Annotated in this window: 436 protein-coding genes, 11 tRNA genes, 1 other RNA gene, 2 pseudogenes and 1 riboswitch (1 of these 451 running past the window's edge); of the genes and pseudogenes, 170 read left to right on the plus strand and 280 right to left on the minus strand. The window is 68.9% G+C overall.

All coding sequences use genetic code 11. The features are described from left to right. Positions 1 to 33: 33 nt before the first annotated feature. The 4 genes from AC25YV_RS02725 to AC25YV_RS02740 form a co-directional block, all read right to left on the minus strand. The gene (locus AC25YV_RS02725) at positions 34 to 486 is read right to left on the minus strand and encodes a hypothetical protein (protein WP_488122307.1); all 453 of its coding nucleotides are present in this window, start codon (positions 484 to 486) and stop codon (positions 34 to 36) included. 249 nt (positions 487 to 735) lie between these two features. Beyond that, on the minus strand, positions 736 to 933 hold the full coding sequence (locus AC25YV_RS02730; RefSeq protein WP_488122308.1) for a type II toxin-antitoxin system PemK/MazF family toxin: 198 nt from the start codon (positions 931 to 933) through the stop codon (positions 736 to 738). 118 nt (positions 934 to 1051) lie between these two features. Continuing rightward, complete coding sequence (locus AC25YV_RS02735) at positions 1052 to 1267, minus strand: hypothetical protein (RefSeq protein ID WP_488122309.1); 216 nt, start codon at positions 1265 to 1267, stop codon at positions 1052 to 1054. 49 nt (positions 1268 to 1316) lie between these two features. Further along, positions 1317 to 4067, minus strand: a complete 2751-nt coding sequence (locus AC25YV_RS02740; protein WP_488122310.1) for an AAA family ATPase — start codon at positions 4065 to 4067, stop codon at positions 1317 to 1319. 784 nt (positions 4068 to 4851) lie between these two features. On the opposite strand from AC25YV_RS02740, the gene AC25YV_RS02745 reads away from it, so the two are divergent. Together AC25YV_RS02745 and AC25YV_RS02750 are read left to right on the plus strand one after the other, a co-directional pair. Further along, positions 4852 to 5634 (plus strand): hypothetical protein, encoded by a 783-nt coding sequence (locus AC25YV_RS02745; RefSeq protein WP_488122311.1) that lies wholly within the window; start codon positions 4852 to 4854, stop codon positions 5632 to 5634. 434 nt (positions 5635 to 6068) lie between these two features. After that, complete coding sequence (locus tag AC25YV_RS02750; protein WP_488122312.1) at positions 6069 to 6947, plus strand: hypothetical protein; 879 nt, start codon at positions 6069 to 6071, stop codon at positions 6945 to 6947. A gap of 328 nt (positions 6948 to 7275) precedes the next feature. Here AC25YV_RS02750 and AC25YV_RS02755 read toward each other — a convergent pair whose 3' ends face one another. Together AC25YV_RS02755 and AC25YV_RS02760 are read right to left on the minus strand one after the other, a co-directional pair. Continuing rightward, positions 7276 to 9057 (minus strand): DNA/RNA helicase domain-containing protein, encoded by a 1782-nt coding sequence (locus AC25YV_RS02755; RefSeq protein WP_488122313.1) that lies wholly within the window; start codon positions 9055 to 9057, stop codon positions 7276 to 7278. Beyond that, on the minus strand, positions 9044 to 9349 hold the full coding sequence (locus tag AC25YV_RS02760) for a nucleotide pyrophosphohydrolase (RefSeq protein WP_488122314.1): 306 nt from the start codon (positions 9347 to 9349) through the stop codon (positions 9044 to 9046). The genes AC25YV_RS02755 and AC25YV_RS02760 overlap by 14 nt, the downstream gene beginning before the upstream one ends. 221 nt (positions 9350 to 9570) lie before the next feature. Between AC25YV_RS02760 and AC25YV_RS02765 the strand changes: the two genes are divergently transcribed. Both AC25YV_RS02765 and AC25YV_RS02770 read left to right on the plus strand, forming a co-directional pair. Next, positions 9571 to 12669, plus strand: a complete 3099-nt coding sequence (locus AC25YV_RS02765) for a DEAD/DEAH box helicase (protein ID WP_488122315.1) — start codon at positions 9571 to 9573, stop codon at positions 12667 to 12669. Further along, entirely contained in the window at positions 12666 to 13079 is a 414-nt protein-coding gene (locus tag AC25YV_RS02770; protein ID WP_488122316.1) for a (deoxy)nucleoside triphosphate pyrophosphohydrolase, read from the plus strand. The genes AC25YV_RS02765 and AC25YV_RS02770 overlap by 4 nt, the downstream gene beginning before the upstream one ends. Before the next feature lie 31 nt (positions 13080 to 13110). On the opposite strand, the gene AC25YV_RS02775 is transcribed toward AC25YV_RS02770, so the two are convergent. Continuing rightward, positions 13111 to 14373: an SNIPE associated domain-containing protein gene (locus tag AC25YV_RS02775; RefSeq protein ID WP_488122317.1), complete on the minus strand. Its 1263-nt coding sequence runs from the start codon at positions 14371 to 14373 to the stop codon at positions 13111 to 13113. 77 nt (positions 14374 to 14450) lie between these two features. Continuing rightward, positions 14451 to 15470: a hypothetical protein gene (locus AC25YV_RS02780; RefSeq protein ID WP_488122318.1), complete on the minus strand. Its 1020-nt coding sequence runs from the start codon at positions 15468 to 15470 to the stop codon at positions 14451 to 14453. Between the two features lie 606 nt (positions 15471 to 16076). On the opposite strand from AC25YV_RS02780, the gene AC25YV_RS02785 reads away from it, so the two are divergent. Then, on the plus strand, positions 16077 to 17207 hold the full coding sequence (locus AC25YV_RS02785) for a tyrosine-type recombinase/integrase (RefSeq protein ID WP_488122319.1): 1131 nt from the start codon (positions 16077 to 16079) through the stop codon (positions 17205 to 17207). Between the two features lie 218 nt (positions 17208 to 17425). Here the strand turns inward: AC25YV_RS02785 and AC25YV_RS02790 are convergent. Next, positions 17426 to 17497 (minus strand) — tRNA-Arg (locus tag AC25YV_RS02790). 42 nt (positions 17498 to 17539) lie between these two features. Next, entirely contained in the window at positions 17540 to 17902 is a 363-nt protein-coding gene (locus AC25YV_RS02795) for a nuclear transport factor 2 family protein (RefSeq protein ID WP_488122320.1), read from the minus strand. 148 nt (positions 17903 to 18050) lie between these two features. Here AC25YV_RS02795 and AC25YV_RS02800 point away from each other — a divergent pair, with 148 nt between their 5' ends. Next, positions 18051 to 18335 carry a Fe-S cluster assembly protein HesB gene (locus tag AC25YV_RS02800; RefSeq protein ID WP_488122321.1) on the plus strand — a complete coding sequence of 95 codons (285 nt, stop codon included), beginning with the start codon at positions 18051 to 18053 and terminating at the stop codon, positions 18333 to 18335. 90 nt (positions 18336 to 18425) lie between these two features. Here the strand turns inward: AC25YV_RS02800 and AC25YV_RS02805 are convergent, their stop codons facing one another. The 8 genes from AC25YV_RS02805 to AC25YV_RS02840 form a co-directional block, all read right to left on the minus strand. Beyond that, entirely contained in the window at positions 18426 to 19136 is a 711-nt protein-coding gene (locus AC25YV_RS02805) for a spermidine synthase (protein ID WP_488122322.1), read from the minus strand. Between the two features lie 70 nt (positions 19137 to 19206). Then, positions 19207 to 22614: an error-prone DNA polymerase gene (locus tag AC25YV_RS02810; protein ID WP_488122323.1), complete on the minus strand. Its 3408-nt coding sequence runs from the start codon at positions 22612 to 22614 to the stop codon at positions 19207 to 19209. Further along, on the minus strand, positions 22614 to 24230 hold the full coding sequence (locus tag AC25YV_RS02815) for a DNA polymerase Y family protein (protein WP_488122324.1): 1617 nt from the start codon (positions 24228 to 24230) through the stop codon (positions 22614 to 22616). The genes AC25YV_RS02810 and AC25YV_RS02815 overlap by 1 nt, the downstream gene beginning before the upstream one ends. Further along, a complete protein-coding gene (locus AC25YV_RS02820) occupies positions 24212 to 24919 on the minus strand; it encodes a hypothetical protein (protein WP_488122325.1) in 708 nt (235 codons plus the stop codon). The genes AC25YV_RS02815 and AC25YV_RS02820 overlap by 19 nt, the downstream gene beginning before the upstream one ends. A 184-nt stretch (positions 24920 to 25103) precedes the next feature. After that, positions 25104 to 25661 carry a cysteine hydrolase family protein gene (locus tag AC25YV_RS02825; RefSeq protein ID WP_488122326.1) on the minus strand — a complete coding sequence of 186 codons (558 nt, stop codon included), beginning with the start codon at positions 25659 to 25661 and terminating at the stop codon, positions 25104 to 25106. Between the two features lie 62 nt (positions 25662 to 25723). Then, entirely contained in the window at positions 25724 to 26221 is a 498-nt protein-coding gene (locus AC25YV_RS02830; RefSeq protein WP_488122327.1) for an HNH endonuclease, read from the minus strand. Positions 26222 to 26566: 345 nt separating this feature from the next. Next, a complete protein-coding gene (locus tag AC25YV_RS02835) occupies positions 26567 to 27286 on the minus strand; it encodes a M23 family metallopeptidase (RefSeq protein WP_488122328.1) in 720 nt (239 codons plus the stop codon). 357 nt (positions 27287 to 27643) lie between these two features. After that, a complete protein-coding gene (locus AC25YV_RS02840; RefSeq protein WP_488122329.1) occupies positions 27644 to 28339 on the minus strand; it encodes an iron-dependent transcriptional repressor DtxR in 696 nt (231 codons plus the stop codon). Positions 28340 to 28429: 90 nt separating this feature from the next. Between AC25YV_RS02840 and serC the strand changes: the two genes are divergently transcribed. After that, entirely contained in the window at positions 28430 to 29548 is a 1119-nt protein-coding gene (gene serC, locus AC25YV_RS02845) for a phosphoserine transaminase (RefSeq protein ID WP_488122330.1), read from the plus strand. A 39-nt stretch (positions 29549 to 29587) separates the two neighbouring features. Here serC and AC25YV_RS02850 read toward each other — a convergent pair whose 3' ends face one another. Together AC25YV_RS02850 and AC25YV_RS02855 are read right to left on the minus strand one after the other, a co-directional pair. Continuing rightward, on the minus strand, positions 29588 to 30451 hold the full coding sequence (locus tag AC25YV_RS02850) for a DUF3027 domain-containing protein (protein WP_488122331.1): 864 nt from the start codon (positions 30449 to 30451) through the stop codon (positions 29588 to 29590). Further along, the gene (locus tag AC25YV_RS02855; protein WP_488122332.1) at positions 30435 to 30818 is read right to left on the minus strand and encodes a cold-shock protein; all 384 of its coding nucleotides are present in this window, start codon (positions 30816 to 30818) and stop codon (positions 30435 to 30437) included. The genes AC25YV_RS02850 and AC25YV_RS02855 overlap by 17 nt, the downstream gene beginning before the upstream one ends. Positions 30819 to 30928: 110 nt before the next feature. On the opposite strand from AC25YV_RS02855, the gene AC25YV_RS02860 reads away from it, so the two are divergent. The 6 genes from AC25YV_RS02860 (at position 30929) to AC25YV_RS02885 (ending at position 37536) form a co-directional block, all read left to right on the plus strand. Then, positions 30929 to 31204 carry a multidrug ABC transporter ATPase gene (locus tag AC25YV_RS02860; RefSeq protein ID WP_488122333.1) on the plus strand — a complete coding sequence of 92 codons (276 nt, stop codon included), beginning with the start codon at positions 30929 to 30931 and terminating at the stop codon, positions 31202 to 31204. Then, positions 31205 to 32896, plus strand: coding sequence for a helicase-associated domain-containing protein (locus tag AC25YV_RS02865; RefSeq protein ID WP_488122334.1), 1692 nt, complete (start codon positions 31205 to 31207; stop codon positions 32894 to 32896). A gap of 45 nt (positions 32897 to 32941) precedes the next feature. Continuing rightward, positions 32942 to 34582, plus strand: coding sequence for a DNA repair helicase XPB (locus AC25YV_RS02870; protein ID WP_488122335.1), 1641 nt, complete (start codon positions 32942 to 32944; stop codon positions 34580 to 34582). A gap of 87 nt (positions 34583 to 34669) precedes the next feature. After that, positions 34670 to 35362, plus strand: a complete 693-nt coding sequence (locus AC25YV_RS02875) for a response regulator transcription factor (RefSeq protein ID WP_488122336.1) — start codon at positions 34670 to 34672, stop codon at positions 35360 to 35362. A gap of 26 nt (positions 35363 to 35388) precedes the next feature. Then, entirely contained in the window at positions 35389 to 37113 is a 1725-nt protein-coding gene (locus AC25YV_RS02880; RefSeq protein WP_488122337.1) for a sensor histidine kinase, read from the plus strand. A 135-nt stretch (positions 37114 to 37248) separates the two neighbouring features. After that, on the plus strand, positions 37249 to 37536 hold the full coding sequence (locus tag AC25YV_RS02885) for a WXG100 family type VII secretion target (protein WP_488122338.1): 288 nt from the start codon (positions 37249 to 37251) through the stop codon (positions 37534 to 37536). Positions 37537 to 37612: 76 nt separating this feature from the next. On the opposite strand, the gene groL is transcribed toward AC25YV_RS02885, so the two are convergent. The 4 genes from groL to AC25YV_RS02905 form a co-directional block, all read right to left on the minus strand. Further along, complete coding sequence (groL, locus tag AC25YV_RS02890) at positions 37613 to 39232, minus strand: chaperonin GroEL (protein ID WP_488122339.1); 1620 nt, start codon at positions 39230 to 39232, stop codon at positions 37613 to 37615. Positions 39233 to 39341: 109 nt separating this feature from the next. Continuing rightward, a complete protein-coding gene (locus AC25YV_RS02895; protein ID WP_488122340.1) occupies positions 39342 to 39914 on the minus strand; it encodes a LytR C-terminal domain-containing protein in 573 nt (190 codons plus the stop codon). A 9-nt stretch (positions 39915 to 39923) separates the two neighbouring features. Next, positions 39924 to 40166, minus strand: coding sequence for a DUF3263 domain-containing protein (locus AC25YV_RS02900; RefSeq protein WP_488122341.1), 243 nt, complete (start codon positions 40164 to 40166; stop codon positions 39924 to 39926). Positions 40167 to 40175: 9 nt separating this feature from the next. Next, the gene (locus tag AC25YV_RS02905) at positions 40176 to 41165 is read right to left on the minus strand and encodes a DUF2332 domain-containing protein (protein WP_488122342.1); all 990 of its coding nucleotides are present in this window, start codon (positions 41163 to 41165) and stop codon (positions 40176 to 40178) included. 91 nt (positions 41166 to 41256) lie between these two features. Between AC25YV_RS02905 and msrB the strand changes: the two genes are divergently transcribed. Then, the gene (gene msrB / locus AC25YV_RS02910; RefSeq protein ID WP_488122343.1) at positions 41257 to 41664 is read left to right on the plus strand and encodes a peptide-methionine (R)-S-oxide reductase MsrB; all 408 of its coding nucleotides are present in this window, start codon (positions 41257 to 41259) and stop codon (positions 41662 to 41664) included. Between the two features lie 59 nt (positions 41665 to 41723). Further along, entirely contained in the window at positions 41724 to 42275 is a 552-nt protein-coding gene (locus AC25YV_RS02915; RefSeq protein ID WP_488122863.1) for a nitroreductase family protein, read from the plus strand. Here AC25YV_RS02915 and AC25YV_RS02920 read toward each other — a convergent pair. From AC25YV_RS02920 to AC25YV_RS02930, 3 genes are all read right to left on the minus strand, one after another. After that, positions 42272 to 43216, minus strand: coding sequence for a DMT family transporter (locus AC25YV_RS02920; protein ID WP_488122344.1), 945 nt, complete (start codon positions 43214 to 43216; stop codon positions 42272 to 42274). The genes AC25YV_RS02915 and AC25YV_RS02920 overlap by 4 nt on opposite strands. A gap of 34 nt (positions 43217 to 43250) precedes the next feature. Beyond that, positions 43251 to 43323 (minus strand) — tRNA-Thr (locus AC25YV_RS02925). Positions 43324 to 43354: 31 nt separating this feature from the next. After that, positions 43355 to 44296 (minus strand): DsbA family protein, encoded by a 942-nt coding sequence (locus tag AC25YV_RS02930; protein WP_488122345.1) that lies wholly within the window; start codon positions 44294 to 44296, stop codon positions 43355 to 43357. A gap of 248 nt (positions 44297 to 44544) precedes the next feature. On the opposite strand from AC25YV_RS02930, the gene AC25YV_RS02935 reads away from it, so the two are divergent. Both AC25YV_RS02935 and AC25YV_RS02940 read left to right on the plus strand, forming a co-directional pair. Further along, the gene (locus AC25YV_RS02935; RefSeq protein WP_488122346.1) at positions 44545 to 45648 is read left to right on the plus strand and encodes an ABC transporter ATP-binding protein; all 1104 of its coding nucleotides are present in this window, start codon (positions 44545 to 44547) and stop codon (positions 45646 to 45648) included. 65 nt (positions 45649 to 45713) lie between these two features. Then, on the plus strand, positions 45714 to 47066 hold the full coding sequence (locus AC25YV_RS02940) for a DUF4032 domain-containing protein (protein ID WP_488122347.1): 1353 nt from the start codon (positions 45714 to 45716) through the stop codon (positions 47064 to 47066). Positions 47067 to 47098: 32 nt separating this feature from the next. Here AC25YV_RS02940 and AC25YV_RS02945 read toward each other — a convergent pair whose 3' ends face one another. The 3 genes from AC25YV_RS02945 to cysS are packed head-to-tail and all read right to left on the minus strand — an operon-like array spanning position 47099 to position 50162. Further along, complete coding sequence (locus AC25YV_RS02945) at positions 47099 to 47740, minus strand: NAD(P)-dependent oxidoreductase (RefSeq protein WP_488122348.1); 642 nt, start codon at positions 47738 to 47740, stop codon at positions 47099 to 47101. Between the two features lie 5 nt (positions 47741 to 47745). Beyond that, complete coding sequence (rlmB, locus tag AC25YV_RS02950; protein WP_488122349.1) at positions 47746 to 48735, minus strand: 23S rRNA (guanosine(2251)-2'-O)-methyltransferase RlmB; 990 nt, start codon at positions 48733 to 48735, stop codon at positions 47746 to 47748. Further along, positions 48735 to 50162: a cysteine--tRNA ligase gene (gene cysS / locus AC25YV_RS02955; protein WP_488122350.1), complete on the minus strand. Its 1428-nt coding sequence runs from the start codon at positions 50160 to 50162 to the stop codon at positions 48735 to 48737. Before cysS ends, rlmB begins: the two co-directional genes overlap by 1 nt. Before the next feature lie 79 nt (positions 50163 to 50241). Between cysS and AC25YV_RS02960 the strand changes: the two genes are divergently transcribed. After that, the gene (locus AC25YV_RS02960) at positions 50242 to 51168 is read left to right on the plus strand and encodes a DMT family transporter (protein ID WP_488122351.1); all 927 of its coding nucleotides are present in this window, start codon (positions 50242 to 50244) and stop codon (positions 51166 to 51168) included. Between the two features lie 6 nt (positions 51169 to 51174). Here the strand turns inward: AC25YV_RS02960 and ispD are convergent, their stop codons facing one another. Next, on the minus strand, positions 51175 to 52362 hold the full coding sequence (ispD, locus tag AC25YV_RS02965) for a 2-C-methyl-D-erythritol 4-phosphate cytidylyltransferase (RefSeq protein ID WP_488122352.1): 1188 nt from the start codon (positions 52360 to 52362) through the stop codon (positions 51175 to 51177). 27 nt (positions 52363 to 52389) lie between these two features. Then, positions 52390 to 52872 carry a CarD family transcriptional regulator gene (locus AC25YV_RS02970; protein ID WP_488122353.1) on the minus strand — a complete coding sequence of 161 codons (483 nt, stop codon included), beginning with the start codon at positions 52870 to 52872 and terminating at the stop codon, positions 52390 to 52392. Between the two features lie 132 nt (positions 52873 to 53004). On the opposite strand from AC25YV_RS02970, the gene AC25YV_RS02975 reads away from it, so the two are divergent. Then, complete coding sequence (locus AC25YV_RS02975; protein WP_488122354.1) at positions 53005 to 53508, plus strand: DNA modification methylase; 504 nt, start codon at positions 53005 to 53007, stop codon at positions 53506 to 53508. Positions 53509 to 53548: 40 nt separating this feature from the next. Here the strand turns inward: AC25YV_RS02975 and AC25YV_RS02980 are convergent, their stop codons facing one another. Together AC25YV_RS02980 and AC25YV_RS02985 are read right to left on the minus strand one after the other, a co-directional pair. Beyond that, positions 53549 to 54232, minus strand: coding sequence for a response regulator (locus AC25YV_RS02980; protein ID WP_488122355.1), 684 nt, complete (start codon positions 54230 to 54232; stop codon positions 53549 to 53551). Next, the gene (locus AC25YV_RS02985) at positions 54229 to 55440 is read right to left on the minus strand and encodes a sensor histidine kinase (RefSeq protein ID WP_488122356.1); all 1212 of its coding nucleotides are present in this window, start codon (positions 55438 to 55440) and stop codon (positions 54229 to 54231) included. Before AC25YV_RS02985 ends, AC25YV_RS02980 begins: the two co-directional genes overlap by 4 nt. A 186-nt stretch (positions 55441 to 55626) precedes the next feature. Here AC25YV_RS02985 and phoU point away from each other — a divergent pair, with 186 nt between their 5' ends. Continuing rightward, positions 55627 to 56316 carry a phosphate signaling complex protein PhoU gene (phoU, locus tag AC25YV_RS02990; protein ID WP_488122357.1) on the plus strand — a complete coding sequence of 230 codons (690 nt, stop codon included), beginning with the start codon at positions 55627 to 55629 and terminating at the stop codon, positions 56314 to 56316. Between the two features lies 1 nt (position 56317). Here phoU and AC25YV_RS02995 read toward each other — a convergent pair whose 3' ends face one another. Continuing rightward, positions 56318 to 57061 carry a phosphoglyceromutase gene (locus tag AC25YV_RS02995; RefSeq protein ID WP_488122358.1) on the minus strand — a complete coding sequence of 248 codons (744 nt, stop codon included), beginning with the start codon at positions 57059 to 57061 and terminating at the stop codon, positions 56318 to 56320. Positions 57062 to 57101: 40 nt separating this feature from the next. Here AC25YV_RS02995 and AC25YV_RS03000 point away from each other — a divergent pair, with 40 nt between their 5' ends. Continuing rightward, positions 57102 to 57929 carry a class I SAM-dependent methyltransferase gene (locus tag AC25YV_RS03000; protein ID WP_488122359.1) on the plus strand — a complete coding sequence of 276 codons (828 nt, stop codon included), beginning with the start codon at positions 57102 to 57104 and terminating at the stop codon, positions 57927 to 57929. A gap of 3 nt (positions 57930 to 57932) precedes the next feature. On the opposite strand, the gene ygfZ is transcribed toward AC25YV_RS03000, so the two are convergent. The 3 genes from ygfZ to AC25YV_RS03015 form a co-directional block, all read right to left on the minus strand. Continuing rightward, positions 57933 to 59045 (minus strand): CAF17-like 4Fe-4S cluster assembly/insertion protein YgfZ, encoded by a 1113-nt coding sequence (gene ygfZ, locus AC25YV_RS03005; protein ID WP_488122360.1) that lies wholly within the window; start codon positions 59043 to 59045, stop codon positions 57933 to 57935. Further along, positions 59045 to 59647, minus strand: a complete 603-nt coding sequence (locus AC25YV_RS03010) for a heme-binding beta-barrel domain-containing protein (RefSeq protein WP_488122361.1) — start codon at positions 59645 to 59647, stop codon at positions 59045 to 59047. Before AC25YV_RS03010 ends, ygfZ begins: the two co-directional genes overlap by 1 nt. Positions 59648 to 59781: 134 nt before the next feature. Continuing rightward, positions 59782 to 60072 (minus strand): hypothetical protein, encoded by a 291-nt coding sequence (locus AC25YV_RS03015; protein WP_488122362.1) that lies wholly within the window; start codon positions 60070 to 60072, stop codon positions 59782 to 59784. Positions 60073 to 60174: 102 nt separating this feature from the next. Here AC25YV_RS03015 and AC25YV_RS03020 point away from each other — a divergent pair, with 102 nt between their 5' ends. The 7 genes from AC25YV_RS03020 (at position 60175) to pstB (ending at position 68254) form a co-directional block, all read left to right on the plus strand. Then, positions 60175 to 60891 (plus strand): response regulator transcription factor, encoded by a 717-nt coding sequence (locus AC25YV_RS03020; RefSeq protein WP_488122363.1) that lies wholly within the window; start codon positions 60175 to 60177, stop codon positions 60889 to 60891. A gap of 42 nt (positions 60892 to 60933) precedes the next feature. Further along, positions 60934 to 63099, plus strand: coding sequence for an RNA degradosome polyphosphate kinase (locus AC25YV_RS03025; RefSeq protein WP_488122364.1), 2166 nt, complete (start codon positions 60934 to 60936; stop codon positions 63097 to 63099). Then, the gene (locus tag AC25YV_RS03030; protein ID WP_488122365.1) at positions 63096 to 64034 is read left to right on the plus strand and encodes an NUDIX hydrolase; all 939 of its coding nucleotides are present in this window, start codon (positions 63096 to 63098) and stop codon (positions 64032 to 64034) included. Before AC25YV_RS03025 ends, AC25YV_RS03030 begins: the two co-directional genes overlap by 4 nt. 139 nt (positions 64035 to 64173) lie before the next feature. Beyond that, the gene (gene pstS, locus AC25YV_RS03035; RefSeq protein ID WP_488122366.1) at positions 64174 to 65283 is read left to right on the plus strand and encodes a phosphate ABC transporter substrate-binding protein PstS; all 1110 of its coding nucleotides are present in this window, start codon (positions 64174 to 64176) and stop codon (positions 65281 to 65283) included. Positions 65284 to 65386: 103 nt separating this feature from the next. Further along, positions 65387 to 66349 carry a phosphate ABC transporter permease subunit PstC gene (gene pstC, locus AC25YV_RS03040; protein ID WP_488122367.1) on the plus strand — a complete coding sequence of 321 codons (963 nt, stop codon included), beginning with the start codon at positions 65387 to 65389 and terminating at the stop codon, positions 66347 to 66349. Continuing rightward, a complete protein-coding gene (pstA, locus tag AC25YV_RS03045; protein ID WP_488122368.1) occupies positions 66349 to 67443 on the plus strand; it encodes a phosphate ABC transporter permease PstA in 1095 nt (364 codons plus the stop codon). The genes pstC and pstA overlap by 1 nt, the downstream gene beginning before the upstream one ends. Positions 67444 to 67474: 31 nt before the next feature. Continuing rightward, positions 67475 to 68254: a phosphate ABC transporter ATP-binding protein PstB gene (pstB, locus tag AC25YV_RS03050; protein ID WP_488122369.1), complete on the plus strand. Its 780-nt coding sequence runs from the start codon at positions 67475 to 67477 to the stop codon at positions 68252 to 68254. Positions 68255 to 68258: 4 nt separating this feature from the next. On the opposite strand, the gene AC25YV_RS03055 is transcribed toward pstB, so the two are convergent. The 5 genes from AC25YV_RS03055 to AC25YV_RS03075 all read right to left on the minus strand — a co-directional run bounded on the left by AC25YV_RS03055 (position 68259) and on the right by AC25YV_RS03075 (position 73682). After that, positions 68259 to 69146, minus strand: coding sequence for an aminodeoxychorismate lyase (locus AC25YV_RS03055; protein WP_488122370.1), 888 nt, complete (start codon positions 69144 to 69146; stop codon positions 68259 to 68261). 180 nt (positions 69147 to 69326) lie between these two features. Next, positions 69327 to 69965: a DNA-directed RNA polymerase subunit beta gene (locus tag AC25YV_RS03060; protein ID WP_488122371.1), complete on the minus strand. Its 639-nt coding sequence runs from the start codon at positions 69963 to 69965 to the stop codon at positions 69327 to 69329. 83 nt (positions 69966 to 70048) lie between these two features. Continuing rightward, entirely contained in the window at positions 70049 to 71329 is a 1281-nt protein-coding gene (locus AC25YV_RS03065) for an anti-sigma factor (RefSeq protein ID WP_488122372.1), read from the minus strand. After that, positions 71326 to 71928, minus strand: coding sequence for an ECF RNA polymerase sigma factor SigK (gene sigK, locus AC25YV_RS03070; RefSeq protein ID WP_488122373.1), 603 nt, complete (start codon positions 71926 to 71928; stop codon positions 71326 to 71328). Before sigK ends, AC25YV_RS03065 begins: the two co-directional genes overlap by 4 nt. A gap of 35 nt (positions 71929 to 71963) precedes the next feature. Further along, entirely contained in the window at positions 71964 to 73682 is a 1719-nt protein-coding gene (locus tag AC25YV_RS03075) for a cytochrome c biogenesis protein CcdA (protein WP_488122374.1), read from the minus strand. A gap of 164 nt (positions 73683 to 73846) precedes the next feature. Between AC25YV_RS03075 and AC25YV_RS03080 the strand changes: the two genes are divergently transcribed. The 4 genes from AC25YV_RS03080 to AC25YV_RS03095 all read left to right on the plus strand — a co-directional run bounded on the left by AC25YV_RS03080 (position 73847) and on the right by AC25YV_RS03095 (position 75758). Then, a complete protein-coding gene (locus AC25YV_RS03080; RefSeq protein WP_488122375.1) occupies positions 73847 to 74506 on the plus strand; it encodes a fasciclin domain-containing protein in 660 nt (219 codons plus the stop codon). Positions 74507 to 74626: 120 nt separating this feature from the next. Then, positions 74627 to 74699, plus strand: a tRNA-Lys gene (locus AC25YV_RS03085). Positions 74700 to 75258: 559 nt separating this feature from the next. After that, positions 75259 to 75522 (plus strand): ribbon-helix-helix domain-containing protein, encoded by a 264-nt coding sequence (locus tag AC25YV_RS03090; RefSeq protein WP_488122376.1) that lies wholly within the window; start codon positions 75259 to 75261, stop codon positions 75520 to 75522. Next, positions 75519 to 75758, plus strand: a complete 240-nt coding sequence (locus tag AC25YV_RS03095) for a toxin (RefSeq protein ID WP_488122377.1) — start codon at positions 75519 to 75521, stop codon at positions 75756 to 75758. Before AC25YV_RS03090 ends, AC25YV_RS03095 begins: the two co-directional genes overlap by 4 nt. Positions 75759 to 76161: 403 nt before the next feature. Here AC25YV_RS03095 and AC25YV_RS03100 read toward each other — a convergent pair whose 3' ends face one another. Next, positions 76162 to 77229 carry a hypothetical protein gene (locus AC25YV_RS03100; RefSeq protein ID WP_488122378.1) on the minus strand — a complete coding sequence of 356 codons (1068 nt, stop codon included), beginning with the start codon at positions 77227 to 77229 and terminating at the stop codon, positions 76162 to 76164. Between the two features lie 136 nt (positions 77230 to 77365). Between AC25YV_RS03100 and AC25YV_RS03105 the strand changes: the two genes are divergently transcribed. Further along, positions 77366 to 77746, plus strand: coding sequence for a hypothetical protein (locus AC25YV_RS03105; protein WP_488122379.1), 381 nt, complete (start codon positions 77366 to 77368; stop codon positions 77744 to 77746). A 643-nt stretch (positions 77747 to 78389) separates the two neighbouring features. On the opposite strand, the gene AC25YV_RS03110 is transcribed toward AC25YV_RS03105, so the two are convergent. Continuing rightward, complete coding sequence (locus AC25YV_RS03110; RefSeq protein ID WP_488122380.1) at positions 78390 to 79259, minus strand: AlbA family DNA-binding domain-containing protein; 870 nt, start codon at positions 79257 to 79259, stop codon at positions 78390 to 78392. A 227-nt stretch (positions 79260 to 79486) separates the two neighbouring features. Further along, a complete protein-coding gene (locus tag AC25YV_RS03115; protein WP_488122381.1) occupies positions 79487 to 80011 on the minus strand; it encodes a hypothetical protein in 525 nt (174 codons plus the stop codon). A 258-nt stretch (positions 80012 to 80269) separates the two neighbouring features. On the opposite strand from AC25YV_RS03115, the gene AC25YV_RS03120 reads away from it, so the two are divergent. Genes AC25YV_RS03120 through AC25YV_RS03150 form a run of 7 tightly spaced genes read left to right on the plus strand, consistent with a single transcriptional unit; the run spans position 80270 to position 88146 of the window. Continuing rightward, on the plus strand, positions 80270 to 80410 hold the full coding sequence (locus AC25YV_RS03120; RefSeq protein ID WP_488122382.1) for a hypothetical protein: 141 nt from the start codon (positions 80270 to 80272) through the stop codon (positions 80408 to 80410). Next, positions 80407 to 80496, plus strand: a complete 90-nt coding sequence (locus tag AC25YV_RS03125; protein ID WP_488122383.1) for a potassium-transporting ATPase subunit F — start codon at positions 80407 to 80409, stop codon at positions 80494 to 80496. The genes AC25YV_RS03120 and AC25YV_RS03125 overlap by 4 nt, the downstream gene beginning before the upstream one ends. Further along, complete coding sequence (kdpA, locus tag AC25YV_RS03130) at positions 80496 to 82178, plus strand: potassium-transporting ATPase subunit KdpA (RefSeq protein ID WP_488122384.1); 1683 nt, start codon at positions 80496 to 80498, stop codon at positions 82176 to 82178. Before AC25YV_RS03125 ends, kdpA begins: the two co-directional genes overlap by 1 nt. Before the next feature lie 3 nt (positions 82179 to 82181). After that, on the plus strand, positions 82182 to 84335 hold the full coding sequence (kdpB, locus tag AC25YV_RS03135; RefSeq protein ID WP_488122385.1) for a potassium-transporting ATPase subunit KdpB: 2154 nt from the start codon (positions 82182 to 82184) through the stop codon (positions 84333 to 84335). A gap of 21 nt (positions 84336 to 84356) precedes the next feature. Next, positions 84357 to 84965 carry a potassium-transporting ATPase subunit KdpC gene (gene kdpC, locus AC25YV_RS03140; protein ID WP_488122386.1) on the plus strand — a complete coding sequence of 203 codons (609 nt, stop codon included), beginning with the start codon at positions 84357 to 84359 and terminating at the stop codon, positions 84963 to 84965. An 11-nt stretch (positions 84966 to 84976) separates the two neighbouring features. Then, a complete protein-coding gene (locus AC25YV_RS03145) occupies positions 84977 to 87472 on the plus strand; it encodes a DUF4118 domain-containing protein (RefSeq protein WP_488122387.1) in 2496 nt (831 codons plus the stop codon). Then, a complete protein-coding gene (locus AC25YV_RS03150; RefSeq protein ID WP_488122388.1) occupies positions 87469 to 88146 on the plus strand; it encodes a response regulator in 678 nt (225 codons plus the stop codon). Before AC25YV_RS03145 ends, AC25YV_RS03150 begins: the two co-directional genes overlap by 4 nt. 86 nt (positions 88147 to 88232) lie before the next feature. Here AC25YV_RS03150 and AC25YV_RS03155 read toward each other — a convergent pair whose 3' ends face one another. Further along, complete coding sequence (locus tag AC25YV_RS03155) at positions 88233 to 88652, minus strand: rhodanese-like domain-containing protein (RefSeq protein WP_488122389.1); 420 nt, start codon at positions 88650 to 88652, stop codon at positions 88233 to 88235. Positions 88653 to 88735: 83 nt separating this feature from the next. On the opposite strand from AC25YV_RS03155, the gene AC25YV_RS03160 reads away from it, so the two are divergent. The 3 genes from AC25YV_RS03160 to AC25YV_RS03170 all read left to right on the plus strand — a co-directional run bounded on the left by AC25YV_RS03160 (position 88736) and on the right by AC25YV_RS03170 (position 91804). After that, positions 88736 to 89386, plus strand: a complete 651-nt coding sequence (locus tag AC25YV_RS03160; RefSeq protein ID WP_488122390.1) for a hypothetical protein — start codon at positions 88736 to 88738, stop codon at positions 89384 to 89386. Between the two features lie 254 nt (positions 89387 to 89640). Further along, positions 89641 to 91479, plus strand: a complete 1839-nt coding sequence (locus tag AC25YV_RS03165; protein WP_488122864.1) for a heavy metal translocating P-type ATPase — start codon at positions 89641 to 89643, stop codon at positions 91477 to 91479. 7 nt (positions 91480 to 91486) lie between these two features. Then, the gene (locus tag AC25YV_RS03170; RefSeq protein ID WP_488122391.1) at positions 91487 to 91804 is read left to right on the plus strand and encodes a hypothetical protein; all 318 of its coding nucleotides are present in this window, start codon (positions 91487 to 91489) and stop codon (positions 91802 to 91804) included. Positions 91805 to 91870: 66 nt separating this feature from the next. Here the strand turns inward: AC25YV_RS03170 and AC25YV_RS03175 are convergent, their stop codons facing one another. From AC25YV_RS03175 to AC25YV_RS03185, 3 genes are all read right to left on the minus strand, one after another. Further along, the gene (locus AC25YV_RS03175) at positions 91871 to 94168 is read right to left on the minus strand and encodes an MMPL family transporter (protein WP_488122392.1); all 2298 of its coding nucleotides are present in this window, start codon (positions 94166 to 94168) and stop codon (positions 91871 to 91873) included. 33 nt (positions 94169 to 94201) lie between these two features. Then, on the minus strand, positions 94202 to 94597 hold the full coding sequence (locus tag AC25YV_RS03180) for a hypothetical protein (protein ID WP_488122393.1): 396 nt from the start codon (positions 94595 to 94597) through the stop codon (positions 94202 to 94204). Positions 94598 to 94681: 84 nt separating this feature from the next. Beyond that, positions 94682 to 94754 (minus strand) — tRNA-Thr (locus tag AC25YV_RS03185). Positions 94755 to 94966: 212 nt separating this feature from the next. Here AC25YV_RS03185 and AC25YV_RS03190 point away from each other — a divergent pair. The 3 genes from AC25YV_RS03190 to AC25YV_RS03200 all read left to right on the plus strand — a co-directional run bounded on the left by AC25YV_RS03190 (position 94967) and on the right by AC25YV_RS03200 (position 97623). Further along, the gene (locus AC25YV_RS03190) at positions 94967 to 95869 is read left to right on the plus strand and encodes a MetQ/NlpA family ABC transporter substrate-binding protein (protein WP_488122394.1); all 903 of its coding nucleotides are present in this window, start codon (positions 94967 to 94969) and stop codon (positions 95867 to 95869) included. A 64-nt stretch (positions 95870 to 95933) separates the two neighbouring features. Further along, positions 95934 to 96971, plus strand: coding sequence for a methionine ABC transporter ATP-binding protein (locus AC25YV_RS03195; protein WP_488122395.1), 1038 nt, complete (start codon positions 95934 to 95936; stop codon positions 96969 to 96971). After that, positions 96964 to 97623, plus strand: coding sequence for a methionine ABC transporter permease (locus AC25YV_RS03200; RefSeq protein ID WP_488122396.1), 660 nt, complete (start codon positions 96964 to 96966; stop codon positions 97621 to 97623). Before AC25YV_RS03195 ends, AC25YV_RS03200 begins: the two co-directional genes overlap by 8 nt. Here the strand turns inward: AC25YV_RS03200 and AC25YV_RS03205 are convergent, their stop codons facing one another. From AC25YV_RS03205 to AC25YV_RS03245, 9 genes are all read right to left on the minus strand, one after another. Continuing rightward, positions 97624 to 99186, minus strand: coding sequence for an alpha/beta hydrolase (locus AC25YV_RS03205; protein ID WP_488122397.1), 1563 nt, complete (start codon positions 99184 to 99186; stop codon positions 97624 to 97626). Further along, positions 99183 to 100349 (minus strand): DNA polymerase III subunit delta', encoded by a 1167-nt coding sequence (locus AC25YV_RS03210; protein WP_488122398.1) that lies wholly within the window; start codon positions 100347 to 100349, stop codon positions 99183 to 99185. Before AC25YV_RS03210 ends, AC25YV_RS03205 begins: the two co-directional genes overlap by 4 nt. A gap of 33 nt (positions 100350 to 100382) precedes the next feature. After that, the gene (gene tmk / locus AC25YV_RS03215; RefSeq protein ID WP_488122399.1) at positions 100383 to 101033 is read right to left on the minus strand and encodes a dTMP kinase; all 651 of its coding nucleotides are present in this window, start codon (positions 101031 to 101033) and stop codon (positions 100383 to 100385) included. Further along, on the minus strand, positions 101030 to 103720 hold the full coding sequence (gene topA / locus AC25YV_RS03220; protein ID WP_488122400.1) for a type I DNA topoisomerase: 2691 nt from the start codon (positions 103718 to 103720) through the stop codon (positions 101030 to 101032). The genes tmk and topA overlap by 4 nt, the downstream gene beginning before the upstream one ends. A 68-nt stretch (positions 103721 to 103788) precedes the next feature. Then, on the minus strand, positions 103789 to 104115 hold the full coding sequence (locus tag AC25YV_RS03225; protein WP_488122401.1) for a helicase: 327 nt from the start codon (positions 104113 to 104115) through the stop codon (positions 103789 to 103791). Next, positions 104115 to 104450 (minus strand): TadE family type IV pilus minor pilin, encoded by a 336-nt coding sequence (locus AC25YV_RS03230; RefSeq protein WP_488122402.1) that lies wholly within the window; start codon positions 104448 to 104450, stop codon positions 104115 to 104117. Before AC25YV_RS03230 ends, AC25YV_RS03225 begins: the two co-directional genes overlap by 1 nt. Then, the gene (locus AC25YV_RS03235) at positions 104447 to 104650 is read right to left on the minus strand and encodes a DUF4244 domain-containing protein (protein WP_488122403.1); all 204 of its coding nucleotides are present in this window, start codon (positions 104648 to 104650) and stop codon (positions 104447 to 104449) included. The genes AC25YV_RS03230 and AC25YV_RS03235 overlap by 4 nt, the downstream gene beginning before the upstream one ends. A 36-nt stretch (positions 104651 to 104686) precedes the next feature. Next, positions 104687 to 105622 (minus strand): type II secretion system F family protein, encoded by a 936-nt coding sequence (locus AC25YV_RS03240; protein ID WP_488122404.1) that lies wholly within the window; start codon positions 105620 to 105622, stop codon positions 104687 to 104689. Beyond that, the gene (locus AC25YV_RS03245; protein WP_488122405.1) at positions 105619 to 106644 is read right to left on the minus strand and encodes a TadA family conjugal transfer-associated ATPase; all 1026 of its coding nucleotides are present in this window, start codon (positions 106642 to 106644) and stop codon (positions 105619 to 105621) included. Before AC25YV_RS03245 ends, AC25YV_RS03240 begins: the two co-directional genes overlap by 4 nt. A 380-nt stretch (positions 106645 to 107024) precedes the next feature. Here AC25YV_RS03245 and acs point away from each other — a divergent pair, with 380 nt between their 5' ends. Then, the gene (gene acs / locus AC25YV_RS03250) at positions 107025 to 109007 is read left to right on the plus strand and encodes an acetate--CoA ligase (protein ID WP_488122406.1); all 1983 of its coding nucleotides are present in this window, start codon (positions 107025 to 107027) and stop codon (positions 109005 to 109007) included. Positions 109008 to 109117: 110 nt separating this feature from the next. On the opposite strand, the gene AC25YV_RS03255 is transcribed toward acs, so the two are convergent. Beyond that, positions 109118 to 109585: a RidA family protein gene (locus AC25YV_RS03255; RefSeq protein ID WP_488122407.1), complete on the minus strand. Its 468-nt coding sequence runs from the start codon at positions 109583 to 109585 to the stop codon at positions 109118 to 109120. A 1-nt stretch (position 109586) separates the two neighbouring features. Continuing rightward, entirely contained in the window at positions 109587 to 109802 is a 216-nt protein-coding gene (gene sp36, locus AC25YV_RS03260) for a Sp36 family protein (protein WP_488122408.1), read from the minus strand. Positions 109803 to 109908: 106 nt separating this feature from the next. On the opposite strand from sp36, the gene AC25YV_RS03265 reads away from it, so the two are divergent. The 4 genes from AC25YV_RS03265 (at position 109909) to AC25YV_RS03280 (ending at position 114532) form a co-directional block, all read left to right on the plus strand. Next, positions 109909 to 112623, plus strand: coding sequence for a transglycosylase domain-containing protein (locus AC25YV_RS03265; protein WP_488122409.1), 2715 nt, complete (start codon positions 109909 to 109911; stop codon positions 112621 to 112623). Beyond that, the gene (locus AC25YV_RS03270) at positions 112623 to 113552 is read left to right on the plus strand and encodes a metallophosphoesterase (RefSeq protein ID WP_488122410.1); all 930 of its coding nucleotides are present in this window, start codon (positions 112623 to 112625) and stop codon (positions 113550 to 113552) included. The genes AC25YV_RS03265 and AC25YV_RS03270 overlap by 1 nt, the downstream gene beginning before the upstream one ends. Positions 113553 to 113612: 60 nt before the next feature. Next, positions 113613 to 113689 (plus strand) — tRNA-Pro (locus tag AC25YV_RS03275). Positions 113690 to 113767: 78 nt separating this feature from the next. After that, a complete protein-coding gene (locus tag AC25YV_RS03280; RefSeq protein WP_488122411.1) occupies positions 113768 to 114532 on the plus strand; it encodes an HAD-IIB family hydrolase in 765 nt (254 codons plus the stop codon). 13 nt (positions 114533 to 114545) lie between these two features. Here the strand turns inward: AC25YV_RS03280 and AC25YV_RS03285 are convergent, their stop codons facing one another. Then, the gene (locus tag AC25YV_RS03285) at positions 114546 to 115802 is read right to left on the minus strand and encodes an alpha-hydroxy acid oxidase (protein ID WP_488122412.1); all 1257 of its coding nucleotides are present in this window, start codon (positions 115800 to 115802) and stop codon (positions 114546 to 114548) included. A gap of 16 nt (positions 115803 to 115818) precedes the next feature. After that, positions 115819 to 116529, minus strand: a complete 711-nt coding sequence (locus AC25YV_RS03290; RefSeq protein WP_488122413.1) for a FadR/GntR family transcriptional regulator — start codon at positions 116527 to 116529, stop codon at positions 115819 to 115821. A gap of 127 nt (positions 116530 to 116656) precedes the next feature. On the opposite strand from AC25YV_RS03290, the gene AC25YV_RS03295 reads away from it, so the two are divergent. Beyond that, the gene (locus AC25YV_RS03295; RefSeq protein ID WP_488122414.1) at positions 116657 to 117499 is read left to right on the plus strand and encodes a DUF1295 domain-containing protein; all 843 of its coding nucleotides are present in this window, start codon (positions 116657 to 116659) and stop codon (positions 117497 to 117499) included. A 2-nt stretch (positions 117500 to 117501) separates the two neighbouring features. Here AC25YV_RS03295 and galE read toward each other — a convergent pair whose 3' ends face one another. From galE to AC25YV_RS03370, 15 genes are all read right to left on the minus strand, one after another. Further along, on the minus strand, positions 117502 to 118521 hold the full coding sequence (galE, locus tag AC25YV_RS03300) for a UDP-glucose 4-epimerase GalE (protein WP_488122415.1): 1020 nt from the start codon (positions 118519 to 118521) through the stop codon (positions 117502 to 117504). A gap of 23 nt (positions 118522 to 118544) precedes the next feature. After that, entirely contained in the window at positions 118545 to 119198 is a 654-nt protein-coding gene (locus AC25YV_RS03305) for a thymidine kinase (protein ID WP_488122416.1), read from the minus strand. A gap of 102 nt (positions 119199 to 119300) precedes the next feature. Continuing rightward, a complete protein-coding gene (locus tag AC25YV_RS03310) occupies positions 119301 to 120773 on the minus strand; it encodes a malate:quinone oxidoreductase (protein WP_488122417.1) in 1473 nt (490 codons plus the stop codon). Between the two features lie 39 nt (positions 120774 to 120812). Then, a complete protein-coding gene (locus tag AC25YV_RS03315; RefSeq protein ID WP_488122418.1) occupies positions 120813 to 121889 on the minus strand; it encodes an aspartate-semialdehyde dehydrogenase in 1077 nt (358 codons plus the stop codon). A 23-nt stretch (positions 121890 to 121912) separates the two neighbouring features. Then, positions 121913 to 123199: an aspartate kinase gene (locus tag AC25YV_RS03320; protein WP_488122419.1), complete on the minus strand. Its 1287-nt coding sequence runs from the start codon at positions 123197 to 123199 to the stop codon at positions 121913 to 121915. Positions 123200 to 123309: 110 nt separating this feature from the next. After that, positions 123310 to 124242 (minus strand): DMT family transporter, encoded by a 933-nt coding sequence (locus AC25YV_RS03325; protein WP_488122420.1) that lies wholly within the window; start codon positions 124240 to 124242, stop codon positions 123310 to 123312. After that, positions 124239 to 124838 (minus strand): recombination mediator RecR, encoded by a 600-nt coding sequence (gene recR, locus AC25YV_RS03330; RefSeq protein ID WP_488122421.1) that lies wholly within the window; start codon positions 124836 to 124838, stop codon positions 124239 to 124241. Before recR ends, AC25YV_RS03325 begins: the two co-directional genes overlap by 4 nt. 3 nt (positions 124839 to 124841) lie before the next feature. Next, positions 124842 to 127055: a DNA polymerase III subunit gamma and tau gene (locus AC25YV_RS03335; RefSeq protein WP_488122422.1), complete on the minus strand. Its 2214-nt coding sequence runs from the start codon at positions 127053 to 127055 to the stop codon at positions 124842 to 124844. Between the two features lie 70 nt (positions 127056 to 127125). Continuing rightward, positions 127126 to 129645: a glycoside hydrolase family 65 protein gene (locus tag AC25YV_RS03340; RefSeq protein ID WP_488122423.1), complete on the minus strand. Its 2520-nt coding sequence runs from the start codon at positions 129643 to 129645 to the stop codon at positions 127126 to 127128. Beyond that, positions 129642 to 130373 carry an HAD family hydrolase gene (locus AC25YV_RS03345; protein WP_488122424.1) on the minus strand — a complete coding sequence of 244 codons (732 nt, stop codon included), beginning with the start codon at positions 130371 to 130373 and terminating at the stop codon, positions 129642 to 129644. Before AC25YV_RS03345 ends, AC25YV_RS03340 begins: the two co-directional genes overlap by 4 nt. Positions 130374 to 130468: 95 nt before the next feature. Continuing rightward, a complete protein-coding gene (locus AC25YV_RS03350) occupies positions 130469 to 131728 on the minus strand; it encodes an acetate/propionate family kinase (protein WP_488122425.1) in 1260 nt (419 codons plus the stop codon). Beyond that, positions 131725 to 133857, minus strand: coding sequence for a phosphate acetyltransferase (gene pta, locus AC25YV_RS03355; RefSeq protein WP_488122426.1), 2133 nt, complete (start codon positions 133855 to 133857; stop codon positions 131725 to 131727). Before pta ends, AC25YV_RS03350 begins: the two co-directional genes overlap by 4 nt. Before the next feature lie 37 nt (positions 133858 to 133894). Beyond that, an RNA gene (gene ffs, locus AC25YV_RS03360) (signal recognition particle sRNA small type) lies at positions 133895 to 133991 on the minus strand. 24 nt (positions 133992 to 134015) lie between these two features. Further along, a complete protein-coding gene (locus tag AC25YV_RS03365; RefSeq protein ID WP_488122427.1) occupies positions 134016 to 135653 on the minus strand; it encodes a DUF5671 domain-containing protein in 1638 nt (545 codons plus the stop codon). Continuing rightward, the gene (locus AC25YV_RS03370) at positions 135650 to 136123 is read right to left on the minus strand and encodes a hypothetical protein (protein ID WP_488122428.1); all 474 of its coding nucleotides are present in this window, start codon (positions 136121 to 136123) and stop codon (positions 135650 to 135652) included. The genes AC25YV_RS03365 and AC25YV_RS03370 overlap by 4 nt, the downstream gene beginning before the upstream one ends. 115 nt (positions 136124 to 136238) lie before the next feature. Between AC25YV_RS03370 and AC25YV_RS03375 the strand changes: the two genes are divergently transcribed. From AC25YV_RS03375 to AC25YV_RS03390, 4 genes are all read left to right on the plus strand, one after another. Next, a complete protein-coding gene (locus AC25YV_RS03375) occupies positions 136239 to 137219 on the plus strand; it encodes an AAA family ATPase (protein WP_488122429.1) in 981 nt (326 codons plus the stop codon). A gap of 10 nt (positions 137220 to 137229) precedes the next feature. Next, complete coding sequence (locus AC25YV_RS03380; protein WP_488122430.1) at positions 137230 to 138486, plus strand: DUF58 domain-containing protein; 1257 nt, start codon at positions 137230 to 137232, stop codon at positions 138484 to 138486. Further along, positions 138476 to 140734 carry a transglutaminase TgpA family protein gene (locus AC25YV_RS03385; RefSeq protein ID WP_488122431.1) on the plus strand — a complete coding sequence of 753 codons (2259 nt, stop codon included), beginning with the start codon at positions 138476 to 138478 and terminating at the stop codon, positions 140732 to 140734. Before AC25YV_RS03380 ends, AC25YV_RS03385 begins: the two co-directional genes overlap by 11 nt. A 26-nt stretch (positions 140735 to 140760) precedes the next feature. Then, positions 140761 to 140848, plus strand: a tRNA-Ser gene (locus AC25YV_RS03390). 104 nt (positions 140849 to 140952) lie between these two features. On the opposite strand, the gene AC25YV_RS03395 is transcribed toward AC25YV_RS03390, so the two are convergent. Next, positions 140953 to 141369 (minus strand): arsenate reductase ArsC, encoded by a 417-nt coding sequence (locus AC25YV_RS03395; RefSeq protein WP_488122432.1) that lies wholly within the window; start codon positions 141367 to 141369, stop codon positions 140953 to 140955. 94 nt (positions 141370 to 141463) lie between these two features. Continuing rightward, positions 141464 to 142783 carry an NAD(P)-binding domain-containing protein gene (locus AC25YV_RS03400; RefSeq protein WP_488122433.1) on the minus strand — a complete coding sequence of 440 codons (1320 nt, stop codon included), beginning with the start codon at positions 142781 to 142783 and terminating at the stop codon, positions 141464 to 141466. Between the two features lie 85 nt (positions 142784 to 142868). Here AC25YV_RS03400 and AC25YV_RS03405 point away from each other — a divergent pair, with 85 nt between their 5' ends. The 3 genes from AC25YV_RS03405 (at position 142869) to AC25YV_RS03415 (ending at position 145655) form a co-directional block, all read left to right on the plus strand. Next, positions 142869 to 143219, plus strand: a complete 351-nt coding sequence (locus AC25YV_RS03405; protein WP_488122434.1) for a metalloregulator ArsR/SmtB family transcription factor — start codon at positions 142869 to 142871, stop codon at positions 143217 to 143219. Beyond that, entirely contained in the window at positions 143216 to 143926 is a 711-nt protein-coding gene (locus tag AC25YV_RS03410; RefSeq protein ID WP_488122435.1) for an aquaporin, read from the plus strand. The genes AC25YV_RS03405 and AC25YV_RS03410 overlap by 4 nt, the downstream gene beginning before the upstream one ends. A 211-nt stretch (positions 143927 to 144137) precedes the next feature. Then, the gene (locus tag AC25YV_RS03415; RefSeq protein ID WP_488122436.1) at positions 144138 to 145655 is read left to right on the plus strand and encodes a SulP family inorganic anion transporter; all 1518 of its coding nucleotides are present in this window, start codon (positions 144138 to 144140) and stop codon (positions 145653 to 145655) included. Positions 145656 to 145683: 28 nt separating this feature from the next. Here the strand turns inward: AC25YV_RS03415 and AC25YV_RS03420 are convergent, their stop codons facing one another. Beyond that, positions 145684 to 146352, minus strand: a complete 669-nt coding sequence (locus AC25YV_RS03420) for an SDR family oxidoreductase (protein WP_488122437.1) — start codon at positions 146350 to 146352, stop codon at positions 145684 to 145686. Between the two features lie 108 nt (positions 146353 to 146460). Here AC25YV_RS03420 and AC25YV_RS03425 point away from each other — a divergent pair, with 108 nt between their 5' ends. Beyond that, complete coding sequence (locus AC25YV_RS03425) at positions 146461 to 147507, plus strand: LLM class flavin-dependent oxidoreductase (RefSeq protein ID WP_488122438.1); 1047 nt, start codon at positions 146461 to 146463, stop codon at positions 147505 to 147507. A gap of 17 nt (positions 147508 to 147524) precedes the next feature. Here AC25YV_RS03425 and AC25YV_RS03430 read toward each other — a convergent pair whose 3' ends face one another. Further along, positions 147525 to 148019, minus strand: a complete 495-nt coding sequence (locus AC25YV_RS03430; protein ID WP_488122439.1) for a bifunctional nuclease family protein — start codon at positions 148017 to 148019, stop codon at positions 147525 to 147527. Between the two features lie 87 nt (positions 148020 to 148106). On the opposite strand from AC25YV_RS03430, the gene AC25YV_RS03435 reads away from it, so the two are divergent. From AC25YV_RS03435 to AC25YV_RS03450, 4 genes are all read left to right on the plus strand, one after another. Continuing rightward, a complete protein-coding gene (locus AC25YV_RS03435) occupies positions 148107 to 148403 on the plus strand; it encodes a DUF503 domain-containing protein (RefSeq protein ID WP_488122440.1) in 297 nt (98 codons plus the stop codon). 100 nt (positions 148404 to 148503) lie between these two features. Next, the gene (locus AC25YV_RS03440) at positions 148504 to 149097 is read left to right on the plus strand and encodes a Dps family protein (RefSeq protein WP_488122441.1); all 594 of its coding nucleotides are present in this window, start codon (positions 148504 to 148506) and stop codon (positions 149095 to 149097) included. 10 nt (positions 149098 to 149107) lie between these two features. After that, a complete protein-coding gene (locus AC25YV_RS03445; RefSeq protein WP_488122442.1) occupies positions 149108 to 150085 on the plus strand; it encodes an LLM class F420-dependent oxidoreductase in 978 nt (325 codons plus the stop codon). A 440-nt stretch (positions 150086 to 150525) separates the two neighbouring features. Next, positions 150526 to 152814 carry a M14 family zinc carboxypeptidase gene (locus AC25YV_RS03450; RefSeq protein ID WP_488122443.1) on the plus strand — a complete coding sequence of 763 codons (2289 nt, stop codon included), beginning with the start codon at positions 150526 to 150528 and terminating at the stop codon, positions 152812 to 152814. 76 nt (positions 152815 to 152890) lie between these two features. On the opposite strand, the gene AC25YV_RS03455 is transcribed toward AC25YV_RS03450, so the two are convergent. Further along, positions 152891 to 153634, minus strand: coding sequence for an NUDIX hydrolase (locus tag AC25YV_RS03455; protein WP_488122444.1), 744 nt, complete (start codon positions 153632 to 153634; stop codon positions 152891 to 152893). Between the two features lie 203 nt (positions 153635 to 153837). On the opposite strand from AC25YV_RS03455, the gene AC25YV_RS03460 reads away from it, so the two are divergent. After that, positions 153838 to 154821 carry an aggregation-promoting factor C-terminal-like domain-containing protein gene (locus tag AC25YV_RS03460; RefSeq protein ID WP_488122445.1) on the plus strand — a complete coding sequence of 328 codons (984 nt, stop codon included), beginning with the start codon at positions 153838 to 153840 and terminating at the stop codon, positions 154819 to 154821. A gap of 1 nt (position 154822) precedes the next feature. Here the strand turns inward: AC25YV_RS03460 and AC25YV_RS03465 are convergent, their stop codons facing one another. Both AC25YV_RS03465 and AC25YV_RS03470 read right to left on the minus strand, forming a co-directional pair. Next, positions 154823 to 155218 carry a PPOX class F420-dependent oxidoreductase gene (locus AC25YV_RS03465; protein WP_488122446.1) on the minus strand — a complete coding sequence of 132 codons (396 nt, stop codon included), beginning with the start codon at positions 155216 to 155218 and terminating at the stop codon, positions 154823 to 154825. Between the two features lie 54 nt (positions 155219 to 155272). Beyond that, positions 155273 to 156628: a serine hydrolase gene (locus AC25YV_RS03470; RefSeq protein ID WP_488122447.1), complete on the minus strand. Its 1356-nt coding sequence runs from the start codon at positions 156626 to 156628 to the stop codon at positions 155273 to 155275. 90 nt (positions 156629 to 156718) lie between these two features. On the opposite strand from AC25YV_RS03470, the gene msrA reads away from it, so the two are divergent. Continuing rightward, entirely contained in the window at positions 156719 to 157255 is a 537-nt protein-coding gene (gene msrA / locus AC25YV_RS03475; RefSeq protein WP_488122448.1) for a peptide-methionine (S)-S-oxide reductase MsrA, read from the plus strand. Positions 157256 to 157303: 48 nt separating this feature from the next. Here msrA and AC25YV_RS03480 read toward each other — a convergent pair whose 3' ends face one another. After that, positions 157304 to 158728 carry an aldehyde dehydrogenase family protein gene (locus AC25YV_RS03480; protein ID WP_488122449.1) on the minus strand — a complete coding sequence of 475 codons (1425 nt, stop codon included), beginning with the start codon at positions 158726 to 158728 and terminating at the stop codon, positions 157304 to 157306. A 150-nt stretch (positions 158729 to 158878) separates the two neighbouring features. On the opposite strand from AC25YV_RS03480, the gene AC25YV_RS03485 reads away from it, so the two are divergent. Genes AC25YV_RS03485 through AC25YV_RS03505 form a run of 5 tightly spaced genes read left to right on the plus strand, consistent with a single transcriptional unit; the run spans position 158879 to position 164303 of the window. Then, positions 158879 to 159658, plus strand: a complete 780-nt coding sequence (locus AC25YV_RS03485) for an SDR family NAD(P)-dependent oxidoreductase (RefSeq protein WP_488122450.1) — start codon at positions 158879 to 158881, stop codon at positions 159656 to 159658. Further along, entirely contained in the window at positions 159655 to 161166 is a 1512-nt protein-coding gene (locus AC25YV_RS03490; protein ID WP_488122451.1) for a sugar ABC transporter ATP-binding protein, read from the plus strand. The genes AC25YV_RS03485 and AC25YV_RS03490 overlap by 4 nt, the downstream gene beginning before the upstream one ends. After that, entirely contained in the window at positions 161163 to 162143 is a 981-nt protein-coding gene (locus AC25YV_RS03495; protein ID WP_488122452.1) for an ABC transporter permease, read from the plus strand. Before AC25YV_RS03490 ends, AC25YV_RS03495 begins: the two co-directional genes overlap by 4 nt. 32 nt (positions 162144 to 162175) lie before the next feature. After that, positions 162176 to 163201 carry a sugar ABC transporter substrate-binding protein gene (locus tag AC25YV_RS03500; RefSeq protein ID WP_488122453.1) on the plus strand — a complete coding sequence of 342 codons (1026 nt, stop codon included), beginning with the start codon at positions 162176 to 162178 and terminating at the stop codon, positions 163199 to 163201. 16 nt (positions 163202 to 163217) lie between these two features. After that, positions 163218 to 164303, plus strand: coding sequence for a Zn-dependent alcohol dehydrogenase (locus AC25YV_RS03505; RefSeq protein WP_488122454.1), 1086 nt, complete (start codon positions 163218 to 163220; stop codon positions 164301 to 164303). A gap of 52 nt (positions 164304 to 164355) precedes the next feature. Here AC25YV_RS03505 and AC25YV_RS03510 read toward each other — a convergent pair whose 3' ends face one another. Together AC25YV_RS03510 and prpB are read right to left on the minus strand one after the other, a co-directional pair. After that, positions 164356 to 165132, minus strand: coding sequence for an IclR family transcriptional regulator (locus AC25YV_RS03510; RefSeq protein WP_488122455.1), 777 nt, complete (start codon positions 165130 to 165132; stop codon positions 164356 to 164358). A gap of 57 nt (positions 165133 to 165189) precedes the next feature. Then, entirely contained in the window at positions 165190 to 166080 is an 891-nt protein-coding gene (gene prpB, locus AC25YV_RS03515; RefSeq protein WP_488122456.1) for a methylisocitrate lyase, read from the minus strand. Between the two features lie 56 nt (positions 166081 to 166136). On the opposite strand from prpB, the gene AC25YV_RS03520 reads away from it, so the two are divergent. Next, positions 166137 to 166928 carry an IclR family transcriptional regulator gene (locus AC25YV_RS03520; protein WP_488122457.1) on the plus strand — a complete coding sequence of 264 codons (792 nt, stop codon included), beginning with the start codon at positions 166137 to 166139 and terminating at the stop codon, positions 166926 to 166928. A gap of 24 nt (positions 166929 to 166952) precedes the next feature. Here AC25YV_RS03520 and AC25YV_RS03525 read toward each other — a convergent pair whose 3' ends face one another. From AC25YV_RS03525 to AC25YV_RS03600, 16 genes are all read right to left on the minus strand, one after another. Further along, entirely contained in the window at positions 166953 to 167654 is a 702-nt protein-coding gene (locus AC25YV_RS03525) for an SDR family NAD(P)-dependent oxidoreductase (protein ID WP_488122458.1), read from the minus strand. Next, a complete protein-coding gene (locus AC25YV_RS03530) occupies positions 167651 to 168283 on the minus strand; it encodes an isochorismatase family protein (protein ID WP_488122459.1) in 633 nt (210 codons plus the stop codon). The genes AC25YV_RS03525 and AC25YV_RS03530 overlap by 4 nt, the downstream gene beginning before the upstream one ends. Continuing rightward, positions 168280 to 168591, minus strand: a complete 312-nt coding sequence (locus AC25YV_RS03535) for a Dabb family protein (RefSeq protein WP_488122460.1) — start codon at positions 168589 to 168591, stop codon at positions 168280 to 168282. The genes AC25YV_RS03530 and AC25YV_RS03535 overlap by 4 nt, the downstream gene beginning before the upstream one ends. Positions 168592 to 168610: 19 nt before the next feature. Beyond that, complete coding sequence (locus AC25YV_RS03540) at positions 168611 to 169357, minus strand: maleate cis-trans isomerase family protein (RefSeq protein WP_488122461.1); 747 nt, start codon at positions 169355 to 169357, stop codon at positions 168611 to 168613. Positions 169358 to 169400: 43 nt separating this feature from the next. Continuing rightward, positions 169401 to 171185 (minus strand): FAD-dependent oxidoreductase, encoded by a 1785-nt coding sequence (locus AC25YV_RS03545; protein WP_488122462.1) that lies wholly within the window; start codon positions 171183 to 171185, stop codon positions 169401 to 169403. Positions 171186 to 171217: 32 nt separating this feature from the next. Then, positions 171218 to 172009 (minus strand): SDR family NAD(P)-dependent oxidoreductase, encoded by a 792-nt coding sequence (locus AC25YV_RS03550; RefSeq protein WP_488122463.1) that lies wholly within the window; start codon positions 172007 to 172009, stop codon positions 171218 to 171220. Further along, positions 172006 to 172821 carry an SDR family NAD(P)-dependent oxidoreductase gene (locus AC25YV_RS03555; protein WP_488122464.1) on the minus strand — a complete coding sequence of 272 codons (816 nt, stop codon included), beginning with the start codon at positions 172819 to 172821 and terminating at the stop codon, positions 172006 to 172008. Before AC25YV_RS03555 ends, AC25YV_RS03550 begins: the two co-directional genes overlap by 4 nt. Next, the gene (locus AC25YV_RS03560; protein WP_488122465.1) at positions 172818 to 173978 is read right to left on the minus strand and encodes an ABC transporter substrate-binding protein; all 1161 of its coding nucleotides are present in this window, start codon (positions 173976 to 173978) and stop codon (positions 172818 to 172820) included. Before AC25YV_RS03560 ends, AC25YV_RS03555 begins: the two co-directional genes overlap by 4 nt. Before the next feature lie 67 nt (positions 173979 to 174045). Beyond that, positions 174046 to 174765 (minus strand): ABC transporter ATP-binding protein, encoded by a 720-nt coding sequence (locus AC25YV_RS03565; RefSeq protein WP_488122466.1) that lies wholly within the window; start codon positions 174763 to 174765, stop codon positions 174046 to 174048. After that, positions 174762 to 175535 (minus strand): ABC transporter ATP-binding protein, encoded by a 774-nt coding sequence (locus AC25YV_RS03570; protein WP_488122467.1) that lies wholly within the window; start codon positions 175533 to 175535, stop codon positions 174762 to 174764. The genes AC25YV_RS03565 and AC25YV_RS03570 overlap by 4 nt, the downstream gene beginning before the upstream one ends. Further along, positions 175532 to 176560, minus strand: coding sequence for a branched-chain amino acid ABC transporter permease (locus tag AC25YV_RS03575; protein WP_488122468.1), 1029 nt, complete (start codon positions 176558 to 176560; stop codon positions 175532 to 175534). Before AC25YV_RS03575 ends, AC25YV_RS03570 begins: the two co-directional genes overlap by 4 nt. Then, complete coding sequence (locus AC25YV_RS03580) at positions 176557 to 177426, minus strand: branched-chain amino acid ABC transporter permease (protein WP_488122469.1); 870 nt, start codon at positions 177424 to 177426, stop codon at positions 176557 to 176559. The genes AC25YV_RS03575 and AC25YV_RS03580 overlap by 4 nt, the downstream gene beginning before the upstream one ends. Further along, the gene (locus tag AC25YV_RS03585) at positions 177423 to 179147 is read right to left on the minus strand and encodes a nitrilase-related carbon-nitrogen hydrolase (protein ID WP_488122470.1); all 1725 of its coding nucleotides are present in this window, start codon (positions 179145 to 179147) and stop codon (positions 177423 to 177425) included. Before AC25YV_RS03585 ends, AC25YV_RS03580 begins: the two co-directional genes overlap by 4 nt. Before the next feature lie 215 nt (positions 179148 to 179362). Continuing rightward, positions 179363 to 181039 (minus strand): ABC1 kinase family protein, encoded by a 1677-nt coding sequence (locus AC25YV_RS03590; protein ID WP_488122471.1) that lies wholly within the window; start codon positions 181037 to 181039, stop codon positions 179363 to 179365. Between the two features lie 39 nt (positions 181040 to 181078). After that, positions 181079 to 181642 (minus strand): PadR family transcriptional regulator, encoded by a 564-nt coding sequence (locus tag AC25YV_RS03595; RefSeq protein WP_488122472.1) that lies wholly within the window; start codon positions 181640 to 181642, stop codon positions 181079 to 181081. Between the two features lie 101 nt (positions 181643 to 181743). Then, the gene (locus AC25YV_RS03600; protein ID WP_488122473.1) at positions 181744 to 182346 is read right to left on the minus strand and encodes a GyrI-like domain-containing protein; all 603 of its coding nucleotides are present in this window, start codon (positions 182344 to 182346) and stop codon (positions 181744 to 181746) included. A gap of 88 nt (positions 182347 to 182434) precedes the next feature. Here AC25YV_RS03600 and AC25YV_RS03605 point away from each other — a divergent pair, with 88 nt between their 5' ends. Next, a complete protein-coding gene (locus AC25YV_RS03605; RefSeq protein WP_488122474.1) occupies positions 182435 to 183511 on the plus strand; it encodes a DNA polymerase IV in 1077 nt (358 codons plus the stop codon). 10 nt (positions 183512 to 183521) lie between these two features. Here AC25YV_RS03605 and AC25YV_RS03610 read toward each other — a convergent pair whose 3' ends face one another. Next, positions 183522 to 184190: a DUF1345 domain-containing protein gene (locus AC25YV_RS03610; protein ID WP_488122475.1), complete on the minus strand. Its 669-nt coding sequence runs from the start codon at positions 184188 to 184190 to the stop codon at positions 183522 to 183524. Positions 184191 to 184294: 104 nt separating this feature from the next. Here AC25YV_RS03610 and AC25YV_RS03615 point away from each other — a divergent pair, with 104 nt between their 5' ends. After that, positions 184295 to 184897 (plus strand): flavodoxin family protein, encoded by a 603-nt coding sequence (locus AC25YV_RS03615; protein ID WP_488122476.1) that lies wholly within the window; start codon positions 184295 to 184297, stop codon positions 184895 to 184897. Here the strand turns inward: AC25YV_RS03615 and AC25YV_RS03620 are convergent. Then, the gene (locus AC25YV_RS03620) at positions 184882 to 186312 is read right to left on the minus strand and encodes a dihydrolipoyl dehydrogenase family protein (protein WP_488122477.1); all 1431 of its coding nucleotides are present in this window, start codon (positions 186310 to 186312) and stop codon (positions 184882 to 184884) included. The genes AC25YV_RS03615 and AC25YV_RS03620 overlap by 16 nt on opposite strands. Before the next feature lie 147 nt (positions 186313 to 186459). Between AC25YV_RS03620 and AC25YV_RS03625 the strand changes: the two genes are divergently transcribed. The 8 genes from AC25YV_RS03625 to AC25YV_RS03660 all read left to right on the plus strand — a co-directional run bounded on the left by AC25YV_RS03625 (position 186460) and on the right by AC25YV_RS03660 (position 192160). After that, positions 186460 to 187299 carry an ABC transporter ATP-binding protein gene (locus tag AC25YV_RS03625; protein ID WP_488122478.1) on the plus strand — a complete coding sequence of 280 codons (840 nt, stop codon included), beginning with the start codon at positions 186460 to 186462 and terminating at the stop codon, positions 187297 to 187299. Then, on the plus strand, positions 187296 to 187970 hold the full coding sequence (locus tag AC25YV_RS03630) for an ABC transporter permease (protein ID WP_488122479.1): 675 nt from the start codon (positions 187296 to 187298) through the stop codon (positions 187968 to 187970). The genes AC25YV_RS03625 and AC25YV_RS03630 overlap by 4 nt, the downstream gene beginning before the upstream one ends. Continuing rightward, positions 187967 to 188689 carry an ABC transporter permease gene (locus AC25YV_RS03635; RefSeq protein WP_488122480.1) on the plus strand — a complete coding sequence of 241 codons (723 nt, stop codon included), beginning with the start codon at positions 187967 to 187969 and terminating at the stop codon, positions 188687 to 188689. The genes AC25YV_RS03630 and AC25YV_RS03635 overlap by 4 nt, the downstream gene beginning before the upstream one ends. A gap of 21 nt (positions 188690 to 188710) precedes the next feature. Then, entirely contained in the window at positions 188711 to 189625 is a 915-nt protein-coding gene (locus AC25YV_RS03640) for an ABC transporter substrate-binding protein (RefSeq protein ID WP_488122481.1), read from the plus strand. Between the two features lie 134 nt (positions 189626 to 189759). Next, entirely contained in the window at positions 189760 to 189918 is a 159-nt protein-coding gene (locus AC25YV_RS03645; protein WP_488122482.1) for a hypothetical protein, read from the plus strand. Further along, on the plus strand, positions 189860 to 190687 hold the full coding sequence (locus AC25YV_RS03650) for a glycosyltransferase family 2 protein (protein WP_488122483.1): 828 nt from the start codon (positions 189860 to 189862) through the stop codon (positions 190685 to 190687). Before AC25YV_RS03645 ends, AC25YV_RS03650 begins: the two co-directional genes overlap by 59 nt. A 10-nt stretch (positions 190688 to 190697) precedes the next feature. Then, positions 190698 to 191525, plus strand: a complete 828-nt coding sequence (locus AC25YV_RS03655) for an endonuclease/exonuclease/phosphatase family protein (RefSeq protein ID WP_488122484.1) — start codon at positions 190698 to 190700, stop codon at positions 191523 to 191525. Beyond that, positions 191522 to 192160, plus strand: coding sequence for a DUF2238 domain-containing protein (locus tag AC25YV_RS03660; protein WP_488122485.1), 639 nt, complete (start codon positions 191522 to 191524; stop codon positions 192158 to 192160). The genes AC25YV_RS03655 and AC25YV_RS03660 overlap by 4 nt, the downstream gene beginning before the upstream one ends. On the opposite strand, the gene AC25YV_RS03665 is transcribed toward AC25YV_RS03660, so the two are convergent. From AC25YV_RS03665 to glsA, 8 genes are all read right to left on the minus strand, one after another. Then, complete coding sequence (locus AC25YV_RS03665; RefSeq protein WP_488122486.1) at positions 192111 to 192863, minus strand: sulfurtransferase; 753 nt, start codon at positions 192861 to 192863, stop codon at positions 192111 to 192113. The two genes, AC25YV_RS03660 and AC25YV_RS03665, sit on opposite strands and share 50 nt — an antisense overlap. Before the next feature lie 26 nt (positions 192864 to 192889). Next, positions 192890 to 193789, minus strand: a complete 900-nt coding sequence (fdhD, locus tag AC25YV_RS03670; RefSeq protein ID WP_488122487.1) for a formate dehydrogenase accessory sulfurtransferase FdhD — start codon at positions 193787 to 193789, stop codon at positions 192890 to 192892. A 62-nt stretch (positions 193790 to 193851) separates the two neighbouring features. Next, positions 193852 to 194925, minus strand: coding sequence for a GTP 3',8-cyclase MoaA (moaA, locus tag AC25YV_RS03675; RefSeq protein WP_488122488.1), 1074 nt, complete (start codon positions 194923 to 194925; stop codon positions 193852 to 193854). A 349-nt stretch (positions 194926 to 195274) separates the two neighbouring features. Then, positions 195275 to 196321 (minus strand): sulfate/molybdate ABC transporter ATP-binding protein, encoded by a 1047-nt coding sequence (locus AC25YV_RS03680; RefSeq protein ID WP_488122489.1) that lies wholly within the window; start codon positions 196319 to 196321, stop codon positions 195275 to 195277. Beyond that, positions 196318 to 197127, minus strand: a complete 810-nt coding sequence (locus tag AC25YV_RS03685; protein WP_488122490.1) for an ABC transporter permease — start codon at positions 197125 to 197127, stop codon at positions 196318 to 196320. The genes AC25YV_RS03680 and AC25YV_RS03685 overlap by 4 nt, the downstream gene beginning before the upstream one ends. Next, on the minus strand, positions 197124 to 197915 hold the full coding sequence (modA, locus tag AC25YV_RS03690) for a molybdate ABC transporter substrate-binding protein (protein WP_488122491.1): 792 nt from the start codon (positions 197913 to 197915) through the stop codon (positions 197124 to 197126). The genes AC25YV_RS03685 and modA overlap by 4 nt, the downstream gene beginning before the upstream one ends. Before the next feature lies 1 nt (position 197916). After that, positions 197917 to 198309: a TOBE domain-containing protein gene (locus tag AC25YV_RS03695; protein WP_488122492.1), complete on the minus strand. Its 393-nt coding sequence runs from the start codon at positions 198307 to 198309 to the stop codon at positions 197917 to 197919. A gap of 93 nt (positions 198310 to 198402) precedes the next feature. Beyond that, entirely contained in the window at positions 198403 to 199428 is a 1026-nt protein-coding gene (gene glsA, locus AC25YV_RS03700) for a glutaminase A (RefSeq protein WP_488122493.1), read from the minus strand. A gap of 76 nt (positions 199429 to 199504) precedes the next feature. Between glsA and AC25YV_RS03705 the strand changes: the two genes are divergently transcribed. Genes AC25YV_RS03705 through AC25YV_RS03730 form a run of 6 tightly spaced genes read left to right on the plus strand, consistent with a single transcriptional unit; the run spans position 199505 to position 203495 of the window. Beyond that, positions 199505 to 200626, plus strand: coding sequence for a ThiF family adenylyltransferase (locus AC25YV_RS03705; protein ID WP_488122494.1), 1122 nt, complete (start codon positions 199505 to 199507; stop codon positions 200624 to 200626). Further along, positions 200623 to 201855, plus strand: coding sequence for a molybdopterin molybdotransferase MoeA (locus AC25YV_RS03710; RefSeq protein WP_488122495.1), 1233 nt, complete (start codon positions 200623 to 200625; stop codon positions 201853 to 201855). Before AC25YV_RS03705 ends, AC25YV_RS03710 begins: the two co-directional genes overlap by 4 nt. Further along, complete coding sequence (gene moaC / locus AC25YV_RS03715; RefSeq protein WP_488122496.1) at positions 201852 to 202328, plus strand: cyclic pyranopterin monophosphate synthase MoaC; 477 nt, start codon at positions 201852 to 201854, stop codon at positions 202326 to 202328. Before AC25YV_RS03710 ends, moaC begins: the two co-directional genes overlap by 4 nt. Further along, a complete protein-coding gene (mobA, locus tag AC25YV_RS03720; RefSeq protein ID WP_488122497.1) occupies positions 202325 to 202999 on the plus strand; it encodes a molybdenum cofactor guanylyltransferase in 675 nt (224 codons plus the stop codon). Before moaC ends, mobA begins: the two co-directional genes overlap by 4 nt. Next, entirely contained in the window at positions 202996 to 203262 is a 267-nt protein-coding gene (locus tag AC25YV_RS03725; RefSeq protein ID WP_488122498.1) for a DUF6457 domain-containing protein, read from the plus strand. The genes mobA and AC25YV_RS03725 overlap by 4 nt, the downstream gene beginning before the upstream one ends. Then, positions 203262 to 203495: a MoaD/ThiS family protein gene (locus AC25YV_RS03730; protein WP_488122499.1), complete on the plus strand. Its 234-nt coding sequence runs from the start codon at positions 203262 to 203264 to the stop codon at positions 203493 to 203495. Before AC25YV_RS03725 ends, AC25YV_RS03730 begins: the two co-directional genes overlap by 1 nt. A 32-nt stretch (positions 203496 to 203527) precedes the next feature. Here the strand turns inward: AC25YV_RS03730 and AC25YV_RS03735 are convergent, their stop codons facing one another. The 6 genes from AC25YV_RS03735 to AC25YV_RS03760 form a co-directional block, all read right to left on the minus strand. Further along, positions 203528 to 203956 (minus strand): molybdenum cofactor biosynthesis protein MoaE, encoded by a 429-nt coding sequence (locus AC25YV_RS03735; protein WP_488122500.1) that lies wholly within the window; start codon positions 203954 to 203956, stop codon positions 203528 to 203530. Continuing rightward, a complete protein-coding gene (locus AC25YV_RS03740) occupies positions 203953 to 204429 on the minus strand; it encodes a MogA/MoaB family molybdenum cofactor biosynthesis protein (RefSeq protein WP_488122501.1) in 477 nt (158 codons plus the stop codon). Before AC25YV_RS03740 ends, AC25YV_RS03735 begins: the two co-directional genes overlap by 4 nt. Positions 204430 to 204438: 9 nt before the next feature. After that, positions 204439 to 206778 carry an FdhF/YdeP family oxidoreductase gene (locus AC25YV_RS03745; protein ID WP_488122502.1) on the minus strand — a complete coding sequence of 780 codons (2340 nt, stop codon included), beginning with the start codon at positions 206776 to 206778 and terminating at the stop codon, positions 204439 to 204441. A 25-nt stretch (positions 206779 to 206803) separates the two neighbouring features. Next, entirely contained in the window at positions 206804 to 208699 is a 1896-nt protein-coding gene (locus AC25YV_RS03750; protein ID WP_488122503.1) for a helicase HerA-like domain-containing protein, read from the minus strand. Positions 208700 to 208729: 30 nt separating this feature from the next. Next, on the minus strand, positions 208730 to 209386 hold the full coding sequence (locus AC25YV_RS03755) for a phosphatase PAP2 family protein (RefSeq protein ID WP_488122504.1): 657 nt from the start codon (positions 209384 to 209386) through the stop codon (positions 208730 to 208732). Positions 209387 to 209502: 116 nt separating this feature from the next. Beyond that, the gene (locus tag AC25YV_RS03760; protein ID WP_488122505.1) at positions 209503 to 210831 is read right to left on the minus strand and encodes a multidrug effflux MFS transporter; all 1329 of its coding nucleotides are present in this window, start codon (positions 210829 to 210831) and stop codon (positions 209503 to 209505) included. A gap of 283 nt (positions 210832 to 211114) precedes the next feature. Between AC25YV_RS03760 and AC25YV_RS03765 the strand changes: the two genes are divergently transcribed. Both AC25YV_RS03765 and AC25YV_RS03770 read left to right on the plus strand, forming a co-directional pair. Beyond that, positions 211115 to 211831 (plus strand): thioredoxin-like domain-containing protein, encoded by a 717-nt coding sequence (locus tag AC25YV_RS03765; RefSeq protein WP_488122506.1) that lies wholly within the window; start codon positions 211115 to 211117, stop codon positions 211829 to 211831. 2 nt (positions 211832 to 211833) lie between these two features. Further along, entirely contained in the window at positions 211834 to 212505 is a 672-nt protein-coding gene (locus AC25YV_RS03770; RefSeq protein WP_488122507.1) for a DUF305 domain-containing protein, read from the plus strand. A gap of 13 nt (positions 212506 to 212518) precedes the next feature. Here the strand turns inward: AC25YV_RS03770 and AC25YV_RS03775 are convergent, their stop codons facing one another. The 6 genes from AC25YV_RS03775 to AC25YV_RS03800 form a co-directional block, all read right to left on the minus strand. Next, the gene (locus tag AC25YV_RS03775) at positions 212519 to 213409 is read right to left on the minus strand and encodes a carbohydrate ABC transporter permease (RefSeq protein WP_488122508.1); all 891 of its coding nucleotides are present in this window, start codon (positions 213407 to 213409) and stop codon (positions 212519 to 212521) included. Further along, entirely contained in the window at positions 213406 to 214770 is a 1365-nt protein-coding gene (locus AC25YV_RS03780; protein WP_488122509.1) for a carbohydrate ABC transporter permease, read from the minus strand. Before AC25YV_RS03780 ends, AC25YV_RS03775 begins: the two co-directional genes overlap by 4 nt. Before the next feature lie 28 nt (positions 214771 to 214798). Then, positions 214799 to 216106, minus strand: coding sequence for an ABC transporter substrate-binding protein (locus AC25YV_RS03785; protein ID WP_488122510.1), 1308 nt, complete (start codon positions 216104 to 216106; stop codon positions 214799 to 214801). Positions 216107 to 216346: 240 nt separating this feature from the next. Further along, positions 216347 to 216730 (minus strand): 50S ribosomal protein L7/L12, encoded by a 384-nt coding sequence (rplL, locus tag AC25YV_RS03790; RefSeq protein ID WP_488122511.1) that lies wholly within the window; start codon positions 216728 to 216730, stop codon positions 216347 to 216349. A gap of 49 nt (positions 216731 to 216779) precedes the next feature. Further along, positions 216780 to 217268 (minus strand): 50S ribosomal protein L10, encoded by a 489-nt coding sequence (gene rplJ / locus AC25YV_RS03795; protein WP_488122512.1) that lies wholly within the window; start codon positions 217266 to 217268, stop codon positions 216780 to 216782. 291 nt (positions 217269 to 217559) lie between these two features. After that, positions 217560 to 217868 (minus strand): helix-turn-helix domain-containing protein, encoded by a 309-nt coding sequence (locus AC25YV_RS03800; protein WP_488122513.1) that lies wholly within the window; start codon positions 217866 to 217868, stop codon positions 217560 to 217562. 120 nt (positions 217869 to 217988) lie between these two features. On the opposite strand from AC25YV_RS03800, the gene AC25YV_RS03805 reads away from it, so the two are divergent. From AC25YV_RS03805 to AC25YV_RS03820, 4 genes are all read left to right on the plus strand, one after another. Next, on the plus strand, positions 217989 to 218642 hold the full coding sequence (locus AC25YV_RS03805) for a YqaJ viral recombinase family protein (protein WP_488122514.1): 654 nt from the start codon (positions 217989 to 217991) through the stop codon (positions 218640 to 218642). A gap of 148 nt (positions 218643 to 218790) precedes the next feature. Next, on the plus strand, positions 218791 to 220485 hold the full coding sequence (locus AC25YV_RS03810) for an MDR family MFS transporter (RefSeq protein ID WP_488122515.1): 1695 nt from the start codon (positions 218791 to 218793) through the stop codon (positions 220483 to 220485). Then, positions 220482 to 220952 (plus strand): MarR family winged helix-turn-helix transcriptional regulator, encoded by a 471-nt coding sequence (locus tag AC25YV_RS03815; protein ID WP_488122516.1) that lies wholly within the window; start codon positions 220482 to 220484, stop codon positions 220950 to 220952. Before AC25YV_RS03810 ends, AC25YV_RS03815 begins: the two co-directional genes overlap by 4 nt. A 69-nt stretch (positions 220953 to 221021) precedes the next feature. Next, positions 221022 to 222014, plus strand: coding sequence for an NADP-dependent oxidoreductase (locus AC25YV_RS03820; RefSeq protein WP_488122517.1), 993 nt, complete (start codon positions 221022 to 221024; stop codon positions 222012 to 222014). A 7-nt stretch (positions 222015 to 222021) separates the two neighbouring features. Here AC25YV_RS03820 and AC25YV_RS03825 read toward each other — a convergent pair whose 3' ends face one another. After that, entirely contained in the window at positions 222022 to 223128 is a 1107-nt protein-coding gene (locus AC25YV_RS03825) for a fatty acid desaturase family protein (RefSeq protein ID WP_488122518.1), read from the minus strand. Between the two features lie 115 nt (positions 223129 to 223243). Then, the gene (locus AC25YV_RS03830) at positions 223244 to 224140 is read right to left on the minus strand and encodes a LysR family transcriptional regulator ArgP (RefSeq protein WP_488122519.1); all 897 of its coding nucleotides are present in this window, start codon (positions 224138 to 224140) and stop codon (positions 223244 to 223246) included. Positions 224141 to 224208: 68 nt separating this feature from the next. Between AC25YV_RS03830 and lysE the strand changes: the two genes are divergently transcribed. After that, a complete protein-coding gene (gene lysE / locus AC25YV_RS03835) occupies positions 224209 to 224844 on the plus strand; it encodes an L-lysine exporter (protein WP_488122520.1) in 636 nt (211 codons plus the stop codon). Between the two features lie 41 nt (positions 224845 to 224885). Beyond that, the gene (locus AC25YV_RS03840) at positions 224886 to 225197 is read left to right on the plus strand and encodes an acylphosphatase (protein ID WP_488122521.1); all 312 of its coding nucleotides are present in this window, start codon (positions 224886 to 224888) and stop codon (positions 225195 to 225197) included. A gap of 22 nt (positions 225198 to 225219) precedes the next feature. On the opposite strand, the gene rplA is transcribed toward AC25YV_RS03840, so the two are convergent. From rplA to gabT, 11 genes are all read right to left on the minus strand, one after another. Further along, positions 225220 to 225909, minus strand: a complete 690-nt coding sequence (gene rplA, locus AC25YV_RS03845; protein WP_488122522.1) for a 50S ribosomal protein L1 — start codon at positions 225907 to 225909, stop codon at positions 225220 to 225222. Positions 225910 to 225920: 11 nt separating this feature from the next. Further along, a complete protein-coding gene (rplK, locus tag AC25YV_RS03850; protein ID WP_488122523.1) occupies positions 225921 to 226352 on the minus strand; it encodes a 50S ribosomal protein L11 in 432 nt (143 codons plus the stop codon). Between the two features lie 121 nt (positions 226353 to 226473). Beyond that, on the minus strand, positions 226474 to 227544 hold the full coding sequence (nusG, locus tag AC25YV_RS03855; RefSeq protein ID WP_488122524.1) for a transcription termination/antitermination protein NusG: 1071 nt from the start codon (positions 227542 to 227544) through the stop codon (positions 226474 to 226476). A gap of 53 nt (positions 227545 to 227597) precedes the next feature. After that, entirely contained in the window at positions 227598 to 227861 is a 264-nt protein-coding gene (gene secE / locus AC25YV_RS03860; RefSeq protein ID WP_488122865.1) for a preprotein translocase subunit SecE, read from the minus strand. A 67-nt stretch (positions 227862 to 227928) separates the two neighbouring features. Beyond that, positions 227929 to 228001 (minus strand) — tRNA-Trp (locus AC25YV_RS03865). A gap of 144 nt (positions 228002 to 228145) precedes the next feature. Then, positions 228146 to 228583, minus strand: coding sequence for a pyridoxamine 5'-phosphate oxidase family protein (locus AC25YV_RS03870; protein WP_488122525.1), 438 nt, complete (start codon positions 228581 to 228583; stop codon positions 228146 to 228148). Positions 228584 to 228658: 75 nt separating this feature from the next. Then, a complete protein-coding gene (locus AC25YV_RS03875) occupies positions 228659 to 230023 on the minus strand; it encodes an NAD-dependent succinate-semialdehyde dehydrogenase (protein WP_488122526.1) in 1365 nt (454 codons plus the stop codon). Between the two features lie 38 nt (positions 230024 to 230061). Next, on the minus strand, positions 230062 to 231621 hold the full coding sequence (locus AC25YV_RS03880; protein WP_488122527.1) for an APC family permease: 1560 nt from the start codon (positions 231619 to 231621) through the stop codon (positions 230062 to 230064). 9 nt (positions 231622 to 231630) lie between these two features. After that, positions 231631 to 232500, minus strand: coding sequence for a universal stress protein (locus tag AC25YV_RS03885; protein WP_488122528.1), 870 nt, complete (start codon positions 232498 to 232500; stop codon positions 231631 to 231633). Continuing rightward, positions 232497 to 233858 (minus strand): flavin monoamine oxidase family protein, encoded by a 1362-nt coding sequence (locus tag AC25YV_RS03890; RefSeq protein ID WP_488122529.1) that lies wholly within the window; start codon positions 233856 to 233858, stop codon positions 232497 to 232499. The genes AC25YV_RS03885 and AC25YV_RS03890 overlap by 4 nt, the downstream gene beginning before the upstream one ends. 38 nt (positions 233859 to 233896) lie before the next feature. After that, positions 233897 to 235246 carry a 4-aminobutyrate--2-oxoglutarate transaminase gene (gabT, locus tag AC25YV_RS03895; protein ID WP_488122530.1) on the minus strand — a complete coding sequence of 450 codons (1350 nt, stop codon included), beginning with the start codon at positions 235244 to 235246 and terminating at the stop codon, positions 233897 to 233899. Between the two features lie 210 nt (positions 235247 to 235456). Between gabT and AC25YV_RS03900 the strand changes: the two genes are divergently transcribed. Beyond that, positions 235457 to 236866 (plus strand): helix-turn-helix domain-containing protein, encoded by a 1410-nt coding sequence (locus AC25YV_RS03900; RefSeq protein WP_488122531.1) that lies wholly within the window; start codon positions 235457 to 235459, stop codon positions 236864 to 236866. Positions 236867 to 236918: 52 nt separating this feature from the next. Beyond that, on the plus strand, positions 236919 to 238280 hold the full coding sequence (locus AC25YV_RS03905; RefSeq protein ID WP_488122532.1) for an NAD(P)/FAD-dependent oxidoreductase: 1362 nt from the start codon (positions 236919 to 236921) through the stop codon (positions 238278 to 238280). Between the two features lie 6 nt (positions 238281 to 238286). Here the strand turns inward: AC25YV_RS03905 and AC25YV_RS03910 are convergent, their stop codons facing one another. Continuing rightward, complete coding sequence (locus AC25YV_RS03910) at positions 238287 to 239741, minus strand: helix-turn-helix domain-containing protein (protein WP_488122533.1); 1455 nt, start codon at positions 239739 to 239741, stop codon at positions 238287 to 238289. A 197-nt stretch (positions 239742 to 239938) separates the two neighbouring features. Here AC25YV_RS03910 and aceB point away from each other — a divergent pair, with 197 nt between their 5' ends. The 4 genes from aceB to AC25YV_RS03930 all read left to right on the plus strand — a co-directional run bounded on the left by aceB (position 239939) and on the right by AC25YV_RS03930 (position 245410). Next, positions 239939 to 241603, plus strand: a complete 1665-nt coding sequence (gene aceB, locus AC25YV_RS03915; RefSeq protein WP_488122534.1) for a malate synthase A — start codon at positions 239939 to 239941, stop codon at positions 241601 to 241603. A 51-nt stretch (positions 241604 to 241654) separates the two neighbouring features. Beyond that, positions 241655 to 243250 carry an isocitrate lyase gene (locus AC25YV_RS03920; protein ID WP_488122535.1) on the plus strand — a complete coding sequence of 532 codons (1596 nt, stop codon included), beginning with the start codon at positions 241655 to 241657 and terminating at the stop codon, positions 243248 to 243250. A gap of 112 nt (positions 243251 to 243362) precedes the next feature. Next, on the plus strand, positions 243363 to 244565 hold the full coding sequence (locus tag AC25YV_RS03925; RefSeq protein ID WP_488122536.1) for a pyridoxal phosphate-dependent aminotransferase: 1203 nt from the start codon (positions 243363 to 243365) through the stop codon (positions 244563 to 244565). Between the two features lie 47 nt (positions 244566 to 244612). Beyond that, entirely contained in the window at positions 244613 to 245410 is a 798-nt protein-coding gene (locus AC25YV_RS03930) for a hypothetical protein (RefSeq protein ID WP_488122537.1), read from the plus strand. 1 nt (position 245411) lies between these two features. Here the strand turns inward: AC25YV_RS03930 and AC25YV_RS03935 are convergent, their stop codons facing one another. The 7 genes from AC25YV_RS03935 to AC25YV_RS03965 form a co-directional block, all read right to left on the minus strand. Next, the gene (locus AC25YV_RS03935) at positions 245412 to 245615 is read right to left on the minus strand and encodes a hypothetical protein (protein ID WP_488122538.1); all 204 of its coding nucleotides are present in this window, start codon (positions 245613 to 245615) and stop codon (positions 245412 to 245414) included. Positions 245616 to 245693: 78 nt separating this feature from the next. Beyond that, positions 245694 to 246830, minus strand: coding sequence for a UDP-N-acetylmuramate dehydrogenase (locus tag AC25YV_RS03940; protein WP_488122539.1), 1137 nt, complete (start codon positions 246828 to 246830; stop codon positions 245694 to 245696). Between the two features lie 4 nt (positions 246831 to 246834). Further along, positions 246835 to 247239 carry a MaoC family dehydratase gene (locus tag AC25YV_RS03945; RefSeq protein WP_488122540.1) on the minus strand — a complete coding sequence of 135 codons (405 nt, stop codon included), beginning with the start codon at positions 247237 to 247239 and terminating at the stop codon, positions 246835 to 246837. Then, complete coding sequence (locus AC25YV_RS03950) at positions 247236 to 247682, minus strand: FAS1-like dehydratase domain-containing protein (protein ID WP_488122541.1); 447 nt, start codon at positions 247680 to 247682, stop codon at positions 247236 to 247238. Before AC25YV_RS03950 ends, AC25YV_RS03945 begins: the two co-directional genes overlap by 4 nt. A 25-nt stretch (positions 247683 to 247707) precedes the next feature. Further along, a complete protein-coding gene (locus AC25YV_RS03955) occupies positions 247708 to 248505 on the minus strand; it encodes a sulfite exporter TauE/SafE family protein (protein ID WP_488122542.1) in 798 nt (265 codons plus the stop codon). Next, on the minus strand, positions 248502 to 248846 hold the full coding sequence (locus AC25YV_RS03960) for a DUF2510 domain-containing protein (protein ID WP_488122543.1): 345 nt from the start codon (positions 248844 to 248846) through the stop codon (positions 248502 to 248504). The genes AC25YV_RS03955 and AC25YV_RS03960 overlap by 4 nt, the downstream gene beginning before the upstream one ends. 49 nt (positions 248847 to 248895) lie before the next feature. Beyond that, entirely contained in the window at positions 248896 to 249177 is a 282-nt protein-coding gene (locus AC25YV_RS03965; RefSeq protein ID WP_488122544.1) for a hypothetical protein, read from the minus strand. A 192-nt stretch (positions 249178 to 249369) separates the two neighbouring features. On the opposite strand from AC25YV_RS03965, the gene AC25YV_RS03970 reads away from it, so the two are divergent. Beyond that, positions 249370 to 249639, plus strand: coding sequence for a sugar ABC transporter ATPase (locus AC25YV_RS03970; RefSeq protein ID WP_488122545.1), 270 nt, complete (start codon positions 249370 to 249372; stop codon positions 249637 to 249639). A gap of 1 nt (position 249640) precedes the next feature. Here AC25YV_RS03970 and AC25YV_RS03975 read toward each other — a convergent pair whose 3' ends face one another. The 3 genes from AC25YV_RS03975 to AC25YV_RS03985 all read right to left on the minus strand — a co-directional run bounded on the left by AC25YV_RS03975 (position 249641) and on the right by AC25YV_RS03985 (position 253583). After that, the gene (locus AC25YV_RS03975; RefSeq protein ID WP_488122546.1) at positions 249641 to 251302 is read right to left on the minus strand and encodes an alpha-amylase family protein; all 1662 of its coding nucleotides are present in this window, start codon (positions 251300 to 251302) and stop codon (positions 249641 to 249643) included. Continuing rightward, on the minus strand, positions 251299 to 252261 hold the full coding sequence (locus AC25YV_RS03980; protein ID WP_488122547.1) for a TIGR03885 family FMN-dependent LLM class oxidoreductase: 963 nt from the start codon (positions 252259 to 252261) through the stop codon (positions 251299 to 251301). The genes AC25YV_RS03975 and AC25YV_RS03980 overlap by 4 nt, the downstream gene beginning before the upstream one ends. A 98-nt stretch (positions 252262 to 252359) precedes the next feature. Continuing rightward, positions 252360 to 253583, minus strand: a complete 1224-nt coding sequence (locus AC25YV_RS03985; RefSeq protein ID WP_488122548.1) for an NAD(P)/FAD-dependent oxidoreductase — start codon at positions 253581 to 253583, stop codon at positions 252360 to 252362. A gap of 131 nt (positions 253584 to 253714) precedes the next feature. Here AC25YV_RS03985 and AC25YV_RS03990 point away from each other — a divergent pair, with 131 nt between their 5' ends. Then, positions 253715 to 254188 carry an Lrp/AsnC family transcriptional regulator gene (locus tag AC25YV_RS03990; RefSeq protein ID WP_488122549.1) on the plus strand — a complete coding sequence of 158 codons (474 nt, stop codon included), beginning with the start codon at positions 253715 to 253717 and terminating at the stop codon, positions 254186 to 254188. Positions 254189 to 254255: 67 nt separating this feature from the next. Then, positions 254256 to 255455, plus strand: coding sequence for a cysteine desulfurase-like protein (locus AC25YV_RS03995; protein ID WP_488122550.1), 1200 nt, complete (start codon positions 254256 to 254258; stop codon positions 255453 to 255455). Positions 255456 to 255476: 21 nt separating this feature from the next. Here AC25YV_RS03995 and AC25YV_RS04000 read toward each other — a convergent pair whose 3' ends face one another. Then, positions 255477 to 256931 carry a DHA2 family efflux MFS transporter permease subunit gene (locus AC25YV_RS04000; protein WP_488122551.1) on the minus strand — a complete coding sequence of 485 codons (1455 nt, stop codon included), beginning with the start codon at positions 256929 to 256931 and terminating at the stop codon, positions 255477 to 255479. Positions 256932 to 257062: 131 nt separating this feature from the next. Here AC25YV_RS04000 and AC25YV_RS04005 point away from each other — a divergent pair, with 131 nt between their 5' ends. Then, positions 257063 to 257716, plus strand: a complete 654-nt coding sequence (locus AC25YV_RS04005; protein ID WP_488122552.1) for an IMPACT family protein — start codon at positions 257063 to 257065, stop codon at positions 257714 to 257716. 76 nt (positions 257717 to 257792) lie between these two features. On the opposite strand, the gene AC25YV_RS04010 is transcribed toward AC25YV_RS04005, so the two are convergent. The 4 genes from AC25YV_RS04010 to AC25YV_RS04025 form a co-directional block, all read right to left on the minus strand. Beyond that, a tRNA-Met gene (locus AC25YV_RS04010) sits at positions 257793 to 257866 on the minus strand. 34 nt (positions 257867 to 257900) lie between these two features. Next, positions 257901 to 257972: transfer RNA gene (locus tag AC25YV_RS04015), tRNA-Thr, on the minus strand. Positions 257973 to 258036: 64 nt separating this feature from the next. Next, positions 258037 to 259203: a M23 family metallopeptidase gene (locus tag AC25YV_RS04020; RefSeq protein ID WP_488122553.1), complete on the minus strand. Its 1167-nt coding sequence runs from the start codon at positions 259201 to 259203 to the stop codon at positions 258037 to 258039. A 204-nt stretch (positions 259204 to 259407) separates the two neighbouring features. Then, a complete protein-coding gene (locus tag AC25YV_RS04025) occupies positions 259408 to 260205 on the minus strand; it encodes an inositol monophosphatase family protein (RefSeq protein ID WP_488122554.1) in 798 nt (265 codons plus the stop codon). Positions 260206 to 260248: 43 nt separating this feature from the next. On the opposite strand from AC25YV_RS04025, the gene AC25YV_RS04030 reads away from it, so the two are divergent. After that, complete coding sequence (locus tag AC25YV_RS04030; protein WP_488122555.1) at positions 260249 to 261853, plus strand: phytoene desaturase family protein; 1605 nt, start codon at positions 260249 to 260251, stop codon at positions 261851 to 261853. An 18-nt stretch (positions 261854 to 261871) separates the two neighbouring features. Here AC25YV_RS04030 and AC25YV_RS04035 read toward each other — a convergent pair whose 3' ends face one another. Continuing rightward, on the minus strand, positions 261872 to 262819 hold the full coding sequence (locus AC25YV_RS04035) for a hypothetical protein (RefSeq protein WP_488122556.1): 948 nt from the start codon (positions 262817 to 262819) through the stop codon (positions 261872 to 261874). 154 nt (positions 262820 to 262973) lie between these two features. On the opposite strand from AC25YV_RS04035, the gene AC25YV_RS04040 reads away from it, so the two are divergent. Then, on the plus strand, positions 262974 to 263447 hold the full coding sequence (locus AC25YV_RS04040; RefSeq protein ID WP_488122557.1) for an S-ribosylhomocysteine lyase: 474 nt from the start codon (positions 262974 to 262976) through the stop codon (positions 263445 to 263447). Here AC25YV_RS04040 and AC25YV_RS04045 read toward each other — a convergent pair. The 4 genes from AC25YV_RS04045 to AC25YV_RS04060 are packed head-to-tail and all read right to left on the minus strand — an operon-like array spanning position 263444 to position 267112. Continuing rightward, positions 263444 to 264553 (minus strand): diaminopropionate ammonia-lyase, encoded by a 1110-nt coding sequence (locus tag AC25YV_RS04045; RefSeq protein WP_488122558.1) that lies wholly within the window; start codon positions 264551 to 264553, stop codon positions 263444 to 263446. The genes AC25YV_RS04040 and AC25YV_RS04045 overlap by 4 nt on opposite strands. A gap of 17 nt (positions 264554 to 264570) precedes the next feature. Next, entirely contained in the window at positions 264571 to 265320 is a 750-nt protein-coding gene (locus AC25YV_RS04050) for an ABC transporter ATP-binding protein (RefSeq protein ID WP_488122559.1), read from the minus strand. Further along, positions 265317 to 266096, minus strand: a complete 780-nt coding sequence (locus AC25YV_RS04055; protein ID WP_488122560.1) for an ABC transporter permease — start codon at positions 266094 to 266096, stop codon at positions 265317 to 265319. The genes AC25YV_RS04050 and AC25YV_RS04055 overlap by 4 nt, the downstream gene beginning before the upstream one ends. After that, positions 266093 to 267112 carry an ABC transporter substrate-binding protein gene (locus tag AC25YV_RS04060; protein WP_488122561.1) on the minus strand — a complete coding sequence of 340 codons (1020 nt, stop codon included), beginning with the start codon at positions 267110 to 267112 and terminating at the stop codon, positions 266093 to 266095. The genes AC25YV_RS04055 and AC25YV_RS04060 overlap by 4 nt, the downstream gene beginning before the upstream one ends. Positions 267113 to 267137: 25 nt before the next feature. Further along, positions 267138 to 267246: riboswitch (TPP riboswitch) on the minus strand. Positions 267247 to 267284: 38 nt separating this feature from the next. On the opposite strand from AC25YV_RS04060, the gene AC25YV_RS04065 reads away from it, so the two are divergent. After that, positions 267285 to 267908, plus strand: a complete 624-nt coding sequence (locus tag AC25YV_RS04065) for a YkoF family thiamine/hydroxymethylpyrimidine-binding protein (protein WP_488122562.1) — start codon at positions 267285 to 267287, stop codon at positions 267906 to 267908. A 100-nt stretch (positions 267909 to 268008) separates the two neighbouring features. Here AC25YV_RS04065 and AC25YV_RS04070 read toward each other — a convergent pair. The 7 genes from AC25YV_RS04070 to AC25YV_RS04100 all read right to left on the minus strand — a co-directional run bounded on the left by AC25YV_RS04070 (position 268009) and on the right by AC25YV_RS04100 (position 274828). Continuing rightward, positions 268009 to 268093, minus strand: a tRNA-Tyr gene (locus AC25YV_RS04070). Between the two features lie 88 nt (positions 268094 to 268181). Then, positions 268182 to 268319 carry a hypothetical protein gene (locus AC25YV_RS04075; protein ID WP_488122563.1) on the minus strand — a complete coding sequence of 46 codons (138 nt, stop codon included), beginning with the start codon at positions 268317 to 268319 and terminating at the stop codon, positions 268182 to 268184. After that, on the minus strand, positions 268316 to 268816 hold the full coding sequence (locus AC25YV_RS04080; RefSeq protein WP_488122564.1) for an FBP domain-containing protein: 501 nt from the start codon (positions 268814 to 268816) through the stop codon (positions 268316 to 268318). The genes AC25YV_RS04075 and AC25YV_RS04080 overlap by 4 nt, the downstream gene beginning before the upstream one ends. Before the next feature lie 127 nt (positions 268817 to 268943). Beyond that, a complete protein-coding gene (locus tag AC25YV_RS04085; RefSeq protein ID WP_488122565.1) occupies positions 268944 to 270821 on the minus strand; it encodes a glycoside hydrolase family 13 protein in 1878 nt (625 codons plus the stop codon). Between the two features lie 36 nt (positions 270822 to 270857). Next, positions 270858 to 271838, minus strand: coding sequence for a sugar ABC transporter permease (locus AC25YV_RS04090; RefSeq protein WP_488122566.1), 981 nt, complete (start codon positions 271836 to 271838; stop codon positions 270858 to 270860). Next, the gene (locus AC25YV_RS04095) at positions 271838 to 273409 is read right to left on the minus strand and encodes an ABC transporter permease subunit (RefSeq protein WP_488122866.1); all 1572 of its coding nucleotides are present in this window, start codon (positions 273407 to 273409) and stop codon (positions 271838 to 271840) included. Before AC25YV_RS04095 ends, AC25YV_RS04090 begins: the two co-directional genes overlap by 1 nt. 177 nt (positions 273410 to 273586) lie before the next feature. After that, on the minus strand, positions 273587 to 274828 hold the full coding sequence (locus tag AC25YV_RS04100; protein ID WP_488122567.1) for a sugar ABC transporter substrate-binding protein: 1242 nt from the start codon (positions 274826 to 274828) through the stop codon (positions 273587 to 273589). A 254-nt stretch (positions 274829 to 275082) separates the two neighbouring features. Between AC25YV_RS04100 and AC25YV_RS04105 the strand changes: the two genes are divergently transcribed. Then, entirely contained in the window at positions 275083 to 275571 is a 489-nt protein-coding gene (locus AC25YV_RS04105; RefSeq protein WP_376125032.1) for a YajQ family cyclic di-GMP-binding protein, read from the plus strand. Positions 275572 to 275581: 10 nt separating this feature from the next. Here the strand turns inward: AC25YV_RS04105 and AC25YV_RS04110 are convergent, their stop codons facing one another. The 6 genes from AC25YV_RS04110 to AC25YV_RS04135 all read right to left on the minus strand — a co-directional run bounded on the left by AC25YV_RS04110 (position 275582) and on the right by AC25YV_RS04135 (position 280935). Beyond that, positions 275582 to 275908, minus strand: a complete 327-nt coding sequence (locus AC25YV_RS04110) for a DUF7882 family protein (protein WP_488122568.1) — start codon at positions 275906 to 275908, stop codon at positions 275582 to 275584. A 214-nt stretch (positions 275909 to 276122) separates the two neighbouring features. Continuing rightward, positions 276123 to 277142 carry an alpha/beta hydrolase gene (locus tag AC25YV_RS04115; protein WP_488122569.1) on the minus strand — a complete coding sequence of 340 codons (1020 nt, stop codon included), beginning with the start codon at positions 277140 to 277142 and terminating at the stop codon, positions 276123 to 276125. 11 nt (positions 277143 to 277153) lie between these two features. Continuing rightward, positions 277154 to 278527: an FAD-dependent oxidoreductase gene (locus tag AC25YV_RS04120; protein ID WP_488122570.1), complete on the minus strand. Its 1374-nt coding sequence runs from the start codon at positions 278525 to 278527 to the stop codon at positions 277154 to 277156. Between the two features lie 40 nt (positions 278528 to 278567). Then, positions 278568 to 279623 carry a polyprenyl synthetase family protein gene (locus AC25YV_RS04125; RefSeq protein ID WP_488122571.1) on the minus strand — a complete coding sequence of 352 codons (1056 nt, stop codon included), beginning with the start codon at positions 279621 to 279623 and terminating at the stop codon, positions 278568 to 278570. 40 nt (positions 279624 to 279663) lie between these two features. Continuing rightward, the gene (locus AC25YV_RS04130; protein ID WP_488122867.1) at positions 279664 to 280323 is read right to left on the minus strand and encodes a class I SAM-dependent methyltransferase; all 660 of its coding nucleotides are present in this window, start codon (positions 280321 to 280323) and stop codon (positions 279664 to 279666) included. A 69-nt stretch (positions 280324 to 280392) separates the two neighbouring features. After that, complete coding sequence (locus AC25YV_RS04135) at positions 280393 to 280935, minus strand: DUF402 domain-containing protein (RefSeq protein ID WP_488122572.1); 543 nt, start codon at positions 280933 to 280935, stop codon at positions 280393 to 280395. Positions 280936 to 280957: 22 nt separating this feature from the next. Here AC25YV_RS04135 and AC25YV_RS04140 point away from each other — a divergent pair, with 22 nt between their 5' ends. Further along, positions 280958 to 282241, plus strand: coding sequence for an isochorismate synthase (locus AC25YV_RS04140; protein WP_488122573.1), 1284 nt, complete (start codon positions 280958 to 280960; stop codon positions 282239 to 282241). A 17-nt stretch (positions 282242 to 282258) separates the two neighbouring features. On the opposite strand, the gene menD (AC25YV_RS04145) is transcribed toward AC25YV_RS04140, so the two are convergent. Together menD (AC25YV_RS04145) and AC25YV_RS04150 are read right to left on the minus strand one after the other, a co-directional pair. Then, positions 282259 to 283938, minus strand: coding sequence for a 2-succinyl-5-enolpyruvyl-6-hydroxy-3-cyclohexene-1-carboxylic-acid synthase (menD, locus tag AC25YV_RS04145; protein WP_488122868.1), 1680 nt, complete (start codon positions 283936 to 283938; stop codon positions 282259 to 282261). 41 nt (positions 283939 to 283979) lie between these two features. Further along, positions 283980 to 284432, minus strand: coding sequence for a PLD nuclease N-terminal domain-containing protein (locus AC25YV_RS04150; protein WP_488122574.1), 453 nt, complete (start codon positions 284430 to 284432; stop codon positions 283980 to 283982). Between the two features lie 63 nt (positions 284433 to 284495). On the opposite strand from AC25YV_RS04150, the gene AC25YV_RS04155 reads away from it, so the two are divergent. Continuing rightward, positions 284496 to 284768 (plus strand): DUF4229 domain-containing protein, encoded by a 273-nt coding sequence (locus AC25YV_RS04155; protein WP_488122575.1) that lies wholly within the window; start codon positions 284496 to 284498, stop codon positions 284766 to 284768. A gap of 3 nt (positions 284769 to 284771) precedes the next feature. On the opposite strand, the gene AC25YV_RS04160 is transcribed toward AC25YV_RS04155, so the two are convergent. From AC25YV_RS04160 to AC25YV_RS04185, 6 genes are read right to left on the minus strand one after another with little or no spacing between them, the layout of a single operon-like run. Next, the gene (locus AC25YV_RS04160; RefSeq protein WP_488122576.1) at positions 284772 to 285752 is read right to left on the minus strand and encodes a 1,4-dihydroxy-2-naphthoate polyprenyltransferase; all 981 of its coding nucleotides are present in this window, start codon (positions 285750 to 285752) and stop codon (positions 284772 to 284774) included. A gap of 15 nt (positions 285753 to 285767) precedes the next feature. Then, positions 285768 to 286922 carry an AMP-binding protein gene (locus AC25YV_RS04165; protein ID WP_488122577.1) on the minus strand — a complete coding sequence of 385 codons (1155 nt, stop codon included), beginning with the start codon at positions 286920 to 286922 and terminating at the stop codon, positions 285768 to 285770. After that, positions 286922 to 287821 carry a 1,4-dihydroxy-2-naphthoyl-CoA synthase gene (locus AC25YV_RS04170; protein ID WP_488122578.1) on the minus strand — a complete coding sequence of 300 codons (900 nt, stop codon included), beginning with the start codon at positions 287819 to 287821 and terminating at the stop codon, positions 286922 to 286924. The genes AC25YV_RS04165 and AC25YV_RS04170 overlap by 1 nt, the downstream gene beginning before the upstream one ends. Before the next feature lie 32 nt (positions 287822 to 287853). After that, entirely contained in the window at positions 287854 to 288651 is a 798-nt protein-coding gene (locus tag AC25YV_RS04175; RefSeq protein WP_488122579.1) for an LLM class F420-dependent oxidoreductase, read from the minus strand. Positions 288652 to 288689: 38 nt separating this feature from the next. Further along, on the minus strand, positions 288690 to 289652 hold the full coding sequence (locus AC25YV_RS04180; RefSeq protein ID WP_488122580.1) for a permease prefix domain 1-containing protein: 963 nt from the start codon (positions 289650 to 289652) through the stop codon (positions 288690 to 288692). Further along, positions 289649 to 289987, minus strand: a complete 339-nt coding sequence (locus AC25YV_RS04185) for a PadR family transcriptional regulator (protein ID WP_488122581.1) — start codon at positions 289985 to 289987, stop codon at positions 289649 to 289651. Before AC25YV_RS04185 ends, AC25YV_RS04180 begins: the two co-directional genes overlap by 4 nt. Before the next feature lie 173 nt (positions 289988 to 290160). Between AC25YV_RS04185 and AC25YV_RS04190 the strand changes: the two genes are divergently transcribed. Beyond that, positions 290161 to 291144 (plus strand): o-succinylbenzoate synthase, encoded by a 984-nt coding sequence (locus AC25YV_RS04190; RefSeq protein ID WP_488122582.1) that lies wholly within the window; start codon positions 290161 to 290163, stop codon positions 291142 to 291144. 9 nt (positions 291145 to 291153) lie between these two features. On the opposite strand, the gene AC25YV_RS04195 is transcribed toward AC25YV_RS04190, so the two are convergent. After that, a complete protein-coding gene (locus AC25YV_RS04195) occupies positions 291154 to 291774 on the minus strand; it encodes a TetR family transcriptional regulator (RefSeq protein ID WP_488122583.1) in 621 nt (206 codons plus the stop codon). Positions 291775 to 291902: 128 nt separating this feature from the next. Between AC25YV_RS04195 and AC25YV_RS04200 the strand changes: the two genes are divergently transcribed. Further along, positions 291903 to 294692 carry an MMPL family transporter gene (locus AC25YV_RS04200; RefSeq protein ID WP_488122584.1) on the plus strand — a complete coding sequence of 930 codons (2790 nt, stop codon included), beginning with the start codon at positions 291903 to 291905 and terminating at the stop codon, positions 294690 to 294692. Next, on the plus strand, positions 294689 to 296740 hold the full coding sequence (locus tag AC25YV_RS04205) for a YhgE/Pip family protein (RefSeq protein ID WP_488122585.1): 2052 nt from the start codon (positions 294689 to 294691) through the stop codon (positions 296738 to 296740). Before AC25YV_RS04200 ends, AC25YV_RS04205 begins: the two co-directional genes overlap by 4 nt. Positions 296741 to 297051: 311 nt before the next feature. Here AC25YV_RS04205 and ccsB read toward each other — a convergent pair whose 3' ends face one another. From ccsB to AC25YV_RS04235, 6 genes are read right to left on the minus strand one after another with little or no spacing between them, the layout of a single operon-like run. Continuing rightward, entirely contained in the window at positions 297052 to 298023 is a 972-nt protein-coding gene (gene ccsB, locus AC25YV_RS04210; protein ID WP_488122586.1) for a c-type cytochrome biogenesis protein CcsB, read from the minus strand. A 5-nt stretch (positions 298024 to 298028) separates the two neighbouring features. Further along, positions 298029 to 299732: a cytochrome c biogenesis protein ResB gene (gene resB, locus AC25YV_RS04215; protein ID WP_488122587.1), complete on the minus strand. Its 1704-nt coding sequence runs from the start codon at positions 299730 to 299732 to the stop codon at positions 298029 to 298031. Between the two features lies 1 nt (position 299733). Next, the gene (locus AC25YV_RS04220) at positions 299734 to 300537 is read right to left on the minus strand and encodes a cytochrome c biogenesis CcdA family protein (RefSeq protein WP_488122588.1); all 804 of its coding nucleotides are present in this window, start codon (positions 300535 to 300537) and stop codon (positions 299734 to 299736) included. Continuing rightward, a complete protein-coding gene (locus AC25YV_RS04225) occupies positions 300534 to 301160 on the minus strand; it encodes a TlpA family protein disulfide reductase (RefSeq protein ID WP_488122589.1) in 627 nt (208 codons plus the stop codon). Before AC25YV_RS04225 ends, AC25YV_RS04220 begins: the two co-directional genes overlap by 4 nt. Beyond that, positions 301160 to 301789: a histidine phosphatase family protein gene (locus AC25YV_RS04230; RefSeq protein ID WP_488122590.1), complete on the minus strand. Its 630-nt coding sequence runs from the start codon at positions 301787 to 301789 to the stop codon at positions 301160 to 301162. Before AC25YV_RS04230 ends, AC25YV_RS04225 begins: the two co-directional genes overlap by 1 nt. 44 nt (positions 301790 to 301833) lie before the next feature. Then, a complete protein-coding gene (locus tag AC25YV_RS04235; RefSeq protein WP_488122591.1) occupies positions 301834 to 302508 on the minus strand; it encodes a DedA family protein in 675 nt (224 codons plus the stop codon). A 167-nt stretch (positions 302509 to 302675) separates the two neighbouring features. On the opposite strand from AC25YV_RS04235, the gene aspS reads away from it, so the two are divergent. Beyond that, entirely contained in the window at positions 302676 to 304031 is a 1356-nt protein-coding gene (gene aspS, locus AC25YV_RS04240) for an aspartate--tRNA(Asn) ligase (protein ID WP_488122592.1), read from the plus strand. A gap of 55 nt (positions 304032 to 304086) precedes the next feature. Here the strand turns inward: aspS and AC25YV_RS04245 are convergent, their stop codons facing one another. The 5 genes from AC25YV_RS04245 to AC25YV_RS04265 all read right to left on the minus strand — a co-directional run bounded on the left by AC25YV_RS04245 (position 304087) and on the right by AC25YV_RS04265 (position 305653). Next, positions 304087 to 304341, minus strand: coding sequence for a glutaredoxin family protein (locus AC25YV_RS04245; RefSeq protein ID WP_488122593.1), 255 nt, complete (start codon positions 304339 to 304341; stop codon positions 304087 to 304089). Continuing rightward, entirely contained in the window at positions 304338 to 304640 is a 303-nt protein-coding gene (locus AC25YV_RS04250) for a rhodanese-like domain-containing protein (RefSeq protein WP_488122594.1), read from the minus strand. The genes AC25YV_RS04245 and AC25YV_RS04250 overlap by 4 nt, the downstream gene beginning before the upstream one ends. Before the next feature lie 87 nt (positions 304641 to 304727). Further along, on the minus strand, positions 304728 to 304826 hold the full coding sequence (locus tag AC25YV_RS04255) for a 30S ribosomal protein bS22 (protein ID WP_003792170.1): 99 nt from the start codon (positions 304824 to 304826) through the stop codon (positions 304728 to 304730). Between the two features lie 82 nt (positions 304827 to 304908). Continuing rightward, complete coding sequence (locus AC25YV_RS04260) at positions 304909 to 305100, minus strand: helix-turn-helix domain-containing protein (protein WP_179519823.1); 192 nt, start codon at positions 305098 to 305100, stop codon at positions 304909 to 304911. 145 nt (positions 305101 to 305245) lie between these two features. After that, the gene (locus tag AC25YV_RS04265; protein WP_488122595.1) at positions 305246 to 305653 is read right to left on the minus strand and encodes an ArsR/SmtB family transcription factor; all 408 of its coding nucleotides are present in this window, start codon (positions 305651 to 305653) and stop codon (positions 305246 to 305248) included. A 74-nt stretch (positions 305654 to 305727) separates the two neighbouring features. Here AC25YV_RS04265 and AC25YV_RS04270 point away from each other — a divergent pair, with 74 nt between their 5' ends. Together AC25YV_RS04270 and AC25YV_RS04275 are read left to right on the plus strand one after the other, a co-directional pair. Then, a complete protein-coding gene (locus tag AC25YV_RS04270) occupies positions 305728 to 307167 on the plus strand; it encodes a TrkH family potassium uptake protein (RefSeq protein ID WP_488122596.1) in 1440 nt (479 codons plus the stop codon). Further along, a complete protein-coding gene (locus tag AC25YV_RS04275) occupies positions 307160 to 307831 on the plus strand; it encodes a potassium channel family protein (RefSeq protein WP_488122597.1) in 672 nt (223 codons plus the stop codon). Before AC25YV_RS04270 ends, AC25YV_RS04275 begins: the two co-directional genes overlap by 8 nt. 15 nt (positions 307832 to 307846) lie before the next feature. On the opposite strand, the gene proC is transcribed toward AC25YV_RS04275, so the two are convergent. After that, a complete protein-coding gene (proC, locus tag AC25YV_RS04280) occupies positions 307847 to 308689 on the minus strand; it encodes a pyrroline-5-carboxylate reductase (RefSeq protein WP_488122598.1) in 843 nt (280 codons plus the stop codon). 129 nt (positions 308690 to 308818) lie between these two features. Between proC and AC25YV_RS04285 the strand changes: the two genes are divergently transcribed. The 3 genes from AC25YV_RS04285 to AC25YV_RS04295 are packed head-to-tail and all read left to right on the plus strand — an operon-like array spanning position 308819 to position 311881. Further along, on the plus strand, positions 308819 to 309931 hold the full coding sequence (locus AC25YV_RS04285; protein WP_488122599.1) for an alpha/beta fold hydrolase: 1113 nt from the start codon (positions 308819 to 308821) through the stop codon (positions 309929 to 309931). 33 nt (positions 309932 to 309964) lie between these two features. Continuing rightward, positions 309965 to 310930 carry a cation diffusion facilitator family transporter gene (locus AC25YV_RS04290; RefSeq protein WP_488122600.1) on the plus strand — a complete coding sequence of 322 codons (966 nt, stop codon included), beginning with the start codon at positions 309965 to 309967 and terminating at the stop codon, positions 310928 to 310930. Between the two features lie 21 nt (positions 310931 to 310951). Continuing rightward, the gene (locus AC25YV_RS04295; RefSeq protein ID WP_488122601.1) at positions 310952 to 311881 is read left to right on the plus strand and encodes an LLM class F420-dependent oxidoreductase; all 930 of its coding nucleotides are present in this window, start codon (positions 310952 to 310954) and stop codon (positions 311879 to 311881) included. Positions 311882 to 311899: 18 nt separating this feature from the next. On the opposite strand, the gene AC25YV_RS04300 is transcribed toward AC25YV_RS04295, so the two are convergent. Further along, the gene (locus AC25YV_RS04300; protein WP_488122869.1) at positions 311900 to 312331 is read right to left on the minus strand and encodes a nucleoside deaminase; all 432 of its coding nucleotides are present in this window, start codon (positions 312329 to 312331) and stop codon (positions 311900 to 311902) included. 77 nt (positions 312332 to 312408) lie between these two features. Here AC25YV_RS04300 and upp point away from each other — a divergent pair, with 77 nt between their 5' ends. Beyond that, positions 312409 to 313041, plus strand: coding sequence for a uracil phosphoribosyltransferase (gene upp / locus AC25YV_RS04305; protein ID WP_488122602.1), 633 nt, complete (start codon positions 312409 to 312411; stop codon positions 313039 to 313041). A 1-nt stretch (position 313042) separates the two neighbouring features. Here the strand turns inward: upp and AC25YV_RS04310 are convergent, their stop codons facing one another. Together AC25YV_RS04310 and AC25YV_RS04315 are read right to left on the minus strand one after the other, a co-directional pair. Next, a complete protein-coding gene (locus AC25YV_RS04310; RefSeq protein WP_488122603.1) occupies positions 313043 to 313357 on the minus strand; it encodes a DUF3467 domain-containing protein in 315 nt (104 codons plus the stop codon). A gap of 35 nt (positions 313358 to 313392) precedes the next feature. After that, positions 313393 to 316938, minus strand: a complete 3546-nt coding sequence (locus AC25YV_RS04315) for a TM0106 family RecB-like putative nuclease (protein ID WP_488122604.1) — start codon at positions 316936 to 316938, stop codon at positions 313393 to 313395. Between the two features lie 176 nt (positions 316939 to 317114). Here AC25YV_RS04315 and AC25YV_RS04320 point away from each other — a divergent pair, with 176 nt between their 5' ends. Further along, entirely contained in the window at positions 317115 to 319172 is a 2058-nt protein-coding gene (locus tag AC25YV_RS04320; protein ID WP_488122605.1) for an NAD(+) synthase, read from the plus strand. Between the two features lie 41 nt (positions 319173 to 319213). Here the strand turns inward: AC25YV_RS04320 and AC25YV_RS04325 are convergent, their stop codons facing one another. Together AC25YV_RS04325 and AC25YV_RS04330 are read right to left on the minus strand one after the other, a co-directional pair. Then, entirely contained in the window at positions 319214 to 319723 is a 510-nt protein-coding gene (locus AC25YV_RS04325; protein WP_488122606.1) for a hypothetical protein, read from the minus strand. A 211-nt stretch (positions 319724 to 319934) separates the two neighbouring features. Beyond that, positions 319935 to 321428 carry an MFS transporter gene (locus AC25YV_RS04330; protein ID WP_488122607.1) on the minus strand — a complete coding sequence of 498 codons (1494 nt, stop codon included), beginning with the start codon at positions 321426 to 321428 and terminating at the stop codon, positions 319935 to 319937. Positions 321429 to 321467: 39 nt separating this feature from the next. On the opposite strand from AC25YV_RS04330, the gene AC25YV_RS04335 reads away from it, so the two are divergent. Further along, entirely contained in the window at positions 321468 to 322025 is a 558-nt protein-coding gene (locus AC25YV_RS04335; protein WP_488122608.1) for a phosphorylase family protein, read from the plus strand. A gap of 27 nt (positions 322026 to 322052) precedes the next feature. Here AC25YV_RS04335 and AC25YV_RS04340 read toward each other — a convergent pair whose 3' ends face one another. Further along, positions 322053 to 322229 carry a hypothetical protein gene (locus AC25YV_RS04340; protein WP_488122609.1) on the minus strand — a complete coding sequence of 59 codons (177 nt, stop codon included), beginning with the start codon at positions 322227 to 322229 and terminating at the stop codon, positions 322053 to 322055. 92 nt (positions 322230 to 322321) lie between these two features. Between AC25YV_RS04340 and AC25YV_RS04345 the strand changes: the two genes are divergently transcribed. Continuing rightward, entirely contained in the window at positions 322322 to 323302 is a 981-nt protein-coding gene (locus AC25YV_RS04345) for a hypothetical protein (RefSeq protein ID WP_488122610.1), read from the plus strand. 51 nt (positions 323303 to 323353) lie between these two features. On the opposite strand, the gene AC25YV_RS04350 is transcribed toward AC25YV_RS04345, so the two are convergent. Together AC25YV_RS04350 and AC25YV_RS04355 are read right to left on the minus strand one after the other, a co-directional pair. After that, positions 323354 to 326368, minus strand: a complete 3015-nt coding sequence (locus tag AC25YV_RS04350) for an AAA family ATPase (protein WP_488122611.1) — start codon at positions 326366 to 326368, stop codon at positions 323354 to 323356. Further along, positions 326365 to 327540, minus strand: coding sequence for an exonuclease SbcCD subunit D (locus tag AC25YV_RS04355; RefSeq protein ID WP_488122612.1), 1176 nt, complete (start codon positions 327538 to 327540; stop codon positions 326365 to 326367). The genes AC25YV_RS04350 and AC25YV_RS04355 overlap by 4 nt, the downstream gene beginning before the upstream one ends. A gap of 91 nt (positions 327541 to 327631) precedes the next feature. Here AC25YV_RS04355 and AC25YV_RS04360 point away from each other — a divergent pair, with 91 nt between their 5' ends. Further along, positions 327632 to 328372, plus strand: coding sequence for an alpha/beta fold hydrolase (locus AC25YV_RS04360; protein WP_488122613.1), 741 nt, complete (start codon positions 327632 to 327634; stop codon positions 328370 to 328372). Here AC25YV_RS04360 and AC25YV_RS04365 read toward each other — a convergent pair. The 4 genes from AC25YV_RS04365 to AC25YV_RS04380 all read right to left on the minus strand — a co-directional run bounded on the left by AC25YV_RS04365 (position 328337) and on the right by AC25YV_RS04380 (position 329944). After that, on the minus strand, positions 328337 to 328864 hold the full coding sequence (locus AC25YV_RS04365) for a hypothetical protein (protein WP_488122614.1): 528 nt from the start codon (positions 328862 to 328864) through the stop codon (positions 328337 to 328339). The genes AC25YV_RS04360 and AC25YV_RS04365 overlap by 36 nt on opposite strands. Continuing rightward, a complete protein-coding gene (locus AC25YV_RS04370; protein WP_488122615.1) occupies positions 328864 to 329115 on the minus strand; it encodes a hypothetical protein in 252 nt (83 codons plus the stop codon). Before AC25YV_RS04370 ends, AC25YV_RS04365 begins: the two co-directional genes overlap by 1 nt. Positions 329116 to 329195: 80 nt before the next feature. Then, a complete protein-coding gene (locus AC25YV_RS04375) occupies positions 329196 to 329636 on the minus strand; it encodes a DUF1622 domain-containing protein (RefSeq protein ID WP_488122616.1) in 441 nt (146 codons plus the stop codon). 8 nt (positions 329637 to 329644) lie between these two features. Next, on the minus strand, positions 329645 to 329944 hold the full coding sequence (locus tag AC25YV_RS04380; protein ID WP_488122617.1) for a GNAT family N-acetyltransferase: 300 nt from the start codon (positions 329942 to 329944) through the stop codon (positions 329645 to 329647). A gap of 396 nt (positions 329945 to 330340) precedes the next feature. On the opposite strand from AC25YV_RS04380, the gene AC25YV_RS04385 reads away from it, so the two are divergent. The 4 genes from AC25YV_RS04385 to AC25YV_RS04400 all read left to right on the plus strand — a co-directional run bounded on the left by AC25YV_RS04385 (position 330341) and on the right by AC25YV_RS04400 (position 333295). Further along, complete coding sequence (locus tag AC25YV_RS04385) at positions 330341 to 331081, plus strand: winged helix-turn-helix domain-containing protein (protein ID WP_488122618.1); 741 nt, start codon at positions 330341 to 330343, stop codon at positions 331079 to 331081. Between the two features lie 115 nt (positions 331082 to 331196). Beyond that, positions 331197 to 332180 (plus strand): DNA-3-methyladenine glycosylase family protein, encoded by a 984-nt coding sequence (locus AC25YV_RS04390; RefSeq protein WP_488122870.1) that lies wholly within the window; start codon positions 331197 to 331199, stop codon positions 332178 to 332180. A 38-nt stretch (positions 332181 to 332218) separates the two neighbouring features. Next, positions 332219 to 332443 carry a hypothetical protein gene (locus AC25YV_RS04395; protein ID WP_488122619.1) on the plus strand — a complete coding sequence of 75 codons (225 nt, stop codon included), beginning with the start codon at positions 332219 to 332221 and terminating at the stop codon, positions 332441 to 332443. A 102-nt stretch (positions 332444 to 332545) separates the two neighbouring features. Continuing rightward, complete coding sequence (locus AC25YV_RS04400; RefSeq protein WP_488122620.1) at positions 332546 to 333295, plus strand: SDR family oxidoreductase; 750 nt, start codon at positions 332546 to 332548, stop codon at positions 333293 to 333295. Position 333296: 1 nt separating this feature from the next. Here the strand turns inward: AC25YV_RS04400 and AC25YV_RS04405 are convergent, their stop codons facing one another. Next, on the minus strand, positions 333297 to 334130 hold the full coding sequence (locus tag AC25YV_RS04405) for an aldo/keto reductase (RefSeq protein WP_488122621.1): 834 nt from the start codon (positions 334128 to 334130) through the stop codon (positions 333297 to 333299). 39 nt (positions 334131 to 334169) lie between these two features. Further along, entirely contained in the window at positions 334170 to 335393 is a 1224-nt protein-coding gene (locus AC25YV_RS04410; protein ID WP_488122622.1) for a trans-sulfuration enzyme family protein, read from the minus strand. 110 nt (positions 335394 to 335503) lie between these two features. On the opposite strand from AC25YV_RS04410, the gene AC25YV_RS04415 reads away from it, so the two are divergent. Beyond that, positions 335504 to 335986, plus strand: coding sequence for an Lrp/AsnC family transcriptional regulator (locus AC25YV_RS04415; protein ID WP_488122623.1), 483 nt, complete (start codon positions 335504 to 335506; stop codon positions 335984 to 335986). Here the strand turns inward: AC25YV_RS04415 and AC25YV_RS04420 are convergent. Together AC25YV_RS04420 and AC25YV_RS04425 are read right to left on the minus strand one after the other, a co-directional pair. After that, complete coding sequence (locus tag AC25YV_RS04420; RefSeq protein ID WP_488122871.1) at positions 335983 to 336666, minus strand: hypothetical protein; 684 nt, start codon at positions 336664 to 336666, stop codon at positions 335983 to 335985. The two genes, AC25YV_RS04415 and AC25YV_RS04420, sit on opposite strands and share 4 nt — an antisense overlap. Next, entirely contained in the window at positions 336666 to 337514 is an 849-nt protein-coding gene (locus tag AC25YV_RS04425) for a TIGR03620 family F420-dependent LLM class oxidoreductase (protein WP_488122624.1), read from the minus strand. Before AC25YV_RS04425 ends, AC25YV_RS04420 begins: the two co-directional genes overlap by 1 nt. A gap of 149 nt (positions 337515 to 337663) precedes the next feature. Between AC25YV_RS04425 and AC25YV_RS04430 the strand changes: the two genes are divergently transcribed. Beyond that, the gene (locus tag AC25YV_RS04430) at positions 337664 to 339289 is read left to right on the plus strand and encodes a DHA2 family efflux MFS transporter permease subunit (RefSeq protein ID WP_488122625.1); all 1626 of its coding nucleotides are present in this window, start codon (positions 337664 to 337666) and stop codon (positions 339287 to 339289) included. 8 nt (positions 339290 to 339297) lie between these two features. On the opposite strand, the gene AC25YV_RS04435 is transcribed toward AC25YV_RS04430, so the two are convergent. Together AC25YV_RS04435 and AC25YV_RS04440 are read right to left on the minus strand one after the other, a co-directional pair. Then, positions 339298 to 341028, minus strand: coding sequence for a long-chain-fatty-acid--CoA ligase (locus tag AC25YV_RS04435; RefSeq protein WP_488122626.1), 1731 nt, complete (start codon positions 341026 to 341028; stop codon positions 339298 to 339300). 106 nt (positions 341029 to 341134) lie between these two features. Next, a complete protein-coding gene (locus AC25YV_RS04440; RefSeq protein WP_488122627.1) occupies positions 341135 to 341896 on the minus strand; it encodes an SDR family NAD(P)-dependent oxidoreductase in 762 nt (253 codons plus the stop codon). A gap of 223 nt (positions 341897 to 342119) precedes the next feature. Here AC25YV_RS04440 and AC25YV_RS04445 point away from each other — a divergent pair, with 223 nt between their 5' ends. After that, positions 342120 to 342290, plus strand: a complete 171-nt coding sequence (locus AC25YV_RS04445; protein ID WP_488122628.1) for a CsbD family protein — start codon at positions 342120 to 342122, stop codon at positions 342288 to 342290. A 75-nt stretch (positions 342291 to 342365) separates the two neighbouring features. Here AC25YV_RS04445 and AC25YV_RS04450 read toward each other — a convergent pair whose 3' ends face one another. Beyond that, positions 342366 to 342917, minus strand: a complete 552-nt coding sequence (locus AC25YV_RS04450; protein ID WP_488122629.1) for a small multidrug efflux protein — start codon at positions 342915 to 342917, stop codon at positions 342366 to 342368. 141 nt (positions 342918 to 343058) lie between these two features. Here AC25YV_RS04450 and AC25YV_RS04455 point away from each other — a divergent pair, with 141 nt between their 5' ends. Together AC25YV_RS04455 and AC25YV_RS04460 are read left to right on the plus strand one after the other, a co-directional pair. After that, entirely contained in the window at positions 343059 to 344270 is a 1212-nt protein-coding gene (locus tag AC25YV_RS04455; protein ID WP_488122630.1) for a sensor histidine kinase, read from the plus strand. After that, complete coding sequence (locus AC25YV_RS04460) at positions 344267 to 344869, plus strand: response regulator (protein ID WP_488122631.1); 603 nt, start codon at positions 344267 to 344269, stop codon at positions 344867 to 344869. Before AC25YV_RS04455 ends, AC25YV_RS04460 begins: the two co-directional genes overlap by 4 nt. A 230-nt stretch (positions 344870 to 345099) precedes the next feature. Here AC25YV_RS04460 and AC25YV_RS04465 read toward each other — a convergent pair. Continuing rightward, positions 345100 to 345240: pseudogene (locus tag AC25YV_RS04465) on the minus strand (DUF5692 family protein); the annotation flags it as partial. An 829-nt stretch (positions 345241 to 346069) separates the two neighbouring features. On the opposite strand from AC25YV_RS04465, the gene AC25YV_RS04470 reads away from it, so the two are divergent. After that, the gene (locus tag AC25YV_RS04470) at positions 346070 to 346963 is read left to right on the plus strand and encodes an HNH endonuclease signature motif containing protein (RefSeq protein ID WP_488122632.1); all 894 of its coding nucleotides are present in this window, start codon (positions 346070 to 346072) and stop codon (positions 346961 to 346963) included. A 5-nt stretch (positions 346964 to 346968) separates the two neighbouring features. On the opposite strand, the gene AC25YV_RS04475 is transcribed toward AC25YV_RS04470, so the two are convergent. Next, positions 346969 to 348762: a DUF2207 domain-containing protein gene (locus AC25YV_RS04475; RefSeq protein WP_488122633.1), complete on the minus strand. Its 1794-nt coding sequence runs from the start codon at positions 348760 to 348762 to the stop codon at positions 346969 to 346971. A gap of 45 nt (positions 348763 to 348807) precedes the next feature. Between AC25YV_RS04475 and AC25YV_RS04480 the strand changes: the two genes are divergently transcribed. Beyond that, entirely contained in the window at positions 348808 to 349245 is a 438-nt protein-coding gene (locus tag AC25YV_RS04480) for a MarR family winged helix-turn-helix transcriptional regulator (RefSeq protein ID WP_488122634.1), read from the plus strand. Between the two features lie 16 nt (positions 349246 to 349261). On the opposite strand, the gene AC25YV_RS04485 is transcribed toward AC25YV_RS04480, so the two are convergent. The 4 genes from AC25YV_RS04485 to AC25YV_RS04500 form a co-directional block, all read right to left on the minus strand. Beyond that, complete coding sequence (locus AC25YV_RS04485; protein ID WP_488122635.1) at positions 349262 to 350272, minus strand: DUF2804 domain-containing protein; 1011 nt, start codon at positions 350270 to 350272, stop codon at positions 349262 to 349264. After that, positions 350269 to 352080 (minus strand): glycoside hydrolase family 2 protein, encoded by a 1812-nt coding sequence (locus AC25YV_RS04490; RefSeq protein ID WP_488122636.1) that lies wholly within the window; start codon positions 352078 to 352080, stop codon positions 350269 to 350271. Before AC25YV_RS04490 ends, AC25YV_RS04485 begins: the two co-directional genes overlap by 4 nt. Further along, complete coding sequence (locus tag AC25YV_RS04495; protein ID WP_488122637.1) at positions 352077 to 353405, minus strand: MFS transporter; 1329 nt, start codon at positions 353403 to 353405, stop codon at positions 352077 to 352079. The genes AC25YV_RS04490 and AC25YV_RS04495 overlap by 4 nt, the downstream gene beginning before the upstream one ends. Positions 353406 to 353468: 63 nt before the next feature. After that, positions 353469 to 355037 (minus strand): L-serine ammonia-lyase, iron-sulfur-dependent, subunit alpha, encoded by a 1569-nt coding sequence (locus AC25YV_RS04500; RefSeq protein WP_488122638.1) that lies wholly within the window; start codon positions 355035 to 355037, stop codon positions 353469 to 353471. 94 nt (positions 355038 to 355131) lie between these two features. Here AC25YV_RS04500 and AC25YV_RS04505 point away from each other — a divergent pair, with 94 nt between their 5' ends. Next, entirely contained in the window at positions 355132 to 355542 is a 411-nt protein-coding gene (locus tag AC25YV_RS04505) for a GreA/GreB family elongation factor (RefSeq protein WP_488122639.1), read from the plus strand. Between the two features lie 45 nt (positions 355543 to 355587). On the opposite strand, the gene mmsB is transcribed toward AC25YV_RS04505, so the two are convergent. Genes mmsB through AC25YV_RS04520 form a run of 3 tightly spaced genes read right to left on the minus strand, consistent with a single transcriptional unit; the run spans position 355588 to position 359179 of the window. Then, the gene (gene mmsB / locus AC25YV_RS04510; RefSeq protein WP_488122640.1) at positions 355588 to 356508 is read right to left on the minus strand and encodes a 3-hydroxyisobutyrate dehydrogenase; all 921 of its coding nucleotides are present in this window, start codon (positions 356506 to 356508) and stop codon (positions 355588 to 355590) included. A gap of 20 nt (positions 356509 to 356528) precedes the next feature. Beyond that, entirely contained in the window at positions 356529 to 357662 is a 1134-nt protein-coding gene (locus AC25YV_RS04515) for an acyl-CoA dehydrogenase family protein (RefSeq protein WP_488122641.1), read from the minus strand. A gap of 14 nt (positions 357663 to 357676) precedes the next feature. After that, on the minus strand, positions 357677 to 359179 hold the full coding sequence (locus tag AC25YV_RS04520; RefSeq protein ID WP_488122642.1) for a CoA-acylating methylmalonate-semialdehyde dehydrogenase: 1503 nt from the start codon (positions 359177 to 359179) through the stop codon (positions 357677 to 357679). Between the two features lie 78 nt (positions 359180 to 359257). Here AC25YV_RS04520 and AC25YV_RS04525 point away from each other — a divergent pair, with 78 nt between their 5' ends. Then, the gene (locus tag AC25YV_RS04525) at positions 359258 to 359788 is read left to right on the plus strand and encodes a MarR family winged helix-turn-helix transcriptional regulator (protein WP_488122643.1); all 531 of its coding nucleotides are present in this window, start codon (positions 359258 to 359260) and stop codon (positions 359786 to 359788) included. A 111-nt stretch (positions 359789 to 359899) separates the two neighbouring features. After that, entirely contained in the window at positions 359900 to 360802 is a 903-nt protein-coding gene (locus tag AC25YV_RS04530) for an SDR family oxidoreductase (RefSeq protein ID WP_488122644.1), read from the plus strand. Positions 360803 to 360908: 106 nt separating this feature from the next. Here the strand turns inward: AC25YV_RS04530 and AC25YV_RS04535 are convergent. From AC25YV_RS04535 to AC25YV_RS04605, 15 genes are all read right to left on the minus strand, one after another. Beyond that, positions 360909 to 360981: transfer RNA gene (locus tag AC25YV_RS04535), tRNA-Arg, on the minus strand. Between the two features lie 67 nt (positions 360982 to 361048). Continuing rightward, positions 361049 to 361618 (minus strand): asparagine synthase, encoded by a 570-nt coding sequence (locus AC25YV_RS04540; protein ID WP_488122645.1) that lies wholly within the window; start codon positions 361616 to 361618, stop codon positions 361049 to 361051. A 391-nt stretch (positions 361619 to 362009) separates the two neighbouring features. Then, on the minus strand, positions 362010 to 362954 hold the full coding sequence (locus AC25YV_RS04545) for an aldose 1-epimerase family protein (protein ID WP_488122646.1): 945 nt from the start codon (positions 362952 to 362954) through the stop codon (positions 362010 to 362012). Positions 362955 to 362958: 4 nt separating this feature from the next. Then, on the minus strand, positions 362959 to 364470 hold the full coding sequence (araA, locus tag AC25YV_RS04550) for an L-arabinose isomerase (protein WP_488122647.1): 1512 nt from the start codon (positions 364468 to 364470) through the stop codon (positions 362959 to 362961). An 84-nt stretch (positions 364471 to 364554) separates the two neighbouring features. Continuing rightward, the gene (locus tag AC25YV_RS04555; RefSeq protein WP_488122648.1) at positions 364555 to 366180 is read right to left on the minus strand and encodes a xylulokinase; all 1626 of its coding nucleotides are present in this window, start codon (positions 366178 to 366180) and stop codon (positions 364555 to 364557) included. After that, on the minus strand, positions 366177 to 366923 hold the full coding sequence (locus AC25YV_RS04560) for an L-ribulose-5-phosphate 4-epimerase (RefSeq protein WP_488122649.1): 747 nt from the start codon (positions 366921 to 366923) through the stop codon (positions 366177 to 366179). Before AC25YV_RS04560 ends, AC25YV_RS04555 begins: the two co-directional genes overlap by 4 nt. A gap of 161 nt (positions 366924 to 367084) precedes the next feature. After that, a complete protein-coding gene (locus tag AC25YV_RS04565) occupies positions 367085 to 368098 on the minus strand; it encodes a LacI family DNA-binding transcriptional regulator (RefSeq protein ID WP_488122650.1) in 1014 nt (337 codons plus the stop codon). A 142-nt stretch (positions 368099 to 368240) separates the two neighbouring features. Further along, positions 368241 to 369704 carry an aldehyde dehydrogenase (NADP(+)) gene (locus AC25YV_RS04570; RefSeq protein WP_488122651.1) on the minus strand — a complete coding sequence of 488 codons (1464 nt, stop codon included), beginning with the start codon at positions 369702 to 369704 and terminating at the stop codon, positions 368241 to 368243. Beyond that, entirely contained in the window at positions 369701 to 371167 is a 1467-nt protein-coding gene (locus AC25YV_RS04575; RefSeq protein ID WP_488122652.1) for an FAD-dependent oxidoreductase, read from the minus strand. Before AC25YV_RS04575 ends, AC25YV_RS04570 begins: the two co-directional genes overlap by 4 nt. Continuing rightward, positions 371160 to 371441 carry a (2Fe-2S)-binding protein gene (locus AC25YV_RS04580; protein WP_488122653.1) on the minus strand — a complete coding sequence of 94 codons (282 nt, stop codon included), beginning with the start codon at positions 371439 to 371441 and terminating at the stop codon, positions 371160 to 371162. Before AC25YV_RS04580 ends, AC25YV_RS04575 begins: the two co-directional genes overlap by 8 nt. Beyond that, positions 371438 to 372604, minus strand: a complete 1167-nt coding sequence (locus AC25YV_RS04585; protein ID WP_488122654.1) for an NAD(P)/FAD-dependent oxidoreductase — start codon at positions 372602 to 372604, stop codon at positions 371438 to 371440. Before AC25YV_RS04585 ends, AC25YV_RS04580 begins: the two co-directional genes overlap by 4 nt. Then, positions 372601 to 373308, minus strand: a complete 708-nt coding sequence (locus AC25YV_RS04590) for a GntR family transcriptional regulator (RefSeq protein WP_488122655.1) — start codon at positions 373306 to 373308, stop codon at positions 372601 to 372603. Before AC25YV_RS04590 ends, AC25YV_RS04585 begins: the two co-directional genes overlap by 4 nt. 1 nt (position 373309) lies before the next feature. After that, positions 373310 to 374278 carry an ornithine cyclodeaminase family protein gene (locus AC25YV_RS04595; protein ID WP_488122656.1) on the minus strand — a complete coding sequence of 323 codons (969 nt, stop codon included), beginning with the start codon at positions 374276 to 374278 and terminating at the stop codon, positions 373310 to 373312. Then, positions 374275 to 375276, minus strand: coding sequence for a proline racemase family protein (locus AC25YV_RS04600; protein ID WP_488122657.1), 1002 nt, complete (start codon positions 375274 to 375276; stop codon positions 374275 to 374277). The genes AC25YV_RS04595 and AC25YV_RS04600 overlap by 4 nt, the downstream gene beginning before the upstream one ends. Positions 375277 to 375302: 26 nt before the next feature. Beyond that, positions 375303 to 376208 (minus strand): dihydrodipicolinate synthase family protein, encoded by a 906-nt coding sequence (locus tag AC25YV_RS04605; RefSeq protein WP_488122658.1) that lies wholly within the window; start codon positions 376206 to 376208, stop codon positions 375303 to 375305. An 84-nt stretch (positions 376209 to 376292) separates the two neighbouring features. On the opposite strand from AC25YV_RS04605, the gene AC25YV_RS04610 reads away from it, so the two are divergent. Further along, positions 376293 to 377249, plus strand: coding sequence for an oxygenase MpaB family protein (locus AC25YV_RS04610; protein ID WP_488122659.1), 957 nt, complete (start codon positions 376293 to 376295; stop codon positions 377247 to 377249). A 34-nt stretch (positions 377250 to 377283) separates the two neighbouring features. Here the strand turns inward: AC25YV_RS04610 and AC25YV_RS04615 are convergent, their stop codons facing one another. Further along, positions 377284 to 378075, minus strand: a complete 792-nt coding sequence (locus tag AC25YV_RS04615) for an IclR family transcriptional regulator (RefSeq protein ID WP_488122660.1) — start codon at positions 378073 to 378075, stop codon at positions 377284 to 377286. A 108-nt stretch (positions 378076 to 378183) separates the two neighbouring features. On the opposite strand from AC25YV_RS04615, the gene AC25YV_RS04620 reads away from it, so the two are divergent. From AC25YV_RS04620 to AC25YV_RS04630, 3 genes are read left to right on the plus strand one after another with little or no spacing between them, the layout of a single operon-like run. Continuing rightward, positions 378184 to 378954: a CoA transferase subunit A gene (locus tag AC25YV_RS04620; RefSeq protein WP_488122661.1), complete on the plus strand. Its 771-nt coding sequence runs from the start codon at positions 378184 to 378186 to the stop codon at positions 378952 to 378954. A 1-nt stretch (position 378955) separates the two neighbouring features. Beyond that, the gene (locus AC25YV_RS04625) at positions 378956 to 379606 is read left to right on the plus strand and encodes a CoA transferase subunit B (protein ID WP_488122662.1); all 651 of its coding nucleotides are present in this window, start codon (positions 378956 to 378958) and stop codon (positions 379604 to 379606) included. After that, on the plus strand, positions 379603 to 380787 hold the full coding sequence (locus AC25YV_RS04630; RefSeq protein ID WP_488122663.1) for an acetyl-CoA C-acetyltransferase: 1185 nt from the start codon (positions 379603 to 379605) through the stop codon (positions 380785 to 380787). Before AC25YV_RS04625 ends, AC25YV_RS04630 begins: the two co-directional genes overlap by 4 nt. A 486-nt stretch (positions 380788 to 381273) precedes the next feature. Here the strand turns inward: AC25YV_RS04630 and AC25YV_RS04635 are convergent, their stop codons facing one another. Beyond that, the gene (locus tag AC25YV_RS04635; RefSeq protein WP_488122664.1) at positions 381274 to 382107 is read right to left on the minus strand and encodes a hypothetical protein; all 834 of its coding nucleotides are present in this window, start codon (positions 382105 to 382107) and stop codon (positions 381274 to 381276) included. Positions 382108 to 382278: 171 nt separating this feature from the next. Here AC25YV_RS04635 and AC25YV_RS04640 point away from each other — a divergent pair, with 171 nt between their 5' ends. Next, entirely contained in the window at positions 382279 to 383388 is a 1110-nt protein-coding gene (locus AC25YV_RS04640; protein ID WP_488122665.1) for a carboxylate-amine ligase, read from the plus strand. 26 nt (positions 383389 to 383414) lie between these two features. On the opposite strand, the gene AC25YV_RS04645 is transcribed toward AC25YV_RS04640, so the two are convergent. From AC25YV_RS04645 to AC25YV_RS04655, 3 genes are read right to left on the minus strand one after another with little or no spacing between them, the layout of a single operon-like run. After that, positions 383415 to 383792 (minus strand): fluoride efflux transporter FluC, encoded by a 378-nt coding sequence (locus AC25YV_RS04645; RefSeq protein ID WP_488122666.1) that lies wholly within the window; start codon positions 383790 to 383792, stop codon positions 383415 to 383417. Then, complete coding sequence (locus AC25YV_RS04650; RefSeq protein WP_488122667.1) at positions 383789 to 384235, minus strand: fluoride efflux transporter FluC; 447 nt, start codon at positions 384233 to 384235, stop codon at positions 383789 to 383791. Before AC25YV_RS04650 ends, AC25YV_RS04645 begins: the two co-directional genes overlap by 4 nt. Next, positions 384228 to 385265 carry a glycerophosphodiester phosphodiesterase family protein gene (locus AC25YV_RS04655; RefSeq protein WP_488122668.1) on the minus strand — a complete coding sequence of 346 codons (1038 nt, stop codon included), beginning with the start codon at positions 385263 to 385265 and terminating at the stop codon, positions 384228 to 384230. The genes AC25YV_RS04650 and AC25YV_RS04655 overlap by 8 nt, the downstream gene beginning before the upstream one ends. 124 nt (positions 385266 to 385389) lie before the next feature. Here AC25YV_RS04655 and AC25YV_RS04660 point away from each other — a divergent pair, with 124 nt between their 5' ends. From AC25YV_RS04660 to AC25YV_RS04670, 3 genes are all read left to right on the plus strand, one after another. After that, entirely contained in the window at positions 385390 to 386292 is a 903-nt protein-coding gene (locus AC25YV_RS04660; protein WP_488122669.1) for a Bax inhibitor-1/YccA family protein, read from the plus strand. A gap of 84 nt (positions 386293 to 386376) precedes the next feature. Further along, complete coding sequence (locus AC25YV_RS04665; protein WP_488122670.1) at positions 386377 to 387000, plus strand: hypothetical protein; 624 nt, start codon at positions 386377 to 386379, stop codon at positions 386998 to 387000. 57 nt (positions 387001 to 387057) lie between these two features. Beyond that, entirely contained in the window at positions 387058 to 388332 is a 1275-nt protein-coding gene (locus AC25YV_RS04670; protein WP_488122671.1) for a DNA polymerase domain-containing protein, read from the plus strand. Here the strand turns inward: AC25YV_RS04670 and AC25YV_RS04675 are convergent. The 3 genes and pseudogenes from AC25YV_RS04675 to AC25YV_RS04685 form a co-directional block, all read right to left on the minus strand. Beyond that, positions 388324 to 389748: a glycosyltransferase gene (locus AC25YV_RS04675; protein WP_488122672.1), complete on the minus strand. Its 1425-nt coding sequence runs from the start codon at positions 389746 to 389748 to the stop codon at positions 388324 to 388326. The genes AC25YV_RS04670 and AC25YV_RS04675 overlap by 9 nt on opposite strands. 39 nt (positions 389749 to 389787) lie before the next feature. Further along, positions 389788 to 390420, minus strand: coding sequence for a hypothetical protein (locus AC25YV_RS04680; RefSeq protein WP_488122673.1), 633 nt, complete (start codon positions 390418 to 390420; stop codon positions 389788 to 389790). Positions 390421 to 390424: 4 nt separating this feature from the next. After that, positions 390425 to 391090 (minus strand): annotated as a pseudogene (locus tag AC25YV_RS04685) (alpha/beta fold hydrolase); the annotation flags it as partial. Positions 391091 to 391308: 218 nt separating this feature from the next. On the opposite strand from AC25YV_RS04685, the gene AC25YV_RS04690 reads away from it, so the two are divergent. From AC25YV_RS04690 to AC25YV_RS04700, 3 genes are all read left to right on the plus strand, one after another. Continuing rightward, positions 391309 to 393735, plus strand: a complete 2427-nt coding sequence (locus tag AC25YV_RS04690) for a hypothetical protein (RefSeq protein ID WP_488122674.1) — start codon at positions 391309 to 391311, stop codon at positions 393733 to 393735. Between the two features lie 63 nt (positions 393736 to 393798). Further along, positions 393799 to 394224, plus strand: a complete 426-nt coding sequence (locus AC25YV_RS04695; RefSeq protein WP_488122675.1) for a hypothetical protein — start codon at positions 393799 to 393801, stop codon at positions 394222 to 394224. Continuing rightward, the gene (locus AC25YV_RS04700) at positions 394221 to 394784 is read left to right on the plus strand and encodes a TlpA family protein disulfide reductase (protein ID WP_488122676.1); all 564 of its coding nucleotides are present in this window, start codon (positions 394221 to 394223) and stop codon (positions 394782 to 394784) included. Before AC25YV_RS04695 ends, AC25YV_RS04700 begins: the two co-directional genes overlap by 4 nt. A 5-nt stretch (positions 394785 to 394789) precedes the next feature. On the opposite strand, the gene AC25YV_RS04705 is transcribed toward AC25YV_RS04700, so the two are convergent. The 7 genes from AC25YV_RS04705 to guaB form a co-directional block, all read right to left on the minus strand. Further along, complete coding sequence (locus AC25YV_RS04705) at positions 394790 to 395461, minus strand: GntR family transcriptional regulator (RefSeq protein ID WP_488122677.1); 672 nt, start codon at positions 395459 to 395461, stop codon at positions 394790 to 394792. 79 nt (positions 395462 to 395540) lie between these two features. Next, the gene (gene guaA, locus AC25YV_RS04710) at positions 395541 to 397124 is read right to left on the minus strand and encodes a glutamine-hydrolyzing GMP synthase (RefSeq protein WP_488122678.1); all 1584 of its coding nucleotides are present in this window, start codon (positions 397122 to 397124) and stop codon (positions 395541 to 395543) included. Continuing rightward, positions 397121 to 397645: a DUF3817 domain-containing protein gene (locus AC25YV_RS04715; RefSeq protein WP_488122679.1), complete on the minus strand. Its 525-nt coding sequence runs from the start codon at positions 397643 to 397645 to the stop codon at positions 397121 to 397123. The genes guaA and AC25YV_RS04715 overlap by 4 nt, the downstream gene beginning before the upstream one ends. A 19-nt stretch (positions 397646 to 397664) precedes the next feature. Further along, positions 397665 to 398447, minus strand: coding sequence for an SURF1 family protein (locus AC25YV_RS04720; protein ID WP_488122872.1), 783 nt, complete (start codon positions 398445 to 398447; stop codon positions 397665 to 397667). A gap of 98 nt (positions 398448 to 398545) precedes the next feature. Next, complete coding sequence (locus AC25YV_RS04725) at positions 398546 to 399664, minus strand: GuaB3 family IMP dehydrogenase-related protein (RefSeq protein ID WP_488122873.1); 1119 nt, start codon at positions 399662 to 399664, stop codon at positions 398546 to 398548. Positions 399665 to 399711: 47 nt separating this feature from the next. After that, complete coding sequence (locus AC25YV_RS04730; protein ID WP_488122680.1) at positions 399712 to 399990, minus strand: DUF2277 domain-containing protein; 279 nt, start codon at positions 399988 to 399990, stop codon at positions 399712 to 399714. A gap of 68 nt (positions 399991 to 400058) precedes the next feature. Continuing rightward, a complete protein-coding gene (gene guaB / locus AC25YV_RS04735; protein WP_488122681.1) occupies positions 400059 to 401561 on the minus strand; it encodes an IMP dehydrogenase in 1503 nt (500 codons plus the stop codon). A 337-nt stretch (positions 401562 to 401898) separates the two neighbouring features. Here guaB and AC25YV_RS04740 point away from each other — a divergent pair, with 337 nt between their 5' ends. The 4 genes from AC25YV_RS04740 to AC25YV_RS04755 are packed head-to-tail and all read left to right on the plus strand — an operon-like array spanning position 401899 to position 405948. Next, positions 401899 to 403203, plus strand: coding sequence for a branched-chain amino acid ABC transporter permease (locus tag AC25YV_RS04740; RefSeq protein ID WP_488122874.1), 1305 nt, complete (start codon positions 401899 to 401901; stop codon positions 403201 to 403203). Between the two features lie 9 nt (positions 403204 to 403212). After that, a complete protein-coding gene (locus AC25YV_RS04745) occupies positions 403213 to 404190 on the plus strand; it encodes a branched-chain amino acid ABC transporter permease (RefSeq protein WP_488122682.1) in 978 nt (325 codons plus the stop codon). Then, positions 404180 to 405178: an ABC transporter ATP-binding protein gene (locus tag AC25YV_RS04750; protein ID WP_488122683.1), complete on the plus strand. Its 999-nt coding sequence runs from the start codon at positions 404180 to 404182 to the stop codon at positions 405176 to 405178. Before AC25YV_RS04745 ends, AC25YV_RS04750 begins: the two co-directional genes overlap by 11 nt. A 5-nt stretch (positions 405179 to 405183) precedes the next feature. Next, positions 405184 to 405948 carry an ABC transporter ATP-binding protein gene (locus tag AC25YV_RS04755; RefSeq protein WP_488122875.1) on the plus strand — a complete coding sequence of 255 codons (765 nt, stop codon included), beginning with the start codon at positions 405184 to 405186 and terminating at the stop codon, positions 405946 to 405948. A gap of 435 nt (positions 405949 to 406383) precedes the next feature. Here the strand turns inward: AC25YV_RS04755 and AC25YV_RS04760 are convergent, their stop codons facing one another. The 3 genes from AC25YV_RS04760 to groES all read right to left on the minus strand — a co-directional run bounded on the left by AC25YV_RS04760 (position 406384) and on the right by groES (position 409288). Beyond that, the gene (locus AC25YV_RS04760; protein WP_488122684.1) at positions 406384 to 407649 is read right to left on the minus strand and encodes an ABC transporter substrate-binding protein; all 1266 of its coding nucleotides are present in this window, start codon (positions 407647 to 407649) and stop codon (positions 406384 to 406386) included. 181 nt (positions 407650 to 407830) lie between these two features. Next, positions 407831 to 408775 (minus strand): EamA family transporter RarD, encoded by a 945-nt coding sequence (gene rarD, locus AC25YV_RS04765; RefSeq protein ID WP_488122876.1) that lies wholly within the window; start codon positions 408773 to 408775, stop codon positions 407831 to 407833. 216 nt (positions 408776 to 408991) lie between these two features. After that, positions 408992 to 409288 (minus strand): co-chaperone GroES, encoded by a 297-nt coding sequence (gene groES / locus AC25YV_RS04770; RefSeq protein WP_194414427.1) that lies wholly within the window; start codon positions 409286 to 409288, stop codon positions 408992 to 408994. Between the two features lie 135 nt (positions 409289 to 409423). Here groES and AC25YV_RS04775 point away from each other — a divergent pair, with 135 nt between their 5' ends. Further along, entirely contained in the window at positions 409424 to 410611 is a 1188-nt protein-coding gene (locus AC25YV_RS04775; RefSeq protein WP_488122685.1) for a class I SAM-dependent methyltransferase, read from the plus strand. Positions 410612 to 410681: 70 nt separating this feature from the next. On the opposite strand, the gene AC25YV_RS04780 is transcribed toward AC25YV_RS04775, so the two are convergent. The 9 genes from AC25YV_RS04780 to coaA form a co-directional block, all read right to left on the minus strand. After that, entirely contained in the window at positions 410682 to 411152 is a 471-nt protein-coding gene (locus AC25YV_RS04780; protein ID WP_488122686.1) for a hypothetical protein, read from the minus strand. Continuing rightward, entirely contained in the window at positions 411149 to 412213 is a 1065-nt protein-coding gene (gene tsaD, locus AC25YV_RS04785) for a tRNA (adenosine(37)-N6)-threonylcarbamoyltransferase complex transferase subunit TsaD (protein WP_488122687.1), read from the minus strand. The genes AC25YV_RS04780 and tsaD overlap by 4 nt, the downstream gene beginning before the upstream one ends. Next, complete coding sequence (gene rimI / locus AC25YV_RS04790; RefSeq protein WP_488122688.1) at positions 412210 to 412707, minus strand: ribosomal protein S18-alanine N-acetyltransferase; 498 nt, start codon at positions 412705 to 412707, stop codon at positions 412210 to 412212. The genes tsaD and rimI overlap by 4 nt, the downstream gene beginning before the upstream one ends. Next, complete coding sequence (gene tsaB, locus AC25YV_RS04795; RefSeq protein WP_488122689.1) at positions 412704 to 413372, minus strand: tRNA (adenosine(37)-N6)-threonylcarbamoyltransferase complex dimerization subunit type 1 TsaB; 669 nt, start codon at positions 413370 to 413372, stop codon at positions 412704 to 412706. The genes rimI and tsaB overlap by 4 nt, the downstream gene beginning before the upstream one ends. A gap of 134 nt (positions 413373 to 413506) precedes the next feature. Continuing rightward, positions 413507 to 414013, minus strand: coding sequence for a tRNA (adenosine(37)-N6)-threonylcarbamoyltransferase complex ATPase subunit type 1 TsaE (gene tsaE / locus AC25YV_RS04800; protein WP_488122690.1), 507 nt, complete (start codon positions 414011 to 414013; stop codon positions 413507 to 413509). Continuing rightward, positions 414010 to 415134, minus strand: coding sequence for an alanine racemase (alr, locus tag AC25YV_RS04805; RefSeq protein ID WP_488122691.1), 1125 nt, complete (start codon positions 415132 to 415134; stop codon positions 414010 to 414012). The genes tsaE and alr overlap by 4 nt, the downstream gene beginning before the upstream one ends. Next, a complete protein-coding gene (locus AC25YV_RS04810) occupies positions 415131 to 415505 on the minus strand; it encodes a holo-ACP synthase (protein WP_488122692.1) in 375 nt (124 codons plus the stop codon). Before AC25YV_RS04810 ends, alr begins: the two co-directional genes overlap by 4 nt. Before the next feature lie 11 nt (positions 415506 to 415516). Beyond that, positions 415517 to 417367 carry a glutamine--fructose-6-phosphate transaminase (isomerizing) gene (gene glmS, locus AC25YV_RS04815; protein WP_488122693.1) on the minus strand — a complete coding sequence of 617 codons (1851 nt, stop codon included), beginning with the start codon at positions 417365 to 417367 and terminating at the stop codon, positions 415517 to 415519. 58 nt (positions 417368 to 417425) lie between these two features. Beyond that, positions 417426 to 418379, minus strand: a complete 954-nt coding sequence (coaA, locus tag AC25YV_RS04820; RefSeq protein ID WP_488122694.1) for a type I pantothenate kinase — start codon at positions 418377 to 418379, stop codon at positions 417426 to 417428. A gap of 92 nt (positions 418380 to 418471) precedes the next feature. On the opposite strand from coaA, the gene AC25YV_RS04825 reads away from it, so the two are divergent. Then, positions 418472 to 419416, plus strand: a complete 945-nt coding sequence (locus AC25YV_RS04825; protein WP_488122695.1) for a Ppx/GppA phosphatase family protein — start codon at positions 418472 to 418474, stop codon at positions 419414 to 419416. Positions 419417 to 419423: 7 nt separating this feature from the next. Here AC25YV_RS04825 and glmM read toward each other — a convergent pair whose 3' ends face one another. From glmM to AC25YV_RS04855, 6 genes are all read right to left on the minus strand, one after another. Further along, a complete protein-coding gene (gene glmM / locus AC25YV_RS04830; protein WP_488122696.1) occupies positions 419424 to 420782 on the minus strand; it encodes a phosphoglucosamine mutase in 1359 nt (452 codons plus the stop codon). A gap of 14 nt (positions 420783 to 420796) precedes the next feature. Next, the gene (rpsI, locus tag AC25YV_RS04835) at positions 420797 to 421273 is read right to left on the minus strand and encodes a 30S ribosomal protein S9 (protein ID WP_488122697.1); all 477 of its coding nucleotides are present in this window, start codon (positions 421271 to 421273) and stop codon (positions 420797 to 420799) included. Positions 421274 to 421302: 29 nt separating this feature from the next. After that, complete coding sequence (rplM, locus tag AC25YV_RS04840) at positions 421303 to 421749, minus strand: 50S ribosomal protein L13 (RefSeq protein ID WP_488122698.1); 447 nt, start codon at positions 421747 to 421749, stop codon at positions 421303 to 421305. Between the two features lie 243 nt (positions 421750 to 421992). Beyond that, entirely contained in the window at positions 421993 to 422610 is a 618-nt protein-coding gene (locus AC25YV_RS04845; protein ID WP_488122699.1) for a CPBP family intramembrane glutamic endopeptidase, read from the minus strand. A gap of 101 nt (positions 422611 to 422711) precedes the next feature. Beyond that, positions 422712 to 423248, minus strand: a complete 537-nt coding sequence (locus tag AC25YV_RS04850; protein WP_488122700.1) for a hypothetical protein — start codon at positions 423246 to 423248, stop codon at positions 422712 to 422714. 350 nt (positions 423249 to 423598) lie between these two features. Continuing rightward, positions 423599 to 424384: a CPBP family intramembrane glutamic endopeptidase gene (locus AC25YV_RS04855; RefSeq protein ID WP_488122701.1), complete on the minus strand. Its 786-nt coding sequence runs from the start codon at positions 424382 to 424384 to the stop codon at positions 423599 to 423601. A 33-nt stretch (positions 424385 to 424417) separates the two neighbouring features. On the opposite strand from AC25YV_RS04855, the gene AC25YV_RS04860 reads away from it, so the two are divergent. The 6 genes from AC25YV_RS04860 (at position 424418) to AC25YV_RS04885 (ending at position 432637) form a co-directional block, all read left to right on the plus strand. Further along, complete coding sequence (locus AC25YV_RS04860) at positions 424418 to 425014, plus strand: arsenate reductase/protein-tyrosine-phosphatase family protein (protein WP_488122702.1); 597 nt, start codon at positions 424418 to 424420, stop codon at positions 425012 to 425014. 79 nt (positions 425015 to 425093) lie between these two features. Further along, positions 425094 to 426650, plus strand: a complete 1557-nt coding sequence (locus AC25YV_RS04865; RefSeq protein WP_488122703.1) for a tyrosine-protein kinase domain-containing protein — start codon at positions 425094 to 425096, stop codon at positions 426648 to 426650. Positions 426651 to 426949: 299 nt separating this feature from the next. Beyond that, positions 426950 to 428419 (plus strand): sugar transferase, encoded by a 1470-nt coding sequence (locus AC25YV_RS04870; RefSeq protein WP_488122704.1) that lies wholly within the window; start codon positions 426950 to 426952, stop codon positions 428417 to 428419. Between the two features lie 83 nt (positions 428420 to 428502). Then, on the plus strand, positions 428503 to 430224 hold the full coding sequence (menD, locus tag AC25YV_RS04875) for a 2-succinyl-5-enolpyruvyl-6-hydroxy-3-cyclohexene-1-carboxylic-acid synthase (protein WP_488122705.1): 1722 nt from the start codon (positions 428503 to 428505) through the stop codon (positions 430222 to 430224). Between the two features lie 61 nt (positions 430225 to 430285). Then, on the plus strand, positions 430286 to 431140 hold the full coding sequence (locus AC25YV_RS04880) for an SDR family NAD(P)-dependent oxidoreductase (RefSeq protein WP_488122706.1): 855 nt from the start codon (positions 430286 to 430288) through the stop codon (positions 431138 to 431140). Positions 431141 to 431179: 39 nt separating this feature from the next. After that, a complete protein-coding gene (locus tag AC25YV_RS04885; RefSeq protein ID WP_488122707.1) occupies positions 431180 to 432637 on the plus strand; it encodes a lipopolysaccharide biosynthesis protein in 1458 nt (485 codons plus the stop codon). 12 nt (positions 432638 to 432649) lie between these two features. Here the strand turns inward: AC25YV_RS04885 and AC25YV_RS04890 are convergent, their stop codons facing one another. From AC25YV_RS04890 to AC25YV_RS04905, 4 genes are read right to left on the minus strand one after another with little or no spacing between them, the layout of a single operon-like run. Then, positions 432650 to 434824 (minus strand): polysaccharide pyruvyl transferase family protein, encoded by a 2175-nt coding sequence (locus tag AC25YV_RS04890; protein WP_488122708.1) that lies wholly within the window; start codon positions 434822 to 434824, stop codon positions 432650 to 432652. Next, positions 434821 to 436092, minus strand: a complete 1272-nt coding sequence (locus AC25YV_RS04895) for an O-antigen ligase family protein (protein ID WP_488122709.1) — start codon at positions 436090 to 436092, stop codon at positions 434821 to 434823. The genes AC25YV_RS04890 and AC25YV_RS04895 overlap by 4 nt, the downstream gene beginning before the upstream one ends. Further along, on the minus strand, positions 436093 to 437166 hold the full coding sequence (locus AC25YV_RS04900; protein WP_488122710.1) for a glycosyltransferase: 1074 nt from the start codon (positions 437164 to 437166) through the stop codon (positions 436093 to 436095). It lies immediately after the preceding gene. Positions 437167 to 437198: 32 nt separating this feature from the next. After that, positions 437199 to 438122, minus strand: coding sequence for a glycosyltransferase family 2 protein (locus tag AC25YV_RS04905; protein ID WP_488122711.1), 924 nt, complete (start codon positions 438120 to 438122; stop codon positions 437199 to 437201). A gap of 194 nt (positions 438123 to 438316) precedes the next feature. Between AC25YV_RS04905 and AC25YV_RS04910 the strand changes: the two genes are divergently transcribed. Both AC25YV_RS04910 and AC25YV_RS04915 read left to right on the plus strand, forming a co-directional pair. After that, positions 438317 to 440101 (plus strand): DUF4012 domain-containing protein, encoded by a 1785-nt coding sequence (locus AC25YV_RS04910; protein WP_488122712.1) that lies wholly within the window; start codon positions 438317 to 438319, stop codon positions 440099 to 440101. A 49-nt stretch (positions 440102 to 440150) separates the two neighbouring features. Beyond that, a complete protein-coding gene (locus tag AC25YV_RS04915) occupies positions 440151 to 440699 on the plus strand; it encodes a cell wall protein (protein WP_488122713.1) in 549 nt (182 codons plus the stop codon). Between the two features lie 18 nt (positions 440700 to 440717). Here the strand turns inward: AC25YV_RS04915 and AC25YV_RS04920 are convergent, their stop codons facing one another. After that, positions 440718 to 441413: an endonuclease/exonuclease/phosphatase family protein gene (locus AC25YV_RS04920; protein ID WP_488122714.1), complete on the minus strand. Its 696-nt coding sequence runs from the start codon at positions 441411 to 441413 to the stop codon at positions 440718 to 440720. 84 nt (positions 441414 to 441497) lie between these two features. Between AC25YV_RS04920 and AC25YV_RS04925 the strand changes: the two genes are divergently transcribed. Next, the gene (locus AC25YV_RS04925; RefSeq protein WP_488122715.1) at positions 441498 to 442505 is read left to right on the plus strand and encodes a glycoside hydrolase family 6 protein; all 1008 of its coding nucleotides are present in this window, start codon (positions 441498 to 441500) and stop codon (positions 442503 to 442505) included. 122 nt (positions 442506 to 442627) lie between these two features. Continuing rightward, positions 442628 to 443584: a response regulator transcription factor gene (locus tag AC25YV_RS04930; RefSeq protein ID WP_488122716.1), complete on the plus strand. Its 957-nt coding sequence runs from the start codon at positions 442628 to 442630 to the stop codon at positions 443582 to 443584. A gap of 146 nt (positions 443585 to 443730) precedes the next feature. On the opposite strand, the gene AC25YV_RS04935 is transcribed toward AC25YV_RS04930, so the two are convergent. Further along, complete coding sequence (locus AC25YV_RS04935; RefSeq protein ID WP_488122717.1) at positions 443731 to 445179, minus strand: glycosyltransferase family 2 protein; 1449 nt, start codon at positions 445177 to 445179, stop codon at positions 443731 to 443733. A gap of 187 nt (positions 445180 to 445366) precedes the next feature. Between AC25YV_RS04935 and AC25YV_RS04940 the strand changes: the two genes are divergently transcribed. Both AC25YV_RS04940 and AC25YV_RS04945 read left to right on the plus strand, forming a co-directional pair. Further along, the gene (locus tag AC25YV_RS04940) at positions 445367 to 446953 is read left to right on the plus strand and encodes a sensor histidine kinase (protein ID WP_488122718.1); all 1587 of its coding nucleotides are present in this window, start codon (positions 445367 to 445369) and stop codon (positions 446951 to 446953) included. Next, a complete protein-coding gene (locus AC25YV_RS04945) occupies positions 446950 to 448119 on the plus strand; it encodes a hypothetical protein (protein ID WP_488122719.1) in 1170 nt (389 codons plus the stop codon). The genes AC25YV_RS04940 and AC25YV_RS04945 overlap by 4 nt, the downstream gene beginning before the upstream one ends. Here the strand turns inward: AC25YV_RS04945 and AC25YV_RS04950 are convergent. Together AC25YV_RS04950 and truA are read right to left on the minus strand one after the other, a co-directional pair. Next, positions 448097 to 448549: a hypothetical protein gene (locus tag AC25YV_RS04950; protein ID WP_488122720.1), complete on the minus strand. Its 453-nt coding sequence runs from the start codon at positions 448547 to 448549 to the stop codon at positions 448097 to 448099. The two genes, AC25YV_RS04945 and AC25YV_RS04950, sit on opposite strands and share 23 nt — an antisense overlap. Positions 448550 to 448743: 194 nt before the next feature. Then, positions 448744 to 449580, minus strand: coding sequence for a tRNA pseudouridine(38-40) synthase TruA (gene truA, locus AC25YV_RS04955; RefSeq protein ID WP_488122721.1), 837 nt, complete (start codon positions 449578 to 449580; stop codon positions 448744 to 448746). 85 nt (positions 449581 to 449665) lie between these two features. On the opposite strand from truA, the gene AC25YV_RS04960 reads away from it, so the two are divergent. Then, positions 449666 to 451690, plus strand: a complete 2025-nt coding sequence (locus AC25YV_RS04960) for an acyltransferase family protein (RefSeq protein ID WP_488122722.1) — start codon at positions 449666 to 449668, stop codon at positions 451688 to 451690. Between the two features lie 97 nt (positions 451691 to 451787). Here the strand turns inward: AC25YV_RS04960 and rplQ are convergent, their stop codons facing one another. Both rplQ and AC25YV_RS04970 read right to left on the minus strand, forming a co-directional pair. Further along, on the minus strand, positions 451788 to 452354 hold the full coding sequence (rplQ, locus tag AC25YV_RS04965; protein ID WP_488122723.1) for a 50S ribosomal protein L17: 567 nt from the start codon (positions 452352 to 452354) through the stop codon (positions 451788 to 451790). Between the two features lie 31 nt (positions 452355 to 452385). Then, positions 452386 to 452702, minus strand: partial view of a DNA-directed RNA polymerase subunit alpha gene (locus tag AC25YV_RS04970; protein WP_488122724.1) — the end only. It continues 673 nt past the right edge of the window; only the last 317 of its 990 coding nucleotides appear in the window; the start codon falls outside the window, past its right edge — the gene reads right to left on this strand; the stop codon is at positions 452386 to 452388.

Below are 452702 nucleotides of genomic sequence, written 5' to 3' on the forward strand. Positions count from 1 at the left end.
TCTCGGATCAGACCGGACCCCACACACCGTTATTCAGACAGTCCCGATCCACTCAGTGAGCGCCGGGTCCAATGTCTCGAGGTGCTTGATCAGTGCTTGCGCCGTCATGGGCGAGAGGTGCCGTGAATGAAAGTCGGTCGGCACCTCCCCGAGAGAGATGGGTTTCCCCTTCAGGTCAGCTAGTAGGACAGGAGCGGAAAGTCGGTAGATCGGTGTGAGCGTCGCTCTCACAAGTCCGCTTGCCACCCCTGCAACACCTCGCACTAGAGCGAGCGCGACAATAGAGTCGCCGGCGATGTCATGATCTTCGTCGTCAGAGCTGTCGTGGACCGCGATGCAGATCGTACCGACTGTCGGCGCCGCGGTCTTGTCAAAGCCTTCCGAGATACGCGAGGCGCTCTGGTATGTGATCCGGTTCGCCCCCTTGGCCCGAAAAATATGGAAAGGAACGGTCAGGGTAAGAGCCGAAGAAGAATCGTCTGGCATGGGCACATTCAAGCAGAGCGCCACGGTTCCCCGGGGTATGGACGAGCACCGTCCCTCGACGGCACAGTGGCGGGAGCGTCCCCGTTGTGCGACCCGCTGTTCGAGCAGCACCCCTCGCGCATGCCCGGCGCGCCGACAAGCCCGATTAATCCCTGCCAACTGCAACGCCGCCGAACTTCGCAACTGCTGATGCTCAGACCTACATGTCTGCCGCCGTCACGCCCGTCAAAGATCGAGGAAGTCGCCCAGTCACGTGCGTACCGCTGCGAGACAGCCGATCGATACTTCGCCGGCCACGCCCGTGAGTCGGTCCCTCGACAACGTGCGAGGCTGCTCGGTCATGACCCACGATGGCCGGTCCAGCCCGCTCGGCCCCTCTACCCGGATGCGGTTCGGCCATCCGCGGTCGATAGTCGTGATCGGTAAAACGATGATGAGGGTCGTCACAGCATCCAAGTTCCCCCAGACCCAACGATCAGCACGGGACGATAACCACCCTTGCTCTCTGCCGCGGACAGGCTCGAGTGCCCCGAGACCACGACGCCCGGAGCAAGGTAGGCGCGCGTCACGAAGCGTCGGCTAGGTCGGTGCGCTCCCAGTCTCCGGTCACCGCAGCGTACGACCCTGCATCGGCGCTGCTCGACGCGTCGATCGCGGACTTCAGCAGGTGGAGACGCCACCGTCTGTGCTCGGCATCTGCGAGCTGCGTGAGCCCGCGAGGTGCGGCATGCCCCTTGAGCCGGTCACGGAGCTCTTCGCTGACCTCGATGATCGTAGCCATACCCGGAGGATCCCGGCGAGCGAGCAAGCTCACGTCCCCGAGCGGGCGCTTAGAGCGAGAGTCCGCCGCGCGAAGGCGACGAGCTCGGTGTGGCCCAAGGCGAGGAAGCCTGAAGCTCCCGCTCTCGCGCCGCCCGCCGCAACTCTGCCTCCGCCGCCCGCATCGCGTCCTGGATCGTGAGTTCAGTCGTCCCGCGCATCATCGTCGCGCCAACCTGCGCAATTGCCTCCACGTCGGTCCGAGCGATCGTCACGGCCACGTTGTGGTGCCGCCCGCGGGTCAGGCCGACGTAGAGTCCGGCCGCGTCGACACCCGGCCCCACCACCGCGGCATCCGTCGTCTCGCCCTGGATGCCATGCACCGTCGACGCGTACGCAAGTTGCAGGTGCTCGAGCGCGTACTCGCGACTTACGCCACGCAGCTCGCCGCTGTCGCTCGCCGCCGCGAGCGTGATGAGGTCATCCCCGATCCCACGCACCACCCACAGCGCACGGTTCTCGACCCCGGTGCGCCGATCGTTGCGGCGGGTCTGCACCGTGTCGCCGACGAGGATGCGCTGCTCCCCCATCCCCAGCGCGAGCGTCGTGGGGTCCAGCTCGCCGTCATCGACGCGTCGTTGCTGGATGGTGTCGTTGATCGCGCCCGCCTCCTCATTGGTGCCAGAGACCAAGGCCAGTCGTTTGCCACGTGCATGCCACTCGAAGTAGGCCGCAACCATCGCGTCGTGCGCTTCCTCCGCAGTGGCCACGCGTTGCACGTGCCCACGTTCCAGCAGCTCCTCCGCAACGCTCAGAGCCTCGTCGCTGTCGCGAGGGTTGCGCAGGCGCAGCGTGAGCGCGGAGTATTCGGGATCGCTGAACCGGTGCACGGTGTCGAGTTCGACGGATGCTGTCGCGTAGCGGACTGCGGTTGCCATCGCTCCCGCGTGCCCGACAGGGAGCGCCTGATACGGATCCCCGACCATCGCCACGCCGACGCCGTGCTCGAGGGCGAGATCGACAAGGACGGCCGCGGTCTGGAGGTCGACCATGCCGGCCTCGTCGACCACTATCCGATCGCCCTTACGGAGGACGAGCTTGGTCGGCCCGTCATAGATCATCCCCGTCGTCGGGTCCGCGTCACCACGAGACAGACGCGTCCACACCTCCGCTCCGGCGGAGTCAGTGCCCCAGCGGTACCCGTGGTCGAAGAGCAATGCGTGCAGGCTCGAGGCCGCGGCGCCAACCTCGCGCGAGGCGACTGACGCTGCCTTCAGGGTCGGCGCGACCACCAGCATCCGTCGCCGCTGTTGTGTCAGTCCAGCGTGCGCGACGCGCAGCATGGTGGTCTTGCCCGCGCCGGCTGGCCCGGTGACGGCCACGAGCCCACCCGTACCCGCGATCGCACCCGCCGCCGCAAGCTGCGAGGCATCCAACTTGTCGACGTCATCTGTGGATGCGGCGCTCCGACGCAGCTCGGTCGGCAGGAGTGAGCGGCCGGGTGAGGCGAGAGCATCGAGGCGCCCTGCGAGACGGATCTTCAGGCGCACGGTCTCCGTCGCCATGAACGCCTTCACGTGGCCGGGAATGTCCGCGCCTCCGAGGAGGCGGATGGACTTGCGATGCGCTCGATCGGTGATGTCATCGATCGTCGCGGACAGCACGTCGCGCGGCGCGATCACGCCGCTGCGCGAGAGAGCACGAATTGCGCCGGCGCGCAGATCGAACGAGCTAAACCGGCCACCGGAACGCGTGGAGCGCGTGTCGGCATCGACGACCGCGGCATCCGACAACAGGTCCAAGTCCAGGGCACCCAACGATGTTGCGATGAGCACGACCGGAGTCCGCTCGCGAGTGAGGGCAGGATCGATGCCCTCCAGCTCGTCGAGGACGGTTGCTTCCCAAGACTGCTCGTCCAGGTGGGCGGGCTTGTTCGGGCGCGACATCGCCCATGCGCGACGGTCGATCTGCGTCAGGACCTGGATGCTGGGGCTCGCACCATCGTGATCGGCCATCCACTCGGCGACCAGCTTCGCTCGGTTCGCTTCGATCTGCGCCGACCGGCGCGAGAAAGGCCGCACTGCTGTAACCAGCTGAGCTACCTGCCCGTCGGCGTCAACTGTGAATCCGTGGCGCGCGAGGGCGGCGATCCACTGTGGGTCGGTGCGGGCGGCGAGCTCGCCTTCGGCGTTGATGACCGTGTGCAGCTTCATCGCGACCCGCGAGTCGACGTTCGACCACTGCCCGTCGGCACCGAGCACTTTGACGTTGAGCCACAGGTGACGGTGGGCGTGCGGGTCGAGCGCGCGGGAGCGACGATGTTGCAGCTCGACGATCTCGATGCGGGTGATGTCTTCGCGGATGGTGCCGCCATGCCCGCGCCGCGCGTTCAGCTCGGCCTGCCAAGTGAGCAGCACGCGGTCGCGTAGCCGGTCCTGCAGCGCCTCGAACTCGGCGGCGAGTTCGGGATGCAGCAGCGCCGCGAGGCTATACGACTTCGGATGGTTGATCGTGCCGTCGAGCACGAGGTCGGCGTCCGGGCTCAGCCGCTGCCGGCCGCGCTCCTCCCCCGTGACCGGGTCGTGTCCGGTGAGCCACACGCGCAGGCCGCCCGCAGTGAGCTGGTCAGAGGCGATGGTGCCGTTCTCGACGACGAATCGCTCGACGGTCGCATCGGATGCCGCGCCATACGCCTCGAGCGCGTCAGGGCCGGCGGAGTGATGAATATGAGCGTCGCAAGTGCCCTCGAGTGCGTAACCGATCGCGTGCCGCACTCCGCCGGAGTCGGCACCCCTCTTCCACCGCTCAAGGCCTCCTCGCATGCAGTCAGGGTACGGTGTGATTTGCCGGATAGCCAGGACTTTTTCGATCTTGTGGGTACCTGTAGCGCCATGCTTTCAGATGTCGCAGGTTAGGGGCTCGCCACCGACGGTGCCTGCGTGCATCGGTCTTCCCTCTTGGATCTCTCATCGTGGTGTCGTGGGTCGTGTCGTGGGTCGTGTCGTGGGTCGTGTCGTGGGTCGCGTCGTGGGTCGTAGTTTGCGAATCAGGTCTTTGAGTTCGCGGACTGCCGCTGGAGTTCCTCGACTTGGCGTCTGGTAGCCGCTCTTGCCGCGGCCAGTCTGGACAGTCGGGCTGGTGACGCGCTCGACGATTCACTCAGCAAACGTCGCGGTCACGACCCCGATCAACGCGATCCCGCCGATCATCGAGCCCATCGCTGCCGCACGATATGGGACTCGGACCGGGTAGAAGTCGCCAGCTAGCTCCCCAACGGCATCGATCACGCCTAGAAGGAGGCGCGGACATGGGCGGCGATACCTAACGACCTCACCCTTTCGGACTTGGGCAGACTGCCGGACCAATGGGCCATCGGCTCGACAAAGTAGCAGCATATTTCGAGGGCGGGGGAAGCGGCCATGACTGAAACGCGGGAGTCAGGCGTGAGGAACGAACTGGTGACATCTCAGGATCCCCACCTCCGCCAACTAGTTGGCCTGTTTCGTCCTGCGCCCGGACGCACGCTCGAATCTGAGCGCATTTCTCGGCGATCTTCTGGGCGTCTGCGAACTTGACCGGGGCCGAGTTGGTGTGTTTGCTTCAGGGATGGATGCTCAGTTGTCAGCCTCTTTTGTCGCGGCCGTAGCGGCGCTCGTTGTCGCACTCGTGGGGTGGTTCTCCGGCCAGCGTCGTGAGCAGCGACTCTTGGAGAAGCAGATTGACCTAGATAAGAAGCTTGAAGACCACAAGCTTGGGTTAGCTCGACAAGACAGGCGCGAGGAGCGGGCCATCACCGCAAAAGCGGAACTCGATCGGATTCGCGAGCCCCTGATCATTGTCGCGCTCGATTTGGCGCAACGCTTGGACAACATCCGCAACAACGACTTCCTTCTTTACTTATCGAGCTCTGAGGAATCACGACGCCAGACCGCGCTAATCGGTACACTCCATCGCTTTGCCCGCTACTGGTGCGTGGTCGAGACCCTGTACGACCGAGCTGATCTCTCCAAGCTATTGGCGGACTCGAACACCCAACCCGTCGCGGCAACTCTCCGCGAAATCGGACGAACCTTCGCGAGCGATCGGCACGACGGAGGAAAACTCATGATCTGGCGCGAAGAGCAGCGGGCGATCGCTGAGCGGTCGCGAGAGCAACTGGCACCAGACGGGTGCATCGGCTTTGCCTCCTTCGTGGATGAGTACGACGAGCGTTTCGCGCAGTGGTTCCAGCTATTCTCACGCGACTTGCCATCCGCTCCTGCGAGTGAACGGATGCGGCTCGTTCAACAACATCTGTGCACGCTGATTCGGCAGTTGGCACCTGAGAACGTTGCCTATTACAAGGAGCAACTCGCAAAGCTCGACGCCGGTGCGAGCTCAAGCAGATGAAGGTCTGTTCGCGCACCCGTTTCTATGCGGCTTCCCCACAGGCGAGACCTCACGACTCGGGCCGCGGCTGCAATAGGTTGGCCAGAAAGCTTGGTTCCACACGGACAGGGCGATAGCTCCCGCAATGTCAGCGGCGACGTACTCCGAGCTTCCACTGATCTCGCAGCCGGGAAGCCCAGGATTGCTCGTCCAGAACGACCGGCTTTCTCACCACGACGGGCGGTCACAATTGGAAAAATTGACGCTGTTGCGTACGAATCTAATGGCCTGTTTCAGCAGCGTTCATATTGGAGTTCAGCTTCACTAACCGGGCATCTGATTCCATGATTTGAGTCGAGATGTCCCGAATTGCTCGCCCTGCGAGGTGGCTGCAAGTATCCTCCGGAGCAAGCGTCGAATTCGAGGGCGAATTCGAGAGAACGTCAGGAGAAGCGATGGCACCCGGAACGTCGTCAACCATCAGCCACGTCCACAACCAAGGCTGTGAGACTGCAGCGCTGGCGAATTGTCACTGCTTCTGCCACGGGGCAGGACATCAAAACGACCTCGTCATCAGAGCTGCATCCTGCGACAACACCGCCGACATGGCAGCATTGCTTAGCGACCTCGAAAGAATCCTCGGCGGATTCCACACGGGGCTTCGTGACATCACTACCCGCTCCCGTCCCGCGCGCTACGTACTGACGCCGACGGAGGCCGCCGCCCTTGGGTTCGACGTCGGGCGCGGCGCGACCTGGTACGAGAGCCTCCTCGTCGACGAGGCACTTCATGCCGCATTCATCGATGTCGCACGATCGAGCCTTGCGAGCACCGCTGCTGCGCGAGCGGACGCCAAGGCTTTCGCGGAGAGCGTCACCCAGGGCGCCATCTCGGTAGTGGGCTCGAAGGTCACCCTGACGAACATTGTTGAATCACATGTCTGGTGCAGCATCGTGGCCGAGTACCTTGCCTCCCTCAGCCCGACCAGCGCCGCCCACCCGCTGCCCAGGAGCTTCGGCGACATCTCCTACCCCAGGAAGTCCACTGGCCGGATGCCTAGCTCTCTCGCCGGGGTCAGATCGAGGGGCCTTGCACACCTCGCTGGCGCGAGCACCGTCGCGGCATCCTTGACGGCTTCGGAGAAGATCTCGCTGCTGCAGCTCGTCGGTGCCGCAGCCTGCCCCGACCTCTGGCACCACCCTGCCGCGGTGCGCTTTTGCATAAGCCCGATGGTTACGGCGGCAACTTGGCCCCCAACCAGCACCACGACCATCGTCACCGCGACCCGCCTAGGGGATCTCGGCCGGCGATGGAAGCGAAAAGGTCATTGGTGATCGCTCGCCCAACAGCCACGCCCGATCCGATTTCGGCATGAACGCGGCTTTGACGTGACCTGGAGGAGAGATGGTAAGCCGATGCTCCCCCTCCGGGGAGACCTAGTGGTCGAGGGTGTGACGCAGGATTCCAAGCTCTGCGCATAGATCGCTGACTCGGGTTGATAGATCCGCCATTGCGGCTATTGGGGCGGCGGAGCTTCGCAGGAGTTATCTTGTCCCGACGACCGACCTTGCGCACCCGCGCCCGCGCCGACGCCAGCCCCGCTTGGTGCGCTCGAAAATGAGCTCGCGCTCAAACTAGCTGGAGCGACGAAGATGCTGAACATTAGCTTGCCAGGGTCTCGTCCTGCGGAGACGAATTAGAGCCTCGCCGCTTCATCACGCCCGCGATGTACTCCCGAAGAGCTGGGTCGCACACGTACACGTAAGTCCCGCGCATCCCACGGGTCAGCAGAACTCCATAAATGTTGCGGATGAACTCGAGCAGGTCGTCGTCGGAGTAGGCGATGCCGCGTTGCTTGTTGTTCTCTTTGCCCTTCACATCGCGATAGGAGCCGCGGTCGATGAAGAGCCGTCGCGAGTGCGGATCGTACCGGAGGTCGTTGCCGATGATGACGCCGGCGTAGTTGAGGTCGTAACCCTGGACGGTGTGAATTGAGCCGACCTCGTGGATGGATCCCGGACTGTTGATCCAGTCTTTGGCTTGGCTATTCCAGCGCAGGCGCACGCCATCCAGTTCGATATCAAACGCTTCTTTGTCGCGATTGCTCTTCCACTCCCATGCGTAGCCCGCGATGAGGCGCGCTAGGCCATGCTCGGTGTTGCGGTCGACGATCGCACGCTGCATTGCAGCGAGGTTGTCGAAGAATCTCAGGTCATAGTCACCGAAGTTGGGTCGCTCGGTCGCGCCGGGCTCACCCCGTAGGACATCTCGGACGAACTGCACGTAGTCGGCGCCCGCACGCACACGCATCTGGGTGGACAGCGGATACTGGCGATGCGTCAACTTGGCCTCCTCGACGAGTAAGCGGAGCACAGGCTGGGGCAGGTCAGACGGCCGCACGGTCTGCTCGGCATCGAGCAGATAGATCTGATGTCGACTCTGCGCGCGAATCCAGTCCAGCTGCGTCTTCGACGGGTCATCAGCGCCAAACAACTTCTCGTTGATGGTGATGAATCGCTTGTTGTTTACACCGGAAGACTGGTTCGCGCGCTGGTTCAGGCGATGGGTCTCGTCCACGATGAGGAGGTCCCACGGCTGATCAGATGCACCAACGTCGAAGGGTGTCAGGATCTGTCGCTCCGTGACCTTGGGCGTCTTCTTGAAGACGCGCTTGATCGATTCGCGGAGAGACTGCTGAGGCACAACGAACCCGATGCGAAGGCCTGCGAGCAGCGCGCGATTCTCGGGCACGAAGAAATCGGCGAACATTGAGTCTGGCTCGACTTCATCAGCATCACTGTGGTCGCGGATATCCGCGAGGAGCTTCATCAGGAAGATCGCGATGATGGTCTTGCCTGTCCCAGGCTGCCCCTCGATGACGCTCGCGGACGAGGCTCCCGTCTCGAGGTCGGCGAGGAGCCCTTCCACAATGTCCTCGACCGCAATTGCTTGCTCCGGCGTGAGCACTTTGAATGGCGACAGTTTGAAGAGGTCACTGTTCTCGATCTCAGGGATGCTGCGTTGAAAGACTCCCTCTGATCGCAGCTTCTCGAAGATGTCGCGAAAACTCTCCCTGTAAAGGTCGCGTTCGTAGTACCGAGCATCGATGATGCCCTCGTTGCCGTTCATCACGGTGAACTGGCCGTCGCCGGCGAGCCAGCGGATGAGATGAGATTCCAGATCGAGGCACGCCGACTTGTTAAAGGTGTCGTCGATGACAACGCGCACGCTCCGGAATGCGCTCTTGGCGGGGTTCGCGAGATGCTGGCGCATGCGCGCAGCGGCGTTGACCGTCTCACCGACGTAGACGGAGCCAGCCCCAGACTGGTTGGCACCATCGAGCACGTAGACGACCGGCCAGTTCCTGAGGCGTTCGTCGCCTGACTTCCAACCCGAGATCGCGCCCGACGTGAGGTTCAGTCGCTCGATCTCAAAGGGCGTCATACTTTGTGCTCCGTCCCCGTGCGCGATCGGCCGGGTACTTCTCTCTAGTGGCGACGAGCTTCTCGAGCACGATTTCGTCGAGGTCGACCCCGAGCCGCGCAGCTAGCAGTGTGCAATAGGTCACCACGTCGGCGAGCTCGGCTCGCACTAGGGCCTCGTCCGCATCGTCGCTCCATTGGAAGCACTCCAACAGCTCGCCGGCCTCGATCGCGATGCTCTTGGCGAGGTTCGCCGGAGTGTGGAATTGGGCCCAGTCACGCTCTCGGACGAACTCCTCCAGCGCCTTGCGCACCCGCTCACTTGTCACGGTTGCGACCGTATCAGTAGACGTAGCGCCGACTCCGCGCAACGATCGCCTGTTCTCGTTGGTTGCTCGGCGTCAACCGCGGTGCGGTGGAGCGTCGACCCTATCCACTTCCCTCTAGTTCGCGCGGTGGCCTGTCGACCCGATGGCAGACCGCCGCTCTACTAACGTATGGAACACAGCAAGCAGGGTCGGTGATAGGGAGCAGCATGGCGGAATCACCGGAATTGCAGGCTGGGCTCTACGAGACGCTCGTTACCTCGGGTCTCGAGGGGCGCCTCCACTCGCTGGCCGGGCTGTTTCCGACCTTTGAAGCTGTCGACGACGCAGACCAGCCCCACGTGCTCGCGCGCCTGATTTACGAGGAAGCCGTTCGGCAGCTTTCATCAATCGGGAGCGAGAGCGACCGCCTCGATCTTGTGAACCGGCTGCTGGGACACATGGCCAAATCTCCCGACCTAGTGGTGGCGCCGGCACGCCAACTGCAGCGGCTCTCGCCACCCGTCGGTCCCGGCATCTCGACGTACGACAACGTCCGCCCGAGTACGCCACTCAGCGAGGCAGCGCTGCTCACGAACGCGCGAGGCGAACCGAACCTGAACGCCGAGCTGAAATCCGAGATCGACACGGCCGACCAAGTAGACCTCCTGTGCGCTTTCGTGAAGTGGCACGGGGTTCGACTTCTGGAAGCGGAACTCGCACGACTCCGACGCCGGGGCGCCCACTTTCGAATCATCACCACGACCTACATGGGTGCTACTGAGCGTGCCGCGATCGATCGCTTGGCACGTGAGTTCGGCGCGCAGGTCCGAGTGCAGTACGACTCGATGCGAACCCGTCTGCATGCAAAGGCTTGGCTCTTCCAGCGCCGCAGCGGGTTCAACACGGCGTACGTGGGCTCGTCAAATCTCTCGAAGGCTGCGCTGCTCGACGGAGTGGAGTGGAACGTACGACTGTCGGGCGTGGGCACGCCGTCGCTGCTAGAAAAATTCCAGGCCACGTTCGAGACCTACTGGAACGATGCCAGTTACGAGGCGTACGACCCAGATCACGATCGGGATCGACTCGACGATGCGCTCGCGGAGGCCTCTGGAACGCGACGCCACGATCGGATGACAGTGTCTCTATCGGGACTGGAGGTCCGGCCGTATCCCTACCAGCTGGAGATGCTCGACGCGCTGGATGCAGAGCGCGAGGTGCACGGCCGCCACCGAAATCTCGTGGTTGCGGCGACGGGTACCGGCAAGACGGTCCTGGCGGCATTCGATTATCAGCGGCTCGGCGGCTCGGAGCGATCACTGCTATTCGTTGCCCACCGTAAAGAGATTCTCACACAGGCAACTCGTACGTACCGCGAGGTACTGGGCGACGAGAACTTCGGCGAAAGTTATGTCGCAGGTAGCCGGCCAGAGCGATGGGAAAATGTCTTCGCAAGCGTTCAGTCACTCACCTCCTACGGGGTGGAGAATATTCCTGCCCACGCTTTTGACGTCGTGGTGATTGACGAGTTTCATCACGCCAGCTCAGCAACGTACCGGAAGCTTCTAGACCATCTCGAGCCAAAGGAGTTACTCGGGCTCACTGCGACTCCGGAGCGCGCCGACGGCAATGACATCCTGGAATATTTCGATGGACGCGTGGCGGCGGAACTGCGGTTGTGGGATGCCCTCGGCCAGGAGCTTCTGTCACCCTTCCACTACTTCGCTATCGCGGACGGCACTGACCTGTCGAGGATCGCGTGGGTGCGCGGCGGTTATGACGCCGCGCAGCTTTCGAAGCTCTTCACTGGAAATGACGCGCGTGCGCGGATTGTCGTCATGGAGGTCCTCGACAAAGTGATTGACCCGCTCGGCATGCGTGCTCTCGGCTTCTGCGTTGACATCTCACACGCGGAGTACATGGCGCGAGTGTTCAACGAGGCCGGGATCCCTGCCCTGATGATTAGTGGCGACGGCCGCACACAAGCGCCGCGCGACGAGGCGCTTCGCCGGCTTCGAAATCGGGAAGTCAACGTCCTTTTCTCGGCGGAGCTGTTCAACGAAGGACTTGACGTGCCCCACGTGGACACTGTGCTCTTCCTGCGTCCTACGGAGAGCGCGACCGTTTTCCTTCAGCAGCTGGGTCGAGGTCTGCGCCGCACCGCTGACAAGGCCGTGCTTACGGCTCTCGATTTCGTGGGTCATCAGAGCAAGCAGTTTCGTTGGGACGTGAGGCTGCGTGCCCTCACCGGGCTGACGCGCCAAGCAGTTGCCCGCCAGGTCCAACACGGATTCTCCTTCCTGCCGTCCGGGTCGCAAATCGTGCTCGACCGACAGTCGCAGCACCTCATCCTCGAGAATTTGAAGGGGCAGGTCGCCAATCGGTGGCATCAGCTTGCCGCTGAGCTTCGCTCGTATGGCGACATGACGCTGGACGAGTTCCTGAGCGAGGCAGGGGTCGAGCTCGCTGACGTGCTCAAGAGAGGACAACGGGGCCGTTCATGGACCCAGCTTCGAAGAGATGCGGGGCTTCCGACTTCGGGGGGGACGGAGCGCGAAGCTGACCTGCTGAAGCGCGTTCGCGCATTGGTCCACGTGGACGATAGCGAACGCGCGCAGGAGTATCGACATCTACTGGCGGAGGATTCGCCAGAGTACGCGGAGCTGTCCGCACGAAGCCGCCTCTTCGCCGACATGCTCTTCTTTTCGCTGTGGCCCGATGGTGGCGGGTTCTCCTCCGTCGACGACGGGTTGCGCTCCCTCAGAGCAGAGCGAGCAGTTCGTGAGGAACTCTCCACGGTCATTGAGATCGGATTCGACTCCGCGCGACACATTCCGACTGTGATGCCCGGCAGACTCTCCTGGGCCCCGCTCCAAGTGCACGCTCGGTACCAACGGGAGGAGGCTCTCGCGGCGCTTCGCTACGCCACCCTTCAACGACGGCCCAACTCGTTCCGAGAAGGCGTGCTCTTCGTAGCCCCAGAGAATGTGGACGCGTTCTTCATCACGCTCAAGAAGTCGGCTGCAGCGTTCTCGCCGACCACCATGTACCGCGACTATCCGATCAGTCGCGACCTCTTCCATTGGGAGAGTCAGTCGGGAACCACCATCGCCTCGCCCACAGGCCAGCGGTACCTGTCAGGATCGAGCGAAGTTCTTCTGTTCGTTCGTGAGCACAAGGAGAACGAGTTCGGTACGGCGCCGTACCTGCTTCTCGGGACTGCAAAGCTGGTTCAGCACGCCGGCGAGCGGCCAATTGCGATCACTTGGCGACTCGATCGCCCCATGCCATCGGACTTCTTCCAGAGCGCGTCGGTGGCGGCGCAATGAGCGTGGTCGTCGGTGCGGTGATCGTTCGCGATGGGCTAATTCTTGCTGCGCGACGGACTCGCCCCTCAGATTTGGCCGGACAGTGGGAGTTTCCCGGAGGGAAGGTCGAACTCGGCGAAGACTTGTCGACCGCACTCGCCCGAGAGATCGACGAGGAGCTCAGCGCAACGATCGACGTGCTGGACGAGGTTGCCGATCGCGACGGACCCTGGCGCATTGGGGATAAGCATGTCCTTCGGCTCTTCCTTGCCACGGTTCGATCCGGCGAGCCCGTTGCTGGTTCTGACCACGATCAGGTCCGTTGGTTGCGCCCGAAGGACCTAGACGCTGTCAACTGGCTTCCCTCCGATCAGCTCGCGCTGCCAGCGGTACAGCAGGCGGTCGTGCGGCTTCTCGCCCAAGCCGACTGAGGAACTACGCGAGCGCCTGCCGTCAGCGCGTCTAGGTCGAAGCCTTTGCCCTCACCGGCCAGGCGCCAACCGACTGGCGGTACTCAGTAGCGTCAACCTCCTCAGTGAACTCCAGCATGCTGCCGACCTTTTCGATGAGCACGTCGCGAACTTCACCAGGCGTGGCAAAGAAGAACTCTTTTCGGGAGTTGGCCTGGTTCAGCGCACGCGAGGCGAAGTGACGGTGTAATTCGGCCTCCAAAGTCACCGCATCTTCAGAGAAGTACAACGTGTGAGTATCGAATCGAAACGGCACTGAGGCCCCGCCAAGTTCGTAGATGCGCTCTCGAGGTTCGAGCCGACGGGTGAGTCCGATCTTCACAACATCCCTGCCGAATGCGCCCTCGTTGGAGATCACGTACACGTATCCAGCTCGAATGTTCGCGGCACGGAAGTCGTTCTGGGCTATCGCCTCGTCGACTTCGGCAAGTCTGGCCGCAAGCACCGGGTCCAGTTCGCCCCGTTCTCCGAGTACGGCGAGCATATTGGCAAGATGCGCCCGTTCCTTATCAAGCCGGGTCCGCTCTTCTGCGAGCTCCTTGGCGACGCGCTGCTCCTCACGCAGTCGCGCGCGCTCGTCACGGGCAACTTCGCGCTCCTCTTGTTTCTTCATCAGCCAGTCTGCCGTGAGCTCAAGCTCCTCAAAACGAAGATCGTGGAACTCATCACTGATATGCATCTCCATCATCGAACCAAGCTTCGCGATCGCGCTCCGCGAGGCATCGAGTCGCCGTTTCGCCGTAACAACGTTGCCCGCGCGCAGTGATCGAAGGGCATTGTCTGCTTCTGAGTTGTAGGCACGGAGCATCAGCTTTGCGAGGTCATCGGTCATCCGCCGCCCCTGCGCGAGCGAGTTGTTGAACGTGAACATCTCCGACTTGACGATTGCCCGCCCCGCCTTCACCACTTCGGCTATCCGAGTCTCGATCGAGGCGAGACGATCCTGATAGGCAGCCGCCGATTCGAGGGGGTGGTGATATCGGTAGATGCCCACGTCCTGGAGGACGCGAGCATCGCTGAGTTCGACATAGTCCGGCGAGGCCACCTCAGCGAGTTGGGCCCGCAGCGCGCTGTTCTCGCGTCTCAAGAAGTCCAACTCAGCGGAAGAAGCGATCGCCGGATCAACGACCTCAGGCGCTTGGACGGACTCCGCGGGCAGGGTTTCCTCCGCCTGAGACTCCGCATCAGATGCGCCCTCGGGCGTGATCCATAAGACCCAATCTGCTGGCGGCTCCGGCCACGCCGGATCGGGCACCCATCCCGCAGGCGGAACCCAACCTGCAGGCGGCTTCGGCCATCCGGGAGGCGGATTAAAGAGAGGTCCGGCAGCCACTATGCCCGCCTCACTCCCCCTGTTACTGCCGGCACAAGTCCGTGTGGGTTCTTCGACGTGGCCGCGCCTAGATGCTCCAGCGTCATACCCGGAACAACGCCAGAGAGGTCGATCTCCTCAAAGCGTTCGCGCGCAGTCGCGACCGCAACGAACGGAACATACGTCGGCCTGCCTGTGGCCGGGTTCGTGGTCTCTGTTCCGAGTTCTAGTGATATCCCTTTGAAGAGACCGCGCCGATCTGCTTCGAACACCTCGTGCAGAGTGCGGAGCGCGACGTTATGAACGATCCCGGCGTAGCGGTCCTTCGTGTCCTTCTGGGTCCCCGCAACCGGGGTGATCTCGTCAGTCGCCTTCACGTACTTGTAATGCTTGATGGACGGCACAGAATCAGGTCCTGGGATCAGGACCCGAACGGCTAGCTCAGCCGTGGTTGGATCGAAGACTGCCGTGTGCGACACAGGGAACCACTCCGGGTACACGGAGTTGGCGAGAACAATCCCTACATACTCCTGGACGGCATCCACGGTGCCGTAGCCCAAGCCAGCAATCAACTGGTCGAGCGCTTCATTCTGTTCTGCTGCCTCGCTCTCGCGGAGTGCGCATTCGGCCTCATACTTCTCCATCTCGAGCGCGAGCTGCTCCAGACGACGTTGCTCAACCTCAACATGCTCCTGAAGTTGTTCTGCCCTTCGGGATGGCAAAGCCTCTACCGCTGCCTGCCAGGCGTAGTAGTCGGTCGCATACTCTTGCTCAACCGCCGCAAGCGCTTCAGCTTCCTTCTTCTTCTTACCGAAGAGCCCTTTGACTTCCTCGGGGGCCCGCTTCACTGGGAGCGGCGGGTCAGCGATAGGCGTCGGTACCGGGAATGGCCGCCGAAGATCCGGCCTGCCGAAGGCAGGCTGCACGACAACAGCGCGCAAGCTTTCGAGGTCGACGAAATCATCCACATCAAGGGTCGCTTGAAGCAGGGAGTCCAACGTCTCGTACTTGCTACGCAAGTCCGCGTTCAGGTCGTCCACCTCCGCAAGCTGCGCGGCAACGTATGCGTCCGCAGCGGCCTTTTCAAGACGCTTGCGATCCGTCTCAGAAGCTCGTTCCGCAGCGAGCTGCGCTCGCTCAGCGGCGCGCTGAGCCTGTTCAGCACGCCTCACCCCGGCAGCCTGCTGCCGCAGCGCAGCCTGGTGCCGCTGCTCAGCCACCCTCGACTGATGTTGAATCTCAGCGAAAAAACCACGACGACGTGCCACTTTTCCTCCAACGCTCGACTGCTGGTCAGTCTATGAGGCAGAGAGAAGGAGCTCAGTGCTAGACCATCGTCACATCGGCAACCCATTCTCCGACACTCAGCCAATCAAGCGATCGGGCGCGGCGGAGTGCCGGGACCGTGAAATAGCGCAGGACCGGAGCGCAGCGGAGGACCGAGCCTATGTCGCGAAAGCCCGGAACGGAGCCGCGACCGATCGCTACACTCTCGGCGTCGGAGGGAGGCGCCCTCCAACCCAACGCCAGTTGAGGACGTGTTCCGACATCCATCCACATCGGTCATCGGCCGCATTGACGGCATCCGACCAGTGTCCGACACTGGCTCGATACTGACCGTCGAGCCGGCATGAGCGGAGGTCGAGATGGGCAGCATTGCCCCGTACGAAACGACGAAGGGCCGCCGCTATCGCGTGCGGTATCGGAAGCCGGATCGCACAGCAGCGGAGAAGCGCGGCTTCACCACGATGCGCGAGGCGAAGCTGTACCTCTCCATGGTCACGGTGTCGAAGTCGAAGGGTGAATACATCGACCCATCGTCCTCGAGGGTTCCCGTCCGGATGTTCGCCGACAGCTGGTTGCGATCCAAGCAGCCGCCGATGACGAAGCCCTCGTACTACATGACTCTCGAGCGGGCATGGAAGAACCATGTAGCTCCGGTCTGGGCCGACCGGGAGATCTGGTCGATCCGACGCTCCGAAGTGCAGGACTGGGTGTCCGGCCTCGCGTCACAGAAGTCGCGCACCGTCGTCCTTCGCGCGCTCGGGGTCCTGGCCGGCATCCTCGATGTCGCGATCGACGATCGGCGCCTCGCGAGCAATCCGGCCCGCCACGTGCGCAGCCTTCCTCGACACGGGCCGGGCAAACGCCGCGTCTACCTCTCGCACGACCAGGTGGCGACGCTGGCGGCGTGCTCGGCGTATCCGACCCTCGTGCTGACGCTCGCGTACACCGGCCTGCGCTGGGGCGAGGCCACGGGACTGCGCGTGCGCAGCGTGAATCGACTGCGTCGACGCTTCGTCATCGAAGAGAACGCTGTGATGATCGCCTACGAGATCCACGTCGGCACGCCGAAGACGCACGAGAAGCGCTCGGTCCCGTACCCCGCGCGGCTCGCTCCGATGATCGAGCAGGCGTGCGCCGGCAAGGGCCCCGAAGGGCTGCTGTTCGGCGATGGGGTCAACCACATGCGCAACTCGGGCGCGAAGGGCTGGTTCGCGAACGCCGTCCGGCGTGCGCAGGAGTTCGATCCGTCGATCCCGCGGCTCACTCCCCACGACCTCCGTCACACCGCGGCGTCGCTCGCGATCAGCTCGGGCGCGAACGTGAAGGCAGTACAGCGAATGCTCGGCCACGCGTCGGCCGCGATGACGCTGGACACCTACGCCGACCTCTTCGACGACGATCTGGATGCCGTCGCGACGAGACTGAACGATGCGATGCCGTTGGTGGCACTGCCGTCGGGTCCGCAGACCCGCTACGCCCGACCGACGTAACCGCAAGAGCAGATTGCTCAGTTTTTCGACGAGGTACATCTCGCCCGAAATGCTCGATTTCGGCGCTCTGAGACGTCGAACGAAGCGCCGTGAAGGCCCCCGTTTCTGCCTCGAATCTGCCCTCAGAGTTTTCAGAATGTGGGCAAAAAGTGGGCAAAAACGCGTTCTATATGGTCTGACCACAGAAGAAATCCCTGGTCAGAAGCAAAAAAAGACTGCGCCCCTGGAGGGACTCGAACCCCCAACCGTTTGCTTAGGACGCAACTGCTCTTCCATTGAGCTACAGAGGCTGGCCCGACCGAGTCTACCGGCGCTCTGCGGCCGGCCTGGCGTCAGTGCTTACGCTCGATCCACCACTCGGTGAACTCGCTCGCGCGGCCGTCCTCGGCGAAACGCACGAGCCACAGGTTGTCGTAGGTGCCGACCTTCTCGCCGCTGGCATACGTCGTGACGCCGCGGATGGCGGCGGCATCCGTCGTCTCGATCTCGACGTGGCCCTCGAAGGTCCACTCCCCCGGCTCGTCGCGTTCGTCGCTCCAGAACTCAAGGATGCGGTCGATGCCGACGGCGGGGTCGAGGTCATCGGGCGACCCGCGATACACGGCGTCGTCGGTGAAGAGCGCGCGGATCGCATCCGGCTCATTCGTGCGCCACGCCTCGAGATAGCCGTCGAGAAACCGCTGCGCGTTGCCCATGCGACGACCCTGGCACGACGCCCGACGGCGCACCAGGGCGTTCCTCCGTATTGCGTGGGAATCGAAGCGGATCGCCGACACACGGTTGCATCCCGGTGCCGATCTCGGAATCGTGGCCGGTCCTGATGCCCCAACCGGAAGGACCGACATGCTCACCATGACCGATACCGCCGCTGAAGCGGTCAAGGCGATCGTCTCGCGCGTGCCCGACGTGCCCGACGAGGGCGGCGTGCGCATCCGCGACACAGGCACCGCCGACGGCTTCGAACTGAGCGTCGCACCGGCGCCCGAAGCGACCGACACGGTCGTCGCCGAGAACGGGGCGCACGTGTTCCTCGACGTCGGAGCGGCGGCGGCACTGGATGACCGCGTGCTCGACGCCGAACTGGCGCAGGACGGCTCGGTGCGCTTCGCACTGGGCACCCAGGGCTGAGACCCTCGCGAGGCGGGTCCTTCGGGGCCCGCCTTCGTCGCGCCTGGGGATGCACCGAGGCGCGTCAGCCGCGGTGGCAGAAGCGCCTGATCAGGCCGTGCGGCTCTTCGCGACGTAGACCGTGTTCGACGAGGTTCCGCCGGTGACGGGGTTGTCGAAGTCGACGACATGCGCCGCGCCGTCGTCGAAGACCTGGGCGAGCTCGGCCATGAACTCGGCGTCGGGCGGGTCGTCTGACCACAGCGCGAAGACGCCACCCTCGGTCAGATGCCGGTCGAGGGCGCGCAGGCCGTCGGCCGTGTACAGGTCGGCGTGCGACGGATCCAGCTGATGCCGCGGCGAATGGTCGACGTCGAGCAGGATCACGTCGTACCGCGCATCGGCATCGATCGGCTCACGCCGCATCACCGCGAAGAAGTCGTCGCTGACGAGGCGAGTGCGCGGATCGCTGACCAGCTCGCGCGACGCGGGAAGCAGCATCCGCTCATGCCAGCCGATCACCGCATCGAGCCGATCGATCACGGTCAGCGCAGAGACGCGCTCATCGCGCAGGGCGGCGACGGCGGTGTAGCCGAGCCCGAGTCCGCCGACGAGCACGGCGAGCTGATCCCCCGATGCCGCAGCCAGCCCGAGGTCGGCGAGCGCCTCTTCGGCAACGGTGAACAGGCTCGACATCAGATACTCGTCGCCGAGCTTGACCTCGTAGATCTCGCGCCCCACCGAGGCTTCGGTTCGGCGCCGGAGGGTGAGGTCTCCGATCGGCGTGGGTTGCCAATCGAGCTCTTCGAATCGTGCGATCACAGGTGTCCCGTCGTCGCTGCCCAGACTACGCCGAGGCGCCGCTCCCCCGCGGCGCGGAGCATCCCGCGGATCACCGGAAGTCCCTCGAGGCGTGGTGGACGCCGACGCGAAGGTCTTCGAATCGGTCGGCGACGAGATTCGTCACCCCCTCGACCGACCGCTCGAGCATGCCCCGCACGATGAGCGCCGGCGCATCGCGCACGACCCGGCGATAGCGGTTCCACATCCCCACCGAGCAGATGACGTTGACGATGCCGTGTTCGTCTTCGAGGTTGAGGAAGGTGATTCCGGATGCCGTCGCCGGACGCTGCCGGTGGGTGACGAGCCCGGCCACCTCGACACGGCGGTCGGGCTCGTGCGTGCGCAGCTCGCGCGACGTGAGCACGCCGCGCGCATCGAGGCCGGAGCGGTAGTGCGTGAGCGGATGATCGTCGACCGAGACGCCCGTCGCCCACAGGTCGGCGGCGAGCACGTCATAGCTCGACGGGTCGGTGAAGAGCGGCGGCTGCACGAAGGCGAGCGAGTCGGGCAGGAACTCGGCGCGGTCCTGCGCCGCCGAACCGGCGAGCCAGGTCGCCTCGCGGCGCGTGAGGCCGAAGCAGTCGAAGGCTCCCGCCGTCGCGAGAGCCTCGACCTGGGCGGTCGTGAGGCCCGTGCGCCGGACGAGGTCGCGCTGGTCACGGTAGGGGCCGGCGGCGTCGCGCTCTGTCACGATGCGGGTGGCCACGTTCTTGCCGATGCCCTTGATCGCGGCCAGGCCCAGACGCACGACAGAGGCGCCGTCGCGGCGGTGGGCAGCGGACTCGTCGGGGGCGGTGGGGTCGAAGTCGCCGGTCGGAGGTTGGTGGCGGTGCGTGCAGGCGGGAAGGCCGGTGGGACCGGCCACTCGATCACCGGCGGACTCCTGCGGTTCGAGCGCGGCATCGACGAGCGAAGCGTGCAGGTCGGGGCGGCGCACCTCGACGCCGTGGCGGCGCGCGTCGGCGACGAGCGTCGCGGGCGAATAGAAGCCCATCGGCTGCGCGCGCAGCAACCCCGCGAGGAACGCCGCCGGATAGTGCAGCTTGATCCACGAGCTGGCATAGACGAGCAGCCCGAACGACAGCGAGTGCGACTCGGCGAACCCGAAGTTCGCGAACGCCTGGATCTTCGCGTAGATCGCGTCGGCCTCTTCGCCCACCAGGCCGTTGCGGGCCATCCCCTCGTAGAGCTTGGTCTTGAGCGAATCGATGCGTTCGACGCCGCGCTTCGAGCCCATCGCGCGGCGCAAGAGGTCGGCATCCTCACCGCTCACCTCACCGATCGCGACCGCCATCTGCATGAGCTGCTCTTGAAAGACCGGCACCCCGAGCGTGCGCTCGAGAACGGGCTTCAGCTTCGGATGCGCGTATGTGACCTCTTCGCGCCCCAACTTGCGCCGCACATACGGGTGCACCGCCCCGCCCTGGATCGGCCCAGGGCGGATCAGAGCGATCTCGATGACGAGGTCGTAGTACCGCCGCGGCTGCAGCCTCGGCAGCAGCCCCATCTGCGCGCGGGACTCGACCTGGAACACCCCGATCGAATCCGCCCGGCACAGCATGTCGTAGACCGCCTTCTCTTCTTTCGGCAGCGTCGACAGCTCCCACTCCTCGCCGGTCGTCGCACGGATCATATCGAAGCAGTACTGCAGTGCGGCGAGCATCCCGAGCCCCAGCAGGTCGAACTTCACCAGGCCCATCCAGGCGGCGTCGTCTTTGTCCCACTGGATGACCGTGCGCCCCTCCATGCGGGCATGCTCGATCGGCACCACCTCACCCACGGGCCGGTCGGTGAGCACCATCCCCCCGGAGTGGATGCCGAGGTGCCGCGGCGCCTTGAGCAGCTCGCCGGCGAACTCGAGCACCTGATCGGGGATGTCATGGCCCGGGCCGCTCTCGATCGCCCCGCCCCACCGCTCGACCTGCTTCGACCAGGCATCCTGCTGCCCGGGCGAATGCCCGAGCGCCTTGGCCATGTCGCGGATCGCGTTCTTCGGCCGGTACTGGATGACATTCGCCACCTGCGCCGCCCGCTCGCGCCCGTACTGCTGATACACCCACTGGATGATCTCTTCACGCCGGTCGGAGTCGAAATCGACGTCGATGTCGGGCTCTTCATCGCGCAACGACGACAGGAACCTCTCGAACGGCAGGTCGAAGGCGATCGCGTCGACGGCGGTGATGTCGAGCAGATAGCAGATGGCGCTGTTGGCCGCCGACCCCCGGCCTTGACACAGGATGCCGCGGCGCCGAGCCTCTTGCACGATGCCGTGCACGATCAGGAAATAGCCCGGGAAGTCCTTCATCTCGATGACGCCGAGCTCTTTCTCGATGCGGGCGCGGTTCTCGTCGGACAGGTCGGGATACTTGCGCGGTACCGCCTGCCACACGAGATGCCGCAGCCACGACATCGGCGTGTGCCCCTCGGGCACCTTCTGCTTCGGCAGCGCGGGTTTCGCGCGCCGCAGCGGGAACGCCAGCTCATCGGCGAGCGGCACCGTGCGGGCGACGGCATCGGGATGCCGCGCGAACCGCTCGACCATCTCGGCCCCCGAGCGCAGGTGCGCTCCGGCGTGCGCGGGCAGCCATCCGTCGAGCTCGTCGAGACCCCGGTTGGCGCGGACGGCCGCGACCGCGGCGGCCAGCAGCTGACGCTGCGGCACGGCGTAGTGCACGTTGTTGGTCGCGAGGGTCGGCAGCCCCTTCTCGCGGGCGAGGCCGGCGAGCACGTCGTTGTCGCGGGTATCGGTCGGGCTGCCGTGGTCGATCAGCTCGACATAGACCCCGTCGCGGCCGAACAGGTGCACGAGACGGTCGAGCTCGCCCGCGGCGGCCTCGGCTCCGGATGCCCCGAGCGCGCGGCGCACACTGCCCTTGCGGCATCCGGTCAACACGGCCGCATGCCCCGACAGCTGCGCCGACAGCTCGTCGAGGTCGTACTGCGGCCGCCCTTTCTCGGCGCCCCGCAACTGGGCGTGGGTGAGGGCACCGGCGAGCCGGTGATACCCCTCTTCGCCGCGCGCGAGCACGAGCAGATGCTCGCCGACCGGATCGGGCTGGCCCGCCTGCGGAGCGGGCAGATCCAGCGACAGCTCGGCGCCGAAAACGGTCGCCAGCTGCCGGGTCTCGGCGGCTTCGGCGAACCGCACGATGCCGTAGAAGCCGTCGTGGTCGGTGACGGCGAGCGCGTGCAGGCCGAGCCGTTCGGCCTCTTCGGCGAGCTCTTCGGGAGAAGAGGCACCGTCGAGGAACGAATACGACGAGTGCGCGTGCAGCTCGGCGTACGGCACGACGTCGGCGGGGCGGTCGATCGGCGGCGGCACGTACGGCCCGCGCTTGCGCGACCAGGCGGGACTGTCACCGCCGTCGGCCCCCGCGGGCGTGCTGTCGGGGCGACGCCGGTCGCTCAGCACGCGCTCGAGGTCAGACCACGACACCGCCGGATTGTTGAAGCCCATCAGTCGTACACCCCCTCGGCCGTCCACGCGCCGCCCTCACAGACGAGCAGCCACGCGGCTCCGTCGGCGTCGACGACCTGGAACCGGTGGGCGCGGCGCGACCGGGCGGCATCCCACCCCCGCTCGATGACGGGCCACGGCCCCGCCCAGCTCTCGATCGCGCGGCGCCTGCCGCCCTCGACGAGCACGCCCGGCGGCGCCGAGAGGGTGCCCCGGTCGTCGACCTCGACGGCGTATCCGCCGAGCGTCGTCACCTCGACCGTGGGCTGTTCGGTGAACACCGTCGTGGGCAGCGGGTCGGGAAGGCTCCCCGGCCAGGGCCGCGCGCGCTCTTTCTCGAGCACGGCGCGGTCACCCCACGGCACGAGCACCTGCCGCTCGGCGAGCCAGCGTCCGCCGCCGATCGCGGGCGTCGCGACGGCCCGGTGGCCGAGCATCGCCTGCACGCGCGAGAGAGCGTGGTGCACGTGCTCTTCGGGGCCCGAGCCGAAGATCGCGGGGCGGTGATGCGCCGCGGCATCCACCGCCTCGGGAGCGATCCGCACGAGCGTGACGCCGCTGCGCAGCGCCTCGGAGTCCTCACCCAGCTGCCAGCGCACCCGGTCGACGACGGCGGAGGCATCGAACGACGCCGGATGCAACCACACCCGCTCACTGCGCTCACCCCGATCGCCGACGAGCTCGACGCGCAGTTCGGTGCAGACGAGATCGAGCGCCCCGAGCCCCGCGATGAACTCGTCGGCGGCGATGCGCATGCCGAACGCGACCTGCTCGGCGATCTCGACCGGCGGCTCGAACGCGACCTCGCGGTGCAGCTCGGGCGGCGGTGTGCGCGGCTCGACGGGCTGCGAGTCGCGCCCGCCCGCGAGCGCGTGCAGACGCATGCCACGGGGCCCGAACCTCTCGCGCACGCGCTCGTCGGGCATAGCCGCGAACGCGCCGAGCGTGTGGATGCCCAGGCGCGTGAGCAGGCTGATGAGGTCGTCGGGCTGGGTGGCGCGGGTCGCGGTGCTGTGGGTGGTCTGGTCGAGCGCCGTGATGGGAAGCGGAGCGAGAAAGCCGGCCGCTCCCCCGGCGGGCACCGTGAAGACGGGCTCTGCCCGAGTGGATGCCGCCATCGCAGCCTGCTCGGCGGTGAAGGGTCCGTCGGCGATGCCCGCGCGCACGTCGCGGATGCCGAGCTCGCCGAGGGCAGTGACGAGCACGCGCGCCGCTTCGACTTCGCCGCCGTAGTAGCGGGCGGGACCCTTGGCGGCGAGGGCGCAGAGGCCGGGGCGCACGAGCTGGACTCCGGGGGCGCGCTCTTCGATGCCCGCGATGACCGGGGCGAACGCGCGCTGATCGCGGGCCGGGTCGGCCGCGACGATCTCGAGCGACGGGCACCGGGACTGCGCGTCGCGGCGACGCTGCCCCCGCCGCACGCCCTCGGCGCGGGCCGAGGCCGAGCACGCGACGACGCGGTTGGCGTGGACGATGGCGATGGGGCGGGCGGGCGGCCCTTCGGCCGGCGACCCCTCCCCAGAGCCCGCCGAGGGGTCGACCCGGGCCAGGGCGGTGACGGGCCAATCGGGGAACCAGAGCACGAGGGTGCGCACGGTCACCCTGCCTTCGACCATGCCGCGGGGCGTTCGGTGTCGTGCTCGACCCGGGTGAGCCGTGTGGGAGCGGCGGTGGCGTGGCCCGCGGCATCCGGAAGCAGCATGCGCCCCTTGCGGGCGACGGGCCAGCGGCGGCTCGCCGAGGTGACGGTCACGGTGCGTTCGGCGAGGTAGCCGTGACCGCGGCCGACCCCCGTCCAGGCGGCCTCGCCGAGCTCGAGCACGGCTTCGGCCTGCGGCCAGGGTCCTTGCACGAGCAGCACGGCACCGCGGTCGCGCAGGCGGCCCGCGAGCCGGGCGACCTCGCCGTCGGGCGCGCGACCCGCGGGACGCACGGCGACGACGGGCAGCACGTCGGCGACCGTCGCGGCGACAGCGAGCCAGCGCCGGCCCGGGTCGGGCACGAGCACGAGACGGGAGAGGTCGACGCCCATCGACTCGGCTGCTTCGGCGCCGAGGCGCGGCATGCCGATCACTGCGCACCACGAGCCGTCTTGCGAAGCGCGCGCGAGGAGCGCGAGCAGCAGCGACGTCGAGTGCGGGAGCGAGTAGGCGCTGCCGGGACGCAGGCCCCCACCGGGAAGGAGGTCGGCCAGCGCGGGAAGCACCGGCAGCACGGGCGCGTCGAGTTTGCGCCCCTGCATCCGCTCGACTTGAGCGCGCAGTCGTGCCAGCTCATCTGGTTGCGCGGCCACGATCCCCCTCATTCCACCAGGCTAGAACACATGTTCTAGTACTTCAATCCGGTGGACTGACCGTACCCCGCACTTCCGACAGTTATGTTCGAGACTCTGCGCGCGCGAACTCTCCCTCGTTCGTTTGCCTCACATTGCGCGCATCGACCTCATCGAACGACAGAAAGGGGCAAACGAACCCCGCCGGCCCCACCCTTCAGACGAGTGACGCGGTCGACGCGATGCGGGCGAAGCCGCCCTCTTGCAGCACGAGCGCCGTCGAGGCCATGAGCTCGTCGGCTGTGCGCGTGACGACCCCGACGCCGGCGATCTCGCCCGTCAGGTCGAACGTGCGCGTCGCATCGAGGGCGACCGTGACGTCGTAGCCGAGGTTGCCCGCCATGCGCGCCGTCGTCTCGACGCACATATTCGTCTGGATGCCGCACAGCACGAGCTGCGTGATGCCCTGCTCCTGCAACCAGGCGTGCAGATCAGGGTCGCCGTAGAACGCAGAGTTGACGTTCTTCGTGACGAAAAGCGCGGGGTCGACGGCGTCGACGACGTCGACGAGCGCGTTGCCGGGATGCCCCGGAGCCAGCGGCGATCCGGACGACGTGGAGTCGTGTCGCACGACGACGATCGGGTCGCCCGCGGCGGTCCACGCCGTGATGAGCGCCGCGACGTTGGCCTCGCACGCGGGGTTGGTCGTCGCACCCCAGAAGTCGAGGTCGTCGAAGGCACGCTGCATGTCGATCACGATGAGAGCTCGGGTCATGCGCCCATCCCATCACGCCGCCGTGCCCTGTGGCATCCCCCGGCCGCCAGACCGCGAGGGCGTCAGGCCGCGAGGGCGAGGTAGGGCTCCCAACGAGGGTCGGCGCGGTCGGTGCCGCGCACCGTCCACTGCCCGCCGCGCGGGACGGCGGGGGTCAGTCGCAGCTCCCACCGCATCTCCTGCGGCGTGCGATCGCCCTTGATGTTGTTGCAGCGCAGACAGCACGCGACGAGGTTCTCCCACGAATCGGCGCCACCCCGCGACCGCGGCAGCACGTGGTCGATCGTCGAGGCCGGTGTGCCGCAGTAGGCACAGCGGTGGTTGTCGCGCCGCAGCACCCCGCGCCGTGTCACCGGAACGCGCCGGGCTCCGGGCATCTGCACGTACCGCGTCAGCAGGATGACCGCGGGTCTGTCATAGACCCCGCGTGCGCCCCAGACAGGGTCATCCTCGACAAGTTCGATGACCGTCGCCTTCTCGTTCAGCACGAGCACGATGGCCCGCTTGAACGACACGACGGCGAGCGGCTCGTAGCCCGCGTTCAGCACCAGTGTGCGCATTGCTCATCCTCTCGAACGTCCGAGACGGCTTCTCGGGTTGTTCGGTTGCGACGATGAGTTCGACGTCGGGGTACGAAAAAGGCGCTGTCGATTACAGACAGCGCCTGGGCGCCACGGTGGGACCGTGGCATCCGTTCGTGCAATGCCGCAAGGCGAGGCGACCTAGCGCATCCATGGTGGGGATGCGAGGAATGCTGCCCATGGGCTCCCTCCGCTTCTCTCAGCGTCGGGGATCAGGCTAACCCACCTCACCGACACAGCGGCCGGTTGAGGGTGAACCCGAGGTGTCGTGTCGACGGGGAGTCGATGGAACGGCGGCGGATGCGATCACCCGCGGTGCGCGCCTCAGCCCGCGTTGGCGACGAGCCAGGCCCACGGGTCGACGAGGCCGTTGTTGACACGCACCTCGAAGTGCAGGTGGTTAGCCGTCGAGCTGCCGGTCGAGCCGACGAGGCCGATCAGCTGACCCGCCTCGACCGTCTGGCCGGCGGACACCGTGCGGCTGCCGTAGGTCATGTGGCCGTACAGGGTCGATACGCGCTGGCCGCCGACGACGTGGTCGATGACGACGGCGACGCCGTATCCGCCGTACGCCTCTTGCGCGATGCGCACGACGCCGGATGCCGCGGCGTACAGCGGCGTGCCGCCGGGAGCGAGCAGGTCGACACCCTGGTGGTAGCCGGAGTCGCCGATTCCGCGGCCCTTCGTGAAGTTCAGGATCGGCCAGCGCACTTCGCCCGCGCCAGGCGAGACGAGGTTGATGTTGACCGGCACCGACGAGACGCTCGACGCCGCGGCGGCAGCCTGCGCGCGCGCACGCGCGGCGGCGGCTTCAGCGGCCTTCTTCTTGTTGATCTCGTCTTCGGTCGTCGCCGAATAGCTGTCGCGGGCGAGCTCGGTGCCCGAGGCATCCGAGGCCACGACGAGCGACTGCGCATCGACGGCAGACATCTGCTGCAGCGTCTGGCTGCTCTCGATCGGGAGGCGCGTACTGGCGGCGTAGGCAGGGATCGCCACGGTCGCGACGAGTCCTCCGACCATCGACAGGATGACGAGGCTGCGCAATGGCCCGTGCCGGCGTACTGAGGCCGGTCGGGGCGGGCGCGTCTTCGTCGGGCGCTTCGTGATCCAGGTGCGCGGCCCAGTGGGTCGCGCGGGGTTGACCGCAGTGTCTTGCGACTCGATCGCGGTCTGATCGTACTCTTCAGCCAAGCTGTCCTCCGGCGCCTCTGCGCCGGGGCGCTGGCTCGTCAACACTCGATGTCGGGGCACGATGTGCGGGTTTCACCACGCAAACGACGAGCCGATGAGGCAATCCGCGTGGGGTCCTACGGCGGGCTTCTCACCTGTGGACTGTTTGAGGCTACCGGACTGTAACGAATCTGTCACGTTGCGCACCTGGCAGAATCCTGGGCTTGCCTGCTAGGCGTCGAGCAGAAAGATGTGCGAGGCGATCTCGATGGGCAGCTCGAGCGCCTCGTCGTTGCCGTCCATCTGCACGAGCACGTAGCCCTCGTTGTACCGGAAATCGCCCGTCGCGCCCGGCAGAACGCCGGCGGACTTGAGCTGCCGCAGCAGTTCGGGATCGACCTGCGCGGGCTCGGCGAGCCGGCGCACCGTGCCGCGGATCGGCTCGCCCGCCTCGTTCATGCGCGCGACGAGACCCACGACGTCGTGCTCGAACTCGACGGCCAGCACGTCGCCGAGCTGATCGAGCCCGGGGATGGGGTTGCCGTAGGGCGATTCGGTCGGGTGCCCGAGCAGTTCGATGAGCCGCCGCTCGACCTGCTCGCTCATGACGTGCTCCCAGCGGCAGGCCTCGTCGTGCACGTAGGCCCAGTCGAGCCCGATGACGTCGGAGAGCAGCCGCTCGGCGAGCCGGTGCTTGCGCATGACGTCGACGGCCTTCTGCCGGCCTTCGTCGGTGAGTTCGAGGGTGCGGTCTTCGGCGACGACGACGAGTCCGTCGCGCTCCATGCGCCCGACGGTCTGCGACACCGTCGGACCCGAGTGGCCGAGGCGCTCCGAGATCCGAGCGCGCAGCGGCTGGATCTTCTCTTCTTCGAGTTCGAGGATCGTGCGCAGGTACATCTCGGTGGTGTCAATGAGATCAGTCATGCGGGCGCCCTCGTAACGATGAACAGGTAAGGCCAGCCTATCCCGCGCCACCGGCACAGGGACGGTCGCGGGAATCCCTAGACTCGACGCATGTCCCACGTGCTGCTGCCCCGCGAGATCCTGCCCTCCGACGGACGCTTCGGGTGCGGCCCATCGAAGATCCGCACCGCCCAGCTCGAGGTGCTCACCGGCCGCGGCGCCACCGTGCTCGGCACGTCGCACCGGCAGGCTCCGGTCAAAGACCTCGTCGGCAGCGTTCGCGCCCTCATCGGCGAGATCTTCCGCCTGCCCAACGACTACGAAGTGATCCTCGGCAACGGCGGATCCACCGCCTTCTGGGATGCCGCAGCCTTCGGTCTCATCGAGCGCCGGTCGCAGAACCTCGTGTTCGGCGAGTTCGGCGGAAAGTTCGCCAAGGCGGCCGCCGCACCGTGGCTCGAGGCGCCCGACGTGCGCAAGGCCGAGCCGGGCAGCCGCACGAGCGCTGAGGCCGTCGAGGGCGTCGATGTCTACGCGTGGCCGCACAACGAGACCTCGACCGGCGTCGCTGCGCCCGTCGAGCGCGTGCACGGCGACGCGGGCGCCCTGACCGTCATCGATGCGACGAGCGCCGCCGGCGGCATCGACTTCTCGGTGCACGAGGCCGACGTCTACTACTTCGCCCCGCAGAAGAACCTCGGCTCGGACGGCGGCCTGTGGTTCGCTCTCGTCTCGCCGGCAGCGATCGAGCGCATCGAGCGGATCGCGGCATCCGGCCGGTACATCCCCGAGTTCCTCAGCCTGAAGAACGCCCTCGACAACTCCCGACTCAACCAGACCCTGAACACCCCCGCGCTCGCGACGCTGCTGCTGCTCGATGACCAGCTGGGGTGGATCCGCGACAACGGTGGACTGCAGTGGGCGGATGCACGCACCCGCGAGTCGTCGGATGCCCTCTACGCGTGGGCCGAAGCGTCGGCGTACGCGACGCCGTTCGTCGCCGACCCGGCCGACCGCTCCCCCGTCGTCGCCACGATCGACTTCGACGATTCGGTCGATGCCGCCGCGGTGGCGAAGATCCTGCGCGCCAACGGCATCGTCGACACGGAGCCCTACCGCAAGCTCGGCCGCAATCAGCTGCGCGTCGCGACCTTCGTCTCGATCGAGCCCGACGACGTGCGCCAGCTCATCCGCTGCATCGAAGCGGTCGTCTACTCCTTGACCGCCTAGCCCTCGGGCTGGGCTGAGCCGGCTCCTCGCGAGCCGGTCTCAGTCGTCGGAGCCGTCTTCGTCTTCGTCGTCGTCGTCGTCGTCCGAATCGTCGTCTTCGTCCGAATCGTCGTCTTCGTCCGAATCGTCCTCGTCGGAGTCGTCGTCGTCAGACTCGTCGTCGTCGGAGTCGTCGTCGTCAGACTCGTCGTCGTCGTCGTCGGAGTCGTCGTCATCCGAATCGTCCTCGTCGGAGTCGTCCTCGTCCTCGTCCTCGTCCTCGTCGTCAGAGTCGTCGTCATCGGAGTCCTCGTCCGAGTCGTCCTCGTCGTCGTCCGAGTCATCGTCGTCATCGTCGTCGTCACCCGAGTCATCGAGTTCGTCGATGTCGACGCCGTCGACATCACCCGCGTGCAGGATCGAGGATCCGTCTTCGTCGAAGTCCGCGGCATCCAGGTCGTCGAGATCATCGACGTCGTCATCGATGTCGTCGTCGTCCTCGTCGTCATCGGACTCAGAGCCGGACTCGGCTGCGGAATCAGACTCGCTCTCAGCCGCAGCGGCCTGCGCGGCCTGGTAATCGGCGAGGCGTTCGTCCCACGGCACCCACTCGGGGGCGAGCAGCGCGCCGTCGCCGGGCAGCAGTTCGGCCTCGAGGACGGTCGGCTCTTCACCGTCGACGCGGGCGAGGCTCACGGTCCAGTACCAGCCGGGGTACCCGGACAGGCGGTTCTGGAACCGCAGCGAGACGACGCCGTCGGCCTCGACGCGGTGACCGGCGGGCGGGCCGATCGTCGACTCGGGCGTGATCTCTTTGAGCGCGGCGAGCGCGAGGTCGTGCGACTCGAGCAGCACGGCATCCGGTGTCACGTCGGCCGCGGCATCGGTCTCGGAGCCGGAGTCAGGCTCAGGCGTCGAGTTCATCAGCCACCTTGCGCAGCACCGCGGCGACCTTCTTAGCGTGCGACCCGCTCGGGTAGCGGCCGCGACGCAGGTCGCCGCCGATGTCATCGAGCAGCTTGACGAGGTCTTCGACGATGATCGCCATGTCGTCAGCCGGCTTGCGCGAGCGCTTGGCGAGACTCACGGGAGCCTCGAGCACGCGCACCGAGAGCGCCTGCAGTCCGCGTTTGCCGTCGGCCACACCGAACTCGAGGCGCGTGCCGGCCTTGAGAGTCGTGGTTCCCGCGGGCATCGCCGTGGCGTGCAGGAAGACGTCCTGGCCGTCATCGGTCGTGATGAAGCCGAACCCCTTCTCTTCGTCGTAGAACCTGACCTTGCCGGTGGGCATGCGAACCTCGCTGGTAGACGGCCCGCGAATCGCGGGCAGGGCGGAACCGGAGTCGTCAAGACTCCACCCTCCAGCCTACGGCACCGCGGGACGAGAGTAGGCTGGACCGGATGAGCACGCGACCCCCCGCCGACGACGTCCCCGCGCGTCGTATCGACAGCCTTCTGGCGTTCGCTGCTCTGTGCTTGCTGGTGGTGTCGATCATCAGCTTCTTCTCGATCATGATCGCCACGGCGACGGGGCTCGAGCAGGCCGATTTCGCGTCGGGCATCTGGCCCCTGGTGACGGTCGTCGTGTGGGTCGGCCCGATCCTCGCGTTCGCGATGATCCTGTTCATCCTGATCTCGAGCTTCGTACGCAGGGCGCGCGCCAACCGCGGAGCCTGAGTGGTCTCCGACGAGCGGGGCCTTGCGACGTGGCTGGCACGGCGCGATGACGCTGCCCTCGCCCAGACCTTCGCGGCTCGCGGCGTCTCACCGAATGCCCCGTGGCAGGACTTCTACGACGCCGCCGCGGCTCTGCTCGAACCGGCATCCGTCGACCGTGCGTTGACCACCCTGCCGCGCACCGCGCTCATCGCCGCTGCCGCCGGTGACGGCACCCCGGTGCCGGACCGGCTCGCCCTGCGCGACGACACCGGACGCCCCTACACCGTCGTCGCGGCGCGCCTCGCCGCCGCCGCGCAGGCGCACCCCGAGGCCTTCCGCCCCACGGCACTCCACCCCGAGGCGCCGACGGGCGGCGAGGCCGCCGCCGCAGAGCGCGCGTTCGCCACCTCGGGCGCCCTCGCCGACGTGCTCCTGGCCTGCCTGCACGCCCCCCTCACCCGCACGATCGCCGGCGCCGTGAGCGCCGTCGACCGGCGGCGGCTGATCGAGGCCGGTGCCGTCCACTCGGTCGAAGAGCTCGACGATCTCGTGACGTCGGCGGCGATGGCCGACCTCATCGTGGCGGTCGACCGGGAATGGGTCGTCACCGATGCCGGCGACGCGTGGCTCGGGGCCTCGACGCTCGACCGCTGGGCCACGATCGTGCACGGACTCATCGCGCGTCTGCCCGAGGGGCTGCGCACCCCCCGAGGCATCGTCGATCCCCGGGACTGGGCCGAGGCCTACCCGCTCGACAACGACTGGATCGCCCGGGCGCGAAGCCTGCACGTCATCGCGCACCGCTGGGGTCTCACCGCCGACGGCGCCGAGCCCGTCTGGACCGCTCGGCTCCGCGCAGGAGACGATCTCGACACCGCCGCCTTCGCGGCGCAGCTGCCCGCCGAGATCGACAAGGTCTACCTGCAGGCCGATCTGACGGCGATCGCCCCCGGCCCCCTCTCTCCGCCCCTCGACCTTCGCCTGCGCCGCATCGCGCAGCGCGAGTCGCGGGCGCAGGCCTCGACGTACCGCTTCACAGCCGAATCCCTCGCGGCGGGCATGACCGAGGGCGAGACCGGCCGATCGATCCGCGAGTTCCTCGGTGGGCTCTCGCTCACCGGCATCCCGCAGCCTCTCGACTACCTGCTCGAGAGCACCGCGGCACGCCACGGCCTCGTGCGCGTGCGCCGTGACGACCGCGTCGGCAAGACGCTCATCGAGAGTGCGGATGCGGCGATGCTCGACGCCATCGCGGTGGATCAGGCGCTGCGCGCGCTAGGTGTCGTGTCCGAGGGATCGGTGCTGACCTCGCGCGTCGCGCGGGACACCGTCTACTGGTCGCTCGCCGATGCGCGGTACCCCGTCATCGCGCTCGACGCAGCGGGCGCGCCCGAGTGGCTGCACCGGCGCGCGCCCACGCTCGCGACCGCACCGCCTCGCGCCATCGCCTCCTACGCCGGCCTCATCGAGACGCTGCGCGACCGGCACGAGGGCGACACCGACGCCGCGTGGCTCGTGCGCGAACTCGAACAGGCCGTGCGCCTGCGGGGCCTGATCGAAGTCACGGTGCGTCTGCCCGACGGGTCGGAGCGCGTCTTCGCCCTCGAGGCCTCGGGATTCGGCGGCGGCCGCCTGCGGGGCCTGGACCGGGCCGCCGACATCGAACGCACCCTGCCCGTCTCGCACATCGTGGGCGTCCGGCCCCTCTGACCCCGTGCGACGCCCCACCCCGGGGCAACGCTAGACTGGACGGCTATGTCTGACGGCCCACTTATCGTGCAGAGCGACCGGACGGTGCTGCTCGAAGTAGCCCATCCCAACGCTGAGAACGCCCGCCACGAGCTCGCGATCTTCGCCGAGCTCGAGCGCGCCCCCGAGCACATCCACACGTACCGCGTCACGCGCCTCGGACTGTGGAACGCGCGCGCCGCGGGCCACGACGCCGAAGACATGCTGGCGACCCTCGACCGGTGGTCGCGCTTCCCCGTGCCGCCGTCGGTGTCGATCGACATCCGCGAGACGGTGAACCGCTACGGGCGCCTCGTCATCGACCGCACCGACGAGGGCGACCTCGTGCTCAAGTCGACGGATGCCGCCGTGCTGGCCGAGGTGTCCAAGAACAAGCGCATCCAGCCGCTGCTCATCGGCCGCCCGTCCCCCGACACGTTCCTCGTGGATGCGTGGGCGCGCGGGCACATCAAGCAGGAGCTGCTCAGGATCGGCTGGCCCGCCGAAGACCTCGCCGGCTACACGCCGGGCACGCCGCATCCGATCGAGCTCGAGGAAGCGGACTGGAAGCTGCGCCCCTACCAGCGCAAGGCCGTCGACATCTTCACCGAGGGCGGCTCGGGCGTCGTCGTGCTCCCCTGCGGCGCCGGCAAGACGCTCGTCGGAGCCGCGGCGATGGCCGACACGAAGACGACGACGCTCATTCTCGTGACGAACACCGTGAGCGCCCGCCAGTGGCGCGACGAGCTGATCAAGCGCACGTCGCTCACCCCCGAGGAGATCGGCGAGTACTCGGGCCAGGTCAAAGAGGTCAAGCCCGTCACGATCGCGACCTACCAGATCCTCACGGCGAAGCGGAAGGGCGAGTACGCGCACCTCGCTCTGCTCGATGCCCTCGATTGGGGACTCATCGTCTACGACGAGGTGCACCTGCTGCCCGCACCGGTGTTCAAGCTGACCGCCGACCTGCAGGCCCGCCGCCGCCTCGGCCTCACCGCCACCCTCGTGCGCGAAGACGGCCGCGAGGGCGATGTCTTCAGCCTCATCGGCCCCAAGCGCTTCGACGCACCGTGGAAGGAGATCGAGGCCCAGGGCTTCATCTCGCCCGCCATCTGCTACGAAGTGCGCGTCGATCTTCCCGCCTACGAACGCCTCGAATACGCCGCGGCAGCCGACGACGAGCGCTATCGCCTGGCGGCCACCGCCCCCGCGAAGATCGACGTCGTGCGCCGCCTCGTCGAGCGCCACAAGGGCGAGCGCATCCTCGTGATCGGGCAGTACCTCGACCAGATCGACGTGATCTCCGAAGCCCTCGGCGCGCCGCAGATCACCGGTGCGACGCCGGTCGACGAGCGCGAAGAGCTCTATCAGGCGTTTCGCGAAGGCGAGATCGACGTGCTCGTCGTGTCGAAGGTCGCGAACTTCTCGATCGACCTTCCCGAGGCATCCGTCGCGATCCAGGTGTCGGGATCGTTCGGCTCGCGTCAAGAAGAGGCCCAGCGCCTCGGGCGCTTGCTGCGTCCCAAGAAGTCCGCGAACACGGCGAGCTTCTATACACTCATCGCCCGCGACACCGTCGACCAGGACTTCGCCCAGAATCGCCAGCGCTTCCTCGCCGAACAGGGCTACACGTACACGATCCTGGATGCCGACGGCATCGCCGCGTAACGACTGCAGGCCCGCCGGATGCATCCGGAAAGCGGATCGCACGCCGATTTTCAGCATCCGCATCGGTTCCGGTGCCAGTATTGGCCTATGACCGCACCGCGCATCCTCGTTGTGGACGACGAACCGAACATCCGCGACCTGCTCATCACGAGCCTCCGCTTCGCCGGATATCAGGTGAAGGCTGTCTCGAACGGAGCACAGACCATCTCGGCTGTGCTGGAAGAGGAGCCCGACCTGATCATCCTCGACGTCATGCTGCCCGACATGAACGGGTTCAGTGTCACCAAGCGCCTGCGGGGCGCGGGGTACACGGCGCCGATCCTGTTCCTCACGGCGAAGGACGAGACCGAAGACAAGATCGCCGGTCTCAACGCCGGGGGCGACGACTACGTCACCAAGCCGTTCAGCCTCGACGAGATCGTCGCGCGCATCCAGGCGATCCTGCGCCGCACGATGCAGGCCGACGAGGAGTCGGTCATCCGCGCCGGCGAGCTCACGATGGACCAGGACACGCACGACGTGCAGGTCGGCGACGTGTCGATCGACCTCAGCCCGACCGAGTTCAAGCTGCTGCGCTACCTCATGCTCAACCCCAACCGCGTGCTGTCGAAGGCGCAGATCCTCGATCACGTGTGGGAGTACGACTTCAACGGCGATGCGGGCATCGTCGAGAGCTACATCTCGTACCTGCGTCGCAAGATCGATCCGCACTCGTCTGAGCCGCTCATCCAGACCAAGCGCGGCTTCGGCTACATGCTGAAGGCCGGCAAGCCCGCCTGACCGACGACCGATTCGAGGGGACCCGCTTGGCGCATCAGACCGACGCGGTCACCCGGTGGTGGCGCGGCACGAGCCTGCGCGCCAAGGTGACCGGTGTGACCGTCACGGTGCTCGCCCTCGGGCTCACCGCGACGGGCACGGGCGCGACGGTGTTCCTGCGCAATGCGCTCATCGCCAACCTCGACAGCACCGTGCAGCAGGTCGCGGCGACCGAGATCGGTACGGGCCTGTTCGACATCCAGATGGCCGACGGGATGGTCTTCGCCACCGAGAAGGACGACGTCCCGCGCACGGACTACCACGTCGCGCTCTATCAGGCGTCGGGCGACTTCATCGTCTCGGCCGGCGGCACCGATCCGGCGCCCGACTTTCCTGCGTCGTACTCGCTCCCTGAGGCCCACGCCGACGGCACGACGGCGTTCGACCTGACCGATGAGGAGACGCGGACGACGTTCCGCGCGAGCGTGGCACCGCTCGAGCTGCCCGGGGGCCTGCTCGTGCCGCAGCTCGTCGCCGCCTCGACGGCGCCCGTCAACCAGGTCGTCACGACCTTCCTCAGCATCTACTCGATCCTCGCCCTCATCGTGCTCGTGCTGGGCGCGTTCGCGACGCGGTTGCTCGTGACGTTCGCGTTCCGAAGTCTCGGGCAGGTCGAGTCCACCGCCATGGCGATCGCCGCCGGCGACTTCGGTCAGCGTATGACCGACATCGAGCCGACGACCACCGAGGTCGGCCGGCTCAAGACTGCCATCAACGCGATGCTCGGCCGCGTCGACACCGCGATCACCCAGCGCGACGCGACCGTACGGCAGATGCGGCGCTTCATCGGCGACGCGAGCCACGAGCTGCGCACGCCGCTCGTGACGGTGCGCGGCTACGCCGAGCTGTACCGGATGGGCGCGATCCGCAGCGAAGAGGACATCGCTCAGTCGATGAACCGCATCGAGAGCGAGGCCAAGCGCATGGGTCTGCTCGTCGAGGATCTGCTGGCCCTCGCCCGCCTCGACGAGCGGCGCGACGTCGTGATCAAGCCCGTCGACCTCCGGCCGATCGCCCGGGATGCGGCCCTCGACCTGCGCGCAACGGCCCCGGGCCGCCGGGTCACGGTGATCGACACGACCGCCCACGAGCCCCCGCGCCCGCTCGTGACGACGCGCGAGGACTCTGCCGAGAGCGAGCGCAAACGCCCCCCGACCTCGACGATCGCCGCGCTGCTGCGGCGAAAGCCGAAGTCGGCACCGGGCGAACCGCCGGCGGACACGGCCCCCGTCGCCGCGCAGCCGACCCGCACCCGCGCCGATCCCGAGCCGATCGTGATGGGCGATGAGAACCGCGTGCGGCAGGTCGTGACGAACCTGCTCGGCAACGCCCGGCGCTTCACGACCGAGGACTCCCCCATCGAACTGCGGGTCGGCGTGGACCCCGCCGCATCCACGGGGTGGGTCGAGATCATCGACCACGGCGAAGGCGTGCCCGACCAGATCAAGGACAAGATCTTCCAGCGTTTCTGGCGAGCGGACACGTCGCGCACGCGTGAGACCGGCGGATCGGGCCTCGGTCTGTCGATCGTCGCATCGATCGTCGAGGCGCTGCACGGCTCGGTCGGGGTCGTCGACACCCCCGGCGGCGGCGCGACGTTCCGGGTTTCGCTTCCCCTGGCCGAGGGGCGGGATGCCGCCGAGCATCTGCACCTCGAAACGCAGCCGATCCCCCGCATGCCGCAGAGCATCACCGACGACACCGATAGCTGACGGTTCCTCCCCATCCGGGCCCGCTGGCCCTTCTTTCACGGTTCCGCGCCCGAGGCCCAGGGGGCGGCGGACCCGCCGCCTAGCGTTGCGGCAGAGCGGGCGGTATCGGGCCGCCCCGTCCCGAAGGGTGGTCCCATGGCCGTCTTCTCCGTCGACAGCGACGCCGTCCTCTCGTCCACGACCGCCGTACGCGGCACGATCGACCGGCTGCAGGCCGAGGTCGCCGCGCTCATGGGCCAGCTGACCCAGTTGCAGGGGTCATGGACGGGCGCGGCATCGGCCGCGTTCCACTCCAGCGTCGAGCAGTGGCGCGCGACGCAGCGCACCGTCGAAGACTCCCTCACCGCCCTCAACGCCGCCCTCGCGACGGCGGGCCGCCAGTACGCCGATGCGGAACAGGCCTCGATGAGCCTGTTCCGCTGAGGGAACGACGAAGGGCCTCTCCCAGGGGAGAGGCCCTTCGCTATGAGCTATCGAGCTGCGATCCTGATCCGAGGGATCAGAAGTCCATGCCACCCGTCGGGTCGGCGGGCATCGCCGAAGCCTTCTCGGGCTTGTCGGCGACGACGACCTCGGTGGTCAGGAACAGTCCAGCGATCGACGCAGCGTTCTGCAGCGCCGAGCGCGTGACCTTGGCCGGGTCGATGATGCCCTGTGCGAACATGTCGCCGTACTCGCCGGTCGCGGCGTTGAGGCCGTGACCCGGGGGAAGCTCGGACACCTTGTTCGCGACGACACCGGGCTCGAGACCGGCGTTCAGCGCGATCTGCTTGAGCGGCGCCTCGATCGCGACGCGAACGATGTTCGCACCGGTCGCCTCGTCACCCGAGAGCTGCAGGCCCGCGAGGACCTTCCTGCCGGCCTGGATGAGCGCGACGCCACCACCGGCGACGATGCCCTCTTCGACGGCGGCCTTCGCGTTGCGAACGGCGTCTTCGATGCGGTGCTTGCGCTCCTTCAGCTCGACCTCGGTCGCTGCACCCGCCTTGATGACGGCAACGCCGCCGGCGAGCTTGGCGAGACGCTCCTGGAGCTTCTCGCGGTCGTAGTCGCTGTCGGTGTTCTCGATCTCGCGACGGATCTGGGTCACGCGACCTTCGATCTGCTCGGCATCGCCGACACCCTCGATGATCGTCGTCTCGTCCTTCGTGACGATGACCTTGCGGGCACGGCCGAGCAGGTCCAGCGTCGCGTTCTCGAGCTTGAGGCCGACCTCTTCCGTGATGACCTGTCCACCCGTGAGGATCGCGATGTCCTGCAGCTGGGCCTTGCGGCGGTCACCGAAGCCGGGAGCCTTGACGGCGACCGACTTGAAGATGCCGCGGATCTTGTTGAGAACGAGCGTCGCGAGAGCTTCACCCTCGACGTCCTCGGCGATGATGACGAGCTCCTTGCCGTCCTGGATCACCTTGTCGACGATGGGGAGAAGATCCTTGATGTTCGAGATCTTCTGGTTCGCGATGAGGATGTACGGGTCCTCGAAGACCGCCTCCTGGCGGTCGGGGTCCGTGACGAAGTAGGGGTTGATGTAGCCCTTGTCGAAGCGCATGCCCTCGGTGAGCTCGAGCTCGGTGCCGAAGGTCTGCGACTCCTCGACCGTGACGACGCCTTCCTTGCCGACCTTGTCGATGGCCTCGGCGATCAGTGCGCCGATTTCTTCGTCAGCAGCCGAGATCGATGCGGTGGCAGCGATCTCCTCCTTCGTCTCGACCTCCTTGGCCGAAGCGAGCAGTTCGTCGGAGATGGCCGCGACGGCCTTCTCGATGCCCTTCTTGAGGCTGATGGGGTCGGCGCCGGCTGCGACGTTGCGCAGGCCCTCACGCACGAGTGCCTGAGCGAGGACGGTAGCCGTCGTCGTGCCGTCACCGGCGACGTCGTCGGTCTTCTTCGCGACCTCCTTGACCAGCTCTGCGCCGATCTTCTCGTACGGGTCGTCGAGCTCGATCTCCTTGGCGATCGAGACGCCGTCGTTCGTGATCGTGGGAGCGCCCCACTTCTTCTCGAGTACGACGTTGCGACCGCGCGGGCCGAGCGTCACCTTGACGGCGTCAGCCAGCGTGTTGAGGCCGCGCTCGAGGCCACGACGGGCCTCTTCGTCGAAAGCGATGATCTTTGCCATGTGTGTCTCGTCCCTCCCGGACGTGGGCTTGCGGAATTAGCACTCAAACGTACGGAGTGCTAACGCTCATTCTGGCACTCGACCTATGCGAGTGCAAGCCGCATGCCCGTCAGTCGGTCGGCGCGGGCTCAGGAGGGGTCGACGTGCGGTCGAGACCGACGACGATCGTGAGCTGGCGGGTGTCAGGGTCGCCGAGCTGATACGCCTCGCTCTGCTCGATCTCGGCCCCGCCGATGACGTCTGCCAGGCCCAGCGCGGCTGCTTCGTCGGCGGCGTCGAGATAGAAGACGGTCGTCACGGCGAAGTCGTCACTGCCGGCGCCGCTGGCCAGGACGTTGTCGGCGGGCCAGCCCGCGGCGACCACGACGTCTTTCAGCTGGGTCGCGAGGCCCTCTTCGGGCGTCGCGTTGAGCACGTTGACGGTGTACGTCGTGTCGATGACGGGTTCGACCTGCACGGTCGGCTCGGGTGTCGGCGCCGGTGCGGGAAAGAGTTCGACGCGGCCGGATGCCAGAAGCGTGCCGAAGATTCCGACGGTGATGAGCACGATCGTCGCGAGCGTCGCCCACAGCAGCACGACCCAGCCGCGCATGCGGGGGTTCTCGGCGCGATGGGCGCCTACTCGGCCCACTTCTGCCGGGATCTCATCGAAGCGATCCCGCGGGAAGGTCGATTTCGGCACTCCCCGAGACTACCCGTCCGCGCGCTGAAGCCTCGCCTGCTCACGCGCGTCGCGCAGACGCCTCAGCCGCTTCACGAGCATCGGATCGTGGGCCTGCGCCTCGGCCGTGCCGAGCAGGCGGCCGAGCAGCTGGTAGTACCGTGCGGGCGAGAGACCGAGATCGGCACGGATCGCCTCTTCTTTGGCGCCCGCGTGCCGACGCCACTCCGCCTCGAAAGCGAGGATGGCGCGATCGCGGTCACTGAGGGGCACGCCCTCACGCTAACGCGCGAACCCCGTCACGCCCGCGCGCCACTCCACGCTCTGCCCGAGTGGGTCGACTGCCGCCAGTGCCACCCCGTCGAGGCCGAGCACGAACCCGTTCCACGTCGCGGGATCGATCGGCGGATGCCACGCCTCATGCAGACCCGGTGGGTCGATCGTGACCCACGAGGCGTCAAGCCCGCGGATCGTCTCGATGAGCCGCTCGCGGCCCCGACGGGGAATGTGCGGCAGCACCCCGGGCGTCGTGACGACGACGCGGGCTCCCGCCGGCGCCTGCGCCACGAGCGCCTCGAGCACACCGGGCTCGGTCGCATCGCCGCGCACGAGCAGCGGCGGATCGGCCGCGACGATGTCCAGCGCCGCCGTGATCCGCTCGGCCCGGCCGTGCTCACCCGGCCAGACCAGGGCGGCGAGGAACCGGCGGTCGGCCGGGTCTGCGGCATCCCTCGGCTCGAGGTCGATGCCGGCACGCCACACGATCTCAGGCAGCCGCAGCGGCGGTTCACCGCTCACCGCCGAGGCGAGCACGACGGGCGACTTCCCCGTCGCCGGGTCGAGATCCGGACCCCCGTCGTACCGGTACGAGTAGTGGTCTGGGTAGAGGCACAGCCCCGCGCTCGCGCCCACCTCGACGAGCGCGATCGGGCCGTCGATCATGCTGAGCGCGGGCAGCAGCGCGGCACAGCGCAGCGGCTCGTTGGTCTGCAGGCTGCGACCGGATGCCTCGGCCACGACCTCGTCGGCATGGTCGGCGACCCACGCCGCCCACTCCGGGAACGACCGCTCGGGTGCGCCGAGCATCCGTGTGACGGCGAACACGAGCGGCGGCTGACGACGGGTCGCGGGGATCCGCGCGAGGATCGCCGCCGTGCCCGGGTCGCGCGCCACTCCGGCGGCCCAGTCCTCGTACAGGGCCGACCGACCCCGAGCCTCGGCCGCGGCGAACCGCGCGTAACGGTCGACGGTGGCGGCGGCATCCGGATGCATGACCTCATTCTCGCGGCGACTCGGCCCGTCATGTCGGAACAGGCGCGTGCCCTCTGGGGTTGAATGTTCAAGAGCATCGAGGAGAACCCACATGACGTACGAGATCAACAAGACCGACGAGCAGTGGCGCGAAGAGCTGACGCCCGAGCAGTACGCGGTGCTGCGCCAGGCGGGCACCGAGCGGGCGTGGACGGGCGAACTGCTCGACGAGAGCCGCGCGGGACTGTACGCGTGCGCCGCGTGCGGGGCCGAGCTGTTCCGCAGCGGCACGAAGTTCGATTCGCACTGCGGGTGGCCGAGCTTCTACGAATCGGTCCGCCCCGAGGCGGTCGAGCTGATCGAAGACACCAGCCACGGCATGGTGCGCACCGAAGTGCGATGTGCCGCGTGCGGCTCGCACCTGGGCCATGTGTTCCCCGACGGCTTCGGCACGCCCACGGGCGATCGCTACTGCATGAACTCGCTGTCGCTCTCGTTCGCACCCGAGGGTGAGGCGTGACGGCCGCCCCAGCTTCTCCCCCCGCCGACGACACATCGCCGAGCGGTGTCTCCGGGAGCGTGAGCCCGACCCTCGATGCCGTCCGCGCGCGGCGCTCGTGGTCGAAGGTCACCGATGAGGCTCCGACGCACGAAGAGCTGCTGACGCTCGTGTCTGCGGCGGCGCGCGTCGCCGACCATTCCTCGCTGCGCCCGTGGCGACTGATCGAACTGCGCGGAGCCGACCGCGAGCGCCTGGGTGCCGCCCTGGCGAAGGCTGCCGGTGACTCCGAGCCGTCGCAGAAGCCGCTGCGGGCGCCGCTGCTCATCGCGGTCGTGGCGAGCTATCGCAAGAGCGACAAGGTGCCCCGCTGGGAGCAGGAGGCCGTCGCCTCCGGCGTCGCGCACATGCTCAGCCTGCTTCTGGACGACGCGGGCTGGGGTGTCATATGGCGGACCGGCCCGCTGACCCGGTCGAAGGCCGTCGCGAAAGCGCACGGTCTCGGCAAGCGCGAAGAGCTGCTCGGCTGGCTGTACGTCGGCGGCAAGCCCTCGGCGAAGGCGGGCCCCCGCCGCGAGATCGACGCGCGAGCCTTCGTCTCGCCGATGCCGGCGGGCAAGAAGAAGTCCTAGCCCTCTTCGTGCCGCGGACGCCGTCGTCGCCACGGTGCGACCGCGACGACGACCGACGCCAGGGCGATTCCCACCATGATGCTCACCTGCAGGGGGCCGGGGCCCTCGGCCGCCGGCCACAGCGCGTCCAGCGCGACCGAGGTCACGAGCTGTCCGACGACGGTGCCGAGGCCGAGGAGCAGCACGCCCGTCTGGGCGACGAGCGCCGCCGACAGGAAGATGTACGTGACCCCGAGCGCACCGCCGAGGTAGAGCCACGGTTCGGTCGGGAAGGCCCGCGGCGGTCCCGAGACGATACCGCTCACGGCGGCGGCGACGACGAGGATGAGCGTTCCGCCGATGAAGTTCACGAGCGTCGCGGTGAGGGGTGTGCCCACGCGCTGCCGCAGTCGGCCGTTCGTCGCCTGCTGCCACGCGATCCCGACGCCCGCGAGGAAGGGCATGACGAGCATCCACAGCGGGATGCCGCGCACGGCGTCGCCCACGAGCGAGACGCCGACCGCGGTGAGCGCGAGCACTCCCCCGAGAAGCCGCGGAACGGTCACGGCGACGACGCCGGCCGGCCCGTAGCCGAGCCGGTCGAGCACGAGCCCGTTGACGGCCTGCCCCGCGACGACGCCGACTGTGAACAGCGCCACGCCGATGACGGCGACCGCGACGCCCTGCGTCGCGACCGTGAGCGCTCCGGCTGCACCGCCCGCCAGCATCCACCACGGGATCCTGCGCTCGCGCACTCCCGCCGCGAGGGCGCGGAATCCGCGGCGCCCCACGGGCAGCGCGGCCGACAGCACGATGAGCAGAAGCAGGCCGGAGCCGAACGACACGGCGGCGGCGACGAAGCCGTCGTCCAGGCGCACGCCGAGCACGCCGTTGATGCGTGCTTGCACGGCGGTCAGGGCGCCGATGATCGCAGCACCCAGAAGGGCGATCCAGACGGGCAAGCGTCCTTCGTCGCCACGGGAGTCAGCCGTCACGAGCCGGCTGCGGGACTTGAACCCGCAACCCCCTAATTACAAGTTAGGTGCGCTACCAATTGCGCCAAGCCGGCGAAGTCACCCATTCTATCGGGCTGCCGAGGGCTACTCGGACGGCGTCGCGGTGGGGGTCGGCGTGGGGGTCGCCTCGTAGTAGGCGTGGCTTGCCATCGTCAGCACGAACTGTGCGAACTCCTTGGGGTCATCGAGCGCCCCGACATAGGGAGCGCCGTTGACGAGCACCATGGGGGTTCCCGTGAGGGACACGCCATCGGTGTCGGGCAGTCCGCTCAGCGCGCGCTCGGTGGCCTCTTTCGCCCACGAGACGAAGGACTGCTCCTCGATGCAGTTGCGCACGACCTTGGGTGAATCGACACCGCTCGCCTGGGCGATGTCCGCCAGGACGACGTCGGAGAACCCGTCGGAATCGAGTTCGGGCTGCTGCGAGAGCAGCGCGTGGTTGTAGGCGAAGAACGCGTCGGGAGAGTGCGTGGCCACACAGGCCGCGGCGCTCGCGGCGCGCAACGAGTACTTCGTGCCGTTCGACTTGGCCGTGAGCATCGCGACCGGGTAATAGGTCAGGGTGGCCGCACCCTCGCCGACCCACTTGGATAGCTGCGGAGCGTTCGCGAGCTGGAACTCGCGCGATCCGGCGGAGAGGTAGTCGACATAGACGCGGATGTCGACGACCGACTGATCGGTCGGCTCGGGCGTGGCTGCATCCGCAGCCGCGGCTGCCGCTTCGTCCGGAGCGGGGGTCGGCGTCGGGGTGCCCGACGAGGGACCGCCCGGGATCCCGGCGACGCTCGTGACGACGAAGCCGTCGTCGGCTACGTTCGCGGGGCTCAGCTGCGGCTTGGACACCGCGGAGCCCATGGCCCACGCGACGACGACGGCGGCGATCGCGACGATCGCGACGACGGATGCCACGGCCGAGACGACCCTCAGGCGTCGCGTGCGCGCCTGTCGCGCCTGCACCTGCTGCGCCTTTTCGCGCACCGCATCGCGACGGTCGCTCGGGACGTTCGAAGACTCGTCGCTGGACATGGGACCTTTCGGGGGCGCTGCGTTCGGGGCCGTAACGGCGGGGCCAGCCACGCGAAGAACGGGAAGACTTCACGGCGATCGGGCCGAGGACGATGCTAGCCAGCCACCCTGGGAAATGACCAGAAGCGCCCTCGACGTGCCCCGTGACATACTGGCCCTGCGCCCAATGGGGGGCGTGCGGGCAAGCCCCCGCTCATCCATCACTACGGATCGTCCGGCACGTACCTGCCGGTGAAGGAGAAGAAACAATGGCATCCGTCACGTTCGACAGCGCCACCCGCCTCTACCCCGGCGGCACTCGTCCTGCCGTGGACAATCTCAACCTCGAGATCGCCGATGGCGAGTTCCTGGTTCTCGTCGGTCCGTCCGGCTGCGGAAAGTCCACCTCGCTGCGCATGCTCGCGGGCCTCGAAGAGGTCAATTCGGGGCGCATCCTGATCGGTGACCGCGACGTGACCGACGTGCCGCCGAAAGACCGCGACATCGCCATGGTCTTCCAGAACTACGCGCTCTACCCGCACATGACCGTCGCCGAGAACATGGGCTTCGCCCTCAAGATCGCCGGCGTCAACAAAGAGGAGCGCGCGACCCGCGTGCTCGAAGCCGCCAAGCTGCTCGACCTCGAGGAATACCTGACCCGCAAGCCGAAGGCGCTCTCGGGCGGTCAGCGTCAGCGTGTCGCGATGGGTCGCGCGATCGTGCGTCAGCCCCAGGTCTTCCTCATGGACGAGCCGCTGTCGAACCTCGACGCGAAGCTGCGCGTGCAGACCCGCACACAGATCGCCTCGCTGCAGCGCCGTCTGGGAGTCACGACCGTCTACGTCACGCACGACCAGACCGAGGCCCTCACGATGGGCGACCGCATCGCCGTGCTCAAGGACGGCGTGCTTCAGCAGGTCGGCACCCCCCGCGATCTGTACGAGCGCCCGAACAACGTCTTCGTCGCCGGCTTCATCGGCTCGCCCGCGATGAACCTGTTCCCCTCGGACCTCGCCGAGGGCGGCGTGAAGTTCGGCACCGAAGTCGTGCCGCTGGACCGCGACACCGTCGGCCGCGCGCACGGCAGCCAGGTCATGGTCGGTGTGCGTCCCGAGGACATCGAGGTCGGCCCCACCGACGGCCGCGGCCTCAGCGTCGTCGTCGACCTCGTCGAAGAGCTCGGCGCCGACGGCTACCTCTACGGCCACTCCGAGATCGCCGGTGTGCGCACCGACATCGTCGCTCGCGTCGACGGTCGCATCCACCCGAGCGCCGGCGAGACGGTGACCCTCGCGGCCAAGCCCGGTCACGTGCACGCGTTCGACCTCGAAACGGGCGACCGCCTCAACGACACGGTGACCGTCTCAGCCTGACATTCCATCGCGAAGGCGCGGGACCGTCACATCGACCCCCGCGCCTTCGTGCTCTTGGAGGATCTGTGTCCGACGCCCTCAGAATCACCGCGAGCGCGGTCGACCCTGCGCTCCTCAAGCTCCCCTGGGCCACGCCCCTCGCGGAGTGGCCTTCGAGCGCGATCGTCTCGCTGCCGAAGGGCCTCTCACGCCACCTCGTGCGCTTCTCGAGCCTGTCCGGCCGCGTCGTCGCGGTGAAAGAGACGACCGAGGAGATGGCCCGGCGCGAGTACGACATGCTCGGCAACCTCGCCCGTCTCGATGTGCCGTGCGTCGAGCGTGTCGCCGTCATCGCCGGACGGCGGACCCGCGCCCCTCGAAGCTCCGCGCAGGGCGACGCGACGCGCGCGGGCGCAGCCTTGGGCACGCCGCTGCCGGCAGCTCTCGTCACGGCGCACTTGCGGTTCTCGCTGCCGTACCGGGCCCTGTTCACGCAGGTCCTGCGCCCCGACACCGCCACGCGCCTCGTCGACGCTCTCGCCGCGCTGCTCGTGCGCCTGCACAACGTCGGCTTCTTCTGGGGCGACGTATCGTTGTCGAACACGCTCTTCCGCCGCGACGCGGGGGCGTTCGCCGCTTACCTGGTCGACGCCGAAACCGGCGAGCTGCATGAGGGCGGGCTGACACGGGGACAGCGCGAACACGATCTCGACGTCGCCCGCACCAACATCGCCGGCGAGATCATGGATCTCGAAGCCGGCGGCCGCCTCGAAGGGGGTGTCGACGCCATCGCGATCGCCGACGGCCTCGTGAGCTCGTACCGCGCGCTGTGGAGCGCGCTCACCGAGGCCGAGACGTTCCGCGCCGACGAAGCCTGGCGCATCACCGAGCGCGTGCGCAGACTCAACGGCCTCGGCTTCGACATCGGCGAGATGTCGATCGAGGCGACGACCGACGGCACGCGCGTGTCGATCAAGCCGAAGGTCGTGGATGCCGGACACCACCAGCGCCGTCTGCTGCGACTGACCGGGCTCGATGTCGAAGAGAACCAGGCACGGCGACTGCTCAACGACCTCGATGAGTTCCGTGCCCGCATCTCACGGCTGGGCGACGACGAGGAGATGGTCGCCCACGAGTGGCTCACCCGGGTGTTCGAACCCGTCGTCAAGGCGATCCCGTGGGACCTGCGCGCCAAGCTCGAGCCGGCCGAGGTCTTTCACCAGGTGCTCGAGCACCGCTGGTACATGTCGCAGGCTCAGGATCGGTCGACGCCGCTGGCCGAAGTGCTCGCGAGTTACATCGACACCGTGCTGCGTCACCGCCGCGACGAAGCGACCGTCATGGGGCCGCCGACCGAGACGATGGCGGTTCCCGTCGTCACCGCCGCGATCCCGATCACGCCCGACGAAGAAGCCGTCGACTGGCGCGACCTGGTCTAGCCTGACGTCGCCGATAGCTCATCGAGTGGCGGTCAGTAGCCGACGGTGAACCGCTCGCGGTGGTGCCGGGGGTTCTCGATCTCGTCGAGCACGGCCACGCCGAGGTCGGGGCCCGAGATGTAGGACTCCCCCGCGGCATCCGTCACGAGGACGTCGCCGCCGTCGCGGTACGTACCCGTCCGCTCGCCCGGAGCCCACGCACCGAATCCGCCGGCGGGATGCACGTAGAACCAGTCGCGCGACGCGGGCGTGGTCTGAAGGTCTTCGAGCACACCGATCGCCTCGAGCGCCTCGGGCTTGTACTCCTCGGTGAACGAGGGCTGGTCGACGAGACGCTCCCCACCGGGCGCGATGAGGCTGCCGCCGGCGCCGCCGACGACTCCCACCCGCACGTCCTCGGGAAGATCGGCGACGAGGTGAGCCAGAGCCGGACGCATCTGTCCGAGCATGTCGCCGCGGGCCGCGACGGCCGAGATGACGACGTCGACGCCCTGGATCTCGGTGATGAGCGTCGGCACGTCGAGCAGGGTTCCCTCGATGTACGTGGCGCCCTCGATGCGGTCGGACGGGATCGTGCGTGCAACCGAGACGACCGTGTGTCCGCGGCGCACGGCCTCGGCGACGACGTGGCTCCCGGCGTAGCCGGTCCCCCCGATGACGGCGATGCGAGCCATGCGGATCAGTCCTTCCTCGCGGCGCGCAGCGTCGCGATCTGGTACAGCGCGACCGAGGCGGCGATGCCGGCGTTGAGCGATTCGGTCGCCCCCGAGATCGGGATCGACACGATCTGGTCGCACGTCTCGGTCACCAGACGCGACAGTCCCTTGCCCTCGGAGCCGACGACGACCACGACGGGACGGTCGGCGAGCTCGAGCGCGGGAAGCGAAACGTCGCCGCCCCCGTCGAGGCCCAGCACGAAGACGCCCTGCTTCTTGAAGTCCTTGAGCGTCGTGGTGAGGTTCGGCGCGAGTGCGACGGGGATGCGCGCGGCGGCGCCGGCACTCGTCTTCCACGCGGCGGAGTTGACACTCGCCGAGCGACGCTGCGGCAGGATGATCCCCTGCCCGCCGAACGCCGCCGTCGAGCGGATGATGGCGCCCAGGTTGCGCGGATCGGTGATGCCGTCCAGCGCGACGAACAGCGGCACCGCGCCCGTGTCGATGACGTTCTCGAGCAGGTCCTGCGGGTGCGCGTACTCGTACGGCGGCACCTTGAGCGCGACGCCCTGGTGCACGCCGTCGAACCCGGCCATCCGGTCCAGTTCGGGACGCATCACCTCGAGCACGGGGATATCGCGATGCGTCGCGATCGACAGCATCTCTTTGACGCGGTCATCCATCTCGACGCGCTGCGCGATGTAGAGCGCCGTCGCGGGGATCTTGGCCCGGAGCGCCTCGAGCACCGAGTTGCGCCCTGTCACCGTCTCGGTGTCATCTGCCGACTTCGACCGCTGCGGGCGCTTCGAGTCGGTCGTGCGCGGCTTGGACTTGCCGCCCGCTGCGGCCAGACGCTCGGACGCCGCCTTGCGCTTGCCCGCGGGATGCCACGCGCGTTCTTCGGCCTTCGGGGTCGGTCCGCGGCCCTCGAGGGAGCGCTTGTTCTTGCCGCCCGTTCCCTTCGTGGGTCCTTTGCCACCTTTGCTTGCGCCGGGGCGCCCTGGCTTGGCCATCAGTTCTCCTTCTCGGGCGCGCGCTCGATGCTCCAGCGCGTGCCCTGCTGTGTGTCTTCGAGGGCGATGCCGGCCGCCGCGATCGCGTCGCGGATGCGGTCGGCTGCCGCCCAGTCCTTTGCAGCGCGCGCGTCTGCGCGCTGCGTGATCATGGTCTGCATGAGCGCGTCGAGCGCCTCAGCTTCGCGGTCGTCTGTTCCGCTTCCTGCCAGCTCGTCGAACCCGAGCAGGCGGATCATCGCGTCGACGGACGTGAAGGCGGTCCAGGCCGCCGTCTCGTCGTCGGCGTCGAGCGCCACGTTGCCGCGGCGCACGGTCTCGTGCAGCACGGCGAGCGCCTGCGGCACTCCGAGGTCGTCATCCAGGGCGGCGGCGAACGCCTCGGGGACGACACCGATCCGCGCTTCGTCCGGCGCGCCCGACAGCGAGTAGCGAGCGCGTCCGATGAACGTGGCGATCCGCGCGAGGGCTGCTTCGGCCTCGTCGAAGGATGCCTCGGTGATGCTGAGGGTCGAGCGGTAGTGCGCGGCGCCGAGGGCGTAGCGCACGACGAGCGGCTCGCGCGTCGCGAGCAGATCTTCGGCGAGTACGACGTTGCCGATCGACTTCGACATCTTCTGGTCGCCCACCGTCACCAGGCCGTTGTGCACCCAGTAGCGCGCGAACGCATCGCCCGCCGCGGTGGACTGCGCCAGCTCGTTCTCGTGGTGCGGGAAGCGCAGGTCGAGCCCGCCGCCGTGAATGTCGAAGGACGGCCCGAGGTACCGCCGCGACATGGCCGAGCACTCGATGTGCCAGCCGGGGCGTCCGGGTCCCCACGGCGAATCCCACGTCGCCGACGCGGGCTCGCCGGGCTTGGCGCCCTTCCAGAGGGCGAAGTCGCGAGGGTCGCGCTTGCCACGCGGATCCGCGTCGGTCGCCGGCTCCATCGCGTCGAGCGACTGGTTCGTCAGTGCCCCGTACGACGGCCACGAGCGCACATCGAAGTACACGTCGCCTGCCGCTGCGGCATCCGTCGACGCGTAGGCGTGCCCCGCCGAGATGAGCCGCTCGATGAGCTCGATCATCTGGGGAATGGATGCCGTGGCCCGCGGCTCGTACGTCGGCGGCAGGATGCCGATCCGCGAATAGGCGTTCGTGAAGGCGAGCTCCATCCGGTAGGCCAATGCCCACCACGGCTCGTCGGACGTCGCGTTGGCGAGCACCTTGTCGTCGATGTCGGTGACGTTGCGCACGAACGTGACGCGTCCGAAGCGGTGCGTGAGCCAGCGGCGCAGCAGGTCGAAGCTCAGCGCGCCTCGCAGATGGCCGATGTGCGGACCCGACTGCACCGTCGGCCCGCAGACGTACATCGTGATGTTGTCCGGGTCCTCGGGTACGAAAGCGCGCAGCGCTTGGGCGCGCGTGTCGTAGAGGCGGATCGTCACTGCACCAGCCTACCGGCCGCGCTCGCCCCGCCCGTGGGCCGCGCGGCGAGGGGGTGCCGCGAAACGATAGAACTAGAGGATGCATGTCCTCGCCGTCCTCGCTGCCGCCGTCCTCTTCGGAACAATCGGCACAGCCAAGGCTCTGGGCCCCGACGACGCGAGCGCGCTCTCGGTCGGCATGGTGCGGATGGTGCTCGGCGGCATCGTGCTCGCCATCGTCGCGTTCTCGCTCGCGAAGCGGCACGCCCGGCGGGAGCCGGGGGCGGTACGTCCGCGAGTCGGCGTGCGCCCGCTGCTGCTCATGGTGCTCACGGGTGCGTGCCTCACGGTGTTCCAGCCGCTCGTCTTCCTCGGGATGGAGCGCAACGGCGTGGCGGTCGGCACGGTCGTCGCCCTCGGCGCGGCGCCCATCCTCGCCGGGCTCATCGAGTGGGCGACTACCCGCCGCCGCCCCACCACGACGTGGCTGACGGCGACCGCCGTCGCCACGGTCGGCGTCGCGCTGCTGGGCTTCGGCGGCGACGCGCGCAGCGTCGGCGGGACCGACCCGATCGGTCTCCTCGCCTCGCTCGGTGCGGCAGCGGCATTCGCCATCATCGCGAACGCCCAACGCCGCCTGCTCGACCAGGGCTGGGACCCTTTCACGGTCGTCGGCTCGATGGGCGCGAGCGGCGCCGTCCTGAGCGCGGCCGTGCTGCCGTTCGTGAGCCTGACGTGGCTCGGCACCGCGGGCGGCTGGGCGCTCGCCCTGTGGCTCGGAGTCGCCACGATCGGCGTCGCCTACACGCTCTTCACGTGGGGGCTGAGCGGGCTCACGGCCGCGACCGCGGCGACCCTCACTCTCGCCGAGCCGCTGACGGCCAGCATCCTGGGCATCGTCGTGCTGGGCGAACGGCTCTCTGCACTCGCGATCGCCGGACTGGTGGTGCTGGGGGTCGGGCTCGCCCTGCTGGCGTGGGGCTCACGTGCACCGCGCGACGTGCGTCCGTTCGCCGTTGAGGGCTGAGGCCGGTCAGAGAACGACGACGAGCGCGACCGCGAAGGCCGCGACTCCGTCACCGACACCCGTGAAACCCAAGCCGTCGGTCGTCGTGGCCGCGACCGAGACGGGTGCGCCGCCGAGCGCGCGCGACAAGACCGCCTCGGCCTCGCCGCGCCGGGTGGCGAAGCGCGGGCGGTTGGCCTGCACCTGCACCGAGACGTTGCCGATCCGCCAGCCCGCCTGTTCGAGCAGGTCGCGTGTGCGGGCGAGGAAGACGTCGGCGTGAGCCCCGGCGTATTCGGGATGCGACGTGCCGAAGTGCGTGCCGATGTCACCGAGCCCCGCGGCCGACAGCAGGGCGTCGACGATCGCGTGCGCCACGGCGTCGCCGTCGGAGTGCCCCGACAGCGCGGGCTCCCCCGGCCATTCGAGGCCTGCCAGCCAGAGCGACCCCTCGCCGCCGTAGCCGTGCACGTCGGTGCCGATGCCGACGCGCGGCACCGAGACGGCGTGCTCGGTCGACGGCGCGGGCGCCACCAGGGCGCGCGCTCGCTCGAGGTCGGCGGGCGTCGTGATCTTGAAGGCGATGTCGTCGCCCGCGACGGCGGCGATGCGGTGCCCCGCGGCGGCGAACAGCGCGGCGTCGTCGGTGAAGTGCTCGGATGCCGTGCGGTAGACGGCATCGAGCAGGTCGCGCCGGAACCCCTGCGGCGTCTGCGCCGCCCCGAGTTGCGAACGGTCGACGGGCGCGACGATCTCGTCTCCCTCGACGCGTTTGATCGTGTCGACGACGGGGAGCACGGGGATCGCGGCCTCGGCGCCGTCGTCGATCGCCACGATGACGCGAGCGAAGACCGCGGGCGGCGTGAGCGCGCGAGCGGCGTCGTGCACCAGGACGACCCTGACATCGGGCCACACTGCGGCAAGACCCGCCGCGACAGAGGCCTGCCGGGTCTCGCCGCCGGTCACGACCGAGACGAGGTCGCGCGCGTCGCCGAACGCCTCGAGTGCATCCGTGAGCGCTTCGCCTTCGCGGCCGGAGGGGGCCACGACGACGACCTGCGCACCATCGACGTGAGCGACCCGGTCGAGCGCGTGGCGCAGGATCGTGCGCTCGTCGAGCCCGACGAACGCCTTCGGTGCCGGAGCACCCAGCCGTGAGCCGGAGCCGGCGGCGACAACGATGACCGCGACGCGCGGGACGGGCGTGATGTTCACGCAATCACGCTATCGCGGGACGGGATGTCAGGAAGCGAGGACCTCGTCGAGCCGGAGGCCGGCCTTCTCTTCGTCGGTCTTCTCGGCGAGAGCGAGCTCGGACACGAGGATCTGCTTGGCCTTGGCCAGCATCCGCTTCTCGCCGGCCGACAGCCCGCGGTCCTGGTCGCGGCGCCACAGGTCGCGGACGACCTCGCTCACCTTGATGACGTCACCCGAAGCGAGCTTCTCGAGGTTCGCCTTGTACCGACGAGACCAGTTCGTGGGCTCTTCGGTGAACGGGGCACGCAGCACCTCGAAGACCTGGTCGAGCCCCTCTTGCCCGATGACATCGCGCACTCCCACGAGATCAACGTTCTCAGCGGGGACCTCGATGATCAGATCGCCTTGCGTGACGTTGAGCTTCAAGTACTTCTTCGCCTCACCTTTGATGACGCGTTCCTTGACCTCGATGATCGTCGCGGCACCGTGGTGCGGGTAGACAACCGTCTCGCCAACCTCAAAAAGCATGCAGTTATGTCCTTTCGGCAACCTCCAGGATATCACAGCCGACATACGATAAGGTTCGCCGCTCGCCACCCTTCACTCCGCGCGAGCCGGGTGCACCAACGCGCGAGGCCGCTACCCCATAGGATGGGAAAGATGTCGTCATCCACCCTGGGAGGATCCGTGAAACCGCGCCTCATTGCGTCGCTCGCCGTAGGCGCCGCCGTCGTCCTCGGAACCACCGGGTGCACCTTCATCACGCCGCAGTCGTCGACGATCACCTACGCTGCGGCAGAGGGCGTCAACGTCTACGAGATGGGTGCCCTCGAAGTGCGCAACGCCTTCATCGTCGCCAACGACGAGGGAGACCTCGGCAACCTCGTCGCCGCCGTGATCAACACGACCGACGAGATGCAGACCCTCAACCTCTCGATCGGCGAAGGCGAGTCGATCGACCTCTCGATCCGGGTGCCCGCGCGCGAGACGCTCAGCTTCGGCACCGAGGACCTCGAGCCGATCCCGCTCGACGGCATCGAGATGCTGCCCGGCACCGACGTGCCCGCGCAGTTCTCGACCGATGGCGCCGAGAGTCAGATCATGGTCCTGCCCGTCCTCGACGGCCGCCTGGACTACCTCGCGCCGCTCGTCCCCCGCGACTGACCCACGGTCAGCGCGCGGTCGCGCCTCACCAGTGAGGGCCTCAGCCCTCGAACCGGTAGCCGAGACCGCGCACCGTCACGAGCATCGTCGGCTCGCTCGGCTGTTGCTCGATGCGCGAGCGGATGCGCTTGATGTGCACGTCGAGCGTCTTCGTGTCGCCGAAGTAGTCACTCCCCCACACACGATCGATGAGCTGACCGCGCGTGAGCACGCGCCCCGCATTGCGCATGAGCACCTCAAGCAGCTCGAACTCCTTGAGCGGCATGCTGATCTCTCGTCCGTCGACGGCGACCGTATGCCGATCGATGTCGAGCACGACGCGGCCGCCGTCGAGGATGCGCTCGTCGAGGTCGACCTCGTTCACGACGTGACGGCGCAGCACGGCACGCATCCGGGCGAGCAGCTCGCGTGACGAATAGGGCTTGGTGACGTAGTCGTCGGCGCCCAGTTCGAGCCCCACGACGATGTCGACTTCGGAGTCCTTCGCCGTCACCATGATGACGGGCACACTCGAGGTGGCCCTGATCTGGCGGCACACCTCGGTTCCCGGCATCCCCGGCAGCATGAGATCCAACAGCACGATGTCGGTGCCGCGTGCACGGAACACCTCGAGGGCGGACGGGCCGTCTTCGGCGATCTCGACCTCGTAGCCTTCGCGCCGCAGCAGGTAGGCCAGGGGGTCGGCGAGGTCAGGTTCGTCCTCGACGATCAAGACGCGGGTCATGCGGATTCTCCGTTCTGCGCAGACGTCTCGAGCGGACTGTCTTGCGCGGGACTCTTCTTGCGGCGGGGGCGCGGCGCGTCCACCGTCGGGGTGGCCAGGGGCAGGCGCACCGTAAACGTGGACCCGCGGCCAGGCCGCGACCACAGGCGCACCTCGCCGCCGTGCCGCTGCACGGCGTGCTTGACGATCGACAGGCCGAGACCCGTTCCGCCGGTGCGACGGGCGCGCGCGGGGTCGGCGCGATAGAACCGCTCGAACAGGCGGTCCTGCTCCCCCTCGGGGATGCCGATGCCGCGATCGGTCACGGCGATCTCGACGACGTCGTCGACCACCTTCACCCCGACGCCCACCTTCGAGCCGCGGGGCGAGTAGGCGATCGCGTTGACGAGCAGGTTGCCGATCGCTTCCGCGAGGATCTGGGCGTCGCCCCGCACGTGCGCGCCACGCTCGCCACCGCGGACGACCTCGATGCCCGCGGCCTCGGCCTGCGTGAGGTGCGCGTCGACGGCCGTCGCGACGATCTCGTCGATCGCGATGATGCGATCCTCGGTCAGCTCATCCGTGGACTGCAGCCGCGACAGGCTCATGATGCGCGCCGTCAACTGTCCGAGCCGGGCGGCCTCGGCGGTCAGCCTGCTGGCGAAGTGCCGCACCTGTGCGGGGTCGTCGGCGGCGGACTCGATCGCCTCGGAGAGCAGGCTCACGGCGCCGACGGGAGTCTTCAGCTCGTGGCTCGTGTTGGCGACGAAGTCGCGACGCATCTGCTCGGTGCGTTCGCGCTCGGTGATGTCGCGCAGCACGATGAGCGTCAGCTGCGGCGCGACCCGGGTCGCTCGCGCCGCGACCAGACGCGGCTCGAGGTAGCCCGCACCGCGGCGCAGCCGCAGGTTCTCGGTCACGGCGAGGCCGGTCTCGCGCACGCGCCGTACGAGGTGGCGCAGTTCGTCGGACGGCAGCACGCTGCCCTCGATGAGACCGAACGCCGATGCGGGCGCCGAGGCCGCCGAGACGGTGCCCGACGCGTCGACGACGACGGCGGCGTCGTCCATGCCGTGCAGGACTTCGCGCATGCCGCCGGGGATCCCGGTGAACCGCTGTGCCTGTGCGCGATCGCGCGCCCGCAGAGCACCGACGATGATGACGGAGAGGACGCCGCCGATGACGACTCCCGCGAAGAGGGCGAGCAGCGCCAGCTGCGTGCGATCCATGTCTCCACAGTACGGCCCGACCGGGCGCGGATGAGGCCCTACGAGGCCATCACGCCACGGGACAGGTACTATTCACCGGGTCGGCACCGATCGTTAACCTTTCCCGACGACAATCTTCCGGGATCGTTATTTGTGCCGCCGTGGACGAGCCGAAAGCGGCCACCACGATCAAGAGAGGGTGCTGTCATGCGCGAAGTGTTCCACCAGTCGCTCGAGGACGTCCAAGGACGCCTCGTCGAGATCGCAGATCTCGTCACGGTCGCGATCGACAAAGCCACGCGGGCGTTCGGCACGAGCGATGTCGCGCTGGCCGAAGAGGTCATCGACGCCGACTTCATCATCGACGAGAAGGCCCTCGAGCTCGACGAGCTCGCGATCGAGATCCTCGCCCGCCAGCAGCCGGTCGCCGGCGACCTGCGCATCGTCGTGGGCGCGCTGCGCATGAGCGCATCGCTCGAGCGCATGGGTGACATCGCCGAGCACATCGCACAGCTGACGCGCATGCGCTTTCCCGAGCGTGCGATCCCCAAGGGCCTCAAGGTCACGTTCCTGCGCATGGGCGAGTACGACGTCGCCGCCGCGCGCTACCTCACGGATCTGCTGCGCACGCAGGACCTCGCGATCATCGAGGACATCCGCAACGTCGACGATCAGGTCGACGAGCTGCACGCCTCGGTGTTCGAGAAGGTCCTGAGCGACTCGTGGAAGGGCGAAGCCGCGGCCACGGTCGACGCGACGCTCGCGAGCCGGTATCACGAGCGGTTCGCCGACCACGCGGTCTCGGTCGCGAAGAAGGTCGCCTACCTGTCGACGGGTGACTGGACGGCGCCCACCGACGCGCTGGACATCGTCGCGGCGGCAGACTCCGGGCTGTAGGTCAGCCCTTTCCCTGCGACGCGACGGCCGCGGCTCCGGCGGCGGCCGCCTCGGGGTCGAGGTACTTCGCAGCGCCGATGGGCTCGAGGTTCTCATCGAGCCGGTAGACGAGCGGGATCCCCGTGGGGATGTTCAGTGCGGCGATGTCGTCGTCGCTGATGCCGTCGAGGTGCTTGACCAGTCCGCGCAGCGAGTTTCCGTGCGCCGTGACGAGCACGGTCTTGCCGGCCCGCAGGTCGGGGACGATCTCTTCGTTCCAGTACGGCAGCATCCGGTCGATCACGAGCTTGAGCGATTCGGTGCGGGGCACATCGATGCCGGCGTAGCGGGGGTCGCCGACCTGGCTCCACTCGCTGTCGTCGGCCAGCGGGGGCGGCGGCACGTCGAACGAGCGGCGCCACAGCATGAACTGCTCCTGCCCGAACTCGGCGAGCGTCTCGGCCTTGTCCTTGCCCTGCAGTGCGCCGTAGTGGCGCTCGTTCAGCCGCCACGAGCGCTTGACGGGGATCCACAGCCGGTCGGCGGCATCCAACGCGATGTTGGCCGTCTGGATCGCGCGGCTGAGCACCGAGGTGTGCAGCACGTCGGGAAGCAGACCCGCCTCGGCGAGCAGTTCGCCGCCACGCTGGGCCTCGGCCTTGCCCTTCTCGGTGAGACGGACATCGACCCAGCCGGTGAAGAGGTTCAGCTCGTTCCACTGGCTCTGGCCGTGTCGAAGCAGGATCAGCGTGAAGGGCGCACTCATGGTCACAGCCTACCGAGGCTGCGGCTGGAATGATGGAGTCATGTCGTCCGCTCGCCGTCCCGTCGGGCAGGCCACGCGTGGCACGACCGGCACGAACCGGCTGCGCCGCATCGATCGCTGGATCGCGCGGCATCCTGCGCTGCGCGGGGCCGCGGATCCGCTCGTGGTGGATCTGGGCTTCGGTGCGAGCGGTGTGACGGCGTTCGAGCTCGCGGCACGTCTCACCCGCACGCGCCCCGACGTCGACGTGCTCGGTCTCGAGATCGATCCCGAGCGCGTCGCCCGCGCGCTCGAGCAGCTCGCCGACGTCCGCGCGGGTCGCACGTCGTTCGCGCGCGACGCACGGGTGTCGTTCGCGCGGGGCGGGTTCGAGGTTCCGCTTCCGGACGGTCGCCGTGCCGCGGTGATCCGCGCGATGAACGTGCTGCGCCAGTACGACGAGCACGAGGTCGATGCGGCGTGGCGCTCGATGGCCGCACGCGTCGCTCCGGGCGGACTGCTCGTCGAGGGCACGTGCGACGAGCTGGGGCGGGTGTGCACGTGGGTCGCGATCGATGCGGATGCCACACCTCGCAGCCTCACGATCTCGCTGCGGCTCGCGGGGCTGGAACGCCCCTCGATCGCCGCCGAACGGCTGCCGAAGGCGCTCATCCACCGCAACGTCGCCGGCGAGCGCGTGCACGACCTGCTGCGCACGCTCGATGCCGAATGGGACCGCGCCGTCGCCGTCGCGCCCTTCGGGCCCGTGCACCGCTGGCGCACGGCTCTCGAGGCGATGGATGCCGCGGGCTGGCAGCTCGGGCCGCGCCGCAGATGGCCGCTGGGCGAACTCACCGTGCCGTGGAGCGCCGTCGCACCGGCGACGTGAGGGTCAGGCGGGCGGGTCGACGACCTTGCGCCGCGACAGGCGGGTCAGGCGCGGCACGTTGGCGGCCGCCCCCGCTTCGGGCGGCACGATGAGCTCCTGCGCCGCGGCGACGGGCCCGTCGGCCGTCTCGACCTGCAGGTCGATGTCGGCGGGCGTCGAGCGGCGCACGACGGCGAGCGCGATGGGTCCCTCTTCGTGGTGGAATGCGGCCGAGGTCACGGTGCCGACGACGACGTCTCCGGCGAGCACGTCGGCTCCGGGCACGGGCAGCACACTGCCGCTGCCGTCGAGCTGCAGGGCGACGAGGCGTCGCGGGGGGTGCCCCAGGTTGTGCACCTTCGCGACGGTCTCCTGTCCGCGGTAGCAGCCCTTGTTGAGGTGCACCGCGGTGCGCATCCAGTCGAGCTCGTGCGGGATCGTGCGCTCGTCGACGTCGGCGCGGCGTGGCCGCCATGCGGCGATGCGCAGCGCGTCGACGGCGTCCAGCCCCGCGAGGGTGATCTCGCCGGCCGCGGCGGCGCGGGCGATGCGCGCGTCTTCGTCACGCGTCACGATGGCCTCTGCCCAGTCGCGCTCGGCGCCGGGGTGCGGATCGGCGAGGGCATAGCCCCACCCTCCGGGAACGATCTCGGGCCACGGGTCGTGCCAGATGAGCGGCACGCCGGCCGGGGCGGCGGGTGTCACGGCGGCCAGGGCAGCGGGGGTGCCGCCGATCACGGCGACCTCATCGCTCGCGTCGCGCACCTCGACGCGCAGCCGGAACCGCATGCGCGTGAGCCAGGCGAGGAGTCCCGCGACATCGGCGTGATCGACGATGAGCCACGTCGTCTCGCCGTCGTCGATCACGGATGCCGCGTGCTCGACGCGCCCGTGCGGGTCGAGCACGAGCATCTCGGTGCTCTGACCGGGGGCGAGGCGGGCGAGCGCCTGAGACGTCAGCGAGTCGAGCCACGTGAGCCGGTCGAGGCCCGCGACGGCCAGGACGCTGCGGTCGCCGAGGGGGGCAAGAGCGCGACCGGCGGCGAGCGCCCGCTGTTCGCCGAGCGGGTTGCCGAGGTGCCTCAGGCCCGTCTCGTCGATGACCGCGCCGGGCACCGCCCGGTATGCCTCGGACATCAGTCGACCTTGGCGAGCCGGGCTGAGGCGTGCGAGCCGAGCTCCTCGCCGAGTGCGGCGATGTCCCACGCCCAGAGCAGGTGTCCGTCGACGAGGCCATACATGCGTGTCGCGGCGTCGTACTGCTTCGCGCCTGCCGGGCGCACGACGGCGTCGGTGGCGATGTCGATGCGCGGCCCCGTGATCCGGCCGAGGTACAGCTCGCTGATGCCGTCGGAGTGCACGAGGGCGACCTCGATCTCGAATCCGCCCTCGGTGGTGCGCAGCGCCTCGACGTCGTCGACCGTGCGAACGGCGCGATCGGATGTCCCCGGCAGCAGCCCTGGACCGGCATCCGCGTCGGTTGCCGGCATCGCGAGGCGCCAGAATCCGACTTCGGAGACGAGGGGCGACAGGCCGGTGTCACCGGTGTCGAGCCACGCGCTCGCGGAGTAGTTCAAGAAGCCGCCGCCGTCGTGGCTGAAGCTGACGCGGTGCGTGAACTCGCCCGTCAGCCGCTGGTCGCCGACGGTGTAGTCGATGACCCCGGTCCCCTCCCACACGCCGATGAGCCACGACAGCGGCACGAGCTCGGCGGGGAGGTCGGTGGGAAGCTCCAGCACGGCGGCCGCCTCAGCGCTGGCCGCGGTACAGGCTCTTGAGGACGACAGCCGACACGAAGACGATCGCGAGCGACGCGAGCCCCAGGAGCCCGACGAAGAAGAGTTCGAGCGCGAGAAGATCCATGACTCACACTCTAGCTGGGAACGATCGTCGCCAGGCCGAAGCCGAGGCTGATCACGCCGAGGACGACGAGCGCGCCGAGCGCACTCGCGGCGACACGACGTGTGAAGCCCTGCGAGCGTCCCGAGGCGAGCTGGATCCCGAAGGCCAGCACGATGCATCCGCCCATTCCGACCGCGAGCCAGGCGGCACGCCAGTCGTTCACCGCGAAGAGGCCGACGACGACGCCGATGACCGCGGCGACGATCCACACCGAGACGATGCCGACGACGGTGCGGCGGGGGGCGAGCTCAGGGGCGGACACGGTTCCATTGTCGCCCACGACGCGCGTCCGGCGCACAACCGCGACGAAACACCGCGCGGCACGGGGCGTACACTGAGGCGCACGCCCGGAGGGACGACGTTCTTGGCACACGTACTGGTTCTCAGCTCTACGCAGTCCGACGATCCGGTGCTTGCCGCGCTCGAACTGCTCAGTCACCGCGTGCGCCAGATTCCCGCTCAGCCGGCGCACCTGGTCAATGCGCCCAGCGCCGACGTCATCTTCGTCGATGCGCGCACCGATCTCGTCGCCGCCAAGTCGCTGTGCAAGATCCTCACGACGACGGGGCTGGACGCACCGCTGATCCTCATCGTGACCGAGGGCGGCCTCACGGCGGTCTCCCCCGATTGGGGGCTCGACGACGTCATCATCACGACGGCCGGACCCGCCGAGATCGATGCGCGCATCCGCCTCGCCATCGGGCGCGCGACGGCCGTGCACGTTCCCGAGCGCGTGCAGACCTCGGGCGTCACGATCGATGAATCGTCGTACTCCGCCAAGGTGCACGGCAGGACGCTCGACCTGACGTTCAAGGAGTTCCAGCTGCTGCATTTCTTCGCGACGCATCCTTCGCGCGTCTTCACGCGCGAGCAGCTGCTGAGCGAAGTGTGGGGCTACGACTACTTCGGCGGCACGCGCACGGTCGATGTGCACGTACGGCGGCTGCGCGCCAAGCTCGGCGACTTCGAGCAGCTCATCGGCACCGTCCGCAATGTGGGATACCGCTTCATGGTGGCCGAAGACGAGCTGGCGCCCGCCGCGCCCGGGCAGGCATCCGCCTCGGAGCGCGGCACCCGCTGAATCGTCCGTGCCGTGACGCAGGTCGCCTGCAATGATGAAGGCATGATGCAAGACGAGGCCTTCGACGCCGGGCTCGGCGACGCGGACGACGACGACTTCGATTTCCGCGAGACGGCCGACGCGCAGCTGCCGGACAACCGGTACCTCGACCGAGAGCTGAGCTGGCTCGCGTTCAACAAGCGCGTCCTCGAGCTCGCCGAGGATCCGACCGTTCCGGTGCTCGAGCGCGCGAACTTCCTCGCCATCTTCGCGAGCAACCTCGACGAGTTCTTCATGGTGCGCGTCGCCGGCCTCAAGCGCCGCATCATCACGGGACTCGCCGTGCCCACCAACGTCGGCCGGGCACCGCAGGGGGTGCTCTCGGACATATCGCGCGACGCGCACGAGTTGCAGTTGCGCCACGCCGAGGTCTGGGCCGGGCTCGTCAAGCCCGCCCTCGCCGACGCCGGCATCGAGATCGTCACGTGGGACGGGATCGCCGAAGAAGACCGCGAACGGCTGTACGAGTACTTCCAGGAACAGGTCTTCCCCGTCCTGATGCCGCTCGCGGTCGACCCGGCGCACCCGTTCCCCTACATCTCGGGGCTGAGCCTCAATCTCGCGATCCGCATCCGCAACGCCCGCACGGGGCGTCAGGAGTTCGCGCGCCTCAAGGTGCCGCCCATGCTGCCGCGCTTCGTCGAGATCTCGCGCGACCGCGAGCGCGTCGTCTACCTGCCGCTCGAAGTGCTCATCGCTCAGCACCTCGAAGATCTCTTCCCCGGCATGGAGATCCTCGATCACCACACGTTCCGGCTGACGCGCAACGAAGACGTCGTCATCGAAGAGGACGAGACCGAGAACCTCATCCAGGCGCTCGAGGCCGAACTGCTGCGCCGCCGCTTCGGGCCGCCCATCCGTCTCGAGATCACGGACGACATGGACGAGGTGACCCTCGCGCTTCTCCTCGACGAACTCGACATCACCGAGCACGAGGTCTATCGCCTGCCCGGCCCGCTCGATCTGCGCGGACTCTTCGCCCTCGGAGCCCTCGACCGCCCCGAGCTGCGCTATCCCCCGCACCTGCCGACGACGCCGGCGGCGTTCCAGCCGGCCGAACAGAACGGCCGAGCCGATCTCTTCGCGGCGATCCGCAAGGCCGACGTGCTCGTGCACCACCCGTACGAGTCGTTCGCGACGAGCGTGCAGGCCTTCCTCGAGCAGGCGGCGAAAGACCCGCAGGTGCTCGCCATCAAGCAGACCCTCTACCGCACGTCGGGCGACAGCCCCATCGTGCAGGCGCTCATCGACGCCGCCGAGGCCGGCAAGCAGGTGCTCGCGCTCGTCGAGGTGAAGGCCCGCTTCGACGAGGCGAACAACATCGTCTGGGCGCGCAAGCTCGAGAAGTCGGGCGTGCACGTCGTGTACGGCCTCGTGGGCCTGAAGACCCACTGCAAGCTCATGCACGTCATCCGTGAGGAAGACGGCCGGTTGCGGTCCTACTCGCACATCGGCACGGGCAACTACAACCCCAAGACGAGTCGCATCTACGAGGACTTCGGACTGTTCACGTGCAACGAGCAGGTGGGACGCGACCTCACGCGCCTGTTCAACGAGCTGAGCGGCTACGCGATCGAGAAGAAGTTCAAGCGGCTCCTCGTCGCGCCGTTGCACTTGCGCAAGGGCCTGCTGCGTCTCATCGACAAGGAGCGCCGCAACGCCGAGAGCGGCAAGCCCTCCGGCATCCGGATCAAGGTCAACTCGATGGTCGACGAGCAGATCATCGACGCGCTGTACCGCGCGAGCCAGGCCGGCGTGCCCGTTGACGTGTGGGTGCGCGGAATCTGCTCACTCAAGCCCGGCGTCGAGGGAATGAGCGAGAACATCACCGTCCGCAGCATCCTCGGCCGGTATCTCGAGCACTCCCGGATCTTCGCGTTCCACAGCAACGGCGATCCGCAGGTCTACATCGGCAGCGCCGACATGATGCACCGCAACCTCGACCGACGCGTCGAGGCACTCGTGTGCGTGGGCGCACCCGAGCACGTGAAAGAGCTGACCGACCTGTTCGATCTCGCCATGGCGGACACGACGAGTTCGTGGCACCTCGGCGCCGACGGTGAGTGGACGCGCCACCACCTCGCCGAAGACGGCACGCCGCTGGTCGATCTGCAGGACAAGACCATGAGCACGGTGCGGCGCCGGCGCCGGGCCCGCGTGGTGCGATGACGGACACCGCGTTCTATGCGGCCGGGGGCGTCGTGTGGCGGCTCATCGACGGCAAGCTCAAGGTCCTGCTCGTCTCACGCACGCGCTACCGCGACTTCAGCCTGCCCAAGGGCAAGGTCGATCCCGGCGAGATGCTCGCCGAGACGGCCGCGCGCGAGATCTTCGAAGAGACCGGCATCCGCGTCGTTCTCGGGGTGCCCGTGGGCGTCTCGCATTACGTCCTGCCCAACAAGCGCCGCAAGATCGTGCACTATTGGTCCGCCGAGGCGACGGATGCAGCGATCCGCACCTCGACGTTCGTCCCGAACAAAGAGATCGCGGGCCTCGAGTGGATCTCGCCGGCGAAGGCCCTCAAACGGCTCAGCTACCCCGTCGACGTCGAGATCGTCGAGAACTTCATGCGCCTGGTCGACGAGGGTGTTCTGCGCACGTTCCCCCTCATCGTGCTGAGGCACGCCAAGGCCGTTCCGCGCGACAAGTGGGACGGCGAAGACACCGATCGCCCGCTCGCTGCACGCGGCAAGAAGCAGGCGAGGTATCTCGTCGGCCCCCTGCGCGCGTTCGGACCGCGCAAGATCGTCTCGAGCCCGGCCGCGCGCTGCGTCGCGACGGTGACGCCCCTCGCGAAAGCGCTGGATCGCGGCATTCGAGAGACGGCTCTGCTCAGTCAGGATGCCTGGGAGAGAGGCGAATCCGATCCCCGGACGATCGTCGGCCAGCGCGTGCGGGCGCGCAAGCCCGCGGTGCTGTGCAGCCACGGTCCGGTGCTTCCGGACATCCTGAGCGAGATGGCGCTCGCGACGGGCACCCTGCGCGGCTCGTATCTCGGCAGCGCGTCGACGCTCGATCCCGGCGGGTTCTCGGTGGTCCACCTGCCGCTGGAGAACCCCGGATCCGGCATCGTCGCGATCGAAACCCACGAACCGGCCGTCTGAGCGTCGTTCACCTGCTGTTCACCTTCTGAGCGGAGTCTCGTAAGAGTCCGCTCCTACGTTCATTGCGTGCCCCGCACCGGGCACCACCCGAAGCCCCTCATCAGGGCATCCACCTCTGAACACGTGAAGGATTCACACAGTGAAGATCTCCCGCATCGCCCAGGTGGGCGCTGTCGCCGCAGTCGCGGCCCTCGCTCTCACCGGCTGCGCAGCAAACGAGACCGCCGCCGGCGGAGACTCGACGTCATCCGGGGGCGGTTCCTCGCTCACCGGCACGCTGAACGCCACGGGCGCATCGTCACAGGATGCCGCGGAGCAGGCGTGGATCGCCTCGTTCCAGACGACCCACAACGGCGTCACCATCAACTACCAGGCCACCGGCTCCGGCGTCGGCCGTGACAACTTCCTCGAAGGGGCGAGCGACTTCGTCGGTTCGGACCGTGCGTTCAACGACGAGGAGATCGCCAAGGGCGGCTTCGCCGGCAACGGCGTCTGCACGACCGACGACATCGTCGAGATCCCCGTCTACATCTCGCCCGTCGCCCTGATCTTCAACGTCGAGGGCATCGACTCGCTCAACCTCACCCCCGAGACGATCGGGCACATCTTCAACGGTCAGATCACGAACTGGAACGACGAAGCCATCGCTGCCGACAACCCCGATGTCGAGCTCCCCGACCTTGCGATCTCGCCCGTGCACCGCTCAGACCCCTCGGGCACGAGCGAGACGTTCACGGCGTACCTCGAAGCCGTCGCGCCGGACGCGTGGCCGCACGAGGCGTCCGACGAGTGGCCGCTGCGCTCGGGCGAAGCCGCGCAGGGCACGTCCGGCGTCGTCGCCGCCGTCACGAACGGCAACGGCACGATCGGCTACGCCGACGCGTCGCAGGCCGGCACGCTGGGAACGGTCGCCGTGGGCGTCGCCGGTGAGTTCGTCCCGTACTCGTCCGAGGCTGCTGCCGCGCTCGTCGACTCGTCGCCGCTGATCGAAGGCCGCGGCGCGGGCGACCTCGTCTTCGACGTCGACCCCGCCGCCGCACCGGCCGGCTCGTACCCGATCGCGCTCGTGAGCTACCTCATCGCGTGCGAGCAGTACGAAAACCCCGACAAGGCCGGCCTCGTGAAGGAGTACCTGTCGTTCGTCACGAGCACCGAGGGTCAGGAGGTGGCCGCCGAGGCTGCCGGTTCTGCGCCCATCTCGGACTCGCTGCGCGACCAGCTGACCGCGGCGATCGACCTGATCGGCTGACCCACAACTGCATACCGATGCCCCGGTCGGCCCCGAAAGGGTGCCGACTGGGGCATCATCCCGGAAGACGCACCACCCCGACCCGTCGCACGACGAGGAGACGATGACCACCGCAACCACACCCCCGGGCCGCGTGACCGGCGCGCCGCGCGCCAAGCGCCGGCTCGGCGACACCGTCTTTTCGGGCACCGCCCTGGCCGCCGGCATCATCATCCTGCTGGTGCTCGCGGCCGTCACGCTCTTCCTCGCGATCCAGAGCATCCCGGCGCTGACGGAAGACCCCGCCGACAACTCGATCCTGCGCGGCACGCCGTTCCTGGCGTACGTGTGGCCGCTCGTCTTCGGAACCCTGTGGGCCTCGGTGCTCGCTCTCATCGTCGCGGCGCCCCTCAGTATCGGGATCGCCCTGTTCATCTCGCACTACGCGCCGCGCAAGATCGCCTCTCTGCTCGGCTACGTGATCGACCTGCTCGCCGCAATCCCCTCGGTCGTGTTCGGCCTGTGGGGTGCGCTGACCTTCTCGGGCTTCATCCAGCCGTTCTACGTGTGGCTCAACGAGAACCTCGGCTGGATTCCGCTCTTCAGCGGCCAGGTGTCGGCGACGGGCCGCACGATCCTCACGGCCGCTCTCGTGCTCGCCGTCATGATCCTGCCGATCATGACCGCGATCTGCCGCGAAGTGTTCCTGCAGACCCCGAAGCTGCACGAAGAGGCCGCCCTCGCGCTCGGCGCGACCCGCTGGGAGATGATCCGCATGTCGGTGTTCCCGTTCGCGCGCGGCGGCATGGTCTCGGCCGCGATGCTCGCGCTCGGTCGCGCACTGGGCGAGACGATGGCCGTCACGATGGTGCTCTCGGCCTCGGGCGTCATCTCGTTCGAGCTGCTCACCTCGACCAACCCGACGCCGATCCCCGCCAACATCGCCCTGAAGTTCCCCGAAGCGCACGGCACGGGCGTGAGCGCGCTCATCGCGACGGGCCTCGTGCTGTTCATCGTCACCTTCGTCGTCAACGCTGTCGCACGCTGGCTCGTCAACCGCCGCGCCGAGTTCTCGGGAGCCAACTGATGACCGCCCCCACGACCACCGCCCACCGCACATCGACGGTCGACAACCCGCTCACCGCGGGACAGCTGCCCGGCTGGCTGCCGTGGACGATTCTCGCCGTCATGATGGCGCTGACGTTCGCGTTCTTCGGCATCCTCAACATCGGTGAACCGCTGGGCGACCTCAACGTCGCCGGCGCGCTGTTCTTCGGGTTCCTGCTGTTCGCGATCGCGTTCATCGCGATGTCGGTCATCGTCGAGAACCGTCGCCGCGCCGTCGACCGCGCGGCGACGATCCTCGTGAGCCTCGCCTTCGCCGTCGCGCTCATCCCGCTGGCGTCGCTGCTGTTCACCGTCGTCGTCGACGGCATCCAGCGATTCGACCTCACGTTCTTCTCGAACTCGATGCGCAACATCGTCGGCGAGGGCGGCGGGGCCGTGCACGCGATCTGGGGCACGCTGCTGGTGACGCTCGCCGCGACCGTCATCTCGGTGCCGATCGGCCTGCTCACCTCGATCTATCTCGTCGAATACGGTCGTGGCCGGCTCGCGAAGGCCATCACCTTCTTCGTCGACGTGATGACCGGCATCCCCTCGATCGTCGCGGGTCTGTTCATCGTGGCCCTGTTCACGCTGCTCGTCGGACCCGGTCGCTACATGGGCATCATGGGCGCCTTGGCGCTCACGGTGCTCATGATCCCCGTCGTCGTGCGTTCCAGCGAAGAGATGCTGCGGCTCGTGCCCAATGAGCTGCGTGAAGCCAGCTACGCGCTCGGTGTGCCCAAATGGCTCACGATCGCGAAGGTCGTGCTGCCCACCTCGATCGCCGGCATCACGACCGGCATCATGCTGTCGATCGCCCGCGTCATCGGCGAGACGGCACCGCTGCTGCTGACCGCGGGATTCACCAACTCGCTGAACCTCGACCTGTTCGACCAGCCCATGATGACGCTGCCGGTGTTCGTGTACACGCAGTTCCAGAATCCCGGAACCAACATCGACGCGGCGCTGAGCCGCGCGTGGGCCGGGGCGCTCACGCTCATCATCATCGTCATGGCGCTCAACCTGATCGCCCGTCTGATCGCGAAGCGGTTCGCGCCGCGTTTCAGCCGCTGACCGCGGCATCCGATACCACCCGAGGAACCACGTGTCCAAGAGCATCGAAGTCAACAACCTCAACGTCTACTACGGCGACTTCCTCGCCGTCGAAGACGTCTCCATCGACATCCTCCCCCGCACCGTCACGGCATTCATCGGACCATCCGGATGCGGCAAGTCGACCTTCCTGCGCACACTCAACCGCATGCACGAGGTCATCCCCGGCGCACGCGTCGAAGGTCAGGTCTACCTAGACGGCAACGACCTCTACGCCGACGGCGTCGACCCGGTGGTCGTGCGTCGTCAGGTCGGCATGGTCTTCCAGCGCCCGAACCCGTTCCCGACGATGTCGATCAAAGAGAACGTGCTCGCGGGGGTCAAGCTCAACAACCGGCGCATGTCGAAGTCGGATTCGGAAGCGCTCGTCGAATCGGCACTGCGCGGCGCCAACCTGTGGAACGAGGTCAAGGACCGGCTCGACAAGCCCGGCTCGGGCCTGTCGGGTGGGCAGCAGCAGCGTCTGTGCATCGCGCGGGCGATCGCCGTGTCGCCCGAAGTGATCCTGATGGATGAGCCGTGCTCGGCCCTGGACCCCATCTCGACGTACGCAATCGAAGAGCTCATCGGCGAGCTGAAGAGCAACTACACGGTCGTCATCGTGACGCACAACATGCAGCAGGCCTCACGCGTGTCGGACAAGACGGCGTTCTTCAACATCGCCGGCACGGGCCAGCCCGGCAAGCTCATCGAGTACGACGACACCCGCACGATCTTCACCACGCCCTCCGTCAAGGCGACCGAGGATTACGTCTCGGGCCGCTTCGGCTGAGCCCTCAGTCCCGCGGCGACAGCAGGTACTCGTTGAACGCCGCGGTGCGCTCAGTGTCGACCTCGTACTCGACGGCGTCGATCGCGCGCACGGGCACCGCGAGGCGCACGCTCGAGACGAGCCACGCGGCATCCGCCGTTCCGAGGGCTCCCATCGGGATCATCTCGTACCCCGTCTCGTAGCCCTGTCGTTCGAGGTGCTCGAACAGGCTCAGCTGCGTCGTGCCGTGCAGGATCGAACCGTTGGGCGGGGGCGTGAGAAATCGGTCGCCGTGGCGCAGGATGAGCGACGCCGTGGGCGCCTCGAGCACGTAGCCGTCGGTCGTGACGAAGACCGCGTCGTCGGCACCGCGACGGCGGGCTTCGCGGATGGCCGCCATGTTGACGGCGTACGACAGCGTCTTCGCGCCGAGCAGCAGCCACGGCGCCCGGTCGGGCACGCCGCTGTCATAGCCCCGGTCGAGCGTCACGAGCCGCACGCCGTGCTCGCGGACGGCGCTGTTGTCGGGTGCATCCGCCGCCGTGACCCAGGCGGTGGGCGCCGGACCGTGTTCGACGCCGCGGCTGAGGATGAGCTTGATGACGGCTTCGCCTTCGCGCGGGCAGTGCTCGGCGGCGACGGCGACCGCCTGGCGCCACTGCTCGAGGTTCGGGTACGGCAGGTCGCACACGTTCGCAGAGTGGGCGAGGCGCTCGAGGTGCGCTGTGACCTCTTGCGGGTGACCGTCGACGACACCGATCGACTCGAAGATCCCGTCGCCGCGCTGCGTGCTGAGCTCGCCGATGCTGAGGGCCGGCGCCGAGGGCTCGATGGGGCGGAAGGTGCCCGAGAAGTCGGTGCGGGTGTCTTCGGATGCCGCGGGGTCGATCACGAGTGCGTATCGCCAGGTCATGCCCTGAAGCCTACGGCCAGGGAATCCCCCGCGTCGTCGCTCGGTTACACTTGATCCGCCGGGCCGCAGTAACCCCGGGCTCCATCTTTTGCCGCTCCGAGCGGCCTCACGCCGAGAGGCGTTCTGCGGCCCGGCACTTGTCTTTTCTGCGCCGCTTCACGCGGCATCCGGTTCTGGCCGTCAGACGAGCGCGTCGCGCCGCCACAGCGCTGCGGCTGCCGCAAGGTCGGCGGCATAGGTCGACAGGCGCAGGGCGCGGATCGTGAACGCCGAGGCCCGTTCGGGTTCGGTCTGCTCGTAGTCGTCTGCGAGGTGCGTCGCCCCCGACGCGTGCACGCGACAGAATGCGGCGGCACGGTCGAGCGCGACGGCGAAGTCCCCCTCGAACAGGCCGCGCAGGATCGTGTCGATGAGGGCGACGAGCTCATCAGGACCCGCCGGTGCGGGTGCCCCCGCGACAACGGGGTCGGCCGAGGCGATCTCGACGCGCCCGCGCTCGTACAGGAGCGCGGCGGTGTGCGGGTCGTCGTGGATCATGAGCTGCAGCAGGTACAGCCGCCACAGCGCGCCCGGCAGCGACTTCGCGGGCGACCGCGACCACAGCTCGGCGATGTCGTCGATGCCGTGCTCGGCCGTGAAGGCCACGAGGCGGTCGACCACATCACCTGACTCGTCGGTGCGCGCCCGCGCGAGCAGGCCCTGCGCCGTCGAATGGGCGACCCGGGACACCTCGGCCGGATCATCTGCCGCGAAGAGCCGGTCGAAGAGTTCGGCGGGCCTTCGCACGGGCTTGTGGTAATCCCTCGACGCGTCGCTCACCCGCCAAGGGTACCGGCGGCGCCGGCACGTGAGGCCGCGGCACCGGGTGATCCGGGATGCCGCGCACCGAGCCGGCCGCAGGGTCAGGCCGTGGGAATCGCGACGATCGGATCGGTCGTGGGCAAGCCGTTCGCCGACCCTCCGGCCTGTTCGACCGTGACCGCGATCGTGTCGCCCTCGTGCATGTCGCCCGACAGAAGCACCGTGGTCTCCTCGCCCTCGCGGTCGAAGGTCCCCGCCGAGACGGGCGTGCCTCCCTCGCGGACGAACCACAGTTCGAACGTGTCATCGTCCTCGATGGGAGGAAGGCCCTCGGCGACGAGCACGGCTGATCCGAGGGATCCCGACCAGTGGGCCGTCGCGACTCCCCCGTCGACGATGTCGACCGTGGCCGAGCGGGCATCGGGGGCCGACTCGATCTCGGCGAGCGCGACGGCGGCGGGCGGGCGGTTGACCCAGTCGTTGATGCTCACGGCGCCGAAGCCGAGCACGACGAGCACGGCGAGGGATGCCGCGAGGCCCAGGATGCCGCGGGTCCACGTGCGCCGGGACACCGCTTGGACGGCGGCGGTCGTCAGAGGCGGTTCGCCGGAGTCGCGCGGGGGCGCCGGCGTGTACGCCGGGTCGACCGTCTGCAGGAGTCCCGTGAACGTCAAGGTCTCGGTGCGCGGGGCAGGCTCGTCCGCCGTTGCGGCTTCCGCTTCCCTGGCGGGTTGCGGCGCGGCCTCCCGCGGGGTTTCCGGGCCTGGTTCCGACTCGCGCACGGGTTCGGGCGCCGGATCGGGCGCCGGCTCCGGCTCATGCACAGGCTCCGGCTCGGGATCGCGCACAGGCTCCGGCTCGGGATCGCGCACGACGGCGGGGCCGAGGCCGGCGTCGGGTCCGAGTGCGACGTCGGGCCCCGGCGACCCGTCGAGTGCGAGGTCGTCATCGGGTTCCGCGTCTTCGGCGGCGGGGTCGACGACCGGCTCGTTCACCGGTCCGATCGCGACCTCCGGTCCGAGCACGATGTCGGGCGCGGGGTCGACCTCGGGTCCGGGCACAGGAACGGGCGCGATCGGCACGGCCGGTTCGGCTGACTCGCTCGGCCTGTCAGCCCCCGGGCGAACCGGCAGCGGAGGACGCGTCGGAATACCCTGCGGCAGCCCGCTGATCCGCGCAAGCAGCGTCGAGCGCATCGTCAGGGGCGGAGCCACCGGGTCGACGCCGTCCGCGAGGACGGCCGCGGTTTCCGCATCCGAATCGACGATCGATGTCCACTGCGGATGCTCGGCGAGCGCCGCGCGGAAGGCCACGAAGTCCTCGTGCGAGAGAGCGCCGAGTGCGGCGCCGGCCGACAGCTCGGCGAATTCCTGCTCGTTCACGACGTCACCCCCAGGTGCATCCTCAGGCGCGACAGGCCGTCGCGCATTCTCGACTTGATGGTTCCGAGCGGTGCTCCCACGAGCACCGCGATCTCGCTCTGACTGTATCCGCCGTAATACGCCAGGGTCAGCGCTTCACGTTGCGGTTCGGGTAGCTCGGCAAGCGCCGTTGCGACGCGCCGTCCTTCGACGCGCAGCTCGACCTGCTCGGCGACCGAATCGAACGCAACGCCGAGGTCGCGCATTCCCGCTCGCACATCGCGATCGCTCGACGCCTGCGACGCGCGCACGCGGTCGACTGCTCGACGATGTGCGATCGTGAGCACCCACGACCTGCCTTGCCCTCTATTCGGAACGAACCGCGAGGCGGATTGCCAGATCTCGAGGAAGACCTCTTGCAGCACCTCTTCGCTCTGCGCGCGGTCGACGAGCACGCGCATGATGAGGCCGAAGACGCGGGGCGAGAGCATGTCGTAGACGCGGCCGAAGGCCACTTGGTCTCCGGTGGCGACGCGCTGCAGCAGTTGGCCGACGCGATCGACGGCACCCGTGCCCCCCTCGGGCACGTCGATACCGTCGATCACCATGTCCACCAGCATGCCGTATTCCCCCGTTTCTGCCCCGGCCTCTTGTGTCACCCGAACGTGAAGGAGTAGGCCTCGACGCCCGGCGACACCTCGAGCTCGAGCACCGCGCGCCCTCCATCGGCGCCGTCGACCACCGCATACGACCTCGGCGTGCCCGAAACCTCGACCACGCGGGTCGCCCCGCCGTCGAGACGCACGCGCACCTCACCCTCGCCGGCGAGCACCATCCGCACGTCGCGCGCACGGAAGTCCAGACGGATGCCGCCGCCCGACGCCGTCGCGGGAGTCGCGTACTGCGTCTCGATGCGCCAGTCGCCGTCGAGGGCGAACGAGTCGGCCGGTTGCGCGTCGGGCAGACCGAAGGTGTTCTCCCCTGCACGGTAGGGCCCGGGTCCGGCGAAGTTGACGTCCTTCGACGAGCCGAGGAACGTCTCGCGGGTCAGCGCGCCGCTCTGCGGCGTCGCATCCTCGACGTCGGTCGAGGGCGGCAGCTCGGCTCCGGGATCAGCCTGGGTCAGCAACTCGCGGATGAGTTGCTCGGTCGCGGCGTAGTTGCCCTCGCCGAACGCGATGTGGCGCACTGTGCCCTCGGCGTCGATCAGGTAGTGCGCGGGCCAGTACCGGTTGCGGTAGTTGGTCCAGGTCGCCAGATCGTTGTCGAGACCGACGGGATAGGTGATGCCGAAATCCTCGGCGCCTGCGGCGACGTTGGCGGCATCCTTCTCGAACGCATACTCGGGCGAGTGGATGCCGATGACCCGCAGGCCCGCATCGCGATACGCGTCGTCCCACGCGACGACATGCGGAATGCTGCGCTGGCAGTTGATGCACGAGTACGCCCAGAAGTCGATCAGCACGACCTCTCCCCGCAGGTCGTCGAGGTCGATCGCTGCACCGTCGGGTGTGTTGAGCCACGTCTCGATCCCCCGGATGCCGGGGGCCGTGCCGCACGACTCCAGTTCGGTCGCGCCGTTCGAGCACTGGTCGAGGTCTTTGTTCTCGTCGGTGACGAGGCCGCCGAGGTCGAGAGCGCGCCGCGCGTCGGGGTTGTCGGTGAGCTCTCGCTGGATGCCGGCGGTGTAGTCGGGCACGAGCCGCTGCAGCAGCTGCGGCACGTTGAAGACGAGTCCGACGGCGAGCGCCAGCATCGCGACGCCAGCGGCGATCCGCAAGCCGCGCTCACGCGAGCGGAACGCGCGGATGCGTTCGATGAGGCCGCGCCCGGCGAGCGCGAAGAACAGCAGCGGCACGGCCACGCCGATCGCGAACGAGACCGTCAGGGCCACGGTGTCGAAGCCGATGCGTCCCGTCGATCCGGCGACGATGATGGCCGCGAGCACGGGGCCCGCGCAGGGCACGAAGACGGCGCCGAGGGCGAGCCCGACGCCGTAGCCGTTGCCGCGGTTGCGCACCTCGGTGCGACGCGCGAGCTTCTGGAAGGGCTTTTCGAGCAGCTGCTCGACGCGCGGAACGAGCAGGCCCGTGCCGATCAGCACGAGGGCGGCGATGCCGACCCAGCGCAGCACGTCTTGCGGCAGACCCAGGGCGCCGAGGATGAGCGAGCCGACGAGGGTGACGAGCGTGAAGCTCGTGATGAGCCCTGCGATCACAAGATACGGCCGCCAGCGCGAGGCCGGTGCGGGTTCATCCTCGAAGCGGGCCGACTGGGCGCCGCCCGTGAGAAAGATGACCGGCAGCACCGGCAGGATGCACGGTGAGATCCCCGTGATGAGTCCGCCGAGCAGACCGATGATGATGAGCGACATGCGCCTCCCCTGTTCGGGGATTGTTCGCACGCATCGCTCTTTCGGATTGGCTGAGTTCGCCGACGCGACGGGTCTGAATCTTTTTCCGATCCGATGAGCGCAGGGCTGCGAACAGTTCATATACGTCGCCTACCGGCGGCGAGATCAGACACATGGAGGATGTCATGCTCAGCAGCAAGAAGAAGATCTCGGCGGGCCTCGCGTTCGCGTTCGGTGCGGCGATCGCCCTGTCGGGTTGTGCGATGGGCGGCGACACGGCCGAACCGACCGAAGAGATGTCGACGCCCACGATGGAGGAATCCGCGCCGGCGATGGAGATGGACCCCGCCGCCAACCTCGTAGGCGCCGGCTGCGCCGACTACGCCGAAGCCGTGCCCACGGGCGATGGCTCGATCGAAGGCATGTCGATGGACCCGGTCGCGGTGGCGGCATCCAACAACCCGATGCTGACGACCCTCGTCTCGGCCGTCAGCGGCGAGCTCAACCCCGACGTCAACCTCGTCGACACGCTCAACGGAGACGAGTTCACCGTCTTCGCTCCGGTGGACGACGCATTCGCCAAGATCGACGCGGCGACGATCGAGACCCTCAAGACCGACTCCGACCTGCTCACGTCGATCCTCACGTACCACGTGGTGCCCGGCCAGATCGAGCCCGCCGACATCGCCGGCACGCACACCACCGTGCAGGGCGAAGACGTCGAGGTGACCGGCGAGGGTGACATGTGGATGGTCAACGACGCCGGCGTCATCTGCGGCGGCGTGCAGACCGCGAACGCGACGGTCTACCTCATCGACACGGTGCTGATGCCGCCCGCCGAGTAACAAGCATCCGGCCGCGTGGGCGCGGTCGGGCGATGAAGCCGCCGGTGTGCTTTGGAGAGTCCTCGCCGGCGGCTTTGTCGTGCGCGCGCGGGTGCTCGGGCGAAGTAGGCTGGAGGCTGCGGGCCTCTAGCTCAGTCGGTAGAGCATCGGACTTTTAATCCGCGGGTCGTGGGTTCGAGCCCCACGGGGCCCACCGTGTATGAGCGGCTTCGAACCAAGTAATTACGGGGATCGGAGCCCTCTCTTTTGTCACCGAGACGCCTCGTGACAACACTTTGACAACACCTGAACGCGGTGTCATAGCGCGGAAGGAAGGCTCCCCGTTGTTGTCACGCGTTGTTGTCACGCACCAGCGCCGCCCTGGGCGTGGTCGAGGTACGCGCGCTGCCGGACGTCTTGCGCGGGAGTTTCACCCCTCGAATGCCTGCTCCGAGCCAAGCAACCATGTTGACGCCAGATCGCACCTATAGCAACGATCGCGAGCCAGTCCACTCAAAGTGCCTGCGTGCATCGTCTTCCTTCTCGTCTGAGGGGCTCGCCAGGGATATCGTGAGCGTTCGGAAAGCGGAGGGCGGGTGGGCATTTTATTGAGCGGGTCTTGCGAGCATTTCCGCGGAATATCGGATCTAAGCTCCGGGGCGCTCCTTTGAGGTCCTCAATCCCGACCCTCGCCAGCCATCGCTATAGTTCGGTGAACGACCGGCGCGTGTGCAGCGGTAGACCCGATCGTAATTTCGTAATACGATTCCGCTATGGGTGGCGAAGAGACGATCAACGGGGCTCCAGTGACGGAGGAGCAGATCGCGGCGTGGGCGGCCGAGGCTGAGACCGGCTACGACGTCGAGGTTCTCAAACGGCGAGGACGCGGACGACCCGGCCGAGGAGCAGAGCCCGCTCAGGTCGTCGCGCTCCGACTCACCGCCGACGAGCTCGCCGCTCTCGATGCTCGCGCTGAACGCGAGCACAAGTCCCGCTCGGAGCTCATCCGCGAAGCACTCGCCGCGTACGCCGCGTGAAGGTCCACGACTCCGCTCTCAAGCATGGCATCGCAACGGAGGACATCATCCGGGCGGCGTCGTGGCCGCTGTGGATCGACGACCTCGACGAAGACTCACCTGCCCGTCAACTCCGGCTCGGCTTCGACACGCAAGGACGGTTTCTTGAGCTCGTCGTGCTCGTCTTCGACAGCGGCAACGAACTCGTGATTCACGCGATGAAAGCCCGGCCCCAGATGCTGGATCTGCTCCCGTAGAGACGATCGACATCAGCCCAGATCCGCGTGCGGTGAGGGACCCGCTACCGGGCCGACGCGCGACGCCTCACGGGGAACTGAGCATCAAAGTTTGCTATCCCTGTCAGCATCATCTCGACCCGCGGCTTTCGGTGGGTCTGCTCGCTTGAGCCGGCGCCCTCCCGTAATGAACGCAGGGACGGAGATCGGGACCAGAACCACTCCTGCGAGTCGCCACCAGAAGTCGTCCGGAACGAGCCAGCAATATGCCCCTGCCAAGAACGCAACGGACGCGAGAAAAATGAACAAGATGCCGCGCCTGCGAGAGGTCATGAGACGACGATAACGCTGCCTCTGAACTCAACCCGAGCGGTCAAGGACCCCCGAAGGTCACGCGGGAAGTAGTACTAGTTCGGCTCGCTGCTCACGCGCTAACAGGGATATCGGAGTGCGGCCAGAGTGGCTGTCCGGAGAACGCCGCCACAAACGCCACGTCCATTGACTCAACAGGTATTGGAGCTGACTGGCCACCGCCGATGGTCGACATTCCGGTCTCGCCGTCAAAGATCGCCTCGACAGATACGCCCCAGGCGGCCGCCAGACGCGGCGCGAAGTCCCTCCATTCCCACCTTCCATCGAAGCCACCAGGGGATCCCGTAATGACCGTCGCGACGCCATCTCGGGCCACTAACGCGTGTGAGAGGTTGCGCCACGACGATGCGGTCATGTAGGCGAGTCGCGCATATGCCTCGCGAAACTGCGTCGGGTGGAGCGCAAAGCTCCTCGCCGCCGCGATGTGAGGTTGCTGCACTCCCTCGGACCGACCCCAGTCCTGCAGAACTGCGATTACGCCGATACGGCCCATACGGATCCCCAGCATCGGGACAAATAGGTCGTCCATATAGTCGAACCGCCTGCGTGGCTGATCGCTATCCAGACACTCGAAGAAATGGAATGTCGCCGGCCCGGGAAACGCTGGCTCCCATCGAACGGCGCCAGAAGCCGCCTGCAGCAAGAAGTGATGAAACGCCACGCTCTTCAGGTGCTCGGCAGGAACGCGCCTTCGGCCCTCAGCCTCGCGCACGTACAACGGCTGCAGACTCTCCTTGTAGACCAGCCCATAGTAGATCTTGCCCAACCACAAGAAGAGGTCTCGGCGATCGAGTGACCTAAACGCATCCGGACCCGCGTCGAATGCGACCTTGACGCGGCTCTCGATCTCACTTAAGTCCACGCCGTTGCACACCGAACAGCACGGGACCGTGAGTTGGCGGTAGCGGAGGGGACGGCCGTCGATCTGATTGACGGATGCATCCCACAGGTCGAGTGCACGGAGCAGCCACCTCGGAAATACGTGCTCACGGGTGCGATCTGCTGAGCCGACCGGGACGTGCTGCCCGCACAAGAAGCAGTATTCGTCCCCAAACCGTTGGGTGCGGTCGGTCAAGAACTCCGCGTGGGGCGATGCAACCTCCGGCGTGGGTTCCGACATCCTCACATTGTGCGTGAGGTAGCCGTCGTATGCAGGCATCGACATGGTCGCCTGCATGAGAGCTGACATCCGAGCGATCAGCGACCGGCTCGCGGGCAGCGGCGACTAGGCTCGTCGCGGCCGCTACGCTCAAGCTGTGACCAAGGAACCGGGTGTCCTGACCGCACGCGTGGTTTCGTGGCCGGCAGTCGCAACCATCGGACTCACCGCTCTTGCCTCCGCCGCGGTCATTTGGCTGATCGCTGTTCCGTTTGGCCCAGAAGCCTGCGCGCTCTCTCTGCCGGGCCCGCGCAACTGCTTCCCGTCTCAGCGCATCCAGGCCGCCTTTCTTCCCACGCTCGCGATCATGGCGATCGCAGTTCTTTCCATCGCGATGACCCTCGTTCGGCCACGAATCTCTCGATTTGTCAGCTTCGTGGCGGTTCTTCTGCTGCTGGCGATAACAGTCATCGCGTACGTGCTGGTCGCGTGGATTCCAGCCCTTGCCTGGTCGGGGTTGTCCGGCGGGAACCCCTAGCACCTACGCAGCGTCCCCACTCCGGGCCTTGCACGGGATCCGGTTACGCGACTGCACCTGTCGCGCTCATGGACCGTCATGCGAGCTAGTTCGCCACTTCGAGAGCGGTACCCCTGAGGTCGCAGTACTACTGCTCTCCGGCGCCCGGGCCATTAGCCGATTCAAACGCGGCGAGTTGCCGACGGTAGCGAACGAGCGACATCACTCCGATGCCGATGAAGCCCAGCCACACGGCCGAAATAGCCCATCCGATCTACGCCTCGGGTCCGATCGCGATCTGGGCAATGCCCCCAGCTAGACCGAGTATGCCCAGCACGAGATAGAGCGGGTATGGACGTCGCGTCGATGCTGATGGGCGCTTCGATCGCGTCGATCGCCTGGATCATATTCGTGCCGTGGACGAAGCTGAAAAGGCTGAAGGAGCTTGACGAGCGCTCGGGCGAATGAGCAACGCCGATCCGCCGCGCGGCGCGCGACCGGCGATCGCGCGGTTCCGTCGTGACCAGCGATCAATAGCTCGAGCGTCGGCGCACCAGGCACGGCTACGGAGCCCACAAGTCAGGAGTTCGGTGCGCTCAGTAGCGAGCTGGAGGCCGAGATCCTTCGAGTTCCACGTACGGTCCGAGCCTCACCCGTGGTGCCCTCACCTGTTCCCGGAGAAGCGAACCGCAGCGCGCACCTGAGCGGCGGCGCTCGCGCCGAGTCCGAGCGGCCAGCGTTGCATGACGTACGCCGCAGCATCATCCACAGTCAGCTGGCGGGTGGAGTTCCCTAGGCGGACCCACAGTTCAGGCAGGGCGTTCCTGCCGGCCCGCAGATACACCGGCGACGGCGACGCAGCCATCTGCACCCGACAGACGGTGCGGGCAGGCTCGCCGTCGATCTCCGCGAAGTCGACCTCGACGAGCGCGGCAGCCGCCGTACCGAGCGACGTTGTGATCAGATCGCGCAGCCACAACTCGAACCGATCAACATCCGGGGTCTTCAGAGTCGCCAGATCGGAGTCCAGCCCGAGAGCCGTTCCATGGTCGTCGACACCGATGAGCAGCACCCCACCGTCGGCGTTGAGGAACGCCGCCGCCGTCTTGGCGACCACGTGCTCCATCCGCTCGTCCTTCTGACCGGTGCGGAGATTGACACGGGCCGTTGACTTGAACTCGACGGTTCCCGACTCCCCTGCCGTGAGCAGCTCGGTCACCGTGGCACGCACCGGCTTCTGCAAATGCGCGGCTGCCGCCCCATAGCCCGCGACGAACAGAATCGACACGCACATTGGGATCAGCAGCGTGAGCGGACTGCCGAGGTGCGGATCCGGTGCGACCAGGTCGGCGAGCAGGAGCCCAGCGACGATCCCGATGATCGACAGCACGATAGCCGTCGACCAACGCAGCCGTGCACGACCGCGCAAGAGCAGACGCGCGGCACCCGAAAACGCCCATGCGAGGAGCAGTGCGACCAAGATCGCTACGCCGACCACCCACAGCGGCACCCGAGAGAGGATGTCCCCATTCATCGTCAGCTTCATCTCCTAGCGCGCAACAGGACTTCCCATTCAACCTAGGCCCAACCAGACGCTGACTCTTGCCCGTACCCGTAGCGTCGCGCACACCTCGATACCCACGGCTGTGCTCACCGCGATTACCGCGCTCGAACCCTCAAGGAGGCACGCGCCCGTCGCGGGCGGCGGCTCCGCGTGCGGGGTGCGAGCGCAGTAGCGGCGCTCGATGACTGAACGATGGCTCAGTGGCCACTCATGGCGAGGCAGCCGCCGTCCATGATGAACCCGCCCGCCTCTGACGACACCGTCTCGACCGTCACTCCCCCGAAGACGCATCCGCCGCCGTCGACGGCGGCGCCGTAAGCGATCGAGCCGGTTCGACCATCTGTCTGAATGGCGTCTTCGCGAACGCCGGCGCTCGTCAACGCCGTTCGCACCGCCTCATCGGTAATCGGCGCACCCGAGACGCGCAGGGCCGTGAGCGCGTCGGTAACCGGGCCGATGAGCGCCGCTGCAGCCGCCTGCCCCGCTTCCGGCTGAGGCATCCTCTGGCGATACAGCTCGTTGGAGGCCCGGTTGGCATCCGTGTCGTATGTGATGCAGCCCGCTGGCGGTTGCACGCCGGGCTGCTCCGCAACCGCGCACGCAGAGGTAGGAGACCGCGACGTGGTGTTGAGGTCCCTGACCGCATCCGTGCTCGCGCACCCCGCCAGCAGCACGACCACACACGTCATCGCCAGACCGAACCACGCACGACCGGTTGCCATGCTGGCATCCTACGGACGGCAGGCGACGAGACGACGGCGTGCACCCACCCGGATCCGCTGCGCTCGGGGCATCCGCCGCCCTGACGGGGCCTCGCCGCGAGGAAGTCGTAAGTGAAGCGCGCTCGCCCGTATGGATTCCGTAGGGAAAGCACTGCCGGTCAAGCAGCAGGTGTTGTATCGCATGCGTGCCGTAAGGCACCCGTGCGGCACTCGTCTCACGGTCGTCCGATTCGCTGATGCGGAACCCCGGGAGTCCCCGTGCTGGATGTCATCTACCTCGCCACGGTCGTCGCGCTCTTCGCGGTGGTCGGGATGATCGCCAAGGGGGCTGAGAAGATCGGGCAGAGCAACCGAAGCTCGAGTCGCCGCGACGCTGCGGATGGAGCGGGGCAGAGATGATGGTCTTCTCGATCATCGCCGCCGCCCTCGGTGTCGCCGCCGTCGCGTACCTCGTGGTCGCCCCCGTGCGATCTGAGAAATCCTGATGGACGCCGCGACGATCTGGTCCGGCGTCCTGCAGGCGGCGACCGTGCTGCTTGTCCTCGCGCTCCTGTATCGCCCGCTCGGCGACTGGATCGCCCGTGTCTACTCCTCGGAGAAAGACTGGCGGGTCGAACGCGTCGTCTACCGAGTGATCGGAGTCGATTCGCGCGCAGAACAGACCTGGCAGGCGTACGCCCGCGGCGTGCTCGTCTTCTCAGCGATGGGCGTGCTGTTCGTCTACGCGCTCCAACGTTTCCAGGCCGTACTGCCCTACTCGCTCGGACTGCCGGCGGTATCCGAGGGGCTTGCGTTCAACACCGCCGTCTCGTTCGTCACCAATACCAACTGGCAGTCCTACTCCCCTGAGCTGACCCTCGGGTACACGGTGCAACTGGCAGGTCTCACGGTCCAGAACTTCGTGTCGGCGGCGGTCGGCATCGCGGTCGCAGTCGCCCTTGTTCGTGGGTTCGCCCCGCGCGGTTCGTCGACGATCGGCAACTTCTGGGTCGACCTCGTGCGCGGCATCACTCGGCTGCTGCTTCCCCTGTCGATCGTCGCCGCGAGCGCGCTCATGATCGCCGGGGTGGTCCAGAACTTCAACGGCTTCACCGAGGTCGGCACGATCACCGGCGGCACGCAAGTGCTCCCGGGCGGGCCGGTCGCCTCGCAGGAGGCGATCAAAGAACTCGGCACCAACGGCGGTGGCTTCTTCAACGCCAACTCCGCCCACCCCTTCGAGAACCCGACCCCCTGGACCAGCGTGCTCGAGATCCTCATGCTGCTGGCGATCCCCGCAGCGATGCCTCGCGCCTTCGGCCGCATGGTCGGCGACAACCGCCAGGGCTACGCGATCCTGGCCGTGATGGCTTCGATCGCGGTCGTGTCGATCACGGCCGTCACCTGGCTCGAATCCCTCGGCCTGGGCACGGCCCCCCAGCTGGCGGGTGGCGCCATGGAGGGCAAGGAGGTGCGGTTCGGCATCTTCGGCTCGACCCTCTTCGCCGGTGCCACCACGCTGACCTCGACAGGTGCGGTCAACTCGATGCACGACTCCTATACCGCGCTCGGCGGGATGATCCCGATGATCAACATGATGCTCGGCGAGATCGCCCCCGGCGGCGCCGGCTCGGGTCTCTACGGGATGCTGGTGCTCGCTGTCATCGCGGTGTTCGTGGGCGGTCTGCTCGTCGGCCGCACACCCGAGTACCTCGGCAAAAGGATCGGCCCCACACAGATCAAGCTCGCGAGCCTGTACATCCTGGTCACGCCGGTCCTCGTGCTCGTCGGCACGGCACTGAGCTTCGCCATCCCGGGTGTCCGGGCCGACATGGAGTCCACATCGATCTGGAACCCGGGCGTGCACGGCCTGAGCGAAGTGCTCTACGCCTTCACGTCGGCGTCGAACAACAACGGTTCGGCGTTCGCGGGGCTCACCGCGAACACGCCATGGCTGAATGTGGCGCTCGGCGTCGCGATGCTGCTCGGCCGGTTCATCCCGATCGTGCTCGTGCTCGCCCTCGCGGGTTCGCTGGCCGAGCTGGGCGCCACCCCATCGACGAGCGGCACGCTTCCGACCCACCGCCCCGAGTTCGTCGGCCTCCTCGCCGTCGTCGCGGTCGTCATCACCGCCCTCACCTACTTTCCGTTTCTGACGCTGGGTCCCCTGGCGGAAGGGCTTGTCTGACGCATGTCCGCTCCCACTCTCACCCCCGCCCCGGGCACGGTCACGCCGCCTTCGAAGAAGGCAGCGCGCTCGTTCGGCTGGTCCCAGCTCGTGCCGGCGATCCCCGGCGCCTTCCGCAAGCTGAATCCCGCGGCCCTGTGGTCCAATCCCGTGATGCTCCTCGTGTGGGTCGGCGCGTCCCTGACGACGGCGATCGCCATCGCCGAACCGTTCCTCGGCGGGCCCGAGGACTCCGGCGGCACCCCGGTCCCCCTCGGCTTCACGTGGGGCATCGCCGTCTGGCTGTGGCTGACGGTTCTCTTCGCGAACATCGCCGAGTCCGTCGCCGAGGGCCGCGGAAAGGCGCAGGCCGCGTCACTTCGCAGAACCCGCACGAGCACGATGGCGCGCCGGGTCACCTCGTACGACCCCTCAACGGATGCCGCGGCCGACCGAGTCGACCATGTCGCGGTCCCGTCGTCCGAGCTGAAGCTCGGCGACGTCGTGATCGTGACGGCAGGAGAGCTGATCCCGGGCGACGGCGACATCGTGCACGGGATCGCCAGCGTCGACGAGTCGGCGATCACGGGCGAGTCCGCCCCGGTCGTGCGTGAATCCGGCGGCGACCGCTCGGCTGTCACCGGTGGCACGCGCGTGCTCTCGGACCGCATCGTCGTGCAGATCACCTCGACGCCCGGCGAGACGTTCGTCGATCGGATGATCGCGCTCGTCGAGGGAGCTGCGCGTCAGCGCACGCCGAACGAGGTCGCCCTCAATGTCCTTCTGGCGAGCCTGTCGATCGTGTTCGTCATCGTCGTGCTCACCCTCAACCCGATCGCCTCGTACGCGGCATCCCCCGTCTCGATCCCCGTGCTCGTGGCTCTTCTCGTCTGCCTCATCCCCACGACGATCGGCGCCCTTCTCTCGGCGATCGGCATCGCCGGCATGGACCGCCTGGTGCAGCGCAACGTGCTGGCCACGTCAGGGCGCGCGGTCGAAGCGGCAGGCGACGTGACGACGCTGCTTCTCGACAAGACGGGAACCATCACGTACGGAAATCGTCGGGCGTCGGGCTTCGTCGGGATGGTCGGCGTCGGCGACGACGTGCTCGCTCGCGCGGCGGCGCTGTCGTCGCTGGCCGACCCCACTCCGGAAGGTGTCTCGATCGTCGAGTTGGCGGCAGCGCGCGGCATCCAGGTGCAATACCCGGCGGGTGCGGTCATCATGCCGTTCACGGCGCAGACGCGGATGAGCGGCGTCGATCTGCCGGACGGCTCACAGATCCGAAAAGGCGCAGGATCCGCTGTGCTCGCGTGGCTGGAGGCATCCGGTGCTCCGGTCGCCGCGAGCACGCGATCGCTGCTGTCAGACGAGACGGACGCCATCGCGCAGTCCGGCGGCACGCCCCTGGTCGTCGCCACGCGTGATGCGGACGGCGGCGCAGTGCTCGGCGTCATCCATCTGAAGGACATCGTCAAAGACGGCCTGCGCGAGCGCTTCGCGCAGCTGCGGTCGATGGGCATCCGCACCGTGATGATCACGGGCGACAACCCGCTCACCGCCGCCGCGATCGCGACCGAGGCCGGCGTCGACGACTACCTCGCCGAGGCCACTCCAGAAGACAAGCTCGCACTCATCAAGCGGGAGCAGGAGGGCGGCAGCCTGGTCGCGATGACCGGCGACGGCACGAACGACGCACCGGCACTCGCGCAGGCCGACGTCGGAGTCGCGATGAACACCGGCACGTCCGCCGCGAAAGAGGCAGGCAACATGGTCGACCTCGACAGCGACCCGACGAAGCTCATCGAAATCGTGCGAATCGGAAAGCAGCTGCTCGTCACCCGCGGAGCCCTGACGACGTTCTCACTCGCGAACGACATCGCGAAGTACTTCGCGATCATCCCCGCGATGTTCGTGAGCGTGTTCCCCGGACTCGCGGTGCTGAATGTGATGCACCTGAGCTCGCCCGCTTCGGCCGTCACCAGCGCCGTCGTGTTCAACGCGATCGTGATCGTGTTCCTGATCCCCCTCGCGCTCCGTGGCGTCAGGTACCGACCGGCGAGCGCATCGCAGACCCTGAGCCGCAACCTCGCGATCTACGGGCTCGGCGGCATCGTCGCGCCGTTCATCGGCATCAAGCTCATCGACATCGTCGTGAGCACCATCCCTGGTTTCTGATCCCTCGAGGAGGTTTCGAGCATGTCCACCGCCCGCACCACCCTGCGAACGGCCGAAGTCGCCCTCCGCGCCTTGCTCGTCTTCACGCTGGTGCTCGGCATCGGCTACACCGCCCTCATCACGGGCATCGGCCAGCTCGCTCTGCCGTGGCAGGCGAACGGTTCGGCCGCGCACGGCCCCTCGGGCGGCATCGTCGGCAGCGCGCTCATCGGTCAGTCGTTCACCGGCGCGGACGGCGAGGCGCTCGCCGAGTACTTCCAGTCGCGGCCCTCAGCCGCCGGGAACGGCTATGACGGCAGCGCGTCGGGCGGATCGAACTGGGGACCGGAGAACCCCGAGCTGATCGCCGCGATCGAGGAGCGCAAAGTCGCGATCGCCGTCCGCGAGGGCGTCGACGAGTCCGCCATCCCAGCCGATGCCCTCACGGCGTCGGCGTCGGGCCTCGACCCGCACATCAGCCCGTCGTACGCGCTGCTGCAAGTGCCGCGCGTCGCCGCGGCGCGGGGCTTGTCAGAGGACGAGGTCAGCGCGCTGGTGAGGTCTAGGATCCAGTCACGCGACCTCGGCTTCCTCGGGGAGCCGCGCGTGAACGTGTTGGAGCTGAACCTGGCGCTGAACGCGCTGGACTGAAGGGGCCGAGGATGAAGCGGGGACGGCTGCGGGTGCTGCTCGGCGCCGCGCCCGGCGTCGGCAAGACCTACGAGATGCTCGAGGAGGGGCGGCGGCTCCTCCTCGAGGGAGAAGACGTGATCGTCGCGATCGTCGAAACCCACGGGCGGGCGGCGACGGCCGCGCTCGTCGAGGGCCTTCCGGTCCTCCCCCGCCATGTCGTGGCCCATCGCGGGGTCGAACTGACCGAGATGGACCTCGAGGCCGTCCTCGAGAGGTCGCCCCGCGTCGCGCTCGTCGACGAGCTCGCGCACACCAATGCGCCGGGTTCCCGCAATGAGAAGCGCTGGCAGGACGTGCAGGAGATATTGGATGCCGGCATCGACGTCATCACGACCGTCAACGTGCAGCACATCGAATCGCTCAACGACGTCGTCGAGCAGATCACCGGGATCGCGCAGCGCGAAACGGTGCCGGATGCCGTGATCCGGGCGGCAGATCAGATCGAAGTCGTCGACCTGGCGCCGCAGTCGCTGCGCGACCGTCTCTCGGCAGGTGTCGTGTATCCGGCGGAGCGGATCGATGCGGCACTGTCGAACTACTTCCGGCTGGGCAACCTCACGGCCCTGCGTGAACTCGCGCTGCTCTGGCTCGCCGACGAGGTCGACAGCGCGCTGCGCTCGTACCGCGCGGACCACGGCATCCGCGGCGCCTGGCAGGCACGCGAACGGGTCGTGGTCGCCCTCACCGGCGGCGCAGAAGGCGAGACGCTCGTCCGTCGGGGGGCGCGCATCGCCGCACGCTCGGCCGGCGGCGAGCTGCTGGCGGTGCACGTGTCGAGCCAGGACGGCTTGCGCGCTGCGACGCCGAGCACACTCGCCGAGCAGCGCGCTCTCGTCGAGGCCCTGGGCGGCACGTATCACCAGGTCGTCGGCGACGACATCCCCCGCTCACTCGTCGAGTTCGCCCGGTCCGTCGACGCGACGCAGCTCGTCATCGGCGTGAGCCGGCGCGGAAGGCTCCTGGGCGCCCTCGCCGGGCCGGGGATCGGCGCGACCGTCATCCGCGAATCGGGCGACATCGACGTGCACATCGTGACGCACGCCGCGGCGGGCGGTCGCTTCGTGCTCCCGCGCGTGACCGGCGGCGCCCTGAGTCGTCGGCGAGTCGTGCTGGGTTTCGTCGTCGCCCTCGTCGGCGTGCCGCTGCTCACCTGGCTGCTGTACCTGTTCCGCACGCCCGAGTCGATCACTTCGGACGTCCTGGCCTACCAGCTCGTCGTGGTGATCGTGGCGCTCGTCGGCGGCATCTGGCCCGCGCTGTTCGCCGCCGTGCTGTCGGGGCTCACCCTCGACTTCCTCTTCGTCGCCCCCCAGCTCACCGTGACGGTCAGTGATCCCCTGCACCTGTGGGCCCTGTGCCTGTACGTGATCATCGCGATGCTCGTCAGCTACATCGTCGATCAGGCGGCACGCCGTGCCCGCAAGGCCCACCGCGCGACGGCCGAGGCCGAGCTTTTGGCCTCGGTCGCCGGAAGCGTTCTGCGCGGTGAGAGCGCCGTGCCTGCTCTGCTCAGCCGCACACGCGAGGCGTTCGGCCTGAGCGGCGTGAGACTGCTGGATGCCGACGGTGCGGTGCTCGTCACCGACGGAGAGCCGGTGCCTGACAATCAGTTCATCGCGGTGCCGATCGGCGGCGACGCGTCCCCCCGCGCGACGCTCGAACTGCACGGTGGCACCTTGGATGCATCCGAGCGCCGTCTACTTGATGTCATCGTCGCTCAGCTCGGAGGGGCGCTCGAGCGCGCCGAACTCACCGAGACGGCCCGTGAAGCGGGAGTCCTCGCCGAGACCGACCAGGTGCGCAGCGCGCTGCTGTCCGCAGTCAGTCACGACCTGCGTGGCCCGCTCGCCGCCGCGGTTGCCGCGATCGGCGGCCTGCGAGAGACGGGCGACGACCTCTCGGCCTCGGACCGACGCGAGCTGCTCGAAACGGCGCACGAGAGCCTGGCGACGTTGTCGGCCCTCGTGACCGATCTGCTCGACGTCAGCCGCGTGCAGGCCGGCGTGCTGGCGGTGTCGCTGCGCCCCGTGGATGCCGCCGACGTCGTTCTCGCCTCGATCGAGGAACTCCACCTCGGCCCGGAGGACGTCGACCTGGCCCTGGATCCTGCTCTCCCCCCGCTCGTGGCCGACCCGGTGTTGCTGCAACGTGTGCTTGTGAACGTCCTGGCCAACGCCGAACGCTATGCCCCTCCGGGCACCAGCGTTCGCATCACGAGCAGCCGCTGGGGGTCCACGGCGCAGCTGCGCGTGATCGACCACGGTGCCGGCATCCCCGAAGACCGTCGCGACGACGTGTTCGCGCCGTTCCAGAGGCTCGGCGACACCGACAACGCCGCCGGGCTCGGTTTGGGCCTGGCATTGTCGAAGGGGTTCACCGAGGGGATGGGGGGCACCCTCACTCCTGAGAACACCCCGGGCGGAGGACTGACCATGGTGATCGAGCTCCCCTCGGCGGAATCGTGAAGATCCTCGTCGCCGACGACGATCCGCAACTCGTCCGCGCCCTGCGCATCACCCTGTCAGCGCACGGATACGACGTGATCGCCGCGCACGACGGCGCCGCAGCCGTGACCCTCGCCGCGCAGTCCCACCCCGACATCGTGCTCCTCGATCTCGGGATGCCGCGGCTGGAGGGCGTGCAGGTGATCGAAGCGCTGCGGGGGTGGACCTCGGCGCCGATCATCGTCGTGTCGGGCCGCACCGGCTCGGCGGACAAGGTCGAGGCTTTGGATGCCGGAGCCGACGACTACGTGACCAAGCCGTTCCAGATCGACGAGCTCCTGGCACGGCTGCGCGCACTGACGCGGCGAGCCGTGACCGACGCCGGCGAGTCGGTGATCTCGTTCGCGGGTGTCACGATCGACCTCGCCTCGAAAACCGTCACCCGAGACGGCGCGCGCGTGCACCTGACCCCCACCGAATGGCGGATGCTCGAGTTTCTCGCGCGTAACCCCGGCGCCCTCGTCACGCGTCAGACCTTGCTGAAGGAGATCTGGGGAAGCGACCAGGTGAGCGACTCGGGCTACCTGCGGCTCTATGTGGCGCAGCTGCGCAAGAAGCTCGAGGCCGACCCGGCCCGTCCGCAGCATCTGCTCACCGAGTCGGGCATGGGGTACCGGCTCGTGCTCGAGGCCTAGCTCCGTCAGAGCACCTTCCATCCGCGCATCCCTCCCCCGTTGCGCGCGTCAGGCCATCCGCAGGCCGCGGATGCCGGCGATCGAGCTCAGGCGACGGGGGCGGTGAGCGGGTCGGGTTTCCGGCGAGACCGTCCCGTGTCCGACACGACGGCAAGCCCTTCGCGAGCCCAGTACTCGAATCCGCCGATCAGCTCCTTGACGTGGGTGTAGCCGAGTTCGGCGAGAACGAGTGCGCCGCGGGTGCTGCCGTTGCAGCCCGGTCCCCAGCAGTACACGACGATCGCCGCGTCCTTGTCCGGAGCGACGTCGCCGACCCGGTCCCGAAGTTCGGCGTGAGGAATATGAACGGCTCCGGGGATGCGCCCCTGCCGCCACGCCGCCTCGTTTCGCACGTCGATCACGAGCGGCGCACCACCGCCAGCCCGCTCGGCGGCGAGGTCAGAAGGGTCGGTCTCGAACGCGAGCTTGGCAGCGAAGAAGTCCGCTGCGGTGAACGTCGTGTGCATTCCCCCATGCAACAGCCAGATCGCTCTCTCCGGAAGTCTCATTCGACGGGAGATGGGAGCGGGCTTACGTCTAGGGTCGGAGCATGCGAGCGGTGCGGCTGACCTGGACGATCGGCGGCGTCGGCCTCGTGCTCAGCGCGGTGATCGGCATGCTGCAGTACGCGCTTCCCGGTTCCGGTCCAGCCATCGCGATCGCCCTCGACGTGGTGTTCGCGGCCGCGGTGCTGCTTTTCGCGATCGGGCTGTCCGAGCGGGCGAGCGTCGTCGCGCGACGCCCGCTCGGCATGACGGCACTGGTGATCGTCGCACTGTGGCCGCTCGTCGTCCACGCGACGCAGCCGCTCCTTCCCACCATGGATGCCGCCACGTTCGAAGCAGGCCTCGACGCATACCGTGCAGCCGAGAGCGTGCTGACGACCGTCTTCGTCGTGAACCTGCTCGTCTCACTCGCCGCGGCGCTGGTCGCCGTCGTTCAGATCGCACGGGCGGAGACAGTTCCCGCCCCCTGGCGGTGGGCGCCGCTGTGGGCGCTTCTCGCATCGGTCGCCGGTGGAGTGCTTCCCCAGCTGATCTTCGCTTTCGCCGGTCCCGCCGGTGCCCAGAGCGTTGTCGAGGTGGCCGTGCTCCTCGGCGTGCTGGGGTTCCTCGCGCGCACTCTCGGACTCGGGATCCTCGCGCTCGTGATCGCCGCTCGTGTGCGCAGCGGCGACGTGAAGGTCTTCGGCCCGGCCTGACCCGCATCCCTCCCGCACCCGAACGCCCCCAACGCCCGACCCTGTGTCGGCGGGCGTGGACGCCGGGGCCGGGGGGAGGTATCGTTTCGCCCACTCACCGACTCAGGTGTGATCTCGCCTCAGGACCGGACAGGATCGCCTCACGAAGAAAGACTGAGGGCGTCGCAGTGCCAGCGCAGACCGCCACGCCGCATGCCCAAGAGTCGCCGCGAGTGCCCTCACCGACAGTGGCGTTTCTTCGCAGTCGCAAGCTCATGATCTTCGTGGTGATCGGTCTGGTGACCGGGGTGGTGCTCTGGATAGCCGGTCTGACGACCCCCCTCGCCGTCACCGCGTATCTGGTGCTCGGGGTAGTGAGCGCCATCACGGTGGTCGGCATGGTCCGAGATCTGATGCGCGGGCGGTGGGGGCTCGACGTCCTCGCCGTCATCGCCATGATCGCCACCCTCGCCGTGCAGGAGTACGTCGCGGGTCTCATCATCGCGCTGATGCTCACCGGAGGCGAAGCGCTCGAAGACCTGGCCGCGCGCCGGGCGAGCCGTGAACTCGACCAGCTGCTGAACCGAGCCCCGTCGTTCGCCGGCCGAATCGACCCTCGCACCGGCGAAGTTGAACGTGTCGCGGTCGAAGACGTCAAGGTGGGCGACGAACTGCTGGTGCGCTCCTCCGAGATCCTCCCCGTCGACGGGGTGCTGCTGTCAGATCACGCGACGATCGACGAATCGTCGGTGACGGGTGAGCCGATCCCCGTGAGCTATCGCAAGGGTGACTCCTTGCTGTCCGGCACGGTGAACGGCACCGCCAGTTTCACGATGCGCGCACAGAGGGCGGCGGCCGATTCGAACTACGCCTCGATCGTGCGGTTGGTTGCCGAAGCCGTCGATTCCCGCGCGCCGATGGTGCGGCTCGCCGACCGGTACGCCGTGCCGTTCACTGTCGTCTCGCTGCTCATCGCCGGCATCGCCTGGTACGTCAGCGGTGACCCCGTGCGATTCGCCGAAGTGCTCGTGGTTGCGACACCCTGTCCGCTGCTCATCGCCGCCCCCGTGGCCTTCATGGGTGGCATGAGCTCGGCAGCCAAGCTGAACGTCATCATCAAGGACGGAGGCGTCCTCGAGACGCTCGCGCGAGTGCGGTCGGCCGCGTTCGACAAGACCGGCACTCTGACGCAAGGCAACGCCGACGTGGTGGATATCCACCCGGCCGCCCACACGGCGACCGACACGCTTCGGTTCGCGGCCGCCGCGGAGCAGTACTCCGTGCACGTTTTCGCCGACCCGATCGTGGCCGCAGCGAAGCGACAGCACCTCGACCTGCCCGAAGTGACGAACGCTGACGAAGTGGCGACGAACGGCGTGCTCGCGTCGCTCGCCGACGGCACCGTGGTGCGGGTCGGAAAACCGTCGTTCATCGAAGAGGTCGCCGGGCCGATCGTCCGCCCCGCGCTGCATGCCGGCGAGACCGCCGTCTACGTGTCGGTCGGAAACAAACTGGCGGGCGTCATCATCCTGTCCGACCCGATCCGCCCCAACGCCGCCGACACCGTGTCCCGTCTTCGCGACGCCGGCGTGACAGAGATCGCGATGGTGACCGGTGATGTCGCCGCGACCGCCGAAGCCGTCGCGCACGCGGTCGGCATCAGCACGGTGCACGCCGAGATGACCCCGCAGACCAAGGTCGAGATCGTCCAGGGCATGCGACCGCGGCCCGTGCTCATGGTCGGCGACGGAATCAACGACGCCCCCGTGCTGGCCGTCGCCGACGTGGGTATCGCCGTGGCGGGACGAGGGGCCACCGTCGCGAGCGAGTCCGCAGCGGCGGTGATCACCTCGAACGAGATCGCGCGCGTGGCAGACGTCGTCTCTGTCTCGCAGCGGACCGTGCGCATCGCGTTGCAGTCGATCTGGATGGGCATCATCATCTCGGTCGGCCTGATGATCGTGGCCGCCTTCGGTGTCCTCCCCGCCGTGATCGGCGCCCTGTTGCAGGAGATCGTCGATCTGGTCGCGATCGTGTCGGCGCTCCGAGCGCGCGGCGCGCACAGGGGGGTGCAGCAGAAAGACGACCGCGTCGCACCGCAGCACGTGCTGTGATGGGAGGGTGAACATCCCCCAGAACTCGCTCTCGCTCACCCTCGTCGGCACCCCCGACTTCGGCAGCGACGTCCTCCAGTCGCTCTACCGCCTCACCGGACGCTCGACCGTCGAACTGCGCCGCGCGATCCGCGACGGTCAGCCCATCTACACCGCGGCACTGTTCGGCAGCGAGCACATCCGCGTCGTCCCCCGCCTCGAGAAGACCGTCGATTACCTGCAGGGTCTGGGCGTGCCGTTCACCGTGCACGAGTGGGCTGACGGCGAGCGCGACGAGATCTCACTGGAGGTCATGCGCGAGATCATCGAGTCCGGCAGCGAATAGCCCCCGCGTGCGGCGCGGTTCCTCGTCGGGCCCTCCTCGGACCGTCGACAAGGAACCGCGCCGTGCTCACGAGTCGCGCGTGCGCCGGTACTCCTCGCGCGTCAGCGCGTGCCCGTCATCGCCCACGAGGTCTTCGTCGGCTTCGCCCGACGGGTCTCCCGACCCGCCGACGGCCACGGGCTCCGGCTTGCGCGACAGCTTCGACGGCCACCAGATCGCCGGCCCGATGTCATACGACAGGGCGGGCACGAGCAGCGAGCGCACGATGAAGGTGTCGATCAGCACACCGAAGGCGACGATGAACGCGATCTGGGCGAGGAACAGGATCGGGATGACCCCGAGCGCTGCGAACGTCGCCGCGAGCACGAGCCCGGCAGAGGTGATGACGCCACCGGTGGCCACGAGGCCCCGCAGGATGCCCCGCCGCGTGCCGTGCACGAGAGACTCCTCGCGCACCCTCGACATCAAGAAGATGTTGTAGTCGATTCCGAGGGCCACCAAGAACACGAAGCCGAACAGTGGCACCGCCGGATCCGCTCCGGGGAAGTCGAAGATGCCGTTGAAGACGAGCGCACTGACACCCAGCGCCGTGGCGAACGACAGCACGACCGTCGCCATGAGCAGGACGGGAGCCAGGATCGAGCGCAGCAGCAGGATCAGGATCCCCAGCACGACCAACAGGATGACGGGGATGATGAGCGTGCGGTCGCGAATCGACGTGTCATTCGTGTCGATGTCCGTCGCGGTCTCGCCTCCGACGACCGCCTCGCCCTCTCCGAGCGCGTCGTTCAGCGAAACACGCAGCTCACGGACGGTGTCTTCAGCGGCATCCGAGTCAGCCGAATCGGTGAGCGTCGCGATGATGAGCACATCGCCGCCGGCGATCGTCGGCTCGGGCACGGGGGTTCCGGGCGGGCCTGCCGCCGAGAAGACGACCTCGCCGTCCTCCAGCGCGACCGGCGCCTGTCCGTTGGGCGAATCCTCCGATGCCGCCGAGACCGAGTCGATGCCCGCGTTCTCGTCGAGAAGTCCGAGGACCTCGGCCAGGTCATCCTCGGGGGCGATGATGTACACCGGGCTTCCCGACCCTGCCGGGAAGTGCTCGGCGAGAGCGGCCTGACCGTCACGCGCCTGCGACTCGCCCAGAACGAGGTCGCTCGAGGGAACGCCCTCGGCCTTGAGCTGTGTCACGCCGAACGCACCGGCGAGCAGCACGAGCGTCGACACGATCCAGACGATCCGCGCGTGACGAGCCACGAAGCGGGCCTGACGCGGCCAGAGGCCCTTGACGGGCTTGCTGAGGTCGTCGGGAACCATCACGAGAGCCTGCTTCGGCGCGAACGGCCAGAACGCCGCGCGACCGACGAGTGCCAGCAGGGCCGGAAGGAACGTGAGGGCGGACAGCATCGAGAACGCGATGCCGATCGAGGCGATCGGCCCCAGCGCACGGTTCGTGGCGAGGTCGGACAGCAACAGGCACATGAGCCCGGCGATGACCGTTCCGCCCGATGCGAGGATCGGCTCCCACGAGCCGCGCCAGGCTCGGACGGTGGCATCCCATCGCCCTGCGCCCTCGGCGATCGCTTCTCGATATCTCGCGACATAGAGCAGCGCATAGTCCGTGGCTGCACCGATCACGAGGATGAACAGGATGCCTTGCACCTGCCCGTTCAGCACGACGATGCCGTTGAACGCGAGCCACCACACCGTGAGCAGCGCGACACACAGCGCGAACACACTCGTCAGCAGCACGACGATCGGAAGCAGCGGCGAACGGTAGACGATGATGAGGATGATGAAGACGGCGATGAGAGCAACGGCGAGCAGCAGTCCGTCGATGCCGAGGAAGCCCTCGACGAGGTCGGCGGTGAAGCCTGCCGGCCCGGTCACCCATCCCTCGAGACCGTCGGGCAGGCTTTCGGCCAGGAGCGCTCGCATCTCGGCGACGGTTTCGCCGATATCGGCCGACGAGTCGATCGGCACGAAGATCTGAGCCGCATCCCCGTCTTCGGAGGGAATCGGCGGCGAGATCTCGTCCTGCACGTCGCTGAGCGCGGCGATGTCGTCGGCGAGAGTCTGCAGATCGGCGAACTGCTCCTCGGTGAGTTCTTCGTCGGACTCGACGATCACGACGGCCGGGATCGTGTCATCTCCCAGGAACTCCGAGAGTCGCTCGTTCACCTGAGTCGCATCAGCGCTCTCGGGAAGGAAGCTGGACCGGTCGTTCGTGGAGACCTCTTCGACCTTGCCGAAGTAGGGACCACCTATTGCCCCACCCACGACCCAGAGCAGGACGAGAAACACCGGAATACCGATGCGGAGCCAACGTGAAGGAGCGAGTTTCGCGTGATGCGCCGAAGACATATAGCTAGCTTAGCTAGCTATACGCCCTCTTGTTCACCGTGACAGCAAAAAAACGATGGATGCCACCGTCGCGATGACGCCGAGAGCGAAGAACCCGACTGTGAGCCATCCCAGAAACCGCACCGCGGGCGACCCTTTTGTGAGGCGCATCCGGTCGTCACGCCCGGCACGGACGTAGACGTCCGCCGTCTCGCGCCCCTCGAGCGCAGCCTGCTGGTCGGGGCTCAGCCAGGCGTGACCGACCCGGCCACTGCTGCCGAACCACCGCGCACTGCGGTGCCCCTGCTCGTCGGCGAGGACGGCCTGGGTGAGTGACCATGAGCCATCGGCGAGCCAGACGATGAGGGTCGCGAGAGCCAGTACGACCGCTCCCCCGAAGCCGACCCACGTGAAGATCTCGGCGATGGCATCTATCGCGCGGTCGTTCACCTCCTCAGGCTAGCGGAGGCACCATGGCAACGCCGAAGGCCCCCGACCCTGCGTCTCCGCTGGATCGAGGGCCTTCGCTCTCGGAGCCACCTAAGGGAATCGAACCCTTGACCTATTCATTACGAGTGAATCGCTCTGCCATCTGAGCTAAGGTGGCGCGCTTCGCTTACGCGGCGCACGATGGACAATCCTACAGGGTCCGGAAGGCCCTCGGTGACACGGCCTGCGTGACGGCGTATTACGACCGAATCGGATGCCGCGACCCCGCGACGTACATTCGGAGTCGTTCCGCGGTGAAGCGAGCGCGGTACCGGCTCCGCGCTTGCGGTCTGCACCGCCCCGCGGAGCCTGACCCAAGGAGCCACTCGCATGTCCACTCGATTCACCACCGCGGCCGCCCTGGCCCTTCCCCTCGCTCTGCTGCTCACCGCCTGCGGCTCGGGCCCGTCAGACGACGCCGGGGCTGAGGCCGGCGCGGGCGTGGTCGGCGTCGTGCGCATCGGCGTGGTCGGCGCCGGCGATCCCTACTGGCAGACCTACGCCGAAGCCGCCGCGGCCGAAGGCATCGAGGTCGAGATCGTCGACTTCACCGAGTACACGCAGCCGAACCCCGCTCTGTCCGCCGGCGAGCTGGACCTCAACCAGTTCCAGCACATCGTCTACCTCGGCACCTACAACGTCAACGCGGGCGACGATCTGCAGCCCATCGGCTCGACCGCGATCTACCCCCTCGGGCTCTACTCGACGCAGTACGACTCCGTCGCCGACATCCCCGAGGGCTCCACCGTCATCGTTCCCGACGATGAGAGCAATCAGGCCCGCGGCCTTCTCGTGCTGCAGTCGGCCGGGCTCATCGAGCTCACCGACGGCGGATCGATCTTCTCGACGGTCGCCGACGTCTCGCCGGACTCGAAGGTCGTCGTCGAAGCACTCGATGCCGCCCTCACGCCCACGTCGCTCCCCGACGTCGCCGCCGCGATCGTGAACAACGACTTCGTCGAAGACGCGGGTCTGCAGTTCTCGGACGCCATCGCGCAGGACGACCCGACCGACCCGAACGCGCTGCCCTACGTCAACGTCTTCGCTTCGCGTGCCGCCGACGTCGACAACCCGACGTACCTCAAGCTCGTCGAGATCTACCAGAACACCCAGGCAGTCCTCGACGGCGTCCAGGCGGCATCCGGTGACACCGCCGTGCTGCTGAAGACCCCGCGGGCAGACCTCGTCGAGTCGCTCGAGACCGTCGAAGAAGACGTCCGCGCCAACCAGTGACCCTCGCGTGTGCGGCCCGTTCCCCTGCGGGCCGCACACGCGCGTCGTCTGTGAGGAGACGCCCATGACGCTCATCCGGCTCACGGCGGTCACGAAGACCTTTCCCGCCGCGGGAAAGAACGCTGTGCCCGTCACCGCCGTCGACGGTGTCGACCTCGACATCGCGGCGGGCGAGGTCTGCGGGATCATCGGCTACTCGGGAGCCGGCAAGAGCACCGTGCTGCGCCTCGTGAACGCGCTCGAGACGCCCACCTCGGGCACCGTCGAGATCGACGGCCGCGACATCACCCGTCTGCGCGAGCGCGACCTGCGCAACCTGCGCGGCGACATCGGCATGATCTTCCAGCAGTTCAACCTGTTCGACTCGCGCACCGTCGCCGGCAACGTCGCGTACCCGCTCGAGATCGCGCGGCGGCCGCGGGCCGAGATCACGGCGCGGGTCGCCGAACTGCTCGACTTCGTCGGACTCGCCGACAAGGCACGGAACCATCCCGAGCAGCTGTCAGGCGGGCAGCGTCAGCGCGTCGGCATCGCCCGGGCCCTCGCGACGAGTCCGCGCATCCTGCTCGCCGACGAGGCCACGAGCGCGCTCGACCCCGAGACGACAGCCGAAGTGCTTGATCTGCTGCGCCGCGTCAACCGCGACCTGGGCGTGACGATCCTCGTCATCACGCACGAGATGGATGTCATCCGCACCCTCGCCGACCGCGTCATCGTGATGGAGGAAGGACGCATCATCGAGCAGGGCGAGGTCTTCGACGTGATGTCAGCGCCGCAGCGCGCGGCCACGCGACGCTTCGTCTCGAGCATCATCGACGACGTCCCCCGCGGTGAGCAGCTGCGCACCCTCCGAAAGCGACACCCGGGGCGCATGGTCACCTTCACGATCCGCGACGGCGATGTGACACAGTCCGACGTCTTCGCGGCTCTGGCCGCCCACGGCGTGCGCTTCGAACTCATCCACGGCGGCATCAACGACATCCGCGGCCGCGTGTTCGGACATCTCACACTGTCGGTCACCGGTGAGACAGACGCCGTCGAACGGGCGATAGCCGCGGCATCCGGCTTCGCTCCCCTGATCGAGGAGGACACCCGTGGATAGGCTCATCGAACTGCTGCCGCAGCTGTGGTCTGCGACAGCCGAGACGCTCTACATGGTCACCCTGAGCCTCGTCTTCGGCGGTGTCGCCGGGCTCGTGCTCGGCCTCGCCCTGTACGCGACTCGCGCCGGGAGCCTGTTTCCGAACAAGGTCGTGTTCGGCGTGCTCAACGTCGTCGTGAACACCTTCCGCCCCATCCCGTTCATCATCCTGCTCGCCGCCGTGCAGCCGCTCGCCCGCGGTCTGGGCATCCGCGGCATCGGCATCGAGTTCGGCGTCTTCGCGATCTCGCTCGCGTCGATGTTCGCGATCGGCCGCATCGTCGAGCAGAACCTCATCACGGTGCGGCCCGGCGTCATCGAGGCCGCGCGCGCTGCAGGGGCGAGCAGGTCGCGCATCCTGTTCCGCCTCGTGCCGCGTGAAGCACTCGGACCGCTCATCCTCGGCTACACGTTCATCGTCGTCGCCCTCGTCGACATGACGGCGATGGCGGGTGTCGTCGCCGCCGGGGGCCTCGGTCAGTTCGCGATCGTCAACGGGTTCCGCCAGTTCAACCCGTGGGTGACCTGGGCAGCCGTCGTCGTCATCGTCGTGATCGTGCAGGGAGTGCAGTTTCTCGGCAACGCGCTCGCGCGGCGCACGCTGCGACGCTGACTACTCGCAGCGCAGGTCGGAGTCGGGCACCGTGCCGTCGAGGAAGTACGCCAGCACGGCGTCGTCGACGCACGCGTTGCCCTTGTTGAATCCCGTGTGTCCCTCGCCGACACGCGTGATGAGCACTCCCGACGACAGCTGCTCGGCCAGCGACACCGACCACTCGTACGGAGTCGCCGGGTCATTCGTCGTGCCGACCACGAGGATGGGCGCGGCTCCCTCGGCCGCGACCGGCTCGCGCACGCCCGTCGGGGCGACCGGCCACGAGTCACACGGGTCGGGACCCGACCAGTACGGAGCGATGGTCGGCGCGTCCGCCGCGATGCGAGCCGTCGAGGCGTCCTCTTCGGCAGCGGTGGTGTCGTCGGGGTAGTCCATGCAGTTGTACGCCGTGAACGCCTCGGTCTGGTTGTCGAGGTATTCGCCGCCCTGGCGGTTGTAGTAGAAGTCGGCGAGCAGGAACGCCGCCTGCGCATCACCCTCGAGCACGCCCGTGAGCGCCTGCGTCAGGGCGGGCCACGAATCGGTGGAGTAGAGCGCGGCGATGATCGCCGTCATGAGCGAGTCGGCTCCGAGCATGCGGCCGTCGGCGTTCTCGATCGGCCGCCGCTCGACGCTCGCGAGCAGCGTGCCGAGGTCTGCCATGGCCTCATCGAGGGTGCCGCGGAACGGACAGTCCCCACCCGAGAGGCAGTCGGCCATGTACGCCCGCAGCGCCGATTCGAAACCGAGCGCCTGCGTCGTCGAGACGTCGAGAGCCGAGACGGCGGGGTCGATCGCGCCGTCGAGCACCATCCGCCCCACCCGTTCAGGGAACAGCTTCGCGTACGTCGCCCCGAGGAACGTGCCGTACGAATACCCGAGGTAGTTGAGAGTGCGATCGCCGAGCACCGCGCGCAGCAGATCCATGTCGCGCGCCGCGTTGTCGGTCGTGATGAACGCGAGGATGCCGTCGCTGTTGGCCTCGCACGCCTCGGCGAAGCCCTCGTTGGACCGCGTCCGAGCGGCCTCCCACTCGGACGATCCGCGCTGGCCCGGCGTGATGCCGAACAGGTATTCGTCCATCTCTGGTGTGTCGAAGCACGTCACGGCGGTGGACTCCCCCACGCCGCGCGGGTCGAAGCCGATGACGTCGTAGGCCGCTGCCAGCTCATTGCCGACGGCGTAAGAGACCGCATCGCGCACGAGCGCAATGCCGCTCGCGCCGGGGCCGCCGGGGTTGGTCAGGAGCGACCCGAGCGGCTCGTCGCCACCTGTCGCACGCTGACGGATGACGGACAGCTCGATCTCGGCAGCCTCGGGGTTCTGCCAGTCCAGCGGCGCCGTCACCGTCGTGCAGTCCAGCAACCCGCCGCAGTCGGACCACGTCAGCGTCTGCTCATAGAACGGCAGGAGGTCGGTAGGCACCCCTTGCACGTCGGGCGACAGACTCGTCGTGGGACGGGCGTCCTGATCGGGGATCGCGGAGTAGAGGCAGCCGGACAGGGCGACGGATGCGGCGGCAAGGACCGCGACGGCGGTCACGGCTCGGCGCAGGAAACGGCCAGGGGTGGTACCGGTCACGGGGTCCTTCCGCTCGCGACGGTCACGAGCATGCTCTCGAGGGCGAGGGCGGGGGCGACGTTCTGTTCGAGGTTGCGGCGTGTCTCGGAGATCCGGTCGAGCACGACCAGCGTCCGCTCGATCGACCATGCGCCCGCCAGAGCGTGCAAGTCGTCGACCAGTTCACGGTTCACCAGGTCGTCGGTGCGGGAGTACTGGATCATGAGCACGTCGCGGAAGAGCGACTGCAGGTCGGTGAGCACGCGGTCGATGCCGTCGCGCAGGCTGCGCGTCGCGCGCCGCTTCTGCCCGTCTTCGAGCGCCGACAGCTGGGCGCGCACGGCGGGCGGCACACTCGCGCCCGGGGCGATGCCCAGTGTGCGTCGCAGCGCTTCGCGCTCAGCCTCATCGCGCTCGACCGTGAGCGCCTTGGCATCGTCGGTCGCGAGCTGCACGACGCGGCCGGCCACCTCGACGGCGTCGCCGACGCCGCGCACCGCGAGCACCGACCGCAGCGTCTCGTCGCGGCGCGCGCGGGCCGCAGCATCGGTGGCGAGGCGTTGCGCCATGCCGATGTGCCGCTGCGCATGGCGCGCCGACTGCTCGGCGAGCGCCGCATCGGCGCCCGTGCGCTGCGCGATGAGCCGCGCGACATCGGCGATGTCGGGGTCTCGCAGGCGCAGAGTGCGCACGCGCGAGCGGATCGTGGGCAGCAGGTCGGCGTCACTCGGCGCGCACAGCACCCACACCGTGCGCTCGGGCGGCTCTTCAAGGGCCTTCAGCAGAACGTTCGACGTGCGCTCGGCCATGCGGTCGGCGTCTTCCATCACGATGACGCGGTAGCGGCCGAGCGACGGAGCGAAGTACGAGCGCTCGACGAGCGCGCGGGCGTCTTTGATCGAGATGATGACACCCTCGGTGCGCAACGACGTCAGATCCGGATGCGTTCCGGCGAGCACCTGCCGCATCGCCTTCTCGTCACCGGGTTCGGCGATGAGCGCCGCGGCGAACGCGTAGGCGAGCGTCGAGCGCCCCGACCCCGGCGGGCCCGTGATGAGCCACGCGTGGGTCATGTCTGCCGGGTCGGATGCCGCCGACTGCAGCGCGGCGAGCGCATCGTTCTGCCCCCACACCTCACCCCAGGGGACATCACTCGCGGCGTCCGCGATCGCCGTGGCATCCATGCAGTCAGCCTAGCCGGGGGCGCCGACAGGTCTTCATGTGAGGAGGGCCTCGACGCGGTCGCGGACGAGGCCCGCGATCTCGTCGGGGGGCCGGGCGGCGTCGACGACGAGGAAGCGCTCAGGCTCGGCAGCTGCCAGCGCGAGGAACTCCTCGCGCACGCGCGCGTGGAACGCGCTCTTCTCGGCTTCGAGCCGGTCGAAGGGCTTGTCGTCGGCCACCAGCCGCTCCCGCGCGACGTCGGGGTCGAGGTCGAGCAGCACCGTGAGGTCGGGAAGCAGACCCTCCGTCGCCCACAGCGACAGGTCGCGCACTTCGTCGCGGCCGAGCACTCGACCGGCACCCTGATAGGCCACCGACGAGTCGAGGTAACGGTCCTGGAGGACGATGTCGCCGCGCTCGAGGGCAGGGCGCACGAGCGTCTCGATGTGATGCGCTCGATCGGCGGCGTACAGCAGCGCCTCAGCCCGCGGCGCGATCTCGCCCCGGTGGTGGAGCACGATGTCGCGCACGAGCACCCCGACCTCGGTGCCCCCCGGCTCGCGCGTGCGCACGACCGTGCGCCCGCGCCGGCTGAGCCACTGCTCGAGCAGGGCCGCCTGCGTCGTCTTGCCGACGCCGTCGCCCCCCTCGAGCGTGACGAACAGCCCGCGCTCGCCGGTGTGCTGACCCTGCCGAGCGGTCACTTCTTCTTCGCCGGCGCCTTGCGCGTCGTCGTCTTGCGCTTGGGCGCGGGGCCCTTCGCACGCTTGTCGGCGATCATCTGCACGGCGATCTCGTACGTGATGTCGTCGGGCATCTGACCGCGCGGGATCGTCACGTTCGTCTCGCCGTCGGTCACGTACGCGCCGAAGCGGCCGTCACGGATGCGGATCGGCTTGCCGCTCACCGGGTCGTTCTCGAACTCCTTGAGCGCGCTCGAAGCCCGGCGTGCGCCGTACTTCGGCTGCGCGTAGATCGCGAGAGCCTGCTCGAGCGTCATGTCGAAGATGAGCTCTTCGCTGTCGATCGTGCGCGAGTCGGTGCCCTTCTTGAGGTACGGGCCGTACGGTCCGTTCTGCGCCGTGATGACCTCGCCCGACTCGGGGTCGGTGCCAACGACGCGAGGAAGCGCGAGCAACTGCAGCGCCGTATCGAGTTCGATCGTCTCGGGAGACATCGACTTGAACAGCGACGCGCGGCGCGGCTTGGGCGCGGCATCCTTCTTGGTCGACTTCTTCTTCGGCGCCGTGACCTCGCCCGTCGCCTCATCGACGGCGACCTCGGTCTCGGGGATCTCCTCTTCGAGGTACGGACCGAAACGGCCGTCCTTGACGACGATGAGCCGGCCGTTCTCGGGGTTCTCGCCGAGCACGCGGTTTCCCGCGACGGGCGCGTCGATGAGCTCCTGCGCCTTCTCGGGCGTCAGCTCGTCGGGGGCGAGATCATCGGGCAGGTTGACCCGGCGCGGATCGGCCTCGGGGTTCTCGGGATCGATCACGTCGAGGTACGGCCCGTAGCGGCCGAACCGCACGGTCGCCGTATCGGTGATCTTCGTCGCGTTCAGCTCGCGCGCGTCGATCTCACCGAGGTTGTCGATGATCTTGCGCAGGCCCGTGTGCGACTCGGAGCCGAAGTAGAAGGAGTGCAGCCACTCCGCACGCTTCTGCTCGCCACGGGCGATCGCGTCGAGGTCGTCTTCGAGCGCCGCCGTGAAGTCGTAGTCCACGAGGTCGGCGAAGTGCTGCTCGAGCAGACGCACGATGCTGAACGCGAGCCAGCTGGGTACGAGCGCCTGGCCGCGCTTGGTGACATAGCCGCGGTCGAGGATGACATCGATGATGCTCGCGAACGTCGAGGGGCGACCGATGCCCTTCTCTTCGAGCGCCTTGACGAGGCTCGCCTCGGTGTAGCGGGGCTTGGGGCTCGTCGCGTGGCCCTTGGCCTCGACGTCCTTCAAGCGCAGCGTGTCGCCGACGGTCATGACGGGAAGCGCCTGGTCGTCGGCCTTGTCGGCGTCGGCGCGCTTCTCGTCGCGCCCCTCTTCATATGCCTCGAGGAAGCCCTTGAACGTGTAGACGGTACCCGATGCGGTGAACTCGGCCTGCTCGCCGCCGGCGTCGACCGTGAGCGTGACGGTCGTCGTCTCGTACTTCGCGTCGGCCATCTGGCTGGCCATCGTGCGCTTCCAAATGAGGTCGTACAGGCGCTGCTCATCGCGATCGAGCTGCGCGGCCACCGACGCCGGCGTGCGGAAGTCATCGCCCGAGGGACGGATCGCCTCGTGCGCCTCCTGCGCGTTCTTGCTCTTGCTGCGGTAGACGCGCGGGCTCAGGGGCACGGCCTTCTCGCCGTAGAGCGCGACGGCCTGCGCTCGCGCGGCCTGCACGGCCTGCGTGCCCAGCGCCGTCGAGTCGGTACGCATATAGGTGATGAAGCCCTTTTCATACAGGCGCTGCGCGACGCTCATGGCGTGCTTCGCGCTCATCGAGAGCTTGCGACCGGCCTCTTGCTGCATCGTCGACGTCGTGAAGGGCGGCTTGGGGCTGCGCGTTCCCGGCTTGGCCTCGAGATTCGACACGGATGCCGTGCCGACAGAGGCCACAGCCTCAGCGAGCGAACGGGCGCGGTCCTCGTCGAGGACGACGACGGCCTTCTTGAGCTCACCGCGGTCGTCGAAGTCGGTGCCGCGAGCCAGCGGCGCACCGCCGAGACGGGCCAGACGCGTCGTGAACGACGCGCCCTGCGCCTCGTTGATCGCGGCGATCGCCTCGAGATCCCAGTACGAAGCCGAGATGAAGGCCATGCGCTCGCGCTCGCGATCGACGACCAGACGCGTGGCGGCGGACTGCACGCGGCCCGCCGACGTGCCCTGACCGACCTTGCGGCGCGTCACGTCAGAGACATCCCAGCCGTAGAGGCGGTCGAGGATACGGCGCGTCTCCTGAGCGTCGACGAGCGCGACATCGAGTTCGCGCGTGTTCTCGACGGCGGCGCGGATTGCATCCTTCGTGATCTCGTGGAAGACCATGCGCTTGACGGGAACCTTGGGCTTGAGCGCCTCGAGCAGGTGCCACGCGATGGCTTCGCCCTCGCGGTCCTCATCAGTGGCGAGGAGGAGCTCATCGGCGCCCTTCAGCGCACGCTTGAGCTCAGCGACGGTCTTCTTGCCGCGCTCGGACTCCACATAGAAAGGGGTGAACCCGTTCTCGATGTCGATCGAGTACTTTCCGACCGACGTCTTCTTGAGCTCGGCCGGGATGGCTTTGCGGTCCGCCAGATCGCGGATGTGCCCTACTGAGCTGAGCACCTCATAATCGTCGCCGAGGTATCCCTGGATCGACCGCATCTTGGTCGGGGACTCGACGATGACGAGCTTCTTGCCTTGTGCCAATGCAGCCGTCCTTTCTACGTCGCACACCATACACGCCGAAATACCATGCACTCGCTGAGAGCCGGTGGTCACGGGGGCTGGGGCGGAGGCCCCGCGCGCGCCGCGGCGGTGCCTGTGAAGGGGCCGAAGGGCGCCTGCACCGACACCGTCGCGACGAGCCCGACGACATCGCACGCCGTCAGCGTCGCGCCGCCGAGGGCCGCCAGCTGCACCGCCCGCTCGCACGGGACGCCCGCTGCTGCGCCCGAGGCGGTATCGGCAGCCGCGAGCGCCGCGGCGTCGGCGGCGCCGGCCAGACGCTGCCCGAACACCGCCGCGCCCGCCGTCGCGGTGAGCCCGGCGGCCAGCAGCGCGATACCCGCGACGACACCCACGACCGCGGGCGCCCCTGCCATCAGCGACCACCCGCGAGGGCGCAGCCGGTCGCCGTCAGGGTGAGCGCGAGCAGGGCGGGCGCCGTCGCGGTGACACATACGATGTCGTCGTCTTCGCGCACCGCGACCCCCGCCCCCGGGACGGCCGTCGCGACGCCGGCCGCCGCGCGCGCGAGCGAGTCGCCGCGCGCGATGATCCGGGCGGCGTCGGCGGCGGCATCCTGCAGTCGCACGTGCCGCGACGCGGCACCGAGGGTTCCCGCCGCAAGCAGCAGCACGAGCACGATCGCCGGCAGCGCGACGGCGAACTCGGCTGCAACCGCCCCCGAGTCGTCGCGGAGCGCGCGCCCCCTCATGCCACGGTCAGCGCGCGACGGACGAGGTCGGTCAGGATGCCGCGCACTTCGTCGCTGCGCATGATGACGACGAGAAGGCCGGCAAAGGCGACGGCTGCCATCGTCGCGATCGCGTACTCGGCCGTGGCTGCACCGGATTCGTCGGTGAAGAGGCGGGCGGCGCGACGGCGGGTGAGGCGGGGCGGGCGCGTGGTGGTCATGGCGACTCTGCTTTCTCGAGAGGACGGTGGGCACGGTCAAAGACTGAGCGGCAGCGCGGTGCCGACGCTCAGCAGCATCGGCGCAACGCCGAGCAGAAGAAAGGCGGGCAGGGTGCAGACCCCGAGCGGCAGCAGCAGCCGCATCGACAGGCGGGCGGAGCGAAGGCGGCCCTCGACCCGCGCGCGATGTCGGGCGAGCGCCGCCGACGCGCGGAGCAGCTCGACGGCGGGCACCCCGGCCGATGCGGACAGCGCGAGGATGCCCTCGGTCGCTGCGGCGGTCGGCTCACTCGATGCACCTTCGACGAGCCGGCGGCCGCGCTCGATCGAGACGCCGCCGCTCAGCGCGATCGCGAGCAGGTCGGCGTCGAGTCCCGGGATGCCGTCTGCCGCACCGGCCGCCCGCACGAGCGATCCGCTCCAGCGGTGGGCGACGAGCATGAGCACGACGCCCACCACGAGGCATCCGATGCCGACCGGGTTCGTCACGAGCGTCGCGACGGTGTCGAAGCCGAGGGCGACGCCGAGCACGACGGCCACGAGCGGGAGCCAAGCCATGAGCTTCGCCGTACCGGCGGGTTCGGCGAGCGCGATGCGCACGTCATCGGCGGCCTCCTGCGCGTCGCGCAGCGCGAGGGCCAGGCCGCGCAGCGTCTCGGCGAGCGGCGCGCCGACCGTCGTCGCGATCGTCCAGGCCGCCGCGACGTCTCGCCACGCCCGCTCGGTCGGTGGGACCCCCGACCGACGCGCCCGCCCCCGCCTCGGAAGAGAGTCGGGCGGCGTCTCGGCCGCGGTCGCGAGGGCGGCCGTGACGGCCACCCCGTCTTCGAGCGCGCGGTGCACCGACAGCGCGTGCGGGTCGCCCGTCTCGGCGAGATGAGCCCACGCGCGGGCGGGCGCGACGCCGGCCTGCAGGAGCACGGCGAGTCGCAGCACGGTATCGGCGACCGCTGCCGCGTCCACGCCCTTCACGTGCCCTCCAGCAGCTCGATCGCGAGCCGCCCGTCAGCAGCGACCACGGGGCGCCCGAGTCCCGCGAGCCGCCGGGTGCCGTCGCCGTCGCGCGTCACGTGCAGGACGACGCCGATCGCGCTCGCGACCTGGCGCGCGAGGGCTTTGTCGCCCAGTCCCGCGAGGGCGCCGAGGGCTTCGAGGCGAGCCGGCGCATCGGCGAGGCTGTTGGCGTGCAGGGTGCCGGCGCCGCCGTCGTGGCCCGTATTGAGCGCCGTCAGCAGCTCGCGCACTTCGGCGCCCCGGCACTCCCCCACCACGAGCCGGTCGGGTCGCATCCGCAGCGCTTCTCGCACGAGTCGCGCGAGGTCGACGCCGCCCGCCCCCTCGAGATTGGCCTGCCGCGCTTCGAGCCGCACGTGATGCGGGTGCGCGAAGCGCAGTTCGGCGACGTCTTCGATCGTCACGATGCGCTCCGACGCCGGCGCAGTCGCGAGCAGTGCCGCCAGCAGCGTCGTCTTGCCCGCACCGGCAGCGCCGGTGACGAGCACGTTCTCGCGCCGCGCGACGATCGACGCGAGCTGAGCGCGCCCGGCCGCATCGAACATGCCGCGCGCCTCGAGCTCGGCCAGGGTCGCCTGCTCGACCCTCGGCACGCGGATCGAGATCGTCGTGCCCTCGGCGACCGGCGGCAGCACCGCGTGCACCCGCAGACCGTCGCCGAGCCGCACGTCGACGCACGGGGTCGCATCGTCGATGTGGCGACCACCGAGCCCGATGAGCGAGACGGCGAGCTCGCGTACGTCTTCTTCGGCGGCGCGCCACCCGCCCACGGGGACGGGCCCGTCACCGCGATCGACGAAGAGACCGGCCGCGCCGTTGACGAACAGATCCGTGACGTCGGGATCGTCGAGGTACGGAGCGAACGGCGCGAGAGCCGGATGCCGCGTGCGCGCCGCCGCGCGCGGGGCATCGGGCGGCGTCGCCGTATCGTCGCCGACCGCAGCCCGCGATCGCGGCTGAACGACGAAGGCCTGCGGCATGCACCGACGCTACGAACCCGAAGCGCGGGCGCGCCTTGCCCGCCGGCATCCGTGGACAGCGTCACCGCGCTCCGCACCTGTGGAGGAGCCGGAAACGACGGAGTGGCGGCATCCCATGGGGGGAATGGGACGCCGCCACCCGAGGCACCGCGCGTCGGGGGATGTGCGATGCCACTGCCAGAATCAATGTTCGGCCGGACCCGAGCATAGGCGACTCGTCGAGCGGCACCCAATACTTCGAGACGTATTCACGCCGATATATCAGTCGTGTCGGACACCCACTAACGGAGGTAGTGGGGCCCTGAGCCGCCGGGTAGATTTCCTCGTCAAGCTCGCCGGACTCCGGCTATGACCCCACCCGCCGCAAAGGAGCGCGCCCCATGAGCGACATCACGCAGAGCACCCAGATCGATCACCTGCTCAACGAGACGCGGCGATTCGCCCCGTCCGAGACCTTCGCCGACAACGCGATCGCGACGCGTGAACTGTACGACGAGGCCGCCGCCGACCGTGATGCCTTCTGGGCAGAGCGCGCACGCGAACTGCACTGGCACAAGCCGTTCACGGAAGTACTCGACTGGTCGAACCCGCCGTTCGCGAAGTGGTTCGACGACGGCGAGCTGAACGTCGCCTACAACTGCCTCGACCGGCACGTCGAAGCCGGCAACGGCGACCGCGTCGCGCTGCACTGGGAGGGCGAGCCGGGCGACTCCCGTGACGTGACGTATGCCGAGCTGACCGATGAGGTCAAGCGCCTCGCGAACGTGCTCGGCGACCTCGGCGTCGGGACCGGCGACCGGGTCGCGATCTACCTGCCGATGATCCCCGAGGCGATCGCGGCGATGCTCGCCGTCGCACGGATCGGCGCGATCCATTCCGTCGTCTTCGGCGGCTTCTCGGCCGACAGCCTGCGCTCGCGCATCGACGACGCGGGAGCCAAGCTCGTCATCACGGCCGACGGCGGCTACCGCAAGGGCAAGGTGTCGCCCCTCAAGCCCGCCGTCGATCAGGCACTCGCCGACCGTAACGGCTCGGGCGTGCAGGAGACCGTCGAGCACGTCCTCGTCGTGCGCCGCGGCGAGAACGACGTGGAGTGGACCGAGGGTCGCGACCTCTGGTGGCACGACGTCGTGCCGCAGGCCTCTGCCGAGCACGAAGCGCAGGGTTTCCCCTCCGAGAACCCGCTGTTCATCCTGTACACCTCGGGCACGACCGGAAAGCCCAAGGGCATCCTGCACACGTCCGGCGGGTACCTCACGCAGGCCGCCTTCACGAACAAGGTCGTGCACGACATCCACCCCGAGACCGACGTGTTCTGGTGCACCGCCGACATCGGCTGGGTCACGGGGCACACCTACGTCACGTACGGTCCGCTCGCGAACGGCGCGACGCAGGTGCTCTACGAAGGCACGCCCGACACTCCGCACCCCGGCCGCTGGTGGGAGATCATCCAGAAGTACGGCGTCACGATCTTCTACACCGCTCCGACCGCCATCCGCTCGTTCATGAAGATCGGGCGCGCGGTGCCCAAGAAGTACGACCTCTCGTCGATCCGCCTGCTGGGCTCGGTGGGCGAGCCGATCAACCCCGAAGCGTGGATGTGGTACCGCAAGGTGATCGGCGGCAAGGCGGCGCCCATCATCGACACGTGGTGGCAGACCGAGACGGGAGCGACGATGATCTCGGCGCTGCCGGGCATCACCGAGACGAAGCCGGGCTCGGCGCAGGTGCCGATCCCCGGCATCTCGATCGACGTCGTCGATGAGGACGGATCGCACGTCGGCAACGGCAACGGCGGACTGCTCGTCGTCACGGAGCCCTGGCCGAGCATGCTGCGAGGCATCTGGGGCGACCCCGAGCGCTTCGTCGAGACGTACTGGTCGAAGTTCCAGTCCCAGGGCTACTACTTCGCCGGCGACGGCGCCCGACTCGACGACGACGGCGACGTGTGGCTGCTCGGACGCGTCGATGACGTCATGAACGTGTCGGGCCACCGCCTGTCGACGACCGAGATCGAATCGGCGCTCGTGGCCAACGAGGCCGTCGCCGAGGCGGCCGTCGTCGGTGCGTCCGACGAGACGACCGGCCAGGCTGTGGCAGCGTTCGTCATCATCAAGCAGAGCTACCTCGCCGAGCACTCTCCCGAAGGGCTGGCCCAGACGCTGCGGCAGTGGGTCGGCGAGCAGATCGGCCCGATCGCCCGCCCGCGCGACGTCTACATCGTCGACGAGCTGCCCAAGACCCGCTCGGGCAAGATCATGCGGCGCCTGCTGCGCGATGTCGCCGAGGGTCGCGAGGTCGGCGACACGACGACGCTCGCGGACACCGCGGTGATGTCGGTCATCAGCGCTCAGGTGCGCTGACCGCCCCGGCCCCGACGCAGAAACGGCGACGGGGCGTCGAGACAGTGGGGGACCCCACGGTTTCGACGCCCCGTTGCCGTTGAGCGATCACAGCATGCGGGCGGGCTCGCTCACGCGACCGAGAAGACGACCTCGACCTCGACGGGCGCATCCAGCGGCAGAGCAGAGACGCCGACGGCCGAGCGCGCGTGAGCGCCGGTGTCACCGAAGACCTCGGCGAGCAATTCGCTCGCCCCGTTGATGACGACGGGCTGGCCGGTGAACTCGGGCACCGAGGCGACGAAGCCCGTGACCTTGACGACGCCCGAGAGGCGGTCGACGCCGCCGACGGCGGCAGCGGCCGCCGCGATCGCGTTGAGCGCGCACTGACGTGCATACCCCTGCGCATCGGAAGCCGTCACCAGGCCGTCGCCCTCACCGACCTTGCCGGTCGCCAGCAGCGACCCCGCGACGATGGGCAGCTGACCTGCCGTGTAGACGAGGTCGCCGTGCGCTTTGGCGGGCACGTACGCCGCGACGGGCGGGACGACCTGGGGCAGCTCGATACCGAGCTCGGTGAGGCGGGCGGAAACGGTCATGTCAGGCTCCTTCGAACTGCGACGAGGCGGCGGCTGCGGCATCCAGTCCGGCGTTGGCGGCACCGCCGCCGGTGGGACGCTTGAAGTAGGCGACGAGGCCTCCTTCGGGACCCGGCACGACCTGCACGAGCTCCCAGCCCTGCTTGCCCCAGTTGTTGAGGATCGCAGCGGTGTTGTGGATGAGCAGGGGCGTGGTGAGGTACTCCCACGTCGTCATACGGACTCCTCGAAGGCAGAAGAACAGCGGCGGAAGACCGGATCGCAGCGGCAAAAGCGCACGCGCCGTCAGGGGAAACCTCAGGTAGTTCCCTTACGATCACCCTATGCCTGGAACGAAACGAACGGCCACCGGTGTGCTCGGCGGCCTTGCGGGTCTGGTCGGTCTGAGCGCTGTCGCGGGTCTTCTCGTGACCGCCACCGTCACCCCGGCCATCGCCGTCACCGGCGCTGCCGCATCGAGTGCCCTCGACATGTTCGACAACCTGCCGAGTGTCCTGGACATCGAGAAGCTCATGCTCCCCTCGACGCTCATCGTCACGAACCCCGAGACGGGCGAAGAGCAGGAGTTCGCGAAGTTCTACGACCAGAACCGCTCCCCCGTCGAGTTCAACGAGGTCGCGACCGTCTTTTACGACTCGATCCTCTCGTCAGAGGACCCCCGCTACTACCAGCACGGCGGAGTCGACCTCATCGGCACGACGCGCGCCGTGCTTTCCAACGTGCAGGGCGGTGGCGAGACGCAGGGCGGTTCGTCGATCAGCCAGCAGTACGTCAAGAACGTGCTCGTTCAGCGCTGCGAGGCCAACGCCACGGCGACCGAAGAGAAGTCTCGCGACCAGGTGCTCGCCGAGTGCTGGACGGATGCCACGACGGCCCAGGGCGCCGAGGGCATCCAGCGCAAGCTGCAGGAGATGCGCTACGCCATCTCGCTCGAGCAGAAGTACTCGAAGAACGACATCCTGCTCGGCTACCTCAACATCGCCAACTTCGGCGGTCAGAACTACGGCATCGACGCCGCCGCGCGCTTCTACTTCGGCGTCTCGGCAGCCGACCTCAACGTGTCGCAGGCGGCGACGCTGGCCGGCATCGTGCAGAACCCCAACACGTACCGCTTCGACAAGCCCGGCGGCTCGATCTTCGACCGCGACGGCAATGGCTACAACAAGGCAGCCGACGGCATCATCGACGACATCGACGAGGCGCAGTTCGGGCCGCTCAAGGCCCTCCTCAACGACGGCACGATCACGCAGGAGCAGTACGTCGCGGCAGCCGACCCCTACAGCGCGACGAAGGGTCGCCAGCTGTACGTGCTCAGCCGCTTGCTCGGCGACGGCAAGATCACGTACGAAGAGTACGTCGCGGCCGTCATCGAGCCCATCACGCCGAATATCCAGGCACCGACGATCGGATGCGCCGCAGCAGGCGGTGCCGCGTACTTCTGCCAGTACGTCAAGAACACGATCCTCGCCGACGAAGCGTTCGGCGAGACGCCCGACGATCGCATGCGCACGCTGCAGCGCGGCGGCCTCAAGGTCTACATCACGATGGACCCGCGCATGCAGGCGGCGGCCGAGCAGGCGATGCGTGAGGTCGTGCCCACGTCGGCCGAAGGCTGGACCGGACGCGAGACCGGACGACTGGGTTCGTCGACCGTCAGCATCGACAACACCAACGGGCGCGTGCTCTCCATCGCGCAGAACACGGTGTTCAGCGAAGACGCCAACCTCTCGGGCGACCCGAACTACTCGTCGCTCGTCTACGCGGGTGACCACGTGACCGGCAAGTCCGAGGGCTTCAACGTCGGCTCGACGTTCAAGCTCTTCACCCTCCTCGCCTGGCTCGAGGCCGGCAAGTCGGTCAACGAGACGATCAACGGCGTCAACCGCGTCTTCCCACGCATGACCAACTCGTGCACGGGCGACTGGGTCAACGTCGCCCGCGACAGGATCGGCAACTTCGGCAACGCCGGCGGCTGGGTGGGCACCCCGATGCGATTCACCGCCACGTCGCTCAACTCGGGCTACCTCGCGATGGCCGAGCAGCTCGACCTCTGCGACATCGCGAAGATCGCCACCAAGATGGGCGTTCAGACCGGTGACGGACGGCCGATCGAGATGAAGTACGCGAACAACGTGATCGGTGACGACAACATCTCGCCGGTCGCCATGGCCGGCGCCTACGGCACGGTCGCCAACAACGGCGTCTACTGCCAGCCCAAGGTCATCGACCGCGTCGTCGACTTCGACGGCGTCGAGCTGCCGATCCCCGAGCGCACGTGCACGACCGTGCTCGAGCCCGCGGTCGCCTCGACCGCTGCGCTCGCGCTCGTCGGCGTCATGAACGGCGGCACGGGTTCGGGTGCCAACCCGCGGAATGCCCCCGTGCTCGGCAAGACCGGTTCGCACGAGGAGTACCAGTCCTGGATGGTCGAGTCCTCGACGCGCGTCTCGACCGCTGCCTGGGTCGGCAACAGCGACGGGTTCGGCGACATCTTCCGCAAGTACGCCAACGGCTACCGCATCGCGGACATGCGCTATCCCCTGGCGCGTCAGACGCAGTTCGCCGCCAACGAGCTCTACGGCGGAGACCAGTTCTCGCGCGAGTACGGCGAGCTGACCCGTCAGGTGCTGCGTGACCTGCCGAACGTGGTGGGCATGTCCACCGACCAGGCACGCGCCGAGCTCGAAGGCGCAGGCTTCTCGGTCAACGTCGGCGACGCTGTCGACGGTGCCGAAGAGGCAGGCACGATCGCGCAGCAGGATCCCGGCGCGGGTCGCGTGCCCGCCGGAACCACGGTCACAATCCGACCGAGCAACGGTCAGGGCGTGTCGGTGCCCGACGTGAGCGGAGCATCCCTCAATGAGGCGAAGGGCCGCCTGCGCGCCGCGGGCTTCGGCAACGTGTCCGACGGCACGTGCACCGTGAACGCCGACCTCGAGGGCGACGCGCAACGGGTGACGGCCACAGACCCCGCTGCCGGCTCGGTCGTGAATCGCAACTCGCCGATCTCGGTGAGCTACGCCGCCCGCAGCTGCTGATGGGATCCGTTCGTTCGGGCGCTCTCGCGACCCTCGGGATCGCGGGCGCGCTCGGCGCCGGAGCGGCCCTGTGGGGCATCGGGATCGAACGCTATCTGTTCACGTTGCGCACCCACGAGGTGCGTGTGCTCCCGGCGGGCGCCGACCCCGTGCGCGTCCTGCACATCTCGGACGCCCACATGGCGCCGTGGCAGCAGCGCAAGCAGCAGTGGATCGCTCAGCTGGCAGAACTCGAGCCTCACCTCGTCGTCGACACGGGCGACAACCTCGGTCACCGCGACGGTCTGCGCGGCATCCGCCGTGCCTACGACCCGCTGCGCGGCGTGCCGGGCGTGTTCGTGAACGGCTCGAACGACCATACGGCGCCGAGTCCGCGCAACCCCGTCAAGTACTTCAGCGGCCCCTCGAAGACCGCGCGCACCGAGGTCGAGCTCAACACCGCCGCTCTCGATGCCTATCTGCGCGATGACCTCGGCTGGCTCGACCTGAACAACGCCGCCGGATCCCTGCAGGCCGGTGGCCTGCGCATCGATGCCTTCGGCGTGCGCGATGCGCACCGCGACTGGGACCGCCTCGACGACCTGCCACCGCTCCTGGCAGGACTGCGCGAGACCGGCACCGCCGACCTCACGATCGGCGTGACGCACGCCCCCTACCGCCGTGTTCTCGACGCTTTCATCGACTTCGGCGCCGACGTGCTGTTCGCGGGTCACACGCACGGCGGGCAGGTGCGACTGCCCGGAGTGGGCGCCCTCGTCGCGAACTGCGACATCCCCCTCGATCAGGCCCGCGGACTGAGCGCCTGGGCGCACAACGGACGCGTCGTGCCCCTCAACGTCAGCGCGGGCCTCGGGCATTCGATCTACGCCCCGGTGCGCTTCGCCTGCCGTCCTGAGGCGTCACTGCTCACACTTCTCCCCCGCGACTGAATCCGTTCGGAGCACGCTCGCCGATCGGGTAGACTCGTGGGGTTGCCGTGCGAGCGGTAACGGGGTGTGGCGCAGCTTGGTAGCGCGCTTCGTTCGGGACGAAGAGGCCGCAGGTTCAAATCCTGTCACCCCGACCAACTGAATCGACCGGCCGCTTGCGGTCGGTCGATTCGTTTGAAGGGGCCATGCGGTCAATCGATGCAGAAGGGCTGTCCGTGAGCTCACCACGTCTCGTCGCCTTCGATCTCGACGACACCCTCGCGCCGTCCAAGAGCGCGATCGACCCCCGTATCGGTGACCTTCTCGTCGCCCTCGCCGAGCGCGTCGAGGTCGCGATCATTTCGGGCGGCCAGCTCGCTCAGTTCACCGCTCAGGTCATCGAGCTGCTGCCGGATGCCGCGAAGCACAGCCTCGACGCCTTCCACCTGCTGCCGACGTGCGGCACGCAGTACTACCGGCTCACCCCGGACGGCATGGTCACGGTCTACGCGCACGCGCTGACCGACGACGAGAAGACGCGCGCCCTCGCGGCGGTCGAGTCCGAGGCGCGCCGCCTGGGCCTGTGGGAGTCCGAGCCGTGGGGCGACATCCTCGAGGACCGTGGGTCGCAGATCACATTCTCGGCCCTCGGCCAGCGCGCTCCGCTGGACGCCAAATCAGCATGGGACCCGACAGGCGAGAAGAAGAACACGCTTCGCGCCGCCGTCGCCGATCGTCTGCCCGATCTCGAAGTACGCTCGGGGGGATCGACGTCGGTCGACATCACCCACCGCGGCATCGACAAGGCTTACGGCATGCGGAAGCTGGCCGAGCACTCCGGCATCCCGCTCGATGACATGCTCTTCATCGGCGACCGCCTCGACCCCGACGGCAACGACTACCCCGTGCTCGCGATGGGCGTCCGCTGCCGCGCGGTCGAGGGCTGGGAAGAAACCGCGCAACTGCTCGACGAGCTGATCCCGACGCTGCCCGAGCGCTGAGCCGCAGCCGCGCTCAGACCGAGGCGCGCACGCCCTGCCCACGCACCGGCACGAGCCGGGTCAGCTGCGTCACGTGCCGCGGCTCGAGTTCGGCGAGAGACGAGACGCCGAGCAGCTTCATGGTGCGCTCGATCTCGCCGCGCAGGATCGCGATCGTGCGGTCGACGCCCTCGCGTCCGCCGGCCATGAGGCCGTACAGGTACGCGCGGCCGATGAGCGTGAACTTCGCGCCCATGGCGATCGCCGCGACGATGTCGGCACCGTTCATGATGCCCGTGTCGATCATGACCGTCGCGTCTTTGCCCACCTCGCGCACAACCTCGGGCAGCAGGTGGAAAGGCACGGGCGCACGGTCCAGCTGGCGGCCGCCATGGTTCGACAGGATGATCCCGTCGACGCCGGCATCGATGAGCCGCCGGGAATCTTCGACGTTCTGCACGCCCTTGACGACGATCTTGCCGGGCCACAGGTCACGGATGACGGCGAGGTCGTCATAGCTGATCGTCGGGTCCATGGCGGCATCGAGAAGCTCGCCGACGGTTCCGCCCGTCGTCGAGAGCGAGGCGAACTCGAGCTTGGGCGTCGTGAGGAAGTCGAACCACCACCACGGCCGCGGGATCGCGTTGATGATCGTGCCGACCGTGAGCTGCGGCGGGATCGAGAAGCCGTTGCGCTTGTCACGCAGGCGAGCTCCGGCGACCGGTGTGTCGACCGTGAACTGCAACGTGTCGAACCCGGCCTCGGCGGCCCGGCGCACGAGTCCGTACGAGATGTCGCGGTCGCGCATGACGTACAGCTGGAACCAGTTGCGCCCGTGCGGGTTCACCCGCGCGACGTCCTCGATCGAGGTCGTGCCGAGCGTCGAAAGTGTGAACGGGATGCCGGCGGCCCCGGCCGCCCCCGCGCCGGCCGTCTCGCCCTCGGTCTGCATGAGGCGGGTGAAGCCGGTCGGCGCGATGCCGAACGGGAGCGCCGACGGTCCGCCGAGGATCTCGGTCGACATGTCGACCGACGCGGCGGGACGCAGAACGTCAGGGTGGAACTCGACGTCCGCGAACGCCTGCCTCGCTCGGGACAGCGACAGCTCTCCCTCGGCCGCACCGTCGGTATAGTCGAACGCCGCCTTGGGCGTGCGCCGCTTCGCGATCGTGCGCAGGTCGGCGATCGTGAGCGCGCCCTCCAGCCGACGCTTGCGGCCGTCGAGCTCGGGCTTCTTGAACTGCATCAGCTCGAGGAGCTCAGCGGGACGGGGCAGCTGTCGTTTCACCATGGTGGGCTTCCTTCTGTCAGGGGCGCGGACGGTCGAGGCCCGCTTCGGCGTAGTAGCCGGTGATGTGGTCGTGAACGAGAGTGCGTGCGAGCGATGCCTCACCGGCATCCACAGCGGCCAGGAGAGCGCGGTGTTCGGTGCGCAGGCGCGCGGCGGTCGCCTGCCAGTCGGCGATGCCGTCGACGCCGGCCTGCACGTACGACTCGATCGATGCCCGCAGGCCCGTCATCATGGCGGCGATGACCTGATTGCCGGATGCCTCGGCGAGTGTCAGGTGCAGCTGCGCATCGAGCGCGAGAAACTCCGCCGGCGTCAGGTCCGCGCGCTCCATCGCGTCGAGCACGACGTGGGCGTCGGCCGTCGCCGCCCCGGATGCGTCGGCGAGGGTCTCGACGACGGCGGTCTCGAGCACGAGGCGGGTCGCGACGACGTCGTCGAGGGGAAAGCCCTGCGCCGCGACCTGGAGCCGCAGGACCGCCGAGAGCCCGCCCTGGGGGGTCGCGGTGATGATCGCTCCCGCTGTCGGCCCAGAGCCGGTGCCGAGGCGGAGAAGCCCCATGACCTCGAGCACGCGCAGGGCTTCGCGCACGCTCGAGCGCCCGACACCGAGCGTCGCGGCGAGCTCGCGCTCGGATGGCAGCCGGTCGCCCGGTCCGAGGGTGCCGTCGAGCATCTCGCCCTCGATCCGCTCGAGCACCGTGCGCCATGCGCGCGTCGTATCGGACATGCGGCTCCTTTGTGGTCCGACCACACTAGCGGCTGTGGTCTGACCACGGCAACACTCCGTGGTCTACATCGGCCGCCACTCCGTGATCACCGCCGGATCGACGGTGATCGGCCGCTACCCTGACCGCATGGACCCGCTCACCGTCGTGCTCATCGTCTTCGCCGCGACCTGCGCCTTCTGCTGGATCGCCTCGCTCATCACGAAGGACACGTCATGGGTCGACCGCCTGTGGTCTATCGTCCCGGTGGTCTACGTCTGGATCTTCGCGGCCGCTGCGATCGCCGACGGGGCCGACGCGGCCCGGCTGCTCGTCATGGCGCTCCTCGCCACGGCGTGGGGAGCTCGGCTCACCTTCAACTTCGCCCGCAAGGGCGGATACACCGGCATGGAGGACTACCGGTGGGCGATCCTTCGCGGTCGCATGAAGCCGTGGCAGTTCCAGATCTTCAACCTGCTCTTCATCGTCCTGTACCAGAACGCCCTGCTCGTGCTCATCACGCTTCCGGCGTACATGGCGTGGGAGCACCCGGCGCCTTTCACCGTCTGGGACGTCGTGTTCGCGGTCCTGTTCGCGGGCTTCCTCGTCGGGGAGTTCATGGCGGACCAGCAGCAGTGGGACTTCCACCGGGCCAAGAAGGCCGGCACCGCGGAGGGCTTTCTCACCGCGGGGATGTTCTCGTGGAGCCGTCACCCGAACTTCTTCTTCGAGCAGGCCCAGTGGTGGGTGTTCTACGCGATCGGCGCGACGGCGGCCGTCGCTTCGGGCCTCGGTTTCTGGGGAGGCGCGATCAACTGGACCATCATCGGCGCGATCCTGCTGACGATCCTCTTCATCGGATCGACGATCTTCACCGAGTCGATCTCGTCGTCGAAGTACCCGGCCTACGCCGACTACCAGCGGTCGACGCCGATGCTCATACCGCGCCCGCCGAAGCGCGCGAAGAGGGCTCCCGGGCCCGCGCCGACCTGAGCTCAGACGGTGCCGTAGCCGTCGGGGTTCTTCGTCTGCCAGTTCCAGTAGTCGCGACACGCGTCGTCGATCGTGAGGCGCGTCTGCCAGTCCAGCTCGGCGCGGGCCTTCGACGGGTCGCAGTAGGTCGCCGCGACATCACCCGGCCGGCGCGCCAGGATCTTCTTGGGCAGTTCCCGCCCCACGGCACGCTCGAAAGCGGCGACCAGGTCGAGCACGCTGACCGGAACGCCCGTCCCGAGGTTGTAGACCGCGAAGCCGGGTTCGGCCTTTTCGAGCGCCGCGACATGGCCCTCGGCGAGGTCGACGACGTGGATGTAGTCGCGCAGGCCCGTTCCGTCGGGGGTGTCGTAGTCGTCACCGAACACGCCGATGCGATCGAGCGTTCCGATCGCGACGCGCGATACGAACGGCATGAGGTTGTTGGGGATGCCCGCGGGGTCTTCTCCGATGAGACCCGACGGGTGCGCGCCCACGGGATTGAAATAGCGCAGGATCGTGACGTTCAGTTCGGGGTTCACCCGCGCGACGTCGGCGAGGACGACCTCGTTCATGCGCTTGGACTTGCTGTACGGGTTCGAGAGGTCGACGCTCGTCGCGGACTGCTCGGTGAACGGCAGGTCGGCGGGGTCGGAGTAGACCGTGCCCGTGCTCGAGAAGACGAACGAGCGGATGCCGTGCGCGATACCCGCGCGCAGCAGGGCGAACGTCGTGTCGAGGTTGTTCGAGTAGTAGTCGAGCGGCTTCTGCGTCGACTCCCCCACGGCCTTGAACGCCGCGAGGTGCACGATCGCGTCGATCGGGCCGTGGTCGGCGAACACCTGCTCGACGACGACGTCGTCGGCGGCATCCCCCACAACGAGAGGCACGTCCCGGCCCGTGATCTCGGCGACGCGCTCCGCGGCGACGGGACTCGTGCCCGAGAGGTCATCGAGCAGCACGACGTCGTGGCCGGCGTCGAGCAGGGCGACCGCGGTGTGGGTTCCGATGTACCCGGCCCCGCCGGCAAGAAGAACGCGCATGGCCCTAGCCTACGGCGGCCCGGTCAGCCGAGCCGCCCACCGGACTCGCTGAGATAGCACTCCGCGCACATGGATTCGTAGGTCACGCGGTCGGGCGATAGCTCGTCGATCGCGACCTGGTCGCCGTCGAACACGAACCGTCCGCCGACGAGCCGCGCGTTGAAGAGCGCCTTGCGCCCGCACCGGCAGATCGTCTTCAGCTCTTCGAGGCTGTGCGCCAGTTCGAGCAGGCGCCGCGAGCCGGGGAACGCCTCGGTGCGAAAATCCGTGCGGATCCCGTACGCGAGCACCGGGATGCCATCGAGCACGACGATGCGCAGCAGATCATCGACCTGCGCGGGCGTGAGGAACTGCGCCTCGTCGATCAGGAGGCACGCGACATCGGCCGCGCGGCCCGATACCGACGCGTCGGGGATCAGCGTCTCGACGGCGTCGTGGCGCAGTCGCGAGCGGTGGCCGGCGAACAGCGCGCGCACATCGTCATCGGGGCGGATGAGGAAGTCGACGGGGCGGGACATCCCCAGACGCGACGAGACTCGGTCGACGTCCTTCGTGTCGATCGCGGGCTTGGCCAGCAGCACCCGCTGACCGCGTTCCTCATAGTTGTACGCCGCCTGCAGCAGGGCGGTCGACTTGCCGGAGTTCATCGCTCCGTAGCGGAAGTACAGTTTTGCCACGTGCCGAGCGTAGTCGCGCGCAGACGCACCCGCGACGCGTCAGGTCCAGAGCACCCCGCGAGGGCCGGAGATGCCGCGAGCGCGACCTCAGAATGCCTGGCGTTACGCCAGGATCGAGAGGGTCTGCGCGGTCTTGGCGAGCTCGGCTTCGGCGACCTCGGGGCGGTTGTTCAGCGTCTCGCCGTAGCTCGGCACGAGCTCGCGCAGGCGCGGCTCCCACTGCGGAAGTTGCTCGGGGAAGCACGTCTTGAGCAGACCGAGCATGATCGAGACGGCCGTCGACGCACCCGGCGACGCCCCGAGCAGACCCGCGATCGTGCCGTCTTCGCTCGTGATCACCTCGGTGCCGAACTGCAGGACGCCACCCTTCTTGGGGTCTTTCTTCATGACCTGTGCGCGCTGGCCGGCCTGGATGAGCGTCCAGTCCTCGTCTTTCGCGGTGGGCATGAAGGTGCGCAGGCTGTCGACCTTCTTGGCGTGGTTCTTCATCAGCTCGCCGACGAGGTACGTGATGAGCGAGGGGTTGTCGAGAGCGACCTTCATCATGGGCCAGAGGTTGCCCGGGCGAACCTGCGCCACAATGTCGGTGATGCGGCCGTTCTTGAGGAACTTCGGACTGAAGGTCGCGAACGGGCCGAACAGCAGAGAAGTCTCGCCGTCGACGACGCGGGTGTCCAGGTGCGGCACCGACATGGGCGGGGCGCCGACCGAGGCCTGCGAGTAGACCTTCGCCTTGTGCTGCGCGACGACCTCGGGATTGGTCGTCTTGAGGAACTGCCCGCCGATGGGAAAGACGCCGTATCCCGAGATCTCGGGGATGCGCGACGACTGCAGCAGCTTCAGCGCCCAGCCGCCCGCGCCGACGAAGACGAAGCGGGCGTCGGTGTACCCGGGCGTGTGCCCGATCGTGTTGCGCCAGTTGATGCGCCACAGGCCGTTCTTCTGACGACGGATGCGGCGCACTTCGCAGTTCGTCACGACATCGACGCCGCGGTCGCGCAGGTGGTCGAAGAGCTGATGGGAGAGAGCACCGAAGTCGACGTCGGTGCCCGCGGGCACGCGGGTGGCGGCGAACGGCTCGCCCGCGACGCGGTTCTGCATGAGCAGCGGCGCCCACTGGTTGATGACGCGCGAGTCCTCGCTGTACTCGATGCCCGCGAAGAGAGGCTGGTCCTTGAGTGCTTCGTAGCGCTTCTTGAGGTAGGCGACATCCTTCTCGCCGCGCACGAACGTCATGTGCGGTGCGGGATTGATGAAGGTCGAGGGGGCATCGAGCACGCCCTCCTCGACGAGCGTCGACCAGAACTGCCGGCTCTGCTGGAACTGCTCGTTGATCGCGACAGCCTTGGCGGGGTCGACGGTGCCGTCGGGGCCCTGGGGCATGTAGTTGAGCTCGCACAGCGCCGCGTGACCCGTTCCGGCGTTGTTCCACGCGTTCGAGCTTTCGAGCGCGACATCGCCGAGTCGTTCGACGACGACGATCTTCCAATCGGGCTGCAGCTGGGACAGCAGAGTGCCGAGGGTGGCGCTCATGATGCCACCGCCGACGAGGACGACATCCAAGGGTTCGGTCACCCTACGATTCTAGGCGGGTCCGCAGACACGCCGGATCGCTCACGCCCGGGCTGCCCCGCGAAGCGACGCGGCGACGAGTTCGGCGATCTGCACGGTGTTCAGCGCCGCACCCTTGCGCAGGTTGTCGTTGCTGATGAACAGCACGAGGCCCTTGCCCGCGGGGGCGGACTGGTCGGCGCGGATACGACCCACGAAGCTAGGGTCCTTGCCCGCCGCGTGCAGGGGGGTCGGCACCTCATCGAGGGCGACTCCCGGAGCCACGGCGAGCACGGCGCGCGCCCGCTCGGGCGAGATGTCGCGCGCGAATTCGGCGTTGATGCTCAGCGAGTGCCCCGTGAAGACCGGCACGCGCACACACGTGCCCGCGACGCGAAGGTCGGGCAGTTCGAGGATCTTGCGGCTCTCGTTGCGCAGCTTCTTCTCTTCGTCGGTCTCGTCTTCTCCGTCGTCCACGATGGAGCCCGCGAGCGGGATGACATCGAACGCGATGGGGGCGACGTACTTCTCGGGCTCGGGGAACTGGACAGCGGAGCCGTCGTGCACGAGCCGGAGCGTGTCGCCCTGAGCGAGCACACCCTCGACCTGACCGAGCAGCTCTTCGGCACCGGCGAGCCCCGAGCCGCTGACGGCCTGGTACGTGCTCACGATGAGCCGCTCGAGCCCCGCCTCGTCGTGGAGGGCCTTCATGACCGGCATGGCGGCCATCGTCGTGCAGTTCGGGTTGGCGATGATGCCGCGCCGGGCATCGGCGATCGCGTGCGGGTTGACCTCGCTGACCACGAGCGGCACATCCGGGTCGAGACGCCATGCGCTGGAATTGTCGATGACGACCGCCCCGGCGTCGGCGAAGCGGGGCGCGTGCGCGCGGCTGCCGGTCGCGCCGGCCGAGAACAAGGCGATGTCGATGCCGGCGGGGTCTGCCGTGGCGATGTCTTCGACGACGACGGTGCTGTCACCGAAGGCGACCGACGTGCCGGCTGAGCGGGCCGTGGCGAACAGGCGCAGCTCGCGGATCGGGAAGTCGCGCTCGATAAGGATCTCGCGCATGACCGTGCCGACCTGGCCGGTGGCGCCGACGATGGCGACAGAGACTCCGGATTCGGAGATGCGCGTCATGGTGTCGGGTCCTCTCAGGCCGCTCAGCGGCCGGTTCCGGCGTGGACGATCGCTTCGATCTCGCCGTCGAGGTCGTACGCAGTGTGCACAGCGCGAGCGGCATCGACGAGCTCGTCGCCGCTCACGACGACCGAGATGCGGATCTCGGACGTCGAGATCATCTCGATGTTGATGCCGGCCACCGACAGCGCTTCGAACAGCGTCGCCGAGACGCCCGAGTGCGTGCGCATGCCGGCCCCGACGACCGAGAGCTTTCCGATCTGGTCGTCGTGCAGCAGGTTCTCGAACCCGATGTCGGGCTGCTCCGCCGCGAGCGCGCGCAGCGCGGTGCCCGCCTCGGTCTTGGGCACCGTGAAAGAGATGTCGGTGCGCCCCGTCGTCGCCGCCGACACGTTCTGCACGATCATGTCGACGTTGGCGCCGGACTTGGCGACGACCTTGAAGATCTCGGCGGCCTTGCCCGGCACGTCGGGAACCCCGACGACGGTGATCTTGGCCTGGCTGAGGTCGGTCGCGACTCCCGCGACGATCGGCTCTTCCATCTGTTCTCCCTCTTCGCCGTCGGGGATCGTCATCCCCGGGCCGAGCACGTATGTTCCCACGCCCGAACTGAATGTCGAGCGTGCGTGGATGAGCACGCCGTGGCGGCGTGCGTACTCGACGGCGCGGATGTACAGCACCTTCGCGCCGTTCGCCGAGAGCTCGAGCATCTCTTCGCTCGTGACCGCGCGCAGCTTTCGCGCTTTCGGCACGACGCGGGGATCGGCGGTGAAGACACCATCGACGTCGCTGTAGATCTCACACGCGTCGGCGTTGAGCGCGGCGGCGAGCGCGACGGCGGTCGTGTCGGTGCCGCCTCGGCCGAGCGTCGTGATGTCGCGGGTGTCGCGATTGAACCCCTGGAAGCCCGCGACGATGACGATCGCGCCCTCATCGAGCGCTTCGCGCAGGCGCACCGGCGTGACATCGACGATCCGGGCCGCGCCGTGCGTCGAGTCGGTGATCATGCCCGCTTGGCTGCCCGTGAAGGATCGCGCTTCGAAGCCCATCGAGTGAATGGCCATCGCCAGCAGCGCCATCGAGATGCGCTCACCGCTCGAGAGCAGCATGTCCAGCTCACGCGGCGGCGGGATCGGTGCGACCTCGTTCGCGAGATCGAGCAGTTCGTCGGTCGTGTCGCCCATTGCGCTCACGGCCACGACGACGTCGTGTCCCGCGCGTCGCGTGTCGACGATGCGCTTGGCGACGCGCTTGACGCCCTCGGCATCCGCGACAGACGACCCGCCGTATTTCTGGACGATCAGCGCCACGTGGAACTCCCCGGAATGCACGGACGGATGCCGCGCGCAGAGCTCCATCTTACGGAGCCCGTCATGCTCCCCCGCTCATGTGACGACGACGGCGAAACGGCACGCACGGGTCAGCCCGGGGCGATGACCGGCAGGTCGCCCGGAGGCTTCTTTGCGCGCAGCGCACCGCCGGTCGCCGCGAGCCAGCATCCGAGGATCACGAGCGGGAATCCGACGATCAGCCCCGGGGTGAGCTGCTCGCCCAGGATCAGGACGCCGAGGAGGATCGCCACAACCGGGTTGACGTAGGTGAACAGCGGCGCGCGCGACGGACCGACGATGTCGATGAGCGCGAAGAAGACGATGAACGCGACGGCCGTGCAGACGACGGCGAGCAGGATGAGCGCCGTCGTGCTCTCGATCGTGGGCATCTCGTGCTGCGTGAGCAGGGCGATCGGCAGGTAGAAGATCCCCACAGCGGCGAGCGAGATCGTGATGGTTCCGAGCGCCGGAATGCCCTTGAGCTTGTGCGCGACGATGAACGGGGCGATCGCGTACCCGATCGCGACGAGCAGCAGTTCTCCGATCGCGATGAGCGAGCTCGTGCCGCCGACGGCGAGGCCGGGACCGGCGACGATGATCGCCACGCCGCCGAAGCCGACCGCGAGACCGATCATCCGCGAGGGCTTCAGCACCGACCGGTCGCCCGCCGTGAAGGCGATGATCGCGGCGAACAGCGGCACCGTCGCGACGAGCAGCCCCGTGAGCCCGGAGGGCAGGGTCTGCTCGGCGTGACTGAGCAGCAGGAACGGTCCGGCCATCTCGACGGCGCCGAACACGAGCACCCAGCCGATCTTCTTCCACGCGGGGCGAAGCGCCCCCTGGCGTATCGCGAACGGAAGCAGGATGAAGGCTGCGATGAGGGTGCGACCCGCGACGACCGATGCGGGCGAGTACGAGTCGACCGCCTGCTTGATGAAGAGGTAGGGCATGCCCCAGATGAGGCACATCGCGCCGAACAGCACCCAGGCGCGCGGCGTGAACCGGTGAAGCGCCGCGGTCATCCTCCGACCGACCTGCGCCCTTCGAACGCGCGACCGAGCGTGACCTCGTCGGCGTATTCGAGGTCGCCGCCGACCGGCAGGCCCGATGCGAGCCGTGTCACGGCGATGTCGAGCGAGTGCAGGAGCCGACTGAGGTAGGTCGCCGTCGCTTCGCCCTCGAGGTTGGGGTTCGTCGCGAGGATGACCTCTTGCACCGTGCCGTCGGCGAGGCGCTGCATGAGCTGCGTGATGCGGAGGTCATCGGGGCCGATGCCGGCGATGGGGCTGATCGCGCCGCCGAGCACGTGGTAGAGGCCGCGAAACTCCCGCGTGCGCTCGATCGCCGCGACGTCCTTGGCGTCTTCGACGACGCAGATGAGCGAGGCGTTGCGCCGCGGGTCGCGGCAGATGCTGCAGCGATCCTGTTCGGACACGTTGCCGCACACTTCGCAGAAGCGCACCTTTTCGCGCACCTCGCTGAGCAGGTGCGCGAGACGCGAGACGTCGAACGACGGCGACTGCAGGATGTGGAACGTGATGCGCTGCGCCGACTTCGGGCCGATGCCCGGAAGCCGGCCGAATTCGTCGATGAGATCTTGGACGATGCCGTCGTACATGGGCTATCCGAACTTCGTCGCGGGTGTGTAGGGCTCTTCTCGCACGAACGTCGCACCGAGCATCTGGCGGACGACGGCCTCGCCGTAGCGCTGCACGCCGTCGTTGCGGCGCGCGGGCGGCGTAGGCGGGGTGACGACGGGCGGGACCGGCACGGGGTCGAGCTGCTCGGCCTCGATCTCGTCGTCGACGGGCTGGATCGAGGGCGAGACGTCAGCCGGTGGCAGCACCGCGCCGTCGCGCGCGAGCGTCGTGGTGAGCGTGCGCGAGTGAGCGGATGCTGCGTCCTCGGGCTCGTCGTCGACGGCGAGCGATGCGGCGGGACCGCCCTTCGCCGAGGCGGGAGCGGGTGCGTCGGGGGTCGCCGGGATCGACGCGACGGCCCACTCGGTCACCGGCGACGCGGACTGCGGCGCGCGCTGCGGCGCCGGGCGCTCGCGCGGCGGTGCCTGGGGGGCACGCTCAGCTGCGGGTGCGAAGTTCGAAGGTCCGGGGCGATCGGAAGGGTCGTCGTCGGGCGGCGGCGGGTCGTCAGACGGGGGCGGTGCCTCATCGCGCCCCGGGGGCGGCGGGCCGTCGAGCCGCGTGCGGAAGCGCACCTGCACACCAAGTGTGTCGGCGATCGCCTGACGCACGTCGACGTGGGCATCGGTGCCGCCCATGGCGCGCGGCTTGAAGCGCTCGAGGTCGCTGGCGCTTCGGAACGAGAGCGTGATGTTGGGCGCCGCGGGGTCGCCGTCGAGCTCGATGACGCGCGTCGCCGACGCGATCAGCCACGATGAGCGCCGCATCTGCTCGAGACGCGAGAGCACTTCGGGCCAGGCATCCTGCATGCGCTGCAGCGTGACGGGACCCGTCGCGAGGGGCTCGGCAACCGGTGCCGACGCCCCTGCGGGAGCGGCAGGAGAAGCCGGCACCTGAGGGGCAGGAGAGGCCGGTGCAGGAGCGGCAGGAGAAGCCGGCGTCTGAGCGGCAGGGGCGGGAGCCTGGGCAGCAGAAGCCGGAGCCTGCGCAGCAGGAGCAGGCGCGGCAGCCTGGGCGGCAGGGGCCGCGACCGCTGGGCGCGCTTCGGCCGCCGCGCGGGGTGACTCGGCCGCCACCGCCGAACCGCTCGCGAGAACGCGCGCGACCATGAGCTCGAGCTGCAGGCGCGGCGAGGTCGCACCCGTCATGTCGTCGAGCGCCGAGACGACGATGTCGGCTGTGCGCGACAGCCGAGCCGGACCGAATGCCTCGGCCTGACGGGTCATTCGTGCGAGGTCTTCTTCAGAGAGCCCGCGCAGCACGGCCGAGGCGCCTTGCCCCGTCGCGGCGATGACGATGAGGTCTCGCAGTCGCTCGAGCAGGTCGTCGACGAAGCGGCGGGGGTCTTGTCCGGTCTGCACGACACGGTCGATCGCTGCGAAAGCGGCCGCGGCGTCGTTCGCCGAGAACGCGTCGGCGACCTCGTCGAGCAGTTCGGCGTGGGTGTACCCGAGCAGCGAGACGGCACGCTCGTACCGAACGACCGTGGCGGAATCGCCGTCGGAGTCGGAGCCCGCGATGAGCTGATCCAGCAGCGACAGCGTGTCTCTCGGCGACCCTCCGCCGGCGCGCACGACGAGCGGCAGAACCCCGGCTTCGACCTCGACGCCCTCGCTCGTGCAGAGCTCTTGCACGTAGTCGAGCATCGCGGCGGGCGGAACCAGCCGGAAGGGGTAGTGGTGCGTGCGCGAGCGGATCGTGCCGATGACCTTCTCGGGCTCGGTCGTCGCGAAGATGAACTTGACGTGGTCGGGCGGCTCTTCGACGAGCTTGAGCAGGGCGTTGAAGCCCTGCGGCGTCACCATGTGCGCCTCGTCGAGGATGAAGATCTTGAACCGGTCGCGCGCGGGCGCGAAGATCGCGCGTTCGCGCAGGTCGCGGGCATCGTCGACACCGTTGTGGCTCGCGGCGTCGATCTCGACGACGTCGAGCGATCCGCCGCCGCCGCGGCCGAGCTCGACACAGCTGTCGCACGTGCCGCACGGGGTGTCGGTCGGGCCCTGCGCACAGTTCAGGCAGCGCGCAAGGATGCGCGCCGAGGTCGTCTTTCCGCAGCCGCGAGGACCCGAGAACAGGTACGCGTGACCGACGCGATCGCCGCGCAGCGCCGTCATGAGCGGATCGGTGACCTGCGCCTGGCCGATCATCTCGCCGAAGGACTCGGGTCGGTAGCGACGATAGAGGGCTGTGGTCACCCGCCTAGCCTACGGCGTACGTCGGACACCGAAGCTGATCGTGCACCGGCACCCGGTCTTGCACCTGCCCTCAGACATCGACCCCGAACTCGACGTCGGCGCCCGCCCCGATGATGGGGATCGACGCCGTCACGGTCGGGACCGAGGCCGACAGGATCGAGCCGTCTTCGCGGCGCGCTTCCCCGAGCCCCTGCAGCGACGGGCGCCCGGGGATGACGGGCCCCTGTCCGTGCAGCGGCACCACGAGCTCTCCGCCCGCTTCGACGACGTATGCCCTGCCCCGCACGCTGAAGCCGACGCGGTCGCCCTCTGACGCGCGCACGCGCAGCTCGTCGTGCGTGATCGCGATGTCCAGGCGCGTGCCGTGCCAGTGCAGCACGAACTCGAGCGACGGCCACGACACGGGCAGCCGCGGGTCGAACGTCAGCTCGCCGAAGTGATCACGCATGCCGCCGAAGCCCGAGACGAGCGCCGTCCACACTCCCCCGGCCGAGGCGACGTGCACACCGTCGGCGGTGTTGGCGTGCAGGTCGGCCAGATCGACGAACAGCGCCTGGCGGAAGTACTCCAGGGCGAGGTCCTGATAGCCCACCTCGGCCGCGAGGATCGACTGCACGACCGCCGAGAGCGTCGAGTCGCCCGTCGTCAGCGGGTCGTAGTACTCGAAGTCGGCGAGCTTGTCCTCGGCCGAGAAGTAATTGCCCTGCAGGAAGAGCGCCAGCACGACGTCTGCCTGCTTGAGCACTTGGTAGCGGTAGATGACGAGCGGGTGGAAGTGCAGCAGCAACGGGCGCTTGTCGGGCGGCGTGCTCTCGAGGTCCCAGATCTCCCGCTCGAGGAACACGTGGTCCTGAGGGTGGATGCCCAGGGCGGGGCTGAACGGGATGTGCATCGCGTCGGCGGCGCGATCCCACGCTTCGGCCTCGTCGGGCTCGAGGGCGAGGCGCTCGGCCATGAGCCGGTACGCCTCGGGAGCGTCCCGCTGCATGTCGCGGACCGTGCGTGCGGCGAAGCGCAGGTTGAACCGCGCCATGACGTTCGTGAAGAGATTGTCGTTGACGACCGTCGTGTACTCGTCGGGACCGGTCACGCCGTGGATGTGGAAGGACTCCACATCGATGCTGCCGTCACTGACGCGCCAGAACCCGAGGGTCGCCCACAGGCGTGCCGTCTCGACCGCGATGTCGACGCCCTCGCGGTGCAGGAAGTCGACGTCGCCCGTCGCGCGGACGTACTTGGCCAGCGCATAACAGACGTCGGCGTTGATGTGGAACTGCGCCGTGCCCGCGGCGTAATAGGCCGAGGCCTCTTCGCCGTTGATCGTGCGCCAGGGAAACAGAGCGCCCGCCTCATTCAGCTGGAAGGCGCGCCGCCGCGCCGCGGGGAGCATGAGGTAGCGCATTCGCAGTGCGTTGCGTGCCCACAGAGGCGTCGTGTACGTGAGGAACGGGAGCACGTAGATCTCGGTGTCCCAGAAGTAGTGCCCGCTGTATCCCGAGCCGGTCATGCCCTTCGCGGGCACGCCATGCGCGTCGGCCCGGGCCGACGCCTGCGCGAGCTGGAAGAGGCACCAGCGCGTCGCCTGCTGCAGGTCGTCGTGGCCGCCGATGCGCACGTCAGAGCGCTTCCAGAAGTCATCGAGCCACGCGCGCTGACCGGCGAAGATCGCGTCGACGCCGAGGTTCAGGGCGCGATCGACCGTGCGGCGCGAGCGATCGACGAGCTCGCGCGCGGGCACGCCCCGCGACGTGTGGTAGCCGACGAGCTTCGTGATGCGGATCGGCACGCCCGCCTTGGCCTGGACGCGGAAGACGTTCTTGGCGATGTCGGGCTCGACCAGGCGGCGAGTCTCGAACTCGTTCGCCGTCTCGACGAGGTGCTGGGCGACGACGGCGACCGTCATTCCCGATTCGGTCACGCGGTACGACAGCGCCGAGCGGTCGTCTTCCTGCCAGTACTCCTGCGGCTGCAGGACGCGCGCATCGAGCTTCTCGGTCTTGCGCGGGTCGAAGCCGGCCTTCTTCGTGACGATCGGATTGCCGCCGTACACGTTCTCGCCGTCCTGGCGGTTGATCATCTGGCAGCTGATGGTGACGGGTGCATCCGCGTTGAGGACCGTGACGTCCAGGCGCAGGACGGCGAGGTGCTTGTGGTCGAACGAGACGAGGCGCTCATCTTCGACCCGCACCTCTTTGCCCGACGGCGTGATCCACAGCAGCGATCTGCGCAGCACGCCGTCGCGCATGTCGAGGCTGCGCTCGTAGTCGCGCAGGTCGGCGATGTCGAGCGTCAGCGGCTCGTCGTCGACGTAGAGGCGCATGACCTTGGCGTCGGGAGCGTTCACGATGATCTGCCCGACCTCGGCGAAACCGAACGCCTGCTCGGCGTGACGGATCTGGAAGGTCTCGTGCAGCCCGTTGATGAACGTGCCGTCCTCGTGCGCGTGCAGCCCTTCGGCGTGGTTGCCGCGCAACCCGAGGTAGCCGTTGGCGAGCGAGAACAGCGTCTCGGTGACCCCCGCGTCCTCGTCGGAGTACCTGTTCTCGACGAGTCGCCAGGGGTCGACGGGGAAGCGGTCGCGATCGATCACGGGACGAGCTCCTGCAGGTCAGAGACGACGAGGTCTGCCCCGGCGTCGATGAGGGCGGGGGCGCCGACACCGCGGTCGACGCCGATGACGAGACCGAAGCCGCCGGCGGCGGCGGACTGGACGCCGCTGATGGCGTCTTCGACGGCGACGGAGCGGGCGGGATCGACCCCCAGCATCCGGGCCGCTTCGATGAACACGTCGGGCGCGGGCTTGGAGGCGAGGTGGTCGCGTTCGGCGATGACGCCGTCCATCACGACGGGGAATCGTCCGCGGATGCCGGCGACGGTGAGCACCTCTTCAGCGTTCTTCGAGCTGGAGACGACCGCGACCGGCGTGCCGGCGGCGTCGAGCGCGTCGAGCATCGCGAGCGAGCCCGGGTAGGGCGCGATGCCATCCTGACGCAGGATGCGCTCGAACACGACGTTCTTGCGGTTGCCGATACCGCACACGGTGTCGGCTTCGACGGGGTCGGACGGGTCGCCCCACGGCACCTCGACGTCGCGCGAGCGCAGGAGGCTCGCGACGCCGTCATACCGCTTCTTGCCGTCGAGCGATGCGAAGTAGTCGGCGTCGCTGTAGGGCGGCTCGATGTTCCACTGCGCGAACAGCTCTTCGAACATCGTCCGCCAGGCGTGCATGTGCACGTCGGCGGTAGGGGTGAGGACGCCGTCGAGATCGAACAGAACGGCGTCGTATGCGGAGAGATCGGGGTGCGGCTCGGTGGTCACGGGTTCCCTTCGACGGAGGAACGGCAGACGGGCTCGACCCACCTTCGCGCCGTCATCCAAGCGTAATCGCGACCGGGTGCCAGCGACACCCGCGATCAGCCCCGCGTCGCCTGCAGAGTCTGCCGCGCGATCTCGAGTTCTTCGTCGGTCGGAACCACGAGCACGGTCACGCGCGAGGCATCGGTCGAGATGCGACGGATGCCGCGGCGGGGCCCCTCACTCCCACCACCCGCCCGTCCTTCGTTGCGCTCCGGATCGATCTCGACACCGGCGAAACCGAGGGTCGCGAGGGCGCCGGCCCGCACGATCGCGGAGTTCTCGCCGACACCGGCTGTGAACGAGATGACATCGACGCCGCCGAGCTGCGCCAGGTACGCACCGGCATAGCCGCGCAGGCGGTGCAGATACACCTCGAACGCCAGGGTCGCCGTGGCATCCCCCGCCTCCATGCGCTGCACGATGTCGCGCATGTCGGACACGCCGGCCAGACCGCGCAGACCGGAGCGCTTGTTCAGCAGGGTGTCGAGATCGTCGGTCGACATGCGCGCGCGCCGCGCCAGCTGCAGCAGCACGGCGGGGTCGATGTCGCCCGATCGCGTGCCCATCACGAGGCCTTCGAGCGGAGTCATGCCCATCGACGTGTCGACCGAGCGTCCGCCGTCGATCGCGGTGACGGATGCGCCGTTGCCGAGGTGGAACACGATCTGGGTGAGCTCGCTCAGCGGACGGCCGACGAAGGCCGCCGCCGCCTCGGAGACGAACTTGTGCGACGTGCCGTGGAAGCCATAGCGGCGGATACGGTGCTCGGCGGCCAGCTCGCGGTCGATCGCGTACGTGTAGGCGGCGGGTGCGAGGGTCTGGTGGAAGGCCGTGTCGAAGACCGCGACGTGCGGGATGTCGGCGAACGCGGCCCGCGCGGCGCGGATGCCCTGCAGTGCGCCGGGGTTGTGCAGCGGCGCGAGCACGGACAGCTCATCGATGTTGATCTCGACGAGCGGCGTGATGATGGTCGGCTCGAAGAAGCGTGCGCCGCCGTGCACGACCCGGTGGCCGACGGCGACCGGCGCCCGCTCGTCGAGCGAGGGCCCGTGCTCGGCGAACGCGTCGAGCATGACAGCGAAGCCGGCGGTGTGGTCGGGGATGGCGAGCTCGCGTTCGTACGTCGTCTCGACGACGGTCGGTGCAGGGCCCCGGAGGTCTGCGAGGACAGCGGCTTCGACGGTGTGCACCGCGCGCCCGACGCCTTCGCCGATCCGCTCGACGAGCCCCGAGGCGAGGACCGACTCGGTCTGCATCTCGATCAGCTGGTACTTGAACGACGAGGACCCGCTGTTGACGACGAGCACCGTGCTCATACGGCCGCCTCCCCCTGCGCCTGGATCGCCGTGATCGCGATCGTGTTCACGATGTCGTCGACCTGCGCGCCGCGCGAGAGATCGTTGATCGGCTTGTTGAGACCCTGCAGCACGGGGCCGATCGCGACGGCACCCGCCGAACGCTGCACGGCCTTGTAGGTGTTGTTGCCGGTGTTCAGGTCGGGGAAGACGAAGACCGTCGCGCGGCCGGCGACCTGCGAGCCGGGCATCTTGGCTGCCGCGACGGCGACATCGGCCGCCGCGTCGTACTGGATGGGCCCCTCGACAAGCAGGTGCGGTGCGCGCTCGCGCACGAGCCGCGTCGCGGCGCGCACCTTCTCGACCTCAGCGCCTGAGCCCGACTCCCCCGTCGAGTACGACAGCATCGCGATGCGCGGCTCGATCCCGAACTGCGCCGCGGTGGCCGCCGACGAGACCGCGATGTCGGCGAGCTGCTCCGCCGTCGGATCGGGGATGACGGCGCAGTCGCCGTAGACGAGCACGCGGTCGGCGAGCGCCATGAGGAAGACGCTCGAGACGACCGACACGTCGGGCCGCGTCTTGATGATCTCGAACGCGGGCCTGATCGTCTGCGCCGTCGTGTGCGCGGCGCCCGAGACCATGCCATCGGCGAGGCCCAGATGCACCATGAGCGTGCCGAAGTACGACACGTCGGTCACGGTGTCCGCGGCCTTGGCGTATGTCACGCCCTTGTGGGCGCGCAGGCGTTCGTACTCGCGGGCGAAGATGTCGACGTGATCGGGATCGAAGGGCGAGAGCACATGGGCCCGTTCGATGTCGATGCCGAGCTCGACCGCGCGCGAGCGCACGTCGGCCTCGTCGCCGAGGATCGTGAGGTGGGCGATGCCCCTGGCCAGCACGCGCGCGGCCGCGCGCAGCACACGGTCGTCATCACCCTCGGGAAGCACGATGCGCTGGGGGTGCGCGCGCGCGCGCTGCACGAGTTCGTACTCGAACATGAGCGGGGTCACGACCGTGGGTCGGGCCAGACCGAGCGATTCGGTCAGCTCAGCGGTGTCGACGTGCGTCTCGAACATCGCCAGCGCCGCGTCGTAGCGCCGCTGCGAATCGGCGGCGAGCCGGCCGCGCGTGCGCATGACGCGGACGGCCGTCTCATACGTGCCGAGATCGGTCGCGATGATCGGCAGGGATGAACCGAGCCCGTCGATGAGCCGGTCGACCGCGTCGGGCAGCGGAAAGGGCCCGTTCAACACGATGCCCGCCAGCGACGGGAACGTGCCCGATGCGTTGGCGAGCAGCGCCGCCAGCAGCACCTCGGTGCGGTCCGCGGGGATCACGACGATCGCGCCCTCTTCGAGCCGCGGCAGCACGTTGATCATCGACATGCCCGCGACGACGACGCTCAACACCTCGCGGGTCAGCAGATCGGGGTCACCCTTGACGAACCGGCCCTCGACCGAGCGCAGCACGCCACGCACCGACGGGGCGATGAGGAACCGGTCCTCAGGCAGGGCCCAGACGGCGGCAGGATGCTCGGTGGTCGCACGCGCCGCGGCGACGACGGCGGTGACCGCCTCGACGGTCTGGCCGAGACGGTCGGGGTCGACTCGGTTCGCGATGACGGCAAGCAGGCCCGCGCGCCCATGTGCGAGCTCGGTGACGGCGAGCGAGGCGATCTGTCCGACCTCTTCGGGGGTGCGCGCCGTCGAGGCTCCGAGCTGCTCGCCCTGCCCCGCGCGGCCGCTCAGCACGAGCAGCACGGGTGCTCCGAGGTTCGCCGCGATGCGCGCGTTATAGCCGAGCTCGGCGGGGCTCGCGACGTCGGTGTAGTCCGAGCCGACGATGACGACGGCGTCGCAGCGCGCCTCGACGGCTTTGAACCGCTCGACGATCGTGGCGAGGGCCGCATCCGGGTCGAGCCGCACGTCGTCGTACGTCACGCCGACGCATTCCTCGTAGGGCAGGTCGACGCCGTCGTGGTCGAGCAGCATCTGCAGCACGTAGTCGGGTTCGTCCGTCGACCGCGCGATCGCGCGGAAGACGCCGACCCGGGGAGTCGCCCGGCTCATGGCATCCAGGACGCCCAGGGCGATCGTGGATTTACCCGAGTGACCCTCGGCCGACGTGATGTAAATGCTCTGCGCCACTCGTCCAGCCTAGGCGCGCGGTGGATGCACCGGGAAAAAGTAAGACTCTCCGCGAACCCGGCAGAGCCTGGTTACCCTTGCTACGTTTCCGTCCTGGGGGAGTTGGCCTGGATGCCGCCTCGCGGAGAGCTGCCTCCAGTGTACCCACCTCGCGGTGCTCACTCCGCCAACGGGATGATCCGTGGGGTCGCGGCATCCGCGATGACGAGCACGCGGGGCGCCGTGATGCCGCCCAGCGACTGCACGAGCTCGGCCAGCGCCTCATCCGGGAAGTCGACCGCGTGCTCGGAGAACGGCACCGCCTCAGCGGCACGCCACAGCGTGACCGGCACACCCAGACTGCTTCGGATCGCACCTGCCAGCGACTCCCCCCGCGGCCCGCCTGTGACGAGGAGGATCCGTCCGATCGTCGCCTCCCGCGCATCCGAGGCGCTGGCGCGCGTGCGGGTCCACACGGCGAAGTGGTACGCGAACACGAGCCCGGTGGCAAGGAGCACTCCCAGCGGCGCGCGCAAGGCATCGATGGCGCCACCGGATGAGGACGGCTCGAAGACGAGCGCGAGCAGCCTCGAGCCGATGACGAGGAGCGCGATGATCGCGGCGATCGCGCTGGTTCCGAACAGGATGATCAGGTAGACGCGGCGAGCGCGGTCGTCGACGGGCGCGTCGGCGTGCGGACCGAGCGCCTGCCGCCCCGGGTGGGCAGGCCGCCACGCGAGCCACCACACGGGAGCGCCGATGACGAGAGCGCTGAGTCCGCTGAGCAGCAGGGTGAGGGGCGCCGTCGCCACGATCGGCGCCGTCAGCGATGCCAACAGGGCGTTCACCACGACACCGAATCCGCTCGCGGCGCCGATAACGCCGATCCCGGCCACCGCGAACCGCGTCGCCTGCCGCACCTTCGGTGAGGCCTGGTGCGCGAGATTCCCGTAGAAGACGCTGATGATGCCGGCCACGAGCGCGGCGGCGAGAGCGTCGTCGACCGATGTCAGTACGACGCGGGCATCCCCGTCGCCGAACAGCAGGCGCAGAATGCTCTGCAGCAGCACCCCGGCCCCGACGAGGGCCACGGCGGCGAAACCGGCGGTGACCGCGACGCGGACGACGTCGGCGAAGCCGCCCGCCGCCGTGCGCGCGCCCTCGCGGTACGTGTGCCATGCCCATACCGAGGCGCCGAGCACGGCCCAGACGAGTCCCTGCAGCACGGCGACGACGGTTCCGGCGGTCACCACGAGCACCGCCGCGCCATCCAGCGCATCCGCGACGAGAGCAGAGAGCGCGCCGATCGCGCCGGAGGCCCCCATGCAGAGCCCCCACACGGCCGAGAGCGACACGATCGGGACCGCGAGCCGTGTCGGCGCGAAGGACGGGCTGCGACGGAGGGCGCGATGCAGCAGCCACACCGCCGCCCAGACGACACCCGTCGAGACGGACCCCGGGCGCCATTGGCCGGCGAGCGCTGCGGCGGCGGCATCCCCCAATCCGACCGTGGCGACGATGAGCGAGGTCAGGGTGACGACGAGCAGGTAGAGGCCCCACCCGACGGACGCGCGTTCCTCGGGCTCGGTGCGCAGTCGACGCGCTTCCCACCACCACAGCGCCGCGGCGAGCGGGGTGGCGATGAGGGCGAAGGCGAGCGAGCGAGCGATGTCGCTGCCGCCGCCGTCGACGACGACGACCGTTCCCGCCTCGAGCAACCGGGACAGAAGGCCGCTCAGGCCGATCGCGGCGACCGAGACGAGCGCGAACAGGACGAAGAAGACGATGACGCGGCGTACGACCGTCTGAACTCTCACTGCATGCTCCAGTCGCACTCGACGAAGGGCCAGGGCGCCGACACGATGAGCCAGTCCCCGTCGATGCGAGTGAGACGGAAGACATCTTCGGACTGCGACTCACCGCCGCTGAAGAGACCGCCGCTGTATGTGGTCGTGATCATGACGCGCACCCGGGCGCTGTCGCCGTCCACGGTGGTTCCCGCGAGGGTGACGCGGTACTCCGCCCCGCCGGGCACGTAGTAGCCGCAGTCGCCGTCTCCCGGAGCCAGCAGCGCGACGGCGACTTCGATTTCGCCGTCGACGAGCGCCTGTGTGTAGCGCTGCGTCACACCCTCAGGCGAGGTCTCGTCCAGTTCCGCGGCACCGCCGCGCAGCAGCACGGTCACGATGGCGATCACGACGACGACCCCCACGAGCACGAGGAGGGTGATGAGGACGGCACGCGGGCCGCGACCGGGCGCCTGGGCCGGTGCGCTTTCTTCACTCATGCGCTCATCGTGCCGCAAAAGGCGGCGTTCGCCCGGCAGGCCCGCCCCCGGGTCTGCGCGGTTACGATCGTTGTGCGGGTGCCGATGCCCGCCCGAGAGCATCTGTGGGGGTCGCATGCCCGATGCCGAAGCCCTGACCGGCGAGGAGTTCACGCGCATCACCGACGCCATCGTGTCGTCGGTGACGACCGTGATCGACGGCAAGCCCGAAGCGGTGCGCTCGGCGCTGGTGTGCCTGCTCGCCGAAGGGCACCTGCTCATCGAGGACGTGCCCGGCGTCGGCAAGACGATGCTCGCCCGGGCCCTCGCGGCATCGATCGACGCGAGCGTGCGCCGTATCCAGTTCACACCCGACCTGCTCCCCGGTGACGTCACCGGCGTGAGCGTCTTCAACCCGATCGAGCGCGAGTTCGAATTCAAGCAGGGCGCGATCTTCGCGAACATCGTCATCGCGGATGAGATCAACCGGTCCTCCCCCAAGACGCAGTCGGCGCTGCTCGAGGCGATGGAGGAGCGCCAGGTCACCGTGGACGGCCGCACGCACTTCGTTCCCCACCCGTTCCTCGTCGTCGCGACGCAGAACCCCCTCGAGATGGAGGGCACGTATGCGCTCCCCGAAGCGCAGCGCGATCGATTCATGATCCGCATCTCGATGGGCTACCCCGATGCCCGTGCCGAAGCGCTCATGCTGCGTCAGAGAGAAGCGGCCAATCCGCTCGACGCTCTCGTTCCGGTCGCCTCGAGCGCGACCGTCGCGCAGCTCATCGCGTGGGCACGGGCGGTGCACGTCGCCCCCGCGATGGAGGAGTACGCCGTTGCGCTCGCCCACGCCACCCGCGGCCACCCCGATCTGCGGCTCGGTGCGAGCCCGCGCGCGACGCTGCAGCTCGTGCGCGCGGCCAAGGTGTGGGCGGCGCTGGATTCCCGCGGCTATGTCATCCCCGACGACCTCACGGGTCTCCTCGCTCCGGTCTTCGCCCACCGGCTCATTCCGGCGCGGTCGGCCGGGCGCGCGCGCAACGCGACCGAGGCCGTGACCGCCGTGCTCGAGCGCATCGCCACGACGGTGCGGGTGCCGATCGCTGCGCGGCAGTGACGGCGAGACCATGAGACGCCTGTGGCCGCTCACCCCTCGGGGAACGGGCGCGCTCGTGCTCGCGATCGCGTGCTTCGTGCTGGCCTCCGAGCTGGGTGTGGTCGAGCTGCAGTACTTCGGGATGCTGCTCATCGCGGTGCTCGTCGCCAGCGTCGGCAGTCTGCACCTGCTGCGCCGCACCGACGCCGTCTCGCGCTCGCTGCACCCCGACGTCGTGACGGTCGGCGCCCAGACCCACGTCGACGTGCGCGCGGGGCTGCGCAGCGTCATGCCGACGCCGTCGGGAACGTGGCGCGACGAGCTTCCGGCGGGTCTGACGGGTCCCGCAGAAGGCACGTTCGCTGCGTTGGGATCGGGGCTCATCGGCGGTGTGCACGGCGGCAACCGCACGCTGCAGTTGGCGTATGTCGCGACGGGCGCGCGCCGCGGCATCCACTCGATCGGACCGCTCACGCTGACCTGCAGCGACCCGTTCGGGCTGGCCCGGCGCAGCATCCGCCTGCGCGAGCGAACGGTCGTGACGGTTGCCCCGGCGCTCGTCGACCTGCCCGCGCTGGCCGATGTCGCCGGCGAATCGGGTGGCATGCTGCACACCGCGGTCGACCAGCTCGGACAGGGTGCCGACAACCTGATCGCGCGGCCCTACGCGCCCGGCGATTCGATGCGGCGCATTCACTGGCGCGCGACGGCGCACCGCAATGAGCTCATGGTGCGGCAGGAGGAGCAGGAGTCGACCCCCGAAGCGACCGTCGTGCTCGACCGCAGCGTGCTGCGATGGTCGTCGGATGCGCTCGTCGAGACGGGAGCGGACCCGGGTTTCGAGACCGGTGTGTCCGCCTGCGTCTCGGTCGTCGCCCGGCTCGTGCGCGACGGCTACGCCGTCGATGTGATCGATTCCGACGGCACGGTGCTGATCGAACAGCTCGATGACGCGGACCCCTCCGACATCGACGAGCTGCTCACGCGCTTCGCGACGATCACGGCCCGGCGCGACGACCATCTTCCGCGCATCGCGCAGCTGTTCGCGGGGGTCATGACGGGCCCCGTCGTCGTCATCGTGGGGCGCCTCGATCCCGCGGATGCCGCGGCTCTGGCCCCCGTCGTCCACCACAGCTCGCTTCCCGTGCTGCTCACCACGACCCCGGTCAGCGACGCGCTCGAGCGGGCCGCCGACGCCGGCTGGCACACCGGCGCGCTCGAAGCGGGCGGAGACCTCGCGGACCCGTGGCGCGCCTCCGTCGGGCGAGGAGCCAGCCGTGTCGTCTGAGGCACGACCCGCCCGCCGCGGCGACCTGCTCACCACGGTCGCCCTGCTCACCACGCTCGTCGCCGCGCTTCTGCCCGTGCTGCCGATGGTGCAGGGCAGCTGGTGGCTCGCGGCATCCGTCGGGGTCGCGGTCGTCGTGCTCGGCGCCGGGCACATCGCCCGGCGCCGTGGCCTGCCGGCGGTCGCCGTGTCGCTCATCGAGGCCGCCCTGTGGGTGCTGTGCCTCACGGGACTCTTCCTGCGCGACACGGCCCTGTTGTGGGTCATCCCGACGCTCGAGACGATCGGCGTCGCGCCCCTGCTCGTGACGCAGGCCTTCGAAGAGATCGCCGTCGGCGCCGCCCCGCTGCCGGCGACGCCTGCGCTGTCGTTCCTCATCGTCGGCGCCCTGGGCCTGCTCACGGTGCTCGTGGACCACGTCGCGCTCACGGCGCGTATGCCGCTGCTGGCATCCGTCGGGATCATCGCGGTCTCGCTCATTCCGGCGATCGCCGTGCCGGGCCGCATCGACATCACGTCCTTCGTGCTGCTCGGGGCGGCGATCCTGTTCCTGCTGCGCGCCGAAACCCGGTCGCGTGAGGCTCCCGCCGCCCGCGCCATCGAGCGGCGGGCCGGCGTGCCGGCGACGGCGCTGAGCATCGCCGCCGTGGCCCTCGTCGTCGCGGTCGTCGGGGCACCCCTGCTGCCTGCGCCCGCCGTGCAGGCCGGTGGCGGGCTGAACGGCGGCCCCGGCATCAACGCGAGCCTGCAACTGGGCGACGATCTGCGGCGGCCGCAAGAGACCGAGGTGCTTCGGATGCGTTCGACGGAACCAAACGCTCCGTATCTGCGCGCCACGACCCTGTCCCGGTTCGACGGCGACATCTGGCTGCCCGACCGCGTACGGACCGTGCCGCTGGACAGTGAGTTCGGCCTGGGTGCGCTCGGCGTCGCCGAGGACATCCGCATGGTCGAGACGACGGCCGCCGTCGAGGTCGTCAACCTCGCGTCGATGTGGGCGCCCATCACCTTTCCCGCGGTCGAGGTGAGCGGGCTCGAGGGCGAGTGGGCCGCCGTGCCCTACAACCGCACCGTCGTAGCCCAGACCGGCTCGACGCAGGGACAGCGTTATGAGGTCGTCGCGAGCGTGCCGCGTCCGACGCTCGAACAGATCCGCGCGCTTTCGACGGGATCGGGCGACGTCTTCGAAGACGCGCAGGCGCTGCCCGCGGACATGCCGCCGGTCATCGCCGAACTCGCCGCCGAGATCACGGCCGGCGCGGCGAACGACTACGACGCGCTCATCGCGCTGCAGCGCTGGTTCCGCGGACCCGACTTCCGCTACTCGCTCGATGCTCCCGTCGAAGACGGGTTCGACGGGACGGGCGTCGAGGCCGTCGAACGGTTCCTTGAGGTGCGGCGGGGCTACTGCATCCATTTCTCTTCGGCGTTCGCGCTGATGGCACGCACACTCGACATGCCGAGCCGCATCGTCGTCGGCTACCTGCCGGGGACGGCGACCGATGACGCCGAGAACGACGAGACCGTGTATTCGGTGTCGAGTTCGCTGCTGCACGCGTGGCCCGAGGTGTACTTCGACGGCGTCGGATGGATCGGATTCGAGCCGACGAGCGGTCTCGGCTCCCCCACGGCGTTCCTGTCGTCCGCGTCGAGTCCGACCGATGACGACATCGACGAGGCAGACCCGCGTCCGTCGGCGTCGGCGAGCCGGTCGGCGACGGACACCCCCGATTCTCGGTTGGATCCGCGCGATGAAGCGCTGCCCGGTGCCAGCACTGGGCCAGCCGCTGCCGTCCCGGCCGTCGTCGTCGTGATCGGCGTGCTGCTCCTGCTCGCGATGCCCGCCCTCTTGCGCGAAGCCCGCCGCCGTCGTCTCGTCGCTGCCGCGCGCGCGGGCGACACCGCCGCCGCGTGGGCCACCATGCAGGATGCCGCGATCGACGTCGGCGCCCCCGTGCCGGCGACCGAGTCGCCGCGCGCATTCGCCGCCCGACTCGTCGCCGAGTACGGAGCCCCCGCCGATGCGATGGAGGTGCTCGTTCGTGCAATAGAACGGGCCAGCTATGCGCCCGCTCGCGTCGCGGGCTATTGGCACGGCGATGATGTGACCGACGCCGCCGACGCCGTCCGGGCGGCGCTTCTCACGGCCGCGCCTCCGTCGCGGAGGCTGCTCGCGATCGTCGCCCCGCGGTCACTCATCGTGCGGCCCGGGAGCGTGTACGCATCGGGGGCCGCGCGCGCAGGGTAGGATAGCCCGTGGCCCTCCGGGGCCCTGGAGGATTCGCCTAGTGGCCTATGGCGCACGCTTGGAAAGCGTGTTGGGTGCAAGCCCTCAGGGGTTCGAATCCCCTATCCTCCGCCATTTCGATCCCTGTGTTCTCAAGGGATTCGCCACCACCGACCGCGCGTGACCGACGCACTGGCCTCCCGCACGATGAAGCTGGGCGACGTTTCCACGCTGATTGGTCAGGTCGCCCCGCGAACAGGGTGGATGTCGGAAATCAGAGCCTCGACACGCGCACGGATGTCGTCACGAATGGGGCGCACAGCCTCAATGCTCTGCCCGGCCGGGTCGTCGAGCTGCCAGTCCTCGTAACGCTTGCCGGGAAAGATCGGGCATGCGTCTCCGCAACCCATGGTGATCACGACGTCGGACTCACGGACCGCGTCCACTGTCAGGACCTTCGGGCTGTTGCCTGCGATGTCGATGCCTTCTTCAGCCATCGCCTGCACCGCGATCGGATTGATGCTGCTCCTCGGTTCAGAACCGGCGGAGAGCACCTCGATGTCATCACCACCCAGCGCGCGGAGGTAGCCGGCGGCCATTTGGGAACGTCCGGCGTTGTGCACGCACACGAACAGGACGGTCGGCTTGTGATTCATCGGGTCTTCCCTTTCAAACGTGCCATCGGTGCGATCCGGGGACGGCAGCCTATTGACTCAGTCCGGTCGGCGGCCGGCATCCGGCGCCGCCGTGTCAGGAGCAGCATCCGCCCGTACCGTCGCCGAGATCGGTCGAGCACACGCCCGTGGCCGGGAGGACAAGATCCACCTTTGATGCGGAGTTCATGTCACCTGCAAGCCAGGCGGCCACCGAACGCACCTGCTCGTAGCCGGTCGCGAGGAGGAAGGTCGGCGCACGACCGTACGACTTCATCCCCACGATGAAGAACCCGTGCTCAGGGTGGGTGAGCTCGCGGAAACCGTGCGGCTCGACCGTGCCGCAGGAATGCACATTCGGGTCGATGAGCGGCGCGAGCCGCCTGGGCGCCTCGACGATCTCGTCGAGATCGAGCCGAATCTCCCGGTGCATGGCCAGCTCAGGACGAAAGCCGGTCGCGTTGACGACAACGTCGGTCTCATGGACCGCCCTGTTGCCGTGTCGCTGCCCGACCAGCTCTATCGCATCCGCGGTCCGTCGCGCACGGATGATCTCGAAGCCGTCGATCAGACTGACGTGGCCGCTGTGCACCGCGCGGTCGACGCGGCTACCCAGATTCGCGCGTCCGATCAGTTCGTCGTCAGGCGAAGAAGAGACACGGATAGCCTGGGAATTGCGGATCAGCCAGGAGACCACCGTCCCGGGCTCGTCCCGTGCCAGCTTGGCGAGGGCGAGAAGTGTGTTCGCGGCTGAATGGCCCGCTCCGACCACGGTGACATGTCGCCCGGCGAAGAGGCCACGGTCGCGACCGTGCACGTCGGGCAGGGCAGGGGTGACACGGTCGGCGATCTCCGACATCCCGATGAGTTCGAGACCGCTCGAAGAGAGGGAATTGGGCGAGCGGTACGTTCCGGACGCATCGATCACGGCGCGCGCTGCGATGTCCTCGATGCCCCCGTTCTCCGTACGGATGCGCACGCTGAACGGCGTCGTCGCGCGCCCGGTGCTGCGGGTGCGGTCCATTCCTTCGCGGCTTACTCCTAGGACCTCAATCGCCGTGCGGGTGCGTGTGGCGATCTCGTCGATCTCTGCCAGCGGGGCAACGTACCGTTCAACGAGTTCGGTGCCGGTCGGCGCGCGTTCCGGATCGGGAAGCTCCCATCCCTGCGTCTCGAGAAGGCGACGCGACGCCGGGTCGACCAGGTGCTTCCATGGCGAGAACAGACGCGTATGCCCCCATTCACGCACGCTGGCAGCAACCTGCCGGCCTGCTTCGAAGATCACGAAGTCGATCTGCCGCTCCAGCAGATTCGCCGCTGCCGCGAGACCGACCGGGCCGGCGCCGATGATCGCCACGGGCAACGTCGACAGCCGAGACGACTCGGCGACGCGGGGGGTCAGATCCAGCAGGGTCACGGCAGTCTCCACAGATATCGATGAACTTCGATCTCTGATTCTTCGCGGTCTATCGACGCCTGTCAATATCGACTACCGTCGATGCATGGCCACGATGCTCGAACTCACCGATGTCAGCGCCGGTGCATGTCGCAGTCCCCTGGTCCGAGAGCCTCTCTCCGCCGAGGACGCGGACCAACTCGCAGCGACGATGAAGGCGCTTGCCGACCCGACCCGACTGCGTCTGCTCTCGATCGTTGCGGCCTCAGCAGGCTCCGAGGCATGCGTCTGCGACCTCATCGAACCGGTCGGCCTCAGTCAGCCGACGGTGTCTCACCACCTGAAGATCCTGACGGCGGCAGGCTTCCTGACCCGCAGCAAGCGCGGCACTTGGGCCTACTTCCGCCTCGTCCCGGGCGCCCTCGACCGGGTTTCGAGACTGCTCGCCGGTTCGTGAAACGAACGCTTCGCGCCGCGTCGGGAGAGTTCCTCGGCAGTGCCGGGCTGGCAGCCGTCGTCGTCGGCTCCGGCATCGCAGCCCAGCAGCTCTCCCCTGACGATGTCGGACTCCAACTCTTCGAGAACGCGATCGCCACGGCATTCGGACTTGCCGTTCTGATCCTCGTCTTCGCGCCCGTGTCGGGCGCTCATTTCAACCCGGTGGTCACCCTGGTCGACATCGCGCTGCATCGACGAAACTGGTCCGCCGCAGCGGTCTATGTGCCCGCCCAGGTGATCGGATGCATCGCAGGAGCCATTCTCGCGAATCTGATGTTCGCCCAGCCCGCCGTCGCGTGGAGTGCGACCGATCGCTCTGGGTGGCATCTGCTCCTCGCGGAGATCGTCGCAACGGCCGGGCTCATCGTGGTCATCTTCGCCCTGGTCCGCACGGGCCGCTCCCACCTCGCCGCACCCGCCGTCGGCGGCTACATCGGGGCGGCGTACTTCTTCACGTCCTCCACGAGCTTCGCGAACCCGGCGATCACGGTCGGCCGAATGTTCAGTGACACGTTCGCGGGCATCGCGCCTGCGTCGGCCTTGCCGTTCATCGGCGCCCAGCTCGCCGGCGCGGCGATCGGGCTCGCGCTTGTTCAGTTCCTCTTCCCCTCGGGAAGGCTCGCCCCGGCCGAAGTCCAGACGATGGCGAAACAAGCGATCAGCTGAGGCGGGTACCGTTCGTTCTGCTTTCGCCGTGCGTCGACGATGTGACGTCTTCTCGCCCCTGGCCGCCCGCGCGAACGAGCGCCCGTGACGGTAGAGTCCATTCGGCCACGCCGAGCCTGTTGCCGTCTTCCTCTTCACAGGCTCGCCGAACGTCGCGCAAGGATGCGCTCCCACCCGTGAATCCCCTGTCGCACGTCCGAACGGAGCCCGCATGACTGCTGTCGCGTCTGCGCAGGACCCCGCAAGCCGCTACCGGATCGAGCCGACCGTGGTGCAGGCTCTGCGCAGCCCCCGCCTTCTCACTCGCGAAGTGCTGGCGGGGCTCGTCGTCGCGATCGCGCTGATCCCCGAGTCGATCGCGTTCTCGATCATCGCGGGCGTCGACCCGCGCGTGGGGCTGTTCTCCTCGTTCGTGATGGCTGTGGCGATCGCGTTCCTCGGGGGCCGGCCCGCCATGATCACGGCGGCGACGGGCGCGGTCGCCCTCGTCATCGCCCCCGTCGCCCGCGAGTACGGCATGGACTATTTCATCGCGACGGTCATCTTCGGCGGGGTCATCCAGATCGTCCTCGCCGTTCTCGGTGTTGCGAAGCTCATGCGGTTCATCCCGCGCAGCGTCATGGTCGGCTTCGTCAACGCGCTCGCCATCCTGGTCTTCGCGGCGCAGTTCCCGCATCTCATCGGCGTGCCGTGGCTCGTCTATCCCCTCGTCGTGGTGGGGCTGTTCATCATGTATCTGATGCCGCTCGTGACGAAGATCGTGCCGGCGCCGCTCGTCGCGATCATCCTCCTCACCGGTGCGACCGTCGCCTTCGGGCTCAACGTGCCCACCGTGGGCGATCAGGGCGAACTCCCCGAGAGCCTGCCCGAGCTGTTCGTCCCGAACGTTCCCCTCACGTGGGAGACGCTCGCCATCATCTTCCCCTTCTCGGCCGCGATGGCCGTCGTGGGCCTCCTCGAGTCGCTCATGACGGCGAAGCTCGTCGACGACATCACCGACACGCGCTCCCGAAAGACGCGCGAGGCGTGGGGTCAGGGTGTCGCGAACGTCCTCTCGGGCGCCTTCGGAGGCATGGGCGGCTGCGCCATGATCGGCCAGACGATGATCAACGTGAAGGCGTCGGGCGCCCGCACCCGCATCTCGACTTTTCTCGCGGGTGTCTTCCTGCTGCTCCTCGTGCTCGTGCTCGGTGACATCGTCGCCGTCATCCCGATGGCGGCGCTCGTCGCGGTGATGATCGTCGTCTCGGTCGCGACGTTCGACTGGCACAGCATTCGCCCATCCACCCTCAAGCGGATGCCGAAGAGCGAGACCCTCGTCATGCTCATCACCGTCGCCATGACGGTGGGAACCGAAAATCTCGCGATCGGGGTCGGTGCGGGCGTCGTCGCCGCGATGGTCCTCTTCGCTCGCCGCGTGGCGCACTTCGTCACGGTGACGCGGCGGATCGACGAGGCCGACGGCGCCCCCGTGGCCCACTACGCCGTCGACGGCGAACTCTTCTTCGCGTCGAGCAACGATCTGACGACGCAGTTCGAGTACTCCCACGATCCGGACCGGGTCGTCATCGACATGTCGCGCTCGCACGTGTGGGACGCCTCGACAGTCGCCGCCCTCGATGCGATCCAGACGAAGTACCGCCACCTCGGCAAGACGGTGGCGTTCGAGGGCATGAACGATGCGACGGCGCGTCTGCACGGGCGCCTCAGCAGCGGGCCCGAAGCCTGAGCCCGCGCCGAGCGAGCGCCGGGCGCGCTTACTCTCGCGTGCGCAGTCCGGTCCCCGCGATCGCCTCAGCGATCGGCACGTCGCCGGAGTTGAAGCGGATCGTGCGGCCGATCGTCGAGTCATCGGCCAAGACTGCGGCGATGACGGCGGCGACATCGCCGCGCGGGACCGAGGCCGAATCGTCAGCGTCGATGTCGATGCGCCCCGTCGGCTCATCGAGGGTCAGAGCGCTCGGGGCGACGATCGTCCAGTCCAGACCGCTCGCACGCAGGTGCGCATCTGCGGCGGCCTTGGCCTCGGCATAGGCGAAGAACGGGTTGTCGGGGTCGACGCCGTGGTCCGGGCCTGCACCAAAGTACGACACCATGACGTAGCGGCGCACCCCCGCGGCGATGGCCGCATCCATCGATCGGATGGCGGCATCCCGATCCACCGCGTACGTGCGGGCGGGGTCACCGCCGCCGGCACCAGCCGACCAGACGACGACATCGTTGCCGCTGACGAGGTTCGTCAGCTGCTCGGCGTCGAACTCCTGGATGTCGGCGACGAGCGGCGTCGCGCCGGTCGCGGCGACGTCGGCCTCGTGGTCGGGGTTGCGGATGACCGCGGTCACCGTGTCGCCGCGCCCAGCGAGGATCGGTTCGAGCAGGAGTGCGACCTTGCCGTGGCCGCCGATGATCAAGATGCGAGTCGACATGCCGCGAGCCTAAGCCGCCCCATCGACACGCTGGACGGGGGTTGACACGCGACCGTGCTCGCCCGCCTTCGCCGGAATGAGTGCCGAGGGGGCGATGTTGCACCGGTCATGCAGCGATTCGGCACTCTCTCCTTCGGCCACTACGGCCCTCTCGGCGGGGGTCGTCAGCTGACCGCAGCCGACTCGATGCTCCAGGCGATCGACCTCGCCCAGGCGATGGACGACCTCGGTGTCAACGGCAGCTACTTCCGCGTGCACCACTTCGCGCGCCAGCAGTCGTCGCCGATGCCCCTCCTCGCCGCGATCGCGGCGCGCACCGAGCGCATCGAGGTCGGCACGGGCGTCATCGACATGCGCTACGAGAACCCGCTGTATCTCGCGGAAGAAGCGGCGTCGGTCGACCTGATCTCGGGCGGACGGCTGGCGCTCGGCGTCAGCCGGGGATCACCCGAGACGGTCGTCCGCGGATACGAGGCGTTCGGCTACACCGGCTCAGAGGACCCGCGCGGCGCCGATCTCGCGCGCGAGCACTTCGACCTGTTCCTTCGGGCGATCGAAGGCGAAGGCCTGGCCGAGCGCGATCCGTCGTCGCCGTTCGGCGCAGGCACGGGCCGGCAGCGGATCGAGCCGCACTCCCCCGGTCTGCGCTCGCGGATCTGGTGGGGCGCAGGTACGCGGGAGACGGCGGAATGGGCGGGCCGGATCGGGGTCAACCTGATGTCGTCCACGCTGCTGACCGAGGACCGCGGCCTGCCCTTCGACGAACTGCAGGCGCAGCAGATCGATGCGTTCCACGCCGCGTGGCGCGACGCGGGCCACACGGGTGAGCCGCGCGTGTCGGTGAGCCGCTCGATCTTCCCGATCACGACGCCCGAGGATGCGCTCTACTTCGGTCGCTCCCGCGAGGGCGATCAGGTCGGTGTCATCGACGGCATGCGCTCGACGTTCGGCCAGAGCTACGCGGCCGAACCCGATGAGCTCGTGCAGCAGCTGCTCGATGACGCCGCGATCCGTTCGGCCGACACCCTCATGCTCACCATCCCCAGCCAGCTCGGGGTCGAGATGAACCTGCGCATCGTCGAGTCGTTCGCGAAGTACGTCGCGCCGTCACTGGGATGGAAGCCCACGACCGAAGGTCGCGACGGGCGCGCGTAGACCGAAGGATCCCGCGGTCACCCTCGGAAATCGTCGGGATCGACCTCGTTGAGAAACTTCTTGAACTCGTCGACGCTCTCTTCGGCATCGAGCTCGTCACCGGTCAGATCCGGCACGCCCGCTTCGTCCATGACGGCGTCGGCGACCCACAGCCCCGTCCCAGCGCGCGACGCCAGAGCGACGGCATCCGAGGGCCTGGCGTCGATGATCCGGATGCCGCCGGGGGTGTCGAGCGTGATCTCGGCGTAGTAGGTGCCGTCGTCGATGCGCGTGATCTCGGTGCGCTGCACGGTCGCGTCGACGGACTCGATGAGCCCTTTCATGAGGTCGTGCGCGAGCGGCCGGGGCACGGTCGCCCCCTCGATCGCGAGGAGGATCGCGGTCGCCTCGAGCGCTCCGATCCAGATCGGAAGCATGCGCCCTGCGCCGGGCAGCTGGTCGATCGGCTTGAGCAGCATGACGTGCTGCCCCGACTCGTCGAGCGCAATACCGGCAACGCGAACCTGGACCACGGGCGGCTCCTTCCGGTCGAGGTGCTCCCTCCATCGTAAGCAGGCCGCCCCCCCGTGGGGGCCTGATGAGCTGGCAGACTCGCGAGCATGTGGATCGGCTGGATCGAGTTCGATGTCCTGCTGGGCGACGTGCGATCGCTCAAGGAGAAGCGCGGGACCCTGCGCCCGATCCTGGCGGATCTGAGCCGACGCAGCGAAGTCGCCGTCGCCGAAGTCGGGGCGCACGACCTGCACCGGCGCGCGAGCATCGGGGTGAGCATCGTGGCCGCGGATGCGTCGCACGTTCGCGACGTGCTCGACCGCGCCGAGCGCCTGCTCGCCGAGGAGCACCCCGAAGTCACGGTGCTGTCGTCGCGGCGCGGACTCCACTCCAGCGACGACTGAATAGCACCGGGATGCGGCATCCGCAATCCCCGCGCGCTGTGCCGGGCGACCTCCTACCGTCGAAGCACACCCCGTAGGAACGCGCGAAGGAGACGGCATCATGGCCACGACGACGAAGAACGGCTCGAAGAGCAAGAGCGCAACCGACGCGACGAAGGACAAGTCTGCGACGAAGAACAAGCGACGCCCGGCTCGCAGCGGAGCGATGCTCACGAGCGAGCAGAACGCCGAAAGCGGCTTCCGGGCGTCCAAGACGCTGAGCGACAATCTGCAGCGCGTGCTGGTGGACCTCGTGGAACTGGCAAGCCAGGGCAAGCAGGCGCACTGGAACGTCGTGGGCAAGAATTTCCGCGACACGCACCGCCAGCTCGACGAGATCATCGAAGCGGCGCGCGGGTTCAGCGACACGATCGCGGAGCGGATGCGGGCGCTTCATGCCCTTCCCGACGGGCGCAGCGACACGGTGACCGCGACGACGACCCTGCCGGAGTTCCCGCAGGGCGAGATCGACACGACAGACGTCGTCGACCTCGTGACCGAGCGTCTCGAAGCCACCATCGCGACGTGCCGCGACGTGCACGACGACGTCGACGAAGAGGACCCGACGAGCGCCGACATGCTGCACGCCGTGCTCGAGTCCCTCGAGCAGTTCGCGTGGATGGTCAGCGCCGAGAACCGCTCCGCCACACGCTGAGGACGCCGACATGACGAAGTTCGGCTACACGCTCATGACCGAGCAGAGCGGTCCGCGCGAGCTCGTGCGCTACGCGCGGTCCGCCGAGGACGCGGGGTTCGACTTCGAAGTATCGAGCGACCACTTCTCGCCGTGGCTCACGAGCCAGGGGCACTCGCCGTACGCGTGGACCGTGCTCGGGGCGGTCGCGAACGCCACTTCGCGCGTCGAGCTCATGACCTACGTCACCTGCCCGACGATGCGTTACCACCCCGCCATCGTCGCCCAGAAGGCGGCGACGATGCGGATTCTCAGCGAAGGGCGCTTCCTGCTTGGCGTCGGATCGGGCGAGAGCCTCAACGAACATGTCGTGGGCGAGGGGTGGCCGGGCGTCGACACCCGCCAGGAGATGCTCGTCGAGGCGATCGAGATCATCCGTGAGCTGCAGTCCGGCGAGCTCTTCACGTATGACGGCACCTACTTCCGCGTCGATTCCGCGCGCATCTGGGACGTGCCGGATACACCGCTGGAGATCGGCGTCGCCGTCTCGGGAGATCGATCGGTCGAGGCCTTCGCGCCCCTGGGGGATCACCTCATCGCCGTGCAGCCCGAGGCCTCGCTGATCCAGTCGTGGGATTCGGCGCACGAGGGTCCGTCGCGCAAGATCGGCCAGGTCCCCGTTTCTTGGGACCCCGATCGCGATGTTGCGATCGACCGGGCCCACGACCAGTTCCGCTGGTTCGCCGGAGGATGGGCGGTCAACGCCGACCTGCCGACGCCGGCGGGTTTCGAGGGGGCGAGCCAGTTCGTGCGCCGCGAAGACGTCGCCGAATCGATCGCGTGCGGGCCCGACCTCGACGTTCTCGCCGAAAGCGTGCGCCCCTACCTTGAGGCGGGTTTCACCGACATCGCCCTCGTGCAGATCGGCGACGAGCGTCAAGAGGAATTCCTCGCCGAAGTCGCCGAGCCGCTCCTCGAGAAGGTGCGGGCTCTCGATACCGCAGTGTGACGCCACCTCGGTTCATCGAGGGCGGCAAGCACCGACGTTTGACGACCCGATCGTGCAGGTTGCCCACTCGTACCGCGAGGGCGCCAGCACTCTGATGGCGGGGCGCTCGTTGTTCTGGGCGATCCGGTGAGATCGATTCACAGCGGATACTTAGAAATAGCTTGACCCGGGTGCATCCAACCGATAGACATTGGACAACGCGATGACCCCCGCTCGCGGATGAGCTTGGGAGTCGCCCTCGGGGTGATGCACGTCCGATTCGCACCGCCCCACTTCGCTGCACGATGCTGTTCACGCGCCCAAGGAGGGGATGCTTGATGTTGTCCGCTGTCAGAAAAAGAAAAGCAGTCGGAGGTGTGGCGGTAAGCGCCGCACTCGCCGGCCTGCTGTTTACCACTTTGACCCCCATCGGTGCCGTCGGGTCCGAGGACGCACTCGATATGCACCTCGAAGCCGATGACGCCGTCAACGTCGTCGAGGTCACCGTCGCCGACCGCGACGAACTCGACCGCCTGATCGCCACCGGAGTCGACCTCGACCACGGCGTCGAGGAGAACAGCAACGGTTCCCTCACCGTCGAGGCCATCGTTTCCGAGAGTCAGGTCGCGGCGCTCGAAGCCCGTGGCTTCACGATCGGCTCGGTGCTCTACACCGAGCAGGACTCGCAGGACGCACTCGCGGAACGTCAGGCGTTCCGTACGCAGACGCTCGCCGAGAACCGTGCGTTCAGCCGGGCGGCCCAGGCGGACGACGTGTCGTCCATCGAGATCCTCCGCGTCGACTACTACACGTCGTTCGGTGTCGGCTACCTCTCGGTCGAGGCGCGCTTCGCCGACGGCCAGACCAACACTGCGCCGATGGTCGTGAGTCGCGACAGCGGCCCCGGCACCGAGATCGGCTCGGGCGGACAGCAGAACATCACGCGCTTCGTGGACGCCAGCGTCTACATCAAGCACCGCGGCGCTGCCGTCGTCGAGACCCGTCCCGACATGGTCAGCATCACGAGCCCGACCGGTGAGGTCGTCACCGCGAAGGTGAACGACTGGCTGGCCATCGATGAGGACGACCCGTTCGGCCCCATCCAGAAGGACTTCATCACGTCCTACATGACCCCGACCGAGCTCTACGCCCGCATCCACAGCCTCGCGGCTGAGTTCCCCGAGATCTCTGAGATCGTCGAGATGCCGAACAAGACGAACGGTTACCGTCGTCTGGCCCAGGGCATCGTGGGCACGGGCAACGCCAGCATCGTCGGCGTGGACTCGAAGGCCTGGGGCCACGAGGGTGGCAACGGCATCGTCGTCTCGATCGCCGCTGCCAGTGGCACCGACACGCCCCTGAGCGTGGCCGTCGACGGCACCACCATCACGGTGACGCCTGCGACCAACGCCGAGGGCGCGATCACGAGCACGGCCGCACAGGTCGTCGCCGCGATCAACGGCTCCGAGGCTGCATCCGCGCTCGTGAACGCGTACACCTACCGTGGCAACGCGGGAACGGGTACGGTTGCCGCCGCGACCGCGACGCTCACCGATGGCCTGTCGGCGCCGGCATCCGTCTCGCGCGAGCCGCAGACGGTCTACGGCATCCGCATCGGAACCACGCGTGACGGCTCGAAGATGGGTGTCATGGCGTACGCCCAGGAGCACGCTCGTGAGTGGGTTCCGCCGCTCGTCTCGATCGAGACGGCCGAGCGTCTGCTGCGCAACTACGAGTCCAACCCCGAGGTTCGCAAGCTCGTCGAGAACCTCGACATCTGGATCCTGCCGTCCGTCAACCCCGACGGTGGTCACTACTCGTTCTACGACTTCGCGTCGCAGCGCAAGAACATGACCAACCACTGCGAGATCTCGGGCACCGCGGACTTCAACTCCCGCAACTCGTGGGGTGTCGACAACAACCGCAACTACGACACCTACAGCCTGTTCGACGGTTACAGCGGCGCCTCGACCTCGTGCACGAGCGGCTCCTACGCCGGTCCTGCCGAGCTGAGCGAGCCGGAGTCCGCCAACATCAGCTGGCTGGCGACGAACCACACGAACATCAAGTTCTCGATGAACCTGCACAGCTCGGGTGACTACTTCATGTGGTCGCCGGGTGCGTACAAGGTGCCCGGCCGCGAGCCCGCCCCGCGCCCGAGCGCCGAAGACGAGGCCTACTTCTGGGAAGCCTCCGAGCGCATCCTCGGTGAGATCAAGCGCCACCGCGGCCTGTCGGTCACGCCGGCCCGCACCGGTCCGATCATCGACGTGCTCTACTCGGCCGCCGGCAACTCGGGTGACATGCTGTGGTACAAGCACGGCATCTACGCCTGGAACTTCGAGGTCGGCCGTTCGTTCCAGCCTCCGTTCTCGAGCGAGAACCCGACCGCTGCTGCAGCTCACCCCGAGTCGCAGGAGTACGCGAACGGTCTCATGGAGCTGATGCGCGTCGCTTACGACAAGAGCCTGGTCAAGCTCGACGCCGAGGTCACCACGCGTTGCCTCGCCGGCAAGGTGTACACCTCGGTCACCGTCAAGAACAACGACTCCGTTCCGGCGGACATCACGGTCACCAGTGACCACGGTGGCAAGTCGTTCACGGCGGTCCAGCCGGGCAAGACCGTTTCGGTCTCGATCAACACCCGCACCGCGACGCTGGGCGCAGGCGACATCGGAATCACCGGCACCGCCGGTGACCGTAACGACCTGTCGACGAGCGTCAGCTACGCCGCAACCAACTGCGGCTGACCCTCTGAAAGCGGAAGCCCGTGACCGATTCGGTCACGGGCTTCCGTGTTTTCATCGTGGGCGCGCGTGCCTGATGTCAGCGACCGCTGTCGTCGCCGATGTCGGGCAGCGGCAGTTCGCGCTCGGCGTCCCAGGTCTCGGTCCACCCGAGCCGGTTGAACAGGCCGTCCAGCAGCGTCCCGGTGAATCCCCACACCAGGTGGTCGCCGGCGCCATCCGCGCGCGGCACGAGAAAACCGGGACTGCGGAACTGCTGTCCCCCGCGTCGCACGACCGTCGAGCCGCGGTTGGCGGGATCGAGCAGGTCGGCGACAGGAGCTCGGAAGACGTCCGACGATTCCCGCGCGTCCACGGCGTGAACGGAAGACGGATGCCGCCACCACCCCAGCACGGGGGTGACGAGGTGCCCCGAGAACGCCAGCGGGGTGGTCTCCAGGGCACCGAGCACGTCGACGCCCGCGGGGTCGAGGCCCGTCTCCTCTTGAGCTTCACGCAACGCCGCCCCCACGGGGCCGTCGTCGTGCGGATCGATGCGTCCGCCGGGGAACGCGACCTGACCGGGATGCGCACGCAACGTCGTCGCCCGGGCGAGCAGCAGAACGTCGAGGTCACGAGTGACCGCCGTCGACTGTGCGTCGTGGCCGCTCGGCAGATCATCCAGCGGTCCGAACAGGATGAGCACCGCTGCGGGGCGCGCGCCGGGCGGCGTGGGCTCGTCGGCGAACGCCTCGAAACCTCGTCCCCCTCGGCCGGAGGCGACCGCGTCGGCGAGCGCCGCGAGTTGCGCTCGAGCGCTCTGCGAGTCGGCATCCGGCGGCATCGTTCCAGGCTATCGCCGACGCCACCGGTCAGTGACGGAGAGCACGCGCGCCGCTTCCTCGGCCGCAGCAGCGCACACGGGACGCCCAGGTAACACACCCGTACCGTCCAGATTCGGGGAGCAGAATCGCTGACTTGTGCTCGCGGAGACGGGCGCGACGCGTCTACCCGATGGCGCGAATACCCGATACGGAACCAGAATTCATGCGCTCGAACACGTCTTTTTCTCCTGCCCGCCGCCTGCGTCGACTCGCCGACCAGCGAGCGCGCCGCCGCCCCACGATGGTCGCCGCGACCCTCGCCGTGGGCCTCGTCGCCACGCTGAGCATGACCGCAGCGAGCCCCGCGCCTCAGGTTGAGGCGTCGCAGCCCTTCGGCAGTTTCGTGCTCGCGTCGTCGGTCGCCCCGCTTGACGACGCGACGACGACCGCAGACCTCCACGACGACGTGCTGAGCGAAGCGACCGATGTTCTGGCCGCAGCAGAGGCCACGATCGCCGCCGCAGAGACGGTGACCGCCGACATCACCGCGTCCGGCCTCGAGATCGACGCCGCCGACACCGTCGTCGACACGGCCGAACTGGTCGAGGCCACCGAGCGGCTCGACGCCGGCGCCGAAGCGAACGCCGTGCTGTTCCTGTCGACCGTCGCGGACGAAGTGACGACGCTCATCGACCCCGTCAAGGCAGAGGTCGCGGCCCTTCGTGGCAGCCTTGACGCCGCCGTCGCGCTGAAGGCTGAGCAGGAGGCCGCCGAGCAGGCACGCCTCAAGGCCGAAGCCGAAGCCGAAGCCGCCGCTGCGGCAGCCGCTGCCGTTGCGGCGCCCGCCCGGCCCGCAGCACCGGCCCCCGTCTTTGCAACCGGCGGCGCCGTCGGAGACAACAGCCCGGCCGGCGCGCAGGCATCCGCCCGTGCAATGCTCGGCAACCACGGGTGGGGCGACGACCAGTTCGGATGCCTCGTCTCGCTGTGGAACAAGGAGTCGGGCTGGAACTACCGGGCCTACAACGCCTCGAGCGGCGCGACCGGCATTCCGCAGGCGCTCCCCGGCGGCAAGATGGCCAGCGCCGGCGCTGACTGGCAGACCAACGCCAGCACGCAGGTCGCCTGGGGCCTGGGTTACATCGCGGGACGGTACGGTTCGCCGTGCAACGCGTGGGGCCACTCGCAGACGGTCGGCTGGTACTGAGTCAGCTCTCCCGCGAGGGAATGACGAGCGCGACCGACGCGCTCTGGCCGCGACGGAGCTTCTGCGCCGCACGGAGCATCTTGTACTTCACGCCGTACTTGGCCGCGAGCGCGCGGTCCAGACGAGCCAGCGTCGCGGGGTCATCCCGCACGACGGCGGTCGCTTCAACCGAGTCGGCGCCCTCCGTGGGATTGCCGCGCGCGTCGCACGGGGTCAGTGTGACGCGCGGAGTGTGCCGCAGGCGTTTGACTTTGCCCGATGCGGCTCCGGTCGTGACGAGCATCTCCTCACCATCGGGCGCGATCCACACCGGAGTACCCACGGGCACGCCGGTCTTGCGGTAGGTCGTGAGCAGGACGTACTCGTGGTCGGCGATCGGGTTCGATGATTCGGGCATGCGTCCATTGTCGCCTGGACAGCTCGGGGCACCGCTCTTCTGCGCCGTCGGCACTCAGCCAGCGATGAGCAGCGCGGCGGCATCCGCGGCGATCGCGAAGAACGCCGTCGGGTCGGCGACGGCGGCGGGGTCGCCAGAGCGGGCGAAAGCCGTCAGGACGACGGGTTCTGCGCCGTCGCGCTCGAGGTACCACGACCCGGCGAGCACGCCGACCGAACTGCCGCCCTTATAGCCCACGTAGGACCACTCCTCACCGAGTTCGAGCCCCGGATTGGCCGACAGGATGTCACGCACCGGCGCACCGGATTCCGTCGCTGCCCGCTCCTGGAGAGCGATGTGCGCTCGCGCGATGTCTTCGGGCGTCGCGAACCAGTCCAGACCCTGCTGCCAGACGGGGACCGTCCAGTCGCCGTCTGCGATGTCGGGCACACCCGCGGGCACATCGGCGAGGATCGCTTCGCGCTCGGCCGGCGAGTCGGCGTCGGCCCACCGATCGCGCAGCGACGGGTCTCCCCAGCCGAGCCAGAAGAGCTCGCGGGTCGCCGTGAAGGGCGTGTTGAGGGCGGGGTCGTGGTGCCCCATGTCGGCGAGCGCGGTCTCGACGGCGCCCCGCCCGGCCGCGCGCATGAGCGCGTCGGTCGCCGTGTTGTCGCTGATCGCGATCATCTTCTGGGCAGCTTCGAGCACGGTCACGGTCGACCCGTCGGGCAGGTCCTGCAGTTCGCCGCTGGGGAGGCTTCGCACGGCACCGTCGATCGTGAGCGGGTCCTCCCAGGTGAGGTGGCCCCGGTCGACGGCGTCGACGATCGCACCGAGCACGTACAGCTTGAAGATCGATCCGATCGGGGCGACCGACGCGTCGCCGATCAGCTCGTCGGGCGCTTCGGCGCCGACCGTCCACACCTGCACCGAGGCGTCGTACGGCAGGGCCTCGATCTCGGTGCGCAGTTCGTCCCAGTTCGCGGCGGGGGCGCGGTCGGGCTGCGGCATGCCGAAGAAGAGTCCGTTCATGCGGCCGTCGATGCCGACCGAGACGGTCATGTCGTAGTCGGCGGCCGACGAGGCGATGCGCACCCGCGCCTGCTCGTCGCTGCCGTCGTACGTCTCGACGCGCCACGGCTTGGCGTCCTGCATCTGGCCGAGGATGGACCGCAGATCCTCGACCGAGACCTGCTCGAGCATGACCGGGGCGAACCGCTCTTCGATCTCGGCCGCATCGCTCAGGGCGTCGGCGTTGATCTCATCGAGCACCCACTGCGCCTGGCGGCCGACGGCGGTGCCAGGGATCTCAATCGTCTCAGCCGGTGCGTCGGGCGTGGCGGCGCACGCGGGGAGGGCGAGGGCGAGCAGGGCGGCTGTGAGACCCGCCGCCGCGCGCAGAACAGAACGCTTGTCGGTGAAGAGGGCCATCGTTCCAGCCTGCCTGATGTCTGCCCGGCCCTCCTCCCCCCGTGGGCTGAGATACTTCTGAGGACCCCCGCGCACCGCTCAGGAGAAGCCATGGACACCGGCACGATCACCCAGACCCCCGGCACCGAGACCGCCGTCCTCGCGGGCGGCTGCTTCTGGGGCATGGAAGACCTCATCCGCCGCCAGCCCGGTGTGCTCTCGACGCGTGTCGGGTACACGGGCGGCGAGAACGCCCACGCGACCTACCGCAACCACCCCGGGCACGCCGAGGCGATCGAGGTCGTGTTCGACCCGGCGCAGACGTCGTACCGCGACATCCTGGCGTTCTTCTTCCAGATCCACGACCCGTCGACGCTCAATCGCCAGGGCAACGACATCGGCACGAGCTACCGGTCGGCGATCTTCCCGCTGACGCCCGAGCAGGAGCAGGTGGCGCGCGACACGATTGCCGACGTCGACGCCTCGGGCCTGTGGCCCGGACCCGTCGTGACGACGATCGAGCCGGCCGGCCCCTTCTGGGAGGCCGAGCCCGAACACCAGGACTACCTGATCACCTACCCGAACGGGTACACCTGCCACTTCCCGCGCGCCGGGTGGGTGCTCCCCCGCCGCGACGTGCGGGCGTAGCCGGCGGCATCCGTCGGGCCGCATCGATTCGCACGGCCCGACGCGATGCTAGAGCTGGATCGACTTGACCTCGAGATACTCCTGGATGCCGTGGGCTCCGAGTTCGCGGCCGAGTCCGGACTGCTTGAACCCGCCGAAGGGCGCTTCGCCGCCGAGTTTGAAGCCGTTCAGGTCGACCTGTCCCGTGCGCATCCGCCGGGCGACCGAGAGCGCGCGGTCTTCGTCGGGTGAGAACACGGCGCCGTGCAGGCCGAAGATCGAGTCGTTGGCGATGCGCACGGCATCGTCATCGCCGTCGTGGGCGATGAGGGCGACCACAGGGCCGAACACTTCCTCCTGGGCGATCCGCATGCTGTTGTGGACGTCGGAGAGGATCGTCGGCTGGACGAAGTATCCGCGGTCGATTCCGCGCGGCAGAGCGCGGCCGCCCGTCACGACGCGCGCTCCCTCGGTGATGGCACCGTCGATGTAGCTGCGGACGCGATCGCGTGCAGCGCTCGTGACGATCGGACCGAGTGTCGTCTCGGGGTCGAGCGGGTCACCGACACGATGTGCGCCGACGATCTCGCGCAGGATCTCCTCGCTCTCAGCGAGACGTGAACGGGGAACCAGCAGGCGGGACCACGCGAAGCAAACCTGACCCGCGTTCGTGAAGGCCTGGTCGGTGGCGCGCTGCAGCGCGACCGGCAGGTCGGCGTCGTCCAGCACGATGGCGGCCGATTTTCCTCCCAGCTCGAGGTGGGCGCGCTTGATCGTCTGCGAACCGAGTTCGAGAAGACGACGGCCGACGCCCGTGGAGCCCGTGAAGCTGATCATGTCCACGAGCGGGTGCGTCGCCAGAGGCTCGCCCGACTCGGGTCCGTACCCGGTGATGAGGTTGATGACCCCCGGCGGCATCCCGATCTCTTCGGCCACCTCGGCGAGGTGGAACAGGGCGCCGGGCGCCGTCTCGGGCGGCTTCACCACCACGGTGCAGCCGGTTACGAGGGCGGGGCCGAGCTTGACCAGGGTCAGCAGCAGGGGGAAGTTCGACGGGCTGATCGCGGCGACGACTCCGACGGGCTCCTTGATGATGAGGGAGTCACCGAGGCGCTCCTCGAAGACCATCGATTCGCCGAGGTCGGCGAAAATCTCGAAGAAGTCGGCCGCACGCAGCGTCTGGTACCCGCGTGCTCCCGCGATGGGCATGCCCACCTCGAGGCTGATGAGGGGGGCGATGTCGTCGACACGGGCGCGCAGGCCCGCGGCGAGCTTGCGCAGATAGGCGGCGCGCTCGGCGACCGGAAGCGCCGACCAGGCGGGGAACGCGGCATGCGCGGCGCGCACGGCGCGGTCGACGTCGTCGGCGTTGCCCGCGGGGACGGTCTCGAGCACCTCTTCCGTGACCGAGCTGTAGATCGGGATGCTGCGTGAGGGGTCCGCCGGGGCGACCCACTCACCGTTGATGAAGAATCGCTGCCGATCGATCGTCATGGCGGCCGCTCGCTTTCGTTTGTATATCGACATTTCCGGGTTCTTGACCCCGGCCCCTGAGCATCCCTATTCTCAAGTACTGCGAGCCCAGTCGCATATGATGCGAATGTAGTCGGATCCGGGGCCGCGGATCAAGAGGAGCGAACAACGATGTCCGAAGCATCCGTGCACCCTGCCACCCGCCCGCTCGAGGGCAAGACGGTCGTCGTCACCGGTGCGAGCCGAGGACTCGGTCGAGCGATGGCGCGGGCAGCCGCCCTCGCCGGTGCGGCCGTCGTCGTCACCGGCCGCGACCTCGCCGCTCTGGATGAGACGGTGCAACTGATCGCCGCCGACGGCGTGGGCACCGCGCTCCCCTACGCGTTGGACGTCACGGACGCCGCGGCGGTCGAGAGCACCGCGGCAGAGATCTGGGACGCGACCGGCGGCGTCGACGTCGTCTTCGCCAACGCCGGCATCTCACTCACCAAGCCCGCACGAGAGACCTCGACCGACGATTTCGACCGGATCCTGAAGACGAACGTCAACGGCACCTTCTCGACGCTGCGGGCGTTCGGGTCGCGCATGCTCGACCAGGGCCACGGCAAGCTCGTCACGGTCGCCTCCGACATCGGCATCCGCGGCAGCGAAGGATGGGTCGCCTACTCGGCGAGCAAGGGTGCCGTCATCGCCATGACGAAGACCCTCGCCTGGGAATGGGCACCGACTCTCACCGTCAACTCGATCGCGCCCGGTGCCTTCGCGACCGACATCAACTCGCACCTGCTCTCGCTGCCCGAAGTCATGACCGCGATCGAGTCCACGACGCCTCTCGGTCGCGTCGGCCAGTCCGACGAGATCGGGCCGCTGACGGTGTTCCTCGCGAGTGCAGGATCCGACTTCATGACGGGTCAGATCATCAGCATCGACGGCGGCATCCAGCGCTCATGAGCGAGCCCGTCATCCGCGCCACAGGCGTCACGAAGATTTACCCGGGAGTCGTCGCCCTGAAAGACGCGGCGCTCGAGCTCTATCCGGGAGAGATCCACGCGGTCATGGGTGAGAACGGCTCGGGCAAGTCGACGTTCCTCTCCCTCATCGCCGGCTCGCAGGAGCCCACGGCCGGTGAACTCGTCGTCTTCGGCGAGGCACGCGCGAGCCTGACCCCCAAGAAGGCCAAGGACCTGGGCATCGCGCTGGTCCAGCAGGAGCCCCAGCTCGCACCGGCGCTCACCGTCGGTGAGAACATCATGCTCGGGCGCCTGCCCGGCAAGGGCGGGGTGAGCTGGCGGGCAGTGCATCGTCAGGCTCAGGCCCTGCTCGACGGCCTCGGCTTCGACATCGACTCGAAGGCGCCCGTGAGCTCGCTCTCGACGGGGCGTCGCCAGCTCGTCGAAGTCGCCAAGGCCCTCGTCGTCACCCCCCGCGTGCTTCTTCTGGACGAGGCCACCAGCTCGCTGGATGAGGCCGACGTCATCCGCCTGGTGGCGGTGCTCGAGCGTCTTCGAGACGAAGGCGTCGCGATCGCCCTCATCTCGCACCGCATGAAAGAGGTGATGGAGATCGCCGACCGGGCGACCGTCCTGCGCGACGGCCGCTATGTCGGAGCGACCCTCATCGCCGACACGAACGAACGCGCGCTCGTCGCCATGATGGTCGGTCGCGATCTGGCCGACTACTGGCACAAGGCCGAGGTCGATCCGGGCTCACCGGTCCTGGAGATTCAGGGGCTCTCGCGCGGACACCTGCACGACATCGACCTCACGGTGCGCTCAGGCGAAGTCGTCGGCATCGCGGGTCTGGTCGGCAGCGGCCGCAGCGCCATCCTGCGCACGATCATGGGAACCCGAAAGGCCAAGCGCGGCGTCATCAAGCTCGATGGCGCGCCGGTGCAGATCCGCAGCCCCCGCGACGCCCACCGACTCGGCATCGGCTACGTGCCCGAGGACCGAAAGGCCGAGGGCCTGGTGATGGGCTGGTCGATCCTGCGCAACGCCGCCCTCGCGCTCATGAACGAGCGCGGACCGCTCTCGTTCATCACCAAGGGCTTCGACCGCGAAGCCTACGAACAGGGCTCCCGGGGCCTGCGCATCAAGGCGAGCAGCCCCGAGCAGATCGTCTCCCAGCTGTCCGGCGGAAACCAGCAGAAGGTCGTCATCGCCCGCGAACTCGCGACGAAGCCGCGCGTGCTCCTGCTCGACGAGCCCACGCGGGGCGTTGATGTGGGCGCCAAGGAGGACATCTACGCCGAGATCGCGGAGCTCGTCTCGCAGGGCATGGGCCTGCTGGTCGTCTCGTCCGAGCTGCCCGAGCTTCTCGGTGTCTGCGACCGGATCTACGTCATGTTCCACGGGCGCATCGTCGCGGAGTTCTCCGCGGACGAGGCGACGGAAGAACTCATCGCCTATCAGGCAGCCGGGGCGCACGAAGTCGCCACCGCAGAAGGGACCCACCGATGACCGACACGCTGCCGATCATGAACGCCGCACCGCGTCGTTCGCTGCAGTCCCTCGCCCTGCGTTATCTCGGTGTGGGCGCCGCACTCATCGTGCTCGTTCTCGTCCTCGCCGTGACGCAGGAGAACTTCCTGACGTACGGCAACATCCTGAACATCCTGCGCACGAACTCGGTGCTGTTCGTCATCGCGGTGGGCATGACCTTCGTCATCATCAGCGGCGGGCTCGACCTGTCGCTCGGATCGATGACGGCCCTCGGCGGCGTGATGCTCGCCATGATGCTCGTCTCAGGCATCGACCCGATCCTGGCGATCCTCCTCACGATCATCGGATGCACGCTGCTCGGGACGGTGTTCAACGGTGTGCTGATCGCCTACGGCGGGTTCAACTTCTTCGTCGTCACGCTCGCCATGATGGAGCTGTTCCGCGGCGCGGCGCTCGTGCTGAGCAACGGCATCCCGGTCTCGACGATGCCCTACCCGGTCGTGCAGATCATCGGCGACGGCACGATCAACGGGCTGTCCATCCCCGTGCTCATCGCCATCGCGGTCGGCATCATCGCGTTCATCGTGATGCGCTGGACGCGCTTCGGGCGTTCGGTCTACGCCGTGGGTGGAAACGCCACGGCAGCCCGGCTCGCGGGCGTGAACGTTCGTCGCATCCGTCTGACGGTGTACGCGATCGCCGCACTGACGGCGGGCATCGCCGCGATCATGCTGGCCGGACGACTCACGTCGTCACAACCCGTGAGCGGCGCTCTCGGCCTCGAGCTCTCTGCAGCGGCGGCCGTGCTGCTCGGCGGCGCGAGCTTCTCGGGCGGCGCGGGCAACATCGGTGGCACCGCGATCGGCGTGCTCTTTCTCGGCGTCATCGCGAACGGCATCACGCTGGCCGGTGTGCCGTCGTACTGGCAGGGCATCGCCACGGGCATCATCCTCGTCCTCGCCATCGCGCTGGACCGCATCCGCAATCGCACGTGACTCAGCAGTTCCACCACCAACAAGGAGAATCCATGGCACGTCTCACTCACCGTCGTTGGACGGTCACGGCGGCGATGACGCTCGTCGCCGGTATCGCCCTCGCCGGGTGCAGCGTCTCGTCGACGCCGGCCGGCGAAGGCAGCGCATCGTCGGGCGGCGACAGCGACGGCACCTACGTCGTCGGCATCTCGGGCGCGAACTACGCGATCGAAGGCGCCCGCGCCCAGTACGAAGCACTCGCCGCCGGCCTCATCGACGCCGGCATCGAGGTCAAGTTCCTCGATGCCGCGCTGGACATCAACGCCCAGGTGTCGCAGGTCGACCAGTTCATCGACCAGGGCGTCGACGCGATCGTGCTCAACCTCGCCGGCGACCCCAACGCGATCCAGGGCTCGCTGCAGCGTGCCACCGACGCGGGCATCGACCTCTACTCGATCGGCGGCACCGGGAACGAAGACGTCCTCGTGCAGGTCGACCTGCCCTCGACTGAGCTCGGCGAGCTGTCGGGTCGCTACATGTGCGAGCAGACCGGCGGCACCGGCGAGATCGCCCTCATCGAAGCCGTCGACATCCCCGTGCTCGCCGAGCGCTGGGACGCCTTCCTCAACACGATCGAGGCGGAGTGCCCGGGTCTCGAGATCGTCGCGCGCGAGCGTGCGATCCCGGATGACGCGGCCACGGCACGGCCGATCGCCGAAGACCTGCTGACGCGCTTCCCGAACCTCACCGCGATGTGGACGATGGGCGACGGCCCCGCACTGGGCGCCGGGCTTGCCGTGCAGGCATCCGGTCGCGATGTCATCGTGACGGGCCTCAACGCCGAGAGCCAGGGCATCGACGGCATCCGCCAGGGCGCCATCCACGCGACGTGGGACCTCGAGCCCACCGAGATCGGCCTGCAGCTGGCCGATCGCATCATCGCCATCGTCGACGGCTCGTCGCAGCGTCCGACCGAGACCGAGGTCTTCACCGTGACCGACCTCGCCGAGTGGACCGCCGACAACGTCGATGACTGGGTCGCCTACGACGCCCGCGTGACGTTCCCCGGCATCAACTGATTCGAAGGAGTCACGCATGCGCGCACTCGTTCTGACCGAGGTCGGTCAGCCCCAGGAACTGGTCGACGATCTCGTCCTCGACCAGCCACGGGACCACGAAGTCCTCGTCCGCACGAAGGCCTGCGGGGTCTGCCACAGCGACCTGCACTTCCGGCAGGGAACGTGGACCACCTTCCCGCTCCCCCTCGTGCTCGGACACGAGTGCGCCGGCATCGTCGAAGCCGTCGGGTCGCAGGTGACGTACCTGCGACCCGGCGACGCCGTCGTCGGCTGCCTCACGGCCTTCTGCGGCGAGTGCGGGTACTGCCTGAGCGGGCGCATGTACCTCTGTGCACAGGGCGGGCTGAGCCGCGAAGGCGGCACACCCCGCCTCTCGCGCAACGGTCAGCCCGTCTCCCAGTTCGTGAACCTCTCGGGCTACAGCGAGATGATGCTCGTCCACGAGCGGGCGCTGGTCAAGGTCGACCCCGACATCCCCCTCGACGTCGCCGCGATCGTGGGCTGCGCCGTCACGACGGGCGTCGGGGCCGCCGTCAACACCGCGAAGGTCCGCCCCGGCGAGACCGTCGCCGTCGTCGGCTGCGGTGGTGTCGGCCTCAACGTCATCCAGGGAGCCCGGATCGCCGGCGCCGGCCGCATCATCGCGGTCGACCGCTCCCCGGTCAAGGCCGAAGCCGCTCGGGCGTTCGGGGGGACCGACGTCGTGATCGCGGACGGCACCGAGGTCGACCAGGTTCGCGACCTGACCTCGGGGGGCGTCGAGCACGCTTTCGAGGCGGTCGGACGGCGGGTGACTGCAGAGGCGGCCTTCCGCATGCTCGCGGTCGGCGGCACGGCGACCATCGTCGGTCTGCTGCCCGAAGGCGAGCAGATCTCGGTGTCCGGCGTCGACCTGACGTTCGGCCGCACCCTGCAGGGCTCGAACATGGGCTCCAACCGATTCCGCATCGACATCCCGCGCTATCTGCAGATGTACCGCGACGGACGACTTCTGCTGGATGAGCTGATCACCGCTCGCATCTCTCTTGACGAGGCCGACGACGCTCTGGTCGCCCTCGAGACTGCAGACGGGATCACCCGCTCGGTCGTCGTCTTCGACTGACCCGAACAGTCGAAGCAACGGGCCGTCGCGCACTCGCGCGGCGGCCCGTTCGTCATCCGCGTGTGTGCGACCCGAAGGCGACGAGCTCGGAGATCTCCCGCGCACCGTCCCGCACGACGCCGATGATCCGCTCGCGCTGGCGGGCGTCGAGCCGGTACATCGGGGCCGCCACACCGAGCGCGGCGCCGGTCGCGCCGCCGACGGAGATCGCGGCCGCGACACCCCAGATCCCATCGTCGATCTCGCCGAAGCTCTGGGCGTAGCCCTGGGCCGCGACCTCGCGCAGCGCTTCCTCGGTCAGTTCGCCAGGGCGAGGCGCGTCGCCGAAGACTCCGTCCAGGTACTCGGCGCGCTCCGCGGCCGGCATCGCTGCCAGCAGCACACGCGGCATCGATCCGAGGTGCAGCGGCATGGGCTGGCCGATGTCGAACTGCAGCCGCACCTGGTGACGCGATTCCACGCGCTCGATCGAAAAGGCGTGAGTGCCCGCCCGGCGCGAGAGCAAGACGGTCTCATCGACCTCGTCGCGGATCCGATTCATGATCGGCAAGGCGATGGTCTCCATGGTCGACCGCGCCGCTTCGGCCGCAGCGGTGAAGGCCTGCACGCGCATCGACATGCGGTACGACCCGTTGCCGTCGTCGTCGAGGACTCCCACGTCGCGCAGCAGCGCCAGGTAGCGATACATCGTGGCGGCCGAGACGTCGATCCGCGCCGCGAGTTCGGGGGCCGACCACACGGGGCGCGAAGCCGTGAAGCAGAAGAGGACGTCCAACACCTTCCGCGCGCTGCCGGCGCCCGGGATCGCCTCGGCATTCGTTCGCGCCATGACTCCTCCGTCGGTGTGGTGCCTGTTCTACGGTAGTGCGAGAACGCCGCAGCGGAATCAGCGCCCCGCGAACACCGCGTCATCGAACGCTCGATAGCTGTCGTACCCGAGCAGGTCGTATAGTTCGTCCTTCGTCTGCATCTCGGCGAGGAGCCCGTGCTGCGACCCATCAGCGAGGATCGCATCGATGCCGCGGAGGGCGGCATTCATCGCGAGGCGCAGGAGAGTCACGGGATAGATCGCCAGTTCGTAGCCGAGATCACGCACCTCGGACTGAGTCAGCGCAGTTCCGCGACCGAACTCGTTGAGATTGATCATGAGGGGCACGTCGATCGCACGCCGGAAGGCAGCGTATTCGTCGGGGGTGCGCAGCGCCTCGGGAAAGATGACATCCGCCCCGGCGTCCACGAACGCGCGAGCCCGGTCGATCGCGGCGTCGAGCCCCAGCACAGCGCGGGAATCGGTTCGCGCGATGATGACGAAGTCCGGATCGCGCCGGGCATCCACTGCCGCACGCACGCGACGCACCGCGACGTCGGGGTCGACGACGGCGATGCCCTCAGAGTGTCCGCACTGCTTGGGGTTGACCTGGTCTTCGATGTGGCATCCGGCGATGCCGGCCTCTTCGAGAGTCTGGATGCTGCGCGCGGCGTTGAGGGGCTCGCCGAAACCGGTGTCGGCGTCGATCAGGACGGGGACGTCCACCATGCGGGCGATCTGGCGGCCTCGCTCGGCCACCTCGGTGATCGTCGTGAGCCCGAGATCAGGCAGGCCCAGATCGGCCGCGATCATGTGGCCGGAGACGTAGACCCCCGCCGCTCCGCGCCCCGCGATGAGCTGGGCGGACACGGCGTTGAAGGCGCCCGGCAGAACGGTGAGCTCTCCCGAAGTGAGCCGCCGCCGCAGCTCCCGCCGCTTCTCGGACGGCGATACGGCGGAGTAGAGCATGTGCAACCTCACACAATCTGGGAATCAGAATCCCAGCATATGCTAATCTCGCGGCCATGCCTCGTGCTCAGGACGCTACACCAACCGGCGGCCGCGTGCCCGGAGCCGAGAGCGGTCGGCGCCTCCTCAGCGTCCTGCTGAGCTTCTCTGAGAGCCGCCCCCTGTGGACGGTCGCCCAGCTCGCTGAAGAACTCGGCATGGGCGCGTCGATGGTCTACCGCTACATCGGCCTGCTGCGCGAGGTCGGACTCGTCGACGCGGCGCCGGACAACAAGTACCGCGTCACCGACCTGGCCTCCTCGCTCGCCGCCGCCGCGACGGCGGGTCGTGCGCCGATCGGCGATGTCGCCGGGCCGATCATCAGCCGCATCCGCGATGCGGCTGATGAGACCGTGCTGATCGCGCGTCGATCGGGGTGGCGGGTCTACACGGTGGATCGCGTCGAATCGCGTCGGCCGGTGCGTCTGCAGTTCGAGCCCGGGCAGGCGATGACGCTGCACATCGGATCGTTGTCCCGCGTGCTTCTGGCGTCCATGCCCGCACACGAGCGCGCGAGCTACCTGGACCACCTGTCCGACGAGGATCGCGAGCGGCCCCTCCTGCGCCCCGAGGCGCTGGAGCGCGTGGCCATCGACGGGTGGGCCGAGAGCTTCGAAGAGATCGATGAGGGCATCTGGGGCGTCGCCGCACCCATCACCGCGCGCGGCGTCACGTACGGCGCGATCGGATGCGCCGCGCCGCTGTTCCGCACCGACGGTGAGAAGCGCCTGCAGATCCGAGAGCTCATCGTCGAGGGTGCCGCCGATATCGGCCGCGCCCTCGAGGACCGGCTCTCGCACGCGCCCTAGCCGGCGCGCGGATGCCGTCGCGCGTCAGTGCAGGACGGTGCCACCGTCGACGACGAGCGTCTGGCCCGTCACGACACGCGCTGCCGGCGAGGCGAGAAAGCGCACGGCGTCGACGACGTCATCGATCTCGACGTCGACGGGCAGGGCACGCGTCGCGCGGAAGGCGGCCTGCTGCTCCTGCGTCCACACGGCGCGATTGCGTTCCGTCGAGACCAGGCCCGGCGCCACGGCGTTGACCCGCACGCCATCGGGACCGAGCGCCAGCGCGAGCGACTTCGTCATGCCCAGCACCCCGGCCTTCGCGGCCGCGTAGTGCACCATGTCGGCGTGGCCTTTCATCGCGATGGCCGATGACAGGCTCACGACGGCACCCGAGGCCGCACGCAGAGCGTTGCGCAGGGTCCACGTCACGCTGTACGCCGAGGTCAGATTGATTTCGACGTAGCGGGCGAACTCACCGGGGGTCAGCGCGTCCACGGGGGTGGGCGGCCAGTAGCCGACGCCGTTCACGAGGACATCCAGGCGCTCGATCTCGCCGAGCCGGGCGACCTCGTCGGCCTGCGACAAGTCGATGCGCCACGCGACGCCGTCGATATCGGCGGCCGCCTCGACCACCGTGTCGGCGACGTCGACCAGGTGCACCGTCGTGTTCTCATCGGCGTACGCCCGAGCCAGGGCGCGCCCGATCTCGCCGGCACCGCCGGTGATCAGAACCGCGCGCGTCATGCGCCGATCCCCATGATGGTGCGCGCTTCTGCGACGGAGACGACCTCGCCGATCTTGGCCTGGATGTCGAAAAGGTTGGCTTCGTGGGGTCCTTCCAGCCTGTCCCCCACGGCATCGCGCACGACGATCGGGATGAAGCCCGATTGCATGGCGTCGGTCGCCGTCGCGCGCACGCACCCGCTCGTGGACAGACCCGTGATGACGAGCGTGTCCACACCCAGCGACGCGAGCGTCGCCGCGAGGTGGGTGCCCGCGAAGGCGCTCGGATACTGCTTGACGATCTCGATGTCGCCGTCCTGGGGCTCGAGACCCTCGATGTACGCCGAGAACGGGCTGTCCGGCGCGAACCACTTCGTCGCGGGGACCTTGCGGGCGAAGACCCCGCCGTCACGCCGGGAGGGATCATGCTCCACGCGCGTCACGAAGGTCGGGATGCCGGCAGCCCTGGCCTCACGGAGCAGCGTGCGCATGACCTCGCACGGCTGCTCGACACCCGCGTACAGCGGGCAGTCGGGGTCGATGTAGGCCCGGGCGGGGTCGATGACCACGAGGGCGGGCCGACTGCCGGGCTGCAGGACACCCTGCAGCCCGGCAGCGGCGTAGTCCTCGCGCGAGACGTCGCTGGTCACACGCGCGCCTCGGCGAAGCCGGCCACCTGGACGAACGACTTGCTCTTGAGTACAGGGGCGATGGACTCCACGATGACGGCCTTGTGCGCGGGGTGCGCACCGTAGGACCGCCAGGCATCCTCCGAGTCGAACTCGAGCTGGAACAGCACGTCCGCGTTTCCCTCGGTCAGCCCGAGGTCGGTGCCGACGCGGACGCCGACCAGTCCGTCGATCTGGCCGACGAGACCGGTGAGTCCGTCGGAGATGGCCTGACGGTGCGCCGGGGTCGCGTCATCGACCAGCGTGAGCATCCCGATGTGGGTGAACATGTGCTTCCTCTCTTCGGTCTCAGTGCTCAGCGAGCAGCGAGCCGAACCCTTCGATCTTGTCGTCGATGCCGTTCGTCCGGTAGGCGTGCCACACCGTCGCGGTGTTGATCGCGATGACCGGCTTGCCCAGCTCGGCTTCGAGTTCGGCCGCGAACTTCGCGCAGGCCATGTTCGTGCCCGCCTGAACGAGCACGTCGACGTCGTCACCGTCTACCTCGGCGAAGGCGGCGCGCAGCTGGTCGTGCGTCACATCGGCGATCGACGTGGCCGAATCGCACTTGAGACCGTGCACGCCCGAGACCTCGTAACCGGTCTGCTCGAAGAACTCACGCACCTGCTGGTCGCCGATCGGCTGGTACGGCGTGATCACACCGATCTTCTTCGCGCCATAGACCTTGAGCGCCTCATCGACGGCCACGGCGCCGGTCGTGACACCGAGCCCGTCAGAGAGCTCCGCCATGTGCGCGGCGAACTCGGCTGCGCCGTTCTTCCCGCCCCAGAACGTCTCGGCACTCATGCCCATAACGAGGTAGTCCACCTTGGCGGTGATGACATCGCGAACCGCGCGGCCGATCTCGGTGCGCAGCCCCTCGAGGAAGGTCACGAACGAAGCGTCGTCGGCGAGTTCGGGCTCGGGGATGTAGATGCGTCCCGTGTGCCAAGAGACGCCTTCGGCGCGCATCCAGGCGAACTCCGCCTCGACGGTGGTGTTCGTCGAGGGGAGGATGAGGCCGAACTGCGCCCGCGGTGCCGTCAAACTGGTCATGGGTTGACTCCTGATTCTCTGCGTATCTCTAGGTGGGGCGGGCTCAGACGAGGGCCGGCTCGACGCCGGCGAGCACGAGGCCGACGCCGACGAGGTACAGCTCGTCGAGCGAGGCCAGATCCGCGCGTCGTGCGACGGCCAGCGGCACCTCGGGGAGCGCGCGGTGGATGCGCTCGAGGGCACCGGTCTCGGACACCGGCATCACCAGGACGTCGGCTCCGGCGTCGATGTAGGCCCGTCCGCGGCGCACGATCTCGTCCTCGTCAGAAGCGGCGATCGCGGCGAAGACGAGCACGTCGCGTCGGGCGGCCAGGGCATCTGCGACGGCGGCGGCGACCGTGGCGGCATCCTCGGACGCCTTCTCGGCGATGTACACCGCCGCGATCCCCGAGCGCTCGAAAGCCTCGACTGAGGCGGCGGTCCCCGCACGATCGGCGGCTTCGACGATCACCGGCACCGTCGTGGAGTCGGCCAGCGCGACGAGGTCATCCAGCGAGGTGGGTGCGTCGGGGCCGGTCACCAGTCGCACGCGATCGGCGTCGAGCGTCGTGTCGCGGATCAGGTCGGACAGCTGGGCGCCCGCCGGCGTCTGGCTGCCCGGCAGGAGCGGGGTGAGTCCGCGGCGCATGCGACGGCGGGAGACCTCGAACGAGTTCAGCAGCGAGGTGCCCCGCAGGTAGGTGCGCAGCCGCACCGGGTCGGCGGCGATCTCGGCCATCTCGGCGCGGCGCCCCTGACGCGCCGTGTCGTCCTGCTCGCGCATCTCGTCGTAGTTGCGCTGCGTGTTCTTCTGCACATCGACGGCGGCGGCGTCGCGGCGGACCTTCGCGTAGGTCTGCACGGCACGCTCGGCGTCGCCTCCGGCCAGCGCGTAGCTGACCGCCTGCACGGCGGCGTGCGCGTCGTGGATGCCGCTGTTCATGCCCATTCCGCCGAGGGGGTTGTTGATGTGCGCAGCGTCGCCCGCGAGGAGGACACGGCCCTGCGCGAAGACTCGGGCGAGACGCTGGTGCACGCGGTAGATGGTGCTGTGCAGCACGGGGTACGGCTCATCGAGGGCGATCACGCCCTGCAGACGCTCTTCGATGCGCTGGGGATCGCGAGCCTGCTCGTCGGTCTCGTCGTCCTGGATCGGGAAGAGCACGCGCCAGTGCTCGGGCGTGCGCAGCAGGACGCCCCAGTCCTCGGGATCGTAGACGTAGCTCACGTACGCGAGGTCGTCGAAGTCCTCGAGGAAATCGTGGGTGGTCGAAGCGACGAGGAAGCGCTCGGGGTAGGTGACACCCTCGAACGCGATCCCGAGCGAACGACGGGCGGCCGAGTTGGCGCCGTCAGCGGCGATCAGCCAGTCCGCCCGGTACGACGGGTCGAACTGGTCGCCCTCGAGGTAGATCAGCGCGGCATCCGTGCCGTGCTCGACACGGGCGATGCGCGCACCGAAGCGGAGCGTCACGTTGGGCATCTGCTCGAGGTGCCGGAGGATGATGCGGGTGAGCTTGCTCTGCTCGCACTGCACGCGGAACGGGAAGCGCGTGTCGCCCGCGAGCGCGGACATGTCCAGGTGCGCGATGAGCTCGCGGCTGTGGCCGCGGTACTGGAAGCCCGGCGCACGCAGACCGATCTCCAGCAGCTCGTCGACGACGCCGAGATCATCGAGGATCTCCAGGCTCGGCGGGTGGAACGTCGAGGCGCGGGACTCCGTGGCGAGGCCATCGCCGGCCTCGAGGACGGTCACCTGGTGACCCTGGCGTGCGAGGCTCAGGGCTGCGGTCATGCCGACCGGGCCCATGCCGGCGACGACGATGGTGGGCGAGGAGGAAGTGGTCACGCGTAATACCTTTCGTGAAAGCGTGCGGAGTGTCAGAGCACCCGGGGAACGCGGGGTGTGAGGGGGGCGGGAAAGCCGCCGAGCGGCTGTCCTGCGACGGCGAGCTGACCGGCGTCAGCCGACAGGTTGTGACCGGTGATCATGGATGCATCGGGCGAGAGGAGGAACGCGATGGCCTCGGCCACCTCCTCCGGTTCGGCGATGTGGCGCAGCGGCACCGATGCACTCAGCGCGTCTTCACCGTGGCGCTCGCGCATCATTGCGGTGAGCGGAGTGCGCACGAGGCCGGGGACGACGGAGTTGACCCGGATGCCGTAGACGCCCAGTTCGCTCGCGAGCGACCGCGTCAGGGCGGCGATCGCGCCCTTCGACGCGTGGTACTGCGCGCTCAGGCCGTTGACGTAGCCGAACGCGGCGGTCGAGGACACCGTGACGATGCTTCCGCCCCGACCGGCCTGCACCATCGCCCGAGCCGCCGCCTGGCATGCCAGAGCGGTGCCGATGATGTTGACCGAGACGGTGTCGCGCCAGCTCTGGGGCGAGCTGTCGAGGAACGGCTCTTTGAGTGACAGTCCCGCCGATGCGACGAGACCCGTGACACCGCCTGCGACGAGGCGATCCATCGCGGCCGAGAGCGCGGCGGCATCCCCTGCGTCAGCGGACTCCCACCCTCCGCGCTGGGCGGGTGCGAGCTCGTTCCACCAGTCGGCGGCCTCGGGGCCGGACCGGTCCAGGACCGAGACCCGGACGCCGCGGGACGCCAGCAGGAGCGCCGTCGCGGCGCCGATGCCCGATGCACCGCCCGTGATGATGACGTGGCTCATGCGTACACCTCGGTGTCGGATCGGGGGTGGGCGAGGTCACGCGTGTCGACCACGGGTGCCGGATAGCCGCCCGCGAGCGGCACGGCGAGTGAGGTCTGGCCGCCGTCCACCGGCAGCACGTGACCTGTCACGAGGGATGCGGCGGGCGAGAGCAGCCACGCGATCGCCGAGGCGATCTCTTCGGGTTCGGCAAGCCGACCCGCGGGGGCGCGAGCTGCCAGCAGGTCCTCGCCGAGGAGGTCACGCTCATGGGCGGACATCGGCGTGCGCACGAGTCCGGGAGCCACGCACGAGACGCGGATGCCGTGCGGCGCGAGGTCTCCGGCCATCGACCGGGTGACCCCCACGAGCGCCGCCTTGGACGCGTGATAGGCGACGCCCAGCCCCGAGACGTAGCCCAGACCTGCCGTCGAAGAGACCGTGACGATGACCCCGGGGCGACCCGCGCCGCAGAGGACCCGGGCGAACGCCTGCGCGGTGCCCAGGGCACCCCAGACGTTGATGTCGATCGCCTCGGTGAACGCGTCGCGGCTGACATCGAGCACGCTGTCGTTCGTGACGATGCCCGCGCAGGTCGCGAGCCCCGTGAGGGGTGCGACGGCTTCTGCCTCGGCGATGCCCGCGGTGACGGCATCCGTGTCCGTGACGTCCGCCGTGATCCACACACCGCGCGAACCGGCGGACAGCGCGAGCCACCAGTCCGACCCGGCGACGCGATCGAGCACCGACACGCGGTGTCCGAGCGCCGCCAGGCGGTGCGCCAGGGATCGACCGATCCCCGACGCACCCCCGGTGATGAGGACGTGTGTCACTCGACGTCCACGCTCAGCGTCTCGTCAGCCACGTACGTGTCGTTCTCGTAGTGTCCGATCGTCACACCGAAGGACAGCTGGCCGGACTCGCTGCCGGAGTGCGCACCGCAGATGCCCTCGCTCGCGGGCAGGTTGGTCAGCGCGTCGCGCACGGCCTCGGGGTCGGTCGATCCCGCTGCAGCGAGCGCGTCGCCCAGGAGCATCATGCCGTCATAGGCGATTGCGGCGTACTCGGTCGGGGCAGCCCCGAACTCGCTCTCGTACGCGGCGGCCCAGTCGGCCAGCGCACCGTCGGTGGCAGCCGACGGGACACACTGGTTGCGGTTGTAGATGGTCTCGAAGCCGTCGTAGTTCAGTTCGGCGTACGTACCGGGCTGCAGGCCCGCCAGGAGGGTCGGGATCTTCACGCCCGCCGTGGCGAGGGCGTTCGCCGCGACGATGAAGTCGGCCTGCTGGCCGTAGACGAAGAGCATCTCGGCGCCCGACGAGCGCAGGTTGTTGGCCTGGGTCGACATGTCGACGTCGCCGGTCTGGAAGATCTGGTCGGTGACGACCTCGTACCCGAACTCGTCGGCGGCGTCCTTGACGACCTCGGCCGCCCCCGTGCCCAGTTCGCCGCTCTCACGCAGCAGCGCGACCTTCTTCACGCCGAGCGTCTGCGAGGCGAACTCCACAGCGGCCGTCGACGTGATGCCGTCGTGCGACGTCATCGAGAACGCCCAGTCGCTCGCGGCGGCGAGCTTCGAGTTCGTGCCACCCACGATGACCGGGATGCCGGTGCGGTCGACCTGCGTCATGACGGCGAAGCCCTGGGTCGAGACCGGGAATCCGATCACGGCGGCGGGGTTGGAGGAGGTGATCCGGTTGAAGGCGTTGAGGGCGGTCGCGTCGTCGGCGCCGGTGTCCTCGTGAACGACCTTGATCATGGCCCCGTCGACACCGCCGGCGTCGTTGATCGCCTGGACGGCCATCTCGATGCCGTGCTTCATGGGCTCGCCGAGGACGGCGGATCCGCCCGTCGTGGGCAGCGCGACGCCGACCACGATCTCCTCGCCGGCGGCGCCGGAGCCCGCGTCATCCGAACCGGCGCAGCCGGACAGCGCCAGCCCGCTCACCGCGAGGGCGGCGACGGCGGCGAAGGTGAACTTTCGAGTCATGGTGTTCCTTTGTGTGAGTGTCAGTGAAAGACGAAACCGCGCTGTGCACTCCTGCGTGCCGGCCGGTTCAGGAGCCGAGGTAGGCCTTGCGCACCTCGGGGTCATGGATCAGCGATGCCGAGGGGCCCTCGGTCGCGATGCGCCCGTGCTCGATGACATAGCCCCGATCAGAGGAGCCGAGCGCGAGCTGCGCGTTCTGCTCGACGAGCAGGACCGACAGTCCGTGATCGCGGCTGTAGCCGCTGATGAGCTTGACGACCTCGACGGCGAGCTTGGGCGACAGGCCCAGCGACGGCTCGTCCAGGAGCAGGAGCTTCGGCTGGGCGAGGATCGCGCGCCCCATGGCGAGCATCTGCTGCTCGCCGCCGGAGAGCGTCCACGCGAGGCTCTTGCGCCGTTCTTCCAGGCGAGGGAAGACCGACATGACTTCGTCGATCGCTGTGCGGAGCGCTGCTCCGCGCAGTCGGCTCGCCGTCGCCGCCACATCGAGGTTCTCTTCGACGGTGAGGCCGGCGAAGACGCGACGGCCCTCAGGCACGAGGTTGAGCCCGTTGCGCGCGAACCAGTCCGTCCGCCGACCGGTGACGTTCCGGCCCTGGAAGCGGATGGTGCCCGACTGCGGCTTGACCAAGCCCACGATGCCTTTGAGGGTGGTGGACTTGCCGGCGCCGTTCGCGCCGATGAGCGTGACCACTTCGCCTTCGTTGACGGTGAGGCTCAGTCCGCGCACGGCGCGCGCCGCACCATAGCTGAGAACGAGGTCGGTGACCTCGAGGATCGCGGTCACTGCTGCTCCTCACTCGCACCCAGATAGGCGCGCAGAACTTCGGGGTCTGTACGCACCTGTGCGGGCGTGCCCTCTGCGATGACATGGCCGTTGTCGAGCACGGTCACCTGCTGTGCGACCGAGGCGACGAAGTCCATGTTGTGCTCGACGACGACGACCGACAGGTCACCCTTCGCGATCTCGATCACCAGGTGCGCCAGACGCACCGTCTCGCTGTCGTTCATGCCGGCTGCGGGTTCGTCCAGCAGCAGCAGCGCGGGATCGCATGCCAGCGCGCGGGCGATCTCGACCAGGCGACGGTGCCCGTAGGGCAGCGTGCCGGCCAGACGATGCGCGTCTTCTGCGACGCCCGCGAAGTCGAGGAGCTCCAGGGCGCGTCCGCGCATGCGCTTCTCGGCGTTGCCGTAGCGCGGCATCCCCGTGATCGCCGACAGCAGGCCGTACCCGCGCCGGTCGTGCATCGCCACCAGCACGTTCTCGAGCACCGTCATGTCATCGAACAGCCGCAGCGTCTGGAACGTGCGGGCGATCCCCCGGCGGGCGGCGACGGTGGATGCCGCGGGCTTGACCGGCACACCGTCGAGCACGATCGTGCCCTCGTCCCACCGGTCGACGCCGGAGATGCAGTTGATCATCGTCGACTTGCCCGAGCCGTTGGGCCCGATGAGCGCTCGCACCTGGCCCGGCTCGACCGTCATGTCGACACCGGCGACCGCGGTGACGCCGCCGAATCGGCGAACCAGGCCGGAGACCTCCAGTGCGCCCTTCATCGGGTCCCTCCTTCGGTAGCGAGGCTCGGACCTCGACGCAGCTTGTCGCGCAGGAAGCGGCCGATCCACTGCAGGACGCCCCAGATGCCCGACGGCACGAAGGCGACCATGACCAGCAGCAGGACGCCGTAGAAGAGCAGGTAGTAGGCCTCGAACGAACGCAGCAGCTCGGGGAGGAACGTCAGCAGGATCGCGCCGAGCGCGGCTCCCCAGGGGCTGCGGGAGCCGCCGACGACCACCATCGCGAGGATCGACACCGACAGCGCGAGGTCGTAGGTACCGGGACTGATGTAGGTCACGAAGCCGGCGTTGAGGGCCCCGGCGAGGCCGGCGAAGGCTGCGCCGACGACGAACGCGAGCACCTTGACCTTCGGAAGCGAGACGCCCATCGCGGCAGCGGCGATGCCGCTGTCGCGCACGGCCTGCATGGCTCGTCCGTACGAGGACTGACGGATGCGCTGCACGACGTAGATCGCCAGGACGGCGATGACTCCGACGAAGATGGCCCAGTCCGAGACCTTCACGAGCTCGAATCCGAAGACGGGGGCGACGATCCCCCGCACACCGAGCGCTCCCCCGGACAGCCAGGACCAGTTCACGAGGATGAGCATGACGACTTGGCCGAACCCGAGGGTGGCCAACGCCAGATAGTGGCCCTTGAGACGCAGAGCCGGGATGCCGATCGCCAGTCCGACGAGGATGCTCGCGATCATTGCGAGCACGAGGGCGATGCCGTAGTCCATGCTGAGCTTCGTCACGAGCAGTCCGGCGGTGTAGCCGCCGATCGCGTAGAACCCGGCCTGACCGAGCGAGACCTGACCGGACAGACCGAAGGTGACGTAGAGGCCCACCGCGGCGATGATCATGATCTCGGCGTTGACGGCGACCTGAAGCCAGTAGTTGCTGTCGATGAAGGTCGGCATGAGCACGGCGACGGCCAGCAGAACCGGCCACACCGCCCACGACGTGATCGAGACGAGCTTGGTCTGCCCGACCGGAGCCGGGGAGAGGATGGTCGTGGTCACAGCTTCTCACCGACTTTCGAACCGAAGATGCCCTGAGGACGGACGAGGAGGAACACGATCATGAGAGCGAAGGCGATGAGGTCTTTGTTCTCGGTGCCGATGAAGGTGCCGGCGAGGCTCTCGACGATGCCCAGCCCGAAGGCGGCGATGGCGGCTCCCGTGAGGTTGCCGAACCCGCCGATGACGCACGCCGCGAAGGCCTTGAGGGCGATGAGCATGCCCACGTGGATCGTGACCGAGAACATCGGGGCGACCAGCACACCGGCGGCTCCCGTGAGCGCCGTGCTGATCATGAAGGCGACGATGACGATGCCGCCGGTGCGGATGCCCATGAGCTTGGCGGTGTCGGAGTCGACGGACGTCGCCTGCATCTGCAGACCCAGCCGGGTCTTGGCCAGCAGAAGGTTGAGCCCGATGATCAGGATGATCGACACGGCGACGATGAACAGCGACACCGTGCTGATGCGGCTCCCGAACAGCTCCAGCGAGATGTTCGGCACGAGCGACGGCAGCGAGCGCGGGTCGGGACCCCAGATGAGGTGGGCGGCCTGCTGCAGGATGATGCCCACCGCGACGGTGGAGATGATCATCGACGCGGGCGGGCCGTTGCGCAGCGGGGCGTAGGTGACGCGCTCCATGAGCGCACCGATGCCGGCGGAGGCCGCGATGCCCAGGAGCGCCGCGGCGAACAGGGGCACGCCGCCGGCGCTGGCCAGTGTCGAGGCGACGAAGGCCGCGATCATGACGAACTCGGCCTGCGCGAAGTTGAGCACGCCCGCCACGCGATAGGTGAGGAGGAACGCGACGGCGAGGAGCGCGTAGATGCCGCCGATCGCGAGGCCGCTGACGACCGATTGCAGGATCACGACGTGGTGTCCTTCAGGAATGCACCGTAGAGGTGCGGCTGGCGTGTGGCGAGCGGGTCGAGGTGGTGACCCTGCACCTTGCTGTGCGCGTCGGTGAGGTCGAGGTCGACGAAGAGGTCTTCTTCGAAGCCTGTGCGCGACCACACCGCGGTGGGATAGCGCATGACGGCGACGGGCTGGCCGGGGATGAACCGGTCGGCGATGACGACCTGGCTCCCGAACTGCGCGGCGTTGTCGGTGCGGGCCACCGAGACGAGGTGAGTGCGGTTCTCTTCCGTGCGCTCGGTCGCCGCCATCGTCGCGGCCTCGAGGCGGTCCCAATCGGCGGGGTGGGCGATGACCTCTGCCCCGCGGAGGGTCAGGATGCGTGCGACCTCGGGCAGCCACACCTCATCGCCGATCATCAGCCCGATGCTGCCGATGGGCGTGCGGGCGACGACGAAGTCCTCGCCCGGTGTCGCCCACGCGCGCTCGGATTCGGTGAGGTGGACCTTGCGGTAGCGTGCGGCGATCTCGCCGTCGTCGCCGATGAGGAATGCCGTCACGTGATAGCGGTCACCGGCGCGCTCGATCAGGTTGACGACGATCCACACGCCGTGACGGCCTGCCGCATCGCGCACGATCTGCAGCGCGCGCTCGGACAGGTCGGCCGCTGCGGCGACGTCGGCCTCGATCGATCCGCGTTCGTGGACGAACAGCTCGGGGAAGACACCGAGCTGCGCTCCGCGACGCGCGGCGTAATCCACCTGCATCGCGGCGCGGGTGAGCGTCCATTCCGTGGAGTGGTACCACGACGTCTGCAGCGTCGCGACGCGCAGGGGCCGCGCGGGCGCATCGTCGGGAACAGGGCCGTACATGGCCGCCGCCACATGCGTGTCGTTGTCGGCGAGCAGCTCCTGGTAGAGGTCGGGACGACGGAACGCCTCGAGCGACCCGATCGCGCCGAGACGCTTGGGGTGGCTTGTCGCGGGGGTGATGTCGGCCCACACCATTCCCTCTTCGGTCTCGCCGGCGTTGGCGAGGATCTCGCCGGTGGGCGAGATGATCTGGGATCCGCCCGTCCAGGGGTAGCCGTCGGCCGGGCCGCCGACGGTGTTCGCCGCGACGTGCCAGACGTGGTTCTCGATCGCGCGCAGGGGCTCGTGGACGCGCATCTCGTCGGGTCCGCGGGAGTTGAGCGAGTTGGTGAGGATCTGGGCGCCCTTGAGTGCCAGCACGCGGGGCACCTCGGGAACGATGCCGTCGGCGCACAGCAGCATGCCGATACGGCCGATCGGGGTCTCGATGACCTGGAGCTCCTTCGTGCCCGGGGTGAAGAGGGTGTACTCGTAGTCCCAGAACACCGTCTTGTGGTGCACGTGCAGGATCTCGCCGTCGGCGGCGATGAGGATCTGCGTGATGTAGACATCGGGCGCACTCTCGCCGCGCAGGTCGACGCCGAGCGCGACCATGATGCCGAGCTCGCGCGCTGCGGCGCGCACCCCGCTCACGAAAGCGCCGTCCAGCGTCTCGCTGAGCTCGAAGCACTCCGCGCGGTCGGCGAAATCGCGCACCCGGTTGGAGTTCTCGGGGGTGACCAGCAGCTGAGCGCCGACGGCGGCCGCTTCGCGCATGTATCCGACGACGGTCGCGAGGTTCGCGGAGACGTCGGTGCCCGAGAAGAACTGTGCCGTGGCCACCCGTACGGTGGCGCCCCGCTCATCTTTGATGGAGACCGTCACATTCGATCCATTCTCATATAATAGGAACTGTAATCCTGCAACGTGGAATAAAGTCATCCAACGGCTTTCCCGAGCCGTTGTCAAACTGAGACGGCGCGTCACGGAGATCACCGGTGGGCGCAGCCCGGAAAACAGCGGCAGCCGTCAGGATTCCCGGCCCCCGGACGGCGCGGCGAAGGGCCGTCTTCCGCGGTCGGGCGCAACCCGACGGCGGGTCAGCGGCGGTCGGTCGAACCCGCGACCAGTGCGTGCAGCAGCGGGAACGCCGATGCCGCCATCAGGACGGTGCCGAGCAGCGGGATGATCGGAAGCAGGATCGCGCCGGCGATCAGCAGTCCCGCGAAGAGGACCGCCGAGACGGCTCGTCGCCCCACCCTCTCGATGCGCCGGAGGCGCTGCTCGAGGGCGGAGGTGTCGACCGAGAGCCGGCCGCTCTCGAGCCGAGTCGCGAGCTTGTCCAGTCGCCCGGGGAGGCGTGCCGCGACGGCGAGCGTCGAGACGGCTTCTTCCGCGAACTCGCGCACGGCGCTGCCGCTCTCGTCGCGGACGATCCGGGCAGCGTACGGCTCGACGGCATCCCAGATGTTGAACGCCGGGTCAAGCGAACTGCACATGCCCGAGGTGAGCGACATCGCTCGGATGATGAGCAGGAAGTTCTCGGGCAGCTGGAACGGCAGCGACCGCACGACATCACCGAACTCGGTGGCGAACTCCCGGAACTCGCGCGGGTCGACCTCTTGCAGCTGTGCGAAGCCCATCCCGCCGAAACGCGCGAAGAGCTTGGTCATTGCGCGCTCAAGCTCTGCAGTGTCGGCATTGGGCAGCAGCACGCCCACGTCGCGGATCCCGTCGACGAGACCCGCGCCGTCCCGTGATGCGGCAGCGACGAGGATCCGTCGCAGCCCACGGCGGAGCTCGGGGGGAACCTCGCCCATCATGCCGAAGTCGATGAAGGTGAAGTGCCACGAACGCGGCCCGCCCGGCGTGGGCGTGACGAAGACGTTGCCGGGATGCGGGTCGGCGTGGAAGTAGCCGTTGACGAAGAGCTGGTCGAACATCACCGCTGCGAACTCGGCCGCCACTTCGGCCGGATCGATCCCCGCCGCCCGAAGCGCGTCGACGTCGTTGATCTTGATCGCTGTGACGTCCTGAAGAGTGAGCACGCGCCGCGTCGTGCGCTCCCACACCGTCTCGGGCGAGCTCACACGATCGTCACCGGCGAAGTCGTTCGCGAAGCGCTCTGCTCCGGCGGCCTCGTGGACGTAATCGATCTCTTCGAGGCTCGTGGTGGCGAACTCCTCCACGAGGGCGGGCGCGTCCACGCGGTCCGCGACGACGCGCACTCGGCTCAGCCACTGCGCGACGCGACGCAGCGCCGTCAGGTCGACGTCGACCACCTGGTCGATCCCGGGGCGCTGCACCTTCACGACGACGTCTCGGAGGCCCGATTGGGCGGCATCCGCGTGCGACAGCACGGCACGATGGGCCTGGCCCAGGGATGCGGCCGCGAGGGGGATCTCGTCGACGAAGGCGAAAGCCGTGCCGAGCGGCACACCGAGCTCGGCCTCGGCGAGCGCGCGGATCGCCGGGAACGGCACGGGGGGAACCTCATCCTGCAGCCCTTCGAGCACCTTCGTGATCTCGGGGGGCAGCACATCGAGGCGCGACGACATGAACTGTCCGACCTTGATCATGAGGCCGCCGAGTTCGACCGCCAAGACGTGGAACCGCTCCGCGATGCGCCTCATGCGCGCGGCGCGCGTGCGTTCCGCGATCCTTGCGAGCCCCAGCCGGGGAAGCGCCAACTCGTACCACCACGTCTGCACGAGGTATCGCGCCGCGAACCGCAGGATCCTCGCCTGCCGCGAACGCAGGTCACCGGCGGCGGTCACCGAGCCTCCCGCAGAGCAGACGTGCGGAGCCGCATCCGGTCAGTCCTGGGCGAGGATGGCGTATAGCTTGCGGCGCGCCTCGTCGAGCACGGCGACAGCCTGCTGCACCTGCTCAGGCGACCCCGTGCGTCCGACCTGGGCCGTTGCCTGGGCGAGCTCGACGCCGGCCTTCGGCAGCGCCGTGATCCGCGCGCCGTCCGCGGTGCCGGGGGTCTCCCACGGCGCACTGCGGTCGCTCGCGGCATCCGCGACCTCGCGGCCTTCGACGGTGAGCGAGTAGGTCTTGCGGCCGCTGGACTCCTCGGCGCTGACAAGACCTTCGTCGGTGAGCAGCTGCAGAGTCGGGTACACCGAGCCGGGGCTCGGCTTCCACGCTCCGCCGCTGCGCTCGGTGATCTCCTGGATGATCTGGTAGCCGTGCATCGGGCGCTCGGCGAGCAGGGCCAGAACCGCAGTGCGAACGTCGCCTCGGCTCATCCGCGAGCCCGTCTTCTGCTCGAACGCGCCGCGCAGCTGCTCCATCGCCTCCATGATGCCGGCCGTGGGCCAGCCCTGTCCTCGTCCGCGACCGCCCATCCCGTCGCCCATGAATGATCCGCTCATGACACTCTCCTCGCGATAGCCCTGCCGATATATAACGATATATCGCTCACGTGCTTTTGTCCGAGGGTTCGTCGTCGAACAGCGTCATGCTCGGCAAAGACTCAGGAGCGCTCCACGGGCTGGCGCAGGATCGTCCGCAGCTTGGCGGGGGCGACGCGACGGGGGTCGCTGAGATAGATCTCGTGGTGGCGACCGGTCATCCGAAGGCCTTCGCTGGGGATGAACTCGTCATGCATCGCGGCGAGGACGGGGCCTTCGTCGTCGTACGACCCGATGTGCAGGGTCTGGACGCACAGCCCTTCATCCAGCTCGCCGAAGCGCAGTCGCTCACCGAGGGGTGCGTCCGCACCCTCGCGAGCGCGGTCGACGAGGTCGGCCCCCACTGCAGCGGGCACAAGACTCAGCAGGCTCCACTGCCACCGCGAGGGATCGAGTGTCGTCGTGAAGCTGTCCATGTCATCGGCCCACCACAAGGCCTCGAGCGGCGGCACGACGTAGTCGCGGTCGAGCTCGCGCTTGCTGAGGAACTTCAGCTTGTAAGCGACGCCGTAGATCGTGCGGACGGCATCGGCGTATTCGGGAGCGCTGTTCGGGTCGCCCGCACCGTCAAGCATGAGGTACGCCATCGGGGGCACCGTGACGACCTCGAACACGCCCGGACGCGCCGAGTAGGAGGGGATCGTCTTCTTCAGGTCGACCTTCATGCTCCCGCCATGGTGACGGATGCCGACGCTCGGCACCAGGCCCCCGCCGGGGTTTCATCACCCTCCCCCGAGCGCGACACTGGAGCGTATGAACGACGCGCGACCGTGGGTGCTGCACGTCGACCTCGATCAGTTCATCGCAGCCGTCGAAGTGCTGCGCCGGCCCGAACTGGCGGGCAGGCCCGTCATCGTCGGCGGCCGCGGGGATCCGACCGAGCGCGCCGTCGTGTCGACCGCGTCGTATGAGGCGCGAGAGTTCGGCGTCGGGTCCGGGATGCCGCTGCGCGTCGCGGCGCGCAAAGCACCGGATGCCGTGCTGCTTCCCGTCGACGCACCGGCCTACACCGCGGCATCCGAAGAGGTCATGGCCGCCCTTCGCGAACTGCCGGGCACCGTCGTGCAGGTGCTCGGCTGGGACGAAGCGTTCGTCGGCGTCGTGACCGCCGACCCCGAGGCGTGCGCGCGGCGGGTGCAGGCGGCGGTCCTGGAACGCACCCGGCTGCACTGCAGCGTCGGGATCGGCGACACGCTCGTGCGGGCCAAGAACGCGACCGACCTCGGCAAGCCGCGCGGGGTGTTCCGGCTGACGGCCGATACCTGGCTCGAGGTCATGGGCGACAAGGACACGATCGCGCTGTGGGGCGTGGGGCCCAAGGTCTCCCGGCGTCTCGCAGCCCACGGCATCCGGTCGGTGCGTCAGCTCGCCGAGGCCGATGTCGACGTGCTGGCGGCGGAGTTCGGCCCGAAGATGGGCCCGTGGTACCGGCAGCTCGGCCGCGGTGAAGGCTCGGCGGTCGTGGACGACACGCCCTGGGTGGCACGCGGACACAGCCGCGAATCGACGTTCCCGCAGAACCTCATCGAGCCCGGCGAGGTTCTGCGGGCGGTGAAGCATCTGCTCGCGCACGTGCTCGCCGACGTCGCCGCCGAACAGCGCCCCGTCGTCGGCGTCGGCCTGAAGGTGCGCTATGCCCCCTTCACGACGAAGACGTTCGTGCACAAGATCGCCGCGACGACGGACCCCGGCGTCGTCGAGAGCGAACTGCTCGGGCTGGTCGGCAAGATCGACCCGGAACGCGAGATCCGTCTTCTCGGCGTCCGCGCCGAGATGGCGATGCCCGACGACGCACGCGAAGGGCACACGCCGACCCGCAGCGGCTGGTGAGCGCCTCGGGTCACGCGTTGATGATCGTGCTGAAAGCCAGGACGATGATGAGCGCATTGAGGAAGAAGCTCAGCGTCGTGTGCCAGACGACGCTCCAGCGCATCCGGGTCGTCACCACCTGCACGTCGGACACCGAGAAGGCGGTCGCGTTCGTGAACGAGAAGTACACGAAGTCGACGAGCCGCGGCGACGGCGTGCGCGGGAACACCAGCGGCGGCTCGGGCGCCCGGCGGTAGTGCCGATCGTAGATGCGTGCGAAACCCCAGTGGAACAGCGCCCACGACAGCAGCATCGCCCACACGGCGACGGGCTCGACCCACCCCGCCCAATCCGGGTCGTTGCGCAGCACGACGATCGTCACGACCGCGACGAGCCCCACGACACTGGTGAGGAACGTCGCCGTGGTCGAGATCATCGCGACGACCGGGTGCAGCTCGAACCGCTGCAGTCGAGCGGATGCCGCGGGCCGCAGCCGCACGCTGACCCCGACCGCGATGACCGAGCCGAGCCAATACACGGTGCCGATGAGACACCACAGCACCAGAAAGACGACGGTCAGACTCTCGTCGTCGACCCAGATGAGCAGCAGCCCGATCGCGATGAGCGCCAGCTGCACGGCGAGGTCGACGGCGCGCAGGATCACCCCTCCGACCACGCGTACCTCCTCGATCGATGCCACGCTATCGCCGCGACGATCGGATGCCGCGCGCGCGGCGGCGTGTCAAGCCCCGTGCCGCGCTTCGCCCCGCGCCGTAACGTGCGACGTGACAGGAAGGATGCACCATGCTCCGCGCCCTCGCGCTCAACTGCACGCTGAAACCGTCCCCCGCCGATTCGAGCTGCGACCTGCTCGCCCAGCAGATGCTCGATGCCCTCGCCGCCCACGATGTGAAGGGCGAACAGCTGCGCGTCGTCGACTTCGCCGTGGCCCCCGGCGTCGAGAAGGACATGGGTGACGGCGACGAGTGGCCGCGCATCCGTGAGAAGGTCCTCGCCGCCGACATCCTCATCTTCACGACGCCCACCTGGATGGGACACATGTCCAGCGTCGCGCAGCGCGTGCTGGAGCGCCTCGACGCGGAGATGTCCGAGACCGATGCGCAGGGACGCCCGATCCTGTCCGACAAGGTCGCGCTCACGGTCGTGCTCGGCAACGAGGACGGCGCGCACGCCATCATGGCCGATGCCCACCAGGCGCTGGCCGACCTGAGCTTCACGATCCCTCCGCTCGGCGGCGTGTACTGGAACGGTGAGGCGATGCACACGACGGACTACAAGGACCTCCCCGAGACACCCGAGAAAGTCGCACAGACGACGGCGGACGTCGCCCGCAACGCCGCGCACCTCGCGATACTGCTGAAGGAGCGGCCCTACCCCGCCGGCTGAGGCCGCCGGTACTGCTCGAGCCAGCGCAGCCACACCTCGCTCACGGTCGGGAACGCCGGCACGGCATGCCACAGCCGCTCGAGCGGCACCTCGCCGACGACCGCGATGGTCGCGGCGTGCAGCATCTCAGCGATGTCCGGACCGACGAAGGTCGCGCCCACGATGACGCCCCGTTCGTCGTCGACGATCGCGCGGGCATGTCCCGAGTAATGGTCGGCATGGGTCGTCGCGCCCGCGATCGCTCCGAGGTCGTGATCGAGCACGCGCACACGCAGGCCCGCATGCTTCGCGGATTTCTCGGTGTGCCCGACCGACGCGACCTCGGGGTCGGAGAACACGACCTGCGGCACGGCCGAGTGATCCGCCGTGGCGACATGAGGCCCCCACGGACGATCGTCGAGCGCCTCGCCACGCGCCCGCGCCGCGATCGCGTCGCCCGCCGCGCGAGCCTGGTACTTGCCCTGGTGGGTCAGGAGAGCCCGGCCGGTCACGTCGCCGACGGCATACAGTCCGTCGTGTCCGACGACGCGCATCGTGTCATCTACCTCGATCCGGCCTCCGGGCTCGAGCCCGACCACGTCGAGCCCGATGTCACGCGTGCGCGGCGTGCGGCCCGTCGCGACGAGGATCTGCGACGCGCGCATCTCGGCGCCATCCGACAGCGTCAGCACGACCTCGCCATCGACGCGCGCGACGCGCTCGACCTCGACCTGAGTGCGCACATCGACGCCCGAGTCCTCGAGAGACTTCTGGACCGTCTCGCCGACGAACGGCTCCCACGAGCCGAGCAGCCCGGACCGGGCGACGAGCGTCACGGCGCACCCGAGCGACGCGAACGCGGTCGCCATCTCGACGCCGACGACCCCTCCGCCGAGGATCACCAGCGACATCGGCACGTCACGCACCGCCGTGGCGTCACGACTCGTCCAGGGCGCCGCATCGGCGAGACCGGGGATGTCGGGAAGCAGCGCCGCCGAGCCGGTGCACACGGCGACCGCGTGGCGCGCGACCAGCGTCGTCGCCTGGCCCGCGGCATCCGTCACGGTGACCTCGCGATCGCCGCTCAGTCGGCCGTGCCCGCGCACGAGGTCGATGCCCGCGCTCTCGAGCCACTCGACCTGCGAGGCGTCGTCCCTGTTGCTCACCAGCGCGTCACGACGTCTGAGCAGGCCGGCGACATCGACGGAGCCGGACACCGCCTGCCGCGCACCGTCGACGTCGCGTGCCGCCTTCAAGGCGCTGCCGGCACGCAGCAGCGCCTTGGAGGGTATGCACGCCCAATACGAACACTCGCCGCCGACGAGCTCGCGCTCGACGATCGCGACCGAGAGCCCGCCCTGCGCGGCGCGGTCGGCGACGTTCTCGCCAACGGGCCCTGCGCCGATGACGACGAGGTCGTATTCGCTTCTTCGCATGCCGCACACCGTAGACCCCACGGCCGACATCTGCGAGGTGCAGACCGGAAGACGCGCAGCACATCAGCACCGATCACGTCAAGCCTGCGCCCGGCACTCCCCGATGTCCGAGGCGTGTGGTTTTGTGGAACAGGCCGAAAGGACGCCATGGCGATCGAGTTCCGCTCCGTCTCGAAGCGGTTCGCCGACGGCACGCTCGCCGTCGACGATTTCAGTCTTGTGATCCCCGCCCACCGCACGACGGTGCTCGTCGGTTCTTCGGGCTGCGGCAAGACGACTCTGCTGCGCATGATCAACCGGCTCGTCGAGCCCACGAGCGGCGAGATCACGATCGATGACGAGCCGATCAGGGATCGAGATGCCGTGCGTCTTCGTCGCGGCATCGGCTACGTCCTGCAGAACGCGGGCCTGCTCCCCCACTTCTCCGTCGTCGACAACATCGCGACCGTTCCGGTGCTGACGGGGGTCCGCCGTCGCCGCGCACGCGAACGCGCGCTCGAGCTGATGGACGTCGTGGGACTCGACCGGGCGCTCGCTGAGCGTTACCCGAGCCAGCTGTCGGGGGGCCAGCAGCAACGCGTCGGGGTCGCGCGCGCTCTCGCCGTCGATCCCAACATCCTGCTGATGGACGAGCCGTTCGGTGCGGTCGATCCCATCGTGCGCCGAGAACTGCAGGTCGAGACGTCGCGCCTGCAGCGCGAGCTCGACAAGACGATCGTCTTCGTGACGCACGACATCGACGAGGCCTTCCTGCTGGGCGATCAGGTGGTGATCCTCGAAAAGGGCGCGCGGATCGCTCAGCAGGGCAGCCCGAGCGAGATCATCGAAAACCCCGCGAGCGACTTCGTGGCCGACTTCATCGGCGTCCAGCGCGGCGCGCGAGCCCTGCGCACCAAGCGCACGTCGCGGGGCATCGTGCTCGTCGACGCCGCTGGGCGCACGCAGGGCGTGCTCGTGGATGACCCCGTGGCAGAGGGGCCGCCGTGACCTGGGTGATCGACAACCTCGATCTCGTCGGGCGGCTGACGGTCGACCACCTGCGGCAGAGCATCATCGCGATCGTCGCCGGCAGCCTTCTGTCACTCCCCCTCGGGTGGCTCGCTTTCCGGTACACGCGGCTGCGGGGTCTCGTGCTCACGGCGGTGTCGCTGCTCTACACGATCCCGTCGTTCGCCCTCTTCGCCGTACTCGCGGCGGTGTTCGGGGTGCCCATGCTGTCCGAGACGAACCTCATCGTGGCGCTGACGATCTATGCCGTCGCGATCATGACGCGGTCGGTCACCGAGGGGCTGGCCTCGGTCGATCCCACGACGCGCAGCGCGTCGGTCGCCCTCGGGTTCGGCGCCTGGCGCCGGTTCTGGACGGTCGATGTGCCGCTGGCGGGCCCCGTCTTCCTCGCTGGTCTGCGGGTCACCGCGGTGTCCACGATCTCCCTCGCGGCGGTCGGCATCCTGATCGGCGTCATCAATCTCGGCTACCTCTTCACCAACGGTGCGCAGCGCCGTATCATCCCCGAAGCCGTCGTCGGCGTCGTCGCGGTCGTCGTGATCGCACTCGTCATCGACGTGCTGCTCCTGCTGCTCGGGCGAGCGCTCATGCCGTGGACGCGTCGTGCCGTGACGCGCCCGGCGGCGACGAAGCAGGTGATCGCCGTATGAACCTGTTCGTCGACGCCTTCGCGTGGATCTTCTCCCCCGACCGGCTGACCGGGTCACTCCCCCTGCCGACCGCGATCGCGCAGCATCTCGGCTTCACCCTCGTCTCCGTGCTCATTGCGGCAGCCATCGCCATCCCCGCGGGCTGGGCGATCGGGCATACGGGGCGGGGTCGCGAGATCGCGGTGTTCCTCTCGGGCGGAGCACGCGCCCTGCCCTCGCTCGGGCTCGTCGTGCTGCTGTGGCTGCTGCTCGGCGTCACGTTCAAGACCGAGGCCGCGATCGTGGCGTTCGTCGTGCTGGCGATCCCCTCGATCCTCGCGGGCGCCTATGCCGGCATCGAGGCGATCGACCGGACGATCATCGACGCCGGCCGCGCGATGGGCATGACGCCCTGGCAGGTGCTGTGGAAGATCGAGGTGCCGCTCGGTCTCGCGCTGCTCATCGGCGGGCTGCGCTCTGCGACGCTCCAAGTCGTCGCGACCGTCACGATCGCGACCTACATCGGCCTCGGAGGCCTCGGCTTCTACATCCTGCAGGGCATCCCCCTGCAGCGCTTCGACCAGATCCTCGGGGCGTCGCTCGTCGTCGTCGCACTTGCTCTCGTGCTCGATGCCGTCTTCGCTCTGCTCGCCCATTTCGTCGTACCCCGCACGACCCTGTCCACCCGCCTCACCCCGCGGGCGTCTGCCACGGTGACCGCGCTCGCCCCCGCACCCTGAACCACACCCCAGGAGGAACCCATGCTCTCTGCACGTACCCGCGCCGCGCTCGCCCTCGGCGCCGCCACGCTCACCGCCGTCGCCCTGGTCGGCTGCGCCTCGAACGACCCGCTCAGCGGCGACACCGCGGACACGACCGACACCGGTGACAGCTCGACGATCGTGATCGGCTCGCAGGCGTACTACTCGAACGAGATCATCGCCGAGATCTACGCGCAGGCACTCGAAGACGCCGGCTTCGACGTCGAGCGCCAGTTCAGCATCGGCCAGCGCGACGCGTACATGCCGTCGCTCGAGGATGGCTCGATCGACCTCTTCCCCGAGTACACCGGCAACCTGCTGCAGTACTTCGATGACACCGCGACCGTGACGACGACCGACGAGGTCTATGCCGCCCTGCAGGACGCCCTGCCCGAGAGTCTCACCGTGCTCGACCAGTCCCCCGCGACCGACCAGGACTCCTACAACGTCACGGCTGCGTTCGCGGCGGACAACGGTCTCACCGCGATCGCCGATCTCGCCGGAGTCGAGGGGCTCATCCTCGGCGGCGCACCCGAGCTCGAGGAGCGTCCGTACGGTCCGAGCGGGCTGTCCGAGGTCTACGACGTCGACGTGCAGTTCCAGGCGACGGGTGACACGACCGTCGACGAGCTGGTCGCCGGCAACATCCAGGTGGCCAACGTCTACAGCGCCGACCCGCGCATCGAGACCGACGAGCTCGTGACGCTCGAAGACCCCGAAGGGCTGTTCCTCGCGTCGCACGTCGTGCCCGTCGCGAACGTCGACATCGCTGACGAGATCGCCGACATCATCAACGCCGTGAGCGCAGCCCTCACCCCCGAGGCGCTCGTGGCGCTCAACGTCGAATCGACCGTCGACCAGCGGTCCACCTCTGACATCGCGGCGGACTGGCTCGCCGCTCAGGGTCTCGTCTGAGCTCGCCTTGACCTCTCGGGCGGCAGCTAACCCGCCCCGCTCGAGAGGTCAAGGGGTTGTCGCTTCGGGGCATCCGGCGGATGCTGGAAGAATCGACCCCCTCAGCGGGTCGGCCCACGCCCCGAGGAGCACACATGAGCATGTCCACCCCGCCGCTGCCGGGCACCCCGAGCGTGCCCGAGCCGATGCCTCCCCACCCCGATGAGCCCCTCGCACCCACTCCCGACGAACCACTTGCGCCGACTCCCGACGAGCCGCGCATCTCGGCGACCACGCTTCCCGGCGGGGCCTGACGCAACACGACGCTCGACCGTCTCGGTCGTCATCCCGGTCAAGGACGACGCGCGCGAGCTCGCGCGCTGCCTGCGAGCGCTCGAGGCGCAGTCCCGACGCCCCGACGAGATCCTCGTCGTCGACAACGGCTCGACGGACGATTCCGCGGAGGTCGCCCGGGCGGCGGGGGCACGGGTGATCTCGTGCGCTCAGCCTGGTATCCCCGCGGCGGCCGCCTACGGCTACGACCACGCCTCGGGCGACATCGTGCTGCGCCTCGACGCGGACTGCCTGCCGTCGACGAGCTGGGTCGCCACGATGGCCGATGCGTTCGCGGCACGGCCCGACATCGCCGCGTTCACCGGCGGCGCGCGCTTCATCGACGGACCACCCCGGCTGCGTGCTCCACTGGCCGCCGCTTATCTCGGCGCCTACGCCGCCGTGCTGACACCGACGCTCGGGCACCTGCCCCTGTTCGGCTCGAACCTGGGCTTTCGGCGCGGTGTGTGGCGCAGCATCTGCTCGTCTGTTCATCGCACGGACGCCGAGCTTCACGATGATCTGGACTTCGCGTACCACGTGGGCGAGCGCTACCGCATCGGCTACCTACCCGGCGCCCGAATGGGCATGTCGATGCGCCCGTTCTCGAGCGGTCGTTCCTTCGCGCGGCGGCTGCGGCGCGGCTTTCGCACGGTGCTGGCGCACTGGCCGGCCGACTTCCCGCCCGTACGCTGGGTGAAGATTGTCCTGTACCGACTCGGCATCGCCCGGATCCGTCGACGACCGTGAGGAGGCCCGCATGACCGAGTCGCTCATCGGCGCCGTCGCGGCACCTGACCTGCACGTCATGTCCTTCAACGTCCGGCGTCGGCTCGGCGCGCTGGCCTGGCGCCGCGCCGATCGCTGGTCGGTGCGCAGGCCTCTCGTCGAGCAAATGCTGGACAGCGAGCGCCCCACTCTGCTCGGCGTTCAAGAGGCCCTCCCCGATCAAGCCGCCGCGATCGGCGCGGCCCTCGGGGCGCACTACCGCTTCATCGGGCAGGGGCGTCAGGCCGGTGGCCGTGGAGAGGGGTGCCCTCTGTTCTATGATTCGCGGCGCCTCGAGCTGCTCGACAGCGCGCAAGAGGCCCTGTCGTCAACGCCCTCGGTCGCCGGGTCTCGGTCACGAGGCGCCCTGGCTCCCCGCGTACTGGTGCAGGCGACGCTGCGCGACCGTGCAACCGGTGCGCAGTTCGTTGCCGTCAACACGCACCTCGACCCCCTGTCGCGGTCATCCCGTCTGAAAGCTGTCCGCCGCATCCGGCACGTCGTGCGCGCGGCCGCCCTTCCCGCGATCGCGACGGGCGATCTCAACGCGTCGCATGATTCGCCGGCGGCGCACGCGCTGCTGGCCCAGGGATCGCTGCGCGATACGTGGACCGCCGCCGCCGAGCGTCTGACACCCGCGTGGGGCACGTTCGCGAACTACCGACGCCCGCGATCCGGCGGCGCCCGGATCGACATGGTCGCCGTCACCCCCGGAGTGGAGGTCGCCCAGGTCGGCATTCGTGCGCTCACCATCGACGGCGGTTGGCCGTCGGATCATCTCCCCGTCCAAGCCCGTGTGCGAATCGAGTCGACGGCATGATCGAGAACTTCCTGCGCCCGCCCCAGAGCCTCGGCGACATCATCGCCGACGCCGTGCGCGTCATCGGGGTGCTGAGTGTCATCATCGCCGCCATCTGGTTCTCGCCCACCGATGCCGGCATCCTCGCCCTCGCCCTGCCGGCGCTGCTCGTCCCGCGGTTCGTCGGCGTGCGCGCGTGGTTCGACATCACCTACGGCGTCACGGTGCTCGTGGCCGCCTGGAGCAATGTCCTCGACCTCTACCGCACGATCACGTGGTGGGACATCCCCGCCCACGTCATCGGCACGGCCGTCCTCGCCGCGATGGCCTATCTCGGACTCGCTCGACTGCGCGTCGTGCCCGCGCCCGGAGGCCCGGGGTTCACGGCACGCGTGCCCATCGTCTTGGTGACGGTGATCGGGCTCGCCGCGAGCGCCATCTGGGAGATGATCGAATGGGCCGGCTACGAGTTAGTGACCGATGACATCTTCGTCGAATACGTCGACACGATCGGAGACATGGCCGCCGGCGGCCTCGGCGCATTCTGTGCGGGCCTGGTCCTCGCCGGAGTGCGGCTGGACCGCGAGTCCGCCGAGCCCCGCGAGGTCACCCGTCGACGCCCGAGGGCACGGCGCTCGGAGCGAGCCCGGGGGTGAGCGACTCGCGCTCGTCGAAGACGAAGCAGTCGCCGTCCCAGTGCTCGCCTCCCACGTGCTCGAAATAGCCCAGGATGCCGCCGTCGAGCTGCCGCGCGTCGACTCCCTGCTCCCGCAGGTAGATCGCCGCTTTCTCGCAACGGATGCCGCCGGTGCAGAAGCTCACGACCGTTTTGTCCTGCAGGTCCCCGCGCGCTCGCGCCGCAGCGTCCGGAAACTGGGTGAACCGCTCGATGCGCCAATCGAGGGCGCCGCGGAACGTGCCGTAGTCGACCTCGAAGGCGTTGCGGGTGTCGAGCAGCACGACCTCGCGGCCCTCGTCGTCGTGACCCGCGTCGAGCCAGCGCCGCAGCGTCTGCGGTGAGACGGCAGGCGCGCGACCGTCGGCGGGACGGATCGTGGGGTGGTCCATCCGGATGATCTCGCGCTTGACTTTGACGAGCATCTTGCCGAAGGGCTGATCCGACGACCAGCTCTCCTTCGTCTCGAGTGAGGCGAACCGCTCGTCGAGCCGGAGCTCGTCGACGAAAGCACGCACGGCCCCCGCATCGCCGGCGAGGAAGACGTTGATCCCCTCCTCGGCCAACAGGATGGTGCCCTTGAGCCCTGCGCCGAGGGCGCGATCGCGCAGCACGACGCGCAGCGCGCCGGGGTCGTCGATTCTCGTGAAGAGATACGCGGAGATGTTCAGAACGGATGCCACGGCGTCCAGCCTACGAGGCGCGCCTGTCAGCAGCCTCTCGTGATGGTCTGGGGGGCGGCGGCCACGGGCACAGCGGCGAGGCGTTCGGGGTGGGTGTAGACGTTCATGGTGTCGCCGCGCACGAAGCCCGCGAGTGTCAGCCCCGACGCGGCGGCGAGTTCGACGGCCAGCGAGGATGGCGCGGAGACGGCGGAGAGGATCGGAATCCCGGCCATGACGGCCTTCTGCACGAGTTCGAAGCTCGCCCGACCCGAAACCTGCAGCACCGTGCCGCGCAACGGCAGCCGGTCATTGAGCAGCCCCCAGCCGATGACCTTGTCGACGGCGTTGTGACGGCCGACGTCTTCGCGGAGCACGAGCATCTCGCCGGATTCCGCGTGGAAGAGCGCGGCGGCATGCAGGCCACCGGTCTTGTCGAACACGGACTGCTGCTCACGCAGCCGATCGGGAAAGGCCACGACATCAGCGGGCGAAACCGTCGTGCGGTCGGTCGCGAGGTCGTACGACGACACGGTCTCGACGGCATCGATCGACGCCTTGCCGCAAATGCCGCAGGAGCTCGTCGTGTAGAACGCGCGGGCAACGTCGGGCGAGGGCGGCGCGACGCCCGGCGCCAGAGTGATGTCGAGCACGTTGTAGGTGCTCTCACTGGCCGTGCGCGCCTCCGGGCCTGCCGACGCGACGCCGCAGTGGATCGCCGAGCGGAACTCGTCGCCCCGCGAGATGACGCCTTCGGACACGAGGAACCCGCCGGCGAGCTCGACGTCGCTGCCGGGGGTGCGCATCGTGACGGCGAGCGCCATGCCCGCGACGCGGATCTCGAGGGGCTCCTCGACCGCGAGTGTGTCGGGTCGCCGACGCACGGTCGTCCCCTCTGCGGTCACTCTGATCCGCGTGACCGGTCGCCGCGCCGTGATCCGCCCCATGGCGTCATGCTAGCCGCGACGACCGGACCGGAGGCCGCGTCGTTCGTTTCGCCCCGCGGCCGTCAGCCGCCGATCGCGTTCATGCCGCGCGCAGGCTGCAGGAACGACGGGTCGTTGATCGCGTGGCCGGGGAGCTTGCCCCGCACGCACGCGCGCAGCATCCGATCGATGTCGGTTTCAGCGTCGACCGCGTCCCGCCGAAGAGCCGGCACCAGGTCGTACTCTGTCGTCGAGAAGAGGCAGTTGCGCAGCTGACCGTCGGCGGTGAGGCGCAGCCGGTCGCAGTCCCCGCAGAACGGGGCCGTGACCGAGGCGATGACGCCGACGGAGTGCGTGGAACCATCGAGTATCCACTGCTCGGCCGGAGCGCCGCCGCGGCCGGGCAGCGGGGTGAGTGTCCACCGCTCAGCGAGGCGGTCGAGGATCTCGGCGCGCGTCACCATGCGCGAGCGATCCCACGTGTGGCCGGCGTCGAGCGGCATCTGCTCGATGAAGCGCATCTGCGCGTCGTGCGCGATCGCGAACTCGACGAGATCGACGAGTTCGTCGTCGTTGACATCGCGCATCGCGACGGCATTGATCTTGAGCGGCCGCAGCGCCGATTGCTGCGCCGCGGCGACGCCGGCCAGCACGTCGTCGAGCCGGTCGCGGCGCGTCAGTTCGCGGAATCGGTCGGCGCGCAGCGTGTCGAGTGAGATGTTCAGCCGCGCGAGCCCCGCGGCCCGCAGTGCGGGAAGCACATCCGCCAGACGGATGCCGTTCGTCGTCATCGCGACATGCACGGGCTGGCCCGCGTGCGTACGCAGAGCCGCGAGCCTGCCCACGATGTCGACGATGTCCGCACGCAGCAGCGGTTCGCCGCCGGTGAGCCGGAACGTCGAAATGCCCGCCGCCGCCGCGACGCGAGCGACCCGGAGGATCTCGTCCGTGGTGAGGATGCTCGATCTCGCGAGCCATTCGTTGCCCTGCTCGGGCATGCAGTACGTGCAGCGCAGCGAGCAGCGGTCGGTGAGCGAGATGCGCAGATCCCGGTGGACACGACCGTGCGTGTCCGTGAGCGGCCCGGCATCCGGGTGGTCGGCCGGTGCACCGGCGTGCGGCATCCGCATGCCGATCGCCACCGGCACCGCGGTCATTCGCGCACCTTTGCCACCCGCTGGGCCATACGCCGAGGATAAACCCCTCACCGCCCGCGCGGGGTCGCCCCCGTCGCTCTCCTACCGGCAGGGTCTTGCCGCGGATCGTGCCGTAAGAAGTGGCTTTCCTTCACGTAGAGCCATAATCCCGGGGGTTTACCCGCCAGATCCCCGGGGAGCGGCGGAAAGGTGGGCGACAGTGGAGGAACGCTTCGCCCCTCTGGAGGATTTCATGCACGCTGCTGAGACGCACGATTCCGACGCTTCCGACTTTCTCGCCGTGCCGGTCTGGTACGACCGTCACCCCTCGCAGGCCGAGGGCGAAGACTTCTAAGGCTTCGCCGGCCCGCTAGATCAGACGCACCGCGCCAGGTGCGACACGGACCACGATGTCGCTGCCGGACGCGAGTCCCCGCGCGATCGCCTCATCCGCGGACACGTCGATCGAGATATCGGGGTCTTTCACACGCACGCGAACGCCGCCGGGTGTGTGCTCGAGCCGCGCGATGCGCGCCGACCACACCCCTGCACCCGCTCGCGCGTCGGGACTGACGAGATGCGCGCGCGACGGTGCGAAGACCGCCGTCGCGGGACCATCGGGCGCTGATACCGGGAGCTCGAGCGTCCCCGCGACGAACCGTCCGGCGTGCACCGCTCCGACCACGCGGTTGACTCCCGCCACAGCGGCGGTGAACCGTGTGCCAGGTGCCCCGAGGACATCGCGCACCGCGCCCGACTGGCTCACGGTGCCACCTTCGAGCACCACGAGTCGTGCCGCGAGCGCGACGGCGTCGACGGCGTCGTGCGTCGCGATGACGGCCGTCGTCCGGGTCTCGGCGAGCTGGTCGTGCAGGAGTGCACGGATCTCAGCCGCCGTCTCGGGATCGAGCGACGTGAGCGGCTCGTCGAGCAGGAGCGCCGCCGGCCGCGTCGCCAACGCACGCGCGAGTGCCACGCGCTGCTGCTGACCGCCCGACAACTGCCCCGGACGCCGCGCGCCCAACCCGTCGAGGCCGACACGCGCCAGCCACTCATCGGCCTCGGCCCGCGCGACGGCGGCTGAGACACCCTGCGCGCGCCGGCCGAACGCGATGTTCCCCTGTGCGCTCAGGTGCGGAAACAGACGCGGGTCCTGCCCGAGAAGCACGACGCGTCGCTGCGCGGGAGTGACGTGCGTCCGAGGCCGGGGCGCGGCCTCCAGCACCCGAGTACCCAGCACGACGCGACCCGCGTCGAGCCCCACGAGACCCGCGAGGACCCCGAGAAGGGTCGACTTTCCCGCGCCACTGGGCCCCATGAGGGCAACCACCTCGCCCGGAGCCGCCGACACGTGCGCGTCGAGACGGAACCCCGGCCGTTCGACGATGACGCGCGCGTTCAGCGCCTCGCCCGTCATCGGGGGGCCTCCACTCGCCACGCGCGCACGAGCAGGAGCACACCGACCGCCGTGACGAGCAGCAGCAGCGACAGCGCGACGGCCGTGCCCTGTGACACACCCGCGCCGTTGAACGCGGAGTAGATGGCGAGCGGCATCGTCTGCGTCACGCCCGGAGCGTTCCCGGCGAACAGTGCCGTCGCGCCGAATTCGCCGATCGCGCGAGCGAAGCACAGCACGATCCCCGCCACGAGCCCGGGGGCTGCGAGCGGCAGGGTCACGCGCGCGAGGATCGTCCACCGGCTCGCACCGAGCGCGGCGGCCGTCTGCTCGTACCCGACGCCCCTCGTGCGCAACGACCCCTCGAGCGCGAGCACGAGGAAGGGCAGTGCGACGAACACCTGCGCGAGCACGACGGCACCGGTCGTGAACGGCACACGCACTCCCCACTCGTCGAGGAGCCCGCCGAGCCGGCTCGTGCGACCGAGGAGGAACAGCAGCGCGACACCGCCGACCATCGGGGGAAGGACGAGCGGCACGGTGACGACAGCGCGAAGGAGGGCTGCCGTGCGCCGGCCCGCCCGCGCGATGACGAGCGCGAGGGGCACCCCCAGCACGATGCACACGGCGGTCGCGATGAGTCCGGTGAGCATCGACAGCCCGAGCGCCGACCGCGCTTCGGACGATGTGACGTCGTTCCATAGGGTCGACCACTCGACGCGCAGCACGAGCGCACCCAGCGGCAGCACGAGCAGCGCGATCCCGACGAGCGCGGGGACGGCGAGCACCCGGGGCACGAACCCGCCCGCATCGCGGTGATGAGTCACGGTGATCCGAAGCCGAGATCGGCGAGCACGGCGCGTCCGTGGCTGCTCGACAGGAACGCGACGAATGCCGCCGCGGCGGCGGGGTTGGCGGCATCGGTCAGCGCGGCCACCGGGTAGCGGTTGACGACGTCGTCGGCCCCCTCGGCGCGGACCGTCTCGACGGCGGTGACCCAGCGCACGTCGGTCGCGTAGACGAGTCCCGCGTCGGCTTCGCCGAGGGCGACCTTGGCGAGCACCGCCGTGACGCTCTGTTCGAGACTCGCCGGGGCGACCGCGACGCCGGCGTTGCCGAGAAGTGCCCCGGACGCCGCTCCGCACGGCACGTCGGGAGCGCAGAGGACGACTGTGCGGCCGGGATCGCCGAGACTCTGCAGGCCCGTCACGTCGCCCGGGTTGCCGGCCGGGACCGCGATGACGAGGGTGTTCGAGGCGAAGTTCTGCGCGCTCACGGCGAGGTCGCCGATCGCGGCCATGGTGTGCTCGTCTGCCGAGGCGAACACGTCGGCGGGCGCTCCTTCGATGATCTGCGTCGCGAGCGCGCTCGACCCGTCGTAGACGACCGGAAGAACCTCGAGCGACGGGTGCTCGTCCGCGAAGCGCTCCGCGAGCTCGTCGAACGCCTCATCGAGCGAGGCCGCGGCGTAGATCCTGAGCTGGCCCGTCAGGTCTGCGCGGGGCGTGGACTGCGCGGCGTCGTCTGAGACAGCGCCGGCGACCGCGCACCCCGTCAGCAGCCCGAGGGCCACGGCGGCGGTGATGAGGCCGCGGACGACGCGCACGCGAGCCACGTCAGTCCTTCGGGGTTTCGACGATGACCGTCGTCGCCTTGACGACGGCGACCGCGAGAGAGCCCGGCTCGAGAGCGAGCTCGCGCACCGCCTCGGCCGAGAGCAGCGACACGACACGGTGGGGACCGGCCTGGATGTCGACCTGCGCCATGACACCGTCGACCTGCACGCGCGTGACGAGACCGACGAATCTGTTGCGGGCGCTCGAGAGCACGTCGGTGGGGTCGGATGCCGCACGGGCAAGCTCGACGGCGTGTGCCGCGAGTGCATCACCCGGGATCCGCGCGGGGGTGTCCCCCGTCGTCGGCAGCGTGTCGGCGTCGACCCAACGCCGCACGGTGTCGTCACTCACGCCCAGAAGACGTGCCGCTTCAGAGATGCGAAAAGTGTCCACGAGGCGACCGTACCACCGCAGGTGCGGAGCCAGATGGTCGTTTACTCCGTGCCTGCGGTACGAACCCCGGCCTACTGTGCGAGGACTTCGGCGTCAGGCTTCTCCGTCCGCATGGGATCTGCGGTGCGAGCCCGACGCGAAGACGTTCAGCCCGAGCACGCGGGACAGGTAGGCCGTCGCGGCCTGGCCGCGGACGCTGTTCCCGGCGGGGTCCAGCGGCGGCGAGTAGGCGCCGATGCCGACCTTGCCGGGTGCGATGGCGACGAGGCCGCCCGAGACACCGGACTTGCCGGGCAGTCCGATCTCGAACAGCCACTCCCCGGACCTCTCATAGAGCCCGCTGGCCGCGAGCGCCGCGAGCGTGTCGCGGCTCGCCGCCGCCGAGACGACCCGTTCGCCCGTGATCGGGTTCACGCCGCCGTCCGCGAGGGTCGCGGCCATGACCGCCAGGTCGTGCGCGTCGACGAGCACGGAGCACTGGCGCGTATAGACCTCGACGACGTCGAACGGGTCGCACGAGATGCGTCCATAGCTTTCGAGCAACTGAGCGATCGCCCGGTTGCGATGATTCGTCGCGCGTTCGGAGCGATAGACCTCGTCGTCGACGACGAGCGGGCGGCCCGCGAAGCGGGACAGCCCGCTGAGGATATGCGCCCACTTCTCGTCGCCGTTCGCCCCCGGCATCATGGCCGTCGTCGCTATGGCGCCGGCGTTGACCATGGGATTGCCCGGATGGCCCTCTCTGAGCTCGATCGCAAGGAGGGAGTCGAAGGCGCCGCCGGTGTTGTTCACCCCGACGGCATCCAGCGCCTCGTCGTGGCCGAGCTCTTCGCACAGCAGGGCGTAGACGAAGGCCTTCGAGATGGACTGGATCGAGAAAGCCGTGCGGGTGTCGCCCTCTTCGTGGGATCCGCCGTCGACATCGACGACGCACAGCCCGAAACTCTCCGGGTCGGCCTCGGCGAGCGTGGGGATGTAATCGGCCAGCTCCCCGCCATCGTGGGCGCGTGCTCGCGCGTATGCTGCGGCGAGCGCGTCGTCGATGCGCTCACGCGGGGGCACCACGCCGGTGTCGGCGACCTGTTCGATATCGGTGATATCCAGTTCGCTGTCTCGCACGGTTCGACACTAGGCGACACACACGGCCGCACCCGAAGCCGACCTGCCCGCGCGGATGCGCCGTAGCCTGGCCTCTATGGCGATCCCTCCCCTCGTCGAACCGATCGACGCACTCGATGACGCCGAGGCGTCGCGCACGGCGAGGCACCGCGTGCTCGTCGGCTTCGGTGACGTCGGGCAGAGACGACTCGCAGCGGCTCACGTCGCCGTCGTCGGCGCGGGCGGCCTCGGCTCTGCCATTCTGCTCGCCCTCGCGGGGGCCGGGGTGGGCGCGATCACGATCATCGACGACGACATCGTGGAGGCATCCAATCTGCAGCGGCAGACCATGCACCGCGTCATCGACGTCGGCGCACCGAAGGTGGATTCGGCCGTCCGTGTGGCGGCTGACCTGTCTCCGGCGACGCACGTGCGTGCCGTCCGCGAACGGCTGACGCCTGACAACGCCGCTGTCCTCCTCGCCGGAGCGCACGTCGTGGTCGACGGCACCGACACGTTCGGCACGCGCGAAGCCGTCGCCGCGGCATGCGAAGAGCTCGGCGTGCCCCTCGTGTGGGGCGTCGTACAGGAGTTCCACGCCCAGGTGACGGTCTTCTGGTCCCACCCGCCCGCGGGGATCACCCCGGTGCTGCTGGCCGACCTCTATCCGCCGGCATCGATGGGCGACGTGCCGTCGTGCGCACAGGTGGGCGTTCTGGCACCACTGTGCGCGCAGACGGGGAGCCTCATGGCGACCGAGACCGTCAAGCTGCTGACGGGCGTGGGTGAACCGTTGCTCGGTCGCGTCGCCGTCATCGACGCGCTGCGCGGTCGCGTCGATGAAGTGGCGCTCCGCGGTGGAGGACGCCACCCCGTGGAAGCCCCCGACGTCCGTGCCGCCGCGCCCTCCGTCCCCGCACGCATCCCACAAGTGGATCCCACCGAAGCGGCGTCGGCCCGGGATTCGGGAGCAACGCTCGTCGACGTGCGCGAGCCGCACGAGACCGCGACGGGCATCATCGACGGGAGCCTCCAGATCCCCCTTGGGAGGCTCCTCGCCGACCCGGCGCTCGCGGGACCGGGCCCGGTCGTCGTCGTCTGCCAGGCCGGCGTGCGTGCGCAGCGCGCCGCGCAGGCTCTCGTCGCGGCGGGGATCGACGCGTCGGTGCTCGCGGGCGGGATGGACGCGTGGAACCGCGCACGGGGTGAGTCGGAGTGAGGGAGCTCGCGTCCGTTGCCGAGCACCTGGAGCGCGTGCTCGCGGCAGTGACGCCGGTCGAGACCGAGACGCTTCCCGTGGCGCGCGCACACGGTTCGGTGCTGCGCTCCCCCGTACACGCCGCCGTCGACATCCCGGTCTTCGACAACTCCGCGATGGACGGCTTCGCGGTGCGCCACGACGACGTCGCCGGCGCGACGAGGGGTACCCCCGTCGCACTGCGCGTCGTCGCCGATCTTCCCGCCGGAACCGCTCTGGATCCCCCGCTGGGGCCGGGCGAGGCCGCACGCATCATGACGGGCTCCCCCGTTCCGACGGATGCCTCCGCGATCGTGCCGTTCGAGGACACCGAGGGCGGACTCGAGCACTCCCTCGGCGAGATCTCCGTGCTGGCCGCGCCCAAGGGGGTCGGGGCGCACATCCGTCGCCGCGGCGAAGACGCCGTCGCGGGCGATCAGCTGCTTCCCGCAGGACTGCGCGTCGGAGCGCTGCAGGCGGCCGCCGCGGCTGCAGCAGGGGTCGCGGCGGTCACCGTGAGCCGACGCCCCCGCGTCGGGGTCGTCTCGACCGGCTCCGAGCTCGTCGCACCCGGCACGGTGCTCGCCCGCGGACAGATCCCCGAGTCCAACAGTGAGCTGCTCGCAGGGCTCGCGGCCGAGGCCGGTGCACAGGTCGTGCTGCGCACGAGCGTGTCCGATGACGGCGATGGTCCGCGACGCGCGATCGCCGCCGCCGAGGCCCTCGGCGCCGACCTCGTCGTCTTCTCGGGCGGTGTGAGTGCGGGGGCGTACGAGGTCGTCAAGAACACGCTGGGCGATGTCATGACGTTCACGAAGCTCGCGATGCAGCCGGGCAAGCCTCAGGGTTTCGGCCGCACCCCCTCGAACGTCCTGCTGTTCGGCCTTCCCGGCAACCCCGTGAGCGCCGCCGTGTCGTTCGAGGCGTTCGTCCGGCCCGCACTGCTGGCCCTGCAGGGCGCGACCGATCTCACGCGCCCCGTCATCACGCTGCCCGCGGCGAGCGGATGGCGGACGCCCCCCGGGCGCACGCAGTACCTTCCCGTCGCGATCGACCGCGGGGATCCGAGGGCGTGGCGTGCCGTGCCGGTGACACGCGGTGGCTCGCACCTCGCCGGCGGCCTCGGCCGCGCAGAGGCCTACGCCGTGATCCCGGCCGACGTCGCGGCGGTCGAAGCCGGAGATCTCGTCGATGTCATGCTGATCTCATGAGCTTCACGCACCTGGATGCCGCGGGCCGCGCCCGCATGGTCGATGTCACCGAGAAGCAGCCGACCGTCCGCTCCGCGACGGCCCGCGGGTTCGTCCGGTGCGCGGCGCACGTCGTCGCCGCCCTGCGCGACGGCTCGGTCCCCAAGGGCGACGTGCTCGCCGTGGCGCGGATCTCCGGCATCGGCGCCGCCAAGCGCACTCCCGATCTGCTGCCCCTCGCCCATGTCATCGGCGTGCACGGCGCGACGGTCGACCTCGACATCGCCGACGACGGCGTCGCGATCGAGGCCACCGTGCGTACGGCCGACCGCACCGGCGTCGAGATGGAAGCGCTCACGGCGGTCACGGTCGCCGCGCTCGCGATCGTCGACATGGTGAAGGCCCTCGACAAGGGCACGTCGATCGACGCTGTGCGCATCGTGCGCAAGACCGGCGGCAAGAGCGGTGACTGGGTGCGCGCGGGCGAAGAATGACCGGCTCGGAACGGCCCCCGGCCCGTGACCGCGAGCCGCGGGCCGGCGGCCAGAGACCGCCGCTCTCGGTGGGTGCCGTGCTGCTCGCCGGCGGGCGCGCATCGCGCGTGGGCGGTGCGGTGAAGCCCCTGTTCGACGTGGGCGGTCGCACGCTCCTCGCCACCGCCGTCGACGCCGTGCGCGCGATCGGTGCCGACCCCGTCACGATCGTCGCCCCAGTGCTCGATGCCGATCTCGCCGTCGCCTGGGTGCGCGAGACCCCCCCCTTCGGCGGACCCGCGGCCGCCATCATCGCGGCGCTCGCCACCTGGCCGGCGCACCACGATCCCGAGTGGACCGTGCTGCTGGCGTGCGATCTCCCCTCCGCCCACGCGGCGGTGCATCGGCTCGTGGCCGACATGATGCTCCTCCCCGCCGACATCGACGGCGTGTGCCTCGCGGACACCTCATCACGCCCGCAGTGGCTCATCGGCATCTACCGCACGACGAGGCTGCGCGCGGCGGCATCCGACCTCGCCGACCGCGGACGCGACGCACCCGTCCGCGCGCTCATCGACGGGCTCGCCCTCGCGGTCATCTCCGTGGATGATGCCCTCACCCGCGACGTGGATACGTGGGAGGATCTTGCCCGAGCCCGATCCGAGCACCGGCCGACCGAGGAGGCACCGTGAGCGATTCCCGCAGTCTTCCCCCCGAGGCCCTCGACGAGTGGGCGGCGGCCCTGCGCGAGCGCTTCGATCTGGCACCCGAAGACCTTCCGATCTCGCTCATCCTCGATCTCGCGCGCGACGTCGCCGTCGGTGTCGCGCGGCCTGCCGCTCCGTTCAGCGCGTTCGTCGCGGGACTCGTCGCGGGCCGCGCGGGCGGCACCCCCGAGGACACCCGCGCCGCCGTCGAGACCATCACGGCCCTCGCCGCGGACTGGACGGCGTGATGGCACGCGTCCGCTACTTCGCCGCCGCCGAGGAGATGGCCGGTCGCGCCGAAGAAACCCGCGTCGAGACGACTCTCGGCGACCTGCGCACGGCGCTCGCGCATGAGCGGCCCGGACTCGGTGGCATCCTGCCCCGCTGCGCCGTGCTCGTCGGCGGTGTCCGCGTGGGCGATGACACTCCGCTCGGCGCCGACGACCTCGTCGACGTCCTGCCGCCGTTCGCGGGCGGCTGACGGGGCACGGCGCGATGCCGCGGCTCGCGGTGTCAGCCGCCGATGCCCTTCCACGCGGTCGTGCCGTCGGATTCGACCTGACGCTTCCACACCGGAAGGTCGCGCTTGATCGCCTCGATCACGTCGCGGCACACGGCGAACGCCTCGGCTCGGTGGGGCGAGGCGACGGCGATCACCACCGCCAGGTCGCCGACCTCCAGCCGGCCCACCCGGTGCGACACGGCCACGATCGCCCCCGTCGACCCGATGCACGACGACGCGATGTCATGCAGCCTCGCCTCGGCATCGGGATGGGCGCTGTATTCGAGGGCGACGACGGCGGTCGCGGCATCCGGATCATGATCGCGGACCCGCCCGATGAACGACGCCACTGCCCCCGCGCGGGCGTCATCGACCGCGTCGAGGTGCGCAGCGATGTCGAGCGGTTCGTCGGTGATGCGCGCGAGGCGAAGGCCGCTCATGAGTGGTCTTCGCCTCGGAGCTGGTCGGTGACGTGCCGCGCGACAGACAGCACGAGGGGCATTCCGGATGCCACGGCCCGGGGCGACCCCGGAAGATTCACGATCAGCGCCCCCGCCGCCACGCCCGCGAGTCCGCGCGAGAGCATGCCCGCAGGCATCTCGGCGGCGCCCCGGCGGCGCAGTTCCTCGGCGATCCCCGGCACGGTCCGCTCGATGACGCGCGCGGTTCCCTCCGGCGTCTCGTCGCGGGGAGACACGCCCGTTCCCCCCGTGGTCACCACGAGACGGGCACCCGCGTCGATCGCGCTTCGCAGCGCACGCTCGACGCTGTCGGCCCCGTCAGGCACGATCACTGCTCCGTCGCAGGCGAACCCGGCCTCGCGCAGCGCGTCGACAGCGACCGGCCCGCTCGCGTCGTCGCGCTCACCCGCGGCGGAGCGATCGGACACGGTGATCACGGCGGCGCGCAACATGGCTCCAGCCTAGGAGTCGCGCCGTTCCAGCCGCACGATGACCGACTTCGACGTCGGCGTACCGCTCACATCGGCGACCGAGTCCAGCGGCACGAGCACGTTCGTCTCGGGATAGTAGGCCGCTGCGTTGCCGCGGGGCGTCGGGTAGGCGACGATGCGGAAGGCCTCGGCGGTGCGCTCCTCGGTCCGGCCTGCGGCGTTCGTCCACTCGGACACGAGGTCGACGACCTCACCGTCGGCGAAGCCCAGGTCGCGGATATCGTCGGCGTGCACGAGCACGACGCGGCGCCCCCCGCTGATGCCGCGGTAGCGATCGTCGGCGCCGTAGACGGTGGTGTTGTACTGGTCGTGCGAGCGCAGCGTCTGCAGCAGCAGGCGGCCGTGCGGGATGCGGGGGTACTCGAGCGGATTGACCGTGAACCGTGCACGCCCGTCGACCGTGTCGAACCGGCGGGAGTCGCGCGGACCGTTCGGCAGCCGCAGGGTCGCCCCCTTCGCGATGCGTGCTTCGTAGTCGTCGAAGCCGGGCACGACGCGCTGGATGTGCGCGCGGATGCGCGCGTAGTCCGTCTCGAGGGCGGCCCAGTCCGCGCGGGGCGCGTTGGCACGCGCGGGCCGGGCCGTGGCACCCGGCGACGAGAACAGCAGCCCGCACAGCCGGGCGACGATCGCGACCTCGCTCAGCATGTCGCCCGTCGGCGGGGCGAGGCGTCCGCGCGATGCGTGCACGGCGCCCATCGAGTCCTCGACGGTCACGCGCTGCTCGCGCCCGGCCCGCACATCACGGTCGGTGCGACCGAGGGTCGGCAGGATGATCGCCCGGCGGCCCGTCACGACATGGGAGCGGTTCAGCTTCGTCGAGACCTGCACCGTGAGGTCGACGCGAGCCACGGCCGCCTCGACGACCGCGGTGTCGGGCGTCGCCGAGATGAAGTTGCCGCCCATCGCCATGAAGAACCGCACGCGTGAGTCGCGCATCGCCCGGATCGCCTCGACCGTGTCGTACCCGTGCTCGCGCGGAGCATGGAAGCCGAACTCCGCATCGAGGGCATCGAGGAAGCCCGCCGAGGGCTTCTCGTAGATGCCGACCGTGCGGTCGCCCTGAACGTTGGAGTGACCGCGCACGGGGCACACTCCCGCGCCCGGGCGGCCGATGTTGCCCTGTAGCAGCAGAACGCTGAGGACATCACGCAGCATGGGCACCGAGTGCTTGTGCTGCGTGAGTCCCATCGCCCAGCACACGATCGTCGCTTTCGAGCCGCGCACGACCTCGGCGATGCGCCGCAGCTCGCCTTCGGACAGCCCCGTCGCCGCGACCAGGTCGGGCCACGCGGCATCTGCCATCGCCTGTCGGTACGCGTCGAACCCGCTCGTGTACCGAGCGATGAACTCGTGGTCCAGCGCATCGGTGGCGGGGACCGCCGAGGCCTCGAGCAGGTGCTTGCCGATCGCCTGGAAGAGCGCCTGGTCGCCGCCGAGACGAATCTGCACGAACTCGTCGGCGAGTTCGGTGCCGCCGAGGATCATCCCCTTCAGCGTCTGAGGGTTCTCGAACCGCACGAGCCCGGCTTCGGGCAGCGGGTTGACCGCGAGGATCCTCGCCCCGTGCTTCTTGGCCTTCTCGAGCGCCGAGAGCATGCGCGGGTGGTTCGTGCCCGGGTTCTGCCCCGCGACGATCAGCAGGTCGGCTTCGTGGATGTCCTCGATCGAGACCGTGCCCTTGCCGATGCCGATCGTCTCGGTGAGAGCCGAGCCCGACGACTCGTGGCACATGTTCGAGCAGTCCGGCAGGTTGTTCGTCCCGATTCCGCGCACGAGCAGCTGATACAGGAACGCCGCCTCGTTCGACGTCCGGCCCGACGTGTAGAACGCCGCCTCGTCAGGGTCGTCGAGCGCCGAGATCGCAGCGGCGATCTCGCGCAGCGCGTCATCCCACTCGATCGGCCGATAGTGCGTCGCACCCTCGTCGAGGATCATCGGATGCGTCAGCCGTCCCTGCTGCCCGAGCCACCAGTCGTCGTGCCCCGCGAGCTCGTCGATCGAGTGCGCCGCGAAGAACTCCGGCCCCGCGCGGCGCAGAGTCGCCTCTTCGGCGACGGCCTTCGCGCCGTTCTCGCAGAACTCCGCGACGTGACGCTTGTCCTCCTCGGGCCACGCACAGCCGGGGCAGTCGAAGCCGTCCTTCTGATTCATCCGCAGAAGCGTTTGCGCCGACCGCACGAGACCCATCTGGTCGACCGAGACCTGCAGCGCGTGCAACACCGCGGGAATGCCGGCGGCCGCGCGCTTGGGCTCCGTGACACGCAGGTGCGATTCGTCGATATCGGATGCCGGGGGCTTCGTCGCCATGCCCCCAGGCTATGACCTGCGAGGGTCAGCGGCGGCCTGTGCCGAAGATCCCGCGGATGACGCCGTTCAGCACGGTCCGCGTCGACGTCGATCCGAGGATCTGCTCGAGCCCGGACTTCGGTGCACGGCTGGATGTGCGCGACGAACCGCTCGTCTTCTTGAGGAGCCGCTCGTACTCCTTCTGGGCTTTGCGGTCGGCATCCGCCTGTGCCTTGTCGATCGCGGCCTGCTGCGTGGCGAGCTCGGCGGCGATCTTCGCCCGGTCGAGTTCGGCCTGCCGGGCGGCCTGGGCCTCGTCGGCGGCGCGCATCTTGGCGGTGAGGATCTCGCGCGCCGATTCGCGGTCGATCGGGGTGCCGTAGGCCGCCAGCAGGGGCGAGGCTTTCACGGTCGCCTCGATCGCGGGATCGGATGTCGGGGACATGAGTCCCTGCGGTGCGCGCAGCCGGGTCCAGGCGACGGGGGTCGGCGCGCCCTTCTCACTCATCACCGTCACGATCGCCTCGCCCGTGCCGAGCTCCTGCAGCACGCGTTCGAGGTCGTAGCCGGACTTCGGGTAGGTGCCGACGGTGGCGCGGAGCGCCTTGGCGTCATCGGGCGTGAAGGCCCGCAGGGCGTGCTGGATGCGCGAGCCCAGTTGTGCGAGCACGGCGGCCGGCACATCCTTGGGGGTCTGCGTCACGAAGAAGACGCCGACGCCCTTCGATCGGATGAGCCGGACGGTCTGGGTGATCGCGGCGACGAAATCCTTCGACGCACCCGTGAAGAGCAGATGAGCCTCGTCGAAGAAGAACACGAGCTTCGGCTTATCGAGGTCGCCGACCTCGGGGAGGATCTCGAAGAGCTCGGCGAGCAGGTACATCAGGAACGTCGAGAACAGAGCGGGCTTGTCGATGACGCCGGGCACCTCGAGCAGGCTGATCACGCCGCGTCCGTCGGCAGCGGTGCGCAGGAAGTCGCGCACATCGAACTCGGGCTCGCCGAAGAAGACGTCGGCGCCGTCGTCCGCGAACGTGATGAGCTCGCGCAGGATGACACCCGCCGTCGCCGCAGACAGACCGCCGAGCTCCTTGAGCTCGGCCTTGCCCTCGTCGCTCGTGAGGTAGGTGAGCACAGCCCTCAGATCCGACAGGTCGACCAGGGCGAGGCCGTTGTGGTCCGCGTAGTGGAAGACGAGGCCGAGGCTGGACTCCTGGGTCTGGTTGAGACCGAGTACCTTGCTCAGCAGCAGGGGACCGAATCCGCTCACGGTCGCGCGCACCGGCACGCCCTTGCCGATGCCGCCGAGCGCGAAGTACTCCGTGACCGAGGCCGCGGGCGTCCAGTCCTGACCGATCGCGCGCGTGCGCTCGAGGAGATTGTCGTTCGCCTCGCCCGGCGTCGCGACTCCCGACAGGTCGCCTTTGATGTCTGCGGCGAAGACGGGAACCCCCTTCGCCGCGAGCTGTTCGGCGAGCACCTGGAGCGTGCGGGTCTTGCCCGTGCCGGTCGCGCCGGCGACGAGGCCGTGGCGGTTCGTCATGGCGATCGGGATCCGGATCTGCGCCGACGCGACGGGATCGGTGTTGACGAGCGCGCCGAGGTCGAGCGTCTCGGCGTCGAAGGTGTAGCCCTTCACGATCGCGGCGACGGCGGCCTCATCGAGGGGACCGGTGCCTGTCGGTTGCGGCGACTCGCCGTCGACGGCGGCGGAAGACTCGGGCGAGGCGGTCGGCACCTCGGGCTCGTTCGTCGCCGCTCCTTCTTGATCGCCGCGCGCCGGCGGCGGGGCGGGAATGCCCGCTCGCGCCTTCGCCGCCTGGGCCTCAGCCGCGGCGAGCGCGGCTTTGGCCTGGGCGACCTTGAGCTGGGCTTCGGCGGCTTCTGCCTCGGCCCGCAGACGTGCGAGTTCGGCTTCGGCGACGGCGTCCGGCTCGGTCATGCGCACAGCCTAGCGACGCCCCCGCAGCCTCTACAGACCGGAGGCGAGGCGCTGCTCGGGCCTTTCGCGAGCGAGGACCCGACTCATCGCGCCGGCGACCAGGAGCGCCGCTCCTACGCCGATGAGCGCACCGCCGGCGGTGTCACTGAGCCAGTGCGCGTGCAGCACCGTCCGGCTGAGCGCCATGAGCAGCACCCACACCACGCCGAGAACCAGAACAGCCACCCGCGGGAAGATCACGACGAGCACCGTCGCGAGCGTCGCGGCACCGGCCACGTGGCCCGACGGGAACGAGCCGAAGTCGGTGATGATGATGATGTCCTCGGGCCGCGCGCGACCGAACGTCCGTTTGAGCACCTGCACGATCCCCGCCGACACGGCTTGAGCGAAGAGGAAGTACGCCGCCGACCACGGTCGTCGCACCAGCACGAGCACCAGCGCGCCGCCGAGCGGCACGACGAAGATCCCGAACCACCCCCCACCGAGAAACGCCATCACGAGCGAAAACCCCGACAGCGTCGAGCCCTCGAGGTCAGCCAGCACGCCGTTCCACCACGTGTCCACGGCGAAGGGGCCGTTGCCCTGCGCGAGCACCCACCCCCCGAGCGCGCACGCAAGAGCCACGAGCACGAAACCCCAGACGAGGAGCGGCACCGTGCCTGGGACGACGAGCTTCCGTTGCGGCATCCCCCCATTGTGCCCGCAGGCGCTGCACCCTCGGCGTCGGCGCGCACGAGCCACCGCTCATTCATCCGGCCGCCGCCATCACGGTCAGGGCCGAGGGGTGAGCGTGCTGCGGGGCGCTACGGCGCGAGCGGACCGACCGTGCGCGGGCGCACGATGAACCACAGCGCGAGCACGGCGATCACCGAGCAGCCGACCATGACACCTGCCATCGTCGTGGCGGTGATGCCGGCGTCACTGGCGATCCACCCCACGAGCGGCGAGACGAGTCCGGCCACACCGAAGTTGGTCGCCCCGATGATCGACTGCGCCGTTCCGGCGGCCTTGCCGTGCCGGTCCAGTGCGAGCACCTGCACGCAGGGAAAGGTGAAGCCGCACGCGGTCATGAAGACGAACAGCGGCACGACCGTGCCCCAGAGCCCGAGTCCGAGCTGATCGGTGATCACGATGGCCGATGCCGATACGACGAGCACGACGGTCGACCACGCCATGACCCACTGCGGGCCGAAGCGCGCGGCGAGACGTGAGGCCGCCTGCACGCCCACCACGACGCCGATCGAGTTGGCGGCGAAGAGCAGGCCGTACTGCTGCGGGTCGAAGCCGTACGTCCCCTGGAACAGGAAGGACGACGCCGACAGGTACGAGAAGAGCCCGCTGAAGGTCATGCCGCCGATCACGAGGACGCCGAGGAACACCCGGTCGCCCAGCACGCTCCGGTAGCGCTGCCACACGGTCGTCGTGCCCTGTTCGCTGCGCCGAGCGGGAGGGAGCGTCTCGGGGATGAACACGACCGCCGAGATCAGCATGAGCGCGCCGTAGACGGCGAGCACGATGAAGATACCGCGCCAGGGCATCACGAGCAGCAGCGCGGAACCGACAAGCGGCGCGAGCACCGGCGCGACGCCCGAAACGAGCGCGAGGCGGGACAGCATGACGACGAGGCGGCGTCCGCCGAACAGGTCACGCACGACAGCGGCGGCGACGACGCCGCCCGCCGCAGCGCCCGCACCCATCAGCACGCGCGTCACCGAGAGCAGCTCGAGCGTGGGGGCGAAGGCGGCCGCCGAGCTGGCGACGACGTGGAGGGCGGTGACGGCCAGCAGCGGGATCCGGCGCCCCACCTTGTCGCTGAGCGGCCCGACGATGAGCTGGCCCAGCGCGAAGCCGATCATCGTTCCCGTGAGGGTGAGCTGGATGGCGGTCGACGTCGTCTGGAAATCGGCCTCGAGCGCGGGGAACGCCGGCAGGTACAGGTCGATGGTGAACGGGCCGAGCGCGGTGAGGGCGCCGAGCAGGATGATGTAGAGCACGCGGCGGCGCGTCGAGAGCGCATCGCCCGGGTGCAGGACGATCGGTGCGGTGGCCGGGTTGGCTCCGAGCGTGCGGATGGCCCCGGTCGAGGGCGCCGAGGTCGAGGGGACGACCGGGACGGAAGCGGTATCGCGCAAGATTGTGTTCGTTTCAGAGGCGGCGGCGCCCAACTGCCGGAAAGGCCGACAGGGCGTGAAGAAGTCGGCGGTCGACCGTCCCACCAATGGGGACGACGTCGATCGAATCGATTCGAGAAGCTATGTTATCGGATGCTGCTCACGGGCCGTGTGCCGCACGGCAGGCGCGACCCGAGTTCAGGGGATGCGCGGCCGGTTCCCAGGACATCCATCGCATGCACCCGCATAGTATTGACCCGTCCGCACCCCGCGCCCGATTCGGCGCCGAGCCGAGAGCACCCGAATGTCCCCGACTCCTCCGTCCCCCTCCGACAAGCGCACAAGCGGCAACCCCGCGACGCAGGCGAAGCTCGATCTGACGATCAAGCAGCAGCGTGAGCAGAAGCGGCAGGAGAAGCTCGCCGAGTACCAGAAGCAGCTCGCCAAGCGCAAGCGCGGCAAGCTCGTGTGGTGGACGATCGGCTCCGTCGGCGCGATCGTCGTGATCGGTGCGATCGTGGCTTCCTTCGTGTTCGCTCCCGCGCCCCCCGCGTCGTACACGGCCGGCAGCGAGGGCGTTGAGATCGAGGGCGTCGAGACCTTCACGAACACCACGACCCACGTCGAGGGTGTCGTCGAGTACGAGCAGACCCCGCCGACCGGCGGGCCGCACAACTCTGTCTGGCTGAACTGCGGCATCTACAGCGAGCCGCAGCAGAACGAGAACGCGGTGCACTCGCTCGAACACGGCGCCGTGTGGATCACGTACGACGCCGACGCCGTGCAGAGCGAGGACCTCGACCTGCTCAAGAGCAAGCTGCCGTCGAGCTACGTGATCCTTTCGCCGTTCGAGGGGCTCGACACGCCCATCGCGCTCAGCGCGTGGAACCAGCAGCTCAAGGTCGATGATGCAGCCGACCCCCGCATCGATGAGTTCCTCGAGGAGTACTGGCGCTCCGACCTCGTCCCCGAGCCGGGCGCCCTGTGCTCCGGCGCGATTGACGGCCCCGGCAAGCAGTAGTCGTGACAGAGCCGGCGGGGTCCGCCTCGGGAGCAAGGCGCTGGGCGCTCATCGCGCTCGCCGCTCTCGCGATCGCGGCCCTCGCCTTCGCGATCGGTCGATTCTCGACCTTCGGGCAGTCAGCGTCCGTCGCGCTTCCCGGCACCACCTCGCCCGAGGCGGGCTTCGCCCGCGACATGCAGGCTCATCACACGCAGGCGATCGAGATGGCGATGGAGATCTATCGCAAGACCGACGACGACGAGGTGCGCATCCTCTCGTACGACATCGCGACGACGCAGTCGGGCCAGCGTGGCGAGATGTACGACTGGCTCGTGAAGTGGGGCCTGCCGCAATCCGACGGCACGATGATGGCCTGGATGGCGCCCCTCGGCGAGGGCCACGCTCACGGCGACGGGTCGCCGCTCACCCCGCAAGAAGCCGAGGCCGCCATGGGGATGGCGACGCCCGAGCAGCTCTCAGCCCTGCGTGACGCGACCGGCCGCGAGGCCGACTGCCTCTTCCTCGAGCTGATGATCCGCCACCACGAGGGCGCCATACCGATGGCACAGGCACTCCTCGACCTCGGCTCCGAACCACGCGCCCTCGCCGTCGCACAGAGCATGAAGGACGGCCAGACCGCCGAACTCGACGCCATGCGCTCGATCCAGACGCGCTTGGGCTGCTCTTCCTGACGCACTCCTTCTCTTACTTCTGCGAGCCGGCGAGGAGCGCCTGCACGAAGTAGCGCTGGAAGGCGAAGAAGACGATGAGCGGCACGATCATCGACAGGAACGCCCCCGAGCTCAGCACGTCGATGTTCGCACCGAACTGACGCAGCTGGGACTGAATCGCGACCGTCAGCGGCTGCGACTGGGAGTTCGTGAAGATGAGGGCGACGAGCATGTCGTTCCACGTCCACAGGAACTGAAAGATCGCGAGCGAGGCGATCGCGGGCAGGCCCAGCGGCAGGATGAGCTGGAAGAAGATCCGCCAGTCCCCCGCACCGTCGATGCGCGCGGCCTCGAGCAGTTCCGCGGGCACCTGCGTGAAGAAGTTGCGCAGCAGGAAGATCGCGAACGGCAGCCCGAACGCCACGTGGAAGAGGATGACTCCCAGCACGCTGCCGAAGATCCCGAGCGTGCCGAACAGACGTGCGAGCGGGATCAGCGCCACCTGCAGCGGTACGGCGAGCAGGATGATGACGACGATGAGCAGCCAGTCGCGGCCGGGGAACTGCATCCACGCGAACGCATACGCGGCGCACGCGCCGAGCAGCACGACCAGCACGGTCGTGGGCACCGCGATCACGATCGTGTTCCAGAACGAGCCGGTGATCGTGGGGTTCGAGAGCAGGTTGGCGTAGTTCTCGATCGTCAGCTCGGCGGGCTTCGTGAAGACCGTCCACCAGCCCGACCCTGCGTTGTCGCCCGCACTGCGCAGCGACGTGAGGAACAGCCCGACCGTCGGAACGAGCCAGAAGACCGCGACGATCGCGAGGATGATGTTGACGATGCTCGAGGTGAAGACACCGACGATCCTCTGCGCGACGGTCTTCTTTCCGCGGACGATGCTGAGGTCCGCTGACGCCGCGCTCATCGGCTGCGCTCCTCGCGGAAGCGGCGCACGTTGATGATCATCGACGGCAGCACGAGGATGAGCAGCAGGAGCGCCAGTGCCGAGCCGAGGCCCTGGTTGCTTCCCCCGCCGAACGAGACGGTCCACATCTCGACGGCGATCACGTTCGCCGCCGGTTTCGAGACTCCCGGCGGTATGACGTAGACGAGGTCGAAGATCTTCAGCACGTTGATGATGAGGGTGACGATCACCACGACGAGCACGGGGGCCAGAAGCGGCGCGGTGATCCTCGTGAACACCTGCCACTCATTGGCCCCGTCCATGCGCGAGGCCTCTTGGAGCGATCGGTCCATCGCCGACAGCCCCGAGGCGATCATGACCATCGCGAACCCCGCCCAGATCCAGATGTAGGACAGGATGATGACGGCGTTGATGAGCGACGGGCCGAGCCACGAGACGCCCTGGAAGCCCTCGTCGAAGTTCGTCGCGGGCAGGGCGACACGATAGGTCTCGCCCTCCGTGAGTCCCTCGATGAGGTAGGTGCCGTCGGCGCCGGTCGTGGCATATCCGCGAATCGAGCCGTCCGGTGCTACGGCATCCACCCGCACGCCGGGCAGCCCGCTCTTGCCGTCCTCGATCTCACCGTTGACTCCCCCACCGCCTGAGACGACGTCGAGGAACACCGTCCCGGCGATCTCGGTGGCACCCGGCGTCGAGGCCTCGGCGGCTTGGGTCGCATCGGGCGGCAGGTTCGACTGACGGATGCCGGCGAGCGGGAAGTCCTGGACGCTGCCGGGTGCGAGTTCGTCCTCGGATGCGATCGTGCCGCGGTCGGCGATGATGCCGAAGCCCTCGCGCGGGGTAGCCCCGGGATACCCCGCCTCGTTCGAGAACGCCTTGTCGACACCCACGATGACCGCGTTCACGACGCCGAGGTTGGGGTCCTCCTGGAACATGCCGCGAAAGATGACCCCGGCGGCGAGCATCGAGATCGCCATCGGCATGAAGATGATGAGCTTGAACGCCGTCTTCCACTTCAGCTTCTCGAGGAGGACGGCGAAGATCAGGCCGAGGATCGTGCAGGCCAGCGGCGCCACGATCACCCACATGACGTTGTTGCGGATCGCGGTGAACGTGCTCTCGTTCGTGAACATCGTCACGTAGTTTTCCCAGCCGACGAACGCATCGCCGCGCTGGTTGTAGAACGACCGGATGAGGGTGTAGACGATCGGATACACCACGAGCGCGCCGAGGACGACGAGTGCGGGCCCGAGGAACGACGCGACGATGAGGGCGCGGCGCAGGCGGCCCTTGCCGGGGGGCCGAGCGGTCGGCTCGGCCCCCCGGTTCGGGTCCGCTGCGGTCTCGACGAGAGCGGTCACGGTGTGTCCGATCCTGAGTGGCGGAGTGTCAGTACGCCGAAACGGCTGCCGCTTCCAGGGCTTCCATCGTGCCCTGGATGTCGGTGGGATCGGCGTAGAAGTCGATCATGATCTGCCAGAACCCGGTCCCGGCCGTGCCTCCGAAAGCGCTCGGCGTGAGGTCGGACATGTCGAATCGGAACGTCTCGGCACCCGTCAGCGCCTCGGCGATCTTTCGTGCCGTGTCATCGGGGTACAGCGACGTGTCGACATTGCGGTTCGGCGAGGTCAGGCCACCGTTGGGCACCCAGATCTCGGCCGCCGCGGGCGATGCGAGGTACTGCATGAGCGCATCGGTCGCCTCGTCGTCGACGAACTGGATCGCGACGTCGCCGCCGCCGACGACGGCGGGCGCCGAGCCGTTGATCGACGGGAAGTCATAGAACAGCGCGTTCTCGCCGACGACGGAGTTGCCGTCGTCGGTGATGTTGCCGGCGACGAAGTCCCCCTCGTACACGGTGCCCGCTTGCGGGTCTGCGCCGAACACGGCCGTGACGCTCTCGGGGAACGTGCGCTGCGCACCTCCGGGCTGCAGCACATCGCTCGACCACAGCGTCGCCATGACCTCGAGCGCCTCGGCGACCGAGGGATCCGTCCAGGGGATCTCGTGTTTTGTGAGCTGGTCGTACTTCTCGGCCCCCGCCGTGCGGAGGTAGACGTTCTCGAACCAGTCGGTGAGCGGCCAGCCGACGTCGGCGCCGACCGAGATGCCGGAGTAGCCGGAGTCCTGAACCAGCTGCAGCTGCTCGAGGAAGCCGTCCCAGTCCTCGGGGGCGGACGCTCCCGCTTCGTCGTAGATGTCGGCGTTGTACCAGACCGTCGACTTGTTGGCGGCCTTGAACCACACGCCGTACAGCTCACCATCGACCGAACCGAGATCGATCCAGCTGTCGGAGTAGTTCTCTTCGACGGCGCTGCGGGTCGCGTCGCTCAGCGGAATGAGGTCACCGGCGGCAGCGAGCGACTGCATGAGCGCCGGCTGCCCGATGACCGCGACGTTGGGCGGCGAGCCTCCTTCGAGCTGTCCCTGCAGGAACGTCGGTCCGTTGTCACCGAAGCTCGTGTAGTCGACCTGGGCGCCGGTGTCCTCCGAGAACTTCTGCAGCACCGCTTCGAAGTTGGACTGTTCGGCTCCTGACCAGGCCGCGGCGACCTTGAGGGTCTGGCCTGAGAAGTCTCCCTCGACGGTCTCTCCGCCGCCGTCTCCCCCACCGCCGGCGCATCCGGCGATGAGCAGACCGGCGGCTCCGAGTGCAGCGATGGAAGCGGCACTGCGCCTATGAGTGCGTGCGTTCATTGCGATCCCCTTCGGTGTTGCGGTGCACGGTGTACGTGCGCGCTGTGTCGTGGGAGCGATGCGGAATCGCTTCCACGTTGGTCACCGTAGGACCCCACGTCCCGCGCGGCAACCCCCCTTCTGCCGTGCGACCGCATCGGTATACTCGCCCGCTCCCGACCGCGGAATGCACGAAGACCCCCGGGTGAACCCGGGGGTCTTCGGCGTCACGTCAGAAGACGTGGAGATCGCTGATCGCGATTACTTGAGGGTGACGGTCGCGCCGGCCTCTTCGAGCGCAGCCTTGGCCTTCTCGGCGGCTTCCTTGCTCGCGCCCTCGAGGACGGCCTTGGGTGCACCGTCGACGACGGCCTTGGCCTCGCCGAGACCGAGCGAGGTGAGCTCGCGGACGGTCTTGATGACCTGGATCTTCTTGTCGCCGGCAGCCTCGAGGATGACGTCGAACGAGTCCTTCTCCTCCTCGGCAGCGGCCTCGCCACCCGCGCCAGCGGCGCCGGCAACGGCGACGGGAGCAGCAGCGGTGACGTCGAACTTCTCCTCGAACGCCTTGACGAACTCGCTGAGCTCGACGAGGGTCAGATCGGCGAACTGCTGCAGCAGTTCCTCAGTGTTGAGCTTGGCCATGATGTATCTCCTAGATTGATGGGGTTTGTGAGACGAGATCGCCAGTCGCTTACGCGGCTTCGGCGGTCTCCAGCTTTTCGCGAAGCGCGTCGATGGTCGCGGCAGCCTTGCCCATCGTCGCCTTCATCATGCCCGCAGCCTTTGCAAGCAGAACCTCACGGCTCTCGAGCGCGGCGTACTTGTTGACCTCGTCGGCGGTGAGGGGGTTTCCCTCGAAAACGCCACCCTTGATCACGAGCATCGGGTTGGCCTTGGCGAAGTCACGCAGAGCCTTCGCAGTGGCGACGAAGTCGCCGTGCACGAATGCGATGGCCGACGGGCCCTTGAGGCCCTCGTCCATCGAGGTGATCCCCGCGTTGTTCGCGGCGATCTTGGTCAGCGTGTTCTTCACCACGGCGTATTCCGCGTCCTGACGGATGTTGTTGCGCAGCTCCTTGAGCTGAGCAACCGTCAGACCGCGGTACTCGGTCAGCAGAACGGCAGTCGAGTCCTCGAAGTTCTTCGTGAGCTCGGCGACCGATGCATCCTTCTGCGCCATGGTCACTCCTTATGTGTGTGAGATGCTCCGCGATGGCGGAGCGTCAGCCGCAGGCATCCGGTTCTTCCGTCTGGACATCAAAAAAGCTCCGGCGCAAGCGCACGGAGCTTTGGAAGAAGTTCGTGACACCTGCGCGGGCCCCTGCATGTCGCAGAGCTTCGATCGATGTGCGCTCACACGCACGCCGATGACCGGCGGTCTTTGGCTTCACCCAGGGTACGTCACACCGCGCTGCGCACCAAATCGCGCGCCCCTCGGAACGCACGCCGTGTCGCAGCGCCCGTCCGACCGTCAGGCGATCCGGTCACGGGGCCGCCAGAACCGCGGGTCGACCTCGGAGACGCGCGTGGGCCGATCCTCTCCGGTGAGCCCATACGGGTCGATACCGCGGAACAGCTCACCCATGTCGACCTCGAGCACGCCGGCGATCTTCAGAACCGTCACCAGTTGCGGGTTCGACCCGGCCTCGATCTTGCGGATGTTCGACACGTCGAGGTCGGCGACGGCCGCGAGCCCCTCTGCGGTCAGCTTCCGCGCCAACCGCTGGGCCGCAAGACGACGACCGAGTTCGACTCGGGGGTCGGTGTTCTTGGAGGGCATTCTCCAGTGTGTACCTAGGGGCGCGGGCAAAGGCTACAGATCGAGGGCGCGCGGTTATAACCATCACGAACCGCGCGTGCCGCGCCGTGCCGTCCGGTGGGGCGGCGTAGGGTCGAAGCCGTGACACCCGAACTCGCTGCGCGAATCGTCGCGGACTCCCGCGACCGGGTGGCGTGGGTGCGGGCACGCTCACGGGGGATCACGGCGACGGACGTCGCCTCGCTCACCTCGGAGCGGGCGATCCCTCGTGCCGCAGACGCCAAGCTGCTGGGCTCCGGCTTTTCAGGCAATGCCTACACGGCGCACGGCCGGCGCCGCGAACCCGAGATCGCCGCGTGGGTCGCCGCGACGCACGGCATCCAGCCCTCGTCCGCGCTGTTCCACGCGACGGTCGAGAAGCGCCATCTGGCCACCCCCGACGGCGTCACCGTCGACAGCCAGGGGCGCGTGACCCTCGCCGAGATCAAGACGACGAACAAGGCCTGGCGCAGCATCCCGCGCACGTACCTTCGGCAGATCTTCTGGCAGCAGCACGTGCTCGGCGCCGAGCGCACACTCGTGGCGTGGGAGCAGCACGACGACTTCGTGCCCGTGGGCGACGAGCCGCGCTGCGCGTGGGTCGACCGCGACGAAGCCGAGATCGCCAAGCTCGTGCACCTCGCGACGTCACTCATCGACGAACTGCACCGCCGGCACCTGCGCGCCGTGCGTCCTGCCGAGCAGACTCCCCCGCCCGTACGCGCTCCCTTCCGCGCCCTCGCGCTCGCCGACTGACCTCGACCCGGCCCCTCGCGGGACTCGACGCCTGCCGTCGTGCCTCGTCGCCATGCGATGGTTGACGCACATCAACTAACGACCTATAGTTGACCCTTGTCAACTTTCGCGCCGAGGGCGTCGCGGTACCCGATCCTGTAAGGAAGCCATGGCATCGTCCGCTGCCCCTCTCACCGAATCCGGCATGACCCGTCGGCAGGTCCTCGAGGCCCTCTCCGGGCTGCTGCTCGGCATGTTCGTGTCGATGCTCGCTTCGACCGTCGTCTCGACATCGCTCCCGGTCATCGTGCACGACCTCGGCGGGGACCAGTCGGCATTCACCTGGGTCATCACCGCGACGCTGCTCACGACGGCGATCTCGACGCCCATCTGGGGCAAGCTCGCCGATCTGTTCAACCGCAAGCTGCTGATCCAGATCGCCCTGGTGCTCTTCGTGCTCGCAACCGCCGCGGCCGGGTTCGCCCAGGATCCCGGCACGCTCATCGCCTTCCGCGCCGCACAGGGAGTGGGCGCCGGTGGCCTCGCCGCTCTCAGCCAGATCATCATGGCCGACATCATCAGCCCCCGCGAACGCGGACGCTACATGGGCCTGTTCGGCGCCGTCATGGCGCTCGCGACCATCGGCGGTCCGCTGCTGGGCGGTGTCATCACCGACGCCTTCGGCTGGCGCTGGAACTTCTTCATCGCGATTCCCTTCGCGATCGCCGCGCTCTTCCTGCTGCAGCGGACGCTGCGCATCTCGAACCGCACGCGCAAGGCGAGCATCGACTATCTCGGCATCGTGCTGCTGACAGCCGCCGTCTCGCTGCTGCTCATCTGGATCACCGGCGCCGGAACGACGTATGACTGGTGGAGCCTCGAGACCCTGTTGATGGCTGGCGGTTCTGCCCTCGCGACGGCGCTGTTCATCGTCGTCGAGCTGCGCTCGCGCGAACCGCTCATTCCGCTGCGCATGTTCCGCAACCGCACGTTCACCCTCTCTGTGCTCGCTTCGATCGCCACGGGCATCGCCATGTTCGGGTCGTCGGTCTTCCTCAGCCAGTACATGCAGATGGCGCGGGGCGCGACGCCGACCGAAGCCGGGCTCATGACGCTGCCGATGATCGGTGGACTGCTGGTCTCGTCGATCGTCGTCGGCCAGCTGATCAGCCGCTTCGGCGCATGGAAGAGCTACCTCGTCGTGGGCTCGATCCTGCTCATCGCCGGCCTGGGCATGCTCACGACGCTGCGCTACGACACCAACTTCGTGCTCGTCTCGATCTACATGTTCCTGATGGGTGCAGGCGTCGGCATGACCATGCAGAACCTCGTGCTCGTCGTGCAGAACACCGCGCGCCCCGATGAGATGGGCGCCGCCTCATCGGGAGTGACCTTCTTCCGCAGCGTGGGCGGCACGATCGGCGTCTCGGTCATGGGCGCCGCGCTGGCTGCGAGCGTCACCGATCTGTTCGTGTCGAGCAAAGAGGCCATCGGCGCGGCGGCGGCAGGCCTGGGAGCCGAGGGTGCCGCCATCACGCAGCAGCTGTTCGCCGGCACGATGCCCGCCGTGTACACGCTGCCCGAGAGCATCCGACTCATCGTCGAGGACATCTACGCGCAGGGCATCTCACAGGCCTTCCTCATCGCCGCACCGTTCGCGGTGCTGAGCCTGATCGCCATCATCTTCCTGCCGAACGTGCCGCTCACGCGTATGACGACGCGGGAGCGCCTCGAGGCCGGTGAAGCGGATCTCGCCACGATCGGCTCGGAAGCGGGCATGGCCGCCATCACCGCCACCGGGCCGATTCCGACGGTCGAGTCCGATGCCGCCCCCCGGCGCCGCCGTCGCGGGGGCCGGTCATGACGACCCCGATGACCGGGCACAGCGCCGAGCACAAGGACGCCGTGCGCGCGTTGGAAGCCGAGTTCAGCGAGCTGTTCGACCTCGTGCGCCGCCAGTTCGCCGTCAATGCCGAGCGGATGAGCCCGGGCATGCTCCCCGGCGCCTACAAGGTCTTCACGACCATCGTTCGGCGCGAGCGTGTGACGCCCTCAGAGCTCGCCGAGGCGCTCGCCGCCGACAAGGGCCAGGTCAGCCGGACTGTCCGCGAGCTGGAACAGCTGGGGTTCGTCGACCGCACCCGCGACCCCGACGACGGCCGCTCGAGCCTCATCGCACCGACCGCGCTCGGTCTCGAGCGCCTCGCGGTGGCCCGGGCACCGCACGAGACCGGTCTGGCCGAGACCCTCGGCGGCTGGGACCTCGACGACATCCGTCGCCTGACGCATCTGCTTCACACGCTCCGGGATGGCGCGACACCGAGCACCTGACGCGCCCGCTCGCGACGGAATCCGGTTGACTGGATGCTGCGCCTCACTCACGCCCGAAAGGATCCCGTCATGACCGTCACCCCTGTTCCCGCCCCGCCCGAGCACATGCGGGCGATCGTGTTCGATAGGCCGGGTGACCCCTCCGTCCTGCGCGAGGCGACGCTCCCCCTGCCGGCGCCCGCACTCAGCGAGCTGCTCGTGCGTGTCGTCGCCGCCGGAATCAACCCGATCGACGCGAAGACGCGCGGCGGCACAGGCGTCTCCGGGCTCATCGGGTCGTTCCCCTCGACGCTCGGCTACGACGTCAGCGGCATCGTCGTACGCGCGCCGTACGAGTCGCACCCCCTGCAGCCGGGCACGCCCGTCTTCGGAATGGTGCCCTTCCCGCGCTCGGGCGGCACGTACGCCGAGTACGTCGTGCTCCCCTCGCTGTCCGCTGCCCGCAAGCCCGCGTCGCTGTCGCACGCCGAGGCCGCCGGTGTTCCGCTCGCGGCACTCACGGCGTGGGGGCTCGTCGTCGACGCCGCCCGGGCGAACGAAGGTCAGCGCATCCTCATCCACGCCGGCGCGGGCGGCGTGGGCCATTTCGCCGTGCAGCTGGCCGCGCACTTCGGGGCGCACGTGACGGCGACAGGCTCGGAGCGCAATCTCGCGTGGCTGCGCGATCTGGGTGCATCCGAGGTCATCGACTACCGCAGGACGCGCTTCGAAGACATCGTGAGCGACGTCGATGTCGTGATCGACCCCATCGGCAACGTGCACGACGACACCGGCACGCGTTCGCTGGGCGTCCTGCGCCCCGACGGCCTCTACATCCCCGTCGCGACAGGGTCCTGGCCCGGCTACGCCGCAGCGGCCCAGGCGGCGGGGGTGCGTGCGACGTCGTACAAGGTCATCCCCGACGGGCGTGCACTCGCGGCGATGGCCGATCTGATCGACACCGGTGCGCTGAGGATCCACGTCGACGAGGTCTTCGACCTGTCAGATGCCCCCGCGGCACACGCACTCCTGGAGCAGGGGCACACGCGCGGCAAGATCGTCCTTCGCGTCAGCGACGACTGACCCGGCGTCAGGACGGGCGGTAGGCCGAGACCATCGGGCAGTCGAACGGGTCGCGTGCGGCCAGTCCCACCCGGTTGAGGTAGTCGATCACGATGCCGTAGGACTGCAGGATCGTCGTCTCGGTGTACGGGACGTTGAGCGTCCGACACTGCTCCATGACGATCTCGCGCGTCTTGGCGAGGTGCGTGCGAGGCATGCTCGGGAACAGGTGGTGCTCGATCTGGTAGTTGAGTCCGCCCATGAGCCACGTCGCCCACCAGCCGCCCGAGACGTTGCGCGAGGTGCGTACCTGCTTCGTGAAGAAGTCGAGCTTCGCGTCCGGCGCGATGACGGGCATTCCCTTGTGGTTGGGAGCGAACGACGCACCCATGTAGACGCCGAAGACGGCGAGCTGCACACCGAGGAAGGCGAACGCCATTCCGAGCGGGAGGAAGACGAAGACGGGACCGACGAAGACCGCGAAACGCAGGAGGACGAGGGTGAGCTCGCGCCAGCGGTGCTTGACGGGGCCACGGCTCAGCAGGTGCTTCATGCCGAGGTAATGCAGGTTGAGGCCCTCGAGCGTCAAGAGCGGGAAGAACAGCCAGCCCTGCTTGCGGGTGATCAGGCGACGCAGACCGCGCGCCGAGGCCGCGTCCTCTTCGATGAACGAGATCGTGTCGATCTCGATGTCCGGGTCCTTGCCGACCCGGTTGGGGTTCGCGTGGTGACGCGTGTGCTTCGTCGTCCACCACGACAGGCTGATGCCGACGATGCCGTTCGCAAGCAGGCGGGCGAGCCGGTCGTTGGCCGGGCCCGATGACAGGATCTGGCGGTGGGCCGCTTCGTGCGCCAGGAAGGCGACCTGCGTGAACAGGATGCCGAGAGCAGCCGCGATCAGCAGCTGGAACCAGCTGTCGCCGAGCAGGATAAATCCGGTGATGGCGCCGCCGAAGCCGAGTGCGATCATGACGCCGACGAAGGCGTAGAACCACGGTGCCCGGCGCAGCAGGCCGCTTTCGCGCACCACCTGAGCCACATCCGTGTAGGCCCGCGCCATGGGCGGAAAGTCCTCCGTAGACGCGTAGGTCTGCCGGACGGGACCGAGCCGAGGCTCGAGGGTGGTAGCGGTCATAACGCACCTGCGCTTCCGATCGGGGACCATGGGGCCGCGGAGCCAACGGCGTCCGCCGATCGCTGGTCTATACGCTACGCGGCCCACATGTCGCGAACGGAATGTTGGGGCCCTATCACACGCTGGCGAGGACCCTGCGCCCCTCAGCGACGATCTCATCGGCGATCGCCCCGAGGAGCGGAGAGCGCAGGTTCCACTGCTGCCAGTGCAACGTCACATCGACGGGCGGCCCACCGAGCGGCACGAGGTCGCCGGCGGCCAGGGGGCCTTGCGACTGGAACGTGGGCAGCAGGGCCCACCCGAGTCCGAGCAGCGTCGCCGACGCGAAGTCGTTCGACGCCGGTACGTAGTGACGAGGCGGCGCGGTGGCGGCGACGCTCTGAGCGGAGAGCCATTGCCCCTGCAGATCGTCTCGGCGGTCGAAGTCGATGCGTGGTGCGGCGGCCAGGGCCGCGGCATCCGGACCGCGGGGAAACCACCGCGCGACGTAGGCCGGAGTCGCGACCGCCGTATACCGCATCGCTCCGAGCGTCGAGACGCGGCATCCCGCGACGGGCTCCGCGCGCGACGTGACGGCGCCCATGACGGTGCCCGATTCGAGCAGGCCAGCCGTGAAATCCTGATCGTCGCGGTGCAGATCGAACACGACGGGATGCCGATGGGCGAGCCGTGCGAGCGGTTCGAGGAACCACGTCGCGAGCGAATCGGCGTTGACGGCGAGTGCGACCGAGGTGCGCAGTCCCCCGTCGGGATCAGCACCGAGCTCGGCGAGAGTGTCGTGCTCGAGGAGCGCCGCCTGACGCGCCAAGCGCACCACGGCCGCGCCGGCTGCGGTTGTCCGCACCGGCTTCGACCGCACGAGCACGGTGCGCCCGAGCAGCTCTTCGAGGGTCTTGACGCGTTGACTCACCGCCGAGGGGGTGATGTGCAGGTGTCGCGCCGCGGCATCGAGGGTGCCCTCGTCGACGACGACGGCGACGGTCTCGGCGAGTTCGAACGGGATGCGCATCATCAGCCATGCTAATGGGCATGAAGAATCATGAGCTGGAATGGACCGACGGCAGACTCTAGCCTCGAATCGTGCTCGTCTCTCTTCTCGCCGGCCTCGGTCTCGGCCTCTCACTCATCATCGCGATCGGCGCGCAGAATCTCTTCGTGCTGCGACAGGGCCTGCGTCGCGAGCACGTCGTCGCCGTCGCGGCCGTGTGCGCCGTCTCGGATGCGACACTCATCGTGCTGGGCGTCTCGGGCATCGGGCTCGTCCTGCAGGCCGTTCCGTGGCTCGTCGACGTCGTTCGCTGGGCGGGCGCGGCCTTCCTCGTCGGGTACGGGCTCCTCGCCGCCAAGCGGGCATGGCGCCCCGGCGGCGAGACACTCCGTGCGACGGGTGAGCCCGAGGCCCCCGCCGCCGGGGCCGCCACGCGCACGCGGCTCGCGCCGGTGCTTCTCACGACGCTCGCACTCACGTGGCTCAATCCGCACGTGTACCTCGACACGGTGTTCCTTCTCGGCTCGGTGGCCAGCACGCACGGCGACACGCGCTGGTGGTTCGCCGCTGGCGCCGTCACCGCGAGCTTCGTGTGGTTCTTCGGGCTCGCCCTCGGCGCCCGGTTCCTCAGCCGGTGGCTGGCCACACCGAGGGCGTGGCGCGTGCTCGACGCCGTCATCGCCGTCGTCATGATCGGACTGGGCCTCTCGCTCGTGCTGATGCGCTGAGACCGGTTGAGTCTGCCCCCGGTCCGCGCCACGATGGGGAGATGAAGCGCGTGCATGTCGTCGTCCGCGGCGCTGTGCAGGGCGTCGGCTACCGCTACACGATGCGCAGCATCGCCGACGATGCCGGCGTGTCGGGCTGGGTCCGCAACCGCCGCGACGGCAGCGTCGAGGCCGAGATCGAGGGAACCGGGGCCCAGGTCGACCGGGTGCTGGCATGGATGGCCGAGGGCCCGCCCGGCTCACGGGTCGACGAGGTGATCGTGACCGATGCCGCCCCCACGGACTCCTACGGGTTCGAGGTTCGTGCGACGGAGTGCCCTCCCCCCGTCAACGACGAAGGACCCCACCCGTAGGTGAGGTCCTTCGTGGTGTGGCTCAGATGACGTTGACGTCCAGCGGGATGCCGGGGCCGAACGTGGTCGACACGGCACCCTTCTGGATGTAGCGACCCTTTGCACTCGACGGCTTCAGACGCACGATCTCTTCGAGAGCAGCGTTGAGGTTCTCATCGAGCTGCTCGGCCGTAAACGAGGCCTTGCCGACGATGAAGTGCACGTTGGCGTGCTTGTCGACGCGGAACTCGATCTTGCCGCCCTTGATCTCCTCGACGGCCTTGGCCGCGTTGGGGGTGACAGTGCCGGTCTTCGGGTTCGGCATGAGGCCGCGGGGACCGAGGACCTTACCGAGACGACCGACCTGGCCCATGAGCTCGGGGGTCGACACGGCTGCGTCGAAGTCGGTCCAGCCGTCGGCGACCTTGGCGATGAGCTCGGCGCCGCCGACCTCATCGGCGCCCGCGGCGATGGCGGCTTCAGCAGCCGGACCCGTCGCGAACACGATGACGCGGGCGGTCTTGCCCGTGCCGTGCGGCAGCATGACGGTGCCACGCACCATCTGGTCGGCCTTACGCGGGTCGACGGCGAGCTTGAGCGCGACCTCGACGGTCGAGTCGAACTTCGACGAACCGGTCTCCTTCGCCAGGGCGACGGCCTCGGTCGGCGTGTAGAACGTGTCGGCGGCGATCTTCGCCGCAGCGGCCTTGTAGGCCTTGGACTTGTGTGCCATGTCTATTCCCCTCAGCCCTCGACCGTGATGCCCATGGAGCGGGCCGTGCCGGCGATGATCTTCGCCGCAGCGTCGATGTCGTTCGCGTTCAGGTCAGGCTGCTTGGTCTCGGCGATCTGGCGAACCTGATCCTTCGTGAGCTTGCCCACCTTGGTGGTGTGCGGCGTGGCCGATCCCTTGCCCACTCCGGCGGCCTTCTTGATCAGCTCGGCGGCGGGCGGGGTCTTCAGGATGAACGTGAAGCTGCGGTCCTCGTAGACGGTGATCTCCACGGGGATGACGTTGCCGCGCTGCGACTCGGTCGCGGCGTTGTACGCCTTGCAGAACTCCATGATGTTGACGCCATGCTGACCGAGCGCGGGCCCGATCGGCGGCGCCGGGTTGGCTGCACCGGCCTTGATCTGAAGCTTGATCAGGCCGGTCACCTTCTTCTTCGGTGCCATTCCTTTTTCCTTTCATCGAATCGGATGCGAGTGCATCCGGTTCTCCCGCGCATCCGGCATTTCCGGATCGCGGTTTCCCCCTCGGTGCTTCGACGAGCTCAGCGACCGCGGGGAAGTCTGATTACAGCTTGGTGACCTGGTCGAACGACAGCTCGACGGGGGTCTCGCGCTCGAAGAGCGAGACGAGGACCGTGAGCTTGCCGCTCTCGGGCTTGATCTCGCTGATCGTGCCGGGAAGACCCGCGAACGAGCCCTCCTTGATCGTGATCGTCTCGCCGACCTCGAAGTCGATCTCGGCGGGGATGACGCGCGACGCGGCGACGGAACCCTGCTTGGAGGCGGCTCCGCCCTTCGAGGGGGCGACCTCCTTGATCTCGACGAGGCTCTTCAGCATGTTGAAGGCCTCTTCGAAGCGCAGCGGCGTCGGGTTGTGCGCGTTGCCCACGAAGCCTGTGACGCCGGGCGTGTGACGCACGACCGACCAGGTGTCTTCGTTGAGGTCCATGCGCACGAGCACGTAGCCCGGGATCCGGACGCGCGTGACCATCTTGCGCTGGCCGTTCTTGATCTCGACGACGTCCTCCATAGGGACCTCGATCTGGAAGATGTCGTCCTCGACCTCGAGCGTCGACTTGCGCTGCTCGATGTTGGCCTTCACCTTGCGCTCGAAGCCGGCGTAGGAGTGGATGACGTACCACTTGCCCGGCAGGCTGCGCAGCTCGGCGCGGAATGCCTCGTACGGGTCTTCGTCTTCGTCTTCGTCGTCGTCGGACTCGTCCGCGGCCTCAGTGGCCTCGACCTCGTCGGCGGCCTCGGGCGCGTCCTCATCGCCGTTGACGTCGGGGCCGTCGTAGGGCTCCACGTCATCGGCGAGGTCGGCCTCGAACTCCGCAACCTCGTCGGCGATGGACTCGTTGAGGACCTCTGCGGCAGCCTCGGCCTCTGCGGCCTCGTCGATGTTCAGGGCGTCGTTCACGATCGCGTCAGCCTCCGGGTCGTCGATGTCGATCTCGTCGTTGTCGGAGAGGTTCTGGGTGTTCGCGTCGTCGACGATATGCAACGCAGCGTGCTCGGCCGGCTCGACCGAGCGCTCCTCCGCGGCAAGGATGTTGCCCTCCTGGGCTTCGTCGTCCTCTGAGGACTGCTCTGCGGCTGTCGCCCAGTCCACGTCGTCGTTAAATCTCTCAGACACTTCGTTAACTTCCATTCGTGGGCGGAAACGATCCGCCCGCGTCGTGAATCAGCTCAGGCGGGGATACCGAAGACGACCGTCGTGACCCACACGAACAGCAGGTCGAGGCCGTAGACGATCGCCATCATGACGACGACGAAGCCGAGCACCACCGCGGTGTACTTCACCAGCTCCTGGCGCGTCGGCGTGACGACCTTGCGAAGTTCGGCGAAGACCTGGCGGATGAACAGCACGATGCGAGCGAAGGGGTTGAGCTTCTTCTCGCGCGTTGCGCCGCTCGAAGCGACGACGTCGCCGCCCGGCTCGTCCTGCATCATCGATGTCACCTGATTTACCTTCCGTGGATCAGTGCGTGTCGGCGTGAGTGCCGACGGCCCTGACGCGCAGGGCGGACAGGAATCGAACCTGCAACCTGCGGTTTTGGAGACCGCTGCTCTGCCAATTGAGCTACCGCCCTAGAGATCCTTCGGATCCCAGGATGCTGCACTCGCTCGCCGCGACCGTGTTTCAAGAAGAACCCAAAGCGCGGGCACGGCGAAAGAATGCAGACTTCAACTGCACTGACCAGTGTACGGCATGCCTTCGACGCCTGCGAACCGGCTCAGTACTGCTGGATGCCGTACCGGTCCGGTTCTTCGTCGCGCTCGAACGCGCGCCCCGTGAGGGACGTCGCCTGCACGCGCACGTAGGCGTACTTGAGCGTCGGGATCCAGGGCACGAGTCCCAGCCCATCGGCCCGTTCGACCTCGGCCGAGGTGTCGAGCACGTGCGCGCGGCCGCGCAGCACGACGCTCCACGCGTCGGTCTCGGTGTGGTCGTCGACCTCGAACAGCACCTCGTCGTTGGCCGTCAGCTCGAACAGCTTGCTGCCCTCGGCCGTGCGGAACAGCACGGCGTCGCCGTCGACGACGTAGTTGACCGGAAAGATGTCGATGACCTGTCCCACGCGGGTGACGAGCCGCCCGAGCTCCTGTCCGCGCAGGCGCTCCCAGCACTGTTCATCGCTCAGGCGGACGACGGGGTCCCGCGGTGCATCCATGCACCCATCCTGCCCCTTTCTCGCGCCCTGCGACACCTCTGCCTCGCCCAGCGCGGGGCAGAGGTGCCGCAGCGGTCAGGGGCCGACGCGGATGAGCTTCTTGTTCACGAACTCGTCGGCGGCGAGCAGGCCCATTTCGCGCGACGTTCCGGACCGCTTGACACCGCCGAACGGCAGTCCGGCTTCGTCGGCCAGCACGAGGTTGACGTAGACCATGCCCGCCTCGATCTTGTCGGCGATGCGTTCCGCCTGCTCGCGGTCGGTCGTGAAAACATACGAGCCGAGCCCGTACGGGGTGTCGTTCGCGAGGGTGACGGCCTCGTCTTCGCCCGAGACCTTGTAGACGATGCCGACCGGGCCGAAGAACTCCTCGCGGTACGCGTCCATCTCGGGAGTGACGCCGGTCAGAACGGTGCCGGGATAGTACGCGCCGTCGCGCGTGCCACCCGTCACGAGCGTCGCGCCCTGCGCGACGGCCCGATCCACCTGCTCGGCAAGCCGCTCGGCTGCCGTGCGCGACGAGAGGGGGCCGAGGACGGTGTCCTCCGCGAAAGGATCGCCGACGGTCGCGCTGCTCATCCGCTCGACGAACTTCTCGAGGAACGCGTCGTAGAGCTCGTGGTCGACGATGAACCGCTTCGCCGCGTTGCAGGACTGGCCGGTGTTGTCCAAGCGCGCTTGGACGGCGGCATCGACCGTCGCGTCGAGATCGTCGGTCGAGAGCACGATGAACGGATCGGAGCCGCCGAGTTCGAGCGCGACCTTCTTGAGGTTGCGCCCCGCGATCTCGGCGACGGCCGAGCCGGCGCGCTCCGAGCCGGTCACCGAGACGCCCTGCACGCGGCGGTCGGCGATCACGGTCGCCGCCTGATCGTTCGTCGCGTAGATGTTGGTGTACACGCCCTCGCCCATGCCCGCATCCGCATAGATCTGCGCAATCGCAGCGGCCGACTCGGGGCACTGCGACGCGTGCTTGAGGATGATCGTGTTGCCCACGGCGATGTTCGGCGCCGCGAAGCGGGCCACCTGGTAGTAGGGGAAGTTCCACGGCATGATGCCCAGCAGGACTCCGAGGGGCGTACGGCGGATGACGGCGGTGCCCTCGCCCTCGATGTCGATCGGCTGGTCACCCGTGATCTCGTCGATGTGGTCGGCGTAGTACTCGGTGATGTCGGCGGCGAAGTCGACCTCGCCCTCGGCTGCGGCGAGCGGCTTGCCCATCTCACGCACGATGATCGCGGCGAGTTCGTCACGGCGTTCGCGGTGAAGTTCGGCGACACGACGGATGCGCGCAGCTCGCTCGGCGACGGGAACCTCTCGCCAGGCGCGGTAGGCCGCGTCCGCCTGCGCGATGGCGGCATCCAACGCATCATCGGTGATCGTCGGGTAGGTGGCGAGGGTCTCACCGGTTGCGGGGTTGACGACGGCGTAGTCGGTCATGGCTCTCTCCGATCGGGTGGGTGGTCACAGTCTGCCGGTCAGCGGCGCGAACGGCGAAGGCTTGCGGGAGCGTCGAGACTGAGGGTCTCTCCGCGGAAGAAGGCGGGTCGCCGCACGCGCTGCCAGATCATGACGACCAGGCCCAGGCCGATGATCACGACGCCGAGCACGAAGACGCTGCCGACGCCGAACCATGCCGTTCCGCTGCCGTAGTCGGGGTCGAGGCTCTCGACGAGCGTGATGACGAACAGCACCAGCAGCACGATGCCGCCCACGAGCGGGAAGAGCAGCGTGAAGAAGAAGCTGCGCACCGAGTCGACCCACTGCTTGCGGAAGTACCAGACGCACGCGAACGCCGTGATGCCGTAGTAGAAGCAGATCATCATGCCGAGCGTCGTGATGGTGTCCCACAGCACGTTCTCGTTGACGAATCGCATGATGGCGTAGAAGACGGATGCCACCACGGCAGAGACGATCGTGGCGTAACCGGGCGTGAAGAACCGGGGCGACACTTTGGCGAACGCAGGCGGCAGCGCACCGTAGTGGCCCATCGCGAGCAGCGTGCGGGCCGGCCCGACGAAGGTCGACTGCAGCGACGACGCCGAACTGGTGAGCACGGCGAGCGAGACGAGGAAGGCGAGCGGGCCGAGGATCGGCCCCGACAGATAGAAGAAGACGTTGGCCTGGATCTCGGGGTTGCCCAGCCCGAGACCCTCGGAGCCGGTTCCGGCGAACGCGAGCAGCGCGACCGAGATGAGCAGGTACAGCACCACGATCGTGATCACCGTGACGGTCGCGGCCCGCCCCGGCGTGCGTTCGGGGTCTTTCGTCTCCTCGTTCATGGTGAGGGTGACATCCCACCCCCAGAAGATGAAGATCGACAGCGACAGACCCGCGACGATCGCGATCGCCGGTGTGACGGCGAACGGGTTGAACCAGGACAGGTCGACCGCGCTGGCATCGAACGCGGTTCCGCCGGCGACATGCACGAACGCCGTGATGGAGAACACCAGGAGCACGAGCACCTGGAAGGTCACGAGGACGTACTGCAGCTTCTGCGTCGTCTGCATGTCCCGGTACGACACCAGGGTGGCTCCGAGCATGAACACGAGGCAGACGGCGACGTTGATGAACGGATTGAAGGCCCATTCGGCGATCGTTCCCGAGCCGCCGGCGATCTGGTCGATGAGCAGGAAGAGGAACTCGACCGCGATCCCGGCGAGGTTTGACAGCACGAGGATCGTCGCCGCAACGAGCCCCCACCCCGCCATCCACCCCACGTAAGGGCCGAACGCCCGGGCAGCCCACGTGAACGACGTGCCCGAGTCGGGCATCCGCCGGTTCAGCTCGCGATAGCCGAACGCGACGAGCAGCATGGGGATGAAACCGAGCAGGATGATCCCCGGCACGTGGAACCCGGCCTCCGAGACGGTCGGTCCGAGTGCGGCGGTCAGCGTGTAGGCCGGTGCGATGCAGGAGATCCCGATGACGACGGCGCCGATCAGGCCCACTGTTCCCGCACTGAGCCCTTTGGCCGACAGCCCGGTGTCTTTCGCCGGCCTCGTGGTGACTCCGTTGTCACCGCTGGGTGTGCTCATTCCTGCCCCCTAGTCCTTGTTCTTCTTGCGCGTGCGGGGAACGACCACCATCGGCACCGGCAGCTCGCGCAGCATCTTGGCCGCCGTGGACCCGAGGAAGAGCCGTCGCGGCCTCGCGAGGCGGCTGGAGCCGACGACGGCGAGTTCTCCGGGCTCCCAGCTGAGATGAGCGACCGCCTCTTCGATGCTGTCGCCGAGGCCCACGACGGCTTCGGCGACGACCCCCTTGGGCAGTGTGCCGCGAGCGTGGACGAGCACTTCGTCCGCGTGGTACGCGGCTGATTCGTTGCCGGCGATCCCGGCAGGCAGGTCGATCGCAACGAGCGAGACCAGACGAAGCTCGGACCTCGTCGCCGCCGCGAGCGCGAGGCTCTCCTCGAGGAGGACGTCGGCACCGGGACGCAGCCCGATGGCCGCCGTGATTCGCGAGATCCCGAGCGCGTGGTCGACGCGCCGGGCACCCTCGGGTGCGAGCATGACCGGGACGTCGGCGAAGTGAAGCAGTTCGGTCGCGACGCTTCCGAGGCGGTGCCGGCCGCGCCGCCCGCCATTGGCGGCGCCGACGACGATCTGCCCGGCCCCGAGCTCATGAGCCGCCTCGACCAGTCCGGCGGCGAACGACTCGGCGAAACGCACGTGGCCCGCGTGCTCCACCCCCGCGGGAACCCGCTCGGATGCCGCCGAAAGCCACTCCTCGGCCTGTTTCTGCAGGTGACGGCTGTAACTGGCGGCGGGGGGCGTGATGACGCTGCGACTCTCGTCGGGGAGCACGACGACGAGGTCGAGCCTCGCCCCCGTCGCCGCCGCGAAGCGCGCGCCGAGCGCGAGGGCGTCTGCGCCCGCGTTCGTGGCGGTGTACCCGACGACGATCCGGCTCATGCGCGGGCCTCCTCGATGATCTCCGATGCCACGAGGTGACCCATCCGGATCGCCCCGTCCACGTGCTGATAGCCGGCGCCGGCCATATCCGAGCACGCGAAGAAGATGCGCCCGACCGGTGTCCGCAGATCGGGCCCGTAGCGCGAGAGTCCGCCCAGGTCGAAGCTGGCGGCATACGCACCGCGCGTCCACTCTTCGGCGCCCCAGTCGCTCTCGAAGTACACGAGCGGGTTTTTCGCCTCGGGCCCGAAATAGTGCGACAGCGACTCGAGGATGCGCTCGCGACGCTCGTCGGCCGAGACGCGGAAGAGGTCGTCGGCGTTGCGGTCTGAGACGAAGCCGACGAGCGTGCCTCGCTCGTCGCCGTGGTTGGTGTTGTCGTATGCCTCGTGGGACAACTCGTAGGGGCTGAATGCCGTGCCCGACAGCCCCTGCTCGCGCCAGAACGGACGGTCGTAGACGGCGTGCACCTTGATGACGAAACCCATCGACAGGTGCTGGTGAAGCTGCTGCTTGAGCCGAGGCAGAGGTGGGTCGAACTCGATCCACGGGTAGAGGATCGGCGCGTGCGCGAGAACGACGTAACGTGCGCGTACCCGCAGCCCCGTGTCGGTGACGACCGTCACGCCCTCGTCGCTCGTGTGGATCTCGGTCACCGGCTGCCCGAGCCGGACGTCGTCGCCGAGTCGCTCGGCGAGCAGGATCGGCACCTGCTGGAGGCCGCCGACGACCCGCTCGTCGAGGATGTAGTCAGCGTCGACCAGGTGGGTGAAGCTGCCCGCGCTGGCGGCCATCAGCAGCGCCTGCAGCGCCGAGAACGCATACGCGGGCTTGGTGAGCATCGCCCCCGCAATGAAGAGCCCGATGTTGTCGCGGGCCTCCTGATCGGGGGTCGCACGTTCGAGCCAGGCCTCGAACGAGATCCGGTCGAGGGCATCCGCGTCAGGGTGCTGCCACGGCGCATCCGGATCGATCTGGGCTGTGAGCGCGTCGAGTTCGTCGATGAGGCGGATCATCTCGCGCTCGGTCTCAGGAGGCACGGGGAAGATCTCGCCCGTGAACCGTGTGAGCTCACCGTCGGCGTTGACGTAGACCGAGTCGCCCTCGCGGTAGCGCGGATACGTCTGGAGGCCGAGTTCGGCGATCGTCTGTTTCAGCGCCTCTTGGTCTGGCGACACCCACTGCCCGCCGATCTCGAGCGTCGCCCCGTCGACGACGTCGGTCCACAGCCGCCCGCCGACACGGTCTCGCGCCTCGAGCACCATCACCGAAAGCCCCGCCCTGCGCAGGTCGTTCGCCGCGGTGAGGCCGGCTGCGCCGGCTCCGACGACGACGACATCTCGCGTGATCTCAGTCATCTCGCTCCTTCAGCGGGTGAGGGTTCGCCTCGGGACGATCAGGCTGCGGCGAGCGCCGCGGCCAGCACGTCGATTCCCTCGTTCAACAGATCATCGGGGATGGACAGCGGCGGAAGGAAGCGGATGACGTTGCCGTAGGTGCCGCACGTCAGCACGATGACGCCGTCGGCGATGCACGCCTTCGCGACCGCTGCTGTGAGGGCGGCGTCCGGAGCACCGGTCACGGGGTCGACGAACTCGGCGGCGATCATCGCTCCGAAGCCGCGCACATCACCGATCCGCGGGTCGGCGGCCTGCAGGTCGCGCAGCCGGCGCGTGAGGATCGTCTCGATCTCGCGGGCGCGGCCGGGCATGTCATCGGACTCGAAGACGTCGATCGCGGCGAGTGCGGCCGCGCACGCGACGGGATTGCCGCCGTACGTTCCGCCGAGACCGCCCGCGTGGGCGGCGTCCATGATCGTGGCCCGGCCTGTCACAGCGGCCAGGGGCAGCCCACCGGCAATCCCCTTCGCCGTTGTGATCAGGTCGGGCACGACCCCGAACCGGTCACACGCGAACATCTCCCCCGTGCGCGCGAAGCCGGTCTGGATCTCGTCGGCGATGAAGACGACGTCGTTGGCGTGACACCACTCGACGATCGCCTGCAAGAACCCGTCGGCGGGAACGATGAACCCGCCCTCGCCCTGGATGGGCTCGATGATGACGGCGGCGAGGTTCTCGGCGCCGATCTGCTTCTCGATGAGCGTGATGGCACGCTCAGCGGCGTCGATGCCGGAGAGCCCGTCACGGTACGGGTACGACATGGGCGCGCGGTACACCTCGCCGGCGAACGGGCCGAACCCGCTCTTGTATGGCATCGACTTGGCGGTGAGCGCCATCGTGAGGTTGGTGCGGCCGTGGTAGCCGTGATCGAACGCGACGACGGCAGTCTTGTTGGTGTGCTTGCGGGCGATCTTGACGGCGTTCTCGACGGCTTCGGCGCCCGAGTTGAACAGGGCGCTCTTCTTCTCGTGGTCACCGGGCGTGACGCGGTTGAGCGCCTCGGCGACCGAGACGTACGAGTCGTACGGCGAAATCATGAAGCACGTGTGACTGAACCGGGCGATCTGCTCCTGCACGGCGGCGACGATCTTCGGATGCGCGTTGCCCACGGTCGTGACGGCGATGCCCGATCCGAGATCGATGAGCGAGTTGCCGTCGGCGTCGACGACGACGCCCCCGCCCGCCGCGACGGCTTCGATCGGCACGGTGTGACCGACCCCTGCTGCGACGGCGGCCGCCTTGCGTTCGAGCAGCTGCTGCGAGCGCGGACCCGGGATGCTGGTGACGAGCCGGCGCTCCTGGGCGAGGGATGGACCGCCGAGAGGCAGGGTGGACGTGTCGATCATGCTCGCGAGCGTACGGTGGCCCCCGGACGGGCGCACCCACCTGCGTGTACATTCTGAAGCCTGGCCTGTACGACCGGTACACGAGGAGAACTCATCGCCACCGCCGCCCCCGCGCCGACCCTGCGCGCCCTTCTCGCGCGCCGCGATCTGCGCCTGCGACTCGAGAGCGAAGGCCTGAACCCCGAAACGCTCGACCGAGAGATCCGGTGGGTGCATTCGAGCGATCTCGCCGACCCGACACCGTTCCTCTCGGAGGGACTCGTGCTGCTCACGACGGGCACGCAGTTCCAGGGCGAGTCGGCTACGCCCGCCGACGCGTACGTCGACCGCCTGTATGCGCAGGGCGTCGCAGCGCTCGGGTTCGGCACCGAGGTCGTGCGCGAGGGGATCCCGCCCGACCTCGTCGATGCGTGTCGGCGCACGGGCATGCCGCTGTTCGAAGTGCCCTATCGCACGCCGTTCCTCGCGATCGCGCGCGCTGGCGCCGAGGCGATCGCGGCGCAGGCCTATGCGCGGCGCAGCTGGGCGCTCGCAGCGCAGCGCGCCATCTCGCTCGCGGCGCTGCGGCCCGACGGGCTCGGCGCGACGCTCGCCGAGCTCGCACGACAACTCGGCACGTGGGTGGGGCTGTTCGATGCGGCGGGCGAGCTCGTCCGCGAGAATCCGTCGCCGTTGGATCCCGAAACCGTGACGTCGCTGCGCACCGAGGTCGACGGCGTTCTGCGGCGCGGCGCACGGGCGGCCTCGGCGCTGCGGATCGGCGACCTGCCCTTCACCCTGCAGACACTCGGCCGCGGCGGACATCTGCGCGGCGTCATCGCGATCGCCGCGGGCGACCTCGACCGCGAAGGCCGCGGCGTCGTGACCGCCGTCATCGCGATGGCCGGCCTCGCCCTCGAACAGAACGACGGACTCGCGCGGGCCCGAAACGCCCTGCGCTCGGGCCTCGTGCAGATGCTGCTGTCGGGGGACACGGCCCTCGCGCGGCGCATCGCGCGCGAGCTCGGGGGCTCTCTGCCGCCCGCGCCCGTCGTCGTCGCGATGACCGATGCCACCGGCATCCGCGCCGCCGCGATCGCCGAACTGCTCGAACTTCGAGCCGACGAGCGGCGGGGCACACTCTTCTTCGGAGCGGGCGACGACGGCCTGGTCATCGTCGTACCCGCCGACGACCCGCGCGTGCTGCACGAAGTCGTCGACAGATTCGAGGTGCGGCTCGGTGTGTCCGACCCGGCTGGCTACGACGGGTTCCGCGCAGCCGTCGACCAGGCGCGCGTTGCGCGGGACCGCGGGGGCGCAGCCGTGACGGCGTTCGCCGACATCGCGCGGTCCGGGGTGCTGTCAGCCCTTTCGGCCGACGCGCAGGCCCTGGCCCGCGCTGAACTCAGCCCGCTCATCGAGCATGACGACGCACAGGGTTCGCGGCTCGTCGAGACGCTCGCCGCCTGGCTCGACAACGACTGCTCCCATGAGGCATCCGCCCGCGCACTGGGGGTGCACCGGCACACCGTCCGCACGCGCCTCGCGCACGTCGCGCGCCTGCTCGATCGCGACCTCGCCTCGTTCGCCACCCGCGCCGAGCTCTGGGCGGCCCTGCAGGTGCTCCCTCCCCGCGCCTGACCCCCCGGAACCGGGCGATGTGTCCGGACGACGCGCGCGGCATGATGGGTGCATGCGCAACGGAGCGGTGTCGTGGTGGTGGCGCGATCTCGGGGGCACTCCCCCGCCGCGCCCAGCGCTGCCGGGGGACATCGAGGTCGATGTCGCCATCGTCGGAGCCGGGTACACGGGCCTGTGGACGGCGTATTACCTCGCGACCCGGCAACCCGATCTGCGCATCGCCGTCGTCGAGCAGCGGTTCGCGGGGTTCGGAGCCTCGGGCCGCAACGGCGGCTGGCTCACGAACTCCGTCACGGGCGCGCGCGAACGCTACGGCCGTGACGGCGGCGCGCGGCAGCAGCGGGCCCTCACCGAGACCGTCGACGAGGTCATCGCGGTGACCGTGCGCGAGGGCATCGACGCCGACATCGTCAAGGGCGGCGAGCTCACCGTCGCCCGCACGCCCGCACAGCTCGCCCGTCTGCGCACGGCGGCGGCCGCAGAGCAGGCCTGGCCGCACACCGACGTCACGATGATGGATGCCGCTGCTGCGGCCTCGCGCGTGCGCGTCTCGGGTGCGCTCGGAGGCATGTGGCATCCGCACTGCGCCCGCCTGCACCCCGCCAAGCTCGTGGCCGGCCTCGCTGGGGCGGTCGAACGACACGGCGTCGCGATCTACGAGCACACCCGCGTCGAGCGGATCGAGCCCGGCCGCGCCGTGACCGACCGCGGCACCGTGCGGGCCGCGCACGTGCTGCGCGCGACCGAGGGGTTCACGGCGGATCTGCACGGCGAGCACCGCACCTGGCTGCCGATGAACTCGTCGATGATCGTGACCGATCCCCTGCCCGCGGCGGTGTGGAACCAGATCGGTTGGACGGGCCGCGAGACGCTCGGCGACCTCGCGCACGTGTACATGTACGCCCAGCGCACGGCCGATGACCGCATCGCGTTCGGCGGCCGCGGCGTGCCGTACCGCTACGGGTCGCGCGTCGACACCGACGGCACGACGCAGGAGCGCACGATCGCCTCGCTCACGGCGCTGCTTCACGATTTCTTCCCGGATGCCGCCGGTGTGCCGATTGCGCACGCGTGGGCCGGCGTGCTCGGTGTGCCGCGCGACTGGGCGGCCACCGTCGGCCTCGACCGCCGCACGGGCCTCGGCTGGGCGGGGGGCTACGTGGGCACCGGGGTCACAGCGACGAACCTCGCCGGCCGCACGCTCGCCGACCTCGTGCTCGAGCGCGACACCGACCTGACGCGGCTGCCCTGGGTCGGCCGCCGCGCGAAGAAGTGGGAGCCCGAGCCCTTGCGATGGCTCGCCGTCAACGCCATCTACACGGCGTATCGCGCAGCCGACCGGGCCGAGGCATCCGGGGCGTCGACGGGCACGTCGGGGTTCGCGCGAGCCGCCGACCTCATCGCGGGCCGCTGATCGATCTCAACGCGGCGCGTGCGCCTCGAGGAACTCGTACACATCGGTCGTGTCGACGCCGGGGAACGCACCCGTCGGCAGCGTCGCGAGCAGTGTCCGGGGGGTGCGGACGTTGGGCCACGAATGCTCGCGCCAGGCCGACTCGAGCTCGGCGGGGGCACGGCGGCAGCACGCTTCGACGGAGTGCGTCGACGTGCCACGGTGGGCCGTGTCCCGCCCGATGAACCACTTCGTGTCGTCGAAGCGCACACCCACCGACACGGAGTGCGCACCCTCGCTCGACAGCTCTACGCGGGCGGTGCACCAATACGTGCCGTTGCCGGTGTCGGTGTACTGGTAGTACGGGTTGAAGTGGTCGTCCTCGTCGAAGACGACGCGCGACGTCCACTTGCGGCAGCACATCTGCCCCTCGATCGAGCCGAGGCGGTCGGTCGGGAAGTTGACGTCGTCGTTCTCGTAGGCCTTCGTGATGGTGCCCGATTCGTGCACCTTGAGGAAGTGCACGGCGATGTCCAGGTGCATCGTCGCGAGGTTCGTGAAGCGGTGCGCGGCCGTCTCGTACGACACCGAATAGGCATCGCGCAGGTCTTCGATCGAGATCGCGCGGTCCTTCTTGGCTTCGCGCAGTGCGGGCACGACGTGCGCTTCGGGGATCAGCAGCGCCCCTGTCAGGTAGTTCGTCTCGACGCGCTGGCGCAGGAACTCGGCGTACGACGTCGGCTCCCGATGTCCGAGGATGCGACTGGACAGAGCCTGCAGCACGGCGGTGCGCGGATCGCCCTTGGACGCGAGGCGGCTCGAGAGGTAGAGCCTGCCGTTCTTGATGTCGGCGACGCTGCGGGTGGTCTGCGGAAGATCGGGGACGTAGTGGAGCGTGAACCCGAGGTGCGCCGCGATGTTCGACGCGGTGCGCTGCGTGAGCGGACCGCCGGGATGGTCGACGGCGTCGAGGATGCGCCGTGCGTGAGCCTCGAGGTCGGCGAAGTAGTTGTTCTGCGTGCGCATGAGCTTGCGCAGCGCGACGTTGGCACGGCGCGCCTCTTCGGGAGTCGCGGCACGTTCATCGCGCAGCCGTTCGATCTCGCCCTGCAGCGCGATCATCGCCGAGAGCGCCTCGGTGGGGACCGACTTGCCGATGCGGAACGGCTCGATGCCCAGCGCCTGGAATGTCGACCCGCGCATGGCGCGCTCGAGGGAGATCTCTAGCGTGGCGCGCTCGTCGAGGGGCTCCGATTCGAGCAGCGCATCCAGCGTCGAGCCGAGCGCGCGGGCGATCGCGCGCAGCAGCGTGAGCTTGGGCTCGCGGCGACCGTTCTCGATCATCGACAGCTGACTGGGAGCGCGGTCAACGGCCGTCGCCAGCTCGTCCAGCGTCATCCCGCGCTGCGTGCGCAGCTGCCGGATACGGCGACCGATCGTGAGGGCGTCCACGTCTTCGGTCATGTCGACGATCCCGTCCATACCGACTCCTTCTGCGCGTGGCGATGACCGGATTCTGTCACGAACGCAGAAGATCGCGCAAAGTTCACAGCGACATTCGCATGGCGTGCCCCGAAAGTTCACCCAAAGTGGATGCCACGACACACCGCCCGGCTTTCGCACAACGAACCGCCATCCGTCCCCCACCTTCCACGTTCCGCACAGAGAGGCCAGGACCCATGACACCTGCGACCGCGACGCCGATGCGCACCCACACCGCTGCGATCCCCGCCCACACCCACGAACCGCAGATCGAGATCCTCGGCGCGGTCCGCCCGCGCTACGACGAGATCCTCACCCCCGAGGCGATCGCCTTCCTCACCGAGCTGCACCTCCGCTTCAGCGGACGCCGCCACGACCGGCTGGCCGACCGCCTGCGCCGTCGGTTCGAGATCGGCAACGGACACGACCCACAGTTCCGCGATGACACGCGGCACATCCGTGAGGACACCGAGTGGCAGGTCGCCGGCGCAGGACCGGGCCTCGAGGACCGCCGCGTCGAGATCACCGGGCCGACCGACCCGAAGATGACGATCAACGCGCTGAACTCCGGCGCGAAGGTCTGGCTCGCCGACCAGGAGGACGCCACCAGCCCGACGTGGCGCAACGTGATCGAGGGTCAGCTGTCGCTGCGCGACGCGATTCGCGGCGAGCTGTCGTTCACGAGCCCCGAGGGCAAGGTCTACGAGGTCACCGCCGAGCAGACACCCACCATCGTGATGCGTCCGCGCGGCTGGCATCTCACCGAGAAGCACATCTCGTTCACCGACCGCACCGGCCGTGCCCTGGCGGCGTCGGGGTCGCTCGTCGACTTCGGACTGTACTTCTTCCACAACGCCCAGGCCCTCATCGACAGCGGCCGGGGCCCCTACTTCTACATCGCCAAGCTCGAGTCGAGCGAAGAGGCGAAGCTGTGGGACGACGTGTTCACCTTCAGCGAGCAGTACATGGGCATCGCGCACGGCACGATCCGTGCGACGGTGCTGATCGAGACGCTGCCGGCTGCGTTCGAGATGGAGGAGATCCTCTTCGAGCTGCGCGATCACATCGCGGGGCTCAACGCGGGTCGATGGGACTACATCTTCTCGATGATCAAGAACTACCGCGGTCGCGGAGCGCGATTCGTCCTCCCCGACCGCAGCCAGGTCACGATGACGGTGCCGTTCATGCGGGCATACACCGAGCTGCTGGTGAAGACCTGCCACCAGCGCGGAGCATTCGCGATCGGCGGCATGAGCGCGTTCATCCCGAACCGCCGCGACCCGGAGGTGACGGCGCAGGCGTTCGAGAAGGTCTCCGCCGACAAGAAGCGCGAGGCCGGCGACGGCTTCGACGGCACCTGGGTGGCCCACCCCGACCTGATTCCCGTCGCGATGGCCGAGTTCGATGCCGTGCTCGGCGACCGCCCCAACCAGGTCGACCGCCGGCGCGACGACGTCGAGGTGCGTGCGAGCGACCTGATCGACGTGCACATCGGCCGGCCGGTCACGGCGGCGGGCGTGTACGGCAACGTCTCTGTCGCCATCCGCTATCTCGAAGCATGGCTGCGCGGCCTCGGCGCCGTCGCGATCGACAACCTGATGGAGGATGCCGCCACCGCCGAGATCTCACGCTCACAGGTGTGGCAGTGGATCCACCAGGACCGCACGACCGATGACGGCACGCCGATCACGCGCGAATACATCGAGGGCCTCATCACGCGGGTGCTGGGCGAGGTCGACCGACGCGACGGGGACCGCTTCGACGACGCCGCAGCGATCTTCCGCGAGGTCGCTCTCGGCATCGACTTCCCGGCTTTCCTCACGCTCCCCGCGTACGCGAAGTACCTCAGCGACAGCGAGTGAACCGCTTCCTTCGGCTCCTTCGAGCCCTCGGCACAGAGACCAAGGATTGACATGACCGCTTATAGGAACGACATCGCCGCCATCCAGGCGCTGAAAGACCAGAACGGGCCCAGCTGGGATGCCGTCAACCCCGAGTACGTCGCCCGCATGCGCGCGCAGAACCGGTTCAAGACGGGCCTCGACATCGCGCAGTACACGGCCGATATCATGCGGAGGGACATGGCCGAGTACGACGCCGATGCGTCGCTCTACACCCAGTCCCTCGGCGTCTGGCACGGCTTCATCGGGCAGCAGAAGCTCATCTCGATCAAGAAGCACCTGAAGACCACGAACAAGCGCTACCTCTACCTGTCGGGCTGGATGGTCGCGGCGCTCCGGTCGGAGTTCGGGCCTCTCCCCGACCAGTCGATGCACGAGAAGACCTCTGTGCCGGCGCTCATCGAGGAGCTCTATACCTTCCTCCGCCAAGCCGATGCCCGCGAACTCGACCTGCTCTTCACGAGGCTCGACGAAGCCCGCGTCGCCGGGGACGAGACCGCGACGGAGTTCATCCAGTCGCAGATCGACAACTACGAGACCCACGTCGTGCCGATCATCGCCGACATCGACGCCGGCTTCGGCAACCCCGAGGCGACCTACCTGCTGGCGAAGAAGATGATCGAGGCGGGCGCCTGTGCCATCCAGATCGAGAATCAGGTGTCGGACGAGAAGCAGTGCGGCCACCAGGACGGCAAGGTCACCGTGCCGCACGACGACTTCATCGCGAAGCTCAACGCCGTGCGCTACGCGTTTCTCGAGCTCGGTATCGACAACGGCGTCATCGTCGCCCGCACCGACTCGCTCGGCGCGGGTCTCACCCAGAAGCTCGCCGTCTCGCACGCGCCGGGCGATCTCGGCGACCAGTACAACGCGTTCCTCGATGTCGAAGAGATCGCCGCCGACGACCTCGGCGACGGCGACGTCGTCATCAAGCGCGACGGCACGCTGCTGCGCCCGAAGCGCCTCGCCAGCAACCTGTACCAGTTCCGCTCCGGCACGGGAGAGGCGCGGTGCGTGCTGGATTGCATCACGTCGATCCAGCACGGCGCCGACCTGCTGTGGATCGAGACCGAGAAGCCTCACGTCGATCAGATCGGCGCGATGGTCGATGAGATCCGCAAGGTGATCCCGAACGCGAAGCTCGTCTACAACAACAGCCCGTCGTTCAACTGGACGCTCAACTTCCGCCAGCAGGCATACGACCAGCTCGTGGAGCAGGGCGCCAACGTTTCCGCGTACGACCGCGCCGACCTCATGAACGTCTCGTACGACGACACCGAGCTCGCCCGCCTCGCCGACGACAAGATCCGCACCTTCCAGAAGGACGGCTCGGCCCGCGCCGGCATCTTCCACCACCTCATCACGCTGCCGACCTACCACACGGCCGCCCTGTCGACCGATGACCTGGCGAAGGGCTACTTCGGCGACGAGGGCATGCTCGCCTACGTGAAGGGGGTGCAGCGGCGCGAGATCCGCGAGGGCATCGCCACCGTCAAGCACCAGAACATGGCCGGCAGCGACATCGGCGACAACCACAAGGAGTACTTCGCCGGAGACGCGGCCCTCAAAGCCGGCGGCACGAACAACACGATGAACCAGTTCGGCTGAACTGATCGCTGACGAAGGCCCGGGTCCGCGAGATCCGGGCCTTCGTCGTGTCGGGATGCCGCGGTCGAAATTCATCTCCCGGTGGGAATACCGGCCGACTACGCTCGTAGGCGTGACCGAACGCGCTCCCCTGTCCCGCAAGCTCACCGCCATCGCCGAGTCGGCGACCCTCAAGGTCGACGCCAAGGCCAAGAGCCTCCAGGCCGCCGGACGGCCCGTGATCTCATACGCCGCCGGCGAGCCCGACTTCTCGACGCCGTCGTTCGTCGTGGAAGCCGCCGAGAACGCACTGCAGGATCCCGCGAACTACCGGTACACCCCGGCGGTGGGCCTTCCCGTTCTGCGCGAAGCCATCGCGGGAAAGACCCTGCGCGACTCGGGCCTCGAGGTCTCCCCGTCGCAGGTCGTCGTCACCAACGGCGGCAAGCAGGCGGTCTACCAGGCTTTCCAGGCGGTCGTGAACCAGGGCGACGAGGTGCTGCTGCCGGCGCCGTACTGGACGACGTACCCCGAAGTGATCGCTCTCGCCGGGGGCACCCCGGTCGAGGTCTTCGCGGGGGCCGACCAGGAGTACAAGGTCACCGTCGAGCAGCTTGAAGCGGCCCGCACCGACAAGACGACAGCGCTCGTGTTCGTCTCGCCGTCCAACCCGACCGGCTCGGTCTACACGGCAGAAGAGACCAAGGCGATCGCCGAGTGGGCGCTCGAGCACGGCATCTGGATCATCGCAGACGAGATCTATCAGAACCTCGTCTACGAGGGCGTCCGCGCCGTCTCGGTCGTCGAGGCCGTGCCCGAGGTCGCCGGTCAGACGATCCTCGTCAACGGCGTCGCGAAGACCTACGCGATGACCGGCTGGCGCGTGGGCTGGATGGTCGGCCCCGCCGACGCCATCAAGCTCGCTGCGAACCTGCAGTCACACCTCTCGTCGAACGTCAACAACATCGCGCAGCGTGCGGCGCTCGCCGCCCTGACGGGTCCGCAGACCGAGGCAGAGGAATTCCGCCTCGCCTTCGATCGGCGCCGCAAGCTCATCGTGTCCGAACTCGCCGCGATCGACGGTGTCACGGTGCCGACCCCACTCGGGGCGTTCTACGTCTACCCCGACGTGCGCGGTCTGCTGGGCCGTGAGTGGCGCGGCACGCGCATCGACACGACGCTCGAGCTCGCCGATTTCATCCTCGAGCAGGCCGAGGTCGCCGTCGTGCCCGGCGAGGCATTCGGCCCGTCCGGCTATCTGCGACTGTCGTACGCTCTCGGCGACGACGCGCTCCTCGAGGGCGTGCGGCGCCTGCAGGACCTCTTCAGCGAATAGTCACGCCGCTCCGCCACCTTCCCGTCCACGGTCCAGAGGAGCACGGCATGACCTCCGATGTCTGCGCCCTCACCCGCGTGCGCCGCGCGAGCCTGCTCATCACTGCCACGCTGCTTCTCGCGGGGTGCATGGGCGCCGGTGCGTCGCCGACATCGACCTATACGGATGCCGCGGGCCAGTCGATCGTCATCGACTGGGCGGACTATCCCGCCCATGCCGGGATCGACGGCGAAGCCCTGCTCGGCGCTCCCGATCAGGCCGAACTCGAACAGCCCGCCCGAGAGCTCGTCGAGCGGATCCGCACGGCCGTCGAGGCGGAGTCGGGCATCGCCCTCGCAGCGGGCGAGCCCGAGCGGTCCTGGTTCGGCGACGACCAGTGGCACCCGCAGGCCGGCAACGGCTACGGCGGGGACTCGATGCTGACCACGGTCAACTGCTGCGAACTGCAGTCCGACACGGTCCCGCCGCGCGCCCAGTGGGATGCCGTCATCGCCGCGGCGAGCCGCGCGGCCTCCGACGCGGGCGTGGGCGAGTTCACCCGCGACGGCGATCCAGCCGACGCGGAGTACCGCGACAGGTACTGCACGGCTCCCGACGGCGAATGCTGGCACGTCTCGGCAACCCTCTTCGACGGGTATCAGTGGCTCTTTCTCACGATCCAGGACACGTCGCTGGATCCTTCGGGGCACGCCCTACGCGAGGCTGAGGAGTTCGGCTGGCCGCTGGCCAGCATCGCCATCGGGTACGGCGCGACGGTCGTCCGCGCGGGCGACTCGGCCGCCTACGCGCGGGAGATCAAGCCGTTCCTCGGTCTCGAACGCCCCGACGGGACGACGTCAGACTGACTCAGGCGCTCGCACCATCGCGGTGCGCGGCATCCATCTCGGCCGACTGCAGCTGCAGGATCGCGAGCGCTTCGTGTACGGCCCCGGTGCTCGTGTCGATGTCGCCGAAGTGGTGCAGGAAGCCGTTCGAGTCGCGGACGGAGACCGTGACGAGCGCACGCCCGTGGCGTGGGAGAGCCTTCGATTTCGTTGAGCGCGCGGCCATGTTCGCGGTTCCTTCCGTGCTCTGCGAACATATCGGCAGCCAGGCCGAGCGCCGCGGAAACACGCCGGTCGGGAAGGGTCAGAGCTCGACGCCGATGAGCACGGGCTCGGGCTGCAGCAGGAGCCCGAACTCGGACTGCACGCGGGCTTGGATGAAGCGCGCGAGCTGCGCGAGCTCGGCCGCTGTCGCCCCGCCCCGATTCGTCAGCGCGAGCGCGTGCTTGCTCGACAGCGCCGCGCGCGACCTGCCGATGCGGTAGCCCTTGCCCAAGCCCGCGTTCTCGATCAGCCAGGCGGCGCTCACCTTGACCTCGGACTCCCGCGCGGCCGGCGGCGGCACGTATCCGTCGAAACTCGCCAGCGGAATGACCAGCACCGAGTCGAGGTCGGGTGTCATCTCCCAGCGCGGGCATTCCGGCGGCAGCGTGCGCGCGACCGAGGCCGACACGATTGCGTTCTGGAAGAACGAACCCGCGCTGTGCGTGTCGGGGTCGGCGTCGGCGAGCACCATGCCCTTGCGTGCGCGTGTGGCCAGCACGTGGTCGCGGATCCAGGCGAGGGAGACTGCCTGACCCTCGTCGAGACCGAGGGCCGAGCGCAGCTGCGCCCCCGGGATGGGGCGTTCCGCAGACCCGACCTCGGCCAGCTCCAGCGTCACCGAGAGGATGACCGCAGAGCGAGCGGGAACCGAGCCGTAGTGCTTCTTCAGCACCGATGTCCGAAACCCGAGGCCGAGATCGGCGGCGGGAACGGTCCGCACCTCGCCGTCGGCCTCGTCGATGAGGTCGACCTCGACGAGCGTCTGCACGATCTCCTGGCCGTACGCGCCGATGTTCTGCACGGGCGCCGCGCCGACCGTGCCGGGGATCCCCGACATCGCCTCGATCCCGGCGAGACCGTGCTCGACGGCATACGCGACGAGGGCGTCCCAGTCGTGCCCTGCCTGCACCCGCAGTCGCACGTGACCCGGGCGCGGCGACGGCAGCTGTTCGATGCCTCGAGTGCGCACGCGCACCACCGTGCCCTCGATCGGCTCGTCGCCGACGAACATGTTCGATCCCCCGCCGAGCACGAGCCAGGGCTCATCGTGCGCCCATAGTTCGCGCAGGGCCGAGACGAGCTCGTCGGTCGTGTCGGCGTCGATCATGCGCTCGGGCGCTCCACCGGTGCGCAGCGTCGTGAGCTGCGCCAGGGGTATGGGGGTGATCTCGGGCATGGCGTCAGGCGAGGCGCACGCGCACCTGCGCCTTGCCCAGAACGGTCGTCCCGGCGTGCGTCACGGTGAGGTCGATACGCGCGGTCTCGTCGTCGACGGCGCCGATCTTGGCGACGATCGTGAGGTCGGCCCCCGTCTCGGGATCGACCACGACGGGTCGTGTGAAGCGCACGCCGTAGTCGAGGATGCGGCCGGGGTCGCCGAGCCAGCCCGTGATCGTCTGCACGGCGATGCCCATCGTGAGCATGCCGTGTGCGAGCACGCCCGGAAGACCCACAGAGGCGGCCACGTCGTCACGGTAGTGGATGGGGTTGAAGTCTCCGGATGCCCCCGCATAGCGCACGAGAGATTCACGGGTCAGGTGCACCGAGCGCTCGGCGATGACGTCGCCCACGATCAGCGCGCTCACGCGTCGCCCCCCACCAGCAGCACGGATGTGGCCGTCACGACATGGGCTCCGTCGGCATCGGTGATGGTCGCATCGCTCGTGACCATGGCGTTGCCACCGAGGGTGCGGATGCCGGTGATCGCGAGCTGCGCCGTCAGCTCATCGCCCGCGACGATGGGCCGCGTGTACGCGAACCGCTGCTCGGCGTGCAGGACGCGCGACAGCTCGATGCCCGAGTCGGGCTCGGCGAGCAGCTGCTGCAGCGTGAGGTCCTGCACGACCATGGCGAACGTGGTCGGCGCGATGACGTCCGAGTACCCGAGGGCCCGCGCGGCGTCCGGATCGACATACGGCGCGTCGTCGGCGAAGACCGCGCGCGCGAACTCGCGCACCTTCTCACGGCCCACGAGATACGGAGGGGTCGGAGGGAACTCTCGACCGACGAGCTCGGGGTTCACTGGCACCATCACATCCTACCGAGCGGGTCGCTCAGCCCCGGCGACCGCGGATCGCCTTGACCGCCATCTGCACGGCGATCACGGTGAGGAAGGCCGCGAACAGGAGGTTCGCCGTGAGCGGGTCGATGATCGTGGCGAGCCACGCGCCCAGTGCCGTGGTCGTGCACGCTGCCCCGCCCACGAGCAGCGCCGCGACGAGGTCGACGTTGGATCGGCGGATGTTGCCGATCGTGCCCGACAGGGCGGTCGGAATCATCATGAGCAGCGACGTGCCCTTCGCTACGAGGTCGCTCGCCCCGAACAGCAGCATCAGCACGGGTACGACGATGACACCGCCGCCGACTCCCAGCAGTCCCGCGAGCACGCCCGTGATGAGGCCCAGTGCGACGAGGCCGAGCACCGTGACGACGGTGATCGGCAGACCCGCATCTCTCGAGGGGATGACGAGGAACAGGCCCACGATGACGACCGCGAGGAATCCCACGAAACCCCAGCGCAGCACGGTCACGGGCATCCGCGGCAGCAGCCAGGTGCCGATCTGGGCGCCGATGACGGCGCCGACGGCGAGGATGAGCGCCGGGATCCACGCGACCGAATCGCTCACCGCGTACGACACGACCCCCACGGCAGCGGTCGGCACGATCGCACCGAGCGATGTTCCGGCGGCGAGCCGCTGATTGAATCCGAGGATGAGGACGAGCAACGGAACGATGACCGTGCCGCCCCCGACCCCGAACAGTCCGGACAGGAGCCCCGACGCGAGGCCGATGCCGATACACGTCAGCACGTAGCGAAGGTCACGCGGGCGAGCCGCGGCATCCGACCTCATCCGATTCCGATTCCGCCCCCGACCGGAAGCGCCGTCGCGGCGCCCAGGAAGAGCAGCGGGATCGCCACGGCGAAGGCGATCACGACGGCGAGCAGCAGCACGCCGAGCACGACCCACACGATCCACGGCCCCGAGCGGCGGTCGCCGGTCGCGGCGCTGAACGCCCCCGATGTGTCGTCGTCGTCATCGGCGAGCCCGGCAAGCTCAGGGGGCAGAGCGTCGATCCCGTCGTCGCCTGGCGCAGAGTCGGGCACGGCGATATGCGGGGTCCAGCTCGAGCCGTCCCACCAGCGCATCGCGCCACGGCCGTCGTCGTACCAGCCCGGGGGCTTCGAGGTCATCCGGCCACGATACCCCTGCGCCCCGTCGCCGGACGGTCGCACACCCGGACTACGCGACGTTCGGACGCGCGTGGAAGGGCTTGCGGTGCGGGATGGGCGCGGGCTTCGTCGACGGATGGCGGTCGTCCACCGAGAAGATCGCGGTCGCCGTGCGGATGATGGCATCCCGCGTTTCGAACAGCTGGACGCCGTGCGCCCCCGCGATCCAGACCACCTCGTACCCCAGCGCGATGCGCTCCACGTAGGCGACGAGCTCACCGGCGTGGCGGTTATGGAGTCGCCACGCACCGTCTCCCGAGGGGACGAGATCGAAGACGGGCGCCGCAGTCATGATCGCTCCTGCTCTCCCGCACACGATGGCGAGTTCTTTCAAGGGTCGGTCGGGAAACCGGAAACAGCCAGGGGGTTGCGCCGGACGACCTGCGGCGCTAGTCACTCGGAGATAGCGGGCGGCGGACTCCTGCGCAACCGGGTCGACGATCCGGGCGCACCCCGCGAGGCTGAAACCGGAAAGGAGCACGACATGAACACCACTCCGGATGCACCGCAGGAGGACCTGCAGCCGCTCGGCGACCGCGACGGCTCGGTCGAGTCGGACCCCGCAGAGGACCCGGCCCAGGCTGAGTGGGAGGGCAGGAGAGCCGACGACGACGAACGGGCCGTCGATGACAGCGAGATCCCCGCGTCCGATCTTCCGGATGCCGCGGAACAGCCCGAGACGCAGGGCATGAGCCCGCTCCTGGCCGAACTCGGCGAAGAGGGCAACGGCGACCTCGCCCCCGAAGACCTCTGACTCAGGCGATGGCGGAGTCGCCCGGCGGTGAGACGCGCATCCACCGGAATCCGTAGGGGTCGAGCGCGAACTCGACCCTCCCCCGATCGTCGATCGTGAGATGGTCGGGTCCGAGCAGATCCCGCAGCACCGTACCGTCGTCGACTGTTCCGACATCGACGGTCACGCGCACGGGGACGGCGGTGAAGTTGTGCAGCGCGATCACGCGCCCGACCTCGGCCGTGACGGCGTGGACCATGACGCCGTCCGCGTCGTGGTCGAGGAACTCGAGTTCACCCCAGCCCAGTTCGACGCACGCGCGGTAGCGCGCGATGAGGGCCCGCACGAACATGAGCAGCGAGTCATCGTCGTTGCGCTGCTGACGGACGTTGACGTGCTCGGGTGCGTAGCCGTCGCCGGGGAGCGGGGCGGTGAGCCGGCTCGGCGCGGCATCCGAGAAACCGCCGTTCTTGCCGTCGGTCCACTGCATGGGGGTTCGCACCGACTCACGACCCGGCACGGCGGGATTCTCTCCCATGCCGATCTCTTCCCCGTAGAAGAGCACGGGTGTGCCCGGCAGCGAGAACATCAGGCTGTAAACCATCCGGATGCGCCGTGGATCGCCCGACAGCATGGGCGGCAGGCGTCGCGTGATCCCTCGCCCGTACACGCGCTGTGCGGGATCGGGCGCGAGCGCGGCGAACACCTCGTCGCGCTCGGACTCGGTGAGTTTGTCGAGGGTGAGTTCGTCGTGGTTGCGCACGAAGTTGGCCCACCCCGCCTCGGACGGAATCGCGGGGCGCGCCGAGAGGGACTCGATGAGAGGCGCGGGATCGTTGCGCACGAGCGACAGGTACAGCGACTGCATCGAGACGAAGTCGAACTGCAGGTCGAGCTCACCGCCCCGCTCGCCGCCGAAGAAGCGCAGCTGCTCATCGAAGGGAAGGTTCACTTCGCCCAGGAGCGCGGCATCACCCGCGCGACGCTGCAGGAACCGCTTCACATCGCGCAAGAACCCGTGCGGATCCGCGAGATCGGCGTCGCCGGGCACGTCGAGAAGGTGCGGCACGGCGTCGAGCCGGAAGCCCGAAACACCCAGCGCCAGCCAGAATCCGATGGTCTTGACGATCTCGTCGCGCACGCGCGGGTTGGCGATGTTGAGGTCGGGCTGATGCTTGTAGAACACGTGCTGGAAGTACTGCTCGGTGCGCTCGTCGTACTCCCACACGCTCGCCTCTTCACCGGGGAAGACCGTCTCCTGCTGCGTCGCGGGCGGTTCGTCACGCCAGATGTAGAAGTCCCGGTACGGCGAGGAGCGGCTGCGTCGCGCCGCGATGAACCACGGGTGACGATCGGAGGTGTGGTTCACGACGAGATCGACGATCACCCGGATGCCGCGGTCGTGGGCCGTTCGCAGCACCTCGACGAAGTCACCGTGGTTACCCAGCCGCGGATCGATGCCGTACAGGTCGCTGACGTCGTATCCGTCGTCGCGGCCCGGCGACGGGTAGAACGGCATGAGCCAGAGGCAGGTGATGCCGAGGTCGGCGAGATAGTCGATGCGCTGCGCGAGGCCGGCGAAGTCGCCCGTGCCGTCACCGTCGCTGTCCATGTAGGTCTCGACGTCGAGGCAGTAGATGACGGCGTGCTTCCACCACAGGTCGCTCGTGTCGCTGATCTTCACATCAGCCTCCTCAGCGCCGGGAGCAATTCGTCTTCGGCTCGGGAGAGGAAGTGCTCCTGGTCCTTCCCCACCCCGTGCAGGTAGACGCGGTCGAAACCGAGGGCGGCGTGCTGCAGGATGCGCGACGCCAGCTCGTCCGCATCGTCGGCGATGAGCACACCCGCCCGCAGATCGTCATCGCTCGGATCGACCGCCCGCGCGTCGAACTCCTCGGGCTGCTCGATGTCCCACAGCGAGTCGTCGATCACGCTGTGCCGCCACTGGTCGCGCGCCACGGCGAGCGCCTCGTCGATCGAATCCTCGAGCGAGACGTGCATCTGCAGGACGCGCGGGCCAGACCCGCCGGCATCCGCGAAGGCGGTGAGCACCTCGTCGAGGACGGCGGGCGACTGCGCGACCGTCGCCAGGCCGTCGGCCCATCCCGCGACCCACGCGGCGGTCTCGGCACTGACAGCGGCCCCGAAAAGGGGCGGCGGCTCGGCGGGGCGCGACCACACGCGCGCCCGGTGCACGTCGATGGCGCCCGTGCGCGAGACCTCCTCGCCCGACAAGAGGCGCCGGATGACATCGACGGATGCCGCGAGTCGCTCTTCTCGCTGAGGCTTCGGTGGCCAGGGGTCGCCCGTGACGTGCTCGTTGACGGCCTCGCCGCTGCCCAGCGCCGCCCAGAATCGACCCGGGAACATCTGCTCGAGCGTTGCGATGGCCTGTGCCGCGATGACGGGGTGGTAGCGCTGTCCGGGCGCCGTGACGACACCGAGCGAGAACCGCGTCGAGGCGAGCGCCGCGCCGAGCCAGCTGAAGGCATGCCCCGATTCCCCCTGCGCGAGTCCCCACGGCGCCAGGTGATCCGAGCACATCGCGCCGTCGAACCCGGCAGCCTCGGCGCGCACGACGGCGCTCAGCAGGGCACTCGGATCGACCTGTTCGTGAGATGCGTGGTACCCGATGAAAACCATGCCGGCGAGTCTTTCCCGCGTCGCGGCTGCGCGGCAAGGCCTTGCGCGCCGCCCCGCGGGCCGGGTACACCGGGGTCAGGAGACGACGGGTGGCCCGCTCAGCGCAAGGGGTCGAACGGGGCGATGGCGGGGTCGACGCGACCCGTCACGATCTGCTGGGCGAGCAGTTTGCCGGTCGCGGGACCGAGGACGATCCCCCACATGCCATGACCGCCCGCAACGAAGACGCCCGGCGCCCGGGTGGCGCCCACGAGGGGCAGCCCGTCGGGGGTGACGGGGCGCGAGCCGACCCACTCGTCGTGCCGGTCGTCGAGGTCCATACCGGTGAAGAGGGAGCGCGCCTGATTGACGATCGCCTGGATGCGTCGCGGCTGCGGAGCCTCATCGGGGCGGCGGAATTCCATCGTGCCCGCGATGCGGAAGCGGCCCTGGTAGGGCGTGCAGGCGATGCGCTGGAACGGCATGTACACGGGGTGATCGATGGGCTCGTCGGTGTCGACCGTGAACGAGTATCCGCGCCCCGCCTGCACGCGCACCTTGACCCCGAGAGGACGAGCGAGCTGGGGCATCCATGCGCCCGTCGCGACGACGACGGAGTCGGCGTCGAGTCGCTCGCCGTTCGCGAGGGTAACGCTCGGGCGTCCGGATGAGCCGACGGCCGTGACCGTGGCATCGGTGCGGATCATGCCCCCGCGTGCGCGGACGGCGTCGGCGAGCGCTTCGACGTAGGGGCCGGGCTCGAGGAATCGCTGCTCATCGAGGCGATAGGCGACCGTCACGGCGTCGGAGAGCTGGGGCACGAGGGCCCGGGGGTCGGAGAGTCGCTCGAATGGCACGTCCTGGCCGTGGCGGATGACCCCCTCGACCTCGCGCAGAAAGCCCTTCGAGTGCGGCTCGTCGGTGAAGCCGACGATGAAAGGGCCCTTCTTCGTCCAGGCGTCGACTCCCCCGTCGGCGAGCTCGTCGAACGCGGCGAGCGCCATCTTGTCGATGGGCGTGAGCGAGGCCATCGTGCGGTTCCACGCGCGCATCGTGCCGTTCGAGGCGAAGCGGGCGAGGAAGGACCACAGTCCGATGTCGGCCCGGAAGGGCACGTGCAGCGCCGCATCGGGGTCGAGCAGAGCCTTGGGACCGTACGTCCACAGACTGGGATCGGCGAGCGGGATGGTCTTGCCCGGGGTCAACCAGCCCGCGTTGCCCCACGAAGACCCGGCCGCAACGCCCGCACGGTCGAGCACCGTGACCTCGACGCCGTGCTCCTGCAGATGCCAGGCGGTCGCGAGACCCACCATCCCCGCACCGATGACGATCGAACGCGCCACAAGACCCTCCTCGATTGGGCTACCTGTCGATAAGTATGCAGAATCACGCGCCTTGCATGCATCCGCGGGCAGATTCCTTGTGTTCGGCGCTATATCCCGGAAGAATCCTTCTCAGATGACGGGGAGGGCTGATGCCGACAGAGGAATCTTCGCGGACGTTCGACGTCGACGACGTCGACCTGTCGCTCCTTCGCGAACTGGAGTGCAACGGCCGGATCTCGAACAGCGAACTCGCGGCTCGCGTGGGCATCGCCGAGTCGACCTGCCACAAGCGCGTACGCCGCCTCGTGGCATCCGGCGCGATCCGGGGCGTGCACGCCGACGTCGACCCCGCTGCGGCAGGCCTCGACCTCGAAGCGCTCATCGGCATCCGGCTGCACGCGCACGCACGCGGAGACCTGCGGCGGTTCCAGACCTATCTCGAGCGGCTGCCGGCGACGCGGCACGTCTACTTCGTCGCGGGCGACCTCGACTTTCTGCTGCACGTCGCCGTGCGCGACGCCGCCGCGATGCGAGAACTCGTCAGCGACACCCTGAGCCTGCGCGAAGAAGTGGCCGCGACGAACACGAGCCTCATCTTCGACCACGCGGCGGGCCGTCGCTAGCCGCACCGCACGAGTGCGCACGGTGCGCGATATCGTCGGCAGGAATCCATCACCCGAAGGAGTCCGCATGCTCGACGTCGCCGCCATCCGCGCACAGTTCCCCTCGCTCGCCTCGGGCATCGCCCACTTCGACGGGCCCGGCGGAACGCAGACCCCGAGCGTCGTCGGCGATGCCGTCGCGCGCACCCTGACGGGACCGCTGTCGAACCGGGGCACCAGCACGCGCAGCGAGCAGAACGCGGAAGATGCCGTCGCGGCCTTCCGCCAGGCGTTCGCCGACCTGCTCGGGGCGGCACCCGAGGGCATCGTCTACGGTCGCAGCGCGACACAGCTGACGTACGACTTCTCTCGGCACCTGGCCAAGGCCTGGGATCCGGGCCACCAGATCGTCGTGACCGAACTGGATCACGATTCCAACGTGCGCCCGTGGGTACAGGCCGCTGCGCGGGCGGGCGTGACGGTGAAGTGGCTCGAACTCGATCCTGCGACGGGCGACCTGCGCCTCGACGACCTCGATGAGGTGATCAACCCGCTCACGCGCCTCGTGGCCGTCACGGGCGCTTCGAACCTCATCGGCACGAAGCCGCAGATCGCGCGGATCGCGCAGCGCGCGCACGAAGTCGGCGCACTCGTGTACGTCGACGGCGTGCACTACACCGCGCACTCCCTGGTCGATATGCAGGCGCTCGGGGCCGATCTCTTCGTGTGCTCGCCGTACAAGTTCTTCGGTCCGCACTGCGCGGCGCTCGCGGCCTCCCCCGACCTGCTCGATCAACTCAGCCCCGACAAGCTGCTGCCTTCGACCGACACCGTGCCCGAGCGCTTCGAGTTCGGCACGCTGCCGTACGAGCTCATGGCCGGCGCCACGGCCGCGGTCGACTTCATGGCGAGCCTCGCTCCCGCCGAGGGCGCGCGCCGCGAACGGCTCGCCGCCGCCGCACAGCTGACCCACGAGCACGAGATGCGACTGCGGCACCGGGTCGAAGACGCACTCGCCGCGCACGGCGACCGTCTGGTCGTGCACTCGGTCGCCGCCGATCGCACACCGACGCTGTTCTTCACGTTCAACGATCGGGATGCCGCCGAAGCAGGCCGCTTCCTCGCGTCGCGCGACATCGCCGCCCCGGCGGGGAGCTTCTACGCGCACGAGCCCTTCCGTGCGCTGAACACGGGCAAAGAGGCGGGCGTGCGCGTCGGCCTCGCGCCCTACAACGACGACGCCGAGATCGACCGGCTCATCGAGGCGCTCGGCGACTTCCTGCGCTGACCGCCCCGAGCGTCCGCGAGGTCAGGCTTCGACGGGCACCGCGGGCTTGCGCACGAACACCGCGAGGACGACTGCGGCAGAGGCGATGAGGGCGCCGATGAGGAAGGCGCTGTGCACACCCGCTGCGGTGGATGCCACGGCACCGGCGCCGTCCTGGGCTGCAGCCGCCGCCGACACGGCCATCAGGGTGATGAACAGCGCCGTGCCGGCTGCACCGGCCACCTGCTGCATCGTGCCGACGATCGCGCTGCCGTGCGGGTAGAGCGATCGCGGCAGCGACCCGAGGGCCGAGGTCAGCAGCGGGGTGAACACGAAGCCGAGACCGAGGTTGAGGGCCATGTGCACCGCGACGATCCAGGCGATCGAGGCCTGTGCGTCGAATGTCGTCATGCCCCACAGGGCAGCCGCCGCGACGATCATGCCGGGCAGCACGAGCGGCCTCGGGCCGAACCGGTCGAAGAGCGACCCGACGATGGGAGCGATGACACCCATCGTGATACCGCCGGGCAGCAGCATGAGCCCGACCGTGAGGGTGTCGAGCCCGAGCACCTGCTGCAGGTAGATCGGCAACAGGATGAGCGAGCCGAAGAGGGCTCCCATCACGATGACGACCAGCGCGATCGCCAGCGAGAACGACCGCGACATGAACGTCCGCAGGTCAAGCAGCGCAGCATCCGTCTTCTGCAGCTGCACCTGACGCAGCACGAACAGCACGAGCGAGGCAGCACCGACGGCGAGCGGGATCCACACGGGCACGGGGGTGCGTCCTGACGCGGCTTCGCCGATCGAGCTCAGACCGTAGATGAGGCCGCCGAAACCGAAGGCCGACAGCACGAGCGAGAGCACGTCGAACCGCGCGTCGCGCGTCGCGGTGACGTTGCGCACCCAGAGGGCGCCGAGAAGGAGCGCGAGAAGGGCGATCGGCAGCACGATCCAGAACATCCAGCGCCAGTCCAGCGACGACAGGATGATCCCCGACACGGTCGGGCCGACGGCGGGAGCGACCGCGATGACGATGGAGATGACGCCCATCATGCGTCCGCGGTGCGTGGCGGGTACGACGTTGAGCACGGTCGTGAACAGCAACGGCATCATGATCGCCGTGCCGGATGCCTGCACGATGCGTCCGGCGAGCAGCAGGTCGAATCCCGGTGCGACCGCACAGATGAGGGTGCCCGCTGAGAAGAGCGTCATCGCGGCGAAGAAGATGTTCCGCAGCGGAAAGCGCTCGAGCAGATACCCGGTGAGGGGGATCACGACGGCCATCGTGAGCAGGAATCCGGTCGTCAGCCACTGTGCTGTGCTGGCCGTGATGTCGAGGTCGACCATGAGGCGGGGCAGAGCGACACTCATGATGGTCTCGTTGAGGATCACGACGAACGCCGAGGCCACCAACAGCGCGATCACAGGGCCGGTGCGCGGCGCGGGGGCCGATGTGCCGACGGGTGCCGTGGACGGTTGCTTCTCGAGGGTCACGAGGCTCTTTTCGGGTGGTGACGGAGGACGCACCGCGCAAACGGGCGAAGAACGAGCTTACGCGAGCGACGCCTGGACGAAGGCCACTCGCCCGCTTCGGCGTCTGCCCTGCGGCTGGATAGTTTTGACCCGTGACTCCTCTTCCGCGCTACCCGGGCACGATCGCCGCACCGGTCGAGCACGAGCTGATCATCAAGAAGTCGCGCTTTCTGACGTACGCCTTCCCCCTCGTGGCCCCGGAGGACGCCGACGGGCTCATCGCTGCGACCCGCAAGCGGCATTGGGACGCGAACCACAACTGCCTCGCCCTCGTCACGGGGGTCTCCGGAGAGCACGGCCGCTCCTCAGACGACGGCGAACCGTCGGGCACAGCCGGCGCCCCGATCCTCGATGTGCTGCGCCGACGGGACCTCACCGATGTCCTCGTGATCGTGACGCGCTATTTCGGCGGAGTGAAGCTCGGCGCCGGCGGGCTCGTGCGTGCCTACTCGTCGGCGGCCTCCGAGGCGCTGGACCGTGCGTCGCTGGTGCGGCGCGAAGTGCTGACGCAGGCCACGCTCGCCGTCGGCCACGCCGACGCCGGCCGGATCGATCACCTGCTTCGTGACTGGGCCGCGCGACACGACGCCCGCCTCGGCGACACGGACTACGCGCACGAGACGACCTTCGAGATCTGGGTGGCGCCGCACCTCGTCGAGACCTTCACGGCGGACATCGCGGCGGCATCGGGCGGCGAGCTCGTGCCCCGCTACGGAACGCAGCGCATCGTCGATGTGCCCGCGTGACGGGATCCGTGGGACGCACCGGTCTCGGCGTTCGAGCGAAAGCAAAAACCCCCGATAAATCGGGGGTTTTCATCTGTAGCAGGAGCGGGGTTCGAACCCGCGACCTCACGATTATGAGTCGTGCGCTCTCACCAACTGAGCTACCCTGCCGCGTGCATCCGATCGTCGCCGAGAGGATGTTGCGAGCCCCGAGTCAGGATTGAACTGACGACCCCTTCCTTACCATGGAAGTGCTCTGCCACTGAGCTATCGGGGCGTGCCACCCGTCACCGGGCAACTAGACGAGAATACCAGAGCCGAGGCATCCGTCTGAATCGTGATCAGCCTCCCGCGTGCTCGCGCAGCCAGGGAAGCGGATCGATGTGCGTCGTTCCGTTGAGAAGCAGTTCGAAGTGCAGGTGCGCCCCGAACGAACGGCCGGTGTTTCCGGTGCGGCCGATAACGGTTCCGACCTCGACTTTCTGGCCCGGAACGACCTGAATCGAGTCGACGATCATGTGCGCGTAGTGGCTCGAGATCATCTGGCCGTCGATCTCGTGATCGATCACGACATGCACGCCGTATCCGCCACCCGCGTTAGAAGCGACGCGCACTGTGCCGTCGGCGATCGCCTGGATCGGCGCTCCGGCGCCGGGGGTGAAGTCGACACCCTGGTGCATGCTGCCCGAGCGGGGACCGTAGCCGTAGCTGATCGGCACGCCAACGGCGAAGGGCCACTGGATGGCCGAGTTGGCGTCGTTGACGAAGAAGTCCGAGATGTTCTTGATGCCGGACTGGTACGCCAGTTCAGCCATCGTGATCGTCGAGTAGCTCTCTTCGCGGGTCACGTCGGCGTGCAGCACACTCGACGGGGCGACGTAGGCCTGGATCTCGGTGGCGGGCTCGTCTTCGGCCGGCTCGGCCGGAGTGCGCACCGACATCGCCGCGGCGCTGCTGCCACCGGCCGCGATGACGGCTTCGGCCGGGGTCGTGAGTCCGATCGTGAGCAGTCCGACGACGCCCATGACGCCTGCCGAGAACGACGTCGCGGCGACGCGCGAGAGGACGGCGCGGCGGCGGCGTGCGCCGCGGGGCGCCGCGTGCGTGGCACCGGGCTCGGCCTCGGCGGGCTCGGGCTCGGGCTCGGGCTCGGGCTCGTCGACGGTCATCACCGGGGTCTCACCCGTGAACGAGAAGAGCCGCGCGGCGATTTCGAACTCGTCATCGGCTGCGGTCTCGACCCGCTCATCGAGCGGAGGGACCTCGTCGACCTCGTCCTCAGCGACGGGCGGCTCGATGAGCTCGAAGACGTCGGATACGACAGTGGCCCGAGTGGCGCGCAGCGCGCGCCGAGAGAGGGGCGCGGCCTGATCGACGTCGGTGCCGGGGGTGGCGACATCCGTCGCCGCGGTCGACACGCTCCACACCAGCGCGGCTGCTACCGAACGGCGCTGAGCCTCATCGCGTGGGTCCGCCGCGGTCGCTTCGGCCGTGGGGCCGGACGTCAACGTGGAGCGGTTCGACCGGCGCGTGGACGCAGGCAGAGCCAAGGGCGTGTCGGGCTGCAACAGAGTCGGGGACTTTCGGATCGTGTCGCCTCGGGTAAGGCGGCGGAACGGGCTTCATGCACCCCCGCCCGCGAACGCGCGAAGGTAACGATCGGGTAAACACTACCCCCCGCCGCCTGGGAATGCCATGGACGGGTTTGCCGCTCACCCCCGCGCGCGCTCGAGAAGAGGCCCGAACAGCCCCGGTCCGGCCGCGACGAACAGGTGCCGATCGAACGGATCGACATCGTCGTATCCGCCCACGAGGCCCCCGGCCTCCTGCACGAGAAGCGCGCCGGCGGCGTGGTCCCATGGCTGCAGTCCGCGCTCGAAATAGCCGTCGTAGCGACCGGCGGCGACATAGGCGAAGTCGAGCGACGCAGCCCCCGCACGGCGCAGGTCGCGGGCGATCGGCATGACGCGGTCCACCCGCGCGAGGTCCCCGACGTGCGTTTCGGGGTTGTAGCCGAAACCGGTGGCGAGAAGTGCTCCTGCGGAGGGCGGGTCGGCGACGACCGCGAGTCGCACGTCGCCAAGCCACGCCCCCTCTCCCCGCGCGGCGCGGAAGAGCTCGCGACCGGCCGGGTTGTAGACGACGCCGGCGAGGGCGCTCCACGAGGCGGGGTCGGGTTCGCCCTGGACCGCGGCGATGCTGACGGCGTAGGTCGGCACGCCATAGGCGTAGTTGACCGTGCCGTCGATCGGATCGACGATCCAGGTGATCCCCGACGTGCCGGACTCGACGCCCGACTCCTCTCCGAAGAACCCGTCGTCGGGCCGGGCTTCGGCCAGGCGACGCCGAATGAGCGCCTCGACTTCGCGGTCGGCGTGGGTGACGATGTCGGCGAGCGCCGACTTCGTCGCGGCGATCGCGACCCCTTCACTACGGCGGAGTCGAGCAAGCTCCCCCGCCTCCTGGGCGATCGCGATGGCGAGGTCTTGGAGTTCGATGACCGAGGGCATCCCTCCACGCTACCCGGCGCGTGCGGGCCGATAGCGTGGAGGGATGGCCGATGCAGTCCACTCCTTCACGCACGACGTCGCGATCGTCGGCGGGGGCCACAATGCCCTCGTCGCCGCCGCCTACCTCGCGCGGGCAGGTCACAGCGTCGTCGTCCTCGAGCGCCTGGAGGGTGTCGGCGGTGCCGCCGTCTCGGAACGCCCGTGGGCCGGGGTCGATGCCCGCCTGTCGCGCTACTCGTACCTGGTCAGCCTGCTGCCACCGCGCGTCATCGCCGACCTCGGCCTCTCGATCGAGCTGCGCCGGCGACGCTACTCGTCGTACACGCCGGTTCCCGACGACCCGGCACGCGGCATCCTGATCGACAACGGCGATGCCGGGGCGACCGTCGCATCGTTCCTGCGGGCCACGGGCGACGCCGTCGAGGCCGAACGCTACGGCGCCCTCATGAGCCGCATCGAACCCTTCGCCCGCAGGATCTTCCCGACCGTTCTCAAGCCGCTCGCCCGGCGTGCGGACGCCCGCCGCCTCATCAGCGACGACGATCTGTGGGCGGCGCTCGTCGACACCCCGCTCGGCACACTGCTGCGCGATTCGCTCCAGACCGACATCACCCGCGGCATCGCCCTGACCGACGCCCTGATCGGCACGTTCGCAAGCGCCGACGACGAGAGCCTCCGCCAGAACCGCTGCTTTCTGTACCACGTCATCGGCGGGGGCACGGGCGACTGGGACGTCCCGGTCGGCGGCATGGGGCGCGTCAGCGCTGAACTCGAGCGCGCGGCGCGCGACGCGGGCGCCGACATCCGCACGAACGCCGATGTCGTCTCCGTCTCGCCCGATGGCGAGGTCGACGTGGACATGAGCGGTGTGCGGCAGAGCCTGCGCGGCCGGCTCGTGCTGAGCGGCGTCGGCCCCGCCGTGCTCGACCGCCTGCTCGCCGCCGGCGGCGCCGAGCTGCTCCGCCCCGTTTCGCCCGCGCAGCCCGAGGGGGCGCAGATCAAAGTCAACATGCTGCTGCGCCGGCTGCCGCGACTGCGTGACGACTATGTCTCGCCCGAGGCCGCGTTCGCCGGCACGTTCCACATCAACGAGACGATGAGCCAGCTGGATGCCGCGCACACGGCAGCGCTGGGCGGACGCATCCCCCATCCTCTTCCCGCCGAGATCTACTGCCACTCCCTCACCGACCCGAGCATCCTGGGCGCCGAGCTGCGCGAATCGGGCGCACACACCCTGACGCTGTTCGGGCTGCAGGTGCCGCATCGCATCATCGACGACGCCGATCGCGACACCGCTCGGACCGAGCTTCTGGACGCCGCGACCCGCTCGCTCGACTCGGTGCTGGCCGAGCCGATCTCCGACCTCGTCTACGAAGCGCCCGACGGCACGCCGTGCGTCGAGGCCAAGACCACGGCCGATCTCGAGGATGCACTGGGCATGACCGGCGGCGACATCTTCCACGGGCCGCTGTCCTGGCCGTGGGCAGGCGATGACGAACCCCTTGACACGCCCGCGCAGCGCTGGGGCGTCGCGACGCCACACCCCGCCGTGCTGTTGTGCGGTTCGGGGGCGCGACGCGGCGGCGCCGTCAGCGGCATCGGCGGCCACAACGCCGCGATGGCCGCCCTGGAGCTTCTCGCGCGCTGACGACGGATGCCGCGGGCGTCAGCCGCGCGGAGGCAGCGGCGGGGGCGGCGGAAAGCCCTCGTAGCCGGCAGGCGGGGCCTGCGGCGCAGCGGGCTCGGGAGCCGGCGCGGGGTGTCCCACGATGTGCGCCCCCGGCGAGGGGTACCCCGAGTAGTAGGCACCCCAGTCGGGCTGCCCGTCGGGCATGATCGGCAGCGGCGTGACGCCGTCGATGAACGTCGGCCACGGCAGCTGCGGGGGCTGGCCCTGCGGCTGCTGCTCGCCGTACCCGGGCGCGGGCGGGAGCTGCGCGGGGTGGTGGGCCGGCGAGCCATAGACGTCGTGCGCGGGCGCCTTCTTGGGAGCGAAGAGCACGTTGACCAGCGGCACGAGCGCAGTGCCGACGGCGGCGAGGATCGCGACGGCCACGATGACGCGCCAGTACAGATCGGTGAAGGTGACGTACTCCCACAGCACGAGCGGTACCGACAGCAGCGCCGCGAGGCCGACCACGAGCGAGATGGTGATGACCGTGACGACCTGCGTGAAGCCCGTCACGTAGCGGCGGGATGCCTTCATATAGAGGCGGATGTGCAGCAGGGCGAGCTGCACGATGAGCACGATGACGAGGTACTGCACGAACCGGCCGATCCCCGAGTACGCGTAGCGCTCGGGCATCCAGATCATGACGGCGCCCACGAGCAGCAGCACGACCCAACCGACCATGCTGGAAAGCGCGAACCATGCGGGGCGGCGCTCGGCGAGGTGTGCGTCGAGGATCGCGACGCCGGCGAAGCCGACCAGCAGCAGGATCGTGAGGAACGCGCGCCCCACGATGCCGTTCTGCTCGCCGAGGAAGATCCACACGACGCACACGATCGCGGCGGCGATGAGTGCGCCGATGGCGACCCAGATCGCGGCGCGGAGAAGCGATGAAGGCGAACCGGAACGCGTCGGCTCTTCGGTCGGATACCCGGACACGGTCATCGTCGCTCCTGTCTTCTCACGGGCGGGGCCCGCCCCCATCCTGGCACGCACCACCCATCGGCGCGGTGGGGAGTTTCGCCCATCCCCCGCCCCGCGGCATCCGGATCGAAGAAGATCTGATGGGATGGACACACCGCATCGCGAGGAGGACCTGATGGCCGAGATCGAGAGCTTCACCCTGGACCACACCGCCGTGAAGGCGCCGTACGTGCGTCGGATCGGGGTCGAGCACGGCCCCTCGGGCGGCACGATCACGAACTTCGACGTGCGCTTCGTGCAGCCCAACGCGGGAGAGATCCCGACGGCGGGGCTTCACACGCTCGAGCACATGCTCGCGGGGCTGCTGCGAGACCGCATCGACGGCGTGATCGACATCTCTCCGTTCGGCTGCCGCACCGGCTTCCACCTGCTCATGTGGGGCGAGCCGGCTGTCGCCGACGTCGTCGCGGCCCTCACGAGTGCCCTGCGATTCATCGCCGACGAGGCCGTCGAATCCGATGTGCCGGCCGTCTCAGCGATCGAATGCGGCAACTACCGGGATCACTCGCTGCACTCGGCACGCGAGTGGGCCAAGGTCGTCCTCGACGACGGCATCAGCCTCGACGCGTTCGAACGCGTCGGCGTCTAAGCGTCGAGGTCCGGCAGTGGGTTCGCTGCTCGGCCCTCGGTACTGAGCAGCAGCACCGTCGCCTCGGCCGTGAGGGGCGTGGTCTCGCCGGGCGCGAAAGATGCAGCGGCGAGCGCGCGTGCGCCCGCGAGGGTCGCGGCACCGCACGGCCCCGCATCGACCCCGAGCGCCTCGAGGTCGCGCACGGCGCGCGCGGCGGCGGCATCCGTCACCGTCACGGCCGCATCAAGGCCGGCGTGCAGAACGGGCCAGCCACCGGTCGTGGGAGTGCCGCAGTTGAGCCCCGCCATGATCGTCGACGCCGTCTCGACCGTCACGGGGCGCCCCGCACGCAGCGACTCGAGGATCGTCGGCGCCGCCGTCGGCTCGACGCTGAGCACCGTGGGAGCCGTCTGACCCGAGCGGTAGTGGCGCACGACGGCCTCGGCGAGCGAGCCCACGCCGACGGGCACGACGACGACATCTGCGCGGGCTCCCACAGCTGCGAGCTGCGCGTCGGCTTCGGTGACGAGTGTCGAATACCCCTCGACGATCCAGTGCGGAACCTGCTCGTAGCCCGGCCACGACGTGTCCTGGATGAGCACGTCAGCATCGCCCACGGATGCCGCGGCTGCGGCGACGACGTCGTCGTAGGGTGCATCCCGCTCGATGCGCTGCGCCCCTTCGGACTCGATCGCCCCCTTCGCCGCCGGTGAGATGTCGGCCGGCGTGTGGATGCGGGCGGGGATACCGAGCAGGCGTGCCATGTGGGCGACCGCGCGGCCGTGGTTGCCGTCGGTCGCAGCGACAAGGCGCACAGGCCCCGACGCCCGCAGGCGCTGCTCGAGGTCGGCGAGAGGCAGCGCCCCTCGCTCTCCGACCCGCTCGGTCAGCGCCCGGGACACGGCGTACGAGGCCCCCAGGATCTTGAACGCGGGAAGCCCCAGGCGTGAGGCCTCCTCTTTGATGAAGACGCGCGCCACGCCGAGCTCACGCGCGAGGTCGGGCACCTCGACGAGCCTCGTGACGGCGTACCCCGGGAGCGAGGCGTGGAAGCCGCGGATGTCGGGCGAGCGTTCGGTCCGCCAGTGACGGGCGACGGGGTTCAGATAGGTATCGACGCTCATGACGCGAGCCTACGCACCTAGCCCGCACGCAGCAGGTCGCGCAACCTCTCTTCCAGGGCGGGCACGCGCGGGTCGGTGACGAACCCTTCGCCACGCGGGATGTCCCGCGTCACGACCGTCTCACCGACGATCCGCGCAGGGCGGCGTGACATGACGTACACGCGGTCGGACAGCCGAACCGCCTCGCGGATGTCGTGGGTCACGAGCAGAACGCTCCACCGGTGGGTCGCCCACACCGCCAGCAGCCATTCCTGCATCTCGTCCCGGGTGATCGCATCCAGCGCGCCGAAGGGCTCGTCGAGCAGCAGCAGCGGTTGGCCCTGCACCACGGTGCGCGCGAGCGACACCCGCTGCCGCATGCCGCCCGACAGCTGCCGGGGATAGCGCCGCTCGCTGCCGGACAGCCCGAAGGCGTCGAACAGCTCACCGGCGCGACGCCTCGCTTCGCGCCGCCCGACGCCTGCCACCTCGAGACCGATCGCGGCGTTGTCCAGAGCGCGCCGCCACGGCAGCAGGGCATCTCGCTGCGGCATGAAAGCGAACGGTCGCTCCCCCGCCGACACGGGAGCGCCGTCGAAGAGGATGAGGCCGGAATCGGCGGCGAGCTCCCCCGTCAGAAGCGAGAGGAGCGTCGACTTGCCGCTGCCGCTCGGGCCGATGAGGCTCACGATCTCGTCGGGCGCGACCGACACGGTCAGATCATCGAGAACCGGCACCCCGTCGAAGCTCTTGCGGATGCCGGTGAGCTCCAGGCCGCCGGCACTCATCGCGCTGCTCCCTTCTCGACGCGCAGCCACGGCAGCACGAGGCGCTCGATGAGCCCGACGAGACCGTAGAGAAGCAGGGTCAGCACGGAGCTGACCGCGACAGCGGCGAGCACGAGGTCGGTGCGGAACACGTTCTTGGCACTCTGCATGTAGACGCCCAAGCCCGCGACTGCGCCGGCGTACTCCGCGAAGATCGCCCCTACGACGGCGTACGTGATCGAGATGCGCAGCGACGAGAAGAACGACGGCATCGCCGACGGCAGTCGGACCATGCGGAAAACGGTGCGCTTGCCCGCCCCCATCGATCGCAGCAGGTGCTCGGCGTCGGGATCGGCTGATGCGAAACCGCGCATGAGTCCCACCACCATCGGGAAGAACGTGACGAACGCGACGAGCAGCACCTTCGGAAGCAGGCCGAACCCGAACCACAGCACGACCAGTGGTGCGAGCGCGATGAGCGGCAGGGTCTGGCTCACGATGAGCAGCGGCATCGCCGCTCGGCGCCCCAGCACGAAGAAGTCCAGGGTGGTCGCGGTGACGACGGCGAGCGTGATCGACAGCGTGAACCCCAGCGCCGTGGCTGTGAGGGTGGGAAGAGTGTGCCGCAGCAGCACGTCGCGCTCGCCGAACCCCTGCTCGAGGATCCGGAGCGGCGACGGAAGCACTCCACCCGCGACGAGGCCGGCGTTCGCGACGGACTGCCACACGATCAGGATCGCCAGGGCGGCGATGACCGGCGGAAGAACGACGGCGGCCGAGCCGCGGATTCTGCTCACTCGAGGTAGTCGGTGGAGTAGTACTCCGACCAGTCGGGCGCCTCGGTCACGGTCTCACCCGATGCGTCCGTGAGGATGCCGTTGTCGAGGAGGAACGCGCCGAAGTCCTCCCACTTCTCGGGCACGACTTCGCCGATAGCCACGCCTTCGGCGACGAAGTACTGCTCTGCGAGCAGCTTCGCGCTGCGGGTGACGAGCTCTTCGGCGGCCGCGAGCGTGTCCGAATTGGCCTCGATCAGGATGCGGGCCGCCTTCTCGGGCTCGGCGGCGGCGTACGAGTACCCGCGCTGCACGGCTGCGACGAACGCCCGGGCGGTCTCGGGGTTCGCCTCCAGGTAGGCGTCGCTCGAGATGATCCCGGTCGAGTGCAGGTCGGGCACGCCGTAGTCCTGGTACCGGAACCCGCGATACGGGTGTCCGTCGATGTCGGCTTGGATGTCCTCCCACGTCGAGACCGAGAGCGTGAAGTCGATGCGGTTCTGGCTCAACGCCTCGTAGGCACCGGTGTCGAGCACGACCTCTTCGAAGTCGCCGTCGCCGCCGTCGCCCTGGATCACGGCGCGCGCCAATGCGCCGTAGAGCGGCGAGCCGAAGCCGCCGAACACTCCGCCGTCGAGATCCGCGGGTCGCTCGATGTCGTCGCGGTCACCGAGGATCACGAGCCGACCCGTGTCGGACTGCGTCACCTGAAAGACCGACACGACGTCGCGGCCGGCGGTGCGAGCCAGCTGCACACCCGCCTGACCTGCCAGCCCGAAGTCCGCCGAACCGGCAGAGACGAGTTCGGGCACCGAGGTCGAGGCGTAGGGCAGGATCTCGACGTCGAGGCCCGCGTCGTCGAAGTAACCGAGTGCGTCGGCGACGTAGACCCCGATGTGGTTCGTGTTCGGCGCCCAGTCGAGCGCGAACGTGACCTTCTCGGGGTCATCGGGCGAGGCAGCCGACCCGGTGGCGCACCCGGCGAGGCCGAGCGCGAGCGCGAGGGTGGATGCCACGAAGGCGTGGTGTTTCCGCATGGGTGTGCCCCTCTGATCGGGCACGGGTGAAGAAGAGATGCCTCCCTGCGCTGGCATTACCCAGATCAGGTTCGACGGTCGAAGGTTGGAGCCTTCCTCTCAGCCCGGCTTACCGAGCTCCCGTGTCACGACGAGCGTAGCCGATTCCCGGCAGCGGCTATGGTGGTGCGTCATGCCCCCCACGACGGATCAGAACCCGCTCACTCCGACCGAGTACGGGGTGGGCGCGCGCTTCACCCTCTCGGTCTACGACTCCGCCTATGTCGACGTGATCCTCGGGGCGCTCTCCGTAGCCGACGCGAGCGCCGTGACCGTCGAAACGAACGACATCTCGACCTTCGTGGGCGGTGCTGAGGCCGATGTGCTGCGCTATCTGCGCGACGTCATCGCCGCCGCGGCCTCTGGCGGAGCACACGTGTCGGCGGCGATCCTGCTCTCCCGGGGCTGCCCCGGCGAGCTGCAGTGCGAGCTGCCGGCGGGTGTGGATGCGCTCGGCGCGGAGCCCGTGCAGCTCGAGGCCACCGGCATCCGTGCGCGCGCCCACTGGTCGCTGTATCCCCTGCTCGACGGGGGCACCGACGGCGACCACATGACGGCGATCTACGACGCGATCGAGCAGGCGAAGCAGGGGGGCGTGTACTCGGGTTCAGACCACTACGCGACGCGCCTGGACGGCGATCTCGCCGACGTGCTGACGACCGTCGCGAACGCCTGGATCGCGGTGGGACGCACCGTGCAGCATGTGACGACCCACGTCACCATCTCGCTCAACAGTCCGACGCTCGCGGCGAGCTGACGCTCGCCCGGCGACTTCGCGGGTTCCGCGGAGCGGTGGCCGTGCCGGACACAGAAGAAGCCCGGACGCTGAGGTTCCTCAGCGTCCGGGCTTCTTGGGGTGGTGGCGAGTGAGGGATTCGAACCCCCGAATGCTGAGCAGTCTGATTTACAGTCAGATCCCTTTGGCCGCTTGGGTAACTCGCCGGGTGCGCACCCGCCCGGCTTTATCAGGCGAACGGAGGCGCGATCCATAATCTTACGCGCATCTTGCCGGTGTTCGAAATCGACTCGCTCAGGTGCCGATACAGCTGAGATCCATGCCGCCCAGAGCGCTCGGCGTGCGCAGCATCGCGCCCGCGCATCGGCAGGTGGCAGCGGCGACATCCACCGCATCGCGAAGGAGCGCATCCCACTTCTCGGCGGCCGTCACCGACGTGAGCCCGCCGTCTCGAGCACTCGGGCGACGAAGGACTCGACCCGCGCGCGGGTGCCGTCGATCCGGCGATCCACACTCGCGCGGATCTCGCTCGGCGCGAGCGGCGCCGCCAGCCGCACGTTCTCGTGGCACGACAGGTCGGAGCAGATGTAGGTGCCGATGCTGTCGCCGTGCTCGCCCGCATCGCCCGCCTTGCGGGCCGTGAAGAGCGCCACCTGATCGGCCGGCTGCATCGTGTGGCAGAGGTTGCACATGGCCGACCGCGCGAGGGAGGACCCCTCGGCGGCGCGCAGCACCACTCCGTGCGGCTGCCCGTCGATCTCGGCGACGATGTAGCCACGCGAGCGCGTGCGGGGATCCCGCCACGCATAGAAGTCGAGGTGGTCCCAGTCGGCGATGACGAAGTCTGCCGGCACCGTGAGCAGCCGCAGGTCATCGTGCGATGCGTTGGCCATCGCGGCTCGAAGTCCGACTTCTGTGAGCGGGCGCATCCCCTCAGTCTACGAACGCCGCTCCGCTAGGGGCCATGAGACGGCAACGGGGCCCAGCGGCGGCATCCGCTCGGTCGCGACCCGGTGTCACGCGTTCTGCACGCGGGCACCCGCCTCGCTCCGCCGCTCAGGCGGGAACGCGCACGCCGGGCAGCGACCACGCGGCGAACGCGGGACCCTCGGCCGAGAGCGCGACGGAGCCGTCCGCCGCCCGTGCGAGCGTCGCCTCGCCGACGAGCAGCGACGCGGCGGCGTCGGGCACGGCGCCGGGAGCGAGCTCGACATCGGCGTCGCCGCGCGTCGCGAGCACGACGACCGTCTCGTCGGCCGACTCACGGGCGAACACGACGGTCTCGTCGTCGACGTGCAGCCATCGCAGCCCGCCCGTGCCGAGCACGGGGTGCGCGCGCCGCAGCGCGATGTGCGAACGGTACAGCGCGAGCCGCTCGGCGACGGCGGGTTCGTCTTCGCTCCCCCACGGCATCGGTGTGCGGCTCGACTCGCCATCGACCCCGACGAGCCCGTACTCGTCGCCCGCGAACACGACGGGCAGTCCCGGCAGGGTCATCGACAGCCCGACGGCGACGGGGACCGTGCCCGGCGCCGCATTCGTCGCGAACCGCGCGGTGTCGTGCGTATCCAGCGGCTGCATGTTGCCCAGGCGAACGCGCCACGGGACTCCCGCAGTGAAGCGCACGACGGCGTCGACGAACTGGCGCGCGGTGTAGCGCGGGATCCCCCCCAGCGGCTGCGTGAAGAACCACGGCTCGGTGCACTCCGCACCCTCGGCCGTGAGATAGGACTGCCCCGTCGGCTCGGACAGCCACCCCCACAGCGGCCGCGTGAACGACGGGTACGTCATCGCCCCGTGCCATCCGTCGCCATGGAGGTCGCTCGCGGCGTCATTGGTCGATTCGCCGAGCAGGATCGCGTCGGGGTTGATCTCGCGCATCGTCGCCTGCAGCAGCTGGCGCACCTCGGCGTTGAGGTCGATGTCTCGCAGGCGCCCCGTCATGTTCGCAACGTCGATGCGCCATCCGTCCGTCGAGTACGGCGGCTTGAGCCATCGCGCGACGACCGAGTCCGGTCCGTCGACGAACGCTTCCCGCAGCTTGGGCGACGCCCAGTTGAACTTCGGCAGGCTCGCAACGCCCAGCCACGACTCGTACCGGGTGTTGCCGTCACGGAAGTAGTAGAAGTCTTCGGTCTCGGCGCCGGGGTGGCCGAAGGCCGAGGTGAACCACTCGTGACGGTCACCGGAGTGGTTGCTCGTGAGGTCGCCGATGACCCGGATGCCGCGGGCGTGCGCCGCGTCGATGAGCCGGATGTACGCCTCATCCCCGCCCAGCAGCGGGTCGACCGAGAGAAAGCTCGACGCGTCGTAGCGATGATTGGATGCCGCGGGGAAGACCGGGGTGAGATACAGGACGTTCACCCCGAGCTCGACGAGGTGGTCGAGCTTCTCGGTGATCCCGTCGAGGTCGCCGCCGTAGAACTGCTGCGAGCGGCCCGGCGAGACGGGGTCGACGGGGTCGTCCCACGCGGCCGGCTGCGCCCACTCCGGCACGGCACGGGCATCCGCCTGCGCCGACCGCGCGAACCGGTCGGGGAACACCTGGTACATGACCGCGTCGTAGAGCCACGCGGGCGGGGCGGGATAGGCGACCAGTGCGAAGTCGTCGGCGTCGAGCGTCTCGATCTCGTGCAGGCCGGCCTGGTTGAGCCACTGCACCCGTCCGTCTTCGTGCACGAAGACCCAGCGGTAGCCGTGGCGCGGGTTGTGCACCGTGACGGGTGCCTCCCACCAGTCCCAGCCGTCGGATGAGCCGATGAAGGCGGCATCCGTCCAGCTCGGTTCGTGATCGGGGTTCGACCGCGTGCGCACGGCCCGCAGCGGCCCGTACCCGTGCGGCACGCGAACGCGCACCTGCACGGTCTCGCCGAGTTGCGGTGTGCCGTTCGAGACGTAGAGCGGTGAACCGTCGTGGTGGGGCTGAAGGGTCATGATCGCCAGCCTGCCTCAGATCCGCGGCATCGCCGGCTACTTGACAGCGCCCGCGGTGAGTCCACCGACGATGTACTTCTGCAGGATCAGGAAGAGCGCCATGACCGGCAGGGCGGCCATCACCGCTCCCGCCGAGAACGCACTCCAATCCGCGTAGCGGGGATTGGAGACCATCTTCGTCAGACCCACGGCGAGGGTCTGCTTCTCGGGTTCGATGAGGATGACGCTCGCGATGACGAATTCGCTGAACGACGCGATGAACGACAGCAGCGCGACGACCGCGAGGATCGGGGCAGCCAGGCGCAGGATGATCGTGAAGAAGATGCGCGCGTGACCGGCGCCGTCGATCTTGGCCGCTTCGTCGATCGAGGCGGGGATCGTGTTGAAGAACCCGTACATGAGGTACGTGTTCACGCCGAGGGCACCGCCGAGGTAGACCATGATCAGGCCGAGGTGGGTGTCGAGCCCCAGCGCGGGGAACCAGTCGCCGATCGCCGACATGAGAAGGAACAGCGCCACCACGGCGAGCAGCTGCGGGAACATCTGCACGATGACGATCGACACGAGGCCGATCCGTCGCCCCGTGAAGCGCATGCGCGAGAAGGAGTATGCCGCGAGGCCACCCAGGAACACCGTGCCGACGGCCGTGACGCTGGCCACGACGAGCGTGTTGAAGAACCAGTTCACGTACGGGTTGTTGGGGTCGCTCAGCATCCGCATGTAGCTCTCGAAGCCGACCGTCGAGAAGAGCGCGTTGGAGCCGGTGAGCGTGCCGCGGGGGTTGAGCGATGACGACAGCACGAACAGCAGCGGGAACGTCGAGAAGATGATCATCGCGATGCCGACGAGGTGCCGCCAGCCGGTCGCGCGGAACCACTGCCCGAATGTCTTGGGGCGTTCGTAGAAGTCGGCGTCGGCGCGACGCCGCGAGCGACGGCCGCGACGGCGGTCTTCGTGCAGGGCCTGCGCCTCGCCAGCCAAGAGGCCGCTGGTGCTGCCGGGGAAGGATTCGGGCATCAGTTCAGCTCCTCGAGCGCCTTGGTGCGTCGGAAGCTGATGATCGAGATCACCGCGACGACGATGAAGATGAGGATCGTGAAGGCGGATGCGAGACCGTAATCACGGTTCTGACCCGTGAAGGCCACCTTGTAGACCATCGAGATCAGGATGTCGGTGTGGCCGACGTTGATCGCGGCGGACGAATCGCGAGGCCCGCCGTTTGTGAGCATGTAGATCAGGTTGAAGTTGTTGAAGTTGAACGCGAACGACGCGATCAGAAGCGGTGCGACCGTCACCAGCAGGAGCGGCAGCTTGATGAGCCGGAAGATGCCCCACGATCGCGCGCCGTCCATCTTGGCGGCTTCGACGACATCGTCGGGGATGGACTGCAGCGCCCCCATGCACACGAGGAACATGTACGGATAGCCGAGCCAGAGGTTGACCAGAAGCACCGAGACCTTAGCCAACGTGGGGTCGGTAAGCCAGGGCACCGCGGCCCCGCCGAGCAGCACCTGGTTGATGAACCCGAAGCTCTCGTTCATCATGCCCGCCCACACGAGCGCCGAGAGGAACGATGGGAACGCGTACGGCAGGATCATCAGGATGCGATAGAACTTGCGTCCCCGCATCCGCATGTCGTTGAACACGATCGCGAGGAAGAGCCCCAGGAAGAAGGTCGTGGCCACCGACACGATCGCGAAGACGAACGTCCACAGCGTCACGTAGAACAGCGGTCCGCGGATGCTCTCATCCGTCACGGCGCGGGCGAAGTTGTCGAACCCGACGACGATCGTCCAGCCCGGCATGAGCTGCGAGCCGTCTTCTGCGGTGAACGCGCCGACGCCCGTGTCGGTGTAGACCGTGCCGTTGCGGGTGTCGGTCATCGTGCCGGCATCCGCGTCGTAGATCAGCGCCGAGGTGTAGAGGTAGCCGCGCTGCCCGTCGGGCGTGAGGAGCCGGCCGTCGTTCTCGTCGTCCGAGACGGGAACGGCGAGTTCCTCGATCACGCTCTGGTTGGCCAGCACATCGGCGAAGGTGAGCGACGTCCAACCATCGAGCGCCACGGCCTTGCCGCCGTCGAACTGTGCTCCGGACGCCGGCTCGAGGGGCTGCTCGTTCGTGCCGAAGAACGCCTCGCCGTCCGGGTCGGTCACGAGGACGCCGTACTGGCCGAGCTGCGACACGACGGTGACGTCGTAGGTCGGCGAGTCCGGCACGCGCTCGAGCGCCGAGGCCATGAGCGAGGACACCGCCTGCTCTTTGGAGCCGTTGTGTCCCGTGCCGTAGTTGGTGAAGCCGATGTAGCCGGTGTAGACGAGCGCGAAGACCTGGAAGATGAGCAGGAAGATGACGCCGGGCGCCAGATACTTCGCCGGCAGCTTGCGACGCGACAGGTAGATCCAGTTGAGCAGTGCCGCGGTGACCGCGACGAGCCCGGCCACGAGCCACTCGCGGTTGCTCAGCAGCACGAAGAGCGCGAACACGGCGAGCGCGTCGAGGATCCCCAGCAGGACGATCTTGACGATCCATCCCTTGACACCCAGCGACGCGGCATCCGCGATGCGAGCGGCCTGCTTCGATCGCTTCATGCGTCGCGGGTCGGCCGCGGGGTCCGTCGTGCGTTCTTCGAGCGAGTTGCTCGTCACTCGCAGCCTCCGTTGCGTACGGGCAGTCCGATGTGGCGACTCTGCCGATAATGCGTGATCGTAGCGGGATGCCGGGGCTCAGTCCTCGTATGAAGACCGAGCCCCGGCATACGCAGGACGTCAGCCGATGGCAGCCGTCACATCGTCGACGAGCTTCTGCCACGTCGCCGCGGGGTCAGCACCGTTGATGATCTCGGCCTGGGCGATGCCCCAGTACTCCCACACGGAGCCCATCTGCGCGATCGCCGGCATGGCCACGGCCTCTTCGCCGACCGCGGCGAAGCCGCCCACGATCGGGTCAGCGGATGCCGTGTCGGCGGCGGCCGTCAGAGCGGGGAGCACATTGCCCGACTCGAACAGCTTCAGCTGGACTTCTTCGGTGCCGAGGTAGTTCACGAGGAAGTCGTTCGCGGCGACCTTGTTCTCGGATTCGGCGCTGAGGTAGAAGCCCTTGACCCCCGCGAACGGAGCAGCGGGCTCGGCGGTCGGGCTGGGGATGGTGTCGATCGCGACGTTGATGCCCGCGTCGACGGCCGTGCCGACGTTCCAAGGGCCCGTGAGCCAGAAGGCCGCGGTTCCGTCGAGGAACGACTGCTTGGCGATGTCACCGTCGATGTCGGTGTTGAAGACACCGGTGCCGTTCGCACCCTGACCCGAGAGCCACGTGGCGAACTCGAAGCCGCCGGGGCTGCCGAGCTCGAGCTTGGCGGGGTCGTAGTTGCCCTCGGCGTCGAGCCCGAAGACGGGTGCACCGAACGCCGTCTGGAACGGGTACAGGTGGTAGGGGTTGCCCTCAGCGCCCTGTTCGACGACGAACGGCTGGTCAAGGCCCGCGGCCTGACCCTTCGCGATCATGTCGTCGAAGCTCGTCGCCGCGTCGGGCACGAGGTCGGCGTTGCGCAGCACGGCGATGTTCTCGACGGCGTACGGCAGGAGGTAGGTGGTGCCCTCGTACGTGGAGGCCTGGATCGCGACGGGCAGGTAGCCCTCTGCGGTGTCGCCGAGCTCGATCGGGGCGACGACGCCGTTCGTCGACAGCTCGCCGACCCAGTCGTGCGCACCCATCGCGATGTCGGGGCCGCGGCCCGTCGGAACCTGCTGGATGAAGTCGTCCTTGATGGTGTCGGTGTCCTTGGACACCAGGTTCACCGTGACACCGGTCTTGTCGCTGTACTCGGAGGCGACATCCTTCAGAGCGTCGATGCGCTCAGCGTCGACCCAGACGGTCAGTTCGCCGGCCTTCGATTCGCCGCCGCCGGTCTCTTCGCCGCCGCCGCTGTCGCCCGAGCAGCCAGCGAGCAGCATGGCGCTGCCTGCGACGAGCGCGCCGAACGCGAGAACGCCCTTCTTCTTCACCGTCATCGGTGTGCCTCTCTCAAATGCTGTAGGGGTATGCCGGCTTCGCGGCGCGAAGCGCCGGGCGAGACCGGCTTTCCCGCTCACAAGAAATGTAAGCGCTTACATTGTCATCTCGATCGCCACGCCGTGCAACCTCGCGAAACGATCTCGATACACGTTCGTGACCTCCTACACGCAGGGAACGAGCATCATCGACCCGCCTCTTGCAAGCGTTTGCACCCGGGGTGCGCATCGCAAGCCGCGACTAGACTCGCGGCATGGCAGATTCCTCGTTCGACATCGTTTCGAAAATCGACCAGCAAGAGGCCGACAACGCCCTCAACCAGGCGCGCAAAGAGGTCGAGCAGCGCTACGACTTCAAAGGCACCGACGCGTCCATCGCGTGGAGCGGCGAGTCGATCCTCATCAAGGCGAACAGCGAAGAGCGCGCCAAGGCCGTGCTCGATGTCTTCCAGTCCAAGCTCATCAAGCGCGGCATCTCGCTGAAGAGCCTCGAGACAGGCGAGCCGACGGCGAGCGGCAAGGAGTACCGCATCGTCTCGACGCTCAAAGAGGGCATCTCGTCCGAGAACGCCAAGAAGATCTCGAAGATCATCCGCGACGAGGGCCCCAAGTCGGTCAAGTCACAGATCCAGGGCGACGAGCTGCGCGTGCAGTCCAAGAGCCGCGACGACCTTCAGGAGGTCCAGCGTCTGCTGAAGGCCGCCGATCTCGACGTCGACCTGCAGTACGTCAACTACCGCTAAAGCGAGGCTGTCAGTCCGATTCGGGCTCAGGCACGAGCCGCAGACCCGCCGTGCTGTTGGCCGACATGGCGAGGGCTTCGAGCCACTTCCTGTTCATGGTGTGATCGCGATCGCCGTCGAAGCTGAAGTACAGCGAGGTGCTCTTCGAGATCCACACGGTGCCGTGAAGACCCGCACCGGGGATCGCGTCGTCGCCGTCGACCGGACCCTCGTCATCCCAGTTGAAGCTGAAGCTCTCGTCTCGCCGCAACTTCGTCACCATCACCACACGCAGGTGATCCAGCGCCCGATCCTCGATGCGGATGGCCGGCGCAACCCCGTAGATCAAATGCCCCATTGTGGACCTCCTGCTCAGGATGGAAGACGACTCAGCGTAGGCCATAAGTGCTGAGCGGAAGAAGCGGGATCACGAAGGCGACAACGATCGAGCCTTCCTCGTACGACATCGCGCCTGCACGCTAACGCGCCCGCCCACGCCGGTCGTCACCCGGCGGGGGTGATGGTCGATGCAACGGGCGTACCGCCCGCACCGCTCGGGGTCGAGCGCGGGGTCAGCGGCGGGAGAGCATCGCCGTCGCCCACCGGTCGAGTCGGGCGTAGGCCTCGGCGCGTGCCTCACGTCGCGAGAGGAACACGTCGTGCAGGGCTCCGTCGATCCGCTCGACGGTCACCGACTGCCCGAGCTTGAGCGACGCGCGCGCGATGTCGTCGACGATGAGCACGGTGTCGGCGCTCGTGAGGTCTTCGCCCCACCTCGTCGGGATCGCGGTGCGCGCCGACAGCAGGACGCAGACGGGAGCCGCGATCGCGAGCCCCGCAGCCACCTTCGTGTGCCCCGCGATGACCGCGTGCATCCATCCGACGTGCACCGGCATCGTCTGGTCGGGGCGCCACGCAGCCTCGATCGTCACGGGGTCATCGGGATCCGCGACTTCGCGCTGCGCGCGGGCATAGAAACCGGCATCCATCTGCGGCCACAGGTCGAACGGACGAAGTTTGGAGTGCAGGCCCAGCACGGGGGCGATCGCGGCACGCGTCACGGCACTCAGCTGGAATTCGAGCCACGGGCTGTTCAGGATGACCGCGGCGGCGATGCCGGGGTTGCGGCTCGCCCAGAGACTCAGCGTGAGTCCGCCCGTCGAGTGTCCGAAGAGCACGAGGCGTCGCTCCCCTGACCCGTCGGCGCTGCGCCCCATCGCCTCGAACGCCGCCGCGATGTCGGCGTCGTACGCGGTGAGATCGGCGATGTAACCCGGGGTCTGCCCCTCGCGGATGCTGCGCCCGTACTTGCGCAGGTCCAGCGCATAGAAGTTCGCCCCGTGATCGGCCCAATAACGGGCGAGCCGCGTCTGGAAGAAGTAATCCGACCAGCCGTGCACGTAGAGCACATCGACGTCCGCGAACCGGCGGCGATCGCCGAACAGACCGCCCAGCACCGGACTGTTCGCCCGCAGCCGCACGAGGGTTGCGACGACGGGGCCTTCCTCATCGTCGCCGAGCGGCAGTGTCACCTGCTCGAAGGGCTCCCCCAGGACATCGGGGAGCCATTCGTGCGATGCGCGGTCAGCCACGCGATGCTCTTTCACTCGCCCCGCGAGACCCGGACCATCTCGTCGCGCGCGACGACCTTGATGCGCGCGCGTTCGTGGGGAGCGCCGAGAGCGATCTCGTGCTCGTCGAGGCGGTGCCAGCCGTCGAGGTCGGTCCACTGCACGCCGCGTTCCGCGAGGAGCGCCGGGATCGCCTCGTCGGAGGGATCCGCCGGGTCCCACCACGAGCCCTGGTCGTTGATGAGGTGGCGCACCGTCTCCATCGCATCGGACTTCGTGTGCCCGATGAGCCCGACGGGACCGCGCTTGATCCAGCCCGTGGCGTAGACGCCCGGCACCCGCTCGTTGGAGTCTTTGTGCAGCACCTGACCCTCGTGGTTCGGAATGACGCCGTGGCGCTTGTCGAAGGGCACGCCGGCAAGCGGAGATCCGAAGTATCCGACGGCGCGGTACAGCGCCTGGATCGGCAGCTCGCGCATCTCGCCCGTGCCCTCGACGCCGCCCTCACCGTCGGGGCGCGTGCGCTCGTAGACGAGCGCGGCCACAGCACCGTCGGCGTCCTTGCGAACTTCGACCGGACGCGCATAGAAGTGCAGGTGCAGGCGCCGCGATGCCTCGCCGCCGGCGTTGTTGACCGAGGGGCGCTGGCGCCACGACTGCAGCACGCGGTCGATCACCATGACCTGCTTGTTGCTCGCGATGGCCGCCCGCGACGCATCGTCGTAGTCGAAGTCCTCGTCGTAGACGACGATGTCGACATCACGCAGCTCGCCGAGTTCGCGCAGCTCGAGCGGCGTGAACTTCACCTGCGCCGGTCCACGGCGTCCGAACACGTGGACATCGGTGACGGGCGAGGCCTTCAGCCCTTGGTAGACGTTGTCGGGGATCTCGGTCGACAGCAAGTCCTCGGGGTGCTTCGCGAGGATGCGCGACACATCGAGCGCGACGTTGCCGTTTCCGAGCACGGCAATGGATTCCGCCTCGAGCGGCCACTCGCGCGGCACATCGGGATGCCCGTCGAACCAGCTGACGAAATCCGCCGCGCCGTACGAGCCCTTCGCGTCGACGCCGGGGATGTCGAGGTCGGTGTCACGGGTCGCGCCCGTGGCGAAGATGACGGCGTGGTAGTGGCGCTTGAGGTCGTCGAGGGTGATGTCCTCACCGAAGCGCACATTGCCGAAGATGCGGATGTCGCCCCGGTCCAGCACGTCGCGCAGCGCCGTGATGATGCCCTTGATCCGCGGGTGGTCGGGAGCGACGCCGTAGCGCACGAGCCCATAGGGGGCGGGCAGCTGCTCGAACAGGTCGATCGAGACGTCGAACTTGCGCTCGGCCTTCAGGAGGATGTCCGCGGCGTAGATGCCCGCGGGCCCGGCGCCGACGATGGCGAGGCGGAGCTTGGTCATGGGGGTTCCTTCCGGGACGTCGGTGTGGGACGCCGCAGCGTCAGTTGGAGCGGTCGGCGACGGCTTTCGCGAAGCGCGTGAGCGCCTCGCGCACGGGGCCGTCGGGCACGGGAGCGAGTGCTTCGATCGCTTCGCGCGACCACGTGTTCGCGAGGTCGAGGGTGGCCTGCGTCGCTTCGTGCTCGCGCAGCCGCCTCAGCGGCTCGTCGAGAATCGACGAATCGTCGCCCGCGGCGATGCGCTCGACGCCGTCATCGATCGCAGCCTGAAGCGCGCGCGACTCGGCGTCGTCGCGCTGGGTGAGCAGCAGGTACGGCATCGTCGGCACACCCGCGCGCAGGTCGGTGCCGGGGACTTTGCCGGTCTCTTCGGGGTCATCCGACAGGTCGATGACGTCATCGAGCAGCTGGAAGGCGACGCCGCTCTTCTCACCGAAGAGGACCATCGCCTGCTTCAGTTCGGCGGGGCCGTTCGAGAACACGACGCCCGCTTGCGCGGCCGCGGCGATGAGTGACCCGGTCTTGTCGGAGAGCACCTGCAGGTAGAACGCGACAGGATCGTCGTCTTCACCCGGGCCGATGGTCTCGTGCATCTGCCCGAGCACGAGGCGCTCGAACGTGTCGGCCTGCAGCTGGATCGCCTCTTCGCCGTAGCGGGCCATGATCTGGCTCGCTCGCGAGAACAGCAGGTCACCCGTGAGGATCGCGACGCTGTTGCCCCAGACCGCGTGGGCGCTCGGCACTCCGCGGCGCTTGTCAGCGGCATCCATGACGTCGTCGTGGTAGAGCGAGCCGAGGTGCGTCAGCTCGAGGGCGCTCGCCGCGTTCACGACCTCGTCGGTCGCTCCATCACCCAGCTGAGCGGTGAGCAGCGCGAGCATGGGGCGCAGACGCTTGCCGCCCGCCTCGTAGAGGTATCGACTCGCGGCGTCGACGAGAGGGTCGGCCATGTGCAGTTCGACGGCCAGAACCTCGTCGACGCGCTGGAGCCCCCTCTCGACTTCGGCGAGCAGACGGCGCGAACGCGCGCCGCCGAAGATACGGTCGGTGAGGCCCAGCTTGCCCGCCAGGCGCGAGCCCGATGCTGAGGGATTCACAGATCAAGCCTACCCGTCGGACGAGGTGCGCTCGTGGCGCTCAGCGTGGCTTGACCGCGCGATGCAGCGCCACGATCCCCATCGACAGATTCCGGTGCGCGACGTCGGTCCATCCCGCCTCACGGATCCACGTCGCCAGGCGCGCCTGATCAGGCCAATCGCGGATCGATTCGTTGAGGTAGTCGTACGCTTCGGCGTTCGAGCTCATGGCACGGGCGATGACGGGCAGCACGCGGTCGTTGTAGAACCGGTACAGGCCCGCGAACGCGCGCGAGGGCGGGTGCGAGAACTCGCAGACGACGAGGCGACCACCGGGCTTGGTGACCCGCAGCAGCTCGCGCAGCGCCTTCTGCGGGTCGTTGACGTTACGCAGTCCGAACGACATCGTGACGGTGTCGAACGCGTCGTCATCGAACGGCAGATCCGTCGCGTCCGCTTCGCGGAACGTCAGATTGCGGATGCCGCCGTGCCGGCGCCGCCCTTCGGCGATCATGCCCGGCGAGAAGTCGGCCGCGACGACGTCGGCACCGCTGCGCGCGAGGGCCACGCTCGACGCCCCTGTTCCGGCAGCGAGATCGAGGATGCGCTGGCCGGGGCGAGGAGCGACGGCCCGGGTCGTCGCGACGCGCCACAGCCGGTCGTTGCCGAGGCTCAGGACGTCATTCGTGAGGTCGTAGCGCTGTGCGACCTGGTCGAACATCCCGCTCACCCGGGCGGGGTCCTTGTGCAGATCCGCGCGGTTGCGCTCGTTGTCGCTCACCCGACGAGTCTAAGCGCGCGCGAGCGCGGCGAGCCGCGTGAGCCAGGCATCGGCGGTCGCATCGTCGAAGGGCGCGACGCGCTGTGAGACGCGGCGCTCCAGGTCGACCGCGAGACTCTCGAGCCGCGCGACGATGTCGAGCGGGTAGCCGTACGCGACACGGTGCTCGTCCCATTCGTCGCGGTCGTCGATCCACACGCCGCGCTGGTCGATCGCGCGCACGACGTCGAGATCCATGTCGATGCCCTCGGGCTCGCCGCCGTCCCACCGGACGTCCCACGCGAGATCGATGTAGACGCGATAGCTCGCGGGCGGAGCAACGTTGACCGTGAGTGCGTAGTCGCCGCTCGGGGGCATCAGAGTGACGTTGGGCGCCGTCGTGATGATCTCGCGACCGGGGCGGGCGCTGCGCGAACCGACGGGCTGGCCGAACCACTCTCCCCATGCGTCGGCGCCGAGGTAGATGCACTCGTGCACCCAGTGCGGGTCGCCGTTCCACTTGCGCCAGCGAAACTGCAGAGGCGTGCCGGGCACGGGACGCGAAGTGGCCATGCAGCGAGTCTAGAGTTGAGTCGTGACACCTGTCCCTCGCCCGCTCACGTTGGTGGTCGAGACCCGAGAGATCGACGCGATCGATGATCTCGTGCCGTTCGCCGACCCGCGCAATCCGCTTGCGTGGCTGCGGCGCGGTGACGGGCTCATCGGCCTCGGGCAGGTCGTGGGCTTCGAGCACGGACGACAGACTCCCGCCGACGCCCCCTCCCCCGCCGATGCCTGGCGGCGCATCGCGGCAGCGACCGAGATCGACGACCCTGTGGGCGTGCCCGGTACGGGCCTCGTCGCTTTCGGCACCCTCGTCTTCGACGCCCGGTCGCAGGCGACGAGCGTGCTCACCGTGCCCGAGATCGTCGTCGGCCGCCGCGACGGACGAGCGTGGGTCACCCGCATCCGAGTCGATGGCGACGACGTCGTCGAGCGCACGCCTCAGCCGATCCCCTATGGCCCGCACTGGTCGGCGACCCTCGGCCCAGGCTCTCTCGACCGCGCCGGCTACCAGGCCGCCGTGCGTGCGGGGCTGGATGCCATCTCTGCCGGCGAGGTCGACAAGGTCGTGCTCGCGCGCGACCTCGTGGGCACGGTGCCGGCGGGCGCGGATCTGCGGCGTCTCGTGCGCGCCCTGGCCACGGACTATCCCGACACCTGGACCTTTGCCGTCGACGGCATGATCGGCGCGAGTCCAGAGACCCTCGTGACCGTGTCGGGCGGCACCGTGACGGCGCGTGTCCTGGCCGGCACGACGCCGCGGGGGGCCGATGCGACCGAGGATGCCGCGGCCCGCGACGCCCTGGCGGCGAGCGCGAAAGACCTCGACGAGCACCGCTACGCCGTACGCAGCGTGCTCGAGACGCTCGCACCCCATACGTCGGCGCTGCGATCGGACCCCGAACCGTTCACGCTCGAACTGCCCAACCTGTGGCATCTGGCGACGGATGTCGCGGGCGAGATCACCGACCACGCATCCGCTCTCGATCTCGTCGCGGCGCTTCACCCCACGGCTGCCGTGGCAGGAACCCCGACGGATGCCGCCCTCGACGCCATCCACCGCATCGAGCCGTTCGACCGGGGGCGCTACGCCGGCCCTGTCGGCTGGGTCGACGGGAACGGCGACGGCGAGTGGGCGATCGCGCTGCGCTGCGCGCAGATCGGATCGGCCCCCGATCGCCGCTTCGCTGCGGGCGGCGACACCCTGCCCATCGTCGCGTACGCGGGAGCGGGCATCGTCGCGGGCAGCGATCCCGAGGCCGAACTACTCGAGACCCGGGTGAAGTTCCGCCCCATCGTCGACGCCCTCGCCTGACGCGGGTCAGGCTCGGTTCAGCGCGACAGCGGAACCTCGATGAGCTGGCGCCCGCCCACCGGCGCCGTGAGCGCCTGATCGAGGGCCGAGCGCGTCGTGACCCGCTGATACTCCCAGCCGTACGCGAGCGCGAGGTGGTCGAGTCGCGCCGTGTGCGGCGTGTAGAGCACGCGGTTCATCACGCCCGGTGATGCGATCTGCGCAACCTCGAGATGGTCGAAGATCGTTCCCCCGCCGTCGTTGCCGACGATGACCTGGATGCGGGGCTCGTCCTCTTCCGGCGGCAGCAGGAGCGCGCCCACGTCGTGCAGCATCGCGAGGTCACCCAGCAGCACGCGCGTGACACCGGTCGCGCCCGCGTCCTGGCTCGCCAGAGCGATGCCCGTCGCCGTCGCGATCGTCCCGTCGATGCCGGCGAGCCCGCGGTTGGCGTGCACGGGAACGCGTTTGCCGCCGAGTACCGCGTCGGCGACGCGCACGAGCCGCGACGACCCGAACATGAGCCGGTCGTGCGGCCATGTCGCGCGCCACACCGCGTCGACGAGCGCTTCGCGGTCGACCGGGGTGCGAATGACCTCGAGCTCGGCCGCGATCGCCCCGAGCCGTGACGCGGGTTCGACCGAGGCGAGGCCCTCGGCGTCGGGCGCGGGCGGGCTCAGGTCGACGGATGCCGCCCGAGAAGCCCGCATCCACGCGCCGAGCCACTCACGGTCGCGCTCGCCGGGTGCGACAGTGACCCCGTCGACCGCAGCGGTGACGCCATTGAGGTCGAGCTGTTCGCCGGGCCCGCGCACGGCGAACACGTCGACATCGGTTCGGGACAGCAGCGCCCCGACCTCGCGCGACAGCGTCGGGTGACCGAAGACGATGACGCGCTCTATGCGGCCCCCGAGCTCGGGATCGGCAAGGAGCGCACGGTAACCGTGCACGAGGTGGCGTCCGAACCGCGCACCGCTGACGATCTCGGCGACGAGCGGCCATCCGCCCTCGTGCGCGAGCTGCTCGGCGTCGGGTCCGGCGTCGGCGCCCGCGACGACGATCGTGCGAGGACCGTGCTCGATGACCCGCGGCTCGCTCGCGGGCAGTTCGATCGGCTCCGCGACCGCACCCACCGGACCGGGCGCATCGACCCACGCGGGCAGGGCTCCGGAGAGGGGCTCGCGGTACGGCAGATTCAGGTGCACCGGGCCGGCGGACTGCTCCCCCACCCCCCGCGCGGCGGTCACGGCCTCTGTCGCGACGGCCCGCAGCATGATGCTCTGCGGGGCGTCGCCGACGGGGTCGAGCGCGTCGGGCGTCGGAAGATCGGCGTCGAAGCGCACGTGGGGGGCGAACATCGCGGGTTGACGCGTCGTCTGGTTGGCACCGATACCGCGCAGCTCAGGCGGCCGGTCGGCCGTGAGCAGAAGCAGGGGCACGCCCGCGTGATGGGCTTCGAGGACGGCCGGCAGCAGGTTCGCGACCGCGGTGCCCGACGTGCAGATGACGGCCGCCGGCGTGCCGGTCTCGCGCCCGATCCCGAGCGCCGTGAAGCCCGCGACGCGCTCGTCGATCCGCACGTGCAGCCGGATGACGCCGCGCTGCTCGAACTCAGCGGCGACGAGGGCGAGGGACTGCGATCGCGAGCCCGGGCTCAGCACCACATGGCGCACGCCCTGCTCGATCAGTCCGCACAGCAATGCCGCTGCGGCATCCATCGCACAAGACGCCACAGGCGTCTTGTCGCCCGGTGCCACGGTCAGCCGACCGCCCCGCGCTGACCGAGCGAGTCATCGTCCGGGTCAGAGGACGCGGGCGGCTCAGCCGCCGGATCCGGCGCATCGCCGTTCGTCGTCGGCTGCTGCTGCTGGTGCGGCTGCTGCCAACGAGGATCGTCGTCTTCGGAATCGAGCAGAGCGAGTTCTTCTTCGAGACGGCGGATGCGCTCGTCCTGGTCGCTGGTCGCGCCGATGCTGCCGAGGAAGTCGGGATCGTCATCGGGCGCCTGATACACGTGCACCGCGGAACGGCGGACGCGACCGACGACCAGCCAGAGGATGCCTCCGAGCACGGGGATCAGCACGACGATCGCGATCCACACGGGCTTGGTCACTCCGCGGTGGCGACTCGGGGGCTGGACAGCGCAGTCCACGATGGTGAAGATCCAGAAGGCCGCCACCACCGGGATGAGAATGAACAATGCCCGGACCACGCCTCCATCCTAGGCGTGCTCACTGGAGGTGGGCTGGACATGGCCTCGCATACGATGGAACACGTGAAAGCACGGTCGCTCGTCCTCTACACGATGCTCAGGCTGCTCGCCTTCCTCGTGCCCTTCGGCCTGCTCATGCTGATTCCGCTGTTCCGCGAGTACTACTGGCTCGCGGCCATCTTCGCGGCGCTCATCGGCCTGAGTCTGTCGATCCTGTTCCTGCGCCGTCCGCTGGCCGATGTGTCCACGGGTCTCGCGCAGCGGCGTGCCGAACGACAGCGCAGCGCGACCGACGAAGCGGTCGAAGACGCCGCGACCGACGAAACCGAGCGCTGAGGCTCAGCCCAGGAACGCCCACAGCAGGAAGGCTCCGTAGCCGACCGAGGTGAGCGAGGTGAGTCCGAGAGCGACGACGAGTTCGCGCGGGTCGCGGTACGTCCACACGATGAGGATCGCGGGCAACGCCGCGAGCAGGGCCAGCAGAGAAAGCCACGCGATCGGATAGAACAGCGCGAGGAACGCCGCGATCACGAACGGCGCGAGGACGAAGAGCGTGAACAGCACGCGCGTCGCCGTGCGGCCGATCAGCACCGTGAGCGTCCGCTTGCCGGCGGCGCGATCCTGGTCGATGTCGCGCAGATTGTTCGCCAGCAGCACGGCGCACGCGAGAAGCCCCGCCGCGACCGCACCGAACCACGCCTCCTGCGGCAGCGCGAAGGCCTGCACCCATGTCGTGCCGAGCGTCGCGACGAGCCCGAAGAAGACGAAGACGAAGAGCTCACCCAGTCCCGCGTAGCCGTACGGGCGCTTTCCACCCGTATAGAACCACGCCGCGACGATGCACGCCGCACCGACGGCGAGGAACCACCACTGCTGCGTGCGGATCGTCACCGCCAGCCCCGCGATCGCGGCGATCGCGAAGAAGACGAGCGCGACGGTGAGCACGGCGCGCGGCGAGGCCTTGCCGGCAGCGGTCAGTCGGGCCGGACCGACGCGGTGATCGTCGGTGCCGCGGATCCCGTCGCTGTAGTCGTTGGCGTAGTTCACGCCGATCTGCAGCGAGACGGCGATGATGAGGCAGCACAGGGCGATGACCCAGTGGAACTCGTCGACGACGAGCATCGCCGCGCCGGTGCCGATCAGGATCGGGGTGATCGCGAGGGGCAGCGTGCGCAACCGCGCCGCGCCGATCCAGTCACGCAGCGTCGCCGGTTCGACCTTGCGCGGATCGCCCTGCTCCCGCGACTTCTGCGGATTGCCGCGCACGTTCTGCTTCTTGGACGCCGGACGGTTGCGCTTCTTGCTCGAGGTACCTGCCACGACTGGCCATCCTAGTCACCCGGGCAGGGCCACCGCGCGGCGGATCGCTTCACGGTCGGGCTTGCCGGAGCGCAGCAGCGGCAGCTCATCGACGAGCACGAGCCGGGACGGTCGCGCGTGCGCGCCGATCTCGTCGGCGACGGCCGCGCGCGCCTCGTCGAGCTGCGCCGACTCACTGCGCTGCAGCGCACCGCTGCGCGCGGCGACGATGACGGATGCCTCACCCCAGCGCTCGTCGGGGACACCGACGACGACGGCCGAGGCGAGCCCGGGGACGCCGCGCACCACGCGCTCGACCCGGTCGAGCGAGATGTTCACGCCGCCCGAGACGATGACGTTGTCGATGCGACCGCGCACACGCAGCACGCCGTCATCGAGCACGCCGGCGTCGCCCGTGCGATACCACCGCGTGCCGTCGGCGTCCTTCACGAAGACGGCGGCGGTGAGCTCGGCGTCGCCGAGGTATCCGTCGGCCAGGGTCGGCCCGGCGATCTGCACCTCGCCGTGTTCGATGCGCAGCGACACACCCCGCAGGCGCCGGCCGTCGTACACGCATCCGCCGCTCGTCTCGGTCGAGCCGTACGTGCGTGTGATCCGCACGCCCGCCGTCTCGGCACGCTCGAGCGTGACCGGCGGAAGCGCCTGCCCTCCGACGAGGATGCGCTCGAACGAGCGCAGTGCCGAGAGCACATCCGCGTCGTGCTCGGCCGCGTCGAGCAGTGTCGTCAGCTGCGCGGGCACGAGTGACGTGAACCGCGGCACGCGCCGGCCTCGCTCGGTCGACACCATCGTGCCGGCGACATCGGCGAACGCGCGCGGCGAGAAGGGGCCCGCCAGAATCGCGGGTTCGCGGTCGGCGATGATCGAGCGCACGAGCACCTGCAGGCCCGCGACGTATCCCGCCGGAAGCGCCAGCAGCCACGTCCCGTCGCCGATGCGGTCGGCGGTCGCGAGCGCGCTCGCCGTGAGAGCGTCGCGGCTCAGCGCGACGCTCTTGGGAAAGCCTGTCGAGCCCGACGTCGTCACGACGACGGCCGTGCCCGCCCGCACATCGCCGGGCATCGCGCCGACGTGGCCGAGCCCGAGCGCGGGTCCCGCCCCGTGCAGCGCGACCCGCAGCGCCCGCATGATCTCGCGCGGGTCGTCGCCCGTGACGGGTTCGAGACGCATCAGTAGTGGTACGGGAACGGCGACCAGTCGGGGTCGCGCTTCTCGAGGAACGCGTCGCGTCCCTCAGCTCCCTCGTCCGTGCCGTACGCGAAGCGCGTCGTCTCACCGGCGAACAGCTGCTGCCCGACGAGGCCGTCATCGGGCAGATTGAAGGCGTACTTGAGCATGCGGATCGCCGTGGGCGACTTCGACAGGATCGTGCGCGCCATCGCGATCGCCTCGCGCTCGAGCTCGGCGTGCGGCACGACGCGGTTGACGGCGCCCATCTCGTAGGCGCGCTCGGCGGAGTACTCCTCGGCGAGGAAGAACACCTCGCGCGCGACCTTCTGCCCCACCTGGCGCGCCATGTACGCCGAGCCGTAGCCGGCGTCGAACGAACCCACATCGGCGTCGGTCTGCTTGAAGCGGCCGTGCTCGGCCGAGGCGATCGACAGGTCGCACACGATGTGCAGGGAGTGCCCGCCCCCGGCAGCCCACCCCGGGATCACGGCGATGACGACCTTCGGCATGAAGCGGATGAGACGCTGCACCTCGAGGATGTGCAGGCGCCCCGCGCGGCCCGGGTCGGCGACGGCGGTCTCGTCGTCGGAGTACTTGTACCCGTCCTTGCCGCGGATGCGCTGATCGCCGCCCGAGCAGAACGCCCACCCGCCGTCCTTCGGGCTCGGCCCGTTGCCGGTGAGCAGCACGGCCCCGATGCGCGGATCCTGCCGTGCGATGTCGAGCGCCCGGTACATCTCGTCGACCGTGTGCGGTCGGAAGGCGTTGCGCACTTCGGGGCGGTTGAAGGCGATCCGCGCGATGCGACCGTCTTTCGACACGTGTGCGGTGACATCGGTGTAAGCGTCGGCGCCGGGTGCCGGCATCCATTCGCTCTCGTCGAACAGCTCAGAGACCATGGGTTTCACCTTAGGCCGACCGATGCCGCCGCTCACGCGCCGTTCTTGGCGTCACGCCAGCGCAGCCAGGAGCGGACGAGGTCGAAATCGTAATCGGGGCCGGAGAACCCGAGCGTGAACAGACGCGTGCCGGCGGCGTAGAGCTCTTCGGCGACGGTTTCGTCGCGGCGCTGCAGTTCGTTCGAGACGACGAGGCCCGACGTGTCACGGCCCTCTTTGTCGGCCCAGCGCTGGATGACCTCCAGCTTGTGCGGCAGCTCTTCGGCGGTGACGAAGCTGTGCCAGATATCGGCGTGGCGCGCGACGAGGCGCAGCGTCTTCTGCTCGCCCTTGCCGCCGATCAGGATCGGAATCCGGCGCGTCGGGGCGGGGTTGAGCTTCGCCCAGCGAGCCTCGATCCGCGCGAGTCCGTCGGCGAGGTCGTCCAGGCGCGATCCGGCCGTGCCGAACTCGTAGCCGTACTCGTCGTAGTCTCGCTCGAACCAGCCCGAGCCCGTGCCGAAGATGAAGCGACCCTCGCCGCCCTTGGCGGAGATGTGATCGACAGTGCGGGCCATGTCCGCCTGCAGGTCGGGGTTGCGGTAGCTGTTGCAGTTCACGAGCGACCCGAACTCGACGCGCTCGGTCTGCTCGGCCCACGCGCCGAGCATCGTCCATGCCTCGAAGTGCGCCCCGTCGGGGTCGCCGTAAAGGGGGAAGAAGTGATCCCAGTTGAAGAGGATGTCCACCCCCATGTCCTCGAGGCGGCGAACGACGTCGCGGATGTCGGAATAGGTCACGTGCTGCGGCTGCAGCTGCACGCCGAGCCGAACGGGGGTGTCCACAAGCATGTGCGCCAGCCTACGTCCGCCGCCTCCCGAGGGCGAGGTCAACGCGTGCGGCGGGTTTTGAGGAAAGCGTCGATCGAGTCCCACACCGCTACGCCGACGATGCCGAATCCGAAGATGACGGCGATGACCGTCGTGACGAGCGGGCCGTCGCCGGGGATGAACGCCGGGAAGAACTCGGGATTGAGCAGGCGGTCGGTGAGCAGCAGCCACACCGCCGGCACGACGATCGCAAGGTTCAGGACGACGTTGAGCGTCGCCAGGCGGGGGTTCCATCCGCCCCGCGCGTACACCGCGATCGCCAGCAGCGCTTCGAACACGAGCAGCACCAGGAGCACCGCGATCCACCCCGGCCAGAGGGCGGGCGCGAGGAACGACATCCATCCCCCACCGGCCGCGAAGTAGACGAGGCCGAAGAAGTGATCCCACAGCACGGCGCCGACGGTGGCGGCGAGCAGCACGAGCGAAGCGACGAGGTCGCTCAGCTTCGCGCCGTCCGCGCGCACCTCCGGCAGACGGTCGAGGGTCCACGCGCCGATCAATCCGACGTCGGCGCCGCGCGCATTGCGCTCGATGAGGTGGAAGACGAGGGTCGTCCAGAACGCGACGTTCACGACGGTGCTCACGAGCACGACCCACGCCGTGCGGGCGATCTCGCCGATCGGCTCCTGCCCGAGCGACATGCCGAGCACGGTGCCGACCACCGCGCACGCGGGCACGATCGCGAACAGCAGCCTGAGTAGGCGCCACCAGGCGAGGTAGTACCGCGGCCCGATGAGGAAGAGCGGACGATCGGTGTAGTCGGCGGCGAGCTTGTCGGGGTCGCCGAGCTCGGTGAGCACGACGCGCTCGGCGTCGGCGCGCGCGAGACCTTCCGCGAGGCGGGCGTCGATCTGGTCATCGATCGACCCGCGCAGCTCGGCCGCGAGGTCGGCACGCTGCTTCTCGGGCACCGTGCGCATCGCGGCGTCGACGTAGCGGTCGGTCAGGGTCGCAGCGTTCATGAGTCCTCCTGAAGGAGTCCGTCGATCGCGGCGGCGATCGCGCGGAAATCATCGGTGAGTGTGCCGAGCAGGCGCCTGCCGGCATCGCTCGTGCGGTAGAACTTGCGGGGCCGCGCCTCGTCGGTGTTCCACTCGCTCGTCAGGTGTCCCTGCTTCTCCAGTCGGCGCAGGAGCGGGTACAGCGTGTTCGCGTCGGTGTCGAAGCCGCGGGCCTGGAGCTGCTCGAGCAGCCCGTAGCCGTAGCCCGGGTGCTCGAGCAGGCGCAGGCAGGCGAGAACGACGGTGCCGCGCCGCAGCTCTTGCCGGTGTGTTTCGAGGGCCTCGGTTTCGCTCACGCCTGACACTGTACTGTGCGACGCACACTATAGGCAAGGGCACATTATGGGCCGGGCGGTGTCCCTGCCGGGGTGTCGACAACTCCGGACGAATTGCGTCTCTGGGCCACCCAGACCACGAAGTCGTCCGAACCTCCGGAGTTGTCGACGCTCCGCGCGGCAGGATGGGGGGCATGACCCTGCCTCCCCTCGCCGACGTCCTCGTGAACGCGCACGTCGTCTCCCTGCCGCTCGCGACGCGCTTCCGCGGGATCGACGTGCGTGAGGCCGTCGTCCTCGAGGGCCCCGAGGGGTGGACGGAGTTCTCGCCGTTCGCCGAGTACGACGACGCCGAGGCGGCGACATGGCTCGCCGCGACGCTCGACTACGGGTGGCACCCGCAGCCCGCACCCCGGCGCGACGCCGTGCCGGTCAACGCCACGGTGCCCGCTGTGCCCGCCGAGTCGGTCGCCCGCGTGCTCGCCCGCTTCGACGGCTGCCGCACCGCCAAGGTCAAGGTCGGCGGAGAAAGCACGCTGGCCGACGACGTCGCTCGGGTCGCGGCGGCGCGAGAGACGCTGGGGGTCGTGGGGCGCATCCGCGTCGATGCGAACGGCTCGTGGACCATCGACGAGGCCGAGCGCGCGATCCACGCCTTCGCCGAGTACGACCTCGAATACGCCGAGCAGCCGTGCGCGACGGTCGATGAGCTCGCCGAGCTGCGCCGGCGCGTCGCGTACATGGACATCCCGATCGCCGCCGACGAGAGCGTGCGCAAAGCCGACGACCCGCTCGCGGTCGCCCGCGCGGGCGCCGCCGACCTGCTCGTCGTCAAGGCGCAGCCCCTCGGCGGCGTGAGACGCGCCCTGGACATCGTCGACGCCGCGGGGCTCCCCGCCGTCGTGTCGAGCGCCCTGGACACCTCGATCGGACTCGCGATGGGCGTTGCCCTCGCCGCGGCGCTGCCCGAACTGGACTATGACTGCGGCCTCGGCACGGCGTCACTCCTCACGGCCGACGTCGTCGCCGTTCCGCTCACCGCGCGCGGCGGCTTCCTTCCGGTCGGGCGCGTGAGCGCCGACCCGGACCTGCTCGCCAAGCACGCCGCATCCGCCGACCGCCGGGCGTGGTGGCTCGATCGGGTCGAGCGCTGCTACGCCCTGCTCGCCGCCCGTTGACCGCCCGCGTCAGGCGGGGTCGACGAGCGCGGTGGCCAGGTTCGCCGTGCGCTCGTTGACGAGCGCACACATCGCCGTGAAGTCCAAGCCCGCCATGACGGCGTAGGCGGCGCTGTCCTCCCACTGCTGCAGGATCAGCTGGGCGAACTCGCGCTCGGGCAGCCGCAGCGACAGGGTGTATCGGGCGCTCAGCTCGGCGATGACGGCGGCGACGCGCTCGACGAGCCCGGCCTGCCACGCGAGGTAGGCCTGCGCGAGCGCGTCATCGCGCAGCGCGCGCGTGCGGATCTCGCTCGTGAGCAGGATGCCCATCTTCTCGTCGATCGCGACATCGAGTACTCGCTGCACGATGCCGGCGGGCGTGAACTGCTCGCCGGTCTCACCGAGGCGCCGGATGCGGTCGGTGACGAGTTCGATCTTCCGCTCGGCGACCCGCTCGGTGAGCGCGAGCATGAGCTCGTCCTTCGTCTCGAAGTTGGAGTAGAAGGCGCCGCGCGTGAAGCCCGCGCGCTCGCAGATCACCTCGACGGACGCCCCGTCCACGCCGACCTCGGCGAAGACCTGCGCGGCGGCGTCGAGGAGCTTCTGCCGGGTCGCCTCACGGCGCCGAGTGACCGTCACATCGCTCATTCGTCCTCCTCCGGGTGATCTTCACACGCGCTGCCCAGGTTGAAAGTCCCGGCACGCTCTACGATACATTCGTGTATCCGATACAGCGCTGTATCCGTCTTACCTGAACCCACGAAGCCGGAGACACCGTGTCGACTCTTCTCTACTCGCTCGGCCGCTGGTCGTACCGGCACCCCTGGCGCGTCCTCGTCGCATGGATCCTGCTGCTCGCCCTCGCCGGCGGCGGGGCGCTGGCCTTCAGCAAGGGCACCGACAACGCCTTCACGATCCCGGGAACCGAGTCCCAAGCCGGTCTCGAACAGCTCGAGCGCACCTTTCCGCAGGTGAGCGGAACGAGCGCGCAGCTGGTCGTCGTCGCCGCAGAGGGCGACCGGGTCGTCGACGACGAGTACGCCGGCCCGATCACCGACACCGTCGCCGAGTTCGCGACCGTCGACGATGTGCTGGGCGTCACCGACCCGTTCGACCAGATGGTGTCCGGGCTCGTGAACGACGACGACAGCGCCGCGATCATCCGCCTGCAGTTCGACGGTCAGTCCACCGATGTCTCAGAGGCGACCACGACCGCGCTGAACGATGTCGCCGACGCGCTCGCGGCATCGCTCCCCGACGGCGCCGAGGTCGCCCTCGGCGGCGACCTGTTCGCCGTGTCTGTGCCCGGAGTCACCATCACCGAGCTCATCGGCGTGCTGATCGCGCTCCTCGTGCTGATGGTGACGTTCCGCTCATTCCTCGTCGCCGGCCTGCCGCTGGCGACCGCGCTCATCGGCGTCGGTCTGTCGATGGCGCTCATCCTGCTCGCGACGGCGGTCGCATCGATCTCGTCGACGACTCCGCTTCTGGCCCTCATGCTGGGCCTCGCGGTCGGCATCGACTACGCACTCTTCATCGCCGCACGACATCAAGACCAGGTGCGCGCAGGAATCGACCCCGAGGAGTCCATCGCGCGCGCGACCGGCAAGGCCGGCTCCGCCGTCGTCTTCGCCGGAGTCACGGTGCTGATCGCGCTCGTGGGGCTGAGCTTCGCGAACATCCCCTTCCTCACGACGATGGGCATCGCGGCATCCGTCGCCGTAGCCATCTCCGTCGCCGTGGCCGTCACCCTCACGCCCGCCCTGCTGGGCTTCGTCAAGGGTCGCGTCATCGGGCGGACGCCGCGGCGCAAGCCCGCACGCCCGTCACGGCCGCGCCGGGGCTTCGCGAACCGGTGGGTGACCGGTGTCACGCGGCATCCGGTCGTGACGACCATCGCCGTCGTCGTCGGGCTCGGCGTGCTCGCGATCCCCGCGGGAAGCCTCGCCCTCGCTCTGCCGAACGCCGGCGTGCAGCCGGTCGCCTCGCAGGCGCGGCAGAGCTACGATCTCGCGGCCGAGCAGTTCGGGCCGGGCTTCAACGGCCCGCTCATCCTGACCGGCACGATCGTCACCTCGACCGATCCCCTCGGCCTCATGGAAGACCTCGCCGCCGAGATCGAGAACGTGCCCGGAGTCGCCGAGATCGCCCTTGCGACGCCCAACGAGACGGCGGACACGGGCATCATCCAGGTCGTCCCCGAGACGGCGCCCGACGCTCCCGAGACGGCACAGCTCGTGCGCGACCTGCGCGTCGAGGCTGAGCGCCTGTACGACGAGTACGGGATCGAGCTGACGGTGACAGGCTTCACCGCCGTCGCGATCGACATCTCGGACCGCCTCGGTGGGGCGCTGCTGCCGTTCGGGCTCTTCGTCGTGGGACTGTCGTTCATCCTGCTCATGATCGTGTTCCGCTCGATCGCCGTGCCGCTGACGGCGACCCTCGGCTACCTGCTGTCGGTCGTGGCCGCCTTCGGCGTCGTCGCAGCCGTGTTCGAATGGGGCTGGTTCGCCGAGCTGCTGCACGTCGCGCGCGTCGGCCCGGTCATCAGCTTCATGCCGATCGTGCTGATGGGCGTGCTGTTCGGGCTCGCGATGGACTACCAGGTCTTCCTCGTCTCGCGCATGCGCGAAGACTTCGTGCACGCCTCGCGCGCTCGCGGCGGGCGCGCCGACCGGCTCACCGCCGTCGGGGCGGTGCGGTCGGGCTTCACCGCCTCGGCGCGCGTGGTCACCGCGGCCGCATTCATCATGTTCGCCGTCTTCGCGGCGTTCGTGCCCGAGGGGGACTCCTCGATCAAACCCATCGCCCTGGGACTCGCCGTGGGCATCGCGGTCGATGCGTTCCTCGTGCGGATGACGCTGATCCCCGCGCTCATGTCGATCCTCGGCGACAAAGCCTGGTGGATGCCGCGCTGGCTCGACCGGCTGCTGCCGCACTTCGACATCGAGGGCGAAGCCGTGCAGCGCGAGCTCGCGCTCGCGGACTGGCCCGAACCGCGCTCGAGCGCCGTCGTCGCGGCCGAAGGCCTCGTCGTCCGCGCCGAAGCCGAGCGGGCGGGCGACGTCACACTGTTCGACGAGGCGACGTTCCGCGTCGACCCCGGCGAGACGCTCATCGCGACGGGCGACCCGCGCGCGGCAGGCGCGTTCGCGCTCGCGGTGTCAGGGCGCCTGACACCCAGCGACGGGTTGCTTCGAGTCGCGGGTCACCTGCTGCCCGGACGCGCGGCGTGGGTGCGCGCCCATGTCGGGCTCGCCCTGCTGGCCGACTCCGATGAGCCGCTGCGCGACCTCGAACGCGCGCTGCGCGGGCGCACCCGCCTCGTCGTGATCGACGGGATCGACGGCCTCGACCCCGCCCAGCGCGATCAGGCCGCCGCGCTCCTGCGCGACGCCGACGCGCGCCTGCGCGACCGCACCGGCGACCCCCTCACCGTCGTGACGACGGCACAGCACGAGGGTGCCGTGCTGGCCGTGCTCGCAGATGCCCGCCGCTCGGGCATCCGATCTCTTTCCCTGCGCGCCGACGCGCGCTCGTCCTCCACCGCCGAGGTGATCTCATGACTCTGCACTCCCCCGCACTCGAACGTGCACGCTCGCGGCGCCCCGTCACGTGGGTCACGCTCATCGGCGTGCTGCTGCTGCCCGTGCTCATCGGCGGGATCCTCGTCGCCGCGCTGTACAACCCCGTCGAGCGACTCGACGCCATGAGCGCCGCGATCGTGAACGAAGACGAGGCTGTCACCGTCGACGGGCAGCTCGTACCGCTCGGGCGCCAGCTGACGGCCGGCCTCGTCGAAGGGTCTGACGACTTCGACAGCAACCTGTCGTGGACGATCTCGAACGCCGACGACGCCCGTGACGGCCTCGCCGACGGCACGTACGCCGCCATCATCACGATCCCCGAGAACTTCTCCGCCGCTGCGCTCTCGACGCGGCCCGGCGAGACGCCCGAGCGCGCGATGCTCCAGGTGCAGACGCCGCCCGACAGCCTCATCGTCGACGACGCCATCACGGCGCAGGTCGCTTCGGCTGCGGCATCCGTCATGGGCACGGAACTGTCGTCGGTGTACCTCGAGAACGTCTTCCTCGGCTTCACGACGCTCGGCGACGAGCTCGGCACGGCCGCCGAGGGCGCCGCGGGACTCGCCGACGGGGCCCAGGGCGCGGCCGACGGAGCCACGGCCCTCGCGGAGGGCTTCCCCCAGCTGACGGATGGCACGGCGGCACTCTCTTCGGGCGCCTCCGCGCTGCAGTCGGGACTCGGCGGGCTCGCGGGCGGTGCGGATGACGCCGCCGCCGGAGCGCGCGGGCTGCAGTCGGGGCTCACGCGGCTCGCAGACGGCGCACGCGGTGCCGCCGCTGGCGCCACGCAGCTCGCCGCCGGGGTGAACCAGGGCGCCGATGAGCTCGAAGCGGCCGGCATCGTTCCCGGGCAGTTGACAGATGCGGCCAACGGTGCCGCGGCCGCGGCGAACGGCGTGTACGGCCTCGCGCAGGAGTGCGCCGCCAAGAGCACGGACGCAGCATGGTGTGCGCAGCTTCTGGCTCTCGCCGAGATCTCCTCGGATGCGGCGGGGGGAACGGCTGCAGGGCTCGACGGGCTCGCACAGCAGGCTCCCGTCGAGCTCGCGGGGCAGCTGCGCGAGATCGCCGGAAACGTCGACTCACTCGCGGGTGGTGTCTCGCAGATCGCCGGCGGCCTCGACGAGTCGGCGGCAGGAGCCGGATCGCTCGCGGGCGGCGTCTCGCAGATCGCGAACGGCGCCCGGCAGTCCTCGTCCGGCGCGGGCGCCCTCGCGTCCGGCGCGTCCCAGCTGACAGCCGGACTCGATCAGGCCGGCGTCGGGGCGACGACGCTCGCTGACGGTGTGCGTCAGCTGGCCGACGGCTCGGGCGAACTCGCCACGGGCCTGGCCACCGCCGTCGACGCCGTGCCGACCTACACCGATGACGAGGCCGCGAGCCTGGCATCCGTCGTCGCGAACCCCGTCGAGACCGAGGGCGTCGGCACGTCGCTCTTCGGTGCCTCGGCGGTGCCCTTGCTGGCGATGCTGGCGCTGTGGTTCGGCGGCCTCGGGACGTTCATCGCCCTGCAGGCCGTGTCGCGCCGCGCTCTCACGGCGCGCGAGCCGTCGGCGCTCCTGGCGCTGCGCGGCTTCGCGCCGGCCGCCGGAATCGGCGCTGCACAGGGCCTTCTGGTGGCGGGCGTCGTGCAACTGGCCGCATCGTACGACTGGGGTCAGTGGTGGGCCTTCGTGGGCATCGCCGTCGTCGCCGGCATCGCCTTCGCCGCGGTCAACCAAGCGCTCGTCGCGGTGTTCGGCGGCGCGGGCCGCTGGGTCTCTGCGCTCGTCGGCGTCGTCGCTGTCGCGACGGGGGTCGTCTCGACGGTGCCCGGCGTGCTGTCCGGCGTCGCGGGACTGCTGCCTACGTCGCCGGCCTATCACGGCATGGTCGCGGCCCTGACCTCGGCGGCGGGCCTCGGCGCGGGTGTCGTCGGGCTCGTGGTGTGGACGCTCCTGGCCTTCGGTGCGACGGTGATCGCGGTCGCGGCCCGCCGCACGACGACGGCGCGCGCGCTGCTCAAGGCATCCCCCGCGGCAGCGTGAGGCATGCGGCGGCGGGCGGGCGCCGCATCCCGTCTCTGTGATCGCCCGTGTCGCTTGCCCCAAAGTGCGCTCGCGCACCGACCTGACGAGCAAACTGAGGCAACCGAACCGGACACGGGCGCACCCCAGCTCACATGCCCCAAAACGCACCCAACCCCCGGTCGCACGAGCAAACCGAGGCAAACGAACCAAACACACCGCGCGGCCCGGGCCGGGCCTCGCACTGCCGAGTGGCGCTGATCGGAGAGCAGAGCGCGTCAGGCGGCGACGCAGCCGGGCCGTCCGCGCACCCGGCGCGACCGGACCCGAACTCAGCTGAGGCCGGAGTAGGAGTGCAGGCCCTTGAAGAACATGTTCACGATCGTGAAGTTGAACAGCACGGCGGTGAAGCCGATGATCGACAGCCACGCCGACCGAGAGCCGCGCCAGCCGCGCGTCGCACGCGCGTGGATGTAGCCCGCGTAGAGCACCCAGATGACGAAGGTCCAGACTTCCTTCGTATCGAAGCCCCAGTAACGGCCCCATGCGTCGTTGGCCCAGATCGAGCCGGCGATGAGGGTGAAGGTCCACAGAATGAACCCGAGGATGGCGAAGCGGTACGCAAGCGCCTCGAGCGTGTCAGCGTTCGGCAGCGTGCGCAGGACCCCGCCACGAGTCTCGGATGCCGCCCGTCGCTCGCGCCGCGCCTGCATGAGCTGCACGACGGACAGCCCGAAGGCGAGGGCGAACAGCGCGGTCGCCAACGACGCGACGAACACGTGGATGACCAGCCAGACCGACTTGAGCGGCTCCATGAGCGGCACGACCTCGACGTAGAACGCGAGGGTGGAACCGCCGAGCAGCACGACGACGAGGCCCGTGATGAACGTTCCGAGGAACCGCAGGTCGTACTTCAGAAGCGAGACGAGGTAGACCCCGACGATGAGGCACGTGCCCGTCAGGGCGAACTCGTACATGTTGGCCCACGGCACCCGCTCGGCCGCGATTCCGCGCGTCACGGTGCCCGCCGCCTGGAAGAGGAAACCCAGCACCGTGAGCGACGTGCCTATGCGCGCCAGCAGCATGCGGTCCCGCTTCGGCTCGGCGGCCGGCGGCTGGGGCGTGGACACCGCACCCGCACCCGCACCGACGAGTTCACGCATCGACTCCTTCGACGAGACCGTCGAGGACGAACGGCGCGCAAGGTCGACAGCGTAGGCGATGAACGCGAGGGCGTAGATCGCGATGGCCGTCCAGACCAGGAGCACCGAAACCGAATCAAGGCTGAGCATGGAGTCGGACATACCTTTTATCCTACGTGCGGGGTGGATGCCGCAGCCCGGCCGACCCCTTGTTCGGCCAGCGCCGCGGCGTGGCGTTGGGCGACCTGTTCGACCGCGGTGAAGAGGGTCGGATCTTCCCCGCGGGCGAGACCCGCGTATTCGACGCGCAGCGTCTCGCCGTCGGGGTGCACCTTGACCCAGACGCGGCGGCGCGGCACGAACAGCGCCGTGAGCAGACCGGCCGTCGCCAGCAGGGCGAACACCAGCACCCACGCCGCCGAGGCGTCACGATGGATCGACAGCGACACGTAGCGCAGGACCGATCCCTCGTAGCCCTCCGCGCCCTCGGGCGCGGCGTTCTCGAACGTGAGGGTGCCGAGCCCGTTCGGAAGGTCGACGGTCTCACCGGGCGCGATCTCGAGCGAATCGCCGTTCGTGCGCCCCGCGAGCTCCTCCATCTCGGAGGTGTCCAGCGTGTACACCGACCTCGGGACGCCGTCGTTGATCCCGAGGTCTCCCTGGTACACCTCGAGCGTCACGACGGGGTTGATCAGCGCGGGGTAGCTCGAGGTGAACGCCCCCGACAGCATCTCGACCTGGGTCGGATAGAAGAAGCCGACGAGGCCGATCTGCTCGGGCAGTCCGTCCGGCACCTTGATGACGCCGAGCGAGGTCATGGCGGCATCCTGCGGCAGGAACGGCACGGACTCCGAGAAGATGACGTCGCCGTCGGCGTTGCGGATCGTCAGGGCAGGCGCGTAGCCGTTGCCCATGAGGTAGATCCGGTCCCCCTCCATGTTGAGGGGGTGGTTGACGCGCACCTCGGCGGGGTAGGTCTCTCCGTCGATCTGCTGCGCCGTCAGGTTCGCGACGAAGTCGCCCGCCTGACCGCCGCCCGGCTCGTCCGAGGGCACGTAGGTCACATCGAACCGGTCGAGCGTGAGCGCGTACGGCGTGAGGTCGTCGGCGTCGACGAAGCGTCCCGGGTTGAACGAGGTGTAGTCCAGCAGGGTGTTGACGAACGTGCGCCCCTCGATGATGACGGTCTGCCCCGTGTAGGTGAAGCCGCCGCCGATGCCGACGGCCAGCAGCACACCGACGAGCGACGAGTGGAACACGAGGTTGCCGGTCTCACGCAGGTAGCCGCGTTCGGCCGAGACCGACTGGGTGCCGCGCGCGTCGTAGCGGGCGACGCGGTAGCCGCTCTTGCGCAGCTGCTCCTCGGCGATGTCGACGGCGGCGGATGCTGCCCCCGCGGCATCCGTTCCCGCATCGAGGTCGACCGTGGTCGTCTGGTAACCCGCGAGCCGCTCGAGCCGCGCGGGCGTGCGCGGCGGGCGGGAGCGCATCGCCTTCCAGTGGTGCTTCGTGCGGGGGATCACGCAGCCGATGAGCGACACGAACAGCAGAAGGTAGATCGCCGAGAACCAGGGCGACGCGTAGACGTCGAACATGCTCAGGCTGTCGAGGATCGGCGCGAGATCGGGGTTGTCGGTGTAGTACTGCGTGACGCCGTTCGGGTCTGCGCTGCGCTGCGGCACGAGCGACCCCGGCACGGCGGCGATCGCGAGCAGCAGCAGCAGCACGAGGGCCGTGCGCATCGAGGTGAGCTGGCGCCAGATCCAGCGCACCCAGCCCACGAAGCCGAGGGACGGCTGCTGGATGTCCGAACCCGAGGCATCCGCATGGTCCGGTGGGCGCAGCGTCCCCTCGACCGGCGGATCCGACACGTCAGAGGATCGTCGGGACACTCTGGAACACCCCCTGGAGCTGAGCCATCCACATCGACCAGACGCCCGTCACCATCAGCAGCCCGACCAGGATGAGCAGGGCGCCGCCGATGATGTTGACCGTACGGATGTGGTGGCGCAGGAACGAGACCGAGCGCGTCGCCCAGCCGAAACCGAGCGTGAGCAGCACGAACGGGATGCCGAGGCCGAGCGAGTACGCGAGGCCGAGAAGCGCTCCGCGTCCGGCCGATGCGGCATCGAAGGACATGTTGAGGATGACCGCGAGCGTCGGGCCGATGCACGGCGCCCAGCCGATCCCGAGCGCGAGCCCGAGCAGTGGCGCACCGACGAGGCCGATGTTGCCGCGCACCTGCGGACGCGCGATGCGCTGCGCGAACCCGAAGACCCCGATGAACACCAGGCCGAGCCCGATCACGACGACACCCAGGATGCGCGTGATGACATCGGCGTACTGCAGGAAGAAGACCCCCACGGTGCCCGCGAAGAAGTTGAGCGCCATGAAGACGACGGCGAAGCCCGCGATGAACAGCAGAACGCCCACGAGAAGTCGGCCGCGTGAGGGCGTGGCGTCGGTCTCGGTCTCGACCGTCGTCTGGAGCGTGCCGTCTTCGACACCGTGCACCGGGCGCGGTCGACGCGGTGTCGCAGCGCCGGCGATGAAGCCGAGGTAGCCCGGCACGAGCGGCAGGACGCACGGAGACAGGAACGAGATGAGGCCCGCGAGGATCGCGATCGGCACAGCGACGAGCAACGAGCCGTCGGCGACGGCGGCCGCCGGGTTCACGCGTCTCCGAGGGTGTCGCGCAGGATCGAGCGCAGGATCGACTCTTCTTCGACGATGCCGACGATCCGCGCCGCGACACGGCCTTCACGGTCGAGCACGAGCGTCACCGGAACAGCGCTGAGCGGCGTCTGCCCGGCGAAGGCGAGTTTGATCGAGCCGTCCTCGGTCGTCAGGACACTGGGGTAGCTGACGCCGTAGGTCTCGGCGAAGGCGCGCGAAGCTTCGGCCCCGTCGTACAGGTTGATGCCGAGGAAGTCCACGCCTTCGGCCTGGAATTCCTCGTGCACGGCTTCGAGCACCGGCGCCTCGACCCGGCAGGGGGCGCACGCGGCGTACCAGAAGTTCACAACGAGCACGTCGCCGCGGTAGTCGTCGGACGTCGTCGTGCCGCCCGTGTCGAGCACGCCCTCGAAATCGATCGGTTCGGAGCGCTCGTCCTCGGGGATCACATCGACGCGGAAGTCCCCCGCGATGAACCCCTTGTTACTGCCCTCGCGGTACTGCTCGGCGAGGCTGTCCTGGTTGCTGCACGCGACGAGTGTGGCCGCGAGTGTCAGGGCCAGCAGAGCGGATGCCGCGGTCCGCAGCCGTCCGCCGGGTCGGCGTGCCGAGTGATCGCGCATCACACCGCCCCCACGTCGATCGCGCCCGCCGTCGTCGCCGGCTCCGCGTACGCGACCTGGGTCCACGTGCCCTCCTCGAGCTCGAACGACGTGACGCTCGACAGGGCGCAGCGTCGCGCGCGCGGGTCATGCCGCAGCGGCAGTCCCGCGACGGCGAGGTGGGTGATCCAGATGGGCAGCTGATGCGAGACGATCACGACATCTCCCGTGGGAACCGCGTTCCAGGCCTCGGTCATGGCCGCGTTCATGCGGTCGACGACTTCGTCGTAGGCCTCACCCCAACTGGGCTGGGCGGGCTTTCGCAGATGGCGCCAGTTCAACGGGTTGACCAGGGTCCGCGACATGCGCCTGCCCTCGAAGACGTTGGTCGGCTCGATGACCCGCTCGTCGATGACCGGTTCGATGCCGAACAGCTCGGTGAACGGCTCCGCCGACTCGCGCGTGCGCTGCAGCGGAGAGCAGATCAGCGCAGTGAGGGGGCGCTCGAGGCCCTTGACGTATTCAGCCGCTTGACGCGCCATGCGGCGTCCGTCAGCGCTCAGCCCGAAACCGGGAAGCCGACCGTACAGCACGCGGCGGGGGTTGTAGACCTCTCCGTGGCGCACGAGATGGAGGCGATCGGCGGGCACTCGACCAGTCTAAAGGGGCCGTGTCTGTGGGGCACCTGAGCGCGTCATTCGAGCTCGGCGTCGGTGGCCCGGCCGGCACTGCGCGCCGCGAGCAGCGAGCGGATGCGCACATAGAGGAACCACGCGACCCCGATGACGGCGGCGGCGATGACGATGTACTGCAGGATGTCCGCGTAGCGCTCGACGAGCGGCCATGCCTCACCGAGCAGGTAGCCGGCGAGCACGAAGATCGTGTTCCAGATGAGGCTGCCCGCGGCCGTCAGCAGACCGAACCGCCACAGCGGCATGCGCACGACCCCCGCGGGGATCGAGATGAGACTGCGGAAGATGGGGAGCATCCGCCCGAAGAACACGGCTTTGCCCCCGTGCTTGCGGAACCAGCCCACGGTGCGGTCGATGTCCTCGGGGTGCAGCAGCGGCACCTTGGTGGCGATCGCCCGCAGGCGGTCGATGCCGAGCCACGCGCCCAGGCCGTAGAGCATGAACGCGCCGACGATCGAGCCGGCGGTCGTCCAGAACAGCGCCTCGAACAGGGTGAACGCGCCGCGGTTTGCTGCAAGGCCCGCCATGGGCAGGATGATCTCGCTCGGCAGGGGCGGGAACAGGTTCTCGAGCGCGATAGCGACGCCGGCCCCGATCGGGCCGATGACGTCCATGAGGGAAACGGTCCACTCGCCGAGGGCGGTCAGCCACGAGCCGTCGTGTGCAGTGTCGGTCATCTCTTCGCCTGTTGTGGTGATGGGGATGCCGCGGCCCGGACGCGCACGACACCTCGACGGTACGGGATCAAGGTGGCCAAAGCCTGGATGCACACCCCCGCGCCGCGCGGGCGGGCAGCCCGGTCGCCGCTCGGTGTGCGGCATCCGCACACGTAGACTGAGGCCTCGTGACTGAACGCGTCCTCGTCTCCCAGCTGCTCTCCCGCCCCGACGGGCCTGTCTCTGTGTCCGGATGGGTCGAAACCGTCCGCGATCAGAAGAAGGTGCAGTTCGTCATCCTCCGCGATGAGACCGGCGCCGTGCAGCTGGTCAACCCGGCGACGCGCCCGATCGACCCCGCGGCCGGCTCCGAGGCCGGCGAGCAGGATGCGGCGGCGCTCGCGCTGACCGACACGATCTCGAACCTCGCAACGGGCACGTTCCTCACGGTGCACGGCGAACTCAAGCACGATGAGCGCGTCAAGCTCGGCGGTGTCGAGATCAAGATCGGCTCGCTCGACATCAGTGCGGCGGCTCTGCCCGAGACGCCGATCGCCGCCGACAGCGGGCTCGACAAGCGCATGGACTGGCGCTTCCTCGACCTGCGTCAGCGCCGCAACAACCTGATCTTCCGCGTGCAGACGACGCTCGAGCACGCGTTCCGCACGTACTGGATCGAGCGCGACTACATCGAGATCCACTCGCCCAAGCTGATGGCGTCGGCTTCGGAGTCCAACGCCGAGCTGTTCTCGCTCGAGTACTTCGACGACAAGACCGCGTATCTCGCCCAGTCGCCCCAGTTCTTCAAGCAGATGGCCCAGGTCGCCGGCTTCGGCAAGATCTTCGAGATCGCGCCCGCCTTCCGGGCCGACCCGTCGTTCACGTCGCGTCACGCGACGGAGTTCACGTCGGTCGATGCCGAGATCAGCTGGATCGAGTCGCACGAAGACGTCGCCCGGATGCAGGAAGAGCTGCTGCAGTTCGCGATCCAGGCCGTCAAGGACAAGCACGGCGACGAGATCGAGCAGCTGTTCGGGCTCGAGATCGCGGTGCCGACGGTTCCCTTCCCGCGCATCCCCCTCGCCGAGGCGCGCGACATCGTCGCGGCTCGCGGTTATGAGATCCCGCGCACCGACGGCGACCTCGACCCCGAGGGCGAGCGTCAGATCGCGGCCCACGTGCAGGAGACGTACGGACACCAGTTCGTCTTCATCACCGACTACCACCCCGAGATCCGCGCTTTCTACCACATGCGCGACGAGGAGACCGGGCTCACCAAGTCGTACGACCTCCTCTTCAACGGCGTCGAGATCACGACGGGCGCACAGCGCGAACACCGCGTCGACGTGCTGATCGAACAGGCCAAGGAGAAGGGGCTCGAGCCCGAGCACCTCGAGTTCTACTTCGACTTCTTCCGGTACGGCGCCCCGCCGCACGGTGGCTTCGGCATGGGCCTCGCCCGCGTTCTCATGCTGCTGCTGGGCCAGGACTCGATCCGCGAGGTGACCTATCTGTTCCGCGGGCCGACGCGTCTGGAACCCTGACGCTCGACTCGTAGGCCGTCGTCCCCGGCGGCGCGGCCGGGTGCCCGCGCCCCGGTCAGGGTGTGAGGGCTGCGCGCAGGCGGTCGGGGGCGATGCGCCAATGGCCGAGCATGGCACCGTCCACGAGCACGACGGGGATCTTCTCCCACCACAGCTCGTACAGCGCCGCGTCGTCGAGGATCGAGTGCTCTTCGACCTCGACGGTGTCGGCGACGGCGTCAGGCAGCTCGGCCAGCACGCTCTCGACGACCTCGCGCGCGACGTCGCACAGGTGGCAGTCCGGCTTGCCGATGAGGGTGAGGGTGGTCACCGCAGTCCTTCGTCGGTGGGGTACCCCGCCTCGACCCAGCCATCCGTGCCGCCCTCGACGTTCGCGGCGTCGTAGCCGCGGGCTTCGAGCACCTCGACGGCCTGTCCCGAGCGCACGCCCGACTTGCAGATGACGTCGAAGCCCTCGGCGGGCAGTTCGTCGAGGCGGCCGCCGAGAGTGGACATCGGCATGTTGATCGCACCGGGCACGCGTACGGCTTCGTACTCCCACGCTTCGCGGACGTCGATCAGCGGACGGTCGGTGCGGTTCTTGAGCTCGTGGACGTCGATCGTGTGCATGGGGGTGCCCTTCGGTCGGTCGGCGAGACACGAAGCGCCCCTTCGGCAGGCGGAAGCCTGCCCGGGGGCGCTTAGTGTCGAAGCCGCTTACTTCTTGTTGCGGCGCTGGTGGCGAGTCTTGCGAAGCAGCTTGCGGTGCTTCTTCTTCGCCATGCGCTTGCGGCGCTTCTTGATGACAGAACCCACGGAAACCTCACTAGATCGGGGTCTGGACGCAGATTCGCCTGCGCCCAGGAACGGGCAGTGTTAAAAAATGCCTCGTGACAGCTTACCCGACGTCAGCGATAGGACGTTGCAGGGCCGCTGTCACGGCGGACTCGGGGACGCGATAGCTGCGACCGAAGCGCACAGCAGGAAGCTCTCCGGCGTGTACAAGCCGGTAGACCGTCATCTTCGAGACGCGCATCAACTCCGCAACCTCCGCGACGGTCAAGAACCGCACATCAGGCAGCTCTGCCATTGGCCGCCCCTCCTCATCGCTTTCCCCAGTGTTCCTGCACACTCTAGGGTCACGAGCATACGCGTGTAAACCCGCGTGACCCGTGTGAACGGTGGGGCGGGAGTGCTCGCGGGTTCCCGCGCGAACACTCGGACGAACGTCCGGCCTAGCGGCCGGGCAGGCGCTTGAACGCGTTCGCGACGGCGTGCCGAGCCGATGCCGCGGCCCGGCCGACGACGTCCGCCGCATGCGCGGCGGATTCGGGCAGCGTCGAGGTCCCCACGAAGGCGTACTCGGTGCCGTCGCTGAGGAACGGCATGAGCCAGTCGTCGATCTCATCGAGCGGTTCGGGCGCGAGGCTGTAGAAGCGGTGCTGCCCCTCTTCGCGCACCGACACGAGATGGGCCTCACGCAGCACCTTGAGGTGCTTCGAGACGGTCGGCTGGCTCGCTCCGAGTTCTTGGACGATCTGCGACACGCTCGTACCGCGCTCGCTCTCAGCCGAGCGGTCGAGAAGGAGTCGGAGGATGTCGCGGCGGGTGCCGTCCGCGATCACGTCGAAGATGTCCGCCATGTGCTTCAGATTAGCCGGGCGTCCCGCGGAGTACCATGAGGCCCTACCGTGGGACGGTGATGAGGAGGGCGCGAATGGCCGACGCGACGCGCGCGTCCGGCAGGTCGGGCATCCAACGACTGCGACACGATGTTGTGGAGTTCTTCCGCGATCTGACGCAGCGCTCCCCCGCCCGGTTCGCGATCCTCATCTACCTGATGCTGATCATGCTGTTCACAGCGCTGTTCTCGCTGCCCATCGCGGCAGCCGACGGGCAGGTGACGTCGTTCTCCGACGCTTTCTTCACGGCCGTGTCGACGATCTGCGTCACGGGGCTCGCGACGGTCGACATGGCTACGCACTGGTCGCCGTTCGGTCAGGTGCTGGTGTTCCTGGGCGTGCAGATCGGCGCGCTCGGCGTACTCACGCTCGCCTCGATCCTGGGGCTCGTCATCTCGCGCCGCCTGGGCCTGCGCGCCAAGCTGATGGCCGCGAGCGATTCGAACCCGCTGCGCAGCCACGGCGGCCCGGTCAACGAAGGGCAGACTGTCCAGCTCGGCCAGATCGGCAGCCTGCTCGTAACGGTCGCGCTGTCGACGCTCGTCATCGAGGCCGCGGTGGCGGTCCTGCTCTACCCGGGGCTTCTCCTCGCCGGCATCCCGTGGCACACCGCGATCTGGGAAGCCCTGTTCTTCGCGGCCATGGCCTTCACGAACACGGGGTTCGCCCCCAATGCCGAGGGCCTGGCGCCCTTCGCGAACGACTACGTCTTCCTCACGGCGCTCATGGCCGGCGTCTTCCTCGGCTCGATCGGCTTCCCGGTCATCTATACGTTGCGAAAGCACCTGTGGCACGTGCGGCGGTGGTCGCTGCACACGAAGCTCACCCTCATCACGACCGTCGCACTGTTCTTCGCGGGGGGCGTCGTCTTCCTCATCCTCGAGTACGACAACCTGCTGACACTCGGGGCCGAGGACGCGTTCGACACGACATTCCAGGCGTTCTTCCTCTCTGCCATGACACGGTCGGGCGGCTTCGCGCTGCTCGACATCGGCGAGCTGAACCAGTCCAGCCTTCTGGTCGCGTGCATGCTCATGTTCGTCGGCGGGGGGTCGGCCTCGACGGCAGGCGGCATCAAGGTGACGACACTCGCCGTCATCGCCCTCGCCGTGTGGTCCGAGGCCAAGGGACGTGCATCCAATCAGGTGTTCGGCCGCCGGATCCCCAGCGACGTGCTGCGCGTCGCGCTGTCGGTCGTCGCGTGGGGCGCCACGATCGTCGCGCTGTCGACGATCGTCATCACCCAGATCACGAAGGCCGAGCTCGGCGATGTGCTGTTCGAGGTCATCTCGGGCTTCGCGACGGTGGGGCTGTCGACGGGTCTCACCGCCGAGTTGCCCGACTCGGCGTCTTTCGTGCTGGCGGTCACGATCCTGATGGGGCGCGTTGGTACAGTGACTCTCGCCGCGGCGGTGGCCGTGACGAGCCGTTCGCAGCTGTACTCGCTGCCCGTCGAGAGGCCCATCGTTGGTTGAGAAGATCCGCAGCGATGCGCCCGTCCTCGTCATCGGTCTCGGGCGCTTCGGCGCCGCGTGTGCCGGAGAGCTCGACCGGCTCGATCGAGAGGTGCTCGCGATCGACGCGAGCCAGGACCTCGTGCAGAAGTGGTCCGAGCGCGTGACGCACACGGTGCAGGCCGATGCACGCAACATCGATGCGCTGACGCAGGTGGGGGCACAGGACTTCCAGATCGCCGTCGTCGCGGTCGGCACATCGATCGAGGCGTCGGTGCTCATCACGGCGAACCTCGTCGACCTCAAGATCCCCCAGATCTGGGCGAAGGCGGTTTCACAGTCGCACGGCAAGATCCTCGCGCGGGTCGGCGCGAATCACGTCGTGTACCCCGAGCGCGAGGCCGGCGAGCGCGTCGCACACCTCGTGAGCGGGCGGATGCTCGACTTCATCCGCTTCGACGACGACTTCGCCCTGGCGAAGATGTATCCGCCGAAGCTCATCCGCGGCGTCGCACTGAGCGAATCGGGCGTGCGCACGAAGTACCGGGTGACGGTTGTGGGCGTGAAGAGCCCCGGCAAGCCCTTCCACTACGCCGAGGCCGACACCGTCGTGACCAACCACGACCTCGTCATCGTCTCGGGGACGAACTCCGACATCGAGCGCTTCGCGTCGCTCGACCGCTGACCGGGGCGGCCTCCGCTACGCTCCAGCGGCGAGTTCGCGGGCGCGGGCGAGGGCGGCATCGGTCGCCGTCTCGAAGATGACGTCCAGACGCGCGGCCTGCAGGACGCCGATGGCTCGCTCGGTCGTGCCGTTGGGGCTCGTGACCCGACGACGCAGCTCGGCGGGATCTTCACCGGATGCCGCCAGCAGTGCGGCTGCCCCGATAAAGGTCTGCTCGGCCATCAGGCGCGCCTGGCCCTCGTCGAACCCCTTGCCACGCGCGGCCTTGGTCAGCTCCTCGATGAGCAGGAACACATAGGCCGGGCCCGACCCCGAAATGGTCGAGAGCGCATCGATCTGCGATTCGGCGACCTCGATCACCGCGCCGCACGTCTCGAACAGGCGGCGCACGATCGCGACGTCGGCGGGCGAGGCTGTCCTGCCCGCGGCGAGCCCCGTCACGGCCTGTCCGACGACGGCGGGCGTGTTCGGCATCGATCGCAGCACGGGGATCGACGGGCCGAGGATCGCCTCGAACGTCGCGATCGTGACGCCCGCCGCAAGACTCACCACGATCGTGCCGGGGCGCAGAGACGGAGCGATCTCGCGCAGCAGATCGGGGACCATGACGGGCTTGACGCCCACCAAGACGATGTCGGCTGCTGCCGCGGCATCCGTGTTCCCCGTCGGCTGCTCGGCGAGCGCGATGCTCGTCACCCCGTCGAGACCGGCGAGGTCAGCGGCCTTCTCGGCGGTGCGGTTGGTCGCGACGACCTCCGCAGCGAGCCCCGAGCGCGCGACACCCTGCAGGATCGCACCGCCCATCGAGCCGGCGCCGAGGATCGCGATGGGCGGGAGGACGGTCGTATCGGAAGCCATTCCGCCATCCTATGAACCTCATCCGGATGCCGCCTCTCGAGCCCCGGATGGCACCCCGCCGCCGGATATAGTCGAAGCACGACGGGGGCCGCGACGCCTCCGCGCGGTCAGTACTCCGGAGGCACGCTCATGACCCTCTTCGACGGCATCACCTCACGCGTCATCGAAACGCCGAGACTCGACGTGCAGATTCTCGAACGCGCGGGAGACAGCGCGAGCACTCCCCCCGATCAGACCGTGGTCTTCGTGCATGGCAACGTCTCGTCGAGCCTGTTCTGGCAGGAGATCATGCAGGACCTGCCGAGCGACCTGCGCGTCATCGCGATCGATCTACGCGGCTTCGGCGGCACGGAGCACGCCCCCGTCGACGCGACGCGCGGCGTGCGCGACTTCAGCGACGACCTTCGCGCGACCCTCGAGGTGCTCGGAATCCCCACGGCCCACTTCGTCGGCTGGGGCATGGGAGGCGGCGTCGTGATGCAGTACGCACTCGACCACCCCGCGCTGAGCCTCACGCTGCAGTCGCCCGTCTCGCCCTACGGGTTCGGAGGCACGCGCCGCGACGGGTCGCACCTCACCGCCGACGACGCGGGCACCGGTGCCGGCGTCGCCAGCGCCGACTTCATCCGACGGCTCGCCGAGGGCGACCGCAGCGACGAGGCTCAGACCTCGCCGCGCACCGTGTTCCGCTCGAGCTATGTCTCTGCTGACTACCGCAGCGAGCACGAGGACGTCTGGGTCGAATCGATGCTGACGACGTCGACGGCCGAGGGCAACTACCCGGGCGACAGCGTGCCGAGTGAGAATTGGCCCGGGTTCGCGGCGGGTCCGCTGGGCGTCCTCAACGCGATGGCGCCGAAGCACTTCAATGTGTCGGGGATCGTCGATCTCGCGAAGAAGCCGCCCATCCTGTGGATCCACGGTACGGCGGATGCGATCATCTCGGACGCCTCGTTCTCGGACATCAATTACCTCGGCCAGCTCGGCATCGTCGCGGACTGGCCCGGAGAAGACGTCGCCCCGGCCCAGGAGATGGTGGCACAGACGCGCGACGTGCTGGGCGCATACGCCCAGGCCGGCGGAGATGTCACCGAGATCGGTCTCGAGGGAATCGGGCACGCGCTGCATCTCGAGCGCCCGGCGGAGTTCCGCCACGCGCTGCTGCGACGCATCGGCTACGTCGGGGCCCCCGCCAATCCCGCACCGCCCACCGAGGCGATCATCCTGCGCTCGGCAGACTGACACCGCCGGGCATCCGGGCATAGGCTTCAGGCCATGAGCGCGTCCGGAGGCGGGAAGGCGATCATCGCGGCGTTCCTGGCCAACCTCGGCATCGCCGTGGCCAAGTTCGTCGCGTGGTTCATCTCGGGCTCGGCGTCGATGCTCGCTGAGGCGATCCACTCCGTCGCCGACTCGGGCAATCAGCTGCTGCTCCTGCTCGGCGGCCGTCGCGCACGACGCGCCGCTGACCGCGATCACCCGTTCGGGCACGGGCGCGAGCGGTACGTGTACGCCTTCGTCGTCGCCATCATCCTGTTCTCGGTCGGCGGACTGTTCTCGATCTACGAGGGCGTCGACAAACTCACCCACCCGCACGAACTCGACCACGTCTGGGTGCCGCTTGTCGTGCTCGTCATCGCGATCGGGCTCGAGTCGTTCTCGCTGCGCACCGCCGTGCGCGAGAGCAACCTGGTGCGCCCGAAAGGGCAGTCCTGGGTGGCGTTCGTGCGTCACGCCAAAGCACCGGAGTTGCCGGTCGTCCTGCTCGAAGACATCGCCGCGCTCACGGGACTCGTCTTCGCGCTGATCGGCGTGGGACTGTCCGCCATTACCCACAACCCGGTCTTCGATGCGATCGGCACGCTCATGATCGGCGCGCTCCTGCTCGTCGTGGCCATCACCCTCGGCATCGAGACGAAGAGTCTGCTCGTGGGCGAAGGGGCGACGCAGACCGACCATGACCTCATCGTGGCCGCGATCGAGTCGGGGCCCGAAGTGCAGCGGCTCATCCACATCAAGACGCTCTACCTCGGCCCCGACGAACTGCTCGTGGCGGCCAAGATCGCACTGCCGTCGGACAAGCCGCTCGCCGACGCCGCGCACGACATCGACATCGTCGAGGAACGAATCCGGGCGGCGGTCCCGGCAGCACGGGTCATCTACCTCGAGCCCGATGTCTACCGCCCGAGCGCCGACCCGCATCCCCCGACCGAGGATTTCGTCATCCGCTCGGTCGATTGAGCCGCCTGCCAGACTGGCGGCATGGAGTACACGATCTTCACCGAACCGCAGCAGGGGTTCTCGTACGACGACCAGCTGGCCTTCGCACTGGCGGCGGAGCGCCTCGGATTCGACGCCTTCTTCCGCTCCGACCACTACATGCGGATGGGCGCGGGCGACCCGCTGCCCGGACCCACCGACGCATGGACGACCCTCGCCGGCCTCGCCCGTGAGACGAGCACGATCCGTCTGGGAACGCTCGTCTCCTCGGCGACGCATCGGGTGCCCGCGATTCTCGCGATCCAGGTCGCACAGGTCGACGCCATGTCGGGCGGACGCGTCGAGTTCGGCCTCGGTACGGGCTGGTTCGAAGAGGAGCATCGGGCTTACGGCATCCCGTTCCCGGCGAAGCGGTTCGGTCCGTTCGAGGAGCAACTCGCCGTCATCACGGGGCTCTGGCAGACCCCGGTCGGCGAGACCTTCTCGTTCGACGGCGAGCACTACACCCTCCTCGACGCACCTGCGCTGCCCAAGCCGGTGCAGGAGCGCATGCCGGTCATCGTCGGCGGAGGAGGACCGCGCCGTACACCCGCGATCGCTGCGCGTTACGCGACCGAGTTCAACATCGGGTTCCAGCACGACGACGTCGTCGCCGAGAAGTTCGCCGGAGTCCGCGCGGCGTGCGAGCGCATCGGGCGTGATCCCGCGACCCTCAAGCTCTCGGTCGCGCTGCCGACTCTCGCCGGCGCGACGCCCGCCGATCTCGAACGGCGTGCCGCCAACGTGGGCACCACCGTGCAGGCCGCGCGCGAGCGCGCGGGCTTCGTCGGCGGACCCGACGAGATCGCCGCCTCCGTCGCTCGACTGCGCGACCTCGGAGCCGACCGCGTGCACTTTCAGCTCATGGACCTGCGCGACCTCGACCACGTCGCGTTCCTCGGCGAAGAGGTGCTCCCTCTCCTCCCCCGCTGATACCGGGAGCGGCAGACGTCAACGACGGGCGTCGAAGAAGGAGCGCAGCAGAGCAGATGCCGCCTCTTCGGCGACGCCCCCGACCACTTCGGCGCGATACGGCAGCCTCCGGTCGCGCACGACGTCGTACATCGAGCCGGCCGCGCCGGCCTTGTCGTCCCACGCGCCGAAGACGAGGCGCGAGATGCGGGACTGCAGCACGGCGCCCGCGCACATGAGACACGGCTCGAGGGTCACGACGAGCGTGCAGCCCTCGAGGTTCCAGGTGCCGACGGATGCCGCAGCCTCGCGCAGCGCAACGATCTCGGCGTGCGCCGTGGGGTCGCCCGTCGCCTCGCGAAGGTTGCGGCCTTCGCCGATGATCGTGCCCGTGCCATCGGTCACGACGGCCCCGACGGGCACGTCGCCCGCCGCGGCGGCCTCGGCCGCACGCGCGAGGGCGCGCTGCATCGCGGCGGTGTCTCGCGGGTCGAAGGTCACGACACGAGCGTACGGTGCGGGCCCACCCCAGCGACTACCCTTGCCCTATGCGCTTGCACGTCGCCGACCACCCGCTCATCACGCACAAGCTCACGGTCCTGCGCGACGAGCGCACGCCGTCGCCGGTGTTCCGCCAGCTGACCGAAGAACTCGTGACGCTGCTCGCCTATGAGGCGACGCGGAACGTACAGGTCGAGCCGGTCGAGATCCGGACCCCCGTGACCACGACGACGGGCGTCAAGATCGGCGAGCCGCGCCCGCTCGTCGTGCCGATCCTGCGCGCGGGTCTGGGCATGCTCGAGGGCATGGTCAAGCTGCTGCCGACCGCCGAGGTGGGCTTCCTCGGGATGGCCCGCAACGAAGAGACGCTCGAGCCGGCGACGTACGCCGAACGGCTGCCCGACGATCTCAGCGACCGCCAGTGCTTCGTGCTGGACCCCATGCTCGCGACGGGCGGGTCGCTCGGCGCCGCGATCGAGTTCCTCTTCGACCGCGGCGCGCAGGACGTCACCGCGATCTGCATCCTCGCCGCGCCCGAAGGGCTCGCAGCGATCGAGAAGCAGGTCCGGGGCCGCGACGTCACGCTCGTCCTCGGCGCCGTCGATGAGCGACTCGATGAGCACGCGTACATCGTGCCGGGGCTCGGCGACGCCGGCGACCGTCTCTACGGCACCGTCTGACTCAGCGCGCCGGTTCGGTCGGCGGGCTCTTGCCCGTCTCCTGCTCCCAGAACTCGAGCTGCTGCGTGAGGGCCTTCGCGAGCTCGAACACCTGCTCCGGAGGAATCCGGATGCGGCCCACGACGCGCGCCGGCACCACGGTGCGGCGCTCGCCCGTCGCCTGATCGACCTCTTCGTGCGGCGGCTGGGCGAGGGTCAGGAAGTCCATCACGAACACGGTCTGCGTGTGCCAGACGTTCGCGAAATCGGCGTACGATCCGGGGATCTGCTCGGGGGGAAGATCGATCTCGAACTGTCGTGGGGCGTCGTCGGCCACGGGTACCTCCGTCGGATTTCGGGTGTCCGGCGAGTCTACGCGTCGCCCCGGCCGACGAGCCGCGCGAAGGCGCTCAGCCGGGCCACGCCCTCGGGTGTGCGCGGCAGATCGTCGAGCAGCTCCGGGGAGTGCACGAGGTAGGCCGTGTGCATGGCGCGTGAGATCGCGACGTTGAGCCGGTTGCGCAGCAACAGGAAGTCGACCCCTCGCGGAGCATCGCGCCCCGACGAGGCGGCGAGCGACACGATGGCCACCGCTGCCTCCTGACCCTGGAAGCGGTCGACCGTGCCTACGGGCACCTCGGCGAAGCCCGCCGCGGCGAGCGCTTCTTCGACCATGACCTGCTGCGCGTTGTATGGCGTCACAACGATGATGTCGCGCTGGTCGAGCGGGCGTGGATCGCACGTGCTCGCCCCATCGCCCTCTTCGAACCGGATGTCGTGCCACTGCCCGCCGATGAGACCGCGCACGATCGCGACGACGGCCTCGGCCTCTTCGGGTGACTGCGTCGTATTGCCCCGGTGCCGCACGGGCACGGGGCGCAGGCCCGGCTCGACCCCGTCGAGCACGCGCATGGCCGTTGCAGGGTGTGCCGCCAGCTCGCCGTCATACGACAGCACCGATACGGGCGCGGCGACCTCGGGCCGCATACGGCGCGTGCGCGCGAGGAAGTAGCCGAGCTCGGCCGGGATCACATCGGATCCGTCCATCACCCACCCGAGCGCCGACGTGTCGACGGGCTCGGGGTGCGTGCCCTGGCTCACCTGCGGCAGCTGCTGCGGGTCGCCCAGCAGCAGCAGCCGCGGCGCGGCCAGCGAGACCGCGATCGTCGACGCGAGCGAGAACTGCCCGGCCTCGTCGATCACGAGCAGATCGAGACTCCCCCGCGGGATACGACCCTCGTGCGCGAAGTCCCACGCCGTGCCCCCCACGACGAATCCGGATGCCGCATTCTCGGCGGTGAACGCCGCGACACCGTTCTTCCGGATCGCGGTGAAGACGGTCTCCGCGTCGGCGTTCTTGGGCGCCTTGGCCACCTGCGCGGCGGGGACCCCGGCCGCGATGATCCGCTCGAGCATGTTCTCGACGACGGCGTGAGACTGCGCGACGACGCCGATCTTCCAGCCGCGCTCGCGCACGAGCCGCTCGATGACGTGCGACCCGACGTACGTCTTGCCCGTGCCGGGCGGGCCTTGCACGCACAGGGCGCTGTGATCGAGCGCCTGCAGGGCGTGCACGATCGTTTCGACGTCGTCTCCGTTCGACAGCGGCAGGGCTCCCCCGCTCACGCGGGGCGGCCGTCGCCGAAGGATGTCGGTTGCGGGGCCGTCGGGCAGCGCGGGCGACGCCGCGATGACGGCATCCGCCCACGCGTCGATCGCGGACTGCTGATTGCCTGCGTGCGGCGGTGCCGCCGGAGTCAGGGCGAGCGGCAGCCCGCTCCACGTGACGCCGTCCACGGCGGTCTCTTCGACGACGACCCCGTCATCGAGCACCTCGACGACCCGGACGGGCCGGGCCGAGTGGATCCAGCGGGGCTTCGCCTCGAACGGATAGGGCGCCGGGAGCTCATACAGCGCGAACGGATTCGATCCGACATTGAGCCGCGTACCCGGCGCGACCTCGCCGCGCAGTTCGACGATGCGCCGCTCGGCGCCGCGCCCGCTCTCGGCGACGTGCCAGTCGTCGATGACACGGCACCGGTCGGGGTCGATCACGACGACGTCGCGCGTTTCTTCCCACAGCGACACCGGTTCGCGCAGCCGCAGGAAGTGCGTCGCCCAGAACGACTTCACTTCGCGCGGGTAGTAGTCGATCGCCGCCGCGCCCAGGCGCAGCGCGACGGCTTCGGCTGACTCGTCGGGATGCTCCGCCGCGAGGCGGGTCAGCGCGAGAGCGCGCGGCGACGGCTCGTACACGTACTCGTCGGGCTCGGGGTTGGGGGTCGGCCGCAGGCCCGCCTCGCGGGCGCGGTCGACGAGCCAGTCGCGCAGGCGGCGGGTCGAGACGCAGTCGTAGCGGTTGTAGTCGGCGAGGTCATCGAGGATCTGCGCGGCCGCGGCGGGATCATCGGCGGCCAGATCCCGCGCCTCGACGTATTTGACGATCGAATCGTCGCCCTTCTGCACGTCACTCGTGCGCACCTCGTCGCCCATGTAGAGCGGCTCGAGCTTCTTGATCGAATACGAGCGCGACCCCACCCGCAGCGCGCGTCGGACGATCGGATAGAGGTCGACGAACACCGCGTCTCGCAGCAGGCGGTCGACGTCGGCCTCTCGCACGCCATACCGCGCAGCCATCGCGAGCAGGTGCGTCGGCTCGTAGGGCGCGTAGTGGTAGATGTGCATGTCGGGGTACTGCGCGCGGCGCAGTGCGATGATGTCGAGGAACGTCTCGAGCGCGCGCTTCTCTTCGTCGAACGAGTGCGCCCACAGTGCGGTGTAGCGCTCCTGGTCATCGACCCAGCCGAAGAGGTAGTCCAGGCCCCACCGCCGGGCGGCGCCGTCGGCTTCTTCGCTGTACAGCGGGTCGCCCTCGAAATCGAAGAACAGGTCGCCGTCGTCGGGGCGCGGCAGTGCCGCGATCGCCTTCGGCTGGACGACCTCGAACGTCGGCACGAGCGGTGCGTCGCCGCTCGGAGCCTCGCCGACCCCACCCGCGGGACTCGTGAGCTGCAGACGGGCCTGGGTCTGCAGCATCCGGAACGTGTCGGCGTTCATGCGCGGTGGAACCTCGCCCGCCGACGCCAGGTCGTCGATCGTCAGGATGCCGGCAGTGCGCAGCCGTTCGCGCTGGGTCGGTCGCATACCCGCGACGAGCAGCAGGTCGCGCGCCGCTGTCGTCTCGGCGTCGCACGTCGCGCACCGCCCGCACGCCACGACGCGCAGGTCACCGCGGTCATCGCCCCACCGGATCGGGTCGCCGGCGGCACCGAGCTCGATGCGGCGGTCGGCGATGAGGGCCGCGAGTCGCGCGCGGCGCAGGCGGAAGACGGGCAGCAGGTCGTCGATGTCGTGCGTGCTCGTCGTGCCGTCGCCCAGCAGCAGCTCGACGCGGTCGCCGCGCGGCACACCGAGGCGATCGAGCTGATCGACGTAGGCGGCGAGCTGCATGAGGGCCGTGACGCGCGCGCGCCGGGCCAGCTTGGTGTCCTGCACGATCCAGGCCCCGCCCCCCGACTCCGAGCCTGCCGACGGGTCGCGCACGAGAAAGTCGGCGAACCCGACGAACTCGTCGGTCGCGAAGGCGGCCTGGTACACGACGGCGGCGTCAGAGGCCAGCGCCGCGTCGGTCAGTGCGACCGCGTGCGCAAGAGCCGCGGCATCGGTCGACCGGGTCTCGGGGATCTCGATGACCCGATCACGGCCGAACCGCTCGATGTACTCGTCGAGCACGCGCCGCTCGTGCGCCGTGCCGAGGCGGCCGGCGCGCTTGAGGGTCTCATCTTCGGGTTCGACGACCGCGGCGATCCGCCCGAGCTTCGCGTCGATCGCACGCACCCAGGCGAACTCGCATTCGGCCGCCGCCTTCAGATCGCTCGCGCTCCAGACGATCCGATTCTCACCCTCGATGTACCGCATGCCTCCCTTTCCTCCACGACCCTAACCGCGCCCTCCGACACCGGCCGTCGCGCACGGTCTGCGGCGCCCCCACGCCGTGGTCGCCGCGCGTTGCGTCCGCGGCGATCCCCGACCCCATCGCGCAAACCGCCCCGCGCACCTTCGCCACGCCACCCACCCGGTGCCACACTGGAGCGATGAGCCTGCCGTTCGAAAGCGCCTACCGCCACGGCTTCGCCCGCGTCGCCGCCTGCACGATCCCCGTCGCGATCGCCGACCCCGACACGAACGCCGACGCCGTGCTGGCCGAAGCCCGCGCGTGCCACGACGAGTCCGTCGCCGTCGCGGTCTTCCCCGAGCTGTGTCTCACGGGCTACGCGATCGAAGACCTCGTGATGCAGGATGCCGTGCTCGACGCCGTCGAAGCGGCGATCGAGCGGATCACCGTGGCATCCGAGGATCTTCTGCCCGTGATCATCGTGGGGGCGCCGCTGCGCCACCGCAACCGCCTCTACAACTGCGCCGTCGTCATCCACCGCGGGGCGGTGCTCGGCGTCGCACCGAAGTCGTACCTGCCCACCTACCGCGAGTTCTACGAGCGCCGCTGGTATGCGCCGGGCGAGCCGTGGTCCGGCGAGGGCATCCGCATCGGTGGAATCGAGACCGTGATCGGGACGAACCTGCTGTTCGACGTGCAGGATGTGCCGGGCCTCGTGCTGCACGCCGAAGTGTGCGAAGACGTGTGGGTGCCGATTCCGCCGTCGTCCAAGGCCGCGCTGGCCGGGGCGACGGTGCTCGTGAACCTCAGCGGCAGCCCCATCACGATCGCGCGCGCCGATGAGCGACGGGCCCTGTGCCTCTCGCAGTCGCTGCGCTGTCTCGCCGCGTACGTGTATGCGGCGGCAGGAACGGGCGAATCCACGAACGACGTCTCGTGGGACGGCCAGACCATGATCTACGAGAGCGGGATGCTGCTGGCCGAGACCGAGCGCTTCCCCGACGGGCCCCGGCGCAGTGTCGCCGATGTCGACCTCGACCGGCTGCGGCAGGATCGGCTGCGCCAGGGCACATTCGACGACAACCGCGCAGCGATCGAGCCGGAGTTCCTGCGCATCGAGACGCTCCTGGAGCCGCCGCACGAGGACATCGGGCTGCGGCGGCCGCTCGACCGGTTCCCGTTCGTGCCGGATGACCCGGCACGGCTCGCGCAGGACTGCTACGAAGCGTTCAACATCCAGGTCTCCGGTCTCATCCAGCGGCTGAGCGCGATCGGCGACCCCAAGCCCGTCATCGGGGTATCAGGCGGCCTGGACTCGACGCATGCTCTCCTCGTCGTGGCGCGCGCGATGGATCGGATGGGGCGCCCGCGCAGCGACATCCTCGCCTACACGATGCCGGGGTTCGCAACGAGCGACCACACGAAATCCAACGCCATCGCGCTCGCCGAAGCGATCGGCGCGTCCATCGAGACGATCGACATCCGCCCCGCCGCCACCGAGCTCCTGCAGGGCATCGGGCATCCGTTCGCCGGCGGCGAGCCCCTGTACGACGTGACCTTCGAGAACGTGCAGGCGGGGGTGCGCACCGATTTCCTCTTTCGCCTCGCGAACCAGAACGGCGGCTTGGTGATCGGCACATCCGATCTGTCCGAGCTCGCCCTCGGATGGGCGACGTATGGCGTCGGCGACCAGATGAGCCACTACGCCGTCAACGCGGGGGTGCCGAAGACCCTCATCCAGCACGTCATCCGCTGGGTCATCGCACACCGCGAGGGCGTCGACGATGCCGCGGCCGACGTGCTGCAATCCGTGCTCGACACCGAGATCTCGCCCGAGCTCGTACCGGCGGGTCAGGACGGCAAGCTGCAGTCCACCGAGGACCGCATCGGGCCGTACGCCCTGCACGACTTCGCGCTGTTCCACGTGCTGCGGTTCGGGATGCGCCCGTCGAAGATCGCGTTCCTCGCGACGCACGCGTGGGAGGATCCGGATGCCGGGGAATGGCCCCCCGGTTTCCCCGAGGCCGACCGCTACGCCTACGACCTGTCGACCGTCGCGCGGTGGCTGCGCGTCTTCCTGCAGCGGTACTTCGCGTTCGCCCAGTTCAAGCGCTCCGCGATCCCCAACGGTCCCAAGGTCTCGCCCGCGGGGTCGCTGTCACCACGCGGCGACTGGCGCGCACCGTCGGACGGCAACGCGCGCGCGTGGCTCGCCGAGCTCGACGCTGCGCTTCCCGCCTCGGCTCGCGCCGACTGAGCACGGGGTCTCGGCCGCCCGTGCCGTCCCGCGGGTGATCCTCAGGGGGTGGCGTAGGCGAGGGTGATGATCCACCCGTCGCGCGAGAGGTCGACGAGATCGTACTGGGCCCGACGGTCGGACACCCAGCCCTTCGTGAGTGTCCAGTTCAGCCGCACGTGCTCCGGCGCGACGCGCGTGCCCCGCGCGTCGGCGTCGCGGACAGCCTGCACGCGCGTCCAGTGCGCGAGCAGTGCGTTCAGATCGGACTCGTCGATCAGGTGCGAGTGCCGCTTCATCGTGTGGAGCTCGACCTCATCGGGGTGCGCGTCGCGCAGGTCTATCCCGACGGTGATATCCGGCTCGCAGACGGTGACCAGTGAGGCCGCGCGGACGTTCGCGTTGCGGATGCGCAGCGGCACCTCCTCTCCGTCGACGACGGCGAACAGCTGCGTGTGGACACCGAACGTCGTGGGCGCCTCACGCTCGACGCGGACGTCTTTCTCATCGACGCCGAGGCGCGCGGCGACGAGCTCCCTCGCGAGGGCGCGCTTGCGGTCGTGCTCGCTCATCCGGGGGTCCCATCCCAAGCGAGCCGAGATTCCGGCGGGGGTGTCAAGCAGAACGGATTCCATCGGTGCGCCCTTCGTCGTGCGCGCGCGGCGGCGCCGCTCTCTCATCTTGGCCCCGTCGGGCCGCCCTCGGAAGGGACGATGATCATCCGTCCGGGCGGGGCGAAGAGACCGGTGCCGGCGTCGGGGTCGCGCGGTGCTGCGACGGTCCTCAGTGCCGCGCGGGGCCGCGTCCGCCCGCGCGGCGGCGGTCGGTGAGGTCGAGGATCGAGACGAGGAAGGCGAGACCGAGGAACACCGCGATCGAGATCATGGCGTACGCGTAGGCGTCCTGATAGACCACGAGGTCATCGTGGATCCCTGTCTCACGGTAGATCGTCGCGTAGAAGAGCGAAAGGGCGACCGCCATGCCGACCGCCGTGCCGATGCGCTGGCCCAGCTGACCGACCGAGCCCGCCACGCCGCCCTGCGACACGGGGACATCGGCGAGCGTGAGCGTCTGGTTGGGGGCGATCACGAACCCGCCGCCGGCACCGCCGACGATCATGACGGCGGCCATGATGTACGGCGTCAAGAGCGGGTCGGCGAACAGGGCAGTGATCACGAGGCCCCCCGCGCTGAGGAGCATCGCGACGAGCCCCCACAGCACGATGGGGCGACCGAACCTATTGACGAGGTTGCCGCCGATCCACGACGTCACGGCGCTGGCGAGGGCGAAGCCGATGGAGACCATGCCGGCGTAGACCGGCTCGACGCCGAGCCCCAGCTGAAGAAAGAGCGTCGTCGTGAGGAACATCGCCGGCATCGCTGTGAAGTAGGCCGTCTGCAGCAGGGTGCCGTTGCGATAGGAGGAGATGCCGAACAACGGCAGAGGTACGAGCGGCGTGCCACCCTTCGCCGAATAACGGCGCTCCCAGGCGATGAAGGCCGCCGTGAACAGCACGAAGCCGACGAGCAGCCACCAGCGCGCAGGGTTGTCGTCGGGGGCGCCCGTCGTGAAGAGGAAGGGCCACATGAAGCAGATGACGGATGCCGCGAACAGCACGAGCCCGACGGGATCGAGTCGCACGCGCCGCGCCGAACGCGTTCGCGTAGCCGGCAGCAGCCACAGCACGAGGGCGATCGCGATGAGGCAGAGCGGCACATTCATCCAGAACGTGAGCCGCCAGCCGTCCTCAGGGCCGCCGATCGCGATCAGCAAGCCGCCGAGGGTCGGGCCGAAGGCCGTCGCGAGACCGATGGTCGCGCCGAAGAGCCCGAAGGCGCGGCCGCGCTCCTTGCCCTGGAAGAGCTCTTGCGCCATTCCGAGCACCTGCGGCATCTGGATGCCGGCGGCAACTCCCTGGGCGAGCCGTGCGATCAGCAGGATCGTCGCGTTCGGCGCCAGGGCGCACATGATGCTCGTCAACGTGTACAGCGACAGCCCGATGACGAAGAGCATGCGACGAGAGCGCTGGTCGCCGAGCCTGCCGAACGGCACGAGCGCGAGCCCGAACGTGAGCACGAAACCCGAGACGACCAGCTGCAGCTCGGTGGAGTTGGCGTCGAGGACCTCGCCGATCGACGGGAGTGCAACGTTGACCTTCGTCAGGTCGAGGATCGTGATAGCCGCGACAGAGACGCAGATCCAGAACGCGCGCCAGCGGGCAGCGGAGGAGAGCGGGATCGCGGCGGTCGCCGGCTGCGACGGGGAAGAAGTCGACATCGCGTCCAGGCTAGTCGCCCGACGAGGGACAATGGACGGGTGAAACTCCTCGTCGCGGCCCTGGACGCCGAACTCGTCGCTTTTCCCGCTGAGCTTCCGGGCTTCGACCGGCTCGTTACCGGCCCCGGCAAGATGATGGCGACATTCGCCCTGACCCGCGCGCTCGATGCGCACGACTACGACGAGATCGTCGTGGTCGGCACGGCGGGTGCGATCGACCCGCGCCTCGAGTCGACGGTGTACGAGGTGACCTCGGCCGTGCAGCACGATGTCGCGAGCTTCGACGGCATCGTCGGCGAGCACGTCTCTCTGCCCACGCGCGTCGACCTCGAGCGCGAAGGCCTCACGATCGCGACCGGCGACTCGTTCGTCGATGACGCGGTCGCACTCGAGTCGATCCGCCCGCTCGGAGCGAGCCTCGTCGACATGGAGGTGTACGCGTACATCTGGGTCGCGCAGCAGTTCGGCGTGCCGATCCGGGTGCTGAAGTCCGTGTCCGACCGTGCACAGGACGACGCCCGCACCGACTGGCGAGAGACCGTCGCCGCCTGCAGCGTGCAGTTGCGCGACACGATCCGCGCCGATTACGGCGTCTGAAGCCGCCCGCGCGCTGCGGCCTGCGGATCAGTCACGGCGCGAGAATGCGGCGCGCAGCGCGATGAAGACGATGAGCGCGACGACGGCGACGACGACGAGCTTGCCGACGAACCACAGCAGCGAGAAGAGGACGTTCACGATCACCCATGCGATGACCACGGCGACGATGACGCCGAGGATGGTCCAGATTGTGCCCTTGTTCATAACGACTAGCCTAGGTAGGCCAGCGCTGTTGCTCCGCTCGCGATAGCGATCCGGTGGCGATTTCACACGACCACGACTCGGATCGAGGAATCATGTCGAACCCCAACGACCCGTCGCAGCCCACGGGCGACGACGACCGCTCACCCGGCGAGACCCACCCGGCCTCCGACGAATCGCCCACGCAGGCTTACCCGGACTATTCCCCGAGCGACGCGCAGCCGACCGAGGTCTACCCGCCCGCCGGCTACGGGCAGGCTCCCTCCGGCCCGCCCGCCGCGGCATACGGGCAGCCGCCCGCCTACGGACAGCAGCCCGCCTACGGCCAGCCCGCGTATGGCCAGCCCGCCTACGGCCAGCCGCCCGCGTACGGCAACGCCCCCACGACGACCGACACGCGCCCCAGGCGCCTCGCCGGGGCCGCATTGGGCACGGCGATCGGCGGTCTCGTGCTCGTGCTCATCGCGTTCATTCCGCTGCTGTGGGTTTCCCTCGTTCTCACGATCATCGGCGGCATCCTGCTGTTCGTCGGGCTGGTGCTCGGCATCGTCGCCCTGGCCAGCAAGAAGCAGGGCGGCAAGGGCTTGGGAATCGGCGCGATCATCGTGTCGGTCCTCGGTGGCGCCGCCTGGGTCGGAGCGCTCGTCTGGGGACTCGTGCTCGTCGGTCTTTCGACGGCGGATGCCGGCAGCGAATTCGTGCCCTCGCCGCCGGCCGCGGTCGAGACCGAGGCCCCCGCTCCGGGCGATGACACGACCGACACCGACAGCGACACCGATGACGGCGATGTCGTCACGAGCGAGGACGAAGCCGCCTACCTCGCCGAGGTGCGGCCCGTGCTGACCGAGATCATGCAAGAGGCGCAGCCCGGCGTGACCCAGGAGATGATCGACGGCGCCTTCTCGGATGAGATCCTCATCACCCTCGGAGAGACGACCCTCATGGGCGGCGACGTCGCGCGCGACGCGATGATCTCGTCGTTCTCGGCCGCGACGGGCGGACTGTTCACCGAAGAGCAGGCGACGCGCCTGATCGACACCGTGATCACCGCGGCAGAGGCGCACCTCGCCGGCTGATCGGCAGACAGATCGGAGGCGGCATCCGTGTACGGGTGCCGCCTCGGTCGTTCATGCCGCCGGAACCGCGGTCTCTTGCAGGATGACGCTCGGCCCCTGCGGCGTCGCCTCGACCCGCAGCTGTGCGGGCAGCTGCTCTTTCATCGCCGCGACGTGACTGATGAGCCCCACTGTGCGCCCGCCTTGGCGCAGCTCGTCGAGCGTGCGCATGGCGAGATCGAGCGTCTCGTCGTCGAGCGACCCGAATCCTTCGTCGATGAAGAGGGTGTCCAGCCGCACACCCCCGCTGCGCGCCGTCACGACCTCGGCGAGGCCGAGCGCGAGCGCGAGTGACGCGAGGAACGTCTCGCCGCCTGACAGCGACGTCGTCGGCCGCGACTGTCCCGTGTAGGCGTCGAACACCGCGAGCCCGAGTCCGGATGCCGCGCGATGGCGGCCGACCGCGTCGGAGTGCTCGAGACGATAGCGCCCCGACGACATGACGTCGAGCCTCAGGTTGGCGGCGTCGACGATCTGCTCGAGCTCGGCGGCGAGCACGAACGTCTCGAGGTCCATCCGCGTGTCGGTGCGGCCCGCGAGCGCGTCGGCGAGGCCCGCGATGATCTCGTGCTCGGCCTCGCGCTCGGCCGATGCAGCATGCGCGCGGGTCGCCTGCTCAGCAGCCTCGCCGAGCCGTGCGGCGACCTCGGCATCGCGCGCGGCTTCGGTGACGGCGGCGTTCCACGCGTCGCGTGCGACGGATGCCGCCTCAGCGGCGGGGGCGAGATCGACCGGTTCGTCGGGGGCTCCGGCCAGCTCGGTCTCGAGCACGAGCAGCCGTTCGCGCTCGGTGGCGACGTCGACGTCGTAGCGATGCAGCTCGGAGGCGAGCCGTTCCCGTGCCCCGGCGTCGAGGAGCGCCGCATCGACGGATGCCGCGTCGTCGAACGCCGATTCGGCGAGCCGTTCGTCGAGATCGCGCTGCGCGTCGGCGGCCGTCTGCTCGGCGCGCACACGGTCGTCGATCGCTGCGGCGAGGGCGCGGGATGCGTCGCGCACCCGGCTCGCCTCGTCGATGCGTGCCGCGACCGAGGGGTGGTCGCCGCGCGCGGCCGCGACAGCCTGGGTCGCCGCGGCGAGTCGCTCGGACTGCGCGGCGCGGTCTTCTTTTGCGGCCGCGAGTCGGGTCGCCAGCTCGGTGCGCTCGGCGACGGCCGCTGCCTCGGCTGCGCGCAGATCGCGCAGGTCGGACTTCAGCGTCGCGATCGCCGTCACGGCTTCTTCGGCCTCGGTCAGCAGCGCTCGGGCGGCGTCGTGGGCGCTCACGAGCTCATCGAGGGACACTCCGCCCGCACGCGCAACAGCGTCGTGGTGTGCCGTGCGCGCCGCTCGGGAGGCAGCGGAAGCGGTCGCCGCCGCCGCCGTCGCACGTTCGACAGCGGCTTCGGCTTCGGCGATCGCTTCGTCGGTGACGGGCTCACCGTCAGAACGCGCCGGTCGCGGGTGTTCGAGCGAACCGCAGACAGCGCACGGCGCATCGTCGACGAGAGCGGCGGCGAGCTCGCCGGCGTATCCGTCGAGGCGGCGTTGCAGCAGGGCTCGGACGTCGGAGGTGCACTGCTGGAGCGTCTGCATCGCGCCCAGGTGCTCGGCCTCGGCCGTGTGCGCGAGTGGTGCAAGTCGCGCGGCGTCGCGTGCGGCCTCGAGCTGCGCCACGACCGTCGCGAGGGCGTCGCGCGCCGGATCGACGGCGGGCGCCGCCGCCTCAAGCGCTTCGATCTCGGGCTCGAGCTGCGCGATACGCGCCTGGCGAAGCGTGCCCCGCTCACTCGAGCGGGCCAGGTCGTCGTCGAGCCGCTCGATCTCGGAGTCTGCGCGACGCACGGCGTCGGCGAGCTCAGGCAGGGCGGTCTCGCGCTCGGCGGCCGCGGCCCATACCGCGAGGTCACCGGAGAGCGCGTCGGCGATAGCGGCGAGCGCGGCGGCGTCGTCGGGCACAGCGACCCCGTCTGCACCGGCGTCGACCCACGCCGTCCGCGCCGCTGCTTCGTGCGCGACCGCGCGGTCGACCGCAGCCACCGCCCGTCGTGCTGCGGCGAGGAGTGGACGCAGACCCTCTGCCGCTGCCGCTCGGGCGAGCCGGGCACGGTCGTCGCTCACCTGGGGCGCACGCTCATCGAGCGCGGCGAGGGCACGCCGCGCGGCGAGGCGCTGCTCTTGGCGATCGCGAAGGGCCTTCTGCGCGCTGTATGCGGTGAGAGCGGCGTCGTGCGTCGCCTGCGCGTCGTCGCGGCGCCGGGCTGATTCGTCGGCACGGTAGCGGGCGCGCGGCACGGCGCGGTGCACCGCCTCGATGCGCTCGAGAGTCGGCGGCACGGCAGCGTCATCGGACTCGGATGCCGCTCCCTCGAGCCCGTGGTCGCGTACGAGTGCCTCGGCGTGCGCGAGATGCGCGTCCAGCGTCGCACTGTCGCCCTGAAGCGCGGCGCGCGCGTCGCGACGCAGACGCTCGACCTCGCACTGGTACTCCTCGTAGCGCAGAGATCCGAACAGGGTGCGCAACAGCGCCTGCCGTTCGTCGTTCTTGGCGAGGAGGAACTCGGCGAACCGGTTCTGAGCGAGCAGGATGACCTGCTGGAACTGGTCGCGGGTGAGTCCGAGGATCTCGTCGAGGATCTCGGCGGCCTCGCGGTACTTCGTCGCACGCCCGTGCCACTGATCGTCGGCGAGCTCTTCGACCAGGACGGTTGACTTCTGCACCGTCGTGCCGGTGCCGCGGGCCTTCGGTCGCTCGTACTCGGGAGTGCGCGTCACGCGCCAGCGTCGGGCGGCCGCCGTGAACTCCAGCCGCACCGACGTGACCTCGTCGGGTTCGGCATAGTCGCTGCGCAGCCCCCGGTCGCCGCCGTCGTACCGGGGCGCCGTGCCGTACAGCGCGTAGCAGACACCGTCGAGGATGCTGGACTTGCCCGCACCCGTGCGACCCGTGATGAGGAACAATCCGTCGGTGTCGAACGCGTCGAAATCGACCGTCTGCCGATCGCGGAACGGCCCGAAACCCTCGAGCTCGATGCGGTGCAGCTTCATGTCGTGACCTTCGGCCGCTCGGCCGCGGGGACTGCCGACGCGTGCGCGGCGAGCACGTCTCGCACGATCTCGGCCTCTCGCGGTGTCGCCCCGACGCCGTTGCGCACATGCGCGAGGAACGTGTCGATGAGTTCGTGATCGCTGTGGGCGGCGCGCACGCGCGCCGCGTACGTGCGCTGCGCGTCGGTGTGCCGCACGGTCGGTGCGTGCGTCACCTTCGCGCAGAACGGAAAGCGCTTCTGCAGGCGCCGCATGACGTCGCGCTGGGGAGCGGTATCGGTGTACTGCGCGTCGACCCACGCATCTTCGTGCTCCGCGAACGCGTCGGAGTCGAGCAGCTCGTCAAGCGACGCTGTGACCCGCACGAGCCGGCGCGGCACGGGCAGCGCGAGCCATTCGGCGCCCGCGAGTCCGTCGGCATCGAGGTCGATGAGCCACGACCCCCGCGGCTTGTCGCGTTCGCCGAAGCTGTAGTGCAGCGGCGCTCCCGCGTAGCGCACGCGCTCGGACAGCTGCTGGCGCCCGTGGATGTGGCCGAGAGCCATGTAGTCCGGGCCGTCGAACGTCGACAGCGGCACGACGTCGAGCCCGCCCTGCTGGATGTCGCGCTCGACGCCGGGGGTCGCCTCGACCCCCGCCGCGAAGCAGTGCGAGATCGCGACGGAGCGACCGCCGCGCTCTGCGAGATCGGCGCGGACGAGCGACATGGCGTGCGCGACGGCCTGGGCCTGCGAGCGGATCTCGACGCCGGGCCACACGGAGCGCACGAGCGCGGGCTCGAGATACGGAATGCCATAGAAGTGCACGGGCCCGTGCGCGTCGTCGATCGTGATCGGCTCGCCCACCGAGAGCGGGTCGGTGACGACGCGGATGTCGTCGCGCAGCAGCGCGGACTGGAAACCGAGGCGTGCGGCCGAGTCATGGTTGCCGCTCGTCACGATGACGCGGGCCCCCGCCTGGGCGAGATCGCGCAGGGTGTCGGAGAGGAGCGAATAGCAGGGCGCGGCCGGCACTGCGGAGTCGAACACGTCGCCCGCGACGATGATGACGTCGACGCCGTGCTCGCGCACCTGGTCGATCAGGGTCGCCAGCACGCCACGCAGCGCCTCGAGTGTCGAGTGCCCGTGGAACGACCGGCCGATGTGCCAGTCCGACGTGTGCAGGATGCGCATGTTTCGACGGTAGGCGACCCCTCCGACATCGCCCGCGAGGCGGATCGGCGCGTTCGGTGAGCGCCCAGCCGGAAGTGGCTACGCTCGACATATGCCGTTCGTGGAATCTTTCACCTCCTCCGGCGCGACGCTCATCGCCGAAACACACGAGGGCACCTCCACCGGGGGGCCCGCCTTCCTGCTCGTGCACGGCATCGGCATGGGCCGCAGCGCGTTCCGCGATCTCGCCGAACTCCTGAGCGCGGCGGGAACCGTCATCTGCGTCGATCTGCCCGGCTACGGCGAAGCCCCCGAACCGCCCCGCGTCCTCACGATGCAGCGCGCTGCCGACCTGCTCGCGGCATTCCTCCGGGCGCGCTCGGCTGGTCCGGTGGTCGTCGCGGGGCATTCCATGGGCGCCCAGATCGCCGTCGAGCTCGCGGCCCGGCATCCGAGCCTCGTAGACCGCGTCGTTCTGCTCGGTCCGGCCTGCGATCCCGACGCCCGGACCCCGCTGCGTCAGCTGTGGCGCCTCGCGCGCGACATCGCTGTGGAGAGCCCGAAGGTCATCGCGGTGGGCGCCCGTGAGTACGTGCGCGCGGGTCCACGGCTGCGTGCCAAATTCCGCGCCATGCTGCGCCACCGACCCGAAGACGTCTTTCCCGACGTCGCTGCGCCGACGCTCGTGATCCGGGGCGCGCTCGACATCGTCGCGCCCGAGTCATGGTGTCACGATGTCGTTCGCACGCTTCCGAACGGCCGGCTCGCCGAGATCGAAGGGCACGGTCACGAGACGATGATCCGGGATGCCGCCCCGTCAGCGCGACTGATCCTCGACTTCGCCGGTCGTTGACCCTGTCGCCGCGCCCGTGCCTGAGCCGGCGTCCCCTGTCGTGATCTGATTCGCGAGTTCGTCGACTTCGTCATCGGGAAGCGGGATGCCGGCCTGCTCGAGCCGCTGGTGCAGCACCTCGACGATGCGCTCGCGCGGCAGGTGCGAGACGTCGGACCGGGTCTGCGCGACGATGCCCGTCACCTTTTCGACGTCGGACGCGTTGTTCTGGTCCATCGCGGGCAGGTTCTGGGTCTGCTCGCTGCCGAGGGCGCCGCTCTCGCGTTGGGCTTCGCCCACCGTGAGGGTGTCGCGCGTGCCGTCCTGACCGTGGTGGTCGGTGCCGTCGGAAACGGCCCCGACGCCGACCGCAGTGTGCGTCGGCTCGTTCTGAGCTGGCACATCCTCACGCGTCGGCTCGCCGTCGGCGGGAGTCGCCTCCGCGCCGTCGGCATCCTTGCGATCGGGGTGGTTGATGCCCGGCTGCTCGAACTCGTTGCCCGTCGTGCTCATCACGGTTCCTCTCCTCGGTCCGCGCTGAGGTCCGGATCGGCGTTGCGGCGCACACGCTCGCCCGCGACAGGGTCGTCGGGCGGAGCGGGGGCGCCGGCGGGCCGACCGGCCCCGGCTGCGGACGTGTCATCCACGAGATCGGGCGATCCCTCGGCGGCGGCGTTCTGCTCGCTCGCTGCTCCGTCGGTTATCGGCGCACGGCCGAGCGACGGATTGGCGTCGTCGACGCCGTCGGGAAGATCGCGGTCCATCGTGGAGTCCTTTCGTCTCCCCCAGCGTCGCGCGCAGCGGGCGCACCGCGCACCCCGTTGACAGCGACGGGCAAGCGTGACTAGGCGCCGGCAGCGCGCGGCGTCTCATCCGTGCGGGAGCTCTGCTGTGCCGCTGCCCGGTCGCGCGCGACGGCTTCGCCGAGCAGTCGCCCCCCGCTCGTGAGCAGGGCGCGCCGCCACGGCAGCACACCCTCGATCTCGATCTGGATCGACATCGAGAGCACCGTTCGGATGAGCACGATGAGTCCGAGGATCAGGGCGTCCTCGATCGACGGCTTCGATGTGATCGTGCGGATCAGATCGGCCGCGACGAGCACCTCCAGACCCAGCAGGATGGCCGAGCCGAGTGTCGTGCGGAGCACTTGGAAGGCCGTCCCGCCCCCTTCAGAACGGGCGAGCGAGCGGATGCCGAGCACGACGGCGATGACGAATCCGAGCACCATCGCGAGCGCGCCGATCACCTCGAAGACGACCGCGACGACCGTGAAGAGATGTTCCATGTCCACGGTCATGCCCTGTGGCGGGGCGCGACGATCCCGGCGCGGTCGGGGTTGGCGGCGAACCAGTCAGCGACGTACCAGCACACCGGAATGACGGTGCGATCGGCGCTCTGCTCGAGCAGGGTCACGGCGCGATCGACGATGACCGCCGCGTACCCGTTCCCACGGAACGTCGGCACGGTGTACGCCCGCGTCATCGCGACCGACCGGCCGTCGTCGTTGTAGTCGAGCACACTGACGAGGTCGTCGCCGCGGTGCAGCGTGTACCGCGAAGCATCCGGTTCGTGCGAGAAGCGCAACTCAGTCATGCGGCCAGGCTATCCCCGCGCGGGGGCGACGGCTCGGCACTGCGCACTCTGCGTCATTCGACCACGCCGCGGGGCCGCACGCCGAGCGATTTGACGCATTGCGACACGATCGGTCATAATCGGCGGCATGTCTGACAACGCACGCTCTCTGTCCGCCGTGGAGGCGAACGGAACTGCCGGCATGATGATGCCCGGCCGCGTTGCTCTGTGTTGTCGAATGTGCCGCTGACGCGCTGACCGCCGCAGACCCCCGCCGTTCGCGAAGAAACTCGCCGGCCGCGGGTCGCCCGCCGCTTCGGATCTGATCCGGATGCCGCGCACTCGGCCCTCTCGGGCCGCCTCGCCGCACACGCAGAACCCCGCGTGGGGTTCGCTTCCGCAAGGACACGCATCATCATGTCGAACACTGCTCTTCTCGAACGCCCAACCGTCGCACGCGCCCGTCACCTGCGCGCCGTCACGTCACCCGTCGCGATCGTTCCGCCCACCCCATCCCCCGCGGTTCCCACTCCACAGCGGCACCTGCCTGAGGGCACGGCTCCGCGCGGCTTCGCCCTCTACGTCGGCTTCGACGAGGCGAAGGTGGATGCTTCGGGAGTCTCGCTCGGCGTGCTCGTGGACGCCCTGCGCCGCACGCTCGCCGAACTCGCCCCCACCGCCGAGACGTACGCGACCGTCGCACTCGCCCCCGCCGGGGCCGGCGGGCGCGATGTCGATGTCGTCCGTCGCGCGCTGCATGAGCCGTCGGCCATTGCCCGCACGAAGCAGGAGGAGCCCGACGAGGACACCGCGGCACCCGGTGGCGTCGTCGTCGACATCTCGCGCAAGCGCGTGCTCATCGACGGCGAGTCGACCGCGTTCACGTTCAAGGAGTTCGAGCTGCTGCAATACCTCGTGCTGCGCGAGGGCCGTACGATCGAACGCGCCGAGCTCGTCTCGTCGCTGTGGCAGGCCGCGACCGACGATGAGACACCCGGCGAGCGGACGATCGACGTACACGTGCGCCGTCTGCGCGCGAAGCTCGGACGGCACGAGGACATCGTGCGCACGGTGCGCGGCGTCGGCTACCGCTTCGACCGCCACGCCGACGTCGTCATCCGCTTCGGCCACGGCACCCCGTCGCCCGACCGCTTCTGAGTCCGGTGTCAGACGCCCGACATAGGGTGAACGCGTGACGACTTCCTCGGCGATCCATGCGCGCACGCGCGGGCCGAGAGATGCCGCACAGCGATCCGATCGGCCGCTGCGCGCCCTGAACCCGCCGAAGCCTCGCCCACTCGATCCACGTCCTTCTCTCCCTGCCGCCGCGCACCTGGCGGCCCGGCCGCTCGAGACCCAGTACCGTCCCGGGCATCCGCTCGATCTGCGCCGCACGGTGCTGCACCAGCGCCACGGCGCGAACGACCCGGCCATGACGACCGCGGGGCACGTCGTCTGGCGCGCGACCCGCACTCCCCTCGGGGTCGCGACGCTCGCACTGCGGCAGTCGACCGACGGAGTCGTCCGCGGGGCTGCGTGGGGCCCGGGCGCCGAGTGGGCGCTGGACCAGCTGCCTGCGCTGTGCGGGGCGCGCGATGACTCCCGCGGCTTCGATGCGGCGCGGCATCCGCTCGTCGCCGATGCGCACCGCCGTCACCCCGGCCTGCGCCTCGGCCGCACCGATCTCGTCTTCGACGCCCTCGCGAGCGCGATCTTCGAGCAGAAGGTCACGGGTCTGCAGGCGTTCGGCGCGTGGCGGCGCATCGTCACGTGGCACGGCGAGCGCGCCCCCGGACCGACGCCACGGCCGATGTTCGCGCCGCCCGCGATCGAGCAGTGGAGACGCATCCCCTCGTGGGCGTGGCATCGCGCGGGGCTCGAGCCCCCACAGTCGCGCACCGTGGTCGAGGCGGCGCGCCGCGGCGACGCTCTCGTCCGGGCCGCAACGGCGGCGGCGACGGGCCAAGAGCGGGACAGCGTCTTCACGGCGGTGCGCGGAGTCGGTCTGTGGACGAGCGCCGAAGCGCGCATCCGTGCCTTCGGCGACCCCGACGCCGTGAGCGTCTTCGACTACCACCTCGCCCACGAGGTCGGCTTCGCACTGACCGGTCGGCGCGTCGACGATGACGGCATGCTTCAGCTGCTCTCGGCGTGGCCGGGGCAGCGGCAGCGGGTCATCCGGCTCATTCGGGTCAGCGGCGCGAACGAGCCCCGACGCGGACCGCGGCTGCACCCCGAAGACCACCGGGCGCGCTGACTCGGTCACGATCGACGTGAGCCCCTAGGCTGGGCATCATGGCTAATCGACGACCAGGGTGGCAGCGCGGCCACACAGGATGGGCTTTCGGAACGGCGCTGGTGTTTGCGCTCGGCATCCTGTTCGGGATGGTGTGGGGCAACGTGTGGCTCGGGCTTCTGCTCGCCTTCGCCGTCTCGATCGGCTGGCTCATCGCATACGAGTCGTGGCGTGGCCGCGGCGTCGGCATCGAGAACCGCGACGACGACGGCGCGCGTATCTGACGCACGCCCACGGGCGCGCATCGACGCACGACGCGTCGTGCTCGGCAAGAGCACCCGACCGTAAGCTGGGGCCGCCAGTGCAGCGAAGAGACGGGGGCTCGCATGCGGATCGCGGTGGCCGGCGGCACGGGGCTCACCGGCGCGCACGTCGTCGACGTCGCCCGCGAGCGCGGGCATGACACCGTTGTGCTGGCGCGCAGCCGCGGCGTGGATCTGCTCTCCGGGGCCGGGCTCGCCCGCGTCCTCGCCGGCGTCCACACGGTCATCGACGTATCGAACGTGACGACCCTCAAGGCCGACGAGTCGATCTCGTTCTTCGCCGGTGCGACGCGGTCGCTGCTCGCCGCCGAGCGCTCCGCGGGCGTCGCCCACCACATCGCGCTGTCCATCGTCGGGGTCGGTGCCGCCCCCGAGGGCTACTACGCGGGCAAGCTCACGCAGGAGCGCCTCGTCGAGGCGGGGCCCGTGCCGTGGACCATCCAGCGCGCGACGCAGTTCCATGAGTTCGCGGCGCAGCTGTACGTGCGCGCCGCCATCGGACCGGTGCGGTTCGCCCTACGGGCGCGCACGCAGCCGATCGCCGCGCGCGAGGTGGCCGAGCATCTCGTCACCCGCGCCGAAGCAGCGCCGGCAGGCCGAGCGACCGACCTCGGCGGCCCCCGCGAAGAGAGCCTCGCCGACATGATGCGGGCGTACGCGCGAGCGATCGGGCACCGGGGGTGGATGCCGCCCCTCAGCCTTCCCGGAGCGATGGGCCGCGCCCAGCGCAGCGGCGCGCTGCTGGCCGGACCCGACGCCGTGCGCGGCCGTCAGACGTTCCCGGAGTGGCTCGATGCACTCCCGGACGCGTGAGTCACATCTCTTCGTTCGTGTCGGGGTCGCCGCCCCAGAGTCGCCCCCGCTCCAGGGCGGAGATCGCCTCGATCTCGGCGTCGTCGAGTGAGAACCCGAAGACGTCGGCGTTCTCACGCTGACGGTCGGGATCGCTCGATTTCGGGATGGGCGTCGAATCGAGCTCGACGTGCCAGCGCAGCACGACCTGCGTCGGTGAGACACCGCGTGCGGCGGCGATGTCGGTGATGACCGGTTCGTGGAGCAGTTCCGTGCCTCGCGCGAGCGGGCTCCAGCTCTCGGTGCGGATGCCGTTGGCGGCATGGAACGCGCGCAGAGATGCCTGGGGAAAGTAGGGGTGCAGCTCGATCTGGTTGACCGCCGGCGTCACACCGGTCTCGGCGATGAGCCGCTCGAGCATCGGGATCGTGAAATTCGAGACGCCGATCGACCGCACGAGCCCGCGCTCGCGTGCCGCGATGAGGCCGCGCCACGTATCGAGCCACTTGCCGACACTCGGGTTGGGCCAGTGGATGAGGTGCAGATCGATCCGCTCGAGTCCGAGCGCAGCGAGGGACCCCTCGACGCTCGCGATCGCTTCGTCGAATCCGTGGTGGCGACCGGGCAGCTTCGACTCGATGACGAGATCATCGCGATCCACGCCGCTGCGACGCACGGCCGCGCCGACGGCCTCTTCGTTGCCGTAGTTGACGGCGGTGTCGAGCAGCCGGTAACCGCTGTCGATCGCGGCCACCATGGCGTCCACACCGGCGTCGCCCTCGAGTGTGTATGTCCCGAGGCCGAGCGCCGGTAAGCGGGTGCCGTCGTTGAGGACCACGTCAGGAATGTGCAGCATCCCCCCATCATCCCCTCGAGGCGGATGCTGCGCGAGAGGTCAGCCCTGTCGCACGAGCCCCTCGTCGACGATCTCCTGCGTGCCGACGAGCGTCGCATCGAGCGCCGCGAGCAGGTCATCGGCGAGGTCGTCGACGTGCTCGAGACCGATCGCGAGGCGCACGATGCCCGCACCGGGCTTCGCGTCTCCGACGACGGGCCGGTGGGTGAGCGACGCGGGGTGCTGGACGAGCGAGTCCACGCCACCGAGCGACACAGCGTGCGTCACGAGTTCGCACGCCTCGGTGAAGCGTGCCGCGGCGTCATAGCCGCCCGCGAGCTCGATCGCGATGATCGAGCCGGGCCCGGCGAGCTGGCGCCCGAGCAATCCCTGCGGATCCTGCCCGGGAAGACCGGGGTAGAAGACGCGGGCGACGGCGTCGTGCGCGCTCATGCGCTCGGCGAGGGCCTGAGCTGTCTCCTGCTGCGCACGCACGCGCACCGCGAGGGTGCGCAGGCCGCGGTGCAGCATGTAGGCACCCATCGGGTGCAGGATTCCGCCGGTCAGCGCCCGCACTTGGCGGAGCCGCTCGATCCACGCCGTGGGGCCGGCGACGACGCCGCCCATGGCGTCGCCGTGGCCGCCGAGGTACTTCGTCGCACTGTGCATCACGAGGGTCGCGCCATGCTCGATGGGCCGCTGCAGCACAGGGGTCGCGAACGTGTTGTCCACGAGCACCGGCACATCTCCGGCCGCCTCGACGATGACCGCGATGTCGAGCAGCTCGAGCGTCGGGTTGGCGGGGGTCTCGATGATGACCAGGCCCGTGTCGTCGCGGATGTGCGCGGCCACGTCGCCGGGAGCCGACCAGGTGACCTCGGTGCCGAGCAGTCCGCTCTCGAGCACGTGGTCGGTGCCGCCGTAGAGCGGGCGCACCGCCACGACGTGGGGCTTGCCGGCTGCGACCGTGGCGATGAGGCACGCCGTCAGCGCGGCCATGCCGCTCGCGAACGCGACGGCACCCTCGGCACCCTCGAGCCCCGCGAGGGCGTCTTCGAAGCGCGCGACGCCAGGCTGCCAGAGTCGCTGGTAGACGGCGCTTCGGCCGGGACCGAGATCATGACCGGTCGCGAGCTCTTCGTACGACAGGCCGCCGACCTCGACGTCGGGAAGCGGGTTCGTCGTGGACAGGTCGATGGAGGGAACGTGGGTGCCGGCTTCGCGGAGGCCCGCCGTGCCGCCGTGCACAGCACGGGTCTCCCACCGATGGTTCTCGGAATGCATGAGGCCAGAACAGCAGATTCCCGCGGCATCCTCAAGCTGGCTTGCAGCCTCGCCTAGAATCAACCGAACAGTCGCAGATTCTGCGAGAAATGAGCAGGGGGGATGCCTCAGTGTCACGGTCCTTCGACCTCGATTCCACCGACCGCGCGCTGCTGCGCGCGCTGAGCGCGAACGCCCGCGCATCGGGTGCCGCCCTGGCCGCCGAACTCGGCATCGCCGAGTCCACCGTGTCGCTGCGGCTGCGGCGCCTGCAGTCGCAGGGCGTTATCGCCGGGTACCGCGTCGAGTTCGACACCGATCGCCTCGGCGCCACCGTGCAGGCGCTCATCGCCGTGCGGCTGGTGAAGCACGCGCGCACCGAGATCGAGGCGTTCCGACGGGCCGCGACCGGTTTCCCCGGGGTCGTGCGTCTGTTCCACATGGCGGGTGCCGACGACTTCCTCCTGCACGTGCTCGCGCGCGATGCGGGCGAGCTCCGCGAGTTCGTGCTGACGTATCTCACAGGGCACCCCGCCGTCGCGCACACCGAGACGAACCTCGTCTTCGAGCACGCCGACGCCGACGGCTGGCAGCGCTTCCTCGACGAGCGCTAGGGCACGTGCGTCGCGAACGCGACGTCGAGGTAGGGAAGGTCCTCGCGCGGGATCACCGCGGTGAGCACTCCCCCGCCGGCGAGCTCGGCGCCGATCGCGTAGACGAAGGGGTCGGTGTCGATCTCGACGCCGACGACGGTCTCGCCGTCGATCACGACATCGACGCCGCGTCGGATCACGCGCTCGGACGTCAGCGCGGCTGAGTCCCAGTCGTGCAGCCCGACGACGTGCTCTTCACGGAACCGGTTCATCAGGATGTGGTTGGCGTGCTGCACGAGCAGGTACTCGACGGTCGTGAACTCGGATGCCTCGCGGTTCCATGTCGTCTGAACCGCCTCCCAGAGCGTGTGATACCGCATCCGCTCGATCTGCTCGGTCAGCCAGGCAGGCCGGGGCCGCGGCGGCGCCTCTTCGATCGAGCGTCGGGTCACCTCGTCGAGTTCGGCGAGATTGACGGGGTCGTCCTTGTCATCGGGGTTGCGCCACAGCGTCGATGTGACGCTCGCCGTCATGGTGTGGCACCCCGTGGCATCCGTGCCCGTGCCGACGCTGATGTCGGCGCCGTCGACCGCCGCTTGCGGCGCGAACACGATCACGGGGATCGGCATGCCCTCCAGCATGGCTGCCCGCTTGAGCCGCGGGTCGGAGGCGTCCTCGGGGACGCGGCCGGCGAACTCCATCACGACGCCGTGACGCCGAGGGCGTCGGCCATCGCCTTGAGGGCGTCGAGCGGATTCTCGCGCATGGGCAGAGACTGGATGCACACGTGGTCGGCCCCCGCGTCGAGGTGCGCACGGACGGCGGAGGCGATCGTCTCAGGCCTGCCCCACGGGGTGAGGGCGTCGATCACGGCATCGTCGGCCTCACCCTCGATCTGTGCGCGCTCGAAGTCGAACTTCACGAGGATGTCGGCATAGTTCGACATCTGCAGGTAGCTGCGCAGCGTGCCGCGCGCGATCTTGCGTGCGGTCTCGGGGCCATCGACCGCGACGAACATCTGCTCGGGCGCGAGGAAGGCGTCCGGCCCCATGACCTCGCGCGCGAAGCGGGTGTGCGCGGGAGTCGTGAGGTAGGGGTGCGCGCCGAGGGACCTCTCGGCCGCGAGCTGCAGGGTCTTGGGGCCCAGGGCGGCGAGGATGCGGCGGTGGGCCGGCACCCCCTCGGCATCCAGGACGTCGAGGTATTCGCGCATCGCCGCGAGCGGGCGCGTCCGCGCCGCGTCGGCCTCGCGGTGTCCGCTGCCGATCCCCAGCACGAGCCGGCCGGGGTGGCGCTTCTCGATGCGGTGGTACGAGGCGGCGAGCTCGGCAGCGTCGTCACGCCAGATGTTCACGACGCCCGTGGCGACCACGATGCTCTCGGTTGCCTCGATGAGCGCTTCGACGTCTTCGAGGTCTCCGGCAGGCGAGCCTCCGACCCAGAGGGTGCGGTATCCGAGCTTCTCGATGCCGCGCGCGAGTTCGGAGTCGAGCACGCGGGCCCCTCTCCACACACCGATCTCGCCGAACTCCATCGATTCGTCGCTCATCTGCACATCACCTCTCCGTCGGGGCAGGGTCCTCGTCGACTCTGCCACGATTCTCCGCCGGGTCGCGAGCCGGTGAGCCCGATCCGACGCGTGGCGGGCGATCCGAAAGCCGGCGATATTTTCCACCGAAAGCTAAATAGGCTGACGAAATGACAGACGCTCCCCGTCGCCGCTGGCTCGCCCTCGTCTTCATCAGCATCGCCGTGTCGTTGATCATCGTGGATTCCACGATCGTGAACGTCGCGATTCCTTCGATCGTGGATGACCTCGACCTCTCGTCGACCGGGGTGCAGTGGGTGCAAGAGGCCTACACCCTCGTCTTCGCGTCACTCCTGCTGCTGTTCGGAAGCCTGGCCGACCGCGTCGGCAGGCGCCGGCTGATGCTCATCGGCGTCGTGCTCTTCGTGGCGTCCTCGGTGCTGGCCGCCCTCGCGCCCACGGCCGGCCTGCTCATCGGTTCGCGTCTGGTGCAGGGCATCGGCGGGGCCATGATCCTGCCCTCCACGCTGTCGATCATCAATGCGACGTTCCGTGGCCGCGAGCGCGGGATCGCCTTTGCCGTGTGGGGTTCCACGATCGGCGGCATGGCCGCGGTCGGCCCGCTCCTGGGCGGCTGGCTCACGACGGCGTTCTCGTGGCGCTGGGCGTTCGGGATCAATGTGCCCCTCGGCATCATCATCTTCGTCGGCGTGATGCTGACGGTGCGTGAATCACGCGACACAGCGCAGCGCGGGCTCGATGTCGTCGGGGCGCTGCTGTCCGTGCTGCTGTTCGGAACGCTCGTGTTCGGCCTCATCGAAGGGCGCACGCTCGGATGGTGGCAGGCCGACGGCACGATCGAGATCGGGGCATTCACCTGGCCGTGGGCGATCTCACCCGTGGCGGTCGCGTTCGCGATCTCCGTCGTCTCGCTCACCGGCTTCCTGCTGTGGAGCCGCCACCGCGCGCGGGTGGACAGGCCGGCACTGCTGGAGCTGTCGCTGTTCCGCATCCCCAGCTTCCGCAACGGCAACATCGTCGCCCTCGTCGTATCGCTCGGTGAGTTCGGAATCATCCTGTCGCTGCCGCTGTGGCTGCAGTTCGTGCTCGGTTTCGACGCTTTGCAGACCGGCCTCGTCCTGGTCGCCCTCGCGCTCGGCTCCTTCCTCGCGAGCGGCTTCGCCGCCGGTCTCAGCGGACGCCTCGCGCCCGTGTGGGTCGTGCGGCTGGGAATCATCGCCGAGATCATCGGCGTCATATGGGTGGCCTTCGTCATCGCGCCGGACGCCGCGTGGGGCTGGCTGCTGCCCGCCCTGTTCCTCTACGGCTTCGGCGTGGGGCTCGCCACGGCCCAGCTGACCAGCGTGATCCTGCAGGACGTTCCCATCGAGCTGTCGGGGCAGGGGTCGGGCACGCAGTCCACGTCACGCCAGGTCGGCTCGGCGCTGGGCATCGCGATCCTCGGCACGATCCTCTTCACGAGCACCGCCGGCCTGCTCAACGCGAAGCTAGACGACCGCGGCGTGCCCGCCGAGGAGCGCGACACGGTCGTCTCAGCGGTCGTCGACAGTGCCGGCGGCGCGATCGCCGGGCTGGAGCAGTCCCCCGCCACCGCGGACGCCGCTGAGGACGCCAAGGCCGCGTTCTCGGAGGGTACGCGCCTAGCCGCCCTGTCCGCGGCGGGCTTCCTCGTGCTGGGACTCATCGCGACGACCTCGCTCGGCTCGGGCCGCGCGAGGGACCCCGGGGAGTCGGCGACCGGCGGGGCGGGCGAGGCGCGCAGCGGCGAGATGTGACGCGGGGCTCACTCGCCGCCGCTGGACTGCGCGAGCAGGTCGTCCCGCACGACGCGGCGCATCACCTTGCCGATCTGCGAGCGCGGCAGGTCCTCGACCTCGACGATGCGCTTGGGCACTTTGTACGCCGTGATGTGCGAGCGGCAGAAGTCGCGGAGTGCGCGAGAGTCGAAGACCGTCCCGGGCTTCATCACGACCGCGGCCGCGACTTCTTCTCCGCCGGCGGAGCGCGGCAGACCGACGACCGCCGCAGCCTCGACGTCCGGGTGCAGCAGAAGCGCCTGCTCGACTTCGGTCGGACTGACGTTGAACCCGCCCGTGATGATGAGCTCCTTCACGCGGTCGACGACGGTGACGAACCCGTCTTCGGACATCGTCACGATGTCCCCCGTCCGCAGCCAACCACCCGGCAGCAAGACCGCCGCCGTCTCGGTGGGCTGATTCCAATAACCCTGGAACACCTGAGGACCACGGATCAGCAGCTCTCCGGGCTCTCCCGGGGGTCGCTCGCTCGTGGGGTCGTCCGGGTCGACGACGCGGACGACCGTACTCGGGAACGGCACACCGACGGTCCCCGGTCGGCGCGAAGGCCCCATGGGGTTGCCGAGCGCGACGGGTGAGGTCTCGGTCATCCCGTAGCCCTCGACGAGCAGCCCTCCCGATGCTTCCTCCCAGCGCGTCACGGTCGGCACCGGCAGGCTCATGGCGCCCGAGATCGCGAAGCTCACACTGCGCAGATCGATCCTGCGTTGCGCGCTCGCACGCGAGAGGGCGTCATAGATCGGCGGCACAGCCGGCAGGAACGTGGGCGGCGACTGACGGGCAGCGGCGATGACGAGGTCGACGTCGAAGGTCGGAAAGAGCACGACCTTCGCCCCGATCGACATCGCGAAGGTGAGACACAGCGTGAGCCCGTACGCGTGGAACAGGGGCAGGACGGCGTAGACGACCTCCTCCCCCTCGCGCAGGCCCGGCACCCACGCGCGGCCCTGTGCAGCGTTGGAACGCAGGTTCGCGTGCGAGAGCATCGCCGCCTTCGGCTGACCCGTCGTGCCGCTCGTGAGCTGGAGCAGAGCGGTGTCACCCAGCTGCGGACGCGGGACGCGGCGCGAGATCCGCCGCGCCTTCGTCACGCGCGTCCACGGGATGATCCCCTTCGCGGTCGGCTGTGCCGTGAGCCGGTCACGCGATGCGCGCGCTCGAGCCAGTGGTAGCCGCAGAGCCAGACGCTTGCTGCGGGGCATCGCGTCGGTGAGCCGGACGGCGACGATGTTGGCGGGGCGGGCGTCGTCGGGCAGCGCGGCGATGACGTCGGCGACCTTGTCCCACACGATCGCCGCGACCGCGCCGTGCACCTCGAACTGGTGGCGCAGCTCACGCGACGTGTAGAGCGGGTTGTGCTCGACGACGATGGCTCCCAAGCGCAGCACGGCGTAGAACGCCACGACGTGCTGCGGGCAGTTCGGCAGCACGAGGGCGACCCGGTCGCCGGCTTTCACTCCCAGTTCACGAAGACCGGATGCCGCCCGCTCGACCTGCTCGCCGAGCTGGGCGTATGTCGTCCGGGCACCGAAGTACTCCAGGGCATCCCGCTTGCCGAAGCGCGCGACCGATGCATCGAGCAGATCGACGAGCGTCTCGGTGACGGGGGCGATATCGGCGGGCACCCCGTCGGCGTAGGCAGACAGCCACGGCCGCTCCCCGTCTTCGACGGCCTCACCGGTCTGCGGATGCTTCATGTCCGCCCCTCTCTCTCGCTCTGTCACTGCAAGCCTATGCAAGCTGATCGCGGCTCACTGCGCCGAGACGGCATCGCCCGCTGCCGTCTCGCGGGGCGAGCGCAGGTCACTCGCCGGGCGCGGAACCCATGTGCTTGGCGAGATTCGGGTAACCGGTGATCTCCCACCCGCCGTCGACGACGAGCGAGGTACCCGTGATGTACGACGCATCGTCGCTCGCGAGGAAGAGCATGGGCTTCGCGATCTCGACCGGGTCGGCGGCGCGGGCGAGCACGATGCTGTTGCGGAAGTCCTCCATCAGTCCGGGGTTCTCGGTCAGCGCCGTCGTGAGGGGGGTTTCGACGAGGCCGGGAAGCACCGCATTGACCCGGATGCCGCGCCCGGCGAGCTCGAGCGCCGCCGACTTCGTCAGCATCTCGGCTCCGGCCTTGCCCGATGAGTACGCCGCCCCGAACCACATCGGCACGTGGGAGTTGAGACTCGCGACGTTGACGATCGCGCCGCCGCCCGTCATCGCCCGCGCCTCGTGCTTGACAGAGAGGAAGACCCCTTTGAGGACGAGGTCGACGGTGAAGTCCCAGTCCTCCTCGGACTGGTCGATGATCATCCCCGCGCGCGACGCCCCGGCCACATTGAAGGCGACGTCGAGGCGTCCGAATCGGTCGACCGCCGTCGCCACCGCCGCCACGACGTCAGCCTCTTTCGTGACGTCGCAGACGACGGGAACGTAGTTCTCAGTCTCATCGCCCGGTCGGAGGTCGGCTCCGACGACTTTCGCCCCGTCCGCGAGCAGCAGGTCGACGGCGGCCTTGCCGATACCCGAACCCGAGCCTGTGACGAGGGCCACCTTGTTATCGAATCGCGCCATGACCGATCTCCTTCCGATGGTGGATGCCGTCAGGTTAGGCACCGTCCGTGACGCAGGGCAGACACTCGCGCTCCGCGACGGGCCGGACTACACTCCCACCCTCGCGGCGCGAGCTTGCACACGGGTGCGGGAGCGTCAACCCCTTGGCTGCTCCCGCGGTGACGGTGTGCGATGGAAGTACACGCGAGGAGATCCCCGCGCTGTCCGACACGAAGGAGACATCATGGGTCTGGACGACAAGATCTCGAATGCGGCCGAAGACATCAAGGGCAAGGCCAAGGAAAACGTCGGCAAGGCCACCGACAACAAGGACCTCGAGGCCGAAGGCCACATGGACCAGGCGAAAGCGAACCTGAAGAAGGCCGGCGAAGACGTCAAGGACGCCTTCAAGTAAGCCACCCCACGCGAAAGGCCGGGACGATTCGTCCCGGCCTTTCGCGTGTCCGGCGCCCGGGGCCCGGTGAGCCCCTCAGGAGAGTGCGGAGAGCACCCCGGTGATGATGAGAGCGATGGCCGTCGTCCACAGGATGATGGCGAGCCCCTGCCAGATCAGGATGCGAGCCTTGCCGACACCCGCCGCGGCGAGCAGCGTCGCCGTGAACTGCGTCGGCAGCAGCAGCGGACCGAGCAGGCTGACCCCGGGAACGCCGTAGCGCACGAGGGCACGCTGGAACTTCTCATGCCGGGGCGTCGCGGGCTCGTCGATGGTGACGGCGGCGAGGTCGACGGTTGACGTGGTGCCGCTGCCGCTGAGCACCGCCTCGCGCTTGCGCGCCTGGATTCGGCCCGAGACCGCGCGGTGCGCCCCGGAGCTGAGCAGCACGAGGACGAGCACGCACGCGAAGTTGCCGACGATCGCCGCGATCACCGCGATGACCGGGTTGATGCCACCGACGATCCCGATCGCCGCTGCCCCTTCGCCCTCGATGAACGGAATGGCGCCGGCGGCGGCGACGATGAGCGGCTGGAGGAGCTCAGGCACTCGCGAGACGAGGTCCTGGAAGAATTCGATGACGGTCATGGTGTCCTTCCGACACGGGGGATTCGGTATGGATCAAGTCCACCGCGGTTCCCCTCGCCCCAGAAGTGTCGTGCTGTCATCGATGTCCGGACACTTCTCACGCGGCATCCGTGACATTTGTCACCCGCCTACAGTGGACGGGTGATCACTGATCCCCTCCCGTTCATGCAGGCAGATCCGGCGGCGGATGCGCGCATGTCGGTGCAGATGTCACGGCGGATAACGGCGACCTGGTGGTACACGTTCGTGGGCGTCCTGGTCTTCGAAACGCTCATCGTCTTCCCGCTCGCGACCACGCTGATCACCCCGTTCGCGGGCCCCGCCGCCGTGGTCGCCGTCTGGCTCGCCGGTGCCGCTTGGGTGCTCTCGACCATCCCCGCGCTGCTGGACTATCGGAGCCTCGCGGGGGCGGCTGTCCCGACGAGATGGCGCCGTACGATCCCGGCGCTCGCTCTGGCGATCGCGTTCGGCGCTCTCGCCGGTCTGACGTCGGGCGTGTGGATGGTGGCGGTGGTGCCCGTGACCCAGACCCTCCTGCTGCTCAAATGGCCGCCCGGCATCCGCCTGCGCCTCGTGTGCGCGGTGACGCTCCTGCTCGCGGCGCTGTGGTTCATCGACGGCCAGTTCAGCGTTGCCGACGACGATGGCAGCTGGGGGTTCCTGGGGTTCGCGTTCACCGTGCTGCCTGCGATGACCGTCCTTACGCTCTGGTGGTGGGACATCGTGGTCGCCCTCGACCAGTCGCGCGCCGCCGAGGCGAGGCTCGGCGCGACGCAGGAACGCCTGCGCATGGCGACCGACGTGCATGATCTGCAGGGTCACCATCTGCAGGTGATCGCCCTGCAGCTGGAACTCGCCGAACGGCTCATGGGTCAGGACCCGGATGCCGCGCTGGCACACGTCCGTGCGGCGCGCGCGAGCGTCGACGACGCACGGCAGGGCACACGAGATCTGGCTCTGCGCTTCCGCTCCGCCTCTCTGCACGATGAGCTGGCCAACGCCGTCGATCTGTTGCGTGCGGCCGGCATGAACGTCGAAGCCTCGATCTCGGCAGATGCTGACGCCGCCCCGGGCGACGTGCTGGCCCCGGTCGTGCGCGAGACGACGACCAATGTCCTGCGCCACGGCGGAGGCACGTGGGCACGGGTGATCCTGGCGGCCGACACGGACGCGTGGCGCTTCGAGCTCACGAACGATCTCGGGGACGACCTCGCACCGTCAGCGGGCGGGTCCGGCGTGGACGGCATCCGTCGGCGAACGGCGGAGGCAGGCGGCACCGTCGAGGTGCGCCGGGACCGCGGCTCGTTCATGATCGTCGTGACCGTGCCGGCGAATACGGGGCTCAAGCGATGATCCGCGTGCTGATCGCCGACGACGAGGTCATGATCCGATCCGCGCTGGCGGCATTGCTCCGACTCGAAGCCGACATCGACGTCGTCGCGGAGTGCGCCGACGGACTCGAAGCCGTCGAGGTAGCCGCACGCGAACGCCCCGATGTGTGTCTGCTCGACCTCGAGATGCCGGGCCTGGACGGCGTCGAGGTGGCCGGGCGCGTGACTCGCACGCTGCCGACCCGCTGCGTCGTGGTCACGCGGCACGCACGACCCGGCGTGCTGCGGCGCGCCCTCGCGGCGGGCGTCTCCGGATTCCTGCCGAAGTCCTCCGGCGCGAGCGAGGTGGCCGACGTCATCCGACGGGTGGCCGCTGGCGGTCGATACATCGACCCCGAGGTCGCCGCCGATGCACTGAGCGACGCGCGGAGCCCCCTGACCGATCGCGAACTCGATGTTCTTCGGGCCGGGCGACGGGGCGAGACCACGGGACAGATCGCACGCGCGCTCTCACTCGCCCCGGGCACCGTGCGCAACCACGTCTCGGTGATCCTGGCGAAACTCGCCGTGCGTACCCGCCAGCAGGCCGTCCTGATGGCAGAGGAACGCGGCTGGATCTGACCGATGACGGGTCGGTCCCGGCGCTGTGTCCGACGAGAGATGACGTCGGTGACGAACGCGACGTGGCGAACCCGGACGACGCTGCGACGTAGGCCACGTCGCAGCAAAGACGCGCCAAATCGGGTGGCCTGCGGGACCACAGGCGCCTCGACGGCGGGGAGGTTCGCTCCACGCACCTCGCGGTACTGCGGCAGGTCGGTGTAGAGCTCGTCGCGCAGCGGGTTGCGGTGCCGCGTGACGATCGTGAACAGCTGGTAGGCCGCGACGGCGATGTTGGCCGCGAGCGACAGGGCCGACACGACGAACAGCGCGGACTGCACGGCGAACGGCGACGACGCGATGAAGGTCGGGACCGCCATCGTGAACATCATCCACAGCGCCAGCGTGTGGGCACGGTGCTGCCCCGAAAGCGCTGATCCGCGGGGGCGGGCGGGCGCACGTGATGCCCTCGCGGCCGCACTGAAGGCGAGACTGCGGACCGCGCCGCTCGACAGGGTCACCGTGACGCAGCTCACACGGGACTGCGGACTGACGCGGCAGGCCTTCTACTACCACTTCCCCGACGTGCCGCACCTCGCGGTCTGGGTGTTCGAGACCGAGATCGCCGGCCAGGTGCGCGAGTTCACGGCCGAGCTGGGCTGGGCCGACGGGCTCGTCCGACTGATGCGGTACATGCGCGACAACCGGTCGTCGACGCTCGGGGTGCTCGACGGGCTGGGGCGGTCCGGACTGGAGCGCTTCCTGTTCGAGCAGATGCGGCCCGTGACCGAGGACGTCATGGAGCAGGAGGGCGGCGGACCGGTGCAGGCGCAGGATCGCGTCCTGGTGGTCGACTTGCTACACGTCGGCCGTGCTCGCCGTGGTGCTGCGGTGGGTCGCGGACGGCATGGTCGAGCACCCCTACCGCGTGGTCGGCGATCTCGAGATCATCCTGCACGGCGCGGTGCGGGATTCGGTGCGCCGACTCGACGAGCGCGCCACGCCGCGACGGGGTCACGGCAGCAGATAGCGACGACGACTCTTCCCTTCCGTTACCTCGTCGTTATATAGTGACAGCGGTAGTTGTTTGCTGTGGCAGCTGCCGACATGTGATTGCAGGACACTCTTGGTGCAAGGGACAAGGGCCGGTCGGGAGCCTCTCCGACCGGCCCTTACTCTTGCCCTTGTGCCTCGCCGCCGCACCCGCTCCTCCCCAGCGTGATGACATCGAAGTTATTCACGGTTTCTGCCGCTGACCGGGCCTCCTTCGGACTCCGTCCCCTGCGACGCCCACACCGTCCGCTGTCAGGCGCAGGTCTGGGCGCTCGTCCTCGATTCCGACCGAGTGCTGCCCGACGACGAACGCGCGGCGCGCCGGCGCGGCGTGACGCTGGGCCGGGCGCGCAACGGACTGATCCCCATCACACGCTGATCGACGGCGCAGCAGCACCCGGTCCCGCCACGGGTCCTCGTTTCGCCGACTCCGGTGAGCCTGACGATGTCGCCGACGTCGATATGCGCACTCGCACGCAGAAACAGCACGACGCGCTCGCGTCGATCCTCGGGGTCGCCGCACGGTCGGCCGAGAGCCCGTCGACCGGCGGCGCGTCCCCGGCATTGCTCGTCGCGATCTCGGCCGCCGAGCCTGAGGCCGAGAACGGCTTCGCCTTCGTCGACGGCACGGATCACCACCTTCCGGCGACCGTCGCCCGCCGCCTCGCGTGCTCCCACGGCATCCAGCGTGTCGTCCTCTCAGACGATGGCCGCGTCATCGAGCTGGGATCACCGCAGCGGGTGTTCACAGGGCATCAGCGCCGCGCGATCACCGCGCGAGACGGCAACTGCGTCATTCCCGGATGCCACGTCGCAGCCGCATGGTGCGAAGTGCATCACGTCATCGAGCACGCACGCGGCGGGCCGACCCACGTCGACTTCGGCGTTCTGCTCTGCTGGCATCACCACCGCACCATCGAGACGAGCGGCTGGCAGGTTCGGATGATCGGGGGAATACCCGAGGTGAAGGCGCCCCGCCATATCGACCCGCTCCGGCGGCGGAGACCCGTGCGACGCTCCGCCGCGGTCGAGTTCGAACGGCGACGAAAGCAGGCGGGATGAGCACGTCACACGCCCCCGCCGCCACCTCCTCCGCCGCCCCCGCCGGCAGAGCCTCCGCCGCTCGAACCGCCCGACGTCGACGACGACACGGCGCTCGTCGAGAGAGTCGAGATGCCCGCCGAGAAAGAGGCCGCGTTGAATCCGGCTGGACCCGAGTACCAGCCGGGCGATTGATCGTCGCCGTAGAGCACGGCGAGCTGCTTCGCCCACTCCTTCTCCTGCCCGAACACGACGGCGTACGGCAGGAGCGTCTCGTACAGCTTCAGCATCTGCCGGGGGTCGTTCGTGTCGACGGCCACCCGCTCGGCGCCGGTGGGCGATTGCAGCATCCGGATCCGGTCCGCCTCAGCCCACTCGATGAACTGCTGCAGTCCTCGCAGGTGATCCCGCGCCTCGGCACCGCGCGAGGTCAACGGTTTGCGGGCGACGAGGGCGAACGTGACGAACACGGCCACCCCCGCCATGACGATCAGCGTGATCGGCACCCCCTCGTTCACCCCGTTGTCGAGCGCGATGAAGCCGAAGACGAACACGAGCACGGTCGCGACCAGGGCCACGAAGAGGGGCACGTATCGAGACGGCGACACGCGCCGCCACATCCCCCGGGCAGTCAGCTGCGCGGTCGCGGCCGCGATGATCTTCTGCGCCGTCGACGAGAGCCGCGTGTCCGACTTGCCGAACTGGAACGTGTCCCCCGGCTGCCCGTCGGGAAAGAGCCCGTGCAGCAGCATGATTCCGTCGCCGTCCGCGCGCGATGGGTCGATGAGCTCGGCGGTGAGCGGTGTACTCGAAGAGAACCGCTTCGGTGCACCTTCGACGATCCGGATGCTGCCGACCACCGCCTGCTCGAGCACTTCGGCCGGAATCGCCTTCGACGTGCGCTGCAGCAGCACAGCGCTCTCGAGTGCATCCAGCCCCGGTGGTGGCGTGTACTCGGCGATGATCGTGGGCCGCCCCGGGTCATCGCGCAGTCGCCGACGCCGCACGACGGCAGCGCCGATGAGTGAACCGAGCACACCGAGCCCCGCCACTGCTTGCAGCCATCCCCACGACGAGGCGAGATACGAACCGTCGAACGCCGTGAAGGTGCCCGCTTCGAAAGCGACCGCGATCGTCATCGTCTCATGCGGGGCGAGGGGCCCCGCCGTCGCGACGATCGCGTCGGCGGCGGCATCCGTCTCGATGCGGCAGGTGTCGGTCGAACCCGCGCCACCGACGTAGCACGACGCGTTGCCGGTCGTCGCGGCGAAGAGCGACGGGTCGAGGTTCAGCCGGGCGGTGACCCGCCCGAAGGGCTGCGCCCATTCCGTGCCGTTGACGTTCCAGTAGAACTCATCGACACCCGTGTCGTCGAAGAACCGCGTGACGTTCTCGAGCTCGTACGTGAAGACGTACGTCTGCCGACCGTGCACGTAGTCGTCGGCGCGCGACGTCATCGAGAACCACCCGTCTTCCGACGAGGTCTCCTCGGCGCGCGGGGCTCCCTCTTCATCCGTGATCGAGATGAGGTGAGGCAGCAGCGGGGCCCCGAGATACTCGTCGGGGATGATGCGGCGCATGCCGCGGTTCTGGTCGCGTTCGGGGAACAGCGCGACGAACGTCTCGGTCACCCGCAGACGGCTTGTTCCGTCGTCCGCACGTGACAGCGCGTAGTCGACGTCGAGGCTCTCGAACGAGAAGTCCTCGACGTCGGCGTCCGCCGCCGCGGGCGCCGCAGAGAAGAACACCACCGCCGCCGTGAGCATCGCGCAGACGATGAGGAGGATTCGAGCAAGAGAGGTGCCGACGGCTCGCGTCATGCCGACCAGCCTATGCGCGCAGGCGCAGGTCGTACTCTTGACGCCATGACAGATCGCCGGCTCGCCATCGCCGCCTGGGAAAGCCTGTTCCGCGCACAGCACGAGATCTTCAACGAGATCAGCAGCGACTTCGAGGACACCGGTCTCACGCAAGCGGAGTATGACGTGCTTCTCACCGTGACCCGCGGCAACGACCGCACGGCGCGCCTGCGTGACGTCACGGCGAACATGCTCATCAGCCAGCCGAGCGTGTCCCGCCTCGTCGACCGCATGGTCGCGCGAGGCCTCCTGTCGAAGGCGCCCGATCCCGAAGACGGACGGGGCTCGCTCGTGCGCGCGACCGATGAGGGTGCCGCGGCGTTCCGTCGGATCGCGACGACGCACGGATCTGCCATCGCGACGCGCATGTCGGTGCTCAGCGACGACGAGCTGACTCAGCTGCGCGCCATCACGACCAAGCTCCGCAGGCGCCCTCGCCGCTGACCGCCGGGCGCACGACTCACCAGCGGTTGTGCACCTCTTCGGCCCATCCGAGCACCCCGGCGAATGGGATCGACTCTCCGGCCTGCGTACGGAACGTACCGTCCCAGTACCCGAAGCACTGGTCGGTCGCGCTCGCGACGACCCCGAGATTCGTGCGCGTCACCTTGTTGTGGAAAGGGGTGAAGGATGCCGCCAGCCCACCGCCGACGATTCGCCAAGGGCGTCGCCAATCGGCGATGTCGTAGTCCCACACGAGCTCGTCGTGGATCTTGTGCAGCCGCCCGTCGATGACGATCGCGTTCTCGGTCGATCCCGTCCCCGCCGTCCACTTCGCGCCGACCTGGATGCCGATGAGGCGACCGTGTGAAAATCCCGACCCCGCGCCCCAGTTCCAGCGGATGTCGTACGGCCACCGGCCACGGCCGTGATCGAGAACGGCCCACGACTCCCCCGCGGGCACGTCGTACGTGACGCCTTCGATCGTCACCGACCCCGATGCGGGGCGCGCGACGTCCTTCACCGTGTACTGGAACCGGGTGTCGCTCCACGGAACCACGACCGCGAGGCGCTCATGTCCCGGCGGCAGCGCGGCCGTCACGTCGAAGCCCGCGCCGGCGATGCCTGCGCGCAGGCGCGTGCCCCCGGCATCCGCGGGGTCGATGTCGATCTCGAGGCCCTTGGCGCGAGCCCGCGCCGAGCCCTCGCCGAGCGATGGCGGCAGCGTGAAGCCGCGAGCGGGCAGCACCGTCGCTCCGTGACGCCACTGGCGCTCGGTCGCGCGGTCGAAGACCCACACCTCGTGCACGGCGGCGTAGTCGATCGAGGACACCGTGAGGGCGAGCAGGTGCGTCGGCGTCGTGATGCCCCAGTACTCCCACCGCTTGTTGCGCCCCCAGAACCCCGGGCCGATCCCGGCGGTGTCGACGACCGGCTGGCGCGCCCACCCCACAGCGGCGCGGTTGAGGCGGCCGTTGGGCAGCGTGAGCGGCACGCGCTCGGTCAGTTCCGGCAGCGGAATCGTGATCATGGCTTCTCCACCTCGTGGGACCGGGCAGCGACGCGCAGCCCGTGGTTGATGCGGCGCATCGCGTGTTCAGGCACTTTCACGAACCGCCGATCGTAGGTGACGAGCCCGTTGACTTCGTCCTCGACGTCGGACAGCTGCGTGTACACCGTCGCCGCGACTCCGCGTGCCATCGCGGGTTCGATCTCGCGCACGTGCAGACGCTCGAGAGCGGTGACGAAACGATCGCGCGAACGATAGCGGCGGTATCCGAACACGCGGTCGCTCGCCGTGTGCCCGGGGACGGCGAGGCTGTAGCCGCCGTACTCGGTGACGGCGAGAACGCGCGAGTCCGCCCGGCGAGGAGCCCGAACGGGGCGGAAGTACACGTGGAGGCTCCGCACGTCGCCTGCTCCCTGGTCGTGCCATCCGCTCGCGTGATCGATCGGGCGCGTCGGGTCCAGTCGTCGCACGTCCTGCGCGATCCGGGCGGCATCGAACTGTCCCCAGCCCTCGTTGAACGGCACCCACAGCGCGATGGACGGCACACTGCGCAGGTGTTCGATCATGTCGCGCAATTCGGTCTCGTAGTGGTCCCGACCCGAGGCATCCGCTCGCCCGAACCTCGCGTATCGGTGGTCGTCGAGCGCGGGGGCGCCGAAGACGGGCGCCGTGATGACAAGGGGGTTGTAGCGCTCGCCGCCGTTGACGGCGTCCTGCCACACGAGCATGCCGAGCCGGTCGCAATGGTGGTACCAGCGCAGCGGCTCGATCTTGATGTGCTTGCGGAGCATCGTGAAGCCCATGCGCTTCGCGAGCCGGATGTCGTATTCGAGCGCCGCGTCGGCGGGCGCCGTATACCCGCCGTCGGGCCAGTAGCCCTGATCGAGCAGCCCGACGTGCACGTACGGCTCGCCGTTCAGCAGAAGCCGCCGCGTGCCGAAGGCGTCCGCACCGACGCCGAACGAGCGCATCCCGACGTAGGACTCAACGCGGTCTCGACCCAGCACGACACGCACGTCGTAGAGGAAGGGATCCTCGGGACTCCAGGCACGGATGCTTCCCGCCAGAGCGATGCGGACCGATTCGCCCACCGGGACGGATGCCGTCGCCACGAGCTCGTCCGCCGCTCTGACCTCGACGACGGCCCGATCCTCGGCTGCCGCGTGCATGCTGCCGACCCTCACGATGAGGTCACCGGCGGCCAGATCGGGGGTGAGGACGAGCGTGTCGACGGCGACCCGCGGCACGATCTCGGCCCACACGGTCTGCCAGATCCCTGACTGTGGCGAGTACCAGATCCCGCCTGGGCGGCTGGACTGCTTGCCGCGGGACAACCAGGCGGCATCCGTCACGTCACGCACCGCGACGACGAGCTCGTGCTCGCTCGTTTCGGCGAGCGCATCGGTCACATCGAGCGCGAACGGCAGATACCCGCCCGTGTGGGCACCGACCTCGACCCCGTCGACCGCGACACGACACGACTGATCGACGGCGCCGAAGTGCAGGATCACGCGCTCTCCCTCGGCGAGGGGGCGCGGCGGCGCGAAGGTCCGCCGATACCAGAGCGTCTCGTCTGCAGCGAGCACCCGCCCCACGCCGGAGAGCGCCGTCTCGGGTGAGAACGGCACGGTGATCTCGCCCTGCCACGCCGAGGGCGGCGCGGCAGGGTCGGCCACGGCCAGGGGGTCGGATGCCGCGAAGGGTGTGAACGCGTACTGCCAGCGCCCGTTGAGGTTGCGCCAGTCGCCCCGGATCAGCTGCGGGCGAGGGTACTCGGGCAGCGGCGCATCGGGGTCGAGGGCGTCCGCCCACGGTGTGCGCAGACTCATCCCGCGACCTCGGCATCCGCCGTGTGGACGCGTCGCAGCAGCAGCACGGGAACGACGACGACCACCGCGACGATGGCGGCCGCTGCGAAGATCCAGGGCGTGGGCACTTGCTTGACGACGCCCAGATCCGTGTAGGTCTCGTTCGCACCGATGATGACGGCTGCACCGACGAAGGGACCGATGACCATCGGCACGAGCACCGCGGCGATCATGCGGAGTCCCTGCACGACGCCGACCCGGTCACGCGGGGTCGCATCGCGCACGCTCGCGGCGATGGCGGCGACCGACAGCATGAAGCCGCTCATCATGACCGCCCCGACGACGATGACACTCACCATGTCGCGCGCGAACACCATCCCGATCAGACCCGCCACGAGGATCGCCGTCGCGGGCAGGATGGCGCGGACCTTGCCCACCCGGTCGATGACGCGCCCGCCCACGACGCTCGCGATCGAGGCGATGATGAGCACGCTGCCGAGCACGATCGCGTAGCCGTCGATGCGCAGATACCGCTGGATGTAGATGATCAGGTAGGGCACGAACACCTGCGTGCTCGTGCCGACGATCGCGTAGGCGAGCAGCAGCAGATACAGACGCGGATTCGCCCGCACCGACGAGGGGCGCAGCCCGTAGACGACCGAACGCAGATACCCGTCGGCGCTGGGTGCGATGTGCGCCGGATCGTGCACGAGGAACCAGGCGAGCGCGCCCACGGCCGCCGTCACGAGGCCGACGATCCCGAAGAACAGGCGCCACTCGCCCGCCTGGGTCAGTGCATCCAACGCGCCGAACACGAGGAGCATCGCCAGCAGCGGCATGATCGCGAGGACGCCGTCGACACGTCCGCGATTGCCGGGCTCGGTCGACTCGGTCACCCAGGCGTTGAAGGCCGCGTCGTTGGCTCCCGAGCCGAACACCGACATGAGGCAGTCGAGCGCGACGATGGCGACGACGGCCGCGCCGACCACGAGCGCGGCATCCGCTCCCGCCGCCGGCTGGACGAACCCGAACGTCGCCGTCGTGAGCCCCCACAGGATGTAGCCGACCGCGATGAACGGGCGACGCGTACGCGCACGGTCCGACCACGCCCCCACGAGCATCGTGGCGAGGGTCGCCGCGATCGCCGACGCCGCGACGAGGATCGCGATGACGGTCGGATCGGTCGAGATCGTGTCGTACACGAACACGTTGAGGTACATGTTCTCGACGGTCCACGCGAGCTGCCCGACGAGCCCCAGCAGGACGATCGTGAGCCAGACGCGACCGGACAGCGGCGCGAGGGACCGGGCGGGCGCGCCTGCGGGCGCAAGGGAATCTCGGGACATCGGCATCCTTGCTCACGTTCCGGCAGTGCGTCTGATCCTAGGGGTGGGATTCCCCCGAGCGCGTCAGCACTCGATGACGTTCACGGCGAGACCGCCCTCGCTCGTCTCTTTGTACTTCGTCGACATGTCGATTCCCGTCTGCCGCATCGTCTCGACGACGGTGTCGAGCGACACGAAGTGCGACCCATCGCCGCGCAGCGCGAGTCGCGCCGCGGTGACAGCCGTCGACGCGGCGATCGCGTTGCGCTCGATGCACGGGATCTGCACGAGCCCGCCGACGGGGTCGCACGTGAGACCGAGGTGGTGCTCCATCGCGATCTCGGCGGCGTTCTCGATCTGCCTGTTCGTGCCGCCCATCACGGCGGTCAGCCCACCGGCGGCCATGGCGCACGCCGACCCGACCTCGGCCTGGCACCCGCCCTCGGCGCCCGAAATCGACGCGTTCGCCTTGAACAGCGACCCGAGGGCCGTCGCGGTGAGCAGATAGCGCCGGATGCCGCGGCGTCTGTTCGCCTCGGCGAGCGCGGCCGGTGACCCCTCGACGAGTTCGGGAACGGGCGGATGGAACCCCATCAGCGCGCTGCCGACGAGTTCGCCGTACGGGGTGACGGCGTTGCCGGCGCCCAGGCCCGACCCCGCGAGGAAGCGCCACCAGTACATCGCGACAGCCGGCACGATCCCCGCCGCACCGTTCGTCGGTGCGGTCACGACGCGGCCGCCCGCTGCGTTCTCCTCGTTGACGGCCAGCGCGAACGCCCCGAGCCACTCACCGGGCAGTTCGCGGTTGCCGGCGGACTCCGCGTCGTCGAGCTGCGCCCGGATCACCGCTGCACGCCGCTTGACCTTCAGGATGCCCGGCAGCAGGCCCTCGGCGCTCAGTCCCTGCTCGACGCACCCGGCCATGGCGTCCCAGATCGCATCGAGCTTCGCCGCGACCTCGGTGTCGCTGCGCAGCGCCTGCTCGTTGATGCGCGCCGCCTCGGCGATCGTGATGCCGCGCTCGTCACACAGTGCGAGCAGTTCGTCGGCGCTCGAGAAGTCCAGCGGATACGCGTGTGTCTGCACGCGCGGCGGCTCACCGTCGCGGCGGATGAACCCGCCCCCGATGGAGTAGTATGTCTCGCGCAGCACGAGCCCCTCATCCGACACCGGCGCGGCCGGCAGCATGGCCGCCCCCGTCTCGCGGAAGACCGCACCCTCGGCCGTGATCGGCCCCGCCGTCGTGCGGGACCACGCCTCGAGCGTCATGCCGTTGGGGTGGCCGGGCAGACGCGTGCGCGGAGCGAAGACGACGTCGCCCTTCGCGAAGGACACGGGGCGCTCGCCCGCGAGCACGAGGTGAACGCCGTCGGCCCAATCGCTCCACGCCGACCGCACGGCATCCGGATCCGCCGTCTCCGGCTCGAGGCCCTGCAGCCCCGCGACGATCGCGTCGGGCGTGCCGTGGCCGATGCCCGTCGCTCCCAGCGATCCGTAGAGCGTGCACGTGATGCGCGCGACATCGCCGAGCAGGCCGAGCACACGCAGTCGGGTCGCGAAATCGAGGGCCGCCCGCATGGGGCCGACCGTATGGGAACTCGAGGGTCCTACTCCGATGGAGAACAACTCGAACGCCGAGACGTACGCGCTCACGTGACCAGGCTACGTGGTCGCATCACCGACGGGGTGTTTCCGCGCTGACGACGGTAGGCTCGAAACTTCATACATTCCCCTCGTGGAGGTTGCCGTGTCTGTTGCAGAAGAGCCGATCTGGCTGACGCAGGATGCTCTGAACCAGTTGCAGCAGGAGCTGGACGAACTCACCAAGAACCCCATCGCCGACGACCTCTCTTCGGCTCGCGCCGTCGAGCTGCGCGGCCTCATCCGCCGGGCGCAGGTCGGATCGATGCCCGACGACGGACTCGTCGAACCGGGCATGCGCGTCACGGTCGAGTTCGAATCCGACGAATCGCAGGAGACTTTCCTGCTCGGCGCCCGCGCTCTGCTGGGTCCCGTCGGCGACATGGCCGTGTACTCGCCGGAGTCCCCGATGGGTCAGGCGATCATCGGCTCGCACCCCGGCGACCGCCGCACCTATCGCGCGCCGAACGGCGTGGACATCACGGTGACCATCATCGCGACAGTCCCCCACGCGTGATTTCGGCCGGCCCCGCGCGCGAGCGCGGGGCCGAGCCTGTAGGCGTCAGTCCGCGTCGACGGGTGCTGCCGCGCTGTGCTGGCGGATCGTGTTGATGATCCCCGAGAAGTCCTGGTTCGCACCGTCACCCTCGGCGAACGCGACGTAGATGTCGCGCGCGAGGGTGCCGAGCCGCGCGTCGACCCCCGTGAGGTCGATCGCCTGACCGGCGAGCGAAAGATCCTTCGCCATGAGGGTGCCTGCGAACCCCGGCTGGTAGTCGCGGTTGGCCGGGCTGGTCGGAACAGGGCCGGGCACGGGGCAGTTCGTCGTCAGCGCCCAGCACTGGCCCGACGCGTTGGATGACACGTCGAAGAGCGCCTGATGCGACAGCCCGAGTCGCTCACCGATGACGAAGGCCTCGGCGACGGCGATCTGCGAGATGCCGAGGATCATGTTGTTGCACACCTTGGCGGCCTGCCCGAGGCCGGAGCCTCCGCAGTGCACGATGCGCTTGCCCATCGCCTCGAGCACGGGCAGCGCCTCGGCGAAGTCGGCGTCTGAGCCGCCGACCATGAACGCGAGCGTCGCGTTCTCTGCCCCGACGACGCCGCCCGAGACGGGCGCGTCGAGCGCACGGTGCCCCGCGGCGATCGCGGCGTCGGCGGCGAGACGCGCTTCGTCGACGGCGATCGTCGACGAGTCGATGAAGAGCGTGCCGGGGCGCGCGGCGGCGAGCAGCCCGGGTGCGTCAGGCGTGCCGTAGACGGCGAGCACGTGCCGGCCGGCGGGAAGCATCGTGATGACGATGTCCGCCGCTGCGGCGGCATCGGTGCCCGCGTCGACGAGTTCGACGCCCGAGGCGGCGGCGGCCTCGCGGATCTCCGGCACCAGGTCGAACCCGAGCACACGGTGCCCTGCGGTCACGAGATTGGCGGCCATGGGACCGCCCATATGGCCGAGTCCGATGAATGCGATGGTGCTCATGGGGTTCCCTTCGTCGACGGTCATCGGCCCTGCTCAATCAGTGCTCGACCGACGATCAGCTGCATGATCTCATTCGTTCCCTCGAGGATCTGATGCACCCGCAGGTCGCGCACCACCCGCTCGATGCCGTACTCGTGCAGATAGCCGTATCCGCCGTGCAGCTGCAGCGCAGCGTTGGCGACGTCGAAGGCGGCATCCGTCGCGAAGCGCTTCGCGAGCGCGCACGCGACGGCGACGTCGGGTGCGGCGGCGTCCATCTTCTCGGCGGCCCGCTCGAGCAGTGCCCGAGCGGCCTGCAGATCCGTCTCCATCTGGGCGAGCCGGAAGACGACGGACTGGTTCGCCGTGAGAGGCATCCCGAACACGTGCCGGTCGTGCACGTATGCGACGGCGCGGTCCAGCGCCCACTGGGCACCGCCGAGCGAGCATGCGCCGATATTGACGCGACCGCCGTTGAGGCCCTTCATGGCGATGCCGAACCCGTCGCCCTCTTCGCCGAGTCGGTTCGCGACCGGCACGCGCACGTCCTCGAGGATCACCTGGCGGGTCGGCTGGGCGTTCCAGCCCATCTTCTTCTCATTCGGACCGAACGACAGACCGGGCGTATCGGCGGGAACGACGATGGCGCTGATGCCCCGGGATCCGGGCCCGTTCGTGCGAGCCATCACGAGGTAGACGGCCGATGAGCCGGCACCCGAGATGAACTGCTTCACCCCGTTGAGGACGTACTCGTCGCCCTCGCGCCGGGCGCTGGTCGTGATGGCGGCCGCATCCGATCCGGCACCCGGTTCGGTGAGGCAGTAGCTGCCGAGGTCGTCCATCGTCGAGAGCCCGGGGACCCACCGCGCACGCTGCTCGGGGGTGCCGAACGTGTCGATCATCCACACCACCATGTTGTGGATCGAGATGTAGGCGGCGATCGTCGTGTCGCCCTTGGCGAGCTCTTCGAAGATCGCCAAGGCGTCCTGCCGGGACAGGCCCGACCCGCCGAACTCCTCGCTGGCGTAGATGCCGCCCAGGCCCATCTGCCCGGCTTGGCGCAGCGTGTCGACCGGGAAATGCTTGTCCGCATCCCACGTGCCCGCGTGCGGGGCGAGTGCTGCCTCGGCGAAATCGCGGACCGCCTCGACGAGGGCGGCGCGCTCCTCTGTCATTGCCATGCTCATGATCAGTGCATCGTCGGGATGACGAAGCTCGCGCCTTCCTTGAGATCGTGTGACAGCCAGCGGCTCGTCACGGTCTTCGTCTTCGTGTAGAAGCGGAACGCGTCGGGTCCGTGCTGATTGAGGTCGCCGAACCCGGACTTCTTCCAGCCGCCGAACGTGTGGTACGCGATCGGAACGGGAATCGGCACGTTGACGCCCACCATGCCGGTGTTGACGCGAGCGGCGAAGTCGCGGGCCGCGTCGCCGTCGCGCGTGAAGATCGACACTCCGTTGCCGTATTCGTGCTCCGACGGAAGGCGCAGTGCCTCTTCGTAGTCGTCGGCGCGCACGATGATCAGCACGGGCCCGAAGATCTCCTCGCGGTAGATCGTGTGCTCGGGCGTCACGTGATCGAACAGTGTCGGGCCGAGGTAGAAGCCGTTCTCGTAGCCGGGAACCTCGTAGCCGCGCCCGTCGGCGAGCAGGGTCGCACCCTCATCGACACCCACCTGGATGTAGTGCTCGACGCGCTTTTTCGCCTCGGCGGTCACGAGAGGTCCGTAGTCGTTGCTCTCGTCGAGGGCGGGGCCGACCTTCAGGGTCTTCACCCGCTCGGCGAGCTTCGCCGCGAGCGCGTCGCCGGTTGCCTTGCCGACCGGCACGGCGACCGAGATCGCCATGCAGCGTTCGCCTGCCGACCCGTAGCCGGCGCCGATGAGCGCATCGGCGACCTGGTCGAGGTCGGCATCCGGCATGACGATCATGTGGTTCTTCGCACCGCCGAAGCACTGCGCCCGCTTGCCGTTGGCGGCGGCGGTCTCGTAGATGTACTGCGCGATCGGGGTCGATCCCACGAACCCGACGGCCTTGACGCGGTCGTCGTGCAGGATCGCGTCGACGGCCTCCTTGTCGCCGTTGACGACGTTGAGCACGCCCTCGGGCAGACCCGCCTCGAGGAAGAGCTCGGCCAACCGCAGCGGAACCGAGGGGTCGCGCTCGCTGGGCTTGAGGATGAACGCGTTACCGGCAGCCAGAGCCGGGCCGGCCTTCCACAGCGGGATCATGGCGGGGAAGTTGAACGGTGTGATCCCCGCGACGACGCCGAGCGGCTGACGCATCGAGTACACGTCGATTCCCGTGCCGGCGCCGCTGGAGTACTCGCCCTTCAGCAGGTGGGGTGCACCCGCGGCGAACTCGATGACCTCGACGCCGCGCTGGATGTCTCCGATCGCATCGGGGACGGTCTTGCCGTGCTCGCTCGACAGCAACCGCGCGAGGGATGGGGTGTCCTTCGCGACGAGGTCGAGGAACTTCAGCAGGACGCGCGCCCGCTTCTGCGGATTCTGCGCCGCCCACTCGACCTGCGCCGCCTCGGCGTTGCCGATCGCCGCCTGCACCTCTGCCGTCGTCGCTAGCGGCACCCGAGCCTGCACCTCACCCGTGCTCGGATCGAACACGTCGCCGAAGCGGCCGGAGGTGCCGGCGACGTGGGCGCCGCCGATGAAGTGGGTGAGTTCTCGCGTCATGAAAGTACTATGACATTCAACTATCTGATCTGCAATCAAAAGATCGGTACGGTGAGGTGCCAGAGAGGAGCCCCGCCCGTGACCCCGAAGCCGTTGCACGTCGACCCCATCGCCGAAGCGCGCCGCCAGTGGATCGCGCACGGCTGGGGCGAGGCGGCGGACGGCATGGCGGCCGTGACATCGGTCATGCGCGCGCACCAGCTGATGCTCGCCGAGGTCGAGAAGACCCTGCGGCCGTTCTCGCTGTCGTTCGCGCGGTTCGAGATGCTGCGCCTGCTGGCGTTCAGCAAAGAGGGCACGATGCCGATGGCCAGCGCCACGGCGCGGCTTCAGGTGCACCCCGCGAGTGTGACCAACACGGTCGCCCGCCTGGAACGCGACGGACTCGTGCGTCGCGACCCGCACCCCCGCGACGGCCGAGCCGCACTGCTGACCATCACGCCCGCCGGACACGAGATCACCGAGGCGGCCACGGCCGCTCTCAACGAGCAGGTCTTCGCGCGGGTCCGCGAAGAAGTGATCCCGCCTCTGACGCAGTCGATCGCGAAGCTCCGACTCGAAGCCGGCGACTTCTCGCCGCCGGCACCCGCTCCCGAGCCTCTGACCTGAGCCGCGCCGCCCGCGCGTAGCATCCCTCACCCCCGGGTCGAAAGGGGGCAGACAGCGCCACGCCGCGCTCCTTACTCTGAGGGTCGAATCCCGCGAGTGAAGGAGCACACCATGCCTGAAGCACCCGTCGCGAAGCACGCCCAGTCGCTCGCCGATGACGAAGGGGGCATGCCCGAGCAGCAGCAGACCCCTCCCGGGCTGACCGGGCCGATGCATCCCCGTCCGGACCACGGAGAGGAGTCCTGGCAGGGCCGCGGGCGCCTCGAAGGGCTGAAGGCCTTCATCACGGGCGGCGACTCGGGAATCGGTCGAGCCATCGCGATCGCGTTCGCCCGGGAGGGCGCCGATGTCGCGATCAACTACCTGGCCGAAGAAGAAGAGGATGCACGCGAAGTGGCGGACTGGATCGAGAAGGCCGGCCGTACGGCGGTGCTCGTGCCCGGCGACCTTCGCGAAGAGCAGACCTGCCGCGACGTCGTCGCGCGTGCCGCGGAGGAGCTCGGCGGGCTGAACATCGTCGTCAACAACGCCGGCTTCCACTGGGCGCGCGGCCAAGAGGGCCTCAAGGGACTCGCGGCCGAAGACCTGCGCCGCGCCGTCGAGACGAACCTGTACGCGACCCTCTGGATCAGCCAGGCGGCGCTGGAGCATCTCGGCCGGGGCGACAGCATCATCAACACGAGTTCCGTGCAGGCCTACGATCCCTCGGTCACGATGGTCGACTACGCCGCCACGAAAGCGGCCATCAACAACCTCACGGTGAATCTCGCGCGCGAACTCGGACCGGACGGCATCCGCGTAAACGCCGTCGCTCCGGGACCCGTGTGGACGCCCCTGCAGCCGGCCACGAAAGAACCCGAAGCCGTCGCGAACATGGGCAAGGACACGCCGCTGGGCCGCATCGGCCAACCCGCCGAACTGGCCGGCGCCTATGTCTTCCTCGCGTCGCCCGACGAAGCGAGCTACGTCAGCGGCACGGTCGTCGGCGTGACGGGCGGGCTGCCGGTCTTCTGACGCGCCGCCGTTCACGCGCGGCGGTGAGCGGTGGGGCCTCAGCCGGAAACACAAAAGACCCGCGGAATCCGCGGGTCTTTTGGTGTTTCACTGTCTCAACACAGTGTGCGCCCGAAGGGACTCGAACCCCTAACCTTCTGATCCGTAGTCAGATGCTCTATCCATTGAGCTACGGGCGCATGGCCCGCGCTTGCGCTCGGGCCAGCGTCTAGATTACCCCACGCCGGGCGTCGCCGCGAATCGAGGTCACTCTGCCGGTTCGTGGGCCTGCGGAACGCCCGAACGACGCCGATTCGCCGCGAGACGAGGCAGGTCGATGAGGCGCAGTGACTGCATCCGCGCGGCGCGCATGCGCTCGTAATCGGGGTCGAGGTCGGGGCGCATGCCCTCGACCGTGAGACGGCGGTGCAGGTTCGCCTCGACGTCACCCCACGCGGCATCCCTCGATGCCTCGACGAGTGCACGGACGGCCTCGGGGTCATCGGCCTGCCGGCGCAGCTCCTTCGCGACTCCGATGTATTGCTTGCCGCGCTTGCGGAGGTTTCGGGTGTCGCGGTCCCGGTAGTCATGGGTGCCGTCGGGATCGGTGAACTTGCCCCACGCGCGCCGGCGCTGCTGCTTCGCGCGATCGGCGGCGGCCTCCTGCTCGGCAGCGAGCGACAGCAAGGCCTCGCGGGCGACGGGGGCGATCCGATCGACGTCGAACGGGGCGCCGCGTGCGATCGTCTCGACGAGGATGTGGTTGCGCACCACCAGCCTGGCTGCGGCGAACGCGATGGACACGCCCTCGGCGATCGCATCCGTGGTTTTACTCACAGCACCTCCCCCACCGAGGTTATCGTCCGGGCCGACATGCGACAGGCTGCTGACCCGGCATACGCACGCGCGCGTAGCAATTCACGCGCTCGAGCACAACCCCCATCGGCCTTTTCGGCGCGCGACGTAGTGTTTTTGTCACGGGGTAAGACCAGATCAATGAGATGAAGGCCGATGTGTGTAACGGCCACGCGGAGCGGTATCGGGGGATCCGCTCGCGACGAGTTCGAAGAGAACTTCAGGGCTTGAGTCCCTGAACGAACTGCGCCGTCGCCGAGCATGCGCAGGCCTTTGGAGAGTACTCGGGGGGCTTGTGGCATCCGGTGAATGAGTGCGCAAGACGCCCGTCGGGATGCCATGCATCCCGACGGGCATCTTCGTTCGAAGCGCGTCAGTCGATCGCCGAGATACGCCAGCCGGCTCCGGTCGTCTCTCCCGGCGCGAGCGTGATCAGCCCGGCGTCGTAGGGATAGCGATCGGCGTTGAAGGCGTCCGGTGCGCACGTCATCGGCTCGACGGCGAGACCCAGGCGACTCAGTGCCGGATCGGGCTTGTCCGCCGTGTGGATCTGCACCCAGGGGCACGCGGCGCCCCACGTCATCGCGACCCCGGAGCCGGCGGCATCCGTCACGCGGACCGTCACCTCGCCGTCGCTGTCGCGGGCGAGGTCCGTGTAGGCGTGGTCGAGCTCGACGTCGCCGATGCGACGCGCCGTGCGGAAGTCGAAGCGGCCGGGGTCGTCGGCGTCGACCGCGACGAGCCCGGTGGGCACGAGCCGGTCGTCTGTCACGGTGAGCACCTGGGCAGCGGGGAGTTCGAGAGTCCAGTCGTCGACGGCACCCCCGCCCGCCACGAGATAGGGATGCGGCCCGACGCCCCACGGCGCGGGCTCGGTCGATTCGTTGCGTGCCGTCACGGTCTGGGTCAGCCCGTCGGGCCCGAGCGAATACGTCGTGAAGACGATGATGCGCCACGGATAGGCGGTCTGCGGCTGGATCGCGGCGGCGAGCGTCACGTGGTCGGGGCCCTTGTCGATCGCCTCGAAGTCGAGCCACGCGGCCAGGCCGTGCAGGGCATGGCCGCGTGCGGGCTCGGTGAGCGCCAGGTGGAAGTCCCGCCCCCCGAAGGAGTAGGTGCCGTCGACGACGCGGTTCGGCCACGGGGCGAGCGTGGCCCCCCGGTACGAGGGACGCACCTCGTCGGCGTCGAACGGCACGACGAGGTCGCGCCCGCGGTGGGTGAGCGACCGCAGCGTCGCGCCGACGCTCGCGATGAGCGCCTCATAGTCGCCCGCGCGGAGCACGTGCGGGGTTCCCGAGGTCGGTGTGCGTGCCATGGATTCAGATTCCCTGAGCGAGTCGGTAATACGCCTGGTTCCATCGCAGTTCGCGCTGGAAACCCCGGACGGTCGTGTCCTCGTCGATGACGACGAGCTCGGTTGCCGCGATCTCGGCGAAGTCGCGGAAAACCTCCACGCCGACAGCGGTCGTCATCACAGTATGGTGCGCCGCACCCGCGATCAGCCAACAGGTCGCCGATGTCGCGAAGTCGGGGGCCGGCTTCCACACGGCGCGGCCGACGGGGAGCTTCGGCAGGTCGGGCGCTTCGATGTTCTCGACGACGTTGGCGACGAGGCGGAAACGGTCGCGCATGTCGCTCATCGCGACCACGAGCGCGTCACCGGGGTCAGCGGTGAACACGAGCCGGACGGGGTCGTGCTTGCCGCCGATGCCGAGCGGATGCACCTCGAGACGCGGCCGAGCGCTCGTGAGCGAGGGCGACACCTCGAGCATGTGCGCGCCCAGGATCTTCTCATCGCCGGCGACGAGGTCGTACGTGTAGTCCTCCATCAGGCTGGCCCCGCCCGGCAGGCCCGCACCCATGACGTTGGCGACGCGCACGAGGATCGCCGTCTTCCAGTCTCCCTCCGCGCCGAAGCCATAACCTCCGGCCATGAGCCGCTGAACCGCCAGACCCGGCAGCTGCTTCAGGGCGCCGAGATCTTCGAACGACGTCGTGAAGGCACCGAAGCCGCCCTCCTCGAGGAAAGAGCGCAGGCCGAGCTCGATCGCCGCGCCGTCGCGGAGCGACGAGTGGCGCTCGGCGCCGGGCAGCAGCTCGTCCGCGACGTCGTACTCGTCGCAGTAGACCGCGACGAGGTCGTCGATAGCGGCATCCGTCACCTGCTCGACTGCCTCGACGAGCTCGTTGACGCCCCACGTGTTGACCTGCACACCGAAGCGCAGCTCGGCCTCGGTCTTGTCACCTTCGGTGACGGCGACGTAGCGCATGTTGTCGCCGAATCGAGCGAGCTTGAGTGTCCGGGATGCCGCCCACCCGGCGGCGGCACGCTGCCAATCCTCGATCTGCTGACGCACGGCGGAGTTCGACACGTGCCCGACGACCGTCTTGCGTGCCACGCCCAGGCGCGTCTGGATGTACCCGAACTCGCGGTCGCCGTGCGCCGCCTGATTGAGGTTCATGAAATCGAAGTCGATGTCGGCCCATGGCAGCTCGACGTTCGCCTGCGTGTGCAGGTGCAGAAGCGGCTTCTGCAGCGAGTCGAGGCCCGCGATCCACATTTTTGCGGGGCTGAACGTGTGCATCCAGGCGATGATGCCGACGACGTCGTCGCGCGCGTTGGCCTCCAGCGCGAGGCGGCGGATGCTGTCGGCGTCCGTCAGCACGGGCTGCCACACGACCGTGACGGGAAGATCCAACAGGCCCTCGACGACGGCCCGCGACTGCGCCGCGACCTGGCGCAGCGTCTCGTCGCCGTAGAGACCCTGGCTGCCCGTGACGAACCAGACTTCGTAGCCGTCGAGGGTGGTGGAAAGGGGTGTGCGGGTCATGAGCGTGTCCTTCGAGGGGCATGAGTGAGGGTGAGGTCGGATGCCGGAAGCCAAGCCGCGTGCGACATGACGGGCGGAACCGGGTCAGAGGGCCGCGACGGCGGCGGCTTCGACAGCGAGCCCGGCGCGGTAGCGCCCGAGGTACGCGTCGAAACCGGCGGTGTCGGCCGGGTCGGGGTCGGCGGCCACGACGACGGCATCGGCGAAGACGCGGTCATCGAGGTAGGCCGACAGGGAGGATCCCGCGCGAGTGCGGCCGGACGAAATCGACGGTGCGGTCTGGGCCGTGGTATCCGTCAGTGCGGTCGTGCGGGCATAGGCGGCGAGCACAGCGATACCCCACGCGCCTCCCTCTGACGCGGTGCTGCGCACCGAGACGGGGGTGTGCAACGCGCCGGCGAGGAAGCGCTGCGCGACACCTGCCGTGCGGAACATGCCGCCGTGTGCGAACATCCGGTCGAGGGCGACGCCTTCGTCGGTGAGCAGCCGCATGCCGAGCGCCAGTGTGCCGAAGACGCCGTAGAGCTGGGCCCGCATGAAGTCGGCGAGGGTGAGCGAACTGTCGGGTGTTCGGACGACGAGCGGCCGGCCCTCGGCCAGACCGGCGATCGGCTCGCCGGCGAGATGGTTGTAGGCGAGGATTCCGCCCGCATCCGGTGCGCCGTCGAGTGCTTCGCGGAAGAGCACATCGAACACGGTGTCGGCGGCGAGCGACGAGCCTGCGGCTTCGGCGAACCTCGCGAAGAGCCCCACCCACGCCGCGAGCTCACTCGCGCCGTTGTTGCAGTGCACCATCGCGACCGGATCACCGGCGGGAGTCGTGACGACATCGAGCTCACGGTGCAGGCTCGCGAGCGGGCGCTCGAGCACGACCATCGCGAAGATGCTGGTGCCCGCGCTCACGTTGCCCGTGCGCGGGGCCACGGCGTTGGTCGCGACCATCCCGGTGCCCGCGTCGCCCTCGGGCGCGCAGAACAGGGCGCCGGGTTCGAGTGCGCCTGACGGGTCGAGCAGGGCCGCGCCCTCGAGGGTGAGCCACCCGGCCGGATCGCCCGCCGTCAGCACCTCGGGAAGCAGGGCGGTGATCGGGACTGCGCCCCCGAGCGCGTCGTAGCGGGCGGTGAGGGCCGCGTCGTACGTGCCTGTCGCCGCGTCGATCGGGAACATCCCCGACGCGTCGCCGACGCCGAGCACGGCGCGGCCGGTCAAGCGCCAATGCACGTAGCCCGCGAGCGTCGTCAGAAATCGGATGCGCGCAACGTGCGGCTCGGCATCGAGCACCGCCTGTCGCAGGTGTGCGATCGACCAGCGCAGGGGGATGTTGACCCCGAGCAGGTCGGTCAGTTCGGCTGCGGCCGGGCCCGTCGTGGTGTTGCGCCACGTGCGGAACGGCACGAGGAGCTCACCCGCGTCGTCGAAGGCGAGGTAGCCGTGCATCATCGCCGAGACGCCGATCGCGCCGACCCGTTCGAGAGCGACGCCGTGTCGTTGGCGGACGTCGGCGGTCAGCGCGGCGTAGGAGGCCTGGATCCCACCGCAGATGTCATCGAGCGAATACGTCCAGATACGGTCCTCGAACCGGTTCTCCCAGTCGTGGGAACCGGTCGCGAGCACGAGCGACGGGTCGTCGGCGTCGACGAGGCAGGCCTTGATCCGGGTCGAACCGAGCTCGATGCCGAGCGTCGTGCGGCCTTCGGCGATGGCGCTCATCGACGGTCGTCTCCGCTCTGGCCGTACACGCGCTGATAGCGCTCGAAGAGGCGGTCGATCGTCTCTTGCGGGATCGGGATGAGCGGGCCTGCTTCGCGCGCCAGGTGCACGGTTCGCGCGGCGTCTTCGCACATGACGGCGGCTTTGACGGCGTCCCGCGCGGTGACCCCGATCGTGAACGGGCCGTGGTTCTGCATGAGCACCGCCTGGCTGCGGTGGCCGGTCAGCGTCTCGACGATTCCGCGGCCGATCGAGTCGTCGCCGATGACCGCGAACGGGCCGACGGGAATCGGTCCGCCGAACTCGTCGGCCATCCCCGTGATGACGCACGGGATCTCCTCGCCGCGGGCGGCCCAGGCGACGGCGTAGGTGGAGTGCGTGTGGACGACTCCCCCGACCTCGGGCATGGCGCGGTAGACGTAGGCGTGTGCGGCGGTGTCGCTCGACGGACTGCGATGACTGCCGCGTGAACCGGGGACGACCACGCCGTCGAGGTCGCACAGGATCATGTCGTCGGCGGTGAGCTCGTCGTACGAGACACCGGACGGCTTGATCACGAACAGATCGGCGCCCGGCACGCGCCCCGAGACGTTGCCGCCCGTCCAGACGACGAGGCCGTAGCGCACGAGCTCGCCGTGCAGACGCGCGACCTCGGCGCGGGCCTCAGAGACCGCGGCTTCGACGTCAGGTGGCCGGTTACGACCAGGGGTCGGCGCGTCGGGCGTCGTCACGATGTCCTCCATTGGACCTGTGCGGTTTCTGGCTGCGGGCCGGTTCGGGGTGCGGTGGCGAACCGGCGCCGCTTCTGCTCGGGATGGTACCGGTAACATCCGGCCGCGAACAACCCCTCCCGCAGCCGGGGACGTGTCGCGCGGGCCCGACGGAGGATGCCGCGGAGGAGCGATCAGGACAGCGGATACCGGGGAGGTGCGGTCGAGGCCCGGGCGACGAGCGCGGGGGCGGCCACCTCGGGCTCGGCGCAACCGCGCACGACGGCGACCGCGCGCCGGGCTTCGCCCGGCAGGTCCAGTCGCACGGTCGTGAGGGCGGGGGCGTAGAAGGCGGCGTCGGGGTTGTCGTCGAAGCCCGTCACGCTGACATCGCGTGGCACCTCGATTCCCGCGCGCCGCAGACCCGCGACGAGGCCGAGCGCCATCTGATCGTTGGCGACGGCAACGGCCGTCGGGCCCTCCCCGGCCCGCACGATCCCCGCGATCTCTCCCGCCAGCACAGCCCCCGACGCCGCACTCCAGTCGCCGCTCCAGCGGGGACCCGCAGAGAGGCCGGCGGCGGCGAGAGCACGATCGATCCCGTCGTCTCGTGCGGCGGCTTCGAGCCATGCGGGGGGCCCGGCGAGGCGGGCGATGCGTCGATGTCCGAGCTCGACGAGGTGGTGGACGGCGAGCGCCATCCCCTGGGCCTGCCGCTCGGCCCCCGGGCCGGAGTGCAAGGCCGTGAGCGGAGTTCCGGCGACCGCCCGCTCGAGCACCGCCAGGCTCACGGCGTGCGGCGCCAGCGCGATGAGCCCGTCGACGCCCTGCGCCAGCAGGCGTTCGGCTGCCGCGACGACGGAGTCGGGGTCGGCGGCATCCGCATAGGCCGTCGCGATCCATCGGCCCGCTTCACGGGCCGCGGCCTCGAGTTCGGCGATGCCGACCGAGGGCCCGTACAGCGTCGCGTCCGACGCGATGACCCCCAGCGTGCGGGTCTCGCGGGTGCCGAGCGCGCGGGCGGCGTTGTTGACGCGATACCCGAGGTCAGCCATCGCCGCGAGCACGCGCTCGCGCGTCTCGGGCCGGATCCGGTCGTGGTCATTGAGCACCCGCGACACCGTCTGCGCCGATACGCCTGCCACCCGGGCGACGTCGCGTACGCCGACGCGGCCGCGCCGAGACGCGTCGGATCCGTTCTCACCCATCGCGCTCACCCTACTCGCGGGCGCGGGGCCCGACACCCGCTTGCCCCGAACTGCTCGCCACGCGCCTCGGGCGAGCGGTTGGAGGCAAAGGAAGCGGATGCCACGGACCCCAACGCCGCGACGCAACCCCCCGCAGCCCGCGTCAGGACGCGGGCGTGAACACTCCGTCGACGCGACGCGGGATGCCGAGGGGGTTGGCCTCCTGCAGAGCGGCGGGCAGAAGCGCGTCGGGCACGTTCTGGTACGACACGGGGCGCAGGAATCGCGTGATCGCCGCGGCGCCGACCGAGGTCGTGCCCACGGCCGTCGTGGCGGGGTACGGACCGCCGTGCTGCTGCGCCCACGTCACCGAGACGCCGGTCGGCCACTGGTTCCACAGCACGCGTCCGGCCTTGGTCGCGAGGATCGGGATGAGCTCGCCCGCGACGGCGTCGTCGGGCTCGCCGATGATGGTCGCCGTCAGCTGACCGTCGAGCACGGCAGCCACCTCGACGAGCTCGGACTCGTCGTCGTACGTTGCCACGAGCGCGGCGGGGCCGAACATCTCGGAGATGAGTCCCTCGGGGTCCGAGCGCAGGGCGGCTGCCGTCGTCTTGAGGAGCACCGGTGCCGGGTCCCCCTCGGCGGAGGGCGTGCCCACGAGCACCGAGACGTCGTCGCGCCCGACCGCCTGGTCGACGGCGGCGCGGAAGCCGTCGGCGATGCCGGGGTTCAGCAGGGCCGCGGGGGCAGGGAGCGACGCGCCGGCGAAGAGCGACTCGAGGTCGGAGTCTGCCGGCACGAGCAGCACGCCGGGCTTCGTGCACAGCTGACCCGCGCTCCCGGTGACCGAGGCGAGGAACTCCGTCGCGATGGATTCGGCGCGGTCGCGCGCGGCGGACCGCGTCACGAAGGCCGGGTTGACGCTGCCGAGCTCACCGAAGAACGGGATCGGCTGCTCACGCCCCGCCGCGATGTCGAACAGCGTGCGCCCGCCCGCGATCGATCCGGTGAATGCGGCCGCCTGGATCTGCGGCGCCTTGAGCGCCCGCACACCCGCTTCGGTGCCGTAGACGGTGTCGAACAGGCCCTCGGGGGCGTCGACGGAGGCGAGGGCGTCACGGACGACGCGCGTCGTCGCGACCGACAGTGCCGGGTGACCGCGGTGAGCCTTGACGACAACCGCGTTGCCCGCTGCGAGCGCGCTCGCGGTGTCACCCCCGGCGACCGAGAACGCGAAGGGGAAGTTGCTCGCCGCGAACATCACGACGGGGCCGATGGCCTCGAGCTGGCGGCGCAGGTCGGGGCGCGGAGCCCCCATGGGCCAGTCGGCGTCGGCGTGGTCGATGCGCGCATCCCGCCACGTGCCCTCTTCGAGCACCTCGCCGAACAGGCGCAGCTGGAACGTCGTGCGCTTGAGCTCGCCGCGCAGACGCGCCTCGGCGAGGTTCGTCTCGCTCTGCGCGATCGGCACGAGCTCGTCGGCGTGCGCGTCGAGGGCATCGGCGACGGCGTTCAGGGCGCGCACGCGCTCGGCGACCGTCGAGTTCTTCCACAGGGCGGATGCCGCGGCGGCACGCTCGACGATGGAGTCGACGTCGGCGGGGGCGGTGACGGGAACGGTCATGGGTGTGAGTCCTTTGCGTCGGCGATTTCGGCGAGGTCGGCGACCCGCAGGGGAATCCCCACGGGGCGCTTGGCGAGATGTTCGAGGTCGGCGGCGGCCGGGGTGCGGCCCGACTCGGCACCGACGAGGCACGAGAGCGCGAAGCCGCACACCCGACCCTGACACATGCCCATGCCGGGTCGAGCGGTCACCCGCACGTCGCGCGGATCGTCGGCGCCGAGCGAGTGCACCGTCGCGCGCACTGCGGCGGCGTCGACCTCTTCGCAGCGGCACACGAGGGTGTCATCGGCGAGCCACGTCGCCCAGTCGGCGGGCACGGGCGAAGCCTGGTGCATCCCCGCGGCGAAACGGCGCCCGCGCGCGATGCGGCGGCGCAGTCGGCGACGCGCACGGGAATCGTCGGGGCGGCCCGCGTCGCACGCGGCCGTGAGCGCGGCGAGTTCACCCTCGGCGCACGACTGCACGGCGCCGCCGATGCCGGTGACCTCACCGGCGACGTAGACACCGGCGACGCTCGAACGCTGGTCTGCGTCGGCTTCGGCCACGAGCGACGCATCGACGTCGACGCGCGTTGCGAGCCCCAGCCCGACCGCGAGTTCGAGCTGCGGCGTGAAGCCCCAGCCGACCGCGATGAGATCGGCGGCAACCGTGCGCTCCGTGCCGGGACGCACCCGTCCCCGCGCATCGACGCGGGCGAGGACCGCCTCGCGCGCGCGCCCTTCGCCGCGGACGGCGGTGACGACTGTGCGGGTGCGCAGGGGGATCCGGTTGCGCACGAACGTCGCCGCATAGGCGACGCCCTCGAGCAGCTTGCCGGGCTCCTGCATCGCTCGCAACGGCGTGCGAGCCCAGCGCGAGAGGGCATTCGCGTCGCACACCGCGACGACCTCGACCCCGGCCTCGGCGAGGCCGGCCGCGACGGAGAGCAGGAAAGGCCCCGTACCGGCGACGACGGCGCGACGCCCCGCGACGACCTGGTTCGCCTTCACGAGAGCCTGCACGCCGCCGGCGGCCATGACTCCCGGCAGGGTCCAGCCGGGAATCGGCACCTGCCGGTCGTAGGCGCCCGTCGCCAGCACGATCCGCTGTGCGCGCACCTCGCGCTCGGCGGGCGGCACGGTGTCTGCGCCCGCTACGGGCGTCGTTCGCAGCACGAAGCTCGCGTCTCGATCGACGCGCCACACCTGGCGTCCCGCGACGTGGACGATGCGGCCATCAGCGACGGCGCGTCCCAGCCGCGCACGCAGGTCGGTGTAGTGACCCCAGTGGTGGTGTCCGGTCGATTCGGGAAGGGCGAACGATTCCGGATGCCGCTCATCGGGGTGGCGCCAGTACTGCCCGCCCGTCTGCTCCCCCGCGTCGATGAGGGCGACGCGCAGACCCCGCTCGGCGGCCGCGACGGCGGCCGACAGCCCCGCCGGCCCCGCCCCGATGACGGCGAGATCGAAGATCGCGTCAGTCATGGTTCGCTCCCGGAAGCGGCCGGGCCGGGTCATCGCTGCGCACGATCTGTCCGTCGCGGGCGGGCGTGACGCAGGCGCGCTGCGCACGGCGTTCGTCGACCGTGAGCAGGCAGTCGAAGCACACGCCGATGCCGCAGAAGAGCCCGCGCGGCTCTCCGCGACCGCGGGTCGCCCGCCACGACGAGATGCCCGCAGCTGTCAGAGCAGCGCCGACCGTCTGTCCCTCCCGAAAGGGCACGGGTGCGCCGTCGAACGTCAGCTCGGGCCCGGTCATGCCGCGCTCCTCTCGTCGAAGCGGTGCGGGCGGAAGGGCTCGAGCGACATGTCGGTCGTCTCACCGCACAGCGACTGCACGAGCAGCTTCGCCGTCCCCACCGAGAGACCGATCCCGGCGCCTTCGTGGCCCGCGGCGTGCCACAGTCCCGGCATCCGCGCGTCCTCTCCGATGATCGGCAGGTGGTCGGGGCAGTACGGGCGAAAGCCAGAGTAGGTGCGCATGATCTGCACGTCGGCGAGCACGGGGAACAGCTCGGTTCCCGCGCGGGCGACGCGACCGACGGCCTCAGCCGAGAACGACGTGTCGAACCCGACCCGCTCGCGGCTTGCTCCCATCAGGATCGTGCCGCTCGGCGTGCCTTCGACGACCGACGAGACCTGCAGCCCCGCATCCGAGCTCGCGACGTTCTCGACGTACGACGCCGAATAGACCTTGTGGTTCACCGTGACGGGCACCGGCTCGGTCACGAGCACGAACCCGCGACGCGGCAGGACCGGCACCCGCACGCCCGCGAGGGCAGCGACCTCGCCGCTCCAGGGTCCCGCGCAGACGATGACGGCACCGCCGTCGATCCGCCCCGCGGGGGTCTCGACGCCGACCGCCCGGCCCTTCACGACACGGATGCCGGTGACCTCGGTGTGGGTCAGCAGCTGCGCCCCCCGATCGCGCGCGAGCCGCAGCAGGTGATGCGCCGCGAGGATGGGCTGCACCTGCGCGTCGTCGGGGTAGAACGCACCGCCGACCATCTCGGGGTTGAGGTACGGCTCGATGCCGTGCAGCCCGGCGATGTCGGGCACGTCGTCGACGCGGATACCCAGACTGCGCTGATGCACGCACAGGGCGTCGAGCGCGGTCTTGCCCCGTGCGCTCGACGAGACGACGAGCCCGCCCTTCGACTCGAACTCCCAGTCGGCGGCGTGCGCGGCCAGCTCGCCGCGCCACAGCGTCTGCGAATAGAGCGACAGCTCGAGCTCGGGGCCGACCTCTTTGTCAGAGACGAGCAGGTTGCCTTCGCACCGGCTCGTCGTGCCCGACGCGATCGAACCGCGCTCGATGACCGTGACGGACAGGCCCGCGGATGCCGCGAAATAGGCGACAGCGGCGCCGATGATCCCCGCTCCGATGATGAGGACGTCAGCCCGTTCGGCGGGCGCGGTCATGAAGCCGACACCGCGGCGCCCTGGTCCGGACCGGTTCCGTCACCGGACCAGTCGGTCAGAACATGCTCGATATGGGCGTGCACGAGCTCTCGCGCGCGGACGGCATCGCGTGCCTCGATGGCGTCGAGCATCGCGTCGTGCTCGCGGGCCGAGGCGACGAGTCGGCCCTGCTCCCGCAGACCAGAGAGACCGAACAGGCGCGTCTGCGAACGCAGCGAGGCGACGAGTTCGGTGAGTCGGGTGTTGCCGGCATACTGCAGCAGCGCGAGATGGAAGTCGCTGTCGGCCGTGAGGTAGTCGATCAGATCCCCCGACTCGGCTCCGCGGATGATCGCAGCGGACTGCGCGCGCAGCTCGGGGAAAGCCGATTCGGGCACGAACGGCGTCGCACGCTCGATCGCCGGCGGCTCGAGCAGCAGTCGCAGCTCGGTGACTTCGTGCAGATCGCGCGATGAGACCTCGGTCACCTGGAACCCGCGATTGGGCAGCGCCACGACGAGCCCTTCACGGGCGAGGTCGAGCATCGCCTCACGGATCGGGGTCGCCGAGACGCCGAACTCGTCGCCGAGGCTGGGGGCGGAGTACACCCGGCCGGGCTGCATCTCGCCGCTGATGATCGCCGAGCGCAGGGCACGGGTGACCGTGTCGCGGATGCTCGGCTGCTTGTTCAGTCGGACGACATTCCGGTTCTCGGGAAGGCTCATGTCAGGTCTCCTCCGACCCCTGCTCACGCCCGCCGACGGCCTCCATGATCTTCTCCACGACGGCGAGGTCTTCCCACGCCATGCCGACGCCGGTGTAGACGGCGGGTGCTCCGGCGCGGCGGCGGACCTGGCCGCGCACGAGCTCGGCGAGGTTCGCGACCGGCTGCTCCCCCGCGGCCCACTCCGCGGCGCTGCGCGCAGCGGCGAGGTTGCCGTTCTCACGGAAGGCCGAGCCGCGCGCTTCGACGACGAGGTCGGCAGCGCGCACGAGGTCGGCGCCGAGCTCACGGTTCTCGGTGCCATGCGAGCCGATCGCAGCGACGACGGCCTCCTCGCGCACGTCGGCGAGATCGACGACGGGGCTCGTCGCCGAGGTCGCGGTCACGACGACGTCGGCGGTGCGGAGCGCACCGCGCTCGGCGGCATCCGCGATCAGACCGTCGGCGCGCAGGTCGGCGACGGCGGCGGCGACGCGGTCGGGCGTGCGGCCGATGATCGAGACGCGGCCGACGGGGACGGTGTCGGCGATCGTCCGCACGTGCTCGATCGCCTGTGGTCCCGACCCGACGACGGCGAGATGGAGGGGACCGGTCTGCGCGCCCCCGGGTGCGGCGGCGAGCAGATGGGCGATCGCCACCGCCGTGGCGGCGGGGGTGCGCAGTGTCGTCAGACGCGTGCCGTCGAGCACGGCGATGGGCTGCAGCGTCTCGCGATCGAACAGCAGGTACCACGCGTGGATCTTCGGAAGGCCGAGTGAGGTGTTGTCGGGGGCGATCGTGGCGACCTTGACGCCTGCCGTCGTCGTGGACTGCGACGGCATGAGCAGGAACTCGCCCTTCGCCAGGGGGGCGAAGAGCCGCTCGTGGTCGTTCTCGATGCCCCAACCCGAGCGCAGGGCGTCTTCGATCGCGGCGACGGCGTCACGCCGGGTGAGCGTGCGGTCGATCGTGGCGGCGTCGATGAGCCTCACAGCTGGAATCCCCTCGGGAAGGGATCCGACGGGTCGAGCATGTACTGCGCCGTGCCGGTCACCCACGCACGACCCGTGATCGTCGGGATCACGGCCGGGATGCCCGCGACCGATGTCTCCTCGACGAGGCGACCGGTGAACGACGTGCCGATGAACGACTCGTTGACGAAGTCGGTGTGAAGCGGCAGCAGCCCTCGGGCGTGCAACTGCGCCATGCGCGCGCTCGTGCCGGTGCCGCACGGCGACCGATCGAACCACCCGGGGTAGATCGCCATCGCGTGGCGCGAGTGCTGCGCCGTCGAACCCGGCGCCTCGAGATAGACATGGTGGCATCCGCGGATCGTCGGATCGACCGGATGCACCGGCATGTTCACCTCGTCGACGGCGGCCATGATCGCCAACCCGGCGCGCAGCAGGTCATCCTTGTGCGCGCGGTCGAAAGGCAGGCCGATGCTGTCGAGGTTGACGATGGCGTAGAAGTTGCCGCCGAACGCGAGGTCGTAGCTCACGGTGCCGAGTCCGGGCACGTCGACCGACAAGTCCAGACCCACGACGAACGACGGGACGTTTCGGATCGTCACGCGCTCGGCGTGGCCGTCGGTCACGGCGACATCGGCGATGACGAGCCCCGCGGGGGTGTCGAGCCGGATCGTCGTGACGGGCTCTGTCACCGGGACCATGCCCGTCTCGACGAGCACCGTCGCGACGCCGATCGTGCCGTGCCCGCACATCGGCAGGCACCCGGAGACCTCGATGTAGAGCACGCCCCAGTCCGCGTCAGGACGCGTCGGCGGCTGCAGGATCGCCCCGCTCATCGCCGAGTGACCCCTCGGCTCGTTCATGAGGAACGTGCGGATGTCGTCGTTATCGGCCATGAAGCGCTGTCGGCGCTCCTCCATCGTCGCTCCGGGGAGCACGCCCACCCCGCCGACGATGACGCGGGTGGGCATGCCCTCGGTGTGCGAGTCGACGGCGTGGAAGACACGCTGCGTGCGCATGATGGTCCTTCGGGATCAGAGTCGGATCAACGGTAGCCCTTGGCCAGAACGGCCTCGGTGTCGGCGATGATCTGCAGGCGGATCTCTTCGGGCAGCGCCAGACGGGGCGGGCGGGTCGTGGTGTTCGACAGCACGCCGGCGACCTGCTGCGACAGCTTGATGGCCTGCACGAACAGCGGCTTCGAGTCCCAGCGCAGCAGCGGGTGCAGATCGCGGTAGATCTCCCGCGCCTTGACCCAGTCCTGCGGGTCGTCCGAGGTGGACAGGTTGTAGAGCTCGACGGTCGCCTGGGGGATGGCGTTGGGGTAGCCGGCGACCCAGCCGCGGGCGCCGTTGATGCCGAGCTCGAAGACGACATCGTCGGTGCCGATCGAGATGTCGAGCCCCGGCGCGAGCTCGCGGATCGCGTACGCGTTGCGCACGTCGCCCGAGAACTCCTTGACCGAGACGATGAGGTTCTCGTCGTAGAGGCGTGCGAGCAGGTCGGGGCGCAGGTCGACCTTGGTGTCGAGCGGGTTGTTGTAGGCGAGGATCGGCAGGCCCACGGCACCGACGCGACGGAAGTGGTCCATGACCTCTTCGTCGCTCGCGCGGTACGCGTTGGGCGGCAGCAGCATGACGGCGGGAGCACCGTGCTCGGCGGCGTGCTCAGCAAGACGCACGCTCTCCAGGGCACCGTACGCACCGACGCCGGGGATGACGACGACGCCCTCGGGGGCGGCCTCCACGGCGGTCAGGAAGACCTGGCGACGTTCCTCTTCAGTGAGCGTCTGGTACTCGCCGAGCGACCCGTTCGGAATGATGCCGGTGACGCCGTTGTCGGTCGTGAAGCGGATGAGCTCCGCATAGGCATCGTGGTCCACCGAGAAGTCGGAGTTGAAGGGGAGCGTGGTGGCGAGGTTGACACCGTGCCACGGCTTGCGTTCGGTCATGTGCGTTCCTTTTCCGCTAGGTACAATTGCAATGCTAGTGCGTCGATCAGGCAACGTCCAATGCAGCCGTGGCACGCTGAAAACATGCGCAGGCGAAACGACTCTCCGCCGCACTCCCCCCTGCGCGCCCGGTTGCTCACCGCCTTGTCGGGCCACCCCCAGGGGACACCCGGGTGGGTGCGGGCCCTGGCTGACGGCGACGACGCGGGATACTTCTCCGACGGCGGTGCGGTCTGGACGGTGCACGAGGGACTGGGCACCTTCGTCGCCGGCATCCGCGCGCTGCTCATCCAGGCCCTCCACCCCGGCGCGATGGCCGGGGTGCACGACTACTCGCGGTATCGCGAAGACCCGATCGGCCGTCTCGCGGGCACCGTGCGCTGGATCATCTGCGTCACCTACGGCTCGACCGAGCAGGCACAGCGCGAGACAGCCCGAGTCGGGCGCATGCACGAGCGCGTGAGCGGCGCGTACGAGACGACGACGGGACCGCGCGCCTACGCTGCGTCCGACGCCGATCTCGTCGAGTGGGTGCACCTCGCTTTCACCGAGGCGTTCCTCGGCGCTCACGAGCGGTGGGGCGGCCCCATCCCGGGCGGTCCCGACGCCTACGTCCGCGAATGGGCGACGGCCGGCCGTCTCATGCACGTCGCCGACCCGCCCGAGACCGAGGCCGAGCTGCGCCGACGCATGGACGGATACCTGGACCGCCAAGAGCTGCGCCGCGACGAACGCGTCGACGACGTCGTGCGGTTCCTGCGCAACATCCCCTTTCCCGGGTCGATGCGCATCGCCTACCGGGTGCTGTTCGCCGCCGCCGTCGCGAGCCTGCCCCGCCGCTACCGAAAGCTTCTGGGCCTGCGCCGTTCGCCGTTTCCCGTCATCACGCTCACGCGCGTCGTGCTCGCGGTCTCGGCCCGCGCGCTGGGGTCGGGGCCGCGCGCGCAGGACTTCGCCCGCGAGCGCCTGCGCCGCCTCGCTAGGACCGAGCCGGTGACGCCCGGAGAACCGCGCGCGCGGCACGAGCGGGGCGAGGGCTGACGGCGCGCGGGGCATAACACCCCGGCGGACGGAATCACCGACCCGATGCGACGAGGCGCGACGTGAGCTGATGAGCGTGCGCGAGCAGGGTGCGACCGAGCGTTGCGAGACGATCGGGGCCGAAGCGGAACTGCACACCGGTCAGGCTCAGCGCCCACTGCGGCTGGCCGTCGCGCGCGAAGACCGCGGCCCCCATGCCGTAGCTGCCCTCGACGATGAGTCCCGGATTGACTGCGTACCCGCGCTCCTGCGTCTCTCGCAGCCGCGCGCGCATGCGCGGCTCGCCGTGCGCGGCGCCCCACTGCTCGCCGATCTCGGGGTGGCGCTCGAGATACGCGTCCACATCGTGAGGCGGAAGGAACGACAGGATCGCCAGCCCCGCCGACGCGACCCCGAGCGGGAACCGCACGCCCTCGGAGAGCACGAAGGAGCGGATCGGAAAGCTGCCCTCTTCGCGCAGCAGGCACACCGTCTCATCACCGTGGCGCACGGAGAGAAAGGCGCTCTCCTCGGTGCGCACGGCGAGCGACCGGACGATGTCGCGCGCGATCGATGTGATGTCGTATCGGGATGCCGCGGCCTGCCCCATGAGATAGAGCTCCGGTCCCGGCGTCCACCGCCCCGTCTGCTCGTCCTGGTCGACGAGCCCTTCCTGCTTCAGGGCGACGAGCAGCCGATGCGTCGTCGGACGCGTGAGGTCTGCGCGTCTCGCCAGCTCGGCCACCGGCATCCCGTCGTCCGCCGCCTGCGTCACGAGCCGCAGAAGGCGAGCTGCCCGAGCCACGGACTGCGCGCCCGGGACCGACGCCTTCGACGCGATGTCCACGATATGGACGATACGCCGCCGACGGTCCACATGACAATCGACGGCACGACGGAGCGGGGCGGGCGCACGCACGATGGAAGGACGCACGGCAACAGCGAAGGAGCACGCGTGATCGACAAGACGTGGGAATCGGCCGCAGCCGCGGTCGCAGACATCCCGGACGGCGCCTCACTCGCCGTCGGCGGGTTCGGCCTCTCGGGCAACCCGATCGCCCTCATCGAGGCCCTGCTCGCGCAGGGCACGGGCGACCTCAGCATCGTGAGCAACAACTGCGGCGTCGACGACTGGGGGCTCGGCGTGCTGCTGAACGCCAAGCGCATCCGCAAGATGACCTCGTCGTACGTCGGCGAGAACAAGGAGTTCGAGCGGCAGTTCCTCTCGGGTGAGCTCGAACTCGAACTCACGCCGCAGGGAACGCTCGCCGAGAAGCTCCGCGCCGGAGGCTCCGGCATCGCGGCGTTCTACACACAGACGGGCGTCGGCACCCAGGTCGCCAAGGGCGGGCTCCCCCGCCGGTACGACGGCGACGGCGGCATCGCCGTGGCATCCCCCGCGAAGGATGTCCGCACGTTCGAGACCTCGGGCGAGCCGCGCGAGTACGTGCTCGAAGAAGCGATCGTGACCGACTACTCGCTCGTCCACGCGCTCAAGGGCGACCGGCACGGCAACCTCGTCTTCAACAAGGCGGCACGCAACTTCAACCCGCTCGCCGCGATGGCCGGTCGCGTCTGCATCGCCCAGGTCGAAGAGCTCGTCGAGCCCGGCGAGCTCGACCCCGACAGCATCCACCTCCCCGGCATCTACGTGCATCGCATCATCGAGGTGGGCACCGACATCGAGAAGCGCATCGAGCGCCGGACCGTGAGCGAAGGAAACTGACATGGCACTGACTCGTCAAGAAATGGCCGCCCGCGCGGCACGCGAACTCGCCGACGGCGCCTACGTCAACCTCGGGATCGGACTTCCGACGCTCGTTCCGAACTACGTCCCTGAGGGAATCACGGTCGTCCTGCAGTCCGAGAACGGCATTCTCGGCGTCGGCCCCTACCCGACGGAGGACAAGGTCGACCCTGACCTGATCAACGCCGGCAAGGAGACCGTCACGACGCTTCCCGGCACGGCGTTCTTCGACTCGGCGATGAGCTTCGGCATGATCCGCGGCGGCAAGATCGACGCCGCCATCCTCGGCGCCATGCAGGTCTCCGCCGGCGGAGACCTCGCCAACTGGATGATCCCCGGCAAGATGGTGAAGGGCCCGGGCGGCGCGATGGATCTCGTGCACGGCGCGGGTAAGGTCATCGTGCTCATGGAGCACGTCGCCCGCGACGGCTCAGCCAAGATCGTCGAGGAGTGCTCGCTGCCCCTCACCGGTCGCGGCGTCGTCGACCGCATCATCACCGACCTCGCCGTCATCGATGTGACCGATGACGGCCTCGTGCTCATCGAGACCGCCCCCGGCGTCACGGTCGACGAGGTCGTCGCTGCAACCGAGCCCGAGCTCACCATCGCGATCGAAGGGACACCCGCATGAACACCGACGACATCGTCATCGTCGCCGCCGCACGCACGCCGCAGGGCCGCCTCAAGGGCCAGCTCGCGTCGCTCACGGCCCCGCAGCTCGGATCGCTTGCGATCAAGGGCGCACTCGAGAAGAGCGGCATCCCCGCCACGGCCGTCGATGCCGTCCTCGTCGGGCAGGTGCTGCCCGCCGGGTCCGGTCAGAATGCCGCCCGACAGGCCGCCGTCGGCGCCGGCATCGGCTGGGACGCCCACGCCGGCAGCGTCAACAAGGTGTGCCTTTCGGGACTCACGGCCGTCATCGACGCCGCGCGGATGCTGCGCGTCGGCGACGCGACGGTCGCCGTCGCAGCCGGGATGGAGTCGATGACCCGCTCGCCGCACCTGCTCATGGGCTCGCGCGACGGATGGACCTACGGCTCGGTCGAGGTGCTCGACCACATGGCGCACGACGGCCTCACCGACGCGTACGACAACGAGAGCATGGGCACGTCGACCGAGCGCCACAACGAGCGCTTCGACGTCACGCGCGAAGCGCAGGACACCGTCGCAGCGCGCTCGCACCAGCGCGCCGCCGCCGCGTACGACGAGGGGATCTTCGAGGCCGAAATCGTTCCGGTCGAAATCCCCCAGCGCCGCGGAGAGCCCATCGTCGTGACGAAGGACGAGGGCATCCGACCCGACACGACCGTCGAATCGCTCGCGGGTCTGCGCCCCGCCTTCGCCAAGGACGGGTCGATCACGGCCGGGAACGCATCGCAGATCTCGGACGGTGCATCCGCCGTCGTGCTCACGACCCGCTCGCACGCCGATGCGAACGGATGGGACGTGCTCGCCGTCGTCGGCGCCTCCGGCCAGGTCGCCGGGCCCGACAACTCGCTGCACGCTCAGCCCGCGCGGGCGATCGAGAAGGCCCTGGCCAAGCAGGGCATCGAGGCGTCCGATCTCGACCTCGTCGAGATCAACGAGGCCTTCGGCGCGGTCGTCGCCCGCTCGCAGACCGAACTCGGTCTGCCCGACGACATCGTCAACCCGCACGGCGGCGGCATCGCGATCGGCCACCCGATCGGCGCGTCGGGCAACCGGCTCGTCGTACACGCGGTGCACGACCTCATCCGCCGCGGCGGCGGCACCGCCGCGGTCGCGCTCTGCGGCGGTGGCGGTCAGGGCGACGCCCTCATCCTCACCCGCTGAGCGCACTGTGCCGCGGTCTGCCGCAGGGCGGACCGCGGCACAGAACACGAGCCGAGAGCCCGAAATCCCGCGCAACAGCGGGGCATCGGCATCAGAAAAAGTCAAACCTCAGGAATTGCCAAGGACTGCGCGAATCGTCTTGTCCCCAAACTGGCGGGCAGGTTAGCGTCATTCCCAGACGAGGTTGAAGGCACTGGGGGATCTTGGCGGATCTGTTCTTCACCCCGTCGCATGGGGAGTCCTGGGGACTGGGGGTCACTGAACTTCTCGCCTAACGGCGGACGTCCCGGACGAGTCAGTTGGCGCTGACCGTCCGGGACGACCGGTGCCGGCCCGGAGTCGCCGCGCGCCCGCTGGGGGCGGGCATCGGTGCTGGGGACACCCGGCGGCCCCTGACGTCGCGGGCCGGTACACAGGAAACGATATGCACATCCCCGACCCCTGTTCCAGGGGTCGACACGTCGCGATCTGGCGTGTAAAGGCCGGTCACGTCCTCTTTCGGCGCCGCGCCAGCATGAACGCCACCACAGCACCGATCGCAACGAGCGCGCCGACGATCACGACGATGATCCACGGAAACCCGCTGTCCGCACCCGTTTCGGCGTCGTCCGTCGCGGGCGTCGCGCTCGGCGTCGACGACGGCGTCGCACGCGTTTCGTCGACGGTCACGGTGGTCATCGCGAGCACCGTCTCGCCGTCGCCCACCGTGATCGTGAAGACACCGGGCTCGGTCGCGGTGAATTCGGCGGCCGCTCCGCCCCCTGCCACGGGCACCGCGACGATCGTGGCGCTCGTCGACTCGTACGACAGCAGCCCGCCCGGCGTCCCGTCGAGACCGAACGTCGCCTCGGCGAGCGCGCCCAGCCCCTCGGCGGCCACGGTCGCACGTTCGCCCACCCCGATCGTCTCGGGCGATGCGACGATCGTCGCGGCACCCGGTCCGGTCTCGATCGGTGCCGTCACGACGACCGACGTCGCGGCCAGAGTCGTGCCGCCCTCGATCACCAGGATCTCGAACGTCCCCGCCTCGGTCGCGGTGAACTCCGCTTGCGCGGTGCCCCCGCTCGCGGCGACCTCGATCGACACACCCGATGCACCGCCCGCCGCCAGCAGGCCACCCGTCGGGGTGCCGAGCTCGAACGAGACCGAGTCCGGGCGACCGAGGTCCGTGGCCGTGATCGTCGAGGTCTGCCCGACCGTGATCGTCTCGGGGCTCGCCGTCACGTCGACGAGGATCGTCGCCGCCGCACTGACGGGCGTGAACGCCGCAAGGGCTGCGAGCGCCGCAACAGCAAGGACGGACGTGACTCTTCTGAACATGGACGACTCCCGGGTGAACTGCGATGGCCGTCCTCCAGTCTGCCCGGGATGCCGCCCCGATCCCAGCTGAGCCGGCGCTTGTCCGAACATCTCGCTCCTGTCAAGCCTCCTGTTCCGGCAACACCCGTGGTGTTGGCTGTTCACACCACGACCCCGACGAGAGGAGCCCGTGTGCCCGCGACGCTCGGTGTCGAAGAGGAATACGTCCTGCTGGATCCGAAGACCCTGCGCCCTGTCCCCCTGGGCGCCGATGCGGTCCGAGACCTCGCGCCCGCCACCGTGGGCGGCGCCGTCCACAGGGAGTTCTCCTCGTCGCAGCTCGAGTACTCGAGTCCGATCTGCCGCACATCGGCTGATGCGCTCGAGGCGATCGGTGGATTCCGCCGCCGGCTCGGCGAGTGGGCGAGGGATGCCGGCGTGCTCGCCGCCGCGACCGGCACACCGTTCGACGTCGCCGCCGACACACCCCCCACCGCCGACGAGCGCTACGTGCGTATCGGCGAAGACATCGGCGGACTCACGACCGATCACCAGATCAACGGTCTGCACGTGCACGTCGGCATCGCGGACCGCGAGGAGCGCGTGCGCGTATCCAACGCGCTGCGCCCCTGGCTTCCTGTTCTGCTCGCTCTGTCGGCGAACTCTCCGTTCTGGCGGGGCCTCGACACGGGCTTCGCGAGCTGGCGCGCTGTGCACAGCCGACGCTGGACGACGTACGGCATCCCGCCGCGCTTCCGCGACGCCGCGCACCACGACGACACGGTCGCGGCTCTGCAGGGCATCGGCGCCACGAGCGACCCTGCAACGATCAACTGGAACGCGCGCCTGTCACCGGGTTATCCCACGGTCGAAGTGCGCGTGTGCGACGGGCAGCTCGACGCATGGTCGACGATCGGACTCGCCGTGCTCGTGCGCGCGCTGACCGAACTCGCGGCGACACATGAGCTGCACGACAACGAAGCCGTCTCGCTCGATGCCGCGCTGTGGCATGCGTCGCGGTACGGCACGAGTGCCACGCTGGTCGATCCCGCGACGGGGCGCCCCGCCCCCGCACCCCAGGTGGTGCGCGGGCTGTACCGCCTGGTGCTCCCCCACATCGACGATCCGCTCGATCGCGCGAGCGTCGAGGACCTGCTCATCCACGCCACGTCCGGCCGCACGGGCGCCGACCTGCAGCGGCACGCGCTCGCGGCAGGTCCCGCAGCGCTTGCCGACCTGTACCGATCCGAGCTCGTCAGACTGCCGGCATCCACCCCCCTGTCCGCCGCGGTCGTCGCCTGATCGCGCTGCTTCGAAAGGGATGCCCGTCAGACGGCCCGTCCGAGGACGAGCCCCGCAAGGGCGAACGTCCCGGTGATCGCGAGCATCCCGACGGCGTTGAGCAGGGCGCCCCACGCGGCACGCCGTCGCAGCAGGGCCACCGTGTCGAGCATCGCCGTGCTGAACGTCGTGTAGCCCCCGAGCACGCCCACGCCCAGGATGAACAGCCACGGCGTCGAAAGGACCGCCGAATCTGCGAGCCCGGTGGCAAGGCCCAGAAGCAGTGATCCGCTGGAGTTGACGACGAGGATGCCCCAGGGAAACCGTCCGCTCGCTCGACGCATGACGAGGCCGTCGACGACGAACCGCAACGCCGCGCCGAGCCCTCCGCCGACCGCCACGAGCAGGAACAGTCCGGGTGTCATGCGGCCGCCTCGTTCGACGCCCGACGCCCCCGGAAGATGCGCCCCGCGATCATGAGACCCGCGGCAGCACACGCCAGACCCGCCGCGACGCTGCCGAGCGCGTACGCGAGCGCCACGAGCGGCTGCGTCTCCACAAGCAGCACGGCATCGGTCGCGAGCGCGCTGTACGTCGTGAAACCACCGATCGCGCCGGTGCCGACGAACAGTCGCACATCACGCCGCGCCGCGGTCTCTTCTGCACCCAGCGACGCCACGAGGAAGCCGAGCGCGAAGGACCCGACCAGGTTCACGGTCAGGACACCCCACGTCACTCCCCCGCTCGGGAACGCGAGGACGATCGCTTCGCGCGCGGCCGTGCCGATGACGCCGCCGGCGAAGACGAGCAGGATCAGCCGCGGCCGTGCGAACGGGGGCCGCGCGGTCCTGCGCTCGCCATCAGTCACCCGGCCCACCCGTCGACACGCCGCCACGGAAGAAGTCGACACCGAGATCGGCGTGGTCCACGAAGACGCCGTCGACACCGGCGTCGCGGATCACCGCCCACTCCCCCCTCCAGTCGCCGAAGGCGGACCGCAGAGGACCGGACCTGAACTGACCGATGAGAAAGGCGTTCTCGGGACGGCACGTCCACGTATAGACGCGCAGACCGCGATCGTGCGCATCCGAGACGATGCGAGAGGGGCCTGTCAGCCGCCCGAGCTTGTCCGGCGCGAGGATCATGCGCTTGTGCACGCTGATGCCGTCGACGACGCCGACGAGCCGGTCGAGTCCGTCGGGGGCGGCTGTCTGCCGATACGTCGGTGCGTCCACACCCTCCGCGACGACGAGGTCGACGGGCCGGCCCGTCGCCTCGAGAAGATAGATGTAGGTCGCCGGGATGCCCCACTCGCGCAGTCGCACGAGCACGGTGGACTCGAACGACTCGATCGTGAGCGGCAGCTCACCGCCGGCCCACCCGGCTTCGCGGAGCTCCGTCGCGACGAGCTCCGCGACATCCCAGCCGAGTGAGCCGAAGTAGGTGGGGTGCTTGATCTCGAGCACCACTCTTATCTCTCGCCCCTGCTCGAGCGAGCGGGCGCGAACGAGATCGAGCACGTCACGCAGCCGCAGCACGGCCTGCTCGTCATCGAACGTCGCGCTGGCGGGGCGCAGGTCGGGCAGCCGCTCGCGGCATCGCAGCGTCGATATCTCCTCGGCGGTGAAGTCCTCGGTGAACCATCCCGAGAGCTCGACGCCGTCGACCGTTTTCGACGTATGCCGATCGGCGAACTCCGGCCGGTCGGCGACGTCGGTCGTCGTCGAGATCTCGTTCTCGTGTCGCACGACGAGCACGCCGTCGCGCGACACGACGATGTCGGGCTCGACGGCGTCGACTCCCATCGCGAGCGCGAGGTCGTACGACGAGCGGGAGTGCTCGGGGCGATACCCGGGCGCCCCGCGGTGCCCGATGACGAGCGGAAGAGGGCGCGACACGATTCCAGGCTAGCCCCGGGCTCGTAGCCGTCTCACAGCGTGCAACGGTCAGTGCCCGGCATACGTCCGATATCGTGGATCGACAGCACGATGATGCCACCCATGACTTTGGAGTGTGAGAGCAATGGCCCTCAACAATCCCGCCTTCAATAATCCGGCCTTCCAGGATGAGCGCGCTGTGCGCACCTATCCCGGCGGGCAGCAGGCCGCGACCCTCTCTTCCGCCCAGCAGGCGGGCGTGAACGCCGCGAACCAGGCTCAGCTCGAGGGCATGTATGCCGCCCCCGCCGCGGGAGCCCTCGAAACCGACCGGATGTCGTACGAAGACACCATCTGGAAGACGGTCGGCCTCTTCGGGATCCTGCTTGTCACCGCCGTCGTCGGCTGGGTCTGGACGTTGGCGCCCGTGACGGTCGCCAACCCGTCGCCCACGATCGTTCCGTGGATCGTCGGCGCACTGGGCGGCTTCGTTCTCGCGATGGTCGTCATCTTCACGTCGCGCAAGACGATCCGCCCGCCGCTCATCGCTGCCTACGCGGCGTTCCAGGGTCTGTTCGTCGGAGGCATCTCGGCCTACTTCGAGATGATGTTCGAAGGCATCGTGCTGCAGGCGACGCTGGCCACCCTGTCGGTCGTCGGCGTCACGTTGGCGCTCTTCGCGAGCGGCAAGATCCGTGCCTCCAAGCGCGCGACGAAGATCTTCATGATCGCGATGCTCGGCTACCTCGTCTTCTCGCTCCTGAACCTCGGTCTCATGGTCTTCAACGCCCCGATCGCCGGCGGAGCCTTCGGCCTGCGCAGCCTGGAAGGCCCGCTGGGCATTCCGTGGGGTGTCATCATCGGCGTCTTCGTCGTCATCATGGCGGCGTACTCGCTCGTGCTCGACTTCGATTCGATCCAGCGCGGCGTCCGCAACGGCGCGCCCCGCAAGTACGGCTGGCTCGGCGCCTTCGGAATCATGGTCACCGTCGTGTGGCTCTACGTCGAGATCCTGCGCATCATCGCGATCATCCGCGGCAGCAACTAGCACGCATCATCTGCATCATCGAAGGGGTCGCCCACTGGGCGGCCCCTTCGTCGTTCCTGGCGCCGATCGGCCTATAGTGACGGCATGAGTGCGCTGCAGCATCCGTCCCGTCGGATGCGCGCGGTGTGCGGCCTGCTTCTGGCCGCGGCGATCGCACTCGCGCCGGCGCTCCTGTCCCCTGTCGTCGAACGCGCACCGGACGTCGCGACAGCCTTCGCCGCGTCGTACGAAGCGGCGAGCGGTGCCGTGGTCGCACCCGCCGAGCGTCTCGCAAGCGAGCTGCGGGATGCACCGGTGCGGCTCGCGCTCGGAGGCCTGCTGCTGGCGGGGCTGCTCGCGACCGTCGGCTACGGCGTCGTCTACGGCCTGAGCTGGCTCGCCCGTCGTCGCGGGCGCGCGCCCGAGGGCGCTGTGCTCGCGGCGACCCTCTCCGCCGCCGCGAACGTCGCCTACGCTGCGGCGATCCTCGTGCTGTTCTCCCGCGTCGATCCACTGTCGATCGAGCGGGGTGCGCCCGGGGCACTGTGGCCGCTCGTGATCCTGCCGATGGTCGGGATCGCCGCGGCGGTTCTGCTCGTGGTCGTGCTCGCGCGCGCGTGGCACGCGGGTGACGGATCGACCGGACACCGCGTCGCCCTGTCGTTGGCGGCCGCCGCCTCACTCGGCTTCACGGCATGGCTCATCGTGCGCGGGCTGCTCCTGATCTGATGGGGCGCCTGCGCAACCCCCTGGTCGCCCGCATCCGCCGTCGCTACCGTGACGCGCATGACGCCCTCCGCCTCCACCGCCGAGACGCTCGAGATCGCCGGTCATGACGTGCGCATCTCGAGCCCCGAGAAGGTCATCTTCCCCGACGTCGGCCTCACCAAACTCGATCTCGTGCGCTACTACCTCTCCGTCGCCGACGGAGCCCTGCGCGGCGCCGGCGGACGCCCCATGGTGCTCAAGCGCTTTCCGAAAGGCATCACCCACGAGCCGTTCTTCCAGAAGCGCGTGCCCGAGAACCACCCGGACTTCATCGACACCGCCGTCCTGCAGTACGCATCGGGAAGATCGGCCGAAGAAGCAGTGATCCGCGATGCGGCGGGCCTGGCGTGGATCGTCAACCTCGGATGCATCGACCTCAATCCCCACCCTGTGCGAGCCGACGATCTCGACCGGCCCGATGAGCTGCGCATCGATCTCGACCCTCCCTCGTCGTACTCGGCAGAGGGGCCCGACCGCGGCGTCGGATGGTCGCAGATCGTCGACACGGCCTTCGTGGCGCGCGATGTGCTCGATGCCGTGGGGCTGGTCGGCTGGCCCAAGACGAGCGGGTCGCGCGGTCTGCACATCCTCGTGCGCATCGCACCGGAATGGGACTACGCACGCGTGCGGCGCGCGGCCGAGACCCTGGCGCGCGAAGTCGAGAACCGCGCGCCCGGGCTCGCGACGGCGCGGTGGTGGAAGGAGGAGCGCGGCGAGAGGGTTTTCGTCGACTTCAACCAGAACGCGAAGGACCGCACCGTCGCGTCGGCGTACTCGGTGCGCCCCGTGCCCGATGCGCGGGTGTCGACACCGCTCACGTGGGATCAGCTGCGCGACTGCTGGCCCGAGGATTTCACCGTGCTCACGGTGCCTCGGCACGTGGCCGAGCACGGTGACCCGCACAACGGGATCGATGACGCCATCGGTTCGCTCGATGCTCTGCTGAGGCTGGCCGACGAGCTCGGCCCCACCGAGAAGCCTCCGAAGCGCGACAGCGACGACGGCCGGCGCCGCTCGATCATGCCCCTCATCGAGGTGGCCAGGACGAAGACGAAGCCCGAGTCGCTGGAAGCCCTCGACGAGTGGAGACGGCGACACCCCGAGGTCGCTGAGGCGCTGCACCCCGCCGACGTGCTCATCGACGGCATGCGCGGATCGAGCTCGCTGTGGTACCGCGTGCGCATCAACCTGCAGCACGTTCCCGAGCCCGAGCGTCCGCCGCAGGAACAGCTCATCGCCGATTACGATCCGTGGGCGGGCCGCGGTCCTGGCGTCGGGCGGCCGTCAGACTGAGCCGGGGTTCTCCTCTGCATGCCGGATTCGTCGGCTCGGGCGGGAGAGGACGTCGCGAGCCGCCTGGGCGAGCGCGGCCATGGCGTGCTCGGGGTCGACCGCGCGGGCGGACTGCGTGCCTTCGACGGCGAGGCGGTGGTGCAGCTCGGGGTCGGTCAGCACCTGGGTCAGAGCCTCGGCGAGCGCATCGACGTCCCCGTCGGGCACGAGCACTCCCCCTCCCCGTCCGAGCAGCTCACGCGGACCGTAGGGCGCGTCGTACGAGACGACGGGACAGCCGTCGGCGAGCGCCTCGACGATCGACAGGCCCTGACCCTCGTACGCCGACGTCGACAGGTACGCCGACGCGGCGCGCAGGGCGCGCTCCGGGTCGTATGTCGTCCCCCGCAGGACGACGTTCGCGACGAGGCCGAGCTCGTCTATGAGAGCCTGAAGACGCTCGTGCTCGGTGCCGTCCCCGTAGATGTCGAGCTGGGCCTCCGGCACGCGTTCGACGACACGGGCGAAAGCCCGCACGGCATGGTCGACGCGCTTTCCCGGGGCCAGCCGGTTGAGCATGATGACCCGGCCGGGCACGCGCTCGCTGTCCGGCGCAACGGACGCCACCGCGGGCACCCCATGCGGAACGACGACGTGCACGCCCGCGTCGCCGAAACGCTCGGCGACGTCGGCGCGCTGCGCGTGAGTGGGCCACAGCACGGCGTCGAACCGCTCGGCGAGGGTGAACCACCGCTCCCACAGCGCGTTGACGGGGGCATCCGCCGTGTACGGGGGCTCGAGGTGCACCGTGTGGATCGTGTGCAGCAGGCGCACCGCGGGGTCGTCCCACCCCGCGAGCAGTTCGCCGAGCTGGCGCGACTCGCAGATGACGACGACGCCGCGCGCGGGGTCATCGGTGCGCAGCTGCGCGACGACCTCGGCGAGCCACGCGCGATAGAGGGCGCCGAAGCCGTCGAGCACGCCGATGTCAGCGCCGGCGGCATCATGCACGACGACCGGCGCATCGCTGATGTGCCAATCCGGGTCGCCCGCGATGACCGGAAGGCTCACCACGGGCCGCCCCTCCTCGTCTGCCACGAGGCGGTAGCGCAGAGCGGGGTCACGCTCACCCGTGCGCGCGGCGCGACGCAGCCACGCCGCCGCACCCCCGCGGGGGTCGGCCGCCTCGTCGAACAGGTTGCGCATGCGATCGGGCGCGACGACGAGGTCGCGCCCGGCGAACGTCGCGCGGTGTCGTGCGTGCTCGCTCGGTGACCCGGGGTCGACCGTCAGCAGCAGCGGTCCACGTCCGCCGTGCACCCCCGCGGCCGCCATCTGGCGCGCGCGGGCGAGGGTCGCGAGCGTGTAGCCGCCGTCCAGGTCCGGAATGAGCCGGCTGGAGAGGATGACGTACTCGGCATCGGGGAACTCGGTCACCCCCTCATCCTCTCGCAGCCTCGCGCCCACGTCAGCGGGTCAGCGCACGCCACCCTCGTCGGCGACGCGGTCGATCAGCCGGCGCAGGATGCCGCCATCCTGACGGATGCCGTCGTGCTCGAACTCGTTCGTGACCCAGAGGTGGCAGTTCGGAAGGAACTCCGCCGTCTCCTGCGAGAACGAGAGGTCGACGTACATGTCGTCGTAGTAGACGGCAGCCGCCACGGGCACCTCGTTGGCGGCGAGCACATCGCGGTCGTACAGCCGCGTGTGCTCTTCCTTCCGCGCAATGACCTCGGCCGCACCGCGGAACGGACGCAGCGATGCGATCTCGTCGAACATCCACGGAAAGAACATCTCGCCCGTGAAGGGCAGCGGCCGCACACTCGGGTCGAACGCGGGCAGTCCGTCGCGCACGCGCTGCGCCGCCCAGTTCGTCGCACCGCTGCCGTCGGCGTAGATCGATTCCTGGAGCACGGCGAACAGCGGATTGTCGACGTACTGAGTGAGCGCTTCGATGCGGCGCAGAAATGCCTCGGACAGCCGCTCCGGCGCCGAGAAGGCCTCGTCGAACAGCCAGTGCATCCGCTCGGCACCGGTGCCCGTCCCCAGATCGATGCCGATCGTCTGCAGGCGCCGCGTCGTGAGCCGGTCGCCTCCGGGAAGGCGCACGTCCTCTGCGTCGAGGAGGTCCGCGATCCTGGCCGTGATCGCGGCGTCGGCGGGATACCTGCGGTAGAACTGCGCCGTCTTGCCGGCGACGCGGGGGAAGGTTCGGCGGTAGACCTCGACGGCATCGGGTCGCGTCGAGGTGAGCCCCCCCCGTGACGTAGCACGCGCGTAGCGCCTCGGGATGGGTCGAAAGGTAGCTCAGCGTGATGAACCCGCCGAAGCTCTGTCCCAGCGTCTCCCATCGCATGCCGCCGAAGACATGTTCGCGGATGTGCTCGAGATCGGCGACGATCGAGTCGGCGCGAAAGCAGAGCAGGTACGCGGCGGCGTCTTCGTCGGTCATCGCCGCGATCGTCGCCGCCTCGACGCGGGTGGACCGGCCCGTGCCTCGCTGATCGTGCAGCAGCACGCGGTGGGTCTTGAGCGCCTCGGCGATCCAGTCGGTGTCGTGCGGCATGGGGCGGGGGGATGCGCCCCCGGGGCCACCCTGCAGGAAGACGAGGACCGGCAGGTCTTCGCCGCCGGGGCGGATGACTTCGCGAGCGAACACGTCGATCGTGCGGCCGCCGGGGACAGCCCAGTCCAGCGGCACGGCGACGGTGTGGTCGCGAATGTGAAGATTACGTACGGCGTACTCAGAAGCGCTCATGACCGGGCCTTTCTCTGTCATTTCAGTCGTCAGCGAGTTTCGGCGGCAGTGGCGGCCCGGCACAGTAATATGTTACAGATTGCAGACAGGCGTCATCGCGGTTCCCCCAACTCCGTATGACGCTCTCCCCCACAAAGAAGTGAAGGTACGCAATGACGCATCATGGGTTCGCGCCGCGGCGCAGGGGTCGTCAATGGTCCATTGTCGCAGTCTCGGGATTGCTGGTCGCGGGCCTGGCCGTGACCGATTCGGCCGTCATGGCCTCCGAGCAGCCCAACACCGACCCGTTCGTCGTGGAACCACTGGACGCGCAGGACTGGCAGAACCAGTACGACATGACATGGGACGACTGGACCGATATCCCCGACACTCAGTGGAACGACCCTGACGTCGCTCCGTCCGAAGGCGGCCTCAGCGTCGCACTCATCGCGGTGGACTTCCCCGATCAGCCCTTCGTGATGACGCTGCCGAAGGGCTCCGATCCGTTCGGCAACCCGCAGATCGACCCGATCCCGCGTGACGACGTTCCCGAGTTCTACCGTTCGCACTACATGGAGCCGAACGAGATCAACAAGGGCCGTACGATCCATGAGTACTGGATGGAGCAGAGCCGTGGGACCTACGGCATCGACTTCATGGATGCGTACGGGCCGTACGAACTGCCCCGCAACCTCTTCGAGTACGGCCTCAACGAGTGGGGTCAAAACGACTCCTGCCCCCCAGGCGAGACCTGCAACGGCCGGATGGACAACGACGTCGTCACGCAGTGGCAAGCCGGGATGGCCGCCGAGGCCGGCATGACGCCCGCCGCGTGGTGCGCCGCGAAGACCGCCGAGCTCGGCGGCAACGCGCGCAACTGCGGCTACGACGTGCTGCTGCGCATCTACGCCGGCTATGACGAGACATCGATCTGGCAGGAGTTCGGCCAGATGATGTTCCCGACCAAGGAGTCGGTGCCCGACGCGTGGGGCCCGCCCGCCGAGTTCGACCCCGAGAACACGATGCCCAACTGGGCGCCCACGCGCTACGTCGAGTGGACGTCATGGCGCGCCGCCGCCCAGCAGTGGGGCCTCTCCTCGATCCGCCAGGCCGAGAGCTCGGGCACGATCACGCACGAGATCGGGCACTTCTTCTTCCAAGTCGGCGACAACAACAACAACCCGTTCTCGCACCTGCAGAACCCGCCCGCGCCGCTGCGCCGCGTGGGTTCGGCGCCGTGGGACATGATGGATCGCGGTTCGTTCAACGGTCCCGGTGGCCACCACATGCGATGGGTCGTCCCGGCGAACCAGGGCGGCTGGAGCCCGTCGGGCCTCATGGTGCGCAACAAGCGGCACATGGGCCTGCTCCCCGAAGAGAACCTCGTGCGGGTCACGCGCGACGGACTCGACGACACCGGCCTGATCCTCGACACCGTCACCGCTCGCGCCGTCGACCCGGGTGTCGAGGGAACATCGGGACTGTGGATCGAGTGGCCGCACGCCGACGACAAGACCCCCGCGTGCGACATCAGCACCGACCCGATGTGTGACGGCGGCTCGTGGGACAACTACACCCTCGAGGTGATCGACCGGATGGGCTTCGACTCGTTCAACCCCGACAGCGGCGTGCTCATCGCGAAGAACAAGTGGGGCAATGCGCAGGATCCCGCCGGTGGTGGCCACCTCGGCTACCGCAACGGCGAAGACTCCCTGTGCGGCCACAACTGCCTCAACTGGGTCATCGACGCCAACCCCGAGGACATCCAGATGGTCGACTACTACAAGCCGACCGTCCCGGGCGAGTGGGCCACGGGCGGCGAACCGGTCATGGCGACGATCGCCGATCACCGCCAGCTCAACGACGCCCTCTTCAAGGCCGGCGAGAAGTCCGGCTCGCAGAAGGAATGGATCGACGAAGCCAACCGGCTGCACTTCTACGTCGTCGACACGCAGCGCGATGACGAGGGCGTGCTCAGCTACACCCTCGCCGTCCGTTCCCTCGACGGCGCGGGACCGCACACCCGCGGCGTGAGCACGACCGATGTCCGGGCGAAGCTGTACGAGCCTCGCCAGGCCGCCACGTGCACGTTCCCCGTGACCAACACCGGCAGCACCGCGGGGATCGACGCGGCGCTTCACCCCAGCGATGTGTCGGCGAAGGTCGACGGAGACGTCTACCGCCTGTCCGCCACGGCCGATGGCGCGGGCTGGAACGCCGAGCTGGCCAACACCCTCACGGCGGCCCGCACGGGCCAGTCCGCATCGGTGCCGGTCTACGTCTATCCCACGGGCGACGCGGCCGACTCGACCGTCGTGACGCTCACCGCGACGAGCGAGTCCGACCCGTCGAAGACGGCGACGGCGGAGTGCACGGTCGACACGGCGCTCCTCGAGAGCGACCCCGAGGTCGCACTCGACGCCCAGGTGACGCCTCGCTGCCTCGGCGGCAAGGTGTACGCCTCGGTCACGGTGCGGAACGAAGACACCGTTCCCTCCGCGGTCACCGTCCGAAGCGCGTACGGCGACAAGACGTTCGCCTCGGTGCAGCCCGGAGCGACGGCCAGTGTCTCGATCAACACGCGCACGGCGACGTTGTCCGCCGGTGATGTGCAGATCAGCGGCGCGGCCGACGGGCGATCCGATCACGGCTCGACCGTCACCTATCCCGCGTTCGCCTGCGATTGACGCGACGGAGCGGCCCGTGTTCCCGCGGGCCGCTCCGCCGTCCTCGCTCCCGAAGGAGCACTCATGAGCCGAGCACGCCTCGCGCTTGCCACGACGCTCGCCGCGGCGGTCGTGGTGTTTTCCGGCTGCGCCGGCACCCCGGGCGGTGCCCCCACCGCCCGTCTGCTGCTCAAGGACGGCGAGAAGCGTGTCGCGGGTGAGCCGTGCAACGGGTCGGGACCGTATCGCGACGTGCACGCGACGGCATCCTTCACGGTCCGTGACGATGACGGCGACGTCATCGCCGAGGGCACGATCCCCCAGGGAACCGCCGAGAAGATGATCGACGTCGATTTCGACGGTCTCGCCGAACCGACCGCGTGCGTCTTCCTCCTCGACGCCGCCCTCCCCGAGGGAATCGAGGTCGCCTACCTCGATACGGGTGACAGAACGGACATCGTCATGATGCCTCATCGCGAAGACGGCGTGTGGGAGGCGATCCTCCCGTGAGACGCCTCCTCGCCGCCCCCGCTCTCGTCTGCGTGCTCGCACTCAGCGCCTGCACATCGGCGACCTCACCCGGGTCGACCCTGCCCGGTCCCGTGCCGTCGGGTGTCCAATACCGCGCGATCGACACGGATGCCGCGCCACAGGCACCCGATGCCGAGGTGACGCTCCTGGACGGCACGGTCATCTCGCTCTCGGACCTGTGGAGCGACCGCCCCGTTCTGCTGGCGTTCACCGAGACGTGGTGCGACTTGTGCGCCGATGCGCAGGCAGAGCTCAACGACGTCGTCGAGACGTACGGTGATGCCGTGACCGTCATCGCCGTCTCCGAACGCAGCGACGTCGAGCAGATGACGACGTATGCGCGTGACAACGACGTGGAACACCTCATCGCCCGTGATCCCGCCGGCGCGGCGTGGCAGGCCTATGCCGTGACCGAGCCGCCGTTCCTCGCCGTCATCGGCGCCGGGGGTACGCTTCTGCGCGGCTGGCGCGGCGTCATCAACGACCTCGACGACGCCGTCGACGCGATCCTCGTCGACCGGATGCCGTCAGGCGACTGACCGGGTCACTCGGGGCGCCCCGACCACCAGCCCAGCGTGTGGTAGATGTGGCGCTGCATGAGCACTCGCGCACCCTTGGCGTCTCCCGCGTCGAGCAGGCTCAGCAGCTCGAGGTGCTCGGCGGCGGACTCTTCGAGCTGCCGCGATTCCAGCAGTGCGGACAACCCCACGAGCCGCGTGCGAGAACGCAACTCGGCGACGGTGTCCACGAGCAGATCGTTCCCGAGGATCGCGGTCAGCTCGAGGTGGAAGGCGCGGTCGGCTTCGAGGTAGGCGCGCAGGTCGCCCGCTTCGGCCCCGGCGATGATGGCGCCGGCGAGCTCTTGGAACTCCGGCATCCGCTCACGGGGAAAACGCCGCGCGAGTTGTTCCATCGCGGGTGGCTCGAGCAGCTGTCGCACTTCGACGATCTGCCTCAGTCCGTCTCGGCTGACCTCGGTGACGCGGAAGCCCTTGTTCTTGACCGCTTCGACGAAGCCGCGCCGCTCGAGCTCGAGCATCGCCTCTCGCACGGGGGTCGCCGAGACGTCGAACTTCGCCGCCAGGGTGGGCACAGAGACAAGCGTTCCCTCGGCGAGCTCGCCCGAGACGATGCCCGCGGCGAGGGCGCGCTCAACCGACTCGCGGATGCTGCGTGGCATCTCCAGCGGCGTGATGCCGAACTCCGATGCTGACATCGGTCTCCTCACAGGAGGCGGGGCGCGAACGCCCGGTGGCGTCCAGTGTCGCACGTGGCGCGCTCGGGCGCCGCGTGGATCACTCCCATTCGATCGTGCCGGGCGGCTTGGACGTGACGTCGAGGACGACGCGGTTGACGTCGCGCACCTCGTTCGTGATCCGGTTCGAGATGCGTGAGAGCACGTCGTACGGCAGCCGCGTCCAGTCCGCCGTCATGGCGTCTTCCGACGAGACGGGGCGCAGCACGATGGGGTGGCCGTAGGTGCGGCCATCGCCCTGCACCCCCACGGAGCGGACGTCGGCGAGGAGCACGACAGGGCACTGCCAGATCTCGCCGTCCAGGCCCGCGTTCGTGAGCTCTTCGCGCGCGATCGCGTCGGCGTCGCGCAGGATCTCGAGTCGGTCGGCGGTCACTTCGCCGACGATGCGGATGCCGAGCCCGGGGCCGGGGAACGGCTGGCGCCCCACGATCGCTTCGGGCAGCCCGAGCTCGCGGCCGATCGCGCGCACTTCGTCCTTGAACAGAGTGCGCAGCGGCTCGACGAGCTCGAACTGCAGGTCTTCGGGCAGGCCCCCCACGTTGTGGTGGCTCTTGATGTTCGCCGTGCCGCTGCCTCCGCCCGACTCGACGACATCAGGGTAGAGCGTGCCCTGCACGAGGAACCGGATGGGCTCGCCTTCGGCGGCGGCTTCGGCGATGAGGTCGTCCTGCACCTTCTCGAAGGAGCGGATGAACTCGCGGCCGATGATCTTGCGCTTCTGCTCGGGGTCGCTGACACCGGCCAGCGCCGAGAGGAACTGCTCGCGCGCGTCGACGGTCACCAGACGCACGCCCGTCGATGCGACGTAGTCGTTCTCGACCTGCTCGCGCTCTCCCTTGCGCAGCAGGCCGTGGTCGACGAAGACCGCGACGAGCTGGTCGCCCACGGCCTCGTGCACGAGCGCCGTCGAGACGGCCGAGTCGACCCCGCCGGACAGCGCCGACAGCACGCGACCCGTGCCGACCTGCGCGCGGATCCGTTCGATCTGCTCGGCGATGACGTTGCCGCTGTTCCAATCGGCGGGCAGCCCGGCCGCCCGGTGCAGGAAGTTCTCGATGACCCGCTGCCCGTGGTCGGAGTGCTTGACCTCGGGGTGCCACTGCACGCCGTAGAGCCGCTTGTCGTCGTTGCCGAACGCGGCGACCGGGGTCACGGCGGTCGAGGCGAGCACGTCGAAGCCCTCGGGCGCGCGCGAGACCTGGTCACCGTGACTCATCCAGACGTTCTGCTGCGCGGGCTGGCCACCCAGCAGCACGCCGCCGTCGTTCGCGATCGCCGCATCCGTCGCACCGTACTCGCGCAAGCCCGTGTTCTCGACCTCGCCGCCGAGAGTCTTGGCCATGACTTGGAAGCCGTAGCAGATGCCGAGCGTCGGCACGCCGAGCGTGAACACGTCGGCGTCCAGCGCGGGCGCTCCCTCGGCGTACACCGACGACGGGCCGCCCGAGAGGATGATGCCGACGGGGTTCTTCGCCGCGATCTCAGCAGCGGTCACGGTGTGCGGCACGATCTCGCTGTAGACGCCGGCTTCGCGCACGCGGCGGGCGATCAGCTGCGCGTACTGCGCCCCGAAGTCGACCACCAGAACGGGTCGCTGCGAGGTTTCGGTCTGCTCGGTCAACGTGACCCTTCCGTTGCGGGGATGGTGGGGGGAGAAGCCTCGGCCGCTTCGCGCGCCGCGAGGTACTGGCGCACTTCGCGAGACACACGCGCCTCCATGAAGAACGACAGCAGCGGCACGATGCCGCCGAGCGCGAGGACGATGAAGCGCAGGAAAGGCCAGCGCATGAGGCTCCAGATGCGGAAGCACGAGAACAGGTACACGACATAGAACCAGCCGTGCACGACGAGGATCGCCAGCGAGACGTTGAAGCCGTCGCCGACCGAGATCATCTCGCAGGAGTTGGTCATCGGCAGGAACAGCGACCACCACTCACAGCCGGGGCCGACGATGACGGGCGCGAGCCAAAGGAAGCCACCGGATCCGCCCACGAACAGCTCGAGGTGCAGCGGCGTGTACTTGAGGATCATCTCGGCAACCAGCAGCAGCAGGCCGACGCCGGTGATGACCGAGCAGATCTCATAGAACTTCAGGGCTCCGCGGATCGCCGGGAAACTGGCGAGTTTGGGGGGGCGGGGCATGGAGTCCAGTTTACCCGGGCTACGCAGGGCTTCTTTCCCCCTCGGCAGCCGCATCCTCGAGGTCTTCGGTCTCTTTCTCCCACGCGTCCTTCGCGAGGCGATACCAGAGATAGAACGCGAAGCCGGCGAAGATGACCCACTCAGCGGCGTAGAAGATGTTCAGCCAGTTGACGGGCGAGCGCTCGGCCGGCGGCGGCGAATCGATGTCGACAAGACCCGCGGGAGCATCGGGTGAGGCGATGTACCCCCGGTACACGTCGAGACCCTCCGTGTCGTGCCAGCGGCTCAGCAACGCCGGACTCGCCATGCGGGTCAACGTCAACGGGTCGGCTTCGCTGCGCGGTGAGGTGGGTCCTTCGTCCGAGATCAGCCGGCCCTGAACCGTCACCGTCGCACCGCCGGCGGCCTCGGCATCGAGTTGTGCGGCCGCGGACTCCGCCTGCTCGAGGGTCGGGGCCCACCCCACGGCGACGGCGATCGAGGTCGGCTCGAGGATGCCGTCGATGCGCAGCTGGCCCGTCACCCAGAAGCCTTCTTCGCCGCCGTTGAACCGCGAAGCGACGATCAGGAAGTCGCCGGGGACCCAGGCGCCCTCAACCTCGACGCGCTGTCCGACGAGCGGCTCGGGCACGTACTCCCCCGGCGCGGCGACGTCGGCGAGTGGGCGCTGCACCTCGGTCGCACCCGGCGGCGGAGGATCGGTGTCGATCGCGTTGGACAGCTGCCACTGGCCGAGCCAGGCGAAGACACCGGCCACGACGAGGCACAGCAGCAGCATGCCGATCCACCGCGGCCGCAGCATGACCTCACGAAGCGTCGGCGGAAAGATCTCAGGCACCGGCTCCGCACCCCGGCCGTCGGTTCCTGAGCGCGCCGAGGGGTCGCCCCCCGCCGGACTCATCATCCGCCCGTGTAGGGCGCGACGACGACCTCGACGCGCTGGAACTCCTTCAGGTCGGAGTACCCGGTCGTGGCCATCGACTTGCGCAGCGCGCCGATGAGGTTGGCGGTGCCGTCGGCGACGGGCGCGGGCCCGTAAAGGATCTCTTCGAGGCTCGCGACCTGGTCCACCCGCACCCGGCGGCCGCGCGGAAGCTTGGAGTGGTGCGCTTCGGGGCCCCAGTGGTAGCCGCGCCCCGGCGCATCCGTCGCGCGCGCGAGCGCGACACCGAGCATGACGGCGTCGGCGCCCATCGCGAGAGCCTTGACGATGTCGCCGGACGTGCCGACTCCGCCGTCGGCGATGACGTGCACGTATCGCCCGCCCGACTCATCGAGGTAGTCGCGGCGAGCGCCGGCCACATCGGCCACAGCCGTCGCCATCGGCGCGTGCAGACCGAGCGTCGCGCGCGTCGTCGAGGCGGCTCCGCCGCCGAAGCCGACGAGCACGCCCGCGGCGCCCGTGCGCATGAGGTGCAGGGCCGCCGTGTAGGTGGCCGCTCCGCCGACGATGACGGGCACGTCGAGGTCGTAGATGAACTTCTTCAGGTTGAGGGGCTCGTCGACGCTCGAGACGTGCTCGGCGGAGACGGTCGTGCCGCGGATGACGAAGAGGTCGACGCCGGCCGCGACGACGGTCTCGTAGAGATCTTGCGTGCGCTGCGGCGTGAGGGCGCCGGCCACGGTGACACCGGCCTCGCGGATCTCGGCGAGACGATCACGCACCAGCTCGGGCTTGATCGGCTCGTCGTAGAGCTCTTGCATGCGCTGCGTCGCGGCGGCCTTCTCGAGCCCCGCGATCTCGGCGAGCAGGGGCTCCGGGTCGTCGTATCGGGTCCACAGGCCCTCGAGGTCGAGCACGCCGAGCCCGCCGAGCTGACCGAGCATGATCGCCGTCTGCGGGCTGACCACGGAGTCCATCGGCGCGCCGAGGACGGGGATGTCGAAGCTGAAGGCGTCGATCGTCCACGCCGTCGAGACGTCTTCGGGATTTCGCGTGCGCCGCGAGGGGACGACCGCGATGTCGTCGAACGAATACGCGCGACGCGCGCGCTTGGCCCGACCGAGTTCGATGTCCATGCTCACGCCCCCAGCCTACCCGCCACGGCTGACACCGCTGCGGGCGTTCAGGCGGCCGAGTAGCGGCCCGAACTCTCGGCGCGCGCCCGCGCCTTCGCGGCCTCTTCGTCACGGTTCTTCGGCGGCGCCGCCGTCACGAGCTCATCGAGCAGGTGCTGCGTCGCATGCTCGATCGCGTGCACGGCCCGAGCGAAGGCGTCCTGATTGGCCCGCGACGGCTTCGTCGTCCCGGCGATCTTGCGGACGTACTGCAGCGCCGCCGCATGCACTTCCTCCGTGCTGGCGGCGGGCTCGAAATTGTGAAGCGTGTGGATGCTGCGGCACATGCCGCCGACGATACGCCGGGGCGCGGCATCCGTCACCCCTCACCCGTCGTGAGACGGACGCCGCCCGGTCACCTCTTGTAGTTGGGCGCCTCGACGACGATCTGCACGTCGTGCGGGTGGGACTCCTTGAGACCCGCCGCCGTGATGCGCACGAACTTGCCCTTGGACTTGAGTTCGTCGATCGTGCGAGCGCCGACGTAGAACATCGACTGCCGCAGGCCTCCGATGAGCTGGTAGGCGACGGCCGACACCGGCCCGCGGTAGGCGACCTGGCCCTCGATGCCTTCGGGGATCAGCTTGTCGTCGCTGGGAACGTCGGCCTGGAAGTACCGGTCCTTCGAGTACGAAGTCTTCTTGCCGCGGGTCTGCAGCGCTCCGAGCGAGCCCATGCCGCGGTACAGCTTGAACTGCTTGCCGCCCTGGAAGACGATCTCGCCGGGCGACTCGTCGGTGCCCGCGAGGAGCGACCCGAGCATGACCGTGTCGGCGCCCGCGACGAGTGCCTTCGCGATGTCGCCCGAGTACTGCAGCCCGCCGTCGGCGATGACCGGCACGCCGGATTCGCGCGCCGCGAGGAACGCCTCGTAGATCGCCGTCACCTGCGGCACGCCGACGCCGGCGACGACGCGTGTCGTGCAGATCGAACCCGGTCCGACGCCCACCTTCACCGCGTCGACACCCGCGTCGATGAGCGCCTGCGCACCCTCGCGCGTCGCGACGTTGCCGCCGATGACGTCGACGTGATCGAAGGATGCGTCAGCCTTGATGCGCTTCACGATGTCGATGACGCCCGCCGACTGTCCATTGGCCGTGTCGACGACGAGGACGTCGACACCCGCGTCGCGCAGGGCCTCGGCACGCTGCCATGCATCGCCGAAGAAGCCGATCGCCGCGCCCACGCGCAGTCGCCCGTGCTCGTCCTTCGTGGCGAGCGGGTACTTCTCGCTCTTGTCGAAGTCCTTGATCGTGATGAGACCGGCGAGCTTGCCGTCGTCGTCGATGAGCGGCAGCTTCTCGACGCGGTGATGCGCGAACAGCGCGATGACGTCGTTCGCGCCGATGCCGACCTTGCCGGTCACCAGCCCTTCACTGGTCATGACGTCCTTGACAAGGGTCGTCTGCCGTTCGAAGCCCGAGACGAACCGCATGTCTCGATTGGTGATGATGCCGAGCAGGCGCCCCTCTTCATCGATCACGGGGAGCCCCGAGATCCGATACTGCGAGCACAGAGCGTCGACCTCTTCGATCGTGGCGTCGGGGGTCGTCGTGATCGGGTCGGTGATCATGCCCGATTCGCTGCGCTTGACCCGGTCGACCATCGCGGCCTGCTCGTCGATGGACATATTGCGGTGGATGATGCCGAGCCCGCCCTCGCGAGCGATGGCGATCGCCATCCGCGACTCGGTCACCGTGTCCATGGCGCTGGACAGCAGCGGTGTCGCGACGGTGATGCGGCGCGTCACCCGTGAGGAGGTGTCGGCCTCGCTGGGGATGACGTCGGTGTGGCCGGGCAGCAGCAGGACGTCGTCATAGGTCAGTCCGACGAAGCCGAAGGGATCGTTGTGCTCCATGGGGTCTCCTGCGCGGTGCAGGTCTTGCACGGCGCGTAGTGCTCGGGGGTGAACGGCGACGGCCGGTGCACACGCGGAACCTGCCGTACCGAGTCTAAGTGTCGGGCTGGCGGGTTTGTTCCGCCTTTTGCGGCTCTTAGCAACCCTTCCGTGTTCCGATTCGATTACGTCCAAAAATGCGCTGTGTACGAATCGCCGACGACGCAATAAGGTCGAACCGTCGTTCATCACGGCCGATTGCGACCCGAGCCTTCGGTGTCCGTGGTGCCTTACTGGAGGTTCTGTGGGTTCTACGATTGTGGCCGCGACACGATCGCGGCGCGGGCTATTGACAGTTATCGCGGCGGTGTTCGCCGCCATGCTGTTCGTTTTCAACACGCCGCAAGGCGCCTGGGCCGATACGGGTGATCCACCCGAGGAGCAAGAGGTAACCGACTACTACTTCGGTGGAATCATCACGTTCGAGGGCGAACCTGTTTCCGATGTGACCATGACGATCGAAGGCAACGGGTTCGACGCTGAAACCGTGACCGACACCGAGGGCAAGTGGCGTCTGTACGTTCCAGAGAAGGACTCGTACGTCCTCACGGTCGACGAATCCTCGCTGCCCGACGGTGTCATCGTCGACCCGGCACAGCTGGGCGACGGCATCGCTCTCAAGGAAGGCTCCTCGGGTTCGTTCGATGTGGAATTCGGCCTTACCGGGTCGAAGATCATCAACCTCTTCCTCGGTGAGGGCGAGCGGGTCACGACGTCGTTCGTGGACCAGCTGGTCGAGCGCATCATCAACGGACTGAACTTCGGTCTGCTGCTCGCGCTTGCAGCGATCGGTGTCTCGCTCATCTTCGGAACGACGGGCCTGACCAACTTCGCGCACGCCGAGCTCGTCACCTTCGGTGCCGTCATCGCGGTCGCGCTGGGCGTCGGCCTGCAGATCCCGATGTGGCTGACGATCCCCCTCACGATCATCGCGGGCGGGTTGTTCGGCTACACATTGGATGCGGGGCTGTGGAAGCCATTGCGCCGAAAGGGAATCGGGCTCGTCCCGCTGATGATCGTCAGCATCGGCCTGTCGCTCGCGGTGCGCTACATCTACCAGTTCTTCCTGGGTGGATCGACGTCGCAGCTGCCGGGCGCAGGATCGACGAAGATTCAGCTCTTCGGTGCGATCGCTCTGTCGCCCGTCGCCCTGATGTCGATGGGCATCAGCATCGTCGTGCTCGTCCTGGTGGCCTTCTGGCTGCTGCGCACCCGCGTGGGCAAGGCGACGCGGGCGATTTCGGACAACCCCGGCCTGGCCGCGGCATCCGGAATCAACGTCGATCGCGTCATCCGGATCGTCTGGGTCCTGTCGGCGGCACTCGCGGCCCTCGGCGGCATCCTCTGGGGCTACTTCCGCCCCGGCGTGCGGTGGGACATGGGTGTGCACATCCTGCTGCTCATCTTCGCTGCCGTGACACTCGGCGGGCTGGGGACGGCGTTCGGCGCCCTCATCGGCGCGATCATCGTCGGTCTGCTCGTGGAGGTCTCGACCCTCTGGCTGCCGTCCGACCTGAAGTACGTGGGTGCGCTCGTCGTGCTCATCTTGATTCTGCTGGTCAGGCCACAGGGCATCCTGGGCCGTAAAGAGAGACTCGGATAGGAGGCGACCATGGACTGGGGAGGAATTCTCAATAACACCGCGGGTTGGCTGTTCAGCCCGACGACGATCGCCTACGCACTCGCTGCGACGGGCCTCGCTGTCCACTTCGGCTATGCCGGCCTGCTGAACTTCGGTATGGCGGGCTTCATGGCGATCGGCGCGTACAGCTACGCGATCTCGATCCTGTCGTTCGGACTCCCGTGGTGGGTCGGCATCCTGATCGGGATGGTGGCGGCGACCGTGTTCGCCTTCATCCTGGGTATCCCGACGCTGCGACTGCGAGCGGACTATCTCGCCATCGTGACGATCGCGGCAGCCGAGATCGTGCGACTGCTGTTCACGACGACGGCGTTCGACGCGGTCACCAACTCGGCCGACGGCCTCGGCGGGTACCACGCGGGCTTCCGCGCGGCGAACCCGTTCCCGCCCGGAACGTACGGCTTCGGTCCGTGGACCTACACGGCTGACGCCCTGTGGGTGCGCGTGTTCGGCGTCATCCTGCTGGCGATCGCGGTCTACATCGTGTGGGCGGTCATGCGCAGCCCGTGGGGTCGCGTCCTCAAGGGGATCCGTGAAGACGAAGACGCCGTGCGCTCGCTCGGTAAGAACGTCTTCGCCTACAAGATGCAGGCGCTCGTGCTCGGTGGCATCTTCGGTGCGCTCGGCGGCGTGGTCTTCGCGCTTCCGTCGGCGGTCGTTCCCGCCACCTACACGACGAGCCTGACGTTCTTCATCTGGACGATCCTGCTGCTCGGCGGTGCGGCGACGGTCTTCGGGCCGGCGCTGGGTGCCGTCGTCTTCTGGGTGATCATGGCGTTCCTCGATGGGGTCCTTCCGGCGCTCGCGTCGATCGGGATCCTGCCGATCTCGCCGATCCAAGCGGGCACGCTGCGCTTCGTCCTCGTGGGCATCGCGCTGATGCTGCTCGTCATATTCCGCCCGCAGGGCATCCTCGGCAACAAGAGGGAGTTGACCTTTGTCAAATAACATCACTCCCGAGGGCGGTGTCGCCCCCACAACGGGCAACATCCGTCGTCCCAAGGCGACCGGGCTCGCAAAGGGCGAGGCCGTCCCCGGCGTCGCCAAGACCGACCCGATCCTCATCATCGACAATGTGACCCGCCGTTTCGGTGGCCTCACGGCTGTCGACGTGCAGCACCTCGAGGTTCCGCGGAACGCCATCACGGCGCTCATCGGACCCAACGGTGCCGGCAAGACGACGCTGTTCAACCTGCTGTGCGGGTTCGACAAGCCCAACTCGGGCACGTGGAGCTTCGACGGGACTCAGCTGGCCGGTGTGCCGTCGTTCAAGGTCGCACGCTTGGGTCAGGTGCGCACGTTCCAGCTCACCAAGGCGCTGTCGCTGCTGACGGTGCTCGAGAACATGAAGCTCGGCGCCTCGAAGCAGAAGGGCGAGCGCTTCTGGACGAGCATGATCCCGGCGGTCTGGCGCAAGCAGGAGACCGAGATCGAGGGCAAGGCGCGGAGCCTGCTCAAGCGCTTCAAGCTCGACGCGAAGTCCTCGGACTACGCGGCGTCGCTGTCGGGCGGTCAGCGCAAGCTGCTCGAAATGGCGCGGGCCCTCATGAACGACCCGACGCTCGTCATGCTCGACGAGCCGATGGCCGGTGTGAACCCCGCGTTGACCGAGTCGCTGCTTGAGCACATCCTCGACCTCAAGGAGCTCGGGATGACCGTGCTCTTCGTCGAGCACGATATGCACATGGTGCGGCACATCGCCGACTGGGTCGTCGTCATGGCCGAAGGCCGTGTCGTGGCCGAGGGGCCGCCGGACAGCGTGATGCAGAACAAGGCGGTCATCGACGCGTACCTCGGCGCCCACCAGGACGTCGACCTCGGCATCGTGACCGGGCGCATCGAAGGTGAACTGAACACCTCCGCAATCGAGATGCTCGAGGACATCGAGCAGGCCGAGGCCGAGTCGATCGCCGAAGCCGAGGAGGAGAACAAGTGACCAAGATGACGACGGCCGGAGCCCCCGCGGGCGAGGCTGCCAAGAGCGACCGCATCGTCGTGGAGGTCAAGGATCTCGACGCGGGTTACCTCCCCGGCATCAACATCATCAACGGTGCCAACCTGATCGCCCGCAAGGGTGAGCTGATCGGCATCATCGGACCCAACGGTGCCGGAAAGTCGACGTTGCTGAAGTCGATCTTCGGCATGGTCAAGGTTCGCGCTGGCGAGATCACGGTCAACGGCGAGAGCATCATCGGGCTCAACTCCGACAAGCTCGTGTCGCGTGGTGTGGGCTTCGTGCCGCAGACGAACAACGTGTTCCCCTCGCTGTCCATCGAGGAGAACCTGCAGATGGGGCTCTACCAGAACCCCAAGGCATACGCCGAGCGGCTCGAGTTCGTGACCGGGATCTTCGCGGAGCTGGGCAAGCGCCTCAAGCAGCGCGCGGGCTCGCTCTCGGGCGGTGAGCGCCAGATGGTCGCGATGTCGCGCGCACTCATGATGGACCCCGCCGTGCTGCTGCTCGATGAGCCGTCGGCTGGTCTGTCACCCGTGCGCCAGGACGACGCGTTCATCCGCGTCTCGGACATCAACAAGGCGGGTGTGACGACGATCATGGTCGAGCAGAACGCCCGTCGGTGCCTGCAGATCTGTGACCGCGGCTACGTCCTGGACCAGGGCCGCGATGCGTATCACGGCACGGGCCGCGAGCTGCTGAATGACCCGAAGGTCATCGGCCTGTACCTGGGTTCGCTCGGGCAGGACTGATCTCGCCGTAAAGAGAAGAGGGGTGGATGCCGCGGCATCCACCCCTCTTCTCTTGTGTACGGGCTTCTCGTGTACGGGCATCTCCCCCGAGCACGGGCTTCTTCCCTGCGCGCCTGCGTCCCTCTCCCTGGCCCCAGCGCTTCCCCGCCCCCGTGCCCCCTGCCGAACCCGGAGCACTCTCCTGGGCGCGTGCGTCTTCTCCTGGGCGCGTGCCTCTGAGCTCGATGCGACACCGCTCGTGCACCCTCGGCATACTCCCCCGGGCTGCAGACACCCTCCTGCGGGCGCGTATCCCTGAGCATGCGCGGGATCCGCTGGCCCAGACCTGCGGATCCTGCGGGGCCGCAGCGCCCCTCGCAGCCGGCACACAACGAGAAGGGCCCCGGTTCCGTGAGGAACCGGGGCCCTGAGTGGCTGAAGAGCTCAGCGCATCAATTAGTTGATGCGAACGTGCTCGTTGCCCTCCTGGTATTCGAAGACACCGATCGATGCCTCGGTCGGGTCGCCGGCCTCGTCGAACGCGACGCCACCGGAGTAGCCGTCGTAGTCGGCGACGCCACCCGCGAGGATGATGTCGGCGCATGCGGCGAAGGTGTCGCACTTCTCGCCGTCACCCGAACCACCCGAGACCTCCTGCAGCTTCGCAGCGATCTCAGCGGCGTCCGTCGAGTTCGCGGCCAGAGCAGCGAGCGCCAGGAGCACGACGGCGTCGTAGGACTCACCGGCGTAGTTGAAGTCGACGAGTTCCTCGCCGGCCTGCTCCTGCCACTGCGCCATGAGGCGGTCCTGGAAGTCGTCCGAGAGCACCGGGCCGGGCTGCGTGCCCTTCGAGCCGGTGATGTCCACGGGCATGTCAGCACCCCACTGCGAGGTGTTGCCGTCGACGAAGTAGAACTTCGAGCCGTCGAAGCCGCTGTTGACGAACGACGGAGCGATCGTCGCGGTCTCTTCGAAGCCGATGACCGCGATGGCCTCCGGGTTCTGCGCGAGGATCGACGACACCTGAGCCGAGAAGTTCGTGTCACCGGCGTTGTAGGACTCGGATGCCACAACCTGGCCACCCGTGGCCTCGAACGTCTCGGTCAGCGCGGCCTCGAGGCCCGTGCCGTACGCGTCGTTGAGGTAGATGATGCCGAGCGTCGATGCGCCGTCTTCGGCGATCAGGTTGCCCAGCACCTCGCCCTGCAGCAGGTCGCTGGGAGCGGTGCGGAAGTAGAGGCCGTTGTCGTCCCACGTCGTGAAGTCGGGCGACGTGTTGGCGGGCGAGAACGTGATGACGCCGGCACCGACTGCCTGGTCGAGGAAGAGCTTGGTGACGCCCGATGCCGCAGCACCGATGATCGCCTGAACGCCGTTGCCGAGGAGGCGCGGGACGGTGGTCTCGTAGGCCTTGTTGTCGGGGTCGCCCGAGTCGCCGTACTCGACATCGACAGTGATGCCCTTGGCTGCTTCGTTGATCTCTGCGACGGCGAGGCCGACGCCGGCCTCTTCCGGCGGGCCGAGGAACGCGAGCGCACCGGTCTGGGGCAGCACGGTTCCGATGCTGAGCGTGAGGTCACGCTCTTCCGACGTGTTGGGTGATTCGGTGCTGTCGCCACCCGTTCCTCCGCCGGCGCAGCCGGCGAGAACGAGTGCACTGGCACCGGCGAGCGCGATGCCGCCGAGAATGGCGGACTTGCGCGAGCGGGTGAAGACGCTCATGTTTCTCCTTGTTGTGGGTGACGGGGCTCGGCTCGGGTGCCGTCCCAATGGTCATAACCTAACGGCGCAATGGGCGCCGCAGTGTTGCCATTCGTTAACGATCTATAACGGAAGCGCGATCGGCTGCCGCAGGCCCCGGTATTCCGCGGATTCCGCCTCGCGTCGCGGGGTGCTGCCCCGGTCAGCGCACGCGCTGGCGCCGCGATCGGCGCACGTGCAGGACCGAATCCGCCATGAGCACGGCGAGCGCCACCCACACGAGCGCGAAACCGATCCATCGTTCGAGAGGCATCGGCTCACCGAGGATCCACGCCCCCGAGATGAACTGCAGGAAGGGGGTGATGAACTGCAGCAGTCCGATCACCGTGAGAGACGTGCGGCGCGTTCCTGCGGCGAAGAGCAGCAGCGGCACGGCCGTGACGATCCCCGCAAGACTCAGAAGCACGGTGTGTCCGGCGCCGTTCGCGCCGTAGGTGAGACCGGTCGTCGTCGCGACCACGATCAAGATGACCGTCGCGATCGGCATGAGCCACAAGGTCTCGAGCGTCAGTCCGCTGACGGCGTCGACCGCCGGACCGACCTTCTTCTTCACCAGGCCGTAGAGGCTGAACGATGCCGCGAGCGTCAGCGCGATCCACGGCACGGAACCGTATCCCACGATGATGACGACGACTGCCGCCCCGGCGATTCCGATCGCGACCCACTGCGTGATGCGCAGCCTCTCGTGCAGCACGAGCACCCCGAGCAGGACGGTGGCGATCGGGTTGATGAAGTAGCCGAGGCTCGTCTCGATCACGTGGCCCGACAGCGCCCCGATGATGAAGACCTGCCAGTTGACGTAGATGAACACGGCTGCGAGGGCGGTGAGCCCGAGCACCTTGGGCTGGCGGAACAGTCGCGCCAACCGCCCCCATGTGCGCGTCACCGACAGCAGCAGCACGCAGAAGATCAGCGACAGCACGATGCGCCAGGCGACGATCTCCCAGGGACCGGTCGGAACGAGCAAGACGAAGTACAGCGGCAGAAAGCCCCACCACAGGTACGCCGCGAAGCCGTAGATCCCACCGAGAAGGCGTTCACGCTCGGCCGCACTGCGTCGGACCGGGATCGGTACGCCGCCCGTGATGACGGCGGCTTCACCGAGGTCACCGCCCGTCACGTCAGCGGGCTCGGCGGCGGGCAGGTCTCGGGTCACCAGTCCACCCTAGGGCCGGCGGAACACCGCGACGGCCGGTGTGTGAGCGCGGCCCACAGCCCCGGCTCGGCACCGTCCGGAAAACGACGAAGGACTCGGATGCCGGAGCATCCGAGTCCTTCGTATCGCCTCAGTGAGGCGGGGTTCTCAGCGGACGACGACCGCGAGGACGTCGCGCGCCGACAGAACGAGCAGGTCGTCCCCGCCGAACTTGACCTCGGTGCCGCCGTACTTGCTGTAGATCACACGGTCGCCGACAGCGACGTCGAGCGGAATACGGTTGCCGTTGTCGTCGATACGGCCGGGGCCGACCGCCACGACCTCGCCCTCCTGGGGCTTCTCCTTGGCGGTGTCAGGGATGACCAGACCGCTGGACGTGGTCTGCTCGGCCTCGACCTGCTTGATGACGATGCGGTCCTCGAGCGGCTTGATGGAAACCGACACGGTCTACCTCTTCTTTCCTTGAGACTGAAGACTCGTTAGCACCCGCACAGCGAGAGTGCTAACGCAAGTCTAGGCAAAGCGCTAGCACTCGCGCAACGTGAGTGCCAGCTCGATGTCTCAGCCTAGGCTGGCGGGGTGAACACGGCTGAGCTCACCGCGCTGCTCACCCCCGAGGGGATGCGGCTGCTCGACGAGCTGCCCGCCGCGCACTCGACCGATGACGTCGCCCGCACCGTCACGCGCCTGCGCCGTGCCGGGCACGCCCCCGACCTCGTCTCGGCCGTCGTCTCGCAGGCGCGCCTGCGCGAGCGAGCGCGCGCCAAGTTCGGTGATCTCGCTGAGCGGATGCTGTTCACGCGGGCGGGCCTCGAGCAGGCGACGCGACTGCCCGTCGCGGTGCGCCATGCCGCTCGGTTCCGCGAGGCGGGTCTGACGCGGGTCGCCGATCTCGGCTGCGGCATCGGCGGGGACGCGCTCGGATTCGCGGGCCTGGGGCTGCGGGTGTCGGCGGTCGACGCGGATGAGATCACCGCCGCGATCGCCGCATACAACCTCGCACCGTTCGGCGACGACGTGACGGTCGCACACGGCACCGCCGAGACGTTCGATCTCGCCACGACGGATGCCGTGTGGCTCGACCCCGCGCGCCGGACAGCCGGCCGCACCGAGACGACCCGCACTCGGCCCGAGGACTGGTCGCCGTCTCTCGAGTGGGTCTTCGCGCTGGCCGAGCGAATGCCCGCCGGGGTCAAGCTCGGACCGGGGCTCGACCGCGACATGATCCCTGCCGGTGTCGAGGCTCAGTGGGTCAGCGCCGACGGATCGACGATCGAGCTGGTGCTGTGGTCGGGGGCGCTCGCGCGCCCCGGCATCCGTCGCTCCGCGCTCGTGATGCGCGGCGACGCGGCGCATGAGCTGACGGCCGGGGCCGATGCCGCCGATGAGCCGGCGCGGCCGCTCGGGGAGTACCTGCACGAGCCCGACGGAGCGGTCATCCGCGCGCGCCTGATCGGCGACGTCGCCCGTTCGCTGGATGCCGGCATGCTCGACGAGCACATCGCGTATCTCACCTCGGATTCACCACTCACCTCGCCCTTCGTCTCGACGTTCCGGGTGCGCGAAGAGCTGCCCGCCGATGTGCGCAAGCTCGGCGCGGCGCTGCGTGAACGCGGCATCGGCCGGCTCGAGATCAAGAAGCGCGGCGTCGACGTCGACCCGGCCGTGCTGCGTCGGTCGCTCAAGCTGCGCGGTGACGCCGCCGCAACGCTGTTCCTCACACGCATCGGCACCCGCCGCGTCGCCCTCCTCGCCGACCGGCTCTGAGCACTGCGCAGCAGCCGGGTCTGTGCCCGACACCCCGGCGCGGCCCGTGACGGAGGTCACGCAGGCGCGGTCAGGCGAAGAGGTTCAGCTGTCCGGCCGCCCACAGCAGCCACCCGGCGCTGTACACGATCGAGACCGAGCCCAGGACGATCGCCCAGACCGCCGTGGCACGACTCTCGACGGGGTTGCGCAGCGCGACGATGCCGAGGATGACGCCGACGAGCCCGACGGGGAAAGCCCAGCCCACCAGGAGTGAGCCGATGAGTCCCACGATCGCGAACCCGAGCGCCCAGCCCGCAAGCCCGCGCGATGCGGGCGGCGGCATGAGCCATTCCACCGTCGCTGCGGCGTAGTCCTCGCTGCCCGGCTCGGCCGGATGCAGCTCGGTCGTCACGTCGACGGGAGCGGTCGGCAGCCGCGAGAACCCGCCGCGGTGAGCACCGGGCAGGGGCACGGCGTCGACGGCGAGGTCGACGTCGGGTGACGCCGGCCCCACGGCGGGCGTGACCGGAACGGGCCGGCGGGCATCGGCGTCGGTCACGCGTCCTCCTCGGCAACCTGGATCTCGGTGACGGGCAGGGTCGAATCCGCACCGAAGGAGAGCGTCGACGGCGGGCGACCCGACATGATGAGCTCGGAAGCGAGGGCGGCGATCATGGCGCCATTATCAGTGCACAGCGACAGCGGTGGAATGCGCACCTGCACACCCGCGGCATCCGCCCTCTCGATCGCGACGTCGCGCAGTCGGCGATTGGCGATGACTCCCCCGCCCAGCAGAAGCCGCGGCACGCCGTGATCGGCGCATGCCGCGAGAGCCTTGGTGACCAGCACGTCGACGACCGCTTCGCGGAAGGATGCCGCGACATCGGCGACCGGAATGGGCTCCCCCGCCGCCTCGCGCTGTTCGATCCAGCGTGCGACCGCGGTCTTCAGCCCCGAGAACGAGAAGTCGTAGCGGTGGCGCGCCATGTCCGAGGCGCGCGACAGCCCGCGCGGGAACCGGATCGCGGTGGGGTCGCCCTCGGCGGCGGCACGGTCGATCTCGGGCCCACCGGGGTAGGGCAGCCCGAGAATGCGGGCGATCTTGTCGAAGGCCTCGCCCGCGGCGTCGTCCATGGTCTCGCCGAGGAGCTCGACGTCGCTCGTGAGATCGCGCACCAGCAGAAGCGAGGTGTGTCCGCCGCTGACGAGCAGGGCGACGGTCGGGTACTCGACCTCGTCACCCGTCAGAATGTCGGCGGCGATGTGCCCGACGAGGTGATTGACGGCGTAGAGAGGCGTGCCGAGCGAGACGGCGAGAGCCTTCGCTGCCCCGACGCCGACCATGAGCGCGCCCGCGAGCCCGGGCCCGCTCGTGACGGCGACGGCGTCGATCTCGTCCAGAGAGACGTGTGCGTCGGCAAGGGCCGCCTCGATCGAGGGCTGCAGGGCTTCGAGGTGCGCCCGAGCGGCCACTTCGGGCACCACGCCGCCGAAGCGGGCGTGCTCGTCCATCGAACTCGCGATCGTGTTGCTGAGCAGGGTGCGGCCGCGCACGATGCCGATTCCGGTCTCGTCGCAGCTCGTCTCGATGCCCAGCACGAGGGGTTCGCGGCGGTTCACGCGTGTGCTCCCGCATCGGCGGGTGCCGCTCCGTGCGCGGCCTGCCAGCCGGCGAGGGCGAGTCGCATCACGACGGCGTCGACGTCGTCGGGCTGGTAGTAGCGCGCACGTCGCCCCATCTCGAGGAACCCTTCTGAGACATACAGAGCCTGCGCGACCGGGTTGTCGGCGCGCACCTCGAGGAAGACGTCGCGGACGCCGCGTCGCACGGCTTCGTCGAGCAGCGCGCGCAGCAGCGCGCGGCCGCGGCCACGACCCCGGGCCTCCTGCGCGATCGTGATCGTCTGCACGTCGGCATCCCTGGCCCCGGCGATCGCCCGCAGCCCGGCATACCCCGAGACATGTCCCGCGGTCTCGTCGACGACGTAATAGCCGTGCGGCGAGGCGAGTTCCTCCTTCATCATGCCTTCGCTCCAGGCATCCGACGGGAACGAGGCACGCTCGAGCGCCATGATGGCAGTGAGGTCGCCGGCCGTCGCGCGTCGCAGACTCATGCGCCCACCCGCTTGCGGGCGGCGGGCGGGGTCACATCGGGCGCGCGCAGGTACAGCGCATCGTCGGGCCCGATCGTGCGGCCGGCGGTGAGCGCGCGCGCCGCAGCGAGACCGACCATCGCCCCCGAGACGGCAGCGACGTCGCGGCGCTCGGCCCCCATTTCGGCGAGCACGGCGTCGATCGCGTCGCGCGGGGTCAGAGCGGGCTCGGTCACTCGGATGGGCAGGCCGTCGTCGTCGAGCCCGTCGTACACGGTGTACGCGAACTCGCGGCGCCGCGCGTCGGTCACGACGGCGAAGCGCGGAAGCGCGGCGAACGGATCGGCGAGGAGGATCGCCAGCGCCGCGGCGTCATGACTCACGACGGGAACGACCGGCACGCCCCGACCCTGCGCGAAGGCCCGTGCCGCGGCGATACCGACGCGCAGCCCCGTGAAGGGCCCCGGCCCCATGCCCACGGCGACGTGGCTGATCTCGACGGACGCGGCAGCCCCGGTCTGGCCGAGGGGGCCGCGCTCGGCCGCGGCGAGCGCGGCGACGAGCAGGTCTCCGATCACCTCGGCGTGGCCGAGGGGATTCGGGCTGGCCAGATCCGCGCAGACGACGCCGTCGGATTCGACGACGGCGACGGCGGTGCCGAGCGAGGTGTCGATGCCGAGGATCACGCATCCAGGGTAAACCGCGAGACGGCGACCGCGCGCCGAGCCCGCGGCTGAACCCACAGCGAGGGTGGCGTTGCCGCCGGGTCACGGGGATGCCGCGCGGCGGGGAGCCTTAGAGACCGCCCCGGCCACCCGGGTCAGGGGCGCCGGAAGATCGTCACGCGGCGCGGGCTGTCATCGTCGAGAACGTCCTCTGCGACCCCGGCCACGGACGCGTTGCGCGGAGCCTCGAGCTGCGTGGCCGCCTCGCGGTCGAGCTCGACCTCCCACCACCGGTCCGCGATCGACGCCGCGAACGGCGCGGCCCACTCGGCCACGACGACCGACCCCTCGTAGTCGATGTCGAGGTCGTCGAGCTCGGGCGCCGAGCCGAGGCGGTACGCATCGACGTGCACGAGCGGGGCACCGCCGCTGAGCGATGGGTGCGTCCGGGCGATCACGAACGTCGGGCTCTGGATCGGGCCGCGCACACCCAGGCCCGCCGCGATGCCGCGGGTCAGGGTCGTCTTGCCGGCACCGAGCGGACCCGTCAGAACGACGAGTTGGCCGGGGCGCAGCATCCGCCCCATGCGTTCGCCGAGGTCTTCCATGTCCGCCGGCGCGAGGATCTCGTGCACGCCGACGAGCGGATCCAAGCCCGTCACGACGCGACCTGCCGGCGCGGCACGCGCGCCCCGATCCGCGTGACGACCTCATAGTTGATCGTCCCCGCCGCGTCGCTCCAGTCCGATGCCGCGGGCTGGCCGAGCGTGGGATCGCCGAAGAGCACGACCTCGTCGCCGAGCGAGACGGGGTGGTCGCCGACGTCGACGACGAACTGGTCCATCGCGATGCGGCCCGAGACACGGAACTGGCGACCGCCGATCACGACGGGGCCGCGTTCGGATGCCTGGCGGGGGACGCCGTCCGCATAGCCGAGCGGCACGAGCACGAGCGTCGTCTCACGCTCGGTGCGGTAGGCGTAGTCGTAGGACACGCCCGTGCCTGCCGGGACGCGCCGAACGGCCGTGACGGCACCGCGCAGGGTCATGGCGGGCTGCAGGCCGAGCTCGGCCGATGTCCGGTCGGCGAACGGCGAGAGTCCGTACATGCCGATCCCGATGCGCACGCAGTCCAGTCGGGTCTCGGGCAGTGCGATGGCGGCGTACGTCGCGGCGAGGTGGCGGACGGCGGGGCGCAGGCCCAGAGCGGCCGCCGCCGCGATGCCGTCGAGGAAGACACGCAGGGCGGCGCGGTCCTCATCGTCGGATGCGTTCGAGAGGTGGCTGAACACTCCCTCGACCCGGAGCCGACCGATGCGCTCGAGACGGGCTGCTTCGGCGAACACGACCCCGTAGTCGGCGGGGGCGATGCCGTTGCGGGAGAGGCCCGTGTCGAGTTTGAGGTGCACGCGAACCGGATGCGGACCGGTCGCGGCGGCCTCAGCCCGTACGAGCTGGTCGTACGACGAGATCCCGAGCTCGATCCCCGCCTCGGCAGCCTCGCGGAAGTCGGCCCCCGGCGCGTGGAGCCAGGCGATGATCGGGGCCGTGATCCCCCCACGCCGCAGGGCGAGCGCTTCGGCGATCTCGGCGACGCCGAGTCTGGCGGCCCCGCCCTCGAGGGCAGCGACCGCCGAGCGCACGGCGCCGTGCCCGTAGCCGTCGGCCTTCACGACCGCGATCACCGCGGTTTCGGTGAGGCGACGCAGGTGGCGCACGTTCGCCGTGATCGCACCGACGTCGATCGTGGCTTCGCGGGCGACGCCCGCGGGCAGGGCGCTCATGCGACGTCTCCCGCGCCGGGCGTCGCCTCGGCGATGACATACGCGGTCGCGAGCCCGGCGTCGTGCGACATCGACAGGTGAAGTGCCGTGATCCCGCGCTCGGCGACCGTCTCGGCGGTCGACCCGCTCAGCGCGAACCTCGGGCGCCCCGACGGCTCGGGCTCTATCGCGATCTCGGTCCAGTAGACCCCGTCGGATCCGCCGAGCGCTTTGATGAGCGCTTCTTTCGCGGCGTAGCGCGCCGCGAGCGAGCGGGCCGCGAGCGGCCGCTCGGCGGGGGCGAACAGGCGCGTGAGCAGGCGCGGCGTGCGCGAGATCGAGCGTTCGAACCGTTCGATGTCGACGAGGTCGACGCCGATCCCCACGATCATGCGCGAGCCGTCTACTCGACCGTGACGGACTTCGCGAGGTTGCGCGGCTGGTCGACGTCGAGGCCCTTCGCCGTGGCCAGGCCCATCGCGAAGATGTGCAGCGGCACGACCGAGAGCAGCGGCTCGAACAGCGGCCCGGCGAGCGGAATGCGCAGCACCTCGTCCGCCTTGGGCAGCACGGCCACGTCGCCCTCTTCGGCGATCGCGATGACGCGGGCGCCGCGCGCTCGGATCTCCTCGATGCCCGAGACGACCTTCTTGTGCATCTCGGCCGAATCGCGAGGCGACGGGACGATCACGAAGACGGGCTGGCCGGGTTCGATGAGCGCGATGGGTCCGTGCTTGAGCTCGCCGGCGGCGAAGCCCTCGGCGTGGATGTAGGCGAGTTCCTTCAGCTTGAGCGCACCCTCGAGGGCGATGGGGTAGCCGACGTGACGGCCGAGGAACAGCACGGAGCGCGTGTCTGCCATCCAGTGCGCGAACTGCTCGATGCGCGGCTGCTCGCGTTCCAGGATCTGCGCGATCTTGCCGGGGATCGCCTCGAGCTCGCGCACGTGGTCGGCGGCGTCTGCGGGTGCCAGCACGCCGCGGATGCGACCGATGTGCAGGCCCATGAGATACAGCGCGGTGATCTGCGCGACGAACGCCTTCGTCGAGGCGACGGCGACCTCGGGGCCGGCGTGCGTGTAGACGATCGCATCCGATTCGCGCGGGATCGTCGCTCCCTGCGTGTTGCAGATCGACAGCGTCTTGGCGCCGTGCTCGCGCGCGTACTTGACGGCCATGAGCGTGTCCATGGTCTCGCCGGACTGGCTGATCGAGACGACGAGCGTGTCGGGGCCGATGACGGGGTTGCGGTAGCGGAACTCGTGCGCCAGCTCGACGTCGACGGGGATCCGGGTCCACTCCTCGATCGCGTACTTGCCGACCTGGCCGGCGTAAGCGGCCGTGCCGCACGCGACGATGATGATGCGCGAGATGCCGGCGAAGAGATCGTCGAGCCCGTCGAGCTCGGGGATCGCGACCTGGCCGTCGTGGATGCGTCCGCGCAGCGTGTTGGCGACGGCGTCGGGCTCTTCCGACACCTCCTTCGCCATGAACGACGACCAGCCGCCCTTTTCGGCGGCCGCGGCATCCCACGTCACCTCGAACGGCTCGACCTCGACCGGCTGGCCGTCGAAGTCGGTCACCGTGACTCCGCCGGGCGTGATCGCGACGATCTGGTCCTGCCCGATGGCAAGGGCGTTGCGGGTGTACTCGACGAAGGCCGCGACGTCGGAACCGAGGAAGTTCTCGCCCTCGCCGATGCCGATGACCAGGGGCGAGTTTCGGCGCGCGCCGACGACGAGGCCCGGCTGATCCTCGTGCATCGCCAGGAGCGTGAAGGCGCCTTCCAGGCGCGCCACGACGTGGCGGAACGCCGCCGAGAGGTCTCCCGTGCGCTGGTACTCGCGACCGAGCATCGCGGCGGCGACTTCGGTGTCGGTCTCGCTGCGGAAGGTGAAGCCGTCAGCGAGCAGCTCCTCCTTCAACTCGGAGAAGTTCTCGATGATCCCGTTGTGGATGACCGCGAGCTTGTCGTCGTCGGCGAGGTGCGGGTGCGCGTTCTCGTCGGTCGGCGCACCATGGGTCGCCCAGCGGGTGTGTCCGATGCCGGTCGTCCCGTCAGGAAGCGGGTGCGCGGCGAGGTCATCGCGCAGCACCTGCAGCTTGCCCGCACGCTTGCGCATGTCGAGGTCGCCCGCACCGTCGATGACGGCGATCCCGGCGGAGTCGTACCCGCGGTACTCCAGTCGCGACAGACCGGCGATGAGGATGGCCTGGCTCTGCCGCGGGCCCACGTATCCGACGATTCCACACATGGACTCAATCGTAAGGCTTGCGAGGGTGCGAACCCGCTGAGAAGGCGGGAACGGCTCGTCAGAGCTTGCGCAGCAGCACGCGCTCCACGGCGTGGTTGGCCGCCTTCTGCAGCACGAGCGTCGCGCGGTGCTTGGTCGGCAGCACGTTCTCCTCGAGGTTGGGCAGGTTGATCGCCCCCCAGACGCCGCGCGCGTACTCCACGGCCTCGTCGTCGCTGAGGTGGGCGAAGTTGTTGAAGTACGAACTCGGGTTGGCGAACGCTCCGCGCTTGAGGGCGAGGAATCGGTTCAAGAACCATTCGGTGATGTGCTCGGAGTCGGCGTCGACATAGATCGAGAAGTCGAACAGGTCGCTCACGGCGACATCGTTGGGCGCGGGCGGAGGCTGCAGCACATTGAGCCCCTCGACGATGACGACGTCGGGTCGGCGCACGGTGACGTGGGCGTCCGGCACGATGTCGTAGCGCAGATGCGAGTAGAACGGCGCGCGCGCTTCGGGCGCTCCGCTCTTGACGTCGCTGAGGAACTCGACCAGCGCGCGCCGATCGTACGACTCGGGAAAGCCCTTGCGCTGCATGAGCCCCCGGCGCTCGAGCTCGGCGTTGGGGTAGAGGAATCCGTCGGTCGTGACGAGTTCGACCCGCGGCGTGCTCGGCCACCGACTCATGAGCTCGCGCAGCAACCGGGCGATCGTCGACTTCCCGACGGCCACCGAGCCTGCCACACCGACGACGAAGGGTGTCGTGACATCGGGTTCGCCGAGGAACGTGCTCGTGTCGACACCGAGGTGCTTCGTCGATGACGCGTAGAGCGACAGCAGTCGACTGAGCGGCAGGTACACCTCGCGCACCTCGGTCAGATCGAGCCGGTCGCCCAGGCCCCGGATCTGCACGACCTCGGTCTCGGACAGCGGCTGCTCGACACCCGCCGCAAGACGCGACCATTCGGCCCGCCCGATCTCACGGTAGAGCGAGTCGGCGAGCGTCGTCGTCACGGCATCCTCGGCTTGCATCGCGCCCATGCTAGTGCCTGTTGAGACCCACCCGGCGCCGCATGACCCGCCGCGGATCTGCAGCACCGCCGTGAGCCGACTAACCTGAACAGGTGCGCCTGGGAGTCCTCGACATCGGCTCGAACACCGTCCATCTGCTCGTGGCCGACGTCATCCCCGGCGGCCGACCGCTCGCGACGACGAGCCAGCGGACCATCCTGCGCCTCATGCGCTACCTCGAGCCCGACGGTTCGATCAGCGAGGAGGGCGTCGAAGCCCTCGTCGCCGCCGTCGCTCAGGCGCGCGAGATCGCCGCCGGCGAGAACGTCGTCGAGTTGCTCGCCACCGCCACGAGCGCGGTGCGCGATGCCACGAACGGCAAGTCCGTCATCGCTCGCATCGAAGCGGCGCTCGGCCAGGACCTGCAGGTGCTGGGCGGCGAGACCGAGGCGCGCTTCACCTTCCTCGCCGTGCGGCGCTGGTTCGGCTGGTCCGCGGGCCAGATCCTGCTCTTCGACATCGGCGGCGGCTCGCTCGAACTCGCAGCCGGGGCCGACGAACTGCCCGAGGCCGCCGCATCGGTGCCTCTGGGCGCGGGGCGCATGACGGTGCAGTTCTTCCCCGACGACCCGCCCGGCGACGAAGCCGTCGAACGGCTGCGGGAGCACGCGCGCAAGGTTCTGGCGCCGGCCGCGACGGCGCTCAGCACGATGCCCACCCCGGATCACATCGTCGGATCGTCCAAGGCGATCCGCTCGCTCGCGAAGCTCGTCGGCAGCCCCATGCCAGCATGGCCGGGCAACGAACGACTGCTCCTCCCCCGTGATGCGCTCGGGTCGTGGATTCCGCGGCTCGCCCGGATCCCCGCAGCCGCCCGCCAGGAGCTGCCCGGAATCACCCCCGACCGCACCTACCAGATCGTCGCGGCTGCGGTCGTGCTGCACACCGCGATGACGATGCTCGACGTCGACTCGCTCGAGGTCTCGCCGTGGGCACTGCGCGAAGGCGTGCTGCTGCGTTACATCGAGTCGCTGTCCTGGACGCCGCCCGGACTCTGACACGAAATCAGAGCGCGAGGCGCTCCCGCACGATCTCGGCGAGGCGGTCGGCGATCTCCTGTGCGACAGGGGCTTCGGATGCCTCGACCATGACGCGCACGAGAGGTTCGGTGCCCGACGCGCGCAGCAGCACGCGTCCTGAGTCGCCGAGTTCCGCTTCGGCCTCGGCGACAGCCTCGGCCACACCGGGATCGGCAACGCGCGTGCGATCGACGCCCTTGACGTTGACGAGAACCTGCGGGTACACCGTCATGATCGATGCCAGTTCGGACATCGACTTGCCCTGACGCGCCATCTCGGCCACGAGGTGAAGCCCCGTGAGCAGCCCGTCGCCGGTGGTCGCGTAGTCGCTCATGATGACGTGGCCGGACTGCTCGCCGCCGAGCGAGTAGCCACCTTCGGTCATGCGCTCGAGCACGTAGCGGTCGCCGACCCGGGTCTGCTCGACGGTGATGCCGTGATCGGCCATCGCCCGATGCAGACCGAGGTTGCTCATGACAGTCGCCACGAGAGTGTCGTCTTTGAGTCGGCCGCGCTGCTTCATCGCGACCGCGAGGATCGCCATGATCTGGTCACCGTCGACGATCCGCCCTGCTGCGTCCACGGCGAGGCAGCGGTCGGCGTCGCCGTCGTGGGCGATGCCGACGTCGGCCCCGTGCGCGAGGACGGCCTCGGACAGCTGGTCGAGGTGCGTCGATCCGACGCCGTCGTTGATGTTGAGCCCGTCGGGGTCGGCGCCGATGACGGTGACGCGCGCGCCTGCGTCGCGGAAGGTCTCCGGCGAAACGCCGGATGCGGCACCGTGCGCGCAGTCCAGCACGACATGGAGCCCGTCCAGGCGGTGCGGGAGCGAGGCGAGCAAGTGGATGACGTAGCGGTCCTCGGCATCCGAGAACCGGCTGATGCGTCCGACCTGCGCACCCGTGGGCTGCAGCTTCGTTCCCTGCATGGCTGTTTCGATGCGCGCTTCGACGACGTCGGGCAGCTTGACGCCACCCCGGGCGAAGATCTTGATGCCGTTGTCGGGCGCCTCGTTGTGCGACGCCGAGATCATGACGCCGAAGTCGGCGTCACGGTCGGCGACGAGGAACGCCGCGGCCGGGGTCGGGAGGACACCGGCATCGAGCACATCGACGCCCGACGAAGCGAGACCCGCTTCAACGGCGGCCGAGAGGAAGTGCCCCGAGACGCGGGGGTCACGCGCGACGACGGCTGTGAGCCGCTTGCCGGCGGCACGCCGCGCTTCTGCGGTGCGGCCCTGGCCCAGGACGACAGCAGTCGCCTGGGCCAGGGTGAGAGCGAGGTCGGCGGTGAGGACGGGGCCGTTGGCCAGTCCTCGCACACCGTCCGTGCCGAACAGCGGCATCGGAGCGGTGCCGATCAGCGCTTCGAGTACTGAGGCGCCTTGCGGGCCTTCTTGAGGCCCGCCTTCTTGCGCTCGATGACGCGGGCGTCGCGCGAGAGGAAGCCGGCCTTCTTGAGCACGGGGCGGTTGTTCTCAACGTCGATCTCGTTGAGCGCACGGGCGATGCCCAGGCGCAGCGCGCCGGCCTGGCCCGAGTCGCCGCCGCCCGAGATGCGGGCGATGACGTCGTATGCGCCGGTGAGGTTGAGCACCGTGAACGGGTCGGTGATCAGCTGCTGGTGCAGCTTGTTCGGGAAGTACTCCTCGAGTGCACGGCCGTTGACCGTGATGGTGCCCGAGCCGGGGATCACGCGAACGCGCGCGATGGCCTGCTTGCGACGGCCGACGGCTGCGCCCGACACCGAGAGCACGGGGCGCTCGGCGGCGACGACGGTCTCGTCGACCGGGGTCTCGGTGGAGTAGTTGGTGGTGGTCTCTTCGATGTTCGCCACGAGTATGTCCTTAAATCTGGAAGCGGCGCTTACTGGGCGACCTGGTCGAGGGTGAAGGTCTTGGGCTGCTGGGCACTGTGGGGGTGCTCGGCGCCGCGGTAGACCTTGAGCTTGGAGAGCTGCTGCGCGCCGAGGCTGTTCTTGGGCAGCATGCCGCGGACGGCCTTCTCGACAGCGCGCTCGGGGTTCTTGGTGAGCAGCTCTTCGTAGGTGACCGACTTGAGGCCGCCCGGGTAGCCCGAGTGACGGTAAGCCTTCTTCTTCTGGAGCTTCTGACCCGTCAGCGCCACCTTGTCGGCGTTGATGATGATCACGAAGTCGCCCATGTCCATGTGGTTGGCGAAGGTGGCCTTGTGCTTGCCACGCAGAAGCGCGGCGGCGTGCGAGGCGAGGCGGCCGAGAACGACGTCGGTGGCGTCGATGACAAGCCACTCGCGCTGAGCTTCGCCAGCCTTGGGGGTGTAAGTGCGCGTCACAGTAGTACTGCTTTCTTATTCGAACGGAGATGTTCGTGAATCCCACTCCGGGGTGCTTCGACGTCAGTCCGGTCCTGTGAAGGTCCGGACCCTGATCGCGCCGAAGGGCCAGTGGAGGGCTCACGTTCGTGATGTCAGGTCAGCTGAGCCGACACCAAGGATCTACTCTACGGCATCCAGGAGCCACACTCAAACGTCGAGCCTGGACCACGCGGCACGTCGTATATAGCGGTGCAGCGCTGCCTATATAAAGAGGAGCAGCACACCGGAGGCGTTGAACACGACGTGGACCACGATCCCCGGGGCGAGGCGGCGTGTGAGCACGAAGAGCACGCCGCACGCCAGCCCGACCAGGATCGGTGCGAGCGCCCCCGGCCAGAGACCGGCACCCGGAACCCCGACCGGAAGGACGTGCAAACCCGCGAACACGAGGGTGGACACGACGACCGCGACACCAGAAGCCAGTCCCCGCCGCCGATGCGGGGGTGCATCCCAGAGAGCAGCGAGGAGAACGCCACGGAAGAACAGCTCTTCGACGACGGGCGTGATCGCGACCGCCCCGACCACGACCACGATGAGTGTGGGAACGGATGCTGCGCCGAACCCGACGAGCAGCGAGCCGGTCGTCGGTGCGATGACCTCCTGCAGAGCGCGCAGCACGAGTGCGACGGCGAGCCCGACCCCGACGTCACGCCAGCGCCATTGAAGCAGGCGACGCAGCGCCCCTCGGCGGGCACACCAGCGGATCGCCACGACGGATGCCACCAGCGGCGGGGTCGAGACGGCCACCAGCTGAACGAGCTGACCCCACCATTCAGGCAGCGAGACACCACGGAAGAGGACGATGACGACAGTCGTCATCGCGACGCCCGCACAGGCAACCAGCAGCGCCGGGATGGGCCGGCGATACAACGACGCTGACCCCGAGGGCTTCCCCGGGGTCAGCGTCGCGTGCGGGTCGTTCAGTTGATCTGTGTCCGGCGACGCGCCGCGACGGCGGCGACGGCGACGCCGCCGAGGCCGATCGCTCCGACGCCGGCCCAGATGACGGTCGCGGGGACCGTGCCACCGGTCGGGGGAAGGCCGCCTCCCGTGCCGACGCCGCCGGCGCTGGCGGGATCGACGACCGAGATGACGGTCGTGCTCAGGATCGTGTCACCGTCGCGGACCGTGATCGTGAAGCTTCCCGGGGTGGAGGCGGTGAAAGTGGCTGAGGCCGTGCCGTCGGTGACGGGCTTGACGACGCTCGCGTAGGGTGCGCTCGCTGCCATGACGATCGAGCTGAGCGTTGCACCCCTGCTGCCGGCGACGGCGAACGTGACCTGGAAGCGGTCGCCGAGGCCGGTGGCCGTGATGATCGTGGACTGGCCGGGCACGATGGTCGGTGTGGGAACGGTGATGACGGCTGCGGGCGGATAGCCGTCGGCAACGGCCGCCGAAGCGGTCCCGATGAGCAGTGCGCCGGCGAGGCCGACGGCGGCGAGTGTTTTCTTCAGCATGTGTCTTGTCCCTCGGATGTAAGTCGTAAATTCTGAGGTAGCGCGCCAACGCCGGTGAATTTCTCGTTTATCCGATGCTACGTAAATCGCCCGGGTCCGCTCCATGCGAGTTGCGCCTACCGTATCCGGGGAGATTCCCTGCTCCGGAAAAACACCCTCACCGAACATCGCGGATTAAGATTCCGCTAATGTCCCCCATCCGACGGACAGGACCGAACTATTTGTCCTCCCTTTGGGGGACAAATAGTTCGGATAATGTCCACCGTACGGTGGACAGGTTTCGGATTCGCGACGGGGCTCCCCAAGGCCCCAGAATTCACGTCAATCTCGTGCGGATACTGTCTGACCACTCAGCCCCAGGCGGTGCCGACAGCGGCCAGCACGACGTACGACGCGTTGAAGCAGGCGTGGGTGAGCACCGCCGCCCAGACACGACCGGTGAGCACCACGAGCAGACCACAGACCAGTCCCAGACCGGCGACAGCCAAGATTCCGCTGGGGTCACCACCTGCCGTAACGGCGTGGGCGAGAACGAACACCCCCGCACTCGCGAGCACCGAGATCACACCGGCCGCACGGTGACCGAAGGGCCGCCGCAGCACGGTGTAGACCGCCACCAGGATCACGACGCGGAAGAAGAACTCTTCGACGACGGGTCCGACGAGCACGGCCCCTCCCCCCTCGACGAGCCAGGTCCCGACGCCCAGCCGACCCTCGATCAGCGGGTAGGAGGGAAACGGCGCCCGCCCGGTCAGAGCGATCTCGACCCAGCCCTGGACGATGCGCAGCATCCCGGCGATCACCACGCCGTAGATGACGTCGACCGGGCGGAATCGGAAGAGACCGACCGGGCGCGACAGCGACAGCGCGTACACGCACACGGCCGCCATCCCCACCCAGAGCACGACCATCGAGAGCACCGCCATCGCCGGCCAGACCTGCGTGACGGCGGCAGCTGCCAGCAGCGACAGCGCGAGCCCGCCCAGCGCGATGGCCAGCAGAGGTTCCCGCCAGTGCCGCACCGTGCGACCGCCGAGCCGCCAGTCGGTTCGGGGCGTTCGTGGCGGGCGAGCCATCGGCGGGCTCACCGGCCCGGCGTCGTCGGATACGGCCTGATAGCTAGAGTGGTCAGCCACCCGTCCACGTTAGCCCCGACTTCGAAGGGCCCGATGTTCGACATCCTCACCGTCTGCACCGGCAACGTCTGCCGGTCCCCTCTCGCCGAGCAGTTGCTGCGCGCGCGTCTCGGCGACCTCGGCGCGAGGGTCTCCAGCGCCGGAACGCACGCCCTCGAGGCGTCCCCGATGACCCCCGAAGCGCGACACCTCGCGGTGAATCTCGGTGTGCCCGAACCGGATGCCGATCGCCACCGGGCGCGATTGCTCACCGAGGAGCTTCTCCGCTCTTCCGGCCTCGTTCTGACCATGACGCGCGACCATCGCAGGGCGGTCGCGGAGATCGCGCCCTCGCGCGTGCGGTCGACGTTCACCATCCGCGAGTTCGCTCGCCTGGCCGCGGCCGCGCCCGTCGGCGCTGTCCGAGAGGCGGTCGCCGCGGGCGGGCCTGAAGCGTCGCGGAAGGTCCAGGCGCTGGCGGAGGTCACCGCGATGATGCGCGGAGAATCAGCGCCTCCGGCCGACCCCGCAGACGATGACGTCATCGATCCGTATCGCCGCCCGTGGGCGGTTTACCAGCGATCCGCAGCTCAGCTGCAACCGGCGATTCTCACCGTGACACACGTCCTGCGAACCGCTCTGGCCGGCTGACGGCGAACCAGCCGACGATGATGCGCGCATTCGCTCCTGTGTAAGTATTGGCCGCGACCGCGCGACACCGAGAGGCGACATGGAGCTCACCGACTACATCCGGATCCTGCGAAAGAACTGGATCATCATCGTCGTCGCTGCCCTTCTCGGGGTCGCTGCTGCAGCGGGCTACTCGCTGACGAAAACACCGCAGTACGAGGCGCGGAGCACGGTCTTCGTGTCGACGCAGACCGGGGGGACGATCGGTGAGCTGCAGCAGGGGTCGAACTTCACACAGTCGCGCGTGATCACCTACGCCACGCTTGTCACGACCCCGATCGTCATCAACCCCGTGATCGCCGAGCTCGAACTCGGCGTGACGGCGACCGAACTGGCCAGTCAGATCGAGGCTTCCAGTGCCGTGAACACGACGCTCATCACGATCACCGTGACGGATTCCGATCCGCTGCTCGCGGCTGAGGTCGCCAACGCGCTGGGGGCCAGTCTCACCGCCGCCGTCGAATCGATCGAGACAGTCGGCGAAGCGGAGAGCCCCGTGCGTCTCACGAGGGTGCGCGACGCTCTGCCGCCTCTCAGCCCGTCCAGCCCGAACATTCCGCTGAATCTCGCACTCGGAGGATTGGTCGGACTCGCCGGGGGCCTCGCGGTCGCGGTCCTTCGAACGGCGCTCGACACCCGCATCCGCACGCCTCGCGACGTCGAGCAGGTCACGGACAGACCGCTCATCGGCGCCATCGCCTTCGACCCCAAGGCGAAGGAGCGTCCGCTCATCGTGCACGCGGATCCGCTCAGCCCCCGAGCCGAGTCATTCCGTGCGCTGCGGACGAATCTGCAGTTCCTCGACATGGGCGGCAGGTCATCGTTCGTCGTGACTTCGAGCCTGCCCAATGAGGGAAAGTCCACGACGACCATCAATCTCGCGATCGCCCTGGCAGACGCAGGAAAACGCGTCGCGTTGATCGACACTGACCTGCGCAAGCCGAAGATCGCCGAACACCTCGGGCTCGAGGGCGCCGCCGGCCTCACCGACGTCCTCATCGGGCGAGCCGACGTGACCGACGTCATGCAGACCTGGGGGCAGCGGAGCCTCTATGTGCTCCCGGCGGGGAAGATCCCACCGAACCCCAGCGAGCTGCTGGGATCGAAGCAGATGAATTCCCTGCTGGGGATGCTCGAAGCGGAGTTCGACATCGTCCTCTGCGACGCCCCGCCGCTTCTTCCCGTGACCGACGCGGCCATCCTCGCGCGAGCCACCAGCGGCGCCATCGTCGTCGTCTCGACGCGCAAGACCAACCGCCACCAACTCTCCGACGCTGTCGAGATCCTGGGCACGGTGGGCGCGAAGATCGCCGGCGTGGTCCTGACCATGGTGCCGACGCGAGGGCCGGACTCTCACTACTCCTACGGGTACGGGTACGAATACCGAAGCGCCCCGGAGGCCGAGGCACAGGAGACCGAGAAGCGCCCGGCGGTGCGCGCCGCCGCGCGTTCGCGGCCGACCGCGGGTTCGGCCACGCCCCCGGTCGAGACGGCTACCACTCCGCACACGCAGGAGGACACGGACTGGCTGGATGCGACCTTCGGGATCGACGCTCCGCCCACCCCCGAGGGGCGCAGCCGCAGCTCCCGCCGGTGATACCGAAAGACGCCCAATAGTCGCCGTTGAAATGTGCGCAAATTGGACGTATTTGCGTAATGCGGACGCATAAGAGCATTCCTCATCGGCTCGCGGATATGCGCCTTTCGCATATTGCACTCCGCATGTCGGGCGCCTGCTACCGTTGCTTTCGCGATCGCGATTGTGAAATGCGCCCGAGATATCTCCTCGCGATCGCACACGGCACGGCTACGAGCCGGCGATGACTCCCGACGGCGAAAGGCGCAGTTTCAACAGTGGATATTTCGGCAAGCGGCGCATCTCTCACGACGGAATCGATGCGCTCGCCGGCCGCCGGATTATCGCCGACCGAATCTTCGCCCGACGGCATCGGGTGGCGCCGGCGATATTCCAGGCGTCTCCTGCTCAGCGACCTCCTCGTCCTCGTCTGGGTCGTGTTCGGGGTGCACGTGTTGTGGTTCGGAACCTCTTCGGACGACGTGGAGGGCCTCCCGCTCGTCCCCTACTGGGTCTTCTCGTTCGTCCTCGTGGCCGCCTGGATGGGGGCGCTCGCGCTCTCTGACACACGGAGCGATCGTGTGATCGGCGTCGGAACGACGGAGTACGTGCGGGTAGCCGATGCGAGCTTCCGACTCTTCGGCGTCATCGCCATCCTCGCGTTCCTGTTCCGCGTGGATGTCGCGCGAGGCTACCTGCTCATCAGCCTCCCGCTGGGCGTGGCCGTTCTGGTCCTGACGCGATGGCTGTGGCGCGGCTGGTTGGACGCTCAGCGACGGATGGGTGAGTACTCGGCCCACGTTCTCCTCGTCGGCTCGGTGGAATCCGTGGTGCAGGTCTCGCAGGAACTCGCCCGCACACCCGCTGCGGGATATCGCGTCGTCGGTGCGTGTGTTCCTTCCGGCCGCGTCTCTGGGACGGTGCCGGGCAGCGACATCCCCATCATGGGAGACGTCGACTCTGTCCAGAGCGCGATCGCGGCGTCAGGTGCAGACACCGTCGCCGTCACGAGCACGGACGATCTGCCACCGCACAAGGTGAAAGAGATCTCCTGGACGCTCGAGGCGGGTCGTCAGCACCTCGTCCTCGCTCCGAACATCGTCGACATCGCCGGCCCGCGCATCCATACCCGACCGGTTGCGGGCCTGCCCCTGATCCACGTCGAGACTCCGCGCTTTTCACGAGGGCAGCGCTTCGTCAAGAGGACGTTCGATATCGCATCGTCCTCCGTGCTCATCCTCCTCCTCTCGCCCGTCCTCCTGGCGGTCGCCATCGCCGTGAAGACCACGAGCCGCGGCCCGCTGCTCTTCAGCCATGAACGCATCGGCATCAAGGGCCAACCATTCCGCATGCACAAGTTCCGCTCGATGCGCGTCGGTGCCGACGACGAACTGGCCGCCCTTCTCACGGCACAGGGCACCGCGAAGCAGCCGCTTTTCAAGATCCAGAATGATCCACGCATCACCCCCGTCGGCCGGTTCATCCGGAAGTACTCCCTCGACGAGTTGCCCCAGCTCTTCGACGTCCTCACCGGCTCGATGAGTCTCGTCGGTCCCCGACCTCAGGTCGCAGCCGAGGTTGCCCTGTACACCGACGCCGCACGCCGTCGCCTGCTCGCCCGTCCCGGGATAACCGGGCTCTGGCAGGTGAGCGGCCGCAGCACACTCGACTGGGATCAGACCGTTCGTCTGGACCTGTACTACGTCGAGAACTGGTCGCTGCTGGGTGACATCGCGATCCTGGCCAAGACGATCCGCGCGGTCGCCGCCCCCGGCGACTCTGCGATCTAGCCTTCCGTCACGCCCGGCTCCGCGCCGAAAACCTCCCCGCCCCACCGATCACCCAGGACTGCATGTACGCCAACGATCCCCTCGTGCTGGAACTCCTCGCGCTCCTCAAAGCCCACGGAGTCCGCAATATCGTCATCTCGCCGGGCAGCCGTCATTATGCGTTCACCCGCAGCTTCGAGAACGACAGCTTCTTCACGCTGCACTCGGTGGTCGACGAGCGTTCGGCGGCTTTCTTCGCACTGGGACTGATCCAAGCGACGGGTGCGCCCGCTGCGACGATCTGCACCTCCGGGACCGCTGCCGTCAACTACGGTTCTGCGATGGCGGAGGCCTACTACCAGAAGCTCCCTCTCGTCGTCCTGACCACCGATCGTCTGCCTGAGTTCCTCCATCAGATGGAGGACCAGATGTTCGATCAGACGCGTCTGTTCGAGGGGTTCTGCCGCTACACGGCCCATCTTCGGCCGATCGGCAATCCCCGGGACGCCTGGTACTGCAACCGCGTCATCAATGAGGCGCTGATCGAGGCGAAGAGCGCGGGCGGCGGGCCCGTGCACATCAACATCCCCCTCGCGAACCACACGGGCATCGCGTTCAACGTGCGCGCCCTCCCCCGCGCGAGGGTCATCACCCGGCACCCGATCGAGGGCGACGGACCCGACTGGGGCGAGGCAGCCCGACGGCTCCGCTCCCAGCGCGTGATGCTGGTCTGGGGTCAGGGACCGAGGCCGTCCGCGGACACGTTGGACGCCCTCGAAGCCTTCCTCGACACGTTCGACTGCGTGGTCCTGGCAGACCATCTCTCCAACCTCCATCAATCACGCCGCGTCGAGCTGCCTCTGGCCTTCCTGAAGAGCAAAGAGTCCAGACCCGGGGCGCTCAAACCCGACGTTGTTCTGACCTTGGGAGGGAACATCGTCTTCAAGGACGAGCTCAAGAACTATCTCGACGGAGCGGAGTTCGAGCACTGGCGGATCGATCCCGACGGAACCGTCTCTGACCCGTTCCGTCGCCTCAGCGATGTGTTCCCCACCGAACCCGGCCGATTCCTGCGGTCACTGGTCGACGTCGACGGGGGCGTCCACACGGCGGCACCGTACGCCGGCAAGGTTCTTCGCGCGGCGAGCTCGGTGCCGGCACCGGCTCCTCCGCACGGCGAGCTGGCGGTGATCGGCGCCGTGCTGCGCGCACTGCCTGCGAACAGCGCGCTCCACATCGCCAACAGCGCGCCGATCCGGATGGCGCAGCTCTACGACGTGGATACCTCTGTCGATGTGTTCTGCAACCGTGGGGTCAATGGGATCGACGGGTGCATGTCGACAGCGATCGGCTACGCGGCGTCGACGGATCGCCCGACCTACCTGATCATCGGCGACCTCACCTTCTTCTACGACATGAACTCCCTCTGGATCAGGGACCTCCCCCCGAACCTGCGCATCGTCCTCCTGAACAACGAGGGGGGCGCGATCATGCACTCCCCGCTGCCGTCGAGCTACACCGTCGCGGCGCAGAAGCATGTCACCGCAGGCCACTCCGCCACGGCGCAGGGATGGGTCGAATCGCTGGCGATCGGCTACAACGCGGTCGGAACGGCGGAGCACCTTCCGGACGGAATCGCCTGGCTGACAGACCCCGCGACACCCGGCCCCCGCGTTCTCGAGGTCTTCACCGAGAAAGTGTCCGACATCCGCCAGCTCAAGGGCTACTACACGACCATCTCGGAAGGCCCCGGAAGCAATACCCTGCACCGTCGCGCCATCCGATTCGCTCGAAGAGTGCTGCGCAAGCTCGGAGTCATGCGATGAACGCGAAGGACGGGATCGGGCACCTGCCCGGCAGAGCAGCATCCGGAAAGGGAGTGCGCCGATGAGTACACGACGTCGCTGGAAGTCGCGGCTGCTCGGACCCGTGCGCGATCGCCTGACGCGAGTGCGGATGTCTCGGCCGTATGAAGTGACCGTGGTGTCGAAGGCTCTGCGCTTCGACGGACGCGTTGCCGTCGTCACCGGCGCGAGCGGAGCTGTGGGCCGCGCCATCGCCATCCGGCTCGCTGCGGACGGCGCCGAGATCTACGCACTCGGCCGGAACGCGGACAAACTCAGCGCCGTCACCGAAGAGATCGGCGCATTGGGCGGGGTGTGCCATCCCGCCGTGGTCGATCTGGACGACATCGTGCAGATCGATGCGTTCTTCGGCGCTCTCGATCGAATCGACATCCTCGTCAACTGCGCCGGTGGAAGCGCCCGGGGCGCCAACAAGCCCGTGTGGGAGCAGTCGATGGAGGTCGTGGACGGCGTCCTGTCCAGCAATCTCCGTTCCGCCATCGCGTGCACCAGAGCAGCCGCCGCGAAGATGGTCGCCGCCCACTCCGGGAAGATCATCAACGTCGGCTCGGTCCTGGGATCGCACGGCAAGGCGAACTTCGCGGAGTACGGCGCGTCGAAGGCGGGCCTCGTCGGCTACACCAAGTCGGCGGCCATCGAGCTCGGCGCCCACGGGGTGACGATCAACACCGTGTCCCCTGGCATCGTCCAGCGCGGCGAGCCCACCCTCAACGAGCTGGATCGTCTTCGCGGCACCAACGTGCTCGACAGGATCGGCCGCTCGGAAGACGTCGCGGAGGCCGTCGCGTTCTTCGCGAGCTCGGCGGCGGACTTCATCACGGGCCAGGAACTCGCCGTCGACGGCGGTCGTTCCCTGGGACTGCGCGGCGATGCGTGAGGCAGGCCACGTTCGCACCCGTCGAAAGCTCGGGCCCCGATGACCGATGACACGCTGAGCCGGGGCGCCCGCGGTGCGGGAGCGACGATCGCCGGCCAGGTCGCCACAATGGGTGTTCAGTTCGTGGGAACGATCATTCTCTCGCGACTGCTGTCCCCTGGGGACTTCGGGCTGATCGCCATGGTCGCGATCTTCGTCGGGATCGGCGAACTGCTGCGCGACTTCGGCATGCCCACCGCCGCGCTCCAGTCTCGCGAGCTGAGCAACCAGCAGGCCTCGAATGTGTTCTGGATCACCGGAGCGCTCAGCTTCATCGTCGCGATCGTCCTCGCGCTGTCGACGCCGCTGATCGTGGCTCTCTACGACGAGCCGCGCCTCGCCTCCATCGTGCCCGTCATGGCCGGCGTGCTGGTGCTGAACGGACTGCAGTCCCAGTACCAGGTGCGCCTCGCCCGCTCGATGCGCTTCACTGCGCTCGCGGGGAACAACGTCTTCGCCCGCTTCGCGGGCTTGGCTCTCGGCATCACGGGTGCCCTCGCCGGGTGGGGCTATTGGGCCCTCGTCGCGCAACTCGTCGGCCAGTCGCTCATCCTCCTCCTCGGCAGCGGCATCCTCACCCGCTGGTTGCCGAGCCGGCCACGGCGAGGAAGCGACTCGCTCCGCCTCGTCAAGTCCGGAGCGCACTTCGGCGGAGCGCAGGTTCTCACCTTCGCGGCCGACAATGCCGACACGCTGATGATCGGCGCGGTGTGGGGCGCCCCACCCCTGGGCCAGTACAACAGAGCCTTCCAGCTCTTCATGCTGCCGATCACTGCGGTGTTCAGTCCGCTCACGAACGTCGTGGTCCCCACGATCAACCGGGCGATCGAAGAAGGGCGCAACCCCTCTGCCGCGCTGATGAGACTCCAGACCGCGGTCTGCGCGCTCTCGATCTGGCTGCTCCTGATCACCGCGGTGACGGCGCCCTGGCTCATCCCGTTGCTGCTGGGCGATCAATGGTCCTTGACGATTCCGCTCATCCAGATCCTGGCGGTCGGAGGCGCTTTCCGTGCGCTCAGCCAGCCGAACTACTGGGCGTACATCGTGCATCAGCAGTCGCGTCAGCTCTTCCTGAGCAACGCCGTCACGAAGCCCCTTCAGGTCATGCTGATCGTGGGCGCGGCCTTCATCAGCGTGGAAGCCGTCGCGTGGGCGTATGCGCTCGGCCGCGCGATCACGTGGCCGATCAACCTGATCTGGCTCTGGCGCACGGCAGGTCAGGACCCGGTCCGGTTCGGGCTCAACGGAGGTCGTCTCCTGCTCGCGGGCGGCATCGGCTTCGCGGTGACGACACTGCTCCTCGACGCGCTGAGCATCGAAGCCGCAGGCCTCGCCGTCCTCACCGGTGCGGTGATCTCGACGATCGTCTACGGGGCGGCGATCGCCCTGACCCCGGGTGGCGTCAGGGAGATGCGTGGTTCCTGGGGTCTCGTTCGCACGGCTCTGCGCCGAAACTGACCACGGCAGCTCTCACGTCCGCGTGCTGCCCAACTCGGATCGCAGAAAGCTCAGGCCGCGCTCGCGCTCGTCGGCGATCATCTCATTGACCATCTGCCAGTCCAGGTCACCCCGCAACGCGTCGGCCACACGCTGGGCGTGTGCCGCAGCGTCATCCCCCGTCTGCACGAGTTGGCTTTCGAGACCGAACCGACCAAGCAGAGACTCGAACCGCGCCATCCCACGCTCCACGTTGCCCACCGCAACGAAAGGACGGTTGAAGATCAGGGCGAACACCGTTCCGTGGAACGAATCGGTGATCACCGCGTCCGCATCCCGTATCGACGCTATCCACTGTTCGATGGACGGGCGGGGAGCCAATCCGCTTCCCGCTGCGCCCTTGGCAGAGGGCACCGCGAGTGTCCGAACGGGCTTCCCGAGCACGGAAGGAAGCTCCTCGAGCAACTGACGGACGCTCGGGGACGTGTCGAGAACGTAGACGAAGACGCCCGGCCCGGTCTTCTCTTCTGGTCGCGCAAGGTCCACGAGGTGCTCGTAGTCGGCTCGGTCCAGAAGGAACGTCGGATCCGGCATCCGGACCGACGGGACGCCCCACATGCGCTCACAGATGGCGACGGCCGCATCTTCGCGGACGGAGATGGCATCGAAGCGCCCCGCCAGTGCCTTCGCCTTCGGCGAGCCCAGATGGGGGTCAGATGTTCCGAACGATGCGGCGAACGCGATCCGCCGCACGGGGGAATGCTCCGCAAGGCAGTCGAAGAGGTACGACTCCACATCGCCGTACTCGGTCCGCCACACCTGGTCGCTGCCCGTGATCATCGCCAAATAGGCGTTCGAACGCCGCCGCGGAACCCAGCGACCGAAAGTATAGAGACGCGTCGTCGAGAGGTGCCGCGTGATGAACCCTTCGATGCGGGAGTTCAAGATTCTGCTCCGCGCATCGAATCCGACCGGGCGCCGGGTGACCACGGTCAGGATCCGCAGGACATGCTTCTTCGCGGTGGATCCGAGCGGCATCTTCTCCGACACATCGGTCGTCGCAGCGAACCCGAGACCGCGGACCGCCTTCTGCAGCGCGAAAGCCTGCAGGATGCCGCCGTAGTTCCCCCGCCGGAGCGGCAGGGTGCGGATGAGCACGCGCGCTTGCGGGGCCGACGGACGCGCAGACGAGCTCGAGCGCCGAGAGCGGACCGCCGTGCGAGCGCGCACCACAAGAGCGCGCAGCCGCACGTAGCTGCGCCCCATGAGCTTCATCGTCAGCGCTTTCAGCGCGGTGCGAGGAGCGATCCGCACGCTGTCGGCGATGTCTGCCAGACTCACGTGCCGCCGGAGGTCATCCAGTGCACGGCCGGCGCTCTGCGCATCCGAGAGCCGCAGCGCCGTGCCGGCGCGGCTCACATACCAGGCGACGTCCCAGTGACGAAGAAGGCGACGGCGCCGCGGCGTCGCCGGCAGGGCTGCGGCCGCGCGGTGGACCGCGGCGCGGGACGTGTCGAAGTTCTCGAGTGCCGGGTCACGCGAATTCGACAGCGACCCCTCGCGGACGACGTGAAAGTACAGACGGTCCGGCAGGCACACGACCTTCCGTGCGCGCGGCAGGAGCGCTGCGACGGCACACAGATCCTCTTGCGTCGTGATGCGCGGAAACGGGGCGGGAGGGAGGACGGTCCGCCGGATCAGCTTGTTCCACAGATACCCCTTGATGCGATCCGCCAACAGCAGGTCCATCGCGGCCGCGCCATCGACGGCGGCCCGGTACGGCACCCCGTCGGTCACCCCGACGTCGAGGCCCGACGCCAAACGCCACACGCCGGTGCAGATCACGACATCCGCATCCTCGGCGACGGCCTCGTCCACGAGACGACGCAGGATGGTCGGCGACCACTGATCGTCCCAGTCCACGAACCAGACGTACGCGCCTCGGGCGAGCTCCAGTCCGAGATTGCGTGCTTGCGCGGCGCCGACGTTGTCCTCGAGCGGCAGAAGGCGTGCCCGAGGTTCATCCGCGACGAAACCCTCGATGCGGGTCCGGGAGTCGTCCTCGGACGCATCGTCGACCAAGATGATCTCGATCTCTGCGTAGGTCAGCGCTCCGAGCGCGGCGAACGTCTGGTCGAGGTGCGCTCCTGCGTTGTGGACCGGCAGGATGACGGAAACGAGCGGGTCTGTGGGTGCGGTGGTTGTCAACGGCGGGTTCTCCTGGTGTGCGATGCGTCAAGTGTGTGAAGGTCGCGATCGTTCGCCTGATCCGGGCCGGCCAGCGACGCCGCTCGGAGCGCCAACACCAAGAGGATCGGCACGCAGTGCCCGTCGATCGTGGCGGGATTCCACATCACCTCGGTGATGCCTCCGACGAGCACGTAGGCGACCAGAGCGAAGCCGGCCGCCGCGGTCGCGGGATGCGACACCGTATGCCGGGTGATGCGCCAGATCATGAACAGGTACGCCGCGCAGGCGACCAGACCCCCCGCGAAGAACAGCAGGACCAGCTGGTTGTGCGGGAAGTTGTTGACCGGAAGCGCGCCGACGCCCTGCAGCTGCGCCCAGCGATCGATCCCGACGCCCAACAGCACGTCGTCTCCCACCGCCTGGATCGACCGCATCCAGATCCACCCTCGGTTGCTGAACGAATCCGGCGCCGCGGACGAGACGATCCAGACGCTTGCGAGGGCGCCGGCGACCACGATCACGAGCACGGAGCCGCGACGTACCGCCGGGCGCGCCTTGACGAGAATCCACCCGACGACGAGCGACGCGAGGAGCGCGACGATGGCTGTGCGCGACGTCGCCGCCAGCAGCACCAGGGCCGAAAGCCCCAGGATCAGGATGCGAAGCCGCGCGGCCCCGATGGCGAACGCGGCGATCGCGGCGAGCCCGGCGATCTGCGCGAGGTAGTTCTCCGAGGGGAAGGGCCCCCGGAAGATGGCGCCGAAGAACCCGCATTTGAACTGATCGCATCCCCGCCAGGACACAGAGAACGCGGAGGCCACCGCCGCGACGGCGAGACTGAGTCCCATCGCCGCGCCCACCGCGGAGACCGGGACAGGAGTGGTCGACAGGACGACGCCGACGAGGAGCCAGAACATCAGAGGGGCGAGCCGCGCGAAGATCTCGAGCATCGACTGCGTGGGGTTGGCGACGGCGTTGGCGAAGAAGAGGACGAACGTGACGAGTGCGGGAAGGAGGAAGTCCCCCTTGATCGCGCGCGTCGCCCGGGATCTTCCGTGCAGAAGCCCTACGAGGCCGATCGTCGCGCCCACGGCGATGATCGCGAACTGAGTGGTCGACCCCTTGCCGATCAACCCCGTTTCGTAGAGCGTGAGCATCACCAGAGTGGCCGCGAGCATGAGCACGCCGGTGGGCGCCCCCCGAGCCTCTCTCCACAGTGTGCGCCCACACGCGACCGCACAGACGGCCCCGGCGAGCACGATGAGGGTGAGGACGATCTGCTGCACCTAGGCGGCTCCGACCGTTTCGCTCCACGCGACGGCCGTCGCCGCGCGCCCGAACTTCGTCTGTCGTTTCCGGTCAGCCGTCGACATCTCGGTCTCGCTCAGCTCCTCGTCGAGAGACCGCCTGATCGCGTACGCGATAGCCTGCGGATCCGCCGAGGTGACCCGACCGGGGATGTACTCCGGAACCAACTGCTCGGCGACGGGGTTCCTCACCGCGACGACCGGCACGCCCGCGCTCGCGGCTTCGAAGTACACGTAACCGAAGGTCTCCCCCACGGCGGTGTGGATGAGTAGATCGGCGCGCGCGAACTCCGCTGCGACGCGATCCGGTGAGACGTGCCCCAGAAAGTCGACCTGGGATCGGACGCCTCGCGCGGCGGCGAGGTCCTCGAGGTCCCGACGCGTCGCGCCGTCGCCGGCGATAACGAGCTTCATGTCGGGGTCGGCGAGAAGGGCGAGCGCCTCGATCGCGAGACGCTGGTTCTTCGTCGTCGAAAGACTCCCCGCCATGAAGAGTCTCTTCCCGGGCGTCGAAGCGCCCGGCGCGGAGCGGCTCTCAGGCTCAGGCTCCGGCGAGGAGTCGAGGACATTCGGAATCACCGACACGCGGCTCAGGCGCAACACCGACCGCAGGTCGTCTGCCAGCGGTTCGCTGACGGCGACGACGACGTCCGCGCGCCGGTAGAGGACAGCAGCGATCGGCGCGAGCAGGCGGAGGGAACGATTCGTCGTCAGCTGCTGGCGCATGAGGGAGTGCTCCCACACGATCACGCGTCCGCGCCCTCGCCCGAGGAACAGGTACGGAAGCGCAGCCCAGAGCCCGACGAGGATCGTCGGTGCACCTTCGATCACGTGCGCGCGCGCCTTCACCACACGGAGCAGATTGAATCGGGCCGCTCCGCGCAGAGGCGGGCCGCAGACGATCGCATCCGGTGCCAGGGCGAAGTCCTGCGCGCCGCCTCCGAGACAGATGAGCTTCGTCTCCCACCCCGATTCGGACAGCAGCTGACGCAGTTCCATGAGCGCCTTCTCGATTCCCAGACGCGGCGCGATATGGGAAGCGACGATGTTCACGCTCCGCGTCTGCCGGGATCCGGTCTGCGAGGTCATCGGACGCTGGCCATCGCTCGCTCGACTCCTCGGCGTCCGAGTATCCCGGCCGCGCCGATCATGACGGGGCCGACCGACGGCAGTCTTTTCACTCGCCACGCCTCACCGACGACCCGCCGGACCCCGCCCACCGAACGGGCCTGCAGCGCGTACCTCAGGGTCTGACCGAACAGGAAGTCGACGTACACACGCGGGTCCCGTCCGCTGAGGGAACGCTCGGCCCAGGCGAACGAAGCCTCCCAATCGCTCCCCGCGGAGATCGACGAAGAACTCCCGACCCTGATGATCGTGAGCGTCTCGGGAACGTGATGGAACCGATACTGCGGGTGCTCCGAGAGGCGGAGGATCCAGTCCCAGTCCTGATGCCGCGAAAGCGACGCATCCCACGGCACGGAAACAGCGAGCTCGCGCGCGACGAGGAGCGTCGATGTGAACAGAGACGCCCGCCCCGAACCCGGTCTGCGCTTGCGGAACAGATACTCAGCAGGATCCTGGTCGGCTTGGAGCAGCCCCACCGGAATGCCGGAGGCCACCGTCGCGCCCGTCGTCGTCATCTGCTGGTCCACTCGCGACGAGATCACGGTGGCGCCGGTTGCGGCCGCAGCGTCGACCATCGTGACGAGCTTGTCCTCGAGCCACAGATCGTCGTCATCGAGGAACGCGATCCACTCCGACGTCGCCGCCTGGATACCGACGTTCCGCCCGTGCGCGCCGCGTCTGCCGCCGCCCGTGAAGACGACCTCGGCATCTCCGGCAGCCGCGAGCACACCGGCGGCCACGGCCGCGTCTTCCGCCAGGTCGGCAACGACGACGATCTGGGTCTCGACGCCGACCTGCGCCCTCACCGAGTGGATCGCTGATGCCAGCTCTGGGCGCCCGATCGTCGGGATGACCACAGAGACACGTGGGGGTGATGTCACAGAATGTCCTGTCCTCTCCTCCCGATTCGAAGATCGGAAGGGATCGTGAAAGAAACTCCGGTCGCCCCCAAGCAACCAACTCCTCAACCTGCCGATCGTCGGCGAGGCTCCAACCGACGATACCCGAGGTCCTCGACCTGGTCCCCTCGAACACGTTCACGGTTCGGCTCCAGCCCACCGCATATGGTGGATGGGTGACCGAGTCTGCGAAAACCCGGCCCATGCACGTTGCGGGCAAAACGTTCGCCTGGGCGCTCGGCGTTCTGCTGATCATGGTCGTCCTGACCTCTGCATGGATCGCCGTGCGTGGCGTTCTCGCCTACGGGCACCTCAACGCCGTTCAGGACGCCGCCAAGCAGGCGCGCGCTCAGCTGCACGATCCGCAGGCCGCAGCAGCGATGATCACCGAGATCTCCGCCGAGACGTCCGCGGCCCGTTCGCTCACGTCCGATCCGGTGTGGCGCCTGGCCGAAGGCCTGCCCTGGATCGGCCCGCAGCTTTCCGCGGTATCGACGATCTCCCAGTCAGCCGACGACGTGGCGAGCCACGCCCTCGCCCCCCTTGTCGCCGTCGCCGGTTCCTTCTCGATCGATGCGCTGCGGCCGCAAGAGGGGACCATCGATCTCGCAAGCTTCACCGAGATCGAGGAGGCCGCCGCGACCGCCGCGCGGGAGCTCGCCGTCTCGGCGGCCGATGTCGAGGGCATCGAACGCTCCCTTCTGCTGGCGCCGTTGCGCGATGCCGTGACCCAGGTGGGCGAGCTGTTCGATGAAAGCCTCATCGCCGCCGACACCATTGCAACGGTCACGACTCTGCTCCCTGCGATGCTCGGCGCCGACGGCCCCCGGGACTATCTCGTCCTCTTCCAGAACAACGCCGAATGGCGCTCCCTCGGCGGCGTCCCCGGCGCGATGGCTGTGATCCGCACCGACGGCGGAACGATGACGCTCAGTGCGCAGGATTCGACGAGCAGCTTCCCCCGTTATGACGAGCCGGTCCTTCCTCTCGGCGAGGAGGTCACCGCCGTCTACGGCAACCGTCCCGGACTGTGGCTGCAGAACGTGACGCAAGTCCCCGACTTCAGCATCTCGGGAGAGCTCGCCGGCGAGATGTGGCTGCGGCAGCACGGTCAGGAGGTGGACGGGGTGCTGTCGATCGACCCCGTGGCCCTGGCGTACATCCTCGAGGCGACCGGCCCCGTCACGGTGGGTTCCGGCGACCTGCTCACCGCCGACAACGCCGTGAGTGTGCTCCTCAACGAGGTCTACCTGCGCTTCGAGGAGCCCGCCGCACAGGACGCGTACTTCGCGGATGCCGCGGCGGCGGTCTTCGCGGCGCTGGTGAGCAGCGATGTCGATCCCGCTGCTCTCGTCGCGGCGCTGACGCGCGCCGCCGACGAGCACCGACTGATGCTGTGGAGCACGCACGAAGAGGACCAGTCGCTGCTGGCGGACACGACACTGGCAGGCGGGCTCCCCGCGAGCGATCGAGAGACCGCGCGCTTCGGGGTCTACCTCAACGACGGCACCGGCTCGAAGATGGACTACTACCTGACCTCCGCGATCGACGTCGCCTGGGAATCCTGCGCGCTCAGCGCGCAGGGAGCCATGGGCGATGCGACCCTCACGATCAGCTTGCAGAACGATGCTCCCTCGGATGCGGCCTCGCTGCCGGGCTACATCACGGGCCGCGGCATCTACGGGGTCCCTCCGGGCAGCGCGCGGACAGTCGGCTACGCGTACCTCCCCGAGGGCTTCGAGCTCGTTGATGCGCAGTCCTCCACGGGCGAGGGTTTCGCGGGCGGGATGCATGAAGGCCGTCGGGTTCTCAGCTTCACCGCCGAGCTCGCGCCGGGCGAATCGGCCTCGGTCACGATTCGTGCGCGTCCCGTGGCACCGTCCGCCCCGGATCTCGAGGTCCGGACGACTCCGACACTGAGTCCGTCGACCACTGCACTGGCCTCCTGTGAGTCACCGTAGACTCGGTGCACAGGACCCCACGCAAGGAGCAGCGATCCCAAGGAACACCATGACGAACCGCATCCGACGGATGCCAGCAATCGTCGCTCTTGCCGGAGCGCTCGTCGTCGGGGTTCCTCTCTCTGCGCAGGCCGGGACGATCTACCCTCCTTCGGATGCGTGCACCGCGGCGCCGGCGACAGCGTCGGCGGGATCCGAGATCGAGATTCGATGCGCGGCGTCGACGTTCTCGAGCGACGAGCGGGTGACCGTCACCGTCAGGGGCGCGAACGGCTCGGCAGCGCGAATCGGCATGGTCCGCCTCGGCATCTCGACAGCGAGCGGATTCGCTCGGTCCGAGACGGACGGGTCGCTGGGCGCCGTCACGGTCACACTGCCCGCGAACGCATCGGGCGTCTACCGCATCGCAGCGATCTCCGCATCCTCAGCAGGCGGCACAACAGCCGTCTCGATCGCTCCGCCCGGAGACGACCTCGCCGGCACGGGGCTCGGCAGCGGCGCCGTGGTCGGCTTGTGGGTCGGCGGCGGCGCACTCGTCGCAGCCGGCGCGACGCTCGCGATCGCGGCCGTCGCGCGTCGACGCCGGTTCGCCGACTGATTCGGGCGCGAAACCCGCTCAGGCCACGTCGGCGCGACGCTGCTGCTCGGCGACCCTGGCTGTCACGAGGATCGGCAGGTGGTCGCTGAGACCCTGCGGCAACGTGCGCACGTGCTCGATCTCGAAGCCGATCGACGTCGCGAAGTCGTAGTGACCACGGAAGAAGCGGTAGCGCGTATACGTGCGCGAGTCGCTGAGGGTCAGCTCGTAGCCCTGCTCGCGCACCTGCTGACCGAGATTCTCTTTGAACACGGGGTAGTTGAAGTCCCCCACCATCAGCGCAGGCAGCCCGGCGCCGAGCTGACCGAGTTCGGTCAGCGCCGCTCGGATCTGGTGACGGCGCAACGAGTTGAGCGCCGTGAGAGGCGCGGCGTGGAACGACGCGACGATGATCTCGCGGCCGTCGTCGATGTCGTGCAGCCTGACGCCCAGCATCCGCTCTTCCGCCGGCTTGAGCACGCGGTCGTGCAGCGACTTCTTGAGCGCGAGCGAACGCACCTCGAGCGCACGGTAGGTGTTCTCGCTGTAGTAGACGGCGAGACCGAGACGGTTGCGGGCCGTCGCGTCCGCCAGGCGCAGACCGCCGACCGTGTCGGGAATGTCTGTCGTGTCGACTTCTTGAAGACACATCACATCGGCACCGTGCAGCTCGACGAGATGCGCCAGCTCGCCCGCCGCGCGGTGCTTACGCAGGTTGTACGAAATCACCTTCATGACATTCCCAGCCTACGGCCGACGCCTGAGTGCGGCATGAAGATTCGCACGGAGGTCGTCAGACCTTTTCGCTAGAGTCCCCCCGTGAGCCCATCGACACCGCCTCGTGAGCGCGCCCGCCTCCTGCCGGCGGTCGGTCTCGGTGTGGCGGGACTCATCATCGCCGCGGTGCTGCTCATCGCGCTGGTGCGAGCAGGGGCATCGGCCGCTCCCAGCGCTCCTCGATCCGGCACCGAGGTGGTCGCATCGAGCCTCTCGAAAGCGCACCATGCCGCATCCGTCACCGCCGAGGGCTCGACCGAGCACGGCGCAGCGACATACCTGAGCGAGCAGCCGACGGCGTACTGGCTGACCCCCGAAGCCGAACCGCGCGACCGGGTCGGCGCGACCATCGCCGACCTCGCGCGAGAGGCACGCGAGCAGTCGGCCCGACTGGCGGTCGTCGTCTACGGTCTCCCCGGCCGTGATTGCGGCAGCCATTCCGCCGGCGGCCTCGCCCCCGCCGAATACGCGGAGTGGACGCGCACCATCGGCGAGGCTCTGCGCGATGCCGCAGATGTCAGCCCGATCGTGATCCTCGAACCCGACAGCCTGGCACTCGCCCCCGAATGCGGCAATGTCGACGATCGCGTCGAACAGTTGACAGATGCCGCAGCGGTCCTGTCGGGCGACAGCACATGGCTCTACCTCGACGGCGGACACTCCTCGTGGCTTCCGGTGAGCGAAATGGCATCGCTCATCGATCGGATCGGGCGCACCGACAGCGTGCGGGGCTTCGCGACGAACGTCTCCAACTACAACGCGACGGCCGACGAGATCGCGTACGCGCATGCGCTGGCGGATGAACTCGACGGCATGCACGCCATCATCGACACGTCGCGCAACGGAGCGGGATCCACCGGCGAATGGTGCAATCCGGGGGGCAGGCTGATCGGCGAGCGAGGAGGGACGATCTCCGACGCTGTCGTCGACACGAACCTGTGGGTGAAGCCGCCGGGCGAGAGCGACGGCACGTGCAACGGCGGGCCGCCCGCGGGCGAATGGTGGCCGCAGGCGGCGATCGACCTGACCCGTCGGGCGCTCCCCGGGTAAGCGATGCCCAGCGCCCCGGTTTTGCCCCGCCCATACTCTCGCGATACTCTCGCGAAGCGCGGACGACCGCTGGGGTCAGGCGCCGCGCAGGTTTCGTCATCCCTTCGAGAAGGCACCTGCACATGATCGCCCCAGCCGATTCCCCGAAAACCGCGGTCATCATCGAGGATGACCCCGAAATCCGACGCATCATCTCGGAAGTGCTCGAGGCCGCCGGGTTCTCGACCGTCTCGGTGGGAAACGGCCTGGATGGCGTGCGTGCCGTTCTGACGTATAAGCCCATGCTCACCACGCTCGATGTGAACATGCCGGGCATCGACGGCTTCGAGGCGGCACGCCGGATCCGGGCGCAATCGGACACCTACATCATCATGCTGACGGGGCTCTCCGACGAGGCTGACGTGGTGACCGGTCTCGGGGCGGGGGCCGATGACTACCTGCTCAAGCCTTTCCGCCCTCGCGAGCTCCGTGCCCGGATCGAAGCGATGATGCGACGCAGCGCGCGGCCTTCGTCGCCCATGACCCCCGTGCAGCCGTCTCAGGGAAGCGTCGGGCCATCGTTCCCGGGCGCGCGTCCGGCGACGGCCAGCATCCCGACCCGGCGTGAGCCCGACGTCGATCGTTCTGTCCCGTTCGACTCCGCCGCGCGGTCCCGCAGTTCCGCGGCCTCGGCCACGCCGCACACCGGCGGCGATGTCGTGCACCTCACGTCATCGCCGGCGGATGCGGATGCGAGCGTGCAGGAGTGGATGGTGCACCGCGATCTGAGGCTGCACCCCGAGAACCGGATCGTGACCGTGCGCGGTGACGAACTCGAGCTCACCCGCACCGAGTTCGACCTGTTGGCGACCCTGCTCGAGTCCAAGCGCCGGGTGCGCAGCAAGGCTGACCTGACCCTCGTCCTGCGCGGCGAGTCGTACGTCACGAGCTATTTCGTCGGGGATGCGGACAAGCGTGCGGTCGAGGCTCATATGACGAACCTTCGCCGCAAGCTGGGCGACAATCCTGTGAATCCGAGATACATCGAGACGGTGCGAGGTGTCGGATACCGACTGACCGCGGAGAGCGGCGCGCTATGACACTCCGATCGGGACACTCCGTTCCCCCCGGAGCGCCCCGATCGATCTCCGTCTGCTCCCTGAGGGCGAGGCCTCATCGTCGTGCCCGGTCCCCACGCCGAGCACACCCGATGCCCCCCGGCCTCGCCCTCAGGGAATCCTCTTCGTCAGACCTTGAAGCCGTGCTGGCGACGAAGCATCTTGAAGAACATCGACAGGGTCTGCACGATGGTCACGAACCCGACGATCGGCCAGCCGATCCAGAGGATCGTGGACTGCACCATCGGGTCGAGCAGGGTCCACACCATGGCGAGCGCGATGAGGACACCGACCACGACCACGAGCGGAGTCCAGTGCCCGATGCCGGATCCACGCTCCGCCTTGGCCTGCATCGCCCAGTTGTCGACCTTCTTGCGCGAGAGGAAACGGGTCCACGATCGCGCGAAGTAGCTCAAGCGGAGCCACATGTAGAGCTCGGCCGGGATCAGAGTGACGGCGAACAGGATGTCGCGGGCATTGCGGTTCTTCATCGTCAGCGCCATGCGCAGGTTCAGCAGCATCGCCATCCCGATCGGGATGAGCCACCACGGCGAGAACACGAAAGCACTGATCGACAGAGAACCGGCCAGCAGCGTCACGAAGGCCACCCGCACGAACAGGTTCGAGAGCATTCCGAAGTTCTCCAGCCACCGCACACGCAGGTTGGGGTGGAACGGCTGGCCCTTCGTATCTCCCCGCTGCCCCGGCCACATGAGCTCGATGGCGCCGTAGGTCCACTTGACCTGCTGCGCGTCCAGGGCGCGCAGGGTCGTCATGCCACCCACATCGGCTCGGGCGTACGGACTGATCTTCGTCAGGTATCCAGCGCTCTTGATCTGAAGCGACAGCAGCGAGTCTTCGACCTCGCTGTCCTTCACCCAGGGCGTCGACTGGTGGTTCTCTTCCATGACATCGCGCAGCGCATGGGTCGAGAAGATCGAGAACTGTCCGCCCAGCACCGCCATGTTGCGACCGCGAAGCAGGTTGTGCAGGTTGAAGGCGGCGAACTGCGAGCGCTGCCCCGTGATGAGGAACTTCGCGACGGGTCCCTTGATGGGCGCATCGTCGATCGAGTAGATGGCGGAGATCCCGCCGATGCGGGTGTCCGACGTCGCTTCGGCTTCGAGATACTCCACAGCCCGCGCATCGGCGACGGTGTCACCGTCGACGCCGAGCAGGTAGTCGTAGCCTTCGACGAGCGTGTAGCCGTAGTTCAGGGCGCCGACCTTCTTGTCGGGGTTCTTGCCGATGTCGTGGACGAACACCTCGGTGAACTGCTCACCGAGCTCGGTCACCACTTCGTGGGGCCCGGCGAGTTTCGACGCGATCCGAACCGTGGCGTCGGAGGTGTTGTTGACCACGACGTGGATGACGTCGGGCACCCGGGTCTGGTCGAGGAGCGATCGGATGACGGCTTCGATCGACTCTTCTTCGTTGTACGCGGGGATGACGCATCCGATGGTCGACCGATGGATGGTCGAGACGTCGAGGACCGCTTCGAAGTCGTCGGCGAAGCCGGCAGCGCGAGGCGACGCGAGTTCGATGGCTGTCTCGTGTGCGGAGAAGCGCTGGTCCATGATGCGGGTCCTGTCAGGGGTGCGTGAGGCGATGAAGAACACTCTGTCGAACGGTCCGCAAGCGGCCGCTGAGAATGCCACTCCGTCAGCGCAAGATTCGCGCAAGGTTTCCCCGGGGCCGCGTCGCGACGCCGGCGCGCTGGACGATCACCTCCCTCCGCCGGACTCGCGTACGCGTTCGATCTGGTTGAACCAGCTCGTCCTCGCGGCAGCGGTCGTGCTCACGTCGGTGCTCGTGATCGCGCTGCAACCGGAGCTCTTCTCGCAGAGCGCCCTCGGCGCGGGGGTGTTCGCCGTGATCTTCATCACGATGGCAACACTCGTCGCTCCCTGGCCGCGACTGTCGCGTCGACACGTGGTCCTCGTTCCCCTGTTGGACGTGGTCGCGGTCGGCCTGATCGCCAGCGGAACACAGCTCCGCTTCAGCTACTTCTGGGTTCTGCCCGTGATGTGGGTGGCGACGCACTTCGCCACGCGGGAACTGGTCGGCACGCTTGCCACGATCACGGTCCTCCTGGTGATCGACGCCGCTCTCTATCCCGGGGTCGGCACGTTCTTGCGCCTGGTCATCGTCATCGTCTCGCTCTCGTTCATCGGGATCACCGCTCGTCTGGCCGCGCGGAAATCACGTGCGCTGCGCAGGCTTCTGCAGCGACAGGCGACGCGACTGCACCGCACGGTCGAACGACGGTCCGAGCAGGAGCGGAAGACGACCGAGATCCTCAACGGCATCGACACCGGAATCGCCCGCCTCTCCCTCGCCGGCGGCGTCGTCGCCGTCAACGACACCTACGCGCAGCTCTACGGCCTCGACCCTTTCGACCTCGAGCTGCCCGCGAAATCCGTGGAGTACGACGACCTCCGAGGAATGCCGATCGCGCCTTCGCAGCGGCCGTTCGCCCGCGCCCAACGGGGCGAGACCTTCAACGACGATCGCGTGTGGTTGTACACGGCACAGACCGAGTGGCGTGCCCTGTCGATCACGTCGAAGCGCTTGAACAAGACGGCGTCGGAGGGAACGACGATGCTCTTGGTCGTGACCGACATCACGGCCATCACGCAATCTCAGCGCGAACGAGACCGCCTCACAGCGATCGCGTCGCACGAGCTCAAGCATCCGCTCACCGTCATGATCTCCACTGCGGATCTCGCGCTCGAGAGCGACGAGCTCACCCCCGCGATCCGGGAACGATTCGAGACGATGCTGGGAGCGAGCGAGCGGATGCTCGCGATGACGTCGAGCATGCTCCGCACCTCGCAGCCGACGCTCTCTTCACGAGCACCCTTCGAAGAGGTGGACCTTCGTCAGATCCTGTGGGAGTCGGCAGAATCCTTCCGGCCGGCGGCGCTGGCGCAGGAGGTGGCGCTGCACCTTGAAGCGGAGCACGCGCCGTCTGTCCACGGCGACAGCTTCCGCCTGCGGCAGGTGATCGACAACCTGATCAGCAATGCCATCAAATACACCCCTGCGGGCGGGCAGGTGCAGGCCGAAGCCCGCATCGACGGGTCCAGCGCCGTGCTCGTCGTGAGCGATACCGGCATCGGGATCTCCGAGCAGGACATTCCCCGTATCGCCACCCCGTACTTTCGTACCGAGCCTGCCCAGGGGCACGCACGGGGCACGGGTCTCGGGCTGAACATCACGAAGGAGATCCTGGCCGCGCACAGCGGGACTCTCACGATCGCGAGCGAGCTCGGCGCGGGCACCACGATCGAGGTACGGCTGCCGCTCAGGCGCGCGGCGACCGTCGAGAACGAAGGGACCCCGCGATGATCGACGCCGAGACGATCAAGGGGACGATCTCGATCACCCTCGCCGCTTTGACGACACTGGCGGTGATCGCGTCCATCGGCATCACGTTCCTCCTTCGGCCGGGTCGGACCACGATCCTGTGGGCCTTCGCCTTCACCCTCGCCATGGCGTCGACCTTCGCCACTGCCGCGGGCGAAGCGACCGACGAAGAGACCCTGCGGCGCCTGGGACTGGGTGCGCTGATCGGAGCACCGGCCTTCCTGCTCTCCGGGTTCCTCTCCTATTGGGGTCGCCGCGATCACGCGTGGACGGGCGCCGTCGTCGCATCCGCATCCGCCCTGATCCTGGTTCTCGTGCCCGACGACGCCTACACCTTCGCGTACTACTGCGTGTTCCTGGTCGCAGCGTTGTTCGCCGGGGCTTTCTTCGTGGTCTGGAGTCGCTCGCGCGCCAGACGCCGCGACCGGGCCCTGATCCCGCTGGCAGCCGTTTCGCTCGCATTCCTCGTGCTCGGCATCGCGGTGTTCGCCGTGGGGCTGCTGGCCCCCGCAGAGGCGGCATCCGAGCTCGGCGTGACACGACTCGTGTCGTCGATCGGAATGCTGGGGTACGTCGTCTGCGCGGCGATCGCCGTCGTCGGCATCTCGCTGCGCCAGGCAGTTCGTGCCCGGAGGGCGACCACTCCCGGTGGTTGGACCGCGTTTCAGATCGCCGCCCGAGAGCGCCTGCTCACTGCGTCGCACGTTTCCGGCTTCGTGTCGCTGATCTCCGTCCAGTTCGATGACCTCTCCGACATCCGCCGAGCCACAGATCCATTCACCGTGACGCACCTGACAGCTCAGCTGATGCAGGAGATGCGGGGGGTGTTGCCGACCGACGCGATCCTGAGCTCCCCCGCACCCGGGGTAGCCGCCGCTCTCGTTCCCGGGGGCGACGCTTCGGTGCGCGAGATCCTCAAAGCGCTGCTCGAGCGGATCACCCTGATCGATGTCGGCGGGCGACTGCCCATTCAGCCGTCGGCGAGCATCGGATGGGCACCGACGTCGATTCTGGGTTTCGAGTTCGATGCCCTGGCGTACATGGCCCGAGAAGCGGCGATCGTGGCGGGGCACGCAGGCGGTGACCGATGGGAACGGGTCGGCGCGACCGTCACCGACCGAATCCTCAATCCGTCAGCGCGACGGTGACGACGTCCGTCACGGTCTGCTTCGCATACTCGGTCGAGGTCGGTGTCGTCTGCACCAGGAAGTCATACGTGAACTGCAGGGTGACGAACGTCGCTTCAGCCGGTGTCGGGCCCACGTTGAAAGTCTGCGAATAGCTGTACGGCGACAGAACGAGGTAACCCGGAGAGACCGTCGCGGCGTCGACCTGGGGCTCGAGCGGATCGAAGGTTGCACCCGCCGCACCCGGGATGGCGAGCATCTGGGCGCGCTGGAGGTAGACCTTCTGACCGTCGGCGGGTGTCACCGTCGTGACCATGCTCAGGCTGACCGGCTTCACGGCACCGGCGGACCAGCGGTCCATCGACAGCGTCGACCAGTAGTCCACGGTCGCCGTGACGGGGCCTGCTGTGAGGTCGCGCTGGGTCGCGCCCGTGGACAGATCGTTCGGCACCGGGGGCGGGACCGTAGCCGTCGACGTGGGTGTCGCAGAAGCACCGGGTTGCCAAGGCGCGGGTCCGCATGCGGACAGGGCGCCGATGGCGGCGATGCTGAGGCTGGCAAGCGCTACACGAGCGGCGGCGTTCATGTGTCTCCGATTCGGCGGATGGCTCCCAGCAGCCGACGTCTGGTCAGTCTATCGAGCGCTCATGCGCGGTCGCGACGCGCGCGAGTCTGCTCGGCACGAGAAGCCAGCAGCTCGTCGTCGGGATACCCCACCCCGGTCAGCGTGAGCCCCCGCGCCGCAAGCACCTTGACCTCGGGCACCCGCGCACCGGCGTCGCGGATCGCCGCGACATCCTCGACGTCGAGACGTCCTTCACCGACCGCGACGCACGCGCCCACCAGCGCACGCACCATGCTGTGACAGAACGCATCGGCCCGCACGTGCGCGATGAGCACGCCGCCGTCATCGCGCCGCCAGGTGAAGTCGAGCAGCGTTCGGATCGTCGTGGACTCGTCGCGCGGCTTGCAGTAGGCGGCGAAATCATGGAGCCCGATGAGAGATCGGGCCGCGGCATCCATCCGCTGCACATCCAGCGCGGGTCGCACGCTCGTCGTGCGCAGCCGTTCGATCGGGTCGTACCCGGCGACCCGATCGGCGATGCGGTACTCGTAGCGTCGCCAGACGGCAGAGAACCGCGCGTCGAACCCCGCGCGCGCGAGCGTCGATCGGTGCACAGCGACGTCGGAGTATGCACCCATGACACCCGTGATGCGCGCGGCGAGCGCCTCGACGGGTGTCGTCGATGCCCGTCTCACCTCGAGCCGCGCGCGCTGCGCGTCGTCGAGATCGAGGTGCGCGACCTGGGCCCTGGCGTGGACACCGGCATCGGTGCGGCCGGCGACGACGAGGCGGGGTTCGCCGCCGAGGATGCGGGCGAGGCCGTCTTCGAGCGTGCCCTGCACCGTGCGCAGGCCCGGCTGCCGCGCCCACCCGCGGAAGTGTGTGCCGTCATAGGCGAGGTCCAGGCGTATCCGCACGTGATCAGCCTAGTGACGCACCCCGTTCTCCCGGTCGACTGTCTGCCGCCGGACGTAGACTGATCTGTCTCGCTCGGAAGAAGTCATGACGTTCACTGCGCCCGCAACCACCGCCACCCGCTATGCGGGTCTTGATGGTCTTCGAGCCGTCGCTGTGGGTCTCGTCGTGGTTTATCACCTCTTCCCCCCGCACCTTCTGCCGGGCGGTTTCATCGGCGTCGACGTGTTCTTCGTCATCAGCGGATTCCTCATCACGACGCTGCTGCTGCGAGAGCACGCCGCGGAGGGACGCATCCGACTGGGAGCCTTCTGGCGGCGACGCGCGCGACGCCTGCTGCCCGCTCTGACCCTCGTCGTGACCGTGTGCGCCTCCGCCGCATGGCTCATCGGCGGCGACGTGCTCGTGCGCCTCGGCACCCAGGTGCTCGGGGCCTTCACGTTCAGTTACAACTGGCTGTCGATCGCCGGGGGCGACGGTTACTTCAGCGCCGCAGCGCCCGAACTGTTCCGCAACTTCTGGTCGCTTGCCGTCGAAGAGCAGTTCTACGTGCTGTGGCCGATCCTGCTGCCCCTGTTCCTGCTCATACCCCGCTCCTGGGGGCGCATCGCCGCCGTCCTCTTCCTCGCGGCCGCCTCGGCGACATGGATGGGCGTCGTCGCCTCGACCGGCGGCATCACCCGCGGATACTTCGGAACCGACACGCACGCGTTCGGCATCCTCCTGGGCGTCGCGCTCGCCTTCGGCCTGTTCGGGATCGTGCACCGCAAGAGGCAGACGCCGGCTGACGTCGTGCTGGCGGGCGGGTGGAAGGTCGTCGACCCCCGGATCGCCGACCGTCGCACACCCAGCCGCGTCGCCATCGTGACTGCCGTTCTGGGCGGGGCGGCGCTCGTGGGGATCGGCGTGCTCGCCGTCGTTCCCCCGACGATGACGACCGCGACCTTCCCGGGCGCCCTGCTCACGGCAAGCGCTCTGAGCGTCGTGGCCATCGCGGCGGGCATCTGGCCGGGGTCGGTCTTCGGGCCCGCCCTCGACCAGCCGGTGCTGCGCTGGATCGGCGACCGCTCCTACGGCATCTACCTGTGGCACTGGCCGCTTCTCGTTCTCGTCGTCGCCGCGGTGCAGGGCACCGCTCCCGACGCGGGCTTCTCACCCTGGCTGGGCGTCGGCGCCCTCGCCCTGACGCTCGTGACGAGCGAACTGTCGTACCGCTTCGTCGAGACGCCGGTGCGCCGGCACGGGTTCCGCAGGTCGTTCCGGATGCTGCTCGCCCGACTGCGCGGCACGCCCACGGCACGTCTCGGGGCGGTCGTGACGATCGTGGCCGGCACACTGGTCGTCGGAGGCACAGGCGCGGCGATCGCCGTCTCGCCCCTCACTGCCACCGGCGAAGACGTCGTCGCCGCGGGAGCCGAGGCCCTCGAACGTGCTCAGGCGACACCCAGCTCCGCGCCGGCCGACGGGTCGAGCACCCCGCCACGCGCGACTCCCCGACCGGTTGCGCCTCTGACGGCGGAGCCGCAGCCCACCGTCGCGCCGGTGGCCGTCACCGGCGATCAGGTGACCGCCGTCGGCGACTCCGTCATGCTCGCCTCAGCTCCGGCACTGCTGGAACGACTGCCGGGAATCCACATCGACGCCGCGGTCTCTCGCTCCGCGTGGGCCGGGCCCGGCATCCTGGACACGCTCGCCGCGACCGATGCGCTGCGTCCGTACGTCGTCATCGCGCTCGGCACCAACGGCCCCGTCGACCAGTCCTCACTCGAAGCCATGGTCGACACAGCGGGCGAGGACCGACTCGTCGTGCTCGTCAACGCCTACGCCCCCCGCGACTGGATACCCGGGGTCAACGAAGACCTCGCGGCCTTCGCCGTGGGGCGCTCCAACGTCGTCGTTGCGGATTGGTCAGCGGCCATCGCCGACCGGACGGACTTGCTCGCGGGCGACAACGTGCACCCCGGGGCCGAAGGCAGCCGGATCTTCGCCGACGTCGCTGTCGACACGATCGAGCGCGCGCTGCAGGAGCGCGCCGAACGCCGCTACTCGATCAAGCAGCGTCTCTACGACGACCTCGCGGCCTCGCCGCTGCCCCGCGTCCGCGCAGACTGACACGACAACTGGCTCCGGGCTGCGGCATCCGCCCGTGAAACGCCGAGACCCGCACGCCCACAGGGGCGTACGGGTCTCGGGATGCGATGTCGTCGACTCAGGCCTTGTCAGCCTCGACGGCGTCTTCGGCAGCAGCTTCGGCCGCGGCGCCCTCTTCGGGCGACTCCGCTCCGGCCTCGGCGGCGGCGTCTTCGGCGGGCGCCTCGTCGACGACCTCGGCTTCGGTGGCCTCAGCCTCGACGGCGGGCTCCTCAGCAGCGGACGACGCAGCGGCCGACTTCTTCGCCGACTTCGGCTTCTTCGTGACGGGCTCGAGGACGAGCTCGATCACTGCCATGGGCGCGTTGTCGCCCTTGCGGTTGCCGACCTTCGTGATGCGGGTGTAGCCACCCTCACGGTCAGCGACCAGCGGCGCGATCTCGGCGAAGAGGACGTGCACGACCTCTTTGTCACCGATGACCGACAGCACCCGACGGCGGGCGTGCAGGTCGCCGCGCTTGGCGAACGTGATCAGACGCTCAGCGAGCGGACGAAGACGCTTGGCCTTGGTCTCGGTCGTCTTGATCGACTTGTGCGTGTACAGCGCGGCGGCGAGGTTCGCAAGCAGCAGGCGCTCGTGTGCGGGTCCGCCTCCGAGGCGGGGTCCCTTCGTGGGCTTAGGCATTCTCAGTTACTCCAGGGTGAAAGTCGATCGATCAGACGGTTTCGTCGTCGTAGCCGCCGTAGAAGTGCGCACCGTCGAACCCGGGAACCGAGTCCTTGAGCGACAGGCCGAGTGAGACGAGCTTGTCGCGCACCTCATCAACCGACTTCTGGCCGAAGTTGCGGATGTTCATGAGCTGCGTCTCCGACAGGGCGACGAGCTCGGACACCGTGTTGATGCCCTCGCGCTTGAGGCAGTTGTACGAGCGGACAGACAGATCGAGGTCCTCGATCGGCATGGACAGCTCGTTCGAGAGGACGGTCTCCACCGGCGCGGGGCCGATCTCGATGCCCTCAGCCTCGACGTTCA

Source organism: Microbacterium sp. Y832 (assembly GCF_057669765.1).

What these genes read in the sequence shown, in the direction of transcription:
- AC25YV_RS02980 (WP_488122355.1), bottom strand. Translation starts at nt 54,232, where the DNA reads ATGACCCGCGTCTTGATCGTCGAGGACGAACCTGACCTCGCCGACCCC.
- AC25YV_RS04050 (WP_488122559.1), bottom strand. Translation starts at nt 265,320, where the DNA reads ATGAGTGCCGGCGGCCTGGAGCTCACCGGCATCCGCAAGAGCTTCGAC.
- AC25YV_RS03370 (WP_488122428.1), bottom strand. Translation starts at nt 136,123, where the DNA reads ATGAGTGAAGAAAGCGCACCGGCCCAGGCGCCCGGTCGCGGCCCGCGT.
- AC25YV_RS04040 (WP_488122557.1), top strand. Translation starts at nt 262,974, where the DNA reads ATGGCCGAGATCGAGAGCTTCACCCTGGACCACACCGCCGTGAAGGCG.
- AC25YV_RS02995 (WP_488122358.1), bottom strand. Translation starts at nt 57,061, where the DNA reads ATGAGTGCGCCCTTCACGCTGATCCTGCTTCGACACGGCCAGAGCCAG.
- AC25YV_RS04130 (WP_488122867.1), bottom strand. Translation starts at nt 280,323, where the DNA reads ATGTTCGACCAGGTCGCACAGCGCTACGACCTCACGAATGACGTCCTG.
- AC25YV_RS03550 (WP_488122463.1), bottom strand. Translation starts at nt 172,009, where the DNA reads ATGAGCCACGTCATCATCACGGGCGGTGCATCGGGCATCGGCGCCGCG.
- AC25YV_RS03125 (WP_488122383.1), top strand. Translation starts at nt 80,407, where the DNA reads ATGATGGTCTTCTCGATCATCGCCGCCGCCCTCGGTGTCGCCGCCGTC.
- AC25YV_RS03440 (WP_488122441.1), top strand. Translation starts at nt 148,504, where the DNA reads ATGGCCACGACGACGAAGAACGGCTCGAAGAGCAAGAGCGCAACCGAC.
- AC25YV_RS03740 (WP_488122501.1), bottom strand. Translation starts at nt 204,429, where the DNA reads ATGTTGCGCGCCGCCGTGATCACCGTGTCCGATCGCTCCGCCGCGGGT.
- AC25YV_RS04555 (WP_488122648.1), bottom strand. Translation starts at nt 366,180, where the DNA reads ATGAGCGCCATCGCCGAAGGCCGCACGACGCTCGGCATCGAGCTCGGT.
- AC25YV_RS03500 (WP_488122453.1), top strand. Translation starts at nt 162,176, where the DNA reads ATGGCACGTCTCACTCACCGTCGTTGGACGGTCACGGCGGCGATGACG.
- AC25YV_RS03880 (WP_488122527.1), bottom strand. Translation starts at nt 231,621, where the DNA reads ATGAGCACACCCAGCGGTGACAACGGAGTCACCACGAGGCCGGCGAAA.
- AC25YV_RS02755 (WP_488122313.1), bottom strand. Translation starts at nt 9,057, where the DNA reads ATGACGCCCTTTGAGATCGAGCGACTGAACCTCACGTCGGGCGCGATC.
- kdpC (WP_488122386.1), top strand. Translation starts at nt 84,357, where the DNA reads ATGTCCACCGCCCGCACCACCCTGCGAACGGCCGAAGTCGCCCTCCGC.
- AC25YV_RS04410 (WP_488122622.1), bottom strand. Translation starts at nt 335,393, where the DNA reads ATGCATTCCGAGAACCATCGGTGGGAGACCCGTGCTGTGCACGGCGGC.
- AC25YV_RS03815 (WP_488122516.1), top strand. Translation starts at nt 220,482, where the DNA reads ATGACGACCCCGATGACCGGGCACAGCGCCGAGCACAAGGACGCCGTG.
- AC25YV_RS04100 (WP_488122567.1), bottom strand. Translation starts at nt 274,828, where the DNA reads ATGACGGTGAAGAAGAAGGGCGTTCTCGCGTTCGGCGCGCTCGTCGCA.
- AC25YV_RS04515 (WP_488122641.1), bottom strand. Translation starts at nt 357,662, where the DNA reads ATGACAGAGGAGCGCGCCGCCCTCGTCGAGGCGGTCCGCGATTTCGCC.
- AC25YV_RS04570 (WP_488122651.1), bottom strand. Translation starts at nt 369,704, where the DNA reads ATGACCGTTCCCGTCACCGCCCCCGCCGACGTCGACTCCATCGTCGAG.
- AC25YV_RS04880 (WP_488122706.1), top strand. Translation starts at nt 430,286, where the DNA reads ATGAGTACACGACGTCGCTGGAAGTCGCGGCTGCTCGGACCCGTGCGC.
- AC25YV_RS03755 (WP_488122504.1), bottom strand. Translation starts at nt 209,386, where the DNA reads ATGCCGCAACGGAAGCTCGTCGTCCCAGGCACGGTGCCGCTCCTCGTC.
- AC25YV_RS04605 (WP_488122658.1), bottom strand. Translation starts at nt 376,208, where the DNA reads ATGACCGAACGCAAGCCGTGGCACGGTGTCAACCTCGCCACCACGCTC.
- AC25YV_RS04715 (WP_488122679.1), bottom strand. Translation starts at nt 397,645, where the DNA reads ATGCCCCGCCCCCCCAAACTCGCCAGTTTCCCGGCGATCCGCGGAGCC.
- AC25YV_RS04670 (WP_488122671.1), top strand. Translation starts at nt 387,058, where the DNA reads ATGACGCCCTCCGCCTCCACCGCCGAGACGCTCGAGATCGCCGGTCAT.
- AC25YV_RS02945 (WP_488122348.1), bottom strand. Translation starts at nt 47,740, where the DNA reads ATGGCTCGCATCGCCGTCATCGGGGGGACCGGCTACGCCGGGAGCCAC.
- AC25YV_RS04625 (WP_488122662.1), top strand. Translation starts at nt 378,956, where the DNA reads ATGGCACTGACTCGTCAAGAAATGGCCGCCCGCGCGGCACGCGAACTC.
- AC25YV_RS02970 (WP_488122353.1), bottom strand. Translation starts at nt 52,872, where the DNA reads ATGCTTTTTGAGGTTGGCGAGACGGTTGTCTACCCGCACCACGGTGCC.
- AC25YV_RS04325 (WP_488122606.1), bottom strand. Translation starts at nt 319,723, where the DNA reads ATGAGCGAGCACGACCGCAAGCGCGCCCTCGCGAGGGAGCTCGTCGCC.
- AC25YV_RS03660 (WP_488122485.1), top strand. Translation starts at nt 191,522, where the DNA reads ATGATCGAGAACTTCCTGCGCCCGCCCCAGAGCCTCGGCGACATCATC.
- AC25YV_RS03615 (WP_488122476.1), top strand. Translation starts at nt 184,295, where the DNA reads ATGCTCCGCGCCCTCGCGCTCAACTGCACGCTGAAACCGTCCCCCGCC.
- AC25YV_RS02785 (WP_488122319.1), top strand. Translation starts at nt 16,077, where the DNA reads ATGGGCAGCATTGCCCCGTACGAAACGACGAAGGGCCGCCGCTATCGC.
- AC25YV_RS02815 (WP_488122324.1), bottom strand. Translation starts at nt 24,230, where the DNA reads ATGGTCGAAGGCAGGGTGACCGTGCGCACCCTCGTGCTCTGGTTCCCC.
- AC25YV_RS03840 (WP_488122521.1), top strand. Translation starts at nt 224,886, where the DNA reads ATGAAGCGCGTGCATGTCGTCGTCCGCGGCGCTGTGCAGGGCGTCGGC.
- AC25YV_RS03980 (WP_488122547.1), bottom strand. Translation starts at nt 252,261, where the DNA reads ATGGTTTTCATCGGGTACCACGCATCTCACGAACAGGTCGATCCGAGT.
- AC25YV_RS04870 (WP_488122704.1), top strand. Translation starts at nt 426,950, where the DNA reads ATGCGCTCGCCGGCCGCCGGATTATCGCCGACCGAATCTTCGCCCGAC.
- AC25YV_RS02985 (WP_488122356.1), bottom strand. Translation starts at nt 55,440, where the DNA reads ATGGATCGCACGCAGCTGGCGCTGCTCGCCCTCTTCGCGGGAGTCGTC.
- AC25YV_RS03810 (WP_488122515.1), top strand. Translation starts at nt 218,791, where the DNA reads ATGGCATCGTCCGCTGCCCCTCTCACCGAATCCGGCATGACCCGTCGG.
- AC25YV_RS02750 (WP_488122312.1), top strand. Translation starts at nt 6,069, where the DNA reads ATGGCACCCGGAACGTCGTCAACCATCAGCCACGTCCACAACCAAGGC.
- AC25YV_RS03775 (WP_488122508.1), bottom strand. Translation starts at nt 213,409, where the DNA reads ATGAGCGCGGCGTCAGCGGACCTCAGCATCGTCCGCGGAAAGAAGACC.
- AC25YV_RS04590 (WP_488122655.1), bottom strand. Translation starts at nt 373,308, where the DNA reads ATGAGCCTTCCCGAGAACCGGAATGTCGTCCGACTGAACAAGCAGCCG.
- AC25YV_RS03270 (WP_488122410.1), top strand. Translation starts at nt 112,623, where the DNA reads ATGGGATCCGTTCGTTCGGGCGCTCTCGCGACCCTCGGGATCGCGGGC.
- AC25YV_RS02820 (WP_488122325.1), bottom strand. Translation starts at nt 24,919, where the DNA reads ATGAGGGGGATCGTGGCCGCGCAACCAGATGAGCTGGCACGACTGCGC.
- AC25YV_RS04135 (WP_488122572.1), bottom strand. Translation starts at nt 280,935, where the DNA reads ATGGCCACTTCGCGTCCCGTGCCCGGCACGCCTCTGCAGTTTCGCTGG.
- AC25YV_RS02850 (WP_488122331.1), bottom strand. Translation starts at nt 30,451, where the DNA reads ATGAACTCGACGCCTGAGCCTGACTCCGGCTCCGAGACCGATGCCGCG.
- AC25YV_RS02935 (WP_488122346.1), top strand. Translation starts at nt 44,545, where the DNA reads ATGGCATCCGTCACGTTCGACAGCGCCACCCGCCTCTACCCCGGCGGC.
- AC25YV_RS03905 (WP_488122532.1), top strand. Translation starts at nt 236,919, where the DNA reads ATGCGCAACGGAGCGGTGTCGTGGTGGTGGCGCGATCTCGGGGGCACT.
- AC25YV_RS03520 (WP_488122457.1), top strand. Translation starts at nt 166,137, where the DNA reads ATGCCTCGTGCTCAGGACGCTACACCAACCGGCGGCCGCGTGCCCGGA.
- AC25YV_RS04915 (WP_488122713.1), top strand. Translation starts at nt 440,151, where the DNA reads ATGACGAACCGCATCCGACGGATGCCAGCAATCGTCGCTCTTGCCGGA.
- glmM (WP_488122696.1), bottom strand. Translation starts at nt 420,782, where the DNA reads ATGCCGCTGTTCGGCACGGACGGTGTGCGAGGACTGGCCAACGGCCCC.
- AC25YV_RS03560 (WP_488122465.1), bottom strand. Translation starts at nt 173,978, where the DNA reads ATGACTCGAAAGTTCACCTTCGCCGCCGTCGCCGCCCTCGCGGTGAGC.
- AC25YV_RS04845 (WP_488122699.1), bottom strand. Translation starts at nt 422,610, where the DNA reads ATGACGACTGTCGTCATCGTCCTCTTCCGTGGTGTCTCGCTGCCTGAA.
- AC25YV_RS03075 (WP_488122374.1), bottom strand. Translation starts at nt 73,682, where the DNA reads ATGTCGCTCATCATCATCGGTCTGCTCGGCGGACTCATCACGGGGATC.
- AC25YV_RS03625 (WP_488122478.1), top strand. Translation starts at nt 186,460, where the DNA reads ATGGCGATCGAGTTCCGCTCCGTCTCGAAGCGGTTCGCCGACGGCACG.
- AC25YV_RS04760 (WP_488122684.1), bottom strand. Translation starts at nt 407,649, where the DNA reads ATGAGCGTCTTCACCCGCTCGCGCAAGTCCGCCATTCTCGGCGGCATC.
- AC25YV_RS03055 (WP_488122370.1), bottom strand. Translation starts at nt 69,146, where the DNA reads ATGACCTGGCGATACGCACTCGTGATCGACCCCGCGGCATCCGAAGAC.
- AC25YV_RS04085 (WP_488122565.1), bottom strand. Translation starts at nt 270,821, where the DNA reads ATGACCCTTCAGCCCCACCACGACGGTTCACCGCTCTACGTCTCGAAC.
- AC25YV_RS03940 (WP_488122539.1), bottom strand. Translation starts at nt 246,830, where the DNA reads ATGCCCGAGATCACCCCCATACCCCTGGCGCAGCTCACGACGCTGCGC.
- AC25YV_RS03485 (WP_488122450.1), top strand. Translation starts at nt 158,879, where the DNA reads ATGTCCGAAGCATCCGTGCACCCTGCCACCCGCCCGCTCGAGGGCAAG.
- AC25YV_RS04090 (WP_488122566.1), bottom strand. Translation starts at nt 271,838, where the DNA reads ATGCCCGAATCCTTCCCCGGCAGCACCAGCGGCCTCTTGGCTGGCGAG.
- AC25YV_RS03245 (WP_488122405.1), bottom strand. Translation starts at nt 106,644, where the DNA reads ATGCCGCAGGCCTTCGTCGTTCAGCCGCGATCGCGGGCTGCGGTCGGC.
- AC25YV_RS04120 (WP_488122570.1), bottom strand. Translation starts at nt 278,527, where the DNA reads ATGACCAAGCTCCGCCTCGCCATCGTCGGCGCCGGGCCCGCGGGCATC.
- AC25YV_RS03190 (WP_488122394.1), top strand. Translation starts at nt 94,967, where the DNA reads ATGTCCACTCGATTCACCACCGCGGCCGCCCTGGCCCTTCCCCTCGCT.
- AC25YV_RS02870 (WP_488122335.1), top strand. Translation starts at nt 32,942, where the DNA reads ATGTCTGACGGCCCACTTATCGTGCAGAGCGACCGGACGGTGCTGCTC.
- AC25YV_RS03145 (WP_488122387.1), top strand. Translation starts at nt 84,977, where the DNA reads ATGAAGCGGGGACGGCTGCGGGTGCTGCTCGGCGCCGCGCCCGGCGTC.
- AC25YV_RS04755 (WP_488122875.1), top strand. Translation starts at nt 405,184, where the DNA reads ATGACGACGGCCGGAGCCCCCGCGGGCGAGGCTGCCAAGAGCGACCGC.
- AC25YV_RS02810 (WP_488122323.1), bottom strand. Translation starts at nt 22,614, where the DNA reads ATGGGCTTCAACAATCCGGCGGTGTCGTGGTCTGACCTCGAGCGCGTG.
- AC25YV_RS03100 (WP_488122378.1), bottom strand. Translation starts at nt 77,229, where the DNA reads ATGTCGGAACCCACGCCGGAGGTTGCATCGCCCCACGCGGAGTTCTTG.
- AC25YV_RS04060 (WP_488122561.1), bottom strand. Translation starts at nt 267,112, where the DNA reads ATGCGGAAACACCACGCCTTCGTGGCATCCACCCTCGCGCTCGCGCTC.
- AC25YV_RS04025 (WP_488122554.1), bottom strand. Translation starts at nt 260,205, where the DNA reads ATGCCCTCGGTCATCGAACTCCAAGACCTCGCCATCGCGATCGCCCAG.
- AC25YV_RS03600 (WP_488122473.1), bottom strand. Translation starts at nt 182,346, where the DNA reads ATGAAGGTCGACCTGAAGAAGACGATCCCCTCCTACTCGGCGCGTCCG.
- AC25YV_RS03435 (WP_488122440.1), top strand. Translation starts at nt 148,107, where the DNA reads ATGTGGATCGGCTGGATCGAGTTCGATGTCCTGCTGGGCGACGTGCGA.
- AC25YV_RS03885 (WP_488122528.1), bottom strand. Translation starts at nt 232,500, where the DNA reads ATGAGCCGGATCGTCGTCGGGTACACCGCCACGAACGCGGGCGCAGAC.
- AC25YV_RS04660 (WP_488122669.1), top strand. Translation starts at nt 385,390, where the DNA reads ATGGCCCTCAACAATCCCGCCTTCAATAATCCGGCCTTCCAGGATGAG.
- AC25YV_RS04035 (WP_488122556.1), bottom strand. Translation starts at nt 262,819, where the DNA reads ATGACCGTGTCCGGGTATCCGACCGAAGAGCCGACGCGTTCCGGTTCG.
- AC25YV_RS02875 (WP_488122336.1), top strand. Translation starts at nt 34,670, where the DNA reads ATGACCGCACCGCGCATCCTCGTTGTGGACGACGAACCGAACATCCGC.
- AC25YV_RS03970 (WP_488122545.1), top strand. Translation starts at nt 249,370, where the DNA reads ATGAACACCACTCCGGATGCACCGCAGGAGGACCTGCAGCCGCTCGGC.
- AC25YV_RS04065 (WP_488122562.1), top strand. Translation starts at nt 267,285, where the DNA reads ATGCCCCCCACGACGGATCAGAACCCGCTCACTCCGACCGAGTACGGG.
- AC25YV_RS03920 (WP_488122535.1), top strand. Translation starts at nt 241,655, where the DNA reads ATGACCGCTTATAGGAACGACATCGCCGCCATCCAGGCGCTGAAAGAC.
- AC25YV_RS04195 (WP_488122583.1), bottom strand. Translation starts at nt 291,774, where the DNA reads ATGAGCGATGTGACGGTCACTCGGCGCCGTGAGGCGACCCGGCAGAAG.
- AC25YV_RS04920 (WP_488122714.1), bottom strand. Translation starts at nt 441,413, where the DNA reads ATGAAGGTGATTTCGTACAACCTGCGTAAGCACCGCGCGGCGGGCGAG.
- alr (WP_488122691.1), bottom strand. Translation starts at nt 415,134, where the DNA reads ATGAGCGCCCTGCCCGCGGGCGTCGCCCGCGAAGCCACGATCGACGTC.
- AC25YV_RS03225 (WP_488122401.1), bottom strand. Translation starts at nt 104,115, where the DNA reads ATGGCAGGGGCGCCCGCGGTCGTGGGTGTCGTCGCGGGTATCGCGCTG.
- AC25YV_RS04300 (WP_488122869.1), bottom strand. Translation starts at nt 312,331, where the DNA reads ATGCAGCGCGCCCTCGCGCGTGCGGCCGAGGCCGCCGCGGCGGGCGAC.
- AC25YV_RS04105 (WP_376125032.1), top strand. Translation starts at nt 275,083, where the DNA reads ATGGCAGATTCCTCGTTCGACATCGTTTCGAAAATCGACCAGCAAGAG.
- AC25YV_RS03230 (WP_488122402.1), bottom strand. Translation starts at nt 104,450, where the DNA reads ATGAGGGGGCGCGCGCTCCGCGACGACTCGGGGGCGGTTGCAGCCGAG.
- AC25YV_RS04460 (WP_488122631.1), top strand. Translation starts at nt 344,267, where the DNA reads ATGATCCGCGTGCTGATCGCCGACGACGAGGTCATGATCCGATCCGCG.
- AC25YV_RS03420 (WP_488122437.1), bottom strand. Translation starts at nt 146,352, where the DNA reads ATGTCGACTCGCATCTTGATCATCGGCGGCCACGGCAAGGTCGCACTC.
- AC25YV_RS04860 (WP_488122702.1), top strand. Translation starts at nt 424,418, where the DNA reads ATGTTCGACATCCTCACCGTCTGCACCGGCAACGTCTGCCGGTCCCCT.
- guaB (WP_488122681.1), bottom strand. Translation starts at nt 401,561, where the DNA reads ATGGAGCACAACGATCCCTTCGGCTTCGTCGGACTGACCTATGACGAC.
- AC25YV_RS04635 (WP_488122664.1), bottom strand. Translation starts at nt 382,107, where the DNA reads ATGTTCAGAAGAGTCACGTCCGTCCTTGCTGTTGCGGCGCTCGCAGCC.
- AC25YV_RS04340 (WP_488122609.1), bottom strand. Translation starts at nt 322,229, where the DNA reads ATGAACAAGGGCACAATCTGGACCATCCTCGGCGTCATCGTCGCCGTG.
- AC25YV_RS04850 (WP_488122700.1), bottom strand. Translation starts at nt 423,248, where the DNA reads ATGCTGAAGAAAACACTCGCCGCCGTCGGCCTCGCCGGCGCACTGCTC.
- AC25YV_RS02740 (WP_488122310.1), bottom strand. Translation starts at nt 4,067, where the DNA reads ATGCGAGGAGGCCTTGAGCGGTGGAAGAGGGGTGCCGACTCCGGCGGA.
- AC25YV_RS02800 (WP_488122321.1), top strand. Translation starts at nt 18,051, where the DNA reads ATGCTCACCATGACCGATACCGCCGCTGAAGCGGTCAAGGCGATCGTC.
- AC25YV_RS04435 (WP_488122626.1), bottom strand. Translation starts at nt 341,028, where the DNA reads ATGAAGCATCCGCAGACCGGTGAGGCCGTCGAAGACGGGGAGCGGCCG.
- AC25YV_RS03490 (WP_488122451.1), top strand. Translation starts at nt 159,655, where the DNA reads ATGAGCGAGCCCGTCATCCGCGCCACAGGCGTCACGAAGATTTACCCG.
- AC25YV_RS03750 (WP_488122503.1), bottom strand. Translation starts at nt 208,699, where the DNA reads ATGACCGAGCCGGACGCCGTCGCCGAAGCCGAACTCGCACGTCTGCGG.
- AC25YV_RS04380 (WP_488122617.1), bottom strand. Translation starts at nt 329,944, where the DNA reads ATGACTGAGTTGCGCTTCTCGCACGAACCGGATGCTTCGCGGTACACG.
- AC25YV_RS04430 (WP_488122625.1), top strand. Translation starts at nt 337,664, where the DNA reads ATGACAGACGCTCCCCGTCGCCGCTGGCTCGCCCTCGTCTTCATCAGC.
- AC25YV_RS03910 (WP_488122533.1), bottom strand. Translation starts at nt 239,741, where the DNA reads ATGGACGGGATCGTCGACATGACCGAAGACGTGGACGCCCTCACGATC.
- AC25YV_RS03415 (WP_488122436.1), top strand. Translation starts at nt 144,138, where the DNA reads ATGACTGCTGTCGCGTCTGCGCAGGACCCCGCAAGCCGCTACCGGATC.
- AC25YV_RS02840 (WP_488122329.1), bottom strand. Translation starts at nt 28,339, where the DNA reads ATGACTGATCTCATTGACACCACCGAGATGTACCTGCGCACGATCCTC.
- phoU (WP_488122357.1), top strand. Translation starts at nt 55,627, where the DNA reads ATGCGCGAAGTGTTCCACCAGTCGCTCGAGGACGTCCAAGGACGCCTC.
- AC25YV_RS04665 (WP_488122670.1), top strand. Translation starts at nt 386,377, where the DNA reads ATGAGTGCGCTGCAGCATCCGTCCCGTCGGATGCGCGCGGTGTGCGGC.
- AC25YV_RS03820 (WP_488122517.1), top strand. Translation starts at nt 221,022, where the DNA reads ATGACCGTCACCCCTGTTCCCGCCCCGCCCGAGCACATGCGGGCGATC.
- AC25YV_RS04265 (WP_488122595.1), bottom strand. Translation starts at nt 305,653, where the DNA reads ATGGCGGACATCTTCGACGTGATCGCGGACGGCACCCGCCGCGACATC.
- AC25YV_RS02765 (WP_488122315.1), top strand. Translation starts at nt 9,571, where the DNA reads ATGGCGGAATCACCGGAATTGCAGGCTGGGCTCTACGAGACGCTCGTT.
- AC25YV_RS04095 (WP_488122866.1), bottom strand. Translation starts at nt 273,409, where the DNA reads ATGAAGCGATCGAAGCAGGCCGCTCGCATCGCGGATGCCGCGTCGCTG.
- AC25YV_RS03800 (WP_488122513.1), bottom strand. Translation starts at nt 217,868, where the DNA reads ATGCCCTCCAAGAACACCGACCCCCGAGTCGAACTCGGTCGTCGTCTT.
- AC25YV_RS04315 (WP_488122604.1), bottom strand. Translation starts at nt 316,938, where the DNA reads ATGCGGTACATCGAGGGTGAGAATCGGATCGTCTGGAGCGCGAGCGAT.
- AC25YV_RS02795 (WP_488122320.1), bottom strand. Translation starts at nt 17,902, where the DNA reads ATGGGCAACGCGCAGCGGTTTCTCGACGGCTATCTCGAGGCGTGGCGC.
- AC25YV_RS04445 (WP_488122628.1), top strand. Translation starts at nt 342,120, where the DNA reads ATGGGTCTGGACGACAAGATCTCGAATGCGGCCGAAGACATCAAGGGC.
- AC25YV_RS04370 (WP_488122615.1), bottom strand. Translation starts at nt 329,115, where the DNA reads ATGGACCGCGATCTTCCCGACGGCGTCGACGACGCCAATCCGTCGCTC.
- AC25YV_RS02725 (WP_488122307.1), bottom strand. Translation starts at nt 486, where the DNA reads ATGCCAGACGATTCTTCTTCGGCTCTTACCCTGACCGTTCCTTTCCAT.
- AC25YV_RS03535 (WP_488122460.1), bottom strand. Translation starts at nt 168,591, where the DNA reads ATGTTCACCCACATCGGGATGCTCACGCTGGTCGATGACGCGACCCCG.
- AC25YV_RS03115 (WP_488122381.1), bottom strand. Translation starts at nt 80,011, where the DNA reads ATGGCAACCGGTCGTGCGTGGTTCGGTCTGGCGATGACGTGTGTGGTC.
- gabT (WP_488122530.1), bottom strand. Translation starts at nt 235,246, where the DNA reads ATGATCGACACGTCCACCCTGCCTCTCGGCGGTCCATCCCTCGCCCAG.
- AC25YV_RS04885 (WP_488122707.1), top strand. Translation starts at nt 431,180, where the DNA reads ATGACCGATGACACGCTGAGCCGGGGCGCCCGCGGTGCGGGAGCGACG.
- mmsB (WP_488122640.1), bottom strand. Translation starts at nt 356,508, where the DNA reads ATGAGCACCATCGCATTCATCGGACTCGGCCATATGGGCGGTCCCATG.
- AC25YV_RS03990 (WP_488122549.1), top strand. Translation starts at nt 253,715, where the DNA reads ATGCCGACAGAGGAATCTTCGCGGACGTTCGACGTCGACGACGTCGAC.
- AC25YV_RS03825 (WP_488122518.1), bottom strand. Translation starts at nt 223,128, where the DNA reads ATGACCGCTACCACCCTCGAGCCTCGGCTCGGTCCCGTCCGGCAGACC.
- AC25YV_RS03890 (WP_488122529.1), bottom strand. Translation starts at nt 233,858, where the DNA reads ATGACTGAGATCACGCGAGATGTCGTCGTCGTCGGAGCCGGCGCAGCC.
- AC25YV_RS03705 (WP_488122494.1), top strand. Translation starts at nt 199,505, where the DNA reads ATGGCGATCCCTCCCCTCGTCGAACCGATCGACGCACTCGATGACGCC.
- AC25YV_RS03405 (WP_488122434.1), top strand. Translation starts at nt 142,869, where the DNA reads ATGGCCACGATGCTCGAACTCACCGATGTCAGCGCCGGTGCATGTCGC.
- AC25YV_RS04865 (WP_488122703.1), top strand. Translation starts at nt 425,094, where the DNA reads ATGGAGCTCACCGACTACATCCGGATCCTGCGAAAGAACTGGATCATC.
- AC25YV_RS03455 (WP_488122444.1), bottom strand. Translation starts at nt 153,634, where the DNA reads ATGCCGCCGGATGCCGACTCGCAGAGCGCTCGAGCGCAACTCGCGGCG.
- AC25YV_RS04600 (WP_488122657.1), bottom strand. Translation starts at nt 375,276, where the DNA reads ATGCGCACGCAGCGTGTCTTCCACGCCGTCGACTCGCACACCGAGGGC.
- AC25YV_RS03450 (WP_488122443.1), top strand. Translation starts at nt 150,526, where the DNA reads ATGCACCTCGAAGCCGATGACGCCGTCAACGTCGTCGAGGTCACCGTC.
- AC25YV_RS04485 (WP_488122635.1), bottom strand. Translation starts at nt 350,272, where the DNA reads ATGATCACGATTCCGCTGCCGGAACTGACCGAGCGCGTGCCGCTCACG.
- AC25YV_RS03935 (WP_488122538.1), bottom strand. Translation starts at nt 245,615, where the DNA reads ATGGCCGCGCGCTCAACGAAATCGAAGGCTCTCCCACGCCACGGGCGT.
- AC25YV_RS03290 (WP_488122413.1), bottom strand. Translation starts at nt 116,529, where the DNA reads ATGTCCGATACGACGCGCGCATGGCGCACGGTGCTCGAGCGGATCGAG.
- AC25YV_RS04705 (WP_488122677.1), bottom strand. Translation starts at nt 395,461, where the DNA reads ATGTCAGCATCGGAGTTCGGCATCACGCCGCTGGAGATGCCACGCAGC.
- glmS (WP_488122693.1), bottom strand. Translation starts at nt 417,367, where the DNA reads ATGTGTGGAATCGTCGGATACGTGGGCCCGCGGCAGAGCCAGGCCATC.
- acs (WP_488122406.1), top strand. Translation starts at nt 107,025, where the DNA reads ATGAGCGACATCACGCAGAGCACCCAGATCGATCACCTGCTCAACGAG.
- AC25YV_RS03645 (WP_488122482.1), top strand. Translation starts at nt 189,760, where the DNA reads ATGAGCATGTCCACCCCGCCGCTGCCGGGCACCCCGAGCGTGCCCGAG.
- AC25YV_RS04045 (WP_488122558.1), bottom strand. Translation starts at nt 264,553, where the DNA reads ATGAGCGTCGATACCTATCTGAACCCCGTCGCCCGTCACTGGCGGACC.
- AC25YV_RS04745 (WP_488122682.1), top strand. Translation starts at nt 403,213, where the DNA reads ATGGACTGGGGAGGAATTCTCAATAACACCGCGGGTTGGCTGTTCAGC.
- galE (WP_488122415.1), bottom strand. Translation starts at nt 118,521, where the DNA reads ATGCGCGTTCTTCTTGCCGGCGGGGCCGGGTACATCGGAACCCACACC.
- AC25YV_RS04520 (WP_488122642.1), bottom strand. Translation starts at nt 359,179, where the DNA reads ATGACGCGAGAACTCACCCACTTCATCGGCGGCGCCCACGTCGCCGGC.
- AC25YV_RS04165 (WP_488122577.1), bottom strand. Translation starts at nt 286,922, where the DNA reads ATGCGTCTCGAACCCGTCACGGGCGACGACCCGCGCGAGATCATGCGG.
- AC25YV_RS04725 (WP_488122873.1), bottom strand. Translation starts at nt 399,664, where the DNA reads ATGGACATCGAACTCGGTCGGGCCAAGCGCGCGCGTCGCGCGTATTCG.
- AC25YV_RS04400 (WP_488122620.1), top strand. Translation starts at nt 332,546, where the DNA reads ATGCGGATCGCGGTGGCCGGCGGCACGGGGCTCACCGGCGCGCACGTC.
- AC25YV_RS03785 (WP_488122510.1), bottom strand. Translation starts at nt 216,106, where the DNA reads ATGAACGCACGCACTCATAGGCGCAGTGCCGCTTCCATCGCTGCACTC.
- AC25YV_RS02960 (WP_488122351.1), top strand. Translation starts at nt 50,242, where the DNA reads ATGCATGTCCTCGCCGTCCTCGCTGCCGCCGTCCTCTTCGGAACAATC.
- AC25YV_RS03995 (WP_488122550.1), top strand. Translation starts at nt 254,256, where the DNA reads ATGCTCGACGTCGCCGCCATCCGCGCACAGTTCCCCTCGCTCGCCTCG.
- AC25YV_RS03570 (WP_488122467.1), bottom strand. Translation starts at nt 175,535, where the DNA reads ATGAAGGGCGCACTGGAGGTCTCCGGCCTGGTTCGCCGATTCGGCGGC.
- pstC (WP_488122367.1), top strand. Translation starts at nt 65,387, where the DNA reads ATGACCACCGCAACCACACCCCCGGGCCGCGTGACCGGCGCGCCGCGC.
- AC25YV_RS03025 (WP_488122364.1), top strand. Translation starts at nt 60,934, where the DNA reads ATGATGCAAGACGAGGCCTTCGACGCCGGGCTCGGCGACGCGGACGAC.
- AC25YV_RS03030 (WP_488122365.1), top strand. Translation starts at nt 63,096, where the DNA reads ATGACGGACACCGCGTTCTATGCGGCCGGGGGCGTCGTGTGGCGGCTC.
- AC25YV_RS03830 (WP_488122519.1), bottom strand. Translation starts at nt 224,140, where the DNA reads ATGATGCGCATCCCGTTCGAACTCGCCGAGACCGTCGCCGTCGTCGTC.
- menD (WP_488122868.1), bottom strand. Translation starts at nt 283,938, where the DNA reads ATGGATGCCGCAGCGGCATTGCTGTGCGGACTGATCGAGCAGGGCGTG.
- AC25YV_RS03285 (WP_488122412.1), bottom strand. Translation starts at nt 115,802, where the DNA reads ATGGTGAAACGACAGCTGCCCCGTCCCGCTGAGCTCCTCGAGCTGATG.
- AC25YV_RS02905 (WP_488122342.1), bottom strand. Translation starts at nt 41,165, where the DNA reads ATGCATCCGGATGCCGCCGCCACCGTCGACCGTTACGCGCGGTTCGCC.
- AC25YV_RS03955 (WP_488122542.1), bottom strand. Translation starts at nt 248,505, where the DNA reads ATGAGGTCGGATGCCGCGGCTCGCCCGCGTGACCTTCGCTACGTGCTG.
- AC25YV_RS02770 (WP_488122316.1), top strand. Translation starts at nt 12,666, where the DNA reads ATGAGCGTGGTCGTCGGTGCGGTGATCGTTCGCGATGGGCTAATTCTT.
- AC25YV_RS04225 (WP_488122589.1), bottom strand. Translation starts at nt 301,160, where the DNA reads ATGCGCGATCACTCGGCACGCCGACCCGGCGGACGGCTGCGGACCGCG.
- ccsB (WP_488122586.1), bottom strand. Translation starts at nt 298,023, where the DNA reads ATGTCCGACTCCATGCTCAGCCTTGATTCGGTTTCGGTGCTCCTGGTC.
- AC25YV_RS04320 (WP_488122605.1), top strand. Translation starts at nt 317,115, where the DNA reads ATGAGCCTGCCGTTCGAAAGCGCCTACCGCCACGGCTTCGCCCGCGTC.
- ygfZ (WP_488122360.1), bottom strand. Translation starts at nt 59,045, where the DNA reads ATGTCCGAGGCATACCGGGCGGTGCCCGGCGCGGTCATCGACGAGACG.
- AC25YV_RS03445 (WP_488122442.1), top strand. Translation starts at nt 149,108, where the DNA reads ATGACGAAGTTCGGCTACACGCTCATGACCGAGCAGAGCGGTCCGCGC.
- AC25YV_RS04375 (WP_488122616.1), bottom strand. Translation starts at nt 329,636, where the DNA reads ATGGAACATCTCTTCACGGTCGTCGCGGTCGTCTTCGAGGTGATCGGC.
- AC25YV_RS03540 (WP_488122461.1), bottom strand. Translation starts at nt 169,357, where the DNA reads ATGACCAGTTTGACGGCACCGCGGGCGCAGTTCGGCCTCATCCTCCCC.
- AC25YV_RS04530 (WP_488122644.1), top strand. Translation starts at nt 359,900, where the DNA reads ATGCCTGAAGCACCCGTCGCGAAGCACGCCCAGTCGCTCGCCGATGAC.
- AC25YV_RS04545 (WP_488122646.1), bottom strand. Translation starts at nt 362,954, where the DNA reads ATGGCACGCACACCGACCTCGGGAACCCCGCACGTGCTCCGCGCGGGC.
- AC25YV_RS04345 (WP_488122610.1), top strand. Translation starts at nt 322,322, where the DNA reads ATGTCGAACCCCAACGACCCGTCGCAGCCCACGGGCGACGACGACCGC.
- AC25YV_RS04365 (WP_488122614.1), bottom strand. Translation starts at nt 328,864, where the DNA reads ATGAGCACGACGGGCAACGAGTTCGAGCAGCCGGGCATCAACCACCCC.
- AC25YV_RS04810 (WP_488122692.1), bottom strand. Translation starts at nt 415,505, where the DNA reads ATGATCGTGGGGATCGGCGTCGACCTCGTCGACATCGAACGGTTCGAA.
- AC25YV_RS03235 (WP_488122403.1), bottom strand. Translation starts at nt 104,650, where the DNA reads ATGACCACCACGCGCCCGCCCCGCCTCACCCGCCGTCGCGCCGCCCGC.
- rplK (WP_488122523.1), bottom strand. Translation starts at nt 226,352, where the DNA reads ATGGCACCGAAGAAGAAGGTGACCGGCCTGATCAAGCTTCAGATCAAG.
- coaA (WP_488122694.1), bottom strand. Translation starts at nt 418,379, where the DNA reads ATGCAAGCCGAGGATGCCGTGACGACGACGCTCGCCGACTCGCTCTAC.
- AC25YV_RS04610 (WP_488122659.1), top strand. Translation starts at nt 376,293, where the DNA reads ATGCGCAGGCGAAACGACTCTCCGCCGCACTCCCCCCTGCGCGCCCGG.
- AC25YV_RS04480 (WP_488122634.1), top strand. Translation starts at nt 348,808, where the DNA reads ATGACAGATCGCCGGCTCGCCATCGCCGCCTGGGAAAGCCTGTTCCGC.
- AC25YV_RS03870 (WP_488122525.1), bottom strand. Translation starts at nt 228,583, where the DNA reads ATGGATGCACCGCGGGACCCCGTCGTCCGCCTGAGCGATGAACAGTGC.
- AC25YV_RS04695 (WP_488122675.1), top strand. Translation starts at nt 393,799, where the DNA reads ATGAGCCGAGCACGCCTCGCGCTTGCCACGACGCTCGCCGCGGCGGTC.
- AC25YV_RS03745 (WP_488122502.1), bottom strand. Translation starts at nt 206,778, where the DNA reads ATGGCGACGAAGCCCCCGGCATCCGATATCGACGAATCGCACCTGCGT.
- AC25YV_RS03480 (WP_488122449.1), bottom strand. Translation starts at nt 158,728, where the DNA reads ATGACGATCGATCGGCAGCGATTCTTCATCAACGGTGAGTGGGTCGCC.
- AC25YV_RS02930 (WP_488122345.1), bottom strand. Translation starts at nt 44,296, where the DNA reads ATGTCCAGCGACGAGTCTTCGAACGTCCCGAGCGACCGTCGCGATGCG.
- AC25YV_RS03620 (WP_488122477.1), bottom strand. Translation starts at nt 186,312, where the DNA reads ATGCGAAGAAGCGAATACGACCTCGTCGTCATCGGCGCAGGGCCCGTT.
- AC25YV_RS03425 (WP_488122438.1), top strand. Translation starts at nt 146,461, where the DNA reads ATGCAGCGATTCGGCACTCTCTCCTTCGGCCACTACGGCCCTCTCGGC.
- AC25YV_RS04355 (WP_488122612.1), bottom strand. Translation starts at nt 327,540, where the DNA reads ATGCGCATCCTGCACACGTCGGACTGGCACATCGGCCGGTCGTTCCAC.
- AC25YV_RS04285 (WP_488122599.1), top strand. Translation starts at nt 308,819, where the DNA reads ATGACCCTCTTCGACGGCATCACCTCACGCGTCATCGAAACGCCGAGA.
- AC25YV_RS03460 (WP_488122445.1), top strand. Translation starts at nt 153,838, where the DNA reads ATGCGCTCGAACACGTCTTTTTCTCCTGCCCGCCGCCTGCGTCGACTC.
- groL (WP_488122339.1), bottom strand. Translation starts at nt 39,232, where the DNA reads ATGGCAAAGATCATCGCTTTCGACGAAGAGGCCCGTCGTGGCCTCGAG.
- araA (WP_488122647.1), bottom strand. Translation starts at nt 364,470, where the DNA reads ATGACCCGCACACCCCTTTCCACCACCCTCGACGGCTACGAAGTCTGG.
- AC25YV_RS04440 (WP_488122627.1), bottom strand. Translation starts at nt 341,896, where the DNA reads ATGGCGCGATTCGATAACAAGGTGGCCCTCGTCACAGGCTCGGGTTCG.
- AC25YV_RS03210 (WP_488122398.1), bottom strand. Translation starts at nt 100,349, where the DNA reads ATGGATGCCACGGCGATCGCGGACGCCGCGAGTGATGTCCCCTGGGGT.
- AC25YV_RS04930 (WP_488122716.1), top strand. Translation starts at nt 442,628, where the DNA reads ATGATCGCCCCAGCCGATTCCCCGAAAACCGCGGTCATCATCGAGGAT.
- AC25YV_RS04190 (WP_488122582.1), top strand. Translation starts at nt 290,161, where the DNA reads ATGACCCTGCCTCCCCTCGCCGACGTCCTCGTGAACGCGCACGTCGTC.
- AC25YV_RS03735 (WP_488122500.1), bottom strand. Translation starts at nt 203,956, where the DNA reads ATGAGCGGCCTTCGCCTCGCGCGCATCACCGACGAACCGCTCGACATC.
- AC25YV_RS04205 (WP_488122585.1), top strand. Translation starts at nt 294,689, where the DNA reads ATGACTCTGCACTCCCCCGCACTCGAACGTGCACGCTCGCGGCGCCCC.
- AC25YV_RS04080 (WP_488122564.1), bottom strand. Translation starts at nt 268,816, where the DNA reads ATGCGCCCGCTCACAGAAGTCGGACTTCGAGCCGCGATGGCCAACGCA.
- AC25YV_RS03315 (WP_488122418.1), bottom strand. Translation starts at nt 121,889, where the DNA reads ATGACGCGCATCTCCGAATCCGGAGTCTCTGTCGCCATCGTCGGCGCC.
- AC25YV_RS03350 (WP_488122425.1), bottom strand. Translation starts at nt 131,728, where the DNA reads ATGAGCACGGTGCTCGTCGTCAACAGCGGGTCCTCGTCGTTCAAGTAC.
- AC25YV_RS03965 (WP_488122544.1), bottom strand. Translation starts at nt 249,177, where the DNA reads ATGACTGCGGCGCCCGTCTTCGATCTCGTCCCCTCGGGAGACGGTGCG.
- pstA (WP_488122368.1), top strand. Translation starts at nt 66,349, where the DNA reads ATGACCGCCCCCACGACCACCGCCCACCGCACATCGACGGTCGACAAC.
- AC25YV_RS04960 (WP_488122722.1), top strand. Translation starts at nt 449,666, where the DNA reads ATGACGTTCACTGCGCCCGCAACCACCGCCACCCGCTATGCGGGTCTT.
- AC25YV_RS04565 (WP_488122650.1), bottom strand. Translation starts at nt 368,098, where the DNA reads ATGGGTGAGAACGGATCCGACGCGTCTCGGCGCGGCCGCGTCGGCGTA.
- AC25YV_RS03000 (WP_488122359.1), top strand. Translation starts at nt 57,102, where the DNA reads ATGTCGTCCGCTCGCCGTCCCGTCGGGCAGGCCACGCGTGGCACGACC.
- AC25YV_RS04470 (WP_488122632.1), top strand. Translation starts at nt 346,070, where the DNA reads ATGACATCGAAGTTATTCACGGTTTCTGCCGCTGACCGGGCCTCCTTC.
- AC25YV_RS04235 (WP_488122591.1), bottom strand. Translation starts at nt 302,508, where the DNA reads ATGACCGACACTGCACACGACGGCTCGTGGCTGACCGCCCTCGGCGAG.
- rplQ (WP_488122723.1), bottom strand. Translation starts at nt 452,354, where the DNA reads ATGCCTAAGCCCACGAAGGGACCCCGCCTCGGAGGCGGACCCGCACAC.
- AC25YV_RS02885 (WP_488122338.1), top strand. Translation starts at nt 37,249, where the DNA reads ATGGCCGTCTTCTCCGTCGACAGCGACGCCGTCCTCTCGTCCACGACC.
- AC25YV_RS03265 (WP_488122409.1), top strand. Translation starts at nt 109,909, where the DNA reads ATGCCTGGAACGAAACGAACGGCCACCGGTGTGCTCGGCGGCCTTGCG.
- AC25YV_RS03470 (WP_488122447.1), bottom strand. Translation starts at nt 156,628, where the DNA reads ATGGCCCTCTTCACCGACAAGCGTTCTGTTCTGCGCGCGGCGGCGGGT.
- AC25YV_RS04180 (WP_488122580.1), bottom strand. Translation starts at nt 289,652, where the DNA reads ATGAACGCTGCGACCCTGACCGACCGCTACGTCGACGCCGCGATGCGC.
- AC25YV_RS03380 (WP_488122430.1), top strand. Translation starts at nt 137,230, where the DNA reads ATGAGACGCCTGTGGCCGCTCACCCCTCGGGGAACGGGCGCGCTCGTG.
- AC25YV_RS04630 (WP_488122663.1), top strand. Translation starts at nt 379,603, where the DNA reads ATGAACACCGACGACATCGTCATCGTCGCCGCCGCACGCACGCCGCAG.
- AC25YV_RS04945 (WP_488122719.1), top strand. Translation starts at nt 446,950, where the DNA reads ATGATCGACGCCGAGACGATCAAGGGGACGATCTCGATCACCCTCGCC.
- AC25YV_RS03175 (WP_488122392.1), bottom strand. Translation starts at nt 94,168, where the DNA reads ATGTCTTCGGCGCATCACGCGAAACTCGCTCCTTCACGTTGGCTCCGC.
- mobA (WP_488122497.1), top strand. Translation starts at nt 202,325, where the DNA reads ATGACCGGCTCGGAACGGCCCCCGGCCCGTGACCGCGAGCCGCGGGCC.
- AC25YV_RS04495 (WP_488122637.1), bottom strand. Translation starts at nt 353,405, where the DNA reads ATGTCCCGAGATTCCCTTGCGCCCGCAGGCGCGCCCGCCCGGTCCCTC.
- AC25YV_RS02830 (WP_488122327.1), bottom strand. Translation starts at nt 26,221, where the DNA reads ATGCGCACACTGGTGCTGAACGCGGGCTACGAGCCGCTCGCCGTCGTG.
- upp (WP_488122602.1), top strand. Translation starts at nt 312,409, where the DNA reads ATGCGCTTGCACGTCGCCGACCACCCGCTCATCACGCACAAGCTCACG.
- AC25YV_RS04170 (WP_488122578.1), bottom strand. Translation starts at nt 287,821, where the DNA reads ATGGTCTCTGAGCTGTTCGACGAGAGCGAATGGATGCCGGCACCCGGC.
- AC25YV_RS04290 (WP_488122600.1), top strand. Translation starts at nt 309,965, where the DNA reads ATGAGCGCGTCCGGAGGCGGGAAGGCGATCATCGCGGCGTTCCTGGCC.
- aceB (WP_488122534.1), top strand. Translation starts at nt 239,939, where the DNA reads ATGACACCTGCGACCGCGACGCCGATGCGCACCCACACCGCTGCGATC.
- AC25YV_RS04580 (WP_488122653.1), bottom strand. Translation starts at nt 371,441, where the DNA reads ATGACCGGGCCCGAGCTGACGTTCGACGGCGCACCCGTGCCCTTTCGG.
- recR (WP_488122421.1), bottom strand. Translation starts at nt 124,838, where the DNA reads ATGTACGACGGCATCGTCCAAGATCTCATCGACGAATTCGGCCGGCTT.
- moaC (WP_488122496.1), top strand. Translation starts at nt 201,852, where the DNA reads ATGAGCTTCACGCACCTGGATGCCGCGGGCCGCGCCCGCATGGTCGAT.
- AC25YV_RS03525 (WP_488122458.1), bottom strand. Translation starts at nt 167,654, where the DNA reads ATGACGCGCGCGGTTCTGATCACCGGCGGTGCCGGCGAGATCGGGCGC.
- AC25YV_RS04250 (WP_488122594.1), bottom strand. Translation starts at nt 304,640, where the DNA reads ATGCACACGATCGACGTCCACGAGCTCAAGAACCGCACCGACCGTCCG.
- AC25YV_RS04330 (WP_488122607.1), bottom strand. Translation starts at nt 321,428, where the DNA reads ATGTCGACTTCTTCCCCGTCGCAGCCGGCGACCGCCGCGATCCCGCTC.
- AC25YV_RS03875 (WP_488122526.1), bottom strand. Translation starts at nt 230,023, where the DNA reads ATGACCGACTACGCCGTCGTCAACCCCGCAACCGGTGAGACCCTCGCC.
- AC25YV_RS04270 (WP_488122596.1), top strand. Translation starts at nt 305,728, where the DNA reads ATGGCCGACGCGACGCGCGCGTCCGGCAGGTCGGGCATCCAACGACTG.
- kdpB (WP_488122385.1), top strand. Translation starts at nt 82,182, where the DNA reads ATGTCCGCTCCCACTCTCACCCCCGCCCCGGGCACGGTCACGCCGCCT.
- AC25YV_RS03395 (WP_488122432.1), bottom strand. Translation starts at nt 141,369, where the DNA reads ATGAATCACAAGCCGACCGTCCTGTTCGTGTGCGTGCACAACGCCGGA.
- AC25YV_RS03295 (WP_488122414.1), top strand. Translation starts at nt 116,657, where the DNA reads ATGGACCCGCTCACCGTCGTGCTCATCGTCTTCGCCGCGACCTGCGCC.
- prpB (WP_488122456.1), bottom strand. Translation starts at nt 166,080, where the DNA reads ATGCTCTACTCCGCCGTATCGCCGTCCGAGAAGCGGCGGGAGCTGCGG.
- AC25YV_RS04420 (WP_488122871.1), bottom strand. Translation starts at nt 336,666, where the DNA reads ATGGAGTTCGCCGGCCGCGTCCCCGAGGACGCCTCCGACCCGCGGCTC.
- AC25YV_RS03765 (WP_488122506.1), top strand. Translation starts at nt 211,115, where the DNA reads ATGTCCCCGACTCCTCCGTCCCCCTCCGACAAGCGCACAAGCGGCAAC.
- msrB (WP_488122343.1), top strand. Translation starts at nt 41,257, where the DNA reads ATGACGTACGAGATCAACAAGACCGACGAGCAGTGGCGCGAAGAGCTG.
- secE (WP_488122865.1), bottom strand. Translation starts at nt 227,861, where the DNA reads ATGATGCAGGACGAGCCGGGCGGCGACGTCGTCGCTTCGAGCGGCGCA.
- AC25YV_RS03160 (WP_488122390.1), top strand. Translation starts at nt 88,736, where the DNA reads ATGCGAGCGGTGCGGCTGACCTGGACGATCGGCGGCGTCGGCCTCGTG.
- moaA (WP_488122488.1), bottom strand. Translation starts at nt 194,925, where the DNA reads ATGACCGCGGTGCCGGTGGCGATCGGCATGCGGATGCCGCACGCCGGT.
- AC25YV_RS03255 (WP_488122407.1), bottom strand. Translation starts at nt 109,585, where the DNA reads ATGACCGTTTCCGCCCGCCTCACCGAGCTCGGTATCGAGCTGCCCCAG.
- AC25YV_RS04385 (WP_488122618.1), top strand. Translation starts at nt 330,341, where the DNA reads ATGTCGAACACTGCTCTTCTCGAACGCCCAACCGTCGCACGCGCCCGT.
- proC (WP_488122598.1), bottom strand. Translation starts at nt 308,689, where the DNA reads ATGGCTTCCGATACGACCGTCCTCCCGCCCATCGCGATCCTCGGCGCC.
- AC25YV_RS02735 (WP_488122309.1), bottom strand. Translation starts at nt 1,267, where the DNA reads ATGGCTACGATCATCGAGGTCAGCGAAGAGCTCCGTGACCGGCTCAAG.
- AC25YV_RS03730 (WP_488122499.1), top strand. Translation starts at nt 203,262, where the DNA reads ATGGCACGCGTCCGCTACTTCGCCGCCGCCGAGGAGATGGCCGGTCGC.
- AC25YV_RS04575 (WP_488122652.1), bottom strand. Translation starts at nt 371,167, where the DNA reads ATGACTGACGCGATCTTCGATCTCGCCGTCATCGGGGCGGGGCCGGCG.
- AC25YV_RS03960 (WP_488122543.1), bottom strand. Translation starts at nt 248,846, where the DNA reads ATGACCTCGAAGCCCCCGGGCTGGTACGACGACGGCCGTGGCGCGATG.
- AC25YV_RS03155 (WP_488122389.1), bottom strand. Translation starts at nt 88,652, where the DNA reads ATGCACACGACGTTCACCGCAGCGGACTTCTTCGCTGCCAAGCTCGCG.
- rimI (WP_488122688.1), bottom strand. Translation starts at nt 412,707, where the DNA reads ATGAGTCTGCGACGCGCGACGGCCGGCGACCTCACTGCCATCATGGCG.
- serC (WP_488122330.1), top strand. Translation starts at nt 28,430, where the DNA reads ATGTCCCACGTGCTGCTGCCCCGCGAGATCCTGCCCTCCGACGGACGC.
- AC25YV_RS04425 (WP_488122624.1), bottom strand. Translation starts at nt 337,514, where the DNA reads ATGAGCGACGAATCGATGGAGTTCGGCGAGATCGGTGTGTGGAGAGGG.
- AC25YV_RS04645 (WP_488122666.1), bottom strand. Translation starts at nt 383,792, where the DNA reads ATGACACCCGGACTGTTCCTGCTCGTGGCGGTCGGCGGAGGGCTCGGC.
- AC25YV_RS03680 (WP_488122489.1), bottom strand. Translation starts at nt 196,321, where the DNA reads ATGACGGGCGAGGCGCTGAACGCGCGCGTCATCGTCGAACGGCCGGGG.
- AC25YV_RS04450 (WP_488122629.1), bottom strand. Translation starts at nt 342,917, where the DNA reads ATGACCGTCATCGAATTCTTCCAGGACCTCGTCTCGCGAGTGCCTGAG.
- AC25YV_RS04490 (WP_488122636.1), bottom strand. Translation starts at nt 352,080, where the DNA reads ATGAGTCTGCGCACACCGTGGGCGGACGCCCTCGACCCCGATGCGCCG.
- rlmB (WP_488122349.1), bottom strand. Translation starts at nt 48,735, where the DNA reads ATGGCCAAGCCAGGGCGCCCCGGCGCAAGCAAAGGTGGCAAAGGACCC.
- rplA (WP_488122522.1), bottom strand. Translation starts at nt 225,909, where the DNA reads ATGGCACACAAGTCCAAGGCCTACAAGGCCGCTGCGGCGAAGATCGCC.
- AC25YV_RS04030 (WP_488122555.1), top strand. Translation starts at nt 260,249, where the DNA reads ATGGCCGATGCAGTCCACTCCTTCACGCACGACGTCGCGATCGTCGGC.
- AC25YV_RS03640 (WP_488122481.1), top strand. Translation starts at nt 188,711, where the DNA reads ATGCTCTCTGCACGTACCCGCGCCGCGCTCGCCCTCGGCGCCGCCACG.
- AC25YV_RS04175 (WP_488122579.1), bottom strand. Translation starts at nt 288,651, where the DNA reads ATGCTTGTGGACACCCCCGTTCGGCTCGGCGTGCAGCTGCAGCCGCAG.
- AC25YV_RS04350 (WP_488122611.1), bottom strand. Translation starts at nt 326,368, where the DNA reads ATGAAGCTGCACCGCATCGAGCTCGAGGGTTTCGGGCCGTTCCGCGAT.
- AC25YV_RS04720 (WP_488122872.1), bottom strand. Translation starts at nt 398,447, where the DNA reads ATGCTGCGGCCGCGGTGGATCGGCATGCTGCTGCTGTGCCTCGTCGTG.
- AC25YV_RS03635 (WP_488122480.1), top strand. Translation starts at nt 187,967, where the DNA reads ATGAACCTGTTCGTCGACGCCTTCGCGTGGATCTTCTCCCCCGACCGG.
- AC25YV_RS04475 (WP_488122633.1), bottom strand. Translation starts at nt 348,762, where the DNA reads ATGACGCGAGCCGTCGGCACCTCTCTTGCTCGAATCCTCCTCATCGTC.
- AC25YV_RS03655 (WP_488122484.1), top strand. Translation starts at nt 190,698, where the DNA reads ATGACCGAGTCGCTCATCGGCGCCGTCGCGGCACCTGACCTGCACGTC.
- sigK (WP_488122373.1), bottom strand. Translation starts at nt 71,928, where the DNA reads ATGCTGGTGGACATGGTGATCGACGGTATCGACGTGCCCGAGGGGGGC.
- AC25YV_RS04730 (WP_488122680.1), bottom strand. Translation starts at nt 399,990, where the DNA reads ATGTGCCGCAGCATCCACACGCTTCACAATTTCGAGCCCGCCGCCAGC.
- AC25YV_RS02825 (WP_488122326.1), bottom strand. Translation starts at nt 25,661, where the DNA reads ATGACCCGAGCTCTCATCGTGATCGACATGCAGCGTGCCTTCGACGAC.
- AC25YV_RS02975 (WP_488122354.1), top strand. Translation starts at nt 53,005, where the DNA reads ATGTCGTCATCCACCCTGGGAGGATCCGTGAAACCGCGCCTCATTGCG.
- AC25YV_RS04935 (WP_488122717.1), bottom strand. Translation starts at nt 445,179, where the DNA reads ATGGACCAGCGCTTCTCCGCACACGAGACAGCCATCGAACTCGCGTCG.
- AC25YV_RS03110 (WP_488122380.1), bottom strand. Translation starts at nt 79,259, where the DNA reads ATGAATGGGGACATCCTCTCTCGGGTGCCGCTGTGGGTGGTCGGCGTA.
- AC25YV_RS04295 (WP_488122601.1), top strand. Translation starts at nt 310,952, where the DNA reads ATGGAGTACACGATCTTCACCGAACCGCAGCAGGGGTTCTCGTACGAC.
- rplL (WP_488122511.1), bottom strand. Translation starts at nt 216,730, where the DNA reads ATGGCCAAGCTCAACACTGAGGAACTGCTGCAGCAGTTCGCCGATCTG.
- AC25YV_RS04560 (WP_488122649.1), bottom strand. Translation starts at nt 366,923, where the DNA reads ATGGAGGACATCGTGACGACGCCCGACGCGCCGACCCCTGGTCGTAAC.
- AC25YV_RS03505 (WP_488122454.1), top strand. Translation starts at nt 163,218, where the DNA reads ATGCGCGCACTCGTTCTGACCGAGGTCGGTCAGCCCCAGGAACTGGTC.
- AC25YV_RS04395 (WP_488122619.1), top strand. Translation starts at nt 332,219, where the DNA reads ATGGCTAATCGACGACCAGGGTGGCAGCGCGGCCACACAGGATGGGCT.
- rplJ (WP_488122512.1), bottom strand. Translation starts at nt 217,268, where the DNA reads ATGGCGCAGAAGGATGCATCGGTCGCCGAGCTCACGAAGAACTTCGAG.
- AC25YV_RS03090 (WP_488122376.1), top strand. Translation starts at nt 75,259, where the DNA reads ATGGGTGGCGAAGAGACGATCAACGGGGCTCCAGTGACGGAGGAGCAG.
- AC25YV_RS03495 (WP_488122452.1), top strand. Translation starts at nt 161,163, where the DNA reads ATGACCGACACGCTGCCGATCATGAACGCCGCACCGCGTCGTTCGCTG.
- AC25YV_RS03325 (WP_488122420.1), bottom strand. Translation starts at nt 124,242, where the DNA reads ATGACCGCGGCGCTTCACCGGTTCACGCCGCGCGCCTGGGTGCTGTTC.
- AC25YV_RS04585 (WP_488122654.1), bottom strand. Translation starts at nt 372,604, where the DNA reads ATGACCGCGCCCGCCGAACGGGCTGACGTCCTCATCATCGGAGCGGGG.
- msrA (WP_488122448.1), top strand. Translation starts at nt 156,719, where the DNA reads ATGGACACCGGCACGATCACCCAGACCCCCGGCACCGAGACCGCCGTC.
- AC25YV_RS04260 (WP_179519823.1), bottom strand. Translation starts at nt 305,100, where the DNA reads ATGGCAGAGCTGCCTGATGTGCGGTTCTTGACCGTCGCGGAGGTTGCG.
- sp36 (WP_488122408.1), bottom strand. Translation starts at nt 109,802, where the DNA reads ATGACGACGTGGGAGTACCTCACCACGCCCCTGCTCATCCACAACACC.
- AC25YV_RS02855 (WP_488122332.1), bottom strand. Translation starts at nt 30,818, where the DNA reads ATGCCCACCGGCAAGGTCAGGTTCTACGACGAAGAGAAGGGGTTCGGC.
- AC25YV_RS02745 (WP_488122311.1), top strand. Translation starts at nt 4,852, where the DNA reads ATGGATGCTCAGTTGTCAGCCTCTTTTGTCGCGGCCGTAGCGGCGCTC.
- kdpA (WP_488122384.1), top strand. Translation starts at nt 80,496, where the DNA reads ATGGACGCCGCGACGATCTGGTCCGGCGTCCTGCAGGCGGCGACCGTG.
- AC25YV_RS03465 (WP_488122446.1), bottom strand. Translation starts at nt 155,218, where the DNA reads ATGCCCGAATCATCGAACCCGATCGCCGACCACGAGTACGTCCTGCTC.
- AC25YV_RS03510 (WP_488122455.1), bottom strand. Translation starts at nt 165,132, where the DNA reads ATGGCGCGAACGAATGCCGAGGCGATCCCGGGCGCCGGCAGCGCGCGG.
- AC25YV_RS03165 (WP_488122864.1), top strand. Translation starts at nt 89,641, where the DNA reads ATGATCTTCGTGGTGATCGGTCTGGTGACCGGGGTGGTGCTCTGGATA.
- AC25YV_RS03375 (WP_488122429.1), top strand. Translation starts at nt 136,239, where the DNA reads ATGCCCGATGCCGAAGCCCTGACCGGCGAGGAGTTCACGCGCATCACC.
- AC25YV_RS04110 (WP_488122568.1), bottom strand. Translation starts at nt 275,908, where the DNA reads ATGGGGCATTTGATCTACGGGGTTGCGCCGGCCATCCGCATCGAGGAT.
- AC25YV_RS03605 (WP_488122474.1), top strand. Translation starts at nt 182,435, where the DNA reads ATGAACGACGCGCGACCGTGGGTGCTGCACGTCGACCTCGATCAGTTC.
- fdhD (WP_488122487.1), bottom strand. Translation starts at nt 193,789, where the DNA reads ATGGGGCGGATCACGGCGCGGCGACCGGTCACGCGGATCAGAGTGACC.
- AC25YV_RS03930 (WP_488122537.1), top strand. Translation starts at nt 244,613, where the DNA reads ATGACCTCCGATGTCTGCGCCCTCACCCGCGTGCGCCGCGCGAGCCTG.
- AC25YV_RS04405 (WP_488122621.1), bottom strand. Translation starts at nt 334,130, where the DNA reads ATGCTGCACATTCCTGACGTGGTCCTCAACGACGGCACCCGCTTACCG.
- AC25YV_RS03595 (WP_488122472.1), bottom strand. Translation starts at nt 181,642, where the DNA reads ATGAGCGGATCATTCATGGGCGACGGGATGGGCGGTCGCGGACGAGGA.
- AC25YV_RS02860 (WP_488122333.1), top strand. Translation starts at nt 30,929, where the DNA reads ATGAGCACGCGACCCCCCGCCGACGACGTCCCCGCGCGTCGTATCGAC.
- AC25YV_RS03080 (WP_488122375.1), top strand. Translation starts at nt 73,847, where the DNA reads ATGCTCAGCAGCAAGAAGAAGATCTCGGCGGGCCTCGCGTTCGCGTTC.
- AC25YV_RS03195 (WP_488122395.1), top strand. Translation starts at nt 95,934, where the DNA reads ATGACGCTCATCCGGCTCACGGCGGTCACGAAGACCTTTCCCGCCGCG.
- AC25YV_RS04360 (WP_488122613.1), top strand. Translation starts at nt 327,632, where the DNA reads ATGCCGTTCGTGGAATCTTTCACCTCCTCCGGCGCGACGCTCATCGCC.